This is a genomic window from Amaricoccus sp. (genome assembly GCF_047602525.1).
Classification (GTDB): domain Bacteria; phylum Pseudomonadota; class Alphaproteobacteria; order Rhodobacterales; family Rhodobacteraceae; genus Amaricoccus.
The window spans coordinates 581625-1033387 of record NZ_JASGHB010000001.1; the positions used below are offsets into that span (position 1 = coordinate 581625).

The following is a 451763-nucleotide window of genomic DNA, read 5'->3' on the forward strand; positions in this document are numbered from 1 at the left end:
GCAGCGCGGATGCAGTTCGCCACCACCGGGACGATGCCGGCCGCCACCCATGCGGTCAGCGGCCGTCCGTGGATCGCCCCGACGAACTACGTGCGGAAGATGCCAGCGAGAGGCCGGCACCGTGGTGAAGTCGCCGCCGTCCATCGACTGGATGACGCAGAGCATCGCGACAAGGAGCGCCTCGACCGCTACGGCGGGCGGCGCCAGCGCATGGAGCACGATCCGGAAGCCGAAGAAGATCAGTAGACGTCGCGGGTGTAACGCTTTTCCTGCTGCATCCGCGCAACATACTCGGTCGCCTTCTCCGCGCTCATGCCGCCGTGCGTGGCGATGACCTGTTGCAGCGCGGTGTCCACGTCCTTCGCCATGCGGCCCGCATCGCCGCAGATGTAGAAGGCGGCGCCGTCTTCCAGCCAGCGCCAGAGTCCGGCGCCTTCCTCCACCATCCGGGTCTGCACATAGATCTTCTCCTCCTGATCGCGGGAGAAGGCCGGGGCCGGTGACCGGGATATTGCAGCTCGCCCCCTTGGTGCAGAGGCGGCCGAAGTTCGTCGGGTGGCTCTTGTTCCCCGAGATCTTGGTGATCTTGCCGCCCGCGACTTCCATGACGATGCCGCAGCCCACGCCGCAAGAGGGGCACACGCTCTTCACGGTTGTCTTCGACAAGGCGCACCTCCAGAACAAAGCGGCACCAAAACCCCTCCCATCGCTGAGAAGAATCCATGGCGCCGTTGCCTGTGCCCGCTGCTGGGCACGGTGTGCTCTTGCGCGCCGTTGCGCTTGAGGATGTCCCTCCGATTTCTCGGGAGCTGCTGTTGCGCCGCAACAAGAATCTCGCGCTGGACAGGCGGAGCCGCGCGTTTGCTCAACAAGCGGTCAGCGGCCTCCTGGAAATTGGGCATATCTCGTCTGATCGGGACGCAGGCATTAGGTCGAATGGTACATAACGCATGTGATTCGAGGCTGCAGACCGCTGACGACCTCCAGCCTCGCCAGGAGCCCGGTCGGGAGGGCGATGCCGGGGGGCGCTGTGATGACGACTGTTCCCCGGGACCTCCTCCAACTCCCCTCAGCCGATCTCGAAGTCGCCCGGCTGCGGTGGAGCGATGGGACGAAAGACTGTCCGATCGGGCTTGATGTCGAGGAGCGGGGTGCCGTCCAGGCAGTCGAGCCCCCGGACAAGCAGGGTGTCGCCACCCTCTATCCCGACGAGCCGGACGATCGACGTGCCGATCGGGTTGGGGCGCACTGGCGAGCGTAACGCGAAGGTGCCTCGGACAAGGCCGTTGTTCGCAGGACTTTGCAGGACGAGATCGCGGCGCGACATGTGCAGCCAATAGAGCACTTCCAGAAGCGCGAAATCGGCGACTCCGGCGAGCGCCGCGGTCCATGGCGCGTCGACCTCGATCCGGCAGACCGGGCCGTCCTGCCGGCCCTGGCGCGGCGCCAGCATCCGCGATGTCCACGGTGTCCTTATGCGGCCGATGAAGGCGAGGGTGGCGTCGGCTGGCGGGTCGGCCACGGCGGCCTCGCCGGGGCGGATCTCGTTCTCGCGGACCATCGGACAGGCCTCCCGTTATCTCTGGTCGAAATGTCGATCCACCTCGGGATTCGACAAATCTTGCCTGGTCGGTTCCCTTCGATATGGTCATTCGGAATGATCGAAAGGTGACCCGATGACAGTAGACGCAGCAGCCCTTTCCACCTGCAAGGTCGTCGATGAGGGTGAGCGGATCACACTCGGCGTCATTGACGCCGCGGGCAAGCCCACCGAGCTGTCGCTCTCCATGTCGGACGCGTCGGCCGTCGCCATGACACTTCCCCGCCTCCTTCGGATGGCGCTCGGGAGCCGCTTCGGGGACGATACCTTGCGCTACGTCTTTCCGCTCGACAGCTGGCAGATCGAGGTCGGCGGCGACGGGCGCACGCTGATCCTCACCATGACGACGAAAGGGGGCTTCGAGGCGTCCTTCGGTCTGGAGCCCGGCTTCGTGCAGTCGCTGAGCTCGGCGCTGGCGGACCCGTTTCCCGAGGCGGCGCTCACACGGTCGAGGATCAGGAACTGACTTCGGCGCGGCCCGAGAACGGCGCCGAGGCACTCGCGTTCCCTGCCGCACGTCGGTCGGTCGTGGTCGGGAGGGCGCGCGTGCCAGCTACGGCCGGCGCCTGCCGCGAACGTCCCCGGCGTGCGCCCGTCGCCCTTGCAGCGGCGCCGGGCAAAGGCTCAACGTGACGCGAGCCAGGCCCACAGGGACGGAGACCCTACCCATGTCCGCGATCAGCCTCCGCATCGACCTCGAGACTGACGGCCGGATCGGTCCGGGCAAGGTCGAGCTTCTGGAACATATCGCCAGTCAGGGCTCGATCTCGGCCGGCGCCCGCGAGATGGGCATTTCCTACAAGCGAGCCTGGCTGCTGGTGGAGGACATGAACCGGGTGTTCCGCAAGCCCGTCGTCACCGGCAAGAAGGGCGGCCAGCACGGCGGCGGCTCGGAGCTGACCGCGATCGGCCTCGCGATCGTCACCCGCTACCGGGCGATCGAGCGCGCCGCCGCCGCTGCAGCCGCCCCGCACATCGCCGCCCTCCGCGCCGAGATCGACGGCGGGTGAGCGGCGGGCCGCCGTTCGCCGACGCTATACAGTCCGGACGGCGCGCGTTATGTTCTGCCGGCGCTAACGCCGCCAATGTTCGCGGCTTGCCACAGGGCGATCGCCCGGAAGAACGTGCGGGTGGGAGCCGCGCCGTCCATGACCGGAGGGCGCGGGAAACCGGCGGGTCGCGCGAGACAAGAGACGCCGCGGAAAGTGGCGGACACGAGGAGGAAATCCGTGAACGAGGTCGAGTTCTTTCGCGAGGCGAAGGTCCCCTGCGAGAAACATGCCGGTCAGCTGCAGCCCGAAGAGGCCCGGGTTCTTCCGATCCATGGCCCGGGATCGGTCGATGCGGCCCGTCCCTCCGCGGAAGGCAAAGCACGGGCGGGGTCAGCGCGGCGCGGGCAGTCAGGGCGCTCCTCGCCGCGGTCGGCGCCGACCACCGCGACGTGCCCCTCGGCCATGCCGACGGGGCGCCAGTCTACATCCGCGCGTCGCGGCACCCGACCATTGACGTCGCGCCCGGCCGCGGCATGTTTTCGCTCGACAACGGCCGCGAGCGGCGCTTCCTCACACGCTCGACGCCGTGTGCGGTTCCCCGGTGATTGACCCGCCCGGGCAACGCCGCCGTCAGATATCAAGGGAGAGACGACCATGATCGAGAAGCGCGCATTCTACATCGACGGCGCGTGGGTGGCTCCGGCCGTGCCGCGCGACTGCGCGGTGATCGACCCGGCGACGGAGGAGCCCTGCGCGGTGATCTCGCTCGGCGACCGCGCCGACACCGAGGCCGCCGTTGCTGCGGCGAGCCGCGCCTTCCCCGGCTGGGCCGCGACGCCGCCGGCCGAGCGCAAGCGCCTCGTCGCGGGCATCCTCGCCCAGTACGAGAAGCGCGCCGAGGAGATGGCCCAGGCGATCAGCCTCGAGATGGGCGCACCGATCGACCTCGCCCGCAAGTCGCAGGCGCCCTGTCTGCCGTGGCACTTCAAGGGCTTCCTCGACGCCTTCGACGCGATCGAATGGATCCGCCCGCTGCGGGCAGACACCCCCCACGATCGCATCGCGCTGGAGCCGATCGGCGTCGTCGGGCTGATCACGCCGTGGAACTGGCCGATGAACCAGGTGACGCTCAAGGTCATCCCGGCGCTGATGGCGGGCTGCACCTGCGTGCTGAAGCCGTCGGAAGAGGCGCCGCTCTCCTCGCTGCTCTTCGCCGAGTTCGTCCACGACGCGGGGCTGCCGAGGGGCGTCTTCAACCTCGTGAACGGTGATGGCGCCGGCGTGGGGAGCCAGCTTTCCGTGCACCCGGACGTCGAGATGATCTCCTTCACCGGCTCGACCCGCGCCGGCCGGGCGATTTCGAAGAATGCCGCCGAGACGCTGAAGCGGGTGACGCTCGAGCTGGGCGGCAAGGGCGCGAACCTCGTCTTCGCCGACGCTGGCGAGGCGGCGGTGGTGCGCGGCGTCAGGCACCTGTTCAACAACTCCGGCCAGTCCTGCAACGCGCCGTCGCGGATGCTGGTCGAGCGGTCGTTCTACGACGAGGCCGTCGAGATCGCCCGCGGCGTCGCCGAGGCGACCCGCGTCGGCTCGCCGCGCGAGGCGGGCGGACACCTCGGGCCGGTGGTGAACGAGCGGCAGTGGACGCAGATCCAGGGCTATATCCAGAAGGGCATCGACGAGGGCGCCCGCCTCGTCGCCGGCGGCCTCGGCCGGCCGGAGACCCTGAACCGCGGCTTCTACGTCCGCCCGACGGTCTTCGCCGACGTGGTGCCGGGGATGACCATCGAGCGCGAGGAGATCTTCGGCCCGGTCCTGTCGATGCTGCCTTTCGACAGCGAGGACGAGGCGGTGGCGATCGCCAACGACACCGCCTATGGCTTGACCAACTACGTCCAGAGCGCCGACGGCGCCCGGCGCAACCGGCTGGCGCGGCGCCTGCGCGCCGGCATGATCGAGATGAACGGCGAGGCCCGCTCGCTCGGCGCGCCGTTCGGCGGCATCAAGGCGTCCGGCCGGGCGCGCGAGGGCGGGGTCTGGGGGATCGAGGAGTTCACCGAGGTCAAGGCGATCTCCGGCTGGGATGCCGACGTCAGCGTCGCCGCGGAGTAGGGCGGTCGTTCTCGACGGCCGGGCCCGGTCACGTGCCGGGCCCGGCAATGAACCGCGAAGCTGCGCGCGTGCTGGGGAGCGTGTTCGCGGAAGGCTTGCGGCGCGAAGCTCAGGGCCTCGCCGTCCCGGACGATCGAGGCGAAGTCGCTGATCGGCGCGGCGACCTCTGCCGGCGGCCGGAAGATCAGGCTGCCGGTGGCACTTTCGGGATGGGCGGCGACCGGCGCCACGATCGACGCGTGGCGGCCAAGCCGGCGAGCTTGCCCAGCATTCGGATCGAGCCGACTCCCAGCAGCGGGGGGCCTCGGCAAGAGTGTCGAGGATCGGCTGGATGGCTTCGCGGATCGTGAGGTCAAGTCGGCCGATGGCGACGGGATGGACCTGACCCCGGTCTTTCGTCCCGGGCCGACTGGAATCTCGGCCTGAGAATTGCCCGTTGCATGTCGAGGCGTGTGGCGTGGCCGCCGGGGTGCGGCAGCGCCGCCGGCGCCGGCAGCCGGCGGAACTGCTTCGCGTCCCGGCTGTCCTGCGCCAGCCGCCGAAGATCGTCGCTGCTCAGATCATCCCGAAGCGCGATTGCCGCAGCCATGGCATGGCCCCGTCGCTTGTCCGGGATACCCCTGCCGGCGCGCTGGTATCTGGAGGCCCGCGGCTCGCTGGTTCCCGGACGGGATCGGGGCACCTGGGGCGTTCTCTGCCGGGACTTCACGGCAGGAAATGGAGCTGTTGCGACAGCTTCGCCGCGATGCGTGCGCAGGACGCCTTCAGGGCCTCCAGCGCCTCGTCGTGGCGGTTGTCCCGGTTGTGGCGGTTGACGAAGGCGATGATGATCGCTGCGACCGCGTGGCCGTCGGCCCCGAGGATCGGGCAGCAGATGTCGGTGATGCCGACGAAGTCGCGGCTCGCGTGGAGTTCGTGGCCGCGGGCGCGGATCGCCGCCAACTGGTCGGCGAGCGCCTTGCGGTCGACCGGGGCCTTTGCCGCGCAGTCGTCGATGATCCGCGCCGCGACCGCCGGGTCCTGAAAGGCGAGGATCACTTGGCCCGACGTCGCGTCGGCCGCGAGGCGCCCGTAGCCGAGGCGCAGCGTGAAGGCCATGTCGGAGCCGCCAGGCACCGCCGCGGTCACGACGGTTTCGCCGCGGCTCACCACCACGAGGTGCGGCGACTGTCCCACCGTCTCGGCGATGGCCGCCATCTCGGGCATCGCCGCCGTCATCAGGTCCTGTGCGCGCGGAGTGCGAAGGCCCAGCCGAAACAGACGGTCAGTCAGGGAGAAGGCATCCGTTTCGGGGTTGCGCTCGATATAGCCGCGCTCCTGAAGCGCGAAGATCATCCGGAAGATCTCGTTCTTCGATCGGCCGAGCCCCTCGCCGATCATCGTCATCGTCATCGGCGCCTGCGCGGTGGCGAGCAGCTCCAGCACCTCCAGACCCTTGGTGAGAGCGGGCGCCGCGTAGCTGGGCCTGCCGGAATCCTGCGCCTCGTTGCTCATCGAATGTCCTCCGTGGCTGCGACGATACGGGATCGCGGCGGGGGGATGAACAGGTTTCATATTTGAGATTGACATCAAATATAAAACTCAACACGCTTGCGGTGTCGGGGAAACGGGGGGGCCGGAAACGTGACCGCTTTCGACACGGGCAGGACGCTTCTCACCCCGCGCCGGAACAGCGTCTTCTCCAGCGTCGACCTCGACCGTCCCGGAAAGCAGATCGGCACCTTCTGCATGCCGCAGTCGCCCCATGACGACGCCTGGGGCACCGTGCAGGTGCCGCTTGCGGTGATCGCGAACGGTGACGGGCCGACGATCCTTATCGAGGCCGGAAACCACGGCGACGAATACGAGGGGCCGATCGCGCTGGGCGAGTTGCTGCGCGAGATCGACCCGGCCGATGTCTCCGGGCGGATCATCGCGATTCCGGCAATCAACGTCCGCGCCGTCGAGGCCGGCACCCGCACCTCGCCGGTGGACGGGCTGAACTTCAACCGCTGCTTCCCCGGCGACTTCAACGGCACGCTCACGCAGCAGATCGCGGCTTACGTCCACGACTGCCTGTTCCCAATCTCCGACTATTTCCTCGACCTCCACTCCGGTGGCTCGTCGCTGATGATCCTGCCGTCCGCGATCATCGAGCCGTCACCGACCCCGGAGGGCCACCGCCGCAACATCGACGCGACGCTGGCCTTCGGGGCGTCAGCGCCATCCTGATCGACCCGATCGACAAGAACGCCGTCGTGCCGGCGATCAAGAAGGCGATCGACGCGGGCATTCCGGTCATCACCATGGGCAACAAGGTCGAGGGCGGCGGCAACTACTCGACGCTCTATCCCGACTACGAGAACATGGCGATGGTCGCCCGTGCGCTCGGCACCTCGCTCGGCGGCGAGGGCGAGGTCGCGCTCCTCGTCGGCTCCCGCGGCAACTTCGTCTCCGACACCCGGGAGAAGGGCTTCGTCGAAACGATGGCGAAGGAGTTCCCGAAGATCACCATCGTCGGCATCGAGCCGACCGGCTGGGACGCCGCCAAGGCGACGAATGCGGCGCAGACCTGGCTCACCACCTATCCCGACCTGAAGGGGATCGGCTGCATTTCCGACAGCCTCTGCCTCGCTGCCGACAGCGTCGCCACCTCGATGGGCACAGACCTTCTCTATGGCGGCTACGACGGCGACGCCGAGATGAAGGACATGATCGACAGCGGCAAGATGGTGATGGACGTCCTGACCGGCGCCTACCGCGTCGGGTACTGGAACATCGCCGTCGCGGCCCGGCTCGCTGGTGGCGAGGAACTGCCGAAGGACCTCTACATGCCGACCTACTTCGTGACTTCGGATGCAACCGCGGCGAAGCTGAAGGCGGGCGGCCTGAGCTTCGAGTCGATCAACACCGAGAAGGAAGCGGTCGAGGCGAAGAACTACACCGAGCAGCTCGGCCCGAAGGTCCCCGCCTCGGCGATGACCGTCGGCAAGTAGGCCGACCGCGCCGGCGCCGGTCGCGCCGGCGCCCCGGTTCCGGAGGGCCCCGATGATCGCCGCGCTTTTCCGACGCAACGAGCCGATCCTCGTCGGGGTGCTCGTCCTCGCCGTCGCCGTCTTCGGGGCGATCGACCCGCGGTTCCTCTCGGCGGGCAACTTCGTCAGCATCGCGCAGCAGAGCGCGGTGATCGCCATCGTCGCCTTCGCGATGACCGCCGTCATCATCGCCCGCGGCATCGACATCTCCGTCGGCAGCACCCTCGCCTTCGGCGGCGTCGCCGCCGGCCTCGGCTATGCCGCCACCGGCTCCGCCACCCTGACGCTCCTCGCCGCGGTCGCCGCGGGCGCGGCGATCGGACTCTTGAACGGCCTTCCGCTTCTCCTCGGGCGTCGAAGGCTGCCCGGCCGGCGACATGCACATGAACTTCGTCAGCCGCGCCGCCTGGCACGCGGTCGGCGGACAGCTCGGCTCGATCTTCTTCTGGGTGAACAAGTCCTATTCCCGCGGCCAGCTCCTGCTCGATGCCGCCGCCCCGGACGGCCCGCCGCGCATCGACTTCCGCATGCTCTCGGACGCCCGCGACCTCACCCGCCTCGCCGACGCCTTCGAGCGCGCCGTCGGCCTCGCCACCGACCCGAGCCTCGCCGCCACCGTTGGCGGGCTCTACGCCGGCGGCATGTCCGAGATCGGCAAGCGCTTCTCGAAGCCGACGCCCTTTGCCGCCACCGTCACCGCCATCAGCGCCACCGCGATCGACCTCGCCGGCCCGCTCCGCGAGCGCGCCTTTCCGCACATGCTCGCCAACTTCGACGACCCTCGCCGCCTCGCCGCCGACCGCCCCGCGCTCGAGGCCTATCTGCGCGAGACCGTCGGCGGGGTCTGGCACCCGTCCTGCACCTGCCGGATGGGGCCGGGCGGCGACGCGCTCGCCGTGACCGACCCGAGCGGCAAGGTCCGCGGCCTTGACGGCCTCTATGTCTCCGACGCCTCGATCATGCCGACGGTCCCCTGCGCCAACACCAATGTGCCGACGCTGATGATCGCCGAAAAGATCGCGGACGCGCTGCGGCGGCTGTAGCGCCGCGGGGGGTCAGCCCTTGATCGCGCCCGCGGTCAGGGAGCTCGAGATCTGCCGGTACATGACGAGGCCGAGAAGGGCAGGGGGCAGGGCGCCGAGGATCATCACGGCGGAGGCCGTCCCCCACTGCACCCCGCCGCCGCTCGCGGCGAAGAAGAACGAGGCCCCGACCGTCATCGGCACCGCCCGGCTCGTCGTCAGCAGCAGCCCGAACAGGAACTCGTTCCAGGCGGTGATGAACCCGAAGATGAAGGTCGTCACCAGCGCCGGCCGGACCAGCGGCCGGACGATGGTGACGAGGGTCTGCCACGACGACGCCCCGTCGATCTTCGCCGCCTCGTCGAGTTCCGCCGGCACCTCGGCGACGGCATTGACGAGGATGACGAGCGCCAGCGGCACGTTGACGATGGCGAGGATCAGCCCGAGCCCGACCCGCGTGTCGAGCAGGCCGAGCCACTGGTACATCATGTAGAGCGGGATCGCGAAGATGATGAGCGGCACCGCCCGGAGGTTGATGACGAGCGGCAGCATCACCCGCTGCCCGGTCTCGCTCCGAACGATCCCGTAGGCCGCCGGCAGCGCGAGCGCGATGGCGAGCGTGGTGCCGATCAGCGCCGCGACGAGGCTGTTGAAGAGATAGGCGTAGATGTTGAACCGCGTCGTGTCGGACAGCACCTTCGCATAGTTCGCGAGCGTCGGCGCCGCGATCCAGAGCGACGGGTTCGTCGCCGCCTCGCGCGCGCTCTTGAACGAGGTGACGAGCGTCGCGATGACCGGAAAGTTCATCGCCAGCACCGCCAGCCCGTAGACCACGATCCGCAAGGTGGACAGCGCCGCCTTCATGCCGCCCGCTTCCGCCCGAGCGCACCGATCCCGACGAGCAGCAGCAGCGCGGCGATGAAGAGCAGGATCGAGGCGGCGATCGCCTTTCCGATCGCGCCCTCCTTGAAGAACGCCTGATAGATGTAGATCGAGAGCGAGGTGGTCGAGCCGCCGGCGCCGCTTCCGGTCAGGGTATAGACGTTGTCGAACACCCGGAATCCGTCGATGAAGCGCAGGAAGAAGGCGATGGCGAGCGTCGGCGCCATCAGCGGCAGTTCGATCCACCGGAGCCGCGCCAGCGCCGACGCCCCGTCCATCGCCGCCGCGTCCCGCACGTCGCCGGGAATGGCGATGTAGGCGGCATGGAACAGCAGGAAGGCGAATGGCGTCCACTGCAGCGTCTCGACGACGACGAGCGTGCGAAAGGCGTTGTCCGCGTCGAGGAACGCCGGGCTCGATCCGGTCCAGAGCTGGAGATAGTAGGGCACCGGGCCCGCGAACTCGTGGAGCACCAGCCGGTACATGAGCCCGACCATCGCCGGCGCCACCATCAAGGGCAGCATCAGGGGGGCGAGGAGCACCGGCCTGTCGGTGAGGAGCGGCGCGAGGAAGAGCGCGAGAAACAGCCCGAGCGCGCACTCCGCGATCGCCGTCAGCAGTCCGAAGCGCAGCGAGAACCACACCGCCTGCCAGAATTCGCCGTCCCGGACGACGGCGAGATAGTTGGCAGCGCCCGCGAAGCTCGGGCTCCGCAGCGTCTCGAAGCGGACGTCCGAGACCGAGTAGACGACATTCACCACTGCGGGAAACCCGAGGAACAGCAGGAGAAACCCGACGAGAGGCGTCAGGTAGAACCGCCCCTCGGCCGGTTTCAGGATCGTCATCAGCCCTCGCCTCGAAGGGCCGGATGCGGGGTGCGCACCCGGCGCCGGGGTCTCACTTCAGGAGGTCGCTCATGCCCGCCGCGGTGTGCGCCAGCGCGTCGTCGAGGCTCTGTTGCCCGGCCCAGTAGCCGGTGAACTCCTTCGCCTGCAACTCGTACACCGAGAGCGCATTCGCCGATGTCGCCCCGGTCATCACGTAGCCGTACTTGCCGGCAAAGTCGCCGAGCAGAACGAGATCCGGCCGCTTCTCCGCCACCTTGGCCACCACCTCCGGCGTGAGCGCGGGGGAGCCGCCCGCGGTGGCGTAGGCGACTGCCGCATCCTCCGTCGCGAGCCACTTCAGGAAGTGCAGCGCCCCCTCCTTGTTCTTCGCCTTGGCATTCAGCCCGAGCCCGAGCCCGTGGATATGGGTCGCACGCGCCGCCGGCCCGGCCGGCGGAGCAACGATCCCCGTCACCTCGGCCACCGCCGGCGAGGTCTCGGGATTGGTGAGATCGCCCGCCGCGGCGTTCCACTGCAGCGCCGTGGCCACCTGGCCCGAGGCGAAGGCGGCGTTGGTCTCGGCATATTCGTAGCTGAGCGAGTCCTTCGGCGTCGCGCCGGCGTCGTAGAGCTTCCTGTAGAGTTCGAGCCCGGTGCGATAGGCGTCCGAGCCGACCGTGACCTTGCCGCTCGCGTCCATCCAGTCGCCGCCGTAGGCGCGCGGCAGGGACTGGAACACCATCATGTTGAAGAGCAGGTTCTTCATCTGGAGCACGGTGCCGTAGCGGACCGGGCTGTCTGGGTTCACCGCCTCGGTGAAGTAGAGCGCCGTCGCCGCCCAGTCGTCCCAGGTCCACTCGTCCGGCGCCTTGCCGAGGTACTTCTCCGCGATCTCGCCATAGGTCTTCTTCGCCGCATCGTCGGCGAGGAGGGCGTCGATCAGGTCCTTGCGATAGTACATGAAGTGCAGCGACAGGTCGGTCGGCACCCCGTACTGCTTGCCGTCGTACTGCATCGTCTTCAGCACGGACTCGCCGAACACCTTCGTCGCGTCCGCCCCGAGGTCGATCGGCTCCATGTAGGGGGCGTAGCGGCCCACGGAATAGGTGGCGACGAGGTTGACGTCGAAGGCGTCGGAGCCCGCCGCCATGTCCGCCTGAAGCTTGTCGAAGAAGCCCTCGCGGTTGAAGAACAGGAGCTCGACCTTGTCCTCCTCGGGCGCGGTCTGGTTGTAGAGATCGACGGTCGCGCGCAGCGCCGTCTCCTCCGATCCGCCCGGCCAGCCGAGGACCGTCACCTTGGCATTGCCGGCACCGGGCAGGGCAAGGCTCGCCGCCAGAAGGGCGAGCGCCGCGAGTGTCTGTCGTCCCAGTCTCATCATAGTCCCCCTTGCTGTCCTGTCGGTCTCATGCGTTCGAGCGGGCGAGGTCGGCGACCCCGAGGATGCCGGCCCGCGCCCCGAGCCGTGCCGCCGCCAGCCGCGGGGCGAGTTCCGGCGGCAGGCCGCCGAGCCTCGCCTCGATCCGCGCGAGATAGCCATCCGCCAGTCCCACGCCGCCGCCGATGGCGATCAGCGGCGGGTCTAGCGCGAGCTGGATGTCGCGGCAGAGCAGCGCGACCCGCGCCGCCGATGTCGCGACGATGCCCTCCGCCCAGGCCTCGCCGCTGCGGGCGAAGATCGCCGGCGCCTCGACGACATGGCCGACCCGCGCGGCCTCCTCCGCCATCCAGCCGCCCGATGCCCCGTCTTCGAGCGGCGCCGCCCCGCCCGATGGCGAGCGGAGCTGGCCGAAGTGCCCGGCGAGGCCGCCGAGCAGGCGCCCGCCGGTGACGATGCCACCGCCGATGCCCGTCGAGATGGTGAGGAAGACGAGGTCGCCGCCTTCGCCCACGCCGAAGCGGTGCTCGCCCCAGGTCGCCGCCTGGGCGTCGTTGACCGCGAGAAACGGCGCTCCAAACCGGGCGCCGCCACGCTCGGCCAGCGGAAAGCGCGGCGGGATGCCGAGGACGCGCGGATTCAGCGCGGACCAGAGACCATCGCGGACGAAGCCGGTAACCGCGGCGCCGACCGCCGCGAAGCCTCCCCAGCCGCGCGCCACATCGGCTGCGGCATCGAGCCAGGCGTCGGGCCCGGCGGCGCGGTCGGTGGCGATGATCGCCTCCTCGATCACCTCCGCGCCCCTGACGAGCGCCGCGAATGTCTTCGTCCCGCCGATGTCGAGGGCGAGCACCGGAAGGTCGCGACGGGCGAAGGCGGTGCCGACCGCGTCGCGGAACCAGCCGGTGACATGCTCCGGCCGGGTGATCGCCGAGCCGACGACGACCGCGGCCGCGCCGGCGCGCACCGCGTCGGCGGCGTGCTCCGGCGTGCGCAGCCGGCCCTCGGCGACGACATGAGGGGTGAGCTGGCGGAGGCTCGCGACGAGCGCGAGGTCGGGCTCGACCGGCTCCGGCCCCCCGGTATAGCCCGACATGGTCGAGCCGACGATGTCCGCCCCTGCCGCCAGCGCCGCCTCGGCGTCCGCGCGGCAGGAGCAGTCGGCCATCGCCAGCCGCCCGCGCGCATGAATGGCGGCAATCAGCTCGCAAACCGCGGCGGGCCGCGGCCGCGCCGTGGCGTCGAAGGCGATGATGTCGGCGCCCGCGTCGGCCAGCTCCTCGGCGTCCGTCAGGAACGGCGTGATGCGGACAGGGCTGTCGTCGAGGTCGCGCTTGACGAGCCCGATGATCGGCGCCGCCACCGCCGCCCGCACCGCCGCGACATAGGCCACCGACTCGATGCGCAGCCCGCCGGCTCCGGCGTCGAGCGCGGCGCGGGCGAAGCCTATGACGGAAGCGGCATCGTCCATCGCGCCACCGGGCACCGGCTGGCACGAGACGATCAGGCTGTTCGCGATGGCATCCGGCCGCATGATCCCCCCGAGCGTCCGAAAAGGATCGTCCGGTCCCTACTGGAATGCAACTGGTATTATCGGCGGAGTTCCAGCAGAAACTCGTAGACGTCGCCCCGATACCGCGTCTCGCAATGCTCCACGACCCGGTCGTCGGCGAGAAAGCAGCGCCGCTCGGAGTAAAGCACCGGCGATCCCTCGGCGCAGTCCAGCAGCTCGGCGTCGCCGGGCGTCGCGACCTCGGCCCGCATCCGCTGCAGCGCGCGCTGTGGCTGGAGACCGAGCCGCCCCAGCGCCTCGTAGAGCGAGTCGCCGACAAGGTCCGGCGAGGGCAGGAGGCTCGCCGGAACTGCCGCCTGCTCCACCGCGATCGGCACGCCGTCGGCCGTGCGTACCCGGCGCATCCGCACCACTTCCGCCCCAGATCGCAGCCCGAGCGCCAGCGCCTCGCCGGGGGAGGGCCATGCGATCCGCTTCGACAGCCACCGGCAGCCGGGCAGGATGCCCCGTGCGCGCAGATCCTCCGAAAAGCTCGTCAGGGCTGGCAGGGCCTTCTCGACCCGCGCAGCGACCTCGGTTCGCGCCCCTTGCCGGCGGCTGAGGACACCGTCCTCCTCCAGCAGCGCCAGAGCCCGCCGCACGGTCACGCGCGAGAGCAACAGCCGGTCAGCGATCACGCGCTCGCCCGGAAACCCCGCCCCGTCCGCAAGCCCGCAGGTCGCGATTGTCCGCTCCATCGCCCCTTTGAGGCGCCGATAGAGCGGGGCGTCATCCGGGCCGACAACGAACTGCTGCTGAAGTGTCTCGAGTATGCCCCCGGGCATCGTCCGGCTCCCCTGGCTCTTGGCCGGTATGGCACAGGTATTCACGCGGGTCATCTCGAACCTGTCCTGCATCCGGGCCCCAGACCGCCTGCGCGGACCCGCAGTGACGCGCAGGCGGAGCCCCGCGTGACGTTGGGGAGCCAGGGGCAGCATCGACCTCGGCGCCGGCACCGACGGGGGTCTCCATCGCCTCGGGCGGACGGGCTCAAGTCCGGCGCGAGGCCTTCGGCCGAGGCCGTCAGCCTCGACAACGGCGGCCCCCTCTCCCCCGGCGGCGCGGATGCCGTCGCCGCCGCCGGCCTCGCGGGCAAGCTCGCGCTCTCCGCGGCGGTGGAGGTCGGCGGCGAGTGCGGCGATCCGGCGGGCACCCTCGTCCGCCCCCGGCCGGCGGCTTCGTCTTCACCGGCGACGCGGCCCGGACCCGCCTTGACGCCGAGGCCGGTCTCGACATCCTTGCCACCCGCGGCTTCGACCTGCGCCTGAGCGTCGCCGCGTAGCGCGCGCCAGATCCGGTTCGGCCTCGACGGCATCGCGAAGGACGGAACGCCGTCGGTCGCAGTGGCGCACACGCCCCTCGGCCACGCGGATGGCGCGGCTATTCGGCAAGCTGGATCATGCTGTCCGGTGCAGGCGATCAAAGGATTGCCGCGTCGTGGCCGACAACCACCACCGCGCCGTCATGGATGGACTGCGCGGCTGCGCGGTGGAGGATCAGCTGTCGTGGCGCGGAGGGGCAGGGGGCCGGCGGGGGCGTCGCTGCACCGCGGGGGCGCTCGGCGCAAACTTTCGCAGTACGATGGATAGCGTGTCTTCGTTGTCCGGCGAGGCGTCGAGGTCGAGCATGGCCTCGAGGTCGTCGAGATGCTGGGACATGGCGGCAGTGGCGGCGGCAACGTCGCCGGAGCGAATTGCCGCGAGGATGCCGCGGTGGTCGACGGCACCGCACTTGCGGCCGTCGTCGCGCTCATAGAGCGCCGCCACCAGCGACAGGCGCGCCAGGACGTTCTGCAACATCTCTTCCATCACGGCGTTTCCGGCGGCGCGTGCGAGCTCGACGTGGAAGTTGCCGGACAGCCGCTGCTTGGCGCCGTCGTCCGCACCGGAGTGAACCGTCTCCTCCTCGAGGGTCAATCGTTCGAGGCGGTCGAGTTCCGCAGGCGTGGCCGCCGTCATCACCGCAGCGATCGTGGCCATCTCGAGGACGCGCCGGGTCTCGAGGAGCTGCCGCGCCTCGGCCCGGTCCGGCGAGGCGATGAACGACCCGTGGTTCCGGCGGAGTTCGACGAGATGCGCGCGCTCGAGGATGGCGATGGCGCCGCGAACCGCCGTCCGGCTGACCCCGAAGTGCCGGGCGATCACATCCTCCATGAGCTTGGTCCCCGGACTCAGCGCCCGCTCGGACACCGCTTCCATCAACGTCGCGCAAATTCTCTCGGATGCGTCCTCGGTGGTTTGTTCGGATCCGGTACGGGGCGGGGTCAAGTCATCCTCCATATCGCGGGCGTTCTCGCACGTGGGGCCGTGATTCGGCGAGATTGCTTGAACGACGCTTTTGCGGATGCCCAAGTCTGTAGCATCCTTGGTCATCGAATGAGCGGCAGGTGCGGACTTGCCGGATCCGCACTTCGATTCATCGCGCCCGCGGCCGGTAAATGTTGCGAACAAACGTTCGAAAAAACTGGCGATCAAGATGCAGGGCGGGCCAGATCGGGACGCCGACGGGATCGCCTGATGGCGTGAAAGGGGATAGCATGGACGGCATTCGAAAGCTCCTCGGATCGGCGCTCGTCGGAGCCACGGCCGCGCTGGCGGGAACGTCGGCCCTCGCGCAGGGGTCGGCGGAAATGATGAAGCCGACCGCCGAGATCGCAGCGCTGCCCGGCGTCGCGCTCAACGAGACGCTGGCGGCCGCGCTCCCTGCTGCCATCAAGTCGGCCGGCGTGCTCAAGGTCGCGACCGACCTCACCCCGCCGATCAGCTTCCACGGCGAGAGCGGCGGCCTTGTCGGCATCGACGCCGACCTCGCGGCGGCGCTCGGCGTGATCCTCGGGGTCGAGGTGCAGATGACCGACGTCGGCGCCGGCGCGGCCATCGTGCCGTCGATCCTGTCGAAGCGCTTCGACGCGGGCGAGGCCGAGAGCTGGGAGAGCGACGAGACGAGCCGCTACGGCTGGCCGAGCTACGAGCACCAGGCTTACGGTTTCGACGCGGCGCTCACCTTCATCGCCGACTCCGCGGCCCATATCGAAGCGATCTGCACCGACATGGGCCTTCCCCTCGCACGCCAGCGGCTGTCCGAGAACACCGCGACCTGACCGCTCCCCCACCCGGAGCCTCCGCGACCAGGGCCGGCGCGTCCCGTGAACCGGAGGCGCCGGCCTTTTCATGTCCGCAAACCCCAACGCCCCCACGGAGCGCAACCGCGAATCGCGCCTCCAATGATCCGCAAATCCCTGCGAATGCCGTGGCGCGTCGCCCTCGCCACAGCGCCCCAACGCAGTTCCTTCTGCCGCCGATTTCGACACCGCCCGAAAGTCATGCACACGGTTCAATCATATATGTATCGGATTAATTTCCGAACATAGTTACGAATTTATTTCCACTCCATCGGTCCGCATCCCTCGACTCAACCGAGGATGACGGATGGGCGGGACGGCGGACATGGCCGAGACCGGACTTCAGATCACGGACGTCAACCACAGCTACGAGGGCAGGCAGGTCCTCCATGGCGTGAGCTTCGACGTCCCCGCCGGCAAGGTGGTGGCCCCGCTCGGCCCCAGCGGCTGCGGCAAATCGACGATCCTGCGCGCCATCGCCGGGCTGATCGTGCCGGACCGCGGCAGCATCCGCCTCGGTGGCCGCGACCTGACGCGGGTCGCGGTGCGCCACCGCGGGCTCGGCATGGTGTTCCAGAATTTCGCGCTGTTCTCGCACCTGACCGTGGCCGAGAACATCGCCTACGGCCTGGCCGGTACGCCGCCTTCACGCTGGCGCAGATGGCGCGCGGCGGCGAGACCGGCGACGGCTACCAGATCGGCGCCAACGAATGGGGCACCCATTGCGGCAAGCCCTACGGCCGGGTGATCCGCGAGGGCGACCTCCTCAACCTCTATGTCTCCAACGTCACCTATCAGGGCTACACCGCCCAGACCGCCCGGATGATCGCCATAGGCGCGCTCACCGACCGGCAGGAACTGGTGCTCGACGCCTGCGCGCGCGGCGTCAAGGCGGCGGAGACGCTGATCCGCCCCGGCACGCTCTTCCGCGACCTCAACAACGCCGCCTTCGTCCCCTACATCGAGGCGGGCCTGCTCCGGGACGCCGAGGCGCGCACCATGCCCTACAACTGGAGCACCGCCGAGGACGGCGGCCCGCGCGAGATCCGGCGCGAAGTCCGTCCCCGACGCCGATTACGAGGCGCAGGGCCGGCGGCTGATGCACGTCTATCCGGCCACCTTCGGCCCGCACAACCCGAACCTCGGCGACGCGGTCGGGATGGCGGGCGGGCAGAACGCCTACAACATCTCCTCGCACAACCACGACCGGCTGGAAGAGGGGATGATCTTCGTGCTCCATACGCAGTGGCTGGAGCCGCAATCCGCCGGTTGCAACATCGGCGACCTCTACCTTGTCACCGCCGACGGCTTCGAGAACCTGAGCCGGCACACGCCGCTCGAAACCCACCGCGTCGCCGTCCAGGAGACCTTCGCCCGATGCCCACCGACCCGACGCCCTCGAAGACGCTGATCCTCACCCGCTCGCAGGTCGAGGGCCTCGTGGCCATGGCCGAAGTCATCGAAGCCGTGGAGGCCGCCCACGCCGACATGGCCCGCGGCACCGCCGCCCAGCCGTCGCCCGGCGCCATGGCGCTGCCCTCCGGGCCGGGCGCCTTCCTGACCATGACGGCGCTCGCCGACCGGCAGGGCCTCGCGGCGGCGAAGCTCCTCGCCGACATCCCCGACAACGCCAGCCGCGGCCTGCCGAGCCAACGCTCGGTGCTCATGCTGGTCTCGCAGGAAACCGGCTTCTGCGAGGGCATAATCCACGGCCAGATCCCGACCCGGATCCGCACCGCCGCCGCCAGCGCCGTCGCCACCCGCCACCTCGCGCGGCCAGACTCCCGCGTGCTCGGCCTGATCGGCGCGGGCGACCTCGCCGTCGCCCATGTCGCGGCCCTCGCTCAGGTCCGCCCGTTCGAGCGCCTGGTCTTCTGGACCCGCAACCCCGACACCGCCACCCGCTTCGCCGCCCGTATCGCGCAGGCGCACCCCGGCCTCGCCGTCGCCGCCCTCGCCACTCCGGCGGCCGTCTTCGCGGAGGCGGATGTCGTCTGCACCCTCACCCCCTCGCGCGAGCCGGTGGTCGAGGGCGCGTGGTTCCGCCCCGGCCAGCACGTCAACGCCGTCGGCGCCCCGCCGCGCGCCGACCACCGCGAGATCGACGCCGCCGGCATGGCCCGCGCCCGCGTCTTCCTCGACAGCCGGGAGACGGCCTTCCACGAGTCCGGCGACCTCCTCCTCGCCATCGCCGAGGGCGCGCTCAGCGCATCGGATGTCGGCCCCGAGATCGGCCCCGAGATCGGCGCCGTCGTCACCGGCGCCGCGCCCGGCCGGACCGCGCCCGAGGACATCACCCTCTACAACTCCGTCGGCATCGCGATGCAGGACATCGCCATCGGCGCCCTGCTCCTCGCCCGCGCCCGCGCCGCGGGCGTCGGCATCGAGATCGACCTCGCCGGGTAGACGGAGCATCGCAGCCCGCACCGACATGCCGGATCCGGCAGCGCGGCGTCCGTTACGTCGCCCGGGGCCGTCACGCAGCGGCGCCCCAGCGCGGGAACGGGTCGGGCAGTCGCGTCCACGCCTTCGGCTCGAACGCCTCGGCCGGCAGCAGGCAGGCGTCGAGCGTGGCGGTGATCGCCGCCTGATCGAGCCCGGCGCCGATGAAGACGAGTTCCTGCCGCCGGTCGCCCCAGGTCTTGTGCCACTTGGCACGCACCGTGTCGCGCCACTCCGCGCTCGCGGGCCAGCGGTCCTTCGGCACCGCGCTCCACCAGCGGCCGAGGCCGGAGGTCTGCGCCACGGCGCCGGCGAGGCTGAACTCGCCCACCCAGTCGGGGCGCGTGGCGATCCAGAAATGGCCCTTGGCGCGGATCACGCCGGGCAGGGGCCCGGTGAGGAACGCCTGCAGCCGCTCCGGGTGGAAGGGCCGGCGGGCGCGGTAGACGAAGGAGGAGATGCCGTATTCCTCCGTTTCCGGCACGTGGGAAGCGAAGCCGTAGAGCTCCTTCGCCCACAGAGGATGCTCGTGTGCCCGGTCGATGTCGAAGCGGCCGGTGTCGAGCACCGCCGAGAGCGGCACGTCGGCGAAATCGGCCTCGATCAGCTCTGCGTCGGCGTTCAGGCTGCGGATGATCTTGCGCGCGGTTTCGGCCAGCACCGGGCCGGCGTCGGAGACCTTGTTGAGGACGATCACGTCGGCGAACTCGATCTGCTCGACGAGCAGGCTGACGATGGTGCGCTCGTCGTCCTCGCCGAGCGACTCCGCCGTGTCGCGCAGGAAGTCCTGGCTGGAATACTGGCCGAGCAGGTTCACGGCATCGACCACCGTCACCATCGTGTCGAGCCGGGCGACGTCCGACAGGCTCTCGCCCGCCTCGTCGCGGAAGGCGAAGGTGGCGGCGACGGGCAGCGGCTCGGCGATGCCGGTCGACTCGATCACCAGATAGTCGAAGCGGTTCTCGTCGGCGAGGCGGCGCACCTCGGCGAGGAGGTCGTCGCGCAGGGTGCAGCAGATGCAGCCGTTGGTCATCTCGACGAGCTTTTCCTCGGTCTGGCTGAGGTCGGCGCCGCCGGCCCGCACGAGGTCGGCGTCGATGTTCACCTCGGACATGTCGTTGACGATCACCGCGACGCGTCGGCCCTCGCGGTTCGACAGGATCCTGTTGAGGAGCGTGGTCTTTCCGGCGCCGAGGAAGCCGGAGAGCACGGTGACTGGCAGGCGGCGGGCGGGTTTGGCTGTCTCGATCATCGGCGAGCCCCTTGGTGCTGGTCGTCTGGAGGAAGGCGCCCGGCCGCGGGCCGGCCGGGGCGCGGGCGTCGTGGGTGCGACCGCGGTCAGTGCGCCAGCATTTCCTGCGCCACCTCGCCGGCAGCGAGCGACGCGGGGTAGTAGGTCGGCCAGCTGGTCAGCTCCCCGAGCAGCGCGGCACGGTCATCGCCCCAGTAGAGGTGATAGTGGTCGGCCTTGGCCGGTGCGATCTTGTGGTCGCTGAACTGGATGAACCGCGGCGCGCCCGCGTCGCCCGCGACCTTCTTGAAGATGAACCGCACGCCGCGGTTGCCCGTCGGATAGGTCAGCGTCTCGTGGCCATCGGGGGCGTAGCGGCCCGCCACGCGCTTGTCTCCGGTGAAGAACGTCACCGTGTCGCCGTCGATCGCGATACGGTCGACGTCGGTGCGGTAGCCGATCTCGTAATAGGCCTTGTACTCCGCCGCGCTCTTGTCGCCGCTCTCGGCCTTGTGGGCCATCACCTCGTCGAGGGCGCCCGCCTCGAGCAGGGGGTAGACCGACTGCCACTCCCCGGCCCAGTCGGCCAGCGGGCGGTCGGCGATCTGCGCGTCCTCGAAATAGCCCTTGTAGATCTGGGCGTCGGCGTCCGTGCCGGCATGGTCATGGGCGTCCTTGGCGCTCGCATCGGCCATGACCGCGAAGGCCGGCGTGGCCTGTCCGGCGCCGCGGGCGTCCGCGGCGCCGAGCGGATCGCCGACAGCTCCGAATGCCGTCCCCGCGCCGAGCGCGAGAAGCGCGATCGTCGGTGCCGTCAGGTTCATCATGCTCGTCTCCTTCATTGGACTCCGGCGCCTCTGGTGGCGCGGGGCGGAGAAGCCGCCGCCTCGCGTCACCGCGATTTCGCGCCGGTCGTTGACATTCGTTATACTATAACACTTCTCGGCGCATCGTTACACTATAACGATGCGCGGGAACAAGGCCCTTCGGCATGGCGAGCGGACGGAGACGGGGGGGGGGGGACGGCGCGCAGGCGGATGACGCGCTCGCGCACCTTCGTCCTCCGTGTGCTCGTCGAACAGCGCCGGGCGCTCACCACCTGCCGGCTGCTCGAGCACGGTTCGCATGGACCACGAGGCTTCGGACGAACCAGCGGCCGACCCGCGCGGGTCAGGCGTAGTCGCCGGGTCCGGCAAGGTCGGAGAGCAGGTCCGGTCGGCACCCGGCCCGTCACCGCCCGCCAGAATCGCCCGCGCGTCCTCGGCGGCGCTCGCGGCGAAGTTGGCCCAGTCGTGGTTGAGCGCGGTATGCGCCACCGCATCGACGGTGGCGGCGGGGCTCCTGCGCCCCGCCCCGGAGACGTTCCAGGCGAGCCTCGCCGCGACGCCGATCGCGCAGCTCTCCTCGGGCGAGCGGGTCGCGCTCGACGGCAAGGTCGCCGAGATCTTCGGCAACAAGTTCGTGATCGACGACGGCACCGCTCGGGCGCTGGTGGAAACCGGCCGTGCCGGCGAGGGCGTCGACCTCGTCGTCGCGGGGGAGCCGGTGACGGTGCAGGGGCGCTTCGAGCACGGCTTCGTGCACGCCTCGGCGATCCGGCCCGCGAACGGCGACATCGAGGAGCTGGCGCCCCCGCCGCTGCCGCCGCCCGGTCCCGGGCCGCACGGTCCGGGGCCGCACGACCGTCCCTGAGGCGGGATGACGAGCCGCCGCCCGTGCGCGCGGCGGCAACCCTGCCGGCTGCGATGCCTACAATCCCACCACCAGCGCCCCGCCGGTGAGGCCGGCGCCCGCGGCCGCCAGCAGCAGCTTCTCGCCGGCACGGAACGGGCGTGCCGCATGGGCGAGCGACAGCGACAGCGGGATCGTCGCGGCGGAGGAGTTGCCGTAGTCGGCGATGGTCTTGACCGTCCTGTCGTCGGCGATGCCGAGCGTCTTGCCGACCGCGTTGAAGATGCGGGCGTTGGCCTGATGCGGAATGAAGCGGCCGATGTCGCCCGCCGCCAGTCCGGCGGCGGTCAGCGCCTCCTTCGAGCAGCGGCTCATGATGTCGACCGCTTTGGTGAAGACCGCGCGGCCGTCGGCGATCGTCATCTGCGTGTCGGAGATGTCGAGGTCGGCGGCGAAGGGGCGGCTGCTGCCACCGACCGGGATCTGGATCAGGCCATAGCCGGAGCCGTCGGACGCGACCGAGGCGCCGAGGATGCCGCGATCGGCCGTGTCGCAGGGCGAGAGGACCACCGCCCCGGCGGCGTCGGCGAAGAGGACGGCGCTCGCCCGCTCCGCAAGGTTGATGCGGCGGCTGAGGATATTCGCGGCGATCACGACGGCCGGCCGGTTGTGCAGGCGCACGAAGGCATCGGCGAAGGTCAGCGCATAGATGAACCCGCTGCACGCGCCCGCGAGATCGACGCCGCCGGCCTTCGCGAGGCCGAGCTTGTGCGCGACCAGCGGCGCGCTCGGCGGCAACAGGTGATCCGGCGTCGAGGTGGCGAGCAGCACCAGTCCGATGTCGGAGCGCGCGATGCCGGAGGCCGCCAGCGCCATGTCGCCGGCGCTGGCCGCCAGTCCCGACAGCGTATCCTCCGGCTCCGCCCAGAAGCGCGCGCGGATGCCGGTGCGCCCCTCGATCCAGCCGGCGTCGAGCTCGAGGATCGCCTCGATCTCGGCATTCTCCACCTTGCGGGCCGGCACATGGTGGCCGAACCCGGCGATCCGCACCGCGCGGCTCATCCGCGCCGTACCAGATCGGCGGCCTCGTCCACCGCGTCAAAGAGCCGGTCGAGGTCGGCGGAGGTCACGCAGTAGGGCGGCAGGACATAGATGACATTGCCGAGAGGCCGGAGCAGCAGCCCGCGCTCGAGGAAGAAGGCCCGGAGCTTCGGCCCCACCTCCGCGAGATAGCCCGCCTCCGCGACTCGCAGGTCGAGCGCGGCGATGGTGCCCGCCGTGCGGACATTCTCGAAACGGGGATCGCCGGCGAACCGTGCGACCTTCTCGGCCTGCATCCGCGACAGCGCCGCCACACGGTCCGCGACGGGCTCGTCGCGCCAGATCGCGACATTGGCGAGGCCCGCCGCGCAGGCGATCGGGTTCGCGGTGTAGGAACTCGAATGGAAGAAGGTCTTCGCCCGGTCGGTGGAGAAATGCGCCCGGAACACCGCGTCGGTGGCCAGCGTCGCCGCCAGCGGGATCGCCCCGCCGGTCAGGCCCTTTGAGGTGCAGAGGATATCGGGCGCGATCCCGGCCTGTTCGCAGGCGAACAGGGTGCCGGTGCGGCCCCAGCCCGTCATCACCTCGTCGGCGATCAGGAGGGTGCCTGAACGCTCGGCAATGCGCTTGAGCTCGGTCAGCACCCAGGCCGGATACATCAGCATCCCGCCGGCACCGAGCACCAGCGGCTCGACGATGAGCGCCGCGGCCCGGCCGTCGCGGGTCAGCGCCTCGAAGCGGTCGAGCGTGTCCTGCTCGCGGCCCGCGACGGGGAAGGGGATGGTGTCGACATCGAAGAGCAGCGGGTCATAGGCGGCGTTGAACACGCCGCGGGCGCCGACGCTCATCGTGCCGATGGTGTCGCCATGGTAGCTGTGCTCCATGATGACGATGCGCGACCGCGCCGCGCCGGTGTTGCGGTGGAAGCCCAGCGCCATCTTCAGCGCCACCTCGACGCTGGTCGAGCCGCTGTCGGAGTAGAACACCCAGTCGAGGCCGGCGGGCGCCATCTCGACCAGCGCCGTGGCCAGCGCCTCCGCCGGTTCATGGGTCAGGCCGGCGAAGATCACCTGATCGAGCGTCTCGGTCGCCGCGCGGATCGCCTCGATGATCCGGGGAGAACGGTGGCCATGGGTGATGACCCACCAGGACGAGATCGCGTCGAGGAGGCGCGCGCCGTCGGCGGTCTCGACATACGCGCCCTCGGTCCGCCGGATCAGGAGCGGCTCGGGCTCGGTCGCGTGCTGGGTGAAGGGATGCCAGACGGCGGAAGGTTTCATGGCGTGGCACCCAGAAAATCGGCGGCGTCGAATTGCGCCAGCATCGCCGCGCGCAATGCCTCCGGCGTCAGCGGGTCGAGGCGCGGCAGACGGCCGAGCACGCGCACCGCGGCCATCTCGGCGATGGTGCGCTCGGTATCGGGCATCGCGTCGCCGATGAAGGCCACGCCCAGAAGCGGAACCGACCGACGCCGCAGGGCCTCGACGGAGAGGAGCGTGTGGTTGATGGTGCCGAGGCCGGTGCGGGCGCAGAGCACCACGGGGGTGGCCCAGCGCGCGAAGACGTCGACAAGGAGCGTGCGCCGGTTGACCGGCACCATCAGGCCGCCCGCACCCTCCACGACAAGGGGCAGCCGCGTCGACGGCAAGGCGAGAGCTTCGGCGTCGATCTCGACGCCGTCGAGTTCCGCGGCGCGATGCGGCGACAAGGGCTCGGTCAGGCTCCACGCCTCGGGCAGCACCCGCTCCGGGGGCAGGCCGGCGAGGCGGGAAACGACCGCGCTGTCGCTCTCGTCCTCGAGGCCCGACTGCACCGGCTTCCAGTAGAGGCCGTCGAGGAGCGCGGTCAGGCCAGCGGCGAACACCGTCTTGCCGATGCCGGTATCCGTGCCGGTCACGACGATCCGGGCCGTCATCGCGCGCAGTCCTCGGCAAGGGCCTCGAACAGGGCCACCACGTCGGCCTCGCCGACATTGAGCGTCAGCGAGACCCGGAGGCGGGCCGTCCCCTCGGGCACGGTGGGCGGACGGATGGCGCGCACGTCGAAGCCCCGCGCCTGCAAGGCGCCGGCCAGCGCCACCGCCCGCGCATTGTCGCCGATGACGATGGGCAGGATTCTGCGATCCGCTCGCCCCGAACCCCAGCGCCTCGGCCTTCCGGCCGGCGAGGGCCACGAGTTTGTCGAGCCGCTCGCGACGGTCCGGCTCGGTCGCAACGATGTCGAGCGCGGCCCCGGCCGCGACGGCCATCAGCGGCGATGGCGCGGTGGCATAGATGAATGGCCGGCAGCGGTTGACGAGATAGTCGCAGAGCACCCCGCTCGCGGTGACGAGCGCGCCGGAGGCGCCCAAGGCCTTGCCGCAGGTGTGCAGCACCACGACGTTGTCCCGGCCTTCGAGGGGATGCGCCAGCCCGCGCCCCGCGGGGCCGTGGACGCCGGTCGCATGTGCCTCGTCGACGAACAGGAAGGCGTCATGGCGATCGGCCACCTCGGCCAGCGCGTCCAGCGGCGCGCGGTCGCCGTCCATGCTGTAGAGGCTTTCGGCGACGATCCACGCCCGCCCGGTGCCGCCGGCGGCCCGCCATCCCTTGATCGCATCCTCCACCGCGTCCGCGTCATTGTGCGCGGCCAGCACCACATCGGCGCGCCCGGCCCGCGAGCCCTCGTGGGCGCTGGTGTGGATCAGCGCGTCGAGCACGATCAGGTCACCCTTCTGCGGCAGGGTGGTCAGCACCGCAAAGTTGGCGAGATAGCCGCCGCCGAAGAACAGCGCCCGCTCGGAGCCGAAGAAGCCGGCCGCCTTCATCTCCAGCGCCTCGTGCTCCGGGTCGTTGCCGCGCAGCAGCCGCGAGCCCGTGGCGCCGACGGGCGTGCCATTGGCCAGAGCCGCCGCCACGGCTTCGCGCAGGCGCGCGCAGCCCGCAAGTCCGAGATAGTCGTTGGACGCAAAGTCCAGCCCGGCGCGGGCGCTGAGCGCGCGCGACCGGCTCTTGCGGGCGAGCCCGCGCAGGCTGGCTTCGTAGCGGTCGAGCAAGGCGTGTCCGGTCACTGCGTGTCGCGCTGGGTCGGCTGGATGCCGAGGCGGCGGAACAGGGCGCTGTCCTTGTCTTCGCCGGGGTTGTCGGCGGTCAGGAGCGTGTCGCCGACGAAGATCGAGTTGGCGCCGGCGAAGAAGCACAGCGCCTGCATCTCGTCGCTCATCGCGGTCCGCCCGGCGGACAGGCGCACGTCCGACGTCGGCATCAGGATCCGGGCCAGTGCGATGGTGCGCACGAATTCGATGGGCTCGATCGGCTCGGCCTCGGCAAGCGGCGTGCCCTCGATCGGGATCAGCATGTTGAGCGGCACGCTGTCGGGAGGCTCGGGCAGGTTCGCGAGCGTCACCAGCATGTCGACGCGGTCGACCTTCTCCTCCCCCATGCCGACGATACCGCCACAGCAGACCTTGATGCCGCTGTCACGGACATTGGCGAGCGTGTCCAGCCGGTCGGCGAAGGTGCGGGTGGTGATGATCTCCGGGTAGTAGCCTTCGGAGGTGTCGATGTTGTGGTTGTAATAGTCGAGGCCCGCCCGCTTCAGGCGCTGCGCCTGTCCGAGATCGAGCATGCCGAGCGTCATGCAGGTCTCCATGCCGAGATCCTTGACCCCCTCGACCATGGCGACGATCGCGTCCATGTCGCGCTCCTTGGGGCTGCGCCACGCCGCGCCCATGCAATAGCGCGTGGCACCGGCCTCCTGCGCCTTCCTCGCCTCGGCGAGGACGCGCTGCACCTCCATCAGCTTCGACGCGCTGAGACCGGAGTCGTGGCGGGCCGACTGGCTGCAATAGGCGCAGTCCTCGGGGCATCCGCCGGTCTTGATGGACAGCAGGCGGGAGAGCTGCACCCGGTTCGGATCGAAATTCTGCCGATGGACGGTCTGCGCCCGGAAGATCAGGTCATTGAAGGGCAGGTCGTAGATCGCCTGCGCCTCCTCGCGGCTCCACCGCGGCCTTGCCCCGCTGAACGCTTCAGCGGACGAATTCAGATGCAGATCGGCGGTCATGAGCTCTCCTCATTTGCGAATGCGTCCTCGGTCTCCCCGCGCGGGCGGAGCGTTTCTCGTGTCGGGGTCAGGGGTCTGCCGTCGTCGTGTATCCAGATCGTCCGCATGTCGGGCTTGGGTCGGGGTGCAGATGGTCCGCGGCGCCCGCACCGCAGCAGCCACGGTAGCGCGGCGGGCGGCCGCGACGCATCCTCTCCCACCGCACGTGCGGCAATCCGTCCACCCTGTGGGTCTGTGCGCACACCCCTAACCCGAGAATCACCCTGGTCTGCATGCCGGACTATCACCGCGATGGCCAGTGCGGTGCAGCACCCTCGCGCATCCGCCGCTCTCGCCGGAAGCCAGGGTCGGTCGCGCTCGCCCTCCCCGGCGCAGATGAACGGATCCCCGGACCGTATCGGGCCGACCGGCGCCCCCGTCGTAGCCGGGGCGGGTGCTGGCCGTCGGCCGCCAGCAGCCCGGCGTCGCCGGCTGTCGGCTTTCCAGTCGCTCGGATTGCGCCAAGGGCGTGAAGGATGTTCCAGAATAGAATTCCTCTTGACGAATGCCCGCCCGGGTCGCACGGATCTGCGGGCTGGTTCGGCCCCCATGGCCGACAGGGGAGGGACGATTTCCGCAGGCGTCGCAGTGTCCGCGTCGCGCCGCATCCGTCGCAAGACCAATACACGTAGCCGCACGAACGGCATACGACCCAAGGAGGAAACCGGGATATGAAGATCGCATCGCAGTTCTTGGCGGGCGCAAGCCTCGCCGTGCTCATCGGCACCGGCGCAGCGCAGGCGCAGGGCGCCGGCAACGTCGCCGCCGTGATCAAGGGGCTCGACAACCCATTTTTCCAGACGATGCAGCAGGGCATCGAGGGCGGGGCGAAGGCCCTCGACGTGAAGGTGACGACCCAGGCGGCGCAGAACATGGGCGACGCCACCGGCCAGGCCGACCGGCTGTCCGCGATGGCGCTGCAGGACTACGGCTGCTACATCGTCAACCCGATCAGCACCACCAACCTCGTGCAGGCGCTGGTGCCGCTGGCGGCGAAGAAGGTGCCGATCGTCAACATCGACAGCCAGGTCGACGCGGATCAGGCCAAGGCGGCCGGCTTCGAGATCACGACCTACGTCGGCACCGACAATGTTGCCGCCGGCCACCTCGCCGGCGAGGAAATGCTGAGGCTGGTGCCCGCCGGGTCCAAGGTTGCGCTCATCGCCGGCATTGTCGGCGACCTCGGCAGCAACGCCCGCATCAAGGGCTTCAAGGAAGCGACCGAGGGCAAGCTCGATCCCGTCGTGATGGTCAGCGCCGACTGGGACCGCGAGAAGGCGTTCACCGCCGCCACCGACATCCTCAAGGCGCACCCGGATCTGGCCGGCTTCTTCTCGGCGAACGACATCATGGCGCTGGGCGTGCAGCGCGCGGTCGACGCCGCCGGCATGAAGGACGTGAAGGTGATCGGCCTCGACGGCATCGTCGACGCGATGAAGTCGATCGAGGCGGGCGGGCTCGCCGCCACCGTCGCGCAGTACCCCTATGTCGTCGGGGCCATGGGCGTCGAGGCGTGCAAGGCGGCGATGGCCGGCGCGACGCTGCCGGCCCGGGTCGACGCGCCGGTGCTGGTCGTCAACAAGGAGAACGTCGCGGCTTCGCTGAAAAACTTCCCGCAGCCGGGCGGCGCGTATCCCGATCCGCTGCGCGATCTGCTGAAGTAATGGCGACGCCGAATCCGGCGCCGCGGACGACCGTCGAGGCGCGCCACCCGGGCTGGGTGGCGAACCTCGCCTCGCCCGCCTTCTGGGCCGACTGGGCGTCGGCGGTCGGGCTCATCGGGCTCGTCATCGTCTTCAGCCTGCTCCAGCCGGTCTTCCTGAGCGCCGCCAACATCCAGGCGCTGCTGGTCGCGTCGGCAATCCTGATCGTGCTCAGCATCGGGCAGACCTTCGTCATCATGACCGCCGGCATCGACCTGTCGCTGGCGGCCCTGGTCATGCTCGGCGCCATCGTCCTCGGGCTGACCAATGCCGCGGGCCTGCCGATCGGGCTCGCCTGCGTGCTGGCGGTCGTGGTGACGAGCGGGCTCGGCTTCCTCAACGGGCTCTGCATCACCGCCGGCAAGATCCCGGACTTCGTGGTGACGCTCGGCTCGCTCTCGGCGATCACGGGCCTCGCGCTGATCCTGTCGGGCGGCGAGCCGACGATGGTCGGCAGCCCCTTTCTGCTGCGCCTTGCCTCCGGGTCGGTGGGAATGTTCGGCTATCCCTTCATCGTCGCGGTCGTCGTGGCGGTGGTCGCGCATGTCGTGCTGTTCCACACCCGCTTCGGGACGCATCTGCTCGCGACGGGCGGCAACGCCGAGAACGCCCGCTCGCTCGGCATCCGCACCGGGCGGATCCGCATCGCGTCCTACACCATCGCCGGCCTCTGCGCCGGCATCGGCGCCATCCTCCTCGTCGCGCGCATCGGCTCGGCGGAGCCGACGATCAACACCAACCTGCTGCTCAACTCCGTGGCCGCGGTCGTTCTCGGCGGGGTGAGCCTGTTCGGCGGGCGCGGCAGCGTCCTCGGCCCCTTCCTCGGCGCGCTGATGCTGACCACGCTGGTCAACGGGCTGACCCTTCTCAGCGTCTCCGCCTTCTATCAGCCGCTGGCGGTCGGCTTCATCGTCGTGTTCGCGGCGCTGATCATGCGGTATCAGAAATGAGCGAGCACCTCTCGGAGCGTCCGGCCGATGCCGTCCTCTCGTGCGAGGGCCTGCAGAAGAGCTTCGGCTCGGTGCGGGCGCTCAGCGACATCGCCTTCTGGGCGCGCCGCGGCGAGGTCACGGCGCTGATCGGCGACAACGGCGCGGGAAAGTCGACCCTCGTCCGCTGTCTGGTCGGCGTGCACCGGCCCGACGCCGGCGCCATCCAGTTCGACGGCGAGATGCACCCCTTCTCGAACCCCGACGAGGCGCGGAAGGCCGGGATCGAGACCGTCCACCAGAACCTGTCGCTGATCGACGAGCTGACGGTCGCGCAGAACCTCTACCTGAACCGCGAGATCGTCCGCCGCGTCGGTCCCTTCGCGCTGCTCGACCGGCGGGCGATGGACAAGGGGGCCGTCGCCATGCTGTCGCGGCTGTCGATCAACGTGCCCTCGGTCGGCCAGCGCGTGCGCCGGCTGTCGGGCGGCCAGCGCCAGGCGATCTCGATCTGCCGCGCCGTCGGCGCCGGCGCCAAGGTCGTGGTGATGGACGAGCCGACCGCCGCCCTCGGCGTGCAGGAGACCGCCAACGTCGAGGCGCTGATCCGCCGGCTGAAGGAGGAGCACGTGAGCGTGATCCTCGTCAGCCACAACTTCGACCAGGTGCTGCGCCTGTCCGATCAGGTCTGGGTGATGCGCGCCGGGCGCGTCGTCGCCTCGGTGCGCGCCGCGGACACCACCGGCAACCGGCTCGTCGCGCTGGTGACCGGCGCGCACTGACCCCTTTCACCCCGGCGCCGCGACCCGTCGCCGATCCTCCAGGAGCCTGCCATGACCGTCCTGCGCGTGGGTCTCGTCGGCCTCGGCGAAGTCGCCCAGTCGATCCACCTCCCCGTCCTCCGCGACCAGCGCGACCGCTGGCAAGTCGCCGGCGTCTTCGACCTGTCGCGGAAGCTGATGGAGCTCTGCGCCTCGCAGAACCCGGGCGCGGTCGCCTTCCCGTCCGCCGAGGCGCTGATCGCCTCGCCCGACATCGACGTCGTGTTCGTCCTCTCCTCCGACGAGACCCACGCGCCGCTGGTCAAGGCCGCCATCGCGGCGAAGAAGCACGTCCTGCTGGAAAAGCCCGCCTGCCTGACGGTGCGGGAGCTTGACGACCTGATCGCGCTGGCACGCGGCTACGAGCGCACCATCTTCGTCGGCTACATGCGTCGCTATGCCGGGGCCTATGTCGCCGCGAAGGCGGAGCTTCCGGCCTTCGAGGACATCACCCACGTCCGCATCTTCGATCTGATCTCCGAGGGGCGCCACTTCCTCTCCAAGAGCCAGAACGTCCTCTACCCGGACGACGTCGACCCCGAGGCCCTCCGCCGCGGCGCCGCCGCGCGGCTGGCGCTGATCCGCGAGGTGGTGGGCGAGGATGCCCCCGACGACCTCATCCGCGCCTATCGCGGGCTGACGGCGCTGAGTTCGCACCACATCTCGGCGATGCGCGGCCTCCTCGGCGATCCCGAGGGGGTCGTCGCCGCCCACCGCACCAACGGCGGAGCCAACACCGCGGTCCTCTTCGACTACGGCCACTTCATCGCCAACTACGACGCCGTCGTCGACGATCTCGGGGTGTTCGACGCCATGATCGAGGTCCGCTCGAACACGAAGCGGGTCCGCATCATCTATGACACGCCCTATATCCGCAGCCTGCCCACCCGGCTCGAGATCACCGAAGCGACCCCGGCCGGCCCGATGAACCGCAGCCTGGACCCGATCTACGCCGACGCGTTCTCGAACGAGCTCGTGGCCTTCCATCGCCACATCATCGAAGGCACGCAGCCGCTGACCGATCTCGAGGACTCGCGCCGCGACCTCGCGCTGATGGCGCTGGCGATTGATCGCATGCGGCAGTCGGCAACGCGCTGAAGGACTGGAGCGCGCCGGCCGGACTGGCGGGCGCGCTCAGAGGCCGAGGCAGACGTACTTCAGATCGACGTACTCGTCGATGCCGTGGCGGGAGCCCTCGCGGCCGACGCCCGACAGCTTGACGCCGCCGAACGGCGCCACCGCCGTGGAGATGAGGCCGGTGTTGACCCCGACCATGCCGTATTCCAGCGCCTCGGCGACCCGCCAGACGCGGGAGAGGTCGCGGGCGTAGAAGTAGGAGGCGAGGCCGAAGTCGCTGGCGTTGGCCTGGGCGATGGCGTCGGCCTCGTCCTCGAAGGCGTAGATCGCGGCGAGCGGGCCGAAGGTTTCCTCGCGGGTGACGCGCATCTCCGGGGTGGCGCCGGTCAGCACCGTCGGCTCGTAGAAGTTGCCGCCGAGGGGGTGGCGGTGGCCGCCGAGGCGCAGGGTGGCGCCGTGGGCCACCGCGTCGGCGACATGGGCCTCGACCTTGGCGACGGCGTTCGCGTCGATCAGCGGGCCGAGGATGCTGCCCGGCGCGAGGCCGTCGCCGACGGCGAGATTGGCCACCGCCGCGGTCAGCTTCTCGACGAAGGCGTCGTGCACGCCCGTCTGCACGTAGAAGCGGTTCACGCAGACGCAGGTCTGGCCGTTGTTGCGGTACTTGGCGATCAGCGCGCCCTCGACCGCCGCGTCGAGATCGGCGTCGTCGAAGACGATGAACGGGGCGTTGCCGCCGAGCTCCAACCCGAGTTTCTTGATCGTCGGCGCGCACTGGGCATAGAGGAGCTGCCCGGTTGCGGTCGAGCCGGTGAAGCTCAGCACGCGGACGCGCGGGTCGCCGGTCAGGACGCCGCCGATGGCCGGGGCATCGCCGGTGACGATCGACAGGAGCCCGGCGGGCAGGCCGGCGCGCTCGCCGAGGACGGCGAGGGCGATGGCCGAGAACGGCGTCTGCGGCGCGGGCTTCAGCACGAAGCCGCAGCCGGCGGCGAGCGCCGGGCCGGCCTTGCGCGTCACCATGGCGTTCGGGAAGTTCCACGGCGTGATCGCGGCGGCGACGCCGACCGGCTGGCGCAGCACCAGCAGGCGCTTGTCGCGCTGGTGGCCGGGGATGATCTCGCCGTCGATGCGGGAGGCTTCTTCGGCGAACCATTGCAGGAAGCTGGCGCCGTAGAGGATTTCGCCACGCGCTTCGGCCAGCGGCTTGCCCTGTTCCAGCGTCAGGATCAGCGCGAGGTCGTCGGCATTCTCGACGCAGAGCGCGTGCCAGCGGTGCAGCACGTCCGCCCGCTCCCGCGCTGTGCGGGCGCCCCAGTCGCGGCGGGCCCGGTCGGCGGCGCCGATCGCCTCGCGCGTGGCGTCGGCGCCGAGCACCGGCACGCGGCCGACCGGCGCGCCGGTCGACGGGTTGCGGATGACGGGATCGCCGGGGGCGGCCTCGATCCAGCGGCCGGCGACGGGAACGGTCTCGCGAAACAGCGCCGGGTCGCGCAGGCGGTCGGCGGTGGGGGTATCAGGCGAAGACATGGGCGCTCGCCGGGTCGAAGCTGAGCGAGACGGCCTCGCCGCGGCTGAGGCCCGCCGCCGCCTCGTGGCCGAAGGGCAGGCGGATCGACAGCGCGTCGCCCGTCGGCGTGACGGCGGCGACATGGAAGGTGTTGCCGAGGAAGGTGACGTCGGTGACGGTCGCCGGCAGGCCGCCCGCCGCACCGCGGGCGAGGGTGATGCGCTCGGGCCGGAGCAGCAGCGTCGCGGCGCCGGTCCGCGCGGCGCCGTGGACCGGCACGCCGCGCACCACCGCCTCGCCGACGCGCACGTCGGCATGGGTGCCGTGGGCGGCGACGATCTCGGCCGGCAGGACGTCGCTGTCGCCGATGAACTCGGCGACGAAGCGGGTCGCCGGGTTGGCGTAGAGCTCGGCGCCTGTGCCGACCTGGTCGATGCGGCCCTGACTGAACACCGCGATCCGGTCGGAGAGACGCAGCGCCTCCTCCTGGTCGTGGGTGACGTAGAGGATGGTCACGCCGGTCTGCTGGTGGATCCGGCGGATCTCGTGCTGGATCTCCTCGCGGAGCTTCTTGTCGAGCGCCGAGAGCGGTTCGTCCATCAGGAGCACGGGCGGATCGTAGGCGAGCGCCCGGGCCAGCGCCACGCGCTGCTGCTGGCCGCCCGACATCCGGGCGATGCGGCGATCCTCGAAGCCCTCGAGGCGGACGAGGCGCAGCATCTCGCGCACCCTGGCGTCGATCTCGGCCTTGGGCCGGCGGCGGACCTTGAGCGGGAAGGCGATGTTCTCGCCGACCGTCATGTTCGGGAACAGCGTGTAGCGTTGGAACACCATGCCGATGTTGCGCTGGTGCGAGGGGCGGTCGAGGAGCGTGCGGCCGTCGAGCAGGATGTCGCCGCGCGTCGGCTGCTGGAAGCCGGCGAGGATGTAGAGGGTCGTCGACTTGCCCGAGCCGGACGGGCCGAGGAAGGTCATGAACTCGCCCTGCCGGACGTCGAGGCTGACGTCATGGACCGCGACGATGTCGCCGAACTCCATGCGGATGCCCTGGATCTGGAGGTAGGTCATCGGGCGTCTCCTTTGCGGAACAGGGCGGCGAGGATCATCAGGACGAGGGTGAGGCCGACGAGCAGGGTGGAGGCGGCGGCGACGACCGGGGTCAGGTCCTGCCGCAGCGTCGTCCAGATCTTGACCGGCAGGGTCTGGAGCGTCGGGCTCGACATGAAGATGGCGAGCACGACCTCGTCCCACGACATCAGGAACGAGAAGATCGCGGCGGCAAAGAGTCCGTGGCTGATCGCCGGCAGGGTGACGCGGAGCTTGGCCTCCAGCGGCGTGGCGCCGCAGAGGACGGCGGCATCCTCGATCGACTTGTCGAAGCCCTCGAGCGCGCCGGTGATCGCGATGATCGAGAACGGCAGCGCGATGATCGTGTGGGCGATCACGAAGCCGATGAAGGTGCCGTTGAGCCCGAGCTTCAGCGTGAAGGCGTAGAGCGCCACGGCAAAGACCACGACGGGCAGGATCATCGGCGTCAGGAACAGCGCGCGCAGCATCTCGACGCCGCGGAAGCGGCCCCGGGTGAGGCCGAAGGATGCGAGCAGGCCGAGCAGCACCGAGCAGACCGTGACGACGAGGCCGATCCTGAGCGAGGTGAACGCCGCCTCGATCCAGCGCGGATCGGCGAAGAGCTGGGCGTACCACTTGGTGGTCCAGGCGGGCGGCGGGAAGATCAGCCACTGCGACGAGCCGAAGGAGAGCGCGACGATGAAGAGGATCGGCAGGAGCAGGAAGAGCGTGACGAGGACGGTGAAGCCGACGAGCGGCCACTTCCAAGCGCCGAGGCCATCGAAGTTCAGCAGCATGTCAGGCGCCTCCCACGCGGCGGGTGCCGAAGAACCGCAGCTGCAGGGCATAGAGCGAGAGCGTGATGACGAGGAGGGCGAAGGCCGCGGCGGCGCCCATGCCCCAGTTGACGAGAGACTGCACGAACTGGGCGATGAGCTCGGCCAGCATCATGTTCGCCGTGCCGCCGAGCAGCGCCGGCGTGACGAAGTAGCCGAGCGACATCACGAAGACCATCAGCGCGCCGGAGAGGATGCCGGGCATGGCGAGCGGCAGCAGGACGCTGGTGAGCGCCTGCCGCCGGGTGGCGCCGCAGAGTGCGGCGGCCTGCAGCACCGCGGGGTCGATGGTGCGCAGGATGCCGGTCAGCGGCAGGATGACGAAGGGCAGCATGATGTAGGTCATGCCGATGGTGACGCCGGTGAGGTTGTTCACCAGTTCCAGCGGCTGGTCGATGATGCCGAGGCTCATCAGCGCCTTGTTGATGACGCCGGTGCGCTGGAGCAGCACCATCCAGGCGTAGGTGCGGGCGAGGAGGTTCGTCCACATCGAGAGGATCAGCACGGCGAAGATCACCTGTCCCCAGCGCCGCGGCATGATCGCCAGCATCCAGGCGACGGGGAACCCCACCACCACGGAGATGAGGGTGACGAGGCCGGAGACGACGAAGGTGTTGAGGAAGATCTTCAGGTACGTGGTCGAGCCGAAGAGCTCGGCGTAGTTGTGCAGGCCGAGCTGCGGTTCGGTCACGCTCTTGAGCAGCAGCGCGACGACCGGAAAGGCGAAGAAGCCCACCACGAGGACGAGGGCGGGGACGAGGTAGGCGAATCCGCTTGTCTCGGCCCAGCCGAGGGGAGTGGGGCGGCCCGGAGCAGGGGCGGCGATGCGGGCTGCGGCCATGGCACCTTTCCTTTGTGGTCCTCAGGGGGCTAGTCGTCAGTGCATTGAATCCGGGCGGATTTGTCGTGGATCGCAGCCGATTGGGCGGAGATGGGCCGCTGCGTCACGATCCGCGCCGGACCCGACTTGCGCCGTCGGGTCCGGTCGTGCCGCCGTCTCGCCTACTGCGCCTGCCAGGCGTACCAACGCTCGCCGATCTCGTCGCGGTGCTGCGCCCAGTAGCTCATGTCGGCATTCACCTGCGTCGCGGCCTGCTGGTCGGGCAGGGTCGCGCGCACGGCCGGGTCCATCTCGGCCGCCGAGTCGAGGTTGATCGGCGCATAGCCGGTCGCCGCCGCCATCTCCGCCTGCGGCTTGGGGGAGGTGGCGAGCGCGATGAACTTCATCGCCTCGGCCTTGTTCTTGGCGCCCTTCGGCACCACGAGGCTGTCGGCGGCGGTGATGTTCTGGTCCCACGAGGTCTCGACGGTCACGCCGGAGTCGGCGAGCGCGGTCAGCCGGCCGTTCCAGAAGCTGCCGTAGGGGGTCTCGGCCGAGGCGAGCATCTGCTGCGACTGGGCGCCCGAGGACCACCAGATGATGTCGCCCTTGATGGTGTCGAGCTTCTTGAACGCGCGGTCTAGGTCGAGCGGGTAGAGCTCCTCCGGCTTCACGCCGTCGGCGAGCAGCGCGGCCTCGATCACGCCGGGGGCGGACCACTTGTAGAACGTGCGCTTGCCGGGGAACTTCGCGGTGTCGAAGAGGTCGGCCCAGGTCTTCGGGCATTCGCCGGCCGCGTCCTTGTTGCAGCCGATGACGAACGAGTAGTAGAAGCTGCCGACCGAGTAGTCGGTGACGAAGCGCGGGTCGAGCCTGGACTTGTCGATCACCGTCCAGTCGAGCGGCTCGAGCAGGCCGGCGGGGCCCGCCTGCGCGGCGTAGTCGCCTTCGACGTCGACCACGTCCCAGCTCACGTTGCCGGCCTCGACCATCGCCTTGATCTTGCCGTAGTCGGTCGGGCCGTCCTGCAGCACGTTGGTGCCGCTCTCCGCGGTGAAGGGCGTGGCCCAGGCGGTGGTCTGGGCATCCTGGGTCGTGCCGCCCCAGCTGGTGAACACCATGTCGGCGGCGGAAACGGGCAGGGCCGCGCTGACGAGCAGGGCGGCGAAGGAGGCGGTCAGGCGCATGTCGGATTCCCTGTTGTTGCTTTGGATCAGGCGAGCGTCGGCACCGGCGAGAAGGCGGCCGGCTTCATGATCTTGGTCTCCGCCTCCTCGATCAGGTCGCGGATGCGGGGCAGGAAGGCGATCCATTCCGGGTCGGCCATCAGGCGCGCGCGGCGGGCGTCGCGGTCGTCGAGCGAGGCGAAGGCCCAGATATGCACGATCTGGTTGATCGGGCCGATCTCGGAGGAATAGTAGCCGACGAGCGTGCCGAGGTGGCGGCGCTGGATTTCGATGCCCTCGGCGACGGCCGCGAGATAGGCCGGGATGCCGCCGTTCCTGAGCCGGTAGGTGCGGATCTCGATGAACATCGGGCCTCCCTCAGCGCATCACGAAGGGGTCGGGAATCGGCTCGTCGGAGGTGCGAAGCCAGACGGTCTTGGTACGGGTGTAGTCGAGGGCCGCGGCGAGGCCGCCCTCGCGGCCCTGGCCGGAAAGGCCATAGCCGCCGAACGGCGCGATGGGCGAGACCGCGCGGTAGGTGTTCACCCAGACGATGCCGGCGCGGAGCGCGCGGATCATCCGGTGGCCGCGCGCGAGGTCGCGGGTGAAGACGCCGGAGGCGAGGCCGAAGGGTGTGTCGTTGGCGAGGCGGATCGCCTCGGCTTCGGTCTCGAACGACACGACGGAGAGGACGGGGCCGAAGAATTCCTCCGCCAGCGCCGGGGCGGTGGTGCCGTCGCAGTCGAGGATGGTCGGGCGCCAGTACCAGCCGGCGCCGTCGTGGGCGCCGCCGGTGATGCGGCGGGCTCCTGCGGCCTCGGAGCGGGCGATGAGGTCGGCGACGTGGGCGCGCTGGCGCTCGGTGGCGAGCGGCCCGATCTCGGTCGCCATGTCGAGCGGGGCACCGATGCGGGCGGCCTCGGCCTTGGCCTTGAGCCGGGCGAGGAAGGCGTCCTTGACGCTGCGCTCGACGATCAGGCGGGAGCCCGCGACGCAGCTCTGGCCGGTTGCGGCGAAGATGCCCGCCACCTGGGCATTGGCGGCGCTGTCGAGATCGGCGTCGGCGAAGACCACGAAGGGCGACTTGCCGCCGAGTTCGAGCGAGGTGGAAGCGAGGTTCTCGGCGGAGTTGCGCACCACCGCGCGGCCGGCGTTCGGGCCGCCGGTGAAGGCGATGTGATCGACGCCCGGATGGCGGGTGAGGGCCGAGCCGCAGGTCGGGCCAAAGCCGGTGAGGACGTTGACGACGCCGGGCGGAAAGCCGGCCTCGTGGACCAGCCGCGCGAATTCGAGCAGCGGCCCGGGGCCGTCCTCGGACGCCTTGACGACGAGCGTGCAGCCGGCGGCGAGCGCCGGGCCGATCTTCACGGCCGCGAGGAAGAGCTGGCTGTTCCACGGCACGATGGCCGCGACGACGCCGACCGGCTCGCGGCGGGTCCAGACCTCCATGTCGGGCTTGTCGATGGGCAGGGTCGCGCCCTCGATCTTGTCGGCGAGCCCGGCGTAGTAGCGGTAGTAGTCGGCGACATAGGCGATCTGGGCCGAGGTCTCGCGGATGATCTTGCCGGTGTCGCGGGTTTCTATCTCGGCGAGCCGCCGGGCATTGGCCGCCACCAGATCGGCGAGCTTCGCGAGGAGCTTGCCGCGCTGCGTCGCGGTCATCGCTGGCCACGCGCCGGAGCGGAAGGCGCGGCCGGCGGCGGCGACGGCGCGGTCGACCGAGGCCTCGCGCGCCTCCGGCATGTCGGCCCACGGCTCTGCCGTGGCCGGATCGAGGCTCGGGAAGCGGGCGTCGCCGTCCTCGAACACGCCGTCGACGTACTGCTGGAACCTCATGCGAAGGCCGGCATCACGTCGGCGATGAAGCGCTCGAGCGAGGCCTTCTTGCGTTCGAAGCTCATGCCGGTGTCGATCCAGAAGGAATACTCGTCATAGCCCATGGCCTCGTAGGCCCTGAGCCGGTCGATGACGGTGGCAGCGTCGCCGACGACGTTGTTCTGCCGCATGACCGCGGGGGAGACCATCGGGTTCTTCAGGTCCTCCTCGGAGAGCGGCGACATAAGCCCCTGCGAGATCTCGCGCTCGTTCTTGAACCAGGCGAAGAAGTAATTGTAGTAAATGGACATTTCCTTGGACGCCTGCACGATGTCGGCTTCGTCCGAGCCGACGTAGGTGTGGCGGAGCAGCATGATCTTCGGCCGCGGCGTCTCCGGGAACTTCGCACAGGCGTCGTTGAAGCGGGCCATCAGCGTGGTGACTTCCTCGTCGCCCTGCCAGAGCGGCGTCACCTGCACGTTGCAGCCGTTCGCCACCGCGAACTCGTGGCTGTTCGGGTCGCGCGCGGCGACCCAGATCGGCGGGCCGGGCTGCTGCAGCGGCTTCGGGGCGGAGGTGGTCTTCGGAAACTGCCAGAACTCGCCCTCGTGGGCGCAGTCGCCTTCCCAGAGCTTCTTCACCGTCGGGATCAGCTCGCGCATCCGCTGGCCGGCGTTCCAGGCGTCGAGGCCGGGCATGACGCGCTCGTACTCGAAGCTGTAGGCGCCCCGTGCGATGCCGAGTTCGAGCCGGCCGCCGGTGACGAGGTCGGTCATCGCCGCCTCGCCCGCGAGCTTGATCGGGTGCCAGAACGGCGCGATCACCGTGCCGGTGCCGAGGCGCGCGGTCTTCACCCGGTCGGCCAGCGCGGCGAGGCTGATGAACGGGTTCGGGGCGATGGTGAAGTCCATGCCGTGATGCTCGCCCGTCCAGATCGAGGACATGCCGCCTTGGTCGGCGATCTCGGCGAGACGGACGAACTCTTCGTAGAGCTCGGCATGGCCCTGATCTGGCGTCAGCCGCTCCATGTGGACGAAGAGGGAGAACTTCATGCTCAGGCCTTCCTGCCGAGGGGGTGGGTGCGCCCGGAGGCTTCGTTGCCGAAGTAGACGCTGAAGTTGCCGAGCGCGCTCTCGGCGGCGAAGCGGCGCACCACGTCGCGGGTCGGGCCGTCGGCGATGCGGTCGAGCGGCAGCGCGTCGAGCGGCACGAAGCGGCCCTGGCTCGGGGCGCCAAAGCCGGCGTCGCAGCGGTAGACGATATGCTGGCGCTGCGTCGTGCGGTTCTCGTAGACCGAGTAGACGAAGCCGACGTGGGTCGGCAGGCCGATGGCGCGCAGCAGGAAGGCGCGCAGCGCGGCCGGGTCGTTCGCCGAGTCGATCGGCGCCTCGGGCAGGGTGAAGGGGCCCTCGTCGGGGCCGAGGAGCAGGATCGCGCCGTCGCGCTCGACGACAGCGCCGACCATGGCCGCGCCGTCGGCGGCGGCCGCGACGGCTTTGGCCATGGTGCCGGGCTTGACGTAGGCGCCCCGCGCATAGCCGAGGCCGTTGGTGCCGGCGTCGTCGAATGCCGTGACGCGGCCGATCAGGACGGCGTGGTCGCCGGCATCGACGATCTCGTGCATGGCGCAGTCGAACCAGGCGGCGGCGCCGTCCAGAACCGGGGCGCCGTGCGGGCCGGGTCGCCAGCCGACGGTGGCGAAGCGGTCGTCGGAGGGGCGGGCGAAGGTGTTGGAGACCGCCTCCTGATCCTCGGCGAGGATGTTGACGGCAAAGCCCGCAGCGCCGGTCAGGGCGGCGTAGTTGTACGACCGCTTGGCGAGGCAGACGAGGAGCAGCGCCGGTTCGAGCGACACCGAGGTGAAGGAGTTGGCGGTGAAGCCGAGCGGCCGGCCCTCGGCGTCGTTGGCGGTGACGACGGTGACGCCGGTCAGGAACGAGCCGAAGGCGCTGCGGAGCGCGCGGGGGTCGATGGCGGCGGTCATTGCGGGCGGGCCTCTCCGGCGAGCCAGGCGCGGAGCGCGGCGTTGACGGCGTCGGGGGCGGTCATCGGCACCATGTGGCCGTGGCCTTCGATCACCACGGCCGTGCCGCGCAGGGCGGCGGCGGCCATCGTGCGGGCCATCTCCGGTGTCGAGTTGCCATCGAGCGCGCCGGTCAGGAACAGCGCCGGCTGCGCGATCGCGGGCCAGGCGTCGGCATAGGTGGCGTCGCCGGTGGCGAAGGCGGTGTAGGCGGTGGCATAGCCGTCGGGATCGACGCTCTCGAGCCAGTCGCGGACGAGCGTGCGGGCCGGCGAGGCGGCGTTGCCGAACCAGCGGGAAAGCGGGCCCGAGCTGTCGCGCTCGCCGTCGCGCAGCGTCGCGGCGCGGGCCTGCACGGCGGCGGCCGCCTCGGGGGTGCGGCGGTGGACGCCGCAGAGCAGCGCCACGCGGTCGAGTCGGCCCGGATGCGTCGCGGCCATGCCGCCGGTGATGAGCGCGCCCATCGAGTGCCCGGCGAGGTTGGCCCGCTCCAGCCGCAGGTCGTCGAAGGTCCGTTCGAGCCAGGCTACGAAGTCTGGCAGTCGGGCGTCGGCGTCCAGCGGCGCGCTGCCGCCGTGGCCCGGCATGTCGAGCGCGATCACCCGGTGCGTCGCCGCGAGCGCCTCGATCTGCGCGGCCCACGCTTCGAGCCGCAGCCCGACGCCGTGGATCAGGACGAGAGGCTCGCCCGTGCCCTCGGCGACATATGCCGTGCCCGACCGGGTCTCAGACCGCCGCGGGATTGTGCACGTCACGGCCGAGGTCCTTCAGGTCCTGATAGCGGTCGCCGATGCGGTGGTGCGGACGCCCGCCGACCGAGGCGCCGAGCGCCACGACGATCTCGTCGGCGGCCGGGGAGTCGGGGATGGCGGTCTGGATCGTCAGGTAGTGCGAACGGCGGCCCTCGTCGTTCTTGTCCATCAGCGGGATCATCACCGGCGCGTTCGCCGGGCCGCGGGTGTTGCAGAAGGCGAGGTAGGACTTCGCCCCCACCGCCTCGCGGTAGTGGTTGCCGAAGCGGAGCGTGTGGATCAGCGCCGAGGCGTGCTCGAGCTCGCCGTTGAGCCCGACGACCGCGGCCTTGCCGTAGCCTTCGACCGCGGCGCCCGAGCCGACGGTGTCGATGATCATCTTCGTCAGCAACTCGCCCAGAACCGGGGCGGCGGCGTGGATCTCGGGCTTCAGGTCCTCGACGTAGCCGAGGCCGGCCCACGGGTTCTTCACCACCGCCATCGCCGCATAGAGGCGCAGCGGCGTCGCCGCCGCTTTGCCGCCCTCGACAAGGATCGTCTCCACCTGGAGCAGGGTCTTTCGGATTTGGACGGCCAAGGTGATCGGCTCCGTTTTCGATTCGACGAGTCTTCCGGTCTTATGGTATACCAAGGTCGGGCTGTCAAGAATTGTTAACGCCGAGGCCTGCGGCTAAGGAAGGGCGCATGATGGATCAAAGCCACGATCTGAGCGCGCTGCGCATCGAGAGCCCGCCCCTGACCCTGCGGGCGATGGCGCTCGATCGCCTGCGGCGGGCGATCATTTCCGGCGTGTTCAAGCCGGGGCAGCGGCTGGTCGAGCGGAGCCTGTGCGAGCAGCTCGGGGTCAGCCGGTCGGTGATCCGCGAGGTGATCCGCCATCTCGACGCCGAGGGTCTTGTGACGACCGAAGGGCAGGGGCCGGTGGTCTCGCGGCTGTCCTGGGATGACGCGCGGCAGATCTTCGAGATCCGCGCCGCGCTCGAGGCCGCCGCGGTCGAGGCATGCGCGCGGGTGGCTGACGGGGCGGTCAAGGCCCGGCTGCGGCAGGCCGTGGACGAGATCGAGACGCGGGCCGGCGCCCGCGACTGGATGGCCGTGCTCGAGGCGACCGAAGCCTTTTACGACACGATCTTCGCCGAGGGCGGCCATCCCATCGCCGGAGAGATCGTCCGCCGGTTGAACGGCCGCATCGCCCAGCTCCGCGTGCTGACTCTTGGCTCGGGGGATCGCAAGGTCACGGGGCCCCGGCGCCTTCGCACGATCTTCGAGGCGATCGCCGCCAACCAGCCGGAAGCGGCCGGCGACGCCTGCCGGATGCACATCTCCGAGGCCTGCGGCATCGCCGAGCGGCTGCTGGCCGAGTGACGCCGGCGCGCCCCGGCGAGGCGAGGACGGCGGTGCATCGTGAGGAGCCCCGCGGCCGCGCCTGAAGCAACTGTGTTCAGCTTAGACTCGCCGGGTTCGCCGTCGCGCAGGATCAGCAACCCGGTTGCCGGCACGCGATCGGGCAATACCTCGCCGCGCAGGGCGGTTGCGGGCGACGCCGAAAGCCGCGTGTGCAGCGCGGTGAGGATGGTTTCGCGTGTGGAGGGCATGGTGGTCCCGGTTGTCCGGGACCCGCCCGGCTTCAGTGGTCCCTGTCGGGCTTCGGTTCCGTGATGGCTGCAAGCCGCCGCGGCAGGTCCGCGCGGGCGTGCAGGAAATCAATGATGATCACCTGTTCTGCCTCCTCGACGAAAATGACGAAATGCTGGCCACAGCGTGCGAAGCGCAGATCCTCGGGCAACTCCGCGTCGATGATCCGGCGGCAGTCCTGCGACATGGCCGTACCGGCCGCGATCTCTGCGCAGCGGACGATCAGGTCTTCCTCATAGGCGGCCGCCTGTCGAGGGCCGAAGGTCTCGACGGTCCAGTTCGCGATGTCGACGAGTGAGGCTTCGGCCTGTCGCGTCAGGCGCTAGGGCTTCGGCATCAGGACGATTGGCGCGCGAGAGCAAAGGCACGCCGGATCGCATCTTCACCGCTCCCCTCGGCCAGATCGCCGCGCCTGGCCTGTTCCATCCCGGCCGCCAGCCGGTCACGCAACGCGCCGAGCTCGGTTTCTTCGCGTTCGAGCAATCGCAGCCCGGCCCGCAAGGCTTCCGAAGCATTCTGATAGCGCCCGGAAGCGACCAGACGGTCGACCAGGTCGGATTGCGTGTCAGTCAGAACGACGTTTCGCGTGACCATATGTGCCTCCATGCAGGTCATTGGCAATATATGCCAATCGACCCTGAATGTCGACCTCCCGCTGTTACGAGCCGGGCTCCACCCAGTTCGCCACGATCAGCCCCGGCACAGCGTCATGCGCTCGTGCGGCATCCCGCACGAGGTCCAGCCGCTTCCGCGCGATCCACAGCACCGCCTCCATGAATAGCCGCGCGTCCCCGCCTGTCCGACCGGGGTCCGTCGCCTTCCCAAGGCAATGGGGCTCCATCAGCGCCCACTGCCTGTCCGTCAGGATCATTCGCGTCATTCACTGCTCCCTTTCCTATGGGCCGGCCGCCCAAACACGACCTGTCCACCTGGACCGTCACCGACGATTGGCCGCGCCCCGTCCCGGTCACGCAGGCCGAGGTCGAGGTGTTCGAGAGGTGGTTCGGCGGCCTGTTCGATGAACTGTTCGGCCCCGGCGGCTGACGCTCCCGGCGTCGAAATCGACGTTGAAATCCGCCCTCCAATAGATTACATGTAGTCACATATGTCTACATACGGAGGCGCAACATGCTGACCATCAACCTCAGAGACGCCAAGGCTGGCTTTTCCAGCCTGGTCGATGAAGCCGTCAAAGGAGAGATCGTGACCATCACCCGTCATGGCAAGCCCGTTGCGGCCTTGGTCTCGGTCGAGGCGGCGGAGATCGCGCGCAAGGCGCTGACGCGCAAACGGGCGGGCCTTGTCAGCTATCTCAGGACGTTCCCAGGCGGAGATTTCCCGCGCAACCGCAAACCATCGCGGGATGTTGAGCTTTGAGCGGCTTCCTTCTCGACACCAACGTCATTTCCATGTTGGCGCCGTCGAGGGCGGAAGCGTCAGTCGATTTTCTCGACTGGCTGGATCGCATGGACAGTGACGGCCGGATATTCCTGTCGGTCGTCTCGATCCATGAGATTGAGAAAGGAATCGCGCTCCTCGACCACAAGGGAGCTACGACGAAAGCCGCGAGCCTGAAGGCATGGCTCGGTGGTCTCATCGCCACATATGATGACAAGATCATTGGCTTCGACGCGCAGGCCGCCGCACTCGGCGGGCAGCTGGAGGCTAAGGCGCTCGCCCCCGGCCACGATCCCGGCATGGCCGATGCCGTGATCGCGGGCATTGCCGCCGCGCATGAACTCATCGTTGTTAGTCGCAACACGAAACATTTCCTGCCGTTCGGTGTCGCCGTGCTGTCGCCTGACGAGGCGACCGCCGAAGGAGGCCAGGCATGACCACCTCCACCGTGCCGCTGCGCGCCGCACTATATCTGCGCGTTTCGACAGCACGGCAGGCCGAACATGACGTTTCCATTCCCGATAGGGCGAAGCCTATTGCGAGGCGCGCGGGTTGCAACTGGTCGAGACCTTTGTCGAACCCGGCGCATCGGCCACCAATGACCGCCGCCCGGAGTTCCAACGCATGATCGAGGCGGGCACGTCGAAGCCTGCGCCGTTCGATGTCGTCGTGGTCCATTCGTTCAGCCGTTTCTTCCGTGATCACTTCGAGCTTGAGTTCTATGTCCGCAAGCTGGCGAAGAACGGTGTCAAGCTGGTTTCGATCACACAGGAAATGGGGGATGACCCCATCTTCACCCGCGATGGCGGGCGCTGGGGCATCGGTCAGGTTCACCGAGTTCTGACCCGGCGCACCTATATCGGCGAGCACCAGTTCAACAAGCGGTCCAAGGCCAAGGAATTGAAGCCGGAGGAAGAAGTCATCACGGTTCAGGTGCCGGCGCTGATCGAGCGGGAGACGTTCGACGCCGTGCAGGCGCTCTTGCAGGCCCGCAATCCCAAGACCGAGCTGCCGGCGCGCGTCGTCATCGGGCCGACGCTGCTCACCGGCACCTGCTATTGCGGCAATTGCGGGGGAGCCATGACCATCCGCACCGGCAAAGGGGGCCGCTATCGCTACTATGCCTGCTCGATCAAGGCGCGGCAGGGCGAAACCGGCTGCAAGGGCCGTGCGATCCCAATGGACAAGCTCGACCGCATGGTGGTGCGCCATATCGAGGACCGCTTGCTCGATCCCGACCGGCTGGAGAAGCTGCTTGGCGCCGTCCTCGGCCGCCGCGAGGATCGCCGACGACGAAATCCGCATCATGGGAACCAAAAGCACCCTGTTGCGGACGTTGGTGGCTGCAAAAGGAGGGAAATCGGCGGGAATTGGCGTTCCCGGTTTTGTTCCGAAGTGGCGGAGCCGAAGGGATTCGAACCCTCGAGACGGTTTCCCGTCTGCACCCTTAGCAGGGGTGTGCCTTCGACCACTCGGCCACAGCTCCGCCGCCTCGTATAGGCAAGCGCCGGCAGCGGAACAAGGCGAATTTCCGGGGCGCCGCCGAAGTTCCCGCCGAAGTTCCCGCCGGAACCTCCGGCCGGCGCGGCCGCCCCCGTACGGCTGCCGGACTATTCCGCCGCGAGCTGCAGGGTCGGGCGGGACTCGGCCAGGTGGATGAGGCAGGTGCAGCGCAGGAGCGAGCTGAAGTTCGGCGCCTCGCCGTGGATCAGCAGCACCTCCTCGTGCAGCTTCGAGATGAAGCCCGGGGTGGTGTAGCCCTCGCCCTCGGCGATGCCGTCGAGGATGCGCCAGAACGCCGCCTCGAGGCGGATGCTGGTGCTCTGGCCGTTGAGGCGCAGCCGGCGGGTCTCCGGCTCGTAGCCTGCCGGATCCTGGCTGGCGAAGATATGGCACACGGGAGCCGGCCCTCCGGTTCGCTGGGGTTTCCCCAAGGAGCGTAGCGCGGCGTTTCCCCGGTGCAAGTCTCCGTAAGTCTCGCGCGCGCCAATCCCATGCGTGCCAATCCCATGGGGGCCGGTCCCGAGCGTGCCCGTCCCCGGGGGCCGCAAGTCTCGGCGGCGCGAGCCTCGAGGCGCGCTGGTGCGCTGCGGCATGAGATTGACCGTTCACCCACCCCGGGGTAGCACCGGAGCCCAGCAAACACGGGTAGCGGAGGCGGGAAGCGATGGCCGGGATCGAGCGGGAGTTCGATGGACTACGACGTCGTGATCGTCGGCGGCGGCCCGGCGGGCCTCTCCGCGGCGATCCGGCTGAAGCAGCTCGATCCCGATCTCTCGGTCGTCCTGCTCGAAAAGGGGTCCGAGGCCGGCGCGCACATCCTCTCGGGCGCGGTGCTCGACCCCATCGGCCTCGACGCGCTGCTGCCCGACTGGCGCGAGCGCGGCGCGCCGATCACCACGCCCGTCACCGACGACCGCTTCTTCATGCTGGGGCAGGGCGGCCAGATGCGCATCCCGAACTGGCCGATGCCGAAGCTCATGTCGAACCACGGCAACTACATCGTGTCGATGGCCAACGTCTGCCGCTGGATGGCCGGGATCGCCGAGGAACTCGGCGTCGAGATCTTCCCCGGCATGGCCGCGTCGCAGCTCGTGGTCGAGGGCGGCGTGCTGAAGGGCGTCGTCGCCGGCGAGTTCGGCCTCGAGCGGGATCGCACGCCCGGGCCGAACTACGAGCCCGGCATGGAGCTGCGCGGCAAGTACGTGCTGCTCGCCGAGGGCGCCCGTGGCTCGCTCTCGAAGCAGGCCATCGCGCTCTGGGGCCTCGCCGACGGCCACGAGCCGCAGAAGTACGGCCTCGGCATGAAGGAGATTCTGGGAAATCCGCCCGGAGAACCATCGCCTCGGCCAGGTCACGCACACGATGGGCTGGCCGCTCGGCGGCAACGCCGGCGGTGGCTCGTTCATGTACCACCTGGAGGGGAATCAGGTGTTCCTCGGCTTCGTCGTGCACCTGAACTACGCGAACCCGTGGCTCTACCCGTACATGGAATTCCAGCGCGCGAAGCATCACCCGCTGTTCGCCGAGGTGCTCGCGGGCGGCAAGCGCATCGCCTACGGCGCCCGCGCGATCACCGAAGGCGGCTGGCAGTCGATCCCGAAGCTCACCTTCCCGGGCGGCGGGCTGCTCGGCTGCTCGGCGGGCTTCGTCAACGTGCCGCGCATCAAGGGCAACCACAACGCCATGCTGTCGGGCAAGGCCGCCGCCGAGGCCGCCCACGCCGCGATCGCCGCCGGCCGCGAGGGCGACGAGCTTGTCGCCTACGAGGCGTCCGTCCGCTCCGGCCCGATCGCCGCCGACCTGAAGCCGGTGCGCAACGTCAAGCCGCTCTGGTCGCGCTACGGTCTCGTCGCGTCGCTGGCGCTCGGCGGCGCCGACATGTGGCTGAACAGCCTGACCGGCAACCGCTCGCCGCTCGGCACGCTCGGTCACGGCAAGACCGATGCCGCCGCCACCGGCAAGGCCAGGGACTTCGCGCCGATCGACTATCCCCGGCCCGACGGCGTGCTCTCGTTCGACCGCCTGACCAACGTCGCCTTCAGCTTCACCAACCACGACGAGAGCCAGCCCGCGCACCTGACGCTGAAGGACCCGGGCGTGCCGATCGACGTCAACCTGCCCGAGTTCGCCGAGCCGGCGCAGCGCTACTGCCCGGCCGGGGTCTACGAGGTGCTGCGCGACGAGGACGGCTCCAACCCGCGGTTCCAGATCAATTTCCAGAACTGCGTCCACTGCAAGACCTGCGACATCAAGGACCCGAGCCAGAACATCGTCTGGGTGACGCCCCAGGGCGGCGACGGCCCCAACTACCCGAACATGTGAGCGAGGCGGGCCCGGCGGAGGGCCGCCTCGGGCGCTTTGCGCAATTGAATCCACCGACTCGCCGGCATAGGGTCTGCCGACCCCGTTCCGGAGAGCCGCCCCCGTGCCGATCCAGCCAGCCTCCCTCGCCCGCCGCCTCGCGCTGGCGGTGCTCCTCGCCGCCGCGGCGATCCCCGCCGGCGCCGAGAGCCTGTCGGGGGCGTATCTCGCGGCGATGCAGGCCGACTACCGCAACGATTACCCGGAGGCCGCCGCCTACTACGACGAGGCGCTCGCCGCCGATCCGGCCAACCTCCGCCTGCTCACCAACGCCACGGTCGCCCGCGTCGCGATGGGCGATTTCGCCGCCGCCCGCCCGCTCGCCGACCGGCTGGAAGCGGTCGCGCCGAACAATCAGGTGGCGACCCTCGTGCGCCTTGGCGACCGGATCGCCGCCGGCGACTTTGCCGCGGCGGGCGACATCCTTACCAAGGCCGGCGACACGGTGAACCCGCTGCTCGGCGGCCTCATCGCCGGCTGGATCGAGGTGGGCCGCGAGGATTTTCCCGCCGCCCAGGCCCGCTTCGACGCCATGCGCGGCAACGACGCTCTGCTCGCCTATGGCCAGTACCACAAGGCGCTCGCGCTCGCGCTCGCCGGCGACTTCGTTTCCGCCGAGGCGCTGATGGCCGGCGGCGACAAGGGCCCGCTGCACCTCAACCGCTCCGCCGTGGTGGCACACGCCGAGATCCTCGCCCAGCTCGGCCGCGAGGCCGACGCCGTGGCGATGATCGACGCCGCCATGGCCGGGGGGCAGCCCGACGCCCCGCTCCTCGACCTGCGCAACCGCCTCGCCGCCGGCGAGGAAGTGCCCTTCGACCAGGTGGCGAGTGCGAAGGACGGCGCGGCCGAGGTCTTCCTCACGCTGGCCGATGCGCTGAACGCCGCCGATACCCAGCGCGTCGCCCTTGTTCACGCCCGCCTTGCCCAGCAAATCCGCCCCGACCTCGTCGAGGCGCATCTTCTCTCCGCCCAGATCCTCGAGGACGAGGGCCAGTTCGCGCTCGCGACCGACGCGCTCGCCGGCGTGGCGCAGACCTCGCCCTGGTACGTCACCACCGAGATCCGCCGCGCCGCCACCCAGCGTTCCGCCGGCGATCCGGCCGCCGGCATCGCCACGCTGACCGCGCTCGCCAAGTCCCACGGCGACATGATCGAGGTCGAGAGCGCGCTCGGCGACGCGCTGCGCGCCGAGGAGAAGTTCGCCGAGGCTGCCGAGGTCTATACCCGCGCGATCGCGCTCGCCGGCGATCCGAAGCCGGCGCACTGGGTGCTCTACTACTCCCGCGGCATCTCCTATGAGCGGGCGGGCGACTGGCCGAAGGCCGAGGCCGATTTCCGCGAGGCGCTGACGCTCGAGCCGGGCCAGCCGCTGGTGCTGAACTACCTCGGCTATTCCATGGTCGAGAAGCACGAGAGCCTCGACGAGGCCCTCGGCATGATCGAGCAGGCCGCAGAGGCCAAGCCCGACGACGGCTATATCACCGACTCGCTCGGCTGGGTGCTCTACCGCCTCGGCCGCTACCAGGATGCCGTCAAGCCGATGCTGCACGCCGTCGAGCTGACCCCCGACGATGCGGTCATCAACGACCATCTCGGCGACGTGCTCTGGAAGGTCGGCCGCAAGCGCGAGGCCGAGTTCCAGTGGCGCCGCGCGCTCTCCTTCGGGCCGGCGGACGACCTCGACATGGACCGCATCAGGAAGAAGCTCGCCGAGGGCCTCGACAAGGTGCAGGCGGAAGATCCGGGCAAGGACGGGTGAGTGCCTCCTAGGACGTCCGGGAAAAGCGTCGGCACGCCCCAGGCCAGTCCGGGACTGCGGCAGTCGGGCGTCAGGCGGCCTCTCTTCGACGGAGGCGCGGGCCGGAGGCCCGTGCGAGTTCCGCCCCGACAAGGAAACGCTGCGGCGGAGCGTTTCCCGGGGGCGGCTTTCGATCAATCGAAGGCCGCGAGGGGTGCGGATTTCCGCGGCAGCGTGCCATCCGGCCGGGATCGCCGCGGCGAGCGCGGAAGCGCGCTCGCCCCCCGCCGGGGCGAGCGCGGACGGATTTGCCACGCGTCAAATCCGTCTTTCCCGGCCGTCCTGCCCTTCCACCGGCCGGGGCTTTTCCCAACCCGTGTCCCGCGCACCACCGACGTCCTCCCGTCAGCCGCCTGCGCACGATGACCACCACCGAACTCGCCCGCGCCAAGGTCAACCTCGCGCTTCACGTCACCGGCCGCCGGTCCGATGGCTACCACCTGCTCGACAGCCTCGCCGTCTTTCCCGCGCTCGGCGACCACCTCGAGGCAGAGCCGGCGCGCGGCCTCTCGCTCAGCATCGACGGCCCCTTCGCCCGCGATCTCGACGCCGGCCCCGCGAACCTCGTTCTCCGCGCCGCACAGGCATTCGGGGCAGGGCGGGGGGCCGCGCTGCGCCTCACCAAGTCGCTCCCCGTCGCCAGCGGCATCGGCGGCGGCTCCGCCGACGCCGCCGCCACCTTGCGGCTCCTCTCTCGCCTCTGGTCGCGGCCGCTGCCCGGCCCGGACGTCATCCTCGCTCTCGGCGCCGACCTGCCCGTCTGCGTCGCCAGCCGCGCCACCCGGATGCAGGGCATCGGCGAAATCCTCACCCCGGTCCGGCTCCCGCCGGTCTGGATCGTCCTCGCCAACCCCGGCGTCCCGGTGCCGACCGGCGCAGTCTTCGCCGGCCTCGCCTCGCGCGACAATCCGCCCCTGACCGACCTCCCCGCCGTCCCGACCCCCGCGACCCTCTTCGACTGGCTCGCCCACCAGCGCAACGACCTCGAGCCGGCCGCCGTCGCCCACGCGCCCGTGATCGGCGCCACGCTCGCGGCCCTCGCCGCGCAACCCGGCAGCCGCCTCGCCCGCATGTCCGGTTCCGGCGCCACCTGCTTCGCCCTGTTCGCGGCCGAGGCCGCCGCCCTCGCCGCCGCCGCAGCCCTGCGCGCGGCGGAACCGGCCTGGTGGGTCGCCGCCGCGTCGGTCGGTTAGGCGCGCGTTAACCTCTCCCCGCAAACATCGGCGCATCGCGAACATTCGACTTGAAATGTTCTCGTTTTGGCCCCACGTTGGCGAGGTGAACAAGACGTGAACGACGCGCGCGATTGCCGCCCTCCGGCAACTGTGGAATAAGGGGCCGACGCAATGAACTCCGTTGTGGATTTTTCCGAGAGACGCGGCATGGACAAGCAGAAGGCGCTCGAATCCGCGCTGGCGCAGATCGAGCGCAGCTTCGGCAAGGGCTCGATCATGCGGCTCGGCTCGACGCCGGCCCTCGACATCGAGGCGATTTCCACGGGCTCCATCGGCCTCGACATCGCGCTCGGCATCGGCGGCCTGCCCAAGGGGCGGATCATCGAGATCTACGGGCCCGAGAGCTCCGGCAAGACCACCCTCGCGCTCCACGTCATCTCCGAGGAGCAGAAGAAGGGCGGCGTCTGCGCCTTCGTCGATGCCGAGCACGCGCTCGATCCGGTCTATGCCAAGAAGGTCGGCGTCAACATCGACGAACTCCTGATCTCGCAGCCCGACACCGGCGAGCAGGCGCTCGAGATCACCGAGACGCTGGTGCGCTCGGGTGCCGTCTCCGTTGTCGTCGTCGACTCGGTCGCGGCGCTCACGCCGAAGTCCGAGCTCGAGGGCGAGATGGGCGACGCGCAGGTCGGCGCCCAGGCCCGCCTGATGTCGCAGGCGATGCGAAAGCTCACCTCCGCCATCAGCCGCTCGAACTGCATGGTTATCTTCATCAACCAGATCCGCATGAAGATCGGCGTGATGTTCGGAAGCCCCGAGACCACCTCCGGTGGCAACGCGCTGAAGTTCTACGCCAGCGTCCGCCTCGACATCCGCCGCATCGGCGCAATCAAGGACCGCGACGAGGTGGTCGGCAACTCCACCCGCGTCAAGGTGGTGAAGAACAAGGTCGCGCCGCCGTTCAAGCAGGTCGAGTTCGACATCATGTATGGCGAGGGCATCTCCAAGCGCGGCGAGCTGATCGACATCGGTGTCAAGGCCGGCGTCGTCGAGAAATCCGGCGCCTGGTACTCCTTCGCCGACCAGCGCATCGGCCAGGGCCGCGAGAACGCCAAGACCTTCCTCAAGGACAACCCCGACATCGCCTGGTCGATCGAGGACAAGATCCGCGCCGCCCATGGCCTCGACTTCGCCATGTCCGGCGAGGACACCGCGGACGTTCTCGACGACTGACGGCCGCCGGCTGGCGACCACCGACGGACGACCACCGACGGACGGCCGGGCGTCACGGGCGTCCGGCGGCTCTCCGCCTCTCATCCACTTGCCCGGAGCGGCGCCGCTCGCTCCGTCGGTTATGCGGTGCGCAACGGGAGCTGCCCCGCCGGATCATGCATATGATCGGTGCATGGTTTGTGCATGCTCCGTGCATCCTCGGAATACGCCCGACCGTTGCCATCTTGCGCCGCAACGGATAAGGGGCGCGGTGACGGGCGACCGACCCGACCATCATCCAGGCCCACCAATGGACATCCGCAATATCGCGATCATCGCGCACGTCGACCATGGCAAGACGACCCTCGTCGACGCCCTCCTGAAGCAGTCCGGTGCGTTCCGCGAGAACCAGGCCACTGTCGAAAGGGCCATGGATTCCAATGACCTGGAGCGCGAGCGGGGCATCACCATCCTCGCCAAGGCCACGTCTGTCGAGTGGCACGGCCAGCGCATCAATATCGTCGACACCCCCGGCCACGCCGATTTCGGCGGCGAGGTGGAGCGCATCCTCAGCATGGTCGACGGCGTCGTCCTGCTCGTCGACGCCGCCGAAGGCCCGATGCCGCAGACCAAATTCGTCACCGCCAAGGCCCTGCGCCTCGGACTAAAGCCGATCGTCGTTCTGAATAAAGTCGACAAGCCCGATGCCGAACCCGACCGGGCGCTGAATGAAGTCTTCGATCTGTTCGTGACGCTCGATGCCAACGAGGATCAGCTCGACTTCCCGGTTCTCTACGCTTCTGGCCGCGCCGGCTGGGCCGACACGGAACTCCACGGCCCGCGGCAGGACTTGTCTGCGCTGTACCAGCTCGTCGTCGACTACGTGCCGCCTCCGGCGCAGCTGTCCCGCACCGACGAGCCGTTCTCGATGCTCGCCACCACCCTCGCCGCCGACCCCTATCTCGGCCGCCTGCTGACCGGCCGCATCGAGACCGGCACGGTCCGCACCGGCCAGTCCGTCCACGCCCTCTCCCGCGACGGCACCGAGATCGAGCGGTTCCGCATCTCGAAAATCCTCGCATTCCGCGGACTTGGGCGGCAGCCGATCGAGGTGGCCGAGGCCGGCGACATCGTCAGCCTGGCCGGAATGACAAAGGCGACCGTCGCGGACACCATTGCCGACCTGTCGATTGGCGAGCCGATCCCGGCCCAGCCGATCGACCCGCCGACGATCTCCGTCACCTTCGGCATCAACGACAGCCCGCTCGCCGGCCGCGACGGCGACAAGGTCCAGTCCCGCGTCATCCGCGACCGCCTGCTCCGCGAAGCGGAATCGAACGTCGCCATCCGCGTCACCGACACCCCGGGCGGCGACGCTTTCGAGGTCGCCGGCCGCGGTGAGCTGCAGATGGGCGTCCTCATCGAGAACATGCGCCGCGAGGGCTTCGAGTTGTCGATTTCGCGCCCGCGGGTGATCTTCCGCGAGGAAGGCGGCGACCGCTTGGAGCCGGTCGAGGAGGTGACGGTCGACGTCGACGAGGAATTCGCCGGTGTCGTGGTCGACAAGCTGTCGCAGCGCAAGGGAGAGCTGGCGGAGATGCGCACCGGCGCCGGTGGCAAGACCCGCATCGTCGCCCATGTGCCGAGCCGCGGCCTCATCGGCTACCATGGCGAGTTTCTGACGGATACTCGCGGAACGGGTATTCTTAATCGCGTCTTTCACAGCTGGGCGCCGCACAAGGGCGCCATTCCGGGCCGCCGGCAGGGTGTGCTCGTTTCGATCGAGGACGGCACGAGCGTGCCCTACGCGCTGTTCAATCTGGAGGACCGCGGCCGCTTCTTCATCGGCGCGGGCGAGCAGGTCTATCAGGGCATGATCCTCGGCGAACACAGCCGGGACAATGACCTCGAGGTCAACCCGTTGAAAGGCAAGAAGCTTACCAACATTCGTGCGGCCGGAAAGGACGAGGCCGTGGTGCTGACGCCGCCGGCGCGGCCGACGCTGGAGCAGGCGATCGCCTATGTCGAGGACGACGAACTGGTGGAGGTCACGCCCCGGCACATCCGTCTCCGCAAGCGCTATCTCGACCCGCACGAGCGCAAGCGCGAGTCCCGAAAGGGCGCCTGAGGGCATCCTGAGGGAGAGTTGGATCGACGCGATGCAATCTTTGCGTTTTGCGAATGGCTTTGCAATTCACGGAAAGGTTGTGTCGCGCAATTGCAAGACGCCCTTGGGTCGCGCGGCGATTGCGCGTCGAAGCGGGGAAATTCGGCGCACAATACCCCTGATTGAGTGCGATCGCGGCACGGCGTAGCGGTCGTGAGGGTTGGCACGGAACCTGCGTATAAGTTCGCAAGGGATAGTGACCCGACAGCGAAAGTGCGGAGTAGCGAGATGAAGCATCCGGTTGACGTTCACGTGGGCAAGCGGGTCCGGCATCGCCGCTGGATGGTCGGCATGACCCAGCAGCAGCTCGGCGACATCGTGGGCATCAAGTTCCAGCAGATCCAGAAGTACGAGACCGGGATGAACCGGATCAGTGCGTCGCGGCTCTGGGATATCGCCCAGGCGCTCGATGTCTCGATCAGCTTCTTCTTCGAGGGCTTCGACGACGAGTCCGCCCCGGCGGCGCAGTCCGCGGCGGACCTGCCGGAGCGCGGCGATCTGCTCGCCGACAAGGAGGCGCTCGAGCTCGTCCGCTCGTACTACGCCATTCCTGAGGCGCAGCGTCGCCGGCTGTTCGATCTGGCGCGCGTCCTCAGCGACGTCGCGTGATCTCTGCGAGCTGACCCACGGGGGTGGGGCGGGGCGGCCGGGCTGCCCCGCAGGTTATCGTATAGCGATCATGCCGGCCTGGCGGGTGCGGAGGGTTCCCGCCGGGTCGGCACCTCCGCCAGAAAGCGGTCGATGCGCTGCCAGACCCGGGCGAGCGTTTCGGGGCCTTCCATGAAGATCTCGTGCCGCGCGCCCGGCAGGTCGAGGAGCTCGCCCGACGCCATCTGCGCCACCCGCGTGCGGATCGCCGTGCTCGAGACCACGCTCTCGGCATCGCCGAGCATCACCAGCATGGGCAGGCGCGGCAGCGGCGCGATGTAGAGCCGGGTCATTTCCTCGATCGCCGCATAGGTCCACTGCATGCTGGGCCCGCCGAGCGACAGCTCCGGATGCGCCTCGATCTGCCGCGCGCACCAGCCGAACGTCGCGGCGTCGCTGGTCAGCGCGTTGTCCTGGAAGCCTGCGTGGGCCGTCGGTCCGGGCCGGGTGCCGGGCATCAGCCGGGCGCCGAAGCCCGTCAGGTTGGCGAGCTGCGTCATCTTGCTGGTCAGCTCCCGCGTCGCGGCCCGCATCTGCAACCGCCACATCGGCGCGGACAGGATCGCACCGCAGAATTCCGCCCGTTCGAGCAGCGTCCTGAGCCCGATGCAGCCGCCCATGGAATGCGCCACGAGATAGCGCGGGCCGGGCAGGTCGAGCGCCGTTGCGAAGTCGAGCAGCGCCGTGACGTCCTGCTGATAGTCGCGGAAATCCTGCACGTGGCCGAGCATCGGGTTGCGCGGGTGCCGGTCGGACAGCCCCTGTCCGCGCCAGTCGAGCACGACGACCGCCAGCCCGCGCTCGACCAGCGCCTGCACCACCCGGCCATACTTTTCGGCGAACTCCGTTCGGCCCGGAAAGACGACCGCGGTGCCCCGCGCCGCCTCGTGGCGCCAGGCCACGGCGCGCAGGCGGGTGCCGTCGGCCGCGGTCAGCCAGACCGCCTCGGCGCCCGCGGGCGCCCCGGCGACATCGGCGAAGAACGGAGCGCCGGCCTCGGCGCCGTCCGGGAGGCTCACCGCCCGGCTCAGGACAGCAGCGTCCCGAGCTTCATGGCCAGCCCCATGTTGCCCTCGACCCTGAGCCGACCGCTCATGAAGGCGGACGTCGGGTCGAGATCGCCGGCGAGGATGTCCTGAAAGGTCTCGGCGCTCGCGGTCAGCGTGCAATCGGCGTCGCCGTCGCCCGCGTCGGCCGCGGCGCCGTCCGCGCTGATCAGGAGCGCGCCCTCGTCCTCGATGACGAACCGGACCGCTCCGTCGATACCGGCGCCGTCCAGCCGACGGTTCAGGGCCGTCACCGCGGCGTCGACGATCTCGCTCATGAAAACTCTCCGTGTGGCGGGCGCGCGGCCCTCGATTTCTGCGGGCGGACTGCTAGTCTAGGGTGCATGGCAGCATTGCAAAAGCTTCAACTGATCGTTGCGCTCGCCGGACTTGCAATCGCGGTGCCGGCGGTGGCCGAGGACATCGGTTCGAGCGGGGACGGGGGCGCCGTCGCGTCACCGCCCCGGGCGGAGGCCCCGCCGGACGCCCCGGCCGAGACGCTCGACACGCTGCTGGCCGAGCTGGCGGAGCCCGGGCGGAAGGACTGGGAGCGGGTCGAATCGGAGATCGGCCGGCTCTGGTCGCGATCCGGTTCGCCCGCCATGGACCTGCTGCTCGCGCGCGGCAACAAGGCGATGGCGGCCGAGGACTATCCGACCGCCATCGGGCATTTCACCGCGCTGGTCGATCACGCCCCCGCCTTCGCCGAGGGGTGGAACGCGCGTGCGACCGCCTATTTCCTCAACGGCGACTTCGCGCTGGCCATGGCCGACGTCGAGCATGTGCTGGTGCTGAACCCCGAGCATTTCGGCGCGCTCACCGGCCTTGCCTCGATGCTCGAGGCGATGGACGAGCCGCGGCAGGCGCTGGCGGCGCTCCGCCTCGCGGAAAAGCTCAACCCCAACCGGCCGAGCATCAAGGACGGCATCGCCCGCCTGGAGAAGCAGACCGGCGAGGTGGAGCTCTAGGCTCCGCTCCCGACGCGGCCCAAGGAATCCCGACCGCATGGCATCAGAGCTGACGGCCCCCGGCGACCGCCGCGTCACCGCGGTTCTCGGGCCGACCAACACCGGCAAGACCCACCACGCCGTCGAGCGCATGCTGGCGCACCGCACCGGCGTGATCGGCTTGCCGCTGCGCCTGCTCGCCCGCGAGGTCTACGACCGCATCGTCGCCCTGCGCGGCCCCTCGGTCGTCGCCCTTGTCACCGGCGAGGAACGCATCGTGCCGGCCCGCGCCGCCTACTGGGTCTGTACCGTCGAGGCGATGCCGGTCGACATCGGCGCGGATTTCCTCGCGGTCGACGAGATCCAGCTCTGCGGCGACCCCGATCGCGGCCACATCTTCACCGACCGCCTGCTCCACGCCCGCGGCCTCTCCGAGACGCTGTTCCTTGGCGCCGAGACCATGCGCGCCCGCATCGCCAGCCTCGTGCCCGCGCACCAGATGCTGAAACGCGAGCGTTTCTCGCAGCTGACCTACACCGGCGCGCGCAAGATCAGCCGGATGCCGCCGCGTAGCGCCATCGTCGGCTTCTCGGTCGAGGACGTCTATGCCATCGCCGAGCTGATCCGACGGCAGAAGGGCGGGGCCGCCGTGGTCATGGGCGCGCTGTCGCCCCGCACCCGCAACGCCCAGGTCGACCTCTACCAGAACGGCGATGTCGACTATCTCGTCGCCACCGACGCGATCGGGATGGGCCTGAACCTCGACATCAGCCATGTCGCCTTCTCCGGGCTGGTGAAGTTCGATGGTCGCCGCCACCGTCACCTCGCGCCGAACGAACTGGCGCAGATCGCCGGCCGGGCGGGGCGCTACACCACAGACGGCACCTTCGGCGTCACCGGCGAGGCGTCACCGCTGGAGCTCGAGGTGGTCGAGGCGATCGAATCCCACCGCTTCGCGCCGCTCGCCCGCCTGCAGTGGCGCAGCGCCGCCCTCGACTTCGCCAGCCCCCGCCACCTGATCGCCAGCCTCGAGGTCGGCCCCGACCGCCCGGATCTCGCCCGCGCCCGCGAGGCGGACGACCTGGCCACCCTGAAGGAGCTGGCCGCGCGGCCCGACCTCGGCATCGCCATGGGCAACGCCGCCGAGGTGAAGCGGCTCTGGGACGTCTGTCAGGTGCCGGACTTCCGCAAGGTGACGCTGCAGGAGCACGCCGCGCTCTGTCTGCGGATCTGGGGCTTCCTGCGGGCGGGCGGCATCCCGACCGACTGGCTCGCGCGGCAGATCGCCCGCATCGACCGGACGGACGGCGACATCGACACGCTGTCCAAACGATTGGCATATATCCGCACGTGGACGTATGTGGCGCAGCGTCCCGCCTGGATCGACGACGCCGCCCATTGGCGCGACGAGACCCGTGCGGTAGAAGACCGCCTGTCGGATGCACTGCACGTGCAGCTGACCCAGAGATTTGTCGACCGGCGCACCAGCGTCTTGATGCGCCGGTTGAAGCAGAAGGAGAGCCTGGTGGCGACTGTCACTGAGAACGGCGAGGTCACGATCGACGACCAGTTCATCGGTCGCCTCGAGGGATTCCGCTTTCGCCTCGACCCCTCCGCCGATGCCGATCAGGCCCGCACACTGCGCCAGGCCGGCCTCGCCGCGCTGGCGCCGGCCCTGTCGCTCCGGGCGGACAAGTTCTACAACGCTCCCGACACCGAGATCGACGTGACCGAGCAGGGCGGCCTCATGTGGGGCGAGCATGCGGTCGGCAAGCTCGTTGCCGGCGCCGATGCGCTGTCGCCGCAGGTGCAGCCTTTCGTCGACGAGGATGCGGATCCGGCCGTCGGCGAGAAGGTCCGGCGCCGGCTCGGCCACTGGATCGACCGCAAGATCGCCGCGCTGTTCCAGCCGCTGATCGCGCTGCGCGACGACGAGGCGCTGAGCGGGATGGCCCGCGGCATCGCCTTCCGACTCGTCGAGGCGCTCGGCATCCTGCCGCGCGGCGAGATCGCCGACGACGTGAAGGGCCTCGACCAGGACAGCCGCGCCGGCCTGCGCCGGCATGGCGTGCGCTTCGGCCAGTACACCGTGTTCCTGCCGCTGCTGCTGAAGCCCGCGCCGACGCGCCTGCGTCTCGTGCTGTGGGCGCTGGCGCAGAATCTCGACGTGTTCCCCGAATCGCCGCCGCCGGGCCTCGTCACCGTGGCCGCGCTCAAGGATGCGCCGGCGGGCTATTATCCTCGCGCCGGCTATCGCCTTGCCGGCGACCGGGCGATCCGCATCGACATGCTGGAGCGGCTGGCCGACATGACCCGCAACCTCGACGCCCGCGCGGGCTTCGAGGCGACGCCGGAGATGCTGTCGATCACCGGCCTGTCGCTCGACCAGTTCGCGAAGCTGATGCGCGGCCTCGGGTATCACGCCGAGGAGGGGACGCGGCCGAAGCGCCGCCCGGAGCGGCCCGCGGTCGCCAGTGCGTCGCCGGAAACGCCGCAGCCCGACGCGCCGCAGCCAGACGTGCCGCCTGCGCCCGTCGAGGTGCCCGACCCGGACCTCCCGGTGGAGGAGCCTTCTCAGCCGGTTGGCCCCGACGTTCCCGTTGACGAGCCGGCCGAGGTGCCGCCGGCGCCGGCCGAGCCCGATGTCCCGATCGAGGAGCCGCAGGAGATCCCGCCGGTCGACCTGCCGCCCGAGGACCCGGAACCGGGCGTGGTTGCCGGGGCGGAAATCGCTGACGCCGCCTCCGCCGCAGCTGATGTCATCGCGGCCGATGTCGTTGCGGAGCCGGCGGGCGAGGGCGAGGCGGAGACCTTCTTCCTCTTCACCCGGGGCCAGCGTCGCCGGCCGGAAAGCCGGTCCCGCAGCGAGCGGGGCGGCGACCGATCGGGCGGCGAGCGTGCCGGTGGCGACCAGTCTGGCGAACGCGCGGGCGGCGAGCGGTCTGGCGGCGAGCGCCGTCGCGGCAACGAGGAAGGCCGTGCCAAGTCCGGAAGGTCCAGATCCGACGAGCGCAAGGGTGACGAGCGCAAGTCCGACGAACGGAAGGGTGAGCGCAAGGGTGGCAATCGCGGGCCGGACGATCGCAAGGGCAAGCGCGAGGAAAAACCCATGCACGCCCGCCCGCCGCGGCAGGAAAAGCCGATCGACCCGGACAACCCCTTCGCCGCGCTCATGGCGCTGAAGCTTCGTCCCTGACGCGGCCGGATGGCTGATCCGGCGCGCGAGGGGGCGATTCGCCTCGACAAGTGGCTCTGGCACGCCCGCTTCTGCAAGTCGCGCGCCATTGCCCAGCGGCTGATCGAGTCCGGCGCCGTGCGGGTGAATGCCGTGCGGGTCGCCAAGCCGGCGACGAGCGTACGCCCGGGCGACGGGATCACCCTGGCTCTCGCCGGGCGGGTGCGTGTCGTCCGCATCCTCGCCCTCGGCGTGCGGCGGGGCCCCGCGCCGGAGGCGCAGGCACTCTATTCCGACGTTGATGCGCTGCAACAGGCGGCGCCCCTTGAACCCGGGCGCGAGCCTGATACATAGCCATCGCGCAGGGTGTGACAGGCTTTGCCGAGGGGAAAAGGATCAATCGAGGCCTGGGCCGATGACCTATGTGGTGACGGACAACTGCATCGCCTGCAAGTACACCGACTGCGTCGAGGTGTGCCCCGTGGATTGCTTCTACGAGGGCGAGAACATGCTGGTGATCCACCCGGACGAATGCATCGACTGCGGCGTCTGCGAGCCGGAGTGCCCGGCGGATGCCATCCGGCCTGACACCGAGCCCAACATGGAAGAGTGGGTCGAGTTCAACCGTAAGTACGCGGACGCCTGGCCCGTCCTCGCCACCCGGCGCGACCCGCTGCCGGAGGCCGAGGAGCGGGACGGCGAGACCGGCAAGCGCGAGAAGTACTTTTCCGAGGCTCCGGGCGAGGGCGGCTGACCGCCGCTTTCGTCGAAATCGCCGCCATTTCCGGCCCGCGACTCGCTCTTCCGGCTCAGCTGCGGGGTTGAAACGTTTGCGTCACGTGACCACGTTACGCGGGCGACGCCGGTTTGGCTTCACACCAACAGGATTCTCTGCTACAAGGAGCTTCCTATAAAAGTGGTCCGGGAAACAAGGCCGAACAAACTGGCCTGAACTGTGCTGCCCCCGATGAGCGGGTTTGAAGCTGGATGGTCCGTGCCATCCGGTTGGCTTGCTGCGGTGCGGCGGCGGGTTGAACCCGGCCGCAGTCAGAAGGAATAGACGCGCGACATGACCAAGACGAAGAAGGCGACGGAGTTCCGTCCGAACGATTTTGTTGTCTATCCAGCGCATGGTGTCGGTCGGATCATCTCCATAGACGAACAGGAGATCGCCGGTCTGCGTCTCGAGATGTTCGTGATTTCCTTCGAGAAGGACAAGATGACCCTGCGGGTGCCGATCGCCAAGGCGAGCGCCGTGGGGATGCGTCCGCTCAGCTCCGCCGACATCGTCGAACGCGCCCTCGGCACGCTCAAGGGTCGTGCCCGGATCAAGCGCGCCATGTGGTCGCGCCGTGCGCAGGAGTACGAGCAGAAGATCAACTCGGGCGATCTGATCTCGATCGCCGAGGTGGTGCGTGACCTGCATCGCAACGACGACCAGCGCGAGCAGAGCTATTCCGAGCGTCAGCTTTACGAGGCTGCGCTGGAGCGTCTGACGCGCGAGGTTGCCGCGGTGAATGGCATCGAGGAAGGCAAGGCCCAGAAGCACGTCGACGAGGTGCTCGGCGGTCGCGTCGCCGCCTGAGCCGCTCGCCCACGCCCGATTCGGCCCGTCGCTCGCCCGAGCGGCGGGCCTTTTCCTGTCCGGAGCGTCGCGGCACTCCGCGCAACGGAAAGCCGCTCTTTGCCAATCCGCGTGATGTCAGCACCTTGTGGCTCATTCCACGCGCGAAAGCCGCAAACGTCGCGCACCGCGCGCTGCACTGGCCCGCCAGCTTGAAGCGCCAGCCGTTTGCAGGCACATGGGCCCCGCGATGACCCCCGGCGCCCGCCTCTCCGCAGCGATCGACCTCCTCGACGCGATCCTCGCGGGCGAGCCGGCGGAGCGCGAGCTGACCCGCTGGGCCCGCGCCAGCCGCTTCGCCGGCTCCAAGGACCGTGCCGCTGTCCGGGATCTCGTGTTCGACGGCCTCCGCCGCCGTCGCTCGCTTGGCTGGCTTGGCGGCGGCGACACCGGCCGCGCCATCGTGCTCGCCGGCCAACTCGCCGCCGGTCGCTCTGCTGACGGTGCGCCCGACGCCGCGCTCGACGCCCTGTTCACCGGCGACGGCTTCGACCCCGCGCCCGTCACCGCGGCCGAGCGCGACAGCCTCGCCCGCAGCCTCGACGCCGCCCCGGAAGGCATCCGCCTCGACTATCCCGACGCGCTCCGCGATGAACTCGTTGCCTCGCTCGGCGACGGCTTCGAGCCGATCCTCCGCGCGATGCAGGAGCGCGCCCCGGTCGACCTCCGCGTCAACACCCTGAAGACAACGCCCGCCGCCGCCACCGTCGTCCTCGCCCGCGACGGCGTTCAGGTGGTGCCCCAGCCGCTCGCCCGCGCCGCGCTGCGCGTCCTCGAGAATCCCCGGCTCGTCGCGGCCAGCCGCGCCTACACGCAGGGCATGGTCGAGTTGCAGGACGTCTCCAGCCAGCTCGTCGTCGACTCGTCCGGCGTGGTCCCCGGCATGACCGTGCTCGACTACTGCGCCGGGGGCGGCGGCAAGACCCTGGCCCTCGCGGCGGCCATGGCAGGCGATGGCCGCCTGATGGCGTGGGACGCCAACCCCCGCCGCATGGCTGACCTGCCGGAGCGCGCCCGCCGCGCCGGCGCCGCGATCCGCGTCCTCTCCGACGCGGACTGCGCGGCCCTGCGTCCGACCTGCGACCTCGTTCTGGTCGACGCGCCCTGTTCCGGCACCGGCGCCTGGCGCCGAAAGCCGGACGCGAAATGGCGCCTCGGCCCGACTCAGCTCGACGCCTTCCCGCCGCTGCAGGACCAGATCCTCGACGCCGCCGCCCACAAGGTCCGGCCGGGCGGTGCGCTGGTCTATGCCACCTGCTCGCTGCTCCAGCGCGAGAACGAGGCGCGGGCGCGCGCCTTTCTCGACCGGCACCCGGAGTGGGCAGCGGAGGGTGAACGCCGCCTCAGCCCGCTCGACGGCGGCGACGGCTTCTTCTTCGCCCGCTTCCGCGCGCCGAAGCGGCGGCGGCAAACGCCGTAGAGGCGAGCCGATTCAGCAATAATAAAACCTGTGGTTGTGAAGCTCGATTTCGCCTAAAATGAAGGCGGGAGGATCTCCACCGTGCTCGACAACCAGGAAGCCGGGACAATCCCGGCGGCGATCCGCGGGTTCGCCGAAGGTCGCACCGGGGCGGGGCTCGCCATCGCCGGGGTCGCGCTTCTCGCCGCCACCGGGGCGGAGCTTCTGCGCGGCCCCGCCGTGGTACACGCCTCGCTCGCCACCGCCTTGCTCGTCTTCGGCGGCTACCTGCTCGCCCTGCGCGGGCGGCGCTTTCTCCTCGCGCGGCAGGGCAGGCGGGCCGCCATCGTCGACTGGTTTGCCAGTGCCGGCGATCCGGTGGTGCTGACCCGCCTCGACGGCGCGATCCTCGGCCGCAACCCCGCCGCCCGCGAGGCGCCGGGCCTGCTCGGGCGCGCGACGATCTACCGCCTGACCCGCGAGGTCCAGCTCAATGGCCTGGCGAGCGAGGAGGCCCCCGACGGCCGCTCGCGCATCACCGCCATGCGTTGCGGGCCGAACCGCCTGCTCTGGCGCCACGAGCGGCTGGCCGGAGTGGCCGGCCCCGTGACGCCGGTCGCGAGCGAGACCCTCGACCTGCCGCGCCTCGCGCTCGCCCCGGACGGCAGCGTCCGCGCCGGCAACCCCGCGGCTGCGGCGCTCGGCGCGACGCCGGACGAACTCGTTTGCCTGCTCGACGACGCCGCGCGCCGGCCGGAGGGGGTGCATTTCCTCGCCGACGGCTCCCGCGCGGTGCGGGTGGTGCCGCTGCCCGATCGCGACGGCTGCCGCGAGGTCGCGCTGGTGCCGATCGACGCGGCCGAGATCGCCGGCCTCGTGCCGGAGCGCTTCATCGAGGAGCTGCCCGTCGCGCTGGCCCGACTCGAGCCGGATGGCGAGCTGACGATGACCAACCGGGCCGCGCGCCAGCTGCTCGGGCCGGCGGCGCAGCCCGGCGCCAACATCTGCACCCTGCTCGAAGGGCTCGGCCTGCCGATCCCCGAGCGCCTCGCCGATACCATGAAGGGCCGGGCGCTCGGCCGCTCCGAGGTCGCCCGCCGCATCGTCGACGGCCAGGAGTTCTTCCTGCAGCTCGCCTTCACCCGCACCGTGCTCGACGGCCGCTCGGCGATCCTCGCCGTGCTCTCGGACGCGACCGAGCTGAAGACCCTCGAGCAGCAGTTCGTCCAGAGCCAGAAGATGCAGGCGGTGGGCCAGCTCGCCGGCGGCGTCGCCCACGACTTCAACAACCTCCTGACCGCGATCAACGGCCACTGCGACCTGATTCTCCTGCGCCACGACGTGACCGACGTGGAGCATGGCGACCTGATGCAGATCCGCCAGAACGCCAACCGCGCGGCGGCGCTGGTCCGCCAGCTGCTCGCGTTTTCGCGCAAGCAGACCCTGCGGCCCACCGTCATCAACCTGCAGGACACGCTGGGCGAGCTGACGCACCTGCTGAATCGGTTGCTGACCGACAAGGTGACGCTGCGGATCGAGCACGGCAGCGACCTCTGGCCGGTGCGGGCCGACGAACGGCAGATCGAGCAGGTCATCATGAACCTGGTGGTGAACGCGCGCGACGCCATGCCGCGTGGCGGCGAGGTCCGCGTCACCACCCGCAACGTCCGGCTGGAACAGGATTCCCACCGCGACCGCGCGGTGATCCTCAAGGGCGACTATGTGGTGATCGAGGTGGCGGACTCCGGCCACGGCATCCCCGAGGGCAAGCTCAACAAGATCTTCGAGCCGTTCTTCACCACCAAGCAGGTGGGCGAGGGGACGGGCCTCGGCCTCTCCACCGCCTACGGCATCGTCAAGCAGACGGGCGGCTTCATCTTCGCCGACAGCCCGGACCAGCGGGGCGCCATCTTCACGATCTACCTGCCGGCCTACGACAAGGCCGAGACGCCGCCGCCGGTCGCAGCCGAGCCCCGGCGGCCGCGCGACCTGACCGGGCGCGGACTCGTGCTGCTGGTCGAGGACGAGGATCCGGTGCGCTCGTTCGCGGCGCGGGCGCTGCGGCTGCGGGGCTATACCGTGGTCGAGGCGGCGTCCGGCGAGGAGGCGCTCGAGATCCTGAACGACCGCGGCCTGCACGTCGACCTGATGCTCTCCGACGTCATCATGCCGGGCCTCGACGGCCCCGGCTGGGTACGCGAGGCACTGAAGGCGCGGCCCGACACCAAGGTGATCTTCATGTCCGGCTATGCCGAGGACGCCTTTGTCGGCGGCGACGGCGGTGTGCCGGGGGCGGCCTTCCTGCCGAAGCCGTTCACGCTCATCGAACTGACCGAGAAGGTGAAGGACCATCTCGGCGCGTGAGGCTCCCCCGGGAGGGGGGGCGTCCTGCCGTCGCGGCACCCTTGCCCGGAACGATGGTGGTCCCTAACCTCACGGTGAGGCGGCGGCAGGCTGGCCGCCCGCCAAGTCCAGCCTGCGTCGCTCGCCGTGAGTCGCTTTGTGTGAGACCCCAGATCAGTCTTCGTCAGTCCGACTGAAGTCATGGGGTTGCCGACCGTTTCGCGCGTGAAATTCTGACCCCGAGGCTGCCCATGCCCATCTTCACCCTCACCACCGACAGCGATGGCGTCGCCACGATCACCTGGGATCTGCCCGGCCGCTCGATGAACGTGCTGACCGAGGAGGGCATCGCCGACCTCGACGCCGCCATGGACGCGGCGCTGTCCGATCCCGCCGTCAGGGGCATCGTCATCACCTCCGCCAAGCCCGATTTCGCCGGCGGCATGGACCTTTCCGTCCTCGCGCGGATGAAGGAGGCCGCCGGCGCCGACCCGGGCCGGGGCGTCTTCGACGGCATCATGGCCATGCACCGCCTGCTCCGGAAGATCGAGCGGGCGGGCATGGACCCGAAGACCCTGAAGGGGGGCAAGCCCGTCGCCTGCGCCATGCCCGGCCTCGCCGCCGGTATCGGCACCGAGATCGCCCTCGCCTGCCACCGCCGCTTCCTCGCCGACCAGCCGAAGGCCAGGATCGGCCTGCCCGAGATCCTCGTCGGCCTCTTCCCCGGCGCCGGGGGCACCACGCGCCTGTCGCGGACGCTCGGCCTGATGGCGGCCGCGCCGGTGCTGCTCGAAGGCAAGATGCTCGCCCCCGCGCAGGCCAGGGCCATGGGCCTCGTCGACGAGACCCCGGCGCCCGCCGACCTGCTCGCCGCGGCAAAGGCGTGGGTTCTCGCCGCCCAGCCCGCCGACCTGGTGAAGCCGTGGGATCAGAAGGGCTTCAAGTTCCCCGGCGGCGCACCCTACCACCCCGCCGGCTTCATGACCTTCGTCGGCGCCAACGCCATGGTCCTCGGCAAGACCCAAGGGGTCTATCCCGCCGCCCGGGCCATGCTTTCGGCGATCTACGAGGGGGCGATGGTCGATTTCGACACCGCCCTGCGGATCGAGGCGCGGTGGTTCACCTCCGTGCTGCTCGACCCGTCCTCGGCCGCGATGATCCGCTCGCTGTTCCTGAGCAAGCAGGCGCTGGAAAAGGGCGCCGTCCGCCCCGCCGTCCCGGATGCGCCCGTGCGGACGCTCGGCATCCTCGGCGCCGGCATGATGGGTGCGGGCATCGCCACCGTCGCCGCGCAGGCGGGCATCGACGTGGTTCTGCTCGATCGCGATCAGGAGGCCGCCGACCGCGGCAGGGCGCACGCCGAGACGTACTTCGCCGAGGGCGTGAAGGCGAAGAAGACCACCGCCGACAAGCGCGACGCCGCGCTCGCCCGGATCACCGCCACCGCCGATTTCGCCGCCCTCGCGGGTTGCGATCTGGTGGTGGAGGCGGTGTTCGAGGATCCGGCCGTCAAGGCCGAGGCCACCCGGCGGGCCGAGGCGGTCCTGCCCCCGGGCGCGATCTTCGCCACCAACACCTCGACCCTGCCGATCAGCGAGCTGGCCCGGGCGAGCGCCGACCCGGCCCGTTTCGTCGGCATCCACTTCTTCTCCCCCGTCGAGAAGATGGCGCTGGTCGAGATCATCCGCGGTCGCGAGACCGGCGACGCGGCGGTCGCCAAGGCGCTCGATTTCGTCCGGCAGATCCGCAAGACCCCGATCGTCGTCAACGATGCCCGGTTCTTCTACGCCAACCGCTGCATCCTGCCCTATGTCAACGAAGGGGTGCGGATGGTCGCCGAGGGCGTCTCGCCCGCGCTGATCGAGAACGCGGCGCGGCAGCTCGGCTTCCCGCTCGGCCCGCTCCAGCTCACCGATGAGGTCTCGCTCGACCTCGGGGTGAAGATCGCCAGGGCGACGAAGGCCGCCATGGGCGACGCCTATCCCGACAGCCCGGCCGACGGCGTGCTCTTTGCCCTCGCCGACGCCGGCCGCCTCGGCCGCAAGGCGCGCGCCGGGTTCTACGCCTACGACGAGAAGGGCAAGCGGCAGGGGCTCTGGCCCGGTCTCGCCGAGAGCTGGCCCCCGCGCCCGGAGCAGCCGGACCTGACCGAGGTGCAGCACCGGCTGGCGATGATTCAGACGCTCGAGGCGGTGCGGGCGCTGGAGGAGGGGGTGCTGACCGACATCCGCGAGGGTGACGTGGGCGCCATCCTCGGCTGGGGGTTCATGCCGTGGTCGGGCGGGCCGTTCTCGTGGCTCGACATCCTCGGGCCAGGCCAGGCCGTCGAGATCTGCGACCGCCTCGCCGCGGCGCATGGTGGCCGCTTCGCGGTGCCCGCCCTGCTGCGGGAGATGGCGCGGCAGGGCGAGACGTTCTATGGCCGCTTCCGCCCGGCGGACGCGGCCTGACGGTTCAGGCGGGCAGGCGCACCCGGTAGACTGCTTCGGCGGTGGCGTGGGCCATCGCCGCCTGCTCCGCCGCCGAGTAACCGGCGAGGATCGAGCGGAAGGCGGCGAGCCAGTCGGGCAGGGTGCCGCCCTTGACGGTACAGACCGGCCAGTCGCTGCCCCAGAGGCAGCGGTCGGGGCCGAAGGCGGCGATCACCTCCTCGACCCAGGGCCGCACCGTCGCGAGGCTCGCCTCGCCGGGCGCGACGTAGGCGAAGACCCCGGAGAGCTTCGCCACCACGTTCGGCTCGGCCGCGAGCGCCCGCACGCCTGCGCGCCAGCTGTCCCAGGCGCCGCCCGCGATGTCCGGCACGCCGCAGTGGTCCATGACGAGCCGGGTGTCCGGACAGGCCCGCGCCAGCTCGACGGCGATCGGCAGCTGCCGGGCGAGAAAGCACATGTCGAACGGCAGGTCCCGGGTGCCGATCGCCCGGACGTTGGCCCGGAAGGTCTCGCTCCGGGACACGTCGTCGCTGGTCTCGTGCAGGATCCGGCGATAGCCGACCACGCCGAGCGACGCGCCCTCGTCGAGCCAGGCCTCGAAGCCCGCGTCGGTCTCGGGCCGGCACGAGGCGATCTGGCCGAGGATGCGGCTCGCCGGGTCGCCGGCGAGGCGCGCGATCATCCGCGCCTCGCCGCGATAGTCGACCGCATCGACCTCCATGAAGATCGTGCCCGCCACCCCGGCGCCCGCGACCAGCGCGCGATAGTCGCCGAGGGTGAAGGGCCGCCCCCGGAGGGCGGGGGCGGTCTCCATCCAGGCGTAGGTCTGCTGGTCCGGGTAGACGAGGTGCTGGTGAGTGTCGAGAAGCGGGATCACCGCTTACTCCGGGTCGGCGATGCAGGTCTGACGCTGGTCGCCGAGGCCCTCGATGCCGAGCTCGATGACGTCGCCGGCCTTGAGGTACACCGGCGGCTTCATGCCCATGCCGACGCCCGGCGGGGTGCCGGTGGAGATGATGTCGCCGGGCTCGAGGCTCATGAACTGGCTGAGGTAGCTGACGACGTGGGCGACGCCGTAGACCATGGTCCTGGTCGAGCCGTTCTGCCGGGTCTCGCCGTTCACCTTGAGCCACATCCCGAGATTCTGCGGGTCGGCCACCTCGTCGCGGGTGACGAGCCACGGGCCGGTGGGGCCGAAGGTGTCGCAGGACTTGCCCTTGGTCCACTGGCCCTGCCGCTCGGTCTGGAACGCGCGCTCGGAGACGTCGTTGATGGTGCAGTAGCCGGCGACGTGCGCGAGGGCGTCGGCCTCGGAGACGTACTTCGCCCGCTTGCCGATGACGACGCCGAGCTCGACCTCCCAGTCGGTCTTCTGCGAGCCGCGCGGGATGATGACCGCATCGTTCGGGCCGCAGATCGCGCTGGTGGCCTTCATGAAGATCACCGGCTCGGACGGGACGGGGAGGTTCGAACTCCGCGGCATGGTCTGCATAGTTCAGGCCGATGCAGATGAACTTGCCCGTACCGCCGACACAGGCACCGAGGCGGGCGGAGCCGTCGACCGCAGGCAGCGCCGCGAGGTCGAGGCCGCGCAGGCGGGCGAGGCCCTCGTCGGAGAGCGTCGATCCGGCGATGTCGCCGATCACGCCGGACAGGTCGCGGATCGTGCCCTCCCGGTCGAGGATGCCGGGCTTTTCCGATCCCTTGGCGCCGTAGCGAACGAGCTTCATGTCTCTCCCTCCCTTCGTGGTCCGTTTGGGCGCTTCTTCCGACACTTCGGGCGGGATGTCCACCATCGGAAATTCGGCCGGACGGGCTTCAAACGTGCAGAGCGGATGAATGGAAAACATCAAATATTTGAAAATGCTATATTTAATATTTGTATAGAAATAATTAAAGTCAAAACAGGCTGCGGATGCGCCGCCCGGTCCGGTGCGCGGACACGATGGCAACGAAGCGTCAACCGCATTCTTCCCGATGCATGGCAGCCATGCAGCAACTGCATCTGCACGCGGCGCGCAAGAGGCGGCATTATCGCCGAGCCGATCCGGCTCCTCCCGCCTTCCAGAGTTTGCGCACCGATGTTTTCGATTCTCGAGTTGACCGGCCTTGTTGCGGCCAGCCTGACCACCTTCGCCTTCCTGCCGCAGGTCGTGCAGACCTGGCGCAGCCGGTCGACCGAGGGGCTGAACCTGCCGATGCTGGCGGTGCTCGCCGCCGGAATTGCGCTCTGGACGATCTACGGCTTTGGCACCGGGCAGCTGCCGGTGATCCTGGCGAACTCCGTGACGCTCTGCCTCGTCGCCATCCTGCTCGGGTTGAAGCTGCGCGACACGTTCTGGCGCCAGACCGCGTAGAGGCGACCGGCCGACGCGCCTGCGCGCAGTCGGCCCACGGCAGTCGGCCCACGGCAGTCGGCCCACGTCCGCCAATCGCAATCGGCCGTCGCGTTCCCGACGCGACTGGCCGGCTCAGCGGAACGCCTGAAGCACCATCACCGCGTTGAGGCCGCCGAAGGCGAAGGCGTTGGTCATCACCGCGTCGACGCGGGCGTCGCGGGCGACGTTCGGCACCACATCGAGATCGCAGTCCGGGTCCGGCGTCTCGTAGCCGATCGTCGGCGCGATCACGCCTTCGTCGAGCGCCATCAGGCAGGCGATCATCTCCACCGCGCCGGTGCCGCCGATCAGGTGGCCGTGCATCGACTTGGTGGACGAGATCATCAGCCGGTCGGCGTGCGGCCCGAAGACGGTGCGCACGGCGGCGCACTCGGTCTTGTCGTTCACCGTGGTGCCGGTGCCGTGGGCGTTGATGTAGCCGACCGCCTCCGCCGGCAGGCCCGCGTCGGCCAGTGCCCCGCGCATCGCCCGGACGGCGCCGTCGAGGTTCGGCGTCACGATGTCGGACGCGTCGGAGGTCATCGCAAAGCCGGTGACTTCCGCGAGGATGCGAGCGCCGCGGGCGAGCGCCGCGTCGAGTGCCTCGAAGACGAACATCGCCGCTCCCTCGCCCTGCACCATGCCGTTGCGATTGAGCGAGAACGGCCGGCAGGCGTCGCGCGACATGACGCGCAGGCCCTCCCACGCCTTGATGCCGCCGAAGCACAGCATCGATTCGGCGCCCCCGGTCAGCACCACGTCGGCCATGCCGCTGCGGATCAGCTGGAAGGCCTGGCCCATGGCGTGATTGGACGAGGCGCAGGCGGTGGAAACCGTGTAGGTCGGCCCTTCGATCTTCATTTCCATGGAGATCTGGCTGGCCGCGGCATTGTTCATCAGGCGGGGGATGACGAGCGGGTGAACCCGGTTCTTCCCCTCCTGATAGACCAGGCGATAGTTCTCGTCCTGGGTCTGCAGGCCGCCGCCGGAGGTGCCGAGCACGACGCCGGCGCGATCCGCTGCCGCAAAGGCGATACCGGCGTCCGCCACCGCCTCGCGCGCCGCGACGAGGGCGAACTGGGTGAACGGGTCGAGCAGCGACAGCGCTTGTCGCGAGAAGTGCGCCTCGGGGTCATAGCCGCGGATCTGGCCGCCGATCTGGATCGACAGGCGGTCGACGTCCTGGAAGTCCAGCGGCCCGATGCCGAGCCGGCCCTCGCGCATGCCTGCGCGGGTGGCGGATGCGGTGGCGCCGAGCGCGTTGATCGTGCCCTGGCCCGTGACGACGACGCGCCGGCCGCCGCGGGGATGGTCGAGGGGAAGGGTCATCTGTGCCGCGGCTCAGGCGCCGGCGGCGACGAGGCTCTCCACGGCGTGGACGATGCTCGCCACGGTCGAGATGTCGAAGTCGGACTTGTCCGGCTCGTTGGCGTTGAACGGCACCTGAACGTCGAAGGCTTCCTCGATCGCGAAGATCGTTTCCACGAGGCCGAGCGAGTCGATGCCGAGATCGCCCAGGCTGGACTGCATGGAGACAGCAGATGGCTCGAGCGCGGCCTGTTCGGCGAGGATGGCGACGACCTTGTCCCGGACCGTCTCCCTCACAGCGTCGGACATGATCCCTCCGTCGGATGAGCTGTTCTGGAAGCTCTAATCGCTCGGGCGCGGATTGGAAATGCCTTTCTGCACTGCGTCAAGCCGCGCCATCAGGCGCGGCAGCCGGCGCAGCGCCTTGTACATCTCGACATTCTGGTCCATCCGCACCGCCGGATATCCCATCATGATGCGGTTCGGCGGCACGTTCGAGGCGACGCCGGAATTGCCGGTGATGACCGCGTTGTTGCCGATGACCAGATGGTCGGCAACGGCGGACTTGCCGCCGAGCACCACGCGATCGCCGATGACGGTGGAGCCGCCGACCGCGACCTGGCCGCAGAGCAGGCAGGTCCGCCCGACCTTCACGTTGTGGCCGAGCTGGACCAGATTGTCGATCTTGGTGCCGTCGCCGATCGTGGTGTCCGAGACGGTGCCGCGGTCGATGCAGGAGTTTGCGCCGATCTCCACGTCGTCGCCGATCCGCACGGACCCGATCGAGTTGATGCGGACATAGGCCGCCTGCTCCTCGGCGGTGACGACGCCGGTCTCGCGGGCCTCCTCGACGATACCGCGGGTGGGGGTGACGAACGAGAAGCCGTCGGCGCCGAGCACGGCGCCGGGCTGGGCGATGAAGCGGTCGCCGATGCGGACGCGGGCGCCGATGCGGACGCCCGAGAGGATCAGCGCGTCGCGGCCGATCACCGCGTCCTCGGCGATCGAGACGTGGCTGAAGATGCGGGCGCCCGGGCCGATGCTGGCGCGGGCGCCGATCAGCACGAACGGGCCGATCGCGGCATCGGCGGCGACATCGGCGGTCGGGTCGATGACCGCGGACGGATGGATGCCGGGGGGAATTTCCGGCGGCCGCTCGAAGATGCGGTTGACGCCGGCCAGCACGTAGCGGGGGCGGGGGGCGAGGATCGCCGCTTCGAGGCCGAGCGCCTGCCAGTCGGCGCCGGGCCAGAGGATCGCGGCGCGGGCTCGGCCCTTGCGCAGGTCCTCGGCAAAGGCCGGCTGCATGGCGAGGGCAACCTCGTCGGCGCCCGCGGCGGCAGGCTCGGCGGCGCCGGTCACAACGAGTTGTCCGTTGCCGACCGCCTCGGCGCCGAGGGCGCGGGCCAGTTCCTCGATGGTTGTCACGCGCGCCCTCCCCGGCGTTGGCGGATCAGCCCTGCGCGGCCGGCAGGACAACGCCCGCCTTCTGCATCATGGCAAAGACCGTGGCGTCGCGGCCGTAGACGTCGGGCCGGAAGTGGACCGCGCCGCTCTCGTCGAAGAACGCCGTGCGATAGACGATGTGCACCGGGATCGGCCGCTCGAGCGTCACGCCCTTTTCCTTGCCGCTGTCGCGCCACGCGTCGAACGCGGCCACCGGATCCGCGACCTGGCCGGTCAGCAGGATGTGCGCCAGCTCGACCGGCTTCTGCAGGCGGATGCAGCCGTTGGAGTAGGCGCGCACGTCGCGGGCGAACAGATCGCGGTGCGGCGTGTCGTGCATGTAGACCGAGAAGTGGTTGGGAAAGAGGAATTTGACCTGCCCGAGCGCGTTGTCGTCCGACGGCCGCTGCTTGATGCGGAAGGGAAAGTTCTCGGGTGTGTACTGGGTGAAGTCGACGAGATTCGGGTTGATGACTGTGCCGCCGCGGGTCATCAGGTCGATGCCGGCGTTCTTCAGCACCATCGGGTTCTTCTGCAGCTTCGGCAGGTAGTCGCGGATCGCGATGGAGTCGGGGATGTGCCACGTCGGGTTGATGACGACGGTACGCACCAGACCGTCGAACTCCGGCGTCTCCGTGACGGCGGTCTTGCCGACGACGGCGCGCGACTGCCACGTCTCCTTGCCGTCTTCCATCAGCCGGACGGTGAAGTCGGGAATGTTGACCCAGAGGTAGCGGGCGCCGAGATCCTTCGGCATCCAGCGCATGCGCTCGAGGTTGACCGCGACCTGGGCGAGGCGCGTCTCGGCCGGGGCGTTCACCGCGTCGAGGGTCAGCGCGCCGACCACGCCGTCGTCGTTGAGGCCATAGTCGCGCTGGAACGCCGCCACCGCGTCGGCGAGCCCGTCGTCGAACGCCGAGCTCGCGGCCTCCGCGGTCGGCTGGAGATAGCCGAGGCGGGCGAGGCGGGCACGGAGGCCGGCGACCCGAGGGTCGCTGTCGCCCGGGTGCAGCGTCGGGCCGTCGGCGACCTCGGGGCCCCAGCTCGCGGTGCGGGCGAGGTCCTCGAGGCGGGCCTTCTCGGCCTTCAGGAGCGCATAGTCCGGCGCCTTCGGCTCGAGCGAGCGCAGGATGTCGGCGACGGGCTCGGTCGCGAGGCGGTTCATCAGCGCCGAGGGGGCCGGACGGACGGGCGTGCGGTCGACGTACTCCGGCGCGACGGAATCGGGCCGGACGATGCCGCCGGCGACGTCGTGGCCGAAGGCAAGGAAGGCGCGCGAGGCAGCGACCTCGAGGGTGGCGGGCGCGGCCGCGCCCGCCTCGAACAGCGCGGCGAGGCCGTCGGGGTCGTAGCGGTCGACCGGCAGGGCCTGCGCGTCGGCGGCGGCGAGTGCTGCGACCAGCTCGGGCTCGCGGCGGGTGCCGGCGTCGGTCCAGAACGGCGCGTAGAGCCGCGCGGCGAAGAAGCCGTCGATTGCCGCCCGCTCGGTGGCGTCGAGCGGCGCCAGCTCGGTCTGCAGCGCCGCCTTGAACGCGGCAGCCTCCGGCAGGAGGCTGGGGCCGGCCGGCAGCGCCGCGGTTTCCGGCGCGGCGGGCGGAAGGGTGACGCCGGCATCTTCGGCCATCGCCGGCAGCGCAAGGCCGGCCGCAAGGATGGCAGGAAGATAACGGACCCTGAAGATCATACGCATTGCCTGCCTCTCGTTCGTGCTGCCCGGCGGGTTTTTCTTGAGGGTATCGCGCTGCGGCGGGCGCGGCAAGCGGCCGTCCTATTAACAAAGAATTCACCAATTCAAGAGAGAGGGCGTAGCTATACACGGATCGGCGGAAATTCGCCGAACCATCGGCATCCGACCACGCCGACCTTGGAAGGTCTGGAGGGCTGTGTCATCACAATCACAGGGGCAAAAAAACCAAGACCCCGTACAGGCAGTAGATCGAGGCAGTAACCCAATGGAAAACGAAATACGGCCATCGCGCCGAGCGGTGCTCGGCGGTGTCTTCGCGGGCCTCTGTGCCGTGGCCGCCGCGCCGGTCTACGCGCGCGCGCCCGGGCTGCTGCGCGGGGCTGGCGATATCCGGCGCATCCGCATGTACAGCCAGCGGACGGGGGAATCGATCGACACGATCTATTTCGCCGATGGCAAGTACGTGCCGGAATCCGTGACGGAAATCAGCTACTTCATGCGCGACTGGCGGCAGAACCAGGTCATGAACTATGATCCGCGCAACGTCGACAACCTCGCCGCGACCCTTGGGCTGATGGAGACCTCCGAGCCGTACCTGATGATCTCCGGCTATCGCACGCCGCAGACCAACCGGATGCTGAAGGGCGCCGCGAGCCACTCCTATCACATGCGCGCCATGGCCGCGGACGTGCGGCTGAAGAGCCGCTCGGTCAGCCAGATTTCCCGGGCCGCCTTCGCCTGCGATGGCGGCGGCGTCGGCATCTATCACCGCTCCAACTTCGTGCACATGGACTGTGGCCCGATCCGTACCTGGCGCGGCTGACACAAGAAAAACGGGACAGTGAGGGGGCGGCCGGCGCGAGCGGGCCGCCCCTTTCCTTTGCTGCCGACGCTGAGTCCCCGCGCGAGGCCGATCGCTCGGGTCAGCGCGGGCCGGACCACGGGGTGCCGTCGCGATGCCTGAGGCTGGCCGTGCCGGCCGTCACCTCCATCACCATGTCGACGTCGGAATAGGTGGCGATCTCGTGGGGCGCCCTGCTGCCGACGACGAGGAAGCGCGCGACCATGCCCGTGCGATTCTCGAAGCAGTGGCCGTTGGTGTCACCGGCCTTCCATGCGGCGCAGTCGCCGGGGCGCATCCGGTGCTCGCCTTCGTCCTGATGCAGGACCAGCTCGCCCTCCGTCACCATCACGAACTCGTCCTCGGCCATGTGCCAGTGACGCAGCGACGAGCGCGCGCCGGGTTCGAGGGTGACGAGGTTCACGCCGAACTGGGTCAGGCCGGCCGCCTCGCCGAGCCGGAGGGACGAGCGGCCGGCCATCTGACTGGCGTAGGGCTCGGGATAGATCGAGTCGGTCTTCACCCGCGCCCGGGAGGGGTCGATGATGCCCATCAGACCCTCTCGATGATCGTCGCCGCGCCCATGCCGGAGGCGACGCAGAGCGTGGCGAGGGCGGTGCCCTGGCCGGTGCGCTCCAGCTCGTCGAGGGCGGTGCCGAGGATGATCGCGCCGGTTGCGCCGAGCGGGTGGCCCATGGCGATGGCGCCACCGTTCGGGTTCACCCGGCCCGGGTCGGCGTCGAACGCCTGGAGAAAGCGCAGCACCACGGCGGAGAACGCCTCGTTCACCTCGAAGACGTCGATGTCGGCGATGGTCATGCCGGCGGCGGCGAGCGCCTTTTCCGTGGCGGGCACCGGGCCGGTGAGCATGATCGTCGGATCGGTGCCGACGCGGGCCGTGGCGCGGATGCGGGCGCGGGGCGTCAGTCCGTGCTGTTCGCCGAAGGCACGCGAGCCGAGCAGGATCGCGGCGGCGCCGTCGACGATGCCGGAGGAGTTGCCGGCGTGGTGGACGTGGGTGATGCGCTCGAGCTCGGGATACTTCAGCAGCGCCACCGCGTCGAAGCCCGGCATCGACTCGCCCATGTCCTTGAACGCCGGCTTCAGCGCCCCGAGCGACTGCATGTCGGTCTCGGGACGCATGTGCTCGTCGCGGGCCAGCATCTCGACACCGTTGATGTCGCGCACGGTGACGACGGAGCGGGCAAAGCGGCCCTCGTCCCAGGCGTGGGCGGCGCGGCGCTGGCTCTCGACGGCATAGGCGTCAACGTCGTCGCGGGAAAAGCCGAACCGCGTCGCGATGAGGTCGGCGCTGATGCCCTGCGGCACGAAGTGGGTCCTCATGGCGAGCGAGGGGTCGGCGGCGATCGCCGCGCCGTCCGAGCCCATGGGCACGCGGCTCATCATCTCGACGCCGCCGGCGACGTAGGCGGCGCCGGCCCCGGCGCGAATCTGGTTCGCGGCGAGGTTCACCGCCTCGAGGCCGGAGGCACAGAAGCGGTTGATCGACAGGCCGGGCACGGCCTCGGGCAGGGACGAGGCGAGCACGGCCGAACGGGCGAGGCAGCCGCCCTGCTCGCCGACCTGGGTGACGTTGCCCCAGATCACGTCGTCGATGGCGTCCGTCGCCGTGCCTGTGCGCGCGCGCAGCGCGTCGAGGGTTGTGGCGGACAGGCGCAGCGCGGTGATCTCGTGCAGCGCGCCGTCCGGGCGGCCCTTGCCCCGCGGCGTGCGGACGCAATCGTAGATGTAGGCGTCGGTCATGGCGTCTCCTCCGCCTTGAACTGGCGGCTTTCGATGCGGACGGGGCCGTTGCCCGACAGGCCGCCGGGCCGCGTCGCAACCTCCGGCAGGCCGTCCGCGAGGTGCAGCCACCCTAGCCGGCTTTCGACGCCGTAGTGGAGGGCCGGGCTGACCGACTCGGGATCGTCGAGCGTGCCGATCATCAGCTCCACGTCCGGCGAGCCGATGGCGGCGTAGAACAGCGGCGTGCCGCAGTCTCGGCAGAACCCGCGTTCCGCCACGTCGGACGAGGCGAAGCGCGCGGGGGTGCCGGTGAAGCTGACGCCATGGCCGGTGACGAGCGGGGCGAAGGCATTGCCGGTGGCACGCTGGCACATCCGGCAGTGGCAGAGGTTCGCCCGGCCGAGGCTGGCGGCGCGGTAGCGCACCCGGCCGCACTGGCAACCGCCGGTGGTCATGCGGGCAGCCCCGGCGGCAGCGGGTGGCCGGGCATCAGGTCGTAGGGATGCTTCCAGCCGGGCAGGGCGGCGATCGCCTGCCGCCAGCGGTCGATGTTGGGGAAGGTGGCGAGGTCGTGCGGGAACTCGTGGTCGTAATAGAGGTAGCCGACGCAGGAGAGGTCGGCGGTGGTGAGGTGGTCGGCGGCGATCCACTCCCGGGTGTGGAGATGGCGGTCGAGGACCTGCAGCGCGGTGCCCGACCGCCTGGTGAGGAAGTCGATCACGTCGGGCGACTTCTTGTCGTCGGGGACGAACTTGGTGAGAAACCGCAGGGTCGCGATGTAGGACGTGAACTTGTGGTTGTCCCAGAGCGTCCAGCGCAGGATCTCGCGGCGCTCGTCCTCGGACTTCGGGCCGAAGTCGCGGAAGCGGCGGGCGAGGTGGTCGAGGATCACGCCGGACTGGCTGAGGCGCAGGTCGCGATCCTCGAGGACCGGCACCTCGCCCATCTCGTTCAGCTCGCGATACTCCGGCGTGCGGGTCTCGCCGTTGAAGTAGTCGACGAACACCGCCTCCCAGTCGGCGCCGGCGAGCGCGAGCAGCAGCGCGGCCTTGTAGGCATTGCCGGACTGGGCGAAGCAGTGGAGGCGATAGTCGGACATTCGGATTCCCCCTCGTCAGAAGGCATCCGCGTCGAGGGACATCACCGGAGCGGCCCCGGAGCGGATGCGGGCGAGGTGCAGCCCCGTCGCGGGGAGCACGCGCGACATGAAGTAGCGCCCCGTCGCCAGCTTGGCACGGGCGAAGTCGTCGTCCGGGTTGGCGAGCGCGACTTTCGTCATCCGCGCCCACATCAGGCCGAGGCAGGTGTGGCCGAAGAGGTGCAGGAAGTCGGTGGACCCGGCGAGGGCGGCGTCGGGGTCGCGGATGTTCTGGAGGAAGAACTCGGCGGCGGACTGCAGGTCCTTCGAGGCGGCCTTGAGCGGGTCGAGGAAGTCGGCCTTCAGGCGCGGGTCGCCGTCGTTCTCCTTGAGGAAGCCGCGCACGAGGGCGAAGAAGGCCATGATCGGCTTGCCACCGTCCTGCCCGAGCTTGCGGCCGACGAGATCGAGCGCCTGCACCCCGTTCGCGCCCTCGTAGATCATCGCGATGCGGGCGTCGCGGACGAACTGCGCGATGCCGGTCTCCTCGATGTAGCCGTGGCCGCCGAACACCTGCTGCGCCTGCACCGCGCAATCGAAGCCGCGGTCGGTGAGATAGCCCTTCACCACCGGCGTGAGCAGCGAGACGAGCCCGCCCGCGTCCGCATCGCCGGCCTTGTGGGCGTCGATGAGCGTGGCGGCCCAGAGCATGAAGGCACGCGCGCCCTCGACGAACGACCGCTGGTCGAGGAGCAGGCGGCGGATATCGGGGTGGGAGAGGAGCGGGTCGGCGGGGCCCGCCGGGTTGGTCGGGCCGGTGACGGCGCGCCCCTGCAGGCGGTCGCGGGCATAGGCGGCGGCGAGCTGGCAGGCGCCGGCGGCCTGCGAGAGGCCCTGCATCCCGACCTGGGCGCGGGCCTCGTTCATCATGGTGAACATCGCCTTGAGGCCCTGGTGCGGCGCACCGAGCAGTTCGCCGCGGGCGCCGTCGTAGTTCATCACGCAGGTGGCGTTGCCGTGGATGCCCATCTTCTCCTCGATCTTGCCGACCGAGAGCGCGTTGCGCTCGCCGAGCGCGCCGCTGGCGTCGACGAGGATCTTCGGCACGATGAAGAGCGAGATGCCCTTCACGCCCGGCGGCGCGTCGGGCAGGCGGGCGAGGACGAGGTGGACGATGTTCTCGGCCATGTCGTGGTCGCCGGCCGAGATGAAGATCTTCTGCCCGGTCAGGCGGTAGCCGTCGCCGTCCGGCTCGGCCCGGGTGCGCAGCAGCGCGAGGTCGGTGCCGGCCTGCGGCTCGGTCAGGTTCATCGTGCCGGTCCAGCGGCAGGCGACGAGCGGCGGCAGCCATGTCGCCTTCTGCGCCGCGGTGCCATGGGCGTGGATCGCGGAGTAGGCGCCATGGGTGAGGCCGGAATACATGGCGAACGCCATGTTGGCGGCGGACTGGAACTCGCCGGCGGCGGCGTGGATGACGAAGGGCAGGCCGAGGCCGCCATACGCGGGATCGCAGTCGATGCCCGTCCAGCCGCCCTCGCGGAGCAGGGCGAAGGCGTCGGCAAAGCCCGGGGGCGTGCGGACAACGCCGTTCTCGAGGCGGCAGCCCTCGCGGTCGCCGACGGCGTTCAGCGGCGCCAGCACGTCGGCGGCGATGCGGCCGACCTCTTCCAGGACGGCGGCGGTGGTGGCGCGGTCGAGATCGGCATAGCCGGGGATCGGCTGATCCTGAATGCGGAGCACGTCGTGGAGCAGGAAGTCCACGTCACGGAGCGGGGGGGTGTATGCGGCCAAGATCTCCTCCCGGGAGCGCGTCTGTTCCGTCGGCGGCGTTGGCGCCGCGGTGCCTAGTCCGCGGCGCTCGAGCCGCCGTCTTGTTCTGGGGCCGCGGCGCTGCCGTCCCGGGCTGCGCCGCGGTTGTCGAGGATCGAACGGCCCCAGGCGACCTGCTGGCGCAGGTCGGCGATGGCGATGTCGAGTTCGGCGCGCTGCGCCTCCATGTCGGCGAGGCGCTTCTCCGCCACCTCGACGGTGCGCGCGAGCTGGGTCGCCTGGCCGTCGTGATCGTAGAGATCGAGCAGCTCGCGCATCTCCTCGAGCGAGAAGCCGAAGCGCCGGCCGCGCAGGATCAGCGTCAGCCGTGCCCGGCAGCGGCGGGTATAGAGCCGCTTCTGCCCGACCCGGAGCGGGGCGATCAGCTCCTTCGCCTCGTAGAAGCGCAGGGTGCGGGGCGTGACGCCGAATTCGGCGCACATCGTCGCGATGGGGGTCAGCTGCTCGGTCACGCCGTCCGTCCGGCAGTTCATGTGCGCCGGCGAGGATGGTGGCGGCGACGGGCCGATGCAAGCATAAAGTTGACGTTAACGTAAAGTTAACGCGAGCGGACCCGGTTGAAGGTGTCCGGGCTTTGTGCCCATCTGGCCGCGCAGGCGGAAGGTGGAGCGGCGGATGCACGACGGGGAGAGGGTCGAGACGGCGCGGCGGTTCATCCAGATGCTGCCGCATGCGCGCGACCTCGGGATGGACCTGATCGAGGCGGGCGACGGGGTGGCGACCATGACGCTCGGCTACGACCCGCGCTTCATCGGCGATCCGGCCAGCGGCGTGCTGCACGGCGGGGTGGTGACGGCGCTGCTCGACACCTGCGCGGGCGCCGCGGTGATGCTGCATCCGCAGAGCAGCGGCCCGACCGCGACGCTCGATCTGCGCATCGACTACATGCGCTCGGCCGAGCCGGGGCAGGGGCTGGTCGCCCGGGCCGAATGCTACCGCGTCACCCGCACGGTCGCCTTCGTGCGCGCCACCGCCTGGACCGACGATCCGGCCGAGCCGGTCGCGGCGGCCAGCGGCGCCTTTACCATCGAGGGAACGGCATGAGACCCGCGCCGGAGCCGGTGCAGGTCATCAAGCAGCGTCGCGACGCCGCGCTGGAGCGGCTGGCGGCGGCGGTGCCCTATGCGCGGCATCTCGGCGTCGGCTTCGAGCGGCGGGGCGACGAGCTGACCACGGTGCTGCACTATTCCGACAAGCTGATCGGCAACCCGCGGCTCCCCGCGCTGCACGGCGGGGTCACGGGCGCGTTCCTCGAGATGGCGGCGCTGCTCGAACTCGCCTGGGCGCAGGTCTGGGAGCGGATGGAGGGCGGCGGGACGGCGGCGGCCGAGATCGAGACCGGCGCGTTTCCGGCCTGGCCGAAGACGATCGACTTCACCGTCGACTACCTGCGGCCCGGCCTGCCGCGCGATGCCTACGCCCGCGCCCGGGTGAACCGGATGGGCCGGCGCTATGCCAGCGTCCACGTCGAGGCGTGGCAGGACAACCGCGCGCGGCTGTTCGCACAGGCGACGGGGCATTTCCTGATGCCGGCCGCGGCGGAGTGACAAGCGCTCCGGCCCGCCGGGCTGCCAGCCACCGGCGCATCCTTGCCGTCGCCGGCCCGATCATGCTGTCGAACGTCACCGTGCCGATCCTCGGCGCGGTCGACACCGCGGTGATCGGCCAGCTCGGGCGGGCGGCGCCGCTCGGCGCAGTCGGGATCGGGGCGGTGATCCTCGCGTCGATCTACTGGATCTTCGGCTTCCTGCGCATGGGCACCACCGGGCTCGTGGCGCAGGCCCGCGGCGCGGGCGACGCGGGCGAGACCCGCGCCCTGCTGCTGCGCGGCCTGATGATCGGCCTTGCCGCCGGGCTCGTTTTCGTCGCGGGCCAGGCGGCGATCTTCTGGGCCGCGTTCCGGGTCGCGCCCGCGTCGCCCGAGGTCGAGGCGCTGGCCCGGCAGTACCTGTCCATCCGCATCTGGGGGGCGCCGGCGGCGATCTCGATCTATGCGCTGACCGGCTGGCTGATCGCCATGGAACGGGCCCGCAGCGTGCTGGCGCTGCAGCTGGCGATGAACGGGCTGAACGTGGTGCTGACCATCACCTTCGTGCTCGGGCTCGGCCTCGGCATCCCCGGGGTGGCGACCGGGACGCTCATCGCCGAATGGTGCGGCTTCGGCTTCGGGCTCTGGCTCTGCCGCGCGGCGTTCGCCGGGGCGCCGGCGCGCGACTGGGGGCGGGTGCTCGACCCCTCGCGCCTGAAGCGGATGGCGCAGGTGAACGGGGACATCCTGATCCGGTCGGTCGTCCTGCAGGGCAGCTTCACCACCTTCCTCTTCCTCGGCGCGGGGCTCGGCGACGTGACGCTGGCGGCAAACCAGATCCTGCTGCAGTTCCTCGAGGTCTCGGCCTATGCGCTCGACGCCTTCGCCTTCGCCGCCGAGACGCTGGTCGGCCAGGCGCTCGGCCACCGCGACCGCGCGGGGCTGCGGCAGGCGGCGGTGATGACGTCGGAATGGGGTGTCGGGGCGTCGCTGGCGATGGCCGCGCTGATCCTGCTGGCCGGTCCGGCGATCGTCGGGGTGATGACGACGGCGCCCGACGTGCGGGCGGCGGCGCTCACCTACCTGCCGTGGATGGCGGCGGCGCCGCTGGTCGGGATCGCCGCCTGGATGCTTGACGGCATCTTCATCGGCGCGACCGAGACGCGGGCGCTGCGCAATGCCATGCTGCTGTCGGTCGCGGTCTATGCCGCCGCACTCGCGGTGCTGCTGCCGGCGTTCGGCAACCACGGTCTGTGGGCCGCGCTGATGATCCTGAACCTGACCCGCGGCGTGACGCTGGCGCTGCGCTATCCGGCGCTCGAGGCGAGGGCGGCGTAGGCGGCGAGCCAGTCGTCGCGGCCGCTGCCGACCGCATCGGAGACGGTGGCGAAACCGTCGCGCGCGAGCAGCGCGTCGAGGCCGGCGAGGATTTCGGGCACCAGCGCGAGGCCGCCATAGACCAGCGCGGTGTAGAGCTGCAGCGCCGAGGCACCGGCGCGGAGCTTGGCGTAGGCGGCTTCGGCCGAGTCGATGCCGCCGACGCCGACGAGCGGCAGGCGGCCCTCTGTCAGTTCGGAGAGCCGCGCGAGGACGGCGGTGGAGCGGTGGAAGAGCGGACGGCCCGACAGGCCGCCGGTCTCGCCCGCGTCGCGGCTGGCGAGACCGTCGCGGGCGAGGGTGGTGTTGGTGGCGATGATCCCGGAGATGCCGGACGCCAGCGCCACCGCGGCAAGATCGGCGAGGTCGGGGTCCGCGAGGTCGGGTGCGATCTTCAGGAACACCGGCACCGGGCGCGCGAGGCGGGCGTTCGCCGCCATCACCCCGTCCAGCAGCGCGGCGAGCGCAGCCGCGCCCTGCAGGTCGCGCAGCCGCTCGGTGTTGGGCGAGGAGACGTTGACCGTGGCGAAATCGACGTGCGGCCCGGCGCTGGCGAGCACGCGGGCAAAGTCGGCGGCCCGGTCGGTGCTGGTCTTGTTGGCACCGAGGTTCAGGCCGACGATACCGCGCTTCGGGCGCCGGGCGAGGCGGGCGGCGATGGCCTCGGCCCCGTCGTTGTTGAAGCCGAAGCGGTTGATCGCCGCGCGATCTTCGGCGAGGCGGAACAGCCGCGGCCGCGGGCTGCCGGGCTGCGGCAGGGGCGTCGCGGCGCCCACCTCGACGAAGCCGAAGCCGGCGTCGACCAGCGGCCCGACCACCGTCGCGTTCTTGTCGAAGCCGGCGGCGAGGCCGAGCGGGTTCGCGAGCGCCATCCCGGCGAGCGACGTGGCGAGCCGGGGATACCGGCCGGCCGGCGCGCGCTGCCCGAGCCCGGCGCCGAGCGCGCGGAGCGCGAGGCCGTGCGCGGTCTCGGGGTCGAGCCGGCGGAGCAGCGGCAGCGCGAGGCGTTCTCCGAGGGTCATGCCAGCGCCTCCACGTCCACCTCGGCGAGCGGGCGGGCCCAAACCACGTCCGCCCTGCGCAGCGGCCGGTAGAGGTGCGGAAACAGCGCGCCGCCCCGCGAGGGCTCCCACGTCATCCCGGCGTTGGCATCGACGGCGAGCAGCACGAGGCCGGTCTCGCCGGCGAAATGCTTCGCGAGCGTCCCGGGCAGTTGCGCCGCGGTCGAGAGGTGCACGAAGCCGTCGGCCACGTCGACCGGCGCGCCCCGGCTCTCGCCCGCCGCCTCGAGCGCGGCCCATTCCGCGCTGCGCAAGACCTTGTAGACCAGCATTCGCTTACCCCTGCGGTGTCATGACCCGGCGCGCCGCGGCCCGGGCGAGGCCGAGCCGGCGCTCGCGAAAGATGATGAACAGCCCGGCCGCGACGATCAGCGCGGCGCCCGCGAGCATGGTCAGCGTCGGCACGTCGCCGAAGATCAGGTAGCCGAGCAGCAGCGACAGCAGCATCGAGACATACTCGAACGGCGCGATCACCCCGGTCTCGGCGTGGCGGTAGCTCTCGGTCAGCAGGATCTGCCCGGTGCCGCCGAGCAGCCCGGCGCCGACCAGCAGCATCGCCTCGTGCCCGGTCGGCAGCGTCCAGCCGAAGGGGATCGTCAGGAACGAGAGCGTGACCGAGGTGAGCGAGAAGTAGAGCACGATCGCGCCAGTCGCCTCGGTGTTGACGAGCTTGCGCACCGTCACCTGCGCCAGTGCGGCGCAGACCGCGCCGAAAAGCGCGGCCATCGCCCCGAACGCCTGCAGCGCCGAGGCCTTGGTCGGGTCGGCGAGGGTCAGGCGCGGCGACAGCACGATGACGACACCGATGAGCCCGAAGAACACCGCCGTCAACCGGAACGCGTGCACCTTCTCGCCGAGAAACATCGCGGCGGAGATGACGGTGAGGAGCGGCGCGGCATAGCCGAGCGCCGTCGCCTCGGGCAGCGGCAGGAAGCCGAGCGCGGTGAAGCCGAGCCCCATGGCGGCGGTGCCGACGAAGCCGCGCCAGAAGTGCCCGAGCGGGTGATCCGTCACCAGCCCGTGCCGCAGGGTCCGCGTCCACGCCAGCCACCCGAGGATCACCGGCACGGCAAAGGCCGAGCGGAAGAACACCGCCTCGCCCGGAGGCACGTGCGGCGCGGCGGACTTGATGCAGACCGCCATCACGGTGAAGACGAGAACGGAGAGTACCTTGCAGGCGATGCCGCGGAGCGGGTTCAACGGACGGGACTTTCGGGGTGGGCGGGCCTCTTGCGACGGCGGCAACTATTGCCCCGGCCGGGCCGGACGCACAACCCGGGTCTTCGCGCCGGGGGCGTTTCCCGCCCGGCTCTCCGGCGGGCCGGCCGGGGCGCGACGTTCGGGGCCCTTGGCATTCGGCCGAAACCCGACTAATTCTCCCGGGAATTGGGCGACTCCCCCCGGGAGCCGTCCCGGCAAGCCACGCGCGGCCTCGCGCACCGCCAGCCGTCGGGGGTTTTGACGAGAAGGGGGATTGCCGGTGGCCGAGGCGCGCGGTGGTCGAGTCTATGCATTGACGCTTGTCGCCGTGCTGGCGGGCGCGGTCGGCGGACAGGCGTGGGGCCAGCAGGTGGACACGGGCACGGGCGCTCCGCTGGCGCTGCCGCCCGCGGCGCAGCAGGGGATGGCTCCGGCCGAGCCCGCCACGCCGGCTCTCGCCGCGCCGGCCGCGCCAGATCTGGGCGCGCCGCCCGCGGCTCAGACCCCGGAAGCCTCCCCGTCTCCGGTCATGGCGGCGCCCGGGCCCGCGCCCAACGCGGCGCAGCCGGCGTCGGCCCCGGTCGAAGCGGCGGCAGGAAGTCCGGCGGCAGGAGAGGCGTCCGTCGGCGACCTGCCGGTCGACCTGTCGCCCTGGAAGATGTTCCTGAACGCCGACATCGTCGTGAAGGCGGTGATGTCCGGCCTCGCGTTCGCCTCGCTCGTCACCTGGACGGTGTTCGTGGCGAAAAGCCTCGAGATCATGGCAGCGAGCGCGCGCCTGCGCCGCGACCTCGCGACGATCCTCGCCGCGCGGCAGCTCGCGTCGGCGGCCGCGGCGCTCGGGGCGCGGCGCGGCCCGGCCGCGGCGATGGTGCGCGCGGCCTCGGCGGAGGTGGCGGCGACGGCCGACGTGCTCGACGACGGCCCGCGCGGCCTGCTGCCACGGGTGTCCTCGCACCTCTCGCGCATTGAGGCCGGCGCCGGGCGCCGCCTGACCGTCGGCACCGGCGCCCTCGCGACGATCGGCGCCACCGCGCCGTTCGTCGGCCTGTTCGGCACGGTCTGGGGCATCATGAACAGCTTCATCGGCATCTCGCGGTCGCAGACGACGAACCTCGCCGTCGTCGCCCCCGGCATCGCCGAGGCGCTGCTTGCCACCGCGATCGGTCTCGTCGCGGCGATCCCGGCGGTGGTGATCTACAACGTCTTCGCCCGCTGGATCGCCGCCTACCGCGCCAAGCTCGCCGACGCGGCCGCGGGCGTCGAGCGTCTGGTCAGCCGCGACCTCGACCACCAGCGCCTCGCGGTCATCCCGCTCGCGCGCGCGGCGGAGTAGCGCGATGGCGGGCAGCCTTTCCCCCCGTTCGGCCGGCGGCGACGAGATCGAGGAGGTCCACGAGATCAACGTGACGCCGTTCATCGACGTCATGCTGGTGCTCCTCATCATCTTCATGATCGCCGCCCCCCTCGCCACGGTCGACGTTCCCGTCGACCTGCCGGGCTCCACCGCCGCGCCGCAGCCCCGGCCGGCGGAGCCGGTCTATCTGACGCTGAAGAGCGACCTGAGCCTCGTGCTCGGCGACCTGCCGGTGACGCGCGAGGCGCTCGCCTCCGACCTCGGCAAGGCGGCGAAGGGCGACCACGAGACGCGGATCTTCCTGCGCGCCGACGAGACGGTGGGTTATGGCGAGCTGATGAAGGTCATGGATCTGCTGCGTGCCGCCGGCTACCTCAAGGTCGCGCTCGTCGGCCTCGAGCAGGTGCCGGGTGCCGGCGCGGCGCCCGCCGCCGCCCCCTCGCCGGGGGCCCGGCCGTGAGCATGGCCTCCGCCCCGTGGGAGCCGCAGCCCGTCGGGCGCGCGGCGCTGCTCTGGGGCGGCGCCGCGCTCGTCGCGGCCCTCGCGCATAGCGGCGTGGCCTGGCTGGCGCTGCACCGCGCGCCTGCGCCGGGCGAACCGGCCTCGCCGCCGCCGGCAGTGATGATCGAGCTTGCCCCAGAGGCGGTCGCGCCGCCGTCCGACAGGATGGAGGTGGCGCCGAACCTTTTCGAGCAGCAGGAAGTCGTGGCGCCTGATACGCTCGATACGCCCGACGCGCCGGCCATGGTCGAGGACACGCCGACGCCCCAGCCCGACGTGACGCCACCGCCGGATCTCGCGCCGTTGCCGCCGACGGTGAGCCCCGACGTCGTCCTGCCGCCGCTCAAGCGGCAGGAGCAGAAGCCGCCGCCGGTGAAGGCAGACAAAAAGGCCGAAAAGGCAAAGCCGCCCGTACCGAAGGAATTGCAGCAGCAGGCGAAGTCCGACACCGCGGCGCCGTCGGAGAAGATCGCGGCGCCCAAGAGCGGCGAGGGCGCCAGCGGCGCAGCCGTCGCGTCGTGGTCCTCGAAGCTCACCGCGCACCTGAAGCGCAAGAAACGCTATCCCGTTGCCGCGCAGAGCCGGCGTGAGGAGGGGGTGGCCCAGGTCCGCTTCACCGTCGACGAGTTCGGGAAACATCCTGTCCTCGAAGCTGGTGCGCTCCTCGGGCTTTGCCGACCTCGACGCCGAGGTGATGGCGCTGATGACGCGCGCCTCCCCGGTCCCCGCGCCGCCGCCGGGCGCGAACCGCACCATCACCGTGCCGATCAACTTCAACCTGAAATGAGCGCGCCCGCCCCGGGGGCGGCGCGTGGCGCCGTCACAGGCGCTTGGCGTAGCAGGTGACGTTGCCGCCGACCGCGTCGGCGTTGACCCGCGAGCCGATCTTGATGTGCGCCCGGATCTCGTCCGACAGCTCCGAGCGGGGGAAGTGCTCGGTATAGAGCACCGCCCAGCCGCGACTGGTCGAGTCGAACGGGTCGAGCTGCGCGCCGGGACGGAACGCGGGCTCGGTCTTCGGCGGGTTGCGGTTCGTCGCCGCGTAGCCGTCGACCAGCGCATTGTCGTCCGCTGCTGCCAGCAGGAAGCGGATCGCGTCATCGACGCTCTTGCCGTCTACCTTGGTGCCATAGAGGTTTTCGCCCTGCGAGGCGGCGATCTCGGCGGAGTAGAGCAGGAAGGCGATGTTGCGGCTCTGGTTCTGCAGCGCGCCGAGGCCGCGGTCGGTCTCGAGCGGGAAGCTGCCGTCCGGCCGCATCGCCTGGAGTTGCGCGATGAAGCCCGTCTGCACGCCCCGCTGGTAGCGCGCCGGGTCGCCCAGCATCAGGCCGAGCAGCATGTCGGCCGCACCGCGCGCGGTGCCGAGGTTGTTGTCGCCCGGGTGCTCGTCGGCCTGTGCGGTCAGCCGGGTGAGCCATGCCTCGATCGCCGCCTTGTCATCCGGCGTCGCGGCCGGAGTCTGGCGCAGGACCTGCCAGGCGGGCAGGAGCGCCGGGAAGGCGTTGATGACGCCCGCCGCGTTGGTCCAGCTCGGCTTTGCCACGATCCACGCGTTGGCGTCGGCATGCTGGCGCAGGACGGCCACGGCCTGCCGGGCCGCCTCGGCGTCGTTCTCGAGCAGCACGCGGAACGCCGTGGCGTTCAGCGCGCGGGCCATGTCGCGCGCGGCGTTGTTGCTGTCTCCCCCCGCCTTCACCGCGGCGAGCGACGGCCCGACCAGCGGCGCAAGCGCCGGCGCGTCGCTCTCGCGCAGGCAGTAGCGCGTGCCCTTCATCGCGCCCGTCCCGGCGCTGTAGGACCGGATCTGCGCGCTGCGGGTCGTCACGTCGAACAGCGCCTCGGGGTGCGTGATGCCGGCCGGCGAGAAGATCGTCGGCTCGCTGGGGCCGGCGGCGCAGCCGGCGGCGAGGGTGGCGAGGCCGAGGAGCAGCTGGCGAAGGGGCGGCATGCGCAGGCGTCCTTTGTCTTGGGTCACGGGGCGGCTTGAACGGGATCAGAGCACGAGGTCGAGGTTCCAGAACCGGCGGATCTGGTCCTCGCAGGCGGCGCGCGCCTCCGGCGTTTCGCCGGCAACGCGCTCCACCCGAAAGCCGAAGCGCTCGAAGCCGCTGCGGTCGGCGTCGGTCAGCACGACGATCTCCACGTCGCGCTCGACGGCGAACGCGGCGACCCGCATGGCGCGGTCGGCGACGTCGGGCGTCGCGCCGCCGGCGCGCAGCCCGACCGCCACCCCGTCCGGCCGCTTCAGCTCGGCGCCCGGCATCAGCACGGCCTCGGGCAGCGGAAAGAGGTCGCGCCCGGGCGTGGCGCGCCGCGGGTCACGGGGCGCGAGCAGGGCGTCGATGTCCTCGGCGTCAGGCCGGCCGATCCGCGACAGGATCGAGTTCCACTGCGTCGGGTCCATAGGCGGTCTCCTCGATCAGCCGGGCCGCGCGGCGCGCCCCCGGGTCCGGCAGCTCGGCAAGCGTCAGCCGGGCGCGCACCGCCTCGGCCTCGCCGTCGTCCAGATAGCGGCCGACCAGCCGCTCCAGCGTCATCAGCTCGTGCGCCTCGACCAGTGCGCCGAGTCCGCGCTCCACGGCGGCGCGGGCGCGGGCATGCTGGTCGTCCATGAAGTCCGCCGACTGCGGCACGAAGATCGCCGGCACCCGGTTGTAGAGCACTTCGTGGAACGAGTTGTAGCCTGCGGCCGTCACCACCACGTCCGCCGCCGCGGTCAGCACCGCGGCCCGCGTCGTGCGCACGATCGCCGAATTGCGCCAGCCGAACCACGCGGGCTCGAGCGCGGCGTTCGGCCAGACGACGACGAGGTGCAGCGTGTCTGCCCGCCGCTCGAACAGGCCGCAGAGCGCCTGCACCTGCCCGCCCCGCGCCCCGGCCACGCCCGAGCCGAGCAGCGACACGGCCAGCCGCTCGAACGGCCGGCCGAACCGCTCGGCGAGGTCGGCCCGCAGACCGGCCCGGCCGGCGGCGTCGAGGCGCAGTTCCTGCACGATCGGGCCGACGCCCGTCACCTGCGGCCCGCGGGAATAGACCGTGTTCAGCTCCTCGAACGCCTCCTCGGGCACGATCACCCGGTCGAACGCCTTCTCCCGGTCGAGCGCGATCGAGTTGTCCTGCCCCGTCGGCCACAGGCCGCGCCGGATCCAGACGCCGGCGATCCCGGGCTCCAGCACGGTGCGGTAGACCGAGTCGAAGATATAGCCGCCGTCGAACACCAGCGCCCGCGCCCCCGCCGCCAGCGCCCGGATCCGCAGGAAGTTGCCGAGGTCGTGCTCGTGGCTCTGGGCGTGCAGGCGCGAGCGGCCGATCAGCGGCATCGCGTCGAAGCCCTGCGCCTTCACCAGCGGCGTGCAGCTCGCGAACGCGGCAAAGACCGGGCGCGGCCGATCCGGGCCGGCGGCCATTTCCCGCGCGATCAGCGTGCAGCGCCGGGCGTGGCCGAGACCGACGCCGTTGGTCGGCACGAAGACGACACCGCCGCCCGCCGCCGCGCGCGGCCGCGGCACCCGGCGCGTCGGTCGGTGCGGCGCCGCGCCGAGGAAGCCGAGCACGCGGTCGGGCCCCGCGCCCATCGCCGCCCGGCTCGCCGCCACGTTCTCGCCGATGCGGCCGAGATTGGGCAGGATCTCCGCGTCGAGAAATCCGTCGAGGCCGATCAGCCCGGGCGGGGCCGGCACGAAGGCGTCGTTCTCGGCGGCATTGAGGTGCCCGGGCGTCCCGTCGAGCAGCGGCGCGCCCGCGACCAGCAGGTTGGCGACCAGCGTCTGCAGCCGGAAGCTGCCCTCGACCCGGCCGAGGCACACCGCGAGATCGGTGCGCCCGGCCAGCGTCATCGGCGGCGCCTCGCCATAGGCAAAGACCTGCAGGCCGTGGCCGTGCGCCGCGATCCACTCGTGCTTCGACCGGCTGTCGGTCAGGATCGCGAGGCGGATGCCGCGCCGGGGCGCCAGCGCCCGCAGCGCCGCGACCTCGGCCGCGTCCTTCAGGTCCGGCCCGACGACGAGTACCCGCGGCGCGACCGGGCGCGGCGCCAGATCGGGCCGCGGCACGCCGAAGGCCGGCGCGGGCCGCCCGGCCCCGGGCCCGACGTCGAAAAGCTCCGGCTCGCGACCGAGCACATAGGCGAGGCGGGCGCGGACGCCGAGTGCGGTCTGGGTCGCGGCGAAGCTGCCGAAGGCGCGCACCGCGGCGGCGCCGTCGCCGGCCAGGCGGCGCAGCCGCAGCAGCGCCCGGTCGCCGAGCTGGTCGGCCGCGAGCAGCACCAGCGTGTCGTCCGGCCCGAGGCTCCGGTCCGAGAGCAGCGGCGCGAGGTCGAACTGCAGGTGCAGCCCGGCCCGCTCGGGCATCACGCCGACGTCGACCCGCGCCGGCAGGCCGAGGGCGGCCAGCTGCCCGGCGAAGATCGCCAGATGCTCGATGTCGGCGCGCCCGTCGCGGGCGGTCTCACAGAGCAGCATGGCGGCGCGCTTCCGGCTGCGGATCAAGAAGCGCCAGCAGGCGCGGCACCACCGCCTCCGGCCGATGCCGGGCGAGGTCGGCCTGCGCGCGCCGGACGGTCGCGGCATAGCGGACCGGGTCGGCGACGTGGCGGGCGACGATCGCGTCGACGCCGCGACCATCGTCGCCGATCACCCCGGGGCCAAAGCTCGCGGCGGTGTCGGGGTCGGTGATGACGAGCTTGCCGGCGATGATCGCCTCGGCGATCGCCCGGCCGAAGCTTTCGCGCCAGAGCGGATTGGTGAAGTGGACGAGAAAGTCGATGCCGGCGAGAAACTCCGCCACCGGCATCGTCCCGAACGGCAGCAGCTCCCAATGGCCCGGCACCGCCTCGCGATCGGCAAGGAACGCGTCGGCACCGAGGATCGCGCACCGCTCCGCGTGCGGCGGAAACTGTGCCCGCAGCGCGGCGAGCCCGGGAAACTTCTCGGGCCCGGGGCGGGAGTGGCGGCCACGCCGGTCGCGCGGCCGGTCGGTCGGGGCGACGAATGCCGGGTCAAGGATGTTCGGCCAGTCGCCGCCGGCCAGCGTCCAGCCCGGCTCCGCCCGCGCGGTGAGCCAGTCGGCGACCGTCCGACGGTTCGCCGCCGACACCGGGGCGAGCAGGCGGTCGCCGCCGGCGATGCGCCCGGCGACGAGCCCGAGGCAGTGGCCGACGTCGAAGCCTTCGTGCCCGCCCGGGCGGGTGAAATTCTCGTGGGTCACGACGATGGTGCGCGCCGCGCTCAGCCGTGGCGCCAGCGCCGTCTCGAACTTCAGCGCCGAGGGGTTGTGCAGCACGATCGCATCGGCCCGAACCACCGGCGGCGCCGGCCGGAGCGACAGCCCGGCGTCGTCGAGCGCCCGGGCGATCTCCGGATGCACCGGGCGGTCCCGGAACATCGACGTGGCGAGGGCCATCACCGACAGGTTGACGTGCGGCGCGAGCGCGCGGATTTCGGCGGCAACGGCACCCGACGTGCCGCCCGGGAACCGCGGCTCCACCAGCAGCGCCACGCGCGGCCGCCGGCGGACCCCGCTCAGGCGACGCGCCGCGGCGGGCGCCGGCCATCCGACGTTCCAGGCCACGCCGGTCATGGCACGCCCCTCATCGCGCACGCCTCATCGTCAGTAGCCCGCGCCCGGCGGGCCCCCGGCGGACGGCGTGCTGTCGCTGCTGTCGCCGCCATCGGAGGAGCCGGAGCGGTTGCGGTAGCTGAAGAACTCGTTGCCCCCGACCGACTCCACCATGAACCGCCGCAGGAGCGCGGCGAGCGGCGAGTCGCCTTCCGCCAGATCCGGGTGCAGCGTGAGATAGCCCCGCAGCCCCTCGACGTCGTTCGACTCGAGAAGGCTCGAGATCGTGCTGAGCTGTTCCGTCGTCGGCTCCGCCGCCGCTGCGGGACTGCCGAGCTGCGTGGCGAGGATCATCGCCGATGCCGTAACCAGAATCCTGCGTCTCATGCGTTTTCCGTCTTGTGCGCGCGCGTCCTCGCGTCCCGTCTGTTGTCTGTGCGGGCCCCCCAGTCGCCGGCCGGCCTCTGCCTATCGTATAGGCAGACCGTACAGGCGAGGGAAGCGGGGCCTCCCTTTCGTCATACGTGCGTCTACTGGCCGAGGATCCGGTTGCGCAGCATCGTTTCCACCGCTCGCTCCAGCCGTCCGCGCATCCCGGGCGTCTCGGCGGGCGCCGGCTCCGCCGCAGGGGGGGCGGTCGGCTCGGCCGCCGCCACCGCCGGCGTCCCGGTCGGGCGGCTGCGGGTGCGGACGGGTGTCGGGGCGGGCTCGGCCGGCTCGGCGAGGGCGACGACCGGCGTTCCGGAGCCGCCGGGCAGGACAAGGGGCGTCCGGGCCGCGGTGTCTGGTGCGCCGCCGTCGGCAAAGCGCAGCATCGGCCCGAGCCTGCCCGTCTCCGCGGCAAGCCCGGCCACCGCCGCGCTCGCGGCTTCGATCGACGGCAGTCGGCCCGGCGCCGGGCCGAGGCGTGCAACCGTCATCCCGGCCGGCAGCTCTCGGCCGTCCCTGCCGGCCGGAACCGTGGCCAGCGCCGGCTGGCCTGCCACTTCGGCCGGCATGGCAGGGGCAGCCGTGACGGCGACAGGGGCGGGGGTCCGCGCGGGGATCGGCGCGCGGGTCGCGGTGACCGTGGGCGGCGCGACGGCCGCCGGCACATGAGCGGTCGGGAGCCCGTCCGGCAGATCGAGCGAGGCGGCCTGCCACCATGCCAGTGCCAGCGCCGCGCCGGCCCCGAGGCCGAGCCCGAGTGCGCCCCAGACCCAGCCGCGCCGGGGGGGCGCTGCCTCGTCCGGCGTTGCCGTGTCGCCAGCGACGTCGGCGTTCTTGTCCGTCGGGCGCGGCGGAACGATGACGGCCGCCAGCCGCTCCGGCATGCTCGGCCCGGACGGCGCCACGGGCGTGGCGGTTCGCGTCGCGGCGGCAGGCAGCGGCCTCGGCCCCGCGGGCATCCGATCCTGCGGCGCGACAGGCGGCGAAGCCGGTGGTCCGGCCTCCCGCGCGTGCAGCGGTGCCACCGCCTCTGGAGCGGGCGACCTTGGCGACGCCGGAAAGCGGCTGGCCACGGGGTCCGCCAGGTGGGGCAGGGGGGCGGCGACCGCCTCGCCGCCGGCGAGCGCCCGGTCGATCGACCGCATGCGCTCCGCCCGCGCCTCGGGTTGGCGGGCTTCGGGCTGGCGGGCTTCGGGTTGGCAGGCTTCGGTTTGGCGGGCTTCGGTTTGGCGGGCCTCCGGCTGACTGGAAGATGGCAGCGGTGGCGAATCGGCATGTGCCGCCTTGCGGCGCGCGATCGCTGCCTCGCGGCGGGCACGCGCCTCGACCAGCCGCGCTTCCAGCACGGCCGGGTCGAGCAACGCTTCCCACCCCGGCTCCGCAGGCAGCCGGCTTCGGGTCGCTCCTCGCGCCTCGTCGGACATCACCCCTCCGAGCGGCGCCCCACGCACCGCACGACGCCGCGCCCCCCCGGGCACGGCGTCCTCTGAAGAGAGCTAACGCCAAACCGGCGATTTTTCCACCCTCCCCGCCACCTGCGCGGAGGCCTGCCGAGCACGTCCGGCCGAGGGAGCGGAAATGGCGCGTCCGGCAGGCCCGATCGGAACGGTTCGATCAGGCCCGCCCCCGAACGTCTCCGATCAGAACGGGCTGTCTGGGAAGTAGTAGCTCGCGGCATTCTCCGGCGTGATGAGCACCGATCCGATGACGAACCTGCCCGAGACCGGCGCCGGCGAGACCAGTCCCACGGCGGTGAGTTCGATCGCAGTCGCGATCATCGCCGGCGGATAGGTGACGTCGGCCGGGATCATCGCGTCCTTGTCCATCACCCGCTTCACCATCTCCTTCATGCCGGCGCCGCCGAGCACGAACTTGATGTCCTTGCGCCCCGCCGCCTCGATCGCGGCCAGCACGCCCACCGCCATGTCGTCGTCCGACGCCCAGACCGCATCAATCTGCGGGTACTTCGACAGATAGTCCTGCATGACCGCGAAGCTGTCGTCGCGGTTCCAGTTGCCGTGCTCCATGCCGAGGATCTCGATGTTCTTGCCCTCGATCGCCTTCTGGAAGCCCTCGACCCGCTCGTTGTCGATGGTCGTCGGGATGCCGCGCAGCACCACGATCTTGCCGCCCTCGGGCAGCGCCTGCGCCATGTACTCGCCGGACTCCCGGCCAAAGCCCGGGTTGTCGCCCGCGACATAGAGATCCTCGATCCCCGGAACAGAGAGCCCGCGATCGACGACGGTGATCCACGCCCCCGACGCCTTGGCGTTCTGCACCGGCCCGGTCAGCGGCTCGGACTCGAACGGCAGCACCACCAGCGCGTCGATGTGGCGCGTCGCCACCATGTCCTCGATGTCGTTCACCTGCTTCGAGGGATCGGACGCGGTGGTCAGCACGAACTCGAGCTGCGGATAGACCTTTTCCAGCCGCTCCACCGTCGCCTGCGCGAAATAGTTCATGCCGCCGGCCCAGCCGTGCGTCGCCGCCGGGATCGACACGCCCACCACCTTGTGCGCCGCCTCCTGCGCCACCGCCGGCACCCCGAGCGCCAGCGTGAGCGCCATCGCCGTTGCGAAATGCTTCATGTTGCTTCCTCCCATGTTGCGGCGGGGCTATTGCCCCTGCCGTGCCTCCCGCTGCAGCACAACGGCGAGAACGATGATCGCCCCCTGGATCGCTCCGTTCAGGTACGGCGACACGAAGTCCGTCAGGTTCAGGATGTTGCCGATCAGGCTCAGGATCAGCACGCCGATCACCGTGCCCCAGACCCGGCCGAAGCCGCCCTTCAGCACGGTGCCGCCGATGATGACCGCCGCGATCGCCTCGAGCTCCCAGAGCAGGCCGGTCGCGGGCGATGCCGACCCCAGCCGCGGCACGTAGAGGATCGTCGCGACCCCGACGAGCAGCCCCAGCACCACGTAGGTGGTAAGCCGCACCCGCGCGACCCTGACGCTCGAATACTTCGCCACCTGGTCGTTCGAGCCGATCGCCGCGCAGTGCCGGCCGAACGCCGTCGACCGCATGGCGACTTCGCCCACGATCACCACCACCGCGAAGACGATGATCGGCCAGGACACGCCGAAGAGCCCGCCGTAGTAGACCGGCTGGTAGTAGGTGCGGAGCCCGAAATCGAGCGACAGCGTGCCGCCGTCCGCCAGCCAGGTGACGAGGCTGCGGTAGATCCCCATCGAGCCCAGCGTGACGATGAACGCCTCGATCCCGAACCGCGAGATCAGGATGCCGTTCAGCCATCCCGCCGCCAGCCCGGCGGCAAGCGCCACCGCCATGCCGAGCAGCACGATCGGCACGCCGACCCCGAGGCTCGGCAGCGCCCTGTTCATCACCAGGATCATCAGCCCGGCGATGAACGCCGCCATCGACCCGACGGACAGGTCGAGCCCGCCCGCGGTGATGACGAAGGTCATGCCCACGGCGATGATGCCGATGAAGGCCGAGCGCGCCAGCACGTTCGTCACGTTGTCCCAGGCAAGGAAGCTCGAGTTCAGCGTCGCGCCGAGCACCAGCAGCACGATGAGCGCCAGCACCGGCCCGACGACGCTCATCTGCACCCGGCCCCTCATGCCGCCGCCTCCGGCAGCACGCCCATGGCGAGCCGCACGATCGCCTCCTCGCTCGCCGTCGTACCGTCGAGTTCGCCCGCGATCCGGCCCTGGCGCATGACCAGCACCCGGTCGGAGAGCCCGATGACTTCCTGCATCTCCGACGAGATCACCACGATCGCCCGCCCCTCCGCCGCCAGCCGCCGGATGAAGACGTACATCTGTTGCTTCGTGCCGATGTCGACGCCGCGCGTCGGCTCGTCGATCACCACGATGTCCGGCTCCGACAGCATGGTCTTGGCAAAGAGCAGCTTCTGCTGGTTGCCGCCCGACAGGTTGCCGACCCGCACCGCCCGGCTGCCGCGGATGTCGAACTCCGCGATGGCGCGGTCAAGCGCCGCCTCTTCCGCCCGCGTGTCGATCAGCCCCCTGGTGAACCGGGCGAGCGCCTGCAGCGTCAGGTTCTCGCGCATCCCCTTCTGCAGCAGCAGCCCCCGGGTCTTGCGATCCTCGGTCAGGTAGCAGAGCCCGAGCTTCCAGCGCCTGCCACGGGTGCCGGATCGTCACCGGCCGGCCGTTGACCCGCACCTCGCCCGTGGCCGGCCGCAGGCCACAGAGGCCCTCGAAGCTCTCCGTCCGCCCGGAACCGATCAGCCCGGCGACCCCGAGGATCTCGCCGCGCCGCAGCGTGAAGCTGATGTCCGCGGCGTGGCCGGGCACGCTCAGCCCGCGCACGTCGAGCACGACCTTACCCCCCGCGCTTTCCTTTGGCGGATAGAGGTCGCGCATCTCGCGCCCGACCATCGCGGAGGCCATCGCGCGCTCGTCCTTCTCCGCCGCCGGCCCGGACCAGACCACCCGGCCGTCGCGCATGATGGTGAGATCGTCGGCGATCGCCTGCACCTCGTCGAGCTTGTGCGAGGTGAAGAGCACCGCCGCCCCGCGGTCGCGCAGCGCGCGCACCTGTGCGAGCAGCACGGCGGTGTCGGCGGAGGTCAGCACCGCCGTCGGCTCGTCCATGATGAGCACGCGGGTCTCGCGCAGCAGCGCCTTGGCGATCTCGGTCATCTGCTTGTCCGAGTTCGACAGGCTCGACACCTTGCGGTCGGTCGCGACGGCGCAGTCGAGCCGGTCGAGCAATTCGCGCGTCCGCGCCCGCATCGCCGGTTTGTCGAGCAGCAGCCCTCGGGTCAGCTCGCGCCCGAGGAACACGTTCTGCTCGACGGTCAGCTGCTCGGCGAGATTGAACTCCTGATGGATGAGCGAGATGCCCCGCGCCTCCGCCGCGCCGATCGAGGCGAAGGCGGTGGGCGCGCCGTCGAGCCGCACCGTTCCCGCGCTCGGGGGCTGGGAGCCGGCGAGGATCTTCATCGCCGTCGACTTGCCCGCGCCGTTCTCGCCGATCAGCGCGTGCACCCGCCCGGGCCGGAGCGCGAGGTCGACGCCGTGCAGAACCTCGATCGGCCCGAAGCTGCGGCTCACCCCCTCGAGCGCGAGCACCGGCTCGGTCACGGCGCGACCCAGGCGGCATCGGCCCGCGACGAGCGGATCGCCGCGGCGATGAAACGCATCCCCGCCATGCCGGCGTCGAGCCCGGGCAGCAGGTCCAGCACCGCCGCCCGCTCGCCGGCCTGCGCCGCCCGGATCGCCTGCGCCGCACCGAGGTAGATGTTGGCAAAGCCCTCGAGATAGCCCTCCGGGTGCCCGCCGGGCGTGCGGCTCGCCGCCGCGGCGGCCCCCGACGCCCCGGCGCCGCCGCGGGTGAGCAGCCGCTTCGGCTCGCCGAACGGCGTGAACCACAGATAGTTGGGGTCCTCCTGCGCCCACTCGATCCCGCCCCGGTCGCCATAGACCCGCAGCCGCAGCGAGTTCTCGTTCCCCGGCGCCACCTGGCTGCACCAGAGCATCCCGCGCGCGCCACCCCCGAAGCGCAGCAGCATGTGCGCGTTGTCGTCGACCGGCCGCCCCGGCACGAAGCTCTGCAGGTCCGCTGCCAGCGCCTCGAGCGACAGCTGGGTGACGAAGCACGCGAGGTTGAGCGCATGGGTGCCGATGTCGCCGATCGACCCGCCCGCGCCGGTACGCGCCGGATCGGTGCGCCACTCCGCCTGCTTGCCGGTCGTCGCCTCGGTCAGCCAGTCCTGCGCGTACTCGACCTGCACCACCCGCAGCGTGCCGAGATTGCCCGCCGCCACCATCTCGCGCGCCTGCCGAACCATCGGGTAGCCGGTGTAGTTGTGCGTCAGCAGGAACAGCGCGTCCGACGCCTCGACCGCCGCGGCGAGCGCCTCGGCCTGCTCCATCGTCGCGGTCAGCGGCTTGTCGCAGATCACGTGGATACCGCGCTGCAGGAAGGCGATCGCCGGCGCCGCGTGCATGTGGTTCGGCGTGACGATCGCCACCGCCTCGATGCCGTCGGGCCGCGCCGCCTCCCGCTCCGCCATCTCCTCGAAGCTGCCATAGGCGCGATCGGCGGCGATCCCCAGCAACGCGCCACTCTCCCGCGCCTTCTCCGGCGTCGAGGAAAGGGCGCCGGCCACCAGGTCGAACTCGCCGTCGATGCGCGCGGCGATCCGGTGGACGGCGCCGATGAACGCGTCCTTGCCGCCGCCGACCATCCCGAGCCTGATCCTTGCCATGCCTCAGATCCCCAGCATGCGGCGGTTCGCCGCCTCGTCGGTGCCCGCGTCGGCGAAGTCGTCGAACGCCTTCTCCGTCACGCGGATGATGTGCGCCTTGACGAACTCCGCCCCCTCGCGCGCGCCGTCCTCCGGGTGCTTCAGGCAGCATTCCCACTCGACGACGGCCCAGCCGGCGAAGTCGTTCGCCGCCATCTTCGAGAACACCGCGCCGAAATCCACCTGCCCGTCGCCGAGCGAGCGGAAGCGCCCGGCGCGCCCGACCCAGCCCTGATAGCCGCCGTAGACGCCCAGCCGGCCGGTCGGATTGAACTCGGCGTCCTTGACGTGGAACATGCGGATCCGCTCGCGGTAGATGTCGATGTTATCGAGATAGTCGAGGCATTGCAGGACGTAATGCGACGGGTCGTACAACATGCACGCGCGGGCATGGTCATCGACCGCGGCGAGGAACATCTCGTAGCTCACCCCGTCGTGCAGGTCCTCGCCGGGATGGATCTCGTAACAGACGTCGACCCCGCACGCCTCCGCGTGGTCGAGGATCGGCCGCCAGCGCGCGGCGAGCTCGCCGAACGCCGTCTCGACCAGCCCCGCCGGCCGCTGCGGCCACGGATAGACGAAGGGCCAGGCCAAGGCGCCCGAGAACGTCGCCATCGCGTCGAGCCCCAGGTTCCGCGACGCGCTCAGGGCCTGCTTCACCTGCTCGACGGCCCACGCCTGCCGGGCCTTCGGATTGCCCCGCACCTCGGGCGCGGCGAAGCCGTCGAACGCCTCGTCATAGGCGGGATGCACCGCGACGAGCTGTCCCTGCAGGTGGGTGGACAGCTCCGTCACCTCCACCCCGTTGGCCGCCGCGATCCCCTTCACCTCGTCGCAGTAGTCCTTGCTCGCGGCCGCCCTGCCGAGGTCGAACAGCCGCGCGTCCCAGCTCGGGATCTGCACGCCGGCATAGCCGCAGTCCGCCGCCCACCGGGTGATCCCGTCCCAGCTGTCGAACGGTGCCGCGTCGCCCGCGAACTGCGCCAGGAACAGCCCCGGCCCCTTGATCGTCCTCATCCCTTTCCCCCCAGAATGACCTGCGCGCCCTGCTGCCGGCGCATGCCGACGGTGCTGGGACCCCAACCCGTCGACCCCGCCGCAGTTTCCACGACGGGGCCCCTGTGCGACGCGACCGTCGCCCGTCGCGCCCCGATCTTTTTCTTGGCGAAAGTACTCTCGGGGGTGAACTGGCCGCAGGCCAGGAGGGGGCGGAAGGTCCCCTGCCGCCGCCGCCCGCAGGACCGGCCGCCGGGCACTGCGCCGACCCGCCGCTCAGACATAGCGGTTCACCAGGTTCTCCAGCCGTTCCTGCCGGCCGGACACCGGCTGCGGATCGAGCCCCCGCGCCTCGGCGTCGGCCGCGATCCCGTCGAGCGTCGCGCCCGGGGCCAGCATCGCCTGCGCCCAGGGCGCGCCCCAGCCGGCGTAGCGCTCCCGCCGCGCCGCCTCGAGCCGGTCGTCCTCGAGCATCTTCGCCGCCGCCTTCAGCCCGCGCGCGCAGACGTCGAACGCGCCGGCGTGTGCTGCCACCAGATCCACCGGGTCGAGGCTCTGCCGCCGCACCTTGGAATCGAAGTTCGTGCCGCCGGTGGTGAAGCCGCCCCCCTTCAGGATCTCGTAGTAGGCGAGCGCCACCTCCGGCACGTTGTTCGGGAACTGGTCGGTGTCCCAGCCGGACTGATAGTCGTTGCGGTTCATGTCGATCGAGCCGAACACCCCGAGCGCGTTCGCGAGCGCCAGCTCGTGCTCGAAGCTGTGGCCGGCGAGGATCGCGTGGCCCTGCTCGATGTTGAGCTTCACCTCGCCTTCCAGCCCGTAGCGCTGCAGGAAGCCGAACACCGTTGCCACGTCGTAGTCGTACTGGTGCTTGGTCGGTTCCTGCGGCTTCGGCTCGATCAGGATCGTGCCCTTGAAGCCGATCTTGTGCTTGTACTCGACCACCATCGAGAGGAACCGCGCCATGTGGTCGAATTCCGCGTCCAGGTCGGTGTTGAGCAGCGTCTCGTAGCCCTCGCGCCCGCCCCAGAGCACGTAGTTCTCGCCGTTCAGCCGGTGCGTCACGTCGAGACACGCCTTCACCGTCGCCGCCGCATAGGCGAACACCTCCGGGTCGGGGTTGGTCGCCGCGCCCGACATGAACCGCCGGTTGGTGAACAGGTTCGCCGTCCCCCAGAGCAGCCCGGTGCCGGTCTCGGCCATCCGCGCCTCGAAGATGTCGGCGATCCGCTCCAGCCGGTCGCGGCTCTCCTTCAGGCTCGTGCCTTCCGGCCGCACGTCGTGGTCGTGGAAGCAGAAGAACGGCGCCCCGAGCACCCGGAAGAAGTCGAACGCCGCATGCGCGCGCAGCTCCGCCAGCTCCATCGTGTCGGCCGGAAACCACGGCCGCTCGAAGGTCCGGCCGCCGAACGGATCGCCACCTTCCCAGCCGAAGCTGTGCCAGAACGCCACCGCGAAGCGCAGCTGGTCCTTCATGCGCTTGCCGAGCACGATCTCGTTCGGATCGTAGGCGCGAAACGCCAGCCCCTCGGCCGTCGGGTCATGGGAGAGCGGCGCGATGCCGTCGAAATATCCGCTCATGTGCGTCCTCCGTTCGCCGCCTCGGGCGGCAGGTTGTCCCTGAGGTATATCCCCGGCGTGACGGACAGGGGGCCGGGCGGCCGTCCGTCCGCGATCGCCTTCATCGCGTCGAGCCCGAGCGCCACCTCGCGCGCCGGCGCCTGGTCGATCACCGCGTCGATCAGCCCGCCTTCCAGCGCCGCCCGGGTGAACGGCGTCAGCTCGTGCAGCACCAGGAACGGCCGCGCCGCACCGAGCTGCTGCAACAGCGGGATCAGGCCACGATTGCCGGCGCCGATCGAATAGAATCCCGCTCGGGCCCGGGCGCGCGCCGAGCGCGGCACCGACCTTCTCCGCCATCAGGTCGGCGCGGTCCTCGACCTTCAGCGCATCGAGCACCTCGATCCCGCCCTCGGCCAGCACGGCCGTGGCGCCGTCGAGCCGGTCGCGGTGGTCGGCCTGGGTCAGCGCGCCGATCACCGGCAGCACGCGGCCGCCCCGGCCGCGGTGGGCGATCTCGAGCAGCCGCCCGGCGGTGCGCCCGGCCACGAGGTTGTCGATCCCCACGTGCGCCGCGTGCGCCGCCGCACAGTCGGAGACGAGCGTCACCACCGGAATGTCGAGGGCGCCGAGCCGCGTGATCGCCCGCGCCACCCGGGGCGTGTCCACGGCCACGACCGCCACCCCGTCGCAGTCGCCGTGCTCCACCGCCTCGAGCCCCGCCGCCAGCGTCTCGGCGTCGAGCGCCGGGCTCTCGGCCACGACGATCTCGATCCGCTCGACCCGCCGCGCCGCGGCCTCGGCGGCGACCGCTGCCCGCAGCGCCCGATAGAAGCCGTGATCGCCGGCCGGCAGGTGAAAGCGGAAGCGGTAGACGCGGCGGCGCGACAGGCTCGCCGCCAGCTCGTCCCGCTGGTAGCCCAGCGTCTCGACGGCCTCCCGGACACGCGCGACCGACTTCTGCGCCACGCCGCCGCGCCCGTTCACGACGCGGTCGACCGTCGCATAGCTGAGCCCCGCGGACCGCGCCACATCGTGCAGCGTCGGCTTGCGCATTGTCGTCAGCTTCCTCCCGTGACAAGCGGTAGGCAGCAAAATGATGGACGTCAATCTTTTTCTGACCGCCACCGAGCTTGCGCTGTTTGATTAGGATTTTCCGAACCGAGGACATGGTATTTGATGGTTTATCCGAAGTCGGTTTCACCGCATGGTGCGAACGACGGCGGCTCTCGCCGCCCCTGCAAGCGGGAAGGAACCCCTCGGAGATGGATCGGGCGATCGAACAGGTGGACGTGCTCGTCGTGGGCGCCGGGCAGGCCGGCATCGCCATGAGCGAGCATCTTTCGAGCCACTCCGTTCCCCACCTCGTGCTCGAACGCGCCCGCATCGCCGAGAAGTGGCGCTCCGGCCGCTGGGACTCGCTCGTCGCCAACGGCCCGGCGTGGCACGACCGCTTTCCCGGCCGCGCGTTCGACGGCGACCCGGAGGCGTTCGTCGGCAAGGAGGCGGTCGCGGATTACTTCGCCGCCTACGCCGACCAGATCTCCGCGCCGATCCGCTGCGGCGTCGAGGTGCGCGAGGTCCGCCGCCTCGACGGCCGCCCCGGCTTCCGCGTCGAGACCTCGACGGGCGTCATCGAGGCGGGCAGCGTCGTCGCCGCCACCGGCCCGTTCCAGCGTCCGGTCTATCCCGGGATCGTCCCTGACGGCGCCGGCATCGTCCAGATGCACTCCGCCGACTACCGCAACCCCGGCCAGCTGCCGGAGGGGGCCGTGCTGGTCGTCGGGGCAGGGGCCTCCGGCGCGCAGATCGCCGAGGAGCTGCTCGATGCCGGCCGCCGGGTCTTCATCGCCATCGGCCCGCACGACCGCCCGCCGCGCCGCTATCGCGGGCGCGACAACGTCTGGTGGCTCGGCGTGCTCAACAAGTGGGACCTCGAGGCGCCCTCGACCTCGAAGCACGTCACCTTCGCCGTCTCCGGCGCCCATGGCGGCCGGACCGTCGACTATCGCCGCCTCGCTGAACGGGGCCTGACGCTGGTCGGCCGCGCCGCCGGCTTCTCCGACGGCGTGCTGGCGATCGAGCCCGGCCTCGCGGAAAACCTCGCGACGGGCGACGCCAACTATCTCTCCGTCCTCGACGAGGCCGACGCCTGGGTTGCGCGCAACGGCGCCGACCTGCCCGAGGATCCGGAGGCGCGTACGCTGCTGCCCGATCCCGCCTGCGTGACCGATCCGATCCTGTCGCTCGACCTCGCGGCCGAAGGGATCACCTCGATCGTCTGGGCCACCGGCTACGGCCTCGATTTCGGCTGGCTGAAGGTCGACGCCTTCGACGCCGCCGGCAAGCCGCGCCACCAGCGCGGCGTCTCGTCCGAGCCCGGCGTCTACTTCCTCGGCCTGCCGTGGCTGTCGCGCCGTGGATCGTCGTTCATCTGGGGCGTCTGGCACGACGCGAAATTCATTGCCGACCACATCGCGATCCAGCGCGGCTATCGTGCCTACCGCGCCCCCGCCGACACCGCGGCCAGGCCCGCCCCCGCGGCCGCAACCGCCTGACCCGAGGAACCGACCCGATGGCCCACAGCCGCATCCGCAAGTTCAACACCCGCGACACCTATCCCGAGCAGAACCTCGACAACGACCTCTGCCAGGCCGTCGTCGCGCGCGGCACCACGATCTTCCTGCGCGGCCAGTGCCCGCAGGACCTCGACACGGCGAAGAACATCGACAGCCACGATCCGGTCGAGCAGACCCACAAGGTCATGCAGAACATCCGCCAGCTCATCGAGGAGTCCGGCGGCCGGATGGAGCACCTGTGCAAGGTCGTGGTCTACCTGACCGACGTCCGCCACCGCGAAGCGGTGTACCGGACGATGGGCGAATACATCCGCGGCGTGCACCCGGTCTCGACCGGCGTCGTCGTCACGGCGCTGGCCCGGCCCGACTGGCTGGTCGAGATCGACGCGACGGCGGTGATCCCGGACGCATGACTTTTCTCGAGGCGCCTTAGGCGAAAGGTGCGACAGTCCTCCGTTACCGCGAAAGGCCAGACCCTGCCCGGCGGGACACTGCTGAACGCTGGCCAGCGCCGCACCCGCCTGCGCAGTGGTCCCGGGCCTCTGGTCAGTCGCGAATGCTGAATATTGCGAAAATTCAATGGATTGTCGACTGATTCACGCATGAGAACCAAGCTTTCGCAACCCGGAGGGCCCGCCTGATGACCTTCTCTCTCGTCGCCCGCTGCCGCGAGACCGGCATGTTCGGCGTCGCCGTCGCCTCGTCCTCGCCCGCGGTCGCTGCCCGTTGCGCCTATGCCCGGGCCGGGGTCGGCGCCGTGGCCAGCCAGAACGTCACCGACCCGACCCTCGGCCCGCGCGCGCTCGACCTGATGGCGGGGGGCGCCAGCGCCGCCGAGGCCGTCGCCATCCTGCGCCGCACCGCCGCGCACGCCGACTACCGCCAGATCCTCGCCGTCGACGCCGCCGGCGGCAGCGCCATCCACTCGGGTCCGCACGCGCTCGGCACCTTCGCGGAGGCCCGCGGCGTCGACGTCGCCTCGGGTGGCAACCTGCTCGCCGACGCGCGCGTGCCCGCCGCCATCGTCGCCGGCTTCGAGGGCGCGACCGGCCCGCTCGGCGACCGGCTGATCGCTGCCATGCGCGCCGGCCGCGACGCCGGCGGCGAGGCCGGGCCGATCCACTCCATCGGGATGAAGCTCGTCCGCGAGGTGGCCTGGCCCGTCGCCGACCTCCGCGTCGACTGGACCGAGGCCGACCCGATCGAGGACCTTGCCGCGCTCTGGGCGCGCTATGCCCCGCAGCTCGACGCCTACGTCACCCGCGCGCTCGATCCGCGCGAGGCGCCGAGCTACGGCGTACCGGGCGACGAATAGCGCCGCGACGCGTCGGGGGAGGGGGCGTCACCGCCCCTTGAACAGGCTGCCGAGGATGCCGCGCACCAGCGCCTGCCCCTGCCTCGACGAGAGCTGCTTGACCGCCACCTTGGCGATCTCGCTGGTCAGCGACGGCTCGGGCCGGGTGCTGCGCCGGGCGGGTTCGTAGCGGCGGGCCTGCTTCATCTCCGCCTCCTGCGCGCTCGCCTGCTTCATCATCTCCTCGGCCATCGCCGCCTGCTCGGCGGCCTTCGCGGCCCGGCCGGCGAGGATCTCCTGCGCCAACTCCCGGTTCACCGCCGTCTCGTACTTGCCGGCGACCGGCGAGCCCGCGACCGTCTGCTGCCGCTCGACCGCGCTCACCGGCCCGAGGCGTGACTCGGGCGGCCGGATCAGCGTGCGGCTCACCATCGCCGGCACGCCCTTGGCCTCGAGCAGCGACACCACCGCCTCGCCGGTCCCGACCTCGCGGATCGCCGTTTCCGTGTCGAACTCCGGGTTCGGCCGGAACGTCTCCGCCGCCTGCTTCAGCGCCTTGGCATCCCGCGGCGTGAACGCCCGGAGCGCATGCTGGATCCGGTTGCCGAGCTGCGCCAGCACGTCGCCGGGCACGTCGTCCGGGTTCTGCGTGCAGAAGTAGACGCCCACTCCCTTGGAGCGGATCAGCCGCACCACCTGCACCACCTTGTCGACCAGCGCCTTCGGCGAGTCGTTGAACAGCAGGTGGGCCTCGTCGAAGAAGAACACCAGCACCGGCTTGTCCGGGTCGCCCACCTCGGGCAGATGCTCGAACAGCTCCGACATCAGCCAGAGCAGGAACATCGCGTAGAGCCGCGGCGACTGCATCAGCTTGTCCGACATGAGCACGTTGATCCGCCCCATGCCGCCGTCCGACGCGATCAGGTCCTTCAGCTCCAGCGCCGGCTCGCCGAGAAAGCTGCCCGCCCCCTGGTTCTCCAGCACCAGCAGCGCCCGCTGGATCGCCCCGACCGAGGCGGGCGCGATATTCCCGTAGGTCTTGCCGACGCTCGCCGCGTTCTCCGCCAGCCACACCAGCAGCGATTGCAGATCCTTCAGGTCGAGCAGCAACAGCTTCTGGTCGTCCGCCACCCGGAAGACGATGTTGAGCACCCCCTCCTGCGCCTCGGAGAAGCTCCATCATCCGCGCGAGGAGCAACGGCCCCATCTCGCTCACCGTCGCGCGCACCGGATGCCCGTCCTTGCCGAACAGGTCCCAGAACACCACCGGGTACTGCCGATAGGCGAAGTCGGTCATGCCGATCTCCGCCGCCCGCTTGCGCAGGCCCTCGTCGGCCTTGCCGGCAGGATCGCCCGGCCGCGACAGGCCGGAGATGTCGCCCTTCACGTCCTGGATGACCACGGGCACGCCCGCCGCCGACAGCCCCTCGGCCAGCACCTGCAGCGTCACCGTCTTGCCGGTGCCTGTCGCGCCCGTCACCAGTCCGTGCCGGTTGGCGTAGCGCAGCAGCAAATCCTTCGGCTCGGCATAGTCCTTGCCGCCTCCCCCCACGAGAATCCCGTCGTCGGCCATGTCACGTCCCTGCCTGAGCCCGAGGTCGACGGGATATTAAGCATTGTCCCCGAGAGTGCAACGACACGCCCCGGACGCCTCTTTCTGCTCTCGCGTGCGTTCGGAGCGCCTTCGCGTCTTCCTCGCTGTTGCAACTTGCCGCGGAGCCCTGGCTCCGCGGTTTTTTGCGATCTGCATTTTGAGGTTTACGCAGGCCACTTGCCAGCCGCACTTGACGCGCATCGCGGCCCCGGCGTAGCGTCTGCGCAGTTCGTTCGGCCAGTCCGACAGGGAAGCCGCGTCAAGCGGGGGAGGGGGGTGCCTTGAGCGCCCCTTTCACCCGTAGAGCCGCCCCTGAGGCGACAGGCCGCTTCCGGCCGCGCCGCCCGTTGACAGCCGTCGCGGGGAATGCAACTCCCGCCTCACCCAAGCAAGAAGGATGCGAGCAGCCGATGCAGATCCTCCGCCCCCGCCCGATCGTCGCCAGCCTCGGGATGGCGCTGAGCGCTCTCGCGCTCGCGACCTCCCCGATTGCAATCCCCGCCGTCCGGGCGCAGGAGGCCCCGGCCGCGGCCGACGCCCCCGCGACGCCGGCCCCGGCCGCGCCGGAGGGCACCACGGCGCCCGGCGCCGTGACCGCCCCGGCGGCGGACGCCGGCAGCCCCGCGGCCACGCCCGCCACGCCGGCACCGGCCACGCCGGATGGCGCCGCCGCCCCCGGTGCCGGCAATCCGGCCCAGCAGGAGCCGATGGAGATCGTCAAGGCCACCTTCGACGACTGGCAGGTCCGCTGCGCGCCGCAGGGCAACGACTGCTTCCTCTACCAGCTCGCGCTCGACCAGGGAAAGAACCCGGTCGCCGAGGTGAGCCTGCTCAAGCTGCCCGCCTCGTCCGAGGCCGCCGCCGGCGTGACGGTGGTGAGCCCGCTCGGCACGCTGCTCACCACCGGCGTGGTGCTGCAGATCGACAATGGCGAGAAGCGCTCGTACCCGTTCGCGTGGTGCAGCCAGGTGGGCTGCTTCTCCCGGTTCGGCCTGTCGCAGCAGTCGGTCGATGCGCTGAAGCGCGGCAACGCCGCCACCCTCACCCTCGTTTCGGTCAACCGTCCCGACGCGCCGGTGTCGCTGGCCGTGTCGCTGAAGGGCTTCACCGCCGCCTTCGATTCGCTCGAGGCCCCGCCGTCGCCCCCGGGCGCCGCGCCGGCCAACCGCGCGGCGCCTGCGCCCGCGGCTCCGGCGAAGCCGCTGCCGAACCTGCTGCCGCGCAACTGACGCGACGAATGGCCGCGGGTCCCGCCCGCGGTCATTCCCCCCGGCGGCGCCGTCATCCCAGATGCGCGACCACACTGCGCCGGTGCGGCCGGTGGCGGTGCTCCCACAGCCAGATCCCCTGCCAGGTGCCGAGCAGCATCCGGCCCGCCGCGACCGGGATGGTCAGCGCCACCGGCAGCAGCGCCGCCTTGACGTGGGCGGGCATGTCGTCCGGCCCTTCGCTCCGATGCGTCATCCAGCGGTTCGCCGGATCGTCCGCCGGCGGCACCAGCCGCCCGAGGAACGTCTCCAGATCCTGCCGCGCCGACGGATCGGCATTCTCCTGGATCAGGAGCGAGCACGAGGTGTGCCGCACGAACAGCGTCAGCAGCCCGTCCCCGCCACCGTCGGCGACCCATTCCGCCACGGCGCCGGTGATCTCGACGAGGCCGGGGCCGGTGGTCGCGACGGTCAGGACCGTCTGCCTCACGACGCCTCCGGCGGGACGTGGCGCTTCTTCGGTCCGGTCTGGTGCTGCGCCACCCACGCCTCGTAGGGCATGCCGTAGACGATTTCCCGCGCGCGGGCCTTGTCGATCTCGATGCCGCGCTCGGCCGCCGCCTCCTGATACCAGCGCGACAGGCAGTTGCGGCAGAAGCCCGCCAATTCCATCAGGTCGATGTTCTGCACCTCCGGGTGGGCCCGCAGGTGGTCGCGCAGCGCCCGGAATGCCGCCGCCTCCAGTTCCGTCTCGTCCGTCATATCCCCGCCTCCGCCATCACGTCCCGCAGCACCGGCGCCAGCCGGGTCGCCCAGGTGTCTTCTCCCTCCGGCGTCGCGATCAGGTCCTGCCGCACCTCGATCAGCACATGCGGCAGGCCGCGCGCGGTGCCATGCCGGCTGAGCGTGTCGCCTTCGAGTTCGCCGGAATACGGCTCGTTGTCGCCGACGCACAGCCCCTCGGCCCGGAGCCGGGCCATCAGCGGCCGGGCCAGCCGGGCGTCGCGGTGCCAGAGCACGGCCACCTGCCACGGCCGCGGCGGTCGTCCCTTCAGCTGTGGCGTGAAGGAGTGCATCGACACGATCGCCGGCATCCGGCCCGCGGCGATGATCCGGTCGAGCGCCGCCTCCACCGCCTGATGGTACGGCCGGTGCAGCGCGGCGAGCCGCCGCTCCACCTCCTCCGGCCCGGCAGCGCGGTTCCCCGGCACCACCGTGCCGTCGTAGAGCCGCATCACCAGCGTCGGGTCGTCCTCGCCCCGGTTCGGGTCGATCACCAGCCGCGAGAACCGCGTCAGCAGCGCCTCGGCCCTGAGCCGCCGCGCCAGCCCGAGCGTCACCCCGCGCGCACCGATGTCGTAGGCGATATGCCGGCCCATCTCGGCCGCCGGCAACCCGAGGCCGCCCGCCACCAGCCCGGGCACCGCGTTGGACGCATGGTCGCACAGCAGCAGCACGCGGTTTCCCGCCCCGCCGGCGACATGCTCGTAGACCGCCTCGTCCATGCCTTCCCCGTCTTGCGCGGGCCCGAGCTTAGGCCAGCCCGCGCCGGGGTGCCACCACCCTCAGGCCGCGCCGCCCTTGGCCAGGGCCAGCGGCGCCGCGACGTAGCCGATCGCCCGGCAGACGTCGAAGGCGAGGTCGGGATTGTTGAGCGTGTAGAGGTGCACGTGCTCCACCCCCTCCGCCGCCAGCCCGGTGCACTGCTCCGAGGCGATGGCGACCGAAAGCAGATAGGCCGCCTCCGGCGTGGCGGCATTGCCGAACGCCCGGTGCATCCACTCCGGCACCGAGGCGTGGCACCGCGCGGCGAAGTTCAGCATCTTGCCGAAGTTCTCCACCGGCAGGATCCCCGGCACGATCGGCGCGGTGATCCCGGCCTTCGCGCAGGCGTCGCGGAACCGCAGGAAGACCTCGTTGTCGAAGAAGAACTGGGTGATCGCCGTCGAGGCGCCCGCGTCGATCTTGCGCTTGAGGTTGTCGATGTCGGATGCGGCGCTCGCGGCCTCGGGATGCGCCTCGGGATACGCCCCGACGGCGATCTCGAAGTCGCCCACCGAGCGCAGGCCCGCGACCAACTCGGCCGCCGAGGCAAAGCCCTCCGGGTGCGGGGTGAACACCGTTTCGCCCTTGGGCGGGTCGCCGCGCAGCGCGACGATGCGGCGCACGCCCATCCGGGCATAGCCGCGCGCCACCTCGAGCGTCTCCTCCCGCGTCGCGCCGACACAGGTGAGATGCCCCGCGACGTTCAGCCGCGCCCGGTCGATGATCGTCTGGATCGCAACGTTGGTGCGGTCCCGCGTGGTGCCGCCGGCGCCGTAGGTGACCGACACGTACTGCGGCCCGAGCGGCGCCAGCCGCTCGACCGAGCGCCAGAGCCGCAGACCGCCCTCGGGAGTCGTGGGGGGAAAGAATTCGAATGACAGGCTCGGGAGAGCCTTGCGCGTGATCGCCATCTGCACCGGTCCATACCGACAATGAAGTTTGCGCCGGCCAGAATACCGCTGGAAATCGAATCCGGCAACGCCTAACTCGGGGCCGCCCCGGCGGCGGCCGGGCGCTGAGCGGAGGAGGGGCGCCGATGCCCGAGGTGGTGATCGTCTACTGGCGCGACATTCCGGCGCAGGTCATTGTCGGCTCCGGCCGCCGCGCCGCCCGGATGCCGCTCGCCGAACGCTTCGAGACCGCCATAGACCGCTGCGCCATGCGCGTCGGCGCCCGCGAGTCGGACGCCTATCTCGCCGAGTGGCGCAAGGGCGAGCCCTACCTTGTCGAAGGTGACGCGGCAGATGTCGCTTCCGGCGAAGCGGCCCGGATCGAGGCGGAGTTTAGTCAGGAGGCGATCAAGGCCCTGATCGCAAACGACGGCTGGGCCACCCCGCGCCCCTGACACCTTCGGAGCTCTCGATGGCGAGCATTCTCGATTTCGTCCGCCGGAAACCCGCGCCCGCCGCCAGAAGCGACGTCTCCGGCTTTCTCGAGGACTTCTCCATCGAGGTGATGCCGCGCACCGCCGCGAAGATCGCCGACTTCCGGGCGCTCCTGCCCGCCGGCACCCGCGTCTACCTCGCCCACATCGACGGCACCCCGTTCGACGAGATGCTCGCCGCCGCGCGCCGTCTGACCGACGAGGGCTTCGCGGTGATGCCGCACATGCCCGCCCGCGGCATCGCCAGCGCCGCCGAGCTCGAGGCCCGCACCGCCGCCTATGCCGATGCCGGGATCCGGCAGGCGCTCGTCATCGCCGGCGGCATCGCCACGCCGCGCGGGCCCTTCACCGAGGCACTGCAGCTCCTCAGGAGCGGCGTCTTCGACCGCCACGGCTTCACCCACCTGCACGTCGCGGGTCACCCGGAAGGCAATGCCGACATCGACCCGGCCGGCGGCGACGGCCGCGCCCTCGCCGCGCTGAAGGCCAAGGCAGACTTCCAGGCCGAGACCGACGCGGCGATGGCGATCACCACGCAATTCTGCTTCGAGATGGCCCCGGTCGTCGCCTGGGCCGACCGGATCCGCGCCGCCGGCGTGACGCTTCCCGTGCATCTCGGCGTCGCCGGCCCGGCAAAGCTCCAGACCCTGCTGCGCTTCGCGCTCTCCTGCGGCGTCGGCCCGAGCCTTCGCGTGCTGCAGCGCCGCGCCGCGGACCTGACGACGCTCATGCTGCCGTTCGAGCCGACGCACTTCCTCGCCGAGCTCGCCGCCCACAAGGCCGCGCACCCCGACTTCCCCGTTGCCCGCGTCCACTTCTTCCCGCTCGGCGGCATCGCGGCGACGACCGGCTATGCCGGCGCGACCCTCGCCCGGCCGCAGCGCGCCCGCGCCTGACCCTTGCCGGGCAGTCCGCCGGCTTTCCCCCCGGCCGGCGCTGGACTATGACCTGTCGGACAGCAGCCGACCGGACCATGGCCGGCCGCCGACCGAACCGTGGAGGACGCATGACGCCGATCTCGCCCCTGGGCTGCCGCGTGGTGGCCGCATGACCCGCGCCGCCCTGCTCTTCGACCTGGACGGCACGCTGGTCGATACCGACCACCTGCACCACGGCGCCTTCTCGACGATCCTCGGCGAGCGCGGCCGCAGCCTCAGCGTCGAGGAATACCGCACCCACATCATGGGCCATCCGAACGACGCCATCCTCGCCCGCTATTTCCCCGGCGAGGACATGGCGGTGCTCGACCGCAAGGAGGCGATGTTCCGCGACAGCCTCGCGGCCAGCGTCGACCCGATCCCGGGCATCCACGCGCTGCTCGACTGGGCGGAGGCGCAGGATGCGGGCGTCGCCGTCGTCACCAACGCGCCGCGCGACAACGCCGCCGCGATGCTGGCCGCGACCAGCCTCGCGCACCGCTTGCCGACCGTCATCCTCGGCGACGAATGCACCCGCGCGAAGCCCTATCCCGACCCCTACCAGGAGGCGATGCGCCGCCTCGGCGTCACGCCCTCGCGCTCGGTCGCGTTCGAGGACTCCCGCTCGGGACTGCGCGCCGCCCGTGCCTCCGGGGCGCACGTCTTCGGCATCACGACCGGCCTTACCCGCGCCGAGCTGATCGAGGCCGGTGCCGACGAGTCGATCCCCGACTTCACCGCCGCGGCCCTCTGGGCCTATCTGGAGACGCTCACCGCATGAGCCGCCCGACATGAGCCGTACCGTCGTCGAATCCCGGACCCGGACCGTCGTCATCGGCTTCGACCAGCCGTTCTGCGTGATCGGCGAGCGGATCAACCCCACGGGGCGCAAGAAGCTCGCCGCCGAGTTCGAGGTCGGCGATTTCTCCACCGTCGAGAAGGACGCCCTCGAGCAGGTCGCCTGCGGCGCCACGATGCTCGACGTGAACTCGGGCGCGGTCTTCACCAACAAGATGGCCGAGGATCCGCGCTACGCCGACAACAACTTCGTCGAGCCGGCGCTGATGCCCGAGCTGCGTCACCCGGATCCAGGCGCTCGTCGACGTGCCGCTCTGCATCGACTCGAGCGTCCCCGGCGCGCTCGAGGCCGGGCTCGAGGCGGCGCACGGGCGCCCGCTCCTGAACTCCGTCACCGGCGAGAAGGAGCGTCTGGAGCGCGTCCTGCCGCTGGTGAAGAAGTACAACGTTCCGGTCGTCGCGATCTCGAACGACGACACCGGCATCTCCGAGGACCCCGACGTGCGCTTCGCCGTCGCGCGGAAGATCGTCGAACGCGCGGCCGACTTCGGCATCCCGGCCTGCGACATCGTCGTCGATCCGCTGGTCATGCCGGTCGGCGCCATGGCGACCGCCGGCCTGCAGGTCTTTGCCCTCGTCCGCCGGCTCCGCGAAGAACTCGGCGTCAACACCACCTGTGGCGCCTCGAACATCTCGTTCGGCCTGCCGAACCGCCATGGCATCAACGCCGCCTTCCTGCCGATGGCGATCGCCTCGGGCATGACCTCCGCGATCATGAACCCGGTGCGCCCGCAGGAGATGGAGGCGATCCGCGCCGCCAACCTGCTCATCAACGCCGACCCGTGGGGATCGGCCTGGATCGCGGCCAACAAGCCGCCGGTCGGCGAGGGCGAGGTCGAGGCCGGCGCCCGCGGTCGCCGCGACACCCGGCGGCGCCGGGGATGAGCGGACCCGTGCCCTGGCGCGAGACCGGCGGCGGCGTCGAGGTGGCCGTCCGCCTGACCCCGCGCGGCGGCGCGGCCCGGGTCGAGGGCGTCGCCGACTGGGACGGCCAGCCGGTGCTGAAGGTGCGCGTCGCCGCCCCGCCGGTCGAAGGCGCCGCAAACGACGCGCTCATCGCCTTTCTCGCCAAGGCCCTCGCCGTTCCCCGCTCCGCCGTGACGCTCGTCGCGGGCGACCGCGCCCGGGTGAAACGCCTGCGCATCGCCGGCGAAGGGCTGGCCGACCGGCTCGCCGGGCTCGCGGGATGACCGCGCTTGACCGCTCCGCAACCGATGCGACCACCAATGCGCCGCATGGTCCGCAACGGACGCGTCAAGCTCTTCGCCAATTTCCTCAGCGCCCTCGGCGTCGGCCTCATTGCCGTCGGCGTGCTGCGCCCGGCGTTCGAGACCGGCGGCGACCCCCGCTGGATTCTCGTCTGGCCGCTGGCTGGACTGGCTTTGCACGGGCTTGCGCTCTATACTCTTGGCTTCATGAGGTAAGCCATGAACATGACGCTCTTCAATATCCTCGTCCCCCTCGCTGCGCTGGCGGTGGCGGGCGTGGGTATCCTGATTTTCCACCTTACCGACCCGGACCGGAAGAACTCTCGCAAGAGCTGAGCGCCGCCCGCCTCCCCGCCCGCCTCCCCGGGTCGCCATGACCGACCCGCTTGTCATCTTCACGCCCTCCGGCCAGCGCGGCCGCGTTGCGCCGGGCACAACCGTGCTCGCGGCCGCCCGTCAGCTCGGCGTCGACCTCGACAGCGTCTGCGGCGGCCGCGGCATCTGCTCCAAGTGCCAGGTCGCCCCGGCCTTCGGCGCCTTCCCGAAGCACGGCGTGACCACCACCGAGGCCGGCCTCTCGCCGCGGAATGCCGTCGAGGACCGCTACGACCGCGTCCGCGGCCTCGCCCCCGGCCGCCGCCTCGGCTGCCAGACGCAGATCCTCGGCCCCGCCGTCATCGACGTGCCGCCCGGGTCCCAGGTCCACCGCCAGGTGATCCGCAAGCGCGCCGAGGCGCGCGCCATCACCCTCGATCCCGCCACCCGCCTATACTACGTCGAGGTCGCCGAGCCCGACATGCAGGATCCCTCCGGCGATCTGCAGCGGCTGCAGCGCGCGCTCGCCGCGCAGTGGGGCATCGCCAGCGCCACCGCCGATCTCGACACCGTGCAGCGGCTGCAGCCGGCGTTGCGCGCGGGCGGCTGGCGCGTCACCGTCGCCGTCCACCGCGACGACGCCGAGGCGCGGATCCTGCACGTCTGGCCCGGCTACCACGACGCCCGGATCTGCGGCCTCGCGATCGACGTCGGCTCGACCACCATCGCCGGGCACCTCTGCGACCTCGCGACCGGCGAGGTGCTTGCCTCCGTCGGCCTGATGAACCCGCAGATCCGCTTCGGCGAAGACCTGATGTCGCGGGTCAGCTACGCGATGATGAACCCCGACGGCGCCGCCGCGATGACCGCCGCCGTGCGCGAGGCGCTCGATACCCTCGCCGGACAGGCCGCCGCCGAGGCCGGCGTCGACCGCGGCCAGATCCTCGAGGCGGTGATCGTCGGCAACCCGGTGATGCACCACCTCGTCCTCGGCATTGATCCGGTCGAACTCGGCCAGGCGCCCTTCGCGCTCGCCACCGCCGACGCGCTGCACCTCGGGGCCGGGGAGATCGGCCTCCGCCTCCATCCCGGCGCGCGGCTCTATGTCCTGCCCTGCATCGCCGGGCACGTCGGCGCCGATGCCGCCGCCGTGGCGCTGTCCGAGAGCCCGCAGCTCTCCGACGCCCTCACCCTCGTCGTCGACGTCGGGACCAATGCCGAGATCCTGCTCGGCAACCGCACCCGCGTCCTTGCCTGCTCCTCGCCGACCGGCCCCGCCTTCGAGGGGGCGCAGATCGCCTCCGGCCAACGCGCCGCCCCCGGCGCCATCGAGCGTGTCGAGATCGACCCGGTGAGCAAGGCGCCGCGCTTCCGCGTCATCGGCACCGAGCCGTGGTCCGACGATCCGGCGTTCCCGGCCGACACGCCCGTCACCGGCATCTGCGGCTCCGGCATCATCGAGGCGATCGCCGAGATGCGGCTCGCCGGCCTCGTCGACACCTCCGGCCTCATCGGCTCGGCCGAGGCGACCGGCTCGGACCGCATGGTGGCGCAGGGCCGCACCCATGCCTATCGCCTGCACGGCGACATCCTCGTCACGCAAGGCGACGTCCGCGCCATCCAGCTCGCCAAATCCGCGCTCTACGCCGGCGCCCGCCTGCTGATGGACACCTTCGGCACCGACACGGTGGACCGCATCGTGCTCGCCGGCGCGTTCGGCGCCCACATCTCGCCGCGCCACGCGATGATCCTCGGCATGATCCCCGACTGCGACCTCGCCCGCGTCAGCTCCGCCGGCAACGCCGCCGGCACCGGCGCGCGCATCGCGCTGCTCAACGTCGCCGCCCGCCGCGAGGTCGAGGCGCTGGTCCGCTCGATCCACAAGGTCGAGACGGCGATCGAGCCGCGCTTTCAGGAGCATTTCGTCGCGGCGAACGCCATCCCGCACGCCACCGCCGCCTTCCCCCACCTGCCGCCGCTGCCCGACGTTACGTTCAACGCCGGCACCGAGGGCTGCCGCCGCAGGCGCTGAAAGTCGCCGCAGGCGCTGAAATATTCCGAGGGCGCTGAGAGAAGCCGCAGGCGCCGGGGCTCAGGAAAACGTCCCGCTCGACCGCGCGAGGATCATGAACGCCCGCCCCGAGCGCGTGCCGGCGAGCGCCACCAGCGCGTCGTCGTCCGCGTCGCGGGCATATTCCGCCAGCACCCGCTCGAAGCGGCGCAGGAAGAACATCGCCGTGTCGCGGAACACCGCGTCTTCGTGCAGCAGCCGCCCGGCCACCGCCAGCGCCTGCGGGTCGGTAATGCCGCCGATCGCCCCGGCCTTGGCGCCGCGCAGGCCGCCCATGAACCGCCGCCACGCGCTCGGCTCCACCTCGGCGAGCGGCAGCTCGTCGACGAAGATCCCTTCCTGCGACAGCAGGTTCAGCACGTCTTCCGCCGCCTGCAGGGTCTGTCCGAGCTTCGGTTGCTTCTGGGCCGCCTTGAGCGCGCGAAAGCCCTCGCGGTCGCCGGCATCCCGGGGGAAATCGAGCGCCCGGATCAGCTGGTCCCAGCCGAGCGCCGGCGCGGGCGGCTCGTCAGCGGCGGCCGCAGCGGCAGGGATGTCCGGGGCAGGGGCCGGCGTTGCTGCCGTCGAGCGAGCCTCGGGTGCAGCCACCGGCGTCGGCTGCGTTCCCCACGCCTCCATCTTCGCCTCGAGCCGCGCCTGCGCCGCCGCAAGGTCGGCGAGCGGCCGCGACACGTCGACCGGGCGCATGCCGGCGACCGCCTCGCCGACCGCCGCGCCCACGACCCGGGCGATCTCCTCGGGCGAGGCGTGCTGCGCCAGACCGGCGCGGGTCTCGTCCATCGCGGCGATGAGCGGTGCGGCCACCTCCGCCAGCGCGGCAACCACCTCGCGCTGCCGCGCCAGCTCCTCCGCGAGCCACGCCGCCAGCCAGATCAGCCCGAGCGGCAGCGCGAGCGCGACGAGGAAGAACAGCGCATCGAGCACCACGGTGCCGCGGCTCTCGGTCGCGGCCGCCACCGACAGGAAGCCGATGCCGTAGGCGAGCACGATGACCACCCAGGCGAGGCTCGCGGCCACCGCCCAGCGGCCCGGCCCGCGCAGCCCTGTCAGCCGGCCGAAGATCCCCGCGCGCGCCATGCGCTCAGACGAAGCTCACGGTGCGGATCTCGTAGGAGCGCACCCCGCCGGGCGTGCGCACCTCGACGCTCTCGCCCTCCTCCTTGCCGATCAGTGCGCGGGCGAGCGGCGACTTGAGGTTCAGCAGGCCGTCCTCGATCGAGGCTTCCTGCTCGCCGACGATCTGGAAGGTCTTTTCTTCGTCGGTGTCCTCGTCGACCAGCACAACCGTGGCGCCGAACTTGATCGCGCCGGACAGCCGGCTCGGGTCGATCACCTCGGAGCGCCCGACGATGCCCTCGAGCTCCTTGATCCGGCCCTCGATGAAGCTCTGCTTCTCGCGGGCGGAGTGGTATTCGGCATTCTCGCTCAGGTCGCCGTGCTCGCGCGCCTCGGCGATGGCGGCGATGATCGCCGGCCGCTCCACCGACTTCAGCTTCTTCAGCTCGGCGTCGAGCTTGGTGAAGCCCCGCGCCGTCAGGGGAATCTTTTCCATTCCGTCCCTCCGTCGCGGCCGATTTCCCGGCCGCCAGATAGCAAGAGAACAGGCCGGTGCCGGCGCACGGGCCTGTTCGGGCGGCCGCCCCCGGGGCCGCGGTGCGACACCATAGGGGCCGCCCCGGACGACCGCAAGCCGGCGATCCGTCCTCCGTCCACCGCCTCGCCCGCGGCGGTGGACGGCAACGGACGACGGCAGCGGGATGGCGGCGCCAGGTCGACGGAGCGCGACCTGCGTGCTTGCAATCCGATCGGGACGGCGCGGGGGGCGGGCGCCGCTCGTGCTGCTCCTCACCCCCGATCCGGGGGGTACGGTCGGCGTCGAGACGCGCTGGCGGCTGGCCGCGGCGCCGGGCCGGGCGATCGACGGCACCCCGCGCTGGCAGCTGCGCCGGCTCCGCGCCCGCATGGCGCCGGAAGCCACCTGGGCGATGGCGCTCGACGCCACCGGCGACCCGATCGTCGCCCCCCTGGCGCGGGTTGTCGGTGCCTGACCGGGGAATGACCCCCCGGAACTGACGGCAAAGACTTATTCTCCTTCAGTAGCTTAGGTGACATTTCGCGCGTGACGTTCCCTGAGGTGGCGGATTTCACGCCCCTTGTGCCCTCGCCCGCGGCATGGGACACGGCCCCCATGCTGCCCGATCTCGCCACGCTCCTCGCCTTCGTCGCCGCCGTGCTGGTGATCGCCATCACCCCCGGCCCGGACATGGCGTTCTTCCTCGGCCGCGCCATCTCACAGGGCCGCGCCGCCGGCCTCGCGGCGGTCGCCGGCGCCACCACCGGCATCCTCGTCCACACCACGCTTGTCGCCCTCGGCCTCTCGGCCCTCATCACGGCCGCGCCGACCGCCTATCTCGCCCTCAAGATCGCCGGTGCGCTCTATCTCGCCTGGCTCGCGGTCCAGGCGATCCGCCACGGCTCGACCCTGACGATCGCCCGGCCGACCGAGGCGAGCCTTGCCGCGACCTGGGCCTCCGGTCTCGCGATCAACCTGCTGAATCCGAAGATCGTGCTGTTCTTCCTCACCTTCCTGCCGCAGTTCGTCAGCCCCGACGACCCGGCGCCGGCCCGCAGCCTGCTGACCCTCGGCCTCGTCTTCATCGTGGCGGCCAGCCTCGTCACCGTGCCCATGGTGCTCGCCGCCGACCGCTTTGCCGCGGCGCTGCGCGCCAATCCCGGCGTCGCCCGGGCGATCGACTGGGTGCTCGCCAGCGTCTTTCTCGCCTTCGCCGCCACCATGCTGCTCGGCCGGCGCTGACTTGCCCCGGCCGCCGGCCGCCGATAGCGTCCGGTCCCCGACCCCCCGGCGAAAGGCCCCGCGATGACCCGCCCCCGCATCCACGTCACCCGCCGGCTGCCCGAGGCGGTCGAGGCGCGCCTTGCCGAGCGGTTCGAGGTCGCTCTCAACCCCGGCGACACGCCGCCGACCCGCGCCGGGCTCGAGGCGGCGATGCGCACCGCCGACGGCCTGCTGCCCTGCGTGGCCGACCGGATCGACGCGGACCTGCTCGCTCTCCCCGATCGCCGGGTGCGGATCGTCGCCAACTTCGGCGTCGGGGTGAACAACATCGACCTCGCCGCCGCCGAGGCCGCCGGGGTGGTGGTGACGAACACCCCCGACGTGCTGACCGACGCCACCGCCGACCTCGCGATGGCGCTGATCCTCGCCGCCACGCGGCGGATGTCGGAGACCGAGGCGGCGCTTCGGCGCGGCGACTGGCGCGGCTTCGCCCCGACCGGCTGGCTCGGCATGGGGCTGCAGGGCAAGACCCTCGGCATCCTCGGGATGGGCCGGATCGGCCAGGCCACCGCCCGGCGCGCCGCGCTCGGCTTCGGCATGCGGATCGCCTACTTCAACCGCTCCGCCACCGGCCCCTTCGACTTTCCCGCCGAGCCCTGCGACAGCATCGAGGCGCTGCTCGCGGCAGCGGACGTCGTTTCGCTGCATCTGCCCGGGGGCGGTCCCCGGCCGCTGACCGCCGAGCGGATCGCCGGGATGAAGCGGGGGGCGTACCTCGTCAATACCGCCCGCGGCGATGTCGTCGACGAGGCGGCGCTGGCCGAGGCGCTCGCCTCCGGGCGGCTCGCCGGCGCCGGCCTCGACGTCTTCGCCGAGGAGCCGAAGGTGCCGCCCGCTCTCCTTGCCCTGCCGAACGTCACGCTGCTGCCGCACATCGGCTCGGCCACGCTGGAGACCCGGACGGCCATGGGGATGCTGGCCGTCGACAACCTCGTTGCCCACTTCGACGGCGCGCCGCTGCCTTCCCGCGTCGGCCGCTGAGACCTCAAGGAGCCCGCCCATGCCCCACGCCGCCCAGAGCCCGCGCCTCGCCAGCATCCTCGGCGCCATCGACGCGGCCAACGCCGCCGACCCGAACCACGAGCCCGACGGCCGGCCGGTGGAGCTGGTCTATGGCGAGCGCATGTCGGCCGAGCTGGCCCGTCTGATGCCCGACGCTTCGGAGGAGCTGCGGATCGCGGCGCGCGGCCAGCATGTCGAGCGCTGGAAGCTGCCGCGCGAGGCCTATCCGGACGGCCGGGCCGGCTATCTCGCGTGGCGGTCGGAGCAGGCCCGCCGCCATGCCGCCCGGGTCGACGGCCTGATGGCCGACGCGGGCTATCCCGAGGCCGAGCGTGCCCGCGTGGCGGCGCTGCTCCGCAAGGAGGGGATCAAGCGCAACCCGGAGACGCAGGCGCTGGAGGATGTCATCTGCTTCGTCTTCCTGCGCTGGTATTTCGCCGACTTCGCCGCGAAGCACCCGGAGGAGGAGATCCTGCGCATCGTGGCCAAGACCGCGCGCAAGATGTCCCCCGAGGCGCGGACCCGGGCGCTCGCCGAATTCGACCTGCCCCCGGCTCTGGCGGCGGCTCTCGGGGAGTAGGGGACTCAGGTTCCGACGTCTCTGGAAACGCTCTGAATTCGAAGGGATACGTTTCCCGGCCGCTTCCCGGCCTGACGCACCCGTCCTGAGGGTGCGTCAGGCGATGGGTCTACCGCTGGTCCGGGGGCGTGGCGATGACCACGGCGTTTTCCGGGGTCGCGGGGCTCCAGACCGCGCCGTCGGCGTCGACGCTGAAGTCCGCCGGGCCGGTGATCGCAACGCCGGGGTCGAAGGGCGCGCCGGGCCCGGAGCCGTCGGGCGCGTGGCGCAGGAAGCGGCCGGGCGTCGGCGGGGCGAGGGCGATCCAGTCGGAGACGACGACGGCGCCGTCCGGCAGCCGCGCGATCCCGTCGAAGATGCCGTGCGGGCTCGCCTGCACCCGCTCGGTGCTGCCATCGAGCCCGACCCGGAAGATGTCGCCACCCCCGAAGTCGGCACCAAGGCCGACCACGAGCGCGCTGCGGGTGCGGGGATCGTAGAGGATGCCGTTCGCGCCGGGCACGGCCCCGGTCAGGCGGGTGAAGCTGCCGGTGGCGAGGTCGAGGCTCCAGACGCTGCCGCCGAGGGTGTCGCTGACGAGAAGGTGGCCGTCGTCGACGGCGGCGAGATCGTTCGCCAGCGTCGGGCCGGTGGTGGGCAGGCGCGCCTCGAATACCCGGCCGCCGGTCGACGCGTCGAAGCCGACCACCCGGTCGATGTCGGCGACGTAGAGCCGGCCGCCGGCCATCGCCATGCCTTTTGGCGCGTCGAGCGTGCTGCCGTCGCGCGGGAAGGCGCGGGCCGCGACGACATGGCCGTCGGGCGCGAGTTCGCTGATGAAGCCGTCGCCGTCCCGGGCGGTGGGATCGAGCGCGACGCCGATGTTCGAGACGAAGCGGCGCTCGCCGGCGATCAGCACGCTTTCCGGCGCCTCGAATCCGGGGATCGTGCGGGGCGCCGGGCTGCCGGCGGCGGCGGGCAGCGAAACCGTCGCGAGGAGGAGGCTCGCGAGAACGGTGGGGGCGAGGAAAGTGGCGCGCATGGCAGGCTCCTGTGGCCGGGATCGGACACGAGGCTTCGCATCCGGCGGGCCAGCGCGCGGACCCGTCCCGGCCGGATTTGACCCCGTTCCGGTCAGGATCGGGCTTTGGCCGGAACGGCGGGCGCGCTACGGTTCGGCGCATGATGCAAGCCGCTGCACGACGCCCCGCCCCGGATCATCCCTCCTCCCGGCTCCTCGCCGAACTCTCGCGGTTTCGCGCGCCGGCCGGGTCGGGGACGATTCCGCATGGTCGGTCGATGTTCTCCTACTGCGCGCTGGTGCGGGAGCGGCTGGCCGCGGTCGAGCTGTCGCACCCGGTGCTCGGCATCGTGCTGTCGGGGCGCAAGGAGGTCTGGCGCGGGTCGCTGGTCGACGTGCTGCTGCCCGGCACGCTGTTCGTGCTGCCGCGCGGGGTCGGGCTCGACATTCTCAACATCCCCGGCGACCGCAGCGGCAGCTATCAGTCGCTGGTGCTGGAGATCCGCGGCGCAGATCTGCCGGATCTCGCGCATCGGCCGGCGGACGCCGGGCGCGCGGCGGGCTGCGCCGTGCCGCTCGACGACGGGCTGGTCGAGGCGGTGCTGCGGGCGGCGGCGGAGATCGCCGAAGGGCCGGCGCGCGGGACGGTGCGGGCGTCGCGGCTGACCGAGCTGCTGGCGCTGCTCCACGACGTGCCCGAGGCGCGGCCGCTGTTCGAGCGCAGCGTGGCCGAGCGGGTGGCGGCGCTGGTGCGCAGCGATCCGGCGCGGGACTGGACGGCGGCTGTGGTGGCCGTCCGGCTGGCCGTATCGGAGTCGACGCTGCGCCGGCGGCTGGTGCAGGACGGCACGTCATTTTCCCGCCTGCTTCGGCACGAACGGATGCAGGCGGCGCGGCGGCATATCGCGGCCGGCGCCGGGTCGCAGGCTGCGGCGCTGGCCGTCGGCTATGCCTCCCGGGCGCATTTCGCCCGGGCGTATCGCGCCGCCTTTGGCGCGAACCCGGGCGCGGACGTCAGCGCGTCGTCTCGGTGAGGCGCTGGCGGACGTAGCCGTCGACCGTGCCGATCATCTCGTCCATGCCAGGGTCGAAGAAGTGGCCGGCGCCCTCGATCACCTTGTGGGTGATGGTGATGCCCTTCTGCTGCTTCAGCTTGTCGGCGAGGCCGGCGACGTCGGCGGGCGGCACCACCCGGTCGGCCGCACCGTTGATGATGAGGCCGGAGGACGGGCAGGGGGCGAGGAAGGAAAAGTCGTACTGGTTTGCCGGCGGGGCGACCGAAATGAAGCCGGAGATCTCCGGCCGGCGCATCAGGAGCTGCATGCCGATCCACGCCCCGAACGAGAAGCCGGCCACCCAGCAGTTTTTGGCGTTGGCGTTCAGCGACTGCAGGTAGTCGAGCGCCGAGGCGGCGTCGGAGAGCTCGCCGATGCCCTGGTCGTACTCCCCCTGGCTGCGCCCGACGCCGCGGAAGTTGAACCGCAGGCAGGTGAAGCCGATCTTGTGGAAGGCGTAGTGCAGATTATAGACGACCTTGTTGTTCATCGTCCCCCCATACAGCGGATGGGGGTGCAGGATGATCGCGATGGGCGCATCGCGGTTCTTCTGGGGATGATAGCGCCCCTCCAGCCGCCCGTCGGGGCCGGGGAAAATCACCTCGGGCATGGGGAGCGACCTCCTGACACACAAGCCACGCGAACTTGACGGAATCGGTTGGCCATTCTAGAAAGATTCTAACTTACGAGTGGCGGCAATCCCGGAGCGTCCCGCAGTTAAGGGCTCCCCGGCCTTGCGTCAACTGCGACCGGCCGGAGTTCGCGAGGACACGCGATGAAACTGAGCACCAAAGGGCGCTATGCGATGATTGCGCTCACCGATCTTGCGACGCAAGGGCCGGCGCGGCTGGTGTCGCTGTCGGAGATCGCCGAGCGGCAGGACATCAGCCTCGCCTATCTCGAGCAGCTGTTCGTCAAGCTGCGCCGGGCGGAGATCGTCGAGTCGGTGCGCGGCCCGGGCGGCGGCTATCGGCTGGCGCGGCCGGTGAACGAGATCCGGGTGTCGGAAATCCTCGCCGCCGTCGACGAGACGATGGACGCGCTCGCCCGCGGCGCCGGCGCGAGCGGGGCGACGGGCGGCACCCGGGAGCAGCTCCTGGCGGACAAGCTGTGGGAGCAGCTGTCGGCGAACGTCTACGTGATGCTGCACCAGACGCGGCTGGGCGACGTGGTGAAGAACCAGCTCGCGCCCTGCCCGGCGGTGCCGAGCTTCGTCGACGTGGTGGACGAGGGCGCGCCGGTGGCCGCCGCTGCGGCGCCGGTGTCGTGAGCGGGCGGCTCTATCTCGACTGGAACGCCACGGCCCCGCTGCGGGCCGAGGCGCGGGCGGCGATGGTCGCGGCGATGGAGCTGCTCGGCAACCCGTCGTCGGTGCATGCCGAGGGGCGCGCGGCGCGGGCGGCGATCGAGCGGGCGCGGGCGCAGGTCGCCGAGGCGACCGGCTGCCTCGCGGGGGAGGTGGTGTTCACCTCCGGCGCGACGGAGAGCGCGGCGCTGGCGCTGGCCGGGCGCGGCCTCGTCGGCGCGGCGGTGGAGCATCCGTGCGTCGCGGCGTGGGTCGAGCCGGGGCTGCCGGTCGATGGCGACGGGCGGGTGACGGTCGCGGATCCGGCCGGCTCGGTGCTGCAGGCGGCGAACGGCGAGACCGGGGTGGTGCAGGCGCTGCCGCGCGGGCTCGCCTGCATCGACGCGAGCCAGGCGGTCGGCAAGGTGGCGTTCGGCTTCGACTGGACCGGCGCACGGTCGGCGCTCGTCACGTCGGCGAAGTTCGGCGGGCCGAAGGGCACCGGCGCGCTGCTGCTCGCGCCGGGCGAGGCGCCGGAGGCGCGGCTCAAGGGCGGCGGGCAGGAGCGCGGGCGGCGCGGCGGCACCGAGAACATCCTCGGCATCGTCGGGATGGGCGCGGCGGCCGAGGCGGCGGCGGCGGATTCTGGCGTCCGGTCGGGCCGAGGCGCTGGCCGAGCTGCGGGATTTGCTGGAAGGGGCACTGGCATCGGTGGCGCCGGAGCTTATCTTCTTCGGACGCGGCGCGCCGCGGCTGGCCAACACGTCGAGCTTTGCGATACCGGGGTGGACGGGCGAGACACAGGTCATGCAGATGGACCTCGCCGGCTTCGCCGTCAGCGCGGGGTCGGCGTGCTCGAGCGGCAAGGTCCGCCCGAGCGGGGTCCTGACCGCGATGGGATACAGGCCCGAGGTCGCGACCAGCGCGATCCGGGTGTCGATCGGTCCGGGAACGACGCGGGAGGGACTCCTCGCGTTCGCGGGCGCATGGGAACGTCATTATCGCCGCTTCCGGGCGCGGGCTGCCTGACGGGCGCGCCCACGGGGGTGAGAGAAGGAAGGACCGGAAGGCCATGGCTGCTTTCGACGAGATCACCGCGCGCGAGGGCGTGGACCAGGAAACGGTGGACGCCGTTCGTTCGGTGGGCGAGCGGTACAAGTACGGCTTTTCCAGCGACATCGAGACGGAATATGCGCCGAAGGGCCTGAACGAGGACATCGTCCGGCTGATCTCGGAGAAGAACGGCGAGCCGGAGTGGATGACCGACTGGCGGCTGCGCGCCTACGAGCGGTGGCTGAAGATGGAGGAGCCGAGCTGGGCGATGCTGCGGTATCCCGAGATCGACTTCCAGGACCAGTATTACTATGCCCGGCCGAAGAGCATGGCGGTGAAGCCGAAGTCTCTCGACGAGGTGGATCCCGCACTGCTGGCCACCTACGAAAAGCTCGGCATCCCGCTGAAGGAGCAGATGATCCTGGCCGGCGTCGAGGGGGCCGACGGTGCGCCGGCCGAGGGACGCAAGGTCGCGGTGGACGCGGTGTTCGAACTCCGTGTCGGTGGGCACGACGTTCAAGGCAGAGCTGGCGAAGGCCGGGGTGATCTTCTGTCCGATCTCCGAGGCGGTGCGGGAGCACCCGGAGCTGGTGAAGAAGTATCTCGGCTCGGTCGTGCCCTACAGCGACAACTTCTACGCCACGCTGAATTCGGCGGTGTTCTCGGACGGGTCGTTCGTCTACGTGCCGCCCGGCGTGCGCTGCCCGATGGAGCTGTCGACGTACTTCCGGATCAACGCCGAGAACACCGGGCAGTTCGAGCGGACGCTCATCATCGCCGACAAGGGGTCCTACGTCTCGTATCTCGAGGGCTGCACCGCGCCGAAGCGCGACACCAACCAGCTGCACGCGGCGGTGGTGGAAATCGTCGTGCTCGAGGACGCGGAGGTGAAGTACTCCACGGTGCAGAACTGGTTCCCCGGCGACGAGGAGGGCCGGGGCGGCGTCTACAACTTCGTCACCAAGCGCGCCGACTGCCGCGAGGCGCGGGCGAAGGTGATGTGGACGCAGGTCGAGACCGGCTCGGCGATCACCTGGAAGTATCCGTCGTGCATCCTGCGCGGCGACAATTCGTCGGGCGAATTCTACTCGATCGCCATCGCCAACAACCACCAGCAGGCCGACACCGGCACCAAGATGCACCATCTGGGCAAGAACACCCGGAGCCGGATCGTCTCGAAGGGGATCAGCGCCGGTCTGGCGCAGAACACCTATCGCGGGCTCGTCAGCGTGCATCCGAAAGCGACGGGCAGCCGCAACTATACCCAGTGCGACAGCCTGCTGATCGGCGACCAGTGCGGGGCGCACACCGTTCCGTACATCGAGTGCAAGAACAACTCGAGCCGGGTGGAGCACGAGGCAACCACCTCGAAGGTCGACGAGGACCAGCTGTTCTACTGCCGCCAGCGCGGCATCGGCGAGGAGGAGGCGGTGGCGCTGGTGGTCAACGGCTTCTGCCGCGAGGTGCTGCAGGCGCTGCCGATGGAGTTCGCCATCGAGGCGCAGAAGCTCGTCGCGATCAGCCTCGAGGGGAGCGTCGGGTGAACGGGATCGGGGACATGGGCGAGGTCGGCGGCGACGTCGGCCGCGGGCTCGGCACCGGCGCCGAGGAGATCGTGATCGGCACGCTCATCATGATGCCGTTCGTCGGCACGCTGGTGGTGCTGCTCGGCTGGATGCTGCCGCTGCCGAGCGTGCTGGCGATCCTGCTCTTCGTCGCGCTCGCGGTCCCGGCAGGGCTGTGGAACGCCGGGATGCGGGCGCGGCTGGCGGCGGCCTGAAGGCGGGGCCGGGACGCGAGACTGGGGATACGGGGGCATCGGGTCGGTCGGGATCGCCGCTGCGGCGCAGCGGCTCGATCGGATCGACGCGCGGATATCGGGAAGGACGGACATGCTGAAGATCGAGAACCTCCACGTGCGGCTGGAGGAAGAGGACAAGGTGATCCTCAAGGGCGTGAACCTCACGGTGCCGGCGGGGCAGGTCCACGCCATCATGGGGCCGAACGGGTCGGGAAAGTCGACGCTCTCCTACGTGCTGTCGGGCCGCGACGGCTATGAGGTGACGGAGGGGACGGCGAGCCTCGACGGCGCGGAGCTGCTCGGGATGGAGCCGGAGGAGCGGGCGGCGGCGGGGCTGTTCCTCGCGTTCCAGTATCCGGTCGAGATCCCGGGCGTCGGCAACCTGACGTTCCTGCGCACGGCCCTCAACGCCCAGCGCAAGGCACGGGGCGAAGCCGAGCTGAACGCCGCGGAGTTCCTGAAGGAAGTGCGCGTCAAGGCGAAGTCGCTCAACATCGACGCCGAGATGCTGAAGCGGCCCGTCAACGTCGGCTTTTCCGGCGGCGAGAAGAAGCGCAACGAGATCCTGCAGATGGCGGTGCTGGAGCCGCGGATGTGCATTCTCGACGAGACCGACTCCGGGCTCGACGTGGACGCGATGAAGCTGGTCGCCGACGGGGTGAACGCGCTGCGCAGCCCGGACCGGGCGTTCCTCGTCATCACCCACTACCAGCGGCTGCTCGATCACATCGTGCCGGACGTGGTTCACATCATGGCGGACGGGCGGATCGTGCAGTCGGGCGGGGCCGAGCTCGCGCTCGAGGTCGAGACGAACGGCTATGCCGACATCCTGCGGGCCGTGGCCGAGCGGGTGGCGTGATGGCGGCGCCGGTTCTGAAGCTCGACGCCGCGGGCGCGCTGCTCGCGGCATGGCCTGCGCCCGCGGGCGAGGCGGCCTGGGCGCGTGCCGCGCGGGGGCGGGCGGAAGCCTGGCTGCGCGAGCGCGGCGCGCCGGGCCGGCGGGACGAATACTGGAAGTACACCGACCCCACGTCGCTGACGGTCGAGCCGGCGCCGCAGGCAGCGCTGCTCGCCGTCGAGGACGTGCCGGTGTTCCAGAGCCGCGACACGCACCGGCTGGTGTTCGTCGACGGGGTGTATTCGCCGGAAGCCTCGACGCCGCTCGAGATCGCGGGCGTCGAGATCACGCCGCTGCGCACGGCGCTCGGGGCGGATATCCACTGGACCCGCGAGGTCTTCGGCCAGCTCGAGGCCGCCGGGCAGGTGCCGGTGGAGCGGCCGCTCGCGGCGCTCAACACTGCGCGCGCGGTGGAAGGCTTTGCCATCCGCGTGACGGGGCAGGCGTCGCGGCCGATCCACTTCGTCTATCGCCGCAAGGACGCGGGCGCCGAGGCGCTGGTCCACAACGTGATCCGGCTCGATGCCGGTGCCGACCTGACGCTGCTCGAAAGCGCGGCCGGGGCGGCGCGGCTCAACGCGGTGCTCGAGGTCGAGATCGGCGACGGCGCTGCGTTCCACCACGTCCGCACGCAGGGCCGCGATCACGAGCGGTGCGCGGTGACGGGCCTGTTCGCCCGACTCGGCACCGAGAGCCGGCTGAAGTCGTTCACCCTGACGGTGAACGGGCGGCTGACGCGCAACGAGGCCTTCGTCGAGATGCGCGGCGACAACGCCAGCGCGCATGTGGCGGGAGCCTGCGTCGGCGACGGCGATTTCCACCACGATGACACGGTCTTCATCACCCATGCCGCCGTCGGCTGCGAGAGCCGGCAGGTGTTCAAGAAGGTGCTGCGCCATGGCGCGGTCGGGGTCTTCCAGGGCAAGATCCTGGTGAAGCCGGGCGCGCAGCAGACCGACGGTTATCAGATCAGCCAGAGCCTGCTGCTCGACGAGACCAGCCAGTTTCTGGTGAAGCCCGAGCTGGAGATCTACGCCGACGACGTGAAGTGCAGCCATGGCTCCACCTCCGGCGCGGTGGACGAGACGTCGCTGTTCTACCTGACGTCGCGCGGTATCCCGCGCAAGACGGCGGAGGAGCTGCTGGTGCTCGCCTTCCTCGACGAGGCAATCGCCGAGGTGGAGGACGCGGGGCTGGCGGACGAGCTGCGCGAGCGGCTGGCCGCCTGGCTCGCCCGGCGGCGCTAGGGCGTTGGCACACGGCCGGACGCACGGCGGCATCGTCGACGCGATCGCGCGGACCTGGGCCGGCCCGCGCCGGGCCATGGCCGGGCGGATGGCGGCGGGCCTGAGCGAGTCGCGCGCGCTGGCGGACCTGATGCTCGCCTGCGGGCTGCTGTTCGTCGCGAGCCTGCCCGACGCGCGGCGCGCGGCGGCGGGGCTGGCCGGCGAGACCGGCGATCCGTTCGCGGCGGCGGTGGCGGCGCACCTCTTCGCCTGGGTGGCGCTGGCGCCGCTCGCGGCCTACGGGGTGGCGGCGCTGGCGCATCTGGTGGCGCGGCTGTTCGGGGCGCGGGGCGGCTTCCTGCCGGCGCGGTCGGCGCTCTTCGCGGCGCTGCTTGCCGGGACGCCGGTCGCGCTCGGGCTCGCGCTGCTCGGGGTGCTCGGCGACGCGGTGCCGGCGCTGTTGCCGGTGGTGCGGCTGGTCGGCTATGCGGGCGTCGCAGCGTGGCTGTGGCTCGCCGGCGCAAGCCTGCTGGAGGCGGAGGGATTTCGGGCCGGGGCTTCGGGCCCGGGCCCGGTGGATCGGGGGACGGACCATGTGGGGTGAGCTGATCGCGGCGAGCTTCCTCCGGCCGCGTGCCGCGGCCCGCCGGGTGCTGGCCCTCGACCTGGACGTGCCGGTGCTGCTGCAGGCGGCGCTGCTGGTGACGGCGGTCGGGATGGTGCTGGGCTATGCCGCGCTGCGGCTGGCGCCCGACGCGATCGACGCGGTGTCGGCCTCGGTGCTGGGGACGCCGCTGCTGGGCGCGGTGGCGCAGCTGGCGGTGATGGCGGTGGTGGTGTTCCTCGCCGCGCGGGTGGGGCGGCTCTTCGGCGGCGTCGGCGACGTGCGCGGGGCGCTGGCGCTGGTGGTGTGGCTGAACGCGATGATGGTGCTGCTGCAGGCGGTGCAGCTGGTGGCGCTGGCGCTGCTGCCGATGCTGGCGGCGGTGGTGGCGATTGCGAGCATCGTCTGGGTGCTCTCCGCCTTTGCCTGCTTCGTCGCCGAGCTGCACGGGTTTCGCAACGCGGCGGTGGTGCTCGCCGGCATCCTCGCGACGAGCGTCGTGCTGATGCTCGGGGTGGCGATACTGGCGGCGATCCTCGGGATCACGCCGCAGGAGGTTTCTTGATGTACGACGTCGATGCGGTGCGCCGCGACTTTCCGATCCTCGCGCGCGAGGTGCACGGCCGGCCGCTGGTCTATCTCGACAACGGCGCCTCGGCGCAGAAGCCGCAGGCGGTGATCGACGCGGTGACGCGGGCGTATGCGCACGAGTACGCCAACGTCCACCGGGGCCTGCACTATCTCTCGTCGGTGGCGACGGAGAAGTACGAGGCGACGCGCGGCATCCTCGCGCGCTTTCTCGGGGCGACGGCGGAGGACGAGATCGTCTTCACCACCGGGTCCACCATGTCGATCAACATGGTGAGCTATGCCTGGGCGGCGCCCCGGCTGCAGGCGGGCGACGAGATCGTCCTGAGCGTGATGGAGCATCACGCGAACATCGTGCCGTGGCATTTCCTGCGCGAGCGGCAGGGAGTGGTGCTGAAGTGGGTCGACATCGAGCCCGACGGCTCGCTCGATCCCGAGCGGGTGCTTGCCGCCATCGGGCCGCGCACCAAGCTGGTTGCCATCACCCACATGTCGAACGTGCTCGGCACGGTGGTCGACGTGAAGGCGATCGCCGCCGGCGCCCACGCGAAGGGCGTGCCGGTGATGGTGGACGGCAGCCAGGCGGCGGTGCACATGCCCGTGGACGTGGTGGACCTCGACGTCGATTTCTACGCGATCACCGGGCACAAGCTCTACGGGCCGACCGGATCGGGCGCGCTCTATGCCAAGGCGGAGCGGTGGGCGGAGATGCGGCCGTTCCTCGGCGGCGGCGACATGATCCGCGAGGTGCGGCAGGACGGGATCACCTACGCCGATCCGCCCCTGAAGTTCGAGGCGGGCACGCCGTCGATCGTGGCGACCATCGGGCTCGGGGTGGCGATCGAGTACATGGAGGGCCTGGGGCTCGACGCCATCGCCGCCCATGAGCACCGGCTGCGCGACTATGCCAGCGCGCGGCTCGGCGGGTTGAACTGGCTGAGCCTGCAGGGGACGGCGCCGGGCAAGGGCGCGATCTTCTCGTTCACCATGCAGGGGCAGGCGCATCCGCACGACATCTCGACGGTGGTCGACCGCAAGGGCGTGGCGGTGCGGGCCGGGCATCACTGCGCGCAGCCGCTGATGACGCGGCTCGGGGTCAGCGCGACCTGCCGGGCGTCGTTCGCGCTCTACAACACCGAGGCCGAGGTCGACGCGCTGGTGGCGGCACTCGAGACCTGCCACGAGCTCTTCGCCTGACAGGCGCGCTTCCCCTGACCCCCGCCGCCCCTTGGCCGCGGCGGTGTCTCCCGGACTTTCGCACCGGAACGGCGTAGGATGGAAGGCCGGCGGGTCATTCGACTCGCCGAGCGGGGGGGCGGGCCGATGGCCGAGAGCGACAAGGTCTTCGCGGGGGCGATCCCCGAGACCTACGACACCCACATGGTGCCGCTGATCTTCGAGAGCTACGCCGAGGACATGGCGCAGCGCGTCTCCGCGCTGGCGCCGCGCGACATTCTGGAGACCGCGGCGGGCAGCGGGGCGGTCACGCGGGCGCTTGCGCCGCTGCTGTGCGCGGACGCGCGCTACGTCGTCACCGACCTGAACCAGCCGATGCTTGACCGGGCCGCCACGCGGCAGGGGGCAGACGGGCGGATTGAGTGGCGGCAGGCGGACGCGCTGGCGCTGCCGTTCGACGACGACGCATTCGACGTGGTCCTCTGCCAGTTCGGCGCGATGTTCTTTCCCGATCGGGTCGCGGGCTACCGCGAGGCTCGTCGCGTGCTGCGGCCGGGAGGCCGGTTCGTTTTCAGCGTCTGGGATCGGATCGAGCAGAATGCGCTGGCGTTCGAGGTGGCGGAGGCGCTGGCGGCGCTGTTCCCCGTCGACCCGCCGCGCTTCATCGTGCGGACGCCGCACGGCTACTACGACGCGGGCGTGATCCGCGCCGATCTGGAGCGGGCGGGATTCTCGGACATCGGGATCGAGAGGCGCGCGGATGTGATACCACCGGCCGCGCTTTCTGACTCTCTTGGGATTCCCAATTCGGCTGATCTCTGACTCACTGCGGTCGAGGCAGGAGGAGGCTGGGGATGTCAGCGGCGGTGCAGGTGACAAGAAGGGAGCTGACGGCGGCGGAGCTGAGGCGCGCGGCTGTCAGGAGCCGGGATGCGAAGGCGGCGCGGCGGATGCTGGCGATCGCGCTGGTACTGGAGGGGGTCGATCGGCAGACCGCGGCGGAGACCTGCGGGATGGACCGGCAGACGCTGCGGGACTGGGTGCACCGCTACAATGCCGAGGGGCTGGCGGGGCTCTCGAACCATCGGGGCGGGGCGCAGCCGCGACGGCTGTCGCCGGCGCAGATGGCCGAGTTCGCCTCCTGGGTGGAGGCGGGTCCCGACCCGGCGCCCGTTCCAGTGGGGGACGGGGTGGTGCGGTGGCGGCGGCAGGATCTCGGGCGACGGATCGCGGAGCGGTTCGGGGTGGAGGTGCACGAGCGGACGGTGGGCAAGTATCTGGCGGCGCTCGGCTACCGGCGCCTGTCGGTTCGTCCGCGGCATCCGAAGACCGATCCCGAAGCCCAGGAGGGGTTTAAAAAAGCTTCCCCGACGCGGTAGCCGCGGCGCTGCCCGAGGCGGCACGGGGCAAGCCGCTGGAGATCTCGGTTCCAGGACGAGGCAAGGGTCGGCCAGCAGGGCACGCTCACCCGCATCTGGGCGAAGCGTGGCACCCGGCCAAGGGCGCCGCGCGACACCCGCTTCCAGTGGGCCTACATCTTCGGCGCGGTCTGCCCGGATCGCGGCGTGGCGGCGGGCCTCGTCATGCCCTTCGCCGACACCCCCGCGATGAACGCCCACCTCGCCGAGATCGCCGGCGCCGTCGCGCCCGGCACCCACGCCGTGCTCGTCCTCGACGGTGCCGGCTGGCACGGCGGAGGCGGCCTCGTCGTCCCCGACAACATCTCCCTCCTCGTGCTGCCGCCCTACAGTCCCGAACTGAACCCCGTCGAGAACGTCTGGCAATACCTCCGCGCCAACTGGCTCGCGATCAGCGTCTTCGACGACTACGACGCCATCGTCGATGCCTGCTGCGACGCATGGAACCGCTTCGCGACACAGCCAGCAGTCATCGCATCGATCGCATCAAGGGAGTGGGCGAAGGTCAATCCATAAGGCCGGTGGTATGAGCCGGTCGCCCTCGCCGCGGCATCTGGCCACGGCGTTCTGTCAGGGGACGCCGATCCGCGGCGAGATCGAGGCGCGCGCACCGGGGGAATTGGCGGCGGTAACGGAGCGGGTGGCGTCGGCACTCGAGGCGCGCCACGGGCCAGGCGCGCTCTCCGGGAAAATCCAGGCGCTGGTGATGACGGCGCGGGGGTAGCGCGAATTTGGCGGAAGCTTGCGGCAATCCCTCGCCATTCTGCTGCGGCGCATCAACACCTTGGCGAGCTTACTGGCGGATGACTGGCGGCGGACGCAAGTTCCTGTGTTCGTCACAAAGCAGAAGCTGATGATCTCCTCTGTCTCGTCTACCAACTCCAGCTACGCCACCCTGCTTGCGCAGATCACCCGCCAGAAGCAGGCGGCCGAGGATACCACCCAGACGGCTCAGGCCGGCACCACGACCAGCGCCGCCGCCGCCCCGCCGCCACCCCCGCCCCCGCCGCCGAGCGACGTGTCGAGCGAGGGGACGCAGTCGCTGTTCTCCGCGCTGCTCGCCAACGACGACGCGGACGGCAGCGGCACGATTTCCGCCGACGAGCTGGCAAGCAGCGACGTCGGCGACCTGCTCTCGTCGCAGTTCGGCACCATCGACAGCGACGGCGACGGGCAGATCACCGAGGCCGAGATGACCGCGGCCGAGACCGCCTCGCGCGCGTCGGGCGATGTCGCGTCCGCCGGCGACGCGCGTCGCGGCCCGCCGCCGGGGCCGCCGTCGGGCGCGGCACCGGATGCGACCGCGAGCAGCGACAGCACGGCGTCGAGCTTCGCCTCGCTCGCGGAGTCGCTGTTCGGTGCGCTGGCCACCGGCGGCGTCGGCACGGCCGCCTCTACCGCCTCCAGTCTCGCCCAGCAGTTCCTGAGCGCGCTGCAGGAAATCGCCTGACGGCTGAGCGGCGCGGCCCCGGGGGCCGCGCCGCCTAACCGATGCGATAGGGCAGCACGCCCCGCGCATTCGGATCGACGATCAGCGGCCGTTCCAGCGGCGGCAGGGCGCGCTGGTGGCAGTCGCGGCGCTCGCAGATCCGGCACGAGACTCCGATCGGCTGGTAGGTGGCCGTCTTCAGGTCGAGGTCGTCGGCATAGACCAGCGCAGCCGCGTGGGCGATCTCGCAGCCGAGGCCGATGGCATAGCGCCGCACCGGGGCGCGAAAGCCGCCCCCGGGCTTTGACACGTCGCGGGCGAGGCAGAGATAGCGGGCGCCGTCCGGCGTCTCCGCGAGCTGGCGCAGGAAGCGGCCCGGCGTCTCGAACGCCTGGTGGACGTTCCAGAGCGGGCAGCCGCCGCCGAAGCGGGCGAACTGCAGCCGCGTGGCGGAGTGGCGCTTTGTGATGGTGCCGGCCTGGTCCACGCGGAAGAAGAAGAACGGCACCCCCTTCGCCCCGGTGCGCTGGAGCGTCGACAGCCGCTGCCCCACCTGCTCGATCGAGGCATCGAACGCGCCCGACAGCGCCTCGAGATCGTGGCGCAGCTCCTGCGCCCGCGCGAGGAAATCCATGTACGGCAGCAGCGCCGCACCGGCGAAGTAGTTGGCGAGCCCGGTCTTGCAGATCGCCCGCGCCGCCTCGGTGCGGAAGCGGGCGAGGTCGAGGGTGGCCTCGAGCAGGTCGTCGTGTTCGAGGAGCGCGATCTGGTGCAGGACCTGAAACGCCTGTGTCGCGGCGGTGCTGTGCGCGGCGAGCGTCAGGTGGCGGGCGCCGGGGTCGAAGTGCCGCAGGGCAGGGGTGGCGGCGGTCGACACCGTGATGCCGTGGCGCTGCTCCAGCCAGCCAGCGAGCGCGGCCCGCCGCTCGCCACCGCCGAGGCGGCCGGCGAAATGCTCCGCGGCGCGGTCGATGGCGTCGATGTGGTTGTCGCAGTAGTGGAAGAAATCCCGCACCTCTTCCCAGGGCAGGGGGGCGAGGCTCGCGTCCTCGCGGCCCAGCGCCTCGTTCACCTGCGCCAGCCGCTCCTGCGTCTCGCGCAACTCGCGGTGCAGCGTCAGGAACGCGCGCGCGAGATTGGGGGCGTTCGTCGCGAGGAGCTGGATGTCGCCGAGCGGCGGCGCCGGGCCGAACACCGGATCGGCGAGGGCCTCGCGGATGTCGGCGACCATGCGCTCGGTCGATCCTGCCGCGAGCTCGGTGACGTCGGTGCCGAGCTCCTGCGCCAGCGCCAGCACGACGCGGGCCGATACCGGGCGGTGATTGTTCTCCATCTGGTTGAGGTAGGAGAGCGAAATCCCCAGCTTCGCGGCATAGTCCGCCTGAGTGAGCTTCATCCGCGCGCGTATTTCGCGCAGCTTCACACCGGCGTAGAGTTTGGCGGGAGCGGTCATGGCTTCGCAACTTTGCATTTCGCTCGACGCCTTTGCAATCGAGTTTGCAAATCCGCCGGAGATTTGTTGCGGCGCGGAATGTGACGTGGCAATGGCAGCGGGAACCGCGGTGGAACCCTGGGGAGGCGCGCATGAAGGACATCCTCGACGAGCTCGAGACGCGGCGGGCCAATGCCCGGCTGGGCGGCGGCGTCGCCCGGATCGAAGCGCAGCACGCCAAGGGCAAGCTGACGGCGCGGGAGCGGATCGAGGTGCTGCTCGACGAGGGCAGCTTCGAGGAATTCGACATGTTCGTCTCCCACCGCTGCGTCGACTTCGGCATGGACGGGTCGAGCTTTCCCGGCGACGGCGTCGTCACCGGCTGGGGCACGGTGAACGGGCGGCAGGTCTACGTGTTCAGCCAGGACTTCACGGTGTTCGGCGGCTCGCTCTCCGAGACGCACGCGCAGAAGATCTGCAAGATCATGGACATGGCCGTGCAGAACGGCGCGCCGGTGATCGGGCTCAACGACTCGGGCGGCGCGCGGATCCAGGAGGGCGTCGCGAGCCTCGCGGGCTATGCCGACGTGTTCCAGCGCAACATCATGGCGTCGGGGGTGATCCCGCAGATCAGCGTCATCATGGGCCCCTGCGCGGGCGGGGCGGTCTATTCCCCGGCGATGACCGACTTCATCTTCATGGTGCGCGACTCGTCCTACATGTTCGTGACCGGCCCCGACGTGGTGAAGACGGTGACGAACGAGATCGTCACGGCGGAGGAGCTGGGCGGGGCGAAGACGCATACCTCGAAGTCGAGCGTGGCGGACAATGCCTTCGAGAACGATCTGGTGGCGCTCGCCGAGGTGCGGCGGCTGGTTGACTTCCTGCCGCTGTCGAACCGCGAGAAGCCGCCGCTGCGGCCGTTCTTCGACGCGGGCGACCGGGTGGATGCGAGCCTCGACACGCTGGTGCCGGCAAATCCGAACACGCCGTACGACATGAAGGAGCTGATCCTCAAGGTCGCGGACGAGGGGGACTTCTTCGAGATCCAGCCGGACTTCGCCAAGAACATCCTGACCGGGTTCATCCGGCTGGAAGGCTCGACGGTCGGCGTGGTGGCGAACCAGCCGATGGTGCTGGCCGGGTGCCTCGACATCGACTCGGCGCGCAAGGCGGCGCGCTTCGTGCGGTTCTGCGACGCCTTCGAGATCCCGCTCCTCACCTTCGTCGACGTGCCCGGGTTCATGCCGGGAACCGATCAGGAGTACGGCGGCATCATCAAGCACGGGGCAAAGCTGCTGTTCGCGTTCGGCGAGGCGACGGTGCCGAAGGTCACGGTCATCACCCGCAAGGCCTATGGCGGCGCCTATGACGTGATGAGCTCGAAGCACCTGCGCGGGGACTTCAACTACGCCTGGCCGACCGCCGAGATCGCGGTGATGGGCGCGAAGGGGGCGGTGGAGATCCTCTACCGCTCCGAGCTCGGCGACCCGGAGAAGATCGCGGCGCGGACGAAGGACTACGAGGCGCGCTTCGCCAATCCGTTCGTGGCGGCGGAGAAGGGGTTCATCGACGAGGTCATCATGCCGCACTCGACGCGGAAGCGGGTGGCGCGGTCGTTCGCCTCGCTCCGCACCAAGCGGCTGAGCAATCCGTGGAAGAAGCACGACAACATTCCGCTGTGACGGGATTTCACGCGCGAAGTGGTGGGGATGCCGTTGGAAGCTCTGGTGAAAACGTCGGGCGGTGAGGGCCTGGCAGCGGTTCGCGTCGGGAGGCTGCTGCGACTGAAGCGGGCGCTTGCGCACGCGAGTGCTCGGCGCGACGAGCCGACGCACTGCGTCGGCCGCGCCAACGGCAGGGAGCGCGGGGACCGCGCGGAAGCCGTCAGGGGTGCAGATTTCTGCGGAAGGGTGCCAATCCGGCCGGGATCGCCCCGGCGAGCGCGGACGGATTTATCGACGGACAAATCCGTCTGGCGTCAGCGTCTCGACTCTTGGGAGGCCGGGGTTCTTCGGCATCGCCGGTTCGGCGCTGGCCGCCGGGGGGCGGGGGCGCTACATTGTGGCCAACCCCTGACCGGAGCCTTCCATGATCCGGCGTCTCTGGATGCAGTTGCCGAAGCTGGTGCGCTTCATGCTGACGCACATCGCGAACGGCATGGTGCTCGGCTGTGCGTTCCTGTTCGGGATGATCTGGCTCGACGTCTGGGGGCTGGGCACCAGCCTGCAGAAGGACGAGAGCGGGCTCGCGACGTTCGTGCTGTTCTTCCAGACGGCGCTGACTTTCGGTGCGGTGTCGATGGGGATCGCCGTCATGCACCTGGGCGAGGACTGACCGGGGGCGCCCGGCCATGCTGAAGCATCGCGGCTTTCCCGGGCGGCTGCCGGGGAGCGACCTGCAGTTCACCATCCGCCGGGCCGACCCGCGCAAGGTGACGCCGCTGAAGGCGCGCGAGCGCTTCGCCGACCGCCGGGCCATCGACCGGCAGGCCGACGAGATGTTCCTCACGGCGCTGATCGAGCATTTCGGCGAGGAGCCGTTCGAGCGGGGCAACCTCGACGCCGGCCGGCTCGGCTGGCTGCTGGGGCGCGAGGTGGTGCCGGCGGAGGATCCATTTGATCCGGCGAGCTACGAGGCGCTGCTGCGAGTCGACGTGGACCGGGCGCGCGCCAGCTTTCCGGACATCTTCGATGACTGAAACCAGAAGGGGGAGAACGACCATGACCATGCTTCGGATTGCCGCCCTGCTCGCGCTTGCGGGCTTTCTCGGGGCCTGCACCGCGCCGGCGGGCGGCGCCTCGGACGTGGCCCCGGCGGATCCGATGACGGACTCCGCGCTTTCCCCCGACCCGATGAACCCCGGCCAGATCGACGACAGCGTCGGCACGTCGATGTGAGCGAAAAGGCAGGCGAGATCCAGATGTTCAAGAAAATCCTGATCGCGAACCGCGGCGAGATCGCCTGCCGGGTCATCAAGACCGCGCGCAAGATGGGGATCGCGACGGTCGCGGTCTATTCCGACGCGGACGCGGGCGCGCTGCACGTGAAGATGGCCGATGAGGCGGTGCACATCGGGCCGCCTCCGGCGAACCAGAGCTACATTGTCATCGAGAAGATCCTCGCGGCGATCAAGGCGACCGGCGCCGAGGCGGTGCACCCGGGCTATGGCTTCCTCTCGGAGCGGGCGGATTTCGCCGAGGCGCTGGCGGCGGCGGGGGTCGCGTTCATCGGGCCGCCCGCCTCGGCGATCCGCGCGATGGGCGACAAGATCACCTCGAAGAAGCTCGCGGCCGAGGCGGGCGTCTCGACGGTGCCGGGCTACATGGGCCTGATCGACGACGCGCGCCACGCGGTGAAGATCGCGGGCGAGATCGGCTATCCGGTGATGATCAAGGCATCCGCCGGCGGCGGCGGCAAGGGAATGCGCATCGCCTGGACCGACGCCGAGGCGGCCGAGGGCTTCGAGCGGTCGAAGTCGGAAGCGGCGTCGAGCTTCGGTGACGACCGGATCTTCATCGAGAAGTTCGTCACCCAGCCGCGGCACATCGAGATCCAGGTGCTCGGCGACAGCCACGGCAACTGCATCTACCTGAACGAGCGCGAGTGCTCGATCCAGCGGCGGAACCAGAAGGTGATCGAGGAGGCGCCCTCGCCGTTCCTCGACGCGGCGACGCGCAGGGCGATGGGCGAGCAGGCCGTGGCGCTGGCGAAGGCCGTCGACTATGCGAGCGCCGGGACGGTCGAGTTCATCGTCGATGGCAGCCGCAACTTCTATTTCCTTGAGATGAATACGCGATTGCAGGTCGAGCATCCGGTGACGGAGCTGATTACCGGCGTCGATCTGGTCGAGCAGATGATCCGGGTGGCGGCGGGCGAGCGGCTGTCGCTGACCCAGGCCGACATCGGCATCCATGGCTGGGCGATCGAGAGCCGGCTCTATGCGGAAGACCCCTATCGCAACTTCCTGCCGTCGATCGGCCGGCTGACGCGGTATCGGCCGCCGGCGGAGGAGAAGTCGGCGACCGGGGCGGTGCGCAACGATACCGGCGTCTTCGAGGGCGGCGAGATCTCGATGTACTACGACCCGATGATCGCCAAGCTCTGCACCTGGGCGCCCGACCGCGGCAAGGCGATCGCCGGGATGCGCAGCGCGCTCGACAGCTTCGAGGTCGACGGCATCGGCCACAACCTGCCGTTCCTGTCGGCTGTGATGGACCATCCGCGGTTCATCTCCGGCGAGATCACCACGGCGTTCATCGCCGAGGAGTATCCCGAGGGCTTCCAGGGCGCGGAGCTGCCCGAGGAGTTGCTGCGCGATCTGGCGGCGCTGGCGGCGCACATGCACGTGGTGAGCGAGGCGCGTGCCGCGAAGATCTCCGGCGCGATGCCCTATCACCAGCGGCAGGTGGGGCGCGAGTGGGTCGTGACGATCGACCGCAAGCCCTGGCCGCTGACGCTCGACTCGGGCGGCAACCGCAGCGACGTGACCTGGCCGGACGGCACCTTGGCGACGCTCGCGTGCGAATGGACCCCGGGGCAGCGGCTGGCGCGGGCGCGCATCGACGGGCGCGAGGTGGTGGCCAAGGTGAACCCGCTGGAAGGCGGCTTTCGCCTGCGCCATCGCGGCGCGGACCTGAAGGTCTCCGTCTTCACGCCGAAGCACGCGGCACTCGCCGAGCGGATGCCGGTGAAGCTGCCGCCGGACACCTCGAAGTACCTGCTCTGCCCGATGCCGGGGCTGGTGGTGCGCATCGACGTGGCCGAAGGCGACGAGGTGTTCGACGGTCAGGCGCTCGCCATGGTCGAGGCGATGAAGATGGAGAACGTGCTGCGCGCCGAGCGGAAGGCCGTGGTGAAGAAGGTTCGTGCCAGGGCAGGCGACAGCCTGGCGGTGGACGACGTGATCCTGGAGTTCGAGTGAGATGGGCCGGGCCGCGTCTCCGCGCCCCGGCCCGCGACCTTCAGCGCGACCGGCGGGACCAGGGCTCGCCCGTCATCGGGTCGATGCGGATGTTGACGGTGCGGTTGTTGGTGTTGATGAATTCCATGTCCCGGTAGCCGTCATCGTCCCACTCGACCTCGCGGAACGAGCTGACCGGCTGGGATTTCTCGACGCCCGCGATGATCTGCGAGAGCGGCAGGGCGCCCCGCGGCGGCACGCGCTGGGCATTGGCCGGAACGGCGAGCGTCGCGGCGAGTGCCGCAGCCGCCAGAGTGGCGAGGGTTGCGGCCCTGACTATGTTGGCTCCTCTGGAGTCAGGGACGGTGCGAGCCCGTTTCCTGCCGGCGCGAGGGCATGCGGTCAATGAAGTTTACGACCTCGCGCACGGTTGCCGGCAGCGGCCTGCGGGTGGCGATGGTGCCGTCGATGTCGATGAGCACCACGCCGAAGCCGACGGGGCGCAGGCGCTGGCGCAGCGGGCCGTTGGCCTTCGGGTCGGTGTCGGTCAGCACGACGACGTTGCGCTCTTCCAGGGCGTCGGGCTCGGCGTCGAGCCAGGCCATCTGCTGGATGAACTTCGGGTCGTCGGGCGAGTTGGCAAAGACCACGGCGACACGGGACTGGCCGCGCAGCTCGTCGAGCGTGGGCTGTGGCGTGTCCTGCGCCAGGGCGGCGAGCGGCGCGAGAAGCGCGATCAACAGGGCGGCGAGCGCGCTTGGCATGATGTCCTCCGTTTGCGGGGCATCTAGCCGTCCGCCGGCGGGGAAGGCGAGGGATTTTTCGGGGATTTCGGCATGAGCGACGATCTGGAGACCTGGGGCGCGCTGGCCGCCAAGGAGCTGAGGGGCAAGCCGGTCGAGAGCCTGAACTGGGAGACGCCGGAGGGCATCGAGGTGAAGGCGCTCTACACCGAGCGCGACCTCGCGGACCTCGGGCACCTCGGCAGCCTGCCGGGAATGGCGCCCTACACCCGCGGGCCGCGGGCGACGATGTACGCCGGGCGGCCGTGGACGATCCGGCAGTACGCCGGCTTCTCGACCGCGGAGGAGAGCAACGCGTTTTACCGCAAGGCGCTGGCGGCGGGCCAGCAGGGCGTGTCGGTGGCGTTCGATCTCGCGACGCACCGCGGCTATGACAGCGATCACCCCCGGGTGGTGGGCGACGTGGGCAAGGCCGGCGTCGCGATCGACTCGGTCGAGGACATGAAGATCCTGTTCGACGGGATCCCGCTGGAGAAGATCTCCGTCTCGATGACGATGAACGGCGCGGTGATCCCGATCCTCGCGAATTTCATCGTCGCGGGCGAGGAGCAGGGCGTGCCGCGCGCCGAGCTGTCGGGCACGATCCAGAACGACATCCTGAAGGAGTTCATGGTCCGCAACACCTACGTGTATCCGCCGGAACCCTCGATGCGGATCATTTCGGACATCATCGGCTACACCGCCGCCGAGATGCCGAAGTTCAACTCGATCTCGATCTCCGGCTATCACATGCAGGAGGCCGGCGCGAACCTGGTGCAGGAACTCGGGTTCACGATTGCCGACGGCAAGGAGTACGTGAAGGCGGCGATTGCGGCGGGAATGGACGTGGACGCGTTCGCCGGTCGTTTGAGCTTCTTCTTCGCGATCGGGATGAACTTCTTCATGGAGGTGGCAAAGCTCCGCGCCGCGCGGCTGCTCTGGCACCGGGTGATGACGGAGTTCGGCGCGAAGAAGCCGGGCAGCAAGATGCTCCGCACGCACTGCCAGACCAGCGGCGTCAGCCTGCAGGAGCAGGACCCGTACAACAACGTGGTGCGCACCGCCTATGAGGCGATGGCCGCGGCGCTTGGCGGCACGCAGAGCCTGCACACCAACGCGCTGGACGAAGCCATTGCGCTGCCGACGGAATTCTCCGCCCGGATCGCGCGGAACACGCAGCTGATCTTGCAGGAGGAGACGGGGATCACCCATGTCGTCGATCCGCTGGCGGGGTCGTACTACGTCGAGAGCCTGACGGCGGAGCTGGCGGCGAAGGCGTGGGCGCTGGTCGAGGAGGTCGATGCGCTCGGCGGCATGACCAAAGCGGTGGGCTCGGGCATGCCGAAGCTCCGTATCGAGGAGAGCGCGGCGCGGCGGCAGGCGGCGGTGGACCGGGGCGAGGAGGTGATCGTCGGGGTCAACAAGTACCGGCTGGCGGCGCAGGAGCCGATCGACATCCTCGACGTCGACAACGTGAAGGTGCGCGACAGCCAGATCGCGCGGCTGGAGCGGATCCGGGCGACGCGGGACGCGGGCGCCTGCGCCGCGGCGCTGGCCGAGGTGGAGCGCGTGGCGCGCGAGGGCGGCAACCTGCTCGCCGCGGCGGTCGAGGCGGCGCGGGCGCGGGCGAGCGTGGGGGAGATTTCCGACGCGATGGAAAAGGTGTTCGGGCGCCACCGCGCCGAGGTGAAGACCCTCGCGGGCGTCTATGGCGCCGCCTACGAGGGCGACGAGGGCTTCGCGCAGATCCAGCGTGACGTCGAGGCTTTCGCCGAAGCCGAGGGCCGCCGGCCGCGCATGCTGGTGGTGAAGATGGGGCAGGACGGCCACGACCGGGGCGCGAAGGTGATCGCGACCGCGTTCGCCGACATCGGCTTTGACGTCGACGTGGGCCCGCTGTTCCAGACCCCGGAGGAGGCGGCGCAGGATGCCATCGACAACGACGTGCACGTGGTCGGCATCTCGTCCCAGGCGGCGGGGCACAAGACGCTCGCGCCGAAGCTGATCGAGGCGCTGAAGGCCGAGGGCGCGGGCGACATCCTCGTCATCTGCGGCGGGGTGATCCCGCAGCAGGACTACGACTTCCTGAAGCAGGCCGGCGTTGCGGCGATCTTCGGCCCGGGGACGAACATCCCCGCGGCGGCGCGCGAGATCCTCGGGCTGATCCGGGAGCGGGGGGCAGCGTGAGCGCCGGCCCCCGCCGCGGGTCAGTCCGTCGCGAGCAGGGCCTCGACCTCCGGCGGATAGCGGAGGCCGGCGAAGGCGCCGGGCGGCACGCCGTGAGCGAGGAGCGCCGCGGCGCAGCCCGCCCAGTCGCGCGCGGCCGGATCGCCGATGATGCCGGCGGTGCTGGCGAAGGCGAGCGTCCCGAGGGCATTGCCGCCGAAGCCATGCAGCCTGCGCCAGTCGGCGCCGGCGTCGAGCAGCAGGGCGACCATGGCGGCGTCGCCCTTGAACAGCGCGGTGTTGAGCGCAGTGGCGCCCCACTCCGGCGTCGGGGTCTCGAGCGGCCAGCCCTGGGCGATCATCGCGCGGACCGGGGCGGGGTTCCCGAGGGCCGCGAGGTCCGGGAGAAGCCGGAGCTGTTCGTCGGTGAGGCGGGCGAGGATGTCGGGCACGCGCGCGCGGATCGCGCCGGCCGCGGCTTCGTCGGCACGGGCGCAGGCGGCGACGAAGCCCGTCATGTCGTCGGCGGGCGGCGGGACGATGCCGAGCTCGGCCAGCAGGGCGAGCACGTCGGTACGCCCGAGGGCGCGGGCGCGCTCGGCAAGGGCCGCGCCGCCGCCCGGCAGGGCGCGCGGGTCGGCGCCGGCGGCGAGCAGCAGGCGCAGGTGCGCGAGCGAGCGGCCGCGGTCGAGCGCATGGCCGAGCAGGCCGGGTTCCACCGCGTCGGCGCCGCGCGAGAGCAGGAGCTGCAGGCCCGCGAGGTTGTCGCGGTCGAGGCAGTGGGCGAGCGCGTTGGTGCCGGCGACGCGCGCGCCGGCGGCGAGCAGCGCGGCGGTGCAGTCGGCCGTCTCGGCCTCGGTGGAATGGTAGAGCGACTCGCCGTCGTTCGGGTCGGCGCCGTGCGCGAGCAGCAGCGCGGTCATCCCCGGCGCATGGGTCAGGCCCGCGGCGGCATGGAGGATGGGCAGCGGCTCGTCCGGCCAGTCGGGGTCGCGCCAGCGGGCGTTCGGGTCGGCGCCGGCGGCGAGGAGCAGGTTGGCGATCCGCCGCAGGCCGGGCGTGTGGGCAGGCTCGTGGATCAGGCGCGAGCGGGCAACGGCGGCGAGCGGGGTCATCTCGTCCCGGCCGCGCGCGGCCGGGAAGTCGGGATCGCGCGCGAGGTGGGCGGCGACGGTCGCGGCGTCTCCGGCGACGCAGGCGAGCCACGGGTCGCCGGCAGCGAGGTCGGGCTCGTCGGCAAGGGCGCGGGCGGCGAGGCGATGGCCGGTGCGGTCGTTGCCGATGGCCCAGCCGAACCAGCGGGCGCGCCGTTCTGCGGCCGCGCTCTGGCGTGCCTCGACGTACTGGACGAGTTCGGGCCACGAGCGAAAGCCGGCCTCGCGGGCCAGCGCCCGCTGCGCGTGGTGCAGCCGCGGCGCGTCGGGCGCCTCGAGCCGGGCGAGGGCGGCCGGATCGCCGGCCCTGGCGGCGCGCAGCAGTTCCTTTGCCTGACGGCGGAGCTGCCCGAGATCGGGCGAGGGCGTGAGAGCGGGCATGACACCTCCCGGTGCTTCCGGCCGATGACCCGCGAACGGCCGCACGAGGGAGATGGGGTGCGTCGCATGTGGTGCCGAGGGGGCTCTGCCCTTCCCGCGGATCCGGGGGCGGCTCGTTCCGCCGTCGCTCAGGGTAACGCGGGGACGGCGGCCGGCGCAAGGGTGCGGTGGTGCCCGAAGCCGCAGAAGGACCTCCGTCCGCGGGCGGCTTGACCGGCCCCGGCGGGCGATGCAACAGGAAACCAGCGGGCCGCGCACGAGAGCTTGCGGCACCATGAGGGGAAACGACCGATGGACAGCGGCATCCAGCAGACGGCGCAACAGGCGGCGCTCCGGTATCACGAGCTGCCGAAGCCCGGCAAGCTCGAGATCAAGGCGACGAAGCCGATGGCGAACCAGCGGGACCTCTCGCTCGCCTACAGCCCCGGCGTGGCCGAGGCCTGCCTCGAGATCAAGGCCGACCCGAGCAACGCCGCGCGCTATACCACCCGCGGCAACCTCGTCGCGGTGGTGTCGAACGGCACGGCGGTGCTCGGCCTCGGCAACATCGGCGCGCTGGCCTCGAAGCCGGTGATGGAGGGCAAGGCCGTCCTCTTCAAGAAGTTCGCCAACATCGACTGCTTCGACATCGAGGTGAACGAGAGCGACCCGGTGAAGCTCGCCGAGATCGTGACCAGCCTGGAGCCGACGTTCGGGGCGATCAACCTCGAGGACATCAAGGCGCCGGACTGCTTCGTCGTCGAGCGGCTGTGCCGCGAGCGGATGAAGATCCCGGTGTTCCACGACGATCAGCACGGCACGGCGATCGTGGTGGGGGCCGCGGCAACCAACGCGCTGCTCGTCGCCGGCAAGAAGTTCGAGGACGTCAAGATCGTCTCGACCGGCGGCGGGGCGGCGGGCATCGCCTGCCTCAACATGCTGCTGAAGCTCGGGGCGAAGCGGGAGAACATCTGGCTCTGCGACATCCACGGGCTGGTCCACGAGGGCCGTGAGCAGGACATGAACCCGGAGAAGGCCGCCTATGCGCAGAAGACCGACCTGCGCACCCTCGATCAGGTGATCGACGGGGCGGACCTGTTCCTCGGGCTGTCCGGGCCGGGCGTGCTGACCGGAGCGATGGTGCAGCGGATGGCGAGCGACCCGATCGTCTTCGCGCTGGCGAACCCCAACCCGGAGATCAGCCCGGCGGATGCGCGCGCGGCAAATCCGGATGTGATCGTGGCGACGGGCCGGTCGGACTATCCGAACCAGGTGAACAACGTCCTCTGTTTCCCGTTCATCTTCCGCGGCGCGCTCGACGTCGGCGCGACGGTCATCAACGACGAGATGCAGGTCGCCTGCGTCGAGGGGATCGCGGCGCTGGCGCGGGCGTCGTCGAGCGCCGAGGCGGCGGCGGCGTACCAGGGCGAGCGGCTGAGCTTTGGCCGCGACTACCTGATCCCCAAGGCGTTCGACCCGCGGCTGCTCGCCATCGTCGCGGGGGCGGTGGCGCAGGCGGCGATGGAGTCGGGCGTGGCGACGCGCCCGGTGGAAAACATCGAGGCCTACAAGGCTGCGCTGAACCAGTCGGTCTTCAAGTCGGCCTTCATCATGCGGCGCGTGTTCGACGTGGCACATGCCGGCGGCCGGCGGGTGGTCTTCGCCGAAGGCGAGGATGAGCGGGTGCTGCACGCGGCGCACGCGATGGTGCAGGAAGGCGTCGGGCGGCCGATCCTGATCGGGCGGCCGGAGGTGATCGACAGCCGCTGCGAGCGCGACGCGATCCCGCTGGTCGCGGGGCGCGACTTCGACCTGGTGAACCCGGAGAACGATCCGCGGTATCGCGACTACTGGGGCACGTACCATTCGATCATGCAGCGCCGCGGCGTGACGCCGGATCTGGCGCGGGCGATCATGCGCACCAACACCACGGCGATCAGCGCGGTGATGGTGCAGCGGGGCGACGCGGACAGCATGATCTGCGGCACGTTCGGGCAATACCTCTGGCACCTGAACTACGTGCGGCAGGTGCTCGGCACGCCGCAGCTGCACCCCGTCGGCGCGCTGTCGCTGATGATCCACGAGCGCGGCGTGACCTTCATCGCCGACACGCAGGTGCATCCCGAGCCCTGCGCGCAGGAGATCGCCGACGTGGTGATCTCGGCCGCCCGGCACGTCCGCCGCTTCGGGCTGGCGCCGAAGATCGCGCTGTGCTCGCACTCGCAGTTCGGCAACCTCGACACCGACAGCGGCCGGCGGATGCGGGCCGCGCTCGAGATCCTCGACGCGCAGGATCTGGATTTCGAGTACGAGGGCGAGATGCATTCCGACGCCGCGCTCGACCCGGACGTGCGGGCGCGCCTCTTCCCGAACTCGCGCTTTCAGGGCGCGGCGAACGTGCTGGTGTTCGCCAACACCGACGCGGCGAGCGGGGCGCGCAACATCATCAAGTCGATCGCCGGCGGGCTCGAGGTCGGGCCGATCCTCATGGGGATGGGCAACCGGGCGCAGATCGTCACGCCGTCGATCACCGCACGCGGCCTGCTCAACATCGCGGCGCTGGCTGGCGCGCCGGTGCAGAGCTACGGCTGAGGCCAGTGCGCCGTCGGGGCGCACGGAGGCGGACTTGTTCGTCATAAGCCCCTCGGCTTCGGAACCGGGGGGCAAGCTGGGAGAATTGCGATGCCGACCTATGCCGACGTCTACGCCCGGTGGAAGCGCGACCCCGAGGGGTTCTGGATGGAGGCGGCCGGCGCGATCGACTGGCTGACGCCGCCATCGGCGGCGCTCGATGCGTCCCGCGCGCCGCACTACGGCTGGTTTGCCGACGCGACCTGCAACGTGTGCTGGAACGCCGTCGACCGCCACGTGGCGGCCGGGCGCGGCGGACAGGTCGCCATCATCCACGATTCGCCGGTGACGGGCACCAAGGCGCGGATCACCTACGCGGAGCTGAAGGACCGGGTGGCGCGCCTCGCCGGGGCGCTCCGGGCGCGCGGGGTGGGCAAGGGCGACCGGGTGGTGATCTACATGCCCATGGTGCCCGAGGCGCTGGTCGCGATGCTGGCCTGCGCCCGGATCGGGGCGGTGCATTCGGTGGTGTTCGGCGGCTTCGCCGCGCCGGAACTGGCGGTGCGGATCGACGACGCGCGACCCAAGGCGATCATCGCGGCGTCCTGCGGCATCGAGCCCGGCCGGGTGGTGCGCTACAAGCCGCTGGTCGACGCGGCGATCGAGCGGGCGAGCTGGAAGCCCGGCGTGGTGATCGTGCTGCAGCGCGAGCAGGCGCCGGCCGAGCTGGTCGACGGGCGGGACGTGGAGTGGCACGCGGCGCAGCAGGGCGTCGAGCCGGCGGATTGCGTGCCGGTCGGCGGGATGGACCCGCTCTACATCCTCTACACCTCCGGCACGACGGGCCAGCCGAAGGGCGTGGTGCGGGCCTCGGCCGGCTACATGGTCGCGCTGGCGTGGACGATGCGGGCGATCTACGCCATCGAGCCGGGGGAGGTGTTCTGGAGCGCCTCCGACGTGGGCTGGGTGGTCGGCCACTCGTACATCTGCTACGCGCCGCTGCTGGTCGGCGCGACGACGGTGGTGTTCGAGGGCAAGCCGGTCGGGACGCCGGACGCCGGCACGTTCTGGCGGGTGATCGCCGAGCACGACGTCCGCAGCTTCTTCACCGCGCCGACGGCGCTGCGCGCCATCAAGCGGGACGATCCGGGCGGCAAGCTGATCGGCGACTACGATCTGAGCGGGCTGCGCTATCTCTACCTCGCGGGCGAGCGGGCGGACCCGGACACGATCGACTGGGCGCAGCGGCATCTCGGCGTGCCGGTCATCGACCACTGGTGGCAGACGGAAACCGGCTGGGCGATCTGCGCCAATCCGGCGGGGATCGAGCTTTTGCCGGTCAAGCCGGGCTCGCCGGCGGTGCCGATGCCGGGCTACGACGTGCAGGTGCTGGGCGAGGGCGGCGAGGTACTGAAGCCCGGCATCCTCGGATCGGTGGCGATCCGCCTGCCGCTGCCCCCGGGGACGCTGCCGACGCTGTGGAACGCCGACGCGCGGTTCGAGAAAGCCTATCTCGAGACGTTTCCCGGCTGGTACGAGACCGGCGACGCCGGGCTGATCGACGAGGACGGCTATCTCTACATCATGGCGCGCACCGACGACGTGATCAACGTCGCGGGCCACCGCCTGTCCACCGGCGCGATCGAAGAGGCGCTGGCCGGGCACCCGGACGTGGCGGAATGCGCGGTGATCGGCGTGGCCGACCCGCTGAAGGGGCAGGCGCCGCTCGGCTTTCTGTGCCTCAACAAGGGCTGCGAGCGCGATCCGGCGGCGGTGGTCGAGGAGTGCGTCGCGCGGGTGCGCGACATCATCGGCCCGGTGGCGGCGTTCAAGACCGCGGTGGTGGTCGAGCGCCTGCCGAAGACCCGGTCGGGCAAGATCCTGCGCGGCGTCATGAGCCGGATGGCCGACGGCGAAGCCTGGGCAGCGCCGGCCACCATCGACGATCCGGCGACCCTGGGCGAGATCGGCGACAGCCTGCGACGGCTCGGGCGCGACGTTCGCAGCTAGCCGACGCATTCGCTTTTTGCGACGGCTCGAGCGGGCAAACTTTCGCATTGCGAGTGGGTGCACTCGCGTTTTGGGAAATCGCGGCTGATCCGATCAGATTTTAACGGAACTTCAACTTGGCATGGTAGTTGCTGGTTTGAGTTAGCGGCCGGCGGCACGTGTGTGGCTGCGTTCAATCCGCAGAATGCGAGGAGTTCCAAAGGTGTCAGTCAGAATGCGTGGCGGGCTGCGGTTGCTTGCGATACTCGCTCTGGCCGCCGTCGCCTCCGCAGGGCAGGCAATGGCCGAGACGGCGCTGACGCTGGTGAATGGCTCGCAGACGCTGGATCTCTCCGCCGACGATCTGGCCGCGATGCCTCAAACCACGATCAAGACCGAAAACGAATTCGTTGACGGCACCGTCACCTACGTCGGGCCGCTCGTGCGCGACGTTCTGGCGCGTGTCGGCCTCGACAAGGTCGACAACGTGCGGTTCGTGGCGGCCAACGACTACTACGTCGACGTGCCGACGCAGAACTTCCGCGACTACGGCGCGATCCTCGCGGTGCAGGCCGATGGCGAACGGCTGTCGCGGCGCGACAAGGGGCCGGTCTGGCTCATGTATCCGATCTCTGACTACCCCGAGCTTCACGATCCCATCTACAGCCGTCGCCTGATCTGGCAGGTCGTCAAGATCACCTCCGAGTGATGGCAAGCCGACCCTTCACGCGTCCGCTGGTCCTGCTCGTCCTGGTGTTCATGGTCGGGTTCGGCGCCGTCGGGTTCTTCTCGATCCGGCGCGACGTGGAGAATCTGCGGGTCATCAGCCAGGACAACACCCAGTGGGCGGCGTCCCAGATGGAAATCGAGCTGCTGCGCTTCCGAATGGCGTTGCAGAGTCTGGCGACCGACCCGTCGCCCGAGGCGATCGCGCTGGTGCACGACCGCTTCGACATCCTCTGGAGCCGGGTGTTCATGATGGGCCACGGGCTCGTCGGGGCCCGCCTCGCGCAGTATGACGGCGAGCATGGCTCGGTGTCCAAGCTCGCGAGCTATCTCGAGGAGATCGACCCGAAACTCGCGAACCTGCACACCGGGGACGTGGCGCTGACCGTGCCGATCGACTCGCGGCTCGACGACTTCCAGACCGACCTGCGCGAATACACCCTGCGGGTGGTGCGCGCCGACGCCGAGGCGAGCGCGCAGGTGCGCACGCGGATCCAGTCGAGCGCGCGGACGACGGCCATCATCTCCATGGCGGCAGTGGTGCTGAGCATGATCGCGCTGGCGCTGATCCTGCGCGAGAACCGGCGGCAGCGGCACCTGGCGTTGCTGAGCCAGCGGAGCGCCGAGCAGGCCGAGCTGGCGAGCCGGGCCAAGTCGCGGTTCCTGTCGATGATGAGCCACGAGCTGCGCAACCCGCTGAACGGCATCCTCGGGCCGCTCGCGCTGCTCGGCCAGAGCGAGATGGCCGACCGGCACCGCCGGCTGGTGGTGCAGGCGCAGCAGTCGGGCCAGTCGATGCTGCAGCTTCTGAGCGGGCTGCTCGACTACGGCGAGATGCAGGATGGCCGGTTCCAGCTGAAGCCCCAGCCGTTCCGGGTGGGCGCGCTCGCCGAGGCGATCCAGTCCGAGCTGAGGGGCGAGGGCGTGTCGCGCGCCACGGTGACGGTGGAGCCCGAGACGCCCGAGCGCATCGTCGGCGACATGGACCGGCTGCGGCAGATCTTCGTTCACCTCATCACCTTCCTTCTCGAGGGTCAGCCGCTGGAGCAGGTAGGGCTGGCCTTCAACTATCGCGACGGGCTGTTCAACGGGGACATCTCGCTCGGACAGGCCCCTGCCCAGACTCCTGGCGCGACCGACTGGAAGCTGGACCTGCTGACGGGGCTGAACGAGTTCAGCCCCGACCAGGTGACGGCGGAGGCGCTGCGCCCGTTGATCGCGCGCGGGCTGATCTCGGCCTCCGGCGGCGTGCTGTCGTTGCCGACCCTGCCCGACGGCCGGCGCGTGATCCGCGTCTCGGTGCGCTGCGAGGCGCCCCGGCTCGAGGAGATCCGGGTGCTGCTGCAGACGCAGTCGGCGGCGCTCGCCACGATCTATCAGGCGGCGCTGAAGTCCGACCGCGTGGTCTTCGTGTCCGGCGACGGGCCGGTCGACGTGGTGCTGGTGGACAGCACCAGTGTCGGAGAGACTCCGCTGATGTCGCGATTGCGCGGGCGGTATCCCGGGGCGCTGTTCGTGTCGCTGGGCCTGCCGCAGGTGCCGGAATTCTTCGATGACGTGGTCGAGTCGCCCAACGACATGGGGCGGCTGCGGCAGAGCATCCTCGGACGCCTTGCGTCCTAGCAAATCGTCGCTTCTTTGCCTTTTGCAAATCCATTGCCGTTCAGGTATCTTCTCATGAACCATGTATTCCCGGTGATTCAATCCTTGGTGGTATCTCGTATCCGGCTGCTGGGTCGCGGCGCCGCGCACACCGCGTGTGCGGTATGAGCATCATCGACCCGTTCCACGATGCGACCGCGGATGCCGAACGGGGCGATCGCGAGTTGGAGATGCTGCGCCACGACGTTCGCGGTGCGCTTCAGGGCATCGTCGGCGGCGTGGGTCAGATCGACGCGGTGCAGCTGCCCGCGTCGATGCGCGAGCAGTTCGAGCGGGTTTCCGCGGCCGCCGAGACGCTGGTCCGCCTGCTCGGAGTTGGCGAGCGCTTCGCCGCGGCGGATGCCGAGCGCGTCGACCTCGGCCGTTTCGTCGCCTTCCTGCGGCGCCGGCACGCGGGCGAGGCGCGCGAGCGCGGCCTCGGCTTCGAGGTGCGGGTCGCGGAAAACGTGCCGCCGACGCTGGCGCTCGACCTCACGCCGATGATCCGCATCTTCGACAACCTGCTCGGCAACGCGCTCAGGCTTGCCGGGTCCGGTGCGGTGCGCCTGATGGTGGAGCGGGCGGGGGACGGGTCGATCGTCTTTCGCGTCGTCGACAACGGCTCGGGCTCCCGGCCGGCGTCGGGGGACCGGACGCGACGCGCCGACGATGGGCTGGGCCTGCACGTCGTGCAGGCGCTGACCGAGCGGCTGGGCGGGCAGGTGCAGATCGCCAGCCGGTCCGGCGGCGGCGCGGAGGCCGAAGTGCGCTTTCCGGCGCAGGTCGCCGTCAAGGAGGCACCGCCGGCGGCGGCGACGAATGCGACCGACCTTTCGGGGTTGAGGGTCCTGCTGGCCGAGGACAATCCGACGAACCAGATGGTGGCCTCGCAGATGCTCCGCGCGCTCAACGCCGAGGTCTTTGTCTGCGGCGATGGCGTCGAGGCGCTCGACCGATTCGACCGCGATCCGGTGGATCTGGTGGTCGTCGACATCGAGATGCCGCGCCTGTCCGGTCTCGACGTGATCCGGGCGATCCGTGCCCGTTCCGACGAGCGCGCCCAGGTGCCGATCGTGGCACTGACCGCCTATGCCATGCGGGAGCACCGCGAGCGGATCGCCGCGGCGGGGGCGAACGGGCTGATCTCGAAGCCGATCGTCAGCGTCGAGGCGCTCGGCCGGGCGCTTGCCGGCTGTGTGGCCCGCCGCACCCCGCCTCGCGCCGCGGCTGCGGCAGAGGCGGCCCCCGCCGCGGTCGCCGGGCCGGTGATCGACCAGGCGACCTTCGATGCGCTGGCCGAGGCGATCGGCGCCGACACCATGGCCGAGCTGGTCGAGAAGGTCGTGGCCGACCTTCAGAGTGCCCAGGCGGCGCTGACCGCGGCGACGCCGCAGCTCGAGCGTGCGGCGATCCGCTCCGCGTCGCATATCCTCATCTCCGTTGCCGGCGCGGTGGGCGCGGTGAGGCTGCAGGCCAGCGCGCGCGCGCTCAACACCCTCGCGCACGGCGAGGCAGCCGACCGCATCTCCGAGGAGCTGCGGCGCTGCATCGACGAGATCGACGCGGCCGTTGCCTTCGCGAACGACTGGCGCAGCGAGGGGCGGTGACGATGGCTGCACCGATCCTGCTCGTCGAGGACACCGCCTCGCTCTCGATGCTCTACCAGGCGGTGCTGACGCGCGCCGGGCACGGGGTCGTGTGCGCGTTCTCGCTCGCCGAAGCGCGGGCGCGCTGCGAGCAGACGCCGCCGCCGGTCGTGCTGCTCGACCTGCAGCTGCCCGATGGCGACGGGCTGGAGCTGCTCGACAGGCTGCGGCGCGAGGCGCCCGACACCCGGGTGATCGTCATCACCGCCAACGGCTCGATCAACCGCGCCGTGCAGGCGATGCGGGCGGGGGCGTTCGACTTTCTGGTGAAGCCGTTCGACGAGGGGCGCCTGCTCAGCGCCGTCGAGAACGCACTCGCCTCGGCGCCGGCCCCGTCCGAGGGCGCCGCCGCGGCGCAGGGCGAGGCGGCGGGCTTCGAGGGCTTCATCGGCACCTCGCCGGCCATGGCCGAGATCTACCGCATGGTGCGCGCGATCGGCCGCTCCACCGCGACCGTGTTCATCACCGGCGAGAGCGGCACCGGCAAGGAGGTCTGCGCGCGCGCGATCCATGCCATGTCGACCCGCGCCGCCCGGCCGTTCGTGCCGCTGAACTGCGCGGCGATCCCGCGCGACCTGCTCGAATCCGAGGTCTTCGGCCATCTGAAGGGCGCCTTCACCGGCGCGCTCAGCGACAAGCCGGGTGCCGCCGCGGTGGCGGACGGCGGCACGCTGTTCCTCGACGAGATCTGCGAGATGGACCTGTCGCTGCAGACGAAGCTGCTGCGCTTCCTGCAGACCTCGACGATCCAGCCCGTGGGCGCGGCGCGGCCGGTGCAGGTCGACGTGCGCATCGTCTGCGCGACGAACCGCGATCCGGCGGAAGAGGTGCGCGCCGGGCGGTTCCGCGAGGATCTCTACTACCGCCTGCACGTCGTGCCGATCCACATGCCGCCGCTGCGCCAGCGGCCGGGCGACATCATGCAGATCGCCCAGTCGAGCCTGGTCGAGTTTGCCGCCGAGGAGGGCAAGGGCTTCATCGGCTTCGACCGCGAGGCCGCGGACATCCTGACCGCGCGGCCGTGGCCGGGCAACGTGCGCCAGCTGCTCAATGTGGTGCGCAACGTCGTGGTGCTGAACGACGGGCCGCTCGTTACCCCGGCGATGCTGCCGGGCGAGTTCTCCTCGACCCCGTCCCGCCCGATGACGACGTTGCAGGGCGTGGTGGCGGCCCCCGGCTCCGTGGCGGCCCGGCCCACGGCACAGGGCATCGCCGCCCTGGTCGGCACCCCCATGGCCGACGTGGAACGCGAGCTGATCGAAGCGACGATCGCCCATTGCGACGGCTCGATCCCGCGCGCCGCGCGCATGCTCGAACTGTCGCCGTCGACGATCTACCGCAAGCTCGAGTCCTGGACCGGCGTGCAGCGGCGCGCCGGCGTGCAGTAGCGCCGGCCGCTCTTGTCATTCCCGTTGGCCGGCGCCCATAGTCGCGCGGACACCGAACGGGATGCCGCGGATGACCCTTTTCGACGCTGCGCTCGCCGCCCGCGCCAATGCCTATGTGCCGTACTCCCGGTTCAGGGTCGGCGCCGCGATCCGTTGCCCGGACGGCAGCGTTCATGCCGGCTGCAATGTCGAGAACGTCGCCTATCCGCAGGGCACCTGCGCCGAGGCGGGGGCGATTGCCGCCATGGTCGCGTCCGGGCGCACCACGATCGTGGAGGTGCTGGTCGTGGCCGACGGGCCGGAGCTGGTGACGCCCTGCGGCGGCTGTCGCCAGAAGCTCGCCGAGTTCGCCGATCCCGAGGTGCCGGTGATCCTCGCCGACCTCGGCGGCGAGCGGGTGCGCACCACCATCGGCGCGCTGCTGCCCGGCGCCTTCGCGCCGGCCCATCTGGCGGGGAGCGGACAATGAGCCTGCGCGATCCGGCGGCGAGGGCGCTCGCCTGCCTCGATCTCACCAACCTCGACACCGACTGCGATGCCGCGGCCGTCGACGCCCTGGTCGCCCGCGCGCAGACGCCGCACGGGCCGGTGGCCGCCGTCTGCATCTGGCCGGCGTTCGTGGTGCAGGCGCGCCGCGGCCTCGCGGGCACCGGCATCCGGGTGGCGACGGTGGTGAACTTCCCCGCCGGCACCGGCCCCCTGTCGGCGACCCTCGGCGAGGTGGAGCGTGCGCTCGGCGACGGCGCGGACGAGGTCGACATGGTGGTGCCCTGGCGCCGCCTCGTCGCGGGCGAGCCGGCGGCGGTGACGGAGGAGGTCGCCGCGGTGAAGGAGATCTGCGGTGCCGCGACGCTGAAGACCATCCTCGAGACCGGCGAGCTGTCCGAGCCGGCGCTGATCCGCGCGGCGGCCGACGCCGCGCTGGCCGGGGGCGCGGACTTCCTCAAGACCTCGACCGGCAAGGTGCCGGTCAACGCCACGCCGGAGGCGGCCGCGATCCTGCTCGACGCCATCGCAACCGCCGGCCGCGACGTCGGTCTGAAGCCCGCGGGCGGCGTGAGGACCACCGCCGACGCCGCGGCCTACCTTGCCCTCTGCGACGCCCGCATGGGCCCGGGCTGGGCCGGACCGGCGCATTTCCGCATCGGCGCCTCGGGGGTGCTGACCGCGCTCCTCGCGACCCTCGACGGCGCGGAAGCGGGCCCCGGCGCGGGCGGCTACTGACGTGCTGCCGCAGGAGATCATCATCGCCAAGCGCGACCGGCGCCGGCTCTCGGAGCGCGAGATCGGCTTCTTCGTCGCGGGCCTGACCGACGAGACGATCAGCGAGGGCCAGGTCGCGGCGCTTGCCATGGCGATCCTGCTCAATGGTCTCGACACCGCCGAGCGGGTGGCGCTGACCCGCGCGATGCGCGACAGCGGCCGGGTGCTCGCGTGGGATCTTCCCGGCCCGGTGGTGGACAAGCACTCGACCGGCGGCGTCGGCGACAACGTCAGCCTGATGCTCGCCCCGGCGCTCGCCGCCTGCGGCGCCTTCGTTCCGATGATCTCCGGTCGCGGCCTCGGCCATACCGGCGGCACGCTCGACAAGTTCGACGCGATCCCGGGCTACGTGACCCAGCCCGACGAGGCGACGTTCCGCCGGGTGGTGGCCGAGGTCGGCTGCGCCATCATCGGCCAGACCGCCGACATCGCCCCTGCCGACCGGCGCCTCTATGCCATCCGCGACGTCACCGGCACCGTCGAGTCGATCGACCTCATCACCGCCTCGATCCTGTCGAAAAAGCTCGCGGCCGGGCTCGATGCGCTGATCCTTGACGTGAAGGTCGGCACCGGGGCGTTCATGGCGACGCTCGACGACGCGCGGGCGCTGGCGACCAGCCTGACCGAGGTGGCGAACGGCGCCGGCTGCCGCACGCGGGCGCTCGTCACCGACATGAACGAGCCCTTGGCGAGCGCGGCCGGCAACGCGCTCGAAATGGCGAACGCGGCGCGCTTCCTGCGCGGCGACGTGATCGACAGCCGGCTCTGGGACGTGACGGTGGCGCTCGGCGGCGAGCTGCTGGCGCTGGCCGGCCTTGCGGCCGATGCGGCCGAGGGCGCCGACCGGATGGCGATGGCCTTCGAGTCGGGCGCCGCCGCCGAGCGGTTCGACCGGATGGTGGCCGCGCTCGGCGGCCCGCGCGATTTCCTCGACCGTTTCGAGCGGCACCTCGCCGGGGCGCCGTACATCGCCGACGTCGCCGCCGGCCGCGACGGCTTCGTGGCGGGCATCGACACCCGCTCGCTCGGGCTGGCGGTGGTCGAGCTGGGCGGTGGGCGGCGGCGGGCGTCGGATCGCATCGACCACGCCGTCGGCCTCGAGACGCTGGCGGGGCTCGGCCTCGCCGTCGAGACCGACACGCCGCTGGCGCGGGTCCATGCCGCGTCCGAGGACGCGCTCGCCGCGGCGGTCGAGCGCGTGCGCGCCGCCTATCGCCTCGACGACGCGGCGCCCGGGGACGGGCCGCTCGTCCACCACCGGCTCGGCTGATGGCGCGGGCCTTCCTTCTCGTCCTCGACTCGGTCGGCTGCGGCGGCGCGCCCGACGCGTCGGCGTTCGGCGACGCGGGCGCGAACACGCTCGGCCACATCGCCATGGCCTGCGCCGAGGGACGGGCGGAGGAGGGGCGCACCGGGCCCCTGCGCCTGCCCAACCTCGCGGCGCTGGGGCTCGGCGCCGCGATCGAGGCGGCATCGGGACTGAAGGCCCCCGGCCTCGTCCGGCCGCTCGCCGGCGTCTGGGCCGCGGCGACCGAGGTATCGCGGGGCAAGGACACGCCGTCCGGCCACTGGGAGCTGGCCGGCGTGCCGGTGCCGTGGGAGTGGCACTATTTCCCCCGCACCGACCCGGCGATTCCACCCGAGGTGACGGGCCCGCTCGTCGCCCGCGCCGGCCTGCCGGGAACGCTCTGCAACGCCCACTCGTCGGGGATGCCGGTGCTTCACGCCTTCGGCGAGGAGCACATCGCGACCGGCAGGCCGATCCTCTACACCTCCGCCGACAGCGTGCTGCAGATCGCCGCGCACGAGGAGCACTTCGGCCTCGACCGGCTCTACGAGGTCTGCCGGATCGCCGCGGAGATCGTCCACCCGATGCGCGTCGGCCGGGTGATCGCGCGGCCGTTCCTCGGCGAGACGGCCGAGAGCTTCCGCCGTACCGCGAACCGCCGTGACCTCGCGATCCCGCCGCCGGAACCGACGCTGCTCGACCGGGTGCAGGCGGCCGGCGGGCGGACGCATGCCATCGGCAAGATCGGCGACATCTTCGCGCACCGCGGCATCTCCACGCTCGCCAAGGGCAAGGACGACAGCGCGCTCGTCGACGCGACGCTGACGGCGATGGAGACGGCGGGCGACGGCGACCTGGTGTTCGCGAACTACGTCGACTTCGACACGCTCCACGGCCATCCGCGCGACGTCTCGGGCTATGCCCGGGCGCTGGAGGCGTTCGACGCGCGCGTGCCGGAGCTTGTGGCGCGGCTGCGGCGGGGCGATCTGCTCGTCATCACCGCCGACCACGGCAACGATCCCACCTGGCGCGGCACCGACCACACGCGGGAGCGGGTGCCGGTGCTGATGACCGGCCCCGGCCTCGCGCCGGGTGGCCTGGGGATCGTCGGCTTCGCCGACGTGGCCGAGACGATTGCGGCGCACCTCGGCATCCCGGCGGGCCCGCACGGCAAGGCGTTCCTGCCGGCACGGGGTCGCGTTCGCGGGTCCTGAATTCATCCATGAAACGAAGGCGAGCGCCATGCAGCACCTGACCATCGTCACCCACCCGCTGGTGCAGCACAAGCTCAGCATCATGCGCGATCGCGAGACCTCGACGGCCGGCTTTCGCCGGCTGCTGCGCGAGATCTCGCTGCTCCTCGCCTATGAGGTGACGCGCGACCTGCCGCTGTCGATGACGACGATCGAAACGCCGCTGACCGAGATGGAGGCGCCGGTCCTGCAGGGCAAGAAGCTGGCGCTGGTCTCGATCCTGCGCGCCGGCAACGGCCTGCTCGACGGGGTGCTGGAGCTCATCCCCTCGGCCCGGGTCGGCTTCATCGGGCTCTATCGCGACGAGGCGACGCTGCAGCCGGTGAAGTACTACGACAAGGTGCCGGGCGATCTCGACGAGCGGGTGACGATCGCGCTCGACCCGATGCTGGCCACCGGCAACTCGTCGGTCGCGGCGGTGTCGCTCCTGAAGGAGAAGGGGGCGTCCGACATCCGCTTTCTCTGCCTGCTCGCCGCGCCCGAGGGCGTCGCCCGGATGCGCGAGGCCCATCCCGACGTGCCGATCGTCACCGCCGCCCTCGACAAGCGGCTGAACGACAAGGGCTATATCGTGCCCGGTCTCGGCGATGCCGGCGACCGGATGTTCGGGACGAAATAGCCGGGCTCAGTCGTCCGGAGGCCCGGGCGGCGCCCCGGGCGGCGGCCCCGGAGGTCCATGCCGGCCCCGCCGGTCCATGAGCGCCGTCGCGTAGGCGCCCCGGTCCTCCGGCGACATGCGGGCGATCTGCGCCATCAGAAGGTCGGTGCCCTGCAGCCCGAGGCGGTTCGCCACGTCGAGCTGCGCCACCAGCAGGGCCCGGACGGACCCGGCGTCGAACGGCTCGGCCCGGAGCGCCGCCGCCATCTCGCGCGACAGGTTGTCCATGGCCTCGCGCGGGCCGATCCAGTCCGGCCGGGTGGCGCGCAACGCCTTGCCGAGATCGTGGCGATAGGGGTCGGGCAGCGAGCGGGCGAACGGCCAGAGCGCCGGCCCGGGTCCGGGGTCCGGCGGCGGCGGGCCGTTCAGGAGCGCCCCGCCGATCAGTCCGATCGCCGCGAGGTTCAGCCCCAGCGAGGCGACGAGCGCCCAGCGGGTCCATCGGCGGCGGGAGGGGGTGCGTGGAATTGCCATCATCCCTCCGCCGAGGCGAGATCGAAGAATGCGCCCACCGGGTCGTCGGGCACGGTGTCCGCCGCCACCGCCCGGGCGCCGGACCAGACCGCGCCGTCCTCGATCGTGACGCGGCCGGCGATGCCGATCCAGAAGCCGAGCAGGGCGCAGGCGGCGAGCGCGGTCATCGCCTTCCAGCCGAGCGCGCCGAGACGCCGCCGCGGGGCGTCGGGCTCCAGGGCGATCACGGCCGCGACGTCGGGCTCCGGCTCCGCCACGAGCACGGGGGCCATTGGCGCGCGCCCGGCGCCCACCGCCACCGCGTCGTCGAGGATCGCCGCGAGCAGCGCGAGCGGCGGGTCCGTCCGTTCGGCGCGGGCCGCCGCGAACCACGGCTCCAGCGACGTTTCGTCCGGGCTGGTCTCGCCCGGGTTTCTGCTGTCAGCCATCGCCGAACCCCAGTTCTTCCCGCCGCGGCGCGAGACGCGCCGTCAGGTCGCGCCGCGCCCGTCCCAGCAGGCTTTCCACAGCCTCGACGCTCGTGTCGAGGATTTCCGCGATCTCCGGGTTCGAGCGTTCCTCGAAATGCCGGAGCACGATTGCCAGCCGCTGCCGGTCGGGCAGCTCACCGAGGGCGGCATGCAGCGCCGCGGCCCGGTCGTCCGCCTCGATCCGGGCCAGCGCGCCGGGCGCCTCGTCCGCCCGTTCCGGCACGCCGTCCGACGTCACCTCGCGCCGGCGCCGCAGCCGGTCGATGCAGAGGTTGGCGGCGACCCGGTGGAGCCACGTCCCGAGCGCCGCCTGTCCCGGCTGCCAGTCCGGGGCGATGCGCCAGAGCCGCAGCATCGTCTCCTGGGTCACGTCCTCGGCCTCGGCCGGATCGCCCAGCATCCGACGCGCCACGGCAAACACCCGTGGCGCATGCCGGGCCGTGAGCAGACGCGCCGCGGCGCGATCGCCCCCGGCGTACTGCGCGAGCAGGGTGGCGTCGTCCGCCTCTGCGTCCCGGATCGGTTTCATCGGCGCCAGTATGGCCCTTCCCGGCAGCACCGTCAGGGGGCAGCGGCGCGGGATCGGCATACTCCGCAGCATCGCCGCGCCTCCCGGATCATCCGTTCGCCGCTGCGTCCGACGCGTCGTCCGGCCCGGACGGCGGCAGGATCCGCTCGAGACCGAGAGCGCCGCGGCGCATCTCCGGCCGGCCGCCCGGACCGTCGCCGGGGCCGAAGGCGTCGTCGGGGGCCATCCCGTGCGGGCCGAAGCCGCGCGGCGGCCGCATCGCCTCGGCCTCGTCCTGGGAGATCGCGGCGTCGCGATCCGTATCGGCCACGGCGAGCAGCATGTTCACCTGCCGCTCGGCCAGCGCCTGCACCGTGACATTGCCGGTTTCGGTATTGCCGGTCTCGGCGAGGATCCGGTCGGCCAGCCGCTCCGCCGGGCTGGCGGAAAACACCGCGACGAGCGTGTCCTGCGGCCCCGGCAGCGCCGCCGCCAGCTCGGCCCGGTCGAGCGAGCCGTTGCCGTCGGTGTCGGCGGTGGCGATCCGTGCCGTCGCGCGCGCCATCAACTCGGCCCGGCTGAGCGAGCCGTTGCCGTCGGTGTCGATGGCCTTGAAGTCGATCGCGCCACCGAAGGGCGGCGGCGGGCCGTCGTGCCGGTCGCGCTTCGGCTCGGCGGCGGCCAGTCCGGCGAGCGTGAGCCCGCCGACGAAGGCGGCGGCCGCGACGATGTGCGAGATGCGAGGCATTGGGATTCTCCTCTCTTGCCTGTGTCCTGTCCTGTCAAACGCCCGCGCGCGACGATTCCGTCGCGGCAGTGCCACTGGTTTTTCGACCGCACCCGGGCTATACCCTCGGGCATGATCGAAGGCACCCACCCGTCCCCCGTCCCGGAGCCCGAGCGCGATACCCGTCGGGCGATCCTGCGCGGCTGGTCGCGCCGCTGCCCGGCCTGCGGCGAGGGCGCGCTGATGGACGGCTTTCTCACGGTGCGGCGAGCGTGCCCGGCGTGCGGGACGGAACTCTACCACCACCGGGCCGACGACGGGCCGGCCTGGGCGACGATCCTCATCACCGGGCACATCATGGCGCCGCTGATGCTGTTCGTGTTCGTGGAGCTGCGGCCGCAGGCCTGGGTGATGGCGCTCGGCTTCTCGGTGGTGTTCGTGGCGCTGTCGCTCTACCTGCTGCCCCGGCTGAAGGGGGTCTTCGTCGGGCTGCAGTGGGCCAAGCGGATGTACGGCTTCGGCAGGCAGGACGGGAAGCTTGTCGCCGGCACCTGAGCCCCTGCCGATCCGCGACGCGGCCACGATCATTCTCGTCCGGCGCGGCGGCCCGGTGCCGCAGGTCCTGATGGGCCAGCGCGGCAACGCGGCGGCGTTCATGCCGGACAAGTTCGTGTTTCCCGGCGGTGCCGTCGATGCGGCCGACTTCGCGCTGTCGGGCGACGTGCCGGCCCCGGCGGAGACGCGGGCGCGGCTCGTGGTCGACGCCCGGCCGGAGCTGGCCGATGCGCTGCCGCGGGCGGCGGTTCGCGAGCTGTGGGAGGAGACCGGGCTGATGCTCGGGCGACCCGATCCGGCCGCGGCGGGGCGCGCCGTGCCGCCGGCGTGGCGCGGATTTTTCGACGAGGGGCTGGTGCCGAACGGGGCGGCGCTGCGCTTCGTCTTCCGTGCGATCACGCCGCCGGGCCGGCCGCGGCGCTTCGACGCGCGGTTCTTTCTCGCGGAGGCCGGCGATCTCCAGGGTCGGGACGACGACTTCGGCAAGGCGGGGGACGAGCTGCGCCACCTGCAGTGGCTGGATCTCGCCGCGGCGCGCGCGCTGCCGCTGCCGTTCATCACCGAGGTGGTGCTGGGCGAGATCGAGGCGCTGCTGGGGCCGGGCGGCGGCGACCGGCCGGTGCCGTTCTTCCACCAGACCGCGACCGGCCCGCGGTTCAAGGCACTCTGAACGGGGCTGTGCCGGTGGGGGCCGTGGGTGCTTCCCCACTGCGACCGCTCACTCCCCGGCCGGGACCACCTCGCGAAGCCACGTGTCGAGCCGGGACCATCCCCCCGGGCGCCAGCCGGTCAGGCGCAGGCGGCAGGTCGCCATCACGCCGGGCCGCGGGCCCGTGGCGGGCGGCGGCGGCGGATGCGGCGATCCGGTCAGGGCCCGCACGCGCGCGAGCAGGTCGTGGCGATCGAGCAGCAGGTCAGAGGCATTGAAGGCGCCGGTCTCGGGCGAGGCAAGCAGGTGCACCACCGCGCGCGCCACATCATCGCCATGGATCTCGGTGGCGATCCGCGGCGCCACGGGATCGCCGGCGAGGTAGGCGGCGAAGAGGTCGCTCCATTTGTGCGGAGCCGCGCCGCCGTAGACACCCGTCGCCCGCAGCGACGCGCCGCGACCGGCAAGCGCCTGTTCCGCCGCGAGCTTCACCTCGCCATAGAGCGAGTCCGGCGTCGCCGGGTCGGACTCCTTCAGGAACTGGTCGCGGCGCTGGTCGCCGTAGACTGCGCGGGACGACAGGAAGACGATGCGGGCCGCGCCCACGGCGTCGAAGAGCCGCCGGCTGCCGTCGAGGTTGAGGCGGCGGAAGCGCGCCGGGTCGTCGCCCTCGCCGCCGCGATAGCGACCGGGAACGTGATCGAAGGCGAGATGCACCAGCGCGTCGGCGGGCGGCAGGCGGGGGGCGGGGTCGTCGAGGTTCCACGGCACGTCGCCGCTCCGCCCGAGGCGCGTGACGCGGTGGCCGGCGGCGGCGAGTGCGGGGGCGACGAAGCGGCCGACGATGCCGCCGGCGCCGGTCAGCAGGACGTGCATGGCTCGGGCAGCGCGGGCAGGGGGAGGTCGTCGTGGAACGCCTGCCAGAGCGCGATGAGCGGCGCGAGGCGATCGCGCTTCGGGTTTGCCGGATCCCAGGGCTTTTCATACTGGAAGTGGACCACGCGGGCGAGCGACCAGTCCCAGAGCCCGGGCAGATTGAACCAGACGTATTGCAGCAGGTTGTCGTAGACCGGCAGGCCGTGCCACTCGGGGAAAAACGCCTCGAGGAAGGTCTGGTCCGTGCGCTTCCAGAATGCGCCCGGCGTGTCGAGGCGGGCGAGCATGGCCGCGTAGGTGTCCGGCGACGGCCGGGCGGTGAAGACGCCGGAATTGAGGCGTCGAAAGTCGGCGAGGCTCTCGTAGACGTTCGGCGCAGCGGAGAATTCCGGGTACTCGAACAGCCGGTCGATGGAGCGCAGCACGATGGTGTCGGCGTCGAGGAACACCACGCGCTCGTAGGGCAGTTGCCAGAGGCGGAGCTTGGCGAAGTTGTCGAGCGGCGTGTGGAACGCAGGCTTCTCGCCCTTGGTGAAGGGCGCGCGCTCGTGCTGGGCGCGGCGGGAGTGGGCGAGGTTGAAGGCATCCGACAGGGGCAGCAGGTCGCAGGCGGCGAGACGGGCGCCGCGGGCCGCGAGCGGCGCGAGGGCGGCGGCCGGGACGCCGCCGGTGTGCAGGACGACGATGTCCGCGCCGGTGCCGGTGCGGCGGAGCGAGTTCAGGAGCGCGACCGCGCCGGGGAGATAGGCGGCATTCGTCACCAGCGTGACGTAGGCACGGGGGCCGCCGGGCGCGCGGTCGAGGACGGGAGCATGGGGCATCGGGGCGTGCGTCAGTCCGCCCAGAGCGCGGAGAGGGCGAAGGTGATGGCGTCGAACGGCGCGACGCTCACGTCATCGGCATCGCGCAGCGCGGCGACGAGCGTCCAGGCGCCCGCGGTGAGGGAGAAGGCTTCCAGCGTGCGGGCGATCGGGTCGACGAACCACAGGTGCCCGACGCCGGCAACGGCGTAGAGGCGTCGCTTGTCGGTGAGGTCGACGGCGCGGGTGCCGGGGCTCAGGACTTCGCAGACCCAGTCGGGGGCGAGGTCGAACCACGCGGTCTCCGGCAACGCCGGCATCCGCTCGCGGCGCCAGCCGGCGAGGTCCGGCACGAGAACGTCCGGGCCGAGGTGAAGCTCGGGCTCGTCGAGGATCCACCAGCCGCCCGGGCCACCGCGTCCACGGTCGAACGGCGGGCCCACCTCCATGCCGAGCGACGAGCTGGAGCGGGCATGGCGCGGCGCGGGGCGGGGGTGGAGGTGCAGGGCGCCCCCGATCAGCTCGGCGACCATATGCTCGGGGGCGTCGAGGATGTCCTGATAGGTGGCCGGGTGCCGGACGGTGGGAGCGTGCTGGTTCATGGCCGGACTCTAGCGCATGCACCCGCCTGCGTCATCAGGCGGTCCTCAACCCCCGGTGCTCGGGGTCGTGCTCGACGCGCTGGGCGATCTCGCGCGTCCAGGCCGAGACGCAGGGGATGCGGGTGCGGTCGACGCGGTAGGCGTACTTCTTCGCCACCTCCACCACCTCCTCGAGCAGGCCGGCGCGCAGCGTGATCGGGTCGAGGCCGAGCGCGAGGAACTGGTCGTTCTTCACCACCAGCTCGTTCTCCGCCGCCTCCTTGCGCGGGTTCGGCAGCCAGGCGATCTCCGCCCCGGTCAGCTCGGCGACGAGGGCGGCGAGGTCGCGGACGCGGTGGGTCTCGGTCATCTGGTTGAAGATCTTCACCCGCTCGCCGCGCTTCGGCGCGTCCCGCAGCGCCAGCTCGATGCAGCGGACGGAGTCCTGCACGTGGATGAACGCCCGCGTCTGGCCGCCGGTGCCGTGCACGGTGAGCGGATAGCCGATCGCCGCCTGGATCAGGAAGCGGTTCAGCACCGTGCCGTAGTCGCCGTCATAGTCGAAGCGGTTGATGAGCTGGACGTGGCGCCGGGTCTGCTCCGTATGCGTGCCCCAGACGATGCCCTGATGCAGGTCGGTGATCCGCAGGCCGTCGTTCTGCGCGTAGAACTGGAACAGGATCTGATCGAGGCTCTTGGTCATGTGGTAGACCGAGCCGGGACGCGTCGGGTAGAGGATTTCCTGGCTGACGGTCTCGCCGGAGATCGTCTCGATCCCGACCGGCAGATACCCTTCCGGGATCGCCGCGCCGACCGTGGAATAGCCGTAGACACCCATGGTGCCGAGGTGGACGAGATGCGCGTCGATCTCGGTCTCGACCAGTGCCGAGAGCAGGTTGTGGGTGCCCGAGACGTTGTTGTTGACGGTGTAGACCTTGTGGCGGTCGGTCTTCATCGAATAGGGCGCGGCGCGCTGCTCGGCGAAGTGGATCACCGCATCGGGGCGGATCTCCGTCAGCCACTGCTTCAGCCGCTCGTAGTCCTTCGCGAGGTCGAGCAGGTGGAAGTGGATGCGCCGGCCGGTCTCGGCGTACCAGATGCGGGTGCGCTCCTGGATCGAGTCCATCGGCGTCAGCGACTGCACGCCGAGCTCGGTGTCGATCCAGCGGCGGGAGAGGTTGTCGAGGATGTGGACCTCGTGGCCCTGGTCCGAGAGATGCAGCGAGGTTGGCCAGCCGACGAAGCCGTCGCCCCCAAGAACCGCGATCTTCATTCCTGACCTCCGCACAGTCACCTCCGGTTTACTTAGCCGCTGCAGCGCCCGGGCGCCAGTGCGGCGCTCAACCGGGCAGTTTCGTCGGCGGCTTACGCGGGTTCGGTGACGGCTCGGTGACGAGGCCGCCGGAAATGATGAGCTTGGCCGCGTCCTCGAGGCTCATGTCGAGAAGCACGATGTCGCGGCGCGGCACGAAGCGCAGGAAGCCGGCGGTGGGGTTCGGCGTCATCGGCAGGAAGACCGACACGAGGTCGTCCTCGCCCGAGCGCGTGCGGATTTCGCTCCGCACCCGGCTCGAGATGAAGGCGACGGACCAGACGCCTTTCCGGGGATACTCGACGAGGCAGGCGCCCTCGAAGGTGGTGCCGGTCTGGGTGAAGAGCGTTTCCGCGATCTGCTTCAGGCCGTTGTAGATCGGCCGGACGATCGGCGTGCGCTCGAGGATGCGTTCGGAGAAGTCGAGGACCGATCGGCCGACGAGGTTCTTTGCCGCCGCACCGACGATGGTGGTGAACGAGAGAAACAGCAGCAGCCCGAGGCCGAAGATATTGCGGCCGAACACGTTCTCCGGGTTGTAGGCACGGGGGATGAGCGGGATGACCTTGGCGTCGACGAAGTCGATCGTCCAGTAGAGCAGGTATCCGGTCAGGAACAGCGGCAGCACGACGACGAGGCCGGCGAGGAAGTCGTTCCTGAGCCTCTGCATCAGCGGCGGGCGCGGCGCGCGGCGTCGACGTTTGCGGGCCATCGGATCTCCGGGGGTGGCGTCCGCCGGAGCTTAGGGCGGGGAACCGCGTGGGGCAAGAGCGGGCAGGCGCGCATGACCTTGGGTTAAGCGGTTGAAATGGCGGGACGGGCGCGGCTCCGGGTGCGGCCGGACGCGCGTGGACCGGCCCGATTGACCGCGGGAGCCAACATGAATATGGTTGCGCAATACAACCAATATCCCCGCGCCGGTTTCATGTCCCCGCTTGACCAGACCATCGAGTCGATCCGCGCGTCGTCCCGCCGCCTTGTGCGCGAGCTGGGGTTCACCGGAGGCGATTTCGCCGGCACCGACCTGTCGCCGTCCGCGGTTCATGCGCTGATCGAGATCGAGCGGGGTGGAATGACGGCGCGGGATCTCGGCGCCGTCCTGCATCTCGAAAAGTCGAGCGTCAGCCGGATGCTGCGAAAGCTGATCGACGCCGGCGACGTGGCGGAGGGGGCCGGCGGGGACGACGGCCGGGTGAAGCTCCTGTCGTTGACGCCGGCCGGAAGCGGCCGCGTGGCCCGGATCCACGATTTTGCCCGCGCGCAGGTCGCCGCGGCACTTGCCCGGATGACCGCCGACGAGGCGCAGACCGTGCTGACCGGGTTGCGCCTCTACGGTGACGGGCTGGCCGGACAGGCGGTCGAGCCTGCCGACATCGACGTCCGCCCCGGCTACAGGCCGGGCGCCATTGGCCGCATCACGGAACTGCACGCGCTGCACTACGCGCGCACATCGAACTTCGGGCAGGCGTTCGAGTCTGTGGTTGCCGGTGGACTGGCGGAGTTCGTCAACCGGCTCGGCACGTCTGGAAACGAGATATGGCTGGCGCTGGACGGCGCCCGCGTCGTCGGCGCCATCGCCATCGACGGCGAAGACATGGGGGCAGGGATCGCGCACCTGCGCTGGTTCATCGTCGACGATGCCGCGCGCGGTCGCGGGGTCGGGAAGCGGCTGCTCGATGCGGCGCTGGCCTTCGTCGACGCCCGGGGCTTCGCCGAGACGCACCTCTGGACCTTCCCGGGGCTGGACGCGGCGCGCCACCTCTACGAGACGCGCGGCTTTGCCTTGGCCGAGGAACGGCCCGGTGCCCAGTGGGGACGCGAGGTTCTGGAACAGCGGTTCGTCAGGGCGTCCGCGATGACCACGCAGAGACGGGCAGGCGCCTGAAACGTTCCGGCTGCCCGCCGTCTCTCATTCCACCGGCACCACGTCCACCGCCTGTTCCGTCGACTGCTCGCCCGCGATCTTCAGCACGCCGCTCACCGGGGCCACGTCGCCGTAGTCGCGGCCGCGGGCGACGACGATGTGGTCGGTGCCGGCGGCGATGGCGTTCGTCGGGTCGTACTCGATCCACCCCGCCTGCCAGCCGCACCACGCGCGGACCCATGCGTGCATGGCATCGGCGCCTTCGAGCCGCGGCTTGCCCGGCGGCGGGAAGGTGCGCAGGAAGCCCGAGACATAGCCGGCCGGGATGCCGACGCCGCGCAGGCCGGCGATCATCACCTGGGCAAAGTCCTGGCAGACGCCGCGACGGCGCGCGAACGCCTCGGCGGGGGGCGTGTCCACCGTCGTCGCCTCCGGGTCGAACTCGAAGTCGCGGTGGATCGCCAGTCCGACCGCCTCGACGGCAGCGGCCACCGTCATCTCGGGCGCGATCCGCGCGCGGGTCCAGGCGGTGATCTCGGACGAGAGGCCGACGCGCGGCGAGGTCGAGAGGAAATGGTGCGGCGCCTGCGGGTCGAGGCTGCGGTAGTCGGCAATCTCGGCGCCGAGTCGGGCGAGGGGCGGCGAGATGTCGAGGCCGCGCGGCTCCGGCAGGCGCTCGATGCGCGAGGCCACGCGGAACACGATCTCGTCGTGCGCCTCGCGGAACACCACTTCCAGGCCGGGATTGCCGAAGAAGTCGACGAACGGCCGCTGCTCGGCAGGTTCGGGCCGGATCGTCATCACCCCGGTGATGCGGCGCTGCAGCCCGGGCAGGTCGGCCGGCATCAGCCGCAGGATGTGCCGCCCGCCGACCGCGGGGCGGTCGTAGTCGTAGGCGATGGTCATGCCGATGTCGTAGAGCATGTCAGCGCAGATAACTGTCGGAGAGGAGATTCGACAGCCCGGCGATGTCGCCCACCACCGCACGCAGCAGGTCGGAATCGACGCTCTCCGGCGTCTCGACCGCGAGCCCGGTGTGGATCTGCAGCACCCGGCGCGACAGCGGCGACATCTGGCCGTTCACCACGGCATCCGGCAGGTAGCCGATGTGGTCGCGGATTTCGGAGAGCTGGTAGAGCACCGAGCGCGGGTTCAGCGTGTCGAGCGCGAGCAGGTCGACGACCGTTTCGCGCGAGGTGGTGACGGAGTAGCGGCGGCGGTGCGACATGACACTGTCGCCGATCTCGACGGCAAGGTCGAGCGCGCCGTCGGGCGCCTCCGGGTCGGCGAGAGAGGCCAGCGCGCCGGCCATGGCGATGGCGCGCTCCAGGCTGCGGCCGATCGAGAGGAAGCGCCAGCCGGTGAAGCGGTACATGTTTTCGTGCACGAGGCCGGAAAAGCCGGTGATCTTGCGCAGGAGCACGCTCAGCGCCCGGGCGGCGTCGTCGCCTGCCGTCACCCGCTGCGCCATGCGGCCGGCGGTCTTCGACAGGTCGTTCAGCGCCATCCAGCCGTCGATGGAAAAGCGGTCGCGGACGTTGCCGGCACTGATGATCGCCGAGGACAGCATGTCGGTCAGCGCCAGCGGGATCGGCCGGTCGATCTCGACCCCGATGCCGTCGAGATAGTCGGCGAGGTGGGCGGTCAGCGGCGCGTCGCGGTCGGCGGTCTCGGCGAGCCGGATGTGGTAGGCGCGCGCCATGCGCATGACGCCCTCGGCCCGTTCGACGTAGCGCCCGAGCCAGAACAGGTTGTCGCCCGCCCGGCTCGGCAGCACGCCGGGCGCGACGCGGGCATAGTCGCCGGACGGCTGCTGCAGCATCGAGAAGTTGTCGACCGGCCGCTCGCTCACCACCCAGACGTCGGCGGCGGTGCCGCCGCGCTGCATGGCGATCGCCGTCGGGTCGAGGTTGTTGCCGATGCGGGCGAAACCGCCGGGCATCACCTCCCAGCCGGCAGCGGTGCGGGCGAGGAACACGCGCAGCGACAGCGGCCGCGGCACCAGCGCGCCGTCGACGTAGGCCGGCGTGGTGGACAGCATCACCGCCTCCTGCCCCACGAGGTCGGCGCCGTTCGCCTCGATCCAGCCATCGAAGGACGAACGCTCCTGCTGGCGCAGCTGCCGGCCGAGCAGGGTGGTCTCGTCGTGCTCGAAGGGCAGGCGGGTGGAGAGCGCGGGGCCGATCATCAGCCGGTCGCGGTGATCGCGCACGTGGGCGCGTTCCGCCGGCTGGCCGCACCACCACGTCGCGATGTTGGGCAGGACCAGCGGCTCGCCGAGCAGCTCCTGGGCGATGCGCGGCAGGAAGGCGAGGAAGGCGCGGGTCTCGACGATGCCGGAGCCGAGCGCGTTGACCAGCGTCACCGACCCCTGCCGCAGCGCGCCGACGAGGCCCGGGGTGCCGAGGCGGGAGGTCGAGTCGAGTTCGAGCGGGTCGGCGAAAGCGGCATCGAGGCGGCGCCAGAGCACCGAGACGGGGCGCAGGCCGGCGACGGTGCGCACCATCACCCGGCCGTTCTCGACGGTCAGGTCCTCGCCTTCGAGCAGCATGAAGCCGAGATAGCGGGCGATATAGGCGTGCTCGAAGTACGTGTCGTTGAGCGGGCCGGGCGTGAGGATCGCGGTGCGCGACTCCGGGTCGGGCGAGAGCTGCTGCAGCGCGTTGCGGAACGACCGGAAGAAGCCGGCGAGGCGGTGGACGTGCGCCTCGGTGTAGAGATCGCTGAACACCCGTGCCGTCGCGACCCGGTTCTCCAGCGCGAAGCCGGCGCCCGAGGGCGCCTGCGTCCGGTCGCCGAGCACCCACCAGGTGCCATCGGGGCCGCGGCCGATCTCGAAGGCGATGAAGTGCAGGAAGTGCCCGCCCCGCGGCCGGACGCCGACCAGCGGGCGCAGCCACTCGCGGCTCGCGGCGACGAGGCTGGCGGGGAGGTGGCCGTTCGCCACGAGGCGGTTCTCGCCGTAGAGATCGGCCAGGACCATCTCGAGCAGGTTGGCCCGCTGGATCAGCCCCCGCGCGAGGGTCGCCGCCTCGGCCTCTTCGAGCAGCACCGGAACGTGGGAGAGCGGCCAGCTGCGCTCGTTCGCGCCCTGGGCGTCGTACTGGCGGAAGAACACGCCGGCGTCGCGCAGGTACTGGTCGCCGCGGGCGAAGCGTTCGGCGATGTCTTCGGGCGAGAGAAGGGCGAGATGCCGGATGAACGCCTGCCAGACCGGCCGCACGAACCCCTGCCGGTCGAACAGCTCGTCCGACGCGCCAGCCGGCGGCCGGTATGCGGCGAGGAGGCGGCTTGCCGCCGCCTCGTCCGCATGCCGATCCGGGCGTGGCGCGGGCATTTCGGTCAGATCCCCGGGGCGCGACGGAGGTCGAGGGTCATCGGGAACTCGGGGCTGGGGCGTTCCTCCGGCGGCAGGTAGCCGCCGGCGGTGTGGCCCATGGGCTCGAAGCGGGCGAGGCGGCGGGCCTCGGCCTCGTTGCCGTTGACGGGGAAGGTCTCGTAGTTGCGTCCACCGGGGTGTGCCACGTGATAGGTGCAGCCGGCGACCGCGCGGCCCGTCCACGTGTCGTAGATGTCGAAGGTCAACGGCGCGTGAACCGGGATCACCGGATGCAGCGCCGCGGCCGGCTGCCACGCCTTGAAGCGCACCGCCGCGACGGAGACGCCGCTGGTCTCGGTCTTCTGCATCGGCATCCGCCGCTTGTTGCAGGCGACGACGTAGCGGCCCGGATCGGTGGCGGTGAGCTTGACCTGCAGCCGTTCGACCGAGCTGTCGGTGTAGCGCACCGTACCGCCGATCGCCCCGGTCTCGCCGAGGACGTGCCACGGCTCCAGCGCCTGGCGCAGCTCCATCGCGACGCCGTCGGTCTCGACCTCGCCGCAGAACGGAAACCGGAACTCCTGCTGCGCCTCGAACCAGTCGGGGCGCATGTCGAAGCCGTGGGCGGAGAGGTCGCGCAGCACCTCGAGGAAGTCGGCCCAGACGAAATGCGGCAGCATGAAGCGGTCGTGCAGCGCCGTGCCCCAGCGCGTGAGCGCGCCCGTCACCGGCGAATGCCAGAGCCGGGCGACCAGCGCGCGGATCATCAGCTGCTGCGCGAGGCTCATGCGGGCGTCGGGCGGCATCTCGAAGCCGCGGAACTCCACCAGCCCGAGCCGGCCGGTGGGGCCGTCGGGGGAATAGAGCTTGTCGATGCAGATCTCGGCGCGGTGGGTGTTGCCGGTCACGTCGACGAGCAGGTTGCGGAGCAGGCGGTCGACCAGCCACGGGGCAGGGGCCTCGCCCGCGCCCGGCGGCGGCATCTGGCTGAGCGCGATTTCCAGCTCGTAGAGCGCATCGTGGCGCGCCTCGTCGATGCGGGGCGCCTGGCTGGTCGGGCCGATGAACAGGCCGGAGAACAGGTAGCTGATCGACGGGTGCCGCTGCCAGTGCAGCACGATCGAGCGCAGGAGGTCGGGCCGGCGCAGGAAGGGCGAGTTCGAGCGTGGTCGCGCCGCCGACGACGACATGGTTGCCGCCGCCGGTGCCGGTGTGCTTGCCGTCGATCATGAACTTGTCGGCGCCGAGGCGGCACAGCCGCGCCTCGTCGTAGACGCCGGTGGTGATCGCCACGCAGTCGTCCCACGAGGTCGCGGGGTGGATGTTCACCTCGATCACCCCGGGGTCGGGGGCGACGCGGATCACGTTCAGCCGCGGGTCGTTCGGCGGGGCGTAGCCTTCGATGTGCACCGGCAGGCCGAGATCGCGCGCCGCCGCCTCGGCCGCGGCCACGAGGTCGAGATAGTCCTCGATGGTCTCGACCGGCGGCATGAAGATGCAGAGCCGTCCGTCGCGCGGCTCGACCGACATCGCCGTGCGAACGGCGCCGCCGGCCTCGCCGATTTCCTGCTCCACCTGCTCCTGCTGGGTGGTCGGGTCGGCGGTGAAGTGCGCCATCGGCTGCGCCCGCCCGCCGAAGATCGGCTGCGGCGGCTCGGCCGCCGGCCGGCGCGGCGCACGGTTGCGGAAGTCGGGCAGCGGCCCGCGCGCCTCCGTCGGGTCGGCGACGTTGGTGTAGGGGAAATTCGACGGTGAGATCCACGGCAGCTTGCCGAGCGGCAGGCGAAAGCCGACCGGGCTGTCGCCGGGCACGAGGTAGAGATAGCCCCGGCGTGTCCGCCACTTCTCGGAGTTCCAGCGCGGGCCGCCCGACGCCTGGCTCTGCCACCAGCGCTGGATCGGCAGGATATAGCCCGACGGTGTGGTGAGGCCGCGGTCGAAGACGCGGGCGATGCGGTGGCGCTCCTCCGGGTCCTTGAGCTTCGAGTTCTTCGGCGAGACGTTGGGGGGCAGGTCACCCTCCTTCACCAGCCATTCAGCCGGATCCTCGTAGGCCGGCGTCACCATGTCGGGGTCGACGCCAAGCTCGCTCGCGATGCCCTTGAGCAGCCGTTCCGCCTCGACCGGCCCGACGTTGGTGTCGGTGCCCTCCTCGGCGATCAGGCCCGCGTCCCGCCAGATCGGCGCGCCGTCCCGGCGCCAGTAGAGCGAGAAGGTCCAGCGCGGCAGGCTCTCGCCCGGATACCACTTGCCCTGACCGTAGTGCAGGAAGCCGCCGGGCGCGAAACGGTCGCGCAGCCGGCGGATCAGCTGGTCGGCGAGGCCGCGCTTCATCGGACCGACGGCGCCGGTGTTCCACTCGGCGCTCTCGAAGTCGTCGATGGAGACGAACGTCGGCTCGCCGCCCATGGTGAGTCGCACGTCGCCCGCGGCGAGGCTCGCGTCGACCTTGCGCCCGACGGCGTTCAGCGCGTCCCACGCCTCATCCGAGAAGGGCTTGGTGATGCGCGGATGCTCGGCGACCCGGCGGACCTGCATGTCGAAGCCGAAATCCACCTCGGCAAAGGTCGCGAGGCCGCTGATCGGCGCGGCGTTGCGATAGTGCGGCGTCGCGGCGAGAGGGATATGGCTCTCGCCGGTCAGCAGGCCGCTCGTCGGGTCGAGCCCGATCCAGCCGGCGCCCGGCAGGTAGACCTCGCACCAGGCGTGCAGGTCGGTGAAGTCGTGGTCGGTGCCGGCCGGGCCGTCGAGCGCCACGAGGTCGGGCTTCAGCTGGATCAGGTAGCCCGAGACGAAGCGGGCGGCGAGGCCGAGGTTGCGCAGGACCTGCACCAGCAGCCACGAGGTATCCCGGCACGAGCCGGTGCCGCGCTCGAAGGTCTCTTCCGGGGTCTGGACGCCCGGCTCCAGCCGGATGACGTAGCCGATTTCCTGCGAGAGCCGCCGGTTCAGGTCGACGACGAAGTTCACCGTGTTCGGTGCCGAGGTGGCCACCGAGCGCATGAACTGCGCCAGCCGCGGCCCCATGGGCTCCGGCCGGCGGTAGATCACGAGATCGTCGAGCAGATCCTCGGGATAGTCGAAGGGGAACGCCTCGGCCGACTCCTCCACGAAGAAGTCGAAGGGGTTGTAGACCGTCATGTCGGCAACGAGATCGACCTCGATCTTCAGCTCCCGCACCGGCTCCGGAAAGACGAACCGCGACAGCCAGTTGCCATACGGATCCTGCTGATGATTCACGAAGTGGGTCGAAGGCGTTACCTTCAGCGAGTGCGACAGCACCCGCGTGCGCGAATGCGGCGCCGGGCGAAGACGGATGATCTGCGGTCCGAGGCTGACTGGACGGTCGTAGCGGTAGTGAGTGAGGTGATAGATGCTCGCCTTGATCGACATTGCTTTCCGTCTCGGGGGCTGATGCCGGGCAGGCTTTCACACAATTAACGATTATGCCACGGCTATGTTGCAGTGCATCTGGAACCTGCGCCGGCCTGACGCAAAGATGGGCGGTGGGCGATGTCCGCGGTCGCTTTCGTCCCGCGCCGGCTGTGCCCGCACCGCTTTCCCCGCCGCGGCGGGCAGGGGCTTGAGTGCCGGGCACGCGCGGGGTAGGGGCGGCGGATGCCGCGCTATGCTCTGAGGATCGAATACGACGGCCGGCCGTTCGTTGGCTGGCAATGGCAGGCGGCGCACCCGAGCGTGCAGCGCCGGCTGGAGGACGCGATCGCGCGGATCGCGTCCGAGGCGCCGCCCGTCACCGGCGCCGGCCGGACCGACGCGGGCGTCCACGCGACAGGCCAGGTGGCGCACGTCGAGATCGCGCGGGCGTGGGAGCCCGCCCGGCTGCTCGCTGCGGTGAACGCGCACCTGCGGCCGGAGCCCGTGGCCGTGGTGGCGGCGGCGGAGGTCGGGCCCGACTTTCACGCGCGGTTCTCGGCGGTGGAGCGGGAGTATCTGTTCCGCCTCGTCGCCCGCCGGGCGCCGCTGGTCCACGACCGCGGACTGGCGTGGCGGGTCGGGCACCCGCTCGATGCGGAGGCGATGCGCGTGGCGGCGGCGGCGTTGCTCGGCCGGCACGACTTCACCACGTTCCGATCGTCCACCTGCCAGGCCAAGAGCCCGGTGCGCACCCTCGACGAGGTGTCGATCACCGAAATCGCCTCGGCGGCCGGCCGGGAATACCGCTTCAGGCTGCGGGCGCGGTCGTTCCTGCACAACCAGGTCCGCGGCATCGTCGGGACGCTGGAGCGGGTGGGCGCCGGCGCGTGGCCGCCCGGCCGGGTGGGCGAGGCGCTGGCCGCGCGCGACCGGAGCGCCTGCGGCCCGGTCTGTCCGCCGGGCGGGCTCTATCTCGCGGCGGTGCGCTACCCGTCCGATCCGTTCGGTACGACCGGAGCAGGTTGAGCCGGCGCAGGTTGAGCCGGCGCAGGTTCAGCCGGAGCGGAGTCGGCGGGAGCGGGCTCGGCCGGCGCGGTGCCCTCGTCGGCGGGCAGCGGCGTCGAGGGTGCCGCCGCGGCCGGCTGGCCCGCCGTCCAGAGGCCATCGTAGGTGCGTCCGTCGGCCAGGGTGATCTTGCCTTGCCCCTCGCGCTGTCCGGCGACGAACGCGCCCTCGTAGACCGACCCGTCGGCATAGGTCGCGCGCCCCTCGCCCTCGAGCAGGCCGCCCTTCCACGTGCCCTCGAAGACGGCGCCGTCGGGCATCGTCATCTTGCCCGCGCCCTCGCGCTGGCCGCTGGAAAAGCCCCCCTCGTAGCGGGTGCCGTCGGCATAGACCGCCGTCGCCTGGCCGCTGCGCTGGCCGCGTGACCAGTCGCCGTCGTAGGCATAGCCGTCGGGCGAGGTGAGCTTGCCCTTGCCCTCGTTGCGGCCCTCCTTGAAGCCGCCGGTATAGACGAGGCCGTTGGCATAGTGCGCCGTGCCTTGCCCGGAAATCGCGCCGGCCTTCCAGTCGCCCTCGAAGCTGCGGCCGTCGGCGTAGGTGATCTTGCCGCGGCCGTCCGGCAGGCCGTCGTGGAAGCTGCCCTCGTAGATCGAGCCGTCGGGGTAGGTCGCCTTGCCGTCGCCCTCGAAGTGGCCGGCCGCCCAGGTGCCGGTGTAGCGGTAGCCGTCGGCCGCGGTCAGCGTGCCCGCGCCGTCGCGCTGGTCGGCCTTGAAGCCGCCCTCGTAGACGTCGCCCTTCGCCGTGGTGGCGCGCCCGAGCCCCTCGCGCCTGCCGTCGACGAACGCGCCCTCGTAGCGGTCGCCGCTCGGCTGGACCAGCGTTCCCTCGCCCTGGAACCTGCCGGCGCTCCACGCGCCCTCGTAGCGGGTGCCGTCGGCGGAGGCGAGCGTGCCCTGGCCGTCCGGCAGGCCGTTGGCGAGATCGCCCTCGTAGGTGGCGCCGTCGGGATAGGTGATCCTGCCGCGGCCCTGCTCGGCGCCGGCCTTCCACGTGCCGGCGTAGACCGTGCCGTCGGCGCGGGTCAGCGTGCCCTCGCCGTCCTGCTTGCCGTCGGCGAAGCTGCCCTCGTAGCGGCTGCCGTCCGGGTAGGTGGCGACGCCCTCGCCGGCGATGCGGCCGGCCGTCCAGCTGCCCTGATAGCTGCCGCCGGCGGGATAGGTGATCTTGCCCTCGCCGTCCGGCTGGCCGCCGGCGAAGTGGCCCTCGTAGACCGAGCCGTCGGGAAAGGTGGCGCGTCCCTCGCCCTCGATGCGCCCCTCGACCCAGTCGCCGGTGTAGCTGTAGCCGTTCGGCAGGGTGTAGGTGCCCTTGCCCTGCTGCCGCCCGTCGACGAACTGGCCCTCGTAGACGCCGCCGTTGTCGTACTCCTTCTTCAGCACCTGCGCCTGCGCGAGCACGGGTGCGGCCGGCGCGGCGACCGCGAGCGTGGTCGCGAGCAGTGCGGCAAGCAGGCTCGGCGGTCTCGGCATGGCGGTCGCTCCTCTCCTCGCGGAGCGCCCCCCGGCGCTCCCCCCACTCTCGTTTTCCAGGCTGCCGGTTCGGGTGGCGCCGGACCATATGAACTGCCGGCGGCGCGAACAAGCCGCTTTGGCCGCCGCGTGCCGCCGTCGCGCCCGGGCGGGCGTCGTTATTCGGTCCAGTCGTCCACCGCCCGGATGTCGTCGTCCGACCAGCCGAGGTGGTGCGCGATCTCGTGAACCAGCACGTGCGCCACCAGCCGGTCGAGCCCGACGTCGCCGCGCTCGATCCACTCCTCGAGGATCGGCCGGCGGAAGAGCCAGACCGCATCGGGCCGCGTCGGCTGGTGCAGCACCGAGCGCTCGGTCAGCGCGATGCCGTCGTAGAGCCCGGTCAGCTCGAACGGATCCTCGATGCCCATCTCGTCGAGCACCGCGTCGTCGGCAAAGTCCTCCACCCGGATGGCGAGCCCGGCGCAGGCGGTCCGCACCTCGGCGGGCAGGTCGTCATACGCCCGACGCGCGAGCGCCTCGAACTCGGCGAGCGACGGGGCAGGGGCGGAGAGGTGGGGCATGGCGGCTCCTCGGTAAGGCCGGGGATATGCCGCAGGGGAGAGGAGGGGTCAATTCGGACGCGATTGCGGGAAACATGGTTGCATCATATGCTGCATCAAATGATGCAGGATGCGAGCGCCATGCGCACGACCATAACCCTTGACGACGATCTCCTTGCCTGCGCCGCCGAGCTGACCGGGGTGGCAGAGCGGGGCCTGCTCCTGCGTCAGGCGCTCGAGGCCCTGATCGAGCGGGAGAGCGCCCGCCGTCTTGCCCGCCTCGGCGGCTCGGAGCCGGACCTGGAAGCCGCGCCACGTCGTCTGCTCGGGTGATCCTCGCCGACACGTCCGTCTGGGTCGATCACCTGCGCCACGGCGACGCGCGGCTGGCCGCGCTGCTCACCGCTGGCCGGATCGTCTGCCAACCGCTGGTGAGCGCGGAGATCGCGCTTGGCTCCCTCCGCGATCGTGCCGGTGTGCTCGGTCTGCTCGACCGGCTCCCGAGGCTGCCGCTGGCCCGGATGGACGAGATCCGACTCCTGATCGACCGACGCCGCCTGTTCGGCCGCGGCATCGGCGTCGTGGACACGTCGCTCCTCGCCTCGTGCCTGCTGGCGCCGGGAACCGACCTCTGGACACGAGACAGACGGCTCGCGTCCGTTGCGGCCGAGCTGGGCGTGTCGGCTGGGGAGACCTGAGACATGCCGACTCCCCGAGATCGACTGCCGGGGGTGCGCCGGTGTATAACGAGTGATGACTGACGTACTTGACCGTATCTTGGCCAAGGTCATAAGGGCCGAGCAGCACATCCAAGATTTTCAACTTGGACGCACTGCGTTTTTTGAGTCTTACCCTTGTAAGATTGGGGTCAAGGCTGACCATCAGGCTGGAAGGAGAGTCTATTATCTCGCCTCCCTCGAAGCAGTGCCGTTCACATTGGCAGCCATTGGCTCCGACGTAGTCCAGAATCTATGCAGTGCCTTGGATCAAATCGCCTACCAAACCGTGGTGAGGCAGCACGGGTCGCGACCTGATTGGAAAGTCTACTTCCCGATTTCTGGAAGCGCCGAGAAATACGAATCCACGCGGAAGGGAGTGATAAAAGAAGTGCCGAAGGCCGTTATAGATGCAATTGATGCAGCCGAACCTTACCGGGGAGGTAAGGGACACGGGTTTTGGGTTCTGAAGAAGCTCAGGAACCCCGACCAGCATGAACTGATGATCGCAGTCGATCCGTACATTGGGCACGTGGATGTCGCGTTCGAGATAAGAGCGGCCATGAAAGCAGGCGGCTTCCCTTTTGAAATTCCCTCGTTCAGCCTTCCGCTTGTCCCGGCTGACAGGAAGCCTCTGAAAGTGGGCGATGCTCTCTACGACCGGCCCCTTGGGGACGAGGTGCAGGAGCAACCCCAATTTGGATTTGACATATCGCTCTACGAACCGGGGGTCATCGAGGGAGAGCCGGCGATAAAAACGTTCAATGAGGCGAGCGATCTCGTCAGAGGAATGATTCAGACGCTGTCGCCGTTCCTCAGATAGGTCCTCTATTCTGGGAGTGCGTCGCGGACCTCCCCATCTGCCTCCCGGCCGGGACCGTTGCGATCGCCGGCGAGATGGGGGCTGCGGCACCAGTCGAGCGCGGGTTGACCGGATCTCAACCTTCCTCCGATGCCCACCCGCGTGCCGTTAACCTCTGGCGGCGTCCGGCAAATCGTATGCATGGTTCGTGCATGCTCCGTGCATGGCCGGTGCATCCCACATTTCGGCCTTAACCCCTGGAATCGCACCAATTCGGCAGGCTCACCGCTCCGGCACCAGCACCTCGCGCTTGCCGACGTGGTTGGCCTGGCTGACGACGCCCTGGTCCTCCATCATCTCCACGAGCTTCGCCGCCTTGTTGTAGCCGACCGAGAGCTTGCGCTGGAGGTAGGAGGTCGAGCACTTGCGGTCCTTGGCGACGATCGCCACCGCCTGATCGTAGAGCGCATCGTCGCCCTGCGTGCTGCCGCCGAGGCCGAGCACGAGGTCGATCTCGCTTTCCTCGTCGGCGTCCGGGCCGTCGAGGACGCCCGCCTCGTACTCCGGCGCGCCCATGGTCTTCAGGTGGCGCACGACCTCCTCGACCTCCTCGTCGGACACGAACGGCCCGTGGACGCGGGTGATGCGGCCGCCGCCGGCCATGTAGAGCATGTCGCCCTGGCCGAGCAGCTGTTCGGCACCCATCTCGCCGAGGATCGTCCTCGAGTCGATCTTCGATGTCACCTGGAAGGAGATGCGGGTCGGGAAGTTCGCCTTGATCGTGCCGGTGATGACATCGACCGAGGGGCGCTGCGTCGCCATGATGAGGTGGATGCCGGAGGCGCGGGCCATCTGGGCGAGGCGCTGGATGCAGGCCTCGATCTCCTTGCCCGCGACCATCATCAGGTCGGCCATCTCGTCGACGATGACGACGATGAACGGCATCGCCTGCGGCTGGAAGCTCTCGGTCTCGAACAGCGGCTCGCCGGTGTCCTCGTCGAACCCGGTCTGCACCGTGCGGGTGAACGCCTCGCCGCGCTCCTCGGCGTCCTTCACCCGGGCGTTGTAGCCGTCGATGTTGCGCACGCCCATCTTCGACATCTTGCGGTAGCGCTCCTCCATCTCCGCCACCACCCACTTCAGGGCGACGACCGCCTTCTTCGGGTCGGTGACGACGGGGGAGAGCAGGTGCGGGATGCCGTCATAGACGGAAAGCTCCAGCATCTTCGGGTCGATCATGATGAGCCGGCACTCGGCGGGCGAGAGCTTGTAGAGCAGCGACAGGATCATGGTGTTGATCGCGACCGACTTGCCCGAGCCGGTGGTGCCGGCGATGAGCAGGTGCGGCATCCGCGCGAGGTTCGCCACCACCGGCTCGCCGCCGATGTCCTTGCCGAGCGCCAGCGGCAGGGCGTGCGAGGTGTCGCCGAAGCCCTTGGAGGCGAGAATCTCGCGCAGGAGCACCTTCTCGCGCAGCTCGTTCGGCAGCTCGATGCCGATGACCGAGCGGCCGGGGATCGTCGAGCAGCGGCAGGCGAGCGCGCTCATCGAGCGGGCGATGTCGTCGGAGAGGCCGATCACGCGGCTGGCCTTGAGGCCGGCGGCGGGCTCCAGTTCGTACATGGTGACGACCGGGCCGGGGCGGATCGAGGTGATCTCGCCGCGCACGCCATAGTCGTCGAGCACGGACTCGAGCATCCGCGCGTTGGTCTCCAGCGCGTCGGTCGAGAGGTGGTGGCGCACGATCGTCGCCGGGTTCTGCAGGAGCGAGAGCGGCGGCGCGGTCCATGCGTCCGCGGCGTCCGGGTCGAGGCCGAGCTCGGGCTCTTCCTCGCGGCGGGCGCGGGCGCTCTTGGGCAGGCTGCGGCGCGCGGGCTGCACGCGCGGCTCGGCCACCTCGGCGGCGAGGGGGCGGGCGGGAGCGATGTCCTCGTCCTCGACCTCCGGTTCGTCGTCGCGGTCGAGCAGCGCGATCTCGTGACCCGCGGGCTCGGCCCGCAGCGCGGTCAGCGGCGGGACGACGCGGGCGGCGGGGCGCGTGCCGGCATCGGCCTCGGCGCGGGCGCGCACCGCCTCGCGGATACGGGTCAGCACGCCGTCCTCGCCGCCATTGGCGACAGCGGCCGGGTCGAAGCGCGGGATGCCGCCGGTGCGGGGTGCGGGCGTGGGGACGGGCTCGGCGGCCGCGCGTCGGCTCCGCGCCTCGGCGGCGAGCGACTTCGCCGCCCGTGCGCCGCCGGCCGCGCCGCGGACCGCGCCGGAGGCGGCGCGGCCGGTGAGCTTGTGGGCGCCGGCGTAGACCACGACCGACCCGAGGCCGAGGAAGCGCAGGAATCCGCGCGCCTCGGCCCAGGTGACGCCGAGCGCGTAGCTGGACGCGAAGACGAAGGCGGCGGCCAGCACGACGGAGACGAGGCGCAGTGCCAGCGTCACGTCGAGCGGAACGAGGCTGATGAGGTTCGCCAGCGTCGCGTCGCCGAGCAGGCCGCCGAGCCCGTAGTCCCGGGGCCAGCCCGCAGGCGGCACATGGGTCGCGGCGAAGGCCGCGGCGACGAAGAGCGCCACGGGCAGCGTGATCGAGCGGCGCAGCGCCCGCGCCTCGCCCGTGTGCAGCACAAGCCGGAGGCCCCAGACGCCGAGCGCCGCGGCGATGCCGTAGGCGCCCCAGCCGAGCGCCCGATGCAGCGGGTCGGCCAGCGAGGCGCCGACGAGGCCGAGGGCGTTCTTCGGTGCCTCGTCGGTGGCCGAGAACAGGCTCGGGTCGTCGGGCGAATAGCTCCAGATCAGCGCCGCGGCGAGGCCGGCGAGCACGATGAGGACGAGGCCCACGAGTTCACTGCCACGTCGGCGCAGCGCCGCCTCGGTATCGCTTTCCATGAGCGGCGCCCGCGGCGCGGTCTTCCTGCGTGTCGCCATCTCAGGCCGTCTCCTCGGTAATCGCACAGAGCGTATCACGGATCGCAACGAGGCCGCGCTCGACATCGGCGAGCGGTGCGACCAGCGCCACGCGGACATAGGGGGCGCCCGGGTTCGGGGCGTCGGCGGTGGCCCGGCCGAGGTAGCCGCCGGGCAGCACGCGGACGCCGGTCTCGCGCCAGAGGCGATGCGCGAACGCCTCCCCGTCGCCGACCGCGAGCCAGAGGAAGAAACCGCCCTCCGGCGCCCGGTAGCCGGGCAGCGTGCCGAGGATCCGGTCGGCGGCGGCGAATTTCGGCGCGTAGAGGGCGCGGCTCGCCGCCACGTGCGCCTCGTCGTTCCAGAGCGCCGCAGAGGCGTGCTGGATCGGCAGCGGCAGCGGCGCGCCGCCGTAGGCGCGGAGCTGGCGCAGCGCGGCGATCGAGCGCGGGCCCCCGGCCGCGAAGCCGGAGCGCAGGCCGGGCGCATTCGACCGCTTCGAGAGCGAGTTCACCACCAGCACCCGCTCGGGGTCGGCGCCCGCCGCCTGCGCGATCTGCAACGCGCCCGGAGGCGGGGTCTCGGGGTAGATCTCGGCATAGCACTCGTCCGCGATCACCCGGAAGTCGTGGCGCTCGGCCAGCGCGAGCAGGCGCCGCCACCAGCCGGCATCCGCCACGGCGCCCTGCGGATTGGCCGGCGAGCAGACGTAGGCGAGCGTCACCCGGTCGAGCAGCGCGGGCGGCAGTGCGGCGTAGTCGGGCAGAAAGCCCGTCGCCTCGGTCGCGGGCACCGGCACCGGCTCGGCGCCGACCGCGAGTGCCGCGGCGCCGTAAGCCTGGTAGAACGGATTGGGGGTCAGCACCACCGGCCGGCCGCCGGCCCTGGTCTCGGGCGAGAGCGCAATGGCGAGGCCGAACAGCCCCTCGCGCGTGCCATTGAGCGGGAAGACCTGCGTCTCCGGGTCGAGCGCCACGCCATACCGCCGGTCGAGCCAGCCGGCGATCGCAGCCCGAAGCGCCGGTGTGCCGTCGTTCGGCGGATAGAGCGCGAACTCGCCGGCATGGGCCGCGATCGTCTCGGCGACGAGCGCCGGCAGCGGGTGCTTCGGCTCGCCGATCGTCATCAGCAGCTCGGGCCCGCCGGCGGGCACGCCGTCGAGCAGCTTCCGCAGGCGCGGAAACGCATATTCCGGCAGGTCTGAGAACCGCGCGGGAAACTGCATCAGTGTGCCTCGTGCCCGGGGTCTGGAAAGGCCGCCCCGTTTTGCCGAAACTCTACCGTGCAGGCCCCTGTCAGTCCAGCATTTTGCGGCGCGGCGGCGGCCTGCGCACGCCGCCGAAGTCGTTCAACTTTTTCCGTTCAGGCAGGCGGCGAAGTCGGCGGCGAGGCCACGGATCAGCGCGGGATAGAGCGTCGGGCCCGGGTCGAGCTTCGCCCCGAGGTGGTCGAGGGTGCCGCTGCCGACGCTGGTTCCCTCGGTGATCGTCGCCATGAGCTTCGGCGAGAATTCGGGCTCGGTGAAGGCGCAGGCGATGCCGCCGTCCGCCACCTTGGCGCGGATCGCGGCGATCCGCGCCGGTCCGGGCTCCACCCCGTCCTGCAACGCCACGCTGCCGGCGGCGGGCAGGCCGAAGGCGTGCTCGAAATACTGGTAGGCGTCATGGAACACCAGGAACGGCTTGCCGCGCAGCGGCGCCACCTCGGCCGTCACCTCCGAGGCGAGGGCGGTCATGTCCGTGGCGAAGCGGTCGGCGTTGGCGGAGTACGCCGCGGCGTTCGCCGGATCGAGGCGGGCGAGCGTCGCCGCCACGTCGCGCGCCGCCGCCGCCGCGTTCGCCGGATCGAGCCACAGGTGGCCGTCGCGCGCGGCACCGGAGTCGTGGTCGTGGCCCTGCGCGTGGTCTTCGTCGGAGTCGTGGTCATGTTCGTCCGGCTCGAACGGGCCGTCGGCGCGGACGGGCAGGGTCTCGACGTCCGGCGCCTGCTCCAGTGCCAGCTTGACCGCGCCGGGGGCGAGCGCGTCGAGCGGGTCGGCGAGCCAGTGGGTCAGGTCCGGGCCGACCCAGACCACGAGGTCGGCATCGGCGAGCGCCTGCGCGTCCGAGGGCCGCAGCGCATAGGCGTGCGGGTCGGCGCCGGGGGGCAGCAGTACGCCGGGCGTGCCCACCCCCTGCATCACCGCCGCGACGATCGACTGCACCGGCAGGATGTCGGTCATCACCACCGGCGCCGCGCCCGCCGCTGCGCCCGTTGCCGTGAGCGCCGCCGCGCCCGCAAGAAGCCAAGCCCGCATCCGAAACCTCCGAGAGTCCCTTGCCGCCGGGAAGGCCGGAGACTACCGTTCCGGTTCCCGCTCGCAGAATCTGTTATAAAGTAACAATGGCCACGTCAAGCGCCCCTGGGGCTGCGAACGCCCCCGCGTCGTTCGAGCCGCACGACCATTCCCACTGCGCTGCGGAGGCGCGGGCGGAAGTCGACGCGGCCTGCGCCGCTCGCGGCCTGCGCCTGACGCCGGCGCGTGCGTTCGTGCTCGACACGCTGCTCGCCTCGCACCGGGCGATGACCGCCTACGAACTGCTGGAGAGCCTCGCCGCCGCGGGGATGCCGAGCCAGCCGCCGGTGGTCTATCGCGCGCTCGATTTCCTGGTGTCGAACGGGTTCGCCCACCGGATCGAGCGGCTCGGGGCGTTCGCCGCCTGCACGTGCGGGCCGCACGCGGCAGGGGCGACGCACCGGGCGGCCTTCCTGATCTGCCGCAACTGCCGCCGCGTCGCCGAGACGGCGATGGCCCGGCCGCCGCGCAGCCTCGCCGAGATGGCGGGGGCGGCCGGCTTTGCCATCGAGCGGGTGGTGATCGAGGCCGAAGGGCTCTGCGCCCACTGCCGGGAAGACGCGGCATGACCGCGCTCATCGCGGCCGCGGGCGTCGGGCTCACCCTCGGCGGCCACCGCATCCTGCACGACGTCGACCTGACCCTCGCCACCGGCGAGATCGTCACGATCGTCGGGCCGAACGGATCGGGCAAGACCACGCTGCTCCGGCTGCTGATCGGTGCCGAGCGGCCGGACGCCGGGCGCGTCACGCGCGCGCCGGACCTGCGGATCGGCTACGTGCCGCAGCGGCTGGCGGTCGACCGGACCATGCCGATCACCGTCGATCGGTTTCTCGCGCTGGCCGGCGGCTCGCCCGATGCGCGGGCGCGGGCGCTCGACCGCACAGGCATCGCCGGCCTCGGCGGCCGGCAGCTCGCGGCGCTGTCGGGCGGCCAGTTCCAGCGGGCGCTGCTCGCCCACGCCGTGCTGCGCGCGCCGCAGGTTCTTGTGCTCGACGAGCCGGCGCAGGGCCTCGACCAACCCGGCGAGGCCCGGCTCTACGGCCTCGTCGCCGAGCTGCGCGCCGAGATCGGTTGCGCGGTGCTGATGGTGAGCCACGATCTGCACGTGGTGATGGCCGCCTCCGACCGGGTGATCTGCCTCAACGGCCACGTGTGCTGCGAGGGGACACCGATGGTCGTTTCCGCCGCGCCGGCCTATCGCGCGCTGTTCGGCCACGGCACGCACGGCGCCCTCGCGCTCTATCGCCATGACCACGATCACGGCCACGATCACGATCACGATCACGACCATGGCCATGGTCACGCGCACGGTTCCGCGCACCCCGGAGCGCGGCCGCACTCGGGCGGACCGGAGGCGGGCGCCTGATGCTCGACAGCTTCCTGGTTCGGGCCGCCCTCGCGGGCGTCGGCGTGGCGCTGGCCGCGGCGCCGATCGGCTGCTTCGTGGTCTGGCGCCGCATGGCGTACTTCGGCGACGCCACGGCGCACGCGTCGCTGCTCGGCGTCACGCTGGCGCTCGCGACCGGCCTGCCGGTCACGCTCGGCGTGCTGGTTGCCGCGATGGCGATGGCGCTGACCGTGGCGGGGGCGGCCGGACGCGGCTGGGCGGCGGACACCGCGCTCGGCGTCGCGGCACACGCGGCGCTCGCCACCGGGCTGGTCGCGCTCAGCTTTCTCCGGGGGGTCCGGGTCGACTTGCTCGGCTATCTCTTCGGCGACATCCTCGCCGTCACCCGGGCCGATCTGGCGGTGATCTGGGCCGGCGCCGCGCTCATCGTCGGGCTGGTCGCCTGGCGCTGGCGCGGGTTGCTGCTCGCGACGCTCAACGAGGACCTCGCCGCCGCCTCCGGGGTCAATCCCCGGCGCGAGGGGCTGGTGCTCACGCTGGCGCTCGCCGTGCTGATCGCCGTGGCGCTGAAGATCGTCGGGACGCTGCTCATCACCGCGATGCTGGTGGTGCCGGCCGCCGCGGCGCGGCCGCTGGCGCGCACGCCGGAGGCGATGGCGGGGCTCGCCGCGGCGGTGGGCGCGGCGGCGGCGCTGGCCGGGCTGCTCGGCGCCTGGCACCTCGACACCCCGGCGGGGCCGTCAATGGTTGCCGCGGCGGTACTGCTCCTGGTCGTGACGAGCATCGTGGCGGCGCTGTGCGGGCGATAGGCGAGCTTGCGTCGCGGCGGCCGCCCGGGCCATGCTCGCCTCATGGCAGAGGCACGACCGGAACTCCTCGAATACTACGCCGAACTCTTCGAGCCGCTGGGCGCGGTCGACGCGCGCCGCATGTTCGGCGGCTGGCAGCTGCTGCTCGACGGCCGCGGATTTGCCTTCGTGATCCACGACGTGCTGTATTTCCGCACCGATCCCGCGCTGCGCGACGCCCTCGTGGCCCGCGGCGCCCGCCCGTTCGCCTACAAGCGCAAGGACGGCCGCGAGATCGTCACGAAGCTGACGGGCGCGCCCGATGCCGATGCCGACGACCCGGACGCGCTGCGCGCCTGGGCGGTGCGGGCGCTGGCCGTAGAGTAGGGCGTCAGGCGTCCGGGCCGGCGCCCTCGCCTTCGACATCCTCCTCGTCCGCCGCAAGGGCTTCGGGCTCGTCGAGGCTCTCCTCGAGGTACGCTTCGAGCCCGACCAGATCGGCCGGAAGCGGCAGACCGAGCGCCTGCATCTCGCCGAGCTTCTCGCGCAGCGCCTCCTGCAGCTCGTGCGCGTTCGACGGATTGGCGGCGATCTCGTCGAGGAGCATCGCGATGCCGGCGCGGAACTGTTCAAAAGCCATTGGCGTCCCTTCCCTTTCGAGGCGGACCGCGGCACAACGTACCATGGCGCGCGGCGCCCGTGGCATCTATCGCAGGGGGCGCCGCGACGGTCCAGCCTCGCGCCAAGGTCGGAGGACAGGCGATGACATTCAAGACGATATTCATGGCGGTCGACACCGCGGCTCCCGATGCCGAGATTGATCGGGCCGTGGCGATCTGCGAGCGGGCCGGGGCGCACCTGTCGCTGCTCGTGATCGGGGTTGCCCCGCCGCCGCCGGCCTCGCCCTACGGCGTGGTCTCGAACGACATCTGGGCGGGCGAGATCCGCGACGGCCAGACCGATGCGCAGGCGCGGGGCGCGGCGATCGAGGCGCGCCTCGCGGGCGGCCCGGTTCCGGTGAGTGTCGAGGCGCAGTATATCGACCGCGGCACGGTCGCCACGCTGGCGGGCCGGTTCGCGCGCTACGCCGACCTGACGCTGGTGCCGCCGGGCGGCGACGTGCAGAGCCCGGTGCTCGACGGGGCCCTCTTCGAGTCCGGGCGGCCGGTGCTGCTGCTGCCGGAGGGCGAGACGAGCTTTCCCGCGCCGCAGTCGGTGATGATCGCCTGGGACGCCAGCGTCGAGGCGTCGAAGGCGGTGCGCGACTCGATCTGCGTGATGAAGACCGCGGGGAAAGTCGACGCGGTGCTGATCGACCCGGTGCCGTCCTTCGATGGCCACGGGCCGGAGCCGGGCGCCGATCTCGCCACCTATCTCGGCCGGCACGGCATCGCGACAGACGTTCACCGCCTGCCGAAGGAAGGCAAGGACATCGGCGAGCTGCTGCGTCGGGTGGCGGCGGATCTCGGCTCCGACCTGATCGTGATGGGCGGCTTCGGCCACTCCCGGCTGCGCGAGCGGATCTTCGGCGGCGCCACTACCAGCATGGTCAGGACGCGCTCGGTTGCCGTGCTGATGGCGCACTGATCCGCCTTGGACCCGACCCGCGTTCACTTCGTGGCGAGCCAGGTCCTGCTCGCCCAGGAGGCTCTCGCCCGGCTGGTGCGACGCTATGGCGAGCACCCGGTCGACAAGGCGGACGTCATCGTCGCGCTCGGCGGCGACGGGCTGATGCTGACCACGCTGCACCAGAACGCGGGCCTGCCGGTCTATGGCATGAACCGCGGCACGGTGGGGTTCCTGATGAACACCTACAGCGACAGCGGCCTTCTGGAGCGGCTGGCGGCGGCGGAGCCCGCCGTCATCAACCCGCTCCGGATGCGCGCGACCCGGGCCGACGGCGGGGCGGTCGAGGCGCTCGCCATCAACGAGGTCTCGATCCTGCGCGCCGGGCCGCAGGCCGCCAAGCTGCGCATCCTCGTCGACGAGCGCGAGCGCCTGTCGGAGCTGGTCGCCGACGGGGCGCTGCTCGCCACGCCGGCGGGATCGACCGCCTACAACTATTCGGCGCACGGGCCGATCCTGCCGATCGGGTCCGGCGTGCTGGCGCTGACCCCCATGGCGGCGTTCCGCCCGCGGCGCTGGCGCGGGGCGCTGCTGCCCAAGGCGGCGCAGGTGACGTTCGAGGTGCTCGAGGCGGACAAGCGGCCGGTCTCCGCCGTAGCCAATTCCTTCGAGGTGCGCGACCCGGTGCGGATCGAGGTGGCGAGCGTCCCCAAGGTCTGCCATCGCATCCTGTTCGACCCCGGCCACGGCCTCGAAGAACGGCTGATCCGCGAGCAGTTCGTCTGACGCCCCGTTCCCGGGACGCCCCCGCCTCCGGGGGCGCCCCCCCCCCTCCGCCGGGCTCTGCCCCCGGGCCAGCGCCTTCCTCTTGCTGAAGATACTCCCGCCGGAGGCATCCGACGGCGCGACCCGCACCGCCGCTTCCCGTCCCGCACCGGCTTCCCGGGGCCCGGTCAGCCGGCCGGCGCGGCCGGGGCGAGCAGGTCCGGTTCCGCCGCGGCCGCCGGCATCTCGCCCACCACGCTCGCCGGCAGGCCGAGCAGCAGGAGCGGGCAGGGGTTGCCGACGCCGCGCCGCACCCGGTCCTCCAGCTTCTTCCAGTGGGTCGTCGCCTGGCCGAACTTGTCGGCGATGAACGTCCGCGCGAACGCCTCGGCGAATTCCGCCCCGCCCGCCACCAGCCGCTCCACCGCCTGCACCTGCCGGTCGGTCCGCCGCTTCATGCCGAACTGCATCAGCGCCTCGGCGTCGTCCACGCCGCGGGCGCGCAGGAACGCGGCCACCAGACCCGCCATCCCGGCGTTGAGCGCGGCACCCCGGGTGACGATGATCCCGAGGCTGATGACCGACTGCGCGTGCAGCCGCTGGAAGTTCTCCAGATCGCGGTCGAAGAACGGATCCTTGTTGTTCCACTCGATCTCGAGCGCCAGCGTGCCGCGCCTGCCCCAGCGCACATGGTCGATCTCGTGGGTCTGCGCTTCCTTCACCCGGCCGTCGATGGTGAGCGCCATCTCGAAGCGGTGCTTGCGCCACCCCACCTCGGCCAGCCCGCGGCGCAGCCGCTGGGTCGAGCGCGCCTCGCCCCCACCGGAACCGACGATCTCGTCGGCTGGGATGCGGAAACCCTCGAGCGCCCGCACCAGCTCGGCCGTCTCGTCGGGGAAATCGACCGCCAGGATCGCCTCGGCGTGGTTCCGGGTCAGCACGTCGAAGCCCGCCGCCCTCAGTTCGTCCAGCACTGCCGTCCCCGCCTCCGATGATCTCGCGGCGAATTGCCCCGGAGCGCGGGGGCAATGCAACCGCCGAGTTGTCCCAACCGGCTACATCCCCGCAAGTCGCTGGAATGCGGACGGACCCGTCCGCACGGACCCGAGGGCCGCACGGATGAGCGCGGCACACGCGTGCGGCGTGGCGGAGGTCGTGTCGACTTCGAGATCGTAGATGCCTGGCCGGTGGACCTCGCGCTGCCAGGCCGCGACGGGCGCCGGCACGGGATCAGCGTCGGACCCGGTAAGGTACAGCGTTTCGCGCCCGGCCTCTGCCTGCCGCCGCCGTTCCATGATGACCCCGATCGAGCAGCGTACACCCACGAACAGCACCGGCAGTCCCGCAAGCCGCCGGGCGCAGTCGGGGAGAATGGCGCGCGGCGCGCTGTAAGCGTCGTGATGCCCGACGTCGACGACCACGTTGAGGCCGAGCCGGCTGTGGACCGCGATCGACTCGTAGAGCGCCGCGTAGAACACCGGGATCAGTGGCTCCAGGTCGGGACGCTCCCCACCCGGGCGCAGGCCGATGCCGGGGCGATACCAGGCCGGCAGTACGTCGCCCGCATAGACGTCGACTCCGAGGTTGAGCCAAGGGCCCTCGAAGCTGTCCTGAATGGCCCGGACGATGCTCGACTTGCCCGAGCGGGGCGCCCCGTTCAGGATCACGATGCGCCCTACAGTGCCGTCGCCCACCCGCGCCTCCTCATGGACAGGCGACGTCGGGAAGGGCGCCGTTGCTACGCCTTCGGCGCCAGCCGGATCCCGAGGTCGCGGAGCTGCTCGTTGGTCGGCTCGCCCGGCGCGCCCATCATCAGGTCCTCGGCGCGCTGGTTCATCGGGAACATGATGACCTCGCGGATGTTTTCCGCCCCGGCCAGCAGCATGACGATGCGGTCGACCCCCGGCGCGATGCCGGCGTGGGGCGGGGCGCCGTACCTGAACGCCGAGAGCATGCCGCCGAAGTGCTCGTCCACATGCGCGCGGCCATAGCCGACGATCTCGAACGCCTTGTACATGATCTCGGGCTTGTGGTTCCGCACCGCGCCCGACGACAGCTCGACGCCGTTGCAGACGATGTCGTACTGGAAGCCGAGCACGTCGAGCGGCGCCTTCGTCTCCAGCGCCTCGAGCCCGCCCTGCGGCATCGAGAACGGGTTGTGGCTGAAGTCGAGCTTTCCGGTCTCGGGGTCGGCCTCGTACATCGGAAAGTCGACGATCCAGCAGAGATCGAAGCGGTCCTCGACCGTCAGCCCCAGCTCCTTGCCGATGACGTTGCGCGCCTTGCCGGCGACCGGCTCGAACTTCGCCGGCTGGCCGCCGAGGAAGAACACCGCGTCGCCCTCGCCGAGGCCGAGCTGCGCCCGGATCGCCTCGGTCCGCTCGGGCCCGAGCGCCTTTGCCACGGGTCCAGCCGCTTCCATGCCGCCGTCGGCGGGGCGCCAGAAGATGTACCCCATCCCCGGCAGGCCCTCGCCCTGGGCGAAGGCGTTCATCCGGTCGCAGAACTTGCGGCTGCCGCCGCCCGGCGCCGGGATGGCACGGACCTGCGTTCCCGGCTGCTCCAGAATGCCGGCGAAGACCTTGAAGTCGGAGCCGCGGAAGTGCTCGGACACCACCTGCATCTTGATCGGGTTGCGCAGATCCGGCTTGTCGGAGCCGTACCAGAGCATCGAATCGCGATAGGCGATGCGCGGGAAGTCCGACGTGACCGGGCGGCCGCCGCCGAATTCCTCGAAGACGCCGCGCATCACCGGCTCGATCGCCTGGAACACGTCCTCCTGCTCGACGAAGCTCATCTCGACATCGAGCTGGTAGAACTCGCCCGGAGAGCGGTCGGCGCGGGGATCCTCGTCGCGGAAGCACGGCGCGATCTGGAAGTAGCGGTCGAAGCCCGCCACCATGATGAGCTGCTTGAACTGCTGCGGCGCCTGCGGCAGCGCGTAGAACTTGCCCGGGTGCAGGCGCGACGGCACGAGGAAGTCGCGCGCGCCCTCGGGCGAGGACGCGGTGAGGATCGGCGTCTGGAATTCGGTGAAGCCCTGCGCCCGCATCGCGTCGCGCAGGTAGGCGATGACCCGGGAGCGCAGCATGATGCTCGCGTGCAGCGCCTCGCGGCGCAGGTCGAGGAAGCGATAGCGGAGGCGGGTTTCCTCGGGATAGTCGACCTCGCCGAACACCGGCAGCGGCAGGTCCTCGGCGACGGAGAGCACTTCGAGGTCGCGGATGTAGACCTCGATCTCGCCGGTCGGGATCTTCGGGTTGACGAGTTCGGGCGCGCGGGCCTTGACCGTGCCGTCGATGCGGATCACCCATTCGGCGCGCACCTTCTCGGCGTCGCGAAACGCCGGGCTGTCGCTGTCGACGAGGATCTGGGTGATGCCGTAGTGATCGCGCAGGTCGATGAACAGCACGCCGCCGTGGTCGCGCACGCGATGGACCCAACCCGAGAGCCGCACGGTCTGGCCGACGTCGGCCTTCGTCAGCTCGGCGCAGGTGTGGCTACGGTAACGGTGCATCTCGGCCTGCATCTCGGTGGCTCCTCGGGCGATCAGGCGCGGATACACCCCGGCCCCTGCCCGGTGTCAACCCCGGCCTGCGAGCCGCGCCGGGATGAGCCCGCGCAGGGCGTTGCCGACGAGCACCCGCGCGTGCGCCAGATCGCCCGGGCGCAGCACCGCCTCGCGCGCCGTGCCGGCGGCGACCAGCTCGGCCCGCAGCACCCCGGGCAGCACGCCGCAGGCGAGCGGCGGGGTGAGAAGGCCCTCGCCCAGGTCGGCAAAGACGTTGGTGATCGTGCCCTCGCAGATCTCGCCGCGTTCGTTGAGGAGCAGCGCCTCGTCGATCCCGGGCGGCAGCGCCGCGCGCTCCGCGTCGTGGACCGGGCGCCGGGTGGTCTTGAGCCGCAGCCACGGGTCGCTCGACCGGAGCCCGCCGGCGAGGCGCAGCGTCCACGCCGGGGCGGTCGGCGCGAGCGGCGCCGAGGTGAGCGCAGGGGTGCCGTCGAGCGCCAGCGTCAGCCGGACCCGCTGCGGGCCGTCGCCCGCAACGCTCGCCAGCAGAGGCTCGACCGCGGCGTCATCGAAGGCGATCCGCAGGGTCGCGGCGCTGGCCCGCAGCCGGGCGAGATGCGCCGGCAGGCGCGCGAAGCCCGTTGCCGGCTGCCAGAGCAGCGTCTCGATCAGCTGCAGGCCGGGGGGAGCGTCGTCGCGAAGCGAGCCTTCCACAGTGCCTCCTCGTATTCCGCGTCCGCGGTCGAATCCGCGACCACACCGCCGCCGACGTTCAGGACCGCCTCGCCGCCCGGATGGAGCGCGAGGGTGCGGATCGCCACGTTGAAGCGCGCCCGGCCGTCCGGCCCGGCCCAGCCGATCGCGCCGCAATAGGCCCCGCGTGGCCCGGTTTCCAGCTCGCGGATGATCTCCATGGCGCGGACCTTGGGCGCGCCCGTCACCGAGCCGCAGGGGAAGAGCGCGGCGATGACCTGGCCGAGGGCGATGCCCGGGCGCAGGCGGCCGGTGACGCGCGAGACCATCTGGTGCACGGTCGCATAGCTCTCGACCGCGAAAAGCTCCGGCACCTCCACCGAGCCGATCTCCGCGATCCGGCCGATGTCGTTGCGGAGCAGGTCGACGATCATCAGGTTCTCCGCCCGATCCTTCGGGCTTCCGGCCAGCGCCGCGCGGGCGGCGGCGTCGGCGCCGGGGTCGGCGAGGTGCGGTGCGGTGCCCTTCATCGGCCGCGTCTCGATGCCGCCGCGGCCGTCGAGGGCGAAGAACAGCTCGGGCGAGCGGGAGACCAGCGTCGTCCCGGCCAGCCGGAGCAGCGCCGCCTCGCCGACCGGCTGGCGCGCGGCAAGGGCGGCGGCGATCGCCGCCGGATCGCCCTGCCAGCGGCCGGCGAGCGGGAAGGTGAGGTTGGCCTGATAGATGTCGCCGGCGCGGATGTAGGCGGCCACGCGGTCGAAGGCGGCGCCATACTGCGCCCGGCTCCACGCGGGCACGAGATCGAGCAGCGCGCCGCCGGGCGCGGCGCGCCGGACGGGCCCGGGCGCGTCGAAGATCCCGAAGGCGAGCAGCGGCAGGCGGCGGCGGGCGGGCAGGAGCGGCGCGAGCCGGGGCTCGAGGGCGAGGCCGAGCTCGTAGGCCGCGAAGCCGGCCAGCCAGCGGCCACCGCGGAGCGCCGCATCGAGCGCGGCGAGCGCGGCCGCCACGTCGGCGGGCTCGTGCGCAACGACGAGGCCGAGCGGCGCCTCGAACCGGGCGGGCGCGCCATCCGGGCCGGCGTCGACCTCGACGAAGGCCGCTGCGGCGTCGGCATCGCCCGGGGGACGCGAATGCACGGCTCCAGCCCTCCGACCGCTTGCCCATTCGCGCCAGCGCTTACGGTGCGACGACCGCGAGATCCAGAGCGGGATGGTGTCGCCCCTGTTCGAGACCGCCGGAAACGCTTGCGGCGGTCCCATTGCCAAGTGGCGGGAGAACACTAACTTGGCTTACGACTTTGACCGGCCGGACCGTCTCCCATGCTCGAAAACGTCCTCGATACCGCGCTGCGCACTGGCATTTCCCACGGCAACCTGCGGGTGAGCTTTCCCTCCGGGCGCGGCGAGACCTACGGCGACGGCAGCGGTGCACTGATCGCGATCCGCATCACCGATCCCGCCCGCCTGCGCGCGATCGCCCTCGATCCCGGACTCGCGGTGGCCGAGGCTTACATGGACGGCGCGCTCGTGATCGAGCACGGCGACATCTACGGGCTGATCGCGGTCGCCAAGTCGAACATGCGCCCGGAAGTCTCGACGCCCGGCGCGTGGTTCCAGCACCTGCGCCGGAGCGTCGCGCTCGCGCCCGTCGCGCGGGCGATCGGGCTCAAGGCCGCGCGCGCCAACGTCGCCCACCACTACGATCTGGACGAACGGCTCTACCGGCTGTTCCTCGATGACGACATGCAATATTCGTGCGCCTGGTTCGAGCGGCCCGACATGACCCTCGATCAGGCGCAGCTCGCCAAGAAGCGGCTGATCGCGGCGAAGCTGCTGGTGCGGCCGGATGCGCGGGTGCTCGACATCGGCTGCGGCTGGGGCGGCATGGCGCTCTACCTCGCGCGCTGCTGCGACGCGGACGTCACCGGCATCACCCTCAGCCGGGAGCAGCTGCGAATCGCCGAGGCCCGGGCTGAGGCCGCCGGGCTGTCGCGTCGGGTGCGCTTCCGCCTGCAGGACTATCGCGAGGTTCGCGAGACCTTCGACAACATCGTCTCGGTCGGGATGTTCGAGCACGTGGGCAAGCGGCAGTTTCCGGTGTTCTTCCGGACCGCGGCGCGGCTGCTGGCGCCGGACGGCGTGATGCTTCTGCACAGCATGACCCAGCCGGCGCCGGCGCTCTACAACCAGCCGTTCCTCGAGAAATACATCTTCCCGGGTGGCTACATCCCGTCCGTTGGCGAGGTCGTGCCCGCGATCGAGCGGGCGGGCCTGCTGCTGCGCGACGTCGAGATCCTGTCGCTGCATTATGCCGAGACGGTGAAGGCGTGGCGCGAGCGCTTCCTTGCCCGTCGCGACGAGGTCGTGGCGCTCTACGACGAGCGGTTCCTGCGCATGTGGGAGTTCTACCTCGCCGGCTCGGAAAGCGCGTTCCGGCACGACCACATCCACGTCTCGCACTTCCAGCTCGCGCGCGAGCAGCAGCGCGTGCCGCTGACCCGGGCGTATGTCGCCGAGGCCATGGAGCGGCTCCGGGAGCGGGAATGGCAGGTGCCGGAGTACGCCGCGCTCCAGGCCGAGCCGCCGGCCGGGGTCGCGCGCCTGCGCCGCGACGCCTCGTGAGCAAAAAACCCGAAGGTCCCGCTTCTGTTGCGCCGCGGCCTCGCCCATGATGCAGGCGATTTCCTGCCTGCGCGAGCGCCGATGCCGATCTACCATGTCCGCCACGTCACCATGTATCGCTATGCGCGCCCGGTCGGGTTCGGCCCGCACCAGGTGCTGTTCCGACCGCGCGACAGCTTCGACCAGCGCCTGTTTTCGGCGGAGCTCGATGTCGATCCGGCGCCGGCGTCGGTGCGCTGGCTGCTCGACGTGTTCGGCAACTGCGTCGCGCAGGTGGAGATACCCGGCGTTGCCCGGGAACTGCGCTTCGAGAGCCGGATCCGCCTCGAGCACACGCCACAGGCCGAGCCGCACCTGTCGATCGCCGACAGCGCGCTCACCTATCCGTTCGCCTATTCCCCCGAAGAGATGGTGGACCTCGCCGCCACCATCCGGCCGCACTATCCCGACCCGGAGGTCGAGCATTTCGCCGCGCGGTTCGTGAAGCCGGGCAAGCCGACGCCGACGGGCGTGCTGCTGATGACGCTGTGCTACGCGATCCACGAAAGCTTTTCGTACGGCCGCCGGAACGAGCACGGCACGCAGCCGCCGCGGATGACGCTGGCGCTGCGCCGGGGCACCTGCCGGGACTTCGCGTTGCTGATGATGGAGGCGGTGCGCTGCCTCGGGTTCGCGGCGCGCTTTGTCACCGGCTATGTCTACATGCCCGAGCGGGACGGGTCGGAGATCCGCGGCGGGGGAGCCACCCATGCGTGGTGCCAGGTCTACCTGCCCGGCGCCGGCTGGGTGGAGTTCGATCCGACCAACGGCATCGTGGGCAACCACGAGTTGATCCGCGTCGCCGTGACGCGCGACCCCACCCAGGCGGTGCCGCTGTCGGGCACGTTCGGCGGGCGCGCCGAGGACTTCGAGAGCATGTCGGTGCAGGTCCAGGTGACGACCGAGGCCGGTGGCCGTCGCGATCACGAAGCGGGTGATCGTGATGCGAACGGGGAACTTTGCCGGCCCGGTCGAGTTTGAACCCCACACCGATCGAGCAGATCGTCGGTCAGGAACGAAACGATCAGGAAGGTTTCGATGCGCATCCGCTGCGGATACACCCTCACCTACGCCTGCGAGCGTCCGACCGCGATGGTGCTGGCCCTCAACATCCACCCGTCCCGCCACGCCGACCTGCTGTCGCCCCAGACCGTGACCATCAGTCCCGGCGTGCCGGCGCGCGAGTTCGTCGACGAGTTCGGCAATATCCTCACCCGCCTGGTGGCGCCGGTGGGCAGGACGACGGTCTCGACGCTGTTCGACATCGCCGACAGCGGCCAGCCGGACGACGTGGCGCCGTGGGTCGAACAGCAGGCCATCGACACGTTGCCGGCGGATGTGCTCGTGTTCCTGCATGGCAGCCGGTACTGCGAGACGGACGTGCTGGCGGATTTCGCCTGGTCGCAATTTGGCTCGGTCCCCGCGGGATGGGCGCGGGTGCAGGCGATCGTCGGTTTCGTCCACGACCATATCCGGTTCGACTATCAGCAGGCCGACAGCCGGCGCACGGCCGTCGGAGCGTTCAACGACCGGGTGGGAGTCTGCCGCGACTTCGCGCATCTCTCCGTGGCGCTCTGCCGGGCGATGAACATCCCTGCGCGGTACTGCACCGGCTATCTCGGTGATATCGGCATTCCGCCGGTGCCCGATCCGATGGATTTCAGTGCGTGGTTCCAGGTCTGGCTGGGCGGGCAGTGGTACACCTTCGACGCGCGGCACAACACGCCGCGCATCGGGCGCGTCCTGATGGCAACCGGGCGGGACGCGACCGACGTGGCGATCTCGACGACCTTCGGCGCATCGCGTCTCGAGGTGTTCGAGGTCTACACCGACGAGGTGCCGCCTGAGGCAGCGGCTGCCTGAAACGGCTGAAGGCATGGAATGAACGGGGGGCGGGCCGGTTGTGGCTCGCCCTTCGTCGTTTGAAGCGGTGGAGCGATTTCCCGCAGGAAATATCGGTCGCTCTGCAACACGTCCCGATTTCAGGGACGAGGCGTAGCGGAGGAGGGCTGGCGCGCACGCCATCCCTCCCGTCCTGATCTCTCAGGAGACACGCTCCCAGAAGCGCAGCTTGCGGCACACTTCCAGGAACGGGCCCACGCCGTCCGCGAGATCGAGAATGCCGCCGTCGCGGTCGGTGACGCCCGCCGCGTCGAGGAGCTGGCCGGCGGTGCCCGCGAGGCCGATGAGCTTGGCGTGCGCGAACGCGTCGGCCGCGAACCCCCTGGCCGGATGGCTGGCGACGAGCGCGGCGATGCCGTCGTCGCTGGCCACGATCGTCACCGCGTCGAAGACGACCGAGGGCGCGCCGTCGATCTGGTGCTTCGCCTCGATGGTCTTGCCGGCCGCGTCCGCGACACCCCCGACCTTGGCGGCGATGATCTCCACCGTTGCCCCCTCGGCCTCGAAGGTCGAGGTGATGTCGGCCACGAGACTGGCGTCGACGCCATCGGTCAGCAGCAGGCCGAGCTTGCGGCCCTCGAACGAGGCGGGCGTGTTCTTCAGGATCGAGAGCTTGTCGGAAGGCGGCAGGTCGACCGGGACCACGGCCGGTTCCGCGGGCTTGGGGGCGTTGGCGAAGCCGAGGCCAGCGAACACCTTGCGTGCCAGTTCCTTGTCGATGTTCGGCAGATGCGAGGCCGCACGCTCGCGGATCGCGGAGGTCTCGACCTTGGAGAGCTCGAAGGTGATCGCCGCGGCGATGTGTGCCTGCTCCACCGGGGTCTGGCTGCGGTAGAACTGCCGGGCCTGGCTGTAGTGATCAGCGAAGCTCTCGGCGCGGAGCTTGCGCTTCTCGCCGTTGATCGGCTCGGGAAAGCTGCGGAATCCGGTCCTGGCATCGGCGCGCGGGCCGCCCTGGCTCCAGGAGTTCGGCTCGTAGTTCGCGCGGCCCTTGGGGCCCCGGACCTGCATGTGGCCGTCCTGCTGGAAGTGGTGGATCGGGCAGCGCGGGGCGTTGATCGGGATATGGGTGAAGTTCGGGCCGCCCAGCCGCTTGATCTGGGTATCGAGGTACGAGAAGTTTCGGCCCTGCAGCAGCGGGTCGTTGGTGAAGTCGATGCCCGGAACGATGTTCTGGGTACAGAACGCCACCTGCTCGGTCTCGGCGAAGAAGTTGTCGACCATCCGGTCGAGCACCAGCCGGCCGACGATGCGGATCGGCAGCTCTTCCTCGGGGATGAGCTTGGTCGGGTCGAGCACGTCGAAGGCGAAGCCGTCGGCGAAGGCGTCGTCGAAGATCTGCAGGCCCAGTTCCCATTCCGGGAAGTCGCCGTTCTGGATCGCGGTCCAGAGGTCGCGGCGGTGAAAGTCGGGGTCGGCGCCGTTGATCTTCACCGCCTCGTCCCAGACCACCGACTGCATCCCGAGCTTCGGCTTCCAGTGGAACTTGACGAACGAGGATTTTCCCTCGGCGTTGACGAGCCGGAAGGTGTGGACGCCGAAGCCTTCCATGAAGCGGAAGCTGCGCGGAATCGCGCGGTCGGACATCGCCCACATGATCATGTGCAGCGATTCCGGCATCAGCGACACGAAGTCCCAGAAGTTGTCATGGGCGGACGCCGCCTGCGGAAAACCGCGGTCGGGCTCGTCCTTCACCGAATGCACGAGGTCGGGGAACTTCATCGCGTCCTGGATGAAGAACACCGGGATGTTGTTGCCGACGATGTCCCAGTTGCCGGCCTCGGTGTAGAGCTTGACGGCAAAGCCGCGCACGTCGCGCACGAGGTCGGCCGAGCCCTTGTTGCCGGCGACGGTGGAGAAGCGGACGAACGCGGGGGTGCGCTTGCCCTTTTCCTGCAAGGGAGCGGCCATGGTGAGATCGGAGAGGTCGTCGGTCGCCTCGAAGTAGCCATGGGCACCATAGCCGCGGGCATGGACGACGCGCTCGGGAATACGCTCGTGGTCGAAGTGGAAGATCTTCTCGCGGAGCGCGAAGTCCTCGAGCAGGGTCGGGCCGCGGACGCCGGCCTTGAGCGAGTTCTGGTTGTCGGAGACGGGCACGCCCTGTGCGGTCGTCATCGCGCCGTTGTCGGGCGCCTGCTGCGTCTCGCCGCCGTTCCCGGGATTGCGCGGACGCTCGGTGGTCTCGTTGCCGGTCTGGGTGTCGGCGGTCGGATGGTAGAGCGGGGCGTCGTCTGGCATCGGGGGGTCCCTCGGCTGGATGCGTGCCGGCACGGAGGGGCCGGCGTCCATCAGTCAACCGTGGGGGGCGGCGAGGGTTCCGAGATTTCTCGGGGCCGGCAAGGGATGGGAGCGGGCGCGCGGCCCGCTCCCGGGTGGCGTCAGTCGTAGAGAACCGCGGCGATCTTCGGATCGTCCATGTTGGTCTTGTCGTACCAGTAGAAGCCGGTGTCGATGTTCTTCTCGACCGGCTCGCCCTTGGCGGCGGCGACGGCCGCCTTGACCGTCTCGTAGCCGATGCCGACCGGGTTCTGGGTGATCGCGCCGGCCATCAGCCCGGACTTGATCGCTTCCTTCTGCTGCTTGCCGCTGTCGTAGCCGATCACCACCACATCCTTGCGGCCCAGCTCGCTCACGGCGTTGACGACGCCGATCGCCGAGCCCTCGTTGGCGCCGAACATGCCCTTGAGATCGGGGTTGGCGGTCAGGATCGCCTTGGCGATCTCGGTCGACTGCAGCTGGTCGCCGCCACCGTACTGGATGTCGACGATCTCGATGTCGGGATACTTCGCCTTGATCTCGTTGACGAAGCCGTCGCGGCGGTCGACGCCGGTGCGCGAGGTCTGGTCGTGGACGACGAGGGCGACCTTGCCCTTGCCGCCGATCAGTTCGGCCATCTTGTCGGCGGCGAGCGCCGCAGCGGCGAGGTTGTCGGTGGCGGCGGTGGCGACGGGGATGTCGCTGTCGACGCCGGAGTCAAAGGCGATGACCGGGATCTTGTCGGCCTGCGCCTGCTTCAGGAGCGGGATCGCGGCCTGGCTGTCGAGGGCGGCGAAGCCGATCGCCGCGGGCTTCTTGGCCAGCGCCGCGGCGAGCATGTCGATCTGGCGATCAACCTGCGCCTCGGTGTCCGGCCCCTCGAAGGTCACGGTGACGCCGAGTTCGGTGGCGGCCTTGTCGGCGCCCGCCTTCACCGCCTGCCAGAACTGGTGCTGAAAGCCCTTGGAGATCAGCGGGATATACATCTTGTCCTGCGCGTGCGCGAGGCCTGCGCCCGCGATGAGCGCAGCGGCGCTGAGGGCGCCGAGGAGTGTGCGTCGTGCGATCATTTGAGTCCTCCCTGGATGATCGTCTTGCGGGTCAGCCGGCCGATTTTTCCCGGCGCAGCATGTCGAGATAGACGGCGGCGATGATGATGATGCCGGTCACGACCGTCTGCCATTCCTGCGCCACCGACATGATGCGCAGGCCGTTCAGCAGCACGGCCATGATGAGCGCGCCGATGACGGTGCCGAGGATCGAGCCGCGGCCGCCGGCGAGCGAGGTGCCGCCGATGACGACGGCGGCGATGGCGTCAAGCTCGTAGCCGAGGCCGAGCGCCGGCTGTGCCGAGTTGAGGCGCGAGGAGATGAGCAGGCCGGCGATGCCGCAGATCGCGCCGCCGAGCACATAGATCGCCGTCTTCCACGCGGTGGTGTCGACGCCGGAGAGGCGCACCGCCTCCTCGTTCGAGCCCATGGCGAAGCAGTAGCGGCCGAGAACCGTGCGGTTCAGCACCCAGGCCATGACGAGCGCGACGAGGAAGAGCACGAGCACGCCGTTCGGCACCGGCACGGCCGGAATGATGTCGCCGATCAGCGAGCCCTGGGCGATGTCGGTATAGCCGGGGGTGTCGTTGAAGTAGATCGGCTTGGTGCCCGAGACGACCAGCGACAGCCCCTTCAGGATCAGCATCATCCCGAGCGTGGCGATGAACGGCGGGATGCGCATCCGGGTGACGAGCGTCCCGGAGACGAGGCCCGAGAACGCGCCCATGCCGATGGCGCCGAGCACGCCGAAGGGCAGGGGCAGGCCCCAGTAGGTGAGGATGACGCCCGAGGTGACGGCGGTGAACGTCATCAGCGTGCCGATGGAGAGGTCGATGCCGCCGGTGATGATGATCATCGTGACGCCGATCGCGAGCACGCCGTTGACGGCGGTGGCCTGCAGCACGGCGAGCAGGTTCGTTGTCTGCAGGAAGTTGGGCGAGGCCAGCGAGAAGAAGACGAGCAGGACGATCAGGCTGGCGAAGGCCCAGAGCTTCTGCTGTGCGCCGAGGCGGCGGGGGGAGGCTGGCGTGGAGCTGGCTGCGTCGGTCATGCGGCGGTTGCCTCGGTCATGTCGGGGCGGAGGGTGGCGAGGTGCATGATCTGCTCCTGCGTGGTGGTGGGGCCGCCGGGGAGAAAGCCCGTGAGGCGGCCCTCGCACATCACGGCGATACGGTGGGACAGGCGCAGGACCTCGGGCAGCTCGGACGAGATGACGATGATCGCCTTGCCCTGTGCCGCGAGGCCCTGGAGCAGGCGATAGATCTCGGCCTTGGCACCGACGTCGATGCCGCGGGTCGGCTCGTCGAAGATCAGGATGTCACAGTCGCGCAGGAGCCATTTGGCGATCACGACCTTCTGCTGGTTGCCGCCCGAGAGCAGGCGCACCTCCTGCCGGTCGGAGGGGGTGCGGATGCGCAGGCGCTCGACGTAGTCGCGGGCGATCCGGCCGAGCTGTCGCTCGTCGATGCGCCCGAGGCGGTCGGCATAGCGCCGCAGGCTCGCCATGGCGATGTTGGCGCGCACGTCCATGCCGAGGGCGAGGCCGAAGTGCTTGCGGTCTTCCGACAGGTAGCCGATGCCGGCGCGAACCGCGTCCTGCGGCCGGGTGATCTGCACCGGGCGGCCGTGGACGAGGATGTCGCCCGAGTCGCGCGGGTCGGCGCCGAAGATGGCGCGGGCGAGTTCGGTGCGGCCCGCGCCCATCAGGCCGGCGAAGCCGAGGATCTCGCCCTTCCTCAGGCTGAAGCCGATGTTCTTCAGCTCCAGCCCGCGGGTGATGCCGCGCACCTCGAGGGCGACCTCGGCGGCCGAGAGGTCGGGGATTTCCGGTGTCTCGTCGGTCAGCTCCCGGCCGACCATCATGGCGATGATCTTGCCGATCGGCGTCGACGCCGCCTCGACGGTGCCGACGTAGGCGCCGTCGCGCATCACCGTCACGCGGTCGGCGATGCGGCGGATCTCGTCCATCTTGTGGCTGATGTAGACGATGCCGACGCCCTCGGCGCGCAGCCTGCGGATGATGGTGAAAAGCTCGGCGATCTCGGCGTCGTTCAGCGCGGCGGTGGGCTCGTCCATCACCAGCACACGGCTGCGGAACGAGAGCGCCTTGGCGATCTCCACCATCTGCTGCTTGGCGATGGTCAGGCCCTCGACCAGCGTCGTGGGGTCGAGCGCGATGTTCATGGCGTGGAACAGGGCGGCGGTGTCGGCATTGAGCCGCGCCTCGTCGAGCCGCCCGAGCGCGCGGCGTGGCTCGCGGCCGATCCAGATGTTCTGCGCGACGGTCAGATCCTTCATGAGCGCGAGCTCCTGATGGATGATGCCGATCCCGAGCGCCTGGGCGGCTCTCGGCGTCGGCAGCGCCGCCTCCGATCCGTCAATCAGGATGCGGCCGCCGTCCGGCTGGTAGACGCCCGAGAGGCACTTCATCAGCGTCGACTTGCCGGCGCCGTTCTCGCCCATGAGGGCGTGGACTTCGCCCGCGCGCAGGTCGAAGTGGACGGAGCGCAGCGCGTGGACCCCGGGGAAGCGCTTGTCGATCGCCTCCATGCGCACGAGGTCCGGTCTGCGCGCGTCTGGCGTGGAGTCGGCCATCGCGTGCCCTCTCCCGTCAGATGGTGACGCCGCCGTCGACGAGCATCGACTGCCCGGTGACGAAGCGGCTTTCGTCGGACAGCAGGTAGACGACCATTCCGGTCATGTCCGCGGTCGTGGCGAGCCGGCCCATCGGCTGGCGGGCGATGAAATCCTTCTCCGCCTGCACCGGGTCGGGCGAGTCGGCGATGCGGCCGCGCAGGCTCGGCGTGTCGACGGTGCCCGGGCAGAGGCAGTTGCAGCGGATCCCCTGCTTCACATAGTCGGCCGCGATCGCCTTGGTGAGGCCGATGACCGCGGCCTTGGACGCGCCATAGGCGCAGCGGTTGGGAAAGCCTTTGATCGACGAGGCCATCGACGCCATGTTGAGGATCGAGGCCGAGCCCGTCTCCCGCGCGCGCGCCAGCATGCCCGGCAGCACGGCACGATTGAGGCGCATCATCGCGGTGACGTTGAGCGCGAAGGCGAAGTCCCAGTCGGAATCGGCGATGTCGAGCAGGGCGCCGTTGTGGACGATGCCGGCGCAGTTGAACACGCCATCGAGCGGACCGATCTCCGCCGCGATCTTCGTGACGGCGGCGGCATCGGTGACGTCGAACTCCCGCGTCTCCATGTCGAGCCCGTCGAGCAGCGCGGCACGCAGGTCGGTGGCGATCACCCGTGCGCCCTCGGCCGCGAGCGCGATGGCGCTGGCCCGGCCGATGCCCTGGCCGGCAGCCGTCACGAAAATCGTCTTGTCCTTGAGCCGCATTCCGTCTTCCCCCCGAGCCGCTTTTGCGGCGAATTGTGTATCTGGATAAAAAACAAAGGCAAGCGGTTTACGCGCTCAGCCGAGCAGAGTCCCGAGCGCCACGAGCCCCGCGCCGACCACGATGCCGCCGAGTCCCAGGCCCAGGCCGGAAGAGCGCGGGTGCGCCGCTCGGGGGCAGGGGTGTTGACCTGGACGAGCGCGGCCTCGGCCAGCTGCGGCAGGCGCGGGCCGATGCGCGACAGGACGCGCGCGGCGGCGACGAGATCGCGGGCGACCGCGGCGGGGCCGAGATTCGAGCTGATGTAGTCGGTGACGACCGGCCGCGAGGTCTCCCACATGTTCATCGCCGGGTTGAGGCTGCGTGCCACACCCTCGACGACGACCATGGTGCGCTGGAGCAGGATCAGCTCCGTGCGGGTCTGCATCCCGAACCGCTCCGTCACCTCGAACAGGTGCGCGAGCAGGCGCGCCATGGAGATGCGGGTGGCATCCTGGCCGAAGATCGGTTCGCCGACCGAGCGCAGCGCCTGGGCAAACGCGTCGGGGTCGCGGTCGCGCGGGACATAGCCGGCCTCGAAATGCACCGCCGCGACCTTGGCATAGTCGCGGCGCAGGAAGCCGATGAGGATCTCGGCATAGACCCGGCGGGTATAGGCGTCGATCCTGCCCATGATCCCGAAGTCGAGCGCGACGATGGCCCCGTCCGGCCCGACCTTGAGGTTGCCCTGGTGCATGTCGGCGTGGAAGAACCCGTCGCGCAGCGCGTGGGTGAGGAACGTCTGGATCACCCGCTCCGAGAGGCGGACGAGGTCGATGTCCCGCTGCGCGAGGGCAAGGACGTCGCCCATCGGAGTGCCTGTCACCCACTCGGAGGTCATCACCCGCCGGCCGGACGCGGGCCAGATCACCGCCGGCACCCGGAACCCCGGATCGCGCTCGGTGTTCGAGCGGAATTCGGCGGCGGCGGCGGCCTCCATGCGCAGGTCGAGTTCGCCCTGCACCACGCCCTCGAAGTGCTCGATCACGGCCTTCGGCCGCAGGCGTCGCGCGAAGGGCGCCAGCAGCTCGATCATCGACGCCGCGAAGTAGAACGCATCCACATCGCGCAGGAACGCCCGCTCGATGCCGGGGCGCAGCACCTTGACGGCGACGACCTGTCCCGTCTCGCGCAGGCGCGCGCGGTGGACCTGCGCGAGCGAGGCGGCGGCGATCGGCGGCTCGAACTCGGAAAACACCGCCTCGACGGGCTGGCCCAGCTCGGCCGCAACGGTCGCGCGGGCCTCCTCGATGGAAAAGGCGGGCAGCGCGTCCTGCAGGACGCGCAGCTCGTTCGCCAGCTCCGGCCCCACCACGTCGGGGCGGGTGGAGAGCAGCTGGCCGAACTTGATGTAGGCGGGCCCGAGCGCGGAGATCGCGCGCAGCACCGGCGGCTGGCGCGGGTCGCCTTCCAGCCCGAGCCACTGGAACGGCCAGCCGAGCACCCGGGCGGCCACCCGCGCGGCGGGCGGCGCGTCGAACGCCTCGAGCGCCTGGGCCATGGCCCCGGTGCGCTCGAAGGTCGCGCCGGTGCGGATCAGCCGCCAGATATTGTGCGGGCCGCGCAAGTCAGAGCTTCCAGCCGGAATGCAGCGCGGCGATGCCCATGGAAAGGTTGCGGTAGCGGACCTGCCCGAAACCTGCGTCGCGGATCAGGCCGGCGAAGGTCTCCTGATCCGGGAAGCGCCGGATCGAACTCGACGAGGTACTGGTAGGACGCGCGATCCCCGGCGAGCAGCTGGCCCATCGGCGGGATGACGTTGAACGAGTACCGATCGTAGAGCCATTGCAGCGCCGGCTCCGGCATCTGGCTGAACTCCAGCACCATGAGCCGTCCGCCGGGGCGCAGCACGCGGAACGCCTCCGAGAGGGCGTCGGGGATGCGCGTGACGTTTCGGATGCCGAAGGAGATCGTATAGGCGTCGAACGTGTTCGCCTCGAACGGCAGCGCCATGGCGTCGCCGACGACCCAGGTCAGCCTGTCGGCAAAGGTCGTGGCCTCGGCCCGCTTCTGCCCCTCGAGCAGCATGCCCTCGGTCATGTCGAGCACCGTGGCGGCGCCCTCGCCCTTCAGCCGCTCGAGAAAGCGGAAGGAGATGTCGCCGGTGCCGCCCGCCACGTCGAGCAGCCGCATCCCGGGCCGGGGCGCGAGCCAGTCCAGCATCGCGTCCTTCCACAGGCGATGGATGCCGAGGCTCATGGCGTCGTTCATCAGGTCGTAGCGCGAAGCGACCGACGAGAAGACACCGTGGACGCGGCCGGCCTTCTCGGCCTCCGGCACGGTGTCGAAGCCGAAGTGGGTGGTGCGCGTCTCGTCGTCCGACATGCCGGCCTTCCGATGAACCTCGGGTCTGCCTTATAAGCCGCGGGTGGCCGGCTGCAACCGGCGAGGAGGGAACGCGCCCATGCCGGAACTGCCCGAGGTCGAGACAGTGCGGCGGGGACTGGAGCCGGTGCTCGCGGGACAGCGCATCGCCCGGGCCGAGGTGCGCCGCCCGGACCTGCGCTGGCCGTTCCCGCCCGGCCTCGCCGCCCGGCTGACCGGGGCCCGGGTGCTGGCGCTGCGGCGGCGGTCGAAGTACCTGCTCGCCGACCTCGACGGCGGCGACACGCTGATCGCGCATCTCGGCATGTCGGGGCGGATGCTGGTCTCGGGCGCCACGCTCGGCGCCTTTCACCACCCGCACCCGGCGCCGGCGAGGCACGACCATGTGGTGCTCGACATGGACGGCGGCGCACGCGTCACCTTCAACGACGCCCGCCGCTTCGGCGCGATGGACCTCTGGCCGACGGCGGATCTCGGACGCCACCGCCTGCTGGCGGGGCTCGGTCCCGAGCCGCTCGGCAACGAATTCGCCGGCGCAACCCTCCATGCCCGGATGACGGGACGCTTCACCCCGGTCAAGGCGGTCCTGCTCGACCAGCGGGTGGTGGCGGGGCTCGGCAACATCTACGTCTGCGAGGCGCTCTGGCGCGCCCGCATCTCGCCGCTGCGCCTCGCGGGCGACGTGACGGCGGCCGAGGCCGACACGCTCGCCGCCGCCGTGCGCGCCGTCCTGCTCGATGCCATCGCCGCCGGCGGCTCGTCGCTGAAGGACTATCGCCAGGCCGATGGCGAACTCGGCTATTTCCAGCACAGCTTTGCCGTCTACGGCCGCGAAGGCGCGCCGTGTCCCCGCGCCGACGGCGGCACCGTGGCCCGCGTCGTCCAGTCCGGCCGCTCCAGCTTCTTCTGCCCGGCCTGCCAGCACTGACCCGCGCAGGGCCGCGCGCACGACACCAAGGGTATTCATATAGGCAGAAACCCTATCGGGCAGTCGCAGGGGCCCCGCCCACAGGCGGGGAGAAAGAAAGACTCGCCGCGCAACGGCGCGGCTCCTGAGGGACGGGCCGCAACGGCGGCCTGTCACGTAGCGTCGGACGAGCGGGAGCCCGAAAGGCTCCCCGAGGCCGGCGCTCCCCCCGCATCCCGTCCGCCCGCGCCTGCAATCGTGAGTCCCCCTCCGCCCGCGGGTCTGCTATCGTGACAGGAGAGAGAGAGGCTGCCGCCGTGGCGGGCCGATCCGCCCGTCGCAAGGCCTCCCGCCAGCAACACGACTGTCGGAGGAAGCCCATGCCTGAGACCATTGGAAACCCGCTCTCCTGGAGCGTCGACCACGCCAAGGCGGTCAGCCACCACCTCGGCTCGGTTGCCTCCCACGTCGGCCACGAGACCGACGACCTCGTCCTGCCGCAGGTCCGCCGCATCCAGCTCGCCGATCTGCCCGAGGTGCTGCGCCGCGGCGTCGACGATTTCATGGCCTGCCGGACCGACGTCGCCTTCCTCTGCCTGCTCTATCCGGCGATCGGCCTGCTCGTCGCGTGGTTCGCGCTCGACCGCAACCTGCTGCCGCTGCTCTTCCCGGCGGTCTCCGGCCTCGCCATCGTCGGCCCGGTCGCCGCCGTCGGCCTCTACGAGATGAGCCGCCAGCGCGAGATGGGCCTCGAGCCCGGGTGGTCACATGCGTTCGCGGTGGTGAAATCGCCGAACTTCGGCGCCATCCTTGCGCTCGGACTGATGCTCGGGGCGCTCTTCATCGTCTGGATCCTGACCGCCCACGGCATCTTCGTCGCCACCATGGGCGCCGAGGCCCCGGCGTCGATCGGCGCCTTTGCCCGCGACGTCGCGACCACCCCGGCCGGCCTCACCATGGCGATCGTCGGTATCGCGGTGGGCGCGCTCTTCGCCGCGCTTGCGCTCGCGGTCAGCGTGGTGTCCTTCCCGCTGCTGCTCGACCGCGGCGTCGGGGTGCCTGCCGCGGTCATCACCTCGCTCCGCGTCACCGCGGCCAACCCCGTGCCAGTTGCCGCGTGGGGCGCGATCGTCGCGACGAGCCTGGTCCTCGGCTCGATCCCGCTGTTTCTCGGGCTGATCGTGGTGATGCCGATCCTCGGCCATGCCACCTGGCATCTCTACCGCCGGACGGTCGTCTGACCGGCGCGGCGGATTGAGGCGGCCGGCGTTCCCGGCTAGAGAGCGGGGCATGACCGACGCACCCGCTCTTCCCGCCAGCCACCCGCGCATCCCGGAGCCGAAGGTCGGCGTCATCCTCTCCAACCTCGGCACCCCGGACGCCACCGACTACTGGTCGATGCGGCGCTACCTGAACGAGTTCCTGTCGGACGAGCGCGTGATCGACCTGCCACGCTGGAAGTGGCAGCCGATCCTCCAACTCATCATTCTCTCGAAGCGGCCCAAGAGTTCCGGAGCCAACTACGACAAGATCTGGGACCGCGAGGCCAACGCCAGCCCGCTGCTCGTCATCACCCGCGCCCAGACCGCCGCCGTCGCCGCCGCCCTTGCCGGGCGCCACGGCGACCGGATCATGGTCGACTTCGCCATGCGCTACGGAAATCCCTCCACCCCGTCGGTGATCGAGCGGATGGTGCGCGCCGGCTGCGAGCGCATCGTCTTCTTCCCGCTCTATCCGCAGTATTCCGCGCCGACGACCGCCACCGCGAACGACCAGGCGTTTCGCGCGCTGATGACGCTGCGCCGGCAGCCGGCCCTGCGCACGGTGCCGAGCTATCACGACCATCCGCTCTACATCGAGGCGCTGGCCCGGTCGGTCGAGGAGACCTATGCCGGCCTGTCCCGCCGGCCCGACCTGCTCGTCACCAGCTACCACGGCATGCCGGAGCGCTACCTGCGCGAGGGCGATCCGTATCATTGCCACTGCCAGAAGACGACGCGCCTGCTGCGCGAGCGTCTCGGCTTTCCGGAGGCGGAGGTGGTGATCGCCTTCCAGTCGCGCTTCGGACGCGAGGAATGGCTGAAACCGTACACGGTGGAAGAGGTGGCGCGGCTGGCCAAGGCCGGCAAGCGCCACATCGCCGTGATGGCGCCGGCCTTCTCGGCCGACTGCGTTGAGACGCTGGAGGAGGTGGAGGGCGAGATCCGCGAGGCATTCCTGCACGCGGGCGGTGAAAGCTTCGCCTACATCCCCTGCCTCAACGCCGGGCCCGCGCACGTCGAGATGATGGTCTCGATTCTCGAGCGCGAGCTTGCCGGCTGGCTTTGAGTCTCAGCGGGCGTCGGCCTGCGTCCCGAGGCGGCCGAGGGAGTCCTGCGCCATCATGAACGGCGCGACCGGCTGGCCGCGATAGACGTTCAGCCCGTCGCGGACGACGACCTGGCCGTCGGGCAGCCGCTCGACGAGTTCGCCGTAGACCGAGACACGGCTCGAAACCTGGATGGTCTGGTACATGGGGGCATCTCCTTCCCGACCGTTCGCCTTCACGGCAAACTCTCTTGGTTACGTTTGGAAATGGTTAACTGAGTCGGTTCCGTCCGTCACGAATTTATTATGATCCCGCCGCGCGACCTTTGTCGCAGCCTCGGCGCCCCGCCGGAAACCGTCTGCCGGCCGCATCCGGCCGGTTTCAGAGCCAGTCGCGCAGCATGGCGACCAGCGGCCTGTCCGCAGGCGGCATCGGGTAGGCCGCGAGTTCCCGCACGCCGACCCACTTCAGCACAGTGTGCTCCCGGGCCGTCGGCACCCCCTGCCACTTGCGGCAGGCATAGAGCGGCATCAGCAGGTGGAAGTCGTCGTAGGCATGGCTGGCGAAGGTCAGCGGCGCGAGGCAGCTCGCCCACGTGTCGATGCCAAGCTCTTCCTGAAGCTCCCGGATCAGCGCGGCCTCCGGCGTCTCGCCGGCCTCGACCTTTCCGCCCGGAAACTCCCAGAGCCCGGCCATCGCCTTGCCCTCCGGCCGCTGCGCGATCAGCACCCGCCCGTCGACATCGACGAGCGCGACCGCCACCACGAGCACCAGCCTCATCGCGCGCTCACTCCCGGCCGTGCCGTGAACCGCCCCGCCGCTACCCGGCCGGCCGGGCTGCGCTGCGGGCGGGAGCAGGACACGGCGGGCGAGGCCGGGCGCATCCGCGCCGCAATCGCCGCCGCCGACCCGTCCCGGTTCGCGCCCGCGAGGCCGCGGGTCACGAGCGATAGTCGGCGTTGATCTCGATGTAGCGGTGCGTGAGGTCGCAGGTCCACACCGTCGCCGCGCCCGACCCGATCCCGAGGTCGACCCCGACGACGAGATCGGCGCGCTTCATGTAGGCCGCGCCGTCCGCCTCGCGATAGCTCGGCGCGACCCAGCCCTTTTCAGCCACGAGGATGTCGCCGAACCGGATCGACAGGCGATCGCGATCTGCCGCCGCGCCGGACTTGCCGACGGCCATCACGATGCGTCCCCAGTTCGGATCCTCGCCGGCGAACGCGGTCTTGACCAGCGGCGAGTTGGCGATGGCAAAGCCGACCTTGCGGGCGTCCTGTTCGGTCGCCGCGCCCGTCACCCGCACCTCGACGAACTTCGTCGCGCCCTCGCCGTCCTTCACGACCTGATGCGCGAGATCGAGCATCACCCGGCCCAGCGCCGCCTCGAACGCGGCGGCGCGCGCGTCATCCGCCGCGGCGATCCGCGGCATCGCCGCCTTGCCCGTCGCGGCCATCACGAGCGTGTCGGAGGTCGAGGTGTCGCCATCGACGGTGATCGCGTTGAAGGTGCGGTCCGCCTGTCGCGACACCATCGCCTGCAGCAGCCCCGGCTCGATCGCCGCGTCGCTGAACAGGTAGACCAGCATCGTCGCCATGTCCGGCGCGATCATGCCCGAACCCTTGGCGAAGCCCATGATCGTCACCGGCACGCCGCCGAGGTCGAGCGTCTCGACCGCGCCCTTCGGGAAGGTGTCGGTCGTCATGATCGCCCGCGCCGCCCGCTCCGCCGCGTCCGCGGAGAGGGCGTCGCGCAGGCCCGTGACCGCGGCGACGATGCGCTCGGCCGGCAGCGGCTCGCCGATGACCCCGGTCGAGGCGGTGAAGACGTGCCCCTCCGGGATCCCGAGGGCGCCCGACACCGCCTTGACGGTGGCGTCCACCGCCGCGCGGCCGGCGTTGCCGGTGAAGGCGTTGGCGTTGCCGGAGTTGACGAGGATCGCGAAACCGCCGTCGGACGCACCCGCGCCGCCGCCGTGCAGCGCCGCGAGCTTCTCCTCGCAGGCGAGCACCGGCCCGGACCGGGTGGCCGAGCGGGTGAACACCCCGGCGATCGACGCGCGCGGCGCGATCTCCGCCAGCATCACGTCGAGGCGCCCCTTGTAGCGCACCCCGGCCTCCGCCGCGGCGAAGCGCACGCCCGCAACGGGCGGCAGGGCCGGAAAGCCACCCGCGGGTGCGAGCGGTGAAACCGGCGGCGCAGCCTTCGTCCCCGCCATGCCCGGCCTCAGTTCGTCAGCAGGTTGCCGTCGCGGATCGCCGCCGCCGGCACCGCGTCCTCGTTCACCTCGACCTTGCCGGCCTGGCGCAGCGCGGTGATCTTCGCCTCGAGCGCGGCCTGGCGCAGGTCGTTCTCGATCTGCGGCCTGGCCTCGTCCAGCGTCGGCGGCGTCGTCTCGCGGGTGTCGACGAGCTTCACGAGGTGCCAGCCGAACTGCGTCTTGACCGGGGCGGACACTTCGCCCTTCTGCAGGCTCTTCACCGCGGTCTCGAACTCCGGCACCATCTGTCCGGCGCCGAACCAGCCGAGATCGCCGCCCGACGCGGCCGAGCCGTCGCTGGAATTCGCCTTCGCCACTTCGGCGAAGTCGGCGCCGCCGTCGATCTTGGCCTTTAGTTCCTTGGCCTTGTCCTCGCTGTCGACGAGGATGTGCGAGGCGTTCCATTCGGTCGCCGGCTTGAAGTCCGCGACCATCTTGTCATAGGCCGCCTTCACCGCGTCGTCGCTCACCGCCGCCGCGACCGACGACTGCGCCGCCATGCTGGCGAGCGCGGTGCGCCGTTGGTTCTCGACGGCAAGCTTCACCTGCAGCGGATCCTTGTCCGGCGAGGTCGAACTCGGCGCCCGCGAGCAGCTGCTGGTCGACCATCTGGTCGAGCAGCCCCTTCAGGAGCGCGCCATCCGGCAGGTTCTGGTACTGCGGCGGCAGCGCGCCGACCATGACGATGACGTTGCCGAGCGTGATCGGCGTGCCGTTCACCGTCGCGAGCACCGTGTCGGCGTTGTAGTCCTTCGGGGCGGCCTGGGCGGCGTCCGCGGCCGGCGCCGGCGCGGTCTGGTCCTGGGCGAAGCCCGGGGCGGCGATGAAGGCGGCGATGCCGGCCATCAGGCTGGCCGCGAGGGTGCTGCGCATTGGTTGTGATCTCCCGTTCGCGCCGTGTCTGCGGCGCGCTTTCCCGTGCAATTCCGCATGTGGCACCCGCGCGAGGGGGCGCCGTTGACAGGCGCAGTGCAGCCGCTTACATCCCCTGACGGCTGAAGCCGGGCCGCTCGCGCCGTGCGTTGCTTAGACGGTTCGGCGCGCCTGAACAAGCGCCCCCGCAATAACAGATCGGTGGGCTGGGACAACGGCGGGGCATCGGCCCGACGGCCGCGGGATTTGAGGACACGCACTGCATGATCGGCATCGGCACGCTGGCGAAGAAGGTCTTCGGCTCTCCGAACGACCGGAAGGTGAAGGCGACCCGCCCCCTCGTCGAGCGGATCAACGCCCTCGAGCCTGAGTTTCGCGCCCTCGACGATGCGGGCCTCCGCGCCAAGACCGTCGAGTTCAGGGAGCGCCTCGCCAGGGGCGAGACCCTCGACAGCCTGCTGCCCGAAGCCTTTGCCAACGCTCGTGAAGCAGCGCGCCGCACCCTCGGCCTGCGCCCCTTCGACGTGCAGCTCATGGGCGGCATCTTCCTGCACCAGGGCAACATCGCCGAGATGAAGACCGGCGAGGGCAAGACGCTTATGGCGACGCTGCCGGTCTACCTGAATGCGCTGACCGGGCGCGGCGTGCATGTCGTCACCGTCAACGACTATCTCGCCAAGCGCGATGCCGACTGGATGGCGCTGGTCTATCACGCCCTCGGCATGACCGTGGGCGTCGTCGTTCCCGGCATGGAGGAGGCCGACAAGAAGGTCGCCTACGACGCCGACATCACCTATGCCACCAACAACGAGCTCGGCTTCGACTACCTCCGCGACAACATGAAGTCCGACCTGGCGCAGGTGCTGCAGCGCGATCACTACTTTGCGATCGTCGACGAGGTCGACTCGATCCTGATCGACGAGGCGAGGACGCCGCTGATCATCTCCGGCCCGAGCCAGGATCGCAGCGAGCTCTACATCGCCATCGACAAGCTCATCCCCGAGCTGACGGCCGAACACTACGACCTCGACGAGAAGCAGCGCTCGACCACCCTCACCGAGGAGGGCAACGAGTTCGTCGAGACCCGCCTGCGCGAGATGGGCCTGCTCGCGGACGACGCCACGCTCTACGATCCCGAGAGCACCAACATCGTCCACCACGTGAACCAGGCGCTGCGCGCGCACGTGCTGTTCCACCGCGACAAGGACTATATCGTCCGCAATGGCGAGGTGATGCTCATCGACGAGTTCACCGGCCGCATGATGCAGGGCCGGCGCCTGTCGGACGGCCTGCACCAGGCGATCGAGGCCAAGGAGAACGTCTCGATCCGGCCCGAGAACGTCACGCTCGCTTCCGTGACCTTCCAGAACTACTTCCGGCTCTACGACAAGCTCGGCGGCATGACCGGCACGGCCGCGACCGAGGCCGACGAGTTCTTCGAGATCTACAAGCTCGGCGTCGTCGAGGTGCCGACCAACAAGCCGGTGATCCGGCAGGACCACGACGACCAGGTGTTCCGCACCGCCCGCGAGAAGTTCGACGCGATCGTGCTCGAGATCAAGCGCGCGAACGAGGCGGGCCAGCCGATCCTCGTCGGCACGACGTCGATCGAGAAGTCCGAGATGCTCTCGGAGTTGCTGAAGAAGGCACGCGTGCCGCACAACGTGCTGAATGCGCGCTACCACGAGCAGGAGGCGGGCATCGTCGCCGAGGCCGGCGTGCCGGGCGCCGTCACCATCGCCACCAACATGGCCGGCCGCGGCACCGACATCCAGCTCGGCGGCAACGTCGACATGCGCGTCGTCTCCGAGCTGGAGATCGCCGAGCGGGAAGGGCGCGCCGCCGACCCGGCCGCCGTCCGCGCCCGCATCGAGGCGGAGGTCGCGGCGAACAAGGAAAAGGTGCTCGGCGCCGGCGGCCTCTACGTGCTCGCCACCGAGCGGCACGAGAGCCGCCGCATCGACAACCAGCTCCGCGGCCGTTCCGGTCGGCAGGGCGACCCGGGGCGGACCAACTTCTATCTCTCGCTCGAGGACGACCTGATGCGGATCTTCGGATCCGACCGTCTCGACTCCATGCTCGGCAAGCTCGGCATGAAGGAAGGCGAGGCGATCATCCACCCGTGGGTGAACAAGGCGCTGGAAAAGGCGCAGGGCAAGGTCGAGGCGCGCAACTTCGAGATCCGCAAGAATCTGCTCAAGTACGACGACGTGATGAATGACCAGCGCAAGGCGATCTTCGCCCAGCGCCGCGAGATCATGGAGTCGCAGGACCTGTCGGAAGTCACCGGCGACATGCGCCGGCAGGTGGTCGACGACCTCGTGGCCGAGCACATCCCCGCGCGCGCCTATGCCGACCAGTGGGACATCGACGGCCTCGCCACCCGCACCCGCGAGGTCTTCGGCCTCGATCTCCCGTTCAAGGACTGGGCCGAGGAGGAAGGCGTCGACGACAGCGACATCCGCGAGCGGATGACCGAGGCGGTCGACCGGCTGATGGCGGAGAAGGAGGCCCGTTACGGCGAGCCCACCATGCGCGCCATCGAGAAGCAGGTGCTGCTGCAGACCATCGACCAGAACTGGCGCGAGCATCTCGTCACCCTCGAGCACCTGAGGAGCGTCGTCGGCTTCCGCGGCTATGCCCAGCGTGACCCGCTGAACGAGTACAAGTCCGAGGGCTTCCAGCTGTTCGAGGGCCTGCTGAACCGGCTGCGCCTCGAGGTGAGCCGGCTGCTTGCCCACGTCCAGGTTATGACCCAGGACGAGCAGCAGGCGATGATCGCCGAGATGCAGGCCCGCGCGCAGGCGCAGGCGGCCGCGCAGCAGGGCGCGCTGGCGGCGGCGCAGGCCTCGGTCGAAACGCTGCGCGTGCCGGCGATGGCCGGTGACGCCGCCCCCGCCTATGCCGGCTCCGAGCTTGCCGCCGGTGTCGACCCGGCCGATCCGGGCACCTGGGGCGCCAGCGGCCGCAACGACCCTTGCCCCTGCGGCTCGGGCAAGAAGTACAAGCACTGCCACGGCCGGGTCTGATCCCCCGGCCCGTCCCGGGGCACGCATGGCCGCAACCGACATCGAGGGCTACCTCGCGTTCTTCCGTGCCGCCGAGGCGCTGAAGGACACGCTGCGCAGCGGCCACACCCGGCAGGGCCGCCCCGAGAGCACCGCCGAGCACAGCTGGCGGCTCTGCCTGATGGCGCTCGCCCTGGCCGACGCCTTGCCGGGGATCGACATCGCCCGGCTCATCGCCCTCCTGATCGTCCACGACCTTGGCGAGGCGGTGTCGGGCGATGTGCCGGCCCCGGCACAGCAGGGCGACAAGACCGTGAGCGAGCGCCACGACTTCGTGAGCCTGCTCGCGCCGCTGCCGGAGCCGGCTCGCGCCCGGCTGCTCGCCGCGTGGGATGAATACACCGCCGTCGAGACCCCGGAGGCGCGGCTCGCCAAGGGCCTCGACCGGCTGGAGACCGTGCTGCAGCACACGCAGGGCGCCAATCCTCCCGATTTCGACTATGCCTTCAATCTCGCCTACGGCCGCGCGCACACGGACGCCCACCCGCTCATCGCCGCCCTGCGGGCCCCGGTGGATGCCGAGACCGAGCGCCTCGCCCGCCGATAGCGCGCCGTCTCTCCGCCAAAGCCATGCCGTCCGCCGGGGTTCTGTCCCGTCCCCGGTTTTCATACAGGCAGAAACCCTATCGGGCAGGACGCAGGGGCCCCGCAAAGGCGGGGAGAACATCCGACCCAAGCGGGCGAAAGCCCGCTGCCGCCGAAGGGAGGCCGCAACGGCGGCCGACCGACAAGCGTCGGCCGAGCGGGGGCTTCATGCCCCGCGAGGCCGGCGCTCCGCCCGGTCAGGCCGGGGTCACGCGCCAGATCACGTCGCCGACATCATCCGCCACCAGCAGCGCGCCGTTCGGCGCCGCCGTCACCCCCACGGGCCGGCCCCAGGACTCCTTCTCGTCCGGTGACAGGAACCCGGTCAGGATGTCGCGCGGCGCACCGGAGGGCTTGCCGTTCGCGAACGGCACGAAGATCACCCGGTAGCCGCTGAGGTTCGAGCGGTTCCAAGAGCCGTGCTGGCCGATCGCCATGCCCTCGGGCCAGCCGGGAAAGAACCCCTCCGGCAGCCAGCACAGGCCGAGCGAGGCGGTGTGCCCGCCGAGCGCGTAGTCCGGCGTCAGCGCCGAGGCGACCTTGGCCGCGTCCTGCGGCACCCGGTCGTCCACCGTGCCGCCCCAGTAGGAATAGGGCCAGCCGTAGAAGCCGCCTTCCCGCACCGACGTGAGATAGTCGGGCGGGGTCTCGTCGCCGAGCCCGTCGCGCTCGTTCACCACGGTCCAGAGCGCCTGCGTCGACGGCTCCCACGCGAGTCCGACCGGATTGCGCAGGCCGCCGGCGAACACCCGCGCCGCGCCGGTTTCGAGGTCGATCTCCCAGATGGCGGCGCGGCCCTGCTCGACCTCCATCCCCTGATCGGCGATGTTGGTGAGCGAGCCGACGCCGACGTAGAGCCGCCGCCCGTCGGGGCTCGCGAGCAGGCTGCGCGTCCAGTGGCCGCCGGGCTCGAAACCGGCGATGCGCCGGCCCTCGCCCTCGAGCCGGGTCGCGCCGGGGACGAACGGAAAGGCGAGGACGCCGTCGGTGTTGGCGAGAAAGAAGGTGTCGCCGACGAGCGCCATGCCGAACGGCTGCCGCAGGCCGGAGCGATAGACCTCGCGCACCTCCGCCGTGCCGTCGCCGTCGGCATCGCGCAGCAGGGTGATGCGGTTCGGGCTCGGGCCCACGGCGGCCGCGCGCTTCATCGTCGAGAACATCGCATAGTCGAACGGCGTGCGCACCTTGCCGAAGTCCTGCAGCGCCTCGGCGGTCAGCACGTCGCCGTTGGGCAGCACGTGGATCCAGCGGGGATGCTTCAGCCCGGTGGCAAAGGCATTGACCCGCAGCCCGGCCGCGGCGACGGGCGCGCGGCCGCCGCTCCACCCCTTCGCCGTCGGCATCTTCAGCGTCGGGATCCCCTGCGGCTTCGCCTCGGGGATCGTCGGGTTGTCGCCCAACGCCGCGGGATGGGGTGTCTTCCCCCAGCGCCGGGCGAGGATCGCCGCCGCGCCGATCATCGCCACGCCCCGGGCGAAGACGTCGGAAAATGCCATCAGTGTCCCTCGCAATGCTGCCGCCGCCTCCCGGTCGCCGTCAGGCGGCTGCCGGTCGTCGGCGGCGGCACGCTAGCGGATGCGGCCGGCGCGGGGAACCCCGCCGGGCCCGCCGCAGGCTCAGCGCCCGAGGAAGTCGAGCAGGCCGGCGTTGAAGGCATCGGCGTGGCTCGCGTTGCAGCCATGCGGCGCGCCCTCGATGATGACGAGGCGGCTGCCGGCGATGCGCGCATGGGTGAGGGCGCCGGAGCCCTCGATCGGCACGATCGCGTCCGAATCGCCGTGCAGCACCAGCGTCGGCACGCTGATCTTGCCGAGATCGTCGCGGAAGTCGGTGGTGCCGAACGCCTGCATGCAGCCGAGCGCCGCCACCTGGCTCGATTGCAGGCAGAGGCCGACCGCCTCCTGGCGCTCGGCCTCGCTGACCTTGAGGTCGCCGTCCACCGAAAAGAACGCGCGGGTAAAGCCGTCGAAGAAGTCCTCGCGGCCGGCGCGCAGCCCCACTTCCATATCCTTCGCCGCATCCTCGGTCAGCGGGCCGTCGGGATTGTCCGGCGTCTTCATCAGGTACGGCGGGACGGCCGCGGCAAAGACGACCGCCGCGAGCCGGCCCTCGCCGTGGCTCGCGACGTACCGCGCCACCTCGCCGCCGCCCATGGAAAATCCGACCAGCGTCACGTCCGACAGGTCGCGCCCCGCCAGCACCCCCTCGAGGTCGGCGGCGAGCGTGTCGTAGTCATAGCCGGAATCCGGCTTGTCGGACCGGCCGAAGCCGCGGCGGTCGTAGGTGATGACGCGGTGGCCGGCCGCGGCGAGCGGCCCGATCTGCTTCTTCCACGAGGCGCCGGAGAGCGGCCAGCCGTGGATGAGCACGACCGGACGGCCGCTGCCGCCGGTGTCCTCGACGTGAAGCCTGACGGGGTCGGTCATCGGATGGTGCTCCTTCGGGCGTGAGTTCGCCCATCAACACCGCGCGTCGGCGGCGGGTTCCGTCGTCCTCCCCGCACAGGGCGCGGCCGCGCGCTTGCGGAAGGTCACGCTTTGTTCTAGCCAAGGTGCGGGACTCGCATCTGCGGCGCGAGGCGCTATGTAAGGCTCTCGGCGAGGATGGGCAGGCATGGCTGAACAGAAGTTCATCGAAATCCGCGGCGCACGCGAGCACAATCTGAAGTCGATCGACATCGACCTGCCGCGGGACCAGCTCGTGGTCATCACCGGCCTTTCCGGCTCGGGGAAGTCGTCGCTCGCGTTCGACACGATCTATGCCGAGGGACAGCGGCGCTACGTGGAGAGCCTGTCGGCCTATGCCCGGCAGTTCCTCGACATGATGCAGAAGCCGGACGTCGACCATATCTCCGGCCTCAGCCCCGCGATCTCGATCGAGCAGAAGACCACCTCGAAGAACCCGCGCTCGACCGTCGGCACCGTTACCGAGATCTACGACTACATGCGCCTGCTGTTCGCGCGGGTCGGCACGCCGTTCTCGCCCGCGACCGGCCTGCCGATCGAGGCGCAGCAGGTGAGCCAGATGGTCGACATCACCATGGCCCTGCCGGAGGGCACCCGCGCCTATCTGCTCGCCCCGATCGTGCGCGATCGCAAGGGCGAGTACCGCAAGGAATTCGCCGAGCTGCTGAAGAAGGGCTTCCAGCGGGTGAAGGTGAACGGGACGTTCCACGACCTCGACAGCCCGCCGGAACTCGACAAGAAATATCGCCACAACATCGACGTGGTGGTGGACCGCATCGTGGTGCGCGAGGGTCTGGAAACCCGGCTCGCCGACAGCCTGCGCACCGCGCTCGACCTCGCCGACGGCATCGCCATCCTGGAGACCGCGCCGGTGGCCGAGGAGGGCGCGGGCGCGCCGGAGCCCGAGCGGATCACCTTCTCCGAGAACTTCGCCTGTCCGGTGTCGGGCTTCACCATCCCCGAGATCGAGCCGCGGCTCTTCTCGTTCAACGCGCCGTTCGGCGCCTGTCCGGCGTGCGACGGGCTCGGGGTGGAGCTCTTCTTCGACCCGCGGCTGATCGTGCCGGACGAGAGCCTGCCGCTGATGCGGGGCGCCATCGCCCCGTGGGCGAAAGGGACGTCGCCCTACTACAAGCAGACGATCGAGGCGTTGTCGAAGCACTACGGCTTCGATCCGAAGACCCGCTGGCGCGACCTGCCGGAGGCGGCGCGTGCGGTTCTGCTCCACGGCTCGAAGGGCGAGAAGGTCCGCTTCCGCTTCGACGAGGGCGGCCGGGTCTACGAGATCGAGCGGCCGTTCGAGGGCGTCATCCCCAACATGGAGCGGCGCTATCGCGAGACCGACAGCGCCTGGTCGCGCGAGGAGATGGAGCGCTACCAGAACAACCGCCCGTGCGGCACCTGCCACGGCTATCGCCTGAAGCCCGAGGCGCTGGCGGTGAAGATCGCGGGCAACCACGTGGGCGAGGTGGTGCGCCTGTCGATCCGCGAGGCGCTGGCCTGGACCGAGGCGGCCCCTGCGACGCTGACCGCGCAGAAGAACGAGATCGCCCGCGCGATCCTGAAGGAGATCCGCGAGCGGCTCGGGTTCCTGGTGAACGTCGGGCTCGACTATCTGACGCTGGCGCGCAACGCCGGCACGCTGTCGGGTGGCGAGAGCCAGCGGATCCGGCTGGCGAGCCAGATCGGCTCGGGCCTGACCGGCGTGCTCTACGTGCTCGACGAGCCGTCGATCGGCCTGCACCAGCGCGACAACGGGCGCCTGCTGACCACGCTGAAGAACCTGCGCGACGCGGGAAACACGGTGATCGTCGTCGAGCATGACGAGGAGGCGATCCGCGAGGCGGATCACGTGGTGGACATCGGCCCGGGCGCGGGCGTCCACGGCGGAAACATCATCGCAGAGGGCACGCCGGCGCAGATCGCCGCCAATCCGGCGTCGATCACCGGGCAGTACCTCACCGGCGCGCGGCGCATCGACATTCCGCCCAAGCGCCGCAAGGGCAACGGCAAGAAGCTGCGGGTGGTCAACGCCACCGGCAACAACCTGCGCGGCATCACCGCGGAGTTTCCGCTCGGCACCTTCACCTGCGTCACCGGCGTCTCGGGCGGCGGCAAGTCGACGCTGACCATCGAGACGCTGTTCAAGACCGCCTCGATGCGGCTCAACGGCGCGCGCCAGACGCCTGCGCCCGCCGAGGCGGTGGAGGGGCTGGAGCTGCTCGACAAGGTGATCGACATCGACCAGTCGCCGATCGGCCGCACGCCGCGGTCGAATCCGGCGACGTATACGGGCGCCTTCGGCCCGATCCGCGACTGGTTCGCCGGGCTGCCGGAGGCGAAGGCGCGCGGCTATCAGCCCGGGCGGTTCAGCTTCAACGTCAAGGGCGGTCGCTGCGAGGCGTGCCAGGGCGATGGCGTCATCAAGATCGAGATGCATTTCCTGCCGGACGTCTACGTCACCTGCGAGACCTGCAAGGGCAGGCGGTACAACCGCGAGACGCTGGAGGTGCTGTTCAAGGGCAAGAGCATCGCCGACGTGCTCGACATGACGGTGGAGGACGCCGAGGAGTTCTTCTCCGCCGTGCCGTCGATCCGCGACAAGATGACGACGCTGATGCGCGTCGGCCTCGGCTACATCAAGGTCGGGCAGCAGGCGACGACGCTCTCGGGCGGCGAGGCGCAGCGGGTGAAGCTGTCGAAGGAGCTGAGCCGGCGCTCCACCGGCCGGACGCTCTACATCCTCGACGAGCCGACCACGGGCCTGCATTTCGAGGACACGAAGAAGCTGCTCGAGGTGCTGCACGAGCTGGTGGAGCAGGGCAACACCGTGATCGTCATCGAGCACAACCTCGACGTCATCAAGACCGCCGACCACCTGATCGACATCGGCCCGGAGGGCGGCGACGGCGGCGGCAGCATCGTCGCCACCGGCACCCCGGAGCAGGTGGCGCGGGTGAAGGAGAGCCACACCGGGCGCTATCTCGCGTCGATCCTCGGCGAGAGCCGGGTGGCGGCGGAATGACGGTCCGGCGCATCGTCGCGAACATCGCCACCGACGAGATTGCCCCGGTTCGCGCCTTCGACGCCGAGGTGTTCGGCCTCGCCACGCTGATGGATCCCGGCTGGATCGTCGCGCTCGGCGCGCCGCAGATGCAGGCGGTGCAGCTCGGCATTGCGACGGAGGGCGGGTCGGGAACGGCCGTCCCCGCGCTGTCGATCGAGGTCGACGATCTCGACGCGACCTTCGTGCGGGCGCAGGCGGCGGGTCCCCCGTCGGCCTACGGCCCCGCCGTGGAGCCATGGGGCGTCCGGCGGTTCTACCTGCGCGACCCGGCGGGCCGGCTCGTCAACGTGCCCGCCCATACCGGCTAGGCCATGGGCGGGGCAGGGGCGGGCGGCGTGGAAGCGGGCGCGGGGGCTCGCTCCGCTCAACCTCGTACTCGTATTCTCGTCAGTCCCCACGCCGCCCACGGGGCGTATACGGCATCATCCGGTGGCCCGTCTCGTCACGGGAACTTGTGCGCCAGAGTCCGCCGTTCCACCCGCGCTGCGGCGCCGGGTCCGGGCCGATGACGCTGCCCGAGCCCTTCGCCGGCTGGTTCGCCCGGCGTGGCTGGTCGCCGCATCCGCACCAGCTCGAGCTGCTGGCGCGCGCCGGCGACCCGTCAACGCTGCTGATCGCGCCGACCGGCGGCGGCAAGACGCTGGCCGGGTTCCTGCCGAGCCTCGTGGCGCTCGGGACGGCGGCGGAGCCGGGGCTGCACACGCTCTACGTCTCGCCGCTGAAGGCGCTCGCCGCGGACATTCGCCGCAACCTCACCGGACCGCTCGCCGAGATGGGTCTGGCGATCCGCGTGGAGGACCGGACGGGCGACACCGGATCGGCGGCGCGCACGCGGCAGCGCGTCGATCCGCCGCACATCCTGCTGACCACGCCGGAGTCGCTGGCGCTGATGCTGTCCTACGAGCAGGCGCCGGCGATCTTCGGCGGGCTGCGGCGGGTGATCGTCGACGAGATCCATGCGCTGGCGGAATCGAAGCGCGGCGACCAGCTGATGCTCTGCCTCGCCCGCCTGCAGGCTCTCGCGCCCGGCCTCGCGCGGGTCGGCCTGTCGGCGACCGTCGAGGATCCGCCGGCACTCGCGGCGTGGCTCGGGGCGGGGACGCGGGTGCTGCTGGCCGAGCCGGGGCCGGAGCCCGACATCGCGATCCTCGAGACCGAGACCCCGCCGCCCTGGGCCGGGCAGACCGCGGCCTATGCGGCGCCGGCGGTCATGCAGCTGATCCGCCGGGCGAAGACCACGCTCGTCTTCATCAACACCCGCGCGCAGGCGGAGCTGTTCTTTCAACACCTCTGGGCGGCGAACGACGAGGGGCTGCCCGTCGCCCTGCACCACGGCTCGCTGTCGCGCGAGGCGCGGGGCAAGGTCGAGGCGGCCATGGTGGCGGGGGAACTCCGCGCCATCGTCGCCACCGGCTCGCTCGATCTCGGCATCGACTGGGGCGACGTGGATCTGGTGATCCAGGTCGGCGCGCCGAAGAACGTCAAGCGGCTGGTGCAGCGCATCGGCCGGGCGAACCACCGCTACAACGCCCCGTCGCGGGCGGTGCTGGTGCCCGCGAACCGCTTCGAGGTGCTGGAGTGCCGGGCCGCGCTCGACGCGGTGCGCGCGCAGGCGCTCGACGGCGAGCCGCGGGGGCCGGGGCCGCTCGACGTGCTCTGCCAGCACATCCTGCTCGTTGCCTGCGCCGGGCCGTTCGAGGCCGACGCGCTCTTCGACGAGGTGCGCACCGCCGGGCCCTATGCCGGCCTGTCGCGGGCGGACTTCGACGACTGCCTTGCGTTCTGCGCCACCGGCGGCTATGCGCTGCGCGCCTACGACCGCTGGCAGCGGCTGGTGGAGCGTGAGGGGCGCTGGCAGTTGCGCGACCCGCGGCGGGCGCAGGCGATCCGCATGAACGTCGGCACCATCGTCACGACCGAGCTTCTGAAGGTCCGGCTGAAGGGCCGGGGCGGGATGCCGCTCGGCGAGATCGAAGAGGACTTCGCCGCGACCCTGCGGCCCGGCGACACGTTCCTGTTCGGCGGCGAGACGGTGCGCTTCGAACTCCCTGCGCGAGATGACGGTGGAGGTGACGCGGCAGGTCTCGCTCAACCCGCGCGTGGCGATGTACGGCGGCACCAAGCTCGCCACGTCGACGCTGCTGTCGCACCGGGTGATCGCGCTCCTCGCCGATCCGGGCGCGTGGACCGGCCTGCCCGGCTACATCCGCGACTGGCTGGCGCTGCAGGCCGAGGTGAGCCGCCTGCCGCGGCCGGGGCACATTCTCGCCGAGACCTTCGCCCGCGGGCCGCACCACCACCTCTGTCTCTACGGCTTCGCCGGGCGGAACGCGCACCAGACGCTCGGGCTGCTGGTCACGCGGCGGATGGAGACCGCGGGGCTGCACCCGCTGTCGTTCGTGGCGAACGACTATGCGCTGCTCGTGACCGGGCTCGATGCGGTGGCCGATCCGGCCGCCCTGCTGGCGCCGATGGCGCTGCGCGACGACCTCGAGGGGTGGCTCGGCGAGAATGCGGTGATGAAGCGCACGTTCCGCACCGCGGCGACCATCGCCGGGCTGATCGAGCGCAACATGCCCGGCCTGCGCAAGACCGGGCGGCAGGCGACGTTCTCAACCGACATCCTCTATGACACGCTGCGCCGCTATGACCCCGGCCACCTGCTGCTCCGCGTCACGCGGACCGAGGCGGGCCGGGGGCTGGTGGATTTCGGCCGCATCGAGGAGATGCTGGATCGAAGTCGCGGCCGCATCGAGGTGGTGCGGGCGCCTCACGTCACGCCGCTCGCCGCACCGCTGTTCCTCGAGATGGGCCGCGTGCCGATCCGCGGCCGCGCCGAGGCGCGGCTGGTCGCCGAAGCGGCCAGCGCCCTCCTCGCCGAGGCGGGGCTGGACGCGCAGCCGGAGGAAGGGGGTTAGGCGGGCGAGAGCGGACGGCCGATCGCCCCGCGACAGGGGCAGGCAAGCTCGGACCAGACCGCGATCCTCCCGCCGGACAACGGCCTCGCGCGAGCGCCGGTTCCGCGGTTCGGGGTCAGGGGGAGCGTGGAGCGGGTGATGGGAATCGAACCCACGTATTCAGCTTGGAAGGCTGCTGCTCTACCATTGAGCTACACCCGCGCGCTGGCCGTTATAGGCGCGCGCGCGGGCGGGCTGCAAGGTCAATGCGTCAGGACGCCCCTCGTCAGTGTGCCCCGGCGGCCTGCGGCCTCGGGGCGTCCGACTGGTCGGGCAGCCGCGCGGCGGCGCGCCGGCGGCGGTAGGAGTCGAACTGCTGGTCTGCGAGGACCCCGATCAGGATCACCGAGCCCATCACCGCGAAGTTGAGCGAACTCGGGATGCCGAGGAGGTTGACGAGGTTCTGCAGCATCTGCAGCAGCACCGCGCCGAGGACGACGCCGATGATCGAGCCCTCGCCGCCACGCAGGGAGAAGCCGCCGAGCACGGCGGCGGCGATGGCGTAGAGCTCGTAGAAGTTGCCGTGGGACGAGGGCGAGATCGACTTCGTGTACATCGCGAAGAAGATCGCGGCGATGGCGGTCAGCACGGCACAGATGACGTAGGCCGCGACGATCACCCGGCCGGTGGGCACGCCGGCATAGCGCGCCGCCTCCTCGTTCTTGCCGACGGCAAAGAGATAGCGGCCGAAGACCGAGCGGTGCAGCACCACCCACATCACCGCCGCCACGACCAGCATGGCGACGAGTGAGTGCGGCACGCCGGCGGTGCGCCCGATGGTGAGCCAGTCGAGCGTGGGGAAGCTCTGGCCGAACTGGAAGCCGACGGTGCCGTCGGCGGTGTACCACCGGGCGATGCCGCGGTAGATCAGCAGGCCGCAGAGCGTGACGATGAAGGGCTGCATGTTCAGCCGGGTGATGAGCAGGCCGTGCGCCAGCCCGATCGCGGCGCCGAGCACCAGCATCAGCACCAGCGACACCGGCCACGGCACGCCGTAGCTGGCGATCAGGTCGACGAACAGCACGCCGAGCAGCGCGATCACCGAACCGACCGACAGCTCGATGCCGCCGGTGATGATGACGAACCCCTGGCCGATGGCGAAGAGCCCGAAGAGCCCGATGAGATTGGCGGTGTTCGCGAGGTTGATCGGCGACAGGAACCGCGGGTTGATGAAGGCGACCACCGCCCCCACCACGAGGATCAGCACCAGGAGGCCGATGTCCTTCTTCTGCATGGTCTAGTCCTCGCCCACGGCCAGCTCGAGCACCTTGTGCTCGGAGAAATCCTTGCGCTCGAGGATGCCGGCGACGGCGCCCTCGTGCATGACGGCGATCCGGTCGGAAACGCCGATCACCTCTTCCATGTCGCTCGAGATCATGAGCACGGCGACGCCGGCGTCGGCGAGGCCGCGCATCATGTCGTAGATTTCGCGCTTCGCGCCCACGTCGATGCCGCGCGTCGGCTCGTCGAAGATGAGCGCGCGCGGCTGCATCGCGAGCCACTTCGAGAGCACCACCTTCTGCTGGTTGCCGCCCGAGAGCGTGCCGACGTTGGTGAAGATCGACGGCGCGCGGATGCCGAGCCGCTGGCGCTCGGCCTCGGCCATCGCCCGCTCGGCCGGGCGGCGGATGATGCCGAAGCGGGCGAGGGCGCCGACCTGCGGCAGCGTGACGTTGTCCTTGATCGGCAGGTCGAGGATGACGCCCGCCGCCTTGCGGTCCTCCGGCACCAGGTAGATCCCGGCGGCGATGGCGTCGCGCGGCGAGGCGAGGGCGACGGGGCGGCCGTCGAGCCGGATCTCGCCGGCCTTGGCCCTGTCGATGCCGAAGAGCGCGCGGGCGAGTTCGGTCCGGCCGGCGCCGATCAGCCCGGCGAGGCCGAGGATTTCGCCGCGGCGCACTTCGAGGTCGACCGACTGGGTGGGGTAGGTGGCGGTCGTCACGCCGCGCGCCTCGAGCACCGGCGGGCCCGGCGGGGCGGCCGGCGGGCGGTAGATCGCCTTGAGGTCGCGGCCGATCATCAGGCGGATCATCGCGGGCGGGGAGATCTCCTCGCGCGAGAGGTGGCCGGCGATGCGGCCATCGCGCAGGCCGACCACCCGGTCGGCGCACGCCTTCACCTCGTCGAGGCGGTGCGAGATGAAGATGACGCTGACACCCGACGCCTTGAGGTCGGCGACGACGTTGAGCAATCGGTCGGTCTCGGTCAGCGTGAGGCTGGAGGTCGGCTCGTCCATGATGACGAGGCGCGAGTCGAGCGACAGCGCCTTGGCGATCTCGACGAGCTGCTGCTGCGCCAGCGACAGGCCGGCGACCGGCGTCTCGGGGGCGAAGTCGACGCCCAGCCGCGCGAAGAGCGGCCGGACGGCCGCGTGGAGCCGCGCCCGGTCGACGAGTTTCAGCGGCCCGCCCTTCAGCGGCTCGCGGCCGATGAAGACGTTCGACGCCGCGTCGAGGTTGTCGAAGAGGTTCAGCTCCTGATGCACGAAGGCGATGCCGGCCGCGATGGCGTCCGGGACGGTCATCGACTCGCGCTCCACGCCGTCGACGCGGAGCCTGCCGGCGCTCGGCGCGATCACCCCGCCGAGGATCTTCATCAGCGTCGACTTGCCGGCGCCGTTCTCTCCGACGAGGCCGATCACCTCGCCGGGGTGGATGGCGAGGCTCACGTCATCGAGGGCGACGACCCCGGGGTAGGTCCTGGAGACCCCGACCAGCTCGAGAAACGGCTTTGTCATGTCATGCAAGCGGCCCCGCACGAGGGGGCGGGGCCGCGCTGTCCTCCGTCCGGCTCAGCTGGCCGATGCCGAGGCGATCTTCGCCTTCAGGTCCGCCTGGAATGCGTCGACGTTCGACTTGTTCACCACCTTGGTCGGGATGATGATGAGCTTGTCGTCCGGGATGCCGGACTTGTCGCCCTTCAGGTAGGCGGCCATCAGCTTCATGCCCTGATAGCCCCACTCGAACGGCTGCTGCACGATCGTCGAGACGAACGAGCCCTCCTTCACCGCGCCGAGCGTCACCGGGTCCTCGTCGAAGGCGACGACGGTGATGGCGCCGAGCTTGCCGGCGGCCTGCAGCGCCTCGTAGATCTTCGGCGAGTTGTAGGAGTAGAAGCCGACCATGCAGGTGATGTCCGGGTTCGCCGCCAGCACGTCGTCGACGTTGGAGCGGGCACGGGCGAAGTCCACGTCGTCGCCGCGCACGTCGACCAGCGTCACCTTCGACCCCTCGACCGCCTTGCGGAAGCCCTCGATGCGCTCGCGGGCGTTGTCGGCGCCGAGGTAGCCGACGAAGCCCATGCACTTGCCGCCGCCGGGCAGCGCCGCGACCATCTCCTTGCCCGCCTGCTCGCCGGCCTCGGTGTTCGACGACCCGAGATAGGCGATGCGGTTCGACTGCGGCGCGTCGGAGTCGGTGGTGAAGAGCGGGATCTGCGCGGCGATGCGGTTGAAGGAATCGGTCGAGGTCTTCGGGTCGACCGACGAGATCATGATCGCGTCGGTGCCGGCCGCCACGAGGTCGTCCATCAGGGCGTTCTGCGCCGCGGCGGTGCCGGTCGCGGGATAGCGCAGTTCCATGTCGTAGTCGGGCATCTCGGCGTTCGCCTTCTTGATGCCGGCCTCGGCCAGCTTCCAGAAGTCCGAGGCGGCATTCACCACGAACGAGAGCTTCGGCTTCTCCTCCGCCTGCGCGGTGAAGCCCGCGCCCACGGCGAACGATGCGGCGACGGCCGCCATCACGATGCGATTCATGTGTCCAACCTCCCTTTTGCTCCGAGCCCGCGATGCAGTCGGCTCGGCGGCCGGCCCCTTTTGGGGCGTGCGGCGGTCTTCATGCTAATATCAACCGCGGCCATCCGGCAACGCATATGAAACTTGGTCTTAACAACACGGTAATTCCGCCGATGCGCCGAAGTGCGCAGGCTGCGCATCAAAGTTCCGGACGGAAGACGGCGTCCGCGATCTGCCACGGCAACCGGGAAATCGCACTGGGGGTTCCCGGCCGCGATTGCGTCGCCGGACGGCAGAAAAGCAGGCCGGGCTACAAATCGCCGGTCCAGCCGACAGGGAGGCGGCCGCGCTGCGGGAAATCGCGAAGGCGGTCTTCAGGAGATGAAGGTCTTACACCTTCAGCGGTAGAACACGTTCCCGCCGAAGACGCCGAGCTTCTTGCGCCCGCCGAAGCCGCCCTTGGCCTTGGCCGAGTGGAAATAGAGCGCGCCGTTGGTGATGTCCGGCGCGCCGTCGAGCACGGCCTGGGCCACCTGATAGGCGCGGGCGCGCGCCGTCTTGTCGGCCAGCACGTCGGATCGGCCGTCGCAGCGATACGAGAACTGGCAGCCGTCGTGGACGACGCCGCAGACGGACCCGGGGAAGGCCTTGGCGTTCGATCGGTTCACCACCACATGTGCAACGGCGCGCTCGCCGGCGGTGCCGGTGCCGCGCGCCTCGAAATAGACCGCCTCCGCCAGACAGGCGAGATCGCCGGTCTGCCGGGACACGGCCGGACGAACGACGTCGTCCTTGTCGAGTCCGGGGCCGTCTTCGGCACGCGAGACTTGCTCGGGGCGGGCAACCGGGCGTCCGGCGGCGGCGGCCGCGCCAACCGGAGCGAGCGCGGCGATCTCCGTCGCGACCGCCTCGGGCATCAGGTGCGTCAGGGAGCTGACGACCATCGTCGCGGGTGCATTGGCGAGGGCGAGCAATGCGACGATGCCAAGGGCGGTGCGCGCTGTAATTCCCAACGGTGCAGGTCCGGAACTGTTACGGGTCTGGACCTGTGGCACGCGACCGGGCCTGCTTGCCACACATTTATGCTGCATAGGCGAAATCCCGCCGATCTGCCCCCCGGTTGCGGGGCGTCGCGGGAGCCGCTTCGAGGGTGGTTCGAACTCGGTTTAACTTGTTGTCGAAACCGAATATTTCTCTGTCGACGGCGGCCGTTGCTGCGGGGGATTTCTGCCGTTGCCGGGGCGTGGCGTCGCCCGTACGGTCCAACGTTTCCGCGCCGGACCCGCCACACCAGAGGAGGAAGACCCGATGCACCGCAGCCAACTCGCCGGGTTCATCATCGACTGCCGCACCGACGATCTCGAGGCCGCCGCCAGCTTCTGGTCCGCCGTTTTCGGTGACGACGAGCCGCCGGAGAAGCGCGATACCTACGTGAGGCTGCAGCCGCAGGCCGGGCTCAACACCGAGGTGCAGATCGTCGACCACCCGTCGCGCGTGCACCTCGACATCGAGAGCGACGACATCGAGGCGGAGGTGGCGCGGCTGGAGGCGCTCGGTGCCACGCGCGTCGCCGACATCAAGACCTGGGTGGTGATGGAGGCCCCGACCGGCCATCGGTTCTGCGTGATCCGGGCGCAGACGGCCGACTTCGAGGCCAAGGCGCGAACCTGGGAGTGAGGAGGCTACGCGGCCGCGAGCGCCTCGTCGAGGGCCGCCAGCGTCGCGTCCCAGGCGAGCAGGATCGAGGCATGGCGGTTGCGATAGTCCCGCGCCGGCTCCAGCACGGCCAGCCCGTCGAAGGGCGCGCCGGGCACCGGGCCGCCGGCCTTGAGCATCGCGGCGAGCCCGTCGCGCGCCAGCGCGATCTCGGCCCGGCTCGCCCCGACCACATGCCGCCCGAGCACCGCGGCCGAGGCCTGCCCGAGCGCGCACGCCTTCACGTCCTGACGAAAGTCGGCGATGCGGCCGTCGGCGCCGAGCACGAGGTCGACCGTCACCGTCGAGCCGCAGAGCGGCGAGCGGCGCTTGGCGCTGACCTGCGGGCGCTCGAGCCGGCCGCTGAGGGGAATGTCGGCGGCGAGCGCCAGGATGCGCTGGGAATAGAGTCGGATCATCTCCTCGTCGCCCGCCATTCCCGCCCGTCCCTTTGCATTTCCCCCACGGCGCCATAGATAGGCCGCCGATCCTGCGCCGGAAAGGGAGAGTGACGCGTGCCCGCCTTCGACATCGCCAGCATCGGCTTCGATGCCCGCGGCCTTGTCCCCGCCATCGCCCAGTCGCGCGAGGGCGAGGTGCTCATGCTCGCGTGGATGAACGCCGAGAGCCTCGCTGAGACACTCGCGACTGGTCAGGTCACGTACTGGTCGCGCTCGCGCGCGGCGCTCTGGCGCAAGGGCGAGACGTCCGGGCACGTGCAGCGGCTGGTCGAGCTGCGCATCGACTGCGACCGCGACTGCCTGCTTCTCATCGTCGATCAGGCAGGGCCGGCGTGCCATACCAACCGCCGCAGCTGTTTCTACACCGCGGTTCAGGCGGGCGAGGAGGTCGTGCTCTCCGAGCCGATCGCCTAGAGTCCGACCATCCGCCGGATATCCGCCGGACTCGCGCCCTCGGCCCGCAGGCTCGCCAGCGCCCGCGCGTCGTCGCGCTTGGCGAGGCGCCGGCCGTCCCCATCCCGAATCAGCCGGTGATGGTGCCAGAGCGGCACGGGCAGGTGCAGCAGCGCCTGCAGCAGGCGGTGCAGCGGCGTCGCGTCGAGGAGGTCGGCGCCGCGCACCACGTGGCTGATCCCCTGCGCCGCGTCGTCGACAACGACGGCGAGGTGATAGGCCGCGCCGATGTCCCTGCGCGCGAGCACCACGTCGCCGAGCGGGGCGAGGGCCGCGGCATCGACCGGGTGCCGGCCCGGGGCGCACGGGCCGGTCTCGGTCCAGTCGAGCGGCCCGGCCGCGGCGAGGGCGGCGGTGACGTCGAGCCGGGCTGCGTCACCGGGTCGCATCTCGGCCATCGGCCGGCCGCGGCAGGTGCCGGGGTAGCCCGGCGCCGGCGCACCCTCCTGCGGCGCGGCCGCGGCGGCGCGGATGTCGGCGCGGGTGCAGCGGCAGGGGTAGACGAGGCCCGCCGCCGCGAGCCGGTCGAGGGCGGCGGCGTAGGCCGCGAGGTTCGCCGACTGCCGCAGCACGGGCTCGGGCCAGCGCAGGCCGAGCCACCGCAGGTCATCGACCAGCGCCGCCTCGAAGGCCGGGCGCGCGCGCGTGCCGTCGAGATCCTCGATGCGGAGCAGGAACGTGCCGCCGGCGGCACGCGCCAGAATCCCACGCGGTGAGCGCGGAGAACGCGTGCCCGAGGTGCAGGAGGCCGGTGGGCGAGGGGGCGAAGCGGGTCCGCAGGGGTCAGTCGCGCCGCTCGAGCCGACGCACCCGCCGCTCCTCGCCGCCCTGGTAGATCAGGATCCAGGCCAGGGCGATGAACATCGGGTGGGTGAGCCCGCCGGAAAAGAAGATCGCGGGAATCCAGATCAGGAACGTCAGGATCGCCACGAACGGGCGACCGGCGATCAGGATCGAGAGCGGCGGCAGGAAGAGGGCGAGGACATAGTTCATGGCGGTGAGGACGTAGGAGCCGACACGCCCGCGCGCAAGATCCGCGCCCCAAGGGATCGCGCGCCCGGCCACGCTGAACACGCTTGCGCGAGCAGATCGCGGCGGCCAATAGTAGCCGTGAGTGAGAACGTCCGGGGGGTATCTTCGCCTGTGCGGACCCGGGTGCTCGTCTCTCCGCCGCCCCGGGCGCGCTGGCCCTGGCGGCTCAGGCATAGGCCGGCGCGTGAACGCCGGCGCGAAGGGGGAAGGTCAGACATGGCGAATACAGCGGCGCCGCGGCGCTACGCACTCGATCACTGGATCGTCTGGGCGCTCGTGGCGGTATTGGGGGCGGTCGGGCTTGCGCAGGTGTCGATCGCGCGCGGCGAGCACGTGAACGCGCTCTGGATGGTCGTGGCGTCGGTGTCGGTCTACCTGATCGCCTACCGATACTACAGCCTGTTCATCGCGCGCCGCGTGATGCAGCTCGACGCCACGCGCCCGACGCCGGCGCATCGCTTCAACGACGGCCTCGACTACGTTCCGACCAACAAGTACGTGCTCTTCGGCCATCATTTCGCGGCGATTGCCGGGGCCGGGCCGCTGGTCGGGCCGGTGCTGGCGGCGCAGATGGGCTATCTGCCCGGGATGATCTGGATCCTCGCGGGCGTGGTGATGGCCGGCGCGGTGCAGGACTTCATGGTGCTGTTCGTGTCGATGCGGCGCGACGGGCGCTCGCTCGGCGATCTGGTGCGCTCGGAACTCGGGCCGGTGCCCGGGCTGATCGCGCTGGTCGGCACGTTCCTCATCATGATCATCATCCTCGCGGTGCTGGCGCTCATCGTGGTGAAGGCCCTCGCCGGCAGCCCGTGGGGCATGTTCACCGTGTCGATGACCATCCCGATCGCCGTCGCGATGGGCGTCTACATGCGCTACATCCGCCCCGGTGCGGTGGGCGAGGCGTCGATCGCCGGATTCGTCGCCCTGATGCTCGCCATCATCTTCGGCGCCAACGTCGCGTCGAGCCCGACCTGGGCGCCGATGTTCACCTTCACCCCGACGCAGCTCTGCTGGCTCTTGATCGGCTATGGCTTCGTCGCGGCGACGCTGCCGGTCTGGCTGGTGCTGGCGCCGCGCGACTATCTCTCGACGTTCCTCAAGATCGGCGCCATCGCCGGCCTCGCGCTCGGCATCGTCTTCGTCGCGCCTGATCTGCGGATGCCGGCCGTCACCCGCTTCATCGACGGCACCGGCCCGGTGTGGTCGGGGACGCTGTTCCCGTTCCTGTTCATCACCATCGCCTGCGGCGCGGTCTCGGGCTTTCACGCGCTGATCTCGTCCGGCACCACGCCGAAGCTCATCGACAACGAGGTCCACGCCCGCTTCATCGGCTTCGGCGGCATGCTGATGGAAAGCTTCGTGGCGATGATGGCGCTGGTCGCGGCGTCGATCATCGACCCGGGCGTCTACTTCACGATGAACAGCCCCGCGGCGGTCATCGGCACCACGCCGGAGAGCGCGGCGGCGAAGGTCTCGGAGTGGGGCTTCCCCATCACGCCCGAGACGATCACCGAGACGGCCACCCACGTGGGCGAAACGACGATCATCTCGCGCGCCGGCGGCGCGCCGACACTGGCGGTCGGCATGGCGCAGATCTTCTCGCACGTGATCGGCGGCAAGGCGATGATGGCGTTCTGGTATCACTTCGCCATCCTGTTCGAGGCGCTGTTCATCCTGACCGCGGTCGACGCCGGAACGCGGGCCGGGCGCTTCATGCTGCAGGACCTGCTGGGCGTCTTCATGCCGGCGATGCGCAAGACATCGTCGCTCGGGGGCAACGTCGTCGCGACCGGCCTCTGCGTCACGGCCTGGGGGTTCTTCCTCTACCAGGGCGTCACCGACCCGCTCGGCGGCGTGAACACCCTCTGGCCGCTCTTCGGCATCGCGAACCAGATGCTTGCGGCGATCGCGCTGATGCTCTGCACCGTGGTGCTCTTCAAGATGAAGCGCGAGCGCTATGCCTTCGTCACGATGGTTCCCGCCACGCTGCTGGTGGTCGTCACCCTGACGGCGGGGCTGCTGAAGGTGTTCTCCAGCAACCCGGCCGTCGGCTTTCTCGCCCATGCCGGGAAGTACCGCGCGGCGGCGGCTTCGGGCGAGGTGCTGGCGCCGGCAAAGGACATCGGACAGATGGGCCAGATCGTCTTCAACGACATGGTGGACGCCACGATGGCGTTCGTCTTCGTCGCGCTGGTCGTCAGCATGATCTTCTTCAGCGTACGCGCCTGCCTGCAGGCGTATCGCGCCCGCGGCTGGACGGCGCGCGAGCTTCCCGAAATCCCTGAACGGCCCCCACGCCGTTCCCGCGGAGTGAAGCCCATGCAGCAGAAGACGATGACGGGAACCCTCGCCGCCTGCGGCCGGCGGCTGCGGGAGGGGGCGCGGCTGATGATCGGCGTGCCGGACTACGACACCTACGTCGCCCACCGGCGCGCGGCGCATCCCGGCGAGCCGGTGATGACCTATGCCGAGTTCTTCCGCGAGCGGCAGTCGGCCCGCTACGGCGAGGGCTCGACCCGCGGCTTCCGCTGCTGCTGAGGCGGCGCGGGCACCTTGTGGGCGGGCCGCGACCCTGCGGCCCGCCCGTTGCGGCCGGCTGCCCGAATCCTGCCGCGCCGGCGGGGCAATCGGGGCGCGGATCGGGGGCCGTGGACGGCTTGCGCCGCCCCGGAAATCTCTCCAAAGTCGGACGTGCCGCCGGCGCCCGCTCGGTTGACGTTGTGCGTTGCGGCAGATAAGCCTCGCTGCGGGTCGGGGGTCCGACAAGGCAGCCCCCGTGTCGAATTGCTCTTGAGTCAGAGGGAGTGCGGAGTTGGACGATCTGCTTCGCGAGTACCTGCCGGTCCTGATCTTTCTCGCCCTCGCCATCGTGCTCGGGCTGGTGCTCCTGCTCGCGGCTGCGGTCGCGGCGATCTCCAATCCGGACCCGGAAAAGATCTCGGCCTACGAATGCGGCTTCAACGCCTTCGACGACGCGCGGATGAAGTTCGACGTGCGGTTCTACCTCGTGTCGATCCTGTTCATCATCTTCGACCTCGAGGTCGCGTTCCTGTTCCCCTGGGCGGTGGCATTCCAGCACATCGGTCCCTTCGGGTTCTGGTCGATGATCGTGTTCCTCGGCGTGCTGACCATCGGTTTCGCCTACGAATGGAAGAAGGGGGCTCTCGAATGGGAGTGACGCCCGGGGTGCAGAACACCCAGTCCCAGACCGACATCGCCGGCCTCGGCGTCGTCGAGCCCGCTGCCGGCCGGCCGCTGACCCTGTTCGAGCCCGGAAGCGACCCGGACGCGAACAGCCAGGTGCTGAGCGCCGAGCTTGCCGACCGCGGCTTTCTCGTCACCTCGACGGCGGCGGCGATCAACTGGGCGCGCACCGGCTCGCTGCACTGGATGACCTTCGGCCTCGCCTGCTGCGCGGTCGAGATGATGCACGTCGCGATGCCGCGCTATGACGTGGAGCGCTTCGGCACGGCGCCGCGCGCTTCCCCGCGCCAGTCGGACCTGATGATCGTCGCCGGTACGCTGACGAACAAGATGGCCCCGGCGCTGCGCAAGGTCTACGACCAGATGCCGGAGCCGCGGTACGTCATTTCCATGGGCTCCTGCGCCAACGGCGGCGGCTATTACCACTTCAGCTATTCGGTGGTGCGCGGCTGCGACCGCATCGTGCCCGTGGACATCTACGTTCCGGGCTGCCCGCCGACGGCCGAGGCGCTGCTCTACGGCATCCTGCAACTGCAACGGAAGATCCGCCGCACCGGCACCATCGTCCGCTAGACCGGCGGACCGATCGGCCAGCCAGCTGCGAGCCAGAGGATAGAGATGGACACGACCGCGCTTCAGGAGCTTGGCGAGGCGATCGGCACGCGGCGCGACGGCGCGGTCATCGGCAGCGCGGTGGCCCATGGCGAGCTGACCGTCGAGGTGGCCGCGAGCACGCTGCCCGACTTCATCGCCTGGCTGAAGACCGACAGCACCTGCCGCTTCACCACGCTCATCGACATCACCGCCGTCGACTGGCCCTCGCGCGAGCGGCGCTTCGACGTCGTCTATCATTTCCTGTCGATGCACCTGAACCAGCGCATCCGCGTGAAGGCCGAGGTGCGCGAGGACGAGCTGGTGCCCTCGATCGTTTCGGTGCATCCGAGCGCGGAGTGGTACGAGCGCGAAGTCTTCGACATGTACGGGATCCTGTTCTCGGGCCACCCGGACCTGCGGCGAATCCTGACCGACTACGGCTTCCGCGGCCATCCGCTGCGCAAGGACTTCCCCACGACCGGCTACGTCGAGCTGCGCTATGACGAAGACGCGAAGCGGGTGGTCTACGAGCCGGTGAAGCTGACGCAGGAATACCGCCAGTTCGACTTCATGAGCCCGTGGGAGGGTGCGGAATACATCCTGCCCGGTGACGAGAAGAAGGCGCCGAAATGATGGACGGCAACGGCCACGACATGCTCGCCGGCGAGCAGAAGATCCGCAACTTCAACATCAATTTCGGGCCGCAGCATCCGGCGGCCCACGGCGTGCTGCGTCTGGTGCTCGAACTCGACGGCGAGATCGTCGAGCGCTGCGACCCGCACATCGGGCTGCTGCACCGCGGCACCGAGAAGCTGATGGAGAGCCGCACCTACCTGCAGAACCTGCCGTACCTCGACCGGCTGGACTACGTGGCGCCGATGAACCAGGAACATGCCTGGTGCCTCGCCATCGAGAAGCTGACCGAGACGGAGATCACCCGGCGGGCCTCGCTCATCCGGGTGCTGTTCAGCGAGATCGGCCGGATCCTGAACCACCTGCTGAACGTCACCACGCAGGCCATGGACGTCGGCGCGCTCACGCCGCCGCTCTGGGGCTTCGAGGAGCGCGAGAAGCTCATGGTGTTCTACGAGCGCGCCTGCGGGGCGCGGCTCCATGCCGCCTACTTCCGGCCGGGCGGCGTGCACCAGGACATGCCGCAGGATCTGATCGACGACATCGTCACCTGGGCGCGGGCCTTCCCGCAGGTGCTCGACGACATCGAGACGCTCATCACCGAGAACCGCATCTTCAAGCAGCGCAACGTCGACATCGCCGTCGTCAGCCAGGAGGAAGCCCAGATGCTCGGCTTCTCGGGCGTCATGGTGCGCGGCTCCGGCATCGCGTGGGACCTGCGGCGCTCGCAGCCCTACGAGTGCTACGACGAGTTCGACTTCCAGATTCCGCTCGGCAAGAACGGCGACTGCTACGACCGCTATCTCTGCCGGATGTGGGAGATGCGGGAGTCGGTGAAGCTCGTCCTGCAGGCGTGCGAAAAGCTCGACGGATGTCGCGGCGAGGACGTGCTGACCCGCGGCAAGATCACCCCGCCGCGCCGCGGCGAGATGAAGACCTCGATGGAGTCGCTGATCCATCACTTCAAGCTCTACACCGAGGGCTTCCACGTGCCCGCCGGCGAGGTCTACGCCGCGGTGGAGGCGCCGAAGGGCGAGTTCGGCGTCTATCTGGTCTCCGACGGCACCAACAAGCCCTACAAGGTCAAGCTTCGCGCCCCGGGCTACCCCCACCTCGCGGCGATGGACTACCTCTGCCGCGGCCACATGCTCGCCGACGTCTCCGCCGCGCTCGGCTCCCTCGACATCGTGTTCGGAGAGGTCGACCGCTGATGCTTCGCCGCCTGTACCATGAGCAGCCCGAGAGCTTTGCCTTCACCCCGGCAAACCTCGCGTGGGCGCAGAGCATCATCGCGAAGTACCCCGAGGGGCGGCAGGCGAGCGCGGTGATCCCGCTGCTCTGGCGGGCGCAGGAGCAGGAAGGCTGGGTCACGAAGCCGGCGATCGAGGAGATCGGCCGGATGCTGGGCATGGCCTATATCCGCGTGCTCGAGGTCGCGACCTTCTACTTCATGTTCCAGCTGCAGCCGACCGGATCGGTGGCGGTGGTGCAGGTCTGCGGCACGACGACCTGTATGCTCTGCGGCTCCGGCGACCTGATCCGGGTCTGCAAGGAAAAGATCGCCGCGCATCCGCACGAGATCTCGGCGGACGGCAAGCTCTGCTGGGAAGAGGTCGAGTGTCTCGGCGCCTGCTCGAACGCGCCGATGGCGCAGATCGGCAAGGATTTCTACGAAGATCTCACGCCGGAGCGGTTTGGCGAGATCATCGACGCGCTGAGGGCCGGCGAGGTGCCGCGCCCGGGGCCGCAGAACGGGCGGTTCTCGTCGGAGCCGCTGGGCGGGCCGGTGGCGCTGGCCGAGGGGCATCGCGATCTCGACATGAACGCATCGGTGACGCTGGCGACGCGCATCGGCGACACGGTGAAGCGGATCACCGGGGACGAGCCGGCGGCCCGCACGGCGATTGCCGGCGTCGGCCTGCGGCCGCGGATCAGCCCCACCGCCGAGAGCGCGCCGACCCCGGACGTGGCGCAGGTGGCGCCGCAGACGCTGGCGGCGCCGATTGGCGAAGGGGCGGACGATCTCAAGCTCATCAAGGGCATCGGCCCCGAGCTCGAGCGGATGCTGAACGGCCTCGGGTTCCACCACTTCGCGCAGCTCGGCTCGTGGACGCCGGAGCAGGTCGCCTGGGTCGACGCGCACCTTGAGGGCTTCCACGGCCGGATCGAGCGCGAGGGCTGGGTCGAGCAGGCGAGGCAACTCGCCGAGGAAGGCGAAACGCCGCATTCGGACAAGAAGATCCAGCGGGACGAGTAAGCCCAAGGGGAGGACAGGATGGCGACGGTGTCGGAGAAGGACGGAATGTTCTGGTCGCTGGTGGCCTGGGGCGGCGGCGTGGTCGCGTTCCTCGTGGTCTATGTGGTGACCAGGTCGCTTTTCGGCGGGACCGCGCCGGACGGCCTCGTCTTTGCTGCGGTGGCGTTCATCGTGGTCGCCTCGGTCCTGACGGCGCGCCTTGGGCCGAGGGACGCCGATCCGGTGGTGCCCCATGCCGCACCCGTCGCCGCGCCGCGCCCCGCGGTAATGGCATCGGTCGCGGCGCCCGTGGCGGCTGCGCCGGTGGTGCAGCCGGTCGAGGGACACAGCGAGCGGGTGAGCGAGGCGGCGCGGGAAGCGGCGCGGCTCGCGGCGGACCTCGATGCGCCCGTGGCGACGCCGACGCGGCCGGAGCGGATGGACGCGCCGCGCGACGGCACGCCGGACAACCTGAAGAAGATCAAGGGGGTCGGGCCGAAGCTCGAAGAGCTGCTGCACAAGCTCGGCTACTACCACTTCGACCAGATCGCCACGTGGACGCCCGAGGAAATCGCCTGGGTCGACACCAACATCGAGGACTTTCCCGGTCGCGCGACGCGGGACGACTGGGTTGGCCAGTCGAAGGTCCTGATGGCGGGCGGAACGACGGAATTCTCGCAGCGGGTGGACCGCGGCGAGGTCTACTGACGACGGACGCGGGGTGGCGGCATCGCCCCCCCGGCACCTGAAACGAAGCCCCGGCGAGAGCCGGGCACGGAGGCACCGGACGCATGCTCGCGGACAAGGATCGGATTTTCACGAACATCTACGGCATGTTCGACCGGAGCCTCAAAGGCGCCCAGGCCCGTGGGCATTGGGACAACACGGCCGAGATCCTGGGCCGGGGGCGCGACAAGATCGTCGAGGAGATGAAGGCGTCGGGCCTGCGCGGTCGGGGCGGCGCGGGCTTTCCGACCGGGCTCAAGTGGTCGTTCATGCCCAAGGGCAGCGACGGACGGCCGCACTATCTCGTCGTGAACGCCGATGAATCCGAGCCGGCGACCTGCAAGGATCGCGAGATCATGCGGCACGACCCGCACACCCTGATCGAGGGGTGCCTGGTCGCCGGGTTCGCGATGGGGGCGCATACCGCCTGGATCTATATCCGCGGCGAGTTCATCCGCGAGCGCGAGTCGCTGCAGGTGGCCATCGACGAATGCTATGACGCGGGGCTTCTGGGGCCGAACGCCTGCGGTTCGGGATGGGACTTCGACGTCAAGCTGCATCATGGCGCCGGCGCGTACATCTGCGGTGAGGAAACCGCGCTGCTGGAGAGCCTGGAGGGGCGCAAGGGAATGCCGCGGCTGAAGCCGCCTTTCCCCGCGAATACCGGGCTTTACGGCTGCCCGACCACCGTCAACAACGTGGAGTCGATCGCCGTCGCCCCGACGATCCTGCGGCGCGGCCCGGCGTGGTTCGCCGGCTTCGGGCGGCCGAACAACTCCGGGGTGAAGCTGTTCGGGCTGACCGGGCACATCAACACGCCCTGCGTCGTCGAGGAGAGCATGTCGATCTCGATGAAGGAACTCATCGAGAAGCATGGCGGCGGCGTGCGGGGCGGGTGGAAGAACCTGAAGGCGGTCATCCCGGGTGGCGCGTCGTGCCCGATCCTGCCGGCGGATCTGTGCGAAACGGCGATCATGGACTACGACGGGATGCGCGAGCTGAAGTCGAGCTTCGGCACCGCCTGCATGATCGTGATGGACCAGTCGACCGACGTCATCAAGGCAATCTGGCGATTGTCCAAGTTTTTCAAGCACGAAAGCTGCGGCCAGTGCACGCCCTGCCGCGAGGGGACCGGCTGGATGATGCGGGTCATGGACCGGCTCGTCACCGGCGACGCGGAGCCCGAAGAGATCGACATGCTGCTCGACGTGACGAAGCAGGTCGAGGGACACACGATCTGCGCGCTCGGCGATGCGGCGGCGTGGCCGATCCAGGGGCTGATCCGGCACTATCGCAACGAGATCGAGGATCGGATCAAGGCGAAGCGGACCGGGCGGGTCAGTGCCGTGGCGGCCGAGTGAACATGCCGCGGCAACCCCGGTTGACGCGGCAATCGACGATGAACAGCGCATGCGCGGGGCATGCACAACCCATGCGCGGCTCCCTTACGGCCGGGCAGCGGGTCAACGGGGTTAACCGGACGCGAGGCTGACCTCATCGGGTGAGGCGGGCATCTGGCGGCAGGACGGAGTAGCGGCGATGGAAAACACCACGGTCGAGACGTTCGATTATCACACCTACACCGGCGGCTTCGGGCTGATCCCGCTGCTGATCGTGCTGGCGCTGCTGATCGTGCCGTATTGGAAGCTCTGGTCGCGCACCGGGCATTCCGGGGCGTGGGCGCTCCTGATGCTGGTGCCGCTCGCCAACCTGATTTCCCTCTGGGTGCTGGCTTTCAAGGAATGGCCGGCGATGCGGGGGCGGTGATGGCAACAGACGAAGGCGACCGCGCCGCCCTGACCGGCCGGGTCGAAGAACTGGAGAAGCGGCGGTGACGGATCTGCGCAAGCTCATCATCGACGACGTGGAGATCGAGGTCGATCCGCGGCTGACCCTGTTGCAGGCCTGCGAGCAGGCCGGCGTCGAGGTGCCGCGGTTCTGCTACCACGAGCGGCTGTCGATCGCCGGCAACTGCCGGATGTGCCTCGTCGAGGTGGTCGGCGGGCCGCCGAAGCCGGCGGCGTCCTGCGCGATGCAGGTGAAGGACCTGCGCCCCGGGCCGGAGGGGCAGCCGCCGGTGGTGAAGACCAAGTCGCCGATGGTGAAGAAGGCGCGCGAAGGGGTGATGGAGTTCCTGCTCATCAACCATCCCCTCGATTGCCCGATCTGCGACCAGGGCGGCGAGTGCGACCTGCAGGACCAGGCGATGGCCTACGGCGTCGACTTCAGCCGCTATCGCGAGCCGAAGCGGGCGGCGGTGGACATGGACCTCGGGCCGCTGGTGGCGACCTGCATGACGCGGTGCATCAGCTGCACCCGCTGCGTGCGGTTCATCACCGAGGTCGCCGGCGTGCCGGAGATGGGCCAGATCGGCCGCGGCGAGGACAGCGAGATCACCTCGTACCTCGGGCGGATGCTGACGAGCGAGATGCAGGGCAACGTCATCGACCTTTGCCCGGTCGGGGCGCTGACGTCGAAGCCCTATGCCTTCACGGCGCGGCCGTGGGAGCTGAAGAAGACCGAGTTGATCGACGTGATGGACGCGCTCGGAAGCAACATCCGCATCGACACCAAGGGCCGCGAGGTCATGCGGATCATGCCCCGGAACAACGACGGGGTGAACGAGGAGTGGCTGGCCGATCGGTCGCGGTTCATCTGGGACGGACTGCGCCGGCAGCGGCTGGACCGGCCGTACGTGCGGCAGGGCGGCAAACTGGTGCCGGTGTCCTGGGCCGAGGCGTTCGCGGCGGTCGCGGCGGCGGCGAAGGGCAAGAGCGTCGGCGGGATCGTCGGGGACCTGGCGTCGACCGAGGCCGCGTTCGCGCTGAAGACGCTGGTCGAGGGTCTGGGCGGCAAGGTCGAGTGCCGGACGGACGGTGCGGCACTGCCGGCGGGGAACCGCTCGGGCTATGTCGGCACGGCGACGATCGCCGACATTGATACGGCGGCGAACATCTGCCTCGTCGGGACGAACCCGCGGCTCGAGTCTCCGGTGCTGAACGCGCGGATCCGCAAGGCCTGGGCGACGGGTGCGGCGGTGTCGCTGATCGGCGAGGCGGTGGACCTCACCTATCCCTACACGCACGTCGGCAGCGGGCGCGAGGCGCTGGCGAAGCTGGCGGGCGGGCCGGTGAACGAGGAGATCAAGGCGGCGCCGAGCCTCGTGATCGTCGGGCAGGGCGCGCTGGCCGGTGACGACGGCGCGGCCGTTCTCGGGCAGGTGATGGCGCTTGCCGCGGCCTATGGCTCGAAGGTGCTGGTGCTGCACACGGCCGCCTCCCGCGTCGGCGCGCTGGATCTCGGCTGCACGGCCGAGGGCGGGCTCGCCGAGGTGCTGTCGGCGCAGGTGATCCTGAACCTCGGGGCCGACGAGATCGACGTGCCGGCGGGGCCGTTCGTGGTCTATCAGGGCAGCCACGGCGATCGCGGCGCGCACCGGGCGGACGTGATCCTGCCCGGCGCGGCGTGGCCGGAGGAGCCTGGGGTGTTCGTCAACACCGAGGGCCGGCCGCAGATGGCCAACCGCGCGGGCTTCCCGCCGGGCGAGGCGCGGGAGAACTGGGCGATCCTGCGCGCGCTGTCGCCGGCTCTCGGCAAGCAGCTGCCGTGGGATTCCCTCGCCGCGCTCCGGGCCGCGATGGTGGCGGCGGTGCCGCATCTGGGCCGCATCGACGTCGTGCCGGAAAATGCGTTTACGCCCGTCGCGGGCGGCGATATGTCGGGCGCGGGCGGGTTCCGCAGCGCGGTCACGGCCCACTATCTTTCCAACCCGATCCAGCGGGCGAGCACGGTGATGGGCGACCTCACCCGCCTCGCGCAGGCCCGGGTTCAGGCAATGGCGGCGGAGTAGGCGATGGGTTTCTTCGAGCACGGCTTCGGGCTCTTCCTGCTGATCCTCGGCCAGTGCCTGCTGGTCACGGTCTTCGTGCTGATCTGCCTCGCGTTCCTGATGTACGCCGACCGGAAGGTGTGGGCGGCGGTGCAGATCCGCAAGGGGCCGAACGTCGTCGGGCCCTTCGGATTGCTGCAGTCGTTCGCGGATTTCCTGAAGTACATCGTCAAGGAGATCGTCATCCCGGCGGGCGCCGACAAGACGGTGTTCATGCTGGCGCCGATGGTCAGCTTCGTGCTGCCGGTGATCGTCTGGGCGGTGATCCCGTGGGCGCCGGGCTGGGTGATCTCCGACATGAACGTCGGGATCCTGTTCATCTTCGCGGTGTCGAGCCTGCACGTCTATGCCATCATCATGGGCGGCTGGGCATCGAACTCGAAGTATCCGTTCCTCGGCGCGCTGCGCTCGGCGGCGCAGATGATCTCCTACGAGGTGTCGCTCGGCCTCATCATCGTCGGCGTGCTGATCTCGTCGGGGACGCTGAACCTGTCGAAGATCGTGCTGGCGCAGGATGGCGGCTACGGGCTGTTCAGCTGGTTCTGGCTGCCGCACCTGCCGATGGTGGTGCTGTTCTTCATCTCGGCGCTGGCCGAGACCAACCGGCCGCCGTTCGACCTGCCGGAGGCGGAGTTGGAACTGGTTGCGGGCTATCAGGTCGAGTATTCGTCGACGCCGTTCCTGCTGTTCATGATCGGCGAGCTCATGAGCGTGTTCTTCATGTGCGCGATGATCTCGGTCCTGTTCTTCGGCGGCTGGCTGTCGCCCATTCCCGGCATCCCGGACGGGGCGCTGTGGCTGTTCGCGAAGATGGTGTTCTGGTTCTTCATGTTCGCGATGGTGAAGGCGATCGTGCCCCGCTACCGCTACGACCAGCTGATGCGGATCGGCTGGAAGGTGTTCCTGCCGCTCTCGCTCGCCTGGGTGGTTCTGGTGGGGCTTTTCGCGCAATACGGCTGGTTCTGGGGCGCCTACCAGCGCTGGGGCATCGGAGGCTGATATGGGAATCCCGCTGCGCCGCGCGGCCTGGTACTTCCTGCTGGGCGACTTCTTCGCCGGGTTCGGGATCGGCATGCGCTATTTCTTCAAACCGAAGCCGACGCTGAACTATCCCTACGAGAAGGGGCCGCTGAGCCCGCGGTTCCGGGGCGAGCACGCGCTGCGCCGGTATCCGAACGGCGAGGAGCGGTGCATCGCCTGCAAGCTCTGCGAGGCGGTCTGTCCGGCGCAGGCGATCACCATCGACGCGGAGCCGCGGGGCGACGGGTCGCGGCGGACGACGCGCTACGACATCGACATGACCAAGTGCATCTACTGCGGCTTCTGCCAGGAGGCCTGCCCGGTGGACGCGATCGTCGAGGGGCCGAATTTCGAGTTCGCCACCGAGACGCGCGAAGAGCTGTTCTACGACAAGGCGAAGCTGCTCGCCAACGGCGACCGCTGGGAGTCCGAGATTGCGCGCAATCTCGAACTCGACGCGCCGTACCGGTAGGGAGGGAGCCATGGCCGTCTTTTCCTTCTACCTCTTCGCCATCGTCGCGGTGGTGTCGGGCATCTGCGTGATCTTCGCGCGCAACCCGGTGCACTCTGTCTTGTGGCTGATCCTCGCGTTCTTCTCCGCGGCGGGCCTCTTCGTGCTGCTCGGGGCCGAGTTCGTCGCGATGCTGATGCTCATCGTCTACGTCGGCGCGGTCGCGGTGCTGTTCCTGTTCGTGGTGATGATGCTCGACGTCGACTTCGCCGAGCTGCGCGGCGGGATGGCGAAGCTGCTGCCCATCGGCCTGCTGATCGCGCTGGTGCTGCTGGTGCAGCTCGGGTTCGTGTTCGGCGGCTGGCAGGTCACGGACCAGGCGCTGAGCCTGCGGCAGGCGGTCACACCGGCGCCGGAGGTGGTCGACAACACCACGGCGCTCGGCATGCTGATCTACACCAAGTACGTCTTCCTGTTCCAGGCGGCGGGCCTCGTGCTGCTGGTCGCCATGGTCGGGGCGATCGTCCTGACGCTGCAGAAGCGCGCATACGTGAAGCGCCAGGACGTGCTGGTGCAGATGTACCGCGATCCGAAGGAAGCGGTTCACCTCGTGGACATCAAGCCGGGGCAGGGGGCATGATCGGGCTCGCACACTATCTCACCGTCGCGGCGATCCTTTTCGTCACCGGCATCTTCGGCATCTTCGTCAACCGCAAGAACGTCATCATCATCCTGATGTCGATCGAGCTGATGCTGCTGGCGGTGAACATCAACCTCGTCGCCTTCTCCGCGGCGCTCGGCGATCTGGTCGGGCAGGTGTTCACGCTGTTCGTGCTCACCGTCGCCGCCGCCGAGGCCGCGATCGGGCTCGCCATTCTCGTCTGCTTCTTCCGGAACACCGGGACGATCGCGGTCGAGGACATCAACGTGATGAAGGGCTGACGCGGTGGTCTCTGTCATCCTCCTCGCGCCGCTCCTCGGCGCCATCCTCTGCGGCTTCGGCTATCGCTGGTTCGGCGAGAAGGCGGCGACGCTGATCGCCACCGGCATCCTGTTCTTCGTCTGCCTGCTGTCGTGGATCACGTTCTTCTCGTTCGACGGCGTGACGCAGCACCATCCGCTGTTCCGCTGGATCGTCTCCGGCACGCTCACGGCCGACTGGGGCGTGCGGGTCGACCGGCTGACCGCGATCATGCTGATCGTCGTCACCTCGGTGTCGTCGCTCGTGCACCTCTACTCGCTCGGCTACATGGCGCATGACGACCATTTCAAGCACGGCGAGAGCTACAAGCCGCGGTTCTTTGCCTACCTGAGCTTTTTCACCTTCGCCATGCTGGCGCTGGTGACGGCGGACAACCTGCTGCAGATGTTCTTCGGCTGGGAGGGGGTCGGCGTCGCGTCGTACCTGCTGATCGGCTTCTACATCCGCAAGCAGAGCGCGGGCGCGGCGGCGATGAAGGCGTTCATCGTCAACCGCGTGGGCGACTTCGGCTTCCTGCTCGGCATCTTCACGCTCTACGTCCTGGTCGACTCGATCGAGTTCAAGGACATCTTCGCGGCGGCGCCGACCATCGCGCAGACGCAGATCACCTTCCTCTGGCGCGAGTGGAACGCGGCCGAGATCGCCTCGTTCCTGCTGTTCGTCGGTGCCATGGGCAAGTCGGCGCAGCTGTTCCTGCACACGTGGCTGCCGGACGCGATGGAAGGCCCGACGCCGGTCTCCGCGCTCATCCACGCCGCGACCATGGTGACGGCGGGCGTGTTCCTCGTCTGCCGCATGTCGCCGATCCTGGAGTGGGCGCCGCACACGCTGACGTTCATCACCCTCATGGGCGCCTCGACCGCGTTCTTCGCGGCGACGGTCGGCCTGGTGCAGAACGACATCAAGCGGGTGATCGCGTATTCGACCTGCTCGCAGCTCGGCTACATGTTCGTCGCGGCGGGTGTCGGTGCCTATCCGGCGGCGATGTTCCACCTGTTCACCCACGCGTTCTTCAAGGCGATGCTGTTCCTCGGCGCCGGCTCGGTCATCCACGCGATGCACCACGAGCAGGACATGCGGAACTATGGCGGGCTCCGGAAGAAGATCCCGCTGACGTTCTGGGCGATGATGATCGGCACGTTCGCCATCACCGGCGTCGGCATCCCGCTGACCCACATCGGCTTCGCCGGGTTCCTCTCCAAGGACGCGATCATCGAGAGCGCCTATGCCGGGACCAACGGCGCGTCGGGTTATGCGTTTGCCATGCTGGTGATCGCCGCGTGCTTCACCAGCTTCTATTCCTGGCGGCTGATCTTCCTCACCTTCTACGGCGCGCCCCGGGGCGATCATCATGCGCACGACCACGCGCACGAGAGCCCGAAGGTGATGCTGGTGCCGCTCGGCGTGCTGGCGCTCGGCTCGGTCTTTGCCGGGATGCTCTGGTACAACTCGTTCTTCGGCGACCACGAGAAGATGAACGCCTTCTTCGGCATCCCGCACCACGCGGAGGCCGAAGCGGTCGAGCCCGCGGCGGCCGCGGCGGCGCATGGAACGGCGATGACCGAAGCGCCGGCGGCCGAACATGCCGAGCCAGCGCCGGCCGAGCATGGCGCCGCGATGGCGCCGGCCGGGGAGGCGCACGCCTCCGCGCCCGATCCGCACGCCGAGGGCGGCGCGATCTTCTTCGGGCCGGAGAACGAGACGATCGAGCACGCGCACGAGGCACCCGCCTGGGTGAAGACGGCGCCGTTCTTCGCCATGCTGATCGGCTTCGCGGTGAGCTACTGGTTCTACATCGTCAACCCGTCGCTGCCGCGGCGGCTGGCGGCAGCGCAGCCGGTGCTCTACCGCTTCCTGCTCAACAAGTGGTACTTCGACGAAGTCTATGACTTCCTGTTCGTCCGGCCGGCCAAGTGGATCGGCACCTTCCTGTGGAAGAAGGGCGACGGGACGGTGATCGACGGCACCATCAACGACGTCGCCCTGGGGTTCGTCCCCTGGATGACCCGCCTCGCAGGCCGCGCCCAGTCCGGCTACCTCTTCCACTACGCCTTCGCCATGGTGATCGGCATCGTCGTGCTGACCCTCTGGCTCGGTCTTCGGAGCGTCGGTTGAGATGAACAGCCTACTCTCGCTCATCACCTTCCTGCCGCTCATCGGCGCCCTGGTGCTGATGGTGTTCCTGCGCGGCGATGACGCGCAGGCGCAGAAGAACGCCAAGCTGCTGGCGCTCTTCACCACGATCGCCACGTTCCTGATCTCGCTCTTCGTGCTGGCGGGATTCGAACTCGTCGAACACCGGCTTCCAGTTCGTCGAGGAGCGCGCCTGGCTCGGCGGGCTGCACTACAAGATGGGGGTCGACGGCATCTCGGTGCTGTTCGTCATGCTCACCACGTTCCTGATGCCGCTCACGATCCTTGCGAGCTGGAACGTCACGCTGCGGGTGAAGGAGTACATGATCGCCTTCCTCGTGCTGGAGACGCTGATGCTCGGCGTGTTCTGCGCGCTGGACCTGATCCTGTTCTACCTGTTCTTCGAGGGCGGCCTGATCCCGATGTTCCTCATCATCGGCATCTGGGGCGGGGCGCAGCGGATCTACGCGAGCTTCAAGTTCTTCCTCTACACCTTCCTCGGCTCGGTGCTGATGCTCGTCGCGATGATCGCGATGTACTATCAGGCCGGCACGACGGACATCCCGACGCTGCTGACCTTCCAGTTCCCGTCGGAGACGATCCGGGTGCTCGGGTTCACCATCACCGGCGGCGTGCAGACGCTGATGTTCCTCGCGTTCTTCGCCAGCTTCGCGGTGAAGATGCCGATGTGGCCGGTGCACACCTGGTTGCCCGACGCGCACGTGCAGGCGCCGACGGCGGGGTCGGTGATCCTGGCGGCGATCCTGCTGAAGATGGGCGGATACGGCTTCCTGCGCTTCTCGGTGCCGATGTTCCCGGTGGGCTCGGCGGTGATGGCGGACTTCGTGTTCACGCTGTCGGTGATCGCGATCATCTACACGAGCCTCGTGGCGATGATGCAGGAGGACATGAAGAAGCTCATCGCCTATTCCTCGGTCGCGCACATGGGGTTCGTGACCATGGGCATCTTCGCGCTGAACCAGCAGGGGATCGACGGCGCGCTGTTCCAGATGATCTCGCACGGCTTCATCTCCGGCGCGCTCTTCCTCTGCGTTGGCGTGGTCTACGACCGGATGCGCACGCGTGAGATCGCGGCCTATGGCGGGCTCATCAACCGGATGCCGGGCTATGCGCTGGTGTTCATGCTGTTCACCATGGGCAACGTCGGGCTGCCGGGGACGAGCGGCTTTGTCGGCGAGTTCCTCACCCTGTCGGGCACCTATCAGGTGTCGAGCTGGGTGGTGTTCTTCGCGGCGACGGGCGTGATCTTCTCGGCGTGCTATGCGCTGTGGCTCTATCGCCGGGTGATGCTGGGCGAGCTCATCAAGGAGAGCCTGAAGACGATCAAGGACCTCTCCCGCCGCGAGAAGCTGATCTTCGCGCCGCTGATCGCCGGCATGATCATCCTCGGCGTCTATCCGTCCTATGTGCTCGACGTGACCGGGCCGGCGGTCAAGGTGCTGGTGGACCACACTGAAACGGCACGGGCGGCGTTCGAGAACGCCACCACGTTCGCTGCGAACTGAGGAGAGCCCGGTGCTCGAGGGAACCATGAACGTCGTCGCACCCGAGATCGTGCTGGCGATCTGGGCGATGGTCGCGCTGATGTGGGGCGCCTACGCCAAGCGCGAGGTGGGTGGACCAGTGCTCTGGGCCTCGGTCGTCGTGCTCGCGCTGGTCGGGCTCTGGATCGGCTTCCAGCCGGAGGGCACGCGCACGGCCTTCGACGGCTCGTTCGTCTCGGACGGCTTCGCGCGGTTCTCCAAGGTGCTGATCCTGTTCGGCGCCGCGGCGACGCTGGCGCTGGCGCACGATTACCTGAAGGCGAACGGGCTGCTGAAGTTCGAGTATTCCGTGCTGACGGTGCTGTCGGTCGTCGGCATGATGACCATGGTCTCGGCGCGCGACCTGATCGTGCTCTACGTCGGCCTCGAGCTGCAGAGCCTCGCGCTCTACGTCGTCGCCTCGTTCCGCCGCGACAGCGAGCGCTCGACCGAGGCGGGCCTGAAGTACTTCGTCCTCGGCTCGCTCTCCTCCGGGCTCCTGCTCTACGGTGCCAGCCTGACCTACGGCTATGCCGGCACCACCAGCTTTGCCGGGATCGCCGCCGTGGCCGCGTCCGGACCGATCTCGGTCGGGCTGATCTTCGGCCTGGTCTTCCTGTCGGCGGGTATCGCCTTCAAGGTGTCGGCGGTGCCGTTCCACATGTGGACGCCCGACGTCTACGAGGGTTCGCCCACGCCGGTCACCGCGTTCTTCGCCACCGCGCCCAAGGTCGCCGCGGCGGCGATGTTCGCCCGCCTGCTGCTCGAGGCGTTCGGCGACGCCGTCGACAGCTGGCAGCAGATCCTGACGCTGCTCTCGCTGTTCTCGATGTTCCTCGGCTCGATCGCCGCGATCGGCCAGAAGAACATCAAGCGGCTGATGGCGTACTCCTCGATCGGCCACATGGGGTACGCGCTGCTCGGCCTCGCCGCCGGCACGACGCAGGGCGCGCAGGCGCTGCTCATCTACCTCGCGATCTATGTCACGATGAACGTCGGCACCTTCGCGTTCATCCTGAACATGCAGCGCGACGGCAAGCCGGTGACGGACATCAACGCGCTCGCCGGCTATTCCACCGTCGAGCCGGCACGGGCGATGGCGCTCGCCGTGCTGATGTTCAGCCTCGCGGGCGTGCCGCCGCTGGTCGGGTTCTTCGGGAAGTTCTACGTGCTGAAGGCGGCGATCGACGCGGGCCTCGTCTGGCTCGCGGTCGCGGGCGTGATCGCCTCGGTCATCGGCGCCTACTACTACCTGCGCATCGTCTATCTCATGTACTTCGGCGAGCCGGCGGCGCAGCCGCTGGACGGCCGGATGCCGGTGCTGCACTGGGGCCTGCTCGCGGCATCGTCGCTCGCGATGGTGGTTGGCGTGGTGAACCTCTTCGGCGTCGAGTTGCTCGCCGCCGCAGCGGCCGCGACGCTCGCGCACTGACGCGGATGACCCCCGCGGCAGGCGGCACAGCCTGCGAGATCCTCGACGTCACCGACAGCACCAACGCCGAGGCGCTGCGTCGGGCCGCCGTGGGCGAGACCGGCCCGCTCTGGCTGCTGGCAAGGCGGCAGACGGCGGGGCGCGGCCGCCGCGGCCGGGCCTGGTCAATGCCGGCCGGCAACTTCGCGGCCACGCTGCTGTTTCGCCCCGACCGGGCGCCGGCGCAGCGGTCGTTCGTCGCCGCGCTGGCGCTGTTCGATGCGTTGGGGCAGGCGACAGGGCGCTACGCGCTGTTCGGGCTGAAGTGGCCGAACGACGTGCTGCTGTCGGGCGGCAAGGTCGCGGGGATCCTGCTCGAGGGGGCGCCGAACGGTGCGCTCGCCATCGGCTTCGGCGTCAATCTCGCCGAGGCGCCGGATCCGGCCGACCTCGAACCGACCGCGGTGCGCCCGACCAGCCTTGCCACCGGCGCCGAGGTCTGTCCGACACCGGAGGAATTCCTGTCGCTGCTCGCGCCGGCCTATGCCGCCTGGGAGGCACGCTTTCTCGCCGAGGGCTTCGCGCCGATCCGCGAGGCGTGGCTGGCGCGGGCGAGCGGTGTCGGCGAGGGGATCGTCGCCCGCCTGCCGCATCGCACGCTCACCGGCCGCTTCGAGACGGTCGACCCGCAGGGGTCGCTGGTCATCGTCACCGCCACCGGCCGCGAGACCCTGCCTGCCGCCGACGTGCACTTCCTGCCGCATCACGAGGGGGCGCCGGGCCATGCTCCTCGCGGTTGATGTCGGCAACACCAACATGGTGTTCGCACTGCACGATGGCACGCGCGTGATCGCCGAGTGGCGCTGTCGCACCGAGCGCCAGCGCACGGCCGACGAATACTACGTCTGGCTGCGGCAGCTGATGGATCTGAGCGGCATCCCTCCCGAGGTGCGCCGGGTCATCGTCTCGTCGGTGGTGCCGCAGGTGGTCTTCAACCTGCGCGTGCTGACCGACCGATACTTCGGCGGCCGCCCGCTGGTCGTGGGCAAGCCCGAGGTGAACATCGGACCGCGCCCGCGCGTCGACGCGACGGCGGTGGTCGGCGCCGACCGGCTGGTCAATGCCGTCGGCGCCTTCGACCGCTACGGCGGCAACCTGATCGTCGTCGACTTCGGCACCGCCACCACGCTCGACGTCGTGGGCGCCGATGGCGCCTACGAGGGCGGGGTGATCGCGCCGGGCGTCAACCTGTCGCTCAAGGCGCTGCACGACGCCGCCGCGGCGCTGCCGTTCATCGACGTGACGAAGCCGGAGCATGTGATCGGCACCAACACCGTCGCCTGCATGCAATCCGGCATCTACTGGGGATACATCGGCCTCATCGAGGGCATCTGCGCCCGCATCCGCGCCGAGCGCGGCCAGGGGATGAAGGTCGTCGGAACCGGGGGACTGTCCACCCTCTTTGCCCAAGGGACAGATGTGCTGCAAGAGATCGACACCGACCTCACCATCCACGGTCTCGTCGTGATTGATCGCCTGAACTGAGGAGTGACTTCAAGCCGATGGCGAAACCTGACCGGCTGATCTACCTCGCGCTTGGCGGCGCGGGCGAGATCGGCATGAACATGTACCTTTACGGCTACGGGCCGGAAGGTGCGGAACGCTTCATCCTGATCGACATGGGCGTGACCTTCCCGACCATGGAGGCGACGCCGGGCGTCGACCTCATCATGGCGGATCCCGCGTGGATCCAGGCGCGCGCCGACCGGCTGGACGGCATTTTCATCACCCACGGGCATGAAGACCACGTGGGCGCGCTCGGCCTGCTCTGGCACCGGCTGCGCGCGCCGGTCTACGCCCGGCGCTTCACCGCGGCGCTTGCCAAGGGCAAGATGGAGCGCGCCCACCAGCCGACCGACGCGGTGCGGCAGGTCGACGCCTGGCCGCATCAGGTGCATGCCGGCCCGTTCCGCGTCGGCTTCCTGCCGATCGCGCACTCGATCCCGGAAAGCTCGGCGCTGGTCATCGACACGCCGGCGGGCCGGATCCTGCACACCGGCGACTTCAAGGCGGACCCGACGCCGCTGGTCGGCGAGCCGTTCGATCCGGCGGCGTTCCGGGCGATCGGCGAGGCCGGCGTCAAGGTGATGGCCTGCGACTCGACCAACGTGTTCTCGCCGAACGCCGGCCGCTCGGAAGCGTCGCTGATCGAGCCGCTGAACGCGCTGATGCGCGACGCCGAGGGACTGGTGGTCGCCACCACGTTCGCCTCGAACGTCGCCCGCCTGCGCACGCTGGCCGAGGCGGGGCGGCAGGCCGGGCGACAGGTCGTCGTGCTCGGCCGCGCCATGAACACCATGCTGAAGACCGCGCACGCGGCCGAAGTGCTGGACCATTTCCCCGAGATCCTCGATCCGCTCGACATCGACACGGTGTCGCGCCGCGATCTGCTGGTGCTGGCGACCGGCAGCCAGGGCGAGCGGCGGGCGGCAACGGCGCAACTGGCGCAAGGCCGCTACATGGGGCTGGAGCTGAAGCCGGGCGACACCTACCTGTTCTCGTCGCGCACCATCCCGGGCAACGAGGTGCCGGTGGCGCGCATCCTGAACCAGCTGTCGGAAAAGGGCGTGAACGTGGTGGACGAGTCCGACGGGCTCTACCACGTCTCCGGCCACGCCAACCGTCCCGACCTCGCCGCGCTGCACGAGCTGGTGCGCCCCGCGATGCTGATCCCGATGCATGGCGAGCATCGGCATCTCTCGGCGCACGCGGCGCTGGCGGCGGAGCGCGGCATCCTCGCGGCGATCGCGCCGAACGGCACCATGCTCGACCTCACCGGCGACACGCCGAAGGTGGTCGAGCATGTCGAGACCGGCCGGGTCTATCTCGACGGCACGCAGCTCATCGGCGCGCTCGACGGCATCGTGCGCGAGCGCATCCGCATGGCGCTGCGCGGGCACGTGGCGGTGAACGTGCTGATCGACGAGAAGGGCCGGCCGATGGGCGGCGCCTGGGTCGAGATCACCGGGCTGCCGGGCAACCCCAAGATGCGCGACGGCCTCGCCGGGGCGCTGGAGGGCGAGATCGACCGGGTGCTGGCGCGGGCGAAGAAGGGCGAGCTTGCGGACGACGAGGCGCTGGACGAGCTGGTCCAGCGGGCGGTGTCGCGGATCTCGAACGACGCCGTGGGCAAGAAGCCGGTCTGCAAGGTGATGATCTCGCGCCTCGAGGCGTGACACCAGACCGGGGCGGGTCCGACTGCCCGCCCCGGTCGCTCTTCCGGGCTTTTTCTTGGCGAGAAATACTCCCGCCGGAGGCTCCCGAAGCCGCAGCGCGCGGGGCGCCGGGCGCTATGCGGTCTCCGCCCCCCACAGCTCCACCAGCCGCAGCACCATGCGGGCGGAGGCGGCCATGTCCTGCACGCTGACCCACTCGAGCGGCCCGTGGATCATCTGCATGCCGGTGAACAGGTTGGGGCAGGGGACGCCCATTTCGGTCAGCCGCGAGCCGTCGGTGCCGCCGCGGATCGGCAGCGCGTGCGGTTCGATCCCGATGTCGCGGCACGCCTGCCGGGCAAGGTCGACGGGGCGCATGTCCTTTTCCAGCCAATAGCGCATGTTGCGGTACTGCGGCGTGATCGCGACGTCGATCTCGGCGCGCGGCTCGGTCGCGGCCACGGCCTCGGCCACCTGCCGCACCAGCGCGCCGTGGGCGGCGAGGCCGTCGAGCTCGAAGTCGCGCAGGATGAAGCGCAGCTCGGCCTGGGCCGCGGAGCCGGCCATCTCGTAGAGGTGGATGAAGCCCTCGCGGCCGTCGGTGGTCTCCGGGGTGCGGGTCACGTGGGGCAGGGTGTCGATGAGCTTTGCGGCGAGGTGCAGCGCGTTGACGAGCTGGCCCTTGGCGGTGCCGGGGTGGATCGAGACGCCGCGGATCGTCACCACCGCCTTGTCGGCAGAGAAGCTCTCGTAGCAGATTTCGCCGCGGTCGGCGCCGTCGAGGGTGTAGGCGACGGTCGCCGCCAGGTCGCGCGGCAGGTCGGGGTGGACGCCGCGGCCGATTTCCTCGTCGGGGGTGAAGGCGATGCGGACCGGCCCGCGGGCGATGCCAGGGTCGGCGAGCAGCCGGCCGGCGACCGCCATGATGATCGCCACGCCGGCCTTGTCGTCGGCGCCGAGCAGCGTGGTGCCGCTGGCGGTAACGATGTCGTCGCCGACCCGATCGGCGAGGTAGGGGCTTTCCGCCGGCGAGAGCCGCAGCGCCTGCGCGTCGGCAAAGTCGATCGCGCCGCCGTCGTAGCCGCGATGCACCACCGGCTTCACGCCGGTGGCGTTGAACTGCGGCGCGGTGTCGACGTGGGCGAGCAGCGCGATGGTGGGCGCGCCCCGCACCGTTCCCGGCACCGTGGCGATGACCGCGCCATAGTCGGTCAGCCGCACGTCCGGTGCGCCGAGCGCCAGCAGCTCGTCCTTGAGCATCCGCGACAGCACCAGCTGCCGGTCGGTGCTGGGCGAGGTGGATGACGCCTCGTCGCTCTGGGTGTCGATCGCCGCATAGCGGAGCAGCCGCTCCTCCAGCTCACGCGTCAGGTCCATCTGCCGAATCCCTCGATGCCTTTGCGCGAGGGAAGCACACGGCGCGGTGGGAGGCGATGCCGACCTGACTCACGACGACGGCACCGATCGCGTCGGTGCCGTCACGCCGGGCTTGGAGAAGTTGGCTGGCCCGCCGGCCGTCAGGCGGCGGGCGCTTCGGGGAGCGGTGCCTTGGCGCGCGGGGTGCGGCGCCGGGGCGCGCGCTTCGCCGGCTTCGCCGCCGGCTCCACGCCGTCGGCGGAGGCAACCGCCGCGGCGTCGACCGGGGCCTCGGCCGCGGTTTCCGCAAGCACGGGGTCCGTCGCGGTGGTGTCCGGGGCGGGCGCCTCCTGCGGCGCGGGCTCCGCGGCAAGGGAGGCCGGCACTTCGGACGGGGCGGCCTCGACCAGCACCTCGGCGACCGGGGCCTCGGCGGCCGGTTCGGGAAGCGCGGCGTCGGAGAGCAGGGCCTCGGCCGGCGCGGGGGCGGCCGGTGCCTCGTCCTCGTCGTCGATGCCCGCCAGCGTGTCGATGCGGAGGTCGCGCATCAGGAAGGCGGGAACATGGTCGCCCATGCCGACGACACCCTCGGACGGGCGATGGCCGCGTTCGCGGCGCGGCTCGGCGGCGCGGCCGTCCGAGCTGCGATGCTCGTAGCCGCGCGACTCGGCGTTGCGGGAGTTGGCGTGGCGTGGCTGCGCCGCGCGGACCGGCGCGATCTCCGCCGCCTCGGCCTCGACGGCGGCGTCCGCGGCGGGACGCGGCTGTCCGCCGCGCCGTTCGCGGCGGCGCTCACCCGGCCGGTCGCGCTCGCCGCGCTCCGGCCGGTCGCTGCGCCGGCGGTCGGCGGCCGGGCGGCCTTCGGGAAGCTCCTCCTCGGAGCCGAGCGGGCTCGCCATCACCGGGACGGCCTTCTTCACCAGCTCCTCGATCTTGGCGAGGTACTTCTCATCGGCCGGCAGGCAGAGGGTGAACGACTTGCCCGAGCGTCCGGCGCGGCCGGTGCGGCCGATGCGGTGGACGTAATCCTCGGAATGGATCGGCACGTCGAAGTTGAAGACGTGGCTGACGTTCGGGATGTCGAGGCCGCGTGCGGCGACGTCGGAGGCGATGAGCAGCTTCAGGTCGCCGTCGCGGAACCGGCCGAGGATCGCCATGCGCAGCTTCTGGTCGAGATCGCCGTGCAGCGCCTCGGCGTCGAAGCCGTGCCGCTTCAGCGACTTCGCCACCACGTCGACATCACGCTTGCGGTTGCAGAAGACGATGCCGTTGGTGAGCGCCTCGCCCTCGGAGCGGATCAGCCGGCGCAGCACCTCGCGCTTCTCGCGCTCGGCGGTGTCCTTGCGCTTGGCGGTGTGCTTCACCACCCACTGCTCGATCGTCTCGGACGTGGTGGCCTGTCGCGCCACTTCGACGCGGATGGGGTTGTGCAGGAAGGCATCGGTGATGCGAGTGATCTCCGGCGCCATGGTCGCGGAGAAGAACAGCGTCTGCCGGGTGAAGGGCACCAGCTTGAAGATGCGCTCGATGTCGGGGATGAACCCCATGTCGAGCATCCGGTCGGCCTCGTCGACGACCATGATCTGCACGCCGGTCAGCATCAGCTTGCCGCGCTCGAAATGATCGAGCAGGCGACCGGGCGTCGCGATCAGCACGTCGACGCCGCGGTCGATGAGCTTGTCCTGATCCTTGAAGCTGACACCGCCGATCAGGAGCGCCATCGAAAGCTTCAGGTGCTTGGAATATTTCTCGAACTGCTCGGCGACCTGTGCGGCGAGCTCGCGCGTCGGGGCGAGAACGAGGCTGCGCGGCATCCGGGCGCGGGCGCGGCCCTTGGAGAGCGCGCAGAGCATAGGCAGAACGAAGGAGGCGGTCTTGCCGGTGCCGGTCTGGGCGATGCCGAGCACATCGCGGCCCTCGAGGGCGTGCGGGATGGCCTGGGCCTGGATCGGGGTGGGGGTGGCGTAACCGGCTTCGGTGACGGCCTGAAGGACCCGCGGGTCCAGCGAGAGATCGGAGAATTGGGTCATGTAGCCTTGCGTTGGTTCGTTGCGGCGCGGGCGGCCGCAGTTTCCACGCGGCCTCGGGCCCCCGGATTGGCGCCCTTGTCTCATTGCGCTGCATATAAACCCATACGCGTCCAAGGTCAACCGTTCTGACCCGATGCGTTCCCCGACGCTCGGGGCGCGGGTCAGGGCAGGTGGTCGCTCGCGGCGATTGCGGCGGCGATCACCTCGGCGACGGGGGCGTCGATGTCGACGGTGGCAACGCCCGGCTCGCCACGCGGGTCCTGCAGGGTGGCGAGCTGGCTCGAAAGCAGGCTCGCGGGCATGAAGTGGCCGGTGCGCGCGGCCATCCGGCCGGCGAGCACCGCCTCGCTGCCGTGCAGGTAGAGAAAGCCGACCGGGCGGCCGGCTTCGGCCCGGAGGAGGTCGCGGTAGCTGCGCTTCAGCGCCGAGCACGAGACGACGATGACCGGGGCGGACTCGGCGGCGATACGGGCGGCGATGGCCGAGAGCCACGGCCACCGATCGGCGTCGGTGAGCGCGGTGCCGGCCGCCATCCGGGCGACGTTCGCCGCGGGGTGCAGGGCGTCGCCCTCGACGAAGGGGGCGCCGAGGTGGTCGGCGAGAGCCTCGCCGACCGAGGTCTTGCCGCAGCCGGAGACCCCCATGACCACAAGGGCGCGGCGCGGATCGGGCATGGCTCGCCTCATTGTGACCGGATGAGCAAGTGGTCTATCGCGGCGCCAGGGGTCGATCAAGCGGCGCGTGGCCCCGGGCGTTCGCAGGAGCGTGGCCCGCCACGCGGACGTGGGCAGGGGCGGGAGGGGGCTGTCCGCCCTCTCCCGCCCTCGGGCGCGCGTGCCTCCGAGGCCGGACGGCCCCGGGTACTTCGGGAGCGCCCGTCAGCTCCGGTGGTGGACCTCCTGAAGCCCGTAGACCGGGGTCGGCACGCCTTCCAGCCGCGCTTTCAACTGGAGCGACAGGTACTGCGAGTAGTGCCGGCTCTGGTGCAGGTTGCCGCCGTGGAACCACAGGTTCTCCACCTGCGTCGGCTTCCACATGTTGCGCTGCTCGCCCTCCCACGGGCCCGGATCCTTCGGCGTGTCGGAGCCGAGGCCCCAGACCTTGCCGACGCGATCCGCCACCTCCTGGCTGATGAGATCGGCCGCCCAGCCGTTCATCGAGCCGTAGCCGGTGGCGTAGACCACGAGGTCAGCCGGCAGTTCGGTGCCATCGTCGAGGACGACGCCGGTCTCCGACAGGCGGGTGATCTGCTTGCCGGAGACGAGCTTGATCGAGCCGTCGATGACGAGATCGCAGGCGCCCACGTCGATGTAATAGCCCGAGCCCCGGCGCAGGTATTTCATGAACAGGCCCGACCCGTCGGCGCCCCAGTCGAGCATGAAGCCGCGGTCTTCGAGCGCCCGGTAGAAGGCGGCGTCGCGCTCCTTCATCTGCTTGTAGAGCGGGATCTGCCACTCGTGCATGATGTGGTAGGGGAGCGAGGCGAAGATCAGGTCCGCCTTGCGGGTGGTGACGCCGTTCGCCACCGCCTGCTCGGAATAGAGCCCGCCGAGGCCGATCTCCATCAGGCTGTCCGAGCGGACGATATGGGTGGACGACCGCTGGAGCATGGTCACGTCCGCCCCGCCCTCCCACAGCGCCGCGCAGATGTCATGCGCGGAGTTGTTGGAGCCGATGACGACGACCTTCTTGCCCTTGTAGGCGTCCGGTCCCGGATGCTGGCTCGAATGCTGCTGCTCGCCCTTGAAGACGTCCTGACCGGGGATGACCGGCACATTCGCCTTGCCCGACATGCCGGTGGCAAGCACCAGCTGCTTGGGGCGCAGCACCACTTCCTTGCCGGCGCGGTCGACGGTGACGACCCATTCCTTCGCCGCCTCGTCCCAGACGGCCTTCTTGGCCGTGGTGCTGGACCAGTAGTTCAGCTCCATGACCTTGGTGTAGTATTCGAGCCAGTCGCCGATCTTGTCCTTCGGCGTGAAGACCGGCCAGTTCTCCGGGAAGGGGATATAGGGCAGGTGGTCGTACCAGACCGGATCATGCAGGCAGAGCGACTTGTAGCGCTTGCGCCACTGGTCGCCCGGCCGCTCGTGCCGGTCGATGATGATGGTCGGCACGCCAAGCTGGCGCAGCCGGGCGCCGAGGCCGATGCCGCCCTGACCGCCGCCGATGACGAGGACGTAAGGTTGCGTCGTATAGCCGAGTTCCGTGGCCTCGGCCTCGCGCTTTTCCTTCCAGGTCCTGCGGTTGCGGTCATGGCCGTGCTCGGCGCCCATCGGGCGGCGGAGGCCCTTCGGCTCCTCGTGGCCCTTCAACTCGTCGAGCGCGGTCAGGAGCGTCCAGATCCTGCCGTTCTTCAGCCGGATCTGGCCGACGCCGCGCCCGGTCTCGGTCTCGAAGCGGATCCAGCCCTCGGTGACGTCGCCCGACTGGGTGGCGGTCTCGCCGGCCTGCTGGCCGAAGTCGCGGGGCTTCACGGCGCCGAGCTGGGCGGTCAGCATGTCGCGGACCTGCGCCTTGCCCTCGACCGTCTTGAGGTTCCAGGTGATCGCGGCGAGGTCGCGCCAGTAGCAATCGTCCTGAAACAGGGCGACCGCTGCCTCGATGTCACCGGCGGTGAGGGCGCGGTTCAGGTCGGCGAGCACCGTGTCGAGGGTGACGTTCGGGCTTTCGTCGAGCATCGTTATTCCTCCGTGTTGCTTTTTTGAGGGCGCGCCCCTGTGCGGGCGCGCCCCTTCCGATCAGGCGAGGTCGATCAGGATCTTGAGCTGCGTGCCGGCGGGGTCGAGCAGCACGTCGAACCCCTCGGTCACGGCGTTGTCGAGGCGGATGCGCTTGGTCACCACCTTGCTTGCCGGCAGGAGCCCGGTCGCGATCATGCGGATCACCCGCGGCCAGTAGTGGGTCGGATAGGCCCAGGATCCGCGGATATCGACGTCCTTGAAGGTGACGCTGAACCAGTCGAGCGGGTTGTCGTGCGGGTGGAGGCCGGTCTGCACCACCGTGCCCTGCTTCCTCACCGCGTCGAGACACGCCTTCAGCGCATGCTCGTTGCCGACGCATTCGATCGCGACGTCGCAGCCGACATTGCCCTCGGTCTGCGCCCGGATCGCCTCGCCCACGTTGTCGCGCTTCGGGTTCAGCGTGACCACCTCGGGCAGCATCTCCTTCATGAAGCCGAGGCGGGTGTCGTTGAGGTCGGAGACGAAGAGCTGCGCCGCACCGGCGGCCTTTGCGGCGAGCAGCGTCAGCGCACCGATCGGGCCGGCGCCGGTGACGAGCACGCTCGATCCGGCCGTCACCTCACCGCGGTCGCAGGCATAGACGGCGACGGCGGCGGGCTCGACCAGCGCCGCTTCCTCATCCGACAGCTCGGCCGGGATCGGGGCGACGTTGTAGTCGTTGACGAGCGCATAGTCCGCCATGCCGCCGGACACCCAGCTGAGGCCGACCAGCGCCAGTTGCGGCGACAGGTGGTAGAGGCCCCGGTCGGCGAAATAGTCGCCGGCGCGCGGCATGATGAGCGGTTGGATCGACACCCGGTCGCCGGGCTTCACATTCGTCACGCCCGCGCCAACCGCCTCGACGACGCCGCCGAATTCGTGGCCGAGCACCTGCGTGCCGTGGGCGCCGGTGAAGGGATGCGGCTCCTTCGGGATGAAGATCGGCCCGTAGCTGTATTCGTGCAGGTCGGTGCCGCAGATGCCGACGAAGCGGTTGTGGACGAGAACCTGCCCCTCGCCGGGCTGGTCGGGCTTCGCGATCTCCTCGACGCGGAGATCCTTGGCGGCGTGAAAGCGCAGCGCCTTCATCGTGCCGGTCTTCGACGCTGTGCGCGTCAGCGTGGTGGTCTCAGATGTCATGGTGGCTGCCTCCCCTTCGGCCTCGATGGCCTTGGAGGCTTCTCCAGCAAGCGGCGTGCCATGCCGAGGCGTATTGAAGCGGCAGGCTTTTTACCCGCGGCGAGGCGGGATGCGCCGTGGCGCCGCCACAGGTGTGGCGCCACACTTCGCGACGCTTGGCCGCCTCCCCGCGCGCCTGTTACACTCCCGCAAAACGAGAATGCCGGAAGGAGAAGCGTATGCCGGCCGTCGCCGATCACATCCGGGAGGTCGAGAATGTCGCGATGGGCGGCGTCTCGAAGCGCGATCCGTGGGTGGTGCAGTCGTGGCTGCGCTGCGTCAACGAGCACCGGCTCGATCCGACGCGGAGTTGCGAGGCGTTCATCCTGCCGGAGAACGAGCTGCGATCGCACCGCCAGCAGTCGGAGGAACTGATCGCCATCGCCCGGTCGGGGCTGGAGGCGCTTTATGGGCAGATGGCGGGGCAGAACTACGTGCTGCTGCTCGGCGACCGGGCCGGCGTGGCGGTGGAATTCCTCGGCGACCCGCATTTCGACAACCGGCTGCGCAAGGCCGGGCTCTATCTCGGCGCCGAATGGTCGGAGCCGCGCGCCGGCACCTGCGCGATCGGCGCCTGCATCGCCACCGGCGAGGCGCTGACCATCCACCAGACCGACCATTTCGACATCACCCACACGCCGCTCTCCTGCACCGCCGCGCCGATCTACGACACGCGGGGCGATTTCGCGGCGGTGCTCGACATCTCGCTCCTGTCCTCGCCCATCGCGAAGGTGAGCCAGAACCTCGCGCTCCACATGGTGGCGGCGACCGTGCGGCGGATCGAGCTTGCGAACCTGATGGCGCAGACGCGGCATGAATGGGTACTGCGCTTCTCGCGTTCGCCGGATTTCCTCGACGTCGATCCCGAGGCGGCAATCTCGCTCGACGGCTCGGGCCGGGTCCTCGGCATGACACATCGCGGCGCACAGCTGCTTGCGCGCGCCGCCGGGGTGAGCTGGCGGCGGCCGGAGCTGCTGATCGGCCAGCCGCTCGGGCGGTTCTTCGAGCTTGGCGTCGACGATCTCGGCGAGCTGACCCGCCAGCGCCCGGCCCACGACCGCATGGTGGTGGCCCGCGACGGCAACCGGCTGTTCGCTCACGCCATCGAGCCGCAGCTGCGCCGGACGCGCCGCGCTCCGGTGCCGGCGCCGGTGCCCGCAACGACCGGGGCGCTGGCGGCGCTCGGCGCGGGCGACCCGCAGATCGCCGCGCTGCAGGTCCGGGCGGCCAAGCTGGCGCGCACCGTGCTGCCGATCCTCATCCAGGGCGAGACCGGGACCGGCAAGGAATTCCTCGCCCGTGCCCTGCACGAGGCGAGCGGGCGGGCAGGGCCGTTCGTCGCGGTGAACTGCGCGGCGATCCCAGAGGCGCTGATCGAGGCCGAGCTTTTCGGCCATGCCCCCGGCGCCTTCACCGGCGCGGCGCCGGGCGGCCGCAAGGGGCTGGTGGAGGCGGCGGCCGGCGGCACGCTCTTCCTCGACGAGATCGGCGACATGCCGCTGGCGCTGCAGGCGCGGCTGCTGCGGGTCCTGGCCGAGGGCGAGGTGACGCCGGTCGGCGCGCTGCGTCCGCGGCGCGTCGACCTGCGGGTGGTGTCGGCGACGCACCGCGATCTGCCGGCGCAGGTGCGGGCCGGGGCGCTGCGCGAGGATCTCTATTACCGGCTGTCAGCGGCGACGCTGGCGCTGCCGCCGCTGCGCGCGCGGGAGGATTTCGACTGGCTGGCCGACCGGCTGCTCGGCGGCCGTGCGCGGCTCACGCCCGCGGCGCGTGCCGCGTTGCGCGCCCGGGCGTGGCCGGGCAACCTGCGCGAACTCGGCAACGCGCTGGCCGTTGCCGCGGCGCTCTGCGACGGCGGCGTCATCGACCGCGCCGACCTGCCGCCCGAGCCCGGCGGCGCGCCGGCCCTCGACGGCGAGGCCGAGGCGCTGCGCGCCGTCCTGGTCCGCTGCCGCGGCAACATCTCCGAGGCCGCGCGCCAGTTGCGCGTCGACCGCACCACGGTCCACCGCCGGATGCGCCGCCTGGGCGTCAACGCCCACTGACCGCGGGGGAGGGGGCCATCGGCCGAGAGGCAATGCGGTTCGGTGAAGTGGCTGGGGCGGGAGGATTCGAACCTCCGAATGGCGGTACCAAAAACCGCTGCCTTACCGCTTGGCGACGCCCCAAGTGGGGCTCTTCTTAGGCGGCGGCGGCGGCGGCGGCAAGGTCGTGCGGGAGGGAGCGGCGTCCGCGGCCGGTGAGGGCTCGGCGCATTCCGTGCGTTTGCGCGTTTCATCCGGTGGAACGCTCCGCTATGTCCGCGGGAGCACGGGCGGGAGCGGACATGGGCGGCGAGGCGGCGGGCGCGCCACACTATCACTACGAGCGGGCGGGTCCCGGGCCGGTCTGCGGCATCGACGAGGTCGGGCGCGGGCCGTGGGCTGGGCCCGTGGTCGCGGCGGCGGTGATCCTCGATCCGCTGGCGATCCCGGAGGGACTGAACGACAGCAAGCGGCTGTCGCCCGAGCGGCGGGCCGAGCTCGCGGCGCTGCTCGAGGCCCGGGCGGTCGTGGCGCTCGGCGTCGCGAGCGTCGCCGAGATCGAGGCGATGAACATCCTGCAGGCGAGTTTTCTCGCCATGCGCCGGGCGACCCTCGGGCTCGCCACGCGGCCGGCGCTGGCGCTGGTCGACGGCAACAAGGCGCCGCCGGGCCTGCCCTGCACCTGCCGGCCCATCGTCGGCGGCGACGCGCTGGTGCTGTCGATCGCCGCCGCGTCGATCGTGGCGAAGGTGGCGCGCGACCGGATGATGGTGGCGCTGGCGCAACAGTTTCCGGGCTACGGCTGGGAGACGAACATGGGGTACGGCACGCGGACGCACCAGGATGGACTCGCCCGATTCGGCGTGACCCCACACCATAGGCGGTCGTTCCGGCCCATCCACAAGATGTTGTGTGGCGCCGACTCAGTAAGTGCTTGATTCAATTATCTGTTTGACGCCGAATCGCGATTCGGTCATCGTCTGCGCCAGATTTCGGCCACAAGGCGGCGGCGGACATGCCCAGAAAGCAGAGCGACACGACCGAGGCGGCGGCCGCCGCGCTCGATCTCGACGTGATTCATGCCGGTGACTGCATCGAGGTGATGCGGGCGCTGCCGGCGGAGAGCATCGACCTGATCTTCGCAGACCCGCCCTATAACCTGCAACTCAAGGGCGAGCTGCACCGGCCGGACAACAGCCGCGTCGACGCGGTGGATGACGCCTGGGACCGATTCGCCTCGTTCGAGGCCTACGACGCCTTCACGCGGGAATGGCTCGGCGCCGCGCGGCGCCTGCTGAAGCCGGATGGGGCGATCTGGGTGATCGGCTCGTACCACAACGTCTTCCGTCTCGGCGCGGCGCTGCAGGATGGCGGCTACTGGCTGCTGAACGACGTGATCTGGCGCAAGTCGAACCCGATGCCGAATTTCCGGGGCAAGCGGCTCACCAACGCGCACGAGACGCTGATCTGGGCGGCGAAGTCGGAGGGGTCGCGGTACACCTTCAACTACGAGGCGATGAAGGCGCTGAACGACGGGGTGCAGATGCGCTCCGACTGGACGATCCCGCTTTGCACCGGCGCCGAGCGGCTGAAGACGGCCGGGGGCGAGAAGGCGCATCCGACGCAGAAGCCCGAGGCGCTGCTCCACCGGGTGCTCGTCGCCTCCACCCGGCCCGGCGACGTGGTGCTCGACCCGTTCTTCGGCACGGGAACCACCGGCGCGGTGGCCAAGCGCCTGCGCCGGCGCTTCATCGGGATCGAGCGCGAGGCCGATTATCGCGCGGTCGCCGAGGCCCGCCTCGCGGCGGTGCGGCCGACGGATTCCGAGGCGGTGGCGGTGACGACCTCCAAGCGGGCGGAGCCGCGCGTGGCCTTCGGCGTGCTGGTGGAACGCGGCCTGCTCGCGGCGGGCGAGACGCTGGTGTCGATGAACGGCCGGCACGCGGCGCGGATCCGCGCCGACGGGACGCTGGTGGCGAGCGAGGTGCGCGGCTCGATCCATCAGGTCGGCGCCGCGCTGGAAGGCGCGCCGTCCTGCAACGGCTGGACCTACTGGCACTTCAAGCGCGACGGGGCGGTCGTGCCCATCGACTTCCTGCGCCAGCAGATCCGCGCCGAGATGCAGGACTAGACATCAAGCCGGACCGGGCCGTCGGCCGGCCGACGACCCCGGGGACGGACCAGATGCCGAGGCGTCACGCCGCCTTGAGGCCCGCCGCCGCGGCGTAGGAAGCCGGGCCGGCGCCGCCGTGCCAGGCGAGCGCGCTCGCGAGGATCGCGTCGATGCCGGAGACCCGCGGCTCCCAGCCGAGCCCGGCGCGGGCGCGGGCGATGTCGGCGACGAGGAAGGCCGGGTCGCCCGGGCGCGGGGCTTCGACCCGGTGCGGCACCGGCCAGCCGACGAGGCGGCCGGCGGCGTCGAGCAGCTCGCGCACGCTCGTGCCCCTGCCGGAGCCGAGGTTGTAGCGCGTCATCCGTCCGGGCTCGAGCCGGAGCAGCGCCAGGTAGTGGGCTTCCGCCAGATCCCGCACCGAGACGAAATCGCGCACGCAGGTGCCGTCGGGCGTCGCCCAGCTGTCGCCGAACACCTTGAACTCCGCCCGCTGCCGAAGCGCGGCCTGCAGCAGCAGCGGGATGACGTGCGTCTCGTGCCGGTGCGCCTCGCCGTGGCGGCCGTCGGCATCGGCGCCGCAGGCGTTGAAGTAGCGCAGCGCCGTGGCGCCAAAGCCGTAGGCGTCGGCATAGCCCTGCAGCAGGTGCTCGACGGCGAGCTTCGACGTGCCGTAGGGGGTGGCCGGCAGGATCGGATCGTCCTCGCGCAGCGCGTGCTCCGATCCATGGGCATAGACCGCGGCGGTGCTGGAAAAGACGATGCGGCCGATGCCGACGGTGCGCATCGCCTCCATCAGGCTGCGCGAGCCGTCGACGTTGATCGACCAGTAGCCGCTCGGGTCGGCGATCGAGTCCGGCACCGACGTCCGGGCGGCGAAGTGGATGACGTGGGTCGCTTCGAGGTCGGACAGCGCTCGTGCCACCGCGTCGGTGTCGCGCAGGTCGCCGACGACGAGCCGGCGGGGGTCGACCGCCGCGGCGTGGCCCTCGCTCAGGTCGTCGAACACGAACGCCTCGACGCCCTTGGCCCGCAGCGCCCGGAAACAGGCCGATCCCACGTACCCGGCGCCGCCGGTCAAGAGAACGCGCATGAGGTCTCCTCAGATGAATGTCAGGTTGGTGTCGAGCAGGCTTGCAAGCTCGTCGCGGCCCACGCCGAGGAACAGCACGCCGTTGCCGCCGCCGAGGTCGAGCCAGGCGCTGCCGCCCATGTCGTCGATCCGGCCGGCCAGCGCGTCGGCGTCGAGCCCGTCGAGCCCGTTCACCGCGCTGGTGATCTGCAGGTGGTCCTCGGCGGAAAAGTCGGTGATCGTCTCGACGCCGAACGCCGAGCGGATCATGAAGATGTCCGATCCGGCACCCCCGGTCAGCACGTCGTCGCCGGCGCCCCCGGACAGGAGATCGTTGCCGTCGCCGCCGTCGATCTGGTCGTCGCCACGGCCGCCGTGCAGCCGGTCGTCGCCGGCCTCGCCGAACAGGATGTCGTCGCCGCGGCCGAGGTCGTCGAAGCCCGTCACCACGTCGTTGCCGTCGCCGAGGTGGATCAGGTCGTCGCCGCCGCCGCCCTCGACTGAATCATTGCCGGCGCCGCCGCCGATCCGGTCGTCGCCGTAGCCGCCGTTCAGCACGTCGTCGCCCGCGCCGCCGTCGATCCGGTCGTCACCGTTGCCGCCGTCGATGCGGTCGTCGCCATCGCCGCCGGAGAGCGAGTCGGCCCCGAGACCGCCGGAGAGCGAATCCGCCCCCGCGCCGCCGATCAGCGTGTCGCTGCCGTTGTCGCCGATGAGCGTGTCGTTGCCATTGCCGCCCTCGAGGCTGTCGTTGCCGTCCTGGCCGCGCATGCGGTCGTCGCCGTCGTCGCCGAACAGGCGATCCGAGCCGAACGATCCTTCCAGCGTGTCGTTGCCGGCGCCGCCGTGCATCTCGTCGGTGGCGAGCGCCTTGGCGGCGCGCCAGCTGGCGAGCTGCAACTCCGAACTGCCCTCGGTCAGCCAGCGCGCGTCGATCAGGTCGTCGCCGTCGCCGCCCCAGGCGATGTTCGATCCGGCGCCGACGTGGATCACGTCGTTGCCGTTGCCGCCGAAGATCGCGTCGTCGCCGTCGCCGCCCTTCAGCGTGTCGTCACCCGAACCGCCGAACACCAGGTCGCCGCCAGCGCCGGCGTGCACCAAATCCGCGCCACCCGCGGTGATGATGAAATCCGCTCCCGCGCCGCCCCGGATCGTGTCGTCGCCGTCCCCGGCGTAGATCAGAATCTGCTCCGTCGCCTCCGTCGATCGAATCGGCGGCCGGCCCGCCGATCAGCAGATCGGCACCGCTGCCGCCGACCAGCGTGACGCTTCCCATGACTGCGGAACCCATCCCTGCAAGACCCATTCCTCACCCCGCGTTGATACCCGATCCGTGGCCGGGACCTCCCTCGGCTACGCTTCCCACCGTTCTGGACCCGCTCGGTCAACGTTGCGTAAATACTTTCCCGGTGCGCCGGGAGAAATCGCACCGGATTATAAACACGCTTCTCGCAAATGCAAAATTCAACCCCCGAGAGAATTAAGGTTCTGTTCATGCGCCGGCCGGCATCAGTGGCCATGCGAGAGTGCAATTCGGAGGGGTTTGCATGGCCACCATTCCCGGCGGCGCGTTTAATGATTTCATCTTCGGTACGTCGGCAGCAGACTTTATTGATGCTGGCGCGGGCGACGACAACATCTTCGGCGCCTCAGGCGACGACATCATCAAGGGCGGGCTCGGCAACGACACGCTGAATGGCGGCACCGGCGCGGACACGATCGGCGGTGGCGCGGGTGAGGATCTGGTCATCGGCGGCACCGGCGACGACGCGCTGAGCGGCGACGCGGGCAACGACACGCTGCTCGGCGGCGCCGGCAACGACCGCATGGACGGCGGCGCGGGCAACGACATGCTGGTCGGTGGCGCGGGCGACGATGTCGGCCTCGGAGGTGCAGGCGACGATACGCTGCAGGGCGATGCGGGCAACGACACGCTGGATGGCGGCGACGGCAACGACCTCGTCTCGGGCGGCGTCGGCGACGACCAGCTCTCCGGCGGCGTGGGCGATGACTCGCTGTCGGGCGATGCCGGCAACGACGTGCTGCACGGCGGGGCGGGCGACGACCTGCTCGACGGAGGCGACGGCAACGACATGCTCGCGGGCGGCGACGGCGACGACCTGCTCAAGGGCGGCGCGGGTGCCGATACGCTCGATGGCGGCGCGGGCGACGACGTGATGTATGGCGGCGAGGGCAACGACCTCTTCGTCTACTCCGGCGGCGGCGACGTGGTGATGGATTTCGCCGAGGGCGACACGCTGCAGGTCTCGCGCGCGCTCGAGGGCGTCAGCCTCGACAGCGCCGACGACGTGGCGGGCTTCGCGGTCGACCTCGGCGACGCTGGCACGCTCATCGACTTCGGTCAGGGCGACAGCGTGCTGCTGCACGGTGCCTCCTACGAGGACGTGGTCTCCGACCCGTCGCGGTTCATCACCGTCGTCTGATCTGACGGGAGGGCGGCGTTCCGGCCGGCCTCCCCCTGCACCCACCTTGCCCCCTTTCTCCCTCAAGCGCGGGGACCGAGCCATGATGCATGGAAATTCGCCCGCGTCGCAGCGCGGCGCCGTGATCGCCCTGCCGATCGCCCGCGAGCCCGTCGGCGAGGCCCGTCTCGTCGCCGTGTCGGCCCGCGTGTCGGCGCTGGTGTTCGAGGCCGAGGATATTCCCGGGCCGCTGATGGCCTTCGTCGACGGCGCGCGCCACGACGGGGCGCTGGTCGGCACCCGGCTGGTGCTGCGCTCCGGCGGCCTGCGGCAGGTCGTGCTGATCGGCCTCGGTGCTGCCGAAATTCGCGGGCGCGCGGTGGCGCTCGCGCGCGGCGGGCGCGTGGTCGCCGCGATCGACCCGGACTGGCTGCAAGCGCCGGACGCCGAGGTTGCCGCGCTACTCGAGGACCTGAGCGAAGACGGCGCCCTGCGCCTCCTGCGCCTGCTGCTGACGACCGGCGCCTCGCTGTTCCGCGACGGCGGGGCGGAGTTCGCGGCGCTCGCGCGCCGGCTGCTCGCCGGGCTCGGCGTGCGCGCGCTCGATCCCGTCGCGGTCTGCGCCACCGGCAGTGACAGCCGCATCGTCACCTGGCGCGTCGCGTCCGCCTTCGAGGCCGGGCGCCTCGGCGACCTGGTGGCGCTGCTGCCGGGCCGGCCGCGGCGGCTCGCCCGTCCGCCGGCGCATGTGGAGCCCACGGCCAGGGGTGCGCTGCTTCACGTCGAGCTGCCGCGCCGCCTGCCGGCTGGCGCGGTGCTGGTTGCGACCGGCGGCGCGCCCCTGTCGCTCGCGACGCCGGCCGCCGCCGCGTCCGGTGACGTGCCGGCCTTCCTCGCGGCGCGCGACGCCGCGACGGTCCGTTTCGCCCATCGCCTGATCGAGGCGCGCCTCGGCCGCGATCCCGTGGCCGCCGCGCTCGTCGCCGAGCTGCGCCACGCCGCTGCACCGGCGCCGAGCCTCGCGGTGCGCCATCTGTCGGGCACCGCGAAGGGCATCGTCTTCGCATTCGCGCTCGACGATCCGCACGGGCTCGTCGCGGCCGTCCGCCTCGTCCGGGGCGAGCGGTCGGTGCAGATCCCGGTGGCCGGGCGTCTCGAAGGCTACGCGGCCTTGCCGCGCGAGAGCGCGATCGACGACGGCTGCCGGCTGGGCCTCGTCTACCGCTCAGGCCGCGTTGTGCCCGTGGCGGCTGCGGTGGGGCTCGCACGCTTCGACGGCACCCCGCCGCCGGGCTTCGCCGACGCCGCCGCGCTGGCCGCCGCCCGGCTCGACCTCGATGCGCCGGAGGGCGCGCCGCTGTGCGAAGGCTTTGGCACCTCCAAGAAGACGCCGCGGCTGACGATCGTTGCGCCGCTCGCGGCCGACCTCGACCTCCTGCGCGCCCGGGCCGCGCTGATCTCGGCCGAGCCGCGCGGCCGGGCGGTCGAGGTGATCTGCTGGACCGCCGAGTGCCCGACCGAGCCCGACCTGGTTCCGGCCGCGCGCGCGGCGATGGCCCACGTCGCCGCCGCCTGGGGTGTGCCGCATCGGCTGATCGTCCTGCCGCGCGGCGCCGGTGGGGCCGACGGCCTGCGCGCCGCGCTGCGGCTGGCGCGCGCGCCACGCGTTCTCGCGCTCGGCGCCGGCGTGCTGCCCGGCGAGGCCGGCTGGCTCGCCCGCTGCCTCCGGGGCAGGGGCGTTGCCCGGGCCGGCGGCCTGCGCGACCATGACGGCGCCACGATTGCCGCCGCGCCCGACGCCGCGCTGCTGCTCGGCGCGGGTGCGCGGGACGACGCCGCGTTGTGCCTGCCCACCCCCGGCGCGATCGCCGCCGCCTTCGCGCCGCGCGGTGCGCCCGTGGCGGGCTTCGTCACCTACGGCGCCGTCTCGTCCACGACGCTGGAAGCGGCGGCCGACGCCGCCGCCGTCGCGATCGCCCTCAAGCCTTCCTTCAGCCTTGCCTGCGAGGAGTCCGGCGCATGACGAGTCCGCTGCGCATCCTGCAGATCGCCCACGATCACCCGGAGTGGACGCCGGGCGGAACCGAGATCGTCGCGCGCGACCTCGCCCGGGCGCTCGACGCCACCGACGGCCTCAGCGCCCGCCTGCTCGTCGCGGCCACCTCGCTGCAGCGGCCGGACATGGCGCCGGGCAGCCTCGGCGCGATCGGGCCGGATGCCGTTCTGCGGACCGGCGCCTACGACCGCTTCCAGATGGCGCGCCTCGACGGCCTGGGCTGGATCGAGTCGCTCGGCCGGGTGCTGCGCGACACGCGGCCCGACGTCATCCACCTGCACGGCCTCGACCGGCTCGGCATCGAGGCGCTGCCGGTGATCCGCCGGCAGGCGCCGCGCGCGCAGATCGTGCTGACGTTGCACGACTACCAGCTGATCTGCGCCAACGACGGCCTGCTCCTGACCCGGCCGGAGGCCACCCGCTGCCAGGGCGCGAGCCCCGACGCCTGCGCCCGCTGCTTCCCGGAGCGCACGGCGGCGCAGCACGCGCTGCGCCGTGCCACGCTGCTCGCGACGCTCGTCCACGTCGACCGCTTCATCGCGCCGAGCCGCTTCCTGCGCGATCGTTTCGTGGCCTGGGGCCTCGCCGCGGAGCGCATCGAGGTGGTGCCGAACGCCGTCGCGCTGCCGGCGCCCGTCGCCGAGCGCTGCCCGCGCGCGCGGCGCAACCGCTTCGGCTTCTTCGGCCAGATCGCGCGGCACAAGGGCGTGCTGACCCTGCTCGACGCCGCCCGCCGGCTGAAGGACGCGGACCTCGCCGTCACGCTGCACGGCGGCCTCGGGTACGCCGACGCGGGCTTTCGTGCGGAGTTCGCCGACCGTCTCGCCGCCGCCGACCCGGTGGCGCAGCACCTTGGCGGCTACGGTCGGGGCGAGCTGCCGGCGCGCCTCGCCGCAGTCGACTGGGTGGTCGTGCCCTCGCTCTGGTGGGAGAACGCGCCGCTGGTGATCGAGGAGGCGCGCGCCGCCGGCCGCCCGGTGATCGTCACCGGACACGGCGGGCTGGCCGAGGTGGTCGCGGACGGGGAGACCGGCCTGCACGTGCCCGCCGGAGATGCGGCGGCGCTGGCCGAGACGATGCGCGGGGCGACCGACCCCGCGCTCTGGGCGCGCCTCGCCGCCGGGCGCGGACCGGCCGACTTCGCGGCCTTCGTCGACGCGCACCGCGCGCTTTACGCAGCCCTTACGCGACGGATGGCGGCATGACCCCCGACGGCTCGGACTTTCACCACAGCCACAGCCACGGCGGCCCGGCCGGGGACGCGACGCAGGACCCCGCGGTGCTGCCGCTGGCCCGGGCCATCCTGCTCGAGGGCGGCCGCGCGCTTGCACTCTTCGAGGGCGCGGCGGGCGAGCCGCCGGCGACGGGGCGGCTGACCGCGCCCGGGCGCGCGCTCGCGTGGAGCGGGCTCGGCTGGCCGCACGCCGGTGGATGGGCCGGCGTGGCGGTGCTCGACGGGGTTCCGGCCGAGGGGGACGAACTGCTCGGCCCCACCGCCTGCTGGCGCGTCGCCGCCACGCCCGCGCTCGACATCGCCCCTGCGCCGCTGGCGGCGCTGGTCCGCGCCACCGGCGGGTCGGCGCCCGCGGTATTGCGCTTCCTGACGGCGGCTCTGGCGGGGCATCCCGGCGGCGCGGCCTTCCTCGCCGGCTTCGTCGCTGCGGTCGCCGAGCCGGACGGTTTCGTCGAGATCGTGGCGCGGCCCACGACCGGCGGCCTGTTCGCGCAGGGCTGGTCCATGTCGCTAGACCCCGGCGCCGCCCGGCTGGTCACGGCCGACGTCGCGGCCGAGGTCCACGTCGCGACGTTCGCCCGCGACGACATCCTTCCGCCCGGCCGCGGTTTCTGCCTCTACGGCAAGGCGCTCGCCGACGATGCAGGCAGCACGCTCGACGCGCTGCACCATGAAAAGGACGGCCGCCTGCTGCGCCTCGACGTGGTGCGCGGCGCCCAGGTGCAGCTCGAGGACGCGGCGATGCGCCACGTCGCCTCCATGCTGCCGCGGCTCGACGCGCCGCGCGAGGTGCTGGGCGCGTTCCGCCGGATCTGCCGGCCGCGCTTTGCCGGGGCGGACACGCTATCGGGCACGGGCCTGCCGGTGGCCGCGGCGCTCGATTCGCTGCTGCGCGCGCCCGACGGCGCGCTGCTCGCCACCGGCTGGCTGCTCGATCCGCTGCACCGGGTCGAGCGGGCGCTGCTGAAGAGCACCGCCAATCTCTATGCGCGCCTCGATGCCAGCTGGTGCCCGCTGGCGCGACCCGATCTCGTGTCCGGCTTCGGCGCCGACCCGCGCTTCGCCGGGCTGCTCGATCCGCGCGACGCGATGAACGGCTTCATCGCCCACGTCCCGGCGGACCCGGCGGGGCTCGCGACGTCCGCGGGCGAGGCCGAGCTTTACCTCGAACTGGTGCTCGACGACGGCAGCTGCCTGTTCCGGCCGCTCCACTTCACGGCGTTCGAGAGCGGCGAGCGGCTGCCGCAGCTGCTCGGCGCGCTGCCGCAGGCCGAGCCGGAGATCACCCGCATCGTCGAGGATCACCTCGCGCCGTTCCTTGCGAGCGTGCCGCCGGTCTCGCCGCGGCCGCCGCGCGGGGCGGCGAACCAGCCGTTCGCGCTCGGCCGCCCCGGGTCCGGCCCCCGCGACACCGTCGCGGTGATCCCGTTCCGCAGCTGGAGCGAGCTGCAGCCGATGCTGGCGCTGCTCGCGGGCACGCCGGAAGCGGGCGCGCTGGAGCTCTCTCTCGTGACCTCGCGCGCCACCGCGGCCGACAGCGCGGCGCGCATCGACGAGGCGTTCGCCTTCTACGGCCTTGCGGGGCGCCTCGTGGTGGTGCCGGAGCACGATGGCGCACCCGTCCGGCTCGATGCCGGCGCGGCGGCGAGCACCGCGCCGTGGGTGCTCTCGTGGGCGCCGGCCGCCCTGCCGAAGCAGCCGGGCTGGCTCGCCGGGCTGCGCGCCGAGGCCGAGTGCCTGCCGGGTGGCGGGCTGGTCTCGCCGGCGCTCACCTACGAGGATGGCTCGATCGCCTTCGGCGGCCTGCGCTCCGACACCGCGGGCGGCTGCGGCCTCGCAGGCTTCGGCGCGGCGCGCCTGCCGCGCGGCGAGGTCCGCTCGGCGCCGGCCGGTGCCGCGGCCATCGCGCTCATCGACCGCGCGAGCCTCGCGCGCGCCGGCGGCTTCGCGGGCCGGCTGTTCGGCGAGACCCATGCCCACGTCGATCTGGCCGCGCGCCTGCGCCGGCAGGGTGCGGGCACGTGGTGCTCGGGCGCCGTGGAATTCTGGGTGCTGGAGGACCAGGGCCCCGATCCCGATTCCCGCCTCGTCCGTCGCATCGACGAGGCGCTTCTCGCTGCCCGAGCGGAGACCGACGCATGAAGGCCCTCATCCTCTCCCACGCCCACCCGACCTTCTCGATCGGCGGCGCGCAGGTCGCGTCCTGGAACCTGTTCCAGGGCCTGAAGCGCCGCGACCAGTGGGATGCCCACTACATCGCCGGCGTCGGCCCGCCCGTCGCGCGGCACAAGGCGACGCCACTCATGTCGCTGGGACAGGGGCCGGACGAAACGCTCTACTGGTCGAACGACTACGACTGGCTGAACCTCGGCTCCAACGAGCTGGGACAGCTTATGGAGCACTTCGAGCGCTTCCTCGCCGACCTGCGGCCGGACGTGGTGAACTTCCATCATGTCATGGGCTTTGGCGTGCAGGCGCTGCGCGCGACGCGGCGGGCGCTCGGCGACGTGCCGATCGTGATGACGCTGCACGAGTACCTGCCGATCTGCGCCCACCACGGCCAGATGATCAAGGCCCGCTCCGGCGCGCTCTGCTCGAAGGCCTCCGCCTCCGAGTGCGGCGTCTGCTTCCCGGAGATCGGGCCGGCGAACCTGATGCGCCGCGAGCTGTTCCTGAAGTCGTTCCTCGCCGAGGTCGATGCGTTCGTCTCGCCCTCGCGCTTCCTGCTCGGCCGGTTCGCCGACTGGGGCCTGCCGCGCGAGAAGCTGGTGATGATCGAGAACGGCCTCGACGGCGGACCCGTCGCCCCGCCGCGCACGGTGCCCAAGGGCGGCCGGCGCAACCGCTTCGCCTATTTCGGCCAGCTCAATCCGTTCAAGGGCATCCGGGTGCTGGTCGACGCGGTGACGCGCATCCCGGCCGACGTCTGGGGCGACTCGATCCTCTACATCTTCGGCGGCAACCTCGAGCACCAGCCCGAGGAGTTCCAGGCGGCGGTGAAGGAGCTCTTCCGCCTCGCCGGTCGCCGCCTGCGCTTCATGGGCTCGTACAAGTCGCCGGACCTGCCGAACCTGATGCGCGAAGTGGACTGGACGATCGTTCCCTCGACGTGGTGGGAGAACGCCCCCGTGGTGATCCAGGAGGCATTCCACCACGGTCGGCCGATCATCGCCTCCGACATCGGCGGCATGGCGGAGAAGGTGCGCCACGGCATCGACGGCCTGCACTTCCACGTCTCGAACCCCGAGAGCCTCGCCGAGGCGATGACCCGCGCGATCCGCGAGCCGGAGCTGTGGCAGCGGCTGCGGGGCGGCATCAAGGCGCCGACCACCTCCGACGAGGCGGCGCGCCAGCACGCCGAGCTGTTCGAGCGGCTGCTCGCGCGCCGCGCCCGCCCCGCCGCAGCCGGCGCCGCGCTCCCTGCGAAATCGGCCTGACCATGGCCCGCCAGCCAGAGCCGCCGGTCCTGCAGGCCGCGATGCGCGATCTCTCGCGCGGGGCGGGCGCCGCGGCGCTCGTCGGGTTCTTCGTGAACCTGCTGCACCTGTCGCTGCCGCTCTACACCATCCAGATCTACGACCGGGTGATCTCGTCGGGAAGCTTCGACACGCTCGCGGCGCTGACGCTCATCGTCGCGATCCTGCTCGGCTTCCAGGCGACGCTCGACTTCCTGCGCTCGCGGATGTTCACCGTCCTCGGCGCCCGGATGGCGGCGCGCCTCGGCCGCCCGGTCTTCGAGGCCGCCGTTGAGGCCACGCTGCGCGACGGCACCGGCGCGGCGGCGAATGCTGTGCGCGACCTGAACGACCTGCGCACGTTCGTCGCGTCGGGCGCCATCGTGCTGCCGCTCGACCTCGCGGTCACGCCGTTCTTCCTGCTCGTGCTCTTCGTGCTGCATCCGGTCTACGGCATCATCGGGCTCGCCGGCGCGATGGTCCTGACGGTGATGGCGATCGCCACCGAGCTGACGGCCCGCCGCCCGGCCTCGCGCGCGACGCTGGCCGCCGGCGCGGTGCAGAACGAGACGGCGGCGGCGATCCGCAATGCCGAGGTCATCACCGCCATGGGAATGCTGCCGGCGATCGCCGAGCGCTGGCGGGTGTCGCAGGCGCGCGCGCTCGACAGCATGGAGCGCGGCCGCTCGGTCGCGAAGGCGCTGCACGCGGTGGCCAAGATGCTGCGCATCGGCCTGCAGATCGCCATCGTCTGCGCCGGCGCCACCCTCGTCGTCCGGCACGAGGCCTCGCCCGGCACCATCACCGCGTCGGCGGTCATCAGCGCGCGGCTGCTGCTGCCGTTCGAGCACCTGATCGACGGCTGGCGCAAGTGGCTCGACGCCTTCGCCGCCCTCGACCGGCTGCGCGACGTGCTCCGGCGCGGCGCGGCGGGCCGCTCGCGCACCGGCGTGAAGCTGGAGCAGGCGGCGCTGGTCGTCGACCGGGTGAGCTATGTCCCCGCCGGTCAGGACACGCCGCTGGTGCGCGGCGTCTCGTTCAAGCTCGAGCCTGGCGAGCTGCTCGGCGTCGTCGGCCCGTCGGGCGCCGGCAAGTCGACGCTCGCCCGCCTCGTCGTCGGCCTGTGGGCGCCGACCGCGGGGGGCATCTACCTCGACGGCCAGAGCACCTTCGTCGCCGAGCGCGCCAGCTTCGGCCTCGCCGTCGGCTACCTGCCGCAAGATCCGTTGCTGCTCGACGGCAAGGTCCGCGAGAACATCGCCCGGTTCCGCGATGCCGACATGGCCGACGTGGTGGCCGCGGCCCGCGCCGCCGGCGTCCACGAGATGATCGGCCGCCTGCCGCAGGGATACGAGACGCACCTGACCGCCGGTGCGGCGCGGCTGTCGGGCGGCCAGCGCCAGCGCCTCGCGCTCGCACGCGCGCTCTTCGGCGCCCCGAAGCTCCTCGTGCTCGATGAGCCGAACTCCGCGCTCGATTCCGAGGGCGAGGCGGCGCTCATCAGCGCCGTCGAACATGCGCGCAACCGCGGCGCCGCGGTGCTCGTGGTGGCGCAGCGCACCTCGATCCTCAACCGTGCCGACCGCCTGCTGGTGCTGAAGGACGGCATGGTGAGCCAGATGGGCGACCGGACCGAGATCCTCGGTACGCTCACCCCGCGGCGGTCCGGCGTGGCCAAGCCCGCCGCGGCGGCGGTGCTGCCGGCCAGCGGAGGCCGGGCATGAGCCTGATCGAGGATATCCACGCGCCGGGCCATGACGTGCGGCCGGTGTTCCTGACGGCGCTGGCGGTGATCGGCTGCCTCATCCTCACCTTCGGCGGCTGGGGGATGTACGCCCACCTCGACAGCGCCGTCGTCGCCCACGGCACGCTGCTGGCCGAGAGCGAGCGCAAGACCGTGGAGCATTTCGAGGGCGGTATCCTGCGCCAGCTTCTGGTGAAATCCGGCGATCGGGTCGAGGCGGGACAGGTCGTCGCGCTCCTCGACGCCACCCAGACCGAGGCGCAGCTGGCGCAGCTCGACGCGAATTCCCGGGCGCTCGCGCTGCGCATCTGGCGACTCGCCGCCGAGGAGGACGGCGCCACCAGCCTCGACCCCGCCACTGCGCCGGCCTTCGACGACCCCGGGCGGGCGGCGCAGGTGGCGGCGGAGGTGCGGCTCTTCGACGCCCGCCTGCGCGCGCACGTCGGCGGCATCGCCTCGCTGCGCCGGCAGATCGACCAGCTCGCCGCGCAGGAGCGCGCCGCGACTGCGCAGGCCGACGCCGCCGCGCGCCAGCTCGCGCTCTGGCGCGACGAGCGCGCCTCGAGCGCGACGCTGGTCGAGAAGGGCGCAACGCCGCGGCAGAAGCTCCTGGAACTCGACCGCAACATCGCCCTGCTCGAAGGCGACCGCGACGAGCAGGCCGGCCTCGCCGCCGCCGCGCGCGAGGACATGGCGCGCGCCCGCACCGACATCGAGACCATGGGCCAGCAGCGCCTGGCCGACGTGGGCGAGGAGCTGTCCGAATCGCGCCGGCAGCTCGCCGAAGTGACCGGCCAGATCCGCGGCGCCGAGGACGTGCTGGAGCGCCGCAAGCTGCGCGCGCCGCAGGCCGGGCTCGTCGTGCAGATCAACACCATCTCGCCCGGCGCCGTGGTCGGCTCCGGCGCGCCGGTGATGGAGATCGTGCCGGACGCCGACCGCCTGGTGGCCGAGGTCCACCTCCCGACCGACTCGATCGACACGGTGCGCGTCGGACGCCCGGCCAAGGTGAAGCTCTCGGCCTACAAGCGCGCGAAGGCGCCGACGGTGGAGGGCGAGGTGATCTATGTCTCGGCCGACGTGCTGACCGACGAGCGCGACGGGTCGGAGTACTACGACGCCAAGGTCAGCCTCGACACCGGCACGCTGAAGGGCCTCGACCACGTCACGCTCACCCCGGGCATGCCGGTGGAGGTGGCGATCCGCACCGGCGAGCGGCGGGCGGCGGATTATTTCCTCGAACCGATCCTGCGCCACTTCGGCCGGGCGCTGCGCGAGGAATAGGCGCCGGGCGCAACGTCAGTGGAAGCGCGCCGCACCCTTGGGGCCGGTCGATGTCGGGGACGAGCCGAGGCTCTGCCCTCGACCGCGCCAACAGCGGCGAGCGCGGGACGCGCAGAGGCCGTCAGGGACGGAGATTTCCGAAGGCGAGGGCTGATCCGGCCGGCTTCAGTGTTTCGCCCTTCTTGAGGCCGGGGTTCTTCTCCATCGCAGCGAAGCGTGCTGGTCCACGGGCGTCGCGCGCCCGAGGTTCCCAGATCGCTCAGCGACCGTTGGTCAGGCGCTGCACCACTTCGCGCATCCCGAGCGTGTGATCGAAGGCCCCGGTCTGCAGGAAGGTCACGACCTGCGCGATCACCAGCGGGTTGTTCATCAGGAAGGTATGGGTCGCCGGCACGACGATGTGGTCGGCCATCCCGTCGATCCGGGTGCTTTCGACCGAGACCATGCCGTCATCGGCGCCGGGAATCATGCTGGAGAACAGCGGGTTGATCGAGCGGTCGCCGGCAATCACCCCGAGGTCGAAGTCGACCGGCCCGAGCGCCTCGGGCACCTCGTTCGCGCCGGTCCGCAGCTGCCGCCCGGCCGGTCCGGTGAACCGCGTGAAAAGCGCCAGATCGCCCAGCGCGTCCGCCACCTCGGCGCCGTGGTTCGGTGGCGCGAGCATCACCACCCGCCCCAGATTCTCCGGCCGGTGCTGCGCGAGCCAGGCGCGCGCGAGGATCCCGCCCATCGAATGCGTGACGAAGTTCACCCGATCCGATCCGCACGCCTTCACCGCGTCGGTCACGTGGTCGAGCAGCTCCTCGATCGGCATCTCGGTGGACGGATACCCCCGGTTCACCACCCGATAGCCGTCGGCGGCGAGCATCTCCTCCATGATCCAGAGCGAATTCTCGCTCCGCCCCAGCCCGTGCAGCAGCACGACGCACTCGCCCGCCCCGGGCAGAGGCGCGGCGGCCGGCAGGCGCGGGGCGCAGGTGGCAAGGATGAGGGCGAGGAGGGCGATTGTACGGGTCATGCACCCTGCCATATCGCCCGTTTGCCCGGGGCGCCATGGCCTGCGACTCAATTTCACTCGATCCCGGGTCTTCACTCGATCCCCGTCTTCACTCGACCCCCGTCCGCAGTCCGGCCAGCGTTGCCTTGAGATCGCGACACAGCGCCTCGCGCTCGCCCGGGCTCAGGAAGGCGCCGAGCTCGATCTCGCGGCCGTTGCCCTGCAGCGTCAGGTAGCTCTCGACCGGCGCGTCGGAGCGCAGCCGGACGCGGACCCAGAACGGATTGGCATGCCAGGTCAGCACCCGGCCCCGTGGCTCGCGCCGCACCACGGTGATGAGGTCGTCCCAGAGCTTCAGCTCTTCGGACAGCTGGCCGTCGCGCTGGTTGCGCCGGATCGCGAGGTAGAGCGCCGCAAAGGCCGCGATCAGGAACGGCAGCATCCCCCAGGCGGCCTTGGTGCCGGCGAGCCCGACCAGCGGCGCTGCAAGGCCCGCGGCGAGCAGCGCCATGAGCCACGTCCCCATCGCCGGGGTCAGCGAGCGGTTCGGCCGAAGCGTCACCGCCATCAGCGGCGGATCCGACCGCCGGAACGGATCGGGGACGGACGCTCCGGCGTCCGCCCCCGTGTTCCTGTCCCTGCCGGGAGGCATCAGTGCGACCGGCTGTGATCCCACATGTCGGGCGTCGGCAGCGTCTCGAAGGTGTGCGCCGGCGGCGGGTTGGACAGCGTCCACTCCAGCGTCGGGTCGGGCTGCGGCCCCCAGTAGGCCGGATCGGTGACGCGCTCGCCATAGCGGATGGTGTAGAACACGATCCAGAAGAAGAACACGAACGACGCGGCCGACAGGAAGGCGCCGTAGGACGAGACCGTGTTCCAGAAGCTCGAACTGCACGGGATAGTCCATGTAGCGCCGCGGCATGCCCTGCCGCCCGAGGAAGTGCTGCGGGAAGAAGGTGAGGTTCGCGCCGACGAACATCATCCAGAAGTGGATCTTGCCGGCCCACTCGGGATACTGCCGGCCCGTCACCTTGCCGATCCAGTAGTAGACGCCGGCGAAGATGCAGAACACCGCGCCGAGGCTCATCACGTAGTGGAAGTGCGCCACCACGTAGTAGGTGTCGTGATAGGTCCGGTCGATGGCGGCCTGCGACAGCACGATGCCGGTCACGCCGCCGACGGTGAACAGGAACAGGAAGCCGAGCGCCCAGAGCATCGGCGTCTTGAACTCGACCGAGCCCCCCCACATCGTGGCGATCCACGAGAAGATCTTCACGCCGGTCGGCACCGCGATGACCATGGTCGCGAGCATGAAGTAGCTCTGCTGTGTCACCGACATGCCGACGGTGTACATGTGGTGCGCCCACACCACGAAGCCGAGCGCCGCGATCGCGATCATCGCGTAGACCATCGGCAGGTAGCCGAAGATCGGCTTGCGCGAGAAGGTCGAGATCACGTGGCTGATGATGCCGAAGCCCGGCACGATGATGATGTAGACCTCGGGATGGCCGAAGAACCACAGGATGTGCTGGTAGAGGATCGGGTCGCCGCCGCCCGCCGGGTCGAAGAACGTCGTCCCGAAGTTGCGGTCGGTCAGAAGCATGGTGATCGCGCCCGCGAGCACCGGCAGGGCCAGCAGGATCATGAACGCCGTGACCATGATCGACCAGGCGAACAGCGGCACCTTGTGCAGCGTCATGCCGGGGGCGCGCATGTTCATGAACGTGGTGATCATGTTGATCGCGCCGAGGATCGACGAGGCGCCCGAGAGGTGGACGGCGAAGATGGCGAAGTCCATCGACATGCCGCCCTCGGTGGTCGACAGCGGGGCGTAGAGCACCCAGCCGACACCCGTGCCGGTCAGCCCGTCGCCGCCGGGGGCGAGGATCGACAGCACCGCCATGGTCGCGCCCGCGACGTAGAGCCAGAAGCTCAGGTTGTTCAGCCGCGGAAACGCCATGTCCGGCGCGCCGATCATCAGCGGCATGAAGTAGTTGCCGAATCCGCCGAAGAGCGCCGGGATGACGACGAAGAACATCATCAGGATGCCGTGCCCGGTGATGAGCACGTTCCAGAGGTGGCCGTTCGGCTCGCCGTCGATGTTGAGGTACTGCACGCCCGGATGCATGAGCTCGAGGCGCATGTAGACCGAGAACGCCACGGCGACGATGCCGAGGGTCGCCGACACCACGATATAGAGGATGCCGATGTCCTTGTGGTTCGTCGACATGAACCAGCGGGTGAAGAATCCCGGCTCGTCGTGATGGTCTGCGTGCGAATGGGCGGCGGCGTCGGCCATGTGCTTGCTTTCTCCTGACGAGCCTCGCTGGCCCGGCCTCTCCCGGGGCCGGTGCTTTCCACCTCTCTAACGCGACCGTTACCGACCCTTCAAGCCCTGATGCCCGCGTGATGGCGACGCATGGTCGGACTTGACCGAGGCCGCGGCCCCGGCGATCAGGGGATATGGAGAGCCTTCTCGACGCGCTGCAGCCCGGCCAGCGGCTCGCCCGCGGCGTCAGCCGGCTGATGCGCAGCCTCGATTTCGCCCCGCTCCTCGAATTCGTGCCGGCGCCGGGTCTGCGCGTCGACGTGGCGGCGCTCGGGCCGAAGGGTGAGATCTGGGTCGTCGAGTGCAAGTCGAGCCGCGCCGACTTCGTGTCGGATCTGAAGTGGGGCGGCTATCTCGAGTGGTGCGACCGATTTTTCTGGGCGGTCGACGCAGCGTTTCCCGTCGAGCTGCTGCCCGCGGACGCGGGCCTCATCCTCGCGGACCCGTGGGACGCCGAAATCGTCCGCCTGCCCGGTGCGGTGCCGCTGCCCGGCGCACGGCGTCGCGCGCTCACCCAGCGGTTCGCGCGCACGGCGGCGGGCCGTCTCGCGCTGCTCGCCGATCCGCCGCCGGGCCTTGCCTGACGCGGGGGCGGAGGCTCACTTCAGGAAGTAGTAGACCGCGAGCGCCAGGCCGATCACGACCACGAAGCCCCGCAGCGCCGTCTGCGGCACCCGTTTGGCCGCGTACACCCCGGAATAGCCGCCGAGCGCCACCGCCGGGATCATCACGGCGGCCGCGGTCCAGGCGATCAGGCCGCCCGTGACGAAGACCAGGATGGCGACGGCGGCGATCACCACCGAGAGCAGGTTTTTCAGCGCGTTCAGCCGATGATAGTCGCCGGGCTGGGTCAGCCCCAGCGTCGCGAGCATCATCACCCCCATGCCGGCGCCGAAGAAGCCGCCATAGACCGCCGTCGCGAACTGCACGAGCCGCCCGCTGAGCGGGCCCAGCACCGCGACGTGCGCGCCGTCGGCCCGCTTCGGCTTCAGCCACGGTCCCGCGGCGAAGAGCCCGGTCGCGGCGAGCAGCAGCCAGGGCACCATCGCCCGGAACTCGGAATTGTCGAGCGCCAGCAGCGCGAGCGCGCCGGCGAGCGCCCCGGCCGCCGACAGGATCGCGAGCCCGATCGCGGTCTGGAGCGTGTGCACGATCTCGTCGCGATAGGCGATCGTCGAGGTGACATAGCCCGGGAACTGCGCGATCGACGACGTGGCGTTCGCCATCACCGGCGGCACGCCGACGAGGCTGAGCGCGGCGAAGGTGATGAAGGTGCCGCCGCCCGCGACCGCGTTGATCGCGCCGGAACAGAAGCCTGCGACGAACAGCATCGCGATGGACAGGAACGTCATGGGCATGGGCTCCGCGCGGAGAAGACCGGCTTTTCCCCCGGAACGCGCCCGACCGCAAGCGGCTCAGTGCAGTGGCCACACCACGATCAGCGCCGGCACCGACACCAGCAGCACCGGAAGCGACAGCGGCAGGCCGAGCCGGGGATAGTCGGCGAAGCGATAGCCGCCCGGCCCTATGACCAGCGTGTTGCACTGGTGCCCGATCGGCGTGAGGACGTCGCAGCCCGCGCCGATCGCCACGGCCATCAGGAACGCCTCCGGCCGGTAGCCGAGCGACCGGGCGAAGCTCGCGGCGATCGGCGCGACGACGAGGACGGTCGCGGCGTTGTTCAGGAACGGCGTCACCGCCATGGCGACCGCGAGGACCAGGAGCAGGGCACCCCAGCCCGGCAGGCCCGCGCCCACCTCGGCCAGCCAGTGCGCGAGCGTGTCGCTCGCGCCGCTCGTCCGCAGCGAGCCGCCGACCGGGATCAGCGCGGCCAGCATCACGAGGATCGGCCCGTCCATCGCCGCATAGACCTCGCGCGCCGGGATCACGTGGACATGGTGAAGCCCTCGCCCGTCAGCTCCTGCCGCACGCGCGAGACGACGATGTTCGGCGACGTGCCGATCTGGGTCATCAGCCCGCCGAGCAGCGAGCCGAACGCCATCGGCATGAGGAACGCCGACGGCGAGACGTTGGAGCGGCGGGCGAACTGGAAGGCGATCGGGATCATGATCGCGAGCGCGCCGATGTTCTTCACGAAGGCCGACAGCACGGTCACGACCCCGACGAGCAGCAGCAGCTGCATCCGCACGCGGGTGACGTTCGGGGCGAGCCGCCGGATCGCCGCCTCCATGATGCCCGTGCGCGCCACGCCGGCGCTGATCAGCAGCGCCGACCCGACGATGATGACGATGTCGTCGCTGAAGCCGCTGAAGGCGTGGTCGAAGGGCACGACCCCGACCGCGAGGATCAGGGCACAGGCCGCGACCAGATCGTAGCGAAAGCGTCCCCAGACGAACGCGGCCATCATCGCGGCGATGACGGTAATCGAGAGCAACTGCGGGGTGGTCATTCAGGGTTCCCTCGACGCCGTGCAGGTCAACGCCGATCCCGACTGCCGGTTGCGCTCGGGAACCTGCGAGCGGCCGAATGGCCTTCGTGCAAAGTTGACGAAGACGACCGTTGGCTAACGCAATGAGTTGAAAAGGTACGTCGGACGTGAAGTCCGTGAGTGCCACGCTTGCCGCTCATGCCGGAGGGGGTACTCCGACACAGCCCCGCTGGATCGTCCCCCCGGGGACGTTCAGCCGGTGGTGCCGCCCGCCGGCATCGCCGCCTCGACCAGCCGCACCCAGTAGGAGCATCCGACGGGAATCACCTCGTCGTTGAAGTCGTACTTCGGGTGGTGCAGGCCCGCGCTGTCGCCGTTGCCGACGAAGATGAAGGCGCCCGGCCGGGCCTTCAGCATGAACGAGAAGTCCTCGGCGCCCATCAGCGCCGGGGCGTCGGTGTCGACCCGGGCGGTGCCCACCACGTCCGCCGCGACCCGCGCGGCGAACTCGGTCTCCGCCACGGCGTTCGCCGTCACCGGATAGCCGCGTTCGTAGACGAAACGGGCGGTGGCGCCGTGCGCCGCGGCGACACCGGCGACGATTTCCCCCATGCGCCGCTCGATCAGGTCCTGCGTCTCGTCGTCGAGCGAGCGGGCGGTGCCGACCATCTCGACCTCCTCCGGGATGACGTTGGAGGCGTTGCTCGAGGTGCGCAGGCTCGTCACCGACAGCACCGCGGGCTTCAGGGGATCGGCGTTGCGCGATGCCACCTGCTGCAGCGCCGTGACGATCTGCGCCGCCGCCAGCACCGGGTCGACGGTGGCATGGGGCAGGGCGCCGTGGCCGCCCCGGCCGGTGACGACGATCGTGAAGGTGTCCGATGCGGCCATCAGCGGCCCGGGCCGCAGCGCAAAGTCGCCGACAGGCAGGCCCGGCATGTTGTGCAGGCCGAACACCTGCTCGATGCCGAAGCGGTCCATCAGCCCGTCCTCGACCATCTCCCGGCCACCACCGCCGCCTTCCTCCGCCGGCTGGAAGATCACCACCGCCGTGCCGTCGAAGTTCCGCGTCTCGGCCAGGTACTGCGCCGCGCCGAGCAGCATGGCGGTGTGCCCGTCGTGGCCGCAGGCGTGCATCGCCCCCGGCGTGCGCGAGGCGTGGGCGAGGCCGGTCGCCTCGGGCATCGGGAGCGCGTCCATGTCGGCCCGCAGCCCGATCACCCGCCCCGATCCGGTCGCCCGCCCGCGGATCACCCCCACGACGCCGGTGCGCCCGATGCCCTCCACCACCTCGTCGACGCCGAAGCCGCGCAGCTTCTCCGCCACCAGCGCGCTGGTGCGGTGGGTGTCGAACAGGATTTCCGGATGGGCGTGGATGTCCCGGCGCCAGTCGGCAATGGCCGGCGCGAGTTCGGCAAATCGGTTGACGACGGCCACGGCGGTTCCCCTTTCAGCATCAGTTGCCCGGCTGGCCGACCGGGCGGCGGTGCCGCTGACGGCGCGCGACGCATGGGCGGCGCTCATCCCGCCAGTGTCCCGGCCGGGGGGCGCAGGGTCAAGGCCGCTCGCCGCGTCGCGGTTGTCGCCAGGTCATTCATATGGCCGTCGCGGCCGGCGGCCAGTTCCCTGTTGTCGCGCAAGAACCTCTGGGCTTAGACTTGCCCTCCGATCGCAGAGCGGCCAGCCGGGTCCGGCCGGGCACCAGAAGGGGCGGGATGGATGCTTGATGGCCCTGCGCCGGTTCTCGAGGTGTCCGGGCTCCGGACGGTCTTCGCGACCCGCGACGGCTCGGTCCATGCGGTGAACGGCGTCAGCTTCGCCGTCGCGGAGGGCGAGATCCTCGGCGTCGTCGGCGAGAGCGGCTCGGGCAAGTCGGTGACGATGATGTCGCTCATGGGCCTGCTGCCGTCGCCGCCTGCCGAGATCGTCGGCGGCTCGATCCTCTACCAGGGCCGCGAGGTCCGGGACATGACGCCGCGGGAGATCCGCGCGCTGCGCGGCGGCGAGGTCGGCTTCGTGTTCCAGGACCCGATGACCAGCCTCAATCCGGTCTTCACCGTCGGCTTCCAGATCATGGAGCCCATCCGCAAGCACATGGGCCTGTCGAAGGCCGCCGCGCGCGCACGCGCCGCGAGCCTGCTCGCGCTGGTCGGCATCCCCGATGCGGAGCGCCGCCTCGACGACTATCCGCACCAGTTCTCCGGCGGCATGCGCCAGCGGGTGATGATCGCCATGGCGCTCTCCTGCGATCCGAAGGTGCTGATCGCCGACGAGCCCACCACCGCGCTCGACGTGACGATCCAGGCGCAGATCCTCGAGATCGTGCGCGAGTTGCGCGAGCGGCTCGGCACCGGCATCGTCTGGATCACCCACGACCTCGGGCTCGTCGCCGGCATCGCCGACCGGGTGATGGTGATGTACGCGGGCCTGATCGTCGAGCATGGGCCCGTGGCGGAGGTCTTCGCCCGGCCGCAGCATCCCTATACCCGCGCGCTGCTCGGCACCGTGCCGAGCGTCACCGAGGGCCGGGAGTCCCGCCTGCGCACAATCGAGGGACAGCCGCCGATCCTGATGGCGGCGCCGACCTCCTGTCCGTTCGCCCCGCGCTGCGGCCACGTCCTCGACCGCTGCCGCAGGGAGAACCCGCCACGCATCCCGCTGCCGGCCGGCAACGACGTCGCCTGCTGGTGGGATCCGGCAACCGACGGGCCGCGCGATGCGTGACGTCGCCGACCCGCCCCCTCGCGAGCCGCTGCTCCGCGTCGAGGGGCTGAAGATGCACTTTCCGATCTATCGCGGCGTGCTGCGGCGGCGGGCGGGCGAGGTGCGGGCGGTCGACGACCTGTCCTTCGAGATCGCCGCGGGCGAGACGCTGGGGCTCGTCGGCGAGTTCGGGCTGCGGCAAGTCGACGACGGGCAGGGCGATCCTGCGGCTGTTCGATCCGACCGCCGGCTCGATCCGCCTCGAGGGGCGCGAGATCTCCCGGCTCGAGGGCGGGGCGCTGCGGGCGATCCGGCCCGAGATGCAGATGATCTTCCAGGACCCGCAGGCGAGCCTGAACCCGCGGATGACCGTGGGCTCGATCATCGCCGAGCCGCTCGACGAGCACGCCAGCCTTCCGCGCGCCGCGCGCCGCGCGCGGGTGATGGAGCTGATGGACGCGGTCGGCCTCAACCGCCGCTTCGCCAACCGCTACCCGCACGAGTTTTCCGGCGGCCAGCGGCAGCGGATCGGCATCGCCCGGGCGCTGGCGCTGAACCCGAAGTTCATCGTCTGCGACGAGCCGATCGCGGCGCTCGACGTGTCGATCCAGGCGCAGGTGGTGAACCTGCTGCAGGATCTGCAGGACCGCCTGGGCCTCACCTACCTCTTCATCAGCCACGACCTCTCGATGGTGCGCCACATCGCCGACCGGGTGGCGGTGATGTACCTCGGGCGCCTCGCCGAGACCGGGCCGACCGACGCGCTCTTCACCCGGCCGCTGCATCCCTACACCGAGGCGCTGATCTCCGCCGTGCCGAGCCCCGATCCCGCCCTCGAAGCCCGGCGCCGGCGGATCATCCTCAAGGGCGACGTGCCGAGCCCGGCCAAGCCGCCGTCGGGCTGCGTCTTCCACACCCGGTGCCCCAGGGTCTTCGACCGCTGCCGCGTCGAGGTGCCGGCGCTGCGCGATCTCGGCGCCGGGCGGCGGGTCGCCTGCCACCTGCACGACACCCCCGTCGCCCCCGGCCGGCCCGGTGCCGGCCCGGGCGGCGATCAACCAAGGGCCGCGGCATGAGCGCGCGCCCGTCCTGCAACTGAGGAGCGTTTCCGATGAAGCTCAGACACCTCATGACCGGAGCGGCGCTCGCCGCCCTGTCGGCCACGCTGTCGGCCCCGGCGGCCTTCGCGGAGCGCGGATCGGACGGCCAGCTCAACATCCTGTACTGGCAGGCGATCTCGATCATGACGCCGTACCTGTCGAACGGCACCAAGGATCTGCAGGCGGCGAGCCTCGTGCTCGAACCGCTCGCCCGCTACGACGAGAAGGGCGACCTCGTGCCGTTCCTCGCCGAGGGGATCCCGACCGTCGAGAACGGCGGCGTCTCGAAGGACCTGCTCACGATCACCTGGAAGCTCAAGGACGGGCTGGTCTGGTCGGACGGCACGCCCGTGACCGCCGACGACGCGGTCTTCACCTGGCAGTACTGCACCCACCCGGACGGCGGCTGTGCCCAGGCCTCGAACTTCTCCGACGTGAAGTCGGTCGAGGCGGTCGACCCGCGGACGATCAAGGTCACGTTCGACGTGCCGAAGCCGTTCCCCTATGGGCCGCTCGTCGGGGCGCAGGCGCCGATTATCCAGAAGGCGCAGTTCGCCGACTGCCTGGGGCCGAAGGCGCCGGAGTGCACCAAGGCGAACACCTATCCGATCGGCACCGGGCCGTTCCGGGTGGTGGACTTCAAGGCCAACGACGTGGTGACGCTGGAGGCGAACCCGAAGTATCGCGACCCGGCCAAGCCCGCGTTCGCGACCGCGGTCATCAAGGGCGGCGGCGATCCGGCGAGTGCCGCGCGCTCGGTGCTCGAGACCGGCGAGTACGATTTCGCCTGGAATACCCAGGTCGAGCCGGAGATCCTCGCGCAGATGGTGGCGGCCGGGAAGGGCGAGGTGCTCTCGGCGTTCGGCACGCTGCTCGAACGCCTGCAGGTGAACCAGACCGATCCCGATCCGGCGCTCGGGGCCGAGCGCTCGACGGTCGCGCATCCGCATCCCTTCCTGACCGACGAGCGGGTGGTGAAGGCGCTGTCGCTGGCGATCGACCGGGAGATCCTCGTCGAGACCGGCTATGGCGAGGCCGGCAAGTCGACCTGCAACTTCATCCCCGCGCCGGAGATGAACGTCTCGCCGAACAACGACTGGTGCAAGACGCAGGACCTCGAGGGCGCGAAGAAGCTGCTCGACGAGGCGGGCTGGACCGTCGGCTCGGACGGCATCCGCCAGAAGGACGGCAAGAAGCTCTCGATCCTCTACCAGACCTCGACCAACTCGGTCCGGCAGGCGGCACAGGCCCTCATCAAGCAGTGGTGGGAGGAGATCGGCGTCGCGGTGGAGCTGAGGAACATCGACGCCTCGGTGTTCTTCGGCGGCGATCCGGGCTCGCCCGACACGCTGCAGAAGTTCTATGCCGACGTCGAGATGTACGCGAACGAGTTCGACGGCACCGACCCGGAGAAGTACCTCGGGGAATGGACCTGCGGCGAGATCCCGGCGCCGGACACCCAGTGGCAGGGCGGGAACACCTCGCGCTGGTGCAACAAGGACTTCGACGCGACGATGGCGGAGCTGGCCAAGACCTCGGGGCTCGAGGAGCGGGCGAAGGTCATCATCAAGGCGAACGACCTGATCGTGAATTCGCCCTCGATCATTCCGCTGGTGCATCGCGGCCGCCTGTCGGCGGCGTCGAAGACGCTCGGCGGCGTGAAGATGAACGCCTGGGACAGCGAGCTCTGGAACGCGGCCGACTGGTATCGGTTGAAGTGATGTCCGCGGCCCGGTGCCCCACGGGGGACCGGGCCGAGCCGCCCGAAGCGTGAGGTCGGGGGATTTCGCGCGTGAAACAGCGGGTAAGCCAATGAAGGTGCTGGCGTTGGACATGGTTGGTTGTCGGCTGCCGCGCGCGGGGCGTGAGGGCGCGGCGCGGGTTGCGCGTTCGGGACGCCTCCGGCGGGAGTATTTTCGCCGAGAAAAAGCACCGGAACGGGCTGCGCGGACGGCGGGCGTGAGCGGCGCGCGGGGAGGGGGGAGCCGCCCAAGGTGCCGCCATGGCTCGATCGCCGGCGGGATCGGGGCGCCTTCCCTGTTGCGGAGCCGCCGTTCCATACCGAGCGCCGGAGCGGCGCGATGCTGAGCTACACGCTGCGCCGCCTGCTCTTCGCCATCCCGACGCTGCTCGTCATCAGCTTCATCATCTTCGCGCTGCTCGACCTGTCGCCTGGCGATCCGACGTCGAACCTGCCGCTCACCATCCCGCCGGAGGTGCGCGAGAAGATCCGCGAGAGCCTCGGCCTCGGGCAGCCGTTCCATGTGCGCTATCTGCTCTGGCTGCAGCAGTTCTTCATCAACGAGCCGCTCACCCTGATCGAGAAGTGGACCGGCTGGAGCATCGGGTCCGGCGAGCGGCTGCGGGTCATCAGCTGGCAGACCCGCTCGCCGGTGGCGGACCTGATCCTGCAGCGCCTGCCGCAGACCCTCTGGGTCGTCGGGCTGGCCTATCTCGTCGGCGTGCTGATCGCGATCCCGCTCGGGGTGATCTCGGCCTACCGGCAGTACTCGTGGGTCGACCAGTTCGCCACGCTGTTCTCCATGGTCGGATTCTCGGTGCCGACGTTCTTCACCGGGCTCGCGCTCATCGTCATCTTTGCGGTCAAGCTGCAGTGGCTGCCGACGATCTACGACACCAACCTGCGCGTCACCGACGGCCATACGCTCTGGTTGCAGATACGCCAGATGATCCTGCCGGTGACGGTGCTCGCCCTCTACAACGCCGCCCAGATCAGCCGGTACATGCGCGCGGCGGTGCTCGACAACCTGAGCCAGGACTACGTGCGCACGGCGCGGGCCAAGGGCATGGGCGAGCGGACCGTCCTGCTGGTCCACGTCCTGCGGAACAGCCTCATCCCCGTCGTCACCGTGATCGCGCTCGGCGTGCCGAGCATCTTCGGCGGCGCGATCATCACCGAGCAGATCTTTCGGGTGAACGGTCTCGGCCAGCTCCTGATCTCGGGCATCCAGTCGGCCGACCTGCCGCTGGTCCAGACGCTGACCTTTCTGTTCGCCGTGCTGATCGTGCTCTTCAACCTGATTGCCGACGTGCTCTACGGCATCCTCGACCCGCGGATCCGCTATGACTGAGGCCACCGTCGCCGTTGCCGCCCCCGCGGAGATCGACACGCCGCAGCGCAGCCTGTGGAGCGACGTGTGGTTCCAGTTCCGCCACCACCGCGGCGCCATGGTCGGCGTGGTGATCTTCGGCCTCATCGTCTTTCTGGTGATCGCCGGGCCGTGGATCTGGAACGCCGATCCGAGCTACATCGACGTCAAGGCCCGCAACAGCTGGCCGACGCTCAAGCACCCGATGGGCACCGACAACATCGGCCGCGACATCTTCGCCCAGGTGCTGCAGGGCGGCCGGGTGTCGCTGCTGGTCGGATTTACCGCGATGCTGATTTCGCTGGTGGTCGGGACGACGGTCGGCGTCCTTGCGGGCTACTTCCGCCGGCTTGACGGCATCCTGATGCGGGTGACGGACCTGTTCCTCGCCCTGCCGCTGCTGCCGCTGCTCCTCGTCATCATCATGCTGTTCCGCGACACGCTCCGCGCCGCCTTCGGGCCGGAGACCGGGATCTTCCTGCTCATCGTCTTCATCATCGGCATCACCAGCTGGATGAACACCGCCCGGATCGTGCGCGGCGACGTGCTCGGGATCAAGGAGCGCGAATTCGTCGTTGCGGCGAAGTCGGTGGGGGCGCCGTCGCGGCGGATCATCCTGCGGCATATCCTGCCGAACGTGCTGTCGCCGATCATGGTGTCGGCCACGCTCGGGGTCGCCAATGCCATCATCACCGAATCCGCGCTGTCGTTTCTCGGGCTCGGGTTTCCCTCGGACTTTCCCACGTGGGGCCGGCTGCTGTTCGACGGAGCGAACTTCATGACCCTGACGCCGGCGCGGGTGATCTGGCCCGGGCTCGCCATCTCGATGACCGTGCTGTCGATCAACTTCATCGGCGACGGTCTGCGCGACGCGCTGGACCCACGGATCCGCGGCCGCTGAGCGGAGAGATTTCCAGCGGCACTCGCTAACGCAACATATCGTTAGCACATGCGGGATGAAATCAGACGGGGAAGGCGCTATCTTCGCGTACTCGAAACGGTGGGAGCGCAGCGATGGCGTTCGGATATCCGCAAATGAGCTTCATCGGCTACCCGATCCCCATTCCCTGCCGGGGACATTCCGGGTTCGGTCTGCGCACCGCCGTCGATCGGGACGCGCCCGTCGTGCTGGAGCACTATCTGCGGCTCAGTCCCGATGACCGGCGGATGCGCTTCTGCGCGACGATGGGGCCGGCGGCGCTGGAGCGGCACGTGGAGCGGATCGGCTCGCGCGGCGGCGTGGTGCTGCTCGCCTTCGACGGGCCGCTGTTCAAGGCACCCTTCCTGCGGCCCGGGGCCGTGCGGGCGGTGGCCGAACTGGTCGGCACCGGCAGGGAGATGGAACTCGGGATCAGCGTCGACTCCGGGCTGCGCCGGCGCGGCATCGGCACCGAGCTTGTCGAGACGGCGGCGCATCTGCTGGCCCCGCGCGGCGTGCGCACGATCCGCGCGTACACGCTGCCGGGCAATCGGTCGTTCCTGGCCGTGGCCCGGCACTGTGGCGCCACGGTCGAGGTCGGTCCCGATGAGGTCGAGGTCTGCTTCGAGGTCTCCGCCCTGCGCCGCTCCTACCTGCGCCGGCGTGCCGGAAACGCCTTTCGTCTCGGGCGCTGACCGGCGGGCCGTGCCGGGCCGCAGGCACAGGGCCGGCATGGGGAACCCGGACGGCGGCCAGAACGTTTCTTGCCAATAACGCAGTGATGCGGGGCCGCTCCGCCATCTGCGCTTGGCGAGGCAAAGGCATGAGCGATCTTCGAATCCGTGAATTGAGCGAAGCTGTCCTGCGAGGTCATGGCTGGCTGTCGCATCAATCCGACTCCCTCGCCGACGAGGTGCTGCGTCGGGGCCTGCCGCAGCGGTTTGGTCCCAACAGCGAAATATTTCGGCCGGGCGATCCGGCGGGCGGGGTCTATGCGGTGGTCGACGGGCTGGTGGTGCTGACGGTCGCGCCTGTGGGGCTGCCGCGCGCCTTGGTGCAGCATGTCGGCATCGGCACCTGGCTCGGGGCCCTGCCGTTCTTCGGGGAGACGCAGCGGGCGACGTCGCTGCGGGCGGTCAACGAGACCGTGCTCTTCCACCTGCCGCTTCGGGCGATGGAGGCGATCGTCTCTGCCGAGCCGCGCGCGCTCCGGGCGTTCGGCGAGATCGCGGCCGATGACGGTGCGTTGTGGCTGCGGGTGGTGGAAGACCTGCTGCAGCCTGATACCGGGCGCCGGGTCGCGGCGACGCTGCTCCGGGCGACGCGGGACGGGCGGGTGCGGGTGCCGCTGACGCAGCTCGACCTTGCCACCATGGCGAACGCCTCGCGGCGGCAGGTGAATACGGTGCTGCAAGGCTTCGCGTCCCGGGGCTGGATCGCCCAGGGCTACGGGTCGGTCACGGTGCTCGACGCCGAGGGGCTGCGCCGCTCGCTCGAGGATGGCGGCCCGGCCGGCGCCGACACCGGGCGCCGGATGGAGGAGTGCGTCGGCGCCTACTCGCCGCCGCCGAGCGTGTTGACGTAGATCGCCACCTTGGCAATGTCCGCCGGGCTGAGCCGGGCCCCGAACGCCGGCATCTGGCCGTGGCGGCCGTGCAGGATCGTGGCGTGGATCGTCGCCGGATCGCTGCCGTAGAGCCAGATCGCGTCGGTCAGGTTGGCCGAGCCCACGTCCCGCATCCCCTTGCCGTCGTCGCCGTGGCACGCGGCGCAGTTGTCGGCGAAGAGCGGGTGCGACGCGGCGGCGAGCGCCGGGTCCTCGGCATGGCCCGAGAGCGACAGCACGTACTGGACGAGGCCGTCGATCTGCGCCGGTTCGAGCACGCCGTCGAAGGCAGGCATTTCGCCGACGCGCGTCTCGTCGTCGGCATCGAAGCGGATGCCGTGGGTGACGGTCTGCTGGATCGTCTCGACGTCGCCGCCCCAGAGCCAGTCGTTGTCGAGCAGGTTGGGATAGTGGCCGATCACGCCGCCCGCGCCCGCGCCGTGGCAGGGGGCGCAGTTGTTGCGGAAGACCGCAGCACCGCCAGCGGTGGCATAGCGCAGCAGCTCCGGGTCTTTGGCGGCGGCGGCGAGGTCTCCCGAGACGAGCCGCTCGTCGAGCGCGGCATTCGCCGCGCTGGCGGTGGCAAGTTCGGCCGCGACGTTCTGCCGGCTGGAATACCCGAGCAGACCCGGGGTCGCGCCGCTGACCAGCGGCCATGCGGGCATGAGGATGGTGTAGATCACCCCCCAGATGATGGTGCCGTAGAGCGTCCACAGCCACCACTTCGGCATGGGCGTGTCGAGTTCCTTGATCCCGTCCCATTCATGGCCGGTCGTCTCGGTCTGGGTCGCCTCGTCGACCTCGCGCTTATCGGCCATCGGAGTCGTCCTTTGGGTGGTCGTCGTTGCGGAAGATCTGCATGGCCGCCTCGGATTGCACCGAACGCGCCCCGGGGCGGAAGATCCACAGGGTGATGCCGCCGAAGAAGACAACCATGCTGAGCAGGCCCCAGCTGTCGGCCAGGTGGCGGAGGAGGGTGTATCTTTCCATGGCGTCCTCGGTCAGCGGCTGGCTTCCGGCTCGAAGGTCGAGAAGTCGACCAGCGTGCCGAGCATCTGCAGGTAGGCGATCAGCGCATCGAGCTCGCTCACGCCCGGCTGGCCGTCGAAGCTGCGTGCCTGCGCCTTGGGGTAGCGGGCGAGCAGCGCGTCGACATCGCCCGAGTCGGGGTTCGCCTGCGTGCGGAAGTCGGCGGCGGCGTTCGCGATCATCTCGTCGGTGTAGGGCACGCCGGTCTCGCGGTGCGTCGCCATCACCCGGGCGATCCGGTCGGGCGAGAGCGGCGTCTCGGCCAGCCACGGATAGGCGGGCATGATCGACTCCGGCACCAGATCGCGCGGGTTGTGCATGTGCGCGACGTGCCAGTCGTCGGAATACCGGCCGCCGACGCGGGCGAGGTCCGGCCCGGTGCGCTTCGAGCCCCACAGGAACGGGTGATCGTACATCGATTCGGCCGCGAGCGAGTAGTGACCGTAGCGGTCGACCTCATCGCGCATGACGCGGATCATCTGGCTGTGGCAGACGTAGCAGCCTTCCCGCACGTAGATTCTCGCGGCCCGCCAGCTCCAGCGGGCTGTAGGGGCGCATGCCGTCCACCTTCTCGATCGTGTTGTCGAGGTAGAACAGCGGCACGATCTGCACCAGGCCGCCGACCGACACGACGACGAGGCTGAGCACCAGAAGGGCGAAGGCGTTGGTCTCGGCCCACTTGTGAAGCTTCATGAACATGGGTCGATCCTCACTCGGCCGGCAGAGAGGCAGGGTCGGGGGTGCGGGCGGCGCCCGCGCCGGCGATCGTCTGCCAGAGGTTGAAGGCCATGATGAGGCCGCCGGCGAGGTACATCGTGCCGCCGAGCGCGCGCACCACGTACATCGGGTGCATCGCCGCCACCGAGTTGATGAACGAGTTCACCAGGAAGCCCTGATCGTCGATCTCGCGCCACATCAGGCCCTGCATGATGCCGCCGACCCACATGGACGCGGCGTAGAGCACGATGCCGATCGTCGCGAGCCAGAAGTGCCAGGAGACGAGGCTGAGCGAATAGAGCCGCTCCCGGCCCCAGAGCCGCGGCGTGAGATAGTAGAGCGCGCCGAAGGTGATCATCCCGTTCCAGCCGAGCGCGCCGGAATGCACGTGGCCGATCGTCCACTCGGTGTAGTGGCTGAGCGAGTTGACCGCGCGGATCGACATCATCGGCCCCTCGAAGGTCGCCATGCCGTAGAAGCCGACGGCGACGACGAGCATCCTGAGGATCGGGTCGGTGCGGAGCTTGTCCCACGCGCCCTGCAGCGTCATCAGGCCGTTGATCATGCCGCCCCAGCTCGGCATCCACAGGATGATCGAGAACACCATGCCGAGCACCTGCGCCCAGTCGGGCAGGGCAGTGTAGTGCAGGTGGTGCGGACCGGCCCAGATGTAGAGGAAGATCAGCGCCCAGAAGTGGATGATCGACAGCTTGTAGCTGTAGATCGGCCGCCCGGCCTGCTTCGGGATGAAGTAGTACATCATCCCGAGGAAGCCCGCGGTCAGGAAGAAGCCGACGGCGTTGTGGCCGTACCACCACTGCACCATGGCGCCCTGCACGCCGGGGAAGACGATGACCGATTCCGAGCCCCAGATCGACACCGGGATGGCGAGGTTGTTCACCACGTGCAGCATCGCGATGGTGACGATGAAGGCGAGGTAGAACCAGTTCGCCACGTAGATGTGGGGTTCCCTGCGCTTCACGATCGTCATCAGGAAGACCGCGAGGTAGGCGACCCAGACGATCGTGAGCCAGAGGTCGACGTACCACTCGGGCTCGGCGTACTCCTTGGACTGGGTCTGGCCGAGCAGGTAGCCGGTGGCGGCGAGCACGATGAAGAGGTTGTAGCCCCAGAAGACGAACCACGCCGTCTTGCCGCCCCAGAGCCGGACGGCACAGGTGCGCTGCACCACGTAGAACGACGTCGCGATCAGGGCGTTGCCACCGAAGGCGAAGATCACCGCCGAGGTGTGCAGCGGGCGGAGGCGGCCGAAGCTCGTCCACGGCAGATCCCAGTTCAGCAGCGGGAACGCCAGCTGGAAGGCGATGTAGACCCCGGCGAGAAAGCCGACGACGCCCCAGAACGCGGTGGCGATCACGCCGTAGCGTACCACCTCGTCCATGTAGCCGGTGGCGGGCGTCGGGCCGTCCGGGTCCTTCGGGCCCTTTCCGGCGACGCTGATCGTCCAGAAGAACATCACGGCGGCCAGCGCCATCAGCAGGAGGGCGTGCGTCCGGTAGGCGACATCCTCGCCCCAGTTCGCCCCCATGGCGAAGAACAGGATGAGCAGGCCCCAGCCTGTAATCTTCAATGCGTCAGACATGACGTCCCCCGAGCCGCGGGCCACTCGCAGGCCCGCCATCTCGTTCGCTCGCACGGGCGCGGGGTGTGATCATTGACTCAGATCAAGGGACCGTGATCGTCGATGCAGCGACCGCGCCCGTGGCGAGCACGTCCGGGCGGCGACGGATTCTCGCGTCCGCGGGTCCGGCCGGCGTCGGCGGGGTCAGACGGCCTCGCCGGCCGCCGTCTCGAGACCGTGGAGGTCGAGGATGTCGAGCGCGCGCTGGGTGCCGAGCGCCACGAGACCGTCGCGGCTGAGGGCACCGAACTGCCGGCTGACGGTCTCGATCGTGAGGCCGAGATAGTCGGCGATCGCCTGCCGGGTCAGGCGCAGGGGCACCCGCTGTCCGTCCGCGGAATCGCCGCCGACCAGGGCCGCGTCGCGTCGCGCGATCATCAGCACGAGGCTTGCCACCCGCTCGCGGGCGCTCTTGCGGCCGAGCAGGGTCATCCACTCGCGGGCGGCGTCGAGCTCGTCGAGCATCATGGCGAGCAGCCGCCGCTCGATCAGCGGATTGGCCGCAAGCAGCCGCTCGAAGTCGGCCTTGCGGAAGGTGCAGAGCGTCACCGGCGTGGCGGCAACGATGTCGTAGTCGATGCGCGACCGTCCGGGCCGGCCGACGAAATCCGACGGCAGCAGCAGCCCCACCATCTGCCGCCGGCCGTCGGGCAGCAGGGTGGAGATCTGGGCCACCCCCTCGACGACGGAGCCGACGACGCTCGGCTCGTCGCCCGACGAGGTGATGGTCTGGCCGGAGGCGTAGCTGCGATACCGCTTGATCCGCTCCAGTTCGGCCAGCGCCGTCGCGTCGGCGTGGGCGCAGACCGCGCGCAGGCGGATCGTGCAGTCGACGCACCTTAGCTGGCCTGATCCGGCGGCCGTGAGGCTCATGCGGGACTGTGACATGCGGTTCAGTCTGTCATGTTCTCGCGACGGATGCGAGCGGTTGACGCGCTCGTTTTCGCTGCAATTCCAGATGGCCGAGGGGGCTCCAGCCGACGAGCGTGGTGTCGATCCCGTCGGTGCGGAGCGCGTGGGCGAGCGCGCGTTCGACCCGGACGCGCTCGGGCCGGGGCATCGGCGCGAAGTCGACGACGATCTGCCCGCCGAGGCCGCGCAGGCGCAGCTGGCGCGGCAGTTCGGTGGCGGCGGCAAGGTTGGCCTTGAGCCCGGCGGCCGGGCTGGTGTCACCGCCGGTGTTGACGTCGACGGCCACGAGCGCGCGGGTCGGTTCGATCGCCATGAAGCCGCCGCCGGCGAGCGGCACCTCCGGGCGGCGGAGCGCGTCGATCTCGTCCCAGATGCCGGCCTCGGTGAAGGCAGTCGGCGCGTCACGCACCGGATCGCCCGGCTCGCGCCACTCGCGCAGCGCCTCGTCGCGGGCGCCGGGCGCCGGGCGCAGCAGGCCGGGGGCGCCGGCGGGCGCGAGGCCCGCCCACTCGGCGCGGAGCGCTGCGATGTCGGCGGCGATGCGGTCGTCGGGGGCCTCGATCGCGGCGGTGCGCAGGATCAGGCCGAGGTCGGCCTCGGCCCCGGCCATGGCGGCGGTGCCGAGCGCCTCGAGCGCGGCGCGGCGGTCGGGGTCGCGCAGGCTGCGCGCGACGTTGATGCCGGGGGCGCCCGGGGTGAGGATGGCGTGGCGCGCCTTCAGGATCGGGCGGGCGGACACCGGCTGCGCCTTGCCGGGCTCGGCCACGCCCGTCACCTGCACGAGCAGGGAGCGGCCGGGCGCAGGCAGCTTCGGGCCGCGCAGAAAGCCGGTGCGGCCGGCGCCGAGGTCGAGCATGACGCCGCCGAGGCCCTTCATCGGCCGGGCCGGGATAGCGCGGAAGATCGCCTCCGGCCGCGGCGTCGGATCGGCGGGATCGGGGTCGACGAGCAGGTCCTCGAGCCGGCCGTCGACCATCAGCGCCGCGGCGTGGCCGCCCTTGGGCAGCGGCTCGATCAGGATCTGGCGGCCTCTCATGCGGCGGGCTCCGGGTGGATGCCGGCAGCGCCGAGCAGGTTCAGCGTCTCGGTGAGCGGCAGGCCGACGACATTGGAATACGAGCCGCCGATCCACGGGATGAGCGCGCCGGCGCGGCCCTGGATGGCATAGCCGCCGGCCTTGCCCTGCCATTCGCCGCTGGCGAGATAGGCGGCGATCTCGCGGGCGTCGAGCTGCTTGAAACGGACGGCGGTCTCGACGGCGCGCAGGCGGGTGCGGCCGCCGGCGCGCACGGCAACGCCGGTGGTGACGCGGTGGCGGCGGCCGGAGAGCAGGCGCAGGAACGCCTGCGCCTCGGCGGCGTCCGCCGGCTTGCCGAGGATGCGGCGGCCGACCGCGACGATGGTGTCGGCGGCAAGCACCACCGCGTCGTCCCCGGGGAGCGCCTCGGCCTTGGTCGCAGCGAGGCGGAGCGCACAGGCGCGCGCCAGTTCGCGGGGCAGGGGCGTCTCGTCGATGTCGGCGGGAAGGGTCGCGTCGGGCCGGATGCCGACCTGCGCGAGGAGCTCGAGGCGGCGGGGGCTCGCCGAGGCGAGGATCAGCCGCGGTCTTTCGCTCACTTACGGTCTCACTTGAAGCGGTAGTTGATCCGGCCCTTGGTCAGGTCGTAGGGAGTCATCTCCACCTGTACCTTGTCGCCGGCGAGCACGCGGATGCGGTTCTTGCGCATCTTGCCGGCGGTGTGGGCGATGATGACGTGGCCGTTCTCGAGCTCCACCCGAAAGGTCGCGTTGGGCAGAAGTTCGGTCACGACCCCGGGAAATTCCAGAAGCTCTTCCTTGGCCATTTGGTGTCCGATACAGTTGCAAAGGCGCGCGCGAACGGGGCCCGTCTTTGCGCGCGCGGAAAATGATGCCGTCGCCTCGGGATTTCAAGCGAAATCGGCCGAGAGCGTCCTATTGCGACAGTTAGGCCGCAGCCGGCCCGGCTTCAAGCAACGCCCGGTTGCAGCCTCTCAGCGCAGGTTGACGCGCAGGGCGGCCGCGGCGGCGAAGGGGGCGCCGGCCAGCACGAGCAGCGTCACGCCGGCGGTCAGGAGCAGGGCCGGCCACGGATCCGCGGCCGTGGCGGCGCGCGCCCCGAAGATCAGGGTCGGCACGTAGAGCGGCAGGACGAGGATCGAGAGCAGGAGCCCGCCGCGACGCACGCCGACGGTGATCGCCGCGCCGACCGCCCCGAGGAAGCTCAGGGCCGGCGTGCCGAGCGCGAGGCTCGCGACGAGCCAGGGCATCGCGGACGGCGCAAGGTTGAGGGTGAGGCCGAGCAGCGGGGCGGCGACGACGAGCGGCAGGCCGGTGGTGAGCCAGTGTCCGGCCGCCTTCACCGCCACCAGCGCCTCCAGCGGCAGGGGGGCGAGCGCGAGCTGGTCGAGGGTGCCGTCCTCGGCGTCGGCCTGGAACAGCCGGTCGAGCGACAGCAGCGCCGCCAGCAATGCCGCGACCCAGAGCGTGCCGACCGCGACGGTGGCGAGCCGCTCGCCCTCCGGTCCGACGCCGAAGGGCACCAGCAGCACGGCGGTGAGGAAGAACGCGAGCCCGAGCCCGGCGCCGCCGCCGGAGCGCAGCGCCAGAGCCAGCTCGCGCACGAGCAGGGCGCGCGCCGCGCTCACGTCCAGGCGCCCGCGAGGAACGGATCCGAGGCGGCACCGGCGGCCTGCGCCGCCTCGGCCGACAGCTCGATGCGGATGTCGACCGGCACGCCGATCGGCCCGTGGGTGGCGATGACGGCGACCCCGCCCCGGGCGGTGTGTCCGCGCACGGCATGGAGCAGCGCCAGCATGGCGTCGGCGTCGAGCGCCACGGTCGGCTCGTCGAGCAGCCAGACCCGGCGCGGCGCCAGCAGCAGCCGGGCGAGCCCGAGGCGGCGCCGCTGACCGGCGGAGAGCAGGTGCGCCGGCCGGTCGGCGATCCGCGTGAGGCCGAAGGCGTCGAGCGCCGGCCCGGGGGCGCCGCCGAGGACAGTGGCCCAGAACCGGAGGTTTTCCAGCACGGTGAGCTGCGGCTTCACTGCGTCGAGATGGCCGGCATAGGCGAAGAGTTCCGATCGTGTGTCGCGGTCGGGCGAGCGGCCGTCGACCTCCACCCGGCCGCCATGCGGCACCAGACCGGCGAGCGCGCGGAGCAGGGTGGATTTGCCCGCGCCGTTCGGGCCGCGCAGGATCGCCACCTCGCCGTCTGGAACGGTGAAGCCGACATCGCGCAGCACGATGCGTCCGCCGCGGGCACAGGAGAGGGCATCGACGCGCAGTCCCATATCACTCCGCCTCGAGCTGCAGGGGCGCCGCCTCGCGCGAGAGGTCGTCGATGCCGAGCGGCGCCGCCGGCCTGGCCATCGCATAGCGGGTGATCCAGTGCAGGCGTTCCTCCGCCCGGGTGATGGCGACGTAGGCGAGGCGCTTCCAGAGCGGCAGGCCCGCTTCCTGGCGGTTCGACTGCGCGGCGGCGTAGAGGTCGGGGCCGAACACCTGTACCTCGCGCCACTGCGAGCCCTGGGCCTTGTGGATCGTCACGGCCGCGCCATGCAGGAACACGGCGCCCATCGAGGCGGCGGAGACGATGGTGGGCTCGTCCTGCTCGGGCGCCTCGATCTGGATGATCGAGGCGACGCCGACGCGGGGGTCTTCGGCGCCGACGACGTGCAGGCGCGAGAAGCCGGCGCGGTTGCCCGGCCCGAGATAGATCACCTGCGCGCCCTTGATGAGCCCGCGCGCCTCGAGATCCATCCGGCGCTTGCGGTGCTTCAACGGCAGCTCGATGCCGTCGCAGACCAGCGGCTCGCCGGGGAGCAGCGCGTCGAACGGCGCGGCATAGGCGAGGCGGAAGGCGTTGATGAGGCGCACGCGGGTCGCGTTGCGCCAGACCAGCACCGGCGCCCGCGACATGGCGGCGGCGTCCACCCGCTGGCTCAGCACCACGCGGTCGTCGCGGGCGGCCGCCTCGCGCAACAGGTCCTCGAAGTCCCGAAAGCCGAGCGCCGGATCGGCGAGGGCATGGGCGAGGTCGAGGATCGGGTTGTCGGCCGCCTGCCGGTGGATGCGGTGCAGGACCAGCCGCGCGTCCTCGGGCAGGCCGTCGAAGACCATGGCGCCGGAGGTGCCGACGGGGGCGAGCTGCGCCGGATCGCCGAACAGGACGAGGGTCCCGAACAGCTCGCGGAGGTCGGAATGGAGGCGATCGTCGAGCATGGAGGCCTCGTCGACGAAGCCGATGTCGAGCGGCTCCTCCCGCCGCTTCCACCCCTTGATGAAGTCCGATCCGCGCAGTCCGGCGGTGGCGAGCGCGCCCGGGACGGACGGGTGCGTCTGGTAGAAGGCAAACGCACGATCGAGCGCCGCGTCGGTCAGCCCCTCGACCTTCGGCCGGTCGCCCTTGCCGGTCAGCCACTCGGCGATCGCCTCGTACTCGGGATCGTAGAGCGGCGTGTAGAGGATGCGGTGGATCGTCGTCGCCGGCACCCCGCGGGAGCGCAGCACGCTCGCCGCCTTGTTGGTGGGCGCAAGCACGGCGAGCGTGCGCTTCAGCCGCGCCTTGCGGCTCTCGTAGTCGGCGGACACGGGCTCGACGCCCGCGGCGATCAGCCGGCGCACCAGCTGCGCCAGCAGCATGGTCTTGCCAGACCCGGCCTTGCCGATCACCGCGAGCGTCGGTTGCGGCCCGCCACCCTCCGGCAGCAGCGCCGCGCCAGGCAGGTCGACGCCCGAGGCCATGAGCGCTGACTCGATCCGGGCATCGGCCCGCGCCTGATCTTCGGAGAACTCCATGCCGCTTCCCTAGCGGCTGGAGTGAGCGTGCGCCAGCGTCAGGCGGCGAGGCGTTCGCCGGTGGGGGCGGCGTGCTCCGGGAACGAGGCGTCGAACCAGTCGGCCATGACCGAGAGCGGGATGCCGGACTTGCGCGAGATGTCGGCGCGGGCCTCCTCGGTCATCGGCCACAGGCCGACGCTGATCGCGTCGCGGCCGTTGCCGTCGGTGCCGATGATGTCCGGCGCGATGCCGATGCGGCGGTAGATCGGCACGGTCTTGGCATAGATCACGCCGAGCGCCTGCTCGATGCCGAAGCGGATGCCCATCTCCGTGCCGGCGGCGAGCAGCGCGGCCGCGACGCCGATCGGCGCGTCGGGGGCGAGGCAGAAGCGCGTGCATTCCCAGATCAGCGGGCTGGCGATGCGCACGCCGCCGGTCAGGTGCAGGAAGTGCTCGTTCGTCATGATCCGCCCGACTGTCGGCATGATCCGGACCGAGCCGGCATGGCGGCCGTCGGGAGACGAGACGATGATGTAGAGCGGATTGAGAACGTCGTATTGATCCATCTCCCAACCGTTCTCATCGACAGTAACCTCCCAGTCAAGCCGATGCTTGAACTGGGCTGCGCGATCCTTGAACATCGAATCGGCGAGAATCGGGAACTGGGACAACTGGTCAGCGTAGAGAAAACGGATCATGATGGCCTCGTGTCGTCTTGATGGCGACAGAAGGCGCCCACGCCTCTTAAGAAAGTCCGACCGTGCGGCACCCTAGTATTTTGGCAACGCCCCCTGCGGCGTTATGATGCCCTTGGCCAGCGCGAGGGCGACGGCATGGGTGACGTTCAATGCACCAAGCTTGTGACGCGCCGAATCGATGTAGGCGCGCAGGGTGTTTTCCGAGATCTGCAGCATGTCGGCGACCGCAGCCCGACTGTGCCCGACGCTCAGGTGCGCGAGCGCCTCGCGCTCCCGCGGGGACAGATCCGCGCTCGGCGGTGCCGTTTCGCGGTTGATGATTCGCAGCGCCTGCTCGTGCATCAGGTGCGAGACCACGAGGATGTCCTTGGCGCTCTGGCTGGTGAACCGCGACCAGTCCGCATCGCTGCACTGGTGATTGAGGCAGAAGACGGCGAACTCGCCCTGCGGCCCCCAGATCGGCACGGTCCACCCCTGATTGCCGAGCCCGTGCTCCATCGCGTCGAGAAGGAAGGCGCGGGCGGCGGGGCTCGACCAGTCGAGGGTCTTCCAGTCCATCGGGTGAAAGCGCCGCATGGCGCCCTGCAGCACCGGGTCGATCGAGAGATAATTCCTCTCGACGTAGCGTCGCGCCCAGTCGCGGCTGTAGGTGAAGGCGCCGATCTGCTCCCGCTTCAGGGTCGCGGTGTGGTAGAAGACGTGGGTGACGTCGCAGAAGTCGCGCAGCTCGTGCGCCCAGACCTGTAGCTCGTCAATGGAACTCGTTGTCTGCAAGCGCTCCAAGAGCGCCTCGAGCCTGGCCTTGTCCAACGTCCGTCCCTGTACAGAGCTTGGCGCCGATCTCGCTGGCCGCGACGAAGATGGCATCGTCGAGCTGCTCGGCGAGCTCGAGCATGCCGTTCTTCTCCGAAAACTGCCGGATGTCCTTCAGAATATCAATGACCCAGTAGGCTTTCATGGCGCGGCACCTGTGTGGGAGGCGGGGGCTCGGTGACGTGCTGATAGCATTGGCGTGAACACGGTTAAATTCGCCAATTCGGTGGCCCCTGAAATGAGGGGGGTGGGGAGAGATAAGGCGTTGATATTGCTACAGGGCTGTCGGGCTTGCGGCAAAGCGCGCCGAGGTCATGGCCAGATCGATTCGCCACGCGCGGGGCGATCAGTGCATATTTGCAAAAGTCCGCTTCCGGGAGCGCGTATCGCGGCGCGGGCGGCCGTCGTGGCATTCTCCGGATCGGCACTGACGGCGGTCCCGCCTCAAGCCGGCGGGGATCCCCTGTTTGCCGCCGCAGCGCCAAAGGTCAAGGTCTCACGACGCGCGTGACGGGCGGAATCAAATCATCGGCGCGGAGCAGTCGGGGCCCGCCGCGCCTGAAGCCTGTCGTCCGGTGGCCGCGATGCGTCGCGGCCACCGTCGCGCGGGTTCATGCCCGCGAGCGGCTCGCCTCGATGGTGTCGGCGAAGGTGCGCAGGCCCGTGGTCGGCGCGCTGACCAGCACCGCCATGTTCCCGGGCTTGTGCTCGTTCTTCCGCATCTTCACGTGCGCGTCCGGGATCTGCGCCCAGGGGAAGACCTCGGACATGCACGGGTCCAGCCGGCGCTCGAGCATGAGCTGGTTGGCGGCGGACGCCTGCTTCAGGTTGGCGAAGTGGCTGCCCTGCACCCGCTTCTGGTGCATCCAGAGATAGCGCGCGTCCATGGTGAGATTGTAGCCCGTGGTACCGGCGCAGATCACCACCATGCCGCCCTTCTTCACGACGAAGACCGACACCGGGAACGTCGACTCGCCCGGATGCTCGAAGACCATGTCGACATTCACGCCCTTGCCGGTGACGTCCCAGATCGCCTTGCCGAACTTGCGGACCTCGTTGAACCACTCCTTGTATTCCGGCGTGTTGACCGTGGGCATCTGGCCCCAGCACTTGAAGTCCTTGCGGTTGATGACGCCCTTGGCCCCGAGCGACAGCACGAAGTCCCGCTTGTTCTCCTCGGAGATCACCCCGATGGCGTTGGCGCCCGCGGTGTTGATGAGCTGGATGGCGAACGAGCCCAGGCCGCCGGACGCGCCCCAGACCAGCACGTTCTGTCCGGGCCGCAGCTCGTGCGGCGAGTGGCCGAACAGCATCCGGTAGGCGGTGGCGAGCGTCAGCGTGTAGCACGACGCCTCTTCCCAGGTCAGATGCTGCGGCCGCGGCATCAACTGCTGGCTCTGGACGTTGGTGAACTGCGCGAAGCTGCCGTTCGGCGTCTCGTAGCCCCAGATCCGCTGGCTGGGCGAGAACATCGGGTCGCCGCCGTTGCAGTGCTCGTCGTCGCCGTCGTCCTGGTTGCAGTGGATGACGACCTCGTCGCCGATCTTCCAGCGCTTCACCTTGTCGCCGACCGCCCAGACGATGCCCGAGGCGTCCGAGCCGGCGATGTGATACGGCGCCTTGTGGCCGTCGAACGGCGAGATCGGGATGCCGAGGCCGGCCCAGACGCCGTTGTAGTTCACGCCCGCCGCCATGACGAAGACGAGGACCTCGTTCGAATCGAGCGTCGGCGTGTCGACGACCTCGACCTGGAACGACTTGTCCGGCTCGCCGTGCCGCTCGCGCCGGATCGCCCAAGCGTACATCTGCTTGGGGACGTAGCCGAGCGGGGGGATCTCGCCGATCTCGTAGAGGTCCTTTTGCGGCGCGTCATACTCTGGCTGGGTGGTCGGCGCGTCCAATGGCGACATGGGTGCGTTCCTTGCTTGCGGCGCGGGGTTCGGAAAACCGTCGCGCAACTTTATTGCGTTCATGGGCTTGGCAGATAAATGACATTATCGCGTCTCGGGTGCAATCGCTTTCGCACCCGCGCAATGGCCGAAAACTCAGGCAATTTTCCATCCGGCGTTCGTTTATCGACGCAATAATGTTTCGACTGTTTGCGCTGCAGTGCAAACCGGCTTAGTGTCGCCCGACCGCTTTCAGCCGATTCGCGAGCTTTGACCGCATGACCGAACCGACCCGCGACAAGCCCTGGCTCTTCCGGACGTATGCCGGCCACTCGACCGCCGCCAAGTCGAACGAGCTCTACCGCTCGAATCTGGCCCGCGGGCAGACCGGCCTTTCGGTCGCGTTCGATCTGCCGACGCAGACCGGCTATGACAGCGATCATGTGCTTGCGCGCGGCGAGGTCGGCAAGGTCGGCGTGCCGGTCAGCCATATCGGCGACATGCGGGCGCTGTTCGACGGCATCCCGCTCGAGGCGATGAACACCTCGATGACGATCAACGCCACCGCCGGCTGGCTGCTGGCGCTCTACGTGGCGGTGGCGGAGGAGCAGGGGGCCGACGTCGCGAAGCTGCAGGGCACGGTCCAGAACGACATCATCAAGGAATACCTCTCCCGCGGCACCTACGTCTTCCCGCCGGAGCCGAGCCTGAAGCTGATCGCCGACGTTGCGCAGTACTGCTATCGGTCGGTGCCGAAGTGGAACCCGATGAACGTCTGCTCCTATCACCTGCAGGAGGCCGGCGCGACGCCGGAGCAGGAGCTGGCGTTCGCGCTCGCCACCGCCCGGGCGGTGCTCGACGAGGTGCGGGGGCAGGTCGACCAGGCGGATTTCCCCGAACTGGTCAGCCGCATCTCGTTCTTCGTGAACGCCGGGATCCGCTTTGTCACCGAAATGTGCAAGATGCGGGCGTTCGTCGATCTCTGGGACGAGATCTGCCTCGAGACCTATGGCGTGCAGGACGCGAAGTTTCGCCGCTTCCGCTACGGCGTTCAGGTCAACTCGCTCGGCCTGACCGAGCAGCAGCCGGAGAACAACGTCTACCGCATCCTGATCGAGATGCTGGCGGTCGTGCTCTCGAAGAAGGCCCGCGCGCGTGCGGTGCAGCTGCCGGCGTGGAACGAGGCGCTGGGGCTGCCGCGGCCGTTCGACCAGCAGTGGTCGCTCCGGATGCAGCAGATCATGGCCTACGAGACCGACCTGCTCGAATACGGCGATCTTTTCGACGGCAACCCGGCGGTGGAGGCGAAGGTCGAGACGCTGAAAGCCGGCGCCCGCGCCGAGCTTGCCCGGATCGACGAGATGGGCGGCGCGGTCGCGGCGATCGACTACATGAAGTCCGAGCTGGTGGCGGCCAACGCGGCGCGGCTGCGGCGGATCGAGGCGGGCGAGACGACCGTGGTCGGCGTCAACCGCTTCAAGGAGGCCGAGCCATCGCCGCTGACCGCGGGGGACGGCGGCATCCTGGTGGTCGACCCGGCCGTCGAGGCCGAGCAGGTGGAGCGGCTGCAGGCCTGGCGCGCGGCGCGGGACGGTGCCGCGGCCGAGGCGGCGATCGCGGCGCTGAAGGCGGCGGCGCGGGCCGGCGAGAACATCATGCCGGCGTCGGTCGCCGCGGCCAAGGCCGGCGTCACCACCGGCGAGTGGGGCGCGGCGATGCGCGAGGTCTTCGGCGAGTACCGCGCGCCGACCGGCGTCGGCAAGTCGGTGTCGCACGCGGCGGGCAACCTCGCCGAGGTCCGCGCGGCGGTCGAGGCGGCCAGCGGCCGGCTCGGGCGGCGGATCAAGTTCCTGGTCGGCAAGCCGGGCCTTGACGGCCACTCGAACGGCGCCGAGCAGATCGCCGTCCGGGCGCGCGACTGCGGCATGGAAGTGGTCTACGAGGGCATCCGCCTCACCCCGGCACAGATCGTCAACGCCGCGCTGGAGGAGAGCGTCCATGTCGTCGGCCTGTCGATCCTCTCGGGCTCGCACCTGCCGCTGGTGACCGAGGTGCTGGAGCGGATGCGCGCCGCCGGGATCGCCGACGTGCCGCTCGTCGTGGGCGGCATCATCCCGGACGTCGACGCCGAAACGCTGCGCACGGCCGGGGTGGCGCGGGTCTACACGCCGAAGGATTTCGAGCTGAACCGGATCATGCTCGACATCGTCGAGCTGGCCGACGCGGCCGACAAGGCAGCGGCGTAGGTCACTCCCGTGCGGGATCATGGACTTTCCATGGATCTCACACGTGAGGCAGGCTCCGGCTGTGCCGGAGCCGGTCGTCAGAGGTCCTGAAAGCCGGGCAGCACCGGGCCGAGCGGCAGGAAGCGGCGGGTCACGTCGCGGACGGAGATGCGGTCGATCCGCACGGTGGTGCCGGTCTCGCTCAGGAGGTCGATCCCGACATGGGCATAGCGGGCGCGCGGGTCCCAGGGGAGGTGCACGCCGGGGCGGGCGTCCGGCCCGATGATGGCGCTCACCTCGAACACCGTGCCATGCGCCGCGAGGCCCACGACGGGGCCGGTGTCCGGCAGGTCGAGCCGCTGCCCGGGGCGGCCGCCGGGATAGGTGGAGACCCGCACCAGAGGCAGCGGGCCCGCCACGACCTTGAGTCGGGAGGAAATCTCGATGAAGTGTCCGGCGCGAACCGGCACCTCGCCCATGTAGCGCAGCCGCTGCATCGGATGGGCGGTGCGCAGCTCGAGGCAGAGGCCGAAGTCGTCGTCGTCGGCCAGCCCGGCGTTGGCGGCGTCGACATAGCTGCCGCTGGCGGGCGTGCCGTCGCCGAACGACCAGTCGTCGAGACCCTCCGCGAAGCCCGCGGGCATCAGGTCGAGGCCAGGTCGGTGAGTGATCTGAATGTTCATTTCGGCGTCCCCGCAGCAGCTTTCGCCCGGGTAGCATCGCATTCGTGAAGAGGACGTTACCGGAACGGATGAGCCGTTAAACCGCGGCGCATTCTTTTCTCGACCATCCTTTTCGTGCCACAGTCCGCGTCCTTTTGCCGGCGAAGGAAGGTTCGGATGACGACTTACCTCTGGCTCTTTGACGCGGCCGGCCCGACCGACCAGTGGCCAGCCTACACCCCGACCGACGTGCGGCTCGTGACGGCGACCCGCACGCTGCTCGACTATTCCGGGACGATCTCGGACGGCGTCTTTGCCGGCGACAGCCTGCGCGAGACCTACCACGGCCGCTTCAACCTGTCCGGCAGCGCGCCGGCCGGACGCATCGGGTCGGTCGATGTCGCCTTCGACGACACGCCGGTGTTCGGCGCGCGCTTCGACGATCCGGTGCGGGTGCGGGCGTATCCCGCCGACTTCACCGAGCGGATGACCGGCGACGTGTCGTTCCGCGGCAATGCCTCGGCCAACGCGATGGAGACGGGCGCCGGCAATGATTCGCTGACCGGCGGCGCCGGCAACGACACGCTTTCGTCCGGCGCCGGGCATGACCGGCTGTTCGGGGGCGCCGGGCAGGACGTGCTCGTGGGCGGGGCCGGGCGCGACACGATGGTCGGCGGCGATGGCAATGACGTCTACGTGGTGTTCGGCCCGGACAGGCTGGTGGAGGCGGCCGACGGCGGACGCGACTCGATCGGCGCGGTCGTGGATTATCGTCTGCCGCTCAATTTCGAGGCGCTGGTGCTCTACGGCAGCGCCGTGTCCGGCTGGGGCAACGGCACGCGCAACTGGCTCGCGGGGAACGAGCAGGCGAACGTGCTCGACGGGCTGGCCGGCGGTGACGTGCTCGCGGGCTTTGCCGGCGCGGATACGCTGGTCGGCGGGTTCGGCGACAACTCGCTGCTCGGCGGCTTCGGCCGCGATCGGCTGATCGGCGGCGCGGGTGACGACAACCTGTTGGGTGGCGCCCATGGCGACTGGCTGACCGGGGGCGCGGGCGACGACGTGTTCGGTTTCGTCAAGGCCAGCGACTCCGCCCCCAGCCTCCGGGACGTCATCTCGGACTTCGGCACGGGCGACACGATCGACCTGTCCGAGATCGACGCGCGGAGCGATCACGCGGGCGAGGATGCCTTCCGATACATCGGCGCGCGGACGTTCGACGGCACGTCGGGCGAGGTGCGCTATGCGCATGGCCTGCTGTCCGGCGACGTCGACGGCGACGGCGCGGCGGATTTCGTCATCCGCGTGCTCGGCGCGCCGGCGCTGCACGCGGACGACCTGGTGCTCTGACGGATCAGGTCTCCGCCGGCGCCGTGACGAGCTTGCCGGCGAGGGCCTCCTCGATCAGGGCGACGGTCTCGGGGATGCCGTAGAGCGCGACGAAGCCGCCAAAGCGCGGCCCCTGCGCCGCGCCGAGGAGCACCTCGTAGATCGCGGCGAACCACGCCCGCAGCGGCTCGAATCCATGCGCCTTGCCGACTTCGAACACGAGGTTCTGCAGTGCCTCCGGGTCGGCCGGCGCGTCCCATGCGGCGAGCCGGTCGCGCAGCTCGCGGAGCGCGGCGACCTCGTGGGCGTCGGCGTGGCGGTAGATCTTCGCCGGCCGCACGAAATCCTCGAAATAGCGCACGGCGCGCCCCGCCGCGGCGTCGAGGCCCGGGTTCGTCTCCGGGCTCGCCTCGGGCGCATAGCGGCGGATGAAGCCCCAGAGCACGTCCTTGTCGTGGGCGTTCGCGGCGCTGGCGAGATTCAGCAGCATCGCAAAGCTCACCACCATGTCCGAGGCCGGCGGCTGGCCGCGGTGGATGTGCCACACCGGGTTGGCGATCCGCTGCGTCGCGTCCTGCTCCGACACGGCGCGGAGCTGCTGGTGATACTCGTCGACGTTCTTCGGAATCACGTCGAAATGCAGCCGCTTCGCCGTCTTGGGCTTGCCGTACATGAAATAGGCAAGGCTCTCCGGATCGGCATAGGTCAGCCACTCGTCGATGGTCAGGCCGTTGCCCTTGGACTTCGAGATCTTCTCGCCGTTCTCGTCGAGGAACAGCTCGTAGGTGAAATGGTTGGGCGCGCGGCCGCCGAGGATCTCGCAGATCCGGTCGTAGATCGGCGTGTTGGTCGAGTGATCCTTGCCGTACATCTCGAAGTCGACGTCGAGCGCCGCCCAGCGGGCGCCGAAGTCGGGCTTCCACTGCAGCTTGACGTTGCCGCCGGTGACGGGGAGCGTCAGCTCGTCGCCGTCCTCGTCGTCGAAGGTGATGGTGCCGTCGGCGGCGTTCACCTCCTTCAGCGGCACGTAGAGCACGCGGCCGGTCTTGGGGCTGATCGGCAGGAAGATCGAGTAGGTCTGGCTGCGCTCCTCGCGGAGGGAGGCGAGCATGACTTCCATCAGCTCGTCGTAGCGCTCGGCGGCGCGCCGGAGGATCGGGTCGAATGCGCCCGACTTGTAGAACTCGGTCGCGGAATAGAACTCGTATTCGAAGCCGAAGGTGTCGAGGAAGCGGCGCAGCATGGCGTTGTTGTGCGCGCCGAAGCTCTCGTGCTCGCCGAACGGATCGGGGACGCTGGTCAGCGGCCGCTGCAGGTTCTCGCGCAGCATCGCCTGCTGGGGCACGTTGTCCGGCACCTTGCGCATGCCGTCCATGTCGTCGGAGAAACAGATGAGCCGGGTCGGGATATCCGAGATCGTCTCGAAGGCGCGCCGGATCATCGTGGTGCGCGCCACCTCGCCGAAGGTGCCGATGTGCGGCAGGCCGGAGGGGCCATAGCCCGTCTCGAACAGGACGTAGCCCTTGGCGGGGGGGCCGTCCTTGTAGCGATCGAGCAGGCGCCGGGCCTCCTCGAAGGGCCAGGCCTTCGACTCCATCGCCGCCGCGCGCACCGCGTCCATTGGCCTCGCTCCCCCGGTTGCCGTCACGGAGCCCCGGCTCTAGGGGAAGGCGGCCCCGGGGGTCAAGGGCCGAGGGCGCCGGGTTCACGTGGCCGAGGCCCGGTCAGAACACCTCGGCCACGTCGTACATCACCGGCTCGAAGCTCTTGCAGAGCGCGCTGATCTCGCGGTTCCTGCGGCGCATCTCGTCGGAGCGGAGCATGGCGAGGAAATCCTCGCGTTGGCGCCACTGGGAGTAGTTCGCGACTCGGGTCTGGGCGTCGTTGACGTGCAGCGCGGCGCCGAGGAAGCCGGGCTGGCGGCTGATGACCTCATCGTAGGCGGCACGGAGCAGGTCGACGAGATCGTGGCAGGTGCCGGGCATCACCTCGAAGGTGGTGATGACGGTCTGGTGGGTGGCGTCGCGGGCAATTGTGGGCATGGCTGGCGTCCTCTTCAGGCGCGCCAGTCTAGCAGGTCAGCGCGCCGCCGCTATACGTCGCTGGTGCCCGCGCGCAGGCCGTCGCGGACGCGTGCGGCGATGTCGAGGAACGCCCGGCTCTCGCGGATGTGGAGCGGGCGCTCGCGGGGAAGCGGGCTCTCGATCACGTCGGTGACACGCCCGGGGCGCGGGCTCATCACCACGATGCGGGTCGAGAGATAGACCGCCTCGGGGATCGAGTGGGTGACGAAGGCGATGGTCTTGCCCGTGCGGTCCCAGAGCTTGAGCAGCTCCTCGTTCAGGCGGTCGCGAACGATCTCGTCGAGGGCGCCGAAGGGCTCGTCCATCAGCAGGATGTCGGCATCGAAGGCCAGCGCCCGGGCGATCGAGGCGCGCTGCTGCATCCCGCCCGAGAGCTGCCAGGGGAATTTCTTCTCGAAGCCCGCCAGCTCCACGAGATCGAGCACGCGGCGGACGCGCGCGGCGCGGTCGGCCTCGGGATAGCCCATGATCTCGAGCGGCAGCGCGATGTTGCGGCCGATGGTGCGCCACGGGAACAGGCCGGCCGCCTGGAAGACATAGCCATAGGCACGGGCCTCGCGGGCGGCGGCGGGGGGGAGGCCGTTGACGGTGATCGTGCCGTCCGTCGGGGTCTCGAGGTCGGCCGCGATCCGCAGGAACGTGGTCTTGCCGCAGCCGGAGGGGCCGATGAAGCTGATGAAGTCACCGGCGTTGATCGTCAGGTCGACGCCCTTCAGCGCGTGAACCGGCCCGTCCGCCGTCTGGAAGGTGAGGCCGAGGCCGCGCGCCTCGATCACGGGCCCGGTCGTCCCGCGCCGTTCGTTCACGGGCGCGCTCACACTGCGCCTCCGGTGCCGCTGCCCCAGCTGCCTGTCACCTTGTGCTGGTCGATGACGCCGCTGACCGGCCCGCCGGCCGCCGAGGGCTTGCCGCTGAACAGCAGCATGCCGACCCGGCCGTCGTCGCAGCTGACGCCGCCGAAGGAGGCGGGCTGGCCGGTCGTGGTGTCGGTTGTGGGGTAGAGGTCGCCCTCGCAGGCGGCGCCGGAGCGGGCGGTGAGGGCGAAGGCGTCGCCGCCGCCGCGCGTGCGCTCGCCGACATAGCGTTCCGCCCCGTTGGCGGTGGCGACCGCAACCGGCGTCCGGCCGACGGCGCAGCCGGCGAGCACGAGCGCCAGACCGGCGAGCGCGAGTGCGGGCCGCATCTAGACCCCGCTCGCCGGGATGCCGGCCCGCGACACCGGCCGCGGCGCGGTCAGCGCCTTCCAGGTCGAGAGCGCGGTCGAAACGGGCCCGGCGGGCGGTCGCGCCACGAAGCGGCCGTGACCCTCCGCCGGCTTCAGCGTGCCGTCGTCGACCATGACGCGGCCACGGCTGAGCACATAGCGCGGCAGGCCGGCGACGCGCTTGCCCTCGAAGACGTTGTAGTCGATGGCCGACTGCTGGTTGGCCGCGGAGATCACCTTCTCCTTCTTCGGGTCGAGCACCATGAGGTCGGCATCGGCGCCGACCAGCACCGCGCCCTTGCGGGGATAGCAGTTCAGGATCTTGGCGATGTTGGTCGAGGTGACGGCGACGAACTCGTTCGGGGTCAACCGGCCGGTCTCGACGCCATAGGTCCAGAGCATCGGCATCCGATCCTCCAGCCCGCCGGTGCCGTTCGGGATCCGGGTGAAGTCGCCGATGCCGAACCGCTTCTGCGCGGTGGTGAAGGCGCAGTGGTCGGTCGCCACGCACGACAGCGTGCCGGACGCGAGCCCCGCCCAGAGCGAATCCTGGTTGCGCTTGTCGCGGAACGGCGGCGACATCACCCGCCGCGCCGCGTGGTCCCAGTCGGGATTGGCATATTCGCTGTCGTCGAGGGTCAGGTGCTGGATCAGCGGCTCGCCCCAGACGCGCTTGCCCAGCATCTTCGCGCGGCGGATCGCCTCGTGCGCCTCCTCGCACGAGACGTGGACGACGTAGAGCGGCGCGCCCGCCATGTCGGCGATCATGATCGCGCGGTTGGTGGCCTCGCCCTCCACCTGCGCGGGCCTCGAATAGGCATGCGCCTCCGGCCCGGTGTTGCCCTCGGCGAGCAGGCGGGCCGACAGCTCGGCCACCACGTCGCCGTTCTCGGCATGGACGAGCGGGATCGCCCCAAGCTCGGCACAGCGGCGGAACGACGCGAACATCTCGTCGTCGTTCACCATCAGGCTGCCCTTGTAGGCCATGAAGTGCTTGAAGGTGTTGATGCCCTTCTCGGTGACGGCCTTCATCTCCTCGAAGACCTGCGGCCCCCACCAGGTGACGGCCATGTGGAAGCTATAGTCGCAATGCGCGCGGCCGGACTTGTTGTCCCAGACCTTGAGCGCGTCGAGCAGCGACTCGCCGGGGGCGGGCAGGGCGAAGTCCACCACCATCGTCGTGCCGCCCGCCAGCGCCGCCCGGGTGCCCGAGTCGAAGTCGTCGGAGGAGTAGGTGCCCATGAACGGCATCTCGAGGTGGGTGTGCGGGTCGATGCCGCCGGGCATGACGTAGGCGCCGGTGGCGTCGAGCACCGTGTCGCCGGCCAGATCCGGCCCGATCGCCGTGATCGTCTCGCCCTCGACCAGCACGTCGCCGCGATAGCTCAGATCCGCGGTGACGATGGTGCCACCCTTGATGACCGTCGACATGACCTTACCCCCGCTTCTATTTCTGCCAGAAACCGACCACCGAGACCGTCATTCGGAGGCGCGGGCGTCGGACGAGATCGCCAGCGCCCCACTCAGCACCGCGGCGTCGTCCGGCGCCAGCGTCAGCCCGCGCCGCAGCCCTTCGGACAGGATACGCGCCGCGAGGCGGAGGTCCATCGTCACCGCCGCCCGTCGCGCGCCGAGGCTGCAGGTGAGGGCGCCGTCGGCGATCTCCCGGGCATAGACGTGCAGCGTCGCGGTGGCGGGGGCGCCATAGCTCACCGCGACCTCCGCACCGGCGTCCGTGCCGAACACCGGCGCCACCGCCGCAATCGAAAGCCGCTCGCGGCCCACGACGATCTCCAGATCCCCGAGGCTCACCCGCCGGCTCCGATCACCTTCGGGCGCACCGCCGCGGCGGGTGCCGCGATCGCCACCCAGCCGGTGCAGACCGGCTCCTCGCCGGCGCCGCCACGTGGCCGGGGAGTGGCCTGACCGCCGAGCACCCGCGGGCTCGCGGCCGCAGCCTCGCGACAGCGGGCCACGCGGTCGCCGGCGCCATCCACCACCCAGAGGCCGCCGGCACCGTCGGCGAGGGTGGCGAACCGCTCCTGCGCCGACCCCGGACCGGCGGCGCCAAGCGCAAGCGCCACCGCGAAGACCGCCGTGTAGCCCGCTGTGAAGCCCGCCGTCCGGCCTTTCACTCCACGATCTCCGCCGTCTCCAGAACCGCATGGAACAGCACGTTCGCGCCCTTTTCCGCCCACTCCGGGGTGATCTTCTCGGCCTCGTTGTGCGACAGACCGTCGACGCAGGGGCACATGACCATCGTCGCCGGCGCCACTCGGGCCGCCCAGCAGGCATCGTGGCCGGCCCCCGAGACGATGTTGCGGTACGAGTACCCGAGCCGTTCCGCCGCGCCGCGGACCCGGGCGACGAGTTCCGGCGCGAAGGTCACCGGATCGAAGTGGCCGACCGCTTCGACCGCACAGCCGACGCCGAGGGCGGCGCAGATCTCCGCCGCCTCCGCCTCGATCCGGGCGCGCATCCGGTCGAGCTTCGCCTGCTCCGGCGTGCGGATGTCGACGGTGAAGACGACCTTGCCGGGCAGCACGTTGCGGGAGTTGGGCGAGAATTTCATCTGGCCGACGCCGCCGACCGCCGCCGGCTGCTCGCTCATGGCGACGGCCTGGACCATCTCGAGGATGCGCGCCATGGCAAGGCCCGCGTTCACCCGCAGGTCCATCGGCGTCGAGCCGGTGTGCGCCTCCTTGCCGGTCAGGGTGAATTCGAGCCACCAGAGGCCCTGGCAGTGCGTGACGACGCCGATATCCTTGCCCTCGGCCTCGAGGATCGGACCCTGTTCGATGTGCAGCTCGAAGTAGGCGTGCATCTTGCGCGCGCCGACCGGCTCGTCGCCCTTCCAGCCGATGCGCTCCAGCTCGTCGCCGAAGCGCAGGCCGTCCTGGTCGACGCGGCCATAGGCGTAGTCGAGGCCGAGCACGCCGGCAAAGACCCCCGATGCCAGCATGGCGGGGGCGAAGCGGGCGCCTTCCTCGTTGGTCCAGTTCGTCACCACGATCGGGTGCTTCGTGCGGATCCCGAGGTCGTTCATCGAGCGCACCGCCTCGAGCGCGCCGAGCACGCCGAGCACGCCGTCGTACCGGCCCCCCGTCGGCTGGGTGTCGAGGTGGCTGCCGACGTAGACCGGCAGGGCGTGCGGATCCGCGCCGGGCCGCGTGGCGAACATCGTGCCCATCTGGTCCACCCCGAGGGTCAGCCCCGCGTCCTCGCACCAGCGGCGGAACAGGGCGCGGCCCTCGGCGTCGGCGTCGGTCAGGGTCTGCCGGTTGTTGCCGCCGGCGACACCCGGGCCGATCTCGGCCATCGCCATCAAAGCGTCCCAGAGCCGGCCGCCGTCGATCTTCAGGTTGTCGCTCGGTGCGGCCAATCGAACCTCCTGCTCCCGCCGTTCCGGCCATCCTTGCCATCCACGGCCGCGAGCGCAAGACACCCGAAATCCCCTGCTGCGCGCCGACGGGCGGCGAGTACACTTTCGGCGGGGGGAATCGGCGCGGTCGTCCGCGCTGGCAGAACAGGGAGATACGAATGTCGCGAAACACGCTGCTCGGCGCCGCATGCCTGGTGCTGGTGGGCCTGCTTGTCGGATACATTGCCGGCTCTGGAGGGCCGAGCCTGAAGGAGATCGACGATACAATGAGCGCGCGCCTCGACGCGGCCGGCAAGGCCGAGGCCGATCGCACCGCCGCGCTGGAGGCCAAGGTCGGCGACCTCGGCACCCGGATGGATGCCGTCTCCGCGCAGGTAAAGTCCGGCGCCGACGCGGTGCAGGGACTGGGCGACCGGATCGGCGGGACGATTACCGATCTTGGCACCCAGCTCGGCGACAGAGTCGGCGCGGCGGGCGCGTCGAGCATGGCGGCGCTGCAGGGCGGGCTCGACAAGCTGCAGCAGCGGCTGGCGGCGGTCGTGCCAGGCGAGCCGGCGCCGGCGGCAAAGGCTCCGGCGGCGGACGCGGCCCCGGCCGAGGCGGCAAAGCCGGCCAGCGAGGCCACTGGCATCCCGGCCGGCAGTGCCGCCGGCGAGACCGTGATCCTGTCTGAAACCGCGCGGGTCTTCGTCTCGCGGGTCGACGACGCGGCCGGCGAGGCGTCGCTCTATGTGGATGGTGCGCCGGTCACGCTGGCGGTGGGCCAGACGGCGCCGTTCCAGGCCGGTGACAAGGACTGCCAGCTGACGCTGGCGGCGGTCGACCGCGGCCATGCGAGCCTGAGCGGCGCCTGCGGCAGCGACCTGCCCAGCGCCGAGGGCACCGCTGCCGGCACCTCCGTGATCCTGGCCGACGGCGCCGTGCGGGTGTTCGTGTCGGGAGTCGAGGACGAGATGGCGCGAATCGCGGTCAACGGCGTCACGACGCAGGACGTCGCCGTCGGCGACAGCATCGACGTCGCCTCGGGGGAGAAGTCCTGCAAGGTCACGGTGACGGGTATCGACCGGGGCCACGTGGCGCTCGACGCCGCCTGTTCCTGACCCAGGCTGCGTCACGGTTAGGGGACCGAGCCGGGGGGAGGGAGTGCCCCCCGGCTTTTTCCTTTGAACCCAGCGGTGAGGCGCATAATCCTGAGCCGAGAGCCGCGCCGGTCCGGTAAGCACGACGGGGCGTGCAGCCTGCGAAAGCGATCTGGAACGACCTAATAACTCCCGGGATCTGGGGAATATGGGGTCAGTCCAATGAGCAGCAGTTTGCTGTCTTCCTTGAATCTGAAGATCAATAACTTGTTGCATCCGACAAGCACGGCGACAAACACGGCGTCGACGTCGACAAGCACGGCGTCGACCAGCACAGCTTCGACCAGCACGGCGTCGGGCGGCACTTCCGGAACGACCACGACGACGGCAGTCGACGCGCCGGCGACAGTGGTGAGCTTCAGCACCACGACCGCCACCACCGCCGCTGCGGCTTCCGCGACGGACACGCCCGCAACGACGACTTCCGCCACGGCGACACCACCGACGGCGACTTCGCCGACAGAGACTTCCGCGCCGGCGCCCGCAGCGGCAGAAACGCCCGCCGCGTCGGTCTCCTCCGAGCCCGAAGCGACCGAGCCGGAGCCGACCGCGCCCGAGCCGACCGCGCCCGAGCCGACCGCGCCCGAGCCGACCGCGTCCGAGCCGGAGGCAACCGACACGGCGTCCGAGACCGAGGCGGCGGCCACTGCCACGGACGAGACAGAGGCGTCCGACGAGACGGACGTGGCGACTGCCACGACCACCACGGCAAGCGACCCGACGACAGCCACGGCCGAATCCGTGACCGCCGCCGCGACCGAGGACGCGAGCAGCGCCGAGACGAGTGGCGCAGCCGCTGTCGTGAGCATGTCGGCAAGGGCCAGGGCGTCGGTCGAGCGGCCGGAGGAGCTGGCCCGGACCTACGCGCTCGAGGCACAGAAGGCGTTTGCGCTCGCACTGCTGGCTGATCGCTGGGCATCGAAGGCTCACGCGGGCGTGGAACCGACGGGCAAGGCCGAACAAGTCGGTCCGGGCGAGGCGGCCGCAGGCGCGGCCTGAGCCGCGCCCGGGACGCAATCCGAAAATTCGGCGAAGGAGGTCCGGAGAGGGATTTTCACGACGCCGGAAGGTCTTCGTGCGGGTCGATATCGGCGATCTCGACCCGCACGATCGACAGACCGGAGCGAGAAGCACGTGACGGATCGACCGATCCGGGCTCCAGAGAGAAGGGCGGCGCGGTCTCGCGCCTCTTAACTCTTTCTTCACGAATTGGTTCGCTGCGCTGACCCCTCGCGCTATCCTTCCCAAGGGTTTGGGGAAGGATCGTTGCGATGCGGGAGAGGACATGCGCCTGCGCGAGCCGGGGCCGACGCCCGTCCGAAGCCGCCGCGCCGCCGGACAGGCGCCGGAAGCCGCCCGCCCGCCCGCTCGCCGAAGGCTTCATCGAGTTGGTCGAGATCCCTGCGCCGGGACGGGCGGCCGCGGCTGCCCGCGCCTTCTCGGCGGGAAATGGCTATGTCCCGGGCCTGATCGTCGACCGCATCCTCTGAAGTTTCTTCGCCCTTGCAACATGCGTCGGCTTGCCGCACGAAGGCGGGGACGCTAGAGAGCCGCTCCGCTCACGGGACGAGAGGAATTGCATGGCGACGAGTATCGAGGCCGAGGCCGAGCATCGGCCTCAGTCCTTCTGGAAGCTCGTCATCGGCTCGGTCGGCGTCGTCTATGGCGATATCGGTACGAGCCCGCTCTACGCGATGCGCGAGGGGCTGGCCGCCGCCGGCCGGGACGGGCTGACCGAGGAAGAGGTCATCGGCATCGTCTCGCTGCTGCTCTGGACGCTGATCCTCATCGTCACGGTGAAGTACGTCATCCTGATCCTGCGTGCCGACAACCGGGGCGAGGGCGGCACGCTGTCGCTGCTGGCTCTGGCGCAGCAGGCGCTGGGCAAGCGCACGCGGCTCCTGTTCATTCTCGGCGTCGCGGGGGCGGCGCTGTTCTACGGCGACGCCTCGATCACCCCGGCGATCTCGGTCCTGTCCGCGGTCGAGGGCCTGAAGCTCGTGACGCCGAATTTCGACCCCTACGTGCTGCCGGTGACGGTGGTGATCCTGACCGGCCTGTTCTGGGCGCAGAGCAGCGGCACGGCCCGGATTTCCGTGTTCTTCGGGCCGATCACCGTGGTCTGGTTCCTGGTGGTGGCCGCGCTCGGGATCTACCACGCGGGCGACCGGCCGATGATCTTCACCGCGTTCAATCCGATCGAGGCCATGCGGTTCATCGTGCTGCACGGCACGGGATCGCTCGTGGTGATGGGCTCGGTCTTTCTCGCCGTCACCGGCGCCGAGGCGCTCTATGCCGACATGGGCCACTTCGGGCGGGGACCGATCCGCACCGCCTGGTTCTCGCTGATCTTTCCGGCGCTGGCGCTCAACTACATCGGCCAGGGCAGCCTCGTCCTCGCCAATCCGGACGCGGTCCACAACCCGTTCTTCCTGATGGCGCCGTCCTGGGCGCTGGTGCCGCTGGTGCTGCTCGCCACCTGCGCCACGGTGATCGCCAGCCAGGCGGTGATCTCCGGCACCTTCTCGCTGACCCAGCAGGCGGTACAGCTCGGCCTGCTGCCGCGGCTCGAGATCCAGCACACCTCGGCCAGCCAGGTCGGCCAGATCTACATGCCACGGGTGAACTGGACACTGATGGTGATCGTGCTGAGCCTCGTTCTGCTGTTCGAGAGCTCCGACGCGCTGGCGAGCGCCTACGGCATCGCCGTGACAGGGGCCATGCTGATCGACTCGATGCTGGCCTTCGTCGTGTTCCGCAGCCTCTGGAAATGGCCGCTGCTCGTCTGCATCGCGGTCATGGCGCCGCTCGCAACCATCGAGCTGGCGTTCTTCGGCGCCAACCTGCTGAAGCTGTTCGAGGGGGGCTTCGTCCCGCTGATCTTTGCCAGCATCATCGGGCTCCTGATGACGACCTGGGTGCGCGGCACCGCCATCGTCAACCGCAAGGCGCATTCCGGCAGCGTGCCGCTGGAGCAGTTGGTCGCCATGCTGAAGAAGTCGAAGCCGGCGCAGGCGCCGGGCACCGCGGTGTTCCTGACGTCGGATCCGGAGGTCGCGCCGTCGGCGCTCCTGCACAACCTGAAGCACAACCATGTGCTGCACAGCCGGAACGTGATCGTTACGGTGCAGGTGACGACCATGCCGCGCGTGGCCGATGCCGACCGGCTCGACCTCGAGCAGATCAGCGACACGTTCTGGCGGATCAAGCTGACGTTCGGCTACATGGAGGTGCCGAACGTGCCGCGGGCGCTGGCGCTGGCGCGGAAGGAAGGGCTGGCGCTCGAGATGATGAGCACGTCCTATTTCCTCAACCGCCGCTCGTTCCGCCCGGCGACCGATCGCGCGGTGATGCCGCTGTGGCAGGACAAGCTGTTCATCACCATGACCAAGGCGGCGACGGACGCCACCGGCTTCTACCGCCTGCCGTCGAACCGGGTGCTGGAAGCTCGGCCAGCAGTTCGTGGTCTGAGGGCCGGTTCCAAAGCTCGGACCCTGTACCCGGCAGACGAGACGACTCCGGCTTCCTGTCAGGCGAAACGGTGACGCCTGACGGACGTGGCGGGTGACGAATCCGTCCGCGCCTTCCCCGTCGTGCCAGGGGCACGGTCAGTCGACAAGCTTCACCACGTCGCCCTCCCGCAGGACCCGGCCGGGCCGGAGTTCGTTCAGCATGTCGAAGGTGGCGCGCGGCGCGTCGACCGGCATCGCCTCGGCCAGCGCCCTCACGTCCTCGCCGGGAGTGATCTGGTGGACCAGCAGGCGCGGGGGCTGATACGTGCGCGCCTCGGCGGGATCGACGGCGTGGAAGCTCGCCGCCGTGGCCGCGAGGGCGGCGGCAGCGGTCGCGTCGCCCGTCCGGCGCAGCCCGGTCAGCCGGTAGAGCCGCCCGCCGAGCCGCACGACGGTGAGGTCGGCAACTCGCTCGCTCCGGCCGTCGTGCAGCATCACCCGGCCGCGGGCCGCCTCGAGGCCGTTGAGCTGGATCGACTGCAGCCCGGTGACCGGGCCGGCGCCGATGTCCTCGGCGATCTTGGGCACCCAGCGGAGCGCGAGATAGTCGACGGGGCTGCCGCCCGGGTCGGCAACGCTGTCGAGCAGGAACATCGCCCCGTGCGATCCGTCTGCCGTCACCGAGTCCTTGCGGTTGGTGAGCCCGTAGCCGATGGGCGCATCGAACGCGAAGCCCAGCTTCGGAGAAAAGAAAGTCTGGCCGTCGACGAAGCCCTGCGACGGCCCGTCGCCCCAGACAAGGCCGTCGATCGCGGCGAGGTAGGCGTCGCGGCCACGCCGGCCGCTGGCGCCGGCCGCCTCGCGCCTGGCGACGACCAGCCGGTCGGCGAGCGCGGGATGGTTCGAGGGGGCCGAAGCCTCCGTCCGCGGGTCGACCCCGGCCAGCCGGAAGGCGAGCCGGCGCTGGGCGAGCAGCGTGCGGAGGAAATCTACCTGGGCCTCGGCGTCATAGCCCGCCCGTACGAGATAGCCCATGCCGAGCCGGTCGGCACGGAACTCGGAGGCCCGGCGCTCTGCGTCCGGCGCGTCGTGGTCGGCATCGCCGGAGACCGCGTGGCCGATCTCGTGGGCGAGCACCGTCGCAAGCTCGGCTTCGTCGTTCGCCAGCGCCAGCATGCCGCGGGTGACGTAGATCCGGTTGCCGGGAAGGGAGTAGGCGTTGGCCTCGGGCGTATCGAGGACGAGAAACTGCCAGCCGTCGCGCGGCAGTCCGGCGGCCCGCACCAGCGACATGCCGACCCCGCGGACGTAGCTGGCGAGCGCGTCGTCGGGGTAGAGGCCGCCCGAGGCCGTCAGCAGGCGCGCCTCCACCTCGGAGACCGGCGCGACCCCGGCGGGCGGGCCGGGCGCGCACGCCTGCGCGAGGACCGCTGCGAGCGCGAGCGCGGCCACCGTTCGCGCCAACCTGCCTGTTCGGACCCCAGCCATTGCCCCCTCCCTCTGCCCCGCCCGCCGGCTGGCGGCAAGACAAAACGCCTCGATCCGGCGGCGGCGCGCGCCGCGACGGCGATGCGGACTCGGGTTGACCCGCCTGCGGTCCCCGCCTACGAGCACGAGCGACGGTCCCGTAGCTCAGTGGATAGAGCGGGCGCCTCCTAAGCGTCAGGTCGCGCGTTCGAATCGCGCCGGGATCGCCACGCCGGAATCGCCGCTTCAGGACCGCATGGAGGCTGCGCGGGGACGCATGGAGATCGACGTCAGCCGATACCGGGTGAAGCTCGCCGAGATGCCCGAGGAACGCGAGGGTGCGCAGCGGTTGCGCTTTCGGGTGTTCGTCGAGGAGATGGGCGCGCACGCAACCCCGGAACAGCTGTCGGCGCGGCGCGAGTGGGATGCGTTCGACCCGTACTTCGACCATCTGATCCTCGAGACGCTGGACCCGGTGGCCGATCCGCTGGACCGCGTGGTCGGGGTCTACCGGCTGATGCGCGGCGAGGTGGCCGAGGCGGGGCCCGGGTTCTACGGCGCGTCCGAATACGATCTCTCGCCGATCGCGCGCTCGGGCCGGCGCTCGGTCGAACTCGGCCGGTCGTGCGTGGCGCGGGAGCATCGCGGCGGGCCGGGGATGCATCTGCTGTGGAACGGGCTGGCCGGCTACGTGCTGGATCGCGAGATCGAGCTGCTGTTCGGGGTCGCGAGCTTTCCCGGGACCGACGTCGCGGCGCTGGCCGAGCCGCTCGCATTCCTGCACCACACGCATCTCGCGCCGCCCGACCTGCGGGCGCGGGCGCGGCCGGAGCATTTCGTGGCGATGGACCGCGTGCCGGCCGAGGCGGTCGATCCGGCGCGGGCGCTGCGCGCGATCCCGCCGCTCATCAAGGCGTACCTGCGGCTCGGCGGCTTCGTCGGCGACGGCGCCTCTCTGGACCGGGAGTTCAACACGGTGGACGTCTGCGTCATCATGGACACCGGGCGGATGACCGAGAAGTACCGGGCATTCTACGAGCGCGGCCGGAGGAAGGCGTGAGCGAGGCGGTGAAGGCGCCGCCGCGGGCCCGCTGGAGCGGGGCGGTGCCGCCGGTCCTGCCGCCGCTGACCGGGCGCGAGCGGGCACGGCTCGGGTTCCGGCTGGTCTGGGCCGTGGCGGCGCTGGTGTTTTTCTTCGGGCTGTTCCTGCTGGCGCGCGCCGTCGACTGGCTGGTGGAGCGCCTCGCCGGGCGGCCGGCGAGCGCGCTGGGGCCGGCGGTGGTGCAGGTCTGGGCGGCGCAGGCGCTGGCCTCGCTGGGGCTCGCGTACGTCCAGCGCGGCGAGCCGATGCGGTCGGGGGGCGCGTTCGTCGCCAACCATTCGAGCTGGATCGACATCTGGGCGCTGCAGCGGGCGGCGGCGCCGTTCCTCGTCTCCAAGGCCGAGGTGCGGGACTGGCCCGGCGTGGGGCTGATCGGGCGGGCGATCGGGACGATGTTCATCGACCGCCGTCCGGCGCAGGCCAAGGCGCAGGAAGCGGAGCTGCTGGCCCGGCTGGCGCGCGGCGACCGGATGGCGATCTTCCCCGAGGGGACGAGCACGGACGGACAGCGGATCCTTGCCTTCAAGTCGGCGCTCTTCGGGGTGTTCTTCGCGCCGGAGCTGGCAGGGCAGGTGGCGGTACAGCCGGTGACGATCCGCTACCGGCCGCCCGAGGGGCTGCCGGCGGCGGTCTACGGCTGGTGGGGCGAGATGGATTTCGCCGGCCACCTGCGCGACGTTCTGGCCCGCTCGGCCGGCGGGACGGTGGAGCTGACGTTCCGCGCGCCGCTGCGGCCGGAGGCGTTTGGCGGCCGCAAGGAGATGGCGGCGGCGGCGGAGGCAGCCGTCCGGGCAGGGTTCGGCGCGTGAGGCCTGCGGGCCTCGTGCGGGAAATGGCTGCTATCCAGTTGCAGAAATTCAATTAAATCCGTTCCTCCCGGCCTTCGCTTGCCGAGGCGGAGGCTCGCACGTGCAAACGCCCGGGGAACTGGCCCGGTGACGGGGCGTTTCCGAATGGCCGAGGTCCGAGCGGAAAGAATCCTCCCCGTGACACCGAAAGCCGACGACGAGCAGGATGCGGAGCCGCGCCCCGGCCGCCGCGAGCGCGGGCGGATCGAGGCGCAGGAGGTCGTCGAGCTGATCCCTGCGCTGCGCGCCTTTGCGCGGACGTTCTGCCGCAGTCATGCCGACGCGGACGACCTGGTGCAGGAGACGCTGACCAAGGCGATCGCCAACCTGCACCGCTTCGAGCCCGGCACGAGGCTGAAGTCCTGGCTCTTCACCATCATGCGCAACACCTTCCTGACCAGCGTGGCGAAGTCGCGGCGCGAGACGACGGGCATCGAGATCGAGGACGTCGGCTCCGGGCGCGAGGCGCCGCAGGAGTGGAGCGCGCAGGTCCGCGAGGTGCGTGCCGCGATCGGCCGGCTGCCGCAGGCGCAGCGCGAGGTGCTGGTGCTGGTGGGGATGCTGGGCGTGTCCTACGAGGAAGCGGCGCGGATCTGCGACTGCGCGGTCGGCACGGTGAAGAGCCGTCTCAGTCGCGCGCGGGTGGCGCTGCTCGCCGAGCTCGGGGAGGCGCCGGACGGGCGGTAGAGGCTACTTCAGCCGCAGCGGCAGGCCGGCGGCGGTCAGGATCACCCGGTCGGCGGTCGCGGCGATCCGCTGGTTCAGCCAGCCCGCATGATCGCGAAAGCGGCGGGCGAGGGCGTTGTCGGGGACGATGCCAAGGCCCACCTCGTTCGCCACCACGACCCAGAGGCCGCACGGGCGCGCGAGCACGTCGGCGAGGCGGCCGCACTCCGCCTCGGGGTCATGCCCTGCGAGCAGCACGTTCGAGAGCCAGAGCGTCAGGCAGTCGACCAGCACCGGGCAGCCGGGCGGCAGGGCCGAGAGCGCCTCGGCCAGTGCGAGCGGCACCTCGTCGGTCTCCCAGCCCGCCGCACGGCCGGCGCGGTGCACGGCGATCCTCTCCACCATCTCGTCGTCGAACGCCTGCGCGGTCGCGAGGTAGCGCCAGGGCGCCGGCGTCGCCGTGACGAGCGACTCGGCGAGGCGGCTCTTGCCGGAGCGCGCGCCGCCGAGGACGAGGGTGAGGCTCGGGCCCGGCGGGATGTCGAGGGTCTGGCCCGGCATGGACTGCGCGCCTCCGCTCATTGCAACCGGCTAGACCAGCCGCGACTGCTCCTTTGCGGCGCGCACGAAGTCGGCGAACAGCGGGTGGGGGGCAAAGGGCTTCGACTTCAGCTCCGGGTGGAACTGCACGCCGATGAACCACGGGTGGCCCGGGATCTCGACGATCTCGGGCAGGCGGCCGTCCGGTGACAGGCCGGAGAACTTCAGGCCGCAGCCCTCGAGCTTGTCGCGATAGGCGATGTCGACCTCGTAGCGGTGCCGGTGGCGTTCCGAGATCGAGGTGGTGTCGTAGATCGTCGCCGCCTGGCTGCCCGCGGTGAGGGTGGCGTTGTAGGCCCCGAGGCGCATGGTGCCGCCCTTGTCGTCGGAGACCTCGCGCTTGATGGTGCGGTTGCCCTCCAGCCACTCCTTCAGGTGGTAGATGACGTGGGTGTAGCGCTGGGCGCCGGATTCGTGGTCGAACTCCTCCGAGCCCGCGTCGGACAGGCCGAGCAGGTTGCGCGACGCCTCGACCACGGCCATCTGCATCCCGAGGCAGATGCCGAGATAGGGCACCTGTCGCTCGCGGGCGAACTGCGCCGCGCGGATCTTGCCCTCGGTGCCGCGCTCGCCGAAGCCGCCGGGGACGACGATCGCCTGATAGCCCTCGAGCACCGAGGCGATGTCCTCCTGCTTTTCCAGCCGTTCGCTGTCGAGCCATTCGGCGCGGACCTTGACGCGGTTGGCGATGCCGCCGTGGGTCAGCGCCTCGGCGATGGACTTGTAGGCGTCTTCGAGCTGGGTGTACTTGCCGACGATCGCGACCTTCACCTCGCCCTCGGCGTTGTGGATGCGGTCGACCACGTCCTCCCATTTCGACAGGTTGGGCTTCGGCGCCGGCGAGATCAGGAAGGCGTCGAGCACGGCCTGGTCGAGGCCCTCCTTGTGGTAGGCGAGCGGCGCCTCGTAGATCGAGCGCAGGTCCTGCGCGGCGATCACCGCGTCGGGGCGGACGTTGCAGAAAAGCGCGAGCTTCTCGCGCTCCTTCGGCGGGATCGGCATCTCGGAGCGGCAGACGAGCACGTCGGGCGCGATGCCGATGGCGCGCAGCTCCTTCACCGAGTGCTGCGTCGGCTTGGTCTTCAGCTCGCCCGAGGCCGCCATGTAGGGAAGCAGCGTCAGGTGCATGTAGATGCACTGGCCGCGCGGCTTGTCCTGGCCGAACTGGCGGATCGCCTCGAAGAACGGCAGGCCCTCGATGTCGCCGACGGTGCCGCCGATCTCGCAGAGCATGAAGTCGACCTCATCCTCGCCGACCTTCAGGAAGTCCTTGATCTCGTTGGTGACGTGCGGGATCACCTGGATCGTCCGGCCGAGGTAGTCGCCGCGGCGCTCCTTCTCCAGCACGTTGGAATAGATCCGGCCCGAGGAGACGGAGTCCGTGCGGCGCGCGGCGACGCCGGTGAAGCGCTCGTAGTGGCCGAGGTCGAGGTCGGTCTCCGCGCCGTCGTCGGTCACGAAGACCTCGCCGTGCTCGAAAGGCGACATCGTGCCCGGGTCGACGTTGAGATAGGGGTCAAGCTTGCGGAGGCGGACCGAGTAGCCTCTCGCCTGCAGCAGCGCGCCGAGGGCCGCCGACGCGAGGCCCTTGCCGAGCGACGAGACGACGCCGCCCGTGATGAAGATGTAGCGCGCCATGGAAAGCTGCTCCCGTGCCTTGGTACGAACGGCAATTCTTGTCGAGACCTGACGGCCCACGGGACTCAATCAGTACGGGAATGCCGCCGGGACGGCAAGCAGTTCCTCGCAATATCCTGTGGATCGCCCGGAGGCGGCAACCAGTGGTTGCCGCCACGGTATGGCGCGACTACTGCGCCGGCGGCGGCGTCGCGGGGGCGTCCCCGGCCGGCGGCGTGGCTGGGGCAGTGGCGGCGGGAGCAGTGGTCGCTGGCGCCGGAGTTGGCGTTTCCGTCGCCGGAGCGTCGGAGGCGGGAGCCTGAGCGGCGGGCGCCTGGGTCGCGGGGGCGTCCGGCGCGGGAGGCGTGGCCGGCCCGTCGTCCGTGGCGCCCGGGACCTTCGGCAGCAGGTCGGTGCCGAGGTCGGGAACGGCGGGCGTGGCGGCCGGCGCGGACGTGTCCATGCCGTCGATCACCGAGTTGCTGCGGCTGTCGCGGGCGGCGATGATGGTGAGCGCCAGGCTCGTCACCACGAAGGCGGCGCCGATCATCCAGGTGAGCTTCGACAGCGCCGTGGCGGCGCCGCGGCTGGTCATCACGCCGCCGCCGCCCATGCCGAGGGCGCCGCCCTCCGAGCGCTGCAGCAGCACCACGATGATGAGCGCGAGCGCGAGGATGAGGTGGATCGAAAGGACGACGGCTTGCATGTGGCTCGGGCCTGGAACGCTTGGGTCGCGCGGGGGTCTAGCCCCTGCGGCGCGGGATGTCGAGGGGCGATGCGGGCGCGGCGGCGATAATCGAGATATATCTTGAAATACGATATATCGTGAATTATGTCGAACGACATGATGGAACACAAGCACAGACACGGCGGGAGAGACCGCCACTTCGCCGCCCCCGACGGCCGTGGCAGCGGACACGGGTTCGGCCAGGGGCGTGAGCACGGGCTTGAGCACGGGCTTGAGCGCGGGCCGGGACGCGGCCACGGATCGCCGGGCGGCCGTCGGCCGTTCGACTATGGCGACCTGCGGCTGATTGTCCTCGGGATGATCGCCGAGACGCCGCGGCACGGCTACGAGCTGATGAAGGCGATCGAGGCGCGCACCGGCGGCGGCTACACCCCGAGCCCGGGGGTGATCTATCCGACGCTCTCGTGGCTCGAGGACATGGGCTATGCCGCGTCCGAGGCCGGAGGTGGCCGGCGCAGCTATCGCCTGACCGACGAGGGCGCGGCGTTTCTCGCGGCGAACCGCGAGGCGGTCGAGGCGCTCGACGGCCGGCTGGGCGCGCCGCACCGGCGGCGGGAGCGGCTGGAGCCGGTGATGGAGGCGATGGGCGCGCTGAAATCGGCGCTGCGCGCACGGTTCGCGCGCGGGCCGGTGGATGAAGCGGCAGCCAATGACATAGCGGCGGCGATCCGCGCCGCGGCGGAACAGGTGGGGGCGACGATGGCTGAAACGGAAACGGTGGGTGCGCTGCAGAGCGAGGCGGTGGTGACGACGCCGAAGGCGGCAGGCTATGCCGCGCAGTTGGCAAAGCACTTCGGCCACAAGGTCGAGGCGCGGTTCGAGGACGGGCAGGGCGAGGTGGCGTTCCCATTCGGCCGCTGCGGGCTCGAGGCGCAGGGCGAGCGGCTGAGCCTGACCGCATCGGCGGCGGACGTCGAGGCGCTCGCGCGCGTCGAGGAGGTCATCGCAAGCCACCTGCGGCGCTTTGCCTTCCGCGAGGAGCTGGTCATCGAGTGGGCGCGCGCCTGAGGCGCTAGCCCGGGACGATCTCGAACTTCTCCACGTCGACGAGGCCGCGGTCGGTGATCTTGAGCGCCGGGATGACGGGGAGGGCGAGGAAGGCGAGCTGGAGGAACGGCTCCTCCAGCACCACGCCGAGCGACAGCGCCGCCGCGCGCAGGGCCGCGAGGCGGCGCTCCACCGTCTCGAACGGGTCGAGGCTCATCAGGCCCGCCACGGGCAAGGGCAGTTCGGCGAGGACTGCGCCGTCGCGCGCGACGACGAAACCGCCCTCGATCTCGCCGAGCCGGTTGGCGGCGAGCGCCATGTCGGCATAGTCGGCACCGACCGCGACGATGTTGTGGTGGTCGTGGCAGACGGTCGAGGCGATGGCGCCGGCCTGCATCCCGAAGCCGCGAACGAAGCCGGTGGCGATGTTGCCGTTCTTGCCATGGCGCTCGACCACGGCGATGCGCAGGAGGTCGCGGGCTGGGTCGGGGCGCTTGTCGCCGTCGACGATGGCGATCTCCTCGCGCAGGTGCGCGGTGATGATCTTGCCCTCGAGGATGCCGATCACGTCGGTCAGGGTGCGGTTGCCACCGTTGCGGAAGTCGGCGGGCGCGACCCGCGGCGCCTTGACGGAGGCGCGGCCGATCGGCGCGAGCGCGGGGCGGGCGGCGAAGGCGGCGGCGTCGGCCACCCGGCCGGCGCAGAGCACGAGGCGGGCGTGGCAGCCCTCGAGGCTGTCGATCGCCACGATGTCGGCGCGCAGGCCCGGGGCGATCAGGCCGCGGTCTTTGAGCCCGAACGCCTCCGCCGCCGAGAGCGACGCGGCGCGATAGGCGGCGAGCGGCGGGGTGCCGAGCGCGATCAGCCGCCGGATCATGTAGTCGAGATGCCCGTGCTCGGCGATGTCGAGCGGGTTGCGGTCATCGGTGCAGAGACAGAGGTAGGCGCTGGTCGCCTCCGTCAGGATCGGCTGCAGCGCGTCGAGGTCCTTCGAGACCGACCCCTCGCGGATCAGCACGCGCATGCCCTTGCGGAGCTTTTCCAGCGCCTCCTCGGGCGCCGTCGCCTCGTGCTCGGTGCGGATGCCGGCGGCGATGTAGGCGTTGAGGTCCCGGCCCCCGAGTTGCGGGCAGTGGCCGTCGACATGGCCGCCGGCGAACAGGCGCAGCTTGGCCATCGCGGCAGGGTCGCGATGGACGACGCCGGGATAGTTCATGAATTCGGCGAGGCCGATGCCCGAGGGGTGGCCCATCAGCGGCGCGAGGTCGTCTGCCTCGATGCGGGCGCCCGACGTCTCCATGTCGGTCGAGGGGACGCAGGACGAGAGCTGCACGCGCAGGTCCATGACGAGGTGGCTCGACGCGTCCTGGAACCAGCGGATGCCGTCGGTCCCGAGCACGTTGGCGATCTCGTGCGGGTCACAGATCGCGGTGGTGATGCCGCGCGGGGTGACGCAGCGGTCGAACTCGTGGGGGGTGACGAGGCTGCTCTCGACGTGAAGGTGGGTGTCGATGAAGCCGGGGACGAGGGTGAGGCCGCTGACGTCGAGGACGCGGGCGCCGTCGTAGCCGGCGCCGATGCCGGCGATCCGCGCGCCGCAGATCGCCACGTCGCCGTCGATCATCGCGCCGGTCACGAGGTCGAAGACCCGGCCGCCGCGGAGCACGAGGTCGGCGGGCGCGTCGCCGCGCGCCTGCGCGATGCGGCGTTCGAGATCGGCGTCGGGTCGGGTCATGTCACGGTCCTGCAGCGGCCACATGCGAAGTCCGGTGCCCGCTGTCGTTCGCACGCCGCGGCGGGGGAAGACCTCCGTTGATGGATTGGCATCCTTCCGCGGAAATCTCCACCCCTGACGGCCCTGGCCGATCACCCTTCGCAACGCGGGCGCAAGACCGCCGAGGAGGCGCCGGTCGCCGCTGCCGTCACGAGCTCGGCCGACCCGTCATCACCGACGTCGCCCACGGCACGGCGTCGCGCAGCAGCGCGCCGTTGGCCGCATCGAAGGCGAGGACGAGGGAGCGGGCGTCGGTGGCGGGGGCGTTGGCGGTCTGGACGAAGTGGCGGCTGGCAACGAGCCTGCCATCGACATCGCGCAGCACCGTGAGCGTCATCGACACCACGACGCGGGCGGGGTCGCCGCCCCCCGTCGTTTCCGCCTGGAAAGCGTCGATGTCGGTCAGCAGGGTGAAGTCCGGGAGCGGCCCGACGGTCGAGGTGCCGACGAAGGCGAAGCGGCCGGTGTTCGCCAGCGAGCGGGCGAGCACGTTGCGCACATGCAGCGGCAGCGCCTCGATCCACCGGCCGTCCCCGAGCAGCGCGACCTGGATCGAGTTCGGCTTGATGGCGATCCGGTCGCCCGCGATCGCGGCATTGGCGGTCGGGTCGGCAACATAGACGATGCGGCTGCCGCTCTGGGTCGCGGCGGGCGAGGCGAGCGGGTTGAGCGTGTAGGTGTCGAGCGGCGTCGCGGCGCTGCGCAGCGACGCAGCCGTCGCGCAGGCGGACAGCGCGAGCATCGCCGAGAGCAGGGCTGCGGGCGCGAGGCGGGCCAGCGGGAACCGGCGCTGCGGTGTCGGGGACATCGCTATCTCCTGTACGTGGGGGCCGGGGGGCTCAGCAGGAACCGGGCCGGGTCGCGCTCGAACTGCTGGGCGATGCGGTCGAGGCGTCCGACGAGGGCCTGCGCCTCCTGGACGAAGCGGGTGAATTGCGGCAGGCCCTGGGCGGTGAACTGATTGAGCGGACCGGCGTTCTGCTGCACGATGGAGTTGATCCGCTGGATGGTCGCGGTCGCCTGCGCAAGCGTGGTCTTCAGCTCCTGCGAGACCGCGGGCAGGTCGCCGGAGATTGCGTCGATCGCGCTCGACATGTTCACGACAGATGTGCGCAGGCTCTCGGTCGCGGGCGAGATGTCGGTGGAGAGGATGCGGTCGGCGGTCCCGAACGCCGCGCGGGCCGACTGCAGCGTGCCGTCGGCACTGGCAAGGATCGGCTCGAGGTGGTCGAGGGCGGCATTGGCGTTCTGGAACGCGGCGGTGGCGGCGCCCAGCGTCGTGGTGGCCTGCGCCGCCAGCGGCGCGAGGTCGCCGGTGAAGCTGGTGATGTCGCCCGATGCCTGCGCCACGGTGGCGTTGACCGCCGCGAGCGCCTGGCGGATCTCGGTCATGATCGCTGGCAGGTCGTCGGTCGCCGCGTGCTGGATCGCATCGGCCGACGCCTGCACCGAAGCGAGCGTGGTGCGGGCGTCGCCGACCAGCGCGGTGCCGTCGCCCCGCACGAGGCCGTCGATGCCGCCGGCGGCGGAGTTGATCGAGGCAAGCGTGGTGGTGGCCTTGGCGAGGGCGGTGTCGAGGGCGGTGATCGTGCCCTCGAGCTGGTCGAGGCGGGCGGTGGCGGTGGTCGCGGTCTCGCCGGTGGCGGTGAGCACGGCGTGCGCCTCGGAGCCGAGGCTGTCGGTCAGCGCCTTCACCTGTGCCGTGGTCGCGCGCAGGTCGGCGAGCGCGGCGGCGCCGTCCTGGGTGAGCAGGCCATCGGCGGTCTTCGCCACGCCGCCAAAGGCGGTGAGCGTGTCGTCGGCGGTGCCAAGCGTGCCCTGCGCCTTGTCGAAGGCGCCGGTCATCGAGGCCATGGTGCCGCGCGCCTCGGTCAGCGCGCCGTCGGCATTCTCCGCGAGCGGCACGAGCTTGTCGGTGAAGCCGGCGATCTGTCCGGTGGCGGACTGGACCGAGTTGGCGATCGACGAGACGCCGGCGATCGCCGTCTTGAGATCGCCGGTGGCGGCGTCGGTGTTGGTGAGGATCGAGGCGACCTTGCCCTGGTTGGCCGGGCCGAACAGCGTCTGCATCTCGGCGAGCAGGCCGCGGGCGTCGGCGATCAGCGCCGGCGCGTCCTTGGCGATCGACTGCACCACCGAGCGGTGGCCCGGGATGATCGGCACGCCGCCGCCGGCCGTGTGGCGCAGCAGCGGCTTGGTCGGATCGCCGCCGGCGAGGGCGACGAGCGAGACGCCGGTGACGCCCTGTGCCTGCAGCTGCGCCGAGGAGCCCTCGTGGAGCGGGGTGTCGGCGTCGACCTCGATGCGCACGCGCACGAGGCCGCCGCCGGTGTGGTCGAGGTCGAGCGAGATGACCTGGCCGACGGACAGGCCGCTGAAGCGCACGTCGGCCGCCCGGCTGAGGCCCGAGACGTCGTCGAACAGCACGTCGTAGTAGGCGTATTGGCGATCCATCTGGAACTTGGCGAGCCAGACGAAGAAGCCGAGCCCGAGGACGATCCCGAGCAGGGCGCAGGCGCCGATCAGGATGTAGTTGGCACGGGTTTCCATGATTCCTCTCTCAGCTCGCGGAAAGCGCGGCGCGGGCGCGCGGCCCGTGGAAGTACTCGCGCACCCACGGGTCATCGACCTTCAGCATGTCGGCCATGGTGCCGGTCACCAGCACCTTCTTGTGGGCGAGGACCGCGATGCGGTCGCAGATCGCGTGCAGCGAGTCGAGGTCGTGCGTCACCATGAAGACGGTGAGGCCGAGCGACTCCTTCAGCTGCCGGATCAGGTCGTCGAAGGCCGCGGCGCCGATCGGGTCGAGGCCCGCCGTCGGCTCGTCGAGGAAGACGATGGCCGGATCGAGGGAGAGCGCCCGCGCGAGGCCCGCGCGTTTCTGCATGCCGCCCGACAGCTCGGAGGGGAACTTGCCGCAGGCGTTGGGCGGCAGGCCGGCCATCGAGACCTTGAGCCGGGCGAGCGCCTCGCGCAGCGACGCGGGAACGTGGAGCAGCTCGCGCATCGGCGCCTCGACGTTCTGCTGCACGGTGAGCGAGGAGAACAGCGCGCCCTGCTGGAAGAGCACGCCCCAGCGGCGGCTGACCGCCTCGATCTCGGGCTCGGTGGCGTTGAGCACGTCGACGCCCAGGACGTGGATCGAGCCGGCCGCCGGGCGATTCAGGCCGACGATCGAGCGCAGCAGCACCGACTTGCCGGTGCCCGAGCCGCCGACGATGCCGATGACCTCGCCGCGGTAGACGTCGAGGTCGAGACCGTCGTGGACGGTCTGCGAGCCGAAGCGGTTGACCACGCCGCGAACCTTGATGATCGGCTCGCGGGTCTGGGCGGGGGGCGTCTGGGCGTGTGGCGTCTGGGCGGGGGGTGACTGGTCCGGAAGCATCACAGGCCCACCGTCGCGAAGAAGATGGCAAAGATCGCGTCGAGCACGATCACCAGGAAGATCGCCAGCACCACGGAGGCAGAGGTGAGGCTGCCGAGGCTTTCGGCGTTGCCCTTGACCTTCAGCCCGTGGTGGCAGCCGATCAGGGCGATGACGATGGCGAAGAACGGCGCCTTGACGAGACCGACGATGTAGTGCGCCACGGCAACGTTGTCGGAGAGGCGCACCATGAAGGTCTCGGGCGAGATCCCGAGGGTGAGCCACGCCATGACGCCGCCGCCGATCAGCCCGGCAAAGTTGGCGATGACGCCGAGCAGCGGCAGCGCGATCAGCAGCGCCAGCACGCGGGGCACGACGAGGATCTGGATCGGGTCGAGCCCGAGGGTGCGCATGGCGTCGATCTCCTCGCGCATCTTCATCGAGCCGATCGAGGCGGTGAACGCCGAGGCGGAGCGGCCGGCGACGATGATCGCGGTCAGCAGGATGCCGAGCTCGCGCAGGACGGCGATGGCGATCAGGTCGACGACGAAGATCTCCGCGCCGAACTGCTGCAGCTGCACCGCGCCCATGTAGGCGAGCACGACGCCGATCAGGAACGACATCAGCGCGGCGATCGGCACGGCGGCGAGACCGGCGGATTGCAGGTGGAACACGATGGAGGTGAGGCGCAGGCGCGAGGGGTGGCGAACCGCCGCGCCAAGCCGGACGATGATGGATCCGAGCAGGCTGACGATCTCGGTCAGTGTGCCCCAGGCGCCGGCGACGTCGGCCCCGAAGCCATCGAGCCAGAGGATGAAGCGGTTGCCCTGTGGCGCCGGCGCGGTGTCGGCTGGCAGGCTCTTTTCCACCGTGTCGAGCAGCGCGGCGCGCTCGGGGGCCAGGCCCTCGATGCGGACGTCGGTCCCCTCGGCGGCGAGGCGGTGGCGCAGGGTGGCGATCGCCCAGGCGCCCGCCGTGTCAAAGGCGGCGATGCCGGCCCCGTCGACCACGATCGGGCCGGGGCCGGTGACGGCGGCGAGCCGGGTGAGGATCGTCTCGACCCCGGAAAGGCTGAAGTCCCCGGAGAGCGCCACGCGCGCACCCGTGTCAATCCTGTCGATTGCCACTGCCGCGCCGGGTGTAGCCGCTTCCGCCAATGCCGTGATTCCGCTCGCCCCCGCGCGGGCCGGTTCCGCGCTGGAACCTTGGAGCACGGCATGCCGCGCAGGGCAAGCGCCCGTGCCGGGATTTCACTCGGCGAGGCGCACCAGCGCGTGGCGTTTCTTGCCGATCGAGACCTTGAGGCCGCCGGCCAGCGCGTCGGCGGTGACGACGGCGTTCGGATCGGACACGAGCGCGTTGTCGAGGCGCAGGCCGTTCTCGGCGATCAGGCGCTTGGCCTCCTTGCCGGACTTCACGAGGCCGGTGGCAACGAGCAGGTGGGTGATGCCCGTGCCGACGCTCTCCGCCGGGATCGTCAGTACCTCGAGCGCATCGCCGACGCCGCCCTCGGCAAACACCGCCCGGGCGGTCGCCTCGGCCTGCGTCGCCGCCTCCGCGCCGTGGCAGAGCGTGGTGACGGCGTTCGCGAGCGTGACCTTGGCCGCGTTCACCTCCGCACCGCCGAGCGCGCCCAGCCGGTCGCATTCGTCGACGGGCAGCTCGGTGTAGAGCTTGAGGAACCGCCCGACGTCGGCGTCGGTGGTGTTGCGCCAGAACTGCCAGAACTCGTAGGGGCTGAGCATGTCGGCGTTGAGCCAGACCGCGCCGCCCTGCGACTTGCCCATCTTGCGGCCGTCCGAGGTGGTGAGCAGCGGCGAGGTCAATCCGAAGACCTCGGCGCCGGCGACCCGGCGGGTGAGGTCGATGCCGTTGACGATGTTGCCCCACTGGTCGGAGCCGCCCATCTGCAGCAGGCAGCCCTCGCGGCGGAACAGCTCCAGGAAGTCATAGGCCTGCAGGATCATGTAGTTGAATTCGAGGAAGCTCAGCGGCTGCTCGCGGTCGAGGCGCGACTTCACGCTCTCGAACGAGAGCATCCGGTTGACCGAGAAATGCCGGCCGATGTCCCGCAGGAAGCTCAGGTAGTTCAGGCTGTCGAGCCACTCGGCATTGTCGAGCATGATCGCGCCCGACGGCGCGTCGGAGTAGTCGAGATACTTCGCGAAGACGCCGCGGATCGTCGCGATGTTGCCGCCGATCTGTTCGGCCGTCAGCAGCGGCCGCTCGTCGGAGCGGAACGACGGGTCGCCGACCTTGGTGGTGCCGCCGCCCATCAGCGTGATCGGCCGGTGGCCGGTCTTCTGCAGCCAGCGCAGCATCATGATGTTGAGCAGGTGCCCGACGTGCAGCGACTGCGCCGTCGCATCGTAGCCAATGTAGGCCGGCACGACGCCGGCCGCGAGCCGGGCGTCGAGCGCGTCGAGGTCGGTGCAGTCCTGCAGATACCCGCGCTCGGCCATGACGTGGAGAAAGTCGCTCTTCGGGCGCTGGGTCATCGGTCACGGGTCCTTCCACGGGAGAGGGCGCCCTTCTATAGCGGTTCCCGGGCTGACGGAAGGCCCGGGCGGAAGGGCGGGCGCATGCGGGTCCTGGGATTGATGTCGGGAACGTCGATGGACGGGGTGGACGCGGCCGTGCTCGAGACCGACGGCGAGCAGGTGGCGGCGTTCGGCCCGACGGCGTTCCGGCCGTTCTCCCCCGGCGACCGCGCGGCGCTGCGCGCGGCGCTCGGGCGCTGGCCGGGGGATCCGGGGCTCGACGACGTGGAGGCGCGGGTGCGCAGCGCCCATGCCGCGGCGATCGCCGGCTTCGAGGGCCTCGATCTCGTCGGCTTCCACGGGCAGACGCTGGCGCACGAGCCGCAGGGCCGCGGCACGCACCAGATCGGCCGGGGCGACCGGCTGGCGGCGGAGGCAGGCGTGCCGGTGGTGTGGGATTTCCGCACCGCCGACGTGGCGAGCGGCGGCGAGGGCGCGCCGCTGGTGCCGTTCTTCCACTTCGCGCTGGCCCGGGCGATCGGGGCGACGGCGCCGCTCGCGTTCCTCAACATCGGCGGCGTGGCGAACGTGAGCTGGGTCGATCCGCGGGCGGCGTCCCCCGAGGCGGCGGGGGCGCTCGTCGCCTTCGACACCGGGCCGGGGAACGCGCTGCTCGACGATTTCCTGAAGGAGCGGCGGGGCGCGGCGTTCGACGCCGACGGCGCGGTCTCCGGCGCGGGGCAGGTTCGCCCGGAGGTTCTGGCGGGCCTGCCGGATCACCCCTACATCCGCCGGTCGCCGCCGAAATCGTTGGACCGGCAGGACTTCCACGGGTTTCTAGATGCGGTGCGCGAGCTGTCGACCGAGGACGGCGCGGCGACGCTGGCGGCGCTCACCGTCGCCTGCGTGGCGGAAGGAGCGCGGTATTTCCCCGAGCCTCCCACCCGCTGGCTCGTCTGCGGCGGCGGGCGGCGCAACCGGACGCTGATGGCCATGCTCGCCGCACGCACGAACGCGCCGGTCGAGCCGGTGGAGGCGGCCGGCCTCGACGGCGACATGCTGGAGGCGCAGGCGTTCGCGTTTCTCGCGGTCCGCGTGCTGCGCGGCCTGCCGACGTCGGCCCCGTCGACCACCGGCGCGCGCCTGCCGGTGTCGGGAGGGCGGGTCAGCCGGCCCTGACCTTGGCAAGCGGCCCGGCGAACGCCATATGCGCGGGGACAGGCAAGCCGAGGAGCCGCCCGATGCAGACCCGCAACAAGATGTTCGACGATCTCTCGCACCTCTTCACCAACGCGATGGGCGTGGCGCAAGGCGCGAAGACCGAAGCGGAAACCGCGATGCGCGGCTTCGTCGACCGCTGGATGGCCGAGCGCAACTTCGTCACCCGCGAGGAGTTCGACGCGGTACGCGCCATGGCGCAGAAGGCGCGCGAGGAAAACGAGGCGCTGAAGGCGCGACTCGACGCGCTGGAGGCGGCGTCCCGCCCGGCCGCCGAGCATTGATGCCGCGTTAACGACGTCATGATTTTTTGTGCGGGCGCACAATGATTTCGCTTTACAGGTGCGCCCCGCATACCCCACCATATCTTGTAGGGAAGCCGCGAATCCGGCTGACCTGTTGTTAACCTCACGCCCCCGCGCGGGGTGACGCCCGCCGCGGTGGCCAGAATGAGAGGGCTGCGGGCATGGGCATTGTCGAGCGTGACTTCGACACCGAGGAACTCCATCCGATCGACATCGTTGAGACGCTGGCGGAAGAATGTTCCTGGGACTTCGACCGCATCGCCGAGGACCAGATCGCCATGGCGATCGAAGGGTCCTGGCGGACGTATTCCGTAACCCTCGCCTGGTCGCCGCGCGAGGAGGCGCTGCGGCTGATCTGCGCCTTCGAGATGTCACCGCCCGCGCGCCGGCTCTCGGCGATGCACACCGCCATGGGCCTCGCCAACGACATCTGCTGGAGCGGCGCCTTCGTGCTCTGGCGCGAGCAGAAGCTCATGGGCTATCGCTACAGCCTCAATCTCGCGGGCGGCGCGCACGCCAGCGAAGCGCAGATCCAGGACATGGTGCGCACGGCGGTCAACGCCTGCGAGCGGTTCTATCCGGCGTTCCAGCTGGTCGGCTGGGGCAACGAAAAGCCGGAACGCGCGCTGCAGGTGGCGATGGCCGAGGCCTACGGCCGGGCCTGACGCCCGAGGTTCCCGGGGACGGGCGCGGGTGCCCGTCCCTGTTGCCTCCCCGCGGCGTTCGGGCTTAGCCTTCGCCAAAAGGGACACCGCAGCGTGTTCCGACAGGGGGAGGCACGAATGGCATCAGGTTCCGCGCGCGGCGTCGTCCTGGGCAATCCGGCGGTCGTGGCGCCGCTCTGCTGGATGGCGATCATCCTCGACGGGTTCGATCTCGTCGTGCTCGGCGCCTTGATCCCGACCCTCACCGACGCGAGCAACGGCGCGCCGTGGATGACCACGGCGCAGGCGACGTTCATCTCCACCATCGGCCTCGTCGGCATGACGCTCGGCGCCCTCGCCATCGGCACCGCCACCGACATGATCGGCCGGCGCAAGGCGCTGATCGGCGCGGTGGCGGCGTTCTCGGTGATGACCCTGCTCTGCGGCTTCGCGCAGGGGCCGACCAGCCTCGGGATCTACCGCTTCCTCGCGGGCGTCGGGCTCGGCGGCTGCCTGCCCACGGCCATCGCGATCGTCACGGAGTTCTCCGGCCGCAGCGGCGCCGGCAAGGCCAGCACGACGATGATGACGGGCTATCATGTCGGCGCGGTCGCAACGGCGCTGCTCGGGCTCGTGCTGCTGCACACGCTCGGCTGGCGCTCGATGTTCTTCGCCGGCGCGATCCCGGGGCTCCTGCTGCTGCCGGTCATGTTGAAGGAACTGCCGGAATCGCCCGCGTTCCTGCTCGCCAAGGGGCGCCCCGACGCGGCGCGGCAGGTGGCCGACCACTACGGCATCCCGCTCGAGGCGCCGGTCGTCGACCCCGCCGCCAAGGCCGAGGTGCCGCTCAAGGCGCTGCTCGGCCCGGCGTTCCTCCGCAACAGCGTGGCGATCTGGGTCACGTCGTTCTGCGGGCTGCTGCTGGTCTATGCGCTCAACACGTGGCTGCCGAAGCTGATGATCCAGGCGAACTACGGGCTGCAGCAGGGGCTGTGGTTCCTCATGCTGCTCAATGCCGGCGCGGTGGTCGGGCTGCTGGTCGCAGGGCGGGTCGGGGACCGGATCGGCCTCCGGGTCGGCGCGATCCTGTGGTTCCTCGGCGGCGCGGTATTCCTCGCGGCGCTGTCGGTTCGGATGCCGATCGGGCTGCTCTACGTGATGGTGTTCCTGACCGGCTGCTTCGTCTTCTCGGCGCAGGTGCTGGTCTATGCCTTCACCGCGGCGAGCCATCCGCCGCAGGTGCGGGCCACCGCCGTCGGCATGTCGGCGGGGGTGGGCCGGGTCGGCGCCATCGTCGGGCCGCTGCTCGGCGGGCTGCTCGTCGGGATGGGGATCGGCCATCCGTGGGGCTTCTACATCTTTGCCATCGTCGGGTTCTGCGGCGCGGTCGCGCTCAGCGTGGCGCGGGAGACCGCGACCTCGCGACAGCGCGCGGCCGGGGCGGCTTGACGAAACGGCTTCACAACCCGGTTCGGCGCCCATAGGCTTGGGAGGTGTCCGGCAGGGGCAGGGGCGGGGGGAGTGCATGGACTTCGGCGAGGTATCGCGGCGCGGGCTGGTGCTGCTCGGCTGTGGCAAGATGGGCGGCGCGATGCTCGACGGCTGGCTCGGCGACGGCCTGCCGCCCGCGGCCGTGACCGTCCTGGAGCCGCGGCCGTCGCCGGCGCTCGAGGCACGGGTCGCGGCGGGGCTGCGGCTCAATGCCGACCTGCCGGCGGACCCGGCCGTCGCGGTGCTGGCGGTCAAGCCGCAGATGATGGGCGACGCGCTGCCCCGCCTTGCGGCACTCGGCGGCGGCGGCACGCTCTTCGTGTCGATCGCGGCCGGGACCACCCTCGCGGCGCTCGAGGCGGTGCTCGGGACGGGCACGCCGATCGTGCGGGCGATGCCGAACACGCCGGCGTCGATCGGGCGGGGCATCACCGCGCTGCTCGGCAATGCCGCGGTGGACGCGGCCGGCCTCGCGCTGGCCGAAGGGCTGCTCGCGGCGGTGGGACGCACGGTGCGGATCGGCTCGGAATCCGAGCTCGATGCGATCACGGCGCTGTCGGGGTCGGGGCCGGCGTATGTCTTCCTGCTGATCGAGGCGATGGCGGCGGCGGGCGAGGCGCAGGGGCTTGCTCCCGAATTGGCGCGCACGCTGGCGCGTGCTACCGTCGTCGGTGCCGGGGCCCTGGCCGAGTCCGCGGGCGCGACGCCCGCGGCGCAGCTTCGGGCGGACGTCACGAGCCCGGGCGGCACCACGGCGGCGGCGCTGGAGGTGCTGATGGCGCCGGGCGGACTGACCGATCTGCTGTCGCGTGCCGTCGCCGCCGGCGCGGCGCGCAGCCGCGAGCTGGCCGGCTGAAAAAACCAAGGCGGCGGGGAGGCCGCTGCAATCGAGAGAGGGAAGCCACGATGTTCGACCCCAAGACGTTCTCGTTCGACGTCGACAAGATGACCGAGTTCTTCAAGCAGAATGATTTCAGCAAGCAGCTCGCCAACCTGAAGATCCCGGGCGTCGACACCGACGCGCTGGTCGCGGCGCAGCAGAAGAACATGGACGCGCTGGTCGAGGCGAACAAGGCTGCCGCCGCCGGCTATCAGGACCTGTTCCGCAAGCAGATCGCCATCTTCGAGGAAACGATGTCCGAGGCGCGCAGGCACCTCAAGGCGTTCGATACCGCGAAGATCGACCCGGACGCCGCCAAGGCGCAGGGCGATCTGGCGCGGGCCGCGTTCGAGAAGGCGCTTGCGAACATGCAGGCGCTGGCCGAGAGCGCGCAGAAGGCGAATTCCGACGCCTACGACATCGTTGCGTCGCGGATCCGCGAGAGCCTGACCGAGCTGCGCGACATGGCCGGCAAGGTCACGAAGGCCTGAGCTCGTCGCGCCCCGGCGGGGGCGTGCCACCGCGGTTTCCGGCCAGGCGGACACGTCCGGCCGGAGGATATCGCATCAAGTCGAGATCCTGAACCGTGCGGCCCGGCTCTGTCGGGTCGCACGGTTTTTGAGTGCGCAGAGGCGGGCAGGGGCAGCATGGCCGAGATTTCGTTCGATGATTTCCAGAAGGTCGACATCCGGGTGGGCCGGATCGTGCGGGTGGAGCCGTTTCCCGAAGCGCGGAAGCCGGCGTGGAAGCTCTGGATCGACTTCGGGCCGGAGATCGGCGAGCGGAAGTCCTCGGCGCAGATCACCGCGCTCTACTCGGCCAACGAGCTGGTGGGGCGGCAGGTGCTGGCTGTGGTGAACTTTCCGCCGCGGCAGATCGGGCCGTTCCGCTCCGAGGTGCTGACCCTCGGGCTGGCCGACGCCGACGGCGCGGTGGTGCTGGTCGGCCCCGAGCGCGACGTGCCGGTCGGCGCGCGGCTGCACTGAGCGGGCGTCACCCGACCGGCGCGGTCACGAACGTCGCCGTCACGGCTCGCCGGTAAAGTCGGCGGGGCCGAAGCGGTCGCGAGCGGTCCAGTTCTGGTGCCAGTAGGGATAGATGACCGGGGGGGCGCTCACCGCGTCGAGGTGGGCCCGCTGCTCGGAGGTGAGCGTGAGGTCCACCGCGGCGAGGCTGTCGCGGAACTGCGCCTCGCTGCGGCCGCCGACCACCAGCGAGGCGACGCCGGGCCGACCGAGCAGCCAGGCGAGCGCCACCTGCGCCGCCGAGACGCCGTGCGCCCCGCCGACCTCGCGCAGCGCGTCGACGATGCGCCAGAGCCGGGCGACGTCGCGGATCGGCGGCTCGCGCCAGCCCGCCACCTGTCGCGCGGAGGGGGTCTCGGGCCCGTACTTGCCCGAGAGCAGGCCGCCGGCGAGCGGGCTCCAGACCAGGATGCCGACACCCTCGGCCAGGGCGACCGGCACCAGTTCGTACTCGGCTTCGCGCGCCTCGATCGTGTAGTGGATCTGCTGTGTCACCAGACGTGGCAGGCGCCGCGCCTCGGCGACCCCGATCGCCTTCATCAGATGCCAGGCCGAGAAGTTCGAGGCGCCGGCATAGCGGATCTTGCCCTGCGCGATCAGCGTATCGAGCGCGCCGAGCGTTTCCTCGAGCGGCGTCATGCCGTCCCACTCGTGCAGGTAGAGGATGTCGATCACGTCGGTGCCGAGCCGCTTCAGGCTCGCCTCGACCTCGCGGACGATGGCGTAACGCGACAGCCCGTCGCCGTTCGGCCCGTCGCTCATGCGGAAGCGCACCTTCGAGGCGACGAGCACGTCCGGTCGCCGCTTGCCGAGCACGCGCCCGAGGATCTCCTCGGAGGCGCCGGTGGAGTAGATGTTGGCGGTGTCGAACAGGTTGACCCCGGCCTCGAGGCAGAGCGCGACCTGTCGCTGCGCCTCCTTCAGGTCCGCGCCGCCGACCTTGGCAAAGCCGCCGGTGGCACCGAAGGTCATGGTGCCCATCGTGAGAACCGACACCTTCAGCCCCGTCCGCCCGAGATAGCGATACTGCATCCGACCCTCCCGCCGCCCATGTCCCGCCGGCGAGAGGTCAGCACTTCGCGGGGGCGCGCGCAAGCGCGGGCTGTCAGCCGGTCAGCTCGACCTCCCGGGAGTCCTGCCCGCCTGGAGGTAGAGGCCGGTGAAGTTCCACGGGTCGGAAGCGTAGACCCGGAAGTCGGCACGGCGTTCGTCCTGCCACGCACGGTTGCCCCAGTATTCCCCGTAGAGCATGTGCGGCGCGGCCTGCCGGCCGAGAGCGGTCGCGTCGAACGCGTCCGCCGCGTCAAAGCGCGGCACCGGGCGGGGGCGGGTCGGCAGGCGCTGGAACACGCCCGTGCGCGAGTCGTGCATGATCCCCGCGGCCTTGCCCGCGACGCTGCCGAGCACGCCCGGGCGCAGGCCGAGGCCCTGATCGTTCGCCTCGGCCAGCATCCAGGCGAGCGGGCCGTCGGACAGCTCGAGGCGCCGCGGCTGAAGCCGAACAGGAAGATGTCGTCGCCGGGGCGATAGGTATGGGCGAGCCACGAGTACGCGCTCTTGACTGCCTCCGACAGGCCGTTGCCGGTGATGCCGTCGACGATCCGCGCGAGGCGGCTGCCGTTGGTGCCGACGCCCGGGTGGTGGTACGCCTTCTGCTCGACGCCCACGTCGTCTGTCGGCGCGACGGCGCGGTAGAGCTTCACCACGTTCGTCGCCGCCGGCAGGCGCGTTCTCGCGCTGGTCAGGGGTGTTCCAGGTGCCGTCGCAGCACACAATCAGGTTGGCCATGAAATCCACCGTTCAAAAATGAATGGCGGCATGGTGGCCCGAGTCGTCCCGCACGCGCAATGCGAGCGATGCGGGCCGGTTCAGGGAGACGACTGCTCGGCCCGGGCGCCGGGCCGGCAGTCCTTCAGAGGTCGCGCTGGTAGATCCAGTCGAAGTCGGGATGGTTCTGGAAGCGCCAGTTCCGCCGCGGCCCCGCCATCACGTTGAGATAGTAGAGATCGAACCCGTACGGCGCGGCGCAGGGGTGGTGGCCCTTCGGCACCAGCACGACGTCGTGGTCGGAGACGGCGATCGAACTCGTCGAGGCTCCGGTCGTCGGTGAAGACCCGCTGGAAGGCGAAGCCGGCGGCGGGCTTCAGGCGGTGATAGTAGCTCTCCTCGAGGTAGGTCATCCGCGGGAAGTCGTCCTCGTCGTGCCGGTGCGGCGGATAGGACGACCAGTTGCCCTGCGGCGTGAACACCTCGGTGACGAGCAGCGAGTCCGCGACGTCGCGGTCCTCCATGGCGATGGCGTTGACATACCGGGTGTTCGCACCCTTGCCGCGCGGCGCGGTGGCGATGCCGGCGGGGCCGATCACCTGCGCCTTGCGGCCGGGCCTGGCCGGAGCGGTGCAGACGGCCAGCGTGCAGGCGGTGGTCGCGGTCGCCGTCCAGTCGGCGCCGGCGGGCACGTAGACGGCCGCCGGGGGCGTGCCCTCGAAGACGTCCATCCGTTGGCCGAGCTCACCGAAGTCCTCGCCCGCGCTGGCGATCGTGGCCTTGCCCTCGACGAGGACGAGGATCACCTCGGTCTCGCCGGTCGGCTCGGCCGCGGTTTCGCCCGCGGCGAGGCGGTAGAGGCCGAAGCCGACATAGCCCCAGCCGGCGGATGTCGGCGTGATGTCATGCACCTTGCCCGTGGTGGCCGACGGGCGGCACAGAAGCTTGCTGGTCATCGCCGATCCCCTCAGTCCGCCGCCCGCTGCAACTCGCGGGCCTTGTCGTAGTCCGCGCGCGCTGCCTGCACCTGCGGCCGCTCCGATACCTCGGGCACCGCCACGTCCCACCAGAAGCCGCCGGCCTCGGTGGTCGGCATCGGGTCGGTGTCGATCACCACGACGTAGCTCGCCGTGCTCGCCCGCGCCCGGACGAGGGCGGCCTCCAGCTCGGCGACCGATCCGACCTTTTCCGACGTCGCGCCCATGGCGGCGGCGTGCGCGGCGAAGTCGATGGACGAGGGGACGACGTGCCGCGCGGTGTCGATCAGGTTGTTGAACGACTCGCCGCCGCAACGCATCTGCAGCCGGTTGATGCAGGCATACCCGCGGTTGTCGAGCAGCACGACGACGAGCTTGTGGCCGAGCATCACGCTGGTCGCGAGTTCGGAGTTCAGCATCATGTAGCTGCCGTCCCCGACCATCACCACGACGTCGCGCTCGGGGTGGGCCATCTTCACGCCGAGGCCGCCGGCGATCTCGTAGCCCATCGTCGAGAAGCCGTATTCGAGGTGATAGCCGTTCGGCCGCGCCGTCTTCCACAGCTTGTGCAGCTCGCCCGGCAGGCCGCCGGCGGCGCAGACGACGATGGCATCCTCGGCCATGCCGCGCTGGACCGCGCCGATCACCTGCATGTCGGTGGGCAGCGCGTTGCCCGTCGGCGCCGCCGTGACCGTCTCGACCGCGGCGAGCCAGCCCGGCTTCAGGCCCGCGTCGATCCCGGGCGCGCGGTGGTCGCCGAGAAGCGCGGTCAGCTCGTCGAGCGCCAGCCGGGCGTCGGCGACGACGGGCAGGGCGTTGTGCTTGTGGGTGTCGAACGGCGCGACGTTGATCGAGACGATCCGCCGGTCCGCGTTGCGGAACAGCGCCCACGAGCCGGTGGTGAAATCCTGCAGCCGGGTGCCGAGGCCGATCACCACGTCCGCCTGCTCGGCGATGGCGTTCGCCGCGGCCGAGCCGGTGACGCCGATCGAGCCGAGGTTCAGCGGATGGTCCCACGGCAGCGCGGACTTGCCGGCCTGGGTCTCGCCCACGGGGATCCCGTGTTTCTCGGCGAACGCGCGCAGCGCCGCGGTGGCCTCGGCATAGTGAACGCCGCCGCCCGCGATGATGAGCGGCCGCTTCGCGCCGCGGATCGCGTCCGCTGCCACCTTGATCTCGCGCAGGCCCGGCCGCGGCCGGCGGCGGTGCCACTCCTTCGGCGCGAAGAAGGCCACCGGAAAGTCGAACGCCTCCGCCTGCACGTCCTGGCAGAACGCGAGCGTCACCGGGCCGCAATCGGCCGGGTCGGTCATCGTCGCGAACGCGCGGGGCAGGGCGGTCAGCAGCTGCTCCGGCCGCATGATGCGGTCGAAGTACCGGCTGATCGGCTTGAACACGTCGTTGACGGTCATCGTGCCGTCGTTGAAGTCCTCGAGCTGCTGCAGCACCGGGTCCGGCGCGCGGTTGGCGAAGACGTCGCCCGCCACGAACAGCACCGGCAGCCGGTTGACGTGCGCCATTGCGCAGGAGGTGACGAGGTTGAGCGCGCCCGGCCCGATCGAGGTCGTGACCATCATCGCGCGCTTGCGGTTCAGCGACTTCGCGTAGGCGATGGCCGCGTTCGCCATGCCCTGCTCGTTGTGCCCGCGCCACGTCGGGAACGCGTCCCCCGCGGCGTGGAGCGCCTCGCCGATGCCCGCGACGTTGCCGTGGCCGAAGATCGCCCAGGCCCCGGCGAGGAACGGCTGGCCGTCCTCGTTCAGCTGCGCGGCGCAGTAGCGCACCAGCGCCTGCGCCGCGGTGAGGCGGATCGTCTTCATGCGGCAGCTCCCTTCCGTGCCCGCGCCTCGTCCCACATGCGGCAGAGGCGTTCGTATTTTCCGGCCATGTCGGCGATCGCCGCGTCGTCCGTCAACTGCCCAGAGAGCCAGCCGCGCGCGGCGTCGGCAAAGATCGTGCGCCCGACGGCGAAGCCCTTCACCAGGTCGTGCGCGGCAGCGACCGCGAAGCTGGCGCCGAGGTCGTCGATGGGGGCCTCGAGGCCGAGCACGACGATGCCGCGGGTGTTCGGATCGTTGCGGGTGATCGCCGCGCAGGCGTTGCGCCAGGCGGCGGCGCTCTTCATCGGTTCGAGCTTCCACCAGTCGGGGTAGACGCCGAGATCGTAGAAGCGCTGGATGACCTCGGCCGAGGTGGTATCGCCGACCGGCGCGACCTTCGACGGGATGATTTCCAGAAGGAATTCCAGCCGGTTGGCGCGGGCGGCGCGGAACAGGCGCGTGACGGTCGCCTCCTGTGCCGCCTTCATCTCGGCCGTGTCGTCTGGGTGGTAGAAGCAGAGCACCTTGACCACGTGCTCGAGCGGCCACTCGGACAGGGCCGAGCCATAGTCGGGCTCGATGTCGTCCTCCAGCCGCAGCGGCCGGCTGCCCGGGAACTCGACCGGCCGGCCGATCCAGAGGCCGGTCCCGGCGGCGGCATAGAGCGCATCCCGTCCGAGCCGGCCGTCACAGAGCAGGCCATAGCCGTGGCGACCGTCCGCGACCTTCTGCGCCGCCCGCAGGCACAGCTGCTTGAACGCGCCGATGTGTTCGTGCGTGACGCCGATCTCGTCGGCCACCGCCTCGAGCTGCATGCGGTGGTCGAAGGCGAACACCCGCATCTCCGGCCAGTCGTTGAGGCGGTTGGTCGCCCAGTGGACCTGCTCCAGCTCGGCATCCTTGCGGAGCGCCGGGGTCTTGATGCCGCGGTCGAAGAAGAACTGCAGCTCTTCCCACGACGGATAGGCGGGCGTGCAGCCGTGGCGCGACACCGCGAAGGCACCGCAGGCGTTGGCGTATTTCAGGGCCGTCGGCCAGTCCTGATCGGTCAGCCAGCCCTTCAGCAGGCCCGACATGAAGCCGTCGCCGGCGCCGAGCACGTTGAACACCTCGATCGGAAAGCCCGGGCCCATCTCGCCGTCATCGAGCGAGTCGGGGATCGCCCCGGTGAAGGCCGCCGCGCCCTTGGCACCGCGCTTGCAGACCAGCGTCGCCTTCGACACGGCCCGCACGGCGCGCAGGGCGGCGATCGTGTCGGTGGAGCCGCCGGCGATGTGGAACTCCTCCTCGGTGCCGACGATCAGGTCGAAGAGGTGCAGCGTCGACTGCAGCTTGGCCGTGACCGCGGCGCTCTCGATGAACCGCTCCTCGCCCGCGGCGTGGCCCGCGAGGCCCCAGAGGTTCGGGCGATAGTCGATGTCGAGCGCCGTGCGGCCACCGCTCTCGCGCGCGAGGCGCAGCGCCTTCAGCACCGCCGCCTCGGTGCGCGGGTGGCTGAGGTGGGTGCCGGTCGCCACCACCGCGCGGCTGTCGGCGATCAGCGCGGGGTCGATGTCGTCCTCGCAGAGCGCCATGTCGGCGCAGTTCTCGCGGTAGAAGATCAGCGGAAACCGCTCCTGGTCGCGGATGCCGAGCAGGACCAGCGCGGTCAGCCGCTCGGGATCGGTCAGCACGCCCCGCACGTCGACGCCTTCGGCCGCCAGCGTCTCGCGGATGAAGCGGCCCATGTGCTCGTCGCCGACCCGGGTGATGAGCCCGGACTTCAGCCCGAGCCGTGCGGTGCCCGCGGCCATGTTGGTGGGAGAGCCGCCGATGTACTTGTCGAAGCTCGCCATGTCCTCCAGGCGCCCGCCGATCTGACCGCCGTAGAGGTCGACGGACGACCGCCCGATCGTGATGACGTCGAGTGCAGGCATGCGCTGGTCTCCTTCCCCATTCGGCTGCGACGAATCGTCTGCTCCGATTTGCAGTGAAAATAGAATAAATATTCCGTTTTGGGAACAGAGAATCGCCGCCGGTCAGGCGAGGGCGGCGTCCCGCCGGGCACCGACCGCCACCGCAAGGCCGAGCGCCAGCGCGAAGGTGGCCGAGAGCGCGCGAAAGGCACCGACATCCACCTCCGACACGAGGAGCGGCACGACGCCGATGCGCTGCAGCGGGCTGGACAGGCTGTCGGTCAGCGCCACGACCTCGTGGCCACCGAGGCGCGCCGCCTCGGCGAACGCCACCGTCTCCGCGCTGTAGGGCGCGAAGGTGATCGCGAGAACGGCGTCGCCGGGACGGAGCGCATGGCGGGTCGGCAACTGGCCGACAGCGGTGTGCAGAACGCAGGGAATCGCCATCTTTTCCAGCGCGTAGGCGAGATAGCTCGCCACCGGAAATGCCCGGCGATAGCCGACGAGGTGAATGAGCGGGCTGGCCGCGAGGATCTCGACGGCCCGCTCGAGCATCGCGAGGTCGACGGTGCTCATCAGGTTCTCGAGCGAGGTCCGGCCCGCCTCGACGAACTCGGCGAGCAGCACCGCCGGGCCGTCCTCGCCGGCGCGGCGCAGGTTCTGCAGGCGCGTGGCATAGTCGGGCCACTTCCGCGAATATTCCTCGCGGAACAGCCGCTGCATCTGGCTGAAGCCGGAAAACCCCAGCTCCTGGCAGAAGCGCATGACCGCCGACGGCTGCACATCGGCCGCCACCGCCAGCTCGGCGACGGTCGAGACCGCCACCCGGTCGGGATTCTCGATCACGTAGTCGGCACACTGGCGCAGCCGCTTCGGCAGGCCGTCGCCGCGCTCGGCGATCTCGCGATAGAGAGCGTCCAGCGTGTCCGGGGGGCCGGACGGGGTTGCATCGTCCATCTTCCACCTGTGCGGCTTCGATGGAATATGTATTCTAAAATCCGTGCGGAACCAAACCTGAAAATTCGCACTCGCCTGTCACGCGTTCCGGCCTTCCCCGCCCGCCGCTTTCGCCGTAATGCAAGGGGGACATGAAGACCAAGCCCGCCGCCTTCCTCGTGCATCTGCTGACCGGCTCCGGCGCCGCGCTCGCGCTGCTGGCGCTCATTGCCGCCACGCGGGGGGCGTGGCCGGTGATGTTCGGCTGGCTCGTCGTGGCGCTGATCGTCGACGGCATCGACGGGCCGCTCGCCCGCCGGGTCGACATCAAGCGCAACGCCTCGAACTGGGACGGGGTGATCCTCGACCTGGTGGTCGACTATCTCACCTACGTGTTCATCCCGGCCTACGCGCTGATCTACACCGGGCTGCTGCCCTGGCATCTGGGGATGGTCGCGGCGCTGTTCATCGCGCTGACCGGGGCGATGTACTTCGCCGACGTGCGGATGAAGGCGGACGACAACTGTTTCGTCGGCTTCCCCGCCGTGTGGCAGATGCCGCTGCTCGTGTTCCTCACCTTCAATCCGCCGGCCTGGGTGACGGCCGTGTCGATCCTCGGCATGGGCCTGGCGCAGTTCACCTGGGCAAAGTTCGTGCATCCGGTGCGCACGGTGCGCTGGCGCCCGGTCACGCTCGCCATGTGCCTCGCCTGGGTGGTGTTCGGCGGCTGGTCGGTGTGGAACCATTTCGAGCCGCCGATGCTGGTGAAGCTCGGCCTGCTCGCGACATCGCTCTGGCTGCTGTTTGCCGGCATCCTGATGCAGCTGATCCCGGAACGCCCGTCCCGCCCCGCCCCGTAGCCCGGCGCGACATCCGCCGGGTCTATCGCTGCGCGGCCGGCGAGTGGGCTCGGATCACTCCCACTCGATGGTCAATAGGTTTGAGTGCGCATTGTAGTTATTGAGCTTTCCGCCCGCGCTCCACGAGCCATACCAACTGCGATACCATCGGGATAAAGGCGCTGGAGTCGTGGATTCTCTTTAGCATTAATGCCGCCACGAGCGTATTCGCATCATAAACGAGCGTTGGGAGAAAGCAGGTTAAGAGTTGGAATACGAATAGGAGCCTCCCCCTCACCTGCCGCACTGAGATTGTCCTCGCTAGACACCGCGTCCGGCGTTTGGCACTCCCGCCCAACAGGATATTGGACCTTCGAAACATAACGAGAACATTTTTGTTCAAAGCGCCTCCACAGTGCCGTATGATAGCGGCATGTCGAAGCGAATCACCGATAGCCAGATTCTGGGCGAGTTGGGTGAGACAGCGATCAAGAAGATCGTCCTCGAAACCGGCTTTCTTTACGAGCAGCGTGGCCGTCTTGAGGCGGGCACGGACGGCATCATCGAATTGCGCGATCCCAAGAGCGGCACCCCACTCGGAAAACTGTTGGGTGTTCAGGTCAAATCCACCGAAAGCAGCCAGTATGTCCGCGAGAATGACAGCGACTTCGAATATCTCCTGAAGCCGGACGATTTGAAATACTGGCGCACTTCCAACATCCCGGTCATCATCGTTCTTTGGCGGCAATCCGATGAAACGGCGTATTGGAAGGACGTTAGCGATTGCGTCAGAGGCGAAGAACGTCGCCTGAAGTTCGATAAGAAGGCTGATATATTTGACCCGCACTGCGCTGATCGCATTGGCGCGCTTACCATTGATCGTAGCACACCGGGCGTTTTCCTGCCGCCGCTAAATCAGGGCGAAGACGCCATCATCAACCTGCTTCGCGTCAAGCTGCCAGATGAAATCTTCATCTCGACGTCGCCATTCGGTAGCGGGGGCGACGCCGTGCCCGAATTGGTCAAGCACGGTAACATTCGGTTCGACTGGGTAATTCGCAAGCGGCGCTTCGTCTCTTTTTTCGACCCCAGGGAATATGGCACACGCGCGATTGTCGATCTCGATCAGGTCGAAGCCGTCGATACCAAGCTCATTGCATTCAATGACGAACGCGATGATCTCAACGACACGATGGATTTGTTGCGGCACACGGTCGAACGGCAAACAACGGCTCAGCTTTCCTTTCTCCGCAAAGATAGACTCTTTCATTTCAAGGCGATTGGCACCGGCAAATCACGTAGCTACCGCTATATGTCGAATGTCAATGAAACCTCCGCCAAGGTCGTTAGCGCCTATGCGAGCAAGAAGAAGGAAGGGCGTGGCTACGTTCGGCACCACGCTGCGCAGCTACGGTTCGAACGTCTTGCTGATGAATGGTTCGTAGTCATCGACCCGGACTATTATTTCACCACGGACGGCTTCCAGCCGCACCGTTATCCAGAGGCGCTTTTGGCAGGCAAGAAACGTCTGGAACGCAATGCCGCTGTGCGCGGTCAAGTGATGATGTGGCAGCATCTGCTGGTTGAGAGCGGCAAACACGAGGTTGGCCTGTTCGATGCCGATAAGCCAGCCCCTTCACTGCAATTCGAACGGCTCCCGATGATCCAGTTATCCCAAGCGGTGCCGGAATCCTCGTGGAACCGGACTGATCCGCGAGCCAAGGAGATGGAAGCGCAAGACCTCTTTGAAGAAGGGGGTGTCGGATGAATTTCAAAGCGCATGTCTTTGATGAACCGATGCTCGAATTTGGTGATGGTGGACAGCATTGCGATCCCCGTCAGGGTTTGCGCGAGTATGGGCCGCTGCAACCGCGTTCGGGCGATGTTGTTCGCGTGGGCGTCATCGGCACGGATGACACGGTTGCCGGATTCACGGAGTTCCTCGGAGAAACCGCCAACGGCATTGAAAGCGGCAACAAACAGCTCATCAATCTCAACCCGGATTTTCCGGGGCTGGGCAATCAGAATCCGTTTCGCTGCAAGTTTGAAGTGCCAGAAGGAGCGACTACCACTATTTCCCGGCGTCAAGTCAATGAAATCACCGGCATGGGCCGGCATGATGAAGCGGTTCGCAATGCCGTCGATTTGATCACATCGCAGCTTTCGGCTTTGGTCGAAGGCAGCGCAAAGCCCGATGTCATCGTGCTGGCCCTGCCCATTCCGCTCATCGAAAAGCTTGTCAACGCCAAGAGTGAAGAGGAAGACATCGACGACGATGATGACGGCGGCAACATGCTCAACTTCCGTGACCTACTCAAGGCGAAGACACTCCACTTGCCGGTCCCGACGCAGATCGTCTGGCCGGATACGTGGGACGACGCCGCGAAAATCCCCCGCAAGGTCAAACGCGACAGCAACCGCCAAACGCAGGTCAAGGCGACGCGCGCCTGGAACCTACTCAATGCGCTCTTTTACAAGGCGGGCAAGGTGCCGTGGCGCTTGCTGCCCGATCAGGCCGAATACCGCACGAGTTTTCTGGGCATCGGATTTTATCGTGACCTCGACGGTCAACAGCTATGGACCAGCACCGCGCAGATGTTCGACGAGCGTGGTCGGGGACTCATTCTGCGCGGGGCGCGTGCGCAGACACAGACACGGGGGCGTCATCCATATCTGACCGCCAAAGACGCGGAAGAACTCGTGGCGCAGTCTATCGCGGCGTACAAAGCGCACCATCGCCATGTACCTGCGAGGCTTGTGGTCATGAAGACCTCGCGCTTCCGTCCTGAAGAGGCAGAGGGCATCGACGCCGCCCTTGGTAAGTCCGGCATTGAGATGTCTGACCTCGTATGGGTGCAGGAGAGTTCCCCAATCGCCATCTTCCGGGACGGCAACTATCCCGTTCTGCGCGGGACATTCGTCGATCTGGGCGACAAGGGCCTGCTGTACACGCGCGGCAGCGTGCCGTTCTACGGGACATTCCCCGGCCTGCGCGTACCGCACCCCTTGCTCCTTGTGCCCCACGAGAATTCGGACAGCAAAATCCTGACGCTGGCGAAGGACGTGCTCGCGCTGACGAAGGTGAACTGGAATACGACGCAGTTCGATCAGAAGCTACCGGCGCCGATCAAGGCAGCGCGGGAGGTTGGGCGTATTCTCAAGCACGTCGAATTTGGAACAGCGGTCTCATCTGACTTCCGCCGTTACACCTAGATTGGTGCCGGAACGAATGTTCTCGACCAGCCGCCTGACATTGACATTGCTCATGCCAAATCCCTCGGCAGAAACGACGCGCTGTGCTTTACAAGACCGGCGCTCTTCGGGTCGTAGATATATCCGGTGATAGTGCCGTCCTTGATCTTCTCCACCGCGTCGTCGATCACGAACAAAGGCACGAGGAACCACTCACGCGGAATGACAGGATGACCGAAACGGTCCCTGATCTCGATGTCTAGCCGCGCCGGATCGAAGATGCGGTGAATCAGGTTTTCTAGCCGGGTGCGGTTGATGTTGTAGAGCTTGTAGGTCGCTACGATCTCCACGTCCGCCAACAGGAAAGTCGGGTCCAGCTTGGCGTTGGCAATACGTTTTACGACATCGCTGCCGGTGACGCCGATCTTGTGAACGAGGTTGCGGTTGGCGGCGACAGTGGAATTGTCCGACTGGCTACGCAGGACATAAATGGTGCCGCTGGCGAGGTCGTCGGTTTCGCTTTCGCTGGCGAACAAAGGCCCGGCGCTCGGCTCGGACACGCGGCGGCTGGTTTCGTCTTTGTAGAGTGCGCGTTGCAGGGACCGGAGTAACAGGTTGCTCTCGGTGCCGTTGGAATAGATGACACGAAGGCGGGCGTCGCTTTCGCCATTGGGCGCTTTGAAGGGTTCGCCGACTTCGGCAACGTAGGCAATCTGTCCGCCAAGGATGAAAAACTCCCCGGCCCGGATGTCCGTTTTCAGGAAACCAGCGTCCTTGCGGATGGGCTGGGTGATGCGCGTCCCCCTGTCGATGTCAGCCTGGACGGCATCGAATAGCGGCTTGAAGCGGTGGAAGTCCTCGCACCGTTCACGGTTGGCGATTTCCTCGGCGGCGCGCTTTTCGGCGGCGGTGCGGACGTGGCGAACGTCGGTGATGTCCGTCGTGCCTGCTGCGCCCTCCAGCTCGGCAAACAATTCATCGTCGTCCATTTCCTCCACCGGAGCGGCAACCGCATCCTCCGCGCCCGCAAGCAAACCCTGATGGTCGAGCGGAGCGAGAAGGGAACGGCACTCCTCCAGCGCGCGCAAGCGGTCGAGGCGCGTGGCATAGAGCCGCTCGAAAATATCACGTTCCTCGCCATGTTGCGGGGCGCGGCCATGCTGATCGACGAAACGCTGAATTTCCTCGAAGCCCGCGATGATGCGTTCCTCGCGCGCGGAGCGTCCGCCCTTCTTTTCAGGCTGGGCGAAATCCGCGAGTTCGCCGCGCAGTTCATCAAGGTCGAGGTCACTCATAGCGGCCCTCATCCTTGAAGCGCACGAAGGCGGCTGCGCCTTCGGCCAGCAGCTTCTCCCAGGCATCGGTCGAGCTGATCGAGGGCAGCCGTCCGCGCTCCTTCTTAAACTTAACCGCGCGCACGGCGTAGTCCTTCGCTTCCTCCGGCGTCAGCGTGGTGCGCTTCGCGGCAATTGCGGCCTTCACCTGTTGCAGGCGTTCCTCGTTCATCGTTTTGGCGAGGATCGAATAAGCTTCCTTGAACGGGTTGATGCGGTCGATCAGGTCGATGTCGAGTTCGCGCACGTCCATCGCAAACTTGCGCACGCCATCGATCAGGGCGGTGTTGGCGGTCGGTTCGCCGTTCACGCGATCAAGCATGGATTGCTTGGCCTGCTGAGTGATGTTGAGCGCGGCGATAGCGTGCTGGCGGACCGCCTCCTGGTCTTCGTCGCTCAGCTCGGGATATTTGTCCTTCACGATCTTGCCCATGCGAACCTGCGTCAGTTCCTCGGGCACCAGCTCGTCGTCGAACAGACCGCGCTCGATAGTGGTCTTGTCCTGAACGAAGGCGGCGATCACCTCGTTCAAATCCTGCTGGCAGATGCGCGCAGCCTCGTGACTCTTGGGCTCGACAAGGCCCTTGATCTCGAACTGGAAGACACCGCGCTCCTCGCTGAAACCAACATTGCACTTGTTCGGATCGTAGCCGCCGTCACCATAGTCGAAGCCTGGGGTCGGCCCGCTTTGCGGGTTCTTCGGCTTGAACTCAAAGCGCGGGGCAAGCACCTGCTCCATGAGCAGGCTGGCGGCGATGGCCTTTAACGTGTCGTTGACGGCCTCGGTCACGGCGTCCTCAGCGGCGTCGGGTTCGGCGATCAGGTTGGTGAAGCGCGCACGGGTCTTGTTCGGTGCATCGCGGGTCGCGCGTCCGATGATCTGCACGATCTCGGTGAGACTGGAGCGATACCCCACTGTCAAAGCGTGCTCGCACCAAATCCAGTCGAAGCCTTCCTTGGCCATGCCCAGCGCGATGATGATGTCCACATGATCGCGGTTGTTCTTCTGCGTGGGGTCTTTCAGCGCCAAGGAAACACGGTCGCGCTTGTTCGCGTCGTCATCGACAAGATCGGCGATGCGGAGCGTCCGGCCACCCGGCGTCTTGACGAGCTGGAATCCCGTGGCGGCGTCGATGCCTTGCCAGTCGCCGAGCGCGCCGATGATGTGTTCCACTTCCTTGATCTTGTCCTTCGTGCTTTCGCGCGAATTGACGTTTGGAATATGGACGATGGTCTTCTCGGCGGGATCGAGTACCGCGAGGATGTCGTCTGCATAGGAGCCGGAATAGAAGAAATAACCGATGTCGAGTTGCTTCAGATATTCGTAGCCGTTGAGCTGTTCGTAATAGGTGTAGGTGACGGACTCGAACTTGACCTCGTCCTGTGGGGCCAACACCGGCACGGCGTCGCCACGGAAGTAAGAGCCGGTCATCGCCACGATATGCGTCTTTTCGCGGGCGATCAGTTGACCGAGGTGCTGGCCGAGCTTGCTGTCTGGATCGGCCGAGACGTGGTGGAACTCGTCTATGGCGATCAGTCGGTCATCGAAGGCTTCCACTCCGAACCTGTCCACGGCAAAACGGAAGGTGGCATGGGTGCAGACCAGCACCTTGTCGTCGCTTTTCAGGAAAGCCTCGACGGAATTGACCTTGCCGCCATTCTCACCGCCCGGCGCGTTGCAGAGGTTCCACTTCGGCTCGACATGCCAATCCGCCCAGAATCCATACCTGGTCAACGGCTCGTCGTTAAAGCTCGCACCGATGCTCTTCTCCGGCACGACGATAATGGCTTGCTTGAGCCCCTGGTTGGCGAGCTTGTCGAGCGCGACGAACATGAGCGCGCGGCTCTTACCCGACGCCGGCGGCGACTTGATGAGAAGGTATTGCTCTCCCCGCTTCTCGTAGACGAGCTCCTGCATCGGCCTCATGCCGAGGGCGTTGGCCTTGGTCGAACTGCCGTTGTGCGCATAGGTGACCGAGACGGAGGGGATGGATTTCTTCTCGTCGGTCATGCGCGCGCCTCCGCCTTGCGTTTCTTCGCCGCGCTGGGTGAGGCGGCCATTTTGGTGTAAATCTCGAACAGTTTTTCGAGCCGGTCGGTGTCGTTGCGGAAGCGACGGCCGATATAGATGCGTTCCAGCACCTCGTCGTTGCGCTCATGGGCTTCGCGCAAATCGGCGGGCATTAGCGAAACGCCATCTTCTATCGCGTAGAGTTCGGCAAGCGATTTTGGAAAGTTGCGTTCGCGCGCGAGCAATATATCTTCGGCGCAGCGCATTAGGTCTGCTTTGTTCTTATCTGTCAGCGGTGGAATAGGGAATGTGTGATAGCTAATGGTCGGAGTGTAACGAATACCTGAGCCTAGCCGCCCTGACACAGCCCGTATCCAAACGGTGTGCATCCTGGAAGACAGCAACGCAAAAAGTTCGGCGCCAAATCCATACACAAGGTATGCAAGATTCGTGACCATCACCCCTTCGGGTAGCAATAAAGGCGTCACGTAAGCGCGATCTTCGGGTGTAACGGATGGCAAGGCCAACGCGATCTCATGCCGATGACAATACTGGGCAAACCGATAGGGGACACTCGCATAGCCATTCGTAGTCTTAGCCTTAGAGTTCTTGCGAAATTGCTTTACCGCTGCGACACGCTGCTGGATTGGTGGAACTTGCGACCAGATTCGCTCTTCGCTACCCTCTAGGTGCAATGCAAATCGCGGAACACCATCCACGATCTCTTTCGTACCCAACAGCGGCAGCATGAAGCGGCGTGCTTCCGGATGCTTTTCAATGAGGCGATGTGCTTCGTCGGGAGAGAGAATTAGATTCCCGTCATCTCGGGCCATGTTGCCCATGACCATTTTGGGAAGATCGTCGGACAACGGCAAGTCCGCTGTCCGAACCACGGTGTCAGGTCCGCTGGTAATGTACGGGGATATGTTTTGAACTACGCGCCTTTGTTCATCCTCAAAGATGATCTTTGGTTCATTTGATCTATGGCGCACGCCGACTATGGTAACAAAAACGCCAGCATTATTTGTTGCGTTATTGTTCCACCTGAAAGGAACATACGCGAAGTAGATTTCTAGCGCTCTAGCCCATACTCTTATACCAGCGCGCATAGGTCCTGACTCACGCGGGGGATTCCCCTGAGGGCGTTGTCGTGATTCATCATGGAGAACGAAGGGGTTTTCCATGGCGGCAGCGATCGGGCTTCGGGGTGATCTGGATGGTGACGATCTTCGCCGGCTGGCGCGGGACAGCCGGGATGCGAAGCAGGTGCGTCGGCTGCTGGCGCTGGCGGTGATCGCGGAGGGCGGCACGCGGACGGAGGCGGCGCGGGTCGGCGGGGTCGGGCTGCAGATCGTGCGGGACTGGGTGCTGCGGTTCAACGCGGAAGGCCCGTCGGGGCTGATCGACCGGCATGCCCCCGGCAAGGCGCCGACACTGACGGCAGAGCATCGGGCGGCGCTGGCGCAGGTGGTGGAGGCGGGACCTGAGCCCTGGCGCGACGGGGTGGTGCGCTGGCGGCGGATCGACCTGGTGCAGTGGCTCTGGGAGGCGTTCCGGGTGTCGGTGAGCGAGGCGACGGTGGGACGGGAACTCCGGGCGCTCGGCTTCCGCAAGCTTTCGGCGCGGCCGCGGCACTACGCCCAGGATCCGGAGGCGGCGGCGGCTTTCAAAAAAGTCTCCCGGAGCGCGTGGCGGAGGTCCGCGCCGCGCATCCCGGCAAGCGCATAGAACTCTGGTTCCAGGACGAAGCGCGGATCGGGCAGAAGAACAAGCTCACCCGAAGATGGGCGCGGCGGGGCGCCCGACCGCGGGCGCCGCACGACCAGCGCACCGCCTGGGCCTACATCTTCGGCGCGATCTGCCCGGCCGAGGGCAAGGGCGCCGGCATCGTCATGCCGTTCTGCGACACGCCGGCGATGCAGACGCACCTCGCGGAGATCAGCACCGCGGTGGCGCCGGGCGCCCACGCCATCCTCATCCTCGACCAGGCCGGCTGGCACCTCGCCCGCGCCCTCATCGTGCCGAAGAACATCACCATCCTGCCGCTGCCGCCCCGCTCGCCCGAGCTGAACCCGGTCGAGAACATCTGGCAGTTCATGCGCGACAACTGGCTCTCGAACCGGGTCTTCAAGGGCTACGACGACATCGTCGCCCACTGCTGCGCCGCTTGGAACGACCTCGTCGACCAACCCTGGCGCATCCGATCCATCGGCCGTCGGGACTGGGCGCAAGGGTTCTGATCAATGCGGGTTGGTATTAGCCAAATAAATTGTACCTGCTCACCTTGACAGACAGAGCTTGTTGAGACCAATGCGAACTTCGCACCGGCCTCAACGCAATATGCAGTTGCCTTTAAGAACCAACCCGTGACGTAGTCTGCATCCTTGAAATCTGAATGCCCCTCGTAAACTAACTCAAGGTCCGACTTCTCATTTGGCCCTTGCTTTCGTGCTCCTTTGTAGGGTGGATTACTACAAATGTAGTTTTCACCACCTTCGTTCTCGAAGTCGATTTGCGCTTGGTCGAGCGGCGTTTCGAGAAGGTCGTCGGAAACGAGCTTCACACCCGTTCCGGTCGGCGGGCAGACGCTCAGCCAGTCGAGACGTAGGGCGTTACCGCGCGTAATCCAATTCTCTTTCGAGAGCGGCAGAAATTCACTCAAGGCGAGTTGTTTGCCGCGATAGAGCACGTTGCATTGAAATTCGGCGATGATGAGCGCGAGGCGCGCAATCTCAGCGGGAAAGTCGCGCAACTCGATGCCCCGAAAGTTCGTGAGCGGAATTTCCGAGGGCCGATCAGCCTCGTCGCGTCTCTTGTTGATCTCGGCTTCAATCGCCCGCATTTCCTTGTAGGCGATGACAAGGAAGTTTCCGCTGCCACACGCGGGGTCAAAGACCCTGATCTTGGACATGCGCTTGCGGAGATTGAGCAACGTGCGGCCATTGTCGCCCGCTTCCTCAAGCCGCGCGCGGAGGTCGTCGAGGAACAGCGGATTGAGCACCTTCAATATATTCGGGACGCTTGTGTAGTGCATCCCGAGCGCGCCGCGTTCTTCGTCGTCAGCGACGGCCTGAATCATCGACCCGAAAATGTCGGGGTTGATCTGCTTCCAATCGAGAGTGCCAATGTGCAGAAGATAGGAGCGCGCGATGCGGCTGAACCTTGGCACGTCCATGTTGCCCGAGAAAAGCCCGCCATTCACATACGGAAAGGCGTCGGCCCAGCTTCGAATCTTCGCTGCGTCGCGTTCATTGATTTTGGTGTTCATGGCGTGGAACAGTGCGCCGATCACCTCATGAGTGTTAGACGAATCCCGCTCGCTCATCTGTTCAACGGTGTTCGTGAACAGGCCCGTCTTGCTGAAAATGTCAGTATCTTCGGCGAAGAAACAAAAGATCAGCCGTGCCATGAAGTGATTCATGTCGTGGCGGCGCTCGGTTGCGCCCCAATCGGGGTTATCCCTCAGAAGCTCGACATAGAGGCGCTGAAGCCGCATGGCAGCGCGCGTGTCGAGTTCGTTTTCAACGATTTGCTGAGCGGTCGTGATACCCGCCAGCGGCAGGAAAAAACCAAAATGCTTGGCGAAGCCGCCATAGGCGCAAGCGATGGTTTCGCCAGAGTCCAAATGCTCGGCCTCGAAATCCACGCCATCGGTGGCGAGGATGAAGCGCGCCTTTGCCTTGGCCGTGGTCGGACTTGCCCGAAGAGCGGCCAGGGTTTTCGTCACCTCGCCGGACGGGGCGACGGCGATATGGATGTGGTTGCGTTGCAGGACACCGCCGAGATCGGATTTATTCGTCTCGCCCGCGCGCAGTTTCTTGATCGTGGTTTCCTTGTTGCCGAAGGCTTGCAGGAAAGCGAACGGGAACTCGCCGCCGTCGAACGGCAGCTCGGCAAGCGCCGATATGGCTTCCTCGATCTCGACGGCGTTCATCTGCCCCCTGCACCGGCCTTCATGTCGGCCGCCCGTTCTGTTGCTCCTCGACCTTGCGCTTGATCCAGCTTGCGATTGCCTGCCGCTCGAAGCGCCACGACCCGCCGACCTTGAAGCCGGGAATCTCACCCGCCAGGGCGAGCTTGTAGGCGGTCTTCTCATTGAGCTTGAGAAGCTCGGCTACCTCCCGGATCGTCAGGATTTCGTCGGTCATGCGCCCGCCGTGAGTTGCGTTCCATGAAGCATATAGAGGATCAGGGAAAATTCGAGAAGATAGTGGTGGTCGCTGTCCGCTCGGCGAGAACTAAGCCGCAGCAGCATCATATTGGAAAATCGGCCTTGAAAGCGGATTTTCGAGTATGATTCATATGCGGAATCATATTGAAATTTCCGCTCTATAAGCGGACAATGGGATATGATCCGAATCGAACGATCAGCCTTATCCTCCTACGCTTCCGGCTTGCTTGCCAGGGGCCGGGGGGTCTTTTCTGCGGACGAGGCGCAGAAGGAGATCGGCGTCAGCCGGGGGGCGTTCCTCGACGCCGCCGAGCGTTTGCAGCGGCACGGCCAGCTTATCCGGCCCCGACGCGGCTTCTATGTGGTGGTGCCGCCCCAGCACGCCACGGCAGGAGCGCCGCCGCCGGAATGGTACATCGACGCCCTGATGCGCCATGAGCAGCGACCCTACTATGTAGGGCTGCTGTCGGCGGCGGCACATCACGGCGCTTCTCATCAGGCCGTCATGGAGTTTCAGGTCGTCACGAACAAACTCCTGCCCGACATCGAGGCGGGGCGGACGCGGATCGCCTTTTCCTATCGCAAGGACATGGCGGCGGTGTCGGCGGGGATCGAGGATCGCAAGACGCAATCGGGCTATATGAAGCTGTCCTCGCCGGAACTCACGGCGCTCGACCTGGTGCGCTATCCGCAGTCCGGCGCGGGGCTGGATAACATCGCGACGGTGCTTTCCGAACTGGCCGAACGGCTGCAACCCGAAAAGCTCGCCTCCCTGTCGGGTGCTTTCGAGAAAGCGGTCGTGCAGCGCCTCGGGCATCTGCTCGGGCGGCTGGGGCATCCGCAGATCGCGGAGGCGATGTTCGTGGCGCTGTCGGCCCGCGGATCGCTGCCGTGGGTCGAACTCGATCCCAAGCAGGCGGGCGATCCTGATTTGTCGCCGCCGCCATCCGAACGCGATGCACGCTGGCGCGTGATTGTCCGCCGGCCGCCGGAGATCGACGAATGATCCCGCAGGATTACATCACCGCCTGGAGCCGTGTCGCGCCGTGGGCAAGCCAGCGGCAGGTCGAGCAAGACCTCATCATCAGCCGCGCGCTTGTCGCCATCTTCTCCGATCCTTTCTTGCGTGGCGAACTGCGCTTCCGTGGCGGTACGGCGCTCAACAAGCTGCATTTCCCCGCGCCTCTGCGCTATTCGGAAGACATCGACCTGGTGCGAACGAGCGCCGGCCCGATTGGGCCAGTCCTCGATGGTGTTCGCGCCGTGCTGGAACCGTGGCTTGGCAAGGCAAAGTCCGATCCAAGCCCCGTCGCTCCCAAGCTTCGCTTTCGCGTCGATGCGGAAGGCGAGTCCGCCGACGTGCGCATCAACCTCAAGATCGAGATCAACACGCGCGAGCGGGAAGCCTACGATCCGCCCATCGAGATACCGTTCGGCATCGAAAATCCGTGGTTCACCGGCAGGGCCTCAATCCCGACATTCTCGCGGGAGGAAATGCTGGCGACCAAGCTGCGGGCCTTGCTTCAGCGCAACAAGGGTCGCGACCTGTTCGACCTCGATCACGCGCTCACCGTGTTCGATGGGCTGGACACCGCCAGGATCATCGCATGTTTCCGCCTCTATCTCGAAAAGGCGGAGACTACGATTTCGAGGGCCGAGGCGCAGCAGCGCATGTTCCAAAAACTTGCCAATCCGACCTTCTTCACCGACATGCGCCCATTGCTTGCAACGGATCGCGCCAAGGCCCTGACCGACGAAACCCTCAAGACCACGTTTGTCCGGGTGATGAAGGAACTGATCGACCGAATACCCGGCGACGAATGGGCGAAGGCCGGAGAAATGCGGGAGCGGTTCGGAGTTTAGGCATCCTCGGCGATTCTGTGGCGCTCAAACTCGAACGCCTCTTTTCCCATTGCCGACCAGCGAAGTTCGCGCATCGGCACAGCGACGGCGTAGAGCAGTTCAACGAGGTGATGGGCGCGATGCGCAACTCGCCCGATCTGGTCGAACTCGGCGAGGACGGACGCGGAGAAGACCGCTTCACCACGCGCGAGATGATCGAGACAGAGCAGCGCCTGCATCGTGCCGCCGAACTCATGGCCGAGCGGGAACGCCATGAGGTAAACGACAGGGACAGAGAGGCGGCACTGGCCCGCGCCGAACAGCGCGGCCTTGTGCTGTCCGGCGAGCAGGCCGATGCGCTGGCGCATGTCACGGACGGGCGCGACCTTGGCATTGTCGTCGGCTATGCCGGGACGGGAAAGAGCGCCATGCTTGGCGTGGCGCGGGAGGCTTGGGAAGCGGCAGGCTACGAGGTGCGCGGCGTTGCCCTGTCCGGCATTGCCGCCGAGAATTTGGAAGGCGGATCGGGCATTGCGTCACGCACCATCGCCAGCATGGAACATGGCTGGAAGAACGGACGCGACATGCTGACTGCCCACGATGTGCTTGTCATCGACGAGGCGGGCATGGTCGGCACGCGGCAGTTGGAGCGTGTGCTATCCCATGCGGCGGATCTTGTCAATCGGCGCGGGATCGGGACCCCTGATCGGCTTCCAATAGGGACCCCCGTCGGCGAGGAGCGGGACCCGGCCCGGCGCAGCGGTGCGGGTGGCGGAGACGGGCCGGTTCCCGCTCCGGTGAGGCGGTGAGGGTGGGGTCAGGCGCGGTTTTTGAAGCGCCAGCTCTCGTTGCCGGTCTCGACGATGTCGCAGTGGTGGGTGAGGCGGTCGAGCAGCGCGGTGGTCATCTTCGGATCGCCGAAGACGGCGGGCCATTCGCCGAAGGCGAGGTTGGTGGTGACGACGACCGAGGTCTGCTCGTAGAGCCGGCTGACGAGATGGAAGAGGAGCTGGCCGCCGGCCTGGGCGAAGGGGAGGTAGCCGAGCTCGTCGAGGACGACCAGGTCCATGCGGCAGAGGTGGTCGGCGAGGCGGCCCTGGCGGCCGGCGCGGGCCTCGGCCTCGAGCTTGTTGACGAGGTCGACGACGTTGAAGAAGCGGCCCCTGGCGCCGCCGCGGATGCAGGCGCGGGCGATGCCGACGGCGAGGTGGGTCTTGCCGGTGCCGGTGCCGCCGACCAGGACCAGATTGCGCTGCTGCGCGAGGAAGCCGCCGCCGGCGAGGTCGCGCACCAGGGTCTCGTTGATCGGCGTGGCGTCGAAGACGAACTCGTCGATCTCCTTGGCCATCGGCAGCCGGGCGATGGCGATCTGGTACTTGATCGAGCGGGCCTGCTTCTCGGAGAGCTCGGCGGTCAGCAGGTCGCTGACCACCCGCTGCGGCTCGTGCTGGCGCTTCACCGCCGAAGCGACGATCTCGTCGTAGGCCGCCCGCATGCCGAAGAGCTTGAGCTCGCCCATCGTGGTCATGATCGCGCTGCGCTCCATCATCCGCTCGCCCTCCTGAGGCTGTCGTAGCGGGCGCAGTCGGCCGCGGGCTCGTGCCGCAGCCGCAGCGCCTCGGGGGTCATGATCGTCGCCGGCGGGCCGGGGTCCCGGCGCCGGGACAGGATGTTGAGGATGACGTCCGCCGAGTGGACGCCCTCCCTCAGCGCCTCGGCGCAGGCGGCCTCGACCGCCGGCAGGCCGTCGGTCAGCACGGCGCCGAGCACCTCGACCATCTGCCGGTCGCCGTCGGGCGCGGACTTCAGCTTGCGGCGCACCCGCTCGAGCGCGCCGGGCAGCACCCAGTCCTGAAAGGGCGCGCCGTTCCTGAGCGCGCCGGGTTTGCGCGCCAGAACGGGGACATAGTGCCAGGGGTCGTAGACGGTCTGGCCGCGGCCGAAGACGCGAGAGTGTTGCCCGACGATCCGCCCGTCCTGCCGCAGCTCGATGCGATCGGCATAGGCGCGAACCTCGACCGGCCGGCCGACCGCGCTCGCCATCACCGAGTATTTGTTGTTGTCGAAGCGAACGAGGCAGGTCTTCGACGGCGAGACCGGCGTCGCATGGAAGCCGTCGAACGGGCCGGCATAAGGCACGAGGCTCGGCCGCTCGGTCTCGAACATCTGCCAGATCGTCCTGTCTCGGACCTCCGGATGCGGCTGCGCCTTCGCCCAGGCGACGCAGCGATCGACGAGCCAGGCGTTCAGCTCCTCATAGCTCCGGACCCGCACCCGCGGCGAGAAGAACCGCTGCCGCACCGTCCCGACCTGGTTCTCGACCTGGCCCTTCTCCCAGCCCGACGCCGGCGTGCAGGCGACCGGCTCGACCAGGTAGTGCCCGCACATCTGCTGGAAGCGCCGGTTGTAGTCCCGCGCCTTGCCGACCAGGATCGCGTCCACCGCGGTCTTCATGTTGTCGTAGATGCCCCGGGTGCAGGCCCCCCGGAAGAAGGCGAAGGCGCGGTCGTGGGCGTCGAACACCATCTCCTGGCTCTCGCGCGGATAGGCCCGCACGAACAGCATCCGGCTGTGGCAAAGCCGGACCTGCGCCACCTTCACCGTCACCGTGGCGCCGGCGATCAGCACCACCTCGTGGCTCCAGTCGAACTGGTAGGCCTCGCCGGGCGCGAAGCTCAGCGGCACGAACGCCGCCGCCGTCGCCGCGGCCCGCTCGCGCTGCCAGCCGGCCGCGTACCGCCGCACCGCGTCGTAGCCGCCCTCGTAGCCGAGACCGCGCAGCTCCTCGAACACCCGGATCAGCGTCAGCCGCGCCCGGCTCGCGCGGCCCGCATTCTCCGCCAGCAGCCGGTCGAGCTCCGCCCGCCAAGGCCCGATCTTCGGCTGCGGCTGCACGCTTCGCTCGTAGACGAACGCCGTCTCGCCGCCTCGAACCACCTTGCGGACGACCTTCCGCGAGACCTTCAGCTCACGGCAGATCTCCTTGATCGCCTTCTTCTGGACGAAATAGGCCCGCCGGATCTTGGCGATCGTCTCCACAACCAGCATCCCAATCTCGGCTCCCGATCATCCCTCGGGAGCACTGTGGACCCACTCGCAAAAGGGGTCCCTTTTGGAAGCCGATCACCCCGTAAGCGGGGTCCTTATTCCACGCCGATCCACAGATGCTGGCGCGAAAGTCGTGCTGGTCGGTGATCCGCAGCAGTTGCAGGCAATCGAGGCGGGCGCGGCCTTCCGCTCGATCCATGACCGTCATGGCGGCGTGGAAATCAGCGAGGTCCGCCGCCAGCGCGAGGACTGGCAGCGAGACGCCACGCGCGATCTGGCGACCGGTAGGACCGGCGAAGCGATCCATGCCTATGACAGTCACGGCATGGTGCATTCATCCGAAACGCGTGAGCAGGCGCGTGACGATCTGATCGACCGCTGGGACCGCGACCGGCAGGCCGCGCCGGATGCCAGCCGCATCATTCTCACCCACACCAATGCCGAGGTACGGGAACTCAACGAGGCCGCCCGCGAGCGGATGCGGGAGGCCGGTGATCTCGGCGAAGACGTGCGCGTCACCGTCGAGCGCGGAGAACGCTACTTCGCCGCCGGGGATCGCGTCATGTTCCTGCAAAACGAGCGTGGGCTTGGTGTGAAGAACGGTACGCTTGGCATCATCGAACAGGTCAGCGCGCAGAGCATGACCGTACAGACCGACGATGGCCGCTCTGTCGCCTTCGACCTGAAAGACTACGACCGTATCGATCATGGCTATGCGGCGACGATCCATAAGGCGCAGGGCATGACCGTGGACCGCACCCATGTTCTGGCGACACCGGGCATGGATGCCCATGGCAGCTATGTCGCCCTGTCGCGCCACCGTGACGGCATGGACCTGCATTACGGCCGCGACGACTTCGCCGGCCAGGACAAGCTCATCGACACCCTGTCGCGCGACCGGGCCAAGGACATGGCGTCGGACTACGAGCCGGCGCAGAGCTATGCCGAGCGGCGCGGCATTACCTTCCGCGAGCGGATGGAGCGGGTTGTCGAGATCGTCAAGCAGGTTCCAGAAAAGGTGCGTGGCATGTTTGATGGCCTGCACCTGGCCGCAGACGGCGGGGCCGGTTCGGACGCGGTTCGGCCGGAAAGGGAAAGCGCCGGGCTGGAGGCACGGCGCGGCCCCACAGCGCCGGAACGGGACATCGCCGAAGACCCGGAAGCGGCTTTGCGCAAAGCCCGCACGGAAGCGCTCAAGCGGCATGCCCGCGCCGTCGATGCGATCTTCAGCGCCGAGGATATGGGTCGCAAGGCAAGCCCCGAGCAATGGAAGGAACTGGTCGATTCCCGCACAGCCTTTGACAAGGTGCGGCCCCACGGCTGGGAGGATGCCGAAGCGGCTTATGCCAAGGATGAAAGCCTTGCCCGCGAAGCGGGCGGCGGCCGGACCAACCGCGCCATCCGCGCCCTCCAGCTCGAAACCGAAATCCGCACCGATCCGCAGCGCCGCGCCGACCGCTTCGTGGAGCGCTTCCAGAAGCTCGACCAGAGCAGCCAGCGCCAGTATGCGGCGGGAGACTATTCCGGCTACAGGGCCGCACGCGCGGAGATGGGCAATATGGCGATGAGCCTCGAACGCGATCCGCAGATGGAATCCATGCTGGAAATCCGCAAGAAACAACTCGGCATCGACATGGACTTCGACTCAGGGATGAGGCTCAGCCGACAACTTGCCCTCAGTCATGGTCTCGGCAGGGGTCGAGGCATCGGGTTGTAGATCGTAGAACCTACCTTTTTGCCGCCCTTTGTACGCCGCAGTACTACGACGGCTAAATACCTCTTGCGCAACGACAAATCATTGCTCTGTCTGGTCTCTGCAATCGTCAGAAACGACCAGCAGGAGGCAGCGCAACCATGGGTCAACCAGACCGTATCGTCCGCCTGAAAACCGTCCTCGCCCGCACCGGCCTGTCCCGGTCCACCATCTATCGCAAGATTGCCGAAGGCACCTTCCCGCCCCAACTCAGGATCAGCATGAACGGCGCGGGCTGGCATGAATCTGACATCGACCGCTGGATCGCCGATCCCGCCGGCTGGCGGCCGCTAATGACAACGACCGACAGGATGGACGCGGGCCGCATGTAGTTCAGAGATCGTCGTCCAGTTCGTCATCATGGACTTCGGCGGCACGTCGCTTCGCGTCGGCGATCAACTCCCTCGCGGATTCGCCCTTCACCCAAGCATCGAGCATGTCAGCCCAGCACTGAAGCATGATTTTCCGCTCGGCGAGGTAGCGGTTCACATTGTAAATCGCCGCGATCCGGTTCCGGGGCGCGTGGGCCAGGCTCATCTCGATCCAGCGATCATCGAACTTGGCTCGGTTCAGGCCGGTCGAAAACGTGCGGCGCAGGTCGTGAACGCCGAAACTCTGAAAATCCGGGTCATCCGCGCGGATGCGCTCTACCACCGTGTCGATCACGCGGTTGAGCGTGGCGTTACTGATGGGCGTATCGCCATCGTAGCGGCCGGGATGCAAGTATCGGCTGACGCCGAACATGGTGCGGAACGCTGTCAGAATGTCGAGCGCCTGATCGCTCAGCGGGACGACATGCGCCTTGCCCGCTTTCATGCGCTCGGCGGGGATCGTCCAGCGCGCGGCGGCGAAGTCGATTTCCTTCCATGTGGCGTCGATGAACTCCGACTTGCGGACGCCGGTCAGCAGGACAAACTTCACTGCCGAGCGCAGCGTGGGGGCCGCTGCTACATGATCCAACGCCGTCAGGACCGCACGGACCTCGGACGGCGACAGGGCGCGCTCGCGCGGCTCGAAGGTGGCGATGGCGCTGGTGCGGATCGACTCAGCCGGATTGCTCACATCCAGCCCGCATCCTTGAGCATGGCGGAACACCAGCAACACCACTTCGCGGACATGCACCGCGACGGCCGGTCCGCGCTTCTCCTTGACCTCGTCGCACAGGCGTTTGAGGCGCTGCGGCGTCACCTCCCCCAGCTTGAGTTTCGACAACTCGCCCGCGATGGCGCGATCATAGACGGATCGGCGCATCGTCAAGGTGCTGTCGGCCAGTCTCTCGGCCCCAGACTTGGGATCGGCCTTGTGCTTGAAATAGGCTTCCGCCCACCCGCCGAACGTGAACGCCTCGGCTGACGCCGTGCGCTTCTCCACCTTGGCTTTCGACGGCGACTCGCCTCGCTCGACTTGACGCCTGGCCCGCGCCAGCAACGTCCTCGCTTCCGCAAGCGACACTTCCATTCCGTATTCCAGCGCATCAGGCGCGCGTGTCAGCTTGCGCGCTGCCTCGGCGCTATATCGGCCGATGGTCAAGACCTCCTGCCGCCCGTTCACCCGGTACTGATACCGGAACGAGATGACCCCGGTCGGGGTGACGGCCGCGTGCATCCCGTCGCGGTCCGTCACCTTGTACAGTTTGGCCCTCGGTTTCAGATTTTTCAGTTCTTTATCAGTGAGATCGCCCATAAATCCGCATCCGGTCTGGGGGCAAGCGGATACCAACAAAGGGGTTGTTGGTAGCGAAAGCCCGTTTCTCGACCATCCTGCGCCATACCAACACCGCTACCAACAAAGTGGCTGGGTTGGGGTGACATGCAGCGATACGGGGTAAGAAAAATAATCCTTACTAATCAACGGGGTCGTGCGATTTCCGGCACGGAGCGAGATGGTCTGAAACGACCTTAATTCACTCCCACTCGATCGTGCCCGGGGGCTTCGAGGTGATGTCGTAGGTGATGCGGTTCACGCCCTTCACCTCGTTGATGATCCGGGTCGCGGTCTCGCCGAGGAAGGCGTGGGTGAAGGGGTAGTAGTCGGCGGTCATCCCGTCGACGCTCGTCACCGCGCGGAGCGCGCAGACGTAGTCGTAGGTGCGGCCGTCGCCCATCACGCCGACGGTGCGGACGGGGAGGAGCACGGCGAAGGCCTGCCAGATCTCGTCGTAAAGGCCGTGGCGGCGGATCTGGTCGAGGTAGACGGCATCGGCCTGGCGGAGGATGGCAAGCTTGTCCCGCGTGATCTCGCCGGGGCAACGGATGGCGAGGCCGGGGCCGGGGAAGGGGTGGCGGCCGACGAAGCTTTCCGGGAGCCCGAGTTCGCGGCCAAGCGCGCGGACCTCGTCCTTGAAGAGTTCGCGCAGGGGCTCGACGAGCGCGAGGCTCATCCGCTCGGGCAGGCCGCCAACGTTGTGGTGGCTCTTGATCGTCACCGACGGGCCGCCGGTGAAGCTGACGCTCTCGATCACGTCCGGGTAGAGGGTGCCCTGGGCGAGGAATTTCGCGTCGCCGACCTCGGCCGCGCGGGCCTCGAAGACCTCGATGAAGAGCCGGCCGATGGTCTTGCGCTTGACCTCGGGGTCCGAGACGCCTTCGAGCGCGTCGATGAAGCGGTCGGCCTCGTCGGCGTGGATCAGCGGGATGTTGTAGTGGTCGCGGAAGAGGGTCACCACCTCCTCCGCCTCGCCCTGCCGCATCATGCCGGTGTCGACGAAGACGCAGGTGAGCTGGTCGCCGATCGCCTCGTGGATGAGGACGGCGGCGACGGACGAGTTGACGCCGCCGGAGAGGCCGCAGATCACCTTGGCGGTGCCGACCTGGGCGCGGATCGCCGCGATCGCCTGCTCCTTGTAGGTCGCCATCGTCCAGTCGCCGGTGAAGCCGGCGAGGTCGGTGAAGTTCTTCAGGATCCGCGCGCCGTTGACGGTGTGGTGCACTTCCGGGTGGAACTGGACGGCGTAGAAGTGGCGGCTGGGGTCGGTGGTGATGGCGAAGGGGGCGTTCGGGCTCTCGCCGATGACGGAGAAGCCGGGGGCGAGGGCGGTGACGCGGTCGCCGTGGGACATCCAGACTTCTTCGCGGCCGGTGGTGAAGAGGCCGGTGAAGAGGGGGTCTGCGGTCTCGGAGGGCGTGACGTAGGCGCGGCCGAATTCGGCGTGGTGGCCGGCCTCCACCCTGCCGCCGAGCTGTTCCATCATCACCTGCTGGCCGTAGCAGATGCCGAGGACGGGGACGCCGAGGGTGAAGATTTCGGGCGCGGCGCGGGGGCTGTCCGGGGCGGTCACGCTGGCCGGGCCGCCGGAGAGGATCACCGCCTGCGGGCGGAAATCGGCGAGGAGGGCGGCGTCCACCTTCTGGAACGGGTGGATCTCGCAGAAGATGCGGGATTCGCGCAGCCGCCGGGCGATCAGCTGGGTGACCTGACTGCCGAAGTCGACGATGAGGAGGCGCTGGTGGTCGGGCTGGTGCGTCATGGCGAGGGAATAGGGGGTGGCAGCGCCGGGCGCAAGAGGGTGCGAAGCGAAGGCGTGTCACGCTCAAGATGGCGGATAGGCCACTGAATTGAAAGGGACTTGCGCCCGCGGACCCTGGCCGTCGGGCCGCACCCGGCACGTTGCGGTCGCGGTCCGGGCAGAGGCGTGGGATCGGTGGCAACGGTCGCGGCGGATCGCTCTGGACGGCGCCTGCCGTCTCGCCTTGGTGGCAGGGCGTGCTGGAGACGGTCCCCGGCATCCAATCACGGCGATGATCGTTGATATCGACGTGGCGGCGAGGGGGCGGTCTCGGGAATGTGGGAGGATCTCCGCCGGCATGCGGGCTTGACGAAGATCTCGCGACGCTCATTTCTCGGCGGGCTCGCCGGCATGACCGCTGGCCTGATGCCCGGGGGCGCGATGGCGCAGACCAACAGCTACTATCAGGGTCCGGTCTCCGACCATTTCGACGGCACCCGGTTCTTCAATCCCGGGGTCCCGAACGAGACCCGCGGCCTTGCTGACATGCTGAAATGGAAGTTCGGCTCGCGGGCGGCGGTGTGGCCGAGGCAGGTGCCGGCCGGCCCGCCGGACAAGCCGCCGGCGCGGGTGGCGGGGAGCGACGGGCGGCTGACCTTCGTCGGACATGCGAGCTTCCTGCTCCAGATTGCCGGGCTCAACATCCTGCTCGATCCGGTCTGGTCCGAGCGGGCGAGCCCGTTCAGCTTCGCCGGGCCGAAGCGCCATGCCGCCCCGGGCATCGCGTTCGACGATCTGCCACGCATCGACGCGGTTCTGGTCAGTCACTGCCACTACGATCACATGGACCTCGCGACCCTGCTGCGGCTGTGGCAGCGGGACCGGCCGCGGATCGTCGTGCCGCTCGGCAACGACACCATCATTCGGGCCGCGGATGCCACCGTGGCGGTCGAGGCCGCCGACTGGGGCGACAGCGTTCGCCTCGGCCCGGAGGTCGTGGTCCATCTGGTGAGCGCCCGGCACTGGTCGGCGCGCGGGCTCAGCGACCGGCGGCACGCGCTGTGGGCCGCCTTCGTCATCGACGCGCCCGGGGGCGGGATCTATGCCGTCGGGGACACCTCCTTCGGCGACGGCAGCACGTTCGGCGCGGTGGCGGCGGCGCATCCGGGGCTGCGTCTGGCGCTGCTGCCGATCGGCGCCTATGCCCCGCGCTGGTTCATGAAGGACCAGCACGTCAATCCCGCCGAGGCGGTCGAGGCCTTCCGGCTCTGCGGGGCGCGGCAGGCAGTCGGCCACCACTGGGGGACGTTCCAGCTGACCGACGAGGGGTTCGACGATCCGCCGCGCGATCTGGCCCGGGCGCTGGACGAGGCCGGGGTGCCGGCGCAGTCGTTCGTGACCGCGCTGCCGGGAACGGCGTTCCGGCTGGGCGACGGTGGGCTCGAGCGGGTCGCTCCGGGTTGAGCGCCGGACGAGTGTGAGCGCCGTGATCACAACCGGGGTTGTCCGAATCGGCGGACACGGGTAAGCGGTCGCGCATCAAGGCACTGCCGGGAGAAGGCGGGGAGACCCGCCGCCGAAGGAGCAACCGCGCCCCGGAAACTCTCAGGTCCAAGGACCGGCAGCGTCTCAACACTCCGGAAAGCGGCCCTCGACAAGGGCCCACCGAAGGAGAAAGCCCGGACGCCGACGGTGGCGGGTGAAACTCTCAGGTCCAAGGCACGGAGGGGGCGCTGCGGCCGGTGAGCCGCGCCTTGGAGTGTGACATGACCCGTATTGCCGTGATCGGCGCCGGTGTGACCGGCCTGACGACCGCCTATGAGCTGCTGGACCGCGGCTTCGAGGTGACGGTGTTCGATCGCCACCGCTATGCCGCGATGGAGACGAGCTTTGCCAACGGCGGGCAGCTCTCCGCCTCCAACGCCGAGACCTGGACCCAGTGGGGCACGGTGCTGAAGGGGCTGAAGTGGATGCTGCAGGCCGATGCGCCGCTGCTGGTCAACCCGGCGCCGACGCTGCACAAGATCGCCTGGATGGGCGAGTTCCTGTCGAACATTCCGAGCTACAAGGCGAACACCGTCGAGACCGTGCGGCTCGCGATCGCGGCGCGCAACGTGCTGTTCGAGATGGCGGCGCGCGAGGGGATCGACTTCGACCTGGAGCGGCGCGGGATCCTGCACTTCTATTCCAAGGATCGGGACCTGCGGCATGCGCGGATGGTGAACGGGCTGCTGGCGCAGGGCGGGCTGGAGCGGCGCGAGCTGTCGCCGGGCGAGATCCGCGAGGTGGAGCCGGCGCTGCAGGGCGATTTCGTCGGCGGCTTTCTGACGGCGAGCGACAGCTCGGGCGATATCCACAAGTTCACCGTCGGATTGGCCGCGGCCTGTGCCCGTTGTGGCGCGGACCTGCGGTTCGGCACCGGGGTCGGCGACGTGGCGAGCGTCGAGGGCGGCGTGCGGATCGTGACCCCGGCGGCGAGCGAGGTGTTCGACGGCGTGGTGGTGGCGGCGGGCATCCGCAGCCGGGCCATCGCCGCGGGGCTGGGCGACCGGGTGAACATCTATCCGGTAAAGGGCTATTCCATCACGGTAAGTCTGGCCGACGAAGCCAGCCGGGCGGCGGCGCCGTGGGTGAGCCTGCTCGACGACCGCGCAAAGATCGTCGCGAGCCGGTTCGGGGCGGACCGCTTCCGCATTGCCGGGACGGCGGAGTTCAACGGCGCGAACAAGGACATCCGGGCCGACCGGATCCAGCCGCTCGTCGACTGGTGCCAGGCGCATTTCCCGGGGGTCTCGACCGAGCAGGTGGTGCCGTGGGCGGGCCTCCGGCCGATGACGCCCTCGATGCTGCCGCGGGTCGGGCGCGGCCGGGCGCGGGGCGTGTTCTACAACACCGGGCACGGGCATCTCGGCTGGACGCTGTCGGCGGCGACGGCGCGCATCGTCGCGGAAAGCGTCGCGGGCGAGCTGGGCGGCCGCAGCGTGGCGGTCGAGCGGCTGAAGGCGGCCTGACCGGGGCCCGCCGGGGGCGCGGCCCGGGGGCGGAGGTCAGCGCGGGCGCGGCGGGCCGCCCGTCAGGCCGTGCTCGCGGAGCTTGTTCGCGATCATCGTGTGCGATGTCCCGAGGCGGGCGGCCAGCTTCCGGCTGGAAGGATAGTCCGGGTAGAGCCGGCCGAGGAACGCGCGCTCAAAGCTGGCGACGGCCTCGGCCCAGCTCGCGCCCTCCGGCGCCGGGGCCGGCTCGCCCGCGGCCAGTTCCAGATCCGCGGGCGCCAGCGTCGGGTGGTCGGCGAGGGTGACGGCGCGGAAGATAGCATTCTCAAGCTGCCGCACGTTGCCGGGCCACGGGTTCGCGGCGAGTGCGGCCTCGGCGGCGGCGGAAAGGCGGCAGGCCGGGCTGCCGGTCTGCGCCGCCGCCCGGGCGCAGAAGTGCCGCGCGAGCAGCACCACATCGTCGCCGCGGTCGCGCAGCGCCGGGATTTCCAGCGTCAGCACATTCAGCCGATAGTAGAGGTCTTCGCGAAAATCGCCGCCTCCGATCATTGCCGGCAGGTCGCGGTGAGTGGCGGAGATGATCCGCACGTCGACGCGCGTCTCGCGCGCGGCGCCGACGCGACGGAAGCTGCCGTCGCTGAGGAAGCGCAGGAGCTTTGCCTGCAGGTAGAGCGACATCTCGCCGATCTCGTCGAGAAACACCGTGCCGCGGTCGGCGAGTTCGAGCAGGCCGGGCTTGCCGTCGCGCCGCGCGCCGGAAAAGGCGCCGCCGGCATAGCCGAAGAGCTCGCTCTCGGCGAGGCTTTCGGGCAGGGCGGCGCAGTTCAGCGCGAGGAACGGCATCTCGGCGCGCGGGCTCGCGCGGTGGCAGGCGTGGGCGAGCAGCTCCTTGCCGGTGCCGGTCTCGCCGAGAATGAGCAGCGGGCCGTCGACCGCGGCGACGCGGGCGGCGCGCTGCTTCAGGGCGCGCATGCGGGGCGCCGCGCCGAGCAGGGCATCGAACCCGACGTCGCCGAGGTGCTGCAGCGCGTTCATCCGTTCGCCGAGGCGTTGCGGGGCGTGGAACAGGACCATGCCGCCGGCGCCGTCGGGCAGGGGGCGGGCTTCCAGCATGAACGGCTCGCCATGCACGGTTGCCTCACCCGGCTGGTCGCGAAAGCCGCTGGCGAGCAGGGCGGTGGCGACGGCGGGGTCGTCGAAGGTCGCGGCAAGCTCCGTCCCGGCGTCGAGGCTGGCGGCTGCCGCGTTGGCGACGAGGATGTGCCCGCGCGCGTCGACGGCGAGCACCGGGTCTGCGAAGGCGTTGAGCAGCGCGTCGAGGTGCAGCCGCCGGCGGGCGCCGGGCAGCAGGTCGACCGGCCGAAGGGTGCGCACGCCGGCGACGCGCTCGAGGTCCGGGCGGATCGGCTCGAGGTCGGTGAGGTCGGGCGAGTTGATGAAGATATGCGGCGGCTCGACCTCGACGGACAGCACGTCGAGATGGTGCCGTGCGAGCACAGTGAGGATTTCGGAAGCGATGCCGACCCGGTCGCTGAAGGCGATCTCAACGCGCATGGTTGGCCCCTGTAAAAGAATAGGTACACCGTAACGAAATTATTACGAACGCGTCAAGAGGCTGTTTTTCCCAGAGGATTTCGACGGGATGCCTCGGATCGTAAAGAATTGTTTACAGGCGACTTGTGTCCAGCGCATTGGCGGCATGTGCGAAATCAATGGCTTGGTGAGCGGGAGAAGTTGGCATGAGGATTGCTTTTGCAGAGGCAGGACCGACACCACTCGACCCTCGGAGACTTTCGCGATGATCCCATCCCGCCATGCCGGCGCGTTTCTCGAGATCGACCTCGCGGCGATCCGCGCGAACTATCGCGCGCTGCGGGAGCGGCTTGGTGCGGTCGACTGTGCCGCCGTGGTGAAGGCGGATGCCTACGGGCTCGGTGCGGCGACGGTGGCGCCGACGCTGGCGGCCGAGGGGGCGACGACGTTCTTCGTGGCGCATCTCGACGAGGCGATCGCCCTGCGCTGGGCGGTGCCGATGGCGGAGATCTTCGTGCTGAACGGACTGGTGCCCGGTGCCGAGGCGGAGTTCGTGGCGAGCCGGATCCGGCCGGTGCTGAACAGCCTCGGGCAGGTCGACGCGTGGTCGGCGGCGGGTCGGCGCGTGGGCAAGCCGCTGCCGGCGGCGATCCAGCTCGACAGCGGCATGTCGCGGCTCGGGCTGCCGGAGGCAGAGCTGGCGGTGGTGGCCGAGGAGCCGGGACGGCTCGACGGCGTGGCGCTGCGGCTGGTGATGAGCCACCTTGCCTGTGCGGAGCGGCAGGACGATCCGATGAACCGGGCGCAGCGCGCGCGCTTCGAGGCCGGCCGGCGGCGGCTGCCGGCGGCGGCGGCAAGCCTCGCGAACTCGTCGGGGATCTTTCTCGGGAGCGATTTCCACTTCGACCTCGCGCGACCGGGCGCGGCCCTCTACGGGCTGAACCCGATCGCCGGCGGGGAGAACCCGATGCGGCCGGTGGTGCGTCTGTTCGCGCGGATCGTGCAGGTCCGCGAGATCGCGGCCGGCGCGCGCGTCGGCTACGGCGGAACGTTCACCGCGGGCCGGCCGACGCGGATCGCCACGGTCGCGGTCGGGTATGCCGACGGCTACCTGCGGAGCCTCAGCCGCACCGCTACCGCCCATTTCGGCGGCAGGCCGGTGCCGCTGGTCGGCATGGTTTCGATGGATACTGCCACTTTTGACGTCACCGAGGCGCCCGATGCGGTCGAGGGCGGCCTGATCGAGCTGATCGGGGCGCAGCAGCCGGTTGACACGCTGGCCGCGGAGGCTGGCACCATCGGCTACGAGATGCTGACATCGCTTGGACACCGCTACGCCCGCACCTATGCCGGCGCCGAGAAGGAAAGGCTCATCGCATGAAGATCGTCATCCTTGGCAGCGGCGTGATCGGCACGACCAGCGCCTGGTATCTCGCGAAGGCGGGGCACGAGGTCGTCGTGCTCGACCGGCAGCAGGGGCCGGCGCTGGAGACGAGCTTTGCCAACGCCGGGCAGGTGTCGCCGGGGTACTCGTCGCCCTGGGCGGCACCGGGCATCCCGATGAAGGCGATCAAGTGGATGTTCATGAAGCACAGCCCGCTGTTCATCCGGCCGAGCTTCGATCCTGCCTTCTGGCGCTTTGCCGCCGCGATGCTGCGCAACTGCAACGCGGCCGCCTACGAGGTGAACAAGAGCCGGATGGTGCCGATCGCGGAATACAGCCGCGACATGCTGAAGGAGCTGCGCGCCGAGACGGGCATCGCCTACGACCAGCGGATGCAGGGCACGCTGCAGCTCTTCCGCACCCAGAAGCTCGTCGACGGCTCGGCCAAGGACGTGCACGTGCTGGCGGATCTCGGCGTGCCGCACGAAGTGCTGGACGTCGAGGGTTGCATCCGGGTCGAGCCGGCGCTGGCGCGGGTGCGCGACAAGTTCGTCGGCGGCCTGCGCCTGCCGGGGGACGAGACGGGCGACTGCTTCAAGTTCACCAATGCCTTGCGTGATCTGGCGGTGGCCCGGGGGGTGGAGTTCCGCTACGGCGTCGGCATCACCGGGCTCATCACCAACGGCGACGCGATCGCCGGCGTCGCCACCGACCGGGGGCCGGTGACGGGCGATGCCTACGTGGTGGCGATGGGCAGCTACTCGCCGGCGCTGCTGAAGCCGCACGGGGTCGACCTGCCGGTCTATCCGGTGAAGGGCTATTCGCTGACCGTGCCGATCACCGACCCGGACGGCGCGCCGGTCTCGACGGTGATGGACGAGTACCACAAGGTGGCGATCACCCGGCTCGGCGACCGGATCCGGGTGGGCGGCATGGCGGAGCTCGACGGCTTCTCCAACGCGCTGCACCCGAGCCGCCGGCAGACGCTCGAGCATGTGGTGACGGACTTCTACGCCGGCGGCGGCGACGCCAGGGCCGGCACGTTCTGGGCCGGGCACCGGCCGATGACGCCGGACGGGCCGCCGGTGATCGGCCGGGCGAAGTTCTCGAACCTCTGGCTCAACTCCGGGCACGGCACGCTCGGCTGGACGATGTCCTGCGGCTCGGGCAGCGTGCTCGCCGATCTCGTGTCCGGCCGGGTGCCCGCGATCGACGCGAAGCCGCTCGGGCTGGAGCGCTATACCGAGGCGGCGAAGACCCTCGCCTCTCCGAAGAAGGAACTGACTGCATGAAGACGATCAACGCCGCCGGCGCCCCTGCCGCCATCGGCCCGTACTGCCACGGCGTGCGGGTGGGCGACCTGCTCTTCACCTCGGGCCAGATCCCGCTGACGCTCGACGGCGGCATGCCCGAGGGGATCGAGGCGCAGACCGAGCAGGTGTTCGACAACCTCGCCGCCGTCCTGAAGGAGGCCGGCGCGAGCTTCGACAAGGTGGTGAAGGCGGTGGTCTTCGTCACCGACCTCGGCGACTTTGCCCGGCTGAATGCGATCTACGAAAAGCGCTTCGGCGGCCACAAGCCGGCGCGCTCGACGGTGCAGGTCGCGGCCCTGCCGCGCGGCGCCAGCGTCGAGATCGAACTCGTCGTCAGCCTCGCCTGACGGCGCCCGGGCCGCCCCGGCGGGGCGGCCCCCACAGCCAATTCTCATAACAGACCGGCGGAAGACCCGACATGCGATCGCATGATGCGGCAGCTATTGACGCCGAACAGAAACGGGAAGCCGCGGACTTTCATCGCGGATTGAAGGACCGCCACGTCCAGCTCATCGCGCTCGGCGGAGCGATCGGCGTCGGGCTGTTCCTCGGCTCCGGCCGGGCGATCGCCTTCGCGGGCCCGGGCCTGATCTTCGCCTATGCCATCGCGGGCGTCGTCATCTTCTTCATCATGCGCGCGCTCGGCGAGCTGATGCTGCACCGTCCGGTGGCTGGGTCGTTCGCGACCTGTGCCGAGGAGTACGTCTCCCCGTTCGCAGGCTTTGCCACCGGCTGGTCCTGCTGGTTCATGTGGGTTGTCACCGGCATGGCCGAGATCACCGCCGTGGGCATCTACACGAGCTACTGGTTCCCGGACGTGCCGTAGTGGCTGCCGGCGCTCGTCACCCTCGCGGTGCTCTACGGCGCCAACCTGATCGCCGTGAAGGTGTTCGGCGAGATGGAATTCTGGTTCGCGCTCATCAAGGTGGTGGCGATCGTCGGCCTGCTGGTCGCGGGGCCGCTGTTCCTGGTCTTCGGTTCGGGCGAGCACCACGACGTCGCCTCGGTCTCGAACCTCTGGTCGCACGGCGGGCTGTTCCCGACCGGCACGCTCGGCGTGGTGCTGGCGCTGCAGATGGTGATGTTCGCCTTCCAGGGCGTCGAGCTGCTCGGCGTGACCGCGGGCGAGGTCGAGGATCCGGCGAAGTCGCTGCCCAAGGCCACCAATGCGGTCGTCTGGCGGTGGCGCGCGGCGAGGCGGCGCCGGTCACGTTCCGGATGCCGGGCGCGCCGTTCACCAACTGGGGCGTGCTGGCGTTCCTCGCGATGGTCGCGATCTTCCTCGGCTTCGACGCGGGCACCCGGGTGGCGCTCTACGTCGCGCCGGTCTGGTTCGCGGTGCTCGCGATCGGCTACCGCCTGACGCGCCGGACCGAGTCCCTCGCCTACGCCCGAGGTTCCGGGAGGGGAGGGCCGCAGAGGCGGCCCTCCCCTCCGCCGACATCTTGCAGGCCGGCTCGCGCGGCCAACTTCTTGTTCATTTTCCAGTGCTTGACCGCCGGGGAGATGAGGTGTCTCGTGCGGAAATGATCGCCCCGGCACCGCATAGGAAGATCATCATCGCCGGGCCGAACGGCGCCGGCAAGACGACGTTCGCACGCTCGTTTCTGCCGACGGAAGCGCGGCTTCTGCGTTTCATCAACGCCGACCTGATCGCCGCCGGGCTGGCCCCCTTCGCGCCCGAGACTGTCGCGGTGAGGGCCGGGCGAATGATGCTCGAAGAGATTGCCCGCGCGGTGCAGGCCGATGAGAGCTTCGCCTTTGAAACAACGTTGTCGGGGCTGAGCTACCTGCGCCACATTCCGGCGTGGCGGACGCTGGGCTACCGCGTCAGCCTCTGCTTTCTGTCACTTCCGAATGCGGAGGCCGCCGTCGCGCGGGTCGCCACGCGGGTGGGTCAGGGCGGGCACGATATCCCCGATGTCGTCATCCGGCGTCGCTATCGGTCGGGACTATACAATTTTCACCAGCACGACCGCCGGGCGGTGGATGACTGGGCCCTATATGATCGTTTCGGAACGACACCCGCGCTGCTGGACTGGGGAGAGAACCGATGACGAAGCGCGATATCTCCGAAGCCGGAAACCCTGACCTTCGCGGGTCGATGGCAGCGATGCGGCGGGCGGCGCAGATGGCACGGGACGTTGCCATTCAGACCGATACGGGGATCGTCGTCGCCGTGGACGGGAAGCCCCGGCGCGTCACGGCGAAGGAATTACGCGCGGGGCAGTTCCAGGTCGAGCCGGAGCAAGGGCCGGGACGGGCCGGCCCTTCGCCGGTTCAGTTCTGCGCGGTGTAGCTGTCGAGCTTGTCGGGGGTGACGAGCTCGAAGGGGATAGTGACGACGCTGTCGACCGGGTCGCCCTTGGCGAGGGCCAGGGCGGCGTCGAGGGCGCCGGCGGCCTGCGCGCGGGCGTTCTGGAAGACGGTGATGTCGAGATCGCCCGCCCGCATGGCCGCGAGCCCGTCCTGCGTGGCGTCGACGCCGACGACGACCACGCTCTTCATGTCGATGCCGGCCGCCTTCATCGCCTGGGTCGCGCCGATCGCCATCTCGTCGTTGTTGGCGAACACCACGTCGAAGGCGTCGCCCGCGGTCAGCCAGTTCGTCATCAGGTCGAGCGCGGTGGTGCGCAGCCAGCCGGCCGATTGCGCGTCGTTGACGGTGATGAAGCTGCACTCGGGGGTGGCGAGCACGTCCTTCACCGCCTGCGTCCGCTGCAGCGCGGCCGTGTGGGCGAGGTCGCCCATCATGATGTAGGCGTGTGCCTCGGTCTTGCCGGCGGCCTTCAGCTCGCGGCACGCCTCGGTCGCGCCGAGAAAGCCCGCCTCGGTCTCCTTCGAGCCGACATAGGCCTCGTCGTCGGGCAGCGCGGCGACGTTCTCGGGCTGGAGGTTCAGGTAGACGAGCGGGATGTGGGCGGCCTCCGCGGCGGCGGTGATCGCGGGGGCGGCGGCGGTGTCGGCGAGGGTGACGACGATCGCCTCGACGCCGGAGGCGATGAAGTTGTTCACCTGGCTCAGCTGGCGTCCGACGTCGCGCTGGCTGTCCTCGACCTGCATGTCGACGCCGAGATCCGTCGCGTGCTGGGTGAGGCCGTTGCGGAGCAGCGTCTGGAAGTTGTCGTCGAAGCTCTGCATCGTCACGCCGACGGTGCCGGCGCTGGCGGCCGTGGCGAGAAGCGTGGCAAGGCCGGTGGCGGCAAGGGCAAGGCGCATCCTGGGGGTTCCTCCTGGGATAGGGATTCCGGCCGCCCGGATGGTGCCGGCCGGTTCTTCTTGTTCTGGACGGCGTAGGGCTGGGGGTCAGGCGACGGCGATGCGCACGTCGCCGTCGACGATCTCCGCGGGATAGGTGCGGAGGTTCTTGCAGGCGGGCAGGCGCATCGCCTCGCCGCTGCGGTAGTCGAAGGCGCCCGAGTGCTTCGGGCATTCGACCTCGTAGTCCATGACGAGGCCGTCGGCGAGGTGGACGGCCTCGTGGGTGCAGAGGCCGTCGGTGCACCAGACGCTGTCGTCCGGGGCGCGGTAGATCGCGAAGGTGCGCGATCCGTGGTCGAAGCGCAGGGCGCCTTCCTGCTCGATGTCGTCGAGGCGGCAGGCGGTGATCCAGGTCGCGGTGGCTGCGGTCATGGCGGGGCGTCCTTGATGGGAGGGGATCAGGCGGCGGTCTGGCCGGGGGCCCTGGCCGCGGCGGTCGTTGCCGGATCGGCCTCAGCGGCCTCGGGTTTCGGCTGGTCGGCCCTTGCGGCCTCGGGTTTCGGCTGGTCGGCCCTTGCGGCCTCGGGCTGCGACTGGTCGGCCTTCGTGGCCTCCGCTGCCGCGAGCTTTTCCTTGCGGCGGCGGTAGCGTTCGTTCATCCGCGCGTCGCCCTCGGGCGAGCCGTCGTGCCAGGTGCCGAACCACTTGTCGAGCGGGATCAGCGCGTCGCCATAGTTCACCTCGAAGTACTTGTGGTGGAGGTAGTGGGCATAGGCGTGGCTGTCGACCGCGTGGTTGTCGCCCACCTCGACCTTGTCGAAGCCGACGTGGCCGGGGATCGCGCCGAAGGCGGCGTAGTGCAGCTGGTAGAGCGCGAGGACCGGGTTCGACGGCAGGATGAGGTGGTAGAAGACAGTGGCGAAGTAGAGCAGGTGCTCGACCGGGTGCATGGACAGCGACGACCACGGCGAGGGGTTGACCGAGTTGTGGTGGACCGAATGCACCCACTTGTAGAGCAGCGGCGTGTGGATCAGCCGGTGGACGCAGAAGAAGTGGAACTCGTGGATGATCGGCACCACCAGCGCGAGGCAGGCGAGATAGACCGGATGGTCGGCGAACGACAGCCACGGCACGTAGCCGTTGGCGAAGGCCCAGAGCACCAGCACCTCGCAGGCGGTCCAGATCGTCACGCCGGACAGGAAGGTGCGCAGGATGTTGTCGAGGTTCTGGCTCTCGAACCAGAACGCCTTGCTCTTGTGCTCGGCCGGGAACTTGCCGTTGTACTTGAAGCGCCGCTCCTGTCGCTTCAGCACGTAGAGATGCAGCTCGAACGCGCCGTAGAACAGCGCGGTCGCGACGGCGTTGACCGCGTAGAGATAGAGCGGCCAGCCCCAGGTGAGCGTGCGCATGGTCTCGACCGGCGGGACGATCCACGCCCACCACGCGACGGCGGAAAGGGCGAACAGCACGTTCCATGGCAGGAAGTAGTGCGGCAGCCACGCAAGGAACGCCTTGAGGCTGAAGGGCAGGCGGAACAGCGGCGCGAGCGCGATCGGCTCGTTCGGCGCCCAGTCGCCGCGCTTGTTGCGCTTGCCGAAGTGCAGTTCGTCCATTGGCGTCTCCCCCTTGTCGCGGCGCCGGGGCCGGCGTCCTTGGCGCGGTGATACTGCGAGGCGGGGGCGGCGAGCGACGCGGTTCTTGATCGGATCAGATCAAGGGGCGGAGGGGAGACCTGTGAAAGAGCTGCCCCATCGGCCCGCTACGGACACCGGAGAAGAGCCGGCCTCCCGAGGGTCGTGGCGGCGACGCCAGACGGATTTGTCCGTCGACAAATCCGTCCGCGTCTGCCCCTGCGGGGGGCAGGCGCGTTGCCGCGCCAGCCACGGCCGGATTGGCGCGCTTCCGCAGAAATCTCCAGCCCTGACGGCCTCCACGCGGTCCCCGCGCTCCCCGCCGTTGGCGCGGCCGAGGCAATGCCTCGGCTTGTCGCGCCGGGACTCGCACGCGCTACCGCGTGCTTCGGTCGCGCGGCGTGTCTCTGCAGGAGCCGGGGTCGCCTCAGAGATCGGTTAGTCGAAGTCATTCAGGATGCGCTACCGACGGCCTCACGCGTGAAATCTCCCGATGTGCCACCATTGGGCCTCACACGCTCTCCGCCGTCACCGTGACGAAGCGGATCGGCGTCGTGTCGACCGGCAGGGTCAGGAGGCCGAGGCGGCTCAGCATCAGGTCGATGGCCCGCCGCGCCTGCGCCTCGGGGGCCTGGTCGAGGACGATGTGCATCGCCCCGTCGCGCAGCGCCTCGGCGGTGGCGTCGGAGAGTTCGTGGCCGACGCAGAACACGCCCGCGCCACGTGGGTGGCGGCGCAGCACGTCGGCTACGGCGCGATTGCCCGCGCCGACGTTGTAGACCCCGGCGAGGTCGGGCCACGTCTCGAGCGCCCGGTGAACGAGGTCGCCACAGCGGCGGGCGTCGTCGCCGCCAAAGCCGATCCAGCGGAAATCGAGCCCGCCGGGCCGGAGGGCGAGGCAGTCGGAAAAGCCGCGCAGGCGCTCGCGGTGGACCTGATAGATCGGGTGGCCGATGGCGACGAGGCCGCCGAGCCGGCCCTGCATCCGCGCGAGGAAATGCGCGGCGGTGCGGCCGGCGGCGTAGTTGTCGATGGCGACCAGCTCGCCCAGCGTCGGATGGGCGCGCGTCACGACATGGACCAGCGGCAGCTGCGGCGCCACGCCCTCGACGGCGGCGCGGATCGCCGGATGGTCCGGCACGGCGAGGATCAGTCCGGCGCGACGATCGCCCGAGGCGATCAATGCGGCGATCGCCGGCGGGTCCGCCTCGTCGGCGAAGGTGCGGTGGACGCGCACCACCGGGTCGAGCGTGGCCGCGATTCGCTCGAAGGCGCGGGAGAGCCGGCGGTAGAAGGTGGTTTCGGGCCGGACGAGGATCACCTCGATCCGCAGCAGCCCGCGGTGAACGTCCGGCAGGCGCCGCGGGTAGTCGAGGCTGCGGGCGGCGGCGAGCACCCGCTCGACGGTGGCAGGGCGCACGCCGCCCCGGCCGTTCAGCACCCGCTCGACCGTGGCGGTGCCGACGCCCGCCGCGCGGGCGATGTCGGCGAAGGTGGGCCCGGCCACGGCGCTGCGGGGTGGGGGCCGCCCTCAGTTCGAGGGCGGCGCCTCCATCTGCATGTCGTCCATGACCCCGCCCGGCATCATGTTGCTGTTGAGGTGGAAGACGATCCAGAGCGAGCCCGCCAGCGTGATGACCACCAGCACGACGGTGAAGAGCGTCGACAGGAGCAGCCAGCCGTCCTCGGCCTTGGGCGTCATGTGCAGGAAGAACACCATGTGGACGAGGATCTGCACCAGCGCGCAGATGAGCACGATCGCCGCGGTGTATCCCGCGCTCTCGATCGGCCGGGCCATCACCAGGAAGAACGGGATCGCGGTCAGGACGACGGCGAGCACGAAGCCGGTGACGTACGACTGGAAGGTCCCGTGCGGCGCGGCATGGGAATCGTGCCCGTGACCATGATGGCCGTGACCGTGATGGGCGTGGCCATCGTGCGCGTGGCCATCGTGCGCATGGACGTGATCGGCGCTCATCGCAGGACTCCGAACAGGTAGACGTAGGTGAAGACCCCGATCCAGACGAGATCGAGGAAGTGCCAGAACAGCGACAGGCAGGTCAGCCGGCGCTGGTTCGCCGCGATCAGGCCGCGCTTTCGTACCTGGACCATCAGGGTGATGAGCCAGACGATGCCGAAGCTGACGTGCAGCCCGTGCGTGCCGACCAGCGCGAAGAACGCCGACAGGAAGCCCGAGCGCTGCGGTCCGGCGCCCTCGTGGATCAGGTGGTGGAACTCGTAGAGCTCGACCGCAAGGAACGCCGCGCCGAACAGGCCGGTGACGGCCAGCCATTGCAGCGTCTTCTTCTGGTTGCCCTCGTAGACCGCCAGCATGGCAAAGCCGTAGGTGATCGACGAGATCAGCAGGAACGTGGTGTTGAGCGCCACGAGGCCGAGGTCGAAGAGATCGCGCGGGCCGGGACCGCCCGCGAAGCTGGCGCCGAGCACGCCGTAGGTGGCGAAGAGGACCGCGAAGATGAGGCAGTCGCTCATCAGGTAGATCCAGAAGCCGAGGTGGGTGAAGCCCCCCGGCTCGTGGTGCGGTTCCTCGACGAGGTAGAAGTCGGTCCGGCCCGGGGCCATCGCGGGTGCGCTCATGGCCTCAGGCCCTCCCTGCCAGCGCGCGGCTGCGCCGGGCCTCGACGGCCGTCACCTCCGCCGCCGGGATGTTGAAGTCGCGGTTGTAGTTGAAGGTGTGCCAGATCGCCGTGGCGATGATGCCGGCGAAGGCCAGGATGGCGAGCCACCAGATGTACCAGATGAGCGCCATCGCGCAGACCGTGGACAGGCCGGCGAGCATCATGCCCGTCGGGGTGTTTTTCGGCATGTGGATCGGCTGGAAGCCTTCCATCGGCCGGCGGTAGCCGTGGGCCTTCATGTCCCACCACGCGTCGATGTCGTGGGCGACGGGGGTGAAGGCGAAGTTGTAGGACGGCGGCGGCGAGGAGGTCGCCCACTCGAGCGTGCGCCCGTTCCACGGATCGCCCGTGGTGTCGCGCAGCTCGTCACGCCGCAGGATCGAGACGGCGATCTGCACGAGGAAGGCGGCGATGCCGATGGCGATGAGCCCGGCGCCGAGCGCCGCGATCAGGAACCGAGATCTGCAGGCTCGGGTCGTCGAAGACGCGCATGCGCCGGGTCACACCCATGAAGCCGAGGATGTAGAGCGGGGTGAACGCCATCCAGAAGCCCGACACCCAGCACCAGAACGACACCTTGCCCCAGAACGGCTCCAGCCGGAAGCCGAACGCCTTGGGCCACCAGAACGAGATGCCGGCGAACAGGCCGAACAGCACGCCGCCGATGATGACGTTGTGGAAGTGCGCGATCAGGAACAGCGAGTTGTGCAGCACGAAGTCGGCCGGCGGCACCGCGAGCAGCACGCCGGTCATGCCGCCGATCACGAAGGTCAGCATGAAGGCGACGGTCCACATCATCGGCAGTTCGTAGCGGATGCGGCCGCGGTACATGGTGAAGAGCCAGTTGAAGAGCTTTGCGCCTGTCGGGATCGAGATGATCATCGTCGCGATGCCGAAGAACGAATTGACCGAGGCGCCCGAGCCCATGGTGAAGAAGTGGTGCAGCCAGACGATGTAGGAGAGCACCGTGATGCAGACCGTCGCGTAGACCATCGACGAATAGCCGAACAGCCGCTTGCCGCAGAACGTCGCCGTGACCTCGGAATAGATGCCGAAGGCCGGCAGCACCAGGATGTAGACCTCCGGGTGGCCCCAGATCCAGATGAGGTTCACGTACATCATCGGGTTGCCGCCGTTGTCGGCGGTGAAGAAGTTCGTGCCGACGTAGCGGTCGAGGGTGAGCAGCACGAGGCAGGCGGTCAGCACCGGGAACGAGGCGACGATCAGGATGTTGGAGCAGAGCGCGGTCCAGGTGAAGACCGGCATCCGCATCATGGTCATGCCCGGGCAGCGCATCTTGATGATCGTCACGATCAGGTTGATGCCGGATAAGGTTGTCCCGACACCGGCCACCTGCAGGCCCCAGATGTAGTAGTCGACGCCGACATACGGGCTGTTCGCGATGCCCGAGAGCGGCGGATAGGCGAGCCAGCCGGTCTGCGCGAACTCGCCGACGAAGAGCGAGGCCATGACGATCACCGCGCCGCCCACCGTCATCCAGAACGAGAAGTTGTTCAGGAACGGAAAGGCCACGTCGCGGGCGCCGATCTGCAGCGGCATGACGAGGTTCATGAAGCCGGTGACGAACGGCATCGCCACGAAGAAGATCATGATGACGCCGTGCGCGGTGAACACCTGATCGTAGTGGTGTGCCGGCAGGTAGCCCTCGGAGCCGTTGAAGGCCATCGCCTGCTGGATGCGCATCATCACCGCGTCGGCAAAGCCGCGGAGCAGCATGATGAGGCCGAGCACCATGTACATGATGCCGATCTTCTTGTGGTCCACGCTGGTGAACCACTCGTTCCAGAGATAGCCCCACAGCTTGAAGTAGCTGAGCGCGGCGACGACGACGATGCCGCCGAGCGCCACGGCAGCGAAGGTCGCCACGAGGATCGGCTCGTGCAGGGGAAGCGCGGCCCAGGTCAGGCGGCCGAACAGGAAGCTGGTCTCGGGGGTCGCGAGCGTCTCGATGGCCATCGTTCTGCCGTCCTTAGAGGGTTTCGTCCGGGGTGCCGGCGGAGGCCGGCAGGGGGGGCGGATCGAGGAGCACGACGGTGCTCGCGCCGAACTGCCGGATCGAGTTCCTCGGGGGTGCAGAGTTCGCCCACGTAGAACTGGCCCGCGCCGAACGCCGCCTTGGCGCCGGCAACGGGGATGGTGTTGACGGTGCCGGCGAGGCCGGTGCCGCCCGTCGCGTCGAGCCTGACCATCTGGTCGATGCACATCCGCCCTTCCTCGACGCAGCGGTTGACCGCGCGGCGGAAGACATCCGCGTCGACGGTGCCGAAGAACGCCGGCGGCTCGTTCTCGGAGGGCCTGGCGAGGTCGAGGTAGCGGGCGCGGTCGAGGTGGTCGGTGCTCTTCCGGGCGTTGGCGACCCAGGTGTAGAAGTCCTGCGCGTCGAGGCCATGGAAGCGGAAGCGCATGCCGGAGAAGCCCGCGCCGCTGTACTGCGAGGAGAAGCCCTCGTAGTCGCCGGCGAGGTTCATCACCGCGTGCAGCTGCGACTCCATCCCGGGCATGGCGTAGATCATGCCGGACAGCGCCGGCACGTAGAACGCGTTCATCACCGACTGCGAGGTCAGGTGGAAGTTGATCGGCCGGTCGACCGGCACGGCGGCCTCGTTGATCGTGGCGATGCCGTACTCCGGGTAGATGAACAGCCATTTCCAGTCGAGCGCCACCGCCTCGACGTCGAGCGGCTTCACCGTCGGGCCGATCGGGCGGCGCTCGCCGATGTGGGTGAGCGGCCGGAACGGGTCGAGCCGGTGGGTGCCGACCCAGGTGATCGCGCCGAGGCAGATGATGATCATCAGGGGCGCCGCCCAGATGATGAGCTCGAGGCCGGTGGAATGGTGGAAGTCCGGGTCGTAGTTCGGATCGCGCTTCTCGCTGTAGCGCCAGGCGAAGAACGCCGTCAGCCCCATCACCGGGATGATGATGAGCAGCATGAGCAGCGTCGAGCTGACGAGCAGGTCGCGCTGCTGGACCGCGACGTAGCCGGAGGGCGACAGGACCACCATGCCGCACCCGCCGAGCAGCAGGAGCGGCGAGGTTGCCAGTAACACTTTTCGCATGGTCGACCCCCCGAGACCGTCTGAACCGAACTGTGGCTTCAATTCCACCGTCCTGCTGCGCTGCGCAAGCGCAACCTGAATCGCCCGTAGCATAACCGAACGCCAGAGGTATAAGGAGAGTCGGAAGTGCAGGCCCGGGTGTTGCCTGCGAGACGCAGCGAGGAGGGGGTCGAAATGGCCTATCAGGCGGGCTCGGCCCACGACACGGACGACCACGGCACCAGCCCGGCGGAGATCGCGATCGGCGTCATCATCGGGCGAAGCTCCGAGTTCTTCGACTTCTTCGTCTTCGCAATCGCGTCAGTCCTGGTGTTCCCGCGGGTGATGTTCCCGTTTGCAACACCGCTCGATGGCGTGATGCTGTCCTTCCTCGTGTTCTCGCTCGCCTTTGTCGCCCGGCCGTTCGGGACGCTGTTCTTCATGTGGGTCGATCGGAAATACGGTCGCGGCCTCAAGCTGACCGCCGCTCTGTTACTGCTCGGCTGTGCCACGGCGGGCATCGCGTTCACGCCCGACTACTCGCTCGCCGGCGGCTATGCGATCGTGATCCTCTGCATCATGCGCATCGCGCAGGGCCTGGCGCTGGGCGGAACCTGGGACGGGCTGGCCTCGCTTCTGGCGATGAATGCGCCCGAACGGCATCGCGGCTGGTACGCGATGATCCCGCAGCTCGGCGCCCCGGTGGGGCTATTTGTCGCAAGTGCGCTGTTCGTCTACCTGCTGACCGGCATGTCCGAGACCGACTTCCTCGAGTGGGGCTGGCGCTATCCGTTCTTCGTGGCGTTCGCGATCAACGTCGTGGCGCTGTTCGCGCGGCTGCGCATCGTGGTGACGCCGGAATACGAGCGGCAGTTCCAGAGCCTCGAGTTGCAGCCGACGCGCATCCGCGAGACGCTGTCGGCCGAGGGGACGAACATCCTGATCGGCGCGTTCACCCCGCTGGCCACGTTCGCGCTGTTCCACATGGTCACGGTCTTTCCGCTGTCGTGGGTCTACCTGAAGTCCGCCGCCGACGTGCCGGCGTTCCTCGCGGTCGAGATCGGCACGGCGTTCATCTGCCTCGCCGCGGTGATCGGCTCGGGCGCGCTGGCCGACCGGATCGGGCGGCGGGCGCTGCTTCTCGTCTGCGCCGTCGCGATCGGCATCTATGCGCTGGTCGCGCCGCGCCTGCTCGACGGCGGGCTCGTGGGCGAGTTCTTCTTCATGGTTGCGGGCTTCGCGCTGCTCGGCTTCTCATTCGGCCAGTCCTCGGGTGCCGTCGCGTCGCGCTTCGACAAGCGGTATCGCTACACCGCCTCGGCGCTGACCTCGGACCTCGCATGGCTGTTCGGCGCGGGGTTTGCGCCGCTGGTCGCGCTCTACCTCGCCAGCCACTACGGGCTGTTCTCCTCGGGCGCCTACCTGCTGTCGGGCTCGATCGTCACCGTCATGGCGCTGCTGCTGAGCCAGCGGCTGGAGATGCGCTGAACCCTCAGCGCACCGCCAGCCCGGCGGTGAGGCCGCCGTCGATCACGAAGTCCGCGCCGGTGACGAAGCCGGCGCGGTCGGATGCGAGATAGGCAATCATCTCGGCGATTTCCTCCGGCTCACCGATGCGCCCGATCGGGTGGGCCGCGCCGAAGCGGGCGAACACCTCCTCCTCGGGCAGGTCGCTGCCGAGCTTCTGCGCCGCGAGCGCGAGGATCGGCGTGCGCACCGACCCCGGCGACACCGAGTTCACCCGGATCCGCGCGTCCGCATGGTCGAGCGCCATGGCGCGGGTCAGCGCGTGGATCGCGCCCTTGCTGGCGACGTAGGCCGCGACTCCCTGCTGGCAGGCGTGGCCCTGCACCGACGACAGGTTGACGATCGCGCCGCCCCCGCGCCGGATCATCTCGGGCACGCCGTGGCGGGCGGTCAGGTGAATCCCGCCGACGTTGACCGCGAGGCAGCGGGCGAAGGTGGCGGCGTCGGTGTCGAGTACCGTGCCGTAGGGATGGACCGCCGCGGCGTTGACGATGACGTCGAGCCCGCCCGACTGCTCGACGCAGTCGGCGACGGCAGCCTCGACCTCCAGCTCCTGCGTCACGTCGGCGCGGCGCACCCGGATTGCGAGGCCGCGCGAGGCGGCGAAGGTTTCGAGCGCGCGATTCGCCCCCGCGTCGACGCCGATGGCGAGCACGTCCGCCCCCGCCTCGGCCAGCCGGATCGCGCTGGCCCGGCCGATCCCAGACGTGCCCGTCACCAGCGCCGCCTTGCCGTCGAATTCGTCGCCCATCACGCGTTCCCCTCTGGCTGTTTGCCGGGATCATTGCCCTGCCGGGCGCGGCGCCGCCAGAGCGGAAAGTCATGGCGCAGCCGCACGCGCTTCGGCTAGGCAGGGGCAAACCGAACGGGAGGGATGCGATGCGGCCGATGAAGGAATGCTTCCGCTGGTACGGGCCGGACGATCCCGTGCCGATCGAGCATATCGCCCAGGCGGGCGCGACCGGCATCGTCACCGCCCTGCATGGCATCTACGACGGCTCGGCCTGGCCTGACGACGAGATCGCCCGGCGCAAGGCGGTGATCGAGGCGGCCGGGCTCGAGTGGACGGTGGTCGAGAGCATCCCGGTCCACAACTCGATCAAGACCGGCACGCCGGAGCGCGGCCGCTACATCGGTTGGTACAAGGACACGTTGCGCGCGCTCGGGCGGGCGGGGATCAGCACGATCTGCTACAACTTCATGCCGGTCTGCGACTGGACCCGGACCGAGCTGCGCCATCCGATGCCGACCGGCGCGCTGGCGCTGCGCTTCGACGCGGTGGACTTTGCCGCCTACGACCTGTTCGTGCTGAAGCGCCGGGGCGCCGAGGCCGATTATACGCCCGCGCAGATCGAGGCGGCCGAGGCGCGGCTCGCCGAGCGCGGCGAGGCGGGAATGGCGACGATCGAGAAGGTGCTGATCGCCGGCCTGCCTGCGACCGAGCGCAGCTATGACCGCGAGAGCTTTCGCCGCGCGCTCGCCGACTATGACGGCCTGACGGCGGAGGACGTGCACGGGCATCTCGCGCATTTCCTGCGCGAGATCACGCCGGTGGCGGAGGAAGCGGGGCTGCGCCTCTGCATCCACCCGGACGATCCGGCCTTTCCACTGTTCGGGCTGCCGCGAATCGTCTCGACCGCGGCCGACGCGCGGCGGCTGCTCGCGGCGGCGGAGAGCCCGGCGAACGGCCTCACGTTCTGCACCGGCTCCTATGGCACGCGGGCGGAGAACGACCTGCCCGCGATGGTGCGGGAATTCGGGCCGCGCATCCATTTCGCCCACCTGAGAAACGTCACCCGCGAGCCGGACGGCTCGTTCCACGAGGCCGACCACCTCGGCGGATCGACCGACATGCCGGCCGTCGTGCTGGCGCTGCTCGAGGAGCAGGCGCGGCGGCTGGCCGAGGGGCGCGAGGACTGGCAGATCCCGCTGCGGCCCGACCACGGCCACCTGCTCGCCGACGATATCGCCAAGGCGCGGATCAATCCGGGTTATTCGTTGATCGGCCGACTGCGCGGCCTCGCCGAACTGCGCGGGGTGATGCACGGCATCGCCGCGGTGCGCACCCCGGCCTGACGGCCCGGGCCTCCGCGCCCGCGTCTCAAGCCCCGCGCCGCGACGCCCTGGTGTCGGCGCGGGGCAGCCAGACGGTGAAGGTGCTGCCCTTGCCCGGAGCCGAGGCGATCTCGAGCCGGCCGCCGTGGCGGTTGAGGATGTGCTTGACGATGGCGAGGCCCAGTCCGGTGCCGCCCTTGTTGCGGCTCGAGGTCACGCTCACCCGATAGAACCGCTCGGTCAGGCGCGGGATGTGCTCGCGGTCGATGCCGGGGCCGCTGTCGGAGATCGCGATGCCGACTCGCCCGGGGCTTGCCTTGCCGGGATCCGCGCGGGCGATGCGCACGGTGCCGCCGGCGCCGCCGTACTTCATGGCGTTGTCGATCAGGTTGGTGAAGACCTGCGCCAGCTGGTCGGGGTCGCAGGCGACCGGGGTGCCGCCCGGATCGAGGCGCACCTGCAGGTCGATGCCGTCCTGCACCGCCATCGGCACCAGTGCTGCCGCGCTCTCGGCGGCGATGTCCTCGAGCGAGTGCACCTCGCCCGGGCGCAGGTGCTCGGTCATCTCGATGCGCCCGAGCGACATGAGGTCGTTGACCAGCCGCTGCATCCGCCCGGCCTCGCGCGCCATGATCCCGAGGAAGCGTTCGCGCGCCGCCGGATCGTCGCGGGCGTGGTGCTGCAGCGTCTCGATGTAGCCGATGATCGAGGCGAGCGGCGTCCGAAGCTCATGGCTCGCATTGGCGATGAAGTCGGAGCGCATCTGCTCGGCCCGGCGGGCGTCGGTGCGGTCGTCGATCTGCACGAGCGCCAGCGCCTCGAGGCCGAAGGCGCTGCCCGCGGGCAGGAGGGCGACCCGTGCCTCGATGAACCGCTCGCTCTTGTCGTGCAGCGTGAAGCTCACCGCCCGCTCGTCGCCATCGGAGAGCGTCGCGGATAGCGCCTCGACGAACGCCGGCGCGCGGATCAGGTGGGCGAAGTGGCTGCCGGTCTCCAGCCGCGGCAGCGCCTGGTGGGCGGCGGGGTTGGCGTAGTACACCCGCCCGCTGCGTGCCACCAGAAGGATCGGCGTCGGCAGCCGGGCGAGCAGGACCTGTCCGGCCCCCGGCGGCATCGGCGCGGGATCGTTCGCCTCCAGCGGGGGCAGGGGGAGCGGAGCCTCTGCCGGCTCCCGCGTGGTGATGGCGGCGAGCACCGCCGCACTGGCCGCCGCGCCGATCGCGAGCGCCGAGAGCGGCGACAGCGCCCCGGTGGCCGCGAGCGCCGAGAAGGCGCCGACGCCGAGGGCGAACGCGGGAAGAAACCACCTCGGCACGTCGTCCATCCGGCTCGTTGCGCCGCAGCCATACCAGAGGCTCCGGCGGTTAAGAACCCCGTCAGGAACATTGTATCTGATCGTGGATGCCATATTTCGGCTGGGAAGGAGGAGTGTGCCCCGATGATCCGCTACGCGCTGCGCTGCGACAAGGCGCACAGCTTCGAATCCTGGTTCGGGTCCAGCGCCGATTTCGATCGGCTGCAGGCGGCCGGGCATGTCGCGTGTGCCGTGTGCGGCAGCTCCGCGGTGGTGAAGGAGCTGATGGCGCCGTCCGTCGCCTCCGGCAGCGCGGCGCCGGTCGAGCGGCCGCTCTCGGCGCCTGCCTCGCCGGCCGAGCAGGCGCTGGCCGAGCTGCGGCGCCGGATCGAGGCGGAGTCCGAGAACGTCGGCCGCGACTTTGCCCGCGAGGCCCGCCGCATCCACGAGGGCGAGGCGCCGGCCCGGGCGATCATCGGCGAGGCGCGCCCGGCGGAGGCCAAGGCGCTTCTCGACGACGGCATCGCGGTCGCGCCGCTCCCCTGGTCGTCACGCCGCACCAGCTGAGCCGCGTTCGGGGCGGGGCGGGGCGGGGCGGGGCAGGGCGCGGCCAGCGGCATCCGCCGCCGACCTTGGCCTTGCGGGCGCTCCGGGCCATGGGTATGGAGGCGCGATTCAGGGACCCGGAAGCGCCAGAAGATGCCTCGCCTCGTGATGAAATTCGGCGGCACGTCCGTCGCCGACCTCGACCGCATCCGCAACGCCGCCGCCAAGGTCAAGCGCGAGGTCGATCGCGGCTATGACGTGGCCGTGGTCGTCTCGGCGATGTCGGGCAAGACCAACGAGCTGGTCGGCTGGGTGCGCGAGACCTCGCTGCTCTATGACGCGCGCGAGTACGACGCGGTGGTCTCGTCCGGCGAAAACGTCACCGCCGGGCTGATGGCGCTCACCCTGCAGGAAATGGGCGTGCCGGCGCGCAGCTGGCAAGGCTGGCAGGTGCCGCTGCGCACGAACGCGAGCCACGGTGCGGCGCGCATCGTCGAGATCGAGACCGAGGGGCTCATCCGCAAGTTCGGCGAGGGCCTGCACGCGGTCATCGCCGGCTTCCAGGGCATCAGCCCGGAAGGTCGCATCACCACGCTCGGACGCGGCGGCTCCGACACCTCGGCCGTTGCCTTCGCCGCCGCGCTCGAGGCCGAGCGCTGCGACATCTACACCGACGTCGATGGCGTCTACACCACCGACCCGCGGATCACCCGCAAGGCGCGCAAGCTCGAGAAGATCGCCTATGAGGAGATGCTCGAACTCGCCTCGCTCGGCGCCAAGGTGCTGCAGACCCGTTCGGTCGAGCTCGCCATGCGCTACAAGGTCAAGCTGCAGGTGCTGTCGAGCTTTTCCGACGTACCGGGAACCATCGTCTGCGACGAGGAGGAGATCATGGAATCACGTGTGGTCAGCGGCATCGCCCACTCCCGCGACGAGGCGAAGGTGACGGTGATCGGCGTCCCCGACCGCCCCGGCATCGCCGCGGCGCTGTTCGGGCCCCTCGCCGAGGGCGGCGTCAACGTCGACATGATCGTGCAGAACATCTCCGCCGACGGCCGCACCGACATGACGTTCTCCTGTCCGGTCGACGAGATCCCGCGCGCCCGCGCGGCGATCGAGGCGGCGAAGGCGTCGGGTGCGCTCGACTTCACCGGGCTCGATGTCGACGAGGACGTCTCCAAGGTTTCCATCGTCGGCATCGGCATGCGCAGCCAGACCGGCGTCGCCCACCGCATGTTCCAGGCGCTGGCGCGTGACGGGGTCAACATCAAGGTCATCACCACGTCGGAGATCAAGGTGTCGGTGCTGATCGACCGCAAATATCTGGAACTTGCGGTTCAGGCGCTCCATGATGCATTCGAGCTCGACAAGGTCAGCTGATCCCGGCAGGCGCGGGCATTGATGGCGTATTCGCAGGCGGTCGACAGCCGCGTTCTTCTCACGCGTTTGCGTGCCACGCTGGCGGAGCCCGGCGATGGCCAGGAGCGGCTTGACCGCATCGTGCGGCTGGTGTCCGACGGGCTGGTGGCCGAGGTGTGCTCGGTCTACCTGCGCCGCGACGACATCCTCGAGCTGAGTTCGACCCAGGGGCTGAACCCCGGGTCGGTCCACACCTCGCGGCTGAAGGTCGGGCAGGGGCTGGTCGGGGTCATCGCCGAGACGGCGGAGCCGATCAACACCCGCGACGCCTCGCACACCCGCGGCTTCCGCTACCTGCCCGAGACCGGCGAGGAGATCTTCTCGAGCTTCCTCGGGGTGCCGATCCAGCGGCTCGGCGAGGTGCTGGGCGTCCTGGTGGTGCAGAACCGCGACCCGCGCGAGTACACCGACGACGAGGTCTATGCCCTCGAGGTGGTGGCGATGGTCATCGCCGAGATGAACGAGCTCGGCGCCTTCGTCGGCCCCGGCCCGATGGGCGCCGTTCCGCACAAGCTGCCGTTCTTCGTGCGCGGGCTCGTCGGGCAGGAGGGTGCCGCCGAGGGCACGGTCGTGCTGCACGAGCCGCAGATCGTCGTCTCCGACCCGATCAGCGACAACCCCGACGGCGAGCGTCTGCGGCTGCACGCCGGGATCGAGGCACTGCGGGCCGAGGTCGACGAGATGCTGGCGGCCGACTACCTGACCGCGACCGGCGACCACCGCGACGTCCTGAACGCCTACCGGATGTTCGCCTACGACAAGGGCTGGGTGCGGCGGATGGAGGCCTCGATCGACTCCGGCCTCGCCGCCGAGGTCGCGGTCGAGAAGGAGCAGTCGGCGACCCGCGCCCGCATGTCGCGCTCGACCGACCCCTACCTGCGCGAGCGGCTGCACGATCTCGACGACCTGTCGAATCGCCTGTTGCGGCTGTTGTCCGGCGATCAGCGCAACGGCCGCGAACTGCCGCCCGACGCGATCCTCGTGGCGCGCAACATCGGCCCGGGCGAGCTGCTCGACTATGGCCGCGGCCTGCGCGGCGTGGTGCTGGAGGAGGGCTCGGTCGGCAGCCACGCGGCGATCGTCGCGCGCGCGCTGGCGATCCCGCTGGTGATCCACGCCTCGCGCATCACCCGCGAGGCGATGCCCGGCGACCACATCCTCGTCGACGGCGACCAGGGCGTCGTCCACCTGCGGCCGGAGGAAACCGTCGCCAAGGCGTTCCGCGAGAAGATGGACATGCTCGCGGAGGCGCAGACGGCCTATGCCGCGCTGCGCGACAAGCCCGCGACCACGCGGGATGGCACGACCATCGGGCTCCACATGAACGCGGGGCTGATGGCCGACCTGCCGAGCCTGCCCAAGTGCGGCGCGATCGGTGTCGGCCTGTTCCGGACCGAGCTGCAGTTCCTGATCCGCACCACCGTGCCCAAGCGCACCGAGCTTGCCGCGCTCTACAGCCGGATCCTCGATTCGGCGCGGGAGAAGCCGGTGGTGTTCCGCACCCTCGACATCGGCTCGGACAAGGTCGTGCCGTACATGAAGCGCACCGACGAGCCCAATCCGGCGCTCGGCTGGCGGGCGATCCGCGTCGGGCTCGACCGGCCGGGCATGCTGCGGATGCAGATCCAGGCGATGATCCGTGGCGCCAAGGGCCGGGCGCTCAGCGTCATGTTCCCGTTCGTGGCCGAGGCGGGAGAGTTCGCAGCCGCCCGCGAGGTGGTCGACCGCGAGATCGCGCGCGAGCGCGCGCTCGGCAATCCGATCCCCGCCAGCCTGCAGATCGGCGCCATGCTCGAGACGCCGAGTCTCGCCTATGCGCCGGACAGCTTCTTCCAGGAGGTCGGCTTCCTGTCGATCGGCGGCAACGACCTGAAGCAGTTCTTCTTCGCCGCCGATCGCGAGAACGAGCTGGTCCGCCGCCGCTACGACATGCTGTCGACGAGCTTTCTCGACTTCATCGAACAGATCGTCGCCCGCTGCGCCCGCCACGGCACGCCGCTGTCCTTCTGCGGCGAGGATGCCGGCCGGCCGATCGAGGCGCTGGTGCTCGCCGCGATCGGGCTGCGCAGCCTGTCGATGCGGCCGGCGTCGATCGGGCCGGTGAAGGCGCTGCTGCGACAGGCCGACCTCGTCGGTGCCCGGGCGGCGATCGACGCGGCGCGCGCCGAGGGCTGCCCCACCGTTCGCCCGGCCGTCGAGGCGTGGCTGCAGCGGTCCGGCATCCCGCACTGATCGCTTGCTCCGTCGCCCGGCGGACGAGACACTGGCCAAGAGTTCTCCCGGAGGCGTCGAATGATCTATGCGGTCACGCTGTTTTTCCTGTGCCAGCTCGCGGGCGAGGTGGTCGTGCAGGCCCTCGGCATCACCTTTCCCGGCCCGGTCCTCGGCATGGGCCTGCTCTTCGCCGTCCTGATGCTGCGGGGACGGTCGAGCGAGACGATCGACGGGGTGGCCGACACGCTGCTGAAGAACCTGTCGCTGCTGTTCGTGCCGGCGGCGGTGGGCGTGGTGCAGCAGATCGGCCTCATCCGGGCGAACTGGCTCGCCATCTCGGCGGCGCTGGTGGTCTCGACGGTGATGACCCTGATCGTCACGGTCTACGTCTTCCGCATCACCGCCCGCTGGACGCAGGGAGACCGGCTGTGACCCACGCCGGCGATATCTACAGCATCTGGGTCTACCTCTCGCAGACGCCGCTGCTCTGGCTGACCGCGACGCTCGTCGCCTTCGTGATCGGCGATGCGCTCTCGCAGGCCGCCGGCCGGCATCCGCTGGTCAATCCCGTGGTGATTGCCGCGGGCCTGCTGATCGTGGTGCTGACGCTGACCGGAACGCCCTATCCCGCCTACTTCCAGGGCGCCCAGTTCGTCCACTTCCTGCTTGGTCCCGCCACCGTGGCGCTGGGCCTGCCGCTCTGGCGCAACCGCCATGCGGTCCGGCGCAACCTGCTGCCGATGTGCGCCGCGCTGGCCGCGGGATCGCTGACCGCCATCGGCTCGGCCGTGGCGATCGCCTGGCTGTTCGGCGCACCGCACGAGATCCTCGCCTCGCTGGCGGCGAAATCCGTCACGGCGCCGATCGCCATGGCGCTCACCCAGGTGATCGGCGGCATCCCGGCGCTCGCGGCGGTGCTGGTGGTGCTGACCGGCATCCTCGGCTCGGTGATCGTCACGCCGCTGATGAACGCCCTGCGCATCCGCGACTTTGCCGCCCGCGGCTTTGCCGTCGGCGTGGCGAGTCACGGCATCGGCACCGCGCGGGCGTTTCAGGTGAGCGAGGAGGCCGGCACCTTCGCCGGCATCGCCATGGGCCTGAACGGCGCGCTCACCTCGCTCGTCTTCCTGATCCTGCCGCTGTTTCTCTAGCGGCCGCGGGTCAGAACCGCCTGCAGGCGGCGCAGCGGCCGCGGGCGATAGGCGGGGTCGGCGTGCCAGCGACGCACCGCTGCCTCCGCCAGCTCGGCGAAGCGCCAGGGTCCGGCGCGGTCGTGGGCATCGAGCGCCATCAGCCGCCAGAGCAGCGACGGCCGGGGCCGGGCGCGCAGCGGCCCGAGCGGGTTGCGCGACCGCCGCCACGCCGCGACCGCCGCCGGATCGAGCGCCAGCCCCGCGTCGGTCGCGCCGTCGGCGATCCAGACCAGCGCATCGTCCGACAGGTCGGTGACGGGGCCACCGCCGCCGACCGAACCGTGGTCCCCCGGAAACCACCGCTGCGCATAGGCGAGGCGTCCGGCATCGCGGTTCAGCCCGTCGAGGTTCGCCCACAGCGTCGGCGGAAACGTCCGCCGGCGCTCGTCGATCGCCACCGCATGCCGGGCGGCGCGCACCAGCCGCGACAGCGCCGTGTCGTGGAACGCGAGCCCGCGGTTCAGCCGCGCGGCGAGGGTGAAGTGGCTGGGGATCCCCAGCGCGCCCACCGTGTCCCAGACCCCGAGGTAGGCGATGGCGAGCGGCAGGCCGGCGGGGAGCCCGCTTTCCGCCCGCCAGGCCGCCTCGCGCGGGCCGGTCGTCACGTGCGCGGCATGGCGGGCGCGAAACGCCATGGCGGCCGCACCGTCCGCGCCGCCGGCGGCCACCCGGTCGCGATAGAGCGCCAGCGCCTCGCCGATCGCCGGCGCGTTGCGCCGCTCGAGGATGCCGCAGGTCCGGACCATCCCGGCCAGCGAGCGGGCCATGAACGCCCCGCGGGAAAAGCCGAGCAGGTGGATTTCGTCGCCCGGCGCATAGGCGAAGACGAGGAAGCGGTACGCCTCTTCCAGCGTCGCGGTCAGGCCCACTCCCAGTGCGCCGCCGAGCAGCCGGTCGGCGCCGCGGGCAAGGCGCCCGGTGCCCCGGCCGCTGCCGACGCCATCGAGGTGGCAGACGATCTGCGGCACGCCGTGCGGACCTATGGGCAGCACGGCGCGGGCGAGCTTCGCGACGTTGGTCGGAAACGGCGCGTCGAGCCGGTTCCAGGTGCCGTCGCAGGCAATGACGATGCGTTTCATCGGGCGCTTTCGGTCGTGCGACCGCGCGAACGGGGGCGGGCACCGAGGCGCGCGATCGGGAATGTCGCGGATCTCGGGGCGTGCGCCGCCGGGATCTCCGGTCGGCGTGCGGGCAGACTAGGGTGAAACCCTTAAGCCGGCGTCAGCGCCGTGGCGGTTTCCCCCGCCTCTGTCGCCGTTTCCGTGACGGCCGGCTCGAACAGGTCGGAGGCGCCGTGGGTCGATCCGCCGCAGATCGCCCCGGCGCACGGTGACGCCGTGCCTGTCGAAGAAGTCGAGGATCTGGATCGCCACCTCGCGGCTGTTCTGCATCCCGTCGCGAAACCGCGCCGTGGTGAACCAGCCGTCGGCACTGGTGCGGCTCGCCGCCGCCGCGAGCCGCACCATCTCCGCGGTCGTGGCCCGCAGGAAGAAGTGGTCGTGCGCGATCTCATCCACCCGCCCGGCCTCGGCCTCCCGCCGCAGGAACGCCGGGAAGACCGCTCCCGGCAACCGCGGCTCAAGGCCGATGCGCAGCCGCTCCCGCCCGATCCCCTGCAGCTCCGGGCTGGCGGCATGAAACTCGGCCAGCCGTGCCGCGAGCGCGCCCCGCAGCATCGCGAGCGTCGCGGGCGCCAGCAGCAGCGGACCGATTCGCTCGGCTCCTTCCACGGCGCGCGCCACCGCTGCCTCGGACAGGGCGCGGTCGCGGACGAACTCGGGCAGGTCGACCAGATAGGGCGGGGCGGCGAGCAGGCGGTGGAGTGCCGCGGCGGCATCCGGCGTCGCGGCTGCCGTGAGATGGGCGAGCCGCTCCGGGGCGCGGCGCCGCCGCCGTGGAGCGCGCAGGTCGACGAGCCGCCCGCCGCCGAGGGTGCGCGACGCCGAGACGTCGCGCAGGATGAAGCGGTCGAGCGCCGCCGCGGCGATCGGCCGCGCCAGCACGAGCTGCACCCAGCCGGACGCGCCCGGCGCGATCGGCCCGCCGAGCGGCACCACCCGCGCGGCCACCTCGACCGCCCCGACGTGCAGATGCGCGGGCACCGCCTCGGCCAGCGGCCGCGGCTCGCTCGCGAGCAGGCGCAGATCGGCGTCGATGCGGTCGGTCGGCGCGTGCAGCGCGGGCGCCACCACCATGTCTCCGCGCGAGATGGCCTCGCGCCCGATCCGCTCGCCCGCGAGCCCGAGCGCGCAGCGCGCGCCCGCCGCCCCGTGCGTGGCGTGGCGGTTCTGCGTGTGGATCGAGCGGACCCGTGCGGCGAGGCCGGTGGGGCTCAGCACCAACTCGTCGCCCACATGCGCGCAGCCGCCGAGCACGGTGCCCGTGACGATCGTTCCGGCGCCGGCCAGCGTGAACACCCGGTCGACCGGCAGGCGCATCGGGCCGAGGGTGCGCCGCTCCACGCTCGCGCCCTCGGCCGCGGCGAGCAGCGCGGCGAGGTCGTCGATGCCCTCGCCCGTGACCGCGGAGACCGGCAGGACCGGCGCCTCCGCCAGCGTCGCGCCGGTGAGCGCCGCCCGGATCTCTGCCGTCACCGCCGCCCGCCGGTCGCCGTCGGCGAGGTCGGCCTTGGTGAGCGCGACGGCGCCGCGGCGGATCCCGAGCAGGTCGAGGATCGCCAGATGCTCGCGGGTCTGCGGCATCATCCCGTCGTCGGCCGCGACCACCAGAAGCGCGAAGTCGATGCCGCCCGCCCCGGCGAGCATGGGATGGATCAGCCGCTCGTGCCCGGGCACGTCGACGAAGCCGGTGATCGCGCCACCCGCGAGATCGGCATAGGCAAAGCCCAGCTCGATCGTGATGCCGCGCGCCTTCTCCTCCTTCAGCCGGTCGGCATCGACCCCGGTCAGCGCCCGCACCAGCGCGGTCTTGCCGTGGTCGATGTGACCCGCCGTCCCGACGATCATCCGAGCGCCGCCAGCAGCTTGTCCGGTTCGGTGAGGCAGCGCAGGTCGAGCAGCACCGCGCCGTCGCGGATCCGTCCGAGCACCGGGTGGGGCAGGGCGCGCAGCCGCGCCGCCAGCGCCTCCGGCTCGCCACCGCCGATCCGAAGCCCGGCGCTCGGCAGAGACTCGACGGGCAGCGCGCCCGACCCCACCTGGCTCGCACAGGGCACCGCGTCCACCGGCAGGCCGAGGCGCGCCGCGACCAGCGGCGCCAGCCGTTCGGCCAGCGCCGCGATCTCCTCCCGCGGCCGGCCGAGCAGGGCGAGCGTCGGCAGGCGCTCGCCCAGCCGATCCGGGTCGCGATAGAGCCGGAGCGTCGCCTCGATCGCCGCGATGCGGACCTTGTCGAGCCGCAGCGCCCGCTTCAGCGGGTTGCGGTTGATCGCCGCGATCAGGTCCGCCCGCCCGACGATGAACCCCGCCTGCGGTCCGCCGAGCAGCTTGTCGCCGGAACAAGGTCACAAGGTCGGCAGACGCAACCGCCTGCCGTACCGTCGGCTCGCCGGGCAGGCCGAAGGCGGCGAGGTCGACCAGCGTCCCGGACCCGAGGTCGTTCATCACCGGCAGCTCGGCGTGCCGCGCGATCGCCGCGAGCTGCTCGGCCGACACCTCGGCGGTGAAGCCCTCGATGCGGTAGTTCGACGGATGCACCTTGAGGAGCAACGCGGTGTCCGGCCCGATCGCCGCCTGATAGTCGCGCGCGTGCGTGCGGTTGGTCGTGCCGACCTCGCGCAGCCGCACGCCGGCGCGCTCCATGATGTCCGGCATCCGGAACGCGCCGCCGATCTCGATCAGCTCGCCGCGGGACACGATCGCCTCGCGCCCCTCGGCCAGCGCATTGAGCGCGATCAGCACGGCCGCGGCGTTGTTGTTGACGACGGTGGCGTCCCCGGCCCCGGTCAGCTCGCGCAGCAGGTCGCGCAGATGACTGTCCCGCTCGCCCCGGTGCCCTGTCGCAAGGTCGAGCTCCAGCGCCGCCGGCTCGCGCATCGCCGCCACGGCCGCCTCGATGGCCGCCTCGGCCAGCAGCGCCCGCCCGAGGTTGGTGTGCAGCACGGTCCCGGTCAGGTTGAACACCGGCCTGAGCGCCGACGGCCGGTCGAGCCGTAGAGCCAGAGCCGCGATCAGATCATCGGGCAAGGCCTCGCCGCCCCGGACCTCGGCCATCAGGTCGCGCAGCGCATCGGTGGTCACGGCCCGGCCGTGCCGCTCGATCAGCGCGGTGCCCTCCGGCGAGCGAAGCACCCGGTCGACGGACGGCAGGTCCCGCATGGTCATGATCAGAAGCCTATCAGGAAGGGATTGAAGCCGGCCCGGCGCCAGTCCGACCCGGCCATCGCCGCGTCGAGCCCGAGGCTCGCCACATCGTCCGCGATCGGCTCGAGCGCGGTGTCGCGCGTGGCGTAGAGGATCTTGGTCCAGCCGTGGCACTCGTCGCAGACCTCGGCCTTGATGACGGCCGCGTCGCCGAGCGCGCGATAGCCGATGCCCTTGGTCGAGCCGCAGGCGAGGCACTTGATCCGCACCTCGTTCCAGAGCGTGCAGCAGGTGGCGCAGGCGGCATAGCGCGCGCCCTCGGCCAGGAACCGCAGCCGCGCTGCGCGCCGCTCGAACAGCGCCACCGGATCGGGCGAGATCACGAACGGCGGCTCCGGGATCACGCCCGGCCGGACCGCGCTCTCGTCGTCGGACATCGCACCTCCGGGCCGGACCGGCCACCTTGCGGGCGGCTGCTCTGCCGGACCCGTCCGGTCTAGTCGAGCCAGCTCGCGCAGCCATTTCCGATGGTGGCCCCTGGATGTTCGAGTGGCCGCGCAGCGCGTTCATCCCGCCGCCGCGCACGCCGATGTTGCCGAGGATGAGCTGCAGCATCGCCATGCCGCGGATGTTCTGCGCGCCCTTGGAATGCTGCGTCCAGCCGAGGGCGTACATCGACGTCATCGTCTTGTCGGGTGCCGAGCACGCGCCGATCGTTTCGGCGATGTGCAGGAACTTGTCCCTGGGCGTGCCGGTGATCCGCTCGACCATCTCGGGCGTGTAGATGTCGACGTGGGCCTTGAGCAGGTTCCAGACGCAGCGCGGGTCGGTCAGCGTCGGGTCGGTCAGCGCAAAGCCGTCGTCGCAGACCTGATAGTCCCAGGACGAGCGGTCATAGTCGCGCTTTTCCGGGTCGTCGCCAACGAAGAGCCCGTCCGCCCAACCGTATTCGTCCTTCACCAGCAGCGAGGCGTTGGTGAAGTTCTTCACGTACTCCCACTGCACCTTGTCGTTCGCGATGCACCAGCGGATCGTCCCCATCAGGAAGGCGATGTCCGAGCCGGGCCGGATCGGCGCGTAGTAGTCCGCGACCGACGCGGTGCGGGTGAAACGCGGGTCGACGACCACGAGCTTCGCGCCGCGGCGCGCCTTCGCTTCCGTCACCCACTTGAAGCCGCAGGGATGCGCCTCCGCCGCATTGCCGCCCATGACGACGACGAGGTCGGTGTTCTTGATGTCGGTCCCGGAGTTGGTCATCGCTCCACGGCCAAAAGTCGGGCCCAAACTGGACACCGTGGGGCCGTGTCAGACGCGCGCCTGGTTATCGAATCCTGCGAGCACCTCTCGCAGCGCCGCCTCGGCATCCGCCGCCGCCCAGAATCTCCGGCCCGACCGCGAGGAAATCCGCCGATCGCGCTACCGTCGCGACCAGCTCGGGGGTGAGCGCCCCCTCGGCCACCACCGGCACCTCGATCATCTCCGCCCACCACTCGAACAGCTCCGCCTCGGCCAGCGTCCCGTCGCCGAGCCCGCTCGCGCCCACCGGCCCGAAGCTCACGTAGTCCGCACCGATCTCGGCCGCCGTCATCCCGTCGTGCCGCGAGGTCCGGCAGAACGCGCCCACAATCGCGTCGCCGGCCAGCGCCTTGCGCACCGCCCGGACCTGTCGCGCGCCGTCGGTGAGATGCACGCCGTCGAGCCCGAGCCGCGTCACCAGCCGATAGTGATCCGCGACCACCAGCGGCACGTCGCGCGCGTGGCAGACCGGCCGGAGCGCATCGGCCGCGCGCGCCACGTCGTCCTCCGAGCCCGCGGCCAGCGCCAGCCGGACGCAGGCGACGTCAAAGCCGTCGAGCAGCCGGGCGACCCGATCGGGGTCGCCCATGCCGAACGGCGCCGGCGCGATCAGGTAAAGGCGCGGCCCCTCGACCGCGCCGTCGGCGCCCGTCATGCCGTCAGCGCCGCAGGATCGAGCGCCCGGCGAAGGCCGCGTTCGGGCCGAGGTCCTCCTCGATGCGGATCAGCTGGTTGTACTTCGCCAGCCGATCCGAGCGCGACAGCGAGCCGGTCTTGATCTGGCCGCAGTTCGTCGCCACCGCGAGGTCGGCGATCGTCGCGTCCTCGGTCTCGCCCGAGCGATGCGACATCACCGCGGTCATCCCGGCCCGATGCGCCATGTCGACGGCGGCGAGCGTCTCCGTCAGGCTGCCGATCTGGTTCACCTTGACGAGGATCGAGTTGCCGACCCCTTCCTCGATGCCCCGGCTCAGCCGCTCGGTGTTGGTGACGAACAGATCGTCGCCGACCAGCTGGCAGCGGTCGCCGATCGCATCGGTGAGCAGCTTCCAGCCCTCCCAGTCGTCTTCCGCCATGCCGTCCTCGATCGAGATGATCGGATAGGCATCGACCAGCGCCTTGAGATAGTCGACATTCTCCGCCGAGCTGAGCTTGCGCCCCTCGCCGGCAAGGTCATAGACGCCGTCCTTGAAGTACTCGGTCGAGGCGCAGTCGAGCGCGAGATAGACGTCCGTGCCCGGGCGATAGCCCGCCGTCTCGATCGACTTCATGATGAAATCGAGCGCCTCGGTGGTCGAGCCGAGGCTCGGCGCAAAGCCGCCCTCGTCGCCGACGTTGGTGTTGTGCCCGGCCTTCGACAGCGCCTTCTTCAGCGCGTGGAACACCTCGGCGCCCATCCGCACCGCCTCGGCGATCGAGCTGGCCCCGACCGGCATCACCATGAATTCCTGGATGTCGATCGGATTGTCCGCGTGCGCGCCGCCGTTGATGATGTTCATCATCGGCACCGGCAGCACATGCGCCGACACGCCGCCGACGTAGCGGTAGAGCGGCGTCCCGAGGCTCGACGCCGCCGCCTTCGCCGTGGCGAGGCTCGCGCCGAGGATCGCATTCGCGCCCAGCCGGCCCTTGTTCGCCGTGCCGTCGAGGTCGAGCAGCACCCGGTCGATGCCGGTCTGGTCGGTGGCGCGCAACCCGGTCAGCGCGTCACAGACCGGCCCGTTCACCGCCTCGACCGCACGCCGCACGCCCTTGCCGCCGTAGCGGCCCGCATCTCCGTCCCGCAGCTCGACCGCCTCGTGCGCCCCGGTCGACGCTCCCGACGGCACCGCCGCCCGGCCCATGGCGCCGTCCTCGAGCAGCACGTCGACCTCAACGGTGGGATTGCCCCGGCTGTCCAGGATCTCCCGACCGACGACGTCAATGATGACCGACATGCGAACCCCCCGTGATCGCGCTTCATTCCGGCGAGAGTGCTAGACTAAAGCAGCGTGACGCGGAACCGGAATCTTCCGCGCCCCCCGGCTTTGTATCCCCGGGCTTTGCATCCCCGGGCCGTCAGCCTATGCAACGGGCGGCGATCGGGGGAGGCGACGATGGACGAGGCGACGCGGCTGAAGCGGCTGAGGATCCGGGCCTGGCGGCGGGGCATTCGCGAACTCGACCTGCTGCTCGGGCCCTTCGCCGACGCCCAGAGTACGCTCACGCCGCAAATCGAGGTTTTCGAACAAATGTTGTCGGAAAACGACAATGAAATTTACGACTGGTTCTTGGGGCGGGTAAGTTCTCCTGAAGAGTACGCTGGTCTACTTGAATCGATCCGCCAGTTCCACGCGATCGAGCAGCCGGGAAGCTCCGAATAGGCAGGCCGTCAGGCTTAACCAGTTGGTTATGATTCTGCGCAAGGTTTCCCTGACAGCCAACTTGCGGAGGATCGGCATGGTTATGCACGCAAAAGTCGCGGCAGCGACGCCGGATCTCGCTGCGCGCGACGATTTTCTCGGCGCGTACCTCGAAACGCTCGGAATGGTGGAGCGGCTGCACCGGCTGCTGCTCGACGTGGTGAAGGACGAGTTCGAGCGCCTCGGCATCATCGACATCAACTCGGTGCAGGCGCTGCTGCTGTTCAACATCGGCGACAACGAGGTCACGGCGGGCGAGCTGAAGACGCGCGGCTACTACCAGGGCTCGAATGTCTCCTACAATCTCAAGAAGCTGGTGGAATGCGGCTACATGCATCACCAGAAGTGCGAGGTCGACCGCCGCTCCGTGCGGGTGCGTCTGACCGATCGCGGCCGCAACATCCGCGCGATCATCGCCCAGCTGTTCCAGCGCCATGCCGCCGGCATCCTCGGGCGGGATGTGCTCGGAAACACGCGGCTCGACGAGATCAACGCAGGGCTGCGCCGAATGGAGCGCTACTGGAGCGATCAGATCCGCTACATCTACTGAAGGCCGCCGGGGTGGCACGATGCGATTTTTCTGCCACCCCTGCGGCATTTTGGCCATCCGATCGCTCCCAACCGCTTAAATTCATGGTATGATCGGAGAAAATCAGCCGTCCGTGGACAAGCGATTCGGCGCGGCAGGACTTGGCAGGGCAATGAGTACGGGGTCGGCAGGCAGGTCGGGAATGAGCGCAGGCATGCACACCTCTGGGGCGAGGCAGTTCGGCCCCTATGATTACGCCCTCGGCGACGAGTTGCGCGGCGAGCGGGCGACGCTCGGCAAGACGCTGCTCGATATCCAGCGTGACCTGCGGATCAAGGCGGCGTTCATCGCCGCGATCGAGGACGCCAAGCCCGAGGTCTTCCCCAATCCCGGCTTCATCGCCGGCTACGTCCGGTCCTACGCGCGCTATCTCGGCCTCGACCCGGAAGAGGTATTCTGGCGCTTCTGCCAGGAAAGCGGTTTCTCCGGTGCCGCGCAGGCTCCCGTGGCCACGAAGGGCGGGGCCAAGGGCGCAGGCCGCAAGCCCGCCGGCCTCGACATGCCGCTCGCCCGGCACGAGCCGCGGCGGATGCCGCAGGTCTCGCTGTCCGGGCTCAGCTCGGTCTTCATGCTGCTCTGCCTCGTCGGCGGCCTCGGCTACGGCGGGTGGATGGTGCTGCAGAACATCCAGCGGGTGCAGTTCGCGCCCGTCGAGGACACGCCCCAGGCCACCGCCCAGCTCGACAGCCTGCAACCGCCAGAGACGGACGGCGCCGACGAACCGACCCCCGCCGACCTCGCGACACCCGTCGCCGCGACATCGCTCGCCGACCTCTACCGCCAGCAGGAACTCGAGGTGCCGATCCTCGTCCCCCGCGACGGCCCGATCGCGGCGCTCGACCCGGACAAGGCCGGGCTGCTCACAGCGGTCGTCACCCCGGCGGTGGCGCGCGTTCCAACGGTGCGCGACCCGGACGCCCCGGTCGCGGCCGTCCCTGCGGTGCTTGCCGCGGCGGCCGTCGTGGAACCCGAGGGGGGGCAGGCTCCGGCCGCCGCTCGCGGCGTGGTCGTCGTCGCGGAGCGCGCGGCCTGGGTCCGGGTCTACATGCCGAACGGCACGGTGATTTTCGAGCGTATCCTGGAGAAGGGGGAAACCTATTCTCCGCCAGAGGGTTCCGATGTTCCCCTCATCTGGGCTGGCAACTCCGGTTCAGTCTACGTGCGCATTGGCGACGAGCTGCACGGCCCGCTCGGCCGCGGCACGAAGGCAACGAAGGACGTCGCGCTCGATCCCATCGCCATCGCGGCGAAGTTCCCGGTCGTGACCGACGTGCCGGAGACGATCTCGCAAGTCTTCGGCGAGGCCGCACCCCTCGTCGTGCAATAGCGCCGCCTCCGCCGTTCGCGTGATGCCGAGGCCGCGGGTGGGGTGACATTCCCCGCCCGCGGCCTTATCCTTCGCCGCGACCGAAATGCGACGGATCCGCTGCTTCAGATGAGCCACAATCCCGTCCGCCCCTGGCGGAACATCGACCGCCGCGTCTCGCGGCAGATCCACGTCGGGCCCGTTGCGGTCGGGGGCGGCGCGCCGATCAGCGTGCAGACCATGACCAACACGCTCACGACCGACGTCGCCGCGACGGTGGCGCAGGTCCAGGCCGCTGCTGACGCCGGCGCCGATATCGTCCGCGTCTCCGTCCCCGACGAGGCATCGTCCCGCGCGCTGCGCGAGATCGTCCGCGAAAGCCCGGTGCCGATCGTCGCTGACATCCACTTCCACTATCGCCGCGCCATCGAATCCGCCGAGGCCGGCGCTGCCTGCCTCAGGATCAACCCCGGCAACATCGGCAGCGCCGACCGGGTGCGCGAGGTCATCAAGGCCGCCCGCGACCACGGCTGCTCCATGCGCATCGGGGTCAACGCCGGCTCCCTCGAGAAGCACCTGCTGGAAAAATACGGCGAGCCGTGCCCCGAGGCGATGATCGAGTCCGGCCTCGACCACATCCGCATCCTCGAGGACAACGACTTCCACGAGTTCAAGATCAGCGTGAAGGCGTCCGACGTGTTCCTCGCGGCCGCGGCCTACCAGGGCCTCGCCGAGGCGACCGACGCGCCGATCCACCTCGGCATCACCGAGGCGGGCGGCATGATGTCGGGCACGGTGAAGTCCGCCATCGGCCTCGGCAGCCTGCTCTGGATGGGCATCGGCGACACGCTGCGCGTGTCGCTCTCCGCCGATCCGGTCGAGGAGGTGAAGGTCGGCTTCGAGATCCTGAAGGGCCTCGGCCTGCGCCACCGCGGCGTCAACATCATCTCCTGTCCCTCCTGCGCCCGGCAGGGATTCGACGTCATCAAGACGGTGGAAGTCCTTGAAAAACGGCTGGAACACATCAAGACGCCGATGTCGCTCTCGATCATCGGCTGCGTCGTGAACGGCCCCGGCGAGGCGCTGATGACCGATGTCGGCTTCACCGGCGGCGGCGCGGGCTCGGGCATGGTCTATCTGGCGGGCCGCCAGCATCACAAGCTCGGCAACGCCGGCATGGTCGATCATATCGTCGAGCTGGTGGAAAAGCGCGCCATCGAGATCGAAGCCGAACGCGAGGCAGAAGCGGCAGCCGCGGCCAAGGCGGCGGAGTAGCCGTCGACAAGCCGGGCGGCGGACACACGGCCGTCCCGGGCTTTTTCTTGGCGACAAATACTCTCGGGGGTGAACTGGCCGGAGGCCAGGAGGGGGCGGAAAGCCCCCTCGCAACGCCACCCACCCGCGCGCCGCTTCCCGGAACGCGGCCCGGCGCGCGCGCCCCGCGGTGGACATCGCACCGCCTTTCGGGCATAAGCCGGCGCGCGCCGCGCCGGGCGCCTGCCCCGGGTGCCCTGCCAGAGGACTGAACCCATGTTCCGCATCGCGCTGGTGATCGGCTTGCTCGGCGCCGTCGGGCCGTTCGCGATCGACATGTACCTGCCGGCGCTGCCCAAGGTCGCCGCCGACCTCGGCGCCATCCCGCAGGCGACGCAGGCGACGCTCTCGGTGTTCTTCGCCGCCTTCGGCATCAGCCAGCTCGCCTACGGCCCGCTCTCCGACCAGTTCGGCCGCAAGCCGCCGCTCTACGTCGGGCTGGTGATCTTCCTCGCGGGCACTGTCGCCTGTGCCTTCGCGCCCACGATCGGTGCGCTCGTCGCCGCGCGGCTGGTGCAGGGGCTCGGCGCCGCGGTGGGGATGGTCATCCCGCGGGCGATCATCCGCGACCTGCACACCGGCCCCGCCGCCACCCGCCTGATGGCGACGGTGATGCTCGTCATCTCGGTCTCGCCGATGCTCGCGCCGCTCGCGGGCAGCGGCGTGATGGCGGTCGCCGGCTGGCGCGCGATCTTCGGCGTCCTCGGGCTCGCCGCCGCGCTCAGCCTCGTGCTGACCGCGTTCGCGCTGGAAGAAACCCTGCCGCCCGGGCGGCGCGTGCCGGCCCGCCCGCGCCAGCTCGCCGCCGGCACCCTTCGCCTGCTGCGCGACCCGCAGTTCCTCGGCCTCACCTTCATCGGCGGCTTCGGCATGGCGAGCTTCTTCGTGTTCATCGCCAGCGCCTCGTTCGTCTACACCGAGCAGTTCGGCCTCTCGCCCACCGGCTTCAGCATCGCCTTCGCGCTCAACGCCATCGGCTTCTTCGCCGCGACCCAGGCCGCCGCCTCGCTCGGCGAGCGCTACGGCATGGGCCGTGTGGTCCGCCTCGCCGTCACGGCCTTCGCCATCACGGCCTGCCTGCTCGTGCTGCTCGTCGTTGCCGGCTTCGACAGCCTGCCGGTCATCGTCGCCATGCTCTTCGTCGCCAACGCCTTCCTCGGCCTCGTCATCCCCACCGTCGCGGTGATGGCGCTCGACCCGCATCCCGACATTGCCGGCCTCGCGTCGTCGCTCGGCGGCACGCTGCAGATGCTGACGGGCGGCCTGATGATCGCCGCTGCCGGGCCGTTCTTCGACGGGACGGCGCTGCCCATGGTCGCCGCGATCGCCACGGCCGGCGTGCTTGCCTGCCTGACCGCGCTCGCCACCTTCCGGCGCCTCCCGGCACGGACGGCCTGAGCCATGGTCCCGGCAGAAAAGCTCGACCAGATCCGCGCCCGCTTCGAGTTCCTCGAGGCCCGCATGGCCGACGGCGCCGCCGCGGGCGATCTCGCCGCGCTCGGGCGCGAGTATGCCGAGCTGCGGCCGGTGGTGGAGGCGATCGGGCACTATCGCGCGCTTGCCGCCGAGCGCGACGAGGTGGAGCGGCTGCGCGCCGACCCGGAGATGCGCGAGCTTGCCGACGAGGAGGCCGCTCGCCTCGCCGCCGAACTGCCGGAGGCCGAGCACGCGGTACAGCTCGCGCTGCTGCCGAAGGACGCGGCCGATGAGCGCTCTGCGATCCTCGAGATCCGCGCCGGCACCGGCGGCGAGGAGGCGGCGCTCTTTGCCGCCGACCTCGCCCGCATGTACCAGCGCCTCGCCGAGGCGCGCGGCTGGCGCTTCGAGGTGGTCGAGGCGGCGCCGACCGAAATTGGCGGCTACCGCGAGCTGGTCGCCGAGGTGAGCGGCAGGGGGGTCTTTGCCGCGCTGAAATTCGAATCCGGCGTCCACCGGGTGCAGCGCGTGCCCGAGACGGAATCCGGTGGCCGGATCCACACCTCCGCCGCCACGGTCGCAGTGCTGCCCGAGGCGGAGGAGGTGGAGATCGACATTCCGGCGTCCGACATCCGCATCGACACCATGCGGTCGTCCGGTGCCGGCGGCCAGCACGTCAACACCACCGATTCCGCCGTGCGCATCACCCACCTGCCGACCGGAATCGTCGTCACCTCCTCGGAAAAGTCGCAGCACCAGAACCGCGCCCGCGCCCTGCAGGTGCTGCGCGCCCGGCTCTACGACCGCGAGCGCGCCAGCGCCGACGCGGCCCGCGCGGCGGCCCGCAAGGGGCAGGTGGGGTCGGGCGACCGTTCGGAGCGGATCCGCACTTACAACTTCCCGCAGGGCCGCATCACCGACCACCGCATCGGCCTGACGCTCTACAAGCTCGATCAGGTGATGCAGGGCGACCTCGGCGAGGTGATCTCGGCGCTCGCGCTCGCGGATCAGGCCGCGCGGCTGGCCGAGCTCGATCCGTGACGGAGGCCACCGTTCGCGCCGCACTCTCCGCCGGGGCGGCGCGCCTCGCGGCGGCCGGTGTCCCGGACCCGGCGCGGGACGCCCGCCGGCTGATGGCGGCGGCGCTCGGCGTTGCGCCCGACCGGCTGACGCTTCTCGCCGGCGACCCCATGACGACCGGCGCGGCGGAGGTGTTTGCCCGGATGCTCGGGGAGCGCGAACGCCGCCGGCCGGTCGCGCAGATCGTCGGCCGCCGATCGTTCTGGGGGCGAGAGTTCACCGTCACCGCCGCCGTCCTCGATCCCCGCCCGGAAACCGAGGCGCTGGTCGAGTTCGCGCTGGCGGGCGGCCCCGCCGCGCGCCTCCTCGACATCGGCACAGGAAGCGGCGCCATCCTGCTGACATTGCTTGCCGAATGGCCGGAGGCCGCCGGCGTCGGCACCGACATCGACCCCGCCGCCCTGGCGGTCGCGGCCACCAACGCCGGGCGCCTCGGCGTCGCGGCGCGCGCCCGCCTCTTGGCGACGAGCTGGGCCGACGGCATCGGTGGGCGCTTCGATCTCGTGGTCTCCAATCCGCCCTACATCGCCGCGGCCGAGGTCGAGGCACTCGCGCCCGACGTGCGTGACTGGGAGCCGCGCCACGCGCTCACCCCCGGCCCGGACGGGCTCGAGAGCTATGCGGCCATCGCCCCGGCGCTCCCCGGCCTGCTGGCGCCGGGCGGGCGCGCGCTCTTCGAGATCGGTCCGACGCAAGCCGCCGCCGTCTCGGCGCTGCTCGCGGGCGCCGGCCTCGCCGGGATTGCGGTCCATCCGGATCTCGACGGGCGCGACCGGGTGGTCTCGGCCTCGCTGCCCGGTTGAGGCGCGGGTTTTTCGCTTGTGTTTTTCGGCCATTCGCCTATATGTCGATGAGATCCTGCCGCGGGCGTCCGGCGATTACCCACGCTTGGGACGCATGGCGGATCGGATAAGTGCACTGACACATGGGGACGTTTGCCGGCTGCCGCAGGGGCGGTCAGTCTCTTCCCCCCAAGCCACCAATGGCGGACATCTCACGGCATGAGACCTTCTAACAAGTCGCGGTCGCGCAACAAGACCGGCAACAACGGCAACCATAACAATAATAACAACAATAATAACAACAACAATCAACGCCGTAACAATATGGGCAACATCATCAACCGCGTGTTCGAGAGCGCGGGCCCGGATGGCAAGGTTCGCGGCACGCCGCAGCAGATCATCGACAAGTACCAGGCGCTCGCCCGCGACGCGCAGCTGGCTGGCGACCGGGTTGCCGCGGAAAGCTATCTCCAGCACTCCGAGCACTACAGCCGCATCCTTGGCGAGGCCCAGCGCGCCCAGCAGGAGGCTCGCGCCAGCCAGGAGCGCGACGGTGACCGCGAGGACGGCGGCTTCGAGCAGCGGCGTCAGCCGCAGCAGCAGCAGCCGAACATGGCCTCGGGCCTGACCATGATCGACACCGACGACAGCTTCGACTCCGGCCCGATCGAGACGCCGGAGGGTCGTCGCGGCTATGAGGAGAACGGCTTCCAGCGCCGGGACCGCGAGCCGCGGATGAACGGCCACGCCCAACCCGCCGCCCAGCCGGCGCCGGAGGCCGCTGCGCCGCAGCCTGACTTCGTGCCGACGCCGCCGGCGTTCGAACCCGCGCCGCAGTTCGCCGTCGCAGCGGCTCCCGAGCCGGTCGCCGAACCTGTCCCGGCGTCGGACGCCGCGCCGCAGGAGGAGCTTCAGCTCGCCGAGCCGCAGGCCGAGCCGGTGAAGAAGCCGCGCGCCCGCCGCCGCAAGACCCAGCCGGCGGTCTCCGCGACTGACGACGCGTCCGCGCCGCAGCCGGAGCCGGAGCCCGCCCCGAGCGAGTGACCGGCTCTCCGCGCTCCGGGGCGCGACCCCGGGGCGCGCGCGCTACGCCTGCCGCGCCGCGACCAGTCGCGCCAGGCGGCAGAAGCCCTCCAGCGACACCTGTTCCGCCCGCTCGGTCGGTGCGATCCCGGCGGCGTCGAGCAGCGCCTCGGCCTCGCCCAGCGGCCTGAGGCTCGCTCGCAGCATCTTGCGCCGCTGTCCGAAGGCGAGCGCCACCACCCGGCTCAGCACCGCCGCGTCTGCCGGAAACCGCGGCGCATCCAGCCGCTCGAGATGCACCACCGCGCTCGTCACCTTCGGCGGCGGGGTAAAGGCGCGCGCCGGGATCTCGAAGGCGATCCGCGCTTCCGTCCGCCACTGCGCAAGGATCGACAGCCGCCCATACGCCTTGGACCCGGGCGCCGCCACGATCCGCTCGGCGACCTCGCGCTGGAACATCAGCGTCATGCTCTGCCAGAACGGCGGCCACGCCGCGGGCGTCAGCCAGCGCACCAGCAGCTCGGTGCCGACGTTGTACGGCAGGTTGGCCGCGATCCGGATCGGCGGCGCCAGCCGGGGCAGGGGGTCGACGGCCAGCGCGTCGCCCTCGATCACCTCGAGCCGCCCGGGATAGGCCGCCGCCACTTCCGCCAGCGCCGGCAGGCAGCGGGCGTCGCGCTCGATCGCCACCACCTTGCGCGCCCCCTCGGCCAGCAGCGCGCGGGTCAGCCCGCCGGGCCCCGGCCCGATCTCCAGCACGTCCGAGCCGGCCAGATCGCCGACCCGCCGCGCGATCCGTCCCGTCAGGTTCAGGTCGAGCAGAAAATTCTGGCCCAGCGCCTTCTTCGCCGCCAGCCCGTGCGCCGCGATCACCTCGCGCAGCGGCGGCAGGCCGTCCCCCCGGTCCCGTCCACGCTCACCCCCGCGCCCGTGCGGCCGCCATGTCGTGCGCCATGGCGATCGCGGCAATCAGGCTCGACGGGTTTGCGGCGCCGGTGCCGGCGATGTCATAGGCGGTGCCGTGATCCGGCGACGTCCGCACGAAGTCGAGCCCGAGGGTCACGTTCACCCCGCCGTCGAAGTCCACCGTCTTGATCGGGATCAGCGCCTGGTCGTGGTACATGCAGACCGCCACGTCGTAGCGCGCCCGCGCCGCCGGGTGGAACATGGTGTCCGCCGGCAGCGGTCCGGCGATCGCCATCCCCTCGGCCCGCAGCCGCTCGAGCACCGGCGCGATCACGGTCGCCTCCTCGTGCCCCATCGCGCCGCCTTCGCCCGCGTGCGGGTTGAGCCCGGCCACGGCGATCCGCGGCGAGGCCAGGCCAAAGTCGCGCTGCAGCCCGGCATGCGTCACCCGCAGCGTCTGTTCCAGCAGCGCGGGCGTCAGCGCCGCGGGCACGTCGGCCACGGGAATGTGGATCGTCACCGGCACCACGCGCAGCGCCGGCGCGGCCAGCATCATCACCGGCAGCGGTGCGCCGGACAGGTGCGCGAGAAATTCCGTGTGGCCGGGAAACGCAAAGCCCGCGCCATCCTTCAGCGCCTTCTTGTGGATCGGATTGGTGCAGAGCGCCGCCGCCGCGCCGGATCGCACCAGCTCGACCCCGCGGGCGATGATCGCGATCACCGCCGCGGCGTTCGCCGGATCGGGCCGCCCGGGCTCGGCAAGGGCGGGCAGGGGGTGCGGCAGCACCGGCAGCCCGCTCGCCATCGCCGCCTCGGCGCAATTCGCCGCGTCGATCGCCTGCACGGGCAGGCCGAGCTTCGCGCCGATCCGCCCCATCAGCGCCACGTCACCGATCAGGAAGAACGGCAGCCGCCCGCCCAGCTCCGCCCACGCCTTGAGCGCGATCTCGCCGCCGATGCCCGACGGATCGCCGAGCGTCAGCGCGACCGGCGCCGGCCCCGGGGCTGCGACGGGCCTCCGGCTCATTTCTGCACGATGAGCGCGTCGCCGAGCAGCTCCTGCAGATAGCCCTGGCCGAAGTTGGCGATGCGCTCGCTGAACAGCTGCTTGCGCAGCTGGTCACGCGCCTCCGGGGTGTCGACCGCCTTCGCATCCGGCGGCTCCTGCTTGATCGACAGCAGCTTGATGAGCGCGAGCCCGCCGGAGATCGGCATCGGCCGGGTGGTCTGGCCCGGCCGCAGCAGCAGCACCTGCGAGCGGAAGTCGCTCGGCAGCTGCGAGGCCGAGACCGGCGGCAACGCGCCTCCCTGCTCCGCGGTGCCGCTGCGGCTGTACTGCTGCGCGAGGTCGGCAAAGCTCGCGCCCCGCGAAACCTGCGCGTAAATCTGGTTGGCCAGCGTCACCGTCTCGGCCTCGCTCCGCTCCGCGAAGGGCAGGGCGATCTCGGCCATGTAGAGCATTTCGCGCGGACGCTTCGCCTGCAGTGCCATCGCCTGGTCGAGGTCGGCATCGGTCGGCATCGCCCGCGCCCGGAACCGGCTGCCGAGCACCTCGCGCCACATCAGGCCCGACTGCACGAAGTCGTTCATCGTCTGCTGGTCGATGCCGCGCACCTGCAGCACCTCGGTCACGTCGTCGGCGGTCAGGCCGCGGTTGGTGGCGAACTCCTCGATCCCCGACTGGATCGCGCCCTCGGGCAGTGTGATGCCGATGGCCTTCGCCGCCTGCAGCTTCACCCGGTCCTCGGTCAGCTGCTGGATCGCGGTCTTGCGCAGGTCGCCGTTGGCGCCGAGCGCGTCGAGCAGCTTCATCCTCTGGTCGATATCGTACTCGGTCACGACGCTGGAATTCACCGTGAATGCCGGCGCATAGGGATTCGCCGCCCGGACCGGCGCCGCCAGCGCGGTCACGACGGTGATCGCGAGGGCCGTGAGAACCCGGGCTGCAAGGACCATCCGCATCCGTCACTCCTTCAGGCCGTCAGGTGCCGCGCATGCAGACGCGCGCCGGCCAATTGGTTTCACCGTCGTCGCCGAACCCCGAGAGCTTCAACCCGAAGGCGACGGACGTCGAGGGCGGCAGGTTGTCGGTGTACGTATAGCGGCGCTGGAGCGAAAGGTCGAACTCCGCGCACTCGTTGCCATAGCTGATCCCTGCGCCCGCCCGCAGGTTGGAATGCTCCACCGCGTCATAGCGCCAGAGCCCGCGCACTTCCCAGTTGGGCAGGAAGCGATAGCGCGCGTCGAGCGCAATCTCGCTCGTCTTCGGCTGCGGCCCGATGAAGGGATTCGAGTCGTCTTCCTCGAGATAGACATAGGCCGCCCGCAGGCTGCCCCGGTCGCCGTCGTAGGCGAGCGCGAACTCGTTCCGCACGAAGTCGAGGCTGTCATCGAACAGCGAGCGGTTGACGAGCGTGAGGCCCCAGTCGAATTGCAGCGACACCGCCGCAACATAGTCCGACCACTTCCCGGCGAGGCCGGTCCCCTCGTAGAACTGCGCGTCGCTCTTGGTGGCCCGCATCACCCGCCCGGCGGTCAGTCCGAGCGACCAGCCCGCGGGATCCTGCCGGGTGTAGCTCACCCCGAGGTTGGCGCGAAAGCCGGTCTCCATCCGGTCGGTGCCGGGAAAGCGGTTGAGCGAGAACAGGTTGGTGTCGTCGAACTCGACCAGCTGGCTGTCCTCGTTCGGCACGTCCGTGTCGCCGAACGCGTGGGAATAGATCACCTGCACGATCGGCTCGATGACGTGCTGCGCGCTGCCCGTCGTCTTCATCCACGGCCAGCGCAGCTCGACGGAGCCGGTCGGCACGGCACGGGCGTAGTCCTCCGTGTCGCCGGTGTCGCGCGCGTCCCAGGCGCGATAGGCGGCAAAGTCGAGGCTGCCCACCGCCTCGGCCATCACCCCGCGCCCGATGTTGCCGTCGCGGGTCCAGTCGACGCCGCCGCCGGCGCGGAACATGTTCTGGCCTTCCTCGCGGATGATCCCGAGCGACTCGCCGTCGACGCCGAGCGTGCCGCCGCCGAGCCCGGGCGTGGCGTAGAGCCGGCGGTACGTGACCTCGGGGAAGGCGAAGGGCACCGTGCCCGCGTCCACGTCCTCCGATCCGGCCAGCGCCTGAAAGGCGACGGTGCCGAACGAGATGTACTCGTCGAGCGTCGTGCGGTGGATCGCCGCCGTGCTGGTCAGCCGGTCGGCGTCGGAATAGTCGAACTGCCCGAGATAGCTGTCGTCGCTCGCCCAGTTGAGATCGAAGTCGCCGGTGAACCCGCGCGGCAGCGCGAAGGCGCCCTGCGCCGAGACCGCGCCGCGAATGCCGTCCTCCTCGTCGCTCAGCCCGTCGTCGAAGGCGAGCGAGCCCGCGACGTTGAAGCCGCCGCTGGCGAACCGCTGGCGATACTGTCCCTCCAGGATGCGCGCGCCGCTGCTGGTGACGAACGGCGTTATCGTCATGTCCGCGCTCTGTCCCAGCGTGCGATAGTACGGCACCTTCACGCCAAAGCCGTAGATCTGCGAGGACGACTGGAACTTCGGCAGCAGGAAGCCGCTCGCGCGCGACACCCCCGGCTCGGGAATGCTGGCCCGCGGCAACCAGCCGATCGGCACGCCGAACAGCTCGAAGCGGGCGTTCTGGAAATAGATCCGCTGCGCCGGCTCGTCGCGGATCACCCGTTCCGCCCGGATCGCCCAGGTCGGCGTCGGATCGCCGGCGCAGATCGTGCAGGTGCTCGCCACCGTGCGATAGAGCGTGTCATAGCCGCCCTCGCGCCGCGCCTCCGCCGCCGCGAGCTGCATCTTGCCGGCGATGAGCAACCGCGCGCTCTCGATCAGGCCGTTCTGCAGGTCCGGGCTCATCGTCGCGCTGTCGGCGATCAGCACGCCGCCCTCGGCGTCGGTGAGGAGCAGCCCTTCCGCCTCGATCCGGTCCGCCCGCTGGTCATAGACGATCCGGTCCGCGCGCAGCACCCGACCCTGATAGAGTACCTCGACGTTGCCGCTCGCCGTCAGCCGCTCGCTCTCGCGGTCATAGGTCACCTGATCCGCGACGAGGCTCGCCGGCGGCTCCGGCGCCTGAGCGGCCGACGGGATCCCGGCCGAGAGCACCGCCGCGCCGAGGGCGAGCGCCGGGAGGAGGCGGGTCCTTCGCATCGTCATCCGTCCTCCAGATGCAACAGCAGACTCACCGCAAGCAGGATCGCCGCGAACGGCGGGCTCCAGGCCGCGACGAGGATCGGGATGTCGCCCTGCGCGCCGAGCGACTCGGCGAAGTCCTTGAAGAAGTAGAGCGAGAAACCGGCCAGCACCGCCAGCAGGATCATCACCCCCGTCTGCCCGAACCGTGTCGGCCGCAGCGCGAACGCCGCACCGATCAGCACCATCGCCGCGAACAGCGCCGGCTTCGCCAGTTCGGTCTGCAGGAACAGCCGGTGCTTCAGCCCGGAAAAGCCCGACTCCTCCATCTGCTGGATGAACCGCGGCAGATCCCAGAACCCCACCGTCTCCGGCGGCGCGAAGCTGTCGAGGATCTCGTCGTTGGTCAGCCCCGTCGCGAGGCTCAGCCGGGTGCCCTGCGAGGCGAGGGCAAAGCTGCCGTCGGGCTGCAACGTCCACTCCGTCGCGTTTTCCAGCACCCACGCACCGGGCGTCAGCCGCGCCGCCGGCGCGTCGATCCGCGAATAGAGCGCGCCGTCGCGGTCGAAGCGGTGCATGTGGACACGCGTGAGGATCGACCCGTCGCTGTTGGTGCGCGCCGCCTGGATCACCGTCTGTCCGTCGGGGTCCGCCTGCCGCAGCCAGACGCCCTCGGCGGAGAACGACAGGAGGCTCGACGCAGACGAGCTGAAATCCTCCTCCACCGCCTGTCCGCGCCGGATCGAGGCGGCGACGAAGGGATTGACCGCCGCGACGAAGAAGATCGCCAGTGCCACCGCCGCCAGGACCGGCACGCGCAGCAGCCGCAGCGCCGAGATCCCCGATGCCCGCATCACCACCAGCTCGCTGGTGCGCGCCAGCCCGAGAAAGGTGACGAGGCTCGCGAGCATCAGCACCAGCGGGAACACCTGATAGAGCACCTCCGGCGCCTGCAGCAGGGTGATGACCAGGATATCCCCCGGCGCGGCCCCCGCGTCGCCGTACTTTCGCAGGTTCTCGACCCCGGAGAACAGCACGACGACAAGCGCGATGACCAGGAACACGCCGAGCGTCGCGCGCAGGAACTTGCCCAGGATGTAGCGCCAGAGCGTCATGCCGTGGCGCTCCGCGGCACGCGCGTCCGGCTGAGCCGCAGGGTCAGCACCGCGACGTAGATCGCGCCGAGCGCCGCCGGCAGGTATATGAGCGGCCAGAGCGACGGCGCCGACGGCACCCGGCCGCGGGCCACGAACAGCAGCACGACGAGCAGCGTCCCCACGCCGACCGCGACGACCACCCGCCGGCCGAAGCCGCTGCGCCGGAACCCGCCGGCCAGCAGCGTCACCAGCGCGATCAGCGGATTGATCATCGCCAGCAGCGGCATGGCGAGCTTGTAGTGCCCCTCCGTCAGGTAGTCGCCGAGCGAATACCGCCCGCCGGACAGCATCTCTGGCGTCGGGTCGAGGAGCTTGCGCACCGAATACTCCGACGGCCGCTTCACCCGCGAGCCCTGCTCCTTCAGCAGGTCGCTCAGGTCGAACACGAACTGGTCGAAGCGCACCGAGGTGAGCTGGGTCGGCGTCGACCCGGGCGCCAGCGCCACGCCTTCGAGCATCACGAGCCGCGCCTCGTCCCCCTCGCGCAGGAGCAGGGCCTTCTTGGCCGAGTACGTCACCGGCCGCGCCGGATCGCGCTGGTCGTTGAGGAAGATCCCCGCCATCTCGCCGGTCCGGCCGGTGTCGGTGATGAACAGCGTCAGACCGTCGGCGGGGTGCAGGAACTGCCGTTCGACGATCAGCGCATTCGCGAGGTCCGAGCGGATCGCCTGCGTCCGCTCGGACAGGATCGCGCTCGACCGCGGCACCAGCACCGTCATCACCAGCAGCATCGCGAGCCCGATCATCAGCCCGAAGATCGCCACCGGCTTCAGCATCGCCGGCGGGCCGTAGCCCGCGCCCATCATCACCACCAGCTCGCTGTCGGTGTGCAGGCGGTTGAGCGCATAGAGCGACGCCCCCATTCCCGACAGCGGCAGCACGATGACGAACACCTGCGGCAGCACCAGCGTCGAGAACTCGAGGAACACCCTGGCGCCCTGGCCCGAGGCGATCACCGTGTCGACGAGGCGCACCGCCTGAGTCAACCAGATCACGCCGGTGAACACCAGCACGAAGAACCCGAGCGCGCCGACGAGCGCCTGGACGATGTAGCGATCGAGCCGCTTCACGCTGCCTTCAAGCCCCTCTGGTCGCGGTCTCGCGCCGCCTGCTTCGGGTCGCCCGGCGTCTGGCCAAGGGGCCGGAAAGCCGGTAGGCCTCACCCGTCCCGCACCTTAACGGAGCCGATCGTGACCGCGCCACTCCAAACCACCTTTGTCACCACGGCCCCCGACAATTATGCCACACTCGCCGGCCGTCTCGCGGTGATCGTCGACGGCGCGACGCCGCTCGATCCGCTGATCCGCAAGCTGAACCGTGCCATGGGCGGGGCGATCCTGCGGCTGGTCGAGAGCCCGGAGTTCGGCCGCGCCAAGGCCGGCAGCGGCCACGCGCTCGCCTTCCCCGCGGGCGTGGCCGCCGAGGCGGTGCTGGTGGTGAAGCTGCCGCGCAAGCCGACGCCCTCGGACGCGCGGCGGGCCGGCGCGGCGATCGCCCAGTTCAACGCCACCGCTCCGCTCACCGTCGTCGCCGGTCGACAGGCCCGCGTCGCCGAGATCGCCCTCGGCCTCGCGCTCAAGGCCTACGCCTTCGACGCCTACCGCAAGGCCGAGCCCGACGCGCCCGTGCCCAACCGCGCGGTGCGCTTCGAGGTCAGGGACCCGGACGCCGCCACCGCCGACTACGCCCCCTTCGCCGCGCAGGCCGAGGGCGTCTTCCTGACCCGCGACCTGGTCAGCGAGCCGGCGAACGTGCTCACCACCAGCGAATTCGCCGCGCGCCTCGAGGCGCTGCGCGAGATCGGCGTCGAGGTCGAGGTGCTGGACGAGCCCGAGCTGGAGCGGCTCGGCATGCGCACGCTGCTCGCGGTCGGGCAGGGGTCGGCAAGCCCGAGCAAGGTCGTCGTCCTGCAGTGGAAGGGCGGCGACGCCGCCACCGCGCCCTTCGCCCTCGTCGGCAAGGGCGTGGTCTTCGACACCGGCGGCATCTCGATCAAGCCGGCCGCCGGCATGGAAGAGATGACGATGGACATGGGCGGCGCGGGCGTCGTCGCGGGCGTGATGAAGACCCTCGCGCTGCGCAAGGCGCCGGCCAACGTCGTCGGCCTCGTCGGCCTCGTCGAGAACATGCCGAGCGGCACCGCCACCCGTCCCGGCGATGTCGTGCGCTCGATGAAGGGCGACACGGTCGAGATCATCAACACCGACGCCGAGGGCCGTCTCGTACTCGCGGACGTGCTCTGGTACGCGCAGGAGCGCTTCAAGCCCACCGGCATCGTCGACCTCGCGACGCTCACCGGCGCCATCATCATCGCCCTCGGGCACGAGATGGCCGGCGTCTTCGCCAACGACGACACCCTCGCCGACGCCTTCCTCGCCGCGGCACGCGCCGAGGACGAAGGCGCGTGGCGCATGCCGCTCGGCCCCGCCTACGACAAGGCGCTGAAGAGCCGCATCGCCGACATGGCGAACGTCGGTGGCCGGCCGGCCGGCTCGATCACCGCGGCGCAGTTCCTGCAGCGGTTCATCGCCGACGGCACGCCGTGGATCCACCTCGACATCGCCGGCGTCGCCTACGTCTCCAAGGACACCGAGACGGCGCCGAAGGGGGCGACCGGCTGGGGCGTGCGCGCGCTCGACCGGCTGATCCGGGACCGCTGCGAGGGCTGAGGCAGATGGCGGAGGTGCTGTTCTACCACCTGACCGCCAGCCCGCTCGAGGCGACGCTCCCCGACCTGCTGGAGCGCTCGCTCGCGCGCGGCTGGCGCGTCGTCGTGCGCGTCGGCTCGGACGCCGCGCTCGGCGCCCTCGACGCCAGCCTCTGGACCTACCGCGACGACGCCTTCCTGCCGCACGGCACCGCCGCCCTCGGCCACGGCCCGGCACAACCCGTTTGGCTCACCACCGGCGACGACGTGCCGAACCGGGCCGACGTGCTGATGCTCGTCGACGGCGCCCGCGCCACGCCGGCCGAGATGGGCCGCTTCGCGCGCACCTGCCTGCTCTTCGACGGCACCGACGAGCGCGCCGTCGAGACCGCCCGGGCGGACTGGCGCGCCGTCAAGGCCGCCGCCCTGCCGGCAAAATACTGGGCGCAGGAACAAGGCCGCTGGACGCAGAAGGCCTGACAGCCGCGCATCTCTCCCGGTGCTTTTTCTTGGCGAAAAATACTCCCGCCGGAGGCTCCCGAACCAGAAGCCGCTCCCGCCGCAACCACCCGCGCCGAACGGCCGGGACGCGGCCCGGACGCGAGGTCCGTCGCTCTCACGGCACCAGCCGCATCACGTCCCCGACGATCTCCACCTTCGCGAACCGATCGAGCCCGGCCATCCCGAGCAGCGACGTGTCGAGCCCGCCCGCGCTGACGCTCGCCCGCATCCCGGTCTCGCTCAATCCCCCGAGCTTCACCTCGCCGAGCCGCACCGTCGCGGTCGCCACCGTGCCGTTCGCCGTCTGCGCCCGCCCGAGGAACTGCAGCGCGTCGACGTCGATCCCCACCCGCTCCGCATCCTTCCGGCTCAGGACGATCTCGCTCGCCCCGGTGTCGACCATGAACCGCACCGGCACGCCGTTCACCTCCATCCGCGCATGGAAATGCCCGTCCGACGCCCGGCGCAGCTCGATCGCCCCGCTGTCGCTCACCGCCATTTCCGCCGGCATGAGCTCGCGCGTCAGCGCGTCGCGAAAGCCGTAGACGATCACCGCCAGTGCAAAGATCAGCACCCAGACCAGCAGGTCGCGCATCCGCCGGCCCAGATTGCGCCCGCGCCAGAACAAGCCGCCCGCGACGAACACCAGCAGGCAGACGAGATAGAGCACCCGCATCGTGGTATCGGGATCCCACGTCACCGCAGCCCCCTCGCGGCAGCCCTCACGGCGCCCCCCTCACGACGCGACAAATCCATAGTCGCGCAGTCCGTCCAGCACGAACTGCACCGACAGCGCCGCAAGCAGGATGCCGAACAGCCGGGTCAATACCACGATCCCGGTGTGCCCGAGCAGCCGCTCGATCAGGTGGCTCGACCGGAACAGCGCGTAGGTGACGGCCAGAACCGCCACCAGCACCGCGCCGATCCCCACCATCGTCGCGACCCTCCCGGAATACTGCGCCCCGAGCAGGATCATCGTGGTCAGCGCGCCCGGTCCTGCGATCAGCGGCATTGCCAGCGGAAACACCGAAGGATCGGCCGGCGTCTCGTCGACCGTCCGCTCCCGCCGGTCGCTCCGCCGCTCGAACAGCATGTCGAGCGCCGTCAGGAACAGCAGCAGCCCGCCGGAGATGCGGAACGCCGGGATCGAGATCCCGATCGCCGTCAGCAGCCGCTCGCCGAACAGCCCGAACGTCGCGAGGATCACGAAGCCGATGAACAGCGCCCGCAGCCCGACACGGTTGCGCGCCTCCCGGGTCATCCCCCGGGTCAGGGCGATGAAGATCGGCGCCAGCCCGATCGGGTCGATGATGACGAACAGCGTCACGAACGCGGTGACGAAGATCTCCGTCATGCCGCCCGCCTCCTCATGTTCCGGCCGCCTCCAGCCGCTCCAGCGCCGCCATCCACAGGGCTTCGGCCCGCTCCAGCCCGGCCTCGACCTCGGCGCGCTTCTTCTGCAGCGCCTCGATCGCGTCCTGATCGCCGCGGGCATAGATCAGCGGGTTCGCCAGCCGCCCGTCGATCTCGTCGCGCATCTCCTCGAGCTTTGCGACCCGCGCCTCGCACTTCGCGACCTCGGCCTTCAGCGGTGCCACCTCCGAGCGGGGCAGGGCGCGTGCCCGCGGCTTCTCCTCCCGTCGCTCCTCCCGCCGGGGCGTCCCGCCGCGCTCCGACAGCAGCAGCCGGCGATAGGCGTCCATGTCGTCGTCGAACGCCCGGATGCGTCCGTCCTTCACCAGCCACAACCGCTCGGCCACCAGCTCGACCAGATGCGGGTCATGGCTCACCAGCATCACCGCGCCGCCGTATTCGGTCAGTCCTTCGACCAGCGCATCCCGGCTCTCGATGTCGAGGTGGTTGGTCGGCTCGTCGAGGATGATGAGGTGCGGCGCGTCGAGCGTGGCGAGCAGCAGCGCCAGCCGCGACTTCTGCCCGCCCGACAGCCGCCCGACCTCGGTTGTCGCGATCTCCGCCCCGATCCCGCCCGACGCCAGCCGCGCCCGGAGTTTGCCCGGGTTCTCCTCCGGCCGCCGCGCCTGCAGGTGCTGCAGCGGCGTCTCGTTGAGCGTCAGCTCGTCCACCTGATGCTGCGCGAAATACCCGACGCGCAGTTTCGAGGAGGCGAGCTTGCGCCCGCTCATCGGCGCCAGCCGGTCGGCGAGCAGCTTGACGAACGTCGACTTGCCCTGACCGTTCTGCCCCAGCAGCGCGATGCGGTCGTCCTGGTCGATCCGAAGGTCGAGGTGGCTCAGCACCGTCCGCCCGCCGTAGCCGACGCTCGCGTCCTCGAGCCGGATGATCGGCGGCGACAGCTCCTCCGGCGTGGGGAAGTTGAACCCCGTCACGCTGTCCTCGACCACCGCCGCGATCGGCTTCATCCGCTCCAGCGCCTTGATGCGGCTCTGTGCCTGCCGCGCCTTCGAGGCCTTGGCGCGAAACCGGTCGACGAAGCTCTGCATGTGCTCGCGCGCGGCGTCCTGCTTGCGCTTCTCAGAGATCTGCTGTTCCAGCCGCGCCCGCCGGGTGTCCTCGAACGTGTCGTAGGGGCCCTGGTAGAGCGTCAGCTTCTGCCGCTCGAGATGCAGGATCGCCCCCACCGATCGGTTCAGCAGATCCCGGTCGTGACTGATGACCAGCACCGTGTGCGGATAGCGCGCGAGGAAGGTCTCGAGCCAGATCGCGCCCTCGAGGTCGAGATAGTTCGTCGGCTCGTCGAGCAGCAGCACGTCCGGCCGCGAGAACAGCACGGCGGCCAGCGCCACCCGCATCCGCCAGCCGCCGGAGAACTCGGCGCAGGTCCGCGCCTGCGCCGCCGCGTCGAACCCGAGCCCCGCCAGGATCGACGATGCCCGCGCCTCGGCCGAATGTGCGTCGATGTCCGCGAGCCGCGCGTGGATCTCGCCGATCCGGTGCGCGTCCGTCGCGGTCTCGGCCTCGTCGAGCAGCGCCGCGCGCTCCTCGTCGGCGGCCAGCACCGTGTCGACGAGACTGACCGCGCTCGCCGGCGCCTCCTGCGCCACGCCGCCGATGCGCGCGCGCTTCGGCACCTCGATCTCGCCGGAGTCGAGCGCCAGCTCGCCGCGGATCAGCCGGAACAGCGTGGTCTTGCCGCTGCCGTTGCGGCCGACGAATCCGACCTTGTGCCCGGCGGGGATCAGCGCCGAGGCGTCATCGAAGAGCTTCCGGCCTTCGAGGGTGAAGCTGAGGTTCCGTAGTGAAAGCATGCGCCCGATGTGGCCCGGCCCCGGAGGCTTGTCAATCGACCGTCCGGACGGTTCCTCAGGCGTCGCGCCGCCCGCCCCTCCAATAGTCGGCCGCACGTGTCCAGTGGCTTGCAGGGATGCGCGCGGGCCTGTATCCGGGGCCGGCCGCCCCGGCCGGGTTCCTGGAGTTCCCGGCGCCGCGGCACGCACGGCAGTCGCCGGCGCGTGAAAACGAGGCGGGTCGGCGCGGCGCCGTCCGCCGGACGCTCGGCTCAGGCTGACACGAGGGGAAGAACGCATGGCCGTCAAGGTTGCTATCAACGGGTTCGGGCGGATCGGGCGCAACGTGCTGCGCGCCATCATCGAATCCGGCCGCACCGACATCGAGGTGGTCGCCATCAACGACCTCGGCCCGGTCGAGACCAACGCCCACCTGATCCGCTACGACTCGGTGCACGGCCGGTTCCCCGGCACCGTGACCGTCTCGGGTGACTCGATCGACGTCGGCCGCGGCCCGATCAAGGTCACGGCCCTGCGCAATCCCGCGGAACTGCCGTGGGGCGACGTCGACATCGCGCTCGAATGCACCGGCATCTTCACCGACCGCGAGAAGGCCAAGATCCATCTGGAGAACGGCTCGAAGCGCGTGATCGTGTCGGCCCCCTCGGGCGGCGCCGACAAGACGATCGTCTACGGCGTGAACCACGGCTCGCTCACCAAGGACGATCGCGTCATCTCCAACGCGTCCTGCACCACCAACTGCCTCGCGCCGGTCGCCTACGTCCTCAACAAGGCCGTCGGCATCGACAAGGGCTTCATGACCACGATCCACAGCTACACGGGCGACCAGCCGACGCTCGACACGCTGCACAAGGACCTCTACCGCGCCCGCGCCGCCGCGCTGTCGATGATCCCGACCACCACCGGCGCCGCCAAGGCCGTGGGCCTCGTCCTGCCCGAGCTGAACGGCAAGCTCGACGGCGTGTCGATCCGCGTGCCCACCCCGAACGTGTCGGTCGTCGACTTCAAGTTCATCGCCAAGAAGGCGACGAGCGTCGCGGAGATCAATGCCGCGATCAAGGAAGCCGCCAACGGCGAGCTGAAGGGCGTGCTCGGCTTCACCGAGGAGCCGCTGGTCAGCCACGACTTCAACCACGACCCGCATTCGTCGGTGTTCCACATGGACCAGACCAAGGTCATGGACGGCACCCTCGTCCGCGTCATGTCGTGGTACGACAACGAGTGGGGTTTCTCGAACCGCATGGCCGACACCTCGGTCGCCTTCGGCAAGCTCATCTGACACGCGCGTCCGCATGTCCAAACCGGGGAGGGGATGCGCCGCATCCCGCTCCCCGGCGCAACGTCGCGCCACCGGAGTTCTGGTGACGCGGAGTGGTTTCCGGGCGCCGGCAGAGAACCTCAGAGGATCAGGTCGCGCGGGTGCAGCACGTCGACGTCGGCGACGTCGATGGCAAAGTCGACGCGGCGGTCGCCGTTGATATCGCCGATGGTCGTCACGCCGTCCGCCGTCACGCCATAGCGCAACGCGCCCGACGACCCGTCGAAGCCGCGGGCGACGAGGAAGTGAAACGCCTGGTTGCCGGCCGCGGACGTGTTCGCGTCGATGCCCGAGAGGTCGATGCGGTCGCGGTCCGCCGACGAGAAGTCCGCGATGGTGTCGCGCATCGCCGCCGCGACGCGGGAGCGCGGAAGCTGAAGATATCCGCGCCCTCGCCGCCGACAAGGGCGTCGCCGCCGAGGCCGCCGGTCAGCCGGTCGTTGCCGACGAGCCCTTGCAGCGTGTCCGCGCCGGCCAGCCCGGACAGCACGTCGTTGCCGTCGAAGCCGCGCAGCACGTTGCGCCCTCCGTCACCGTCCAGTACGTCGGCGAAGTTGCTGCCCCAGACCCGTTCAAAGTTGTGGATCTCGTCGCTTTGCGCGTCGCCCCCGAAGGTGGCGCCAGAGGAGAGGTCCACCTGCACGCCCAGGTCGGACGTGCGATAGTCCAGAGTGTCCGTGCCCGTCTCTCCGTCCATCCGGTCGCCGCCGGCCCCGCCGCGGATCAGGTCGTTGCCGGTCCTGCCGAAAAGGACATTGAACGCGCCGTTGCCGAGCAGGGCGTCATCGTATCCGCTGCCCGTGACGTTCTCGATGGAGATGTAGGTGTCGCCCGCGGCTATTCCGCCGGTGCCGCGCCCACCCGTCAGGTCGACGGTGACGCTGGCGGTGGAAAAGATATACTGCACTTCGTCCTCTCCGACACCACCGTTTATGATGTCGGGCAAGGCGCCGCCGTACAGGAGGTCGTCGCCGGTGTATCCATCTATTATGTTTCGCTCGTATACGAACGAGTAATTCGCGGTGTCGGCGCCAGACGTACCCGTATAGGTTGCCAAGATCGTTTTCTTCCAAAAGTTGAGCATGTCAAAACGCGCGGGTATTCCTGCCCGACGGTAACATGATCCAGGGAGAAAAAATCGGGTGCCGTCGCGGCGGTAGCTATTCCGCGGTCTCGGACGGGGGATCGACGACCAGCCGGCCGCCGGCGAGATCGACGGTCGGCACGGCGGCGCGGGTAAAGGGCACCAGCAGCTCGGCCGCGCCGGGACGCGCGACCTCGAGGATGTCGCCCGCGCCGTGGTCGAGCACGGCGCGCACCCGACCGATCTCGGCCCCGCCGGTGTCGAACACCGCAAGGCCGATCAGGTCGGCGTGATAGAACTCGTCGTCCTCCAGCGGCGGCAGCCGGTCGCGCGGCGCATAGAGCCGCAGCCCCTTCAGCGCCTCGGCCTGCTCCCGGGTCAGGACGCCGCTGAGCCGCGCCGCGAAGGCACCCGGGATCGGCCGGAGCAGCCGCACGCCAAAGCTGCGGCCGTCCTCCGTCACCAGCGGCGCATAGGAGGCAATCGCCGCCGGCTCGGCGCAGAACGACTTGAGCCGCACCTCGCCGTGCACGCCGAATGCGCCGGCGAGCGCGCCGACGCAGGTGTGGTTCGCAGGCTCCGCCATGAGCGGCCCGGCCTCGCTCGGGCGACCTTTACTCGGCGGCCGGGGCTTCGGCGGCCTTCGCGGCCTTGTCGGCCTTTTCCTTCGCGCGGGCGACGGCGGCCTTGCCCGGCTCACCCGACTTCGGGTTGGAGCGGACCTTCTTCTCCACGACGCCGGCCGCCTCGAGGAAGCGCGCCACGCGGTCGGTCGCCTGGGCGCCCTGGCCGAGCCAGTACTGCGCGCGCTCGACGTCGAGCTTCACGCGGTTCTCGTTGTCCTTGGCGAGCAGCGGGTCATAGGTGCCGAGCTTCTCGATGAAGCGGCCGTCGCGCGGGCTGCGCGAGTCGGCGGCGACGATCGAGTAGTGCGGACGCTTCTTGGACCCGCCGCGGGCGAGCCGGATCTTCATGGCCATTGGTCAGTCTCCTTGCGAATTGTTCTCGAGATGCCGCTCGTGATGGCGGATCACCTCGGAGATGATGAAGTTCAGGAACTTGCGCGCGAAGGCGGGATCGAGATCCGCCTCCTCCGCGAGCCGTTCCAGGCGCGCGATCTGCACCGACTCGCGCGCGGGGTCGGAAGGGGGCAGGCCGTGCTGCGCCTTGAGGACGCCGACGGCCTGGGTGTGCTTGAAGCGCTCGGCGAGCGTGAAGACGAGGATCGCATCGAGCCGGTCGATCGACTCGCGATGGCCGCGCAGCAGGTCGGCGGCGCGGCGGATGTCGTCGCCGCGGGAACTGGCCTCGGTCATTTCTTCTTCCCCAGCCCGGACAGGCCCGGCGGCAGCGCAAGCCCGGGGCCGCCGGCGCCGGGCAGACCGGGCATGCCGCCCGGCATCGGCGGCAGGCCGGCGCCCATGCCGCCGCCGCCACCGCGGCCGAGCATCGCGCCGAGGCCGCCGCGCAGCAGGCTCTTCTTCGACATGCCGCCCATTTTCTTCATAACGTCGGCCATCTGCCGGTGCATCTTCAGGAGCTTGTTCAGCTCCGAGACTTCGAGCCCCGCGCCCGCCGCGATGCGCTTCTTGCGGCTGGCCTGCAGCAGGTCGGGAGAGCGGCGCTCCTTCTTCGTCATCGAGTCGATGAGCGCGATCTGCCGGCGCAGCATCCGGTCGTCGATGCCGGCCTCGTCCATCTGCTTCTGCATCTTGCCCATGCCTGGGAGCATGCCCATCATCCCCTGCATGCCGCCCATCTTCTGCATCTGCTCGAGCTGCGCCTTCAGGTCGTTCATGTTGAACTGACCCTTCTGGAAGCGCTTCATCATCCGCTCGGCGGCCTCGGCCTCCAGCGTCTCCTGCGCCTTCTCGACCAGCGCGACGATGTCGCCCATGCCGAGGATCCGCCCCGCGATGCGGTCGGGGTGGAATTCCTCGAGTGCGTCCATCTTCTCGCCGAGGCCGACGAACCGGATCGGCTTGCCGGTGACGGCGCGCATGGAGAGCGCCGCACCGCCGCGGCCGTCGCCGTCCATGCGGGTGAGGATGACGCCGGTGACGCCCACGCGGCCGTCGAACTGCTCGGCGACGTTCACTGCGTCCTGTCCGGTCAGGCCGTCGACGACCAGCAGCGTCTCGCGCGGCTTTGCCACGTCGCGGACGGCGGCGACCTCGGCCATCAGCTCGTCGTCGATGTGCAGCCGGCCCGCGGTGTCGAGCATCACCACGTCATAGCCGCCGAGCGCCGCCTGCTGCTTCGCGCGGCGGGCGATGTCGACGGCGGACTGGCCGGGCACGATCGGCAGGCTGTCGACGCCGACCTGCAGCGCGAGGATGGCGAGCTGCTCCATCGCCGCCGGGCGACGGGTGTCGAGCGAGGCGAGCAGGATGCGCTTGCCCTCGCGTTCTTTCAGGCGCTTGGCGAGCTTTGCCGTCGTCGTGGTCTTGCCCGAGCCCTGCAGGCCGACCATCAGGATCGGGGCAGGGGGCGAGTCGATCTTCAGCTCGCCCGCCGGCCCGTCGCCCTTCAGCATGTCGACGAGCGCGTCGTGGACGATCTTCACCACCTGCTGCCCGGGGGTGATCGACTTCGTCACCGCCTGGCCGCGCGCCTTGTCGGCCACCGACTTCACGAAGTCCCGCGCCACCGGCAGCGACACGTCGGCCTCGAGCAGCGCCACGCGCACCTCGCGCAGCGCGACCGATATGTCTTCGTCGCTCAGCGCGCCCTGCCGGGTGAGCTTGTCGAAGACGCCGGACAGCCGGCCGCTCAGGGTCTCGAACATGGGCGGGTGCCCTCTCGTCAAGCGGGGATCGCGCCGGTGGGCGCAACGCGCTGACCGACGGCGATCCTGCGAAAAGCCAGGACCGGAGGACACGGGGGCTCTCCGGAGATGTGGCCCGCATAAGCGAAGCGGGCCGCGGGGTCAAGGCCAGCGAGCGTCCGCTTGTTGCGGCGTCTACTTGCTGCGGCGGCTGCGCGAGCTGGACTTGGCGGCGGGGAGCTTCGGGAACATTGCCTCGGTCATCGCCTTGGCGAACGCCTTCTGCTGCCGCGCGGCTTCGGCCGACCAGAACGACCGGGCCGGGCCCGCCGCCTTGTTCGCCGCACTCAGCCACATGCTCATCCAGGGATTCTTCATCGGGCTCTCCTCTGCTGCGATGCAGCATAGCGGGGGTTGGCCCGCCATTCCAGCTTCATGCTCCCAACGCCGGAGACGCGCTTTCGTCCCGGCATGGGGCGCAGATGGCGGAAAAGAACGGCTTGCGGGCGAGCGCGCTTCGCTCGCCCGGCGGCCATGGCCTCAGAGCCGCTCGCGGAACGCCTCCAGCACCGCGGCATAGACCGCCCGCTTGAACGGCACGATCCGCTCGACCAGCGAGGAGGGCGGCACCCAGGCCCATTCCCGGAACTCGGGGTGCTCGGTCTCGATGACGATGTCGCTGTCCTGTCCGAGGAAGCGCATCAGGAACCAGCGCTGCTCCTGCCCGCGAAACCGGCCCTTCCAGAGCTTCGGCACCAGCTCGGCCGGCAGTTCGTAGCGCACCGGATCCGGCGCCTCGGCCAGCACCTCGACCAGATGCGCCGGCACGCCGGTCTCTTCCCGGAAGCTCGCGCAGCGCCGCGTCGCGCGGCGCCTCGCCCGGGTCCACACCCCCCTGCGGCATCTGCCAGGCGGGCTCCGGGTTGTCGAGCCGCTGTCCGGCGAAGACCAGCCCCGCCGGATTGAGCAGCATCACCCCGACGCACGGCCGGTAGGGCAGGGCGGCGATCTCCGCCTCGGTCATCCGCCGGCTCAGTTCGCGCTCTCCTTCGCGTCGGGGCTTTCCGACGCGAGGTAGGACATGCCGCGCAGGATATCGATCGCATAGCTCAGCTGATAGTCCTCGGCGCGGAGCTTCGCGGTCTCTTCCTTGTGCTTGCGGTCCTCCTCGAGGATCTTCTTCTCGTCCGGCGTCAGGCTGTCGTTCTCCAGCGAGCCGCGCAGGTCGGCCTCGGAGCGGATCTGCACCTGCGGCTGTTCGCCCTGCGCCTGGGCGGCATCCTCCGGGGTGTGCTGCTCGACGATGATGTCGGGCGCGACGCCGAGCGCCTGGATCGACCGGCCGGACGGCGTGTAGTAGCGCGCGGTGGTGAGCCGGATCGCGCCCTCGCCCTCGATCGGCATGATCGTCTGCACCGAGCCCTTGCCGAAGGTCTGGGTGCCGATGATGACGGCGCGGTGGTGATCCTTGAGCGCGCCGGCGACGATCTCCGATGCGCTGGCCGAGCCGCCGTTCACCACCACCGCCATCGGCTTGCCGTTGGTCAGGTCGCCCGGCGTGGCGTTGTAGCGCTCGCTGTCGCGCGGGTCGCGGCCACGGGTCGAGACGATCTCGCCGGAGTCGAGGAAGGCGTCGACCACGGAAATCGCCTGGTTCAGCAGGCCGCCGGGGTTGTTGCGCAGGTCGAGCACCACGCCCGTCACCTTGTCGAGGCCGCCGACCTTCTCGAGGTCTTCCTTGAAGTGCTTCTCGAGATCCGGGAACGTCTGCTCGTTGAAGGTCTTCAGCCGCAGGACGATCACCCCGTCCTCCACGCGCGACTCGACCGGCGAGATGGTGATCGTCTCGCGCTTCAGCTTCACGTCGAACGGGTCGGGCGTGCCCTGGCGCGAGATGGTGATGGTGATCTCCGAGCCCACCGGCCCGCGCATCATGTCAACCGCCTCGTTGAGGGTCAGGCCCTGCACGCTCTCGCCGTTCACCTGCACGATCAGGTCGCCCGGCTGGATGCCGGCCTCGTCCGCGGGCGTGCCCTCGATCGGCGACACGACCTTGACGATGCCGTTCTCCTGCGTGACCTCGATGCCGAGGCCGCCGAACTCGCCCTTGGTCTGGACGCGCATGTCGTCGAAGTCGTCGGGCGGCATGTAGCTCGAATGCGGGTCGAGGTGGCTGAGCATGCCGTTGATCGCCGCCTCGATCAGCGTCTTGTCGTCCACCGGCTCGACATAGGAGGTGCGGATGCGCTCGAAGATGTCGCCGAACAGGTCGAGTTCCTCGTAGACGGACTTGTCCTTGTCCGCCTCCTGCGCCAGCAACGGGCCGGCGAGCTGGGTGCTTGCCAGCGCCCCGATCGCTGCGCCACCGAGGCCGGCCATCCAGATCTTCTTCATCGAGCGTTCTCTTCCTATCCGTTGTCCTTGGCGAAGAGGGGTTCCGGATCAATCGGACCCCGGTCGCGTCGGATTTCTATATACAAGGTTTCGCCCGTGTCGGCGCCAGTCTCGGACTCAGGTTGCATCACATATTCTTCAGCGTCGGGCGATCTTCCGCCGAGCACCCCGAGCAGTTCGCCCCGCCGCACCGCCGCGCCCGTTTCCACCCGGAGCTGCGCGAGGCCCGCGAGGACGATCATCGTCTCCGGGTCGGGCTCGAGCACGACCACATAGCCGTACTCGAGGAACGGCCCGGCATAGCGCACCACCGCGTCGGCGGGCGCGCTCACCAGCGCGAACGGAGTCGCGGTCAGCACCACGCCCGGGTGGCGCACCCGCGCGGCGTCGGGCTCGTTGAAGTGGCGCAGCACCGCGCCGTCCACCGGCCAGGCGTAGGGAGTGGTCGCCGGTGCGCCGGCCGGCGGCGGAGCTGTGCCGGCGCTCTTCGCCAGCGCAGAGGCGAGTTCGGAGAGCGTGGCGCTGTCCCGGGCGAGCAGCGTCGCGGTCGGGCTGTCGGGCCCCGGCTCGCCCGGCGCCGCGCGGGTCATCGCCTCGGACAGCCGGGACTGCGCCGCCGTCAGGGTCGCGAGCCCCGCCTGCAGGCTGGTCTCGCCGGCGATCCGCAGCTTGCGTGCCGCCTGCAGCCCGGCAAGTTCCGCATCGAGCTTTGCCGCCTGCGCCTGCAGCGCCGGGGTGAGGCGCGCCATCATCGCCCCGGCCTGCGCGGCGCCGACCGGCCCGAGCGGATGCATCGCCTGCGCCGGCTGCGGCGTGCGGCTCATCGCCTCGAGCGCGGCGAGCAGGCGCGAAATCTCCTGCCGCCGGTCAGAGAGGTCGACGCCGATCGCCTGCTCCCGCTCCGCCGCCTCGGCGACGCCGCCGCGCAGCACGCCGAGCGCCGCGTCGTAGGCCTCGATCGCCCGACCGAGGCCCGCGAGCTGGTCCGGCGCGCTCGTTGCCGCATCGAGCGCGGTGCCGGCGGCAGCGATGCGCTCCGACGCTTCCGAAATGCGCGCAGCTGCGGCGGCGAGCGGGTCCGCCGGCTCCGCCGCCGCGGTCTGTGCCGAGGCCGGACCCGCCGCGACACCGGCCAACGTGCAGGCCAGCGCGCAGGCCAGCGCCAGCGCCGCCGCGCGCAGGGGCGGTCTCCCGGTCAGGAGAGCAGGCTCCGGCCGGTCATCTCCGCCGGCTGGTCGAGCCCCATGAGCGCGAGCAGCGTCGGTGCGAGATCGCCGAGGCGGCCGTCGTGCAGCGCCGCCCCCGCCGGTCCGCCCACCAGCACCACCGGCACCGGGTTCAGCGTGTGTGCGGTGTGCGGCCCGCCGGTCACGGGATCGACCATCATCTCGCAGTTGCCGTGGTCGGCGGTGACGAGCATCGCCCCGCCCATGTCCTCGACCGCCGCGATCACCTGGCCGAGCCCGGCATCCACCGTCTCGACGGCCTTGATCGCCGCCTCGAGGAGGCCGGTGTGCCCCACCATGTCAGGATTGGCGAAGTTGCACACCAGCAACGCGAAGTCCCCCGAACGGATCGCCGCGACCAGATGCTCCGTCACTTCGCCCGCCGACATCTCCGGCTGCAGGTCGTAGGTCCGCACCTTCGGGCTCGGCGCCATGTGGCGGATCTCGCCCGGATACGGCGGCTCGATGCCGCCGTTCAGGAAGAACGTGACGTGCGGATACTTCTCGGTCTCGGCGATGCGGAACTGCTGCAGGCCCTTGGCTGCAACCCACGAGCCGAGCGTGTTCACGATGTCCTGCGACGGAAACACCGCAGGCATCAGCGCGTCGAGCGCGGTCGAGTACTGCACCATGCCGAGAACAGCGGCCCACTTGGCCCGGCCGACCACCTCGAAGCCGTCGAACTTCGGGTCGACGAGCGCCCCGAGGATTTGCCGCGCCCGGTCGGCGCGGAAGTTGGCGAAGAACAGCCCGTCGCCATCGGCCGCGCCCTTGTACTCGCCGATCACGGTCGGCAGCACGAATTCGTCGGTCTCGCCGCGGGCATAGGCCGCAATGATCGCCGCCTCGGCCGTGTCGGCGTGCTCGCCGTCGCCGTGAAGGATCGCGCCGACGGCCTTCGCCACCCGCTCCCACCGCTTGTCCCGGTCCATCGCGTAGAACCGCCCCGAGACCGTCCCGATCGACGCCCCCTTCGGCAGCGCCGCCTCCAGCTCGGCGATCTGGCCGAGCGCGCTCGAGGGCGCCACGTCGCGGCCGTCGAGGAAGGCATGCACGATCACGGTCAGCCCCGCCTCGGCCAGCACGCTCGCCGCCGCCGCGATATGCCGCTGGTGCGCGTGCACGCCGCCCGGCGAGGCGAGGCCGGCGAGATGCACCGCGCCGTTCGCCGCCTTCACCTTGTCGATGAACGCGTGCAGCTCGGCATTCTCGGCAAAGCTGCCGTCGGCGATGGCATTGTCGATCTTCGGCAGGTCCATCCACACCACGCGCCCGGCGCCGATGTTGGTGTGACCGACCTCGGAGTTGCCCATCTGCCCTTCGGGCAGGCCGACATCGGGGCCGCACGCGAGCAACTGCGCATGCGGGCAGGTCGACCAGATGCGGTCGAAGTTCGGCGTCCGGCCCAGCGCCACGGCGTTGGCCTCGGTCGAGGGGCTGAGGCCCCAGCCATCAAGAATGCAGAGCACCACCGGCCGCATCGCTCGTCTCTCCCCGCGCCTCGCTTCACCGATCGCGTTTAGCCTGCCGCGAATGGCTTGGCAAACGGCCTCGGAAACGATCGGGGTGCGATCAAGAGGCCCTGTCCCGGCGCTGCCCCGGTTCTTCCTCCTGCCGAAAATACTCTCGGTGGTGAACCGGCTGACGGTCGGGAGGGGGCGGAAAGCCCCCTCGCGACGCTCAACTCAGGCGGAACGTCTGCTCCGGCAATCCCGGCGCCGGCGCCTCGAGCGCGAACAGGCTGCCGGCGAGGCGCTCGGAGCGGCCCTGCCCGCCGCGCGCGGTGGTGATGTAGAGCGTGCGCAGATCGGGGCCGCCGAAGGTGCAGGTGGTGACGTTGCCGCACGGCACTTCGACGATGCGCTCGACGCGGCCGTCGGGCGCGATCCGCACGACGCAGCCGCCGCCGTAGCGACAGTTCCAGAGATGCCCCTCGCTGTCGATCGCCGAGCCGTCGGGCGCGCCGCGCTCGAAGCCGGCGAAGAACGCGGACCCGGGCCCGAGCGCGCCGGTTTCCGGATGGTGGTCATAGGCGCGGATCTCGTTCGCCAGCGTATCGGCAAAATAGAAGGTGGCGCCGTCCGGGCTCCAGGCCACGGTGTTCGCGATGCCGATGCCGACCTCCAGCGTCTCGAACGCACCCTCCGTAAAGCGGTAGAGCGCCCCGAGCCCGGGCGCGACCTCGCCGGACTCGCCGTCGGGGCCGACGTTGTTGGCCATCGTGCCGATCAGCAGCGTGCCGCGCGGGCAGGGGCGGGCGTCGTTGAAGCGCACCGCGTTGCTCGCCGGCAGCACGGCGATCGTGCGCCGCTCGTCGTCGGCGGGGGTCCAGAGCAGCAGGCGCGAGGCCAGCGCCACCAGGAGGGTGCCGGGGCTGTCGGTCAGCGCCATCGCGACGGCGGGCTCGTCGAAGAACCACGTCCGCACGCTGCGGTCGCCGACGGCCAGGCGATGCACGAGGAAGCGGTTGATGTCCGTCCAGTAGAGACAGCCCTCGGCCGCCGACCAGACCGCCCCTTCGCCGGTGATGTCGCCGACGGGTGCGACGCAATCGAGTTCCATCGTTCCTCCTGCGGCCGCTCGGCCGTCGTCTTGAGGGGCAGGTTCTGATGCAAGCACGCGGTGCCGGCAAGTCCGGCCGGCGGAAACCAGCCGGATGCCGCGGGCCGGCGCCGGGGTTCCCGTGGCGGGAACCCTGACGGCATTTTGCGCGTTCCCCGCTCACGATGCCGCCGGCAGCCAAGGCGGGCACGCTGAAGGCGATGCCGGCGTCAGGCGACATGACCTTTGAGGAGACAAGACATGAGGGTTCTCGGATTTTTCGCCGGCGCGGCCGCGTTGGCGCTCGCCGCCTGCTCCTCGGCGCCGCCCGAGCCGCTCAGGATCGCCGACGTGACGGTGACGGCCGATCTGCCCGCCATCGGCAGCCGCGAGGCGGTGGCCTACTGGAAGAACCTCGATACCGATCTCGAGACGGCGATCGCCGACCAGTTCGTCGGCTACCTCGACCCGGCCGGCAAGCACATCACCGTGGACGTGGACGAGCTGTCGCTTTCGAGCCCGTTCGCCACCGGGTCGACGGCAGAGACGGCGCGGCTGTCCGGCCTCGTCACCTTGAACAACCCCGATGGAACGCGCGCCGCGGCCTACACCGTGACCGCCTCGGCGCAGGATGTGCAGAATACCCTGCCCGAAGGATCGAAGAGCGTCGCGCCGACCAGCGGTGCCTATTATCAAGCCATCGTCGAAGCGTTTGCACGGGGTGCGGCGAATACCCTGCGGCAATCGCACGATAGTGGGTCCTGACCGCTTGACCCTGCGCTCCGGTCCCGCCAAGTGTCCCGCGTGACAACTTGGGCCGGACCGGAGTCCCCGAATGAACGCTCTGCTCGAAACGTGGTCGACGCCCTTCGGGGTGCCGCCGTTCGACCGGATCTCGACGGAGGACTTCCGGCCAGCCTTCGATGCAGCGCTGACTGAGGGCCGGCGGCGGATTGACGCCATCGCCGCCGACCCGGAGCCGCCGACCTTCGCCAACACCATCGAGGCGATGGAGCGGGCGGAGCGGTCGCTCGACCGGGTGGCGGGGGTTTTCTACAACATCGCCGGGGCCAACACCGATGACGCGATCGAGGCGCTCCAGCGCGAGCTGAGCCCGATCCTCTCGGCCCACTCTTCCGAGACGATGATGAACCCCGGCCTTTTCGCCAGGGTCGACGACCTCGTGACCCGCCGCGAGTCCCTCGGTCTGACTGCCGAGCAGGACCGCGTGCTCACGCTCTATCACCGCATGTTCGTCCGTGCCGGGGCCCGCCTCGAAGGCGCCGCCCGCGACCGGCTGAAGGCGGTGCTCCAGCGCCTCGCGAGCCTCGGCACCGCGTTTGGCCAGAACGTGCTCGCCGACGAAAAGCGGTGGTCGATGCCGCTCGCGCCCGACGACCTCGAGGGGTTGCCGGACGATATCGTCGCAGCGGCGGCACAGGCGGCCCGCGATCGGGGCGAGGCGGGCCACGTGCTCACCCTCTCGCGCAGCCTGATCGTACCCTTCCTGCAGTTCTCCCCGCGACGAAACCTCCGCGAGACCGCGTTCAAGGCGTGGACCGCGCGCGGCGAGATGGCCGGAGACACCGACAACCGCGAGATCGTGCGCGAGATGCTGGCGCTCCGCGCCGAGCGGGCACGGCTGCTCGGCTACGAGGACTTCGCCGCCTTCAAGCTCGAGCCCGAGATGGCGGCGCGCCCCGACGCGGTGCGCGACCTGCTCATGGCGGTCTGGGGTCCGGCGCGCGCCCGCGCCGAGGCCGACGCGCAGGTGCTCGAGGAGATGATGCGCGCGGACGGGATCAACGGCGCGCTGATGCCGTGGGACTGGCGCTACTACGCCGCGCGGCGGCAGGAGCGCGAGCACAACCTCGATCAGGCCGAGCTGAAGCCGTACCTGAAGCTCGACAACATCATCGCCGCCGCCTTCGACGCCGCCGGCCGTCTGTTCGGCCTCACCTTCCACCCGATCGAGCCGGCGCTCTACCACCCCGACGCCCGCGCCTGGGAGGTCCGGCAGGGCGACCGGCACATGGGCGTCTTCATCGGCGACTATTTCGCGCGCGGGTCCAAGCGGTCGGGCGCGTGGTGCTCCACCTTCCGCAGCCAGCGCCGGCTCGACGGCGAGGTGCGCCCCGTCGTCGTCAACGTCTGCAACTTCGCCAAGGCGCCGGAGGGGGAGCCGAGCCTGCTCACCTTCGACGACGCGCATACGCTGTTTCACGAGATGGGCCACGCTTTGCACGGCCTGCTCTCCGACGTCACCTACGAGTTCGTTTCCGGCACCAGCGTCGCCCGGGACTTCGTGGAGCTGCCGAGCCAGCTCTACGAGCACTGGCTCGAGACCCCGGAGATCCTCGCTGCTCACGCGCGGCACGCGGTCACGAACGAGCCGATGCCGCAGGCGCTGATGGACCGGCTCATTGCCGCGCGCAACGCCGACCAGGGCTTTTCCACCGTCGAATACCTTGCCTCCGCCCTCGTCGACCTCGACTTCCACGCCGGCCCCCCGCCCGCGGACCCGATGGCGGCGCAGGCCGCGACGCTCGCCCGCATCGGGATGCCGGCCGCGATCGTCATGCGCCACGCCACCCCGCACTTTCAGCATGTCTTCGCCGGCGACGGATATTCGTCCGGTTACTACTCCTACATGTGGTCCGAGGTGATGGACGCCGACGCCTTCGAGGCCTTCCGCGAGACCGGCGACGTCTTCGACCCCGCCACCGCGCGCCGCCTCGCCGCCTGCATCCTCAGCGCGGGCGGATCGCGCGACGCGGCCGAACTCTACACCGACTTCCGTGGCCGCATGCCCGGCGTCGAGGCACTGTTGCGTCAGCGCGAGCTGACCTGATGCTCCGCAGGCACGTCAAACACATCCTGCCACGGCTCAACGACAGTAAACCGGCGGATATCCGCCGGTTTGTGCCCGGACGACTGCATCAAGCTGGCAAGTGATCGTTTCCGGCGGCGTCTCGAGATCTCCGCTCATACTTTGGCAGATTAACACGGGCGGAGTGTTCACGAGCTGGTGAGAAAATTTTCCGTAAGTTCTGTACACAAAGACTTGTAATCTGTGCTCCGGATAAATAAAGTCACAGACAGCATCTCCCGCTGCCGAAGTCTTACGGCGCTCGATGCAAGGTTTGAGTTCGCCAGCAATGGCCGGCACCCCGTGCGGGGCCGCACTCGGGAAGACGTACATGACGGAAGATCAATCCATCGGCCGGGGTGAGATCCTCGCGCTCACCACGGAGATCGTTTCGGCGCATCTGGCCAACAATGCGGTGGTGCAGAGCGACGTGCCGGAACTGATCCAGTCGGTCTACAACAAGCTGAACGAACTCGCGTCGGGCGAGGAGACCGCCTCGGTCGAACTCACCCCGGCCGTTCCGATCAAGAAGTCCGTGACCGACGACTACATCATCTGCCTCGAAGACGGCAAGAAGCTCAAGATGCTCAAGCGGCACCTGATGACCGCCTACGACATGACCCCGGAAGAGTATCGCGCCAAGTGGGGCCTGAAGCCCGACTATCCGATGGTCGCGCCGAACTACGCCGCCAAGCGGCAGGAGCTGGCCAAGAAGATCGGCCTCGGCCGCAAGCCGCGGGTGAAGTGACCGGCCGATAGGCCGACTGGCCCGGCGCGCTTGATCGCGTCCGGGCAATCCGGATAACAGGCGGGGCGGCCGGTGCGGCCGCTTCGCCTTTCTGCTTTCCCGGGGGCTCCGATGGCTGCGGCCGACAAGAAAGTCTTCATCAAGACCTACGGCTGTCAGATGAACGTCTACGACAGCGAGCGGATGACCGCCGCCCTCGGCGCGCAGGGCTACGCGCCGACCGACACCGCCGCGGACGCCGACCTCGTCCTGCTCAACACCTGCCACATCCGCGAGAAGGCGGCCGAGAAGGTCTATTCCGAGCTGGGCCGCCTGCGCCGGCTCAAGAGCGAGCGGCCGGGGATGCTGATCGGCGTCGCCGGCTGCGTGGCGCAGGCCGAGGGCGCCGAGATCATCGCGCGCGCCCCGGTGGTCGATCTCGTCGTCGGCCCGCAGGCCTACCACCGTTTGCCACAGCTCCTCGCCCGCCGTGCCGGCGGCGAGAGGCCCGTCGAGACCGACTTCCCGGCAGAGGACAAGTTCGACCACCTGCCCGAGGCGCCGAAGGCCCGACGCGCCCCGGCCGCGTTCCTGACCGTGCAGGAGGGCTGCGACAAGTTCTGCGCCTTCTGCGTGGTGCCCTACACCCGCGGCGCTGAGGTGTCGCGCCCCGCCGCCCGGATCGAGGCCGAGGCGCGCGGCCTCGTCGAGCGTGGTGTCGTCGAGATCACGCTGCTCGGCCAGAACGTCAACGCCTACCGCGACGGCGAGGGAACCGGCCTCGCCGCGCTGGTCCGCCGCCTTGCCGCGATCGACGGGCTCGCGCGCATCCGCTACACGACATCGCACCCGAACGACATGGACGACGCCCTGATCGCCGCGCACGGCGACGAGGCAAAGCTCATGCCGTTCCTGCACCTGCCGGTGCAGTCCGGCAGCGACCGGGTGCTGAAGGCGATGAACCGGCGGCACCGCGCCGAAGACTACCTGCGCCTCGTCGAGCGCATCCGGGCCGCGCGGCCGGACATGGCGCTCTCGGGCGACTTCATCGTCGGCTTCCCCGGCGAGACCGAGGCGGATTTCGCCGAGACGCTCTCCCTCGTCGAGACGGTCGGCTATGCGCAGGCGTACTCCTTCGCCTACTCCGCCCGCCCGGGCACCCCGGCCGCTGGCCGCCCCGGCGTCGCGGAGGCGGAGAAGTCCGATCGGCTGCAGCGGCTGCAGGCGGTTCTCGCCCGGCAGCAGGCGGCGTTCCAGACGGCCCAGGTCGGCCGCACCCTGCCGGTGCTGGTCGAGAAGCCGGGCCGCGAGCCGGGCCAGATGACCGGCCGCTCACCCTACCTGAACGCGGTCCATCTCGCGGCGCCGGGCGACCTCGCCGGCCGCATCGTCCCGGTGCGCATCGTCGCGAGCGTCGCAAATTCTCTCGCGGGCGAGCTCGCCGCCTGACGCGGCAGACCGGCGCGGCAGACTGGCGCGCGTCACTTCGTCCGCCGCGCCACGACGCGACATCGCGCTCCGGCGATGCGGGTCCGCACCCGGGTCTCGGCAATGGTCCTGGCGCGCCCGAAGGGCCGCCCGGCGTCGTCGTAGAGCACGCTTGCCGCCGAGGCGGTGGCGAGCGTGGCGACGAGAGCCCGCCGGCGCTGCCGCGTCACGTCTGGCGCATCGCTGTCCGCGTCGCGCTCGCCGGCGGCGATCCACACCGGAAACGCCGCACTGCCACGGCCGCGCCAAGGCAAGCCCCCTCCGCAGCGCAGAGTACCACCGATCCGGACCGACGGCCCGACACCTTCCGGCTTTTTCTTGGTGACAAATACTCTCGGGGGTGAACTGGCCGCAGGCCAGGAGGGGGCGGACAGCCCCCTCGCGACGGCGCCGTCCCGCACGACCACCCCGGGGCGCCGCGCGCCGCACCGCCGTCCGGCACTCGTCCGAATCGGGGAATTCACGTTGCGCGGTTCCGGACCCCTGCCTATTGTGGCACCGCAACAGGGCGGGGCGGTCGTTCATGGAAATCAGGCGGGTAGGGGTCATCGGCGCGGGCCAGATGGGGACCGGCATCGCGCATGTCTTTGCTCTCGCCGGCTATGATGTTGCCCTGCATGATGTCTCGCTTCCGGCGCTGGAAAAGGCCGTGCAGACGGTTGCCGGCAACATGGAGCGCCAGGTCGCCCGCAGCCGGCTCAAGGCCGAGGACCGCGAGGCCGCCCTGGGCCGTATCTCCATCGAGCCCGAGCTGGCGCCGATCGGCGGCGCCGACCTGGTGATCGAGGCCGCCACCGAGCGCGAGGACCTGAAGCACAAGATCTTCGCGGGCCTCGTGCCGCACCTTGCGCCGCACACCATCCTCACCTCCAACACCTCGTCGATCTCGATCACCCGCCTCGCGAGCGGCACCGACCGGCCCGAGCGGTTCATGGGCTTCCACTTCATGAACCCCGTCCCGGTGATGCAGCTCGTCGAGCTGATCCGCGGCATTGCCACCGACGAGCCGACCTATCGCACGCTCGTCGAGGTGGTGAAGACGATCGGCAAGACCGCCTCGTCTGCCGAGGACTTCCCGGCGTTCATCGTCAACCGCATCCTCGTGCCGATGATCAACGAAGCGGTCTACACGCTTTACGAGGGCGTCGGCACCGTCGCGTCCATCGACCTCGCCCTGCGCCTCGGGGCAAACCATCCGATGGGTCCGCTCGAGCTGGCGGACTTCATCGGCCTCGACACCTGCCTCGCCATCATGAACGTGCTGCACGAGGGGCTTGCCGATACCAAGTACCGGCCGTGCCCGCTGCTCGTGAAATACGTCGAGGCTGGCTGGCTCGGCCGCAAGACCAAGCGCGGGTTCTACGACTATCGCGGCGAGCAGCCGGTGCCGACCCGCTGATTTCTGCTATGCTGCCCCCCGGGCAGGAACGGCGGGGGAGGGATGGCGGCGCTTCGTGACACCGTCTTCGGCTGGGGGCTCTTCACGCGGCTGCTGCACTGGGCGCTCGCGGGGATCATCCTGTTCCAGTTCGGCCTCGGCATCTGGGCGACGAACTTCGTGCCGAACCTGTTCGACCGCAGCGATCTCACCCAGCTGCACAAGAGCTGGGGCGTCGTCGCCTTCGGCCTGGCGGTGGCGCGCGTCTTCTGGCGGGCGGCGAACAGCTGGCGCCGGCCGCCGATGCCGCCCGCCATGCCCGGCTGGCAAAGGCGCGCCGCGGCCTGCAGCCACGCTGCGCTCTACCTGCTGATGCTGTCGATGCCGCTCTCCGGCTGGATCCTCGTCTCCGCCTCGCCGCTCGGCCACTGGCTCGGGGTCCGCAGCCGCTTCTTCGGCCTCTTCGACCTGCCCGACCCGATCGACCGCGCCAGCTATGCGATCGAGCACGCCGCCGGTGCGGTCCATATCGTCGGCGCGATCGTGCTCGGCCTCCTCCTGATCCTGCACGTCGCCGCCGGGCTCCGCCATCAGGTCAAGGAGCGCGACGGCGTGCTCAGCCGGATGATCTCCGGCTGAGCCGTCGCTCGTCACGCCGTCTCGGGGGTGCGGCGGCCGGACATGAACTGGTCGAACTCCGCCCGGTCCTTGGCGGCGCGCAGCTGGTCGAGGAAGCTGACGAAGGCGTCGCGCTCTTCCTCCAGCCGCTTCAGCGTATCCTCGCGATAACTGTCGAAGGCGGTGTTGCCGGTTTTTTCCATGGCGGCGTTGCGGAAACGGGCGCGGCGGCCCCAGCGGTGGCAGGACATGCGGTTGCTCCAGATGAGAAAGGCGAGAAGGGCGAGCCCGATGGGCCAGAAGGCGACAAAGGCGACCACCATGAGCGCGATCCAAGCGCCACGGCCCCGCTCGTCCAGCGCATCCCGGCCGCGTTCCAGCCATCGGACGGGGGTTATCATCGGCGTTCCTTTCTATGTTAATGTTACTAACATTTACATAGATCGTCGACCCATCCCCGCCGGTCAAGAGGGCTGCACAGAATTATCCGCTCGGGATCAGCCCCAGCCCCTGCAGGTAGATCACCGCGCCGCTCTCCAGCATCTCGTCGGCCGAGTACGGCGCCCGCGCCCCGGGCTTGCCTCGCCCGAACAGCTCGACGACCCCGTGGCTGAATGCCCAGATGTGGTTTGCCACCATCGTCGCCGGCGGCCGCTGCCCCACCGGCAGCCGCTCCGCCAGCCGCTCCGCCGCCCGGACCAGGATCGCCATCGCCCGATCCGCCGCCCGCGCCAGCTCCGGGTTGCACGCGATCGACACGCCGCCCTCGAACATCGCCATGTAGTGCGCCGGATGCGACCGCGCGAATGCCAGATAGGCCCGGCCGACCGCCATGAACGCCGACAGCGCCGAGGGCCGCCCGCCGTTCCACGCCCGCTCGAGCCGCTCGGCAAACAGCCCGTAGCCCTGTTCCGCCACCGCCTCGATCAGCTCGTCGCGCCCGCGGAAATGCCGGTACGGCGCCGCGCTCGACACGCCGACGCCCCGCGCCGCCTCGGCCAGCGTGAACCCGAGCGGCCCCTTCGCCTCGATGAGCGGCAATGCCGCGTCGATCAGTCCCTGGCGCAGGTTGCCATGGTGATAACTGCGGCGCGGGCCGGGCCCGTCCGCCCCGATCCCGTCTCCCTCGGACTCGTCCTCCGGCTCCGGGTCGCGGCCGGGCACCGCCTCAGGCCGATTCGCCGAAGCGGCCGGCCACCAGGTCGCGCAGGGCCCCGGCCAGCGCGTCGGCCTCCGCCCCGTCGGTCTCCACCTCGATCGTCGTGCCGATGCCCGCGCCGAGCATCAAGAGCCCCATGATCGAGTCCCCGGAGACCTCCATGCCGTCGCGGCTGACCTTCGCCGAGGCGTCGAAGCGCTCCACCGTCTCGACGAACTTCGCCGAGGCGCGCGCGTGCAGCCCCTTCTCGTTGACGATCTCCAAGATGAGCTGCATCCGATGCCCGTGGCCGTGCTGAACGGTCAGATCGGGACCGGCGTGCCGTTTTCTCCGACCCCGTCCACGCTGTTGATGTATTTGCGCCCGGCGGTCAAGGCGCAGGCCACCGCATCGCGCAGGGGCCGGTGCCGTTCCTTGGCGAGCTTGATGAGCATCGGCAGGTTTGCCCCGTAGATCACCGTCCGGTCGGTGGTCTTCTTGCAGGCGCCGACCGCGAGGTTCGCCGGTGTCGAGCCGAACATGTCGGTCACCACCACCACCCCGTCGCCGCGGTCCACCGCCTTCACGGCAGCATCCACCTCGACCTTCTTGCTGCGCAAGTCGGCCTCGGCCTCGATCGCAACGGCCTCGGCCGCAGGCAGCTTGCCGACCACATGCTCCATCGCCAGAAGATATTCTTTGGCGAGGCCCCCGTGGGCGACAATCACGATTCCGATCACGCTACACCCATTCCCGGGATCGGAGCTGCGTCGCCCGCCGTCCTCTCCAGTTCCCTGTGACGAATAGACACCTGCCATCCTTTTGTCGCAAGCGTTTTTGCTAGCGCCTCCACCACTGCCACCGATCGGTGGCGGCCGCCCGTGCAGCCGATCCCCACGCTGAAGTAACTCTTGCCCTCCGCCCGGTACGCCGGCAGCAGGAACGAGAGCAGATCGTCGAGGCGCGCCTGGAAACCCGCATAGTCCGGGTCCGCCTGGACGAAGGCGCTTACGCTCGCATCGCGGCCGTCGAGCGGCCGCAGGTCGGCGACCCAGTGCGGGTTCTTCAGGAACCGCACGTCGATCACCATGTCGGCACCGCGCGGCAGGCCGCGCTTGTACGAAAACGACTGCAGCGTGATCGCGAGGCCGCCACGCGCCTCCTCGTCGCCGAACTGCCGCGACAGCTCGGCCTTCAGTTCGTGCGGCGTCATCGCGCGGGTGTCGATCAGCACGTCCGCCCGCTCGCGCAGCGGTGCGAGCAGGGCAAGCTCGCGCTCGATGCCGACGAGGGGCGCCTCGTTCGGGCTGAGCGGGTGCCGCCGCCGCGTCTCGCTGTAGCGCTGCACCAGCGTCTGCGCATCGCAGTCGAGATAGACCAGCACCGGCGCCTGGCCACCGGCCTGCGCGATCTCGGCCATCGCCTGCATCAGGCGGTCCATGGCGAACTCGCGGTTCCGCGGGTCGATCCCCACCACCACCGGCCGCGCCACCGGCTCGGCGAACAGACGCGGCAGGAAGCTCAGCGGCAGGTTGTCGATGGCTTCGAATCCCAGATCCTCGAGCGCCCGGATGGCGGTCGACCGGCCCGATCCTGCGGGACCGCTGACGATAACGATGTCTTGCCCGTCTTCCGGACAGCCTGCCTCGGTCGTCACCCGCGTAACCCCGTGCCCGCTTGGACCTTGCGACCCCTCACGTGGGAGACGCGCGGCCGGTCTGCACGATCATGCTCAACACGAGGTCAAGATTTGGGAGATGCTTGCCGGAAATCAATTCGAGGCTGGCTCCCAACAGCGTGATGGCAACAGGCTGTGGCATTCGTGCCGCAACCGGCTGGTCGAGGTCGACCGCAAGGACGAGCGCCGCCTCGGGCACCGCCGGCAGGCGCAGCAGGCCGACCCCGCGCGCCTCGATCAGCCCGGCGATCGCCTGCGGCGCGCTTGCCACCAGCGCCGCCCCCCGCCGCTCGATCACCACCCGGTCGTC

At 70.2% G+C, this 451763-nt stretch carries 412 protein-coding genes, 4 tRNA genes, 35 pseudogenes and 1 riboswitch (1 of these 452 only partly in view); of the genes and pseudogenes, 215 read left to right on the top strand and 236 right to left on the bottom strand.

Annotated elements, in window-relative coordinates:
- Window positions 1-9: 9 nt before the first annotated feature.
- Entirely contained in the window at window positions 10-246 is a 237-nt protein-coding gene (locus tag QM699_RS03305; protein ID WP_415012824.1) for a hypothetical protein, read from the top strand.
- Here the strand turns inward: QM699_RS03305 and QM699_RS03310 are convergent.
- The 3 genes and pseudogenes from QM699_RS03310 to QM699_RS03320 all read right to left on the bottom strand — a co-directional run bounded on the left by QM699_RS03310 (window position 240) and on the right by QM699_RS03320 (window position 1561).
- On the bottom strand, window positions 240-458 hold the full coding sequence (locus tag QM699_RS03310) for a hypothetical protein (RefSeq protein ID WP_415012825.1): 219 nt from the start codon (window positions 456-458) through the stop codon (window positions 240-242). The two genes, QM699_RS03305 and QM699_RS03310, sit on opposite strands and share 7 nt — an antisense overlap.
- 67 nt (window positions 459-525) lie before the next feature.
- A pseudogene (locus QM699_RS03315) lies at window positions 526-651 on the bottom strand (hypothetical protein); the annotation flags it as partial.
- A gap of 418 nt (window positions 652-1069) precedes the next feature.
- Window positions 1070-1561 (bottom strand): SAM-dependent methyltransferase, encoded by a 492-nt coding sequence (locus QM699_RS03320; RefSeq protein WP_415009797.1) that lies wholly within the window; start codon window positions 1559-1561, stop codon window positions 1070-1072.
- Between the two features lie 115 nt (window positions 1562-1676).
- On the opposite strand from QM699_RS03320, the gene QM699_RS03325 reads away from it, so the two are divergent.
- The 4 genes from QM699_RS03325 to QM699_RS03340 all read left to right on the top strand — a co-directional run bounded on the left by QM699_RS03325 (window position 1677) and on the right by QM699_RS03340 (window position 4704).
- Window positions 1677-2066 carry a hypothetical protein gene (locus tag QM699_RS03325; protein WP_415009798.1) on the top strand — a complete coding sequence of 130 codons (390 nt, stop codon included), beginning with the start codon at window positions 1677-1679 and terminating at the stop codon, window positions 2064-2066.
- Window positions 2067-2268: 202 nt separating this feature from the next.
- Window positions 2269-2610 carry a winged helix-turn-helix domain-containing protein gene (locus QM699_RS03330; protein WP_415009799.1) on the top strand — a complete coding sequence of 114 codons (342 nt, stop codon included), beginning with the start codon at window positions 2269-2271 and terminating at the stop codon, window positions 2608-2610.
- Window positions 2607-3197: a DUF779 domain-containing protein gene (locus tag QM699_RS03335; protein WP_415009800.1), complete on the top strand. Its 591-nt coding sequence runs from the start codon at window positions 2607-2609 to the stop codon at window positions 3195-3197. The genes QM699_RS03330 and QM699_RS03335 overlap by 4 nt, the downstream gene beginning before the upstream one ends.
- Window positions 3198-3246: 49 nt before the next feature.
- Window positions 3247-4704, top strand: coding sequence for an aldehyde dehydrogenase family protein (locus QM699_RS03340; protein ID WP_415009801.1), 1458 nt, complete (start codon window positions 3247-3249; stop codon window positions 4702-4704).
- Window positions 4705-5409: 705 nt separating this feature from the next.
- Here QM699_RS03340 and QM699_RS03345 read toward each other — a convergent pair.
- Window positions 5410-6198 (bottom strand): IclR family transcriptional regulator, encoded by a 789-nt coding sequence (locus QM699_RS03345; RefSeq protein ID WP_415009802.1) that lies wholly within the window; start codon window positions 6196-6198, stop codon window positions 5410-5412.
- Between the two features lie 129 nt (window positions 6199-6327).
- On the opposite strand from QM699_RS03345, the gene QM699_RS03350 reads away from it, so the two are divergent.
- From QM699_RS03350 to QM699_RS03360, 3 genes are all read left to right on the top strand, one after another.
- Window positions 6328-6915, top strand: coding sequence for a succinylglutamate desuccinylase/aspartoacylase family protein (locus QM699_RS03350; RefSeq protein ID WP_415009803.1), 588 nt, complete (start codon window positions 6328-6330; stop codon window positions 6913-6915).
- A 26-nt stretch (window positions 6916-6941) separates the two neighbouring features.
- Complete coding sequence (locus tag QM699_RS03355) at window positions 6942-7679, top strand: sugar ABC transporter substrate-binding protein (protein WP_415009804.1); 738 nt, start codon at window positions 6942-6944, stop codon at window positions 7677-7679.
- A 422-nt stretch (window positions 7680-8101) separates the two neighbouring features.
- On the top strand, window positions 8102-8761 hold the full coding sequence (locus tag QM699_RS03360; RefSeq protein ID WP_415009805.1) for a GMC oxidoreductase: 660 nt from the start codon (window positions 8102-8104) through the stop codon (window positions 8759-8761).
- Window positions 8762-8773: 12 nt separating this feature from the next.
- Here the strand turns inward: QM699_RS03360 and QM699_RS03365 are convergent, their stop codons facing one another.
- Genes QM699_RS03365 through QM699_RS03385 form a run of 5 tightly spaced genes read right to left on the bottom strand, consistent with a single transcriptional unit; the run spans window position 8774 to window position 14164 of the window.
- Entirely contained in the window at window positions 8774-9604 is an 831-nt protein-coding gene (locus QM699_RS03365) for a carbohydrate ABC transporter permease (protein WP_415009806.1), read from the bottom strand.
- On the bottom strand, window positions 9601-10467 hold the full coding sequence (locus QM699_RS03370) for a carbohydrate ABC transporter permease (RefSeq protein WP_415009807.1): 867 nt from the start codon (window positions 10465-10467) through the stop codon (window positions 9601-9603). Before QM699_RS03370 ends, QM699_RS03365 begins: the two co-directional genes overlap by 4 nt.
- A 52-nt stretch (window positions 10468-10519) precedes the next feature.
- On the bottom strand, window positions 10520-11827 hold the full coding sequence (locus tag QM699_RS03375) for an extracellular solute-binding protein (protein ID WP_415009808.1): 1308 nt from the start codon (window positions 11825-11827) through the stop codon (window positions 10520-10522).
- Between the two features lie 28 nt (window positions 11828-11855).
- A complete protein-coding gene (locus tag QM699_RS03380; RefSeq protein WP_415009809.1) occupies window positions 11856-13361 on the bottom strand; it encodes a putative N-acetylmannosamine-6-phosphate 2-epimerase in 1506 nt (501 codons plus the stop codon).
- 56 nt (window positions 13362-13417) lie between these two features.
- Window positions 13418-14164 carry a GntR family transcriptional regulator gene (locus tag QM699_RS03385; RefSeq protein ID WP_415009810.1) on the bottom strand — a complete coding sequence of 249 codons (747 nt, stop codon included), beginning with the start codon at window positions 14162-14164 and terminating at the stop codon, window positions 13418-13420.
- A 347-nt stretch (window positions 14165-14511) separates the two neighbouring features.
- Here QM699_RS03385 and QM699_RS03390 point away from each other — a divergent pair, with 347 nt between their 5' ends.
- Window positions 14512-14661 (top strand): hypothetical protein, encoded by a 150-nt coding sequence (locus QM699_RS03390; RefSeq protein WP_415009811.1) that lies wholly within the window; start codon window positions 14512-14514, stop codon window positions 14659-14661.
- 214 nt (window positions 14662-14875) lie between these two features.
- Here QM699_RS03390 and QM699_RS03395 read toward each other — a convergent pair whose 3' ends face one another.
- Window positions 14876-15730 carry a GntR family transcriptional regulator gene (locus QM699_RS03395; protein WP_415009812.1) on the bottom strand — a complete coding sequence of 285 codons (855 nt, stop codon included), beginning with the start codon at window positions 15728-15730 and terminating at the stop codon, window positions 14876-14878.
- A 185-nt stretch (window positions 15731-15915) separates the two neighbouring features.
- Here QM699_RS03395 and QM699_RS03400 point away from each other — a divergent pair, with 185 nt between their 5' ends.
- The 5 genes and pseudogenes from QM699_RS03400 to QM699_RS03420 all read left to right on the top strand — a co-directional run bounded on the left by QM699_RS03400 (window position 15916) and on the right by QM699_RS03420 (window position 18906).
- Entirely contained in the window at window positions 15916-16479 is a 564-nt protein-coding gene (locus QM699_RS03400) for a transporter substrate-binding domain-containing protein (RefSeq protein ID WP_415009813.1), read from the top strand.
- 346 nt (window positions 16480-16825) lie between these two features.
- Window positions 16826-17248, top strand: a complete 423-nt coding sequence (locus QM699_RS03405; RefSeq protein WP_415009814.1) for an ATP-binding cassette domain-containing protein — start codon at window positions 16826-16828, stop codon at window positions 17246-17248.
- Window positions 17161-17412, top strand: a pseudogene (locus tag QM699_RS03410) (M24 family metallopeptidase); the annotation flags it as partial. The gene QM699_RS03405 and the pseudogene QM699_RS03410, both read left to right, overlap by 88 nt.
- A 187-nt stretch (window positions 17413-17599) precedes the next feature.
- Window positions 17600-17911, top strand: coding sequence for a hypothetical protein (locus QM699_RS03415; protein WP_415012826.1), 312 nt, complete (start codon window positions 17600-17602; stop codon window positions 17909-17911).
- Window positions 17878-18906 (top strand): ornithine cyclodeaminase family protein, encoded by a 1029-nt coding sequence (locus QM699_RS03420; protein WP_415012687.1) that lies wholly within the window; start codon window positions 17878-17880, stop codon window positions 18904-18906. Before QM699_RS03415 ends, QM699_RS03420 begins: the two co-directional genes overlap by 34 nt.
- 70 nt (window positions 18907-18976) lie before the next feature.
- Here the strand turns inward: QM699_RS03420 and zigA are convergent, their stop codons facing one another.
- Both zigA and QM699_RS03430 read right to left on the bottom strand, forming a co-directional pair.
- On the bottom strand, window positions 18977-20194 hold the full coding sequence (gene zigA, locus QM699_RS03425) for a zinc metallochaperone GTPase ZigA (protein ID WP_415009815.1): 1218 nt from the start codon (window positions 20192-20194) through the stop codon (window positions 18977-18979).
- Between the two features lie 86 nt (window positions 20195-20280).
- Entirely contained in the window at window positions 20281-20868 is a 588-nt protein-coding gene (locus tag QM699_RS03430; protein ID WP_415012688.1) for a ZinT family metal-binding protein, read from the bottom strand.
- Between the two features lie 601 nt (window positions 20869-21469).
- On the opposite strand from QM699_RS03430, the gene QM699_RS03435 reads away from it, so the two are divergent.
- Window positions 21470-21865: a hypothetical protein gene (locus QM699_RS03435; RefSeq protein WP_415009816.1), complete on the top strand. Its 396-nt coding sequence runs from the start codon at window positions 21470-21472 to the stop codon at window positions 21863-21865.
- Between the two features lie 57 nt (window positions 21866-21922).
- Here the strand turns inward: QM699_RS03435 and QM699_RS03440 are convergent, their stop codons facing one another.
- From QM699_RS03440 to bioB, 4 genes are read right to left on the bottom strand one after another with little or no spacing between them, the layout of a single operon-like run.
- The gene (locus QM699_RS03440) at window positions 21923-22906 is read right to left on the bottom strand and encodes a beta-ketoacyl-ACP synthase III (RefSeq protein WP_415009817.1); all 984 of its coding nucleotides are present in this window, start codon (window positions 22904-22906) and stop codon (window positions 21923-21925) included.
- On the bottom strand, window positions 22903-24165 hold the full coding sequence (locus QM699_RS03445) for an adenosylmethionine--8-amino-7-oxononanoate transaminase (RefSeq protein ID WP_415009818.1): 1263 nt from the start codon (window positions 24163-24165) through the stop codon (window positions 22903-22905). The genes QM699_RS03440 and QM699_RS03445 overlap by 4 nt, the downstream gene beginning before the upstream one ends.
- A complete protein-coding gene (gene bioD, locus QM699_RS03450; RefSeq protein ID WP_415009819.1) occupies window positions 24162-25919 on the bottom strand; it encodes a dethiobiotin synthase in 1758 nt (585 codons plus the stop codon). The genes QM699_RS03445 and bioD overlap by 4 nt, the downstream gene beginning before the upstream one ends.
- 11 nt (window positions 25920-25930) lie before the next feature.
- The gene (gene bioB, locus QM699_RS03455) at window positions 25931-26929 is read right to left on the bottom strand and encodes a biotin synthase BioB (protein ID WP_415009820.1); all 999 of its coding nucleotides are present in this window, start codon (window positions 26927-26929) and stop codon (window positions 25931-25933) included.
- A 710-nt stretch (window positions 26930-27639) separates the two neighbouring features.
- Here bioB and QM699_RS03460 point away from each other — a divergent pair.
- The 4 genes from QM699_RS03460 to QM699_RS03475 are packed head-to-tail and all read left to right on the top strand — an operon-like array spanning window position 27640 to window position 31519.
- Complete coding sequence (locus QM699_RS03460) at window positions 27640-28632, top strand: substrate-binding domain-containing protein (protein ID WP_415009821.1); 993 nt, start codon at window positions 27640-27642, stop codon at window positions 28630-28632.
- Window positions 28632-29621 (top strand): ABC transporter permease, encoded by a 990-nt coding sequence (locus QM699_RS03465; RefSeq protein ID WP_415009822.1) that lies wholly within the window; start codon window positions 28632-28634, stop codon window positions 29619-29621. The genes QM699_RS03460 and QM699_RS03465 overlap by 1 nt, the downstream gene beginning before the upstream one ends.
- On the top strand, window positions 29618-30382 hold the full coding sequence (locus QM699_RS03470; protein WP_415009823.1) for an ATP-binding cassette domain-containing protein: 765 nt from the start codon (window positions 29618-29620) through the stop codon (window positions 30380-30382). Before QM699_RS03465 ends, QM699_RS03470 begins: the two co-directional genes overlap by 4 nt.
- A gap of 51 nt (window positions 30383-30433) precedes the next feature.
- Window positions 30434-31519, top strand: a complete 1086-nt coding sequence (locus tag QM699_RS03475; RefSeq protein WP_415009824.1) for a Gfo/Idh/MocA family protein — start codon at window positions 30434-30436, stop codon at window positions 31517-31519.
- A 36-nt stretch (window positions 31520-31555) separates the two neighbouring features.
- Here QM699_RS03475 and QM699_RS03480 read toward each other — a convergent pair whose 3' ends face one another.
- The 11 genes from QM699_RS03480 to QM699_RS03530 all read right to left on the bottom strand — a co-directional run bounded on the left by QM699_RS03480 (window position 31556) and on the right by QM699_RS03530 (window position 42065).
- The gene (locus QM699_RS03480) at window positions 31556-33028 is read right to left on the bottom strand and encodes an NAD-dependent succinate-semialdehyde dehydrogenase (RefSeq protein WP_415009825.1); all 1473 of its coding nucleotides are present in this window, start codon (window positions 33026-33028) and stop codon (window positions 31556-31558) included.
- Complete coding sequence (locus QM699_RS03485) at window positions 33015-34076, bottom strand: ABC transporter ATP-binding protein (protein ID WP_415009826.1); 1062 nt, start codon at window positions 34074-34076, stop codon at window positions 33015-33017. Before QM699_RS03485 ends, QM699_RS03480 begins: the two co-directional genes overlap by 14 nt.
- On the bottom strand, window positions 34073-34873 hold the full coding sequence (locus QM699_RS03490; protein WP_415009827.1) for an ABC transporter permease: 801 nt from the start codon (window positions 34871-34873) through the stop codon (window positions 34073-34075). Before QM699_RS03490 ends, QM699_RS03485 begins: the two co-directional genes overlap by 4 nt.
- Window position 34874: 1 nt before the next feature.
- Window positions 34875-35753 carry an ABC transporter permease gene (locus tag QM699_RS03495; RefSeq protein WP_415009828.1) on the bottom strand — a complete coding sequence of 293 codons (879 nt, stop codon included), beginning with the start codon at window positions 35751-35753 and terminating at the stop codon, window positions 34875-34877.
- A gap of 161 nt (window positions 35754-35914) precedes the next feature.
- Complete coding sequence (locus QM699_RS03500) at window positions 35915-36919, bottom strand: ABC transporter substrate-binding protein (protein WP_415009829.1); 1005 nt, start codon at window positions 36917-36919, stop codon at window positions 35915-35917.
- A 26-nt stretch (window positions 36920-36945) separates the two neighbouring features.
- Window positions 36946-37266 (bottom strand): NIPSNAP family protein, encoded by a 321-nt coding sequence (locus QM699_RS03505; RefSeq protein ID WP_415009830.1) that lies wholly within the window; start codon window positions 37264-37266, stop codon window positions 36946-36948.
- Between the two features lie 10 nt (window positions 37267-37276).
- A complete protein-coding gene (locus QM699_RS03510) occupies window positions 37277-38734 on the bottom strand; it encodes an aldehyde dehydrogenase (protein ID WP_415009831.1) in 1458 nt (485 codons plus the stop codon).
- On the bottom strand, window positions 38731-39765 hold the full coding sequence (locus QM699_RS03515) for an LLM class flavin-dependent oxidoreductase (RefSeq protein WP_415009832.1): 1035 nt from the start codon (window positions 39763-39765) through the stop codon (window positions 38731-38733). The genes QM699_RS03510 and QM699_RS03515 overlap by 4 nt, the downstream gene beginning before the upstream one ends.
- A 2-nt stretch (window positions 39766-39767) precedes the next feature.
- Complete coding sequence (locus QM699_RS03520) at window positions 39768-40697, bottom strand: flavin reductase family protein (protein WP_415009833.1); 930 nt, start codon at window positions 40695-40697, stop codon at window positions 39768-39770.
- The gene (locus QM699_RS03525) at window positions 40694-41491 is read right to left on the bottom strand and encodes an alpha/beta fold hydrolase (RefSeq protein WP_415009834.1); all 798 of its coding nucleotides are present in this window, start codon (window positions 41489-41491) and stop codon (window positions 40694-40696) included. The genes QM699_RS03520 and QM699_RS03525 overlap by 4 nt, the downstream gene beginning before the upstream one ends.
- On the bottom strand, window positions 41463-42065 hold the full coding sequence (locus QM699_RS03530; protein ID WP_415009835.1) for an amino acid synthesis family protein: 603 nt from the start codon (window positions 42063-42065) through the stop codon (window positions 41463-41465). Before QM699_RS03530 ends, QM699_RS03525 begins: the two co-directional genes overlap by 29 nt.
- A 107-nt stretch (window positions 42066-42172) precedes the next feature.
- Between QM699_RS03530 and QM699_RS03535 the strand changes: the two genes are divergently transcribed.
- The gene (locus QM699_RS03535) at window positions 42173-42853 is read left to right on the top strand and encodes a GntR family transcriptional regulator (protein WP_415009836.1); all 681 of its coding nucleotides are present in this window, start codon (window positions 42173-42175) and stop codon (window positions 42851-42853) included.
- A 77-nt stretch (window positions 42854-42930) separates the two neighbouring features.
- On the opposite strand, the pseudogene QM699_RS03540 reads toward QM699_RS03535, so the two are convergent.
- The 4 genes and pseudogenes from QM699_RS03540 to QM699_RS03555 form a co-directional block, all read right to left on the bottom strand.
- A pseudogene (locus tag QM699_RS03540) lies at window positions 42931-43083 on the bottom strand (acyl-CoA transferase); the annotation flags it as partial.
- 32 nt (window positions 43084-43115) lie between these two features.
- The gene (locus tag QM699_RS03545; RefSeq protein ID WP_415012689.1) at window positions 43116-43442 is read right to left on the bottom strand and encodes a type II toxin-antitoxin system RelE/ParE family toxin; all 327 of its coding nucleotides are present in this window, start codon (window positions 43440-43442) and stop codon (window positions 43116-43118) included.
- Between the two features lie 17 nt (window positions 43443-43459).
- Window positions 43460-43717, bottom strand: coding sequence for a type II toxin-antitoxin system ParD family antitoxin (locus tag QM699_RS03550; protein WP_415009837.1), 258 nt, complete (start codon window positions 43715-43717; stop codon window positions 43460-43462).
- 64 nt (window positions 43718-43781) lie between these two features.
- Window positions 43782-44003, bottom strand: a complete 222-nt coding sequence (locus QM699_RS03555) for a hypothetical protein (RefSeq protein ID WP_415012827.1) — start codon at window positions 44001-44003, stop codon at window positions 43782-43784.
- Between the two features lie 248 nt (window positions 44004-44251).
- Between QM699_RS03555 and QM699_RS03560 the strand changes: the two genes are divergently transcribed.
- The 3 genes and pseudogenes from QM699_RS03560 to QM699_RS03570 all read left to right on the top strand — a co-directional run.
- Window positions 44252-44500: a type II toxin-antitoxin system Phd/YefM family antitoxin gene (locus tag QM699_RS03560; protein WP_415009838.1), complete on the top strand. Its 249-nt coding sequence runs from the start codon at window positions 44252-44254 to the stop codon at window positions 44498-44500.
- Window positions 44497-44958 (top strand): type II toxin-antitoxin system VapC family toxin, encoded by a 462-nt coding sequence (locus QM699_RS03565; RefSeq protein WP_415009839.1) that lies wholly within the window; start codon window positions 44497-44499, stop codon window positions 44956-44958. Before QM699_RS03560 ends, QM699_RS03565 begins: the two co-directional genes overlap by 4 nt.
- Before the next feature lie 115 nt (window positions 44959-45073).
- Window positions 45074-45676 (top strand): annotated as a pseudogene (locus QM699_RS03570) (recombinase family protein); the annotation flags it as partial.
- A gap of 241 nt (window positions 45677-45917) precedes the next feature.
- Here QM699_RS03570 and QM699_RS03575 read toward each other — a convergent pair.
- Both QM699_RS03575 and QM699_RS03580 read right to left on the bottom strand, forming a co-directional pair.
- A tRNA-Ser gene (locus QM699_RS03575) sits at window positions 45918-46007 on the bottom strand.
- 124 nt (window positions 46008-46131) lie between these two features.
- Entirely contained in the window at window positions 46132-46419 is a 288-nt protein-coding gene (locus QM699_RS03580) for a ribbon-helix-helix domain-containing protein (protein ID WP_415009840.1), read from the bottom strand.
- A gap of 269 nt (window positions 46420-46688) precedes the next feature.
- Between QM699_RS03580 and QM699_RS03585 the strand changes: the two are divergent.
- From QM699_RS03585 to QM699_RS03610, 6 genes and pseudogenes are all read left to right on the top strand, one after another.
- Window positions 46689-48346: pseudogene (locus tag QM699_RS03585) on the top strand (electron transfer flavoprotein-ubiquinone oxidoreductase).
- A gap of 103 nt (window positions 48347-48449) precedes the next feature.
- Window positions 48450-50147 (top strand): tetratricopeptide repeat protein, encoded by a 1698-nt coding sequence (locus tag QM699_RS03590; RefSeq protein ID WP_415009841.1) that lies wholly within the window; start codon window positions 48450-48452, stop codon window positions 50145-50147.
- A gap of 401 nt (window positions 50148-50548) precedes the next feature.
- The gene (locus QM699_RS03595; RefSeq protein ID WP_415009842.1) at window positions 50549-51379 is read left to right on the top strand and encodes a 4-(cytidine 5'-diphospho)-2-C-methyl-D-erythritol kinase; all 831 of its coding nucleotides are present in this window, start codon (window positions 50549-50551) and stop codon (window positions 51377-51379) included.
- Between the two features lie 189 nt (window positions 51380-51568).
- The gene (gene recA, locus QM699_RS03600; RefSeq protein ID WP_415009843.1) at window positions 51569-52594 is read left to right on the top strand and encodes a recombinase RecA; all 1026 of its coding nucleotides are present in this window, start codon (window positions 51569-51571) and stop codon (window positions 52592-52594) included.
- A 289-nt stretch (window positions 52595-52883) separates the two neighbouring features.
- The gene (gene typA, locus QM699_RS03605; protein WP_415009844.1) at window positions 52884-54701 is read left to right on the top strand and encodes a translational GTPase TypA; all 1818 of its coding nucleotides are present in this window, start codon (window positions 52884-52886) and stop codon (window positions 54699-54701) included.
- A gap of 267 nt (window positions 54702-54968) precedes the next feature.
- Window positions 54969-55349: a helix-turn-helix domain-containing protein gene (locus QM699_RS03610; RefSeq protein WP_415009845.1), complete on the top strand. Its 381-nt coding sequence runs from the start codon at window positions 54969-54971 to the stop codon at window positions 55347-55349.
- A 68-nt stretch (window positions 55350-55417) separates the two neighbouring features.
- Here QM699_RS03610 and QM699_RS03615 read toward each other — a convergent pair whose 3' ends face one another.
- Both QM699_RS03615 and QM699_RS03620 read right to left on the bottom strand, forming a co-directional pair.
- Window positions 55418-56407, bottom strand: a complete 990-nt coding sequence (locus QM699_RS03615) for an alpha/beta fold hydrolase (protein WP_415009846.1) — start codon at window positions 56405-56407, stop codon at window positions 55418-55420.
- Window positions 56408-56415: 8 nt separating this feature from the next.
- Entirely contained in the window at window positions 56416-56712 is a 297-nt protein-coding gene (locus QM699_RS03620) for an SCP2 sterol-binding domain-containing protein (protein WP_415009847.1), read from the bottom strand.
- A gap of 75 nt (window positions 56713-56787) precedes the next feature.
- Here QM699_RS03620 and QM699_RS03625 point away from each other — a divergent pair, with 75 nt between their 5' ends.
- The 8 genes from QM699_RS03625 (at window position 56788) to QM699_RS03660 (ending at window position 68372) form a co-directional block, all read left to right on the top strand.
- On the top strand, window positions 56788-57402 hold the full coding sequence (locus tag QM699_RS03625) for a hypothetical protein (protein ID WP_415009848.1): 615 nt from the start codon (window positions 56788-56790) through the stop codon (window positions 57400-57402).
- A 37-nt stretch (window positions 57403-57439) separates the two neighbouring features.
- Window positions 57440-60577, top strand: coding sequence for a helicase-related protein (locus tag QM699_RS03630; protein ID WP_415009849.1), 3138 nt, complete (start codon window positions 57440-57442; stop codon window positions 60575-60577).
- Between the two features lie 9 nt (window positions 60578-60586).
- On the top strand, window positions 60587-60910 hold the full coding sequence (locus tag QM699_RS03635; protein WP_415009850.1) for an RNA-binding S4 domain-containing protein: 324 nt from the start codon (window positions 60587-60589) through the stop codon (window positions 60908-60910).
- A 61-nt stretch (window positions 60911-60971) separates the two neighbouring features.
- Window positions 60972-61310, top strand: coding sequence for a ferredoxin FdxA (gene fdxA / locus QM699_RS03640; RefSeq protein ID WP_415009851.1), 339 nt, complete (start codon window positions 60972-60974; stop codon window positions 61308-61310).
- A 315-nt stretch (window positions 61311-61625) separates the two neighbouring features.
- Window positions 61626-62141 carry a CarD family transcriptional regulator gene (locus QM699_RS03645; RefSeq protein WP_415009852.1) on the top strand — a complete coding sequence of 172 codons (516 nt, stop codon included), beginning with the start codon at window positions 61626-61628 and terminating at the stop codon, window positions 62139-62141.
- A gap of 229 nt (window positions 62142-62370) precedes the next feature.
- Complete coding sequence (locus QM699_RS03650) at window positions 62371-63600, top strand: RsmB/NOP family class I SAM-dependent RNA methyltransferase (RefSeq protein ID WP_415009853.1); 1230 nt, start codon at window positions 62371-62373, stop codon at window positions 63598-63600.
- Between the two features lie 81 nt (window positions 63601-63681).
- Window positions 63682-65943, top strand: a complete 2262-nt coding sequence (locus QM699_RS03655) for an ATP-binding protein (protein WP_415009854.1) — start codon at window positions 63682-63684, stop codon at window positions 65941-65943.
- A gap of 230 nt (window positions 65944-66173) precedes the next feature.
- A complete protein-coding gene (locus QM699_RS03660; protein ID WP_415009855.1) occupies window positions 66174-68372 on the top strand; it encodes a 3-hydroxyacyl-CoA dehydrogenase NAD-binding domain-containing protein in 2199 nt (732 codons plus the stop codon).
- 4 nt (window positions 68373-68376) lie between these two features.
- On the opposite strand, the gene QM699_RS03665 is transcribed toward QM699_RS03660, so the two are convergent.
- The gene (locus tag QM699_RS03665) at window positions 68377-69231 is read right to left on the bottom strand and encodes an amidohydrolase family protein (protein ID WP_415009856.1); all 855 of its coding nucleotides are present in this window, start codon (window positions 69229-69231) and stop codon (window positions 68377-68379) included.
- Between the two features lie 3 nt (window positions 69232-69234).
- Window positions 69235-70084 (bottom strand): annotated as a pseudogene (locus QM699_RS03670) (fumarylacetoacetate hydrolase family protein).
- A 351-nt stretch (window positions 70085-70435) separates the two neighbouring features.
- Between QM699_RS03670 and QM699_RS03675 the strand changes: the two are divergent.
- Window positions 70436-70711 (top strand): SemiSWEET family sugar transporter, encoded by a 276-nt coding sequence (locus QM699_RS03675; protein ID WP_415009857.1) that lies wholly within the window; start codon window positions 70436-70438, stop codon window positions 70709-70711.
- A gap of 114 nt (window positions 70712-70825) precedes the next feature.
- Here the strand turns inward: QM699_RS03675 and QM699_RS03680 are convergent, their stop codons facing one another.
- Genes QM699_RS03680 through QM699_RS03695 form a run of 4 tightly spaced genes read right to left on the bottom strand, consistent with a single transcriptional unit; the run spans window position 70826 to window position 75176 of the window.
- On the bottom strand, window positions 70826-72061 hold the full coding sequence (locus QM699_RS03680; protein ID WP_415009858.1) for a beta-ketoacyl-[acyl-carrier-protein] synthase family protein: 1236 nt from the start codon (window positions 72059-72061) through the stop codon (window positions 70826-70828).
- A gap of 12 nt (window positions 72062-72073) precedes the next feature.
- On the bottom strand, window positions 72074-72349 hold the full coding sequence (locus QM699_RS03685; RefSeq protein WP_415009859.1) for an acyl carrier protein: 276 nt from the start codon (window positions 72347-72349) through the stop codon (window positions 72074-72076).
- Window positions 72350-72382: 33 nt separating this feature from the next.
- Entirely contained in the window at window positions 72383-73468 is a 1086-nt protein-coding gene (gene lpxD / locus QM699_RS03690) for a UDP-3-O-(3-hydroxymyristoyl)glucosamine N-acyltransferase (protein WP_415009860.1), read from the bottom strand.
- A 25-nt stretch (window positions 73469-73493) separates the two neighbouring features.
- On the bottom strand, window positions 73494-75176 hold the full coding sequence (locus QM699_RS03695; RefSeq protein ID WP_415009861.1) for a L,D-transpeptidase family protein: 1683 nt from the start codon (window positions 75174-75176) through the stop codon (window positions 73494-73496).
- Window positions 75177-75438: 262 nt separating this feature from the next.
- Here QM699_RS03695 and QM699_RS03700 point away from each other — a divergent pair, with 262 nt between their 5' ends.
- Window positions 75439-75996: a YcbK family protein gene (locus QM699_RS03700; protein WP_415009862.1), complete on the top strand. Its 558-nt coding sequence runs from the start codon at window positions 75439-75441 to the stop codon at window positions 75994-75996.
- Between the two features lie 100 nt (window positions 75997-76096).
- On the opposite strand, the gene QM699_RS03705 is transcribed toward QM699_RS03700, so the two are convergent.
- Genes QM699_RS03705 through QM699_RS03730 form a run of 6 tightly spaced genes read right to left on the bottom strand, consistent with a single transcriptional unit; the run spans window position 76097 to window position 81120 of the window.
- On the bottom strand, window positions 76097-76567 hold the full coding sequence (locus tag QM699_RS03705; protein ID WP_415009863.1) for a cupin domain-containing protein: 471 nt from the start codon (window positions 76565-76567) through the stop codon (window positions 76097-76099).
- Window positions 76567-77778 (bottom strand): acetyl-CoA C-acetyltransferase, encoded by a 1212-nt coding sequence (locus QM699_RS03710; RefSeq protein ID WP_415009864.1) that lies wholly within the window; start codon window positions 77776-77778, stop codon window positions 76567-76569. Before QM699_RS03710 ends, QM699_RS03705 begins: the two co-directional genes overlap by 1 nt.
- Window positions 77775-78215, bottom strand: coding sequence for a GFA family protein (locus QM699_RS03715; RefSeq protein WP_415009865.1), 441 nt, complete (start codon window positions 78213-78215; stop codon window positions 77775-77777). The genes QM699_RS03710 and QM699_RS03715 overlap by 4 nt, the downstream gene beginning before the upstream one ends.
- Window positions 78212-78859 carry a glutathione S-transferase family protein gene (locus QM699_RS03720; protein WP_415009866.1) on the bottom strand — a complete coding sequence of 216 codons (648 nt, stop codon included), beginning with the start codon at window positions 78857-78859 and terminating at the stop codon, window positions 78212-78214. The genes QM699_RS03715 and QM699_RS03720 overlap by 4 nt, the downstream gene beginning before the upstream one ends.
- 15 nt (window positions 78860-78874) lie before the next feature.
- On the bottom strand, window positions 78875-80629 hold the full coding sequence (locus tag QM699_RS03725; RefSeq protein ID WP_415009867.1) for an acyl-CoA dehydrogenase: 1755 nt from the start codon (window positions 80627-80629) through the stop codon (window positions 78875-78877).
- A 53-nt stretch (window positions 80630-80682) separates the two neighbouring features.
- Window positions 80683-81120, bottom strand: a complete 438-nt coding sequence (locus QM699_RS03730) for a MerR family transcriptional regulator (protein WP_415009868.1) — start codon at window positions 81118-81120, stop codon at window positions 80683-80685.
- Window positions 81121-81283: 163 nt separating this feature from the next.
- Here QM699_RS03730 and QM699_RS03735 point away from each other — a divergent pair, with 163 nt between their 5' ends.
- Genes QM699_RS03735 through QM699_RS03745 form a run of 3 tightly spaced genes read left to right on the top strand, consistent with a single transcriptional unit; the run spans window position 81284 to window position 83534 of the window.
- The gene (locus tag QM699_RS03735; protein ID WP_415009869.1) at window positions 81284-81712 is read left to right on the top strand and encodes a PaaI family thioesterase; all 429 of its coding nucleotides are present in this window, start codon (window positions 81284-81286) and stop codon (window positions 81710-81712) included.
- Window positions 81709-82215: a PaaI family thioesterase gene (locus tag QM699_RS03740; protein ID WP_415009870.1), complete on the top strand. Its 507-nt coding sequence runs from the start codon at window positions 81709-81711 to the stop codon at window positions 82213-82215. The genes QM699_RS03735 and QM699_RS03740 overlap by 4 nt, the downstream gene beginning before the upstream one ends.
- On the top strand, window positions 82212-83534 hold the full coding sequence (locus QM699_RS03745; RefSeq protein ID WP_415009871.1) for an MATE family efflux transporter: 1323 nt from the start codon (window positions 82212-82214) through the stop codon (window positions 83532-83534). The genes QM699_RS03740 and QM699_RS03745 overlap by 4 nt, the downstream gene beginning before the upstream one ends.
- Here the strand turns inward: QM699_RS03745 and QM699_RS03750 are convergent.
- The 3 genes from QM699_RS03750 to QM699_RS03760 are packed head-to-tail and all read right to left on the bottom strand — an operon-like array spanning window position 83504 to window position 85834.
- Window positions 83504-84595 carry a quinone-dependent dihydroorotate dehydrogenase gene (locus QM699_RS03750; RefSeq protein ID WP_415009872.1) on the bottom strand — a complete coding sequence of 364 codons (1092 nt, stop codon included), beginning with the start codon at window positions 84593-84595 and terminating at the stop codon, window positions 83504-83506. The genes QM699_RS03745 and QM699_RS03750 overlap by 31 nt on opposite strands.
- A complete protein-coding gene (locus QM699_RS03755) occupies window positions 84592-84906 on the bottom strand; it encodes a DUF952 domain-containing protein (RefSeq protein WP_415009873.1) in 315 nt (104 codons plus the stop codon). Before QM699_RS03755 ends, QM699_RS03750 begins: the two co-directional genes overlap by 4 nt.
- Window positions 84907-84910: 4 nt before the next feature.
- Window positions 84911-85834: a DMT family transporter gene (locus tag QM699_RS03760; RefSeq protein ID WP_415009874.1), complete on the bottom strand. Its 924-nt coding sequence runs from the start codon at window positions 85832-85834 to the stop codon at window positions 84911-84913.
- Between the two features lie 313 nt (window positions 85835-86147).
- Between QM699_RS03760 and exbB the strand changes: the two genes are divergently transcribed.
- The 3 genes from exbB (at window position 86148) to QM699_RS03775 (ending at window position 88479) form a co-directional block, all read left to right on the top strand.
- Window positions 86148-87170: a tonB-system energizer ExbB gene (gene exbB, locus QM699_RS03765; protein ID WP_415009875.1), complete on the top strand. Its 1023-nt coding sequence runs from the start codon at window positions 86148-86150 to the stop codon at window positions 87168-87170.
- A 4-nt stretch (window positions 87171-87174) separates the two neighbouring features.
- Window positions 87175-87651, top strand: coding sequence for a TonB system transport protein ExbD (gene exbD / locus QM699_RS03770; protein ID WP_415009876.1), 477 nt, complete (start codon window positions 87175-87177; stop codon window positions 87649-87651).
- A gap of 696 nt (window positions 87652-88347) precedes the next feature.
- A complete protein-coding gene (locus QM699_RS03775) occupies window positions 88348-88479 on the top strand; it encodes an energy transducer TonB family protein (protein ID WP_415012690.1) in 132 nt (43 codons plus the stop codon).
- A 33-nt stretch (window positions 88480-88512) separates the two neighbouring features.
- On the opposite strand, the gene QM699_RS03780 is transcribed toward QM699_RS03775, so the two are convergent.
- The 13 genes and pseudogenes from QM699_RS03780 to QM699_RS03840 form a co-directional block, all read right to left on the bottom strand.
- On the bottom strand, window positions 88513-89640 hold the full coding sequence (locus QM699_RS03780) for an alginate lyase family protein (RefSeq protein ID WP_415009877.1): 1128 nt from the start codon (window positions 89638-89640) through the stop codon (window positions 88513-88515).
- Window positions 89641-89685: 45 nt separating this feature from the next.
- On the bottom strand, window positions 89686-90096 hold the full coding sequence (locus QM699_RS03785) for a hypothetical protein (protein WP_415009878.1): 411 nt from the start codon (window positions 90094-90096) through the stop codon (window positions 89686-89688).
- Complete coding sequence (locus QM699_RS03790) at window positions 90047-92152, bottom strand: glycosyltransferase (protein WP_415009879.1); 2106 nt, start codon at window positions 92150-92152, stop codon at window positions 90047-90049. The genes QM699_RS03785 and QM699_RS03790 overlap by 50 nt, the downstream gene beginning before the upstream one ends.
- Window positions 92139-93269, bottom strand: a complete 1131-nt coding sequence (locus QM699_RS03795) for a hypothetical protein (protein WP_415009880.1) — start codon at window positions 93267-93269, stop codon at window positions 92139-92141. The genes QM699_RS03790 and QM699_RS03795 overlap by 14 nt, the downstream gene beginning before the upstream one ends.
- 30 nt (window positions 93270-93299) lie before the next feature.
- Complete coding sequence (locus QM699_RS03800; protein WP_415009881.1) at window positions 93300-93635, bottom strand: hypothetical protein; 336 nt, start codon at window positions 93633-93635, stop codon at window positions 93300-93302.
- Between the two features lie 143 nt (window positions 93636-93778).
- Window positions 93779-95101, bottom strand: coding sequence for a hypothetical protein (locus tag QM699_RS03805; RefSeq protein ID WP_415009882.1), 1323 nt, complete (start codon window positions 95099-95101; stop codon window positions 93779-93781).
- Between the two features lie 216 nt (window positions 95102-95317).
- Window positions 95318-96265, bottom strand: a complete 948-nt coding sequence (locus QM699_RS03810; RefSeq protein ID WP_415009883.1) for an ABC transporter substrate-binding protein — start codon at window positions 96263-96265, stop codon at window positions 95318-95320.
- Window positions 96266-96292: 27 nt separating this feature from the next.
- A complete protein-coding gene (locus QM699_RS03815) occupies window positions 96293-97261 on the bottom strand; it encodes an ABC transporter permease (protein ID WP_415009884.1) in 969 nt (322 codons plus the stop codon).
- Window positions 97258-98752, bottom strand: a pseudogene (locus tag QM699_RS03820) (sugar ABC transporter ATP-binding protein). The gene QM699_RS03815 and the pseudogene QM699_RS03820 overlap by 4 nt, the downstream one beginning before the upstream one ends.
- Entirely contained in the window at window positions 98749-99879 is a 1131-nt protein-coding gene (locus QM699_RS03825; protein WP_415009885.1) for a Gfo/Idh/MocA family protein, read from the bottom strand. The pseudogene QM699_RS03820 and the gene QM699_RS03825 overlap by 4 nt, the downstream one beginning before the upstream one ends.
- A gap of 3 nt (window positions 99880-99882) precedes the next feature.
- Complete coding sequence (locus QM699_RS03830) at window positions 99883-100935, bottom strand: sugar phosphate isomerase/epimerase family protein (protein WP_415009886.1); 1053 nt, start codon at window positions 100933-100935, stop codon at window positions 99883-99885.
- 255 nt (window positions 100936-101190) lie between these two features.
- Window positions 101191-102495 carry a xylose isomerase gene (gene xylA / locus QM699_RS03835; RefSeq protein ID WP_415012691.1) on the bottom strand — a complete coding sequence of 435 codons (1305 nt, stop codon included), beginning with the start codon at window positions 102493-102495 and terminating at the stop codon, window positions 101191-101193.
- 348 nt (window positions 102496-102843) lie between these two features.
- A pseudogene (locus QM699_RS03840) lies at window positions 102844-103530 on the bottom strand (substrate-binding domain-containing protein); the annotation flags it as partial.
- 209 nt (window positions 103531-103739) lie between these two features.
- Here QM699_RS03840 and QM699_RS03845 point away from each other — a divergent pair.
- The 3 genes from QM699_RS03845 to QM699_RS03855 all read left to right on the top strand — a co-directional run bounded on the left by QM699_RS03845 (window position 103740) and on the right by QM699_RS03855 (window position 106368).
- Complete coding sequence (locus QM699_RS03845) at window positions 103740-105032, top strand: flavin-containing monooxygenase (protein ID WP_415009887.1); 1293 nt, start codon at window positions 103740-103742, stop codon at window positions 105030-105032.
- A gap of 17 nt (window positions 105033-105049) precedes the next feature.
- A complete protein-coding gene (locus QM699_RS03850) occupies window positions 105050-105466 on the top strand; it encodes a RidA family protein (protein ID WP_415009888.1) in 417 nt (138 codons plus the stop codon).
- Window positions 105467-105693: 227 nt separating this feature from the next.
- Window positions 105694-106368, top strand: coding sequence for a DUF1028 domain-containing protein (locus QM699_RS03855; RefSeq protein WP_415009889.1), 675 nt, complete (start codon window positions 105694-105696; stop codon window positions 106366-106368).
- A 27-nt stretch (window positions 106369-106395) separates the two neighbouring features.
- On the opposite strand, the pseudogene QM699_RS03860 reads toward QM699_RS03855, so the two are convergent.
- A pseudogene (locus tag QM699_RS03860) lies at window positions 106396-107920 on the bottom strand (helicase HerA-like domain-containing protein).
- Between the two features lie 431 nt (window positions 107921-108351).
- Here QM699_RS03860 and QM699_RS03865 point away from each other — a divergent pair.
- Window positions 108352-109170: an invasion associated locus B family protein gene (locus tag QM699_RS03865; protein WP_415009890.1), complete on the top strand. Its 819-nt coding sequence runs from the start codon at window positions 108352-108354 to the stop codon at window positions 109168-109170.
- 52 nt (window positions 109171-109222) lie between these two features.
- Here the strand turns inward: QM699_RS03865 and QM699_RS03870 are convergent, their stop codons facing one another.
- From QM699_RS03870 to metF, 4 genes are read right to left on the bottom strand one after another with little or no spacing between them, the layout of a single operon-like run.
- Entirely contained in the window at window positions 109223-109639 is a 417-nt protein-coding gene (locus tag QM699_RS03870) for a secondary thiamine-phosphate synthase enzyme YjbQ (RefSeq protein WP_415009891.1), read from the bottom strand.
- Complete coding sequence (locus tag QM699_RS03875; RefSeq protein ID WP_415009892.1) at window positions 109636-109911, bottom strand: DUF1244 domain-containing protein; 276 nt, start codon at window positions 109909-109911, stop codon at window positions 109636-109638. The genes QM699_RS03870 and QM699_RS03875 overlap by 4 nt, the downstream gene beginning before the upstream one ends.
- Window positions 109908-110654: an N-formylglutamate amidohydrolase gene (locus tag QM699_RS03880; protein ID WP_415009893.1), complete on the bottom strand. Its 747-nt coding sequence runs from the start codon at window positions 110652-110654 to the stop codon at window positions 109908-109910. Before QM699_RS03880 ends, QM699_RS03875 begins: the two co-directional genes overlap by 4 nt.
- A 60-nt stretch (window positions 110655-110714) precedes the next feature.
- Window positions 110715-111605, bottom strand: a complete 891-nt coding sequence (metF, locus tag QM699_RS03885) for a methylenetetrahydrofolate reductase [NAD(P)H] (protein WP_415009894.1) — start codon at window positions 111603-111605, stop codon at window positions 110715-110717.
- A 125-nt stretch (window positions 111606-111730) separates the two neighbouring features.
- Here metF and QM699_RS03890 point away from each other — a divergent pair, with 125 nt between their 5' ends.
- From QM699_RS03890 to QM699_RS03920, 7 genes and pseudogenes are all read left to right on the top strand, one after another.
- A complete protein-coding gene (locus tag QM699_RS03890) occupies window positions 111731-112039 on the top strand; it encodes a virulence factor (RefSeq protein WP_415009895.1) in 309 nt (102 codons plus the stop codon).
- 17 nt (window positions 112040-112056) lie between these two features.
- Window positions 112057-112974 (top strand): methylenetetrahydrofolate reductase, encoded by a 918-nt coding sequence (locus QM699_RS03895; protein WP_415009896.1) that lies wholly within the window; start codon window positions 112057-112059, stop codon window positions 112972-112974.
- Window positions 112975-113125: 151 nt separating this feature from the next.
- Window positions 113126-113776: an HAD family hydrolase gene (locus QM699_RS03900; RefSeq protein ID WP_415009897.1), complete on the top strand. Its 651-nt coding sequence runs from the start codon at window positions 113126-113128 to the stop codon at window positions 113774-113776.
- Between the two features lie 10 nt (window positions 113777-113786).
- Window positions 113787-114738, top strand: a pseudogene (locus QM699_RS03905) (methyltetrahydrofolate cobalamin methyltransferase).
- Window positions 114735-115043: a DUF167 domain-containing protein gene (locus QM699_RS03910; RefSeq protein WP_415009898.1), complete on the top strand. Its 309-nt coding sequence runs from the start codon at window positions 114735-114737 to the stop codon at window positions 115041-115043. The pseudogene QM699_RS03905 and the gene QM699_RS03910 overlap by 4 nt, the downstream one beginning before the upstream one ends.
- Window positions 115044-115088: 45 nt before the next feature.
- Complete coding sequence (locus QM699_RS03915; protein WP_415009899.1) at window positions 115089-115277, top strand: hypothetical protein; 189 nt, start codon at window positions 115089-115091, stop codon at window positions 115275-115277.
- Window positions 115278-115434: 157 nt separating this feature from the next.
- Complete coding sequence (locus QM699_RS03920) at window positions 115435-117408, top strand: ASKHA domain-containing protein (RefSeq protein ID WP_415009900.1); 1974 nt, start codon at window positions 115435-115437, stop codon at window positions 117406-117408.
- A gap of 60 nt (window positions 117409-117468) precedes the next feature.
- Here the strand turns inward: QM699_RS03920 and QM699_RS03925 are convergent, their stop codons facing one another.
- Window positions 117469-118524, bottom strand: a complete 1056-nt coding sequence (locus QM699_RS03925; RefSeq protein ID WP_415009901.1) for a hypothetical protein — start codon at window positions 118522-118524, stop codon at window positions 117469-117471.
- Window positions 118525-118528: 4 nt separating this feature from the next.
- The gene (greA, locus tag QM699_RS03930) at window positions 118529-118999 is read right to left on the bottom strand and encodes a transcription elongation factor GreA (RefSeq protein ID WP_415009902.1); all 471 of its coding nucleotides are present in this window, start codon (window positions 118997-118999) and stop codon (window positions 118529-118531) included.
- Between the two features lie 283 nt (window positions 119000-119282).
- Between greA and QM699_RS03935 the strand changes: the two genes are divergently transcribed.
- The 4 genes from QM699_RS03935 to QM699_RS03950 all read left to right on the top strand — a co-directional run bounded on the left by QM699_RS03935 (window position 119283) and on the right by QM699_RS03950 (window position 121886).
- Window positions 119283-119495, top strand: a complete 213-nt coding sequence (locus QM699_RS03935) for a hypothetical protein (RefSeq protein ID WP_415009903.1) — start codon at window positions 119283-119285, stop codon at window positions 119493-119495.
- Between the two features lie 140 nt (window positions 119496-119635).
- Window positions 119636-120262: a LysE family translocator gene (locus QM699_RS03940; RefSeq protein WP_415009904.1), complete on the top strand. Its 627-nt coding sequence runs from the start codon at window positions 119636-119638 to the stop codon at window positions 120260-120262.
- Between the two features lie 63 nt (window positions 120263-120325).
- Complete coding sequence (locus QM699_RS03945; protein WP_415009905.1) at window positions 120326-121285, top strand: 2-hydroxyacid dehydrogenase; 960 nt, start codon at window positions 120326-120328, stop codon at window positions 121283-121285.
- A gap of 19 nt (window positions 121286-121304) precedes the next feature.
- Entirely contained in the window at window positions 121305-121886 is a 582-nt protein-coding gene (locus tag QM699_RS03950) for a DUF4202 domain-containing protein (protein WP_415009906.1), read from the top strand.
- A gap of 109 nt (window positions 121887-121995) precedes the next feature.
- On the opposite strand, the gene QM699_RS03955 is transcribed toward QM699_RS03950, so the two are convergent.
- The gene (locus tag QM699_RS03955; RefSeq protein WP_415009907.1) at window positions 121996-122907 is read right to left on the bottom strand and encodes an SMP-30/gluconolactonase/LRE family protein; all 912 of its coding nucleotides are present in this window, start codon (window positions 122905-122907) and stop codon (window positions 121996-121998) included.
- A gap of 257 nt (window positions 122908-123164) precedes the next feature.
- Between QM699_RS03955 and QM699_RS03960 the strand changes: the two genes are divergently transcribed.
- Complete coding sequence (locus QM699_RS03960; protein ID WP_415009908.1) at window positions 123165-123920, top strand: helix-turn-helix domain-containing protein; 756 nt, start codon at window positions 123165-123167, stop codon at window positions 123918-123920.
- Here the strand turns inward: QM699_RS03960 and QM699_RS03965 are convergent.
- Window positions 123901-124551 carry an alpha/beta hydrolase gene (locus tag QM699_RS03965; protein WP_415009909.1) on the bottom strand — a complete coding sequence of 217 codons (651 nt, stop codon included), beginning with the start codon at window positions 124549-124551 and terminating at the stop codon, window positions 123901-123903. The two genes, QM699_RS03960 and QM699_RS03965, sit on opposite strands and share 20 nt — an antisense overlap.
- A gap of 165 nt (window positions 124552-124716) precedes the next feature.
- On the opposite strand from QM699_RS03965, the gene QM699_RS03970 reads away from it, so the two are divergent.
- The 13 genes and pseudogenes from QM699_RS03970 to QM699_RS04030 all read left to right on the top strand — a co-directional run bounded on the left by QM699_RS03970 (window position 124717) and on the right by QM699_RS04030 (window position 135440).
- Window positions 124717-125211: an Rrf2 family transcriptional regulator gene (locus tag QM699_RS03970; protein ID WP_415009910.1), complete on the top strand. Its 495-nt coding sequence runs from the start codon at window positions 124717-124719 to the stop codon at window positions 125209-125211.
- A pseudogene (locus tag QM699_RS03975) lies at window positions 125208-126255 on the top strand (cysteine desulfurase family protein). Before QM699_RS03970 ends, QM699_RS03975 begins: the two are co-directional and overlap by 4 nt.
- Window positions 126256-126298: 43 nt before the next feature.
- Window positions 126299-127823: pseudogene (gene sufB, locus QM699_RS03980) on the top strand (Fe-S cluster assembly protein SufB).
- Window positions 127820-128059 carry a hypothetical protein gene (locus tag QM699_RS03985; protein ID WP_415009911.1) on the top strand — a complete coding sequence of 80 codons (240 nt, stop codon included), beginning with the start codon at window positions 127820-127822 and terminating at the stop codon, window positions 128057-128059. The pseudogene sufB and the gene QM699_RS03985 overlap by 4 nt, the downstream one beginning before the upstream one ends.
- A gap of 112 nt (window positions 128060-128171) precedes the next feature.
- The gene (gene sufC / locus QM699_RS03990) at window positions 128172-128939 is read left to right on the top strand and encodes a Fe-S cluster assembly ATPase SufC (protein WP_415009912.1); all 768 of its coding nucleotides are present in this window, start codon (window positions 128172-128174) and stop codon (window positions 128937-128939) included.
- Entirely contained in the window at window positions 128939-130225 is a 1287-nt protein-coding gene (locus tag QM699_RS03995) for a SufB/SufD family protein (RefSeq protein ID WP_415009913.1), read from the top strand. Before sufC ends, QM699_RS03995 begins: the two co-directional genes overlap by 1 nt.
- Window positions 130226-130229: 4 nt before the next feature.
- A complete protein-coding gene (locus QM699_RS04000; RefSeq protein ID WP_415009914.1) occupies window positions 130230-130808 on the top strand; it encodes a YIP1 family protein in 579 nt (192 codons plus the stop codon).
- Complete coding sequence (locus QM699_RS04005; protein WP_415009915.1) at window positions 130798-131373, top strand: Yip1 family protein; 576 nt, start codon at window positions 130798-130800, stop codon at window positions 131371-131373. Before QM699_RS04000 ends, QM699_RS04005 begins: the two co-directional genes overlap by 11 nt.
- On the top strand, window positions 131373-132593 hold the full coding sequence (locus QM699_RS04010) for a cysteine desulfurase (protein WP_415009916.1): 1221 nt from the start codon (window positions 131373-131375) through the stop codon (window positions 132591-132593). Before QM699_RS04005 ends, QM699_RS04010 begins: the two co-directional genes overlap by 1 nt.
- Window positions 132594-132719: 126 nt before the next feature.
- A complete protein-coding gene (locus QM699_RS04015; protein WP_415009917.1) occupies window positions 132720-133394 on the top strand; it encodes a class I SAM-dependent methyltransferase in 675 nt (224 codons plus the stop codon).
- Between the two features lie 32 nt (window positions 133395-133426).
- Window positions 133427-134506 (top strand): annotated as a pseudogene (locus QM699_RS04020) (IS630 family transposase).
- Between the two features lie 10 nt (window positions 134507-134516).
- Window positions 134517-134714 carry a hypothetical protein gene (locus tag QM699_RS04025; protein ID WP_415009918.1) on the top strand — a complete coding sequence of 66 codons (198 nt, stop codon included), beginning with the start codon at window positions 134517-134519 and terminating at the stop codon, window positions 134712-134714.
- Between the two features lie 105 nt (window positions 134715-134819).
- Entirely contained in the window at window positions 134820-135440 is a 621-nt protein-coding gene (locus tag QM699_RS04030) for a hypothetical protein (protein WP_415009919.1), read from the top strand.
- A 106-nt stretch (window positions 135441-135546) separates the two neighbouring features.
- Here the strand turns inward: QM699_RS04030 and QM699_RS04035 are convergent.
- A pseudogene (locus QM699_RS04035) lies at window positions 135547-136890 on the bottom strand (helix-turn-helix domain-containing protein); the annotation flags it as partial.
- A gap of 113 nt (window positions 136891-137003) precedes the next feature.
- On the opposite strand from QM699_RS04035, the gene QM699_RS04040 reads away from it, so the two are divergent.
- The 5 genes from QM699_RS04040 (at window position 137004) to QM699_RS04060 (ending at window position 141775) form a co-directional block, all read left to right on the top strand.
- Complete coding sequence (locus QM699_RS04040; protein WP_415009920.1) at window positions 137004-138536, top strand: acyl-CoA carboxylase subunit beta; 1533 nt, start codon at window positions 137004-137006, stop codon at window positions 138534-138536.
- Between the two features lie 406 nt (window positions 138537-138942).
- On the top strand, window positions 138943-139188 hold the full coding sequence (locus QM699_RS04045; RefSeq protein ID WP_415009921.1) for a hypothetical protein: 246 nt from the start codon (window positions 138943-138945) through the stop codon (window positions 139186-139188).
- Between the two features lie 16 nt (window positions 139189-139204).
- Window positions 139205-139552 (top strand): hypothetical protein, encoded by a 348-nt coding sequence (locus QM699_RS04050; protein WP_415009922.1) that lies wholly within the window; start codon window positions 139205-139207, stop codon window positions 139550-139552.
- 22 nt (window positions 139553-139574) lie between these two features.
- Window positions 139575-139751 carry a hypothetical protein gene (locus tag QM699_RS04055; protein ID WP_415009923.1) on the top strand — a complete coding sequence of 59 codons (177 nt, stop codon included), beginning with the start codon at window positions 139575-139577 and terminating at the stop codon, window positions 139749-139751.
- A gap of 23 nt (window positions 139752-139774) precedes the next feature.
- Window positions 139775-141775, top strand: coding sequence for an acetyl-CoA carboxylase biotin carboxylase subunit (locus QM699_RS04060; protein WP_415009924.1), 2001 nt, complete (start codon window positions 139775-139777; stop codon window positions 141773-141775).
- A 40-nt stretch (window positions 141776-141815) separates the two neighbouring features.
- On the opposite strand, the gene QM699_RS04065 is transcribed toward QM699_RS04060, so the two are convergent.
- On the bottom strand, window positions 141816-142160 hold the full coding sequence (locus QM699_RS04065; protein ID WP_415009925.1) for a PepSY domain-containing protein: 345 nt from the start codon (window positions 142158-142160) through the stop codon (window positions 141816-141818).
- Entirely contained in the window at window positions 142111-142518 is a 408-nt protein-coding gene (locus QM699_RS04070) for a DUF4174 domain-containing protein (protein ID WP_415009926.1), read from the bottom strand. Before QM699_RS04070 ends, QM699_RS04065 begins: the two co-directional genes overlap by 50 nt.
- Before the next feature lie 72 nt (window positions 142519-142590).
- Here QM699_RS04070 and scpA point away from each other — a divergent pair, with 72 nt between their 5' ends.
- Window positions 142591-144723: a methylmalonyl-CoA mutase gene (gene scpA / locus QM699_RS04075; RefSeq protein WP_415009927.1), complete on the top strand. Its 2133-nt coding sequence runs from the start codon at window positions 142591-142593 to the stop codon at window positions 144721-144723.
- A 20-nt stretch (window positions 144724-144743) separates the two neighbouring features.
- Here scpA and QM699_RS04080 read toward each other — a convergent pair whose 3' ends face one another.
- On the bottom strand, window positions 144744-146237 hold the full coding sequence (locus tag QM699_RS04080; protein WP_415009928.1) for a hypothetical protein: 1494 nt from the start codon (window positions 146235-146237) through the stop codon (window positions 144744-144746).
- A 291-nt stretch (window positions 146238-146528) separates the two neighbouring features.
- On the opposite strand from QM699_RS04080, the gene QM699_RS04085 reads away from it, so the two are divergent.
- The 11 genes from QM699_RS04085 to upp all read left to right on the top strand — a co-directional run bounded on the left by QM699_RS04085 (window position 146529) and on the right by upp (window position 160600).
- Window positions 146529-148808: an NADP-dependent malic enzyme gene (locus QM699_RS04085; RefSeq protein ID WP_415009929.1), complete on the top strand. Its 2280-nt coding sequence runs from the start codon at window positions 146529-146531 to the stop codon at window positions 148806-148808.
- 90 nt (window positions 148809-148898) lie between these two features.
- Entirely contained in the window at window positions 148899-150797 is a 1899-nt protein-coding gene (locus QM699_RS04090) for a propionyl-CoA synthetase (protein ID WP_415009930.1), read from the top strand.
- 202 nt (window positions 150798-150999) lie between these two features.
- Complete coding sequence (locus QM699_RS04095) at window positions 151000-151485, top strand: molybdopterin-dependent oxidoreductase (RefSeq protein ID WP_415009931.1); 486 nt, start codon at window positions 151000-151002, stop codon at window positions 151483-151485.
- Window positions 151485-153125, top strand: a complete 1641-nt coding sequence (locus QM699_RS04100; protein ID WP_415009932.1) for a sensor histidine kinase — start codon at window positions 151485-151487, stop codon at window positions 153123-153125. The genes QM699_RS04095 and QM699_RS04100 overlap by 1 nt, the downstream gene beginning before the upstream one ends.
- Window positions 153126-153268: 143 nt before the next feature.
- Window positions 153269-154750, top strand: coding sequence for a response regulator (locus tag QM699_RS04105; RefSeq protein ID WP_415009933.1), 1482 nt, complete (start codon window positions 153269-153271; stop codon window positions 154748-154750).
- A 2-nt stretch (window positions 154751-154752) separates the two neighbouring features.
- Entirely contained in the window at window positions 154753-156177 is a 1425-nt protein-coding gene (locus tag QM699_RS04110; RefSeq protein WP_415009934.1) for a sigma-54-dependent transcriptional regulator, read from the top strand.
- A 70-nt stretch (window positions 156178-156247) separates the two neighbouring features.
- Entirely contained in the window at window positions 156248-156646 is a 399-nt protein-coding gene (locus tag QM699_RS04115; RefSeq protein WP_415009935.1) for a cytidine deaminase, read from the top strand.
- Entirely contained in the window at window positions 156643-157401 is a 759-nt protein-coding gene (gene deoC / locus QM699_RS04120; protein WP_415009936.1) for a deoxyribose-phosphate aldolase, read from the top strand. Before QM699_RS04115 ends, deoC begins: the two co-directional genes overlap by 4 nt.
- Before the next feature lies 1 nt (window position 157402).
- Window positions 157403-158710, top strand: a complete 1308-nt coding sequence (deoA, locus tag QM699_RS04125; RefSeq protein WP_415009937.1) for a thymidine phosphorylase — start codon at window positions 157403-157405, stop codon at window positions 158708-158710.
- The gene (locus QM699_RS04130) at window positions 158710-159942 is read left to right on the top strand and encodes a phosphopentomutase (protein WP_415009938.1); all 1233 of its coding nucleotides are present in this window, start codon (window positions 158710-158712) and stop codon (window positions 159940-159942) included. The genes deoA and QM699_RS04130 overlap by 1 nt, the downstream gene beginning before the upstream one ends.
- Before the next feature lie 28 nt (window positions 159943-159970).
- Window positions 159971-160600: a uracil phosphoribosyltransferase gene (upp, locus tag QM699_RS04135; protein ID WP_415009939.1), complete on the top strand. Its 630-nt coding sequence runs from the start codon at window positions 159971-159973 to the stop codon at window positions 160598-160600.
- A gap of 6 nt (window positions 160601-160606) precedes the next feature.
- On the opposite strand, the gene QM699_RS04140 is transcribed toward upp, so the two are convergent.
- The 4 genes from QM699_RS04140 to QM699_RS04155 form a co-directional block, all read right to left on the bottom strand.
- On the bottom strand, window positions 160607-161113 hold the full coding sequence (locus QM699_RS04140; protein ID WP_415009940.1) for a periplasmic heavy metal sensor: 507 nt from the start codon (window positions 161111-161113) through the stop codon (window positions 160607-160609).
- Window positions 161113-161541: a hypothetical protein gene (locus QM699_RS04145; protein ID WP_415009941.1), complete on the bottom strand. Its 429-nt coding sequence runs from the start codon at window positions 161539-161541 to the stop codon at window positions 161113-161115. Before QM699_RS04145 ends, QM699_RS04140 begins: the two co-directional genes overlap by 1 nt.
- Complete coding sequence (locus QM699_RS04150) at window positions 161534-162112, bottom strand: RNA polymerase sigma factor (protein WP_415012692.1); 579 nt, start codon at window positions 162110-162112, stop codon at window positions 161534-161536. The genes QM699_RS04145 and QM699_RS04150 overlap by 8 nt, the downstream gene beginning before the upstream one ends.
- 88 nt (window positions 162113-162200) lie before the next feature.
- Window positions 162201-162839 (bottom strand): EF-hand domain-containing protein, encoded by a 639-nt coding sequence (locus QM699_RS04155; protein WP_415009942.1) that lies wholly within the window; start codon window positions 162837-162839, stop codon window positions 162201-162203.
- 111 nt (window positions 162840-162950) lie between these two features.
- Here QM699_RS04155 and QM699_RS04160 point away from each other — a divergent pair, with 111 nt between their 5' ends.
- Together QM699_RS04160 and QM699_RS04165 are read left to right on the top strand one after the other, a co-directional pair.
- Entirely contained in the window at window positions 162951-163373 is a 423-nt protein-coding gene (locus QM699_RS04160) for a DUF983 domain-containing protein (protein WP_415009943.1), read from the top strand.
- Window positions 163357-164043 carry an NUDIX hydrolase gene (locus QM699_RS04165; RefSeq protein WP_415009944.1) on the top strand — a complete coding sequence of 229 codons (687 nt, stop codon included), beginning with the start codon at window positions 163357-163359 and terminating at the stop codon, window positions 164041-164043. Before QM699_RS04160 ends, QM699_RS04165 begins: the two co-directional genes overlap by 17 nt.
- A 48-nt stretch (window positions 164044-164091) precedes the next feature.
- On the opposite strand, the gene QM699_RS04170 is transcribed toward QM699_RS04165, so the two are convergent.
- The 5 genes from QM699_RS04170 to QM699_RS04190 form a co-directional block, all read right to left on the bottom strand.
- Window positions 164092-164898, bottom strand: a complete 807-nt coding sequence (locus QM699_RS04170; RefSeq protein ID WP_415009945.1) for an NAD-dependent epimerase/dehydratase family protein — start codon at window positions 164896-164898, stop codon at window positions 164092-164094.
- Window positions 164883-165719, bottom strand: a complete 837-nt coding sequence (locus QM699_RS04175) for a glycosyltransferase (protein ID WP_415009946.1) — start codon at window positions 165717-165719, stop codon at window positions 164883-164885. Before QM699_RS04175 ends, QM699_RS04170 begins: the two co-directional genes overlap by 16 nt.
- Window positions 165720-165730: 11 nt before the next feature.
- Window positions 165731-166300, bottom strand: a complete 570-nt coding sequence (locus QM699_RS04180) for a Uma2 family endonuclease (protein WP_415009947.1) — start codon at window positions 166298-166300, stop codon at window positions 165731-165733.
- Window positions 166301-166334: 34 nt separating this feature from the next.
- Window positions 166335-167552, bottom strand: coding sequence for an NAD-dependent epimerase/dehydratase family protein (locus QM699_RS04185; protein WP_415009948.1), 1218 nt, complete (start codon window positions 167550-167552; stop codon window positions 166335-166337).
- A gap of 67 nt (window positions 167553-167619) precedes the next feature.
- Entirely contained in the window at window positions 167620-168303 is a 684-nt protein-coding gene (locus tag QM699_RS04190; RefSeq protein ID WP_415009949.1) for a DUF502 domain-containing protein, read from the bottom strand.
- A 213-nt stretch (window positions 168304-168516) separates the two neighbouring features.
- Between QM699_RS04190 and QM699_RS04195 the strand changes: the two genes are divergently transcribed.
- The gene (locus QM699_RS04195; RefSeq protein ID WP_415009950.1) at window positions 168517-169476 is read left to right on the top strand and encodes a bifunctional helix-turn-helix transcriptional regulator/GNAT family N-acetyltransferase; all 960 of its coding nucleotides are present in this window, start codon (window positions 168517-168519) and stop codon (window positions 169474-169476) included.
- A gap of 24 nt (window positions 169477-169500) precedes the next feature.
- Here QM699_RS04195 and QM699_RS04200 read toward each other — a convergent pair whose 3' ends face one another.
- The 3 genes and pseudogenes from QM699_RS04200 to QM699_RS04210 form a co-directional block, all read right to left on the bottom strand.
- Window positions 169501-170379: a transglutaminase family protein gene (locus tag QM699_RS04200; RefSeq protein ID WP_415009951.1), complete on the bottom strand. Its 879-nt coding sequence runs from the start codon at window positions 170377-170379 to the stop codon at window positions 169501-169503.
- Window position 170380: 1 nt separating this feature from the next.
- The gene (locus tag QM699_RS04205) at window positions 170381-172792 is read right to left on the bottom strand and encodes a circularly permuted type 2 ATP-grasp protein (RefSeq protein ID WP_415009952.1); all 2412 of its coding nucleotides are present in this window, start codon (window positions 172790-172792) and stop codon (window positions 170381-170383) included.
- A gap of 5 nt (window positions 172793-172797) precedes the next feature.
- A pseudogene (locus tag QM699_RS04210) lies at window positions 172798-176167 on the bottom strand (DUF2126 domain-containing protein).
- A gap of 225 nt (window positions 176168-176392) precedes the next feature.
- Here QM699_RS04210 and truA point away from each other — a divergent pair.
- Window positions 176393-177175, top strand: coding sequence for a tRNA pseudouridine(38-40) synthase TruA (gene truA / locus QM699_RS04215; protein ID WP_415009953.1), 783 nt, complete (start codon window positions 176393-176395; stop codon window positions 177173-177175).
- Here the strand turns inward: truA and QM699_RS04220 are convergent.
- Entirely contained in the window at window positions 177136-178683 is a 1548-nt protein-coding gene (locus QM699_RS04220) for a 2-isopropylmalate synthase (RefSeq protein ID WP_415009954.1), read from the bottom strand. The two genes, truA and QM699_RS04220, sit on opposite strands and share 40 nt — an antisense overlap.
- A 158-nt stretch (window positions 178684-178841) precedes the next feature.
- Complete coding sequence (locus QM699_RS04225) at window positions 178842-179246, bottom strand: metallopeptidase family protein (protein ID WP_415009955.1); 405 nt, start codon at window positions 179244-179246, stop codon at window positions 178842-178844.
- 120 nt (window positions 179247-179366) lie between these two features.
- On the opposite strand from QM699_RS04225, the gene QM699_RS04230 reads away from it, so the two are divergent.
- From QM699_RS04230 to QM699_RS04240, 3 genes are read left to right on the top strand one after another with little or no spacing between them, the layout of a single operon-like run.
- Window positions 179367-179558 carry a type II toxin-antitoxin system VapB family antitoxin gene (locus tag QM699_RS04230; protein ID WP_415009956.1) on the top strand — a complete coding sequence of 64 codons (192 nt, stop codon included), beginning with the start codon at window positions 179367-179369 and terminating at the stop codon, window positions 179556-179558.
- Window positions 179555-179923, top strand: coding sequence for a type II toxin-antitoxin system VapC family toxin (locus QM699_RS04235; RefSeq protein ID WP_415009957.1), 369 nt, complete (start codon window positions 179555-179557; stop codon window positions 179921-179923). Before QM699_RS04230 ends, QM699_RS04235 begins: the two co-directional genes overlap by 4 nt.
- Before the next feature lie 55 nt (window positions 179924-179978).
- Window positions 179979-180764, top strand: coding sequence for a hypothetical protein (locus QM699_RS04240; protein WP_415009958.1), 786 nt, complete (start codon window positions 179979-179981; stop codon window positions 180762-180764).
- A gap of 261 nt (window positions 180765-181025) precedes the next feature.
- Here QM699_RS04240 and QM699_RS04245 read toward each other — a convergent pair whose 3' ends face one another.
- The 3 genes from QM699_RS04245 to QM699_RS04255 all read right to left on the bottom strand — a co-directional run bounded on the left by QM699_RS04245 (window position 181026) and on the right by QM699_RS04255 (window position 185934).
- Window positions 181026-183659 carry a DNA translocase FtsK gene (locus QM699_RS04245; RefSeq protein ID WP_415009959.1) on the bottom strand — a complete coding sequence of 878 codons (2634 nt, stop codon included), beginning with the start codon at window positions 183657-183659 and terminating at the stop codon, window positions 181026-181028.
- Between the two features lies 1 nt (window position 183660).
- Window positions 183661-184863: an aminotransferase class I/II-fold pyridoxal phosphate-dependent enzyme gene (locus QM699_RS04250; protein ID WP_415009960.1), complete on the bottom strand. Its 1203-nt coding sequence runs from the start codon at window positions 184861-184863 to the stop codon at window positions 183661-183663.
- Between the two features lie 123 nt (window positions 184864-184986).
- On the bottom strand, window positions 184987-185934 hold the full coding sequence (locus QM699_RS04255) for a zinc ABC transporter substrate-binding protein (RefSeq protein ID WP_415009961.1): 948 nt from the start codon (window positions 185932-185934) through the stop codon (window positions 184987-184989).
- A gap of 86 nt (window positions 185935-186020) precedes the next feature.
- On the opposite strand from QM699_RS04255, the gene QM699_RS04260 reads away from it, so the two are divergent.
- The 4 genes from QM699_RS04260 to QM699_RS04275 are packed head-to-tail and all read left to right on the top strand — an operon-like array spanning window position 186021 to window position 188499.
- Window positions 186021-186542, top strand: a complete 522-nt coding sequence (locus tag QM699_RS04260) for a Fur family transcriptional regulator (protein WP_415009962.1) — start codon at window positions 186021-186023, stop codon at window positions 186540-186542.
- Entirely contained in the window at window positions 186539-187342 is an 804-nt protein-coding gene (locus QM699_RS04265) for an ATP-binding cassette domain-containing protein (protein ID WP_415009963.1), read from the top strand. Before QM699_RS04260 ends, QM699_RS04265 begins: the two co-directional genes overlap by 4 nt.
- Window positions 187342-188133, top strand: coding sequence for a metal ABC transporter permease (locus tag QM699_RS04270; protein ID WP_415009964.1), 792 nt, complete (start codon window positions 187342-187344; stop codon window positions 188131-188133). Before QM699_RS04265 ends, QM699_RS04270 begins: the two co-directional genes overlap by 1 nt.
- Window positions 188134-188175: 42 nt before the next feature.
- Window positions 188176-188499, top strand: a complete 324-nt coding sequence (locus QM699_RS04275; RefSeq protein WP_415009965.1) for a TfoX/Sxy family protein — start codon at window positions 188176-188178, stop codon at window positions 188497-188499.
- Window positions 188500-188503: 4 nt separating this feature from the next.
- On the opposite strand, the gene QM699_RS04280 is transcribed toward QM699_RS04275, so the two are convergent.
- Window positions 188504-188752 (bottom strand): hypothetical protein, encoded by a 249-nt coding sequence (locus QM699_RS04280; RefSeq protein ID WP_415009966.1) that lies wholly within the window; start codon window positions 188750-188752, stop codon window positions 188504-188506.
- Window positions 188753-188874: 122 nt separating this feature from the next.
- Here QM699_RS04280 and QM699_RS04285 point away from each other — a divergent pair, with 122 nt between their 5' ends.
- Both QM699_RS04285 and QM699_RS04290 read left to right on the top strand, forming a co-directional pair.
- Window positions 188875-189699, top strand: a complete 825-nt coding sequence (locus tag QM699_RS04285; RefSeq protein WP_415009967.1) for a universal stress protein — start codon at window positions 188875-188877, stop codon at window positions 189697-189699.
- Between the two features lie 6 nt (window positions 189700-189705).
- On the top strand, window positions 189706-190464 hold the full coding sequence (locus QM699_RS04290) for an NAD kinase (protein ID WP_415009968.1): 759 nt from the start codon (window positions 189706-189708) through the stop codon (window positions 190462-190464).
- Window positions 190465-190631: 167 nt separating this feature from the next.
- On the opposite strand, the gene QM699_RS04295 is transcribed toward QM699_RS04290, so the two are convergent.
- The 5 genes from QM699_RS04295 to QM699_RS04315 all read right to left on the bottom strand — a co-directional run bounded on the left by QM699_RS04295 (window position 190632) and on the right by QM699_RS04315 (window position 195783).
- On the bottom strand, window positions 190632-191417 hold the full coding sequence (locus QM699_RS04295) for a BglII/BstYI family type II restriction endonuclease (RefSeq protein WP_415009969.1): 786 nt from the start codon (window positions 191415-191417) through the stop codon (window positions 190632-190634).
- Window positions 191418-191498: 81 nt separating this feature from the next.
- Window positions 191499-192137: a chloramphenicol phosphotransferase CPT family protein gene (locus QM699_RS04300; RefSeq protein ID WP_415009970.1), complete on the bottom strand. Its 639-nt coding sequence runs from the start codon at window positions 192135-192137 to the stop codon at window positions 191499-191501.
- A 44-nt stretch (window positions 192138-192181) separates the two neighbouring features.
- Entirely contained in the window at window positions 192182-193960 is a 1779-nt protein-coding gene (gene aspS, locus QM699_RS04305) for an aspartate--tRNA ligase (protein ID WP_415012693.1), read from the bottom strand.
- Between the two features lie 66 nt (window positions 193961-194026).
- The gene (locus QM699_RS04310; RefSeq protein WP_415009971.1) at window positions 194027-194668 is read right to left on the bottom strand and encodes an aminotransferase class IV family protein; all 642 of its coding nucleotides are present in this window, start codon (window positions 194666-194668) and stop codon (window positions 194027-194029) included.
- Entirely contained in the window at window positions 194623-195783 is a 1161-nt protein-coding gene (locus QM699_RS04315) for an aminodeoxychorismate synthase component I (protein WP_415009972.1), read from the bottom strand. Before QM699_RS04315 ends, QM699_RS04310 begins: the two co-directional genes overlap by 46 nt.
- A gap of 183 nt (window positions 195784-195966) precedes the next feature.
- On the opposite strand from QM699_RS04315, the gene QM699_RS04320 reads away from it, so the two are divergent.
- The 3 genes from QM699_RS04320 (at window position 195967) to QM699_RS04330 (ending at window position 199170) form a co-directional block, all read left to right on the top strand.
- Window positions 195967-197268 (top strand): class I SAM-dependent methyltransferase, encoded by a 1302-nt coding sequence (locus QM699_RS04320; protein ID WP_415009973.1) that lies wholly within the window; start codon window positions 195967-195969, stop codon window positions 197266-197268.
- 81 nt (window positions 197269-197349) lie between these two features.
- Entirely contained in the window at window positions 197350-198288 is a 939-nt protein-coding gene (locus QM699_RS04325; protein WP_415009974.1) for a transglutaminase family protein, read from the top strand.
- 57 nt (window positions 198289-198345) lie between these two features.
- Window positions 198346-199170: a transglutaminase-like domain-containing protein gene (locus QM699_RS04330; RefSeq protein WP_415009975.1), complete on the top strand. Its 825-nt coding sequence runs from the start codon at window positions 198346-198348 to the stop codon at window positions 199168-199170.
- 180 nt (window positions 199171-199350) lie between these two features.
- On the opposite strand, the gene QM699_RS04335 is transcribed toward QM699_RS04330, so the two are convergent.
- From QM699_RS04335 to ubiE, 7 genes and pseudogenes are all read right to left on the bottom strand, one after another.
- Window positions 199351-201327 (bottom strand): catalase, encoded by a 1977-nt coding sequence (locus tag QM699_RS04335; RefSeq protein ID WP_415012694.1) that lies wholly within the window; start codon window positions 201325-201327, stop codon window positions 199351-199353.
- Window positions 201328-201590: 263 nt separating this feature from the next.
- Window positions 201591-202538, bottom strand: a complete 948-nt coding sequence (locus QM699_RS04340; RefSeq protein ID WP_415009976.1) for an ABC transporter substrate-binding protein — start codon at window positions 202536-202538, stop codon at window positions 201591-201593.
- Window positions 202539-202569: 31 nt separating this feature from the next.
- Window positions 202570-203568: an ABC transporter permease gene (locus QM699_RS04345; RefSeq protein ID WP_415009977.1), complete on the bottom strand. Its 999-nt coding sequence runs from the start codon at window positions 203566-203568 to the stop codon at window positions 202570-202572.
- The gene (locus tag QM699_RS04350; protein WP_415009978.1) at window positions 203565-205112 is read right to left on the bottom strand and encodes a sugar ABC transporter ATP-binding protein; all 1548 of its coding nucleotides are present in this window, start codon (window positions 205110-205112) and stop codon (window positions 203565-203567) included. Before QM699_RS04350 ends, QM699_RS04345 begins: the two co-directional genes overlap by 4 nt.
- Window positions 205113-205128: 16 nt before the next feature.
- Window positions 205129-205863, bottom strand: coding sequence for an SDR family oxidoreductase (locus QM699_RS04355; RefSeq protein WP_415009979.1), 735 nt, complete (start codon window positions 205861-205863; stop codon window positions 205129-205131).
- A complete protein-coding gene (ubiB, locus tag QM699_RS04360) occupies window positions 205833-207467 on the bottom strand; it encodes a 2-polyprenylphenol 6-hydroxylase (RefSeq protein ID WP_415009980.1) in 1635 nt (544 codons plus the stop codon). The genes QM699_RS04355 and ubiB overlap by 31 nt, the downstream gene beginning before the upstream one ends.
- Window position 207468: 1 nt before the next feature.
- A pseudogene (gene ubiE / locus QM699_RS04365) lies at window positions 207469-208225 on the bottom strand (bifunctional demethylmenaquinone methyltransferase/2-methoxy-6-polyprenyl-1,4-benzoquinol methylase UbiE).
- Window positions 208226-208304: 79 nt separating this feature from the next.
- Between ubiE and mutM the strand changes: the two are divergent.
- The 3 genes from mutM to hemH all read left to right on the top strand — a co-directional run bounded on the left by mutM (window position 208305) and on the right by hemH (window position 211460).
- The gene (gene mutM, locus QM699_RS04370; protein WP_415009981.1) at window positions 208305-209153 is read left to right on the top strand and encodes a bifunctional DNA-formamidopyrimidine glycosylase/DNA-(apurinic or apyrimidinic site) lyase; all 849 of its coding nucleotides are present in this window, start codon (window positions 208305-208307) and stop codon (window positions 209151-209153) included.
- A 359-nt stretch (window positions 209154-209512) separates the two neighbouring features.
- Window positions 209513-210373, top strand: a complete 861-nt coding sequence (locus QM699_RS04375; RefSeq protein WP_415009982.1) for a DUF2189 domain-containing protein — start codon at window positions 209513-209515, stop codon at window positions 210371-210373.
- 49 nt (window positions 210374-210422) lie between these two features.
- Window positions 210423-211460 carry a ferrochelatase gene (hemH, locus tag QM699_RS04380; RefSeq protein WP_415009983.1) on the top strand — a complete coding sequence of 346 codons (1038 nt, stop codon included), beginning with the start codon at window positions 210423-210425 and terminating at the stop codon, window positions 211458-211460.
- A 3-nt stretch (window positions 211461-211463) separates the two neighbouring features.
- Here the strand turns inward: hemH and QM699_RS04385 are convergent, their stop codons facing one another.
- From QM699_RS04385 to QM699_RS04405, 5 genes are all read right to left on the bottom strand, one after another.
- A complete protein-coding gene (locus tag QM699_RS04385; protein ID WP_415009984.1) occupies window positions 211464-211646 on the bottom strand; it encodes a hypothetical protein in 183 nt (60 codons plus the stop codon).
- A gap of 175 nt (window positions 211647-211821) precedes the next feature.
- Window positions 211822-212220, bottom strand: coding sequence for a (deoxy)nucleoside triphosphate pyrophosphohydrolase (locus QM699_RS04390; protein ID WP_415009985.1), 399 nt, complete (start codon window positions 212218-212220; stop codon window positions 211822-211824).
- 160 nt (window positions 212221-212380) lie between these two features.
- The gene (gene argJ / locus QM699_RS04395; RefSeq protein ID WP_415009986.1) at window positions 212381-213658 is read right to left on the bottom strand and encodes a bifunctional glutamate N-acetyltransferase/amino-acid acetyltransferase ArgJ; all 1278 of its coding nucleotides are present in this window, start codon (window positions 213656-213658) and stop codon (window positions 212381-212383) included.
- Window positions 213659-213666: 8 nt separating this feature from the next.
- On the bottom strand, window positions 213667-214245 hold the full coding sequence (locus tag QM699_RS04400) for a peptidylprolyl isomerase (RefSeq protein WP_415009987.1): 579 nt from the start codon (window positions 214243-214245) through the stop codon (window positions 213667-213669).
- Window positions 214139-214573 (bottom strand): hypothetical protein, encoded by a 435-nt coding sequence (locus QM699_RS04405; protein ID WP_415009988.1) that lies wholly within the window; start codon window positions 214571-214573, stop codon window positions 214139-214141. The genes QM699_RS04400 and QM699_RS04405 overlap by 107 nt, the downstream gene beginning before the upstream one ends.
- 263 nt (window positions 214574-214836) lie before the next feature.
- Here QM699_RS04405 and secA point away from each other — a divergent pair, with 263 nt between their 5' ends.
- Both secA and QM699_RS04415 read left to right on the top strand, forming a co-directional pair.
- Complete coding sequence (gene secA, locus QM699_RS04410) at window positions 214837-217602, top strand: preprotein translocase subunit SecA (RefSeq protein ID WP_415009989.1); 2766 nt, start codon at window positions 214837-214839, stop codon at window positions 217600-217602.
- A gap of 25 nt (window positions 217603-217627) precedes the next feature.
- Window positions 217628-218188, top strand: coding sequence for an HD domain-containing protein (locus QM699_RS04415; RefSeq protein WP_415009990.1), 561 nt, complete (start codon window positions 217628-217630; stop codon window positions 218186-218188).
- Between the two features lie 235 nt (window positions 218189-218423).
- Here QM699_RS04415 and QM699_RS04420 read toward each other — a convergent pair whose 3' ends face one another.
- A complete protein-coding gene (locus QM699_RS04420) occupies window positions 218424-219722 on the bottom strand; it encodes a PQQ-dependent sugar dehydrogenase (protein WP_415009991.1) in 1299 nt (432 codons plus the stop codon).
- Window positions 219723-219842: 120 nt separating this feature from the next.
- Window positions 219843-220652, bottom strand: a complete 810-nt coding sequence (locus tag QM699_RS04425) for an alpha/beta fold hydrolase (RefSeq protein WP_415009992.1) — start codon at window positions 220650-220652, stop codon at window positions 219843-219845.
- Between the two features lie 187 nt (window positions 220653-220839).
- Here QM699_RS04425 and uvrA point away from each other — a divergent pair, with 187 nt between their 5' ends.
- The 3 genes and pseudogenes from uvrA to QM699_RS04440 all read left to right on the top strand — a co-directional run bounded on the left by uvrA (window position 220840) and on the right by QM699_RS04440 (window position 226676).
- Window positions 220840-223716, top strand: a complete 2877-nt coding sequence (gene uvrA, locus QM699_RS04430; RefSeq protein ID WP_415009993.1) for an excinuclease ABC subunit UvrA — start codon at window positions 220840-220842, stop codon at window positions 223714-223716.
- Window positions 223713-224066, top strand: a complete 354-nt coding sequence (locus QM699_RS04435; RefSeq protein WP_415009994.1) for a VOC family protein — start codon at window positions 223713-223715, stop codon at window positions 224064-224066. The genes uvrA and QM699_RS04435 overlap by 4 nt, the downstream gene beginning before the upstream one ends.
- A gap of 197 nt (window positions 224067-224263) precedes the next feature.
- Window positions 224264-226676: pseudogene (locus QM699_RS04440) on the top strand (ligase-associated DNA damage response DEXH box helicase).
- Window positions 226677-226803: 127 nt separating this feature from the next.
- Here the strand turns inward: QM699_RS04440 and QM699_RS04445 are convergent.
- From QM699_RS04445 to QM699_RS04465, 5 genes are all read right to left on the bottom strand, one after another.
- Window positions 226804-226877: transfer RNA gene (locus QM699_RS04445), tRNA-Gly, on the bottom strand.
- Between the two features lie 64 nt (window positions 226878-226941).
- Window positions 226942-227949 (bottom strand): ABC transporter permease, encoded by a 1008-nt coding sequence (locus tag QM699_RS04450; RefSeq protein ID WP_415009995.1) that lies wholly within the window; start codon window positions 227947-227949, stop codon window positions 226942-226944.
- A 3-nt stretch (window positions 227950-227952) separates the two neighbouring features.
- A complete protein-coding gene (locus QM699_RS04455) occupies window positions 227953-229452 on the bottom strand; it encodes a sugar ABC transporter ATP-binding protein (protein ID WP_415009996.1) in 1500 nt (499 codons plus the stop codon).
- Between the two features lie 54 nt (window positions 229453-229506).
- Entirely contained in the window at window positions 229507-230469 is a 963-nt protein-coding gene (locus tag QM699_RS04460) for a sugar-binding protein (RefSeq protein ID WP_415009997.1), read from the bottom strand.
- A gap of 377 nt (window positions 230470-230846) precedes the next feature.
- Window positions 230847-231461 carry a cell wall hydrolase gene (locus QM699_RS04465; protein WP_415009998.1) on the bottom strand — a complete coding sequence of 205 codons (615 nt, stop codon included), beginning with the start codon at window positions 231459-231461 and terminating at the stop codon, window positions 230847-230849.
- Between the two features lie 295 nt (window positions 231462-231756).
- Between QM699_RS04465 and QM699_RS04470 the strand changes: the two genes are divergently transcribed.
- Entirely contained in the window at window positions 231757-232125 is a 369-nt protein-coding gene (locus QM699_RS04470) for a VOC family protein (protein ID WP_415009999.1), read from the top strand.
- A 5-nt stretch (window positions 232126-232130) separates the two neighbouring features.
- Here QM699_RS04470 and QM699_RS04475 read toward each other — a convergent pair whose 3' ends face one another.
- Window positions 232131-232580 (bottom strand): iron-sulfur cluster assembly scaffold protein, encoded by a 450-nt coding sequence (locus QM699_RS04475; protein ID WP_415010000.1) that lies wholly within the window; start codon window positions 232578-232580, stop codon window positions 232131-232133.
- Window positions 232581-232658: 78 nt separating this feature from the next.
- Here QM699_RS04475 and hisI point away from each other — a divergent pair, with 78 nt between their 5' ends.
- Window positions 232659-233018 carry a phosphoribosyl-AMP cyclohydrolase gene (hisI, locus tag QM699_RS04480; protein ID WP_415010001.1) on the top strand — a complete coding sequence of 120 codons (360 nt, stop codon included), beginning with the start codon at window positions 232659-232661 and terminating at the stop codon, window positions 233016-233018.
- Here hisI and gluQRS read toward each other — a convergent pair.
- Both gluQRS and QM699_RS04490 read right to left on the bottom strand, forming a co-directional pair.
- Window positions 233015-233837, bottom strand: a pseudogene (gene gluQRS / locus QM699_RS04485) (tRNA glutamyl-Q(34) synthetase GluQRS). The gene hisI and the pseudogene gluQRS sit on opposite strands and share 4 nt — an antisense overlap.
- 3 nt (window positions 233838-233840) lie before the next feature.
- Complete coding sequence (locus QM699_RS04490; RefSeq protein ID WP_415012695.1) at window positions 233841-234050, bottom strand: hypothetical protein; 210 nt, start codon at window positions 234048-234050, stop codon at window positions 233841-233843.
- 387 nt (window positions 234051-234437) lie between these two features.
- Here QM699_RS04490 and QM699_RS04495 point away from each other — a divergent pair.
- The 21 genes and pseudogenes from QM699_RS04495 to QM699_RS04595 all read left to right on the top strand — a co-directional run.
- Window positions 234438-236090: pseudogene (locus QM699_RS04495) on the top strand (carbon starvation CstA family protein); the annotation flags it as partial.
- A 333-nt stretch (window positions 236091-236423) separates the two neighbouring features.
- Window positions 236424-236627, top strand: coding sequence for a YbdD/YjiX family protein (locus QM699_RS04500; RefSeq protein ID WP_415012696.1), 204 nt, complete (start codon window positions 236424-236426; stop codon window positions 236625-236627).
- Between the two features lie 274 nt (window positions 236628-236901).
- Complete coding sequence (locus QM699_RS04505; RefSeq protein ID WP_415010002.1) at window positions 236902-237267, top strand: NADH-quinone oxidoreductase subunit A; 366 nt, start codon at window positions 236902-236904, stop codon at window positions 237265-237267.
- On the top strand, window positions 237258-237866 hold the full coding sequence (locus tag QM699_RS04510; protein WP_415010003.1) for a NuoB/complex I 20 kDa subunit family protein: 609 nt from the start codon (window positions 237258-237260) through the stop codon (window positions 237864-237866). Before QM699_RS04505 ends, QM699_RS04510 begins: the two co-directional genes overlap by 10 nt.
- Before the next feature lie 45 nt (window positions 237867-237911).
- Complete coding sequence (locus QM699_RS04515) at window positions 237912-238520, top strand: NADH-quinone oxidoreductase subunit C (protein ID WP_415010004.1); 609 nt, start codon at window positions 237912-237914, stop codon at window positions 238518-238520.
- Window positions 238517-239731 carry an NADH-quinone oxidoreductase subunit D gene (locus QM699_RS04520; protein WP_415010005.1) on the top strand — a complete coding sequence of 405 codons (1215 nt, stop codon included), beginning with the start codon at window positions 238517-238519 and terminating at the stop codon, window positions 239729-239731. Before QM699_RS04515 ends, QM699_RS04520 begins: the two co-directional genes overlap by 4 nt.
- Window positions 239731-240777 (top strand): NADH-quinone oxidoreductase subunit NuoE, encoded by a 1047-nt coding sequence (gene nuoE / locus QM699_RS04525; protein ID WP_415010006.1) that lies wholly within the window; start codon window positions 239731-239733, stop codon window positions 240775-240777. Before QM699_RS04520 ends, nuoE begins: the two co-directional genes overlap by 1 nt.
- 18 nt (window positions 240778-240795) lie before the next feature.
- Window positions 240796-241464: an NADH:ubiquinone oxidoreductase gene (locus QM699_RS04530; RefSeq protein WP_415010007.1), complete on the top strand. Its 669-nt coding sequence runs from the start codon at window positions 240796-240798 to the stop codon at window positions 241462-241464.
- Between the two features lie 83 nt (window positions 241465-241547).
- On the top strand, window positions 241548-242843 hold the full coding sequence (gene nuoF / locus QM699_RS04535) for an NADH-quinone oxidoreductase subunit NuoF (RefSeq protein WP_415010008.1): 1296 nt from the start codon (window positions 241548-241550) through the stop codon (window positions 242841-242843).
- Window positions 242844-243021: 178 nt separating this feature from the next.
- A complete protein-coding gene (locus QM699_RS04540) occupies window positions 243022-243249 on the top strand; it encodes a hypothetical protein (RefSeq protein WP_415010009.1) in 228 nt (75 codons plus the stop codon).
- Window positions 243250-243313: 64 nt separating this feature from the next.
- On the top strand, window positions 243314-245332 hold the full coding sequence (nuoG, locus tag QM699_RS04545; RefSeq protein ID WP_415010010.1) for an NADH-quinone oxidoreductase subunit NuoG: 2019 nt from the start codon (window positions 243314-243316) through the stop codon (window positions 245330-245332).
- A gap of 3 nt (window positions 245333-245335) precedes the next feature.
- Window positions 245336-246370: an NADH-quinone oxidoreductase subunit NuoH gene (nuoH, locus tag QM699_RS04550; protein WP_415010011.1), complete on the top strand. Its 1035-nt coding sequence runs from the start codon at window positions 245336-245338 to the stop codon at window positions 246368-246370.
- A 1-nt stretch (window position 246371) separates the two neighbouring features.
- Window positions 246372-246863: an NADH-quinone oxidoreductase subunit NuoI gene (gene nuoI / locus QM699_RS04555; RefSeq protein WP_415010012.1), complete on the top strand. Its 492-nt coding sequence runs from the start codon at window positions 246372-246374 to the stop codon at window positions 246861-246863.
- 10 nt (window positions 246864-246873) lie between these two features.
- Window positions 246874-247482 carry an NADH-quinone oxidoreductase subunit J gene (locus tag QM699_RS04560; RefSeq protein ID WP_415010013.1) on the top strand — a complete coding sequence of 203 codons (609 nt, stop codon included), beginning with the start codon at window positions 246874-246876 and terminating at the stop codon, window positions 247480-247482.
- Entirely contained in the window at window positions 247479-247784 is a 306-nt protein-coding gene (gene nuoK, locus QM699_RS04565) for an NADH-quinone oxidoreductase subunit NuoK (protein WP_415010014.1), read from the top strand. The genes QM699_RS04560 and nuoK overlap by 4 nt, the downstream gene beginning before the upstream one ends.
- Window positions 247785-247788: 4 nt before the next feature.
- A complete protein-coding gene (gene nuoL / locus QM699_RS04570; RefSeq protein ID WP_415010015.1) occupies window positions 247789-249939 on the top strand; it encodes an NADH-quinone oxidoreductase subunit L in 2151 nt (716 codons plus the stop codon).
- Between the two features lies 1 nt (window position 249940).
- Window positions 249941-251483, top strand: a pseudogene (locus tag QM699_RS04575) (NADH-quinone oxidoreductase subunit M).
- A gap of 10 nt (window positions 251484-251493) precedes the next feature.
- Window positions 251494-252933, top strand: coding sequence for an NADH-quinone oxidoreductase subunit NuoN (gene nuoN / locus QM699_RS04580; protein WP_415010016.1), 1440 nt, complete (start codon window positions 251494-251496; stop codon window positions 252931-252933).
- 5 nt (window positions 252934-252938) lie between these two features.
- Window positions 252939-253712: a biotin--[acetyl-CoA-carboxylase] ligase gene (locus QM699_RS04585; RefSeq protein WP_415010017.1), complete on the top strand. Its 774-nt coding sequence runs from the start codon at window positions 252939-252941 to the stop codon at window positions 253710-253712.
- The gene (locus QM699_RS04590; protein WP_415010018.1) at window positions 253696-254457 is read left to right on the top strand and encodes a type III pantothenate kinase; all 762 of its coding nucleotides are present in this window, start codon (window positions 253696-253698) and stop codon (window positions 254455-254457) included. Before QM699_RS04585 ends, QM699_RS04590 begins: the two co-directional genes overlap by 17 nt.
- A gap of 17 nt (window positions 254458-254474) precedes the next feature.
- A complete protein-coding gene (locus QM699_RS04595; RefSeq protein ID WP_415010019.1) occupies window positions 254475-256148 on the top strand; it encodes a ribonuclease J in 1674 nt (557 codons plus the stop codon).
- 114 nt (window positions 256149-256262) lie between these two features.
- On the opposite strand, the gene pepT is transcribed toward QM699_RS04595, so the two are convergent.
- From pepT to QM699_RS04620, 5 genes and pseudogenes are all read right to left on the bottom strand, one after another.
- Window positions 256263-257504, bottom strand: a complete 1242-nt coding sequence (pepT, locus tag QM699_RS04600) for a peptidase T (RefSeq protein ID WP_415010020.1) — start codon at window positions 257502-257504, stop codon at window positions 256263-256265.
- 434 nt (window positions 257505-257938) lie between these two features.
- A pseudogene (locus QM699_RS04605) lies at window positions 257939-259513 on the bottom strand (DEAD/DEAH box helicase); the annotation flags it as partial.
- Window positions 259514-259674: 161 nt separating this feature from the next.
- Window positions 259675-260187 (bottom strand): gluconokinase, encoded by a 513-nt coding sequence (locus QM699_RS04610; RefSeq protein WP_415010021.1) that lies wholly within the window; start codon window positions 260185-260187, stop codon window positions 259675-259677.
- Window positions 260188-260391: 204 nt separating this feature from the next.
- A complete protein-coding gene (locus QM699_RS04615) occupies window positions 260392-262194 on the bottom strand; it encodes an NAD(P)/FAD-dependent oxidoreductase (protein ID WP_415010022.1) in 1803 nt (600 codons plus the stop codon).
- A gap of 60 nt (window positions 262195-262254) precedes the next feature.
- Window positions 262255-263376: a 2,3-butanediol dehydrogenase gene (locus QM699_RS04620; RefSeq protein ID WP_415010023.1), complete on the bottom strand. Its 1122-nt coding sequence runs from the start codon at window positions 263374-263376 to the stop codon at window positions 262255-262257.
- 218 nt (window positions 263377-263594) lie between these two features.
- On the opposite strand from QM699_RS04620, the gene QM699_RS04625 reads away from it, so the two are divergent.
- The gene (locus tag QM699_RS04625) at window positions 263595-265460 is read left to right on the top strand and encodes a sigma-54-dependent Fis family transcriptional regulator (RefSeq protein WP_415010024.1); all 1866 of its coding nucleotides are present in this window, start codon (window positions 263595-263597) and stop codon (window positions 265458-265460) included.
- Window positions 265461-265508: 48 nt separating this feature from the next.
- Here the strand turns inward: QM699_RS04625 and QM699_RS04630 are convergent.
- Window positions 265509-265583 (bottom strand) — tRNA-Gln (locus tag QM699_RS04630).
- 158 nt (window positions 265584-265741) lie between these two features.
- Here QM699_RS04630 and QM699_RS04635 point away from each other — a divergent pair.
- Window positions 265742-266377 carry a ribonuclease HII gene (locus tag QM699_RS04635; RefSeq protein ID WP_415012697.1) on the top strand — a complete coding sequence of 212 codons (636 nt, stop codon included), beginning with the start codon at window positions 265742-265744 and terminating at the stop codon, window positions 266375-266377.
- A gap of 77 nt (window positions 266378-266454) precedes the next feature.
- The gene (locus QM699_RS04640) at window positions 266455-267570 is read left to right on the top strand and encodes a site-specific DNA-methyltransferase (RefSeq protein WP_415010025.1); all 1116 of its coding nucleotides are present in this window, start codon (window positions 266455-266457) and stop codon (window positions 267568-267570) included.
- Window positions 267571-267634: 64 nt separating this feature from the next.
- Here the strand turns inward: QM699_RS04640 and galE are convergent, their stop codons facing one another.
- The 4 genes and pseudogenes from galE to QM699_RS04660 all read right to left on the bottom strand — a co-directional run bounded on the left by galE (window position 267635) and on the right by QM699_RS04660 (window position 269927).
- Window positions 267635-268642 (bottom strand): UDP-glucose 4-epimerase GalE, encoded by a 1008-nt coding sequence (gene galE, locus QM699_RS04645; RefSeq protein ID WP_415010026.1) that lies wholly within the window; start codon window positions 268640-268642, stop codon window positions 267635-267637.
- 9 nt (window positions 268643-268651) lie between these two features.
- Window positions 268652-269392: a calcium-binding protein gene (locus QM699_RS04650; protein ID WP_415012698.1), complete on the bottom strand. Its 741-nt coding sequence runs from the start codon at window positions 269390-269392 to the stop codon at window positions 268652-268654.
- Window positions 269375-269785, bottom strand: a pseudogene (locus QM699_RS04655) (calcium-binding protein); the annotation flags it as partial. The pseudogene QM699_RS04655 and the gene QM699_RS04650, both read right to left, overlap by 18 nt.
- Entirely contained in the window at window positions 269673-269927 is a 255-nt protein-coding gene (locus tag QM699_RS04660) for a hypothetical protein (protein ID WP_415010027.1), read from the bottom strand. The gene QM699_RS04660 and the pseudogene QM699_RS04655, both read right to left, overlap by 113 nt.
- A 241-nt stretch (window positions 269928-270168) precedes the next feature.
- On the opposite strand from QM699_RS04660, the gene QM699_RS04665 reads away from it, so the two are divergent.
- The 7 genes from QM699_RS04665 (at window position 270169) to QM699_RS04695 (ending at window position 280817) form a co-directional block, all read left to right on the top strand.
- Window positions 270169-271065: a calcium-binding protein gene (locus tag QM699_RS04665; protein ID WP_415010028.1), complete on the top strand. Its 897-nt coding sequence runs from the start codon at window positions 270169-270171 to the stop codon at window positions 271063-271065.
- An 82-nt stretch (window positions 271066-271147) separates the two neighbouring features.
- Window positions 271148-273067: a hypothetical protein gene (locus QM699_RS04670; protein ID WP_415010029.1), complete on the top strand. Its 1920-nt coding sequence runs from the start codon at window positions 271148-271150 to the stop codon at window positions 273065-273067.
- A complete protein-coding gene (locus QM699_RS04675) occupies window positions 273064-274305 on the top strand; it encodes a glycosyltransferase family 4 protein (protein WP_415010030.1) in 1242 nt (413 codons plus the stop codon). Before QM699_RS04670 ends, QM699_RS04675 begins: the two co-directional genes overlap by 4 nt.
- Entirely contained in the window at window positions 274302-276476 is a 2175-nt protein-coding gene (locus QM699_RS04680) for a hypothetical protein (protein WP_415010031.1), read from the top strand. Before QM699_RS04675 ends, QM699_RS04680 begins: the two co-directional genes overlap by 4 nt.
- Entirely contained in the window at window positions 276473-277771 is a 1299-nt protein-coding gene (locus QM699_RS04685; protein WP_415010032.1) for a glycosyltransferase family 4 protein, read from the top strand. The genes QM699_RS04680 and QM699_RS04685 overlap by 4 nt, the downstream gene beginning before the upstream one ends.
- 2 nt (window positions 277772-277773) lie before the next feature.
- On the top strand, window positions 277774-279513 hold the full coding sequence (locus tag QM699_RS04690; protein WP_415010033.1) for a type I secretion system permease/ATPase: 1740 nt from the start codon (window positions 277774-277776) through the stop codon (window positions 279511-279513).
- Window positions 279510-280817, top strand: coding sequence for an HlyD family type I secretion periplasmic adaptor subunit (locus QM699_RS04695; protein ID WP_415010034.1), 1308 nt, complete (start codon window positions 279510-279512; stop codon window positions 280815-280817). Before QM699_RS04690 ends, QM699_RS04695 begins: the two co-directional genes overlap by 4 nt.
- A gap of 259 nt (window positions 280818-281076) precedes the next feature.
- On the opposite strand, the gene QM699_RS04700 is transcribed toward QM699_RS04695, so the two are convergent.
- The 3 genes and pseudogenes from QM699_RS04700 to ctaD form a co-directional block, all read right to left on the bottom strand.
- On the bottom strand, window positions 281077-281835 hold the full coding sequence (locus QM699_RS04700) for an esterase/lipase family protein (protein ID WP_415010035.1): 759 nt from the start codon (window positions 281833-281835) through the stop codon (window positions 281077-281079).
- An 88-nt stretch (window positions 281836-281923) separates the two neighbouring features.
- Window positions 281924-282466: a DUF2244 domain-containing protein gene (locus QM699_RS04705; RefSeq protein ID WP_415010036.1), complete on the bottom strand. Its 543-nt coding sequence runs from the start codon at window positions 282464-282466 to the stop codon at window positions 281924-281926.
- Window positions 282466-284113, bottom strand: a pseudogene (gene ctaD / locus QM699_RS04710) (cytochrome c oxidase subunit I). The gene QM699_RS04705 and the pseudogene ctaD overlap by 1 nt, the downstream one beginning before the upstream one ends.
- A gap of 164 nt (window positions 284114-284277) precedes the next feature.
- Between ctaD and QM699_RS04715 the strand changes: the two are divergent.
- Window positions 284278-284727, top strand: coding sequence for an MmcB family DNA repair protein (locus tag QM699_RS04715; protein ID WP_415010037.1), 450 nt, complete (start codon window positions 284278-284280; stop codon window positions 284725-284727).
- A 15-nt stretch (window positions 284728-284742) separates the two neighbouring features.
- On the opposite strand, the gene QM699_RS04720 is transcribed toward QM699_RS04715, so the two are convergent.
- The 4 genes from QM699_RS04720 to QM699_RS04735 all read right to left on the bottom strand — a co-directional run bounded on the left by QM699_RS04720 (window position 284743) and on the right by QM699_RS04735 (window position 287969).
- Window positions 284743-285495 (bottom strand): sulfite exporter TauE/SafE family protein, encoded by a 753-nt coding sequence (locus tag QM699_RS04720; RefSeq protein WP_415010038.1) that lies wholly within the window; start codon window positions 285493-285495, stop codon window positions 284743-284745.
- A 63-nt stretch (window positions 285496-285558) separates the two neighbouring features.
- Complete coding sequence (locus QM699_RS04725) at window positions 285559-286032, bottom strand: SLC13 family permease (RefSeq protein ID WP_415010039.1); 474 nt, start codon at window positions 286030-286032, stop codon at window positions 285559-285561.
- Window positions 286029-286553: an SLC13 family permease gene (locus QM699_RS04730; protein ID WP_415010040.1), complete on the bottom strand. Its 525-nt coding sequence runs from the start codon at window positions 286551-286553 to the stop codon at window positions 286029-286031. Before QM699_RS04730 ends, QM699_RS04725 begins: the two co-directional genes overlap by 4 nt.
- A 231-nt stretch (window positions 286554-286784) precedes the next feature.
- Window positions 286785-287969, bottom strand: a complete 1185-nt coding sequence (locus QM699_RS04735) for a M20 aminoacylase family protein (protein WP_415010041.1) — start codon at window positions 287967-287969, stop codon at window positions 286785-286787.
- Window positions 287970-288251: 282 nt separating this feature from the next.
- On the opposite strand from QM699_RS04735, the gene QM699_RS04740 reads away from it, so the two are divergent.
- The 7 genes and pseudogenes from QM699_RS04740 (at window position 288252) to QM699_RS04770 (ending at window position 295949) form a co-directional block, all read left to right on the top strand.
- Window positions 288252-289256, top strand: coding sequence for an ABC transporter ATP-binding protein (locus tag QM699_RS04740; RefSeq protein WP_415010042.1), 1005 nt, complete (start codon window positions 288252-288254; stop codon window positions 289254-289256).
- A pseudogene (locus QM699_RS04745) lies at window positions 289249-290311 on the top strand (ABC transporter ATP-binding protein). The gene QM699_RS04740 and the pseudogene QM699_RS04745 overlap by 8 nt, the downstream one beginning before the upstream one ends.
- Window positions 290312-290346: 35 nt before the next feature.
- On the top strand, window positions 290347-292056 hold the full coding sequence (locus QM699_RS04750; RefSeq protein WP_415010043.1) for a peptide ABC transporter substrate-binding protein: 1710 nt from the start codon (window positions 290347-290349) through the stop codon (window positions 292054-292056).
- Window positions 292057-292416: 360 nt separating this feature from the next.
- On the top strand, window positions 292417-293427 hold the full coding sequence (locus QM699_RS04755; protein WP_415010044.1) for an ABC transporter permease: 1011 nt from the start codon (window positions 292417-292419) through the stop codon (window positions 293425-293427).
- Window positions 293420-294346, top strand: a complete 927-nt coding sequence (locus QM699_RS04760) for an ABC transporter permease (RefSeq protein WP_415010045.1) — start codon at window positions 293420-293422, stop codon at window positions 294344-294346. The genes QM699_RS04755 and QM699_RS04760 overlap by 8 nt, the downstream gene beginning before the upstream one ends.
- Window positions 294347-294459: 113 nt before the next feature.
- Entirely contained in the window at window positions 294460-295059 is a 600-nt protein-coding gene (locus QM699_RS04765; protein WP_415010046.1) for a GNAT family N-acetyltransferase, read from the top strand.
- Between the two features lie 128 nt (window positions 295060-295187).
- Window positions 295188-295949, top strand: a complete 762-nt coding sequence (locus tag QM699_RS04770) for a Crp/Fnr family transcriptional regulator (protein WP_415010047.1) — start codon at window positions 295188-295190, stop codon at window positions 295947-295949.
- On the opposite strand, the gene ccoP is transcribed toward QM699_RS04770, so the two are convergent.
- The 15 genes and pseudogenes from ccoP to ccrA all read right to left on the bottom strand — a co-directional run bounded on the left by ccoP (window position 295919) and on the right by ccrA (window position 308490).
- A complete protein-coding gene (ccoP, locus tag QM699_RS04775) occupies window positions 295919-296788 on the bottom strand; it encodes a cytochrome-c oxidase, cbb3-type subunit III (protein WP_415010048.1) in 870 nt (289 codons plus the stop codon). The two genes, QM699_RS04770 and ccoP, sit on opposite strands and share 31 nt — an antisense overlap.
- On the bottom strand, window positions 296778-296960 hold the full coding sequence (locus tag QM699_RS04780) for a cbb3-type cytochrome c oxidase subunit 3 (RefSeq protein WP_415010049.1): 183 nt from the start codon (window positions 296958-296960) through the stop codon (window positions 296778-296780). Before QM699_RS04780 ends, ccoP begins: the two co-directional genes overlap by 11 nt.
- 11 nt (window positions 296961-296971) lie before the next feature.
- Window positions 296972-297692 (bottom strand): annotated as a pseudogene (gene ccoO / locus QM699_RS04785) (cytochrome-c oxidase, cbb3-type subunit II).
- 16 nt (window positions 297693-297708) lie between these two features.
- A complete protein-coding gene (ccoN, locus tag QM699_RS04790) occupies window positions 297709-299319 on the bottom strand; it encodes a cytochrome-c oxidase, cbb3-type subunit I (RefSeq protein WP_415010050.1) in 1611 nt (536 codons plus the stop codon).
- A gap of 183 nt (window positions 299320-299502) precedes the next feature.
- A complete protein-coding gene (gene fnrL / locus QM699_RS04795) occupies window positions 299503-300231 on the bottom strand; it encodes a transcriptional regulator FnrL (protein WP_415010051.1) in 729 nt (242 codons plus the stop codon).
- Window positions 300232-300259: 28 nt separating this feature from the next.
- The gene (locus QM699_RS04800) at window positions 300260-301306 is read right to left on the bottom strand and encodes a ribonuclease E/G (RefSeq protein WP_415010052.1); all 1047 of its coding nucleotides are present in this window, start codon (window positions 301304-301306) and stop codon (window positions 300260-300262) included.
- Window positions 301303-301887 carry a Maf family protein gene (locus tag QM699_RS04805; protein WP_415010053.1) on the bottom strand — a complete coding sequence of 195 codons (585 nt, stop codon included), beginning with the start codon at window positions 301885-301887 and terminating at the stop codon, window positions 301303-301305. Before QM699_RS04805 ends, QM699_RS04800 begins: the two co-directional genes overlap by 4 nt.
- Before the next feature lie 8 nt (window positions 301888-301895).
- Entirely contained in the window at window positions 301896-302114 is a 219-nt protein-coding gene (gene infA, locus QM699_RS04810; RefSeq protein ID WP_290739457.1) for a translation initiation factor IF-1, read from the bottom strand.
- A gap of 168 nt (window positions 302115-302282) precedes the next feature.
- Window positions 302283-302936: a heme exporter protein CcmB gene (gene ccmB / locus QM699_RS04815; protein WP_415010054.1), complete on the bottom strand. Its 654-nt coding sequence runs from the start codon at window positions 302934-302936 to the stop codon at window positions 302283-302285.
- Window positions 302933-303580 carry a heme ABC exporter ATP-binding protein CcmA gene (ccmA, locus tag QM699_RS04820; RefSeq protein WP_415010055.1) on the bottom strand — a complete coding sequence of 216 codons (648 nt, stop codon included), beginning with the start codon at window positions 303578-303580 and terminating at the stop codon, window positions 302933-302935. The genes ccmB and ccmA overlap by 4 nt, the downstream gene beginning before the upstream one ends.
- A 1-nt stretch (window position 303581) precedes the next feature.
- On the bottom strand, window positions 303582-305087 hold the full coding sequence (locus tag QM699_RS04825) for an AAA family ATPase (protein ID WP_415010056.1): 1506 nt from the start codon (window positions 305085-305087) through the stop codon (window positions 303582-303584).
- A 38-nt stretch (window positions 305088-305125) separates the two neighbouring features.
- A complete protein-coding gene (locus tag QM699_RS04830; RefSeq protein ID WP_415010057.1) occupies window positions 305126-305767 on the bottom strand; it encodes an acyl-homoserine-lactone synthase in 642 nt (213 codons plus the stop codon).
- Window positions 305768-305839: 72 nt separating this feature from the next.
- Window positions 305840-306541 (bottom strand): helix-turn-helix transcriptional regulator, encoded by a 702-nt coding sequence (locus QM699_RS04835; protein WP_415010058.1) that lies wholly within the window; start codon window positions 306539-306541, stop codon window positions 305840-305842.
- Entirely contained in the window at window positions 306519-306725 is a 207-nt protein-coding gene (locus QM699_RS04840) for a hypothetical protein (RefSeq protein WP_415010059.1), read from the bottom strand. The genes QM699_RS04835 and QM699_RS04840 overlap by 23 nt, the downstream gene beginning before the upstream one ends.
- 466 nt (window positions 306726-307191) lie before the next feature.
- Window positions 307192-308490 (bottom strand): crotonyl-CoA carboxylase/reductase, encoded by a 1299-nt coding sequence (gene ccrA / locus QM699_RS04845; RefSeq protein ID WP_415010060.1) that lies wholly within the window; start codon window positions 308488-308490, stop codon window positions 307192-307194.
- A 257-nt stretch (window positions 308491-308747) separates the two neighbouring features.
- Here ccrA and QM699_RS04850 point away from each other — a divergent pair, with 257 nt between their 5' ends.
- Window positions 308748-310715 (top strand): methylmalonyl-CoA mutase family protein, encoded by a 1968-nt coding sequence (locus QM699_RS04850; protein ID WP_415010061.1) that lies wholly within the window; start codon window positions 308748-308750, stop codon window positions 310713-310715.
- Between the two features lie 77 nt (window positions 310716-310792).
- Here the strand turns inward: QM699_RS04850 and QM699_RS04855 are convergent, their stop codons facing one another.
- Window positions 310793-311377 carry a hypothetical protein gene (locus QM699_RS04855; protein ID WP_415010062.1) on the bottom strand — a complete coding sequence of 195 codons (585 nt, stop codon included), beginning with the start codon at window positions 311375-311377 and terminating at the stop codon, window positions 310793-310795.
- A 156-nt stretch (window positions 311378-311533) separates the two neighbouring features.
- Here QM699_RS04855 and QM699_RS04860 point away from each other — a divergent pair, with 156 nt between their 5' ends.
- Window positions 311534-312706 carry a calcium-binding protein gene (locus QM699_RS04860; RefSeq protein ID WP_415010063.1) on the top strand — a complete coding sequence of 391 codons (1173 nt, stop codon included), beginning with the start codon at window positions 311534-311536 and terminating at the stop codon, window positions 312704-312706.
- Window positions 312707-312710: 4 nt separating this feature from the next.
- Here the strand turns inward: QM699_RS04860 and QM699_RS04865 are convergent, their stop codons facing one another.
- The 8 genes from QM699_RS04865 to QM699_RS04900 all read right to left on the bottom strand — a co-directional run bounded on the left by QM699_RS04865 (window position 312711) and on the right by QM699_RS04900 (window position 319355).
- A complete protein-coding gene (locus QM699_RS04865; protein WP_415010064.1) occupies window positions 312711-314306 on the bottom strand; it encodes a lysine--tRNA ligase in 1596 nt (531 codons plus the stop codon).
- A 103-nt stretch (window positions 314307-314409) separates the two neighbouring features.
- The gene (locus QM699_RS04870; RefSeq protein ID WP_415010065.1) at window positions 314410-314727 is read right to left on the bottom strand and encodes an antibiotic biosynthesis monooxygenase family protein; all 318 of its coding nucleotides are present in this window, start codon (window positions 314725-314727) and stop codon (window positions 314410-314412) included.
- Window positions 314728-314777: 50 nt separating this feature from the next.
- Window positions 314778-315587, bottom strand: coding sequence for an ABC transporter ATP-binding protein (locus tag QM699_RS04875; RefSeq protein WP_415010066.1), 810 nt, complete (start codon window positions 315585-315587; stop codon window positions 314778-314780).
- Complete coding sequence (locus QM699_RS04880) at window positions 315584-315952, bottom strand: hypothetical protein (protein WP_415010067.1); 369 nt, start codon at window positions 315950-315952, stop codon at window positions 315584-315586. Before QM699_RS04880 ends, QM699_RS04875 begins: the two co-directional genes overlap by 4 nt.
- Window positions 315953-317404 carry a dihydropyrimidinase gene (gene hydA, locus QM699_RS04885; protein WP_415010068.1) on the bottom strand — a complete coding sequence of 484 codons (1452 nt, stop codon included), beginning with the start codon at window positions 317402-317404 and terminating at the stop codon, window positions 315953-315955. It abuts the gene before it with no gap.
- A 48-nt stretch (window positions 317405-317452) separates the two neighbouring features.
- Window positions 317453-317785: a hypothetical protein gene (locus QM699_RS04890; protein WP_415010069.1), complete on the bottom strand. Its 333-nt coding sequence runs from the start codon at window positions 317783-317785 to the stop codon at window positions 317453-317455.
- Entirely contained in the window at window positions 317782-318108 is a 327-nt protein-coding gene (locus tag QM699_RS04895) for a hypothetical protein (RefSeq protein WP_415010070.1), read from the bottom strand. Before QM699_RS04895 ends, QM699_RS04890 begins: the two co-directional genes overlap by 4 nt.
- Window positions 318105-319355 (bottom strand): Zn-dependent hydrolase, encoded by a 1251-nt coding sequence (locus QM699_RS04900; protein ID WP_415010071.1) that lies wholly within the window; start codon window positions 319353-319355, stop codon window positions 318105-318107. Before QM699_RS04900 ends, QM699_RS04895 begins: the two co-directional genes overlap by 4 nt.
- Before the next feature lie 158 nt (window positions 319356-319513).
- On the opposite strand from QM699_RS04900, the gene QM699_RS04905 reads away from it, so the two are divergent.
- On the top strand, window positions 319514-320455 hold the full coding sequence (locus QM699_RS04905) for a hypothetical protein (RefSeq protein WP_415010072.1): 942 nt from the start codon (window positions 319514-319516) through the stop codon (window positions 320453-320455).
- 161 nt (window positions 320456-320616) lie between these two features.
- Here QM699_RS04905 and QM699_RS04910 read toward each other — a convergent pair whose 3' ends face one another.
- Complete coding sequence (locus QM699_RS04910; RefSeq protein ID WP_415010073.1) at window positions 320617-321225, bottom strand: hypothetical protein; 609 nt, start codon at window positions 321223-321225, stop codon at window positions 320617-320619.
- A gap of 10 nt (window positions 321226-321235) precedes the next feature.
- Here QM699_RS04910 and QM699_RS04915 point away from each other — a divergent pair, with 10 nt between their 5' ends.
- The 3 genes from QM699_RS04915 (at window position 321236) to QM699_RS04925 (ending at window position 324039) form a co-directional block, all read left to right on the top strand.
- The gene (locus tag QM699_RS04915; RefSeq protein ID WP_415010074.1) at window positions 321236-321493 is read left to right on the top strand and encodes a hypothetical protein; all 258 of its coding nucleotides are present in this window, start codon (window positions 321236-321238) and stop codon (window positions 321491-321493) included.
- Window positions 321494-321765: 272 nt separating this feature from the next.
- Window positions 321766-321984 carry a hypothetical protein gene (locus QM699_RS04920; protein ID WP_415010075.1) on the top strand — a complete coding sequence of 73 codons (219 nt, stop codon included), beginning with the start codon at window positions 321766-321768 and terminating at the stop codon, window positions 321982-321984.
- A gap of 90 nt (window positions 321985-322074) precedes the next feature.
- Window positions 322075-324039, top strand: a complete 1965-nt coding sequence (locus QM699_RS04925) for a potassium transporter Kup (RefSeq protein ID WP_415010076.1) — start codon at window positions 322075-322077, stop codon at window positions 324037-324039.
- Window positions 324040-324102: 63 nt separating this feature from the next.
- Here the strand turns inward: QM699_RS04925 and QM699_RS04930 are convergent, their stop codons facing one another.
- On the bottom strand, window positions 324103-325410 hold the full coding sequence (locus QM699_RS04930; RefSeq protein WP_415010077.1) for a M48 family metalloprotease: 1308 nt from the start codon (window positions 325408-325410) through the stop codon (window positions 324103-324105).
- Between the two features lie 157 nt (window positions 325411-325567).
- On the opposite strand from QM699_RS04930, the gene QM699_RS04935 reads away from it, so the two are divergent.
- The 4 genes from QM699_RS04935 (at window position 325568) to QM699_RS04950 (ending at window position 328050) form a co-directional block, all read left to right on the top strand.
- Window positions 325568-325643: transfer RNA gene (locus QM699_RS04935), tRNA-Arg, on the top strand.
- Between the two features lie 47 nt (window positions 325644-325690).
- Complete coding sequence (locus QM699_RS04940; RefSeq protein WP_415010078.1) at window positions 325691-326473, top strand: GNAT family N-acetyltransferase; 783 nt, start codon at window positions 325691-325693, stop codon at window positions 326471-326473.
- A complete protein-coding gene (locus QM699_RS04945; RefSeq protein WP_415010079.1) occupies window positions 326470-327324 on the top strand; it encodes a 1-acyl-sn-glycerol-3-phosphate acyltransferase in 855 nt (284 codons plus the stop codon). The genes QM699_RS04940 and QM699_RS04945 overlap by 4 nt, the downstream gene beginning before the upstream one ends.
- A gap of 177 nt (window positions 327325-327501) precedes the next feature.
- Window positions 327502-328050, top strand: a complete 549-nt coding sequence (locus QM699_RS04950; protein WP_415010080.1) for a sigma-70 family RNA polymerase sigma factor — start codon at window positions 327502-327504, stop codon at window positions 328048-328050.
- Window positions 328051-328053: 3 nt separating this feature from the next.
- Here the strand turns inward: QM699_RS04950 and cobU are convergent, their stop codons facing one another.
- From cobU to secG, 3 genes are all read right to left on the bottom strand, one after another.
- Window positions 328054-328590 carry a bifunctional adenosylcobinamide kinase/adenosylcobinamide-phosphate guanylyltransferase gene (gene cobU / locus QM699_RS04955; RefSeq protein ID WP_415010081.1) on the bottom strand — a complete coding sequence of 179 codons (537 nt, stop codon included), beginning with the start codon at window positions 328588-328590 and terminating at the stop codon, window positions 328054-328056.
- 30 nt (window positions 328591-328620) lie between these two features.
- On the bottom strand, window positions 328621-330267 hold the full coding sequence (locus QM699_RS04960; protein ID WP_415010082.1) for a CTP synthase: 1647 nt from the start codon (window positions 330265-330267) through the stop codon (window positions 328621-328623).
- Between the two features lie 169 nt (window positions 330268-330436).
- The gene (gene secG / locus QM699_RS04965; protein ID WP_415010083.1) at window positions 330437-330952 is read right to left on the bottom strand and encodes a preprotein translocase subunit SecG; all 516 of its coding nucleotides are present in this window, start codon (window positions 330950-330952) and stop codon (window positions 330437-330439) included.
- Between the two features lie 126 nt (window positions 330953-331078).
- On the opposite strand from secG, the gene QM699_RS04970 reads away from it, so the two are divergent.
- Window positions 331079-332002, top strand: coding sequence for a DUF2218 domain-containing protein (locus QM699_RS04970; protein WP_415010084.1), 924 nt, complete (start codon window positions 331079-331081; stop codon window positions 332000-332002).
- Between the two features lie 4 nt (window positions 332003-332006).
- Here QM699_RS04970 and ade read toward each other — a convergent pair whose 3' ends face one another.
- The 6 genes from ade to tyrS all read right to left on the bottom strand — a co-directional run bounded on the left by ade (window position 332007) and on the right by tyrS (window position 339617).
- Window positions 332007-333716: an adenine deaminase gene (gene ade, locus QM699_RS04975; protein ID WP_415010085.1), complete on the bottom strand. Its 1710-nt coding sequence runs from the start codon at window positions 333714-333716 to the stop codon at window positions 332007-332009.
- Between the two features lie 187 nt (window positions 333717-333903).
- Window positions 333904-334563 (bottom strand): ABC-type transport auxiliary lipoprotein family protein, encoded by a 660-nt coding sequence (locus QM699_RS04980; protein ID WP_415010086.1) that lies wholly within the window; start codon window positions 334561-334563, stop codon window positions 333904-333906.
- A gap of 2 nt (window positions 334564-334565) precedes the next feature.
- On the bottom strand, window positions 334566-336305 hold the full coding sequence (locus QM699_RS04985) for an MlaD family protein (RefSeq protein ID WP_415010087.1): 1740 nt from the start codon (window positions 336303-336305) through the stop codon (window positions 334566-334568).
- 10 nt (window positions 336306-336315) lie between these two features.
- Window positions 336316-337140, bottom strand: coding sequence for an ABC transporter ATP-binding protein (locus QM699_RS04990; protein WP_415010088.1), 825 nt, complete (start codon window positions 337138-337140; stop codon window positions 336316-336318).
- Window positions 337140-338213: an ABC transporter permease gene (locus QM699_RS04995; protein WP_415010089.1), complete on the bottom strand. Its 1074-nt coding sequence runs from the start codon at window positions 338211-338213 to the stop codon at window positions 337140-337142. Before QM699_RS04995 ends, QM699_RS04990 begins: the two co-directional genes overlap by 1 nt.
- 156 nt (window positions 338214-338369) lie before the next feature.
- Entirely contained in the window at window positions 338370-339617 is a 1248-nt protein-coding gene (gene tyrS, locus QM699_RS05000) for a tyrosine--tRNA ligase (RefSeq protein WP_415010090.1), read from the bottom strand.
- Window positions 339618-339701: 84 nt separating this feature from the next.
- On the opposite strand from tyrS, the gene QM699_RS05005 reads away from it, so the two are divergent.
- The 7 genes from QM699_RS05005 to QM699_RS05035 all read left to right on the top strand — a co-directional run bounded on the left by QM699_RS05005 (window position 339702) and on the right by QM699_RS05035 (window position 345123).
- Entirely contained in the window at window positions 339702-340778 is a 1077-nt protein-coding gene (locus QM699_RS05005) for an anhydro-N-acetylmuramic acid kinase (protein WP_415010091.1), read from the top strand.
- A 62-nt stretch (window positions 340779-340840) separates the two neighbouring features.
- Window positions 340841-341101, top strand: coding sequence for an accessory factor UbiK family protein (locus QM699_RS05010; RefSeq protein ID WP_415010092.1), 261 nt, complete (start codon window positions 340841-340843; stop codon window positions 341099-341101).
- 182 nt (window positions 341102-341283) lie between these two features.
- Window positions 341284-341787, top strand: coding sequence for a YbjN domain-containing protein (locus QM699_RS05015; RefSeq protein WP_415010093.1), 504 nt, complete (start codon window positions 341284-341286; stop codon window positions 341785-341787).
- Between the two features lie 117 nt (window positions 341788-341904).
- Window positions 341905-343215, top strand: coding sequence for an MFS transporter (locus QM699_RS05020; protein ID WP_415010094.1), 1311 nt, complete (start codon window positions 341905-341907; stop codon window positions 343213-343215).
- A 76-nt stretch (window positions 343216-343291) separates the two neighbouring features.
- Complete coding sequence (gene proC, locus QM699_RS05025; RefSeq protein ID WP_415010095.1) at window positions 343292-344113, top strand: pyrroline-5-carboxylate reductase; 822 nt, start codon at window positions 343292-343294, stop codon at window positions 344111-344113.
- A gap of 50 nt (window positions 344114-344163) precedes the next feature.
- Window positions 344164-344628, top strand: a complete 465-nt coding sequence (locus QM699_RS05030) for a phasin family protein (protein ID WP_415010096.1) — start codon at window positions 344164-344166, stop codon at window positions 344626-344628.
- A gap of 156 nt (window positions 344629-344784) precedes the next feature.
- Window positions 344785-345123 carry a tRNA-binding protein gene (locus QM699_RS05035; RefSeq protein ID WP_415010097.1) on the top strand — a complete coding sequence of 113 codons (339 nt, stop codon included), beginning with the start codon at window positions 344785-344787 and terminating at the stop codon, window positions 345121-345123.
- Between the two features lie 39 nt (window positions 345124-345162).
- On the opposite strand, the gene QM699_RS05040 is transcribed toward QM699_RS05035, so the two are convergent.
- The 6 genes and pseudogenes from QM699_RS05040 to QM699_RS05065 form a co-directional block, all read right to left on the bottom strand.
- Complete coding sequence (locus tag QM699_RS05040) at window positions 345163-346194, bottom strand: aldo/keto reductase (RefSeq protein WP_415010098.1); 1032 nt, start codon at window positions 346192-346194, stop codon at window positions 345163-345165.
- Window positions 346161-346868: a phospholipase effector Tle1 domain-containing protein gene (locus QM699_RS05045; protein WP_415010099.1), complete on the bottom strand. Its 708-nt coding sequence runs from the start codon at window positions 346866-346868 to the stop codon at window positions 346161-346163. Before QM699_RS05045 ends, QM699_RS05040 begins: the two co-directional genes overlap by 34 nt.
- A 206-nt stretch (window positions 346869-347074) precedes the next feature.
- Window positions 347075-347885 (bottom strand): annotated as a pseudogene (gene iolB / locus QM699_RS05050) (5-deoxy-glucuronate isomerase).
- Between the two features lie 11 nt (window positions 347886-347896).
- Window positions 347897-349726 carry a 3D-(3,5/4)-trihydroxycyclohexane-1,2-dione acylhydrolase (decyclizing) gene (gene iolD / locus QM699_RS05055; RefSeq protein ID WP_415010100.1) on the bottom strand — a complete coding sequence of 610 codons (1830 nt, stop codon included), beginning with the start codon at window positions 349724-349726 and terminating at the stop codon, window positions 347897-347899.
- Entirely contained in the window at window positions 349723-351642 is a 1920-nt protein-coding gene (locus tag QM699_RS05060; RefSeq protein WP_415010101.1) for a bifunctional 5-dehydro-2-deoxygluconokinase/5-dehydro-2-deoxyphosphogluconate aldolase, read from the bottom strand. Before QM699_RS05060 ends, iolD begins: the two co-directional genes overlap by 4 nt.
- 102 nt (window positions 351643-351744) lie before the next feature.
- Complete coding sequence (locus QM699_RS05065; RefSeq protein WP_415010102.1) at window positions 351745-352578, bottom strand: MurR/RpiR family transcriptional regulator; 834 nt, start codon at window positions 352576-352578, stop codon at window positions 351745-351747.
- Between the two features lie 131 nt (window positions 352579-352709).
- On the opposite strand from QM699_RS05065, the gene QM699_RS05070 reads away from it, so the two are divergent.
- From QM699_RS05070 to QM699_RS05080, 3 genes are all read left to right on the top strand, one after another.
- A complete protein-coding gene (locus tag QM699_RS05070; protein ID WP_415010103.1) occupies window positions 352710-353417 on the top strand; it encodes a CDP-alcohol phosphatidyltransferase family protein in 708 nt (235 codons plus the stop codon).
- Window positions 353418-353829: 412 nt separating this feature from the next.
- The gene (locus QM699_RS05075; protein WP_415010104.1) at window positions 353830-355164 is read left to right on the top strand and encodes a DUF4365 domain-containing protein; all 1335 of its coding nucleotides are present in this window, start codon (window positions 353830-353832) and stop codon (window positions 355162-355164) included.
- Entirely contained in the window at window positions 355161-356609 is a 1449-nt protein-coding gene (locus QM699_RS05080) for an argonaute/piwi family protein (RefSeq protein ID WP_415010105.1), read from the top strand. The genes QM699_RS05075 and QM699_RS05080 overlap by 4 nt, the downstream gene beginning before the upstream one ends.
- A 50-nt stretch (window positions 356610-356659) precedes the next feature.
- On the opposite strand, the gene QM699_RS05085 is transcribed toward QM699_RS05080, so the two are convergent.
- From QM699_RS05085 to QM699_RS05095, 3 genes are read right to left on the bottom strand one after another with little or no spacing between them, the layout of a single operon-like run.
- Window positions 356660-357883, bottom strand: coding sequence for a GIY-YIG nuclease family protein (locus QM699_RS05085; RefSeq protein ID WP_415010106.1), 1224 nt, complete (start codon window positions 357881-357883; stop codon window positions 356660-356662).
- The gene (locus tag QM699_RS05090; RefSeq protein ID WP_415010107.1) at window positions 357876-359933 is read right to left on the bottom strand and encodes a DEAD/DEAH box helicase; all 2058 of its coding nucleotides are present in this window, start codon (window positions 359931-359933) and stop codon (window positions 357876-357878) included. Before QM699_RS05090 ends, QM699_RS05085 begins: the two co-directional genes overlap by 8 nt.
- A complete protein-coding gene (locus QM699_RS05095) occupies window positions 359930-361117 on the bottom strand; it encodes a type IIL restriction-modification enzyme MmeI (protein WP_415010108.1) in 1188 nt (395 codons plus the stop codon). The genes QM699_RS05090 and QM699_RS05095 overlap by 4 nt, the downstream gene beginning before the upstream one ends.
- Between QM699_RS05095 and QM699_RS05100 the strand changes: the two genes are divergently transcribed.
- Window positions 361116-362173 (top strand): IS630 family transposase gene (locus tag QM699_RS05100; RefSeq protein ID WP_415009400.1). Its coding sequence is split into 2 segments (ribosomal slippage): window positions 361116-361596 and window positions 361596-362173, totalling 1059 coding nucleotides; the frame shifts between segments, so codons are not numbered across the junction. The genes QM699_RS05095 and QM699_RS05100 overlap by 2 nt on opposite strands.
- Before the next feature lie 20 nt (window positions 362174-362193).
- On the opposite strand, the pseudogene QM699_RS05105 reads toward QM699_RS05100, so the two are convergent.
- Together QM699_RS05105 and QM699_RS05110 are read right to left on the bottom strand one after the other, a co-directional pair.
- Window positions 362194-363867: pseudogene (locus QM699_RS05105) on the bottom strand (DNA methyltransferase); the annotation flags it as partial.
- Window positions 363868-363886: 19 nt separating this feature from the next.
- Window positions 363887-364081: a helix-turn-helix domain-containing protein gene (locus QM699_RS05110; protein WP_415010109.1), complete on the bottom strand. Its 195-nt coding sequence runs from the start codon at window positions 364079-364081 to the stop codon at window positions 363887-363889.
- 201 nt (window positions 364082-364282) lie between these two features.
- Between QM699_RS05110 and QM699_RS05115 the strand changes: the two genes are divergently transcribed.
- Genes QM699_RS05115 through QM699_RS05125 form a run of 3 tightly spaced genes read left to right on the top strand, consistent with a single transcriptional unit; the run spans window position 364283 to window position 366755 of the window.
- On the top strand, window positions 364283-365110 hold the full coding sequence (locus tag QM699_RS05115; protein ID WP_415010110.1) for a type IV toxin-antitoxin system AbiEi family antitoxin domain-containing protein: 828 nt from the start codon (window positions 364283-364285) through the stop codon (window positions 365108-365110).
- Window positions 365107-365967, top strand: a complete 861-nt coding sequence (locus QM699_RS05120; protein WP_415010111.1) for a nucleotidyl transferase AbiEii/AbiGii toxin family protein — start codon at window positions 365107-365109, stop codon at window positions 365965-365967. The genes QM699_RS05115 and QM699_RS05120 overlap by 4 nt, the downstream gene beginning before the upstream one ends.
- A 17-nt stretch (window positions 365968-365984) precedes the next feature.
- Window positions 365985-366755 carry an AAA family ATPase gene (locus QM699_RS05125; protein ID WP_415010112.1) on the top strand — a complete coding sequence of 257 codons (771 nt, stop codon included), beginning with the start codon at window positions 365985-365987 and terminating at the stop codon, window positions 366753-366755.
- An 8-nt stretch (window positions 366756-366763) separates the two neighbouring features.
- On the opposite strand, the gene istB is transcribed toward QM699_RS05125, so the two are convergent.
- Window positions 366764-367495, bottom strand: coding sequence for an IS21-like element helper ATPase IstB (gene istB, locus QM699_RS05130; protein ID WP_415009310.1), 732 nt, complete (start codon window positions 367493-367495; stop codon window positions 366764-366766).
- A gap of 5 nt (window positions 367496-367500) precedes the next feature.
- Window positions 367501-368994, bottom strand: a pseudogene (istA, locus tag QM699_RS05135) (IS21 family transposase); the annotation flags it as partial.
- A 109-nt stretch (window positions 368995-369103) separates the two neighbouring features.
- On the opposite strand from istA, the pseudogene QM699_RS05140 reads away from it, so the two are divergent.
- Together QM699_RS05140 and QM699_RS05145 are read left to right on the top strand one after the other, a co-directional pair.
- Window positions 369104-370711 (top strand): annotated as a pseudogene (locus tag QM699_RS05140) (AAA family ATPase); the annotation flags it as partial.
- A gap of 137 nt (window positions 370712-370848) precedes the next feature.
- Window positions 370849-371079, top strand: a complete 231-nt coding sequence (locus QM699_RS05145; protein WP_415010113.1) for a helix-turn-helix transcriptional regulator — start codon at window positions 370849-370851, stop codon at window positions 371077-371079.
- A gap of 1 nt (window position 371080) precedes the next feature.
- Here the strand turns inward: QM699_RS05145 and QM699_RS05150 are convergent, their stop codons facing one another.
- A complete protein-coding gene (locus QM699_RS05150; protein ID WP_415010114.1) occupies window positions 371081-372430 on the bottom strand; it encodes a tyrosine-type recombinase/integrase in 1350 nt (449 codons plus the stop codon).
- Between the two features lie 220 nt (window positions 372431-372650).
- Entirely contained in the window at window positions 372651-374213 is a 1563-nt protein-coding gene (guaA, locus tag QM699_RS05155) for a glutamine-hydrolyzing GMP synthase (protein WP_415010115.1), read from the bottom strand.
- Between the two features lie 390 nt (window positions 374214-374603).
- On the opposite strand from guaA, the gene QM699_RS05160 reads away from it, so the two are divergent.
- Window positions 374604-375656 carry an MBL fold metallo-hydrolase gene (locus tag QM699_RS05160; RefSeq protein ID WP_415010116.1) on the top strand — a complete coding sequence of 351 codons (1053 nt, stop codon included), beginning with the start codon at window positions 374604-374606 and terminating at the stop codon, window positions 375654-375656.
- A gap of 77 nt (window positions 375657-375733) precedes the next feature.
- Window positions 375734-375823, top strand: a riboswitch (glycine riboswitch).
- Window positions 375824-375958: 135 nt separating this feature from the next.
- Entirely contained in the window at window positions 375959-377203 is a 1245-nt protein-coding gene (locus QM699_RS05165) for a D-amino acid dehydrogenase (protein WP_415010117.1), read from the top strand.
- Between the two features lie 36 nt (window positions 377204-377239).
- Here the strand turns inward: QM699_RS05165 and QM699_RS05170 are convergent, their stop codons facing one another.
- A complete protein-coding gene (locus QM699_RS05170; protein ID WP_415010118.1) occupies window positions 377240-378739 on the bottom strand; it encodes a sigma 54-interacting transcriptional regulator in 1500 nt (499 codons plus the stop codon).
- Between the two features lie 244 nt (window positions 378740-378983).
- On the opposite strand from QM699_RS05170, the gene alr reads away from it, so the two are divergent.
- From alr to QM699_RS05200, 6 genes and pseudogenes are all read left to right on the top strand, one after another.
- Entirely contained in the window at window positions 378984-380099 is a 1116-nt protein-coding gene (gene alr / locus QM699_RS05175) for an alanine racemase (protein ID WP_415010119.1), read from the top strand.
- Entirely contained in the window at window positions 380096-381394 is a 1299-nt protein-coding gene (locus QM699_RS05180; RefSeq protein ID WP_415010120.1) for a D-amino acid dehydrogenase, read from the top strand. The genes alr and QM699_RS05180 overlap by 4 nt, the downstream gene beginning before the upstream one ends.
- Window positions 381391-381762 carry a RidA family protein gene (locus QM699_RS05185; RefSeq protein WP_415010121.1) on the top strand — a complete coding sequence of 124 codons (372 nt, stop codon included), beginning with the start codon at window positions 381391-381393 and terminating at the stop codon, window positions 381760-381762. Before QM699_RS05180 ends, QM699_RS05185 begins: the two co-directional genes overlap by 4 nt.
- 140 nt (window positions 381763-381902) lie before the next feature.
- Window positions 381903-382778: pseudogene (locus QM699_RS05190) on the top strand (amino acid permease).
- A gap of 148 nt (window positions 382779-382926) precedes the next feature.
- Window positions 382927-383472 (top strand): hypothetical protein, encoded by a 546-nt coding sequence (locus tag QM699_RS05195; protein ID WP_415010122.1) that lies wholly within the window; start codon window positions 382927-382929, stop codon window positions 383470-383472.
- Window positions 383469-383714, top strand: a complete 246-nt coding sequence (locus tag QM699_RS05200; RefSeq protein ID WP_415010123.1) for a hypothetical protein — start codon at window positions 383469-383471, stop codon at window positions 383712-383714. The genes QM699_RS05195 and QM699_RS05200 overlap by 4 nt, the downstream gene beginning before the upstream one ends.
- On the opposite strand, the gene QM699_RS05205 is transcribed toward QM699_RS05200, so the two are convergent.
- The 9 genes from QM699_RS05205 to cyoA all read right to left on the bottom strand — a co-directional run bounded on the left by QM699_RS05205 (window position 383696) and on the right by cyoA (window position 391963).
- Window positions 383696-384634 carry a substrate-binding domain-containing protein gene (locus QM699_RS05205; RefSeq protein ID WP_415010124.1) on the bottom strand — a complete coding sequence of 313 codons (939 nt, stop codon included), beginning with the start codon at window positions 384632-384634 and terminating at the stop codon, window positions 383696-383698. The two genes, QM699_RS05200 and QM699_RS05205, sit on opposite strands and share 19 nt — an antisense overlap.
- Before the next feature lie 87 nt (window positions 384635-384721).
- A complete protein-coding gene (locus tag QM699_RS05210; protein ID WP_415010125.1) occupies window positions 384722-385048 on the bottom strand; it encodes a MocE family 2Fe-2S type ferredoxin in 327 nt (108 codons plus the stop codon).
- Between the two features lie 26 nt (window positions 385049-385074).
- On the bottom strand, window positions 385075-386229 hold the full coding sequence (locus QM699_RS05215) for a sterol desaturase family protein (RefSeq protein WP_415010126.1): 1155 nt from the start codon (window positions 386227-386229) through the stop codon (window positions 385075-385077).
- Between the two features lie 529 nt (window positions 386230-386758).
- Window positions 386759-387754, bottom strand: coding sequence for a LacI family DNA-binding transcriptional regulator (locus tag QM699_RS05220; protein WP_415010127.1), 996 nt, complete (start codon window positions 387752-387754; stop codon window positions 386759-386761).
- 24 nt (window positions 387755-387778) lie between these two features.
- The gene (gene cyoD, locus QM699_RS05225; protein ID WP_415010128.1) at window positions 387779-388225 is read right to left on the bottom strand and encodes a cytochrome o ubiquinol oxidase subunit IV; all 447 of its coding nucleotides are present in this window, start codon (window positions 388223-388225) and stop codon (window positions 387779-387781) included.
- On the bottom strand, window positions 388222-388845 hold the full coding sequence (gene cyoC, locus QM699_RS05230) for a cytochrome o ubiquinol oxidase subunit III (RefSeq protein WP_415010129.1): 624 nt from the start codon (window positions 388843-388845) through the stop codon (window positions 388222-388224). Before cyoC ends, cyoD begins: the two co-directional genes overlap by 4 nt.
- 4 nt (window positions 388846-388849) lie before the next feature.
- Window positions 388850-389284 carry a hypothetical protein gene (locus QM699_RS05235; RefSeq protein WP_415010130.1) on the bottom strand — a complete coding sequence of 145 codons (435 nt, stop codon included), beginning with the start codon at window positions 389282-389284 and terminating at the stop codon, window positions 388850-388852.
- Window positions 389253-390863 carry a cbb3-type cytochrome c oxidase subunit I gene (locus QM699_RS05240; protein ID WP_415010131.1) on the bottom strand — a complete coding sequence of 537 codons (1611 nt, stop codon included), beginning with the start codon at window positions 390861-390863 and terminating at the stop codon, window positions 389253-389255. Before QM699_RS05240 ends, QM699_RS05235 begins: the two co-directional genes overlap by 32 nt.
- Complete coding sequence (gene cyoA / locus QM699_RS05245) at window positions 390809-391963, bottom strand: ubiquinol oxidase subunit II (RefSeq protein ID WP_415010132.1); 1155 nt, start codon at window positions 391961-391963, stop codon at window positions 390809-390811. The genes QM699_RS05240 and cyoA overlap by 55 nt, the downstream gene beginning before the upstream one ends.
- A gap of 174 nt (window positions 391964-392137) precedes the next feature.
- Between cyoA and QM699_RS05250 the strand changes: the two genes are divergently transcribed.
- The gene (locus tag QM699_RS05250) at window positions 392138-393430 is read left to right on the top strand and encodes an MFS transporter (RefSeq protein WP_415010133.1); all 1293 of its coding nucleotides are present in this window, start codon (window positions 392138-392140) and stop codon (window positions 393428-393430) included.
- A 4-nt stretch (window positions 393431-393434) separates the two neighbouring features.
- Here QM699_RS05250 and QM699_RS05255 read toward each other — a convergent pair whose 3' ends face one another.
- Window positions 393435-394220 carry an SDR family NAD(P)-dependent oxidoreductase gene (locus QM699_RS05255; RefSeq protein WP_415010134.1) on the bottom strand — a complete coding sequence of 262 codons (786 nt, stop codon included), beginning with the start codon at window positions 394218-394220 and terminating at the stop codon, window positions 393435-393437.
- A gap of 128 nt (window positions 394221-394348) precedes the next feature.
- On the opposite strand from QM699_RS05255, the gene uxuA reads away from it, so the two are divergent.
- Window positions 394349-395545: a mannonate dehydratase gene (gene uxuA / locus QM699_RS05260; RefSeq protein ID WP_415010135.1), complete on the top strand. Its 1197-nt coding sequence runs from the start codon at window positions 394349-394351 to the stop codon at window positions 395543-395545.
- 25 nt (window positions 395546-395570) lie between these two features.
- Here the strand turns inward: uxuA and QM699_RS05265 are convergent, their stop codons facing one another.
- Entirely contained in the window at window positions 395571-396839 is a 1269-nt protein-coding gene (locus QM699_RS05265) for a sensor histidine kinase (protein WP_415010136.1), read from the bottom strand.
- 123 nt (window positions 396840-396962) lie between these two features.
- On the opposite strand from QM699_RS05265, the gene QM699_RS05270 reads away from it, so the two are divergent.
- From QM699_RS05270 to QM699_RS05290, 5 genes are all read left to right on the top strand, one after another.
- A complete protein-coding gene (locus tag QM699_RS05270) occupies window positions 396963-397385 on the top strand; it encodes a DUF1178 family protein (RefSeq protein WP_415010137.1) in 423 nt (140 codons plus the stop codon).
- A 132-nt stretch (window positions 397386-397517) separates the two neighbouring features.
- On the top strand, window positions 397518-398744 hold the full coding sequence (locus QM699_RS05275; RefSeq protein ID WP_415010138.1) for an aspartate kinase: 1227 nt from the start codon (window positions 397518-397520) through the stop codon (window positions 398742-398744).
- A 21-nt stretch (window positions 398745-398765) separates the two neighbouring features.
- Window positions 398766-401015 carry a phosphoenolpyruvate--protein phosphotransferase gene (gene ptsP / locus QM699_RS05280; protein ID WP_415010139.1) on the top strand — a complete coding sequence of 750 codons (2250 nt, stop codon included), beginning with the start codon at window positions 398766-398768 and terminating at the stop codon, window positions 401013-401015.
- A 60-nt stretch (window positions 401016-401075) separates the two neighbouring features.
- A complete protein-coding gene (locus tag QM699_RS05285) occupies window positions 401076-401429 on the top strand; it encodes a CidA/LrgA family protein (protein WP_415010140.1) in 354 nt (117 codons plus the stop codon).
- Window positions 401426-402148 carry an LrgB family protein gene (locus QM699_RS05290; RefSeq protein WP_415010141.1) on the top strand — a complete coding sequence of 241 codons (723 nt, stop codon included), beginning with the start codon at window positions 401426-401428 and terminating at the stop codon, window positions 402146-402148. Before QM699_RS05285 ends, QM699_RS05290 begins: the two co-directional genes overlap by 4 nt.
- Here the strand turns inward: QM699_RS05290 and QM699_RS05295 are convergent.
- The 8 genes and pseudogenes from QM699_RS05295 to eno all read right to left on the bottom strand — a co-directional run bounded on the left by QM699_RS05295 (window position 402145) and on the right by eno (window position 409685).
- Entirely contained in the window at window positions 402145-403269 is a 1125-nt protein-coding gene (locus QM699_RS05295; protein WP_415010142.1) for a phospholipase effector Tle1 domain-containing protein, read from the bottom strand. The two genes, QM699_RS05290 and QM699_RS05295, sit on opposite strands and share 4 nt — an antisense overlap.
- Window positions 403270-403386: 117 nt before the next feature.
- Window positions 403387-405156, bottom strand: coding sequence for a selenocysteine-specific translation elongation factor (gene selB, locus QM699_RS05300; RefSeq protein WP_415012699.1), 1770 nt, complete (start codon window positions 405154-405156; stop codon window positions 403387-403389).
- Window positions 405153-405635, bottom strand: coding sequence for an aminotransferase class V-fold PLP-dependent enzyme (locus QM699_RS05305; RefSeq protein ID WP_415012700.1), 483 nt, complete (start codon window positions 405633-405635; stop codon window positions 405153-405155). The genes selB and QM699_RS05305 overlap by 4 nt, the downstream gene beginning before the upstream one ends.
- 76 nt (window positions 405636-405711) lie before the next feature.
- A pseudogene (selA, locus tag QM699_RS05310) lies at window positions 405712-406473 on the bottom strand (L-seryl-tRNA(Sec) selenium transferase); the annotation flags it as partial.
- Window positions 406474-406475: 2 nt separating this feature from the next.
- Entirely contained in the window at window positions 406476-406889 is a 414-nt protein-coding gene (fdhE, locus tag QM699_RS05315) for a formate dehydrogenase accessory protein FdhE (protein WP_415012701.1), read from the bottom strand.
- A 97-nt stretch (window positions 406890-406986) separates the two neighbouring features.
- Window positions 406987-407787, bottom strand: a pseudogene (locus QM699_RS05320) (molybdopterin-dependent oxidoreductase); the annotation flags it as partial.
- Window positions 407785-408403, bottom strand: a pseudogene (locus tag QM699_RS05325) (thiamine phosphate synthase); the annotation flags it as partial. The pseudogenes QM699_RS05325 and QM699_RS05320, both read right to left, overlap by 3 nt.
- A gap of 4 nt (window positions 408404-408407) precedes the next feature.
- A complete protein-coding gene (gene eno, locus QM699_RS05330; RefSeq protein ID WP_415010143.1) occupies window positions 408408-409685 on the bottom strand; it encodes a phosphopyruvate hydratase in 1278 nt (425 codons plus the stop codon).
- A gap of 159 nt (window positions 409686-409844) precedes the next feature.
- On the opposite strand from eno, the gene QM699_RS05335 reads away from it, so the two are divergent.
- The 8 genes from QM699_RS05335 (at window position 409845) to QM699_RS05370 (ending at window position 417681) form a co-directional block, all read left to right on the top strand.
- Entirely contained in the window at window positions 409845-410111 is a 267-nt protein-coding gene (locus tag QM699_RS05335) for a succinate dehydrogenase assembly factor 2 (RefSeq protein ID WP_415010144.1), read from the top strand.
- A gap of 82 nt (window positions 410112-410193) precedes the next feature.
- Window positions 410194-410700, top strand: a complete 507-nt coding sequence (locus QM699_RS05340; RefSeq protein WP_415012702.1) for a MarR family winged helix-turn-helix transcriptional regulator — start codon at window positions 410194-410196, stop codon at window positions 410698-410700.
- Between the two features lie 181 nt (window positions 410701-410881).
- On the top strand, window positions 410882-412066 hold the full coding sequence (locus QM699_RS05345; protein WP_415010145.1) for a helix-turn-helix domain-containing protein: 1185 nt from the start codon (window positions 410882-410884) through the stop codon (window positions 412064-412066).
- 108 nt (window positions 412067-412174) lie between these two features.
- Window positions 412175-413320, top strand: coding sequence for a flavodoxin-dependent (E)-4-hydroxy-3-methylbut-2-enyl-diphosphate synthase (gene ispG, locus QM699_RS05350; protein ID WP_415010146.1), 1146 nt, complete (start codon window positions 412175-412177; stop codon window positions 413318-413320).
- Window positions 413321-413575: 255 nt separating this feature from the next.
- The gene (locus QM699_RS05355) at window positions 413576-414757 is read left to right on the top strand and encodes a multidrug effflux MFS transporter (RefSeq protein ID WP_415010147.1); all 1182 of its coding nucleotides are present in this window, start codon (window positions 413576-413578) and stop codon (window positions 414755-414757) included.
- A gap of 3 nt (window positions 414758-414760) precedes the next feature.
- A complete protein-coding gene (gene prfA / locus QM699_RS05360; protein ID WP_415010148.1) occupies window positions 414761-415816 on the top strand; it encodes a peptide chain release factor 1 in 1056 nt (351 codons plus the stop codon).
- The gene (gene prmC / locus QM699_RS05365; RefSeq protein ID WP_415010149.1) at window positions 415813-416658 is read left to right on the top strand and encodes a peptide chain release factor N(5)-glutamine methyltransferase; all 846 of its coding nucleotides are present in this window, start codon (window positions 415813-415815) and stop codon (window positions 416656-416658) included. Before prfA ends, prmC begins: the two co-directional genes overlap by 4 nt.
- 198 nt (window positions 416659-416856) lie before the next feature.
- A complete protein-coding gene (locus tag QM699_RS05370; RefSeq protein WP_415010150.1) occupies window positions 416857-417681 on the top strand; it encodes a DUF4167 domain-containing protein in 825 nt (274 codons plus the stop codon).
- Window positions 417682-417723: 42 nt separating this feature from the next.
- Here QM699_RS05370 and rsmA read toward each other — a convergent pair whose 3' ends face one another.
- Genes rsmA through QM699_RS05400 form a run of 6 tightly spaced genes read right to left on the bottom strand, consistent with a single transcriptional unit; the run spans window position 417724 to window position 424922 of the window.
- The gene (gene rsmA / locus QM699_RS05375; RefSeq protein ID WP_415012703.1) at window positions 417724-418551 is read right to left on the bottom strand and encodes a 16S rRNA (adenine(1518)-N(6)/adenine(1519)-N(6))-dimethyltransferase RsmA; all 828 of its coding nucleotides are present in this window, start codon (window positions 418549-418551) and stop codon (window positions 417724-417726) included.
- Between the two features lie 25 nt (window positions 418552-418576).
- Window positions 418577-419593: a 4-hydroxythreonine-4-phosphate dehydrogenase PdxA gene (gene pdxA / locus QM699_RS05380; protein ID WP_415010151.1), complete on the bottom strand. Its 1017-nt coding sequence runs from the start codon at window positions 419591-419593 to the stop codon at window positions 418577-418579.
- Window positions 419590-420528, bottom strand: a complete 939-nt coding sequence (locus tag QM699_RS05385) for a peptidylprolyl isomerase (RefSeq protein ID WP_415010152.1) — start codon at window positions 420526-420528, stop codon at window positions 419590-419592. Before QM699_RS05385 ends, pdxA begins: the two co-directional genes overlap by 4 nt.
- Before the next feature lie 19 nt (window positions 420529-420547).
- Window positions 420548-422713: an LPS-assembly protein LptD gene (locus QM699_RS05390; RefSeq protein ID WP_415010153.1), complete on the bottom strand. Its 2166-nt coding sequence runs from the start codon at window positions 422711-422713 to the stop codon at window positions 420548-420550.
- A 2-nt stretch (window positions 422714-422715) separates the two neighbouring features.
- Complete coding sequence (lptG, locus tag QM699_RS05395) at window positions 422716-423810, bottom strand: LPS export ABC transporter permease LptG (protein WP_415010154.1); 1095 nt, start codon at window positions 423808-423810, stop codon at window positions 422716-422718.
- The gene (locus QM699_RS05400; protein WP_415010155.1) at window positions 423807-424922 is read right to left on the bottom strand and encodes an LptF/LptG family permease; all 1116 of its coding nucleotides are present in this window, start codon (window positions 424920-424922) and stop codon (window positions 423807-423809) included. The genes lptG and QM699_RS05400 overlap by 4 nt, the downstream gene beginning before the upstream one ends.
- Before the next feature lie 120 nt (window positions 424923-425042).
- Here QM699_RS05400 and QM699_RS05405 point away from each other — a divergent pair, with 120 nt between their 5' ends.
- Both QM699_RS05405 and QM699_RS05410 read left to right on the top strand, forming a co-directional pair.
- Window positions 425043-426521, top strand: coding sequence for a leucyl aminopeptidase (locus QM699_RS05405; protein ID WP_415010156.1), 1479 nt, complete (start codon window positions 425043-425045; stop codon window positions 426519-426521).
- A gap of 5 nt (window positions 426522-426526) precedes the next feature.
- The gene (locus QM699_RS05410) at window positions 426527-426979 is read left to right on the top strand and encodes a DNA polymerase III subunit chi (protein WP_415010157.1); all 453 of its coding nucleotides are present in this window, start codon (window positions 426527-426529) and stop codon (window positions 426977-426979) included.
- A 136-nt stretch (window positions 426980-427115) separates the two neighbouring features.
- Here the strand turns inward: QM699_RS05410 and QM699_RS05415 are convergent, their stop codons facing one another.
- Genes QM699_RS05415 through QM699_RS05425 form a run of 3 tightly spaced genes read right to left on the bottom strand, consistent with a single transcriptional unit; the run spans window position 427116 to window position 430227 of the window.
- Window positions 427116-427700: a TIGR02281 family clan AA aspartic protease gene (locus QM699_RS05415; RefSeq protein ID WP_415010158.1), complete on the bottom strand. Its 585-nt coding sequence runs from the start codon at window positions 427698-427700 to the stop codon at window positions 427116-427118.
- 36 nt (window positions 427701-427736) lie between these two features.
- On the bottom strand, window positions 427737-428354 hold the full coding sequence (locus QM699_RS05420) for a MarC family protein (RefSeq protein ID WP_415010159.1): 618 nt from the start codon (window positions 428352-428354) through the stop codon (window positions 427737-427739).
- A 13-nt stretch (window positions 428355-428367) separates the two neighbouring features.
- Window positions 428368-430227 carry an ABC-F family ATP-binding cassette domain-containing protein gene (locus QM699_RS05425; RefSeq protein WP_415010160.1) on the bottom strand — a complete coding sequence of 620 codons (1860 nt, stop codon included), beginning with the start codon at window positions 430225-430227 and terminating at the stop codon, window positions 428368-428370.
- A 277-nt stretch (window positions 430228-430504) separates the two neighbouring features.
- Here QM699_RS05425 and gap point away from each other — a divergent pair, with 277 nt between their 5' ends.
- Window positions 430505-431506, top strand: a complete 1002-nt coding sequence (gene gap / locus QM699_RS05430; protein WP_415010161.1) for a type I glyceraldehyde-3-phosphate dehydrogenase — start codon at window positions 430505-430507, stop codon at window positions 431504-431506.
- Window positions 431507-431625: 119 nt separating this feature from the next.
- On the opposite strand, the gene QM699_RS05435 is transcribed toward gap, so the two are convergent.
- The 12 genes and pseudogenes from QM699_RS05435 to QM699_RS05490 all read right to left on the bottom strand — a co-directional run bounded on the left by QM699_RS05435 (window position 431626) and on the right by QM699_RS05490 (window position 441578).
- Complete coding sequence (locus QM699_RS05435) at window positions 431626-431892, bottom strand: M10 family metallopeptidase C-terminal domain-containing protein (RefSeq protein ID WP_415010162.1); 267 nt, start codon at window positions 431890-431892, stop codon at window positions 431626-431628.
- Window positions 431893-431936: 44 nt separating this feature from the next.
- A pseudogene (locus tag QM699_RS05440) lies at window positions 431937-432629 on the bottom strand (calcium-binding protein); the annotation flags it as partial.
- 76 nt (window positions 432630-432705) lie between these two features.
- Window positions 432706-433215: a ribosome maturation factor RimM gene (gene rimM / locus QM699_RS05445; protein ID WP_415010163.1), complete on the bottom strand. Its 510-nt coding sequence runs from the start codon at window positions 433213-433215 to the stop codon at window positions 432706-432708.
- Window positions 433216-433243: 28 nt separating this feature from the next.
- Window positions 433244-433609: a 30S ribosomal protein S16 gene (gene rpsP / locus QM699_RS05450; protein ID WP_415010164.1), complete on the bottom strand. Its 366-nt coding sequence runs from the start codon at window positions 433607-433609 to the stop codon at window positions 433244-433246.
- 3 nt (window positions 433610-433612) lie between these two features.
- Entirely contained in the window at window positions 433613-433945 is a 333-nt protein-coding gene (locus QM699_RS05455; protein ID WP_415010165.1) for a chorismate mutase, read from the bottom strand.
- Complete coding sequence (gene ffh / locus QM699_RS05460) at window positions 433942-435417, bottom strand: signal recognition particle protein (RefSeq protein ID WP_415010166.1); 1476 nt, start codon at window positions 435415-435417, stop codon at window positions 433942-433944. The genes QM699_RS05455 and ffh overlap by 4 nt, the downstream gene beginning before the upstream one ends.
- A gap of 174 nt (window positions 435418-435591) precedes the next feature.
- Complete coding sequence (locus tag QM699_RS05465) at window positions 435592-435774, bottom strand: hypothetical protein (protein ID WP_415010167.1); 183 nt, start codon at window positions 435772-435774, stop codon at window positions 435592-435594.
- A gap of 162 nt (window positions 435775-435936) precedes the next feature.
- Window positions 435937-436420 (bottom strand): annotated as a pseudogene (locus QM699_RS05470) (RNA pyrophosphohydrolase).
- A gap of 8 nt (window positions 436421-436428) precedes the next feature.
- Window positions 436429-437790, bottom strand: a complete 1362-nt coding sequence (locus tag QM699_RS05475; RefSeq protein ID WP_415010168.1) for a S41 family peptidase — start codon at window positions 437788-437790, stop codon at window positions 436429-436431.
- Window positions 437791-437804: 14 nt separating this feature from the next.
- Window positions 437805-438926 (bottom strand): murein hydrolase activator EnvC family protein, encoded by a 1122-nt coding sequence (locus QM699_RS05480; protein ID WP_415010169.1) that lies wholly within the window; start codon window positions 438924-438926, stop codon window positions 437805-437807.
- Between the two features lie 59 nt (window positions 438927-438985).
- The gene (gpmI, locus tag QM699_RS05485; protein WP_415010170.1) at window positions 438986-440497 is read right to left on the bottom strand and encodes a 2,3-bisphosphoglycerate-independent phosphoglycerate mutase; all 1512 of its coding nucleotides are present in this window, start codon (window positions 440495-440497) and stop codon (window positions 438986-438988) included.
- Window positions 440498-440696: 199 nt separating this feature from the next.
- On the bottom strand, window positions 440697-441578 hold the full coding sequence (locus QM699_RS05490; RefSeq protein ID WP_415010171.1) for an SMP-30/gluconolactonase/LRE family protein: 882 nt from the start codon (window positions 441576-441578) through the stop codon (window positions 440697-440699).
- A gap of 240 nt (window positions 441579-441818) precedes the next feature.
- Between QM699_RS05490 and QM699_RS05495 the strand changes: the two genes are divergently transcribed.
- From QM699_RS05495 to miaB, 4 genes are all read left to right on the top strand, one after another.
- Complete coding sequence (locus QM699_RS05495; RefSeq protein WP_415010172.1) at window positions 441819-442322, top strand: hypothetical protein; 504 nt, start codon at window positions 441819-441821, stop codon at window positions 442320-442322.
- Window positions 442323-442392: 70 nt separating this feature from the next.
- Window positions 442393-444408, top strand: a complete 2016-nt coding sequence (locus QM699_RS05500; protein ID WP_415010173.1) for a M3 family metallopeptidase — start codon at window positions 442393-442395, stop codon at window positions 444406-444408.
- A gap of 349 nt (window positions 444409-444757) precedes the next feature.
- A complete protein-coding gene (locus QM699_RS05505; RefSeq protein ID WP_415010174.1) occupies window positions 444758-445174 on the top strand; it encodes a MucR family transcriptional regulator in 417 nt (138 codons plus the stop codon).
- Between the two features lie 111 nt (window positions 445175-445285).
- On the top strand, window positions 445286-446602 hold the full coding sequence (gene miaB, locus QM699_RS05510; protein ID WP_415010175.1) for a tRNA (N6-isopentenyl adenosine(37)-C2)-methylthiotransferase MiaB: 1317 nt from the start codon (window positions 445286-445288) through the stop codon (window positions 446600-446602).
- A 32-nt stretch (window positions 446603-446634) separates the two neighbouring features.
- On the opposite strand, the gene QM699_RS05515 is transcribed toward miaB, so the two are convergent.
- On the bottom strand, window positions 446635-446895 hold the full coding sequence (locus tag QM699_RS05515) for a hypothetical protein (protein WP_415010176.1): 261 nt from the start codon (window positions 446893-446895) through the stop codon (window positions 446635-446637).
- Between the two features lie 269 nt (window positions 446896-447164).
- Here QM699_RS05515 and QM699_RS05520 point away from each other — a divergent pair, with 269 nt between their 5' ends.
- Window positions 447165-448040 carry a 3-hydroxybutyryl-CoA dehydrogenase gene (locus tag QM699_RS05520; protein ID WP_415010177.1) on the top strand — a complete coding sequence of 292 codons (876 nt, stop codon included), beginning with the start codon at window positions 447165-447167 and terminating at the stop codon, window positions 448038-448040.
- A 42-nt stretch (window positions 448041-448082) separates the two neighbouring features.
- Entirely contained in the window at window positions 448083-448658 is a 576-nt protein-coding gene (locus QM699_RS05525) for a cytochrome b (protein WP_415010178.1), read from the top strand.
- Between the two features lie 11 nt (window positions 448659-448669).
- On the opposite strand, the gene QM699_RS05530 is transcribed toward QM699_RS05525, so the two are convergent.
- The 6 genes from QM699_RS05530 to QM699_RS05555 all read right to left on the bottom strand — a co-directional run.
- A complete protein-coding gene (locus QM699_RS05530; RefSeq protein WP_415010179.1) occupies window positions 448670-449038 on the bottom strand; it encodes a DUF2852 domain-containing protein in 369 nt (122 codons plus the stop codon).
- Window positions 449039-449120: 82 nt separating this feature from the next.
- On the bottom strand, window positions 449121-449753 hold the full coding sequence (locus tag QM699_RS05535; RefSeq protein WP_415012704.1) for a TetR/AcrR family transcriptional regulator: 633 nt from the start codon (window positions 449751-449753) through the stop codon (window positions 449121-449123).
- A gap of 52 nt (window positions 449754-449805) precedes the next feature.
- On the bottom strand, window positions 449806-450072 hold the full coding sequence (locus QM699_RS05540; protein ID WP_415010180.1) for an HPr family phosphocarrier protein: 267 nt from the start codon (window positions 450070-450072) through the stop codon (window positions 449806-449808).
- Window positions 450073-450098: 26 nt separating this feature from the next.
- On the bottom strand, window positions 450099-450515 hold the full coding sequence (locus tag QM699_RS05545; RefSeq protein ID WP_415010181.1) for a PTS sugar transporter subunit IIA: 417 nt from the start codon (window positions 450513-450515) through the stop codon (window positions 450099-450101).
- A complete protein-coding gene (gene rapZ / locus QM699_RS05550) occupies window positions 450512-451432 on the bottom strand; it encodes an RNase adapter RapZ (protein ID WP_415010182.1) in 921 nt (306 codons plus the stop codon). Before rapZ ends, QM699_RS05545 begins: the two co-directional genes overlap by 4 nt.
- A gap of 37 nt (window positions 451433-451469) precedes the next feature.
- Window positions 451470-451763 carry the 3' portion of an HPr kinase/phosphorylase gene (locus QM699_RS05555; RefSeq protein WP_415010183.1) on the bottom strand. Its footprint extends 207 nt past the window's final position, so the window shows 294 of its 501 coding nt (coding positions 208-501); its start codon lies beyond the right edge, outside the window; it ends in the stop codon at window positions 451470-451472.

Bases quoted from the DNA above. Each gene is read 5' to 3' on its own strand.
- QM699_RS03305 (WP_415012824.1), top strand. From the start codon at position 10: ATGCAGTTCGCCACCACCGGGACGATGCCGGCCGCCACCCATGCGGTC.
- QM699_RS03320 (WP_415009797.1), bottom strand. From the start codon at position 1,561: ATGGTCCGCGAGAACGAGATCCGCCCCGGCGAGGCCGCCGTGGCCGAC.
- QM699_RS03325 (WP_415009798.1), top strand. From the start codon at position 1,677: ATGACAGTAGACGCAGCAGCCCTTTCCACCTGCAAGGTCGTCGATGAG.
- QM699_RS03330 (WP_415009799.1), top strand. From the start codon at position 2,269: ATGTCCGCGATCAGCCTCCGCATCGACCTCGAGACTGACGGCCGGATC.
- QM699_RS03340 (WP_415009801.1), top strand. From the start codon at position 3,247: ATGATCGAGAAGCGCGCATTCTACATCGACGGCGCGTGGGTGGCTCCG.
- QM699_RS03345 (WP_415009802.1), bottom strand. From the start codon at position 6,198: ATGAGCAACGAGGCGCAGGATTCCGGCAGGCCCAGCTACGCGGCGCCC.
- QM699_RS03360 (WP_415009805.1), top strand. From the start codon at position 8,102: ATGAACTTCGTCAGCCGCGCCGCCTGGCACGCGGTCGGCGGACAGCTC.
- QM699_RS03365 (WP_415009806.1), bottom strand. From the start codon at position 9,604: ATGAAGGCGGCGCTGTCCACCTTGCGGATCGTGGTCTACGGGCTGGCG.
- QM699_RS03370 (WP_415009807.1), bottom strand. From the start codon at position 10,467: ATGACGATCCTGAAACCGGCCGAGGGGCGGTTCTACCTGACGCCTCTC.
- QM699_RS03375 (WP_415009808.1), bottom strand. From the start codon at position 11,827: ATGAGACTGGGACGACAGACACTCGCGGCGCTCGCCCTTCTGGCGGCG.
- QM699_RS03380 (WP_415009809.1), bottom strand. From the start codon at position 13,361: ATGCGGCCGGATGCCATCGCGAACAGCCTGATCGTCTCGTGCCAGCCG.
- QM699_RS03385 (WP_415009810.1), bottom strand. From the start codon at position 14,164: ATGCCCGGGGGCATACTCGAGACACTTCAGCAGCAGTTCGTTGTCGGC.
- QM699_RS03400 (WP_415009813.1), top strand. From the start codon at position 15,916: ATGGACGGCATTCGAAAGCTCCTCGGATCGGCGCTCGTCGGAGCCACG.
- QM699_RS03405 (WP_415009814.1), top strand. From the start codon at position 16,826: ATGGCCGAGACCGGACTTCAGATCACGGACGTCAACCACAGCTACGAG.
- QM699_RS03415 (WP_415012826.1), top strand. From the start codon at position 17,600: ATGCACGTCTATCCGGCCACCTTCGGCCCGCACAACCCGAACCTCGGC.
- QM699_RS03420 (WP_415012687.1), top strand. From the start codon at position 17,878: ATGCCCACCGACCCGACGCCCTCGAAGACGCTGATCCTCACCCGCTCG.
- zigA (WP_415009815.1), bottom strand. From the start codon at position 20,194: ATGATCGAGACAGCCAAACCCGCCCGCCGCCTGCCAGTCACCGTGCTC.
- QM699_RS03430 (WP_415012688.1), bottom strand. From the start codon at position 20,868: ATGGCCGATGCGAGCGCCAAGGACGCCCATGACCATGCCGGCACGGAC.
- QM699_RS03440 (WP_415009817.1), bottom strand. From the start codon at position 22,906: ATGAGCCGCGCGGTGCGGATCGCCGGGTTCGGCCACCATGTGCCGGCC.
- QM699_RS03445 (WP_415009818.1), bottom strand. From the start codon at position 24,165: ATGAAACCTTCCGCCGTCTGGCATCCCTTCACCCAGCACGCGACCGAG.
- bioB (WP_415009820.1), bottom strand. From the start codon at position 26,929: ATGACCGCCGATCTGCATCTGAATTCGTCCGCTGAAGCGTTCAGCGGG.
- QM699_RS03460 (WP_415009821.1), top strand. From the start codon at position 27,640: ATGAAGATCGCATCGCAGTTCTTGGCGGGCGCAAGCCTCGCCGTGCTC.
- QM699_RS03465 (WP_415009822.1), top strand. From the start codon at position 28,632: ATGGCGACGCCGAATCCGGCGCCGCGGACGACCGTCGAGGCGCGCCAC.
- QM699_RS03470 (WP_415009823.1), top strand. From the start codon at position 29,618: ATGAGCGAGCACCTCTCGGAGCGTCCGGCCGATGCCGTCCTCTCGTGC.
- QM699_RS03475 (WP_415009824.1), top strand. From the start codon at position 30,434: ATGACCGTCCTGCGCGTGGGTCTCGTCGGCCTCGGCGAAGTCGCCCAG.
- QM699_RS03480 (WP_415009825.1), bottom strand. From the start codon at position 33,028: ATGTCTTCGCCTGATACCCCCACCGCCGACCGCCTGCGCGACCCGGCG.
- QM699_RS03485 (WP_415009826.1), bottom strand. From the start codon at position 34,076: ATGACCTACCTCCAGATCCAGGGCATCCGCATGGAGTTCGGCGACATC.
- QM699_RS03490 (WP_415009827.1), bottom strand. From the start codon at position 34,873: ATGCTGCTGAACTTCGATGGCCTCGGCGCTTGGAAGTGGCCGCTCGTC.
- QM699_RS03495 (WP_415009828.1), bottom strand. From the start codon at position 35,753: ATGGCCGCAGCCCGCATCGCCGCCCCTGCTCCGGGCCGCCCCACTCCC.
- QM699_RS03500 (WP_415009829.1), bottom strand. From the start codon at position 36,919: ATGCGCCTGACCGCCTCCTTCGCCGCCCTGCTCGTCAGCGCGGCCCTG.
- QM699_RS03505 (WP_415009830.1), bottom strand. From the start codon at position 37,266: ATGTTCATCGAGATCCGCACCTACCGGCTCAGGAACGGCGGCATCCCG.
- QM699_RS03510 (WP_415009831.1), bottom strand. From the start codon at position 38,734: ATGAGGTTCCAGCAGTACGTCGACGGCGTGTTCGAGGACGGCGACGCC.
- QM699_RS03515 (WP_415009832.1), bottom strand. From the start codon at position 39,765: ATGAAGTTCTCCCTCTTCGTCCACATGGAGCGGCTGACGCCAGATCAG.
- QM699_RS03520 (WP_415009833.1), bottom strand. From the start codon at position 40,697: ATGACCGCCGCCATCGACCCCCGCGCGCTCCGCAGCGCCTTCGGCTCG.
- QM699_RS03535 (WP_415009836.1), top strand. From the start codon at position 42,173: ATGATGGATCAAAGCCACGATCTGAGCGCGCTGCGCATCGAGAGCCCG.
- QM699_RS03550 (WP_415009837.1), bottom strand. From the start codon at position 43,717: ATGGTCACGCGAAACGTCGTTCTGACTGACACGCAATCCGACCTGGTC.
- QM699_RS03555 (WP_415012827.1), bottom strand. From the start codon at position 44,003: ATGACGCGAATGATCCTGACGGACAGGCAGTGGGCGCTGATGGAGCCC.
- QM699_RS03560 (WP_415009838.1), top strand. From the start codon at position 44,252: ATGCTGACCATCAACCTCAGAGACGCCAAGGCTGGCTTTTCCAGCCTG.
- QM699_RS03595 (WP_415009842.1), top strand. From the start codon at position 50,549: ATGACCACCACCGAACTCGCCCGCGCCAAGGTCAACCTCGCGCTTCAC.
- recA (WP_415009843.1), top strand. From the start codon at position 51,569: ATGGACAAGCAGAAGGCGCTCGAATCCGCGCTGGCGCAGATCGAGCGC.
- typA (WP_415009844.1), top strand. From the start codon at position 52,884: ATGGACATCCGCAATATCGCGATCATCGCGCACGTCGACCATGGCAAG.
- QM699_RS03610 (WP_415009845.1), top strand. From the start codon at position 54,969: ATGAAGCATCCGGTTGACGTTCACGTGGGCAAGCGGGTCCGGCATCGC.
- QM699_RS03620 (WP_415009847.1), bottom strand. From the start codon at position 56,712: ATGAGCGAGATCGTCGACGCCGCGGTGACGGCCCTGAACCGTCGGCTG.
- QM699_RS03630 (WP_415009849.1), top strand. From the start codon at position 57,440: ATGGCATCAGAGCTGACGGCCCCCGGCGACCGCCGCGTCACCGCGGTT.
- QM699_RS03635 (WP_415009850.1), top strand. From the start codon at position 60,587: ATGGCTGATCCGGCGCGCGAGGGGGCGATTCGCCTCGACAAGTGGCTC.
- fdxA (WP_415009851.1), top strand. From the start codon at position 60,972: ATGACCTATGTGGTGACGGACAACTGCATCGCCTGCAAGTACACCGAC.
- QM699_RS03645 (WP_415009852.1), top strand. From the start codon at position 61,626: ATGACCAAGACGAAGAAGGCGACGGAGTTCCGTCCGAACGATTTTGTT.
- QM699_RS03650 (WP_415009853.1), top strand. From the start codon at position 62,371: ATGACCCCCGGCGCCCGCCTCTCCGCAGCGATCGACCTCCTCGACGCG.
- QM699_RS03660 (WP_415009855.1), top strand. From the start codon at position 66,174: ATGCCCATCTTCACCCTCACCACCGACAGCGATGGCGTCGCCACGATC.
- QM699_RS03675 (WP_415009857.1), top strand. From the start codon at position 70,436: ATGTTTTCGATTCTCGAGTTGACCGGCCTTGTTGCGGCCAGCCTGACC.
- QM699_RS03680 (WP_415009858.1), bottom strand. From the start codon at position 72,061: ATGACCCTTCCCCTCGACCATCCCCGCGGCGGCCGGCGCGTCGTCGTC.
- QM699_RS03685 (WP_415009859.1), bottom strand. From the start codon at position 72,349: ATGTCCGACGCTGTGAGGGAGACGGTCCGGGACAAGGTCGTCGCCATC.
- QM699_RS03695 (WP_415009861.1), bottom strand. From the start codon at position 75,176: ATGCGTATGATCTTCAGGGTCCGTTATCTTCCTGCCATCCTTGCGGCC.
- QM699_RS03700 (WP_415009862.1), top strand. From the start codon at position 75,439: ATGGAAAACGAAATACGGCCATCGCGCCGAGCGGTGCTCGGCGGTGTC.
- QM699_RS03705 (WP_415009863.1), bottom strand. From the start codon at position 76,567: ATGGGCATCATCGACCCCTCCCGGGCGCGGGTGAAGACCGACTCGATC.
- QM699_RS03710 (WP_415009864.1), bottom strand. From the start codon at position 77,778: ATGACCGACGCCTACATCTACGATTGCGTCCGCACGCCGCGGGGCAAG.
- QM699_RS03715 (WP_415009865.1), bottom strand. From the start codon at position 78,215: ATGACCACCGGCGGTTGCCAGTGCGGCCGGGTGCGCTACCGCGCCGCC.
- QM699_RS03720 (WP_415009866.1), bottom strand. From the start codon at position 78,859: ATGTCCGACTATCGCCTCCACTGCTTCGCCCAGTCCGGCAATGCCTAC.
- QM699_RS03735 (WP_415009869.1), top strand. From the start codon at position 81,284: ATGCACGACGGGGAGAGGGTCGAGACGGCGCGGCGGTTCATCCAGATG.
- QM699_RS03740 (WP_415009870.1), top strand. From the start codon at position 81,709: ATGAGACCCGCGCCGGAGCCGGTGCAGGTCATCAAGCAGCGTCGCGAC.
- QM699_RS03750 (WP_415009872.1), bottom strand. From the start codon at position 84,595: ATGACCCTCGGAGAACGCCTCGCGCTGCCGCTGCTCCGCCGGCTCGAC.
- QM699_RS03755 (WP_415009873.1), bottom strand. From the start codon at position 84,906: ATGCTGGTCTACAAGGTCTTGCGCAGCGCGGAATGGGCCGCGCTCGAG.
- exbD (WP_415009876.1), top strand. From the start codon at position 87,175: ATGGCGGGCAGCCTTTCCCCCCGTTCGGCCGGCGGCGACGAGATCGAG.
- QM699_RS03780 (WP_415009877.1), bottom strand. From the start codon at position 89,640: ATGCCGCCCCTTCGCCAGCTGCTCCTCGGCCTCGCCACCCTCGCCGCC.
- QM699_RS03785 (WP_415009878.1), bottom strand. From the start codon at position 90,096: ATGGACCCGACGCAGTGGAACTCGATCCTGTCGCGGATCGGCCGGCCT.
- QM699_RS03790 (WP_415009879.1), bottom strand. From the start codon at position 92,152: ATGCTGCTCTGTGAGACCGCCCGCGACGGGCGCGCCGACATCGAGCAT.
- QM699_RS03795 (WP_415009880.1), bottom strand. From the start codon at position 93,269: ATGACCGGCGTGGCCTGGAACGTCGGATGGCCGGCGCCCGCCGCGGCG.
- QM699_RS03800 (WP_415009881.1), bottom strand. From the start codon at position 93,635: ATGAGACGCAGGATTCTGGTTACGGCATCGGCGATGATCCTCGCCACG.
- QM699_RS03805 (WP_415009882.1), bottom strand. From the start codon at position 95,101: ATGTCCGACGAGGCGCGAGGAGCGACCCGAAGCCGGCTGCCTGCGGAG.
- QM699_RS03810 (WP_415009883.1), bottom strand. From the start codon at position 96,265: ATGAAGCATTTCGCAACGGCGATGGCGCTCACGCTGGCGCTCGGGGTG.
- QM699_RS03815 (WP_415009884.1), bottom strand. From the start codon at position 97,261: ATGAGGGGCCGGGTGCAGATGAGCGTCGTCGGGCCGGTGCTGGCGCTC.
- QM699_RS03825 (WP_415009885.1), bottom strand. From the start codon at position 99,879: ATGGCAAGGATCAGGCTCGGGATGGTCGGCGGCGGCAAGGACGCGTTC.
- QM699_RS03830 (WP_415009886.1), bottom strand. From the start codon at position 100,935: ATGAGGACGATCAAGGGGCCGGGGCTGTTCCTGGCGCAGTTCGCGGGC.
- xylA (WP_415012691.1), bottom strand. From the start codon at position 102,495: ATGAGCGGATATTTCGACGGCATCGCGCCGCTCTCCCATGACCCGACG.
- QM699_RS03845 (WP_415009887.1), top strand. From the start codon at position 103,740: ATGGATCGGGCGATCGAACAGGTGGACGTGCTCGTCGTGGGCGCCGGG.
- QM699_RS03850 (WP_415009888.1), top strand. From the start codon at position 105,050: ATGGCCCACAGCCGCATCCGCAAGTTCAACACCCGCGACACCTATCCC.
- QM699_RS03855 (WP_415009889.1), top strand. From the start codon at position 105,694: ATGACCTTCTCTCTCGTCGCCCGCTGCCGCGAGACCGGCATGTTCGGC.
- QM699_RS03865 (WP_415009890.1), top strand. From the start codon at position 108,352: ATGCAGATCCTCCGCCCCCGCCCGATCGTCGCCAGCCTCGGGATGGCG.
- QM699_RS03875 (WP_415009892.1), bottom strand. From the start codon at position 109,911: ATGACGGACGAGACGGAACTGGAGGCGGCGGCATTCCGGGCGCTGCGC.
- QM699_RS03880 (WP_415009893.1), bottom strand. From the start codon at position 110,654: ATGGACGAGGCGGTCTACGAGCATGTCGCCGGCGGGGCGGGAAACCGC.
- metF (WP_415009894.1), bottom strand. From the start codon at position 111,605: ATGGCGATCACGCGCAAGGCTCTCCCGAGCCTGTCATTCGAATTCTTT.
- QM699_RS03890 (WP_415009895.1), top strand. From the start codon at position 111,731: ATGCCCGAGGTGGTGATCGTCTACTGGCGCGACATTCCGGCGCAGGTC.
- QM699_RS03895 (WP_415009896.1), top strand. From the start codon at position 112,057: ATGGCGAGCATTCTCGATTTCGTCCGCCGGAAACCCGCGCCCGCCGCC.
- QM699_RS03900 (WP_415009897.1), top strand. From the start codon at position 113,126: ATGACCCGCGCCGCCCTGCTCTTCGACCTGGACGGCACGCTGGTCGAT.
- QM699_RS03910 (WP_415009898.1), top strand. From the start codon at position 114,735: ATGAGCGGACCCGTGCCCTGGCGCGAGACCGGCGGCGGCGTCGAGGTG.
- QM699_RS03915 (WP_415009899.1), top strand. From the start codon at position 115,089: ATGGTCCGCAACGGACGCGTCAAGCTCTTCGCCAATTTCCTCAGCGCC.
- QM699_RS03920 (WP_415009900.1), top strand. From the start codon at position 115,435: ATGACCGACCCGCTTGTCATCTTCACGCCCTCCGGCCAGCGCGGCCGC.
- QM699_RS03925 (WP_415009901.1), bottom strand. From the start codon at position 118,524: ATGGCGCGCGCGGGGATCTTCGGCCGGCTGACAGGGCTGCGCGGGCCG.
- greA (WP_415009902.1), bottom strand. From the start codon at position 118,999: ATGGAAAAGATTCCCCTGACGGCGCGGGGCTTCACCAAGCTCGACGCC.
- QM699_RS03940 (WP_415009904.1), top strand. From the start codon at position 119,636: ATGCTGCCCGATCTCGCCACGCTCCTCGCCTTCGTCGCCGCCGTGCTG.
- QM699_RS03945 (WP_415009905.1), top strand. From the start codon at position 120,326: ATGACCCGCCCCCGCATCCACGTCACCCGCCGGCTGCCCGAGGCGGTC.
- QM699_RS03950 (WP_415009906.1), top strand. From the start codon at position 121,305: ATGCCCCACGCCGCCCAGAGCCCGCGCCTCGCCAGCATCCTCGGCGCC.
- QM699_RS03955 (WP_415009907.1), bottom strand. From the start codon at position 122,907: ATGCGCGCCACTTTCCTCGCCCCCACCGTTCTCGCGAGCCTCCTCCTC.
- QM699_RS03960 (WP_415009908.1), top strand. From the start codon at position 123,165: ATGTTCTCCTACTGCGCGCTGGTGCGGGAGCGGCTGGCCGCGGTCGAG.
- QM699_RS03965 (WP_415009909.1), bottom strand. From the start codon at position 124,551: ATGCCCGAGGTGATTTTCCCCGGCCCCGACGGGCGGCTGGAGGGGCGC.
- QM699_RS03970 (WP_415009910.1), top strand. From the start codon at position 124,717: ATGAAACTGAGCACCAAAGGGCGCTATGCGATGATTGCGCTCACCGAT.
- sufC (WP_415009912.1), top strand. From the start codon at position 128,172: ATGCTGAAGATCGAGAACCTCCACGTGCGGCTGGAGGAAGAGGACAAG.
- QM699_RS03995 (WP_415009913.1), top strand. From the start codon at position 128,939: ATGGCGGCGCCGGTTCTGAAGCTCGACGCCGCGGGCGCGCTGCTCGCG.
- QM699_RS04005 (WP_415009915.1), top strand. From the start codon at position 130,798: ATGTGGGGTGAGCTGATCGCGGCGAGCTTCCTCCGGCCGCGTGCCGCG.
- QM699_RS04010 (WP_415009916.1), top strand. From the start codon at position 131,373: ATGTACGACGTCGATGCGGTGCGCCGCGACTTTCCGATCCTCGCGCGC.
- QM699_RS04015 (WP_415009917.1), top strand. From the start codon at position 132,720: ATGGCCGAGAGCGACAAGGTCTTCGCGGGGGCGATCCCCGAGACCTAC.
- QM699_RS04025 (WP_415009918.1), top strand. From the start codon at position 134,517: ATGAGCCGGTCGCCCTCGCCGCGGCATCTGGCCACGGCGTTCTGTCAG.
- QM699_RS04040 (WP_415009920.1), top strand. From the start codon at position 137,004: ATGAAGGACATCCTCGACGAGCTCGAGACGCGGCGGGCCAATGCCCGG.
- QM699_RS04045 (WP_415009921.1), top strand. From the start codon at position 138,943: ATGATCCGGCGTCTCTGGATGCAGTTGCCGAAGCTGGTGCGCTTCATG.
- QM699_RS04050 (WP_415009922.1), top strand. From the start codon at position 139,205: ATGCTGAAGCATCGCGGCTTTCCCGGGCGGCTGCCGGGGAGCGACCTG.
- QM699_RS04055 (WP_415009923.1), top strand. From the start codon at position 139,575: ATGACCATGCTTCGGATTGCCGCCCTGCTCGCGCTTGCGGGCTTTCTC.
- QM699_RS04060 (WP_415009924.1), top strand. From the start codon at position 139,775: ATGTTCAAGAAAATCCTGATCGCGAACCGCGGCGAGATCGCCTGCCGG.
- QM699_RS04070 (WP_415009926.1), bottom strand. From the start codon at position 142,518: ATGCCAAGCGCGCTCGCCGCCCTGTTGATCGCGCTTCTCGCGCCGCTC.
- scpA (WP_415009927.1), top strand. From the start codon at position 142,591: ATGAGCGACGATCTGGAGACCTGGGGCGCGCTGGCCGCCAAGGAGCTG.
- QM699_RS04080 (WP_415009928.1), bottom strand. From the start codon at position 146,237: ATGCCCGCTCTCACGCCCTCGCCCGATCTCGGGCAGCTCCGCCGTCAG.
- QM699_RS04085 (WP_415009929.1), top strand. From the start codon at position 146,529: ATGGACAGCGGCATCCAGCAGACGGCGCAACAGGCGGCGCTCCGGTAT.
- QM699_RS04090 (WP_415009930.1), top strand. From the start codon at position 148,899: ATGCCGACCTATGCCGACGTCTACGCCCGGTGGAAGCGCGACCCCGAG.
- QM699_RS04100 (WP_415009932.1), top strand. From the start codon at position 151,485: ATGGCAAGCCGACCCTTCACGCGTCCGCTGGTCCTGCTCGTCCTGGTG.
- QM699_RS04105 (WP_415009933.1), top strand. From the start codon at position 153,269: ATGAGCATCATCGACCCGTTCCACGATGCGACCGCGGATGCCGAACGG.
- QM699_RS04110 (WP_415009934.1), top strand. From the start codon at position 154,753: ATGGCTGCACCGATCCTGCTCGTCGAGGACACCGCCTCGCTCTCGATG.
- QM699_RS04115 (WP_415009935.1), top strand. From the start codon at position 156,248: ATGACCCTTTTCGACGCTGCGCTCGCCGCCCGCGCCAATGCCTATGTG.
- deoC (WP_415009936.1), top strand. From the start codon at position 156,643: ATGAGCCTGCGCGATCCGGCGGCGAGGGCGCTCGCCTGCCTCGATCTC.
- QM699_RS04130 (WP_415009938.1), top strand. From the start codon at position 158,710: ATGGCGCGGGCCTTCCTTCTCGTCCTCGACTCGGTCGGCTGCGGCGGC.
- upp (WP_415009939.1), top strand. From the start codon at position 159,971: ATGCAGCACCTGACCATCGTCACCCACCCGCTGGTGCAGCACAAGCTC.
- QM699_RS04140 (WP_415009940.1), bottom strand. From the start codon at position 161,113: ATGGCAATTCCACGCACCCCCTCCCGCCGCCGATGGACCCGCTGGGCG.
- QM699_RS04145 (WP_415009941.1), bottom strand. From the start codon at position 161,541: ATGGCTGACAGCAGAAACCCGGGCGAGACCAGCCCGGACGAAACGTCG.
- QM699_RS04150 (WP_415012692.1), bottom strand. From the start codon at position 162,112: ATGAAACCGATCCGGGACGCAGAGGCGGACGACGCCACCCTGCTCGCG.
- QM699_RS04155 (WP_415009942.1), bottom strand. From the start codon at position 162,839: ATGCCTCGCATCTCGCACATCGTCGCGGCCGCCGCCTTCGTCGGCGGG.
- QM699_RS04160 (WP_415009943.1), top strand. From the start codon at position 162,951: ATGATCGAAGGCACCCACCCGTCCCCCGTCCCGGAGCCCGAGCGCGAT.
- QM699_RS04170 (WP_415009945.1), bottom strand. From the start codon at position 164,898: ATGCACGTCCTGCTGACCGGCGCCGGCGGCATCGTCGGCCGCTTCGTC.
- QM699_RS04175 (WP_415009946.1), bottom strand. From the start codon at position 165,719: ATGCCCCATGCTCCCGTCCTCGACCGCGCGCCCGGCGGCCCCCGTGCC.
- QM699_RS04180 (WP_415009947.1), bottom strand. From the start codon at position 166,300: ATGAACCAGCACGCTCCCACCGTCCGGCACCCGGCCACCTATCAGGAC.
- QM699_RS04185 (WP_415009948.1), bottom strand. From the start codon at position 167,552: ATGAAGATCGCGGTTCTTGGGGGCGACGGCTTCGTCGGCTGGCCAACC.
- QM699_RS04190 (WP_415009949.1), bottom strand. From the start codon at position 168,303: ATGGCCCGCAAACGTCGACGCCGCGCGCCGCGCCCGCCGCTGATGCAG.
- QM699_RS04195 (WP_415009950.1), top strand. From the start codon at position 168,517: ATGTCCCCGCTTGACCAGACCATCGAGTCGATCCGCGCGTCGTCCCGC.
- QM699_RS04200 (WP_415009951.1), bottom strand. From the start codon at position 170,379: ATGCTCTACGACATCGGCATGACCATCGCCTACGACTACGACCGCCCC.
- QM699_RS04205 (WP_415009952.1), bottom strand. From the start codon at position 172,792: ATGCCCGCGCCACGCCCGGATCGGCATGCGGACGAGGCGGCGGCAAGC.
- truA (WP_415009953.1), top strand. From the start codon at position 176,393: ATGCCGCGCTATGCTCTGAGGATCGAATACGACGGCCGGCCGTTCGTT.
- QM699_RS04220 (WP_415009954.1), bottom strand. From the start codon at position 178,683: ATGCCGAGACCGCCGAGCCTGCTTGCCGCACTGCTCGCGACCACGCTC.
- QM699_RS04225 (WP_415009955.1), bottom strand. From the start codon at position 179,246: ATGCCCCACCTCTCCGCCCCTGCCCCGTCGCTCGCCGAGTTCGAGGCG.
- QM699_RS04230 (WP_415009956.1), top strand. From the start codon at position 179,367: ATGCGCACGACCATAACCCTTGACGACGATCTCCTTGCCTGCGCCGCC.
- QM699_RS04240 (WP_415009958.1), top strand. From the start codon at position 179,979: ATGACTGACGTACTTGACCGTATCTTGGCCAAGGTCATAAGGGCCGAG.
- QM699_RS04245 (WP_415009959.1), bottom strand. From the start codon at position 183,659: ATGGCGACACGCAGGAAGACCGCGCCGCGGGCGCCGCTCATGGAAAGC.
- QM699_RS04250 (WP_415009960.1), bottom strand. From the start codon at position 184,863: ATGCAGTTTCCCGCGCGGTTCTCAGACCTGCCGGAATATGCGTTTCCG.
- QM699_RS04255 (WP_415009961.1), bottom strand. From the start codon at position 185,934: ATGCGGGCTTGGCTTCTTGCGGGCGCGGCGGCGCTCACGGCAACGGGC.
- QM699_RS04260 (WP_415009962.1), top strand. From the start codon at position 186,021: ATGGCCACGTCAAGCGCCCCTGGGGCTGCGAACGCCCCCGCGTCGTTC.
- QM699_RS04265 (WP_415009963.1), top strand. From the start codon at position 186,539: ATGACCGCGCTCATCGCGGCCGCGGGCGTCGGGCTCACCCTCGGCGGC.
- QM699_RS04270 (WP_415009964.1), top strand. From the start codon at position 187,342: ATGCTCGACAGCTTCCTGGTTCGGGCCGCCCTCGCGGGCGTCGGCGTG.
- QM699_RS04275 (WP_415009965.1), top strand. From the start codon at position 188,176: ATGGCAGAGGCACGACCGGAACTCCTCGAATACTACGCCGAACTCTTC.
- QM699_RS04280 (WP_415009966.1), bottom strand. From the start codon at position 188,752: ATGGCTTTTGAACAGTTCCGCGCCGGCATCGCGATGCTCCTCGACGAG.
- QM699_RS04285 (WP_415009967.1), top strand. From the start codon at position 188,875: ATGACATTCAAGACGATATTCATGGCGGTCGACACCGCGGCTCCCGAT.
- aspS (WP_415012693.1), bottom strand. From the start codon at position 193,960: ATGCACCGTTACCGTAGCCACACCTGCGCCGAGCTGACGAAGGCCGAC.
- QM699_RS04320 (WP_415009973.1), top strand. From the start codon at position 195,967: ATGCTCGAAAACGTCCTCGATACCGCGCTGCGCACTGGCATTTCCCAC.
- QM699_RS04325 (WP_415009974.1), top strand. From the start codon at position 197,350: ATGCCGATCTACCATGTCCGCCACGTCACCATGTATCGCTATGCGCGC.
- QM699_RS04330 (WP_415009975.1), top strand. From the start codon at position 198,346: ATGCGCATCCGCTGCGGATACACCCTCACCTACGCCTGCGAGCGTCCG.
- QM699_RS04335 (WP_415012694.1), bottom strand. From the start codon at position 201,327: ATGACGACCGCACAGGGCGTGCCCGTCTCCGACAACCAGAACTCGCTC.
- QM699_RS04340 (WP_415009976.1), bottom strand. From the start codon at position 202,538: ATGATCGCACGACGCACACTCCTCGGCGCCCTCAGCGCCGCTGCGCTC.
- QM699_RS04345 (WP_415009977.1), bottom strand. From the start codon at position 203,568: ATGACCGACGCAGCCAGCTCCACGCCAGCCTCCCCCCGCCGCCTCGGC.
- QM699_RS04350 (WP_415009978.1), bottom strand. From the start codon at position 205,112: ATGGCCGACTCCACGCCAGACGCGCGCAGACCGGACCTCGTGCGCATG.
- QM699_RS04355 (WP_415009979.1), bottom strand. From the start codon at position 205,863: ATGCGGCTCAAGGACAAGACGATTTTCGTGACGGCTGCCGGCCAGGGC.
- mutM (WP_415009981.1), top strand. From the start codon at position 208,305: ATGCCGGAACTGCCCGAGGTCGAGACAGTGCGGCGGGGACTGGAGCCG.
- QM699_RS04375 (WP_415009982.1), top strand. From the start codon at position 209,513: ATGCCTGAGACCATTGGAAACCCGCTCTCCTGGAGCGTCGACCACGCC.
- hemH (WP_415009983.1), top strand. From the start codon at position 210,423: ATGACCGACGCACCCGCTCTTCCCGCCAGCCACCCGCGCATCCCGGAG.
- QM699_RS04385 (WP_415009984.1), bottom strand. From the start codon at position 211,646: ATGTACCAGACCATCCAGGTTTCGAGCCGTGTCTCGGTCTACGGCGAA.
- QM699_RS04390 (WP_415009985.1), bottom strand. From the start codon at position 212,220: ATGAGGCTGGTGCTCGTGGTGGCGGTCGCGCTCGTCGATGTCGACGGG.
- argJ (WP_415009986.1), bottom strand. From the start codon at position 213,658: ATGGCGGGGACGAAGGCTGCGCCGCCGGTTTCACCGCTCGCACCCGCG.
- QM699_RS04405 (WP_415009988.1), bottom strand. From the start codon at position 214,573: ATGCGCAGCACCCTCGCGGCCAGCCTGATGGCCGGCATCGCCGCCTTC.
- secA (WP_415009989.1), top strand. From the start codon at position 214,837: ATGATCGGCATCGGCACGCTGGCGAAGAAGGTCTTCGGCTCTCCGAAC.
- QM699_RS04415 (WP_415009990.1), top strand. From the start codon at position 217,628: ATGGCCGCAACCGACATCGAGGGCTACCTCGCGTTCTTCCGTGCCGCC.
- QM699_RS04420 (WP_415009991.1), bottom strand. From the start codon at position 219,722: ATGGCATTTTCCGACGTCTTCGCCCGGGGCGTGGCGATGATCGGCGCG.
- QM699_RS04425 (WP_415009992.1), bottom strand. From the start codon at position 220,652: ATGACCGACCCCGTCAGGCTTCACGTCGAGGACACCGGCGGCAGCGGC.
- uvrA (WP_415009993.1), top strand. From the start codon at position 220,840: ATGGCTGAACAGAAGTTCATCGAAATCCGCGGCGCACGCGAGCACAAT.
- QM699_RS04435 (WP_415009994.1), top strand. From the start codon at position 223,713: ATGACGGTCCGGCGCATCGTCGCGAACATCGCCACCGACGAGATTGCC.
- QM699_RS04450 (WP_415009995.1), bottom strand. From the start codon at position 227,949: ATGCAGAAGAAGGACATCGGCCTCCTGGTGCTGATCCTCGTGGTGGGG.
- QM699_RS04455 (WP_415009996.1), bottom strand. From the start codon at position 229,452: ATGACAAAGCCGTTTCTCGAGCTGGTCGGGGTCTCCAGGACCTACCCC.
- QM699_RS04460 (WP_415009997.1), bottom strand. From the start codon at position 230,469: ATGAATCGCATCGTGATGGCGGCCGTCGCCGCATCGTTCGCCGTGGGC.
- QM699_RS04470 (WP_415009999.1), top strand. From the start codon at position 231,757: ATGCACCGCAGCCAACTCGCCGGGTTCATCATCGACTGCCGCACCGAC.
- QM699_RS04475 (WP_415010000.1), bottom strand. From the start codon at position 232,580: ATGGCGGGCGACGAGGAGATGATCCGACTCTATTCCCAGCGCATCCTG.
- QM699_RS04490 (WP_415012695.1), bottom strand. From the start codon at position 234,050: ATGAACTATGTCCTCGCCCTCTTCCTGCCGCCGCTCTCGATCCTGATC.
- QM699_RS04500 (WP_415012696.1), top strand. From the start codon at position 236,424: ATGACGGGAACCCTCGCCGCCTGCGGCCGGCGGCTGCGGGAGGGGGCG.
- QM699_RS04510 (WP_415010003.1), top strand. From the start codon at position 237,258: ATGGGAGTGACGCCCGGGGTGCAGAACACCCAGTCCCAGACCGACATC.
- QM699_RS04515 (WP_415010004.1), top strand. From the start codon at position 237,912: ATGGACACGACCGCGCTTCAGGAGCTTGGCGAGGCGATCGGCACGCGG.
- QM699_RS04520 (WP_415010005.1), top strand. From the start codon at position 238,517: ATGATGGACGGCAACGGCCACGACATGCTCGCCGGCGAGCAGAAGATC.
- nuoE (WP_415010006.1), top strand. From the start codon at position 239,731: ATGCTTCGCCGCCTGTACCATGAGCAGCCCGAGAGCTTTGCCTTCACC.
- QM699_RS04530 (WP_415010007.1), top strand. From the start codon at position 240,796: ATGGCGACGGTGTCGGAGAAGGACGGAATGTTCTGGTCGCTGGTGGCC.
- nuoF (WP_415010008.1), top strand. From the start codon at position 241,548: ATGCTCGCGGACAAGGATCGGATTTTCACGAACATCTACGGCATGTTC.
- QM699_RS04540 (WP_415010009.1), top strand. From the start codon at position 243,022: ATGGAAAACACCACGGTCGAGACGTTCGATTATCACACCTACACCGGC.
- nuoH (WP_415010011.1), top strand. From the start codon at position 245,336: ATGGGTTTCTTCGAGCACGGCTTCGGGCTCTTCCTGCTGATCCTCGGC.
- nuoI (WP_415010012.1), top strand. From the start codon at position 246,372: ATGGGAATCCCGCTGCGCCGCGCGGCCTGGTACTTCCTGCTGGGCGAC.
- QM699_RS04560 (WP_415010013.1), top strand. From the start codon at position 246,874: ATGGCCGTCTTTTCCTTCTACCTCTTCGCCATCGTCGCGGTGGTGTCG.
- nuoK (WP_415010014.1), top strand. From the start codon at position 247,479: ATGATCGGGCTCGCACACTATCTCACCGTCGCGGCGATCCTTTTCGTC.
- QM699_RS04585 (WP_415010017.1), top strand. From the start codon at position 252,939: ATGACCCCCGCGGCAGGCGGCACAGCCTGCGAGATCCTCGACGTCACC.
- QM699_RS04590 (WP_415010018.1), top strand. From the start codon at position 253,696: ATGCTCCTCGCGGTTGATGTCGGCAACACCAACATGGTGTTCGCACTG.
- QM699_RS04595 (WP_415010019.1), top strand. From the start codon at position 254,475: ATGGCGAAACCTGACCGGCTGATCTACCTCGCGCTTGGCGGCGCGGGC.
- pepT (WP_415010020.1), bottom strand. From the start codon at position 257,504: ATGGACCTGACGCGTGAGCTGGAGGAGCGGCTGCTCCGCTATGCGGCG.
- QM699_RS04610 (WP_415010021.1), bottom strand. From the start codon at position 260,187: ATGCCCGATCCGCGCCGCGCCCTTGTGGTCATGGGGGTCTCCGGCTGC.
- QM699_RS04615 (WP_415010022.1), bottom strand. From the start codon at position 262,194: ATGCTCGACGAAAGCCCGAACGTCACCCTCGACACGGTGCTCGCCGAC.
- QM699_RS04620 (WP_415010023.1), bottom strand. From the start codon at position 263,376: ATGACATCTGAGACCACCACGCTGACGCGCACAGCGTCGAAGACCGGC.
- QM699_RS04625 (WP_415010024.1), top strand. From the start codon at position 263,595: ATGCCGGCCGTCGCCGATCACATCCGGGAGGTCGAGAATGTCGCGATG.
- QM699_RS04635 (WP_415012697.1), top strand. From the start codon at position 265,742: ATGGGCGGCGAGGCGGCGGGCGCGCCACACTATCACTACGAGCGGGCG.
- QM699_RS04640 (WP_415010025.1), top strand. From the start codon at position 266,455: ATGCCCAGAAAGCAGAGCGACACGACCGAGGCGGCGGCCGCCGCGCTC.
- galE (WP_415010026.1), bottom strand. From the start codon at position 268,642: ATGCGCGTTCTCTTGACCGGCGGCGCCGGGTACGTGGGATCGGCCTGT.
- QM699_RS04650 (WP_415012698.1), bottom strand. From the start codon at position 269,392: ATGCGCGGCCAGGACGGCAACGACAGCCTCGAGGGCGGCAATGGCAAC.
- QM699_RS04660 (WP_415010027.1), bottom strand. From the start codon at position 269,927: ATGGGTCTTGCAGGGATGGGTTCCGCAGTCATGGGAAGCGTCACGCTG.
- QM699_RS04665 (WP_415010028.1), top strand. From the start codon at position 270,169: ATGGCCACCATTCCCGGCGGCGCGTTTAATGATTTCATCTTCGGTACG.
- QM699_RS04670 (WP_415010029.1), top strand. From the start codon at position 271,148: ATGATGCATGGAAATTCGCCCGCGTCGCAGCGCGGCGCCGTGATCGCC.
- QM699_RS04675 (WP_415010030.1), top strand. From the start codon at position 273,064: ATGACGAGTCCGCTGCGCATCCTGCAGATCGCCCACGATCACCCGGAG.
- QM699_RS04680 (WP_415010031.1), top strand. From the start codon at position 274,302: ATGACCCCCGACGGCTCGGACTTTCACCACAGCCACAGCCACGGCGGC.
- QM699_RS04685 (WP_415010032.1), top strand. From the start codon at position 276,473: ATGAAGGCCCTCATCCTCTCCCACGCCCACCCGACCTTCTCGATCGGC.
- QM699_RS04690 (WP_415010033.1), top strand. From the start codon at position 277,774: ATGGCCCGCCAGCCAGAGCCGCCGGTCCTGCAGGCCGCGATGCGCGAT.
- QM699_RS04695 (WP_415010034.1), top strand. From the start codon at position 279,510: ATGAGCCTGATCGAGGATATCCACGCGCCGGGCCATGACGTGCGGCCG.
- QM699_RS04700 (WP_415010035.1), bottom strand. From the start codon at position 281,835: ATGACCCGTACAATCGCCCTCCTCGCCCTCATCCTTGCCACCTGCGCC.
- QM699_RS04705 (WP_415010036.1), bottom strand. From the start codon at position 282,466: ATGCCTCCCGGCAGGGACAGGAACACGGGGGCGGACGCCGGAGCGTCC.
- QM699_RS04715 (WP_415010037.1), top strand. From the start codon at position 284,278: ATGGAGAGCCTTCTCGACGCGCTGCAGCCCGGCCAGCGGCTCGCCCGC.
- QM699_RS04720 (WP_415010038.1), bottom strand. From the start codon at position 285,495: ATGACGTTCCTGTCCATCGCGATGCTGTTCGTCGCAGGCTTCTGTTCC.
- QM699_RS04730 (WP_415010040.1), bottom strand. From the start codon at position 286,553: ATGACCACCCCGCAGTTGCTCTCGATTACCGTCATCGCCGCGATGATG.
- QM699_RS04740 (WP_415010042.1), top strand. From the start codon at position 288,252: ATGCTTGATGGCCCTGCGCCGGTTCTCGAGGTGTCCGGGCTCCGGACG.
- QM699_RS04750 (WP_415010043.1), top strand. From the start codon at position 290,347: ATGAAGCTCAGACACCTCATGACCGGAGCGGCGCTCGCCGCCCTGTCG.
- QM699_RS04755 (WP_415010044.1), top strand. From the start codon at position 292,417: ATGCTGAGCTACACGCTGCGCCGCCTGCTCTTCGCCATCCCGACGCTG.
- QM699_RS04760 (WP_415010045.1), top strand. From the start codon at position 293,420: ATGACTGAGGCCACCGTCGCCGTTGCCGCCCCCGCGGAGATCGACACG.
- QM699_RS04765 (WP_415010046.1), top strand. From the start codon at position 294,460: ATGGCGTTCGGATATCCGCAAATGAGCTTCATCGGCTACCCGATCCCC.
- QM699_RS04770 (WP_415010047.1), top strand. From the start codon at position 295,188: ATGAGCGATCTTCGAATCCGTGAATTGAGCGAAGCTGTCCTGCGAGGT.
- ccoP (WP_415010048.1), bottom strand. From the start codon at position 296,788: ATGGCCGATAAGCGCGAGGTCGACGAGGCGACCCAGACCGAGACGACC.
- QM699_RS04780 (WP_415010049.1), bottom strand. From the start codon at position 296,960: ATGGAAAGATACACCCTCCTCCGCCACCTGGCCGACAGCTGGGGCCTG.
- ccoN (WP_415010050.1), bottom strand. From the start codon at position 299,319: ATGTCTGACGCATTGAAGATTACAGGCTGGGGCCTGCTCATCCTGTTC.
- fnrL (WP_415010051.1), bottom strand. From the start codon at position 300,231: ATGAGCCTCACGGCCGCCGGATCAGGCCAGCTAAGGTGCGTCGACTGC.
- QM699_RS04800 (WP_415010052.1), bottom strand. From the start codon at position 301,306: ATGAGAGGCCGCCAGATCCTGATCGAGCCGCTGCCCAAGGGCGGCCAC.
- infA (WP_290739457.1), bottom strand. From the start codon at position 302,114: ATGGCCAAGGAAGAGCTTCTGGAATTTCCCGGGGTCGTGACCGAACTT.
- ccmA (WP_415010055.1), bottom strand. From the start codon at position 303,580: ATGGGACTGCGCGTCGATGCCCTCTCCTGTGCCCGCGGCGGACGCATC.
- QM699_RS04825 (WP_415010056.1), bottom strand. From the start codon at position 305,087: ATGGAGTTCTCCGAAGATCAGGCGCGGGCCGATGCCCGGATCGAGTCA.
- QM699_RS04830 (WP_415010057.1), bottom strand. From the start codon at position 305,767: ATGATCCGTTTTCTCTACGCTGACCAGTTGTCCCAGTTCCCGATTCTC.
- QM699_RS04840 (WP_415010059.1), bottom strand. From the start codon at position 306,725: ATGAAAGCCTACTGGGTCATTGATATTCTGAAGGACATCCGGCAGTTT.
- ccrA (WP_415010060.1), bottom strand. From the start codon at position 308,490: ATGTCGCCATTGGACGCGCCGACCACCCAGCCAGAGTATGACGCGCCG.
- QM699_RS04850 (WP_415010061.1), top strand. From the start codon at position 308,748: ATGACCGAACCGACCCGCGACAAGCCCTGGCTCTTCCGGACGTATGCC.
- QM699_RS04855 (WP_415010062.1), bottom strand. From the start codon at position 311,377: ATGAACATTCAGATCACTCACCGACCTGGCCTCGACCTGATGCCCGCG.
- QM699_RS04860 (WP_415010063.1), top strand. From the start codon at position 311,534: ATGACGACTTACCTCTGGCTCTTTGACGCGGCCGGCCCGACCGACCAG.
- QM699_RS04865 (WP_415010064.1), bottom strand. From the start codon at position 314,306: ATGGACGCGGTGCGCGCGGCGGCGATGGAGTCGAAGGCCTGGCCCTTC.
- QM699_RS04870 (WP_415010065.1), bottom strand. From the start codon at position 314,727: ATGCCCACAATTGCCCGCGACGCCACCCACCAGACCGTCATCACCACC.
- QM699_RS04880 (WP_415010067.1), bottom strand. From the start codon at position 315,952: ATGCGGCCCGCACTCGCGCTCGCCGGTCTGGCGCTCGTGCTCGCCGGC.
- hydA (WP_415010068.1), bottom strand. From the start codon at position 317,404: ATGTCGACGGTCATCAAGGGTGGCACCATCGTCACCGCGGATCTGAGC.
- QM699_RS04905 (WP_415010072.1), top strand. From the start codon at position 319,514: ATGTCGCGAAACACGCTGCTCGGCGCCGCATGCCTGGTGCTGGTGGGC.
- QM699_RS04920 (WP_415010075.1), top strand. From the start codon at position 321,766: ATGCGGGAGAGGACATGCGCCTGCGCGAGCCGGGGCCGACGCCCGTCC.
- QM699_RS04925 (WP_415010076.1), top strand. From the start codon at position 322,075: ATGGCGACGAGTATCGAGGCCGAGGCCGAGCATCGGCCTCAGTCCTTC.
- QM699_RS04940 (WP_415010078.1), top strand. From the start codon at position 325,691: ATGGAGATCGACGTCAGCCGATACCGGGTGAAGCTCGCCGAGATGCCC.
- cobU (WP_415010081.1), bottom strand. From the start codon at position 328,590: ATGCCGGGCCAGACCCTCGACATCCCGCCGGGCCCGAGCCTCACCCTC.
- QM699_RS04960 (WP_415010082.1), bottom strand. From the start codon at position 330,267: ATGGCGCGCTACATCTTCATCACGGGCGGCGTCGTCTCGTCGCTCGGC.
- secG (WP_415010083.1), bottom strand. From the start codon at position 330,952: ATGCAAGCCGTCGTCCTTTCGATCCACCTCATCCTCGCGCTCGCGCTC.
- QM699_RS04970 (WP_415010084.1), top strand. From the start codon at position 331,079: ATGTCGAACGACATGATGGAACACAAGCACAGACACGGCGGGAGAGAC.
- ade (WP_415010085.1), bottom strand. From the start codon at position 333,716: ATGACCCGACCCGACGCCGATCTCGAACGCCGCATCGCGCAGGCGCGC.
- QM699_RS04980 (WP_415010086.1), bottom strand. From the start codon at position 334,563: ATGTCCCCGACACCGCAGCGCCGGTTCCCGCTGGCCCGCCTCGCGCCC.
- QM699_RS04985 (WP_415010087.1), bottom strand. From the start codon at position 336,305: ATGGAAACCCGTGCCAACTACATCCTGATCGGCGCCTGCGCCCTGCTC.
- QM699_RS04990 (WP_415010088.1), bottom strand. From the start codon at position 337,140: ATGCTTCCGGACCAGTCACCCCCCGCCCAGACGCCACACGCCCAGACG.
- tyrS (WP_415010090.1), bottom strand. From the start codon at position 339,617: ATGACCCAGCGCCCGAAGAGCGACTTTCTCCACGTCATGGCCGAGCGC.
- QM699_RS05005 (WP_415010091.1), top strand. From the start codon at position 339,702: ATGCGGGTCCTGGGATTGATGTCGGGAACGTCGATGGACGGGGTGGAC.
- QM699_RS05010 (WP_415010092.1), top strand. From the start codon at position 340,841: ATGCAGACCCGCAACAAGATGTTCGACGATCTCTCGCACCTCTTCACC.
- QM699_RS05015 (WP_415010093.1), top strand. From the start codon at position 341,284: ATGGGCATTGTCGAGCGTGACTTCGACACCGAGGAACTCCATCCGATC.
- QM699_RS05020 (WP_415010094.1), top strand. From the start codon at position 341,905: ATGGCATCAGGTTCCGCGCGCGGCGTCGTCCTGGGCAATCCGGCGGTC.
- proC (WP_415010095.1), top strand. From the start codon at position 343,292: ATGGACTTCGGCGAGGTATCGCGGCGCGGGCTGGTGCTGCTCGGCTGT.
- QM699_RS05030 (WP_415010096.1), top strand. From the start codon at position 344,164: ATGTTCGACCCCAAGACGTTCTCGTTCGACGTCGACAAGATGACCGAG.
- QM699_RS05035 (WP_415010097.1), top strand. From the start codon at position 344,785: ATGGCCGAGATTTCGTTCGATGATTTCCAGAAGGTCGACATCCGGGTG.
- QM699_RS05040 (WP_415010098.1), bottom strand. From the start codon at position 346,194: ATGCAGTATCGCTATCTCGGGCGGACGGGGCTGAAGGTGTCGGTTCTC.
- iolD (WP_415010100.1), bottom strand. From the start codon at position 349,726: ATGAAGACGATCCGCCTCACCGCGGCGCAGGCGCTGGTGCGCTACTGC.
- QM699_RS05060 (WP_415010101.1), bottom strand. From the start codon at position 351,642: ATGCCTGCACTCGACGTCATCACGATCGGGCGGTCGTCCGTCGACCTC.
- QM699_RS05065 (WP_415010102.1), bottom strand. From the start codon at position 352,578: ATGGACGATGCAACCCCGTCCGGCCCCCCGGACACGCTGGACGCTCTC.
- QM699_RS05070 (WP_415010103.1), top strand. From the start codon at position 352,710: ATGAAGACCAAGCCCGCCGCCTTCCTCGTGCATCTGCTGACCGGCTCC.
- QM699_RS05075 (WP_415010104.1), top strand. From the start codon at position 353,830: ATGTCGAAGCGAATCACCGATAGCCAGATTCTGGGCGAGTTGGGTGAG.
- QM699_RS05080 (WP_415010105.1), top strand. From the start codon at position 355,161: ATGAATTTCAAAGCGCATGTCTTTGATGAACCGATGCTCGAATTTGGT.
- QM699_RS05085 (WP_415010106.1), bottom strand. From the start codon at position 357,883: ATGAGTGACCTCGACCTTGATGAACTGCGCGGCGAACTCGCGGATTTC.
- QM699_RS05090 (WP_415010107.1), bottom strand. From the start codon at position 359,933: ATGACCGACGAGAAGAAATCCATCCCCTCCGTCTCGGTCACCTATGCG.
- QM699_RS05095 (WP_415010108.1), bottom strand. From the start codon at position 361,117: ATGGAAAACCCCTTCGTTCTCCATGATGAATCACGACAACGCCCTCAG.
- QM699_RS05110 (WP_415010109.1), bottom strand. From the start codon at position 364,081: ATGACCGACGAAATCCTGACGATCCGGGAGGTAGCCGAGCTTCTCAAG.
- QM699_RS05115 (WP_415010110.1), top strand. From the start codon at position 364,283: ATGATCCGAATCGAACGATCAGCCTTATCCTCCTACGCTTCCGGCTTG.
- QM699_RS05120 (WP_415010111.1), top strand. From the start codon at position 365,107: ATGATCCCGCAGGATTACATCACCGCCTGGAGCCGTGTCGCGCCGTGG.
- istB (WP_415009310.1), bottom strand. From the start codon at position 367,495: ATGATGGAGCGCAGCGCGATCATGACCACGATGGGCGAGCTCAAGCTC.
- QM699_RS05145 (WP_415010113.1), top strand. From the start codon at position 370,849: ATGGGTCAACCAGACCGTATCGTCCGCCTGAAAACCGTCCTCGCCCGC.
- QM699_RS05150 (WP_415010114.1), bottom strand. From the start codon at position 372,430: ATGGGCGATCTCACTGATAAAGAACTGAAAAATCTGAAACCGAGGGCC.
- guaA (WP_415010115.1), bottom strand. From the start codon at position 374,213: ATGACGCACCAGCCCGACCACCAGCGCCTCCTCATCGTCGACTTCGGC.
- QM699_RS05160 (WP_415010116.1), top strand. From the start codon at position 374,604: ATGACCGCTGGCCTGATGCCCGGGGGCGCGATGGCGCAGACCAACAGC.
- QM699_RS05165 (WP_415010117.1), top strand. From the start codon at position 375,959: ATGACCCGTATTGCCGTGATCGGCGCCGGTGTGACCGGCCTGACGACC.
- QM699_RS05170 (WP_415010118.1), bottom strand. From the start codon at position 378,739: ATGCGCGTTGAGATCGCCTTCAGCGACCGGGTCGGCATCGCTTCCGAA.
- alr (WP_415010119.1), top strand. From the start codon at position 378,984: ATGATCCCATCCCGCCATGCCGGCGCGTTTCTCGAGATCGACCTCGCG.
- QM699_RS05180 (WP_415010120.1), top strand. From the start codon at position 380,096: ATGAAGATCGTCATCCTTGGCAGCGGCGTGATCGGCACGACCAGCGCC.
- QM699_RS05185 (WP_415010121.1), top strand. From the start codon at position 381,391: ATGAAGACGATCAACGCCGCCGGCGCCCCTGCCGCCATCGGCCCGTAC.
- QM699_RS05200 (WP_415010123.1), top strand. From the start codon at position 383,469: ATGACGAAGCGCGATATCTCCGAAGCCGGAAACCCTGACCTTCGCGGG.
- QM699_RS05205 (WP_415010124.1), bottom strand. From the start codon at position 384,634: ATGCGCCTTGCCCTTGCCGCCACCGGCCTTGCCACGCTTCTCGCCACG.
- QM699_RS05210 (WP_415010125.1), bottom strand. From the start codon at position 385,048: ATGACCGCAGCCACCGCGACCTGGATCACCGCCTGCCGCCTCGACGAC.
- QM699_RS05215 (WP_415010126.1), bottom strand. From the start codon at position 386,229: ATGGACGAACTGCACTTCGGCAAGCGCAACAAGCGCGGCGACTGGGCG.
- cyoD (WP_415010128.1), bottom strand. From the start codon at position 388,225: ATGAGCGCCGATCACGTCCATGCGCACGATGGCCACGCGCACGATGGC.
- cyoC (WP_415010129.1), bottom strand. From the start codon at position 388,845: ATGAGCGCACCCGCGATGGCCCCGGGCCGGACCGACTTCTACCTCGTC.
- QM699_RS05240 (WP_415010131.1), bottom strand. From the start codon at position 390,863: ATGGCCATCGAGACGCTCGCGACCCCCGAGACCAGCTTCCTGTTCGGC.
- cyoA (WP_415010132.1), bottom strand. From the start codon at position 391,963: ATGCGAAAAGTGTTACTGGCAACCTCGCCGCTCCTGCTGCTCGGCGGG.
- QM699_RS05250 (WP_415010133.1), top strand. From the start codon at position 392,138: ATGGCCTATCAGGCGGGCTCGGCCCACGACACGGACGACCACGGCACC.
- QM699_RS05255 (WP_415010134.1), bottom strand. From the start codon at position 394,220: ATGGGCGACGAATTCGACGGCAAGGCGGCGCTGGTGACGGGCACGTCT.
- uxuA (WP_415010135.1), top strand. From the start codon at position 394,349: ATGCGGCCGATGAAGGAATGCTTCCGCTGGTACGGGCCGGACGATCCC.
- QM699_RS05270 (WP_415010137.1), top strand. From the start codon at position 396,963: ATGATCCGCTACGCGCTGCGCTGCGACAAGGCGCACAGCTTCGAATCC.
- QM699_RS05275 (WP_415010138.1), top strand. From the start codon at position 397,518: ATGCCTCGCCTCGTGATGAAATTCGGCGGCACGTCCGTCGCCGACCTC.
- ptsP (WP_415010139.1), top strand. From the start codon at position 398,766: ATGGCGTATTCGCAGGCGGTCGACAGCCGCGTTCTTCTCACGCGTTTG.
- QM699_RS05285 (WP_415010140.1), top strand. From the start codon at position 401,076: ATGATCTATGCGGTCACGCTGTTTTTCCTGTGCCAGCTCGCGGGCGAG.
- QM699_RS05295 (WP_415010142.1), bottom strand. From the start codon at position 403,269: ATGAAACGCATCGTCATTGCCTGCGACGGCACCTGGAACCGGCTCGAC.
- selB (WP_415012699.1), bottom strand. From the start codon at position 405,156: ATGATCGTCGGGACGGCGGGTCACATCGACCACGGCAAGACCGCGCTG.
- fdhE (WP_415012701.1), bottom strand. From the start codon at position 406,889: ATGTCCGACGACGAGAGCGCGGTCCGGCCGGGCGTGATCCCGGAGCCG.
- eno (WP_415010143.1), bottom strand. From the start codon at position 409,685: ATGTCGGTCATCATTGACGTCGTCGGTCGGGAGATCCTGGACAGCCGG.
- QM699_RS05335 (WP_415010144.1), top strand. From the start codon at position 409,845: ATGGACGAGGCGACGCGGCTGAAGCGGCTGAGGATCCGGGCCTGGCGG.
- QM699_RS05340 (WP_415012702.1), top strand. From the start codon at position 410,194: ATGCACGCAAAAGTCGCGGCAGCGACGCCGGATCTCGCTGCGCGCGAC.
- QM699_RS05345 (WP_415010145.1), top strand. From the start codon at position 410,882: ATGAGCGCAGGCATGCACACCTCTGGGGCGAGGCAGTTCGGCCCCTAT.
- ispG (WP_415010146.1), top strand. From the start codon at position 412,175: ATGAGCCACAATCCCGTCCGCCCCTGGCGGAACATCGACCGCCGCGTC.
- QM699_RS05355 (WP_415010147.1), top strand. From the start codon at position 413,576: ATGTTCCGCATCGCGCTGGTGATCGGCTTGCTCGGCGCCGTCGGGCCG.
- prfA (WP_415010148.1), top strand. From the start codon at position 414,761: ATGGTCCCGGCAGAAAAGCTCGACCAGATCCGCGCCCGCTTCGAGTTC.
- QM699_RS05370 (WP_415010150.1), top strand. From the start codon at position 416,857: ATGAGACCTTCTAACAAGTCGCGGTCGCGCAACAAGACCGGCAACAAC.
- pdxA (WP_415010151.1), bottom strand. From the start codon at position 419,593: ATGAGCCGGAGGCCCGTCGCAGCCCCGGGGCCGGCGCCGGTCGCGCTG.
- QM699_RS05385 (WP_415010152.1), bottom strand. From the start codon at position 420,528: ATGCGGATGGTCCTTGCAGCCCGGGTTCTCACGGCCCTCGCGATCACC.
- QM699_RS05390 (WP_415010153.1), bottom strand. From the start codon at position 422,713: ATGCGAAGGACCCGCCTCCTCCCGGCGCTCGCCCTCGGCGCGGCGGTG.
- lptG (WP_415010154.1), bottom strand. From the start codon at position 423,810: ATGACGCTCTGGCGCTACATCCTGGGCAAGTTCCTGCGCGCGACGCTC.
- QM699_RS05410 (WP_415010157.1), top strand. From the start codon at position 426,527: ATGGCGGAGGTGCTGTTCTACCACCTGACCGCCAGCCCGCTCGAGGCG.
- QM699_RS05420 (WP_415010159.1), bottom strand. From the start codon at position 428,354: ATGACGGAGATCTTCGTCACCGCGTTCGTGACGCTGTTCGTCATCATC.
- QM699_RS05425 (WP_415010160.1), bottom strand. From the start codon at position 430,227: ATGCTTTCACTACGGAACCTCAGCTTCACCCTCGAAGGCCGGAAGCTC.
- gap (WP_415010161.1), top strand. From the start codon at position 430,505: ATGGCCGTCAAGGTTGCTATCAACGGGTTCGGGCGGATCGGGCGCAAC.
- QM699_RS05435 (WP_415010162.1), bottom strand. From the start codon at position 431,892: ATGCGCGACACCATCGCGGACTTCTCGTCGGCGGACCGCGACCGCATC.
- rimM (WP_415010163.1), bottom strand. From the start codon at position 433,215: ATGGCGGAGCCTGCGAACCACACCTGCGTCGGCGCGCTCGCCGGCGCA.
- rpsP (WP_415010164.1), bottom strand. From the start codon at position 433,609: ATGGCCATGAAGATCCGGCTCGCCCGCGGCGGGTCCAAGAAGCGTCCG.
- QM699_RS05455 (WP_415010165.1), bottom strand. From the start codon at position 433,945: ATGACCGAGGCCAGTTCCCGCGGCGACGACATCCGCCGCGCCGCCGAC.
- ffh (WP_415010166.1), bottom strand. From the start codon at position 435,417: ATGTTCGAGACCCTGAGCGGCCGGCTGTCCGGCGTCTTCGACAAGCTC.
- QM699_RS05465 (WP_415010167.1), bottom strand. From the start codon at position 435,774: ATGAAGAATCCCTGGATGAGCATGTGGCTGAGTGCGGCGAACAAGGCG.
- QM699_RS05475 (WP_415010168.1), bottom strand. From the start codon at position 437,790: ATGAAGAAGATCTGGATGGCCGGCCTCGGTGGCGCAGCGATCGGGGCG.
- gpmI (WP_415010170.1), bottom strand. From the start codon at position 440,497: ATGCGGCCGGTGGTGCTCTGCATTCTTGATGGCTGGGGCCTCAGCCCC.
- QM699_RS05490 (WP_415010171.1), bottom strand. From the start codon at position 441,578: ATGGAACTCGATTGCGTCGCACCCGTCGGCGACATCACCGGCGAAGGG.
- QM699_RS05495 (WP_415010172.1), top strand. From the start codon at position 441,819: ATGAGGGTTCTCGGATTTTTCGCCGGCGCGGCCGCGTTGGCGCTCGCC.
- QM699_RS05500 (WP_415010173.1), top strand. From the start codon at position 442,393: ATGAACGCTCTGCTCGAAACGTGGTCGACGCCCTTCGGGGTGCCGCCG.
- QM699_RS05505 (WP_415010174.1), top strand. From the start codon at position 444,758: ATGACGGAAGATCAATCCATCGGCCGGGGTGAGATCCTCGCGCTCACC.
- miaB (WP_415010175.1), top strand. From the start codon at position 445,286: ATGGCTGCGGCCGACAAGAAAGTCTTCATCAAGACCTACGGCTGTCAG.
- QM699_RS05520 (WP_415010177.1), top strand. From the start codon at position 447,165: ATGGAAATCAGGCGGGTAGGGGTCATCGGCGCGGGCCAGATGGGGACC.
- QM699_RS05525 (WP_415010178.1), top strand. From the start codon at position 448,083: ATGGCGGCGCTTCGTGACACCGTCTTCGGCTGGGGGCTCTTCACGCGG.
- QM699_RS05530 (WP_415010179.1), bottom strand. From the start codon at position 449,038: ATGATAACCCCCGTCCGATGGCTGGAACGCGGCCGGGATGCGCTGGAC.
- QM699_RS05540 (WP_415010180.1), bottom strand. From the start codon at position 450,072: ATGCAGCTCATCTTGGAGATCGTCAACGAGAAGGGGCTGCACGCGCGC.